This is a genomic window from Vreelandella neptunia, assembly GCF_034479615.1.
GTDB lineage: Bacteria > Pseudomonadota > Gammaproteobacteria > Pseudomonadales > Halomonadaceae > Vreelandella > Vreelandella neptunia.
On sequence record NZ_CP140255.1, the window covers coordinates 1,434,418 to 1,892,860 of the forward strand.

Annotated in this window: 447 protein-coding genes, 2 tRNA genes, 2 other RNA genes, 5 pseudogenes and 1 other annotated feature (2 of these 457 running past the window's edge); of the genes and pseudogenes, 279 read left to right on the top strand and 177 right to left on the bottom strand. The window is 54.8% G+C overall.

The annotated features are described in order from the left end of the window. Positions 1-1,095 carry the final stretch of a phosphoenolpyruvate--protein phosphotransferase gene (ptsP, locus tag SR894_RS06505; RefSeq protein ID WP_223288260.1) on the top strand. The gene continues 1,167 nt to the left of window position 1, outside the view, so the window shows 1,095 of its 2,262 coding nt (coding positions 1,168-2,262); its start codon lies off the left edge, out of view; its stop codon occupies positions 1,093-1,095. A 14-nt stretch (positions 1,096-1,109) separates the two neighbouring features. Here the strand turns inward: ptsP and SR894_RS06510 are convergent, their stop codons facing one another. Further along, a complete protein-coding gene (locus SR894_RS06510; RefSeq protein ID WP_223288204.1) occupies positions 1,110-1,910 on the bottom strand; it encodes an NRDE family protein in 801 nt (266 codons plus the stop codon). A gap of 202 nt (positions 1,911-2,112) precedes the next feature. Here SR894_RS06510 and SR894_RS06515 point away from each other — a divergent pair, with 202 nt between their 5' ends. The 9 genes from SR894_RS06515 (at position 2,113) to pgm (ending at position 11,654) form a co-directional block, all read left to right on the top strand. Next, positions 2,113-3,339: a response regulator gene (locus tag SR894_RS06515; RefSeq protein WP_223288203.1), complete on the top strand. Its 1,227-nt coding sequence runs from the start codon at positions 2,113-2,115 to the stop codon at positions 3,337-3,339. Continuing rightward, on the top strand, positions 3,336-4,133 hold the full coding sequence (locus tag SR894_RS06520) for a sulfite exporter TauE/SafE family protein (protein WP_223288202.1): 798 nt from the start codon (positions 3,336-3,338) through the stop codon (positions 4,131-4,133). Before SR894_RS06515 ends, SR894_RS06520 begins: the two co-directional genes overlap by 4 nt. Before the next feature lie 67 nt (positions 4,134-4,200). After that, positions 4,201-4,995, top strand: a complete 795-nt coding sequence (lgt, locus tag SR894_RS06525) for a prolipoprotein diacylglyceryl transferase (protein ID WP_223288201.1) — start codon at positions 4,201-4,203, stop codon at positions 4,993-4,995. A gap of 113 nt (positions 4,996-5,108) precedes the next feature. Further along, the gene (locus tag SR894_RS06530; protein WP_133730317.1) at positions 5,109-5,927 is read left to right on the top strand and encodes a thymidylate synthase; all 819 of its coding nucleotides are present in this window, start codon (positions 5,109-5,111) and stop codon (positions 5,925-5,927) included. Beyond that, the gene (locus SR894_RS06535) at positions 5,924-6,481 is read left to right on the top strand and encodes a dihydrofolate reductase (RefSeq protein ID WP_223288200.1); all 558 of its coding nucleotides are present in this window, start codon (positions 5,924-5,926) and stop codon (positions 6,479-6,481) included. The genes SR894_RS06530 and SR894_RS06535 overlap by 4 nt, the downstream gene beginning before the upstream one ends. Positions 6,482-6,501: 20 nt before the next feature. Beyond that, on the top strand, positions 6,502-7,305 hold the full coding sequence (locus SR894_RS06540; RefSeq protein WP_223288199.1) for a ProQ/FINO family protein: 804 nt from the start codon (positions 6,502-6,504) through the stop codon (positions 7,303-7,305). Between the two features lie 264 nt (positions 7,306-7,569). Next, positions 7,570-8,616: a porin gene (locus tag SR894_RS06545; protein WP_223288198.1), complete on the top strand. Its 1,047-nt coding sequence runs from the start codon at positions 7,570-7,572 to the stop codon at positions 8,614-8,616. Between the two features lie 225 nt (positions 8,617-8,841). After that, on the top strand, positions 8,842-9,867 hold the full coding sequence (locus SR894_RS06550) for a porin (RefSeq protein WP_223288197.1): 1,026 nt from the start codon (positions 8,842-8,844) through the stop codon (positions 9,865-9,867). Positions 9,868-10,061: 194 nt separating this feature from the next. Further along, positions 10,062-11,654 carry a phosphoglucomutase (alpha-D-glucose-1,6-bisphosphate-dependent) gene (pgm, locus tag SR894_RS06555; RefSeq protein ID WP_223288196.1) on the top strand — a complete coding sequence of 531 codons (1,593 nt, stop codon included), beginning with the start codon at positions 10,062-10,064 and terminating at the stop codon, positions 11,652-11,654. 141 nt (positions 11,655-11,795) lie between these two features. Here the strand turns inward: pgm and SR894_RS06560 are convergent, their stop codons facing one another. Continuing rightward, a complete protein-coding gene (locus tag SR894_RS06560; protein ID WP_223288195.1) occupies positions 11,796-12,305 on the bottom strand; it encodes an REP-associated tyrosine transposase in 510 nt (169 codons plus the stop codon). A gap of 592 nt (positions 12,306-12,897) precedes the next feature. On the opposite strand from SR894_RS06560, the gene SR894_RS06565 reads away from it, so the two are divergent. From SR894_RS06565 to SR894_RS06575, 3 genes are all read left to right on the top strand, one after another. Further along, positions 12,898-14,919: a sensor domain-containing diguanylate cyclase gene (locus SR894_RS06565; RefSeq protein WP_422822654.1), complete on the top strand. Its 2,022-nt coding sequence runs from the start codon at positions 12,898-12,900 to the stop codon at positions 14,917-14,919. Positions 14,920-15,061: 142 nt separating this feature from the next. Further along, the gene (locus SR894_RS06570; RefSeq protein WP_223288193.1) at positions 15,062-16,009 is read left to right on the top strand and encodes an AEC family transporter; all 948 of its coding nucleotides are present in this window, start codon (positions 15,062-15,064) and stop codon (positions 16,007-16,009) included. Between the two features lie 91 nt (positions 16,010-16,100). Further along, positions 16,101-16,177: transfer RNA gene (locus tag SR894_RS06575), tRNA-Arg, on the top strand. Between the two features lie 45 nt (positions 16,178-16,222). Here the strand turns inward: SR894_RS06575 and SR894_RS06580 are convergent. The 3 genes and pseudogenes from SR894_RS06580 to SR894_RS06590 form a co-directional block, all read right to left on the bottom strand. Further along, entirely contained in the window at positions 16,223-16,585 is a 363-nt protein-coding gene (locus tag SR894_RS06580; protein WP_479694298.1) for a helix-turn-helix domain-containing protein, read from the bottom strand. Further along, positions 16,582-16,878 (bottom strand): type II toxin-antitoxin system HigB family toxin, encoded by a 297-nt coding sequence (locus tag SR894_RS06585; protein ID WP_223288192.1) that lies wholly within the window; start codon positions 16,876-16,878, stop codon positions 16,582-16,584. The genes SR894_RS06580 and SR894_RS06585 overlap by 4 nt, the downstream gene beginning before the upstream one ends. Positions 16,879-16,939: 61 nt before the next feature. Beyond that, a pseudogene (locus SR894_RS06590) lies at positions 16,940-17,137 on the bottom strand (IS30 family transposase); the annotation flags it as partial. A 90-nt stretch (positions 17,138-17,227) separates the two neighbouring features. Between SR894_RS06590 and hutC the strand changes: the two are divergent. Next, positions 17,228-17,941 carry a histidine utilization repressor gene (gene hutC / locus SR894_RS06595; protein ID WP_223288191.1) on the top strand — a complete coding sequence of 238 codons (714 nt, stop codon included), beginning with the start codon at positions 17,228-17,230 and terminating at the stop codon, positions 17,939-17,941. A gap of 86 nt (positions 17,942-18,027) precedes the next feature. Here the strand turns inward: hutC and SR894_RS06600 are convergent, their stop codons facing one another. Next, a complete protein-coding gene (locus SR894_RS06600) occupies positions 18,028-19,350 on the bottom strand; it encodes a YjiH family protein (RefSeq protein WP_223288190.1) in 1,323 nt (440 codons plus the stop codon). A 313-nt stretch (positions 19,351-19,663) separates the two neighbouring features. Between SR894_RS06600 and hutI the strand changes: the two genes are divergently transcribed. The 12 genes from hutI (at position 19,664) to SR894_RS06660 (ending at position 32,934) form a co-directional block, all read left to right on the top strand. Beyond that, positions 19,664-20,878, top strand: a complete 1,215-nt coding sequence (gene hutI / locus SR894_RS06605; RefSeq protein WP_223288189.1) for an imidazolonepropionase — start codon at positions 19,664-19,666, stop codon at positions 20,876-20,878. Then, a complete protein-coding gene (gene hutG / locus SR894_RS06610; RefSeq protein WP_223288188.1) occupies positions 20,868-21,815 on the top strand; it encodes a formimidoylglutamase in 948 nt (315 codons plus the stop codon). The genes hutI and hutG overlap by 11 nt, the downstream gene beginning before the upstream one ends. Before the next feature lie 54 nt (positions 21,816-21,869). Next, positions 21,870-23,549 carry a urocanate hydratase gene (gene hutU, locus SR894_RS06615; protein WP_223288187.1) on the top strand — a complete coding sequence of 560 codons (1,680 nt, stop codon included), beginning with the start codon at positions 21,870-21,872 and terminating at the stop codon, positions 23,547-23,549. Between the two features lie 65 nt (positions 23,550-23,614). Beyond that, the gene (gene hutH / locus SR894_RS06620; protein ID WP_223288186.1) at positions 23,615-25,150 is read left to right on the top strand and encodes a histidine ammonia-lyase; all 1,536 of its coding nucleotides are present in this window, start codon (positions 23,615-23,617) and stop codon (positions 25,148-25,150) included. A 152-nt stretch (positions 25,151-25,302) separates the two neighbouring features. Beyond that, positions 25,303-26,649 (top strand): Na+/H+ antiporter family protein, encoded by a 1,347-nt coding sequence (locus tag SR894_RS06625; RefSeq protein ID WP_223288185.1) that lies wholly within the window; start codon positions 25,303-25,305, stop codon positions 26,647-26,649. A gap of 803 nt (positions 26,650-27,452) precedes the next feature. Next, positions 27,453-27,581 (top strand): hypothetical protein, encoded by a 129-nt coding sequence (locus SR894_RS06630; RefSeq protein ID WP_275951302.1) that lies wholly within the window; start codon positions 27,453-27,455, stop codon positions 27,579-27,581. A 738-nt stretch (positions 27,582-28,319) separates the two neighbouring features. Beyond that, positions 28,320-28,619, top strand: coding sequence for a hypothetical protein (locus SR894_RS06635; RefSeq protein WP_223288184.1), 300 nt, complete (start codon positions 28,320-28,322; stop codon positions 28,617-28,619). Between the two features lie 115 nt (positions 28,620-28,734). Beyond that, positions 28,735-29,172, top strand: coding sequence for a hypothetical protein (locus SR894_RS06640; protein ID WP_223288183.1), 438 nt, complete (start codon positions 28,735-28,737; stop codon positions 29,170-29,172). A 93-nt stretch (positions 29,173-29,265) separates the two neighbouring features. Beyond that, positions 29,266-30,387 carry a PIN domain-containing protein gene (locus SR894_RS06645; RefSeq protein WP_223288182.1) on the top strand — a complete coding sequence of 374 codons (1,122 nt, stop codon included), beginning with the start codon at positions 29,266-29,268 and terminating at the stop codon, positions 30,385-30,387. 90 nt (positions 30,388-30,477) lie between these two features. Continuing rightward, a complete protein-coding gene (locus tag SR894_RS06650; RefSeq protein WP_223288181.1) occupies positions 30,478-31,341 on the top strand; it encodes a hypothetical protein in 864 nt (287 codons plus the stop codon). 98 nt (positions 31,342-31,439) lie between these two features. Next, entirely contained in the window at positions 31,440-32,006 is a 567-nt protein-coding gene (locus SR894_RS06655) for an integron-associated HEPN domain-containing protein (RefSeq protein ID WP_223288180.1), read from the top strand. 439 nt (positions 32,007-32,445) lie between these two features. After that, entirely contained in the window at positions 32,446-32,934 is a 489-nt protein-coding gene (locus SR894_RS06660) for a CreA family protein (RefSeq protein ID WP_223288179.1), read from the top strand. Between the two features lie 15 nt (positions 32,935-32,949). On the opposite strand, the gene SR894_RS06665 is transcribed toward SR894_RS06660, so the two are convergent. Together SR894_RS06665 and SR894_RS06670 are read right to left on the bottom strand one after the other, a co-directional pair. Further along, complete coding sequence (locus SR894_RS06665; protein ID WP_290277109.1) at positions 32,950-33,513, bottom strand: CAP domain-containing protein; 564 nt, start codon at positions 33,511-33,513, stop codon at positions 32,950-32,952. Then, a complete protein-coding gene (locus tag SR894_RS06670) occupies positions 33,506-33,994 on the bottom strand; it encodes a pyridoxamine 5'-phosphate oxidase family protein (protein ID WP_223288177.1) in 489 nt (162 codons plus the stop codon). The genes SR894_RS06665 and SR894_RS06670 overlap by 8 nt, the downstream gene beginning before the upstream one ends. A gap of 217 nt (positions 33,995-34,211) precedes the next feature. Between SR894_RS06670 and SR894_RS06675 the strand changes: the two genes are divergently transcribed. Further along, complete coding sequence (locus SR894_RS06675) at positions 34,212-34,466, top strand: DUF333 domain-containing protein (RefSeq protein WP_223288176.1); 255 nt, start codon at positions 34,212-34,214, stop codon at positions 34,464-34,466. A 2-nt stretch (positions 34,467-34,468) separates the two neighbouring features. Here SR894_RS06675 and SR894_RS06680 read toward each other — a convergent pair whose 3' ends face one another. Genes SR894_RS06680 through SR894_RS06705 form a run of 6 tightly spaced genes read right to left on the bottom strand, consistent with a single transcriptional unit; the run spans position 34,469 to position 40,361 of the window. Beyond that, positions 34,469-34,750, bottom strand: a complete 282-nt coding sequence (locus SR894_RS06680; RefSeq protein WP_133730339.1) for an amphi-Trp domain-containing protein — start codon at positions 34,748-34,750, stop codon at positions 34,469-34,471. Then, on the bottom strand, positions 34,747-36,081 hold the full coding sequence (locus tag SR894_RS06685; protein WP_246638121.1) for a metallophosphoesterase: 1,335 nt from the start codon (positions 36,079-36,081) through the stop codon (positions 34,747-34,749). Before SR894_RS06685 ends, SR894_RS06680 begins: the two co-directional genes overlap by 4 nt. A 27-nt stretch (positions 36,082-36,108) precedes the next feature. Next, positions 36,109-36,816: a histidine phosphatase family protein gene (locus SR894_RS06690; RefSeq protein ID WP_223288174.1), complete on the bottom strand. Its 708-nt coding sequence runs from the start codon at positions 36,814-36,816 to the stop codon at positions 36,109-36,111. Beyond that, positions 36,816-37,925: an HprK-related kinase B gene (locus SR894_RS06695; protein ID WP_223288173.1), complete on the bottom strand. Its 1,110-nt coding sequence runs from the start codon at positions 37,923-37,925 to the stop codon at positions 36,816-36,818. Before SR894_RS06695 ends, SR894_RS06690 begins: the two co-directional genes overlap by 1 nt. Beyond that, on the bottom strand, positions 37,922-38,842 hold the full coding sequence (locus SR894_RS06700) for a GAK system ATP-grasp enzyme (protein ID WP_223288172.1): 921 nt from the start codon (positions 38,840-38,842) through the stop codon (positions 37,922-37,924). The genes SR894_RS06695 and SR894_RS06700 overlap by 4 nt, the downstream gene beginning before the upstream one ends. Further along, positions 38,835-40,361 (bottom strand): aminoglycoside phosphotransferase family protein, encoded by a 1,527-nt coding sequence (locus SR894_RS06705; protein ID WP_223288171.1) that lies wholly within the window; start codon positions 40,359-40,361, stop codon positions 38,835-38,837. Before SR894_RS06705 ends, SR894_RS06700 begins: the two co-directional genes overlap by 8 nt. A 192-nt stretch (positions 40,362-40,553) precedes the next feature. Here SR894_RS06705 and SR894_RS06710 point away from each other — a divergent pair, with 192 nt between their 5' ends. The 3 genes from SR894_RS06710 (at position 40,554) to SR894_RS06720 (ending at position 43,880) form a co-directional block, all read left to right on the top strand. Continuing rightward, on the top strand, positions 40,554-41,789 hold the full coding sequence (locus SR894_RS06710) for a GAK system CofD-like protein (RefSeq protein ID WP_246638120.1): 1,236 nt from the start codon (positions 40,554-40,556) through the stop codon (positions 41,787-41,789). Between the two features lie 34 nt (positions 41,790-41,823). Then, entirely contained in the window at positions 41,824-42,804 is a 981-nt protein-coding gene (locus tag SR894_RS06715) for a GlxA family transcriptional regulator (protein WP_133730345.1), read from the top strand. 107 nt (positions 42,805-42,911) lie between these two features. Beyond that, positions 42,912-43,880 (top strand): ABC transporter substrate-binding protein, encoded by a 969-nt coding sequence (locus tag SR894_RS06720; RefSeq protein WP_133730346.1) that lies wholly within the window; start codon positions 42,912-42,914, stop codon positions 43,878-43,880. A gap of 321 nt (positions 43,881-44,201) precedes the next feature. Here the strand turns inward: SR894_RS06720 and SR894_RS06725 are convergent, their stop codons facing one another. The 8 genes from SR894_RS06725 to SR894_RS06760 form a co-directional block, all read right to left on the bottom strand. Beyond that, positions 44,202-45,020, bottom strand: coding sequence for an alpha/beta hydrolase fold domain-containing protein (locus SR894_RS06725; protein ID WP_133730347.1), 819 nt, complete (start codon positions 45,018-45,020; stop codon positions 44,202-44,204). A gap of 14 nt (positions 45,021-45,034) precedes the next feature. After that, the gene (locus SR894_RS06730) at positions 45,035-45,490 is read right to left on the bottom strand and encodes a thioesterase family protein (protein ID WP_133730348.1); all 456 of its coding nucleotides are present in this window, start codon (positions 45,488-45,490) and stop codon (positions 45,035-45,037) included. Beyond that, on the bottom strand, positions 45,490-46,443 hold the full coding sequence (locus SR894_RS06735) for an L-carnitine dehydrogenase (protein WP_133730349.1): 954 nt from the start codon (positions 46,441-46,443) through the stop codon (positions 45,490-45,492). Before SR894_RS06735 ends, SR894_RS06730 begins: the two co-directional genes overlap by 1 nt. Beyond that, positions 46,440-47,360 (bottom strand): beta-keto acid cleavage family enzyme, encoded by a 921-nt coding sequence (locus SR894_RS06740; protein WP_133730350.1) that lies wholly within the window; start codon positions 47,358-47,360, stop codon positions 46,440-46,442. The genes SR894_RS06735 and SR894_RS06740 overlap by 4 nt, the downstream gene beginning before the upstream one ends. 115 nt (positions 47,361-47,475) lie before the next feature. After that, complete coding sequence (locus SR894_RS06745; RefSeq protein WP_133730351.1) at positions 47,476-48,663, bottom strand: lipocalin-like domain-containing protein; 1,188 nt, start codon at positions 48,661-48,663, stop codon at positions 47,476-47,478. After that, positions 48,660-51,161: an ABC transporter permease gene (locus SR894_RS06750; RefSeq protein WP_223288170.1), complete on the bottom strand. Its 2,502-nt coding sequence runs from the start codon at positions 51,159-51,161 to the stop codon at positions 48,660-48,662. The genes SR894_RS06745 and SR894_RS06750 overlap by 4 nt, the downstream gene beginning before the upstream one ends. After that, a complete protein-coding gene (locus tag SR894_RS06755; protein WP_133730353.1) occupies positions 51,158-51,823 on the bottom strand; it encodes an ABC transporter ATP-binding protein in 666 nt (221 codons plus the stop codon). The genes SR894_RS06750 and SR894_RS06755 overlap by 4 nt, the downstream gene beginning before the upstream one ends. A gap of 53 nt (positions 51,824-51,876) precedes the next feature. Beyond that, a complete protein-coding gene (locus SR894_RS06760) occupies positions 51,877-53,436 on the bottom strand; it encodes a sensor domain-containing diguanylate cyclase (RefSeq protein WP_133730354.1) in 1,560 nt (519 codons plus the stop codon). Positions 53,437-53,795: 359 nt separating this feature from the next. Between SR894_RS06760 and SR894_RS06765 the strand changes: the two genes are divergently transcribed. The 12 genes from SR894_RS06765 to SR894_RS06820 all read left to right on the top strand — a co-directional run bounded on the left by SR894_RS06765 (position 53,796) and on the right by SR894_RS06820 (position 65,685). Then, positions 53,796-54,527: a GntR family transcriptional regulator gene (locus SR894_RS06765; RefSeq protein WP_133730355.1), complete on the top strand. Its 732-nt coding sequence runs from the start codon at positions 53,796-53,798 to the stop codon at positions 54,525-54,527. 107 nt (positions 54,528-54,634) lie between these two features. Next, positions 54,635-55,594 carry a C4-dicarboxylate TRAP transporter substrate-binding protein gene (locus SR894_RS06770; RefSeq protein ID WP_133730356.1) on the top strand — a complete coding sequence of 320 codons (960 nt, stop codon included), beginning with the start codon at positions 54,635-54,637 and terminating at the stop codon, positions 55,592-55,594. A gap of 97 nt (positions 55,595-55,691) precedes the next feature. After that, complete coding sequence (locus SR894_RS06775) at positions 55,692-56,186, top strand: TRAP transporter small permease (RefSeq protein WP_088698461.1); 495 nt, start codon at positions 55,692-55,694, stop codon at positions 56,184-56,186. Then, complete coding sequence (locus tag SR894_RS06780) at positions 56,183-57,472, top strand: TRAP transporter large permease (protein WP_133730357.1); 1,290 nt, start codon at positions 56,183-56,185, stop codon at positions 57,470-57,472. Before SR894_RS06775 ends, SR894_RS06780 begins: the two co-directional genes overlap by 4 nt. 36 nt (positions 57,473-57,508) lie before the next feature. Further along, positions 57,509-57,682, top strand: coding sequence for a hypothetical protein (locus SR894_RS06785; protein WP_166650332.1), 174 nt, complete (start codon positions 57,509-57,511; stop codon positions 57,680-57,682). A 37-nt stretch (positions 57,683-57,719) separates the two neighbouring features. Continuing rightward, a complete protein-coding gene (gene manD / locus SR894_RS06790; RefSeq protein ID WP_133730358.1) occupies positions 57,720-58,931 on the top strand; it encodes a D-mannonate dehydratase ManD in 1,212 nt (403 codons plus the stop codon). Between the two features lie 13 nt (positions 58,932-58,944). Then, positions 58,945-59,973, top strand: coding sequence for a Zn-dependent oxidoreductase (locus SR894_RS06795; protein ID WP_133730359.1), 1,029 nt, complete (start codon positions 58,945-58,947; stop codon positions 59,971-59,973). A 70-nt stretch (positions 59,974-60,043) separates the two neighbouring features. Next, positions 60,044-61,012, top strand: a complete 969-nt coding sequence (locus SR894_RS06800; protein ID WP_133730360.1) for a TRAP transporter substrate-binding protein — start codon at positions 60,044-60,046, stop codon at positions 61,010-61,012. 94 nt (positions 61,013-61,106) lie between these two features. Further along, entirely contained in the window at positions 61,107-61,685 is a 579-nt protein-coding gene (locus SR894_RS06805; protein WP_133730361.1) for a TRAP transporter small permease, read from the top strand. A 2-nt stretch (positions 61,686-61,687) separates the two neighbouring features. Next, a complete protein-coding gene (locus SR894_RS06810) occupies positions 61,688-62,968 on the top strand; it encodes a TRAP transporter large permease (RefSeq protein ID WP_133730362.1) in 1,281 nt (426 codons plus the stop codon). Positions 62,969-62,974: 6 nt separating this feature from the next. Next, the gene (locus tag SR894_RS06815; protein ID WP_208862645.1) at positions 62,975-64,435 is read left to right on the top strand and encodes a mannitol dehydrogenase family protein; all 1,461 of its coding nucleotides are present in this window, start codon (positions 62,975-62,977) and stop codon (positions 64,433-64,435) included. A 41-nt stretch (positions 64,436-64,476) separates the two neighbouring features. Next, a complete protein-coding gene (locus SR894_RS06820; protein ID WP_133730364.1) occupies positions 64,477-65,685 on the top strand; it encodes an amino acid deaminase in 1,209 nt (402 codons plus the stop codon). A gap of 38 nt (positions 65,686-65,723) precedes the next feature. Here the strand turns inward: SR894_RS06820 and SR894_RS06825 are convergent, their stop codons facing one another. From SR894_RS06825 to SR894_RS06875, 11 genes are all read right to left on the bottom strand, one after another. Then, positions 65,724-66,518 (bottom strand): IclR family transcriptional regulator, encoded by a 795-nt coding sequence (locus SR894_RS06825; RefSeq protein WP_133730365.1) that lies wholly within the window; start codon positions 66,516-66,518, stop codon positions 65,724-65,726. 61 nt (positions 66,519-66,579) lie between these two features. Further along, on the bottom strand, positions 66,580-67,332 hold the full coding sequence (gene kduD / locus SR894_RS06830; RefSeq protein ID WP_133730366.1) for a 2-dehydro-3-deoxy-D-gluconate 5-dehydrogenase KduD: 753 nt from the start codon (positions 67,330-67,332) through the stop codon (positions 66,580-66,582). Between the two features lie 24 nt (positions 67,333-67,356). Then, positions 67,357-68,187 carry a 5-dehydro-4-deoxy-D-glucuronate isomerase gene (gene kduI / locus SR894_RS06835; RefSeq protein ID WP_133730367.1) on the bottom strand — a complete coding sequence of 277 codons (831 nt, stop codon included), beginning with the start codon at positions 68,185-68,187 and terminating at the stop codon, positions 67,357-67,359. A 33-nt stretch (positions 68,188-68,220) separates the two neighbouring features. Further along, complete coding sequence (locus SR894_RS06840) at positions 68,221-69,495, bottom strand: TRAP transporter large permease (RefSeq protein ID WP_133730368.1); 1,275 nt, start codon at positions 69,493-69,495, stop codon at positions 68,221-68,223. Beyond that, complete coding sequence (locus SR894_RS06845; RefSeq protein WP_088698478.1) at positions 69,492-70,034, bottom strand: TRAP transporter small permease; 543 nt, start codon at positions 70,032-70,034, stop codon at positions 69,492-69,494. Before SR894_RS06845 ends, SR894_RS06840 begins: the two co-directional genes overlap by 4 nt. Further along, positions 70,034-71,032, bottom strand: a complete 999-nt coding sequence (locus SR894_RS06850) for a TRAP transporter substrate-binding protein (RefSeq protein WP_009287712.1) — start codon at positions 71,030-71,032, stop codon at positions 70,034-70,036. Before SR894_RS06850 ends, SR894_RS06845 begins: the two co-directional genes overlap by 1 nt. A 299-nt stretch (positions 71,033-71,331) precedes the next feature. Then, on the bottom strand, positions 71,332-71,997 hold the full coding sequence (locus SR894_RS06855; RefSeq protein WP_133730369.1) for an HAD family hydrolase: 666 nt from the start codon (positions 71,995-71,997) through the stop codon (positions 71,332-71,334). Next, positions 71,994-72,968 carry a 2-hydroxyacid dehydrogenase gene (locus tag SR894_RS06860; RefSeq protein WP_133730370.1) on the bottom strand — a complete coding sequence of 325 codons (975 nt, stop codon included), beginning with the start codon at positions 72,966-72,968 and terminating at the stop codon, positions 71,994-71,996. Before SR894_RS06860 ends, SR894_RS06855 begins: the two co-directional genes overlap by 4 nt. A gap of 77 nt (positions 72,969-73,045) precedes the next feature. Continuing rightward, positions 73,046-74,029: a sugar kinase gene (locus tag SR894_RS06865; RefSeq protein ID WP_133730371.1), complete on the bottom strand. Its 984-nt coding sequence runs from the start codon at positions 74,027-74,029 to the stop codon at positions 73,046-73,048. A gap of 87 nt (positions 74,030-74,116) precedes the next feature. Then, complete coding sequence (locus tag SR894_RS06870) at positions 74,117-75,133, bottom strand: LacI family DNA-binding transcriptional regulator (RefSeq protein ID WP_133730372.1); 1,017 nt, start codon at positions 75,131-75,133, stop codon at positions 74,117-74,119. Positions 75,134-75,266: 133 nt separating this feature from the next. Further along, complete coding sequence (locus tag SR894_RS06875; protein ID WP_133730373.1) at positions 75,267-77,006, bottom strand: PilZ domain-containing protein; 1,740 nt, start codon at positions 77,004-77,006, stop codon at positions 75,267-75,269. Between the two features lie 279 nt (positions 77,007-77,285). On the opposite strand from SR894_RS06875, the gene SR894_RS06880 reads away from it, so the two are divergent. From SR894_RS06880 to SR894_RS06890, 3 genes are all read left to right on the top strand, one after another. Beyond that, positions 77,286-78,125 (top strand): methyltransferase domain-containing protein, encoded by an 840-nt coding sequence (locus SR894_RS06880; protein WP_133730374.1) that lies wholly within the window; start codon positions 77,286-77,288, stop codon positions 78,123-78,125. After that, positions 78,122-79,126: a methyltransferase gene (locus SR894_RS06885; RefSeq protein WP_133730375.1), complete on the top strand. Its 1,005-nt coding sequence runs from the start codon at positions 78,122-78,124 to the stop codon at positions 79,124-79,126. The genes SR894_RS06880 and SR894_RS06885 overlap by 4 nt, the downstream gene beginning before the upstream one ends. Before the next feature lie 120 nt (positions 79,127-79,246). Further along, a complete protein-coding gene (locus tag SR894_RS06890; protein WP_133730376.1) occupies positions 79,247-79,975 on the top strand; it encodes an SIMPL domain-containing protein in 729 nt (242 codons plus the stop codon). A 33-nt stretch (positions 79,976-80,008) separates the two neighbouring features. Here SR894_RS06890 and greB read toward each other — a convergent pair whose 3' ends face one another. Then, the gene (greB, locus tag SR894_RS06895; protein WP_133730377.1) at positions 80,009-80,539 is read right to left on the bottom strand and encodes a transcription elongation factor GreB; all 531 of its coding nucleotides are present in this window, start codon (positions 80,537-80,539) and stop codon (positions 80,009-80,011) included. 172 nt (positions 80,540-80,711) lie between these two features. On the opposite strand from greB, the gene SR894_RS06900 reads away from it, so the two are divergent. The 6 genes from SR894_RS06900 (at position 80,712) to cysN (ending at position 86,008) form a co-directional block, all read left to right on the top strand. Beyond that, positions 80,712-81,371 (top strand): hypothetical protein, encoded by a 660-nt coding sequence (locus SR894_RS06900; RefSeq protein WP_133730378.1) that lies wholly within the window; start codon positions 80,712-80,714, stop codon positions 81,369-81,371. 72 nt (positions 81,372-81,443) lie between these two features. Next, a complete protein-coding gene (locus SR894_RS06905) occupies positions 81,444-82,163 on the top strand; it encodes an NUDIX domain-containing protein (protein WP_133730379.1) in 720 nt (239 codons plus the stop codon). Between the two features lie 2 nt (positions 82,164-82,165). Next, positions 82,166-82,612 carry a DUF1249 domain-containing protein gene (locus tag SR894_RS06910; protein ID WP_133730380.1) on the top strand — a complete coding sequence of 149 codons (447 nt, stop codon included), beginning with the start codon at positions 82,166-82,168 and terminating at the stop codon, positions 82,610-82,612. After that, positions 82,612-83,376, top strand: a complete 765-nt coding sequence (locus SR894_RS06915; protein ID WP_133730381.1) for a phosphodiesterase — start codon at positions 82,612-82,614, stop codon at positions 83,374-83,376. Before SR894_RS06910 ends, SR894_RS06915 begins: the two co-directional genes overlap by 1 nt. Before the next feature lie 176 nt (positions 83,377-83,552). Then, entirely contained in the window at positions 83,553-84,566 is a 1,014-nt protein-coding gene (cysD, locus tag SR894_RS06920; protein ID WP_133730382.1) for a sulfate adenylyltransferase subunit CysD, read from the top strand. Beyond that, positions 84,566-86,008 carry a sulfate adenylyltransferase subunit CysN gene (gene cysN, locus SR894_RS06925; protein ID WP_133730383.1) on the top strand — a complete coding sequence of 481 codons (1,443 nt, stop codon included), beginning with the start codon at positions 84,566-84,568 and terminating at the stop codon, positions 86,006-86,008. The genes cysD and cysN overlap by 1 nt, the downstream gene beginning before the upstream one ends. Before the next feature lie 77 nt (positions 86,009-86,085). Here cysN and SR894_RS06930 read toward each other — a convergent pair whose 3' ends face one another. The 3 genes from SR894_RS06930 to SR894_RS06940 all read right to left on the bottom strand — a co-directional run bounded on the left by SR894_RS06930 (position 86,086) and on the right by SR894_RS06940 (position 88,393). Further along, the gene (locus SR894_RS06930) at positions 86,086-86,895 is read right to left on the bottom strand and encodes an ABC transporter substrate-binding protein (protein ID WP_133730384.1); all 810 of its coding nucleotides are present in this window, start codon (positions 86,893-86,895) and stop codon (positions 86,086-86,088) included. A 65-nt stretch (positions 86,896-86,960) separates the two neighbouring features. After that, a complete protein-coding gene (locus SR894_RS06935) occupies positions 86,961-87,692 on the bottom strand; it encodes an ATP-binding cassette domain-containing protein (RefSeq protein WP_133730385.1) in 732 nt (243 codons plus the stop codon). Next, positions 87,689-88,393, bottom strand: coding sequence for an ABC transporter permease (locus SR894_RS06940; RefSeq protein ID WP_133730386.1), 705 nt, complete (start codon positions 88,391-88,393; stop codon positions 87,689-87,691). Before SR894_RS06940 ends, SR894_RS06935 begins: the two co-directional genes overlap by 4 nt. A 171-nt stretch (positions 88,394-88,564) precedes the next feature. On the opposite strand from SR894_RS06940, the gene SR894_RS06945 reads away from it, so the two are divergent. The 4 genes from SR894_RS06945 (at position 88,565) to SR894_RS06960 (ending at position 92,010) form a co-directional block, all read left to right on the top strand. Then, a complete protein-coding gene (locus SR894_RS06945; RefSeq protein WP_133730387.1) occupies positions 88,565-89,452 on the top strand; it encodes a helix-turn-helix transcriptional regulator in 888 nt (295 codons plus the stop codon). Between the two features lie 116 nt (positions 89,453-89,568). Continuing rightward, positions 89,569-90,132 (top strand): type 1 glutamine amidotransferase domain-containing protein, encoded by a 564-nt coding sequence (locus SR894_RS06950; protein WP_133730388.1) that lies wholly within the window; start codon positions 89,569-89,571, stop codon positions 90,130-90,132. Then, entirely contained in the window at positions 90,132-91,250 is a 1,119-nt protein-coding gene (locus tag SR894_RS06955; RefSeq protein ID WP_133730389.1) for an App1 family protein, read from the top strand. Before SR894_RS06950 ends, SR894_RS06955 begins: the two co-directional genes overlap by 1 nt. Before the next feature lie 85 nt (positions 91,251-91,335). After that, positions 91,336-92,010 (top strand): zinc metallopeptidase, encoded by a 675-nt coding sequence (locus tag SR894_RS06960; protein WP_133730390.1) that lies wholly within the window; start codon positions 91,336-91,338, stop codon positions 92,008-92,010. Positions 92,011-92,029: 19 nt separating this feature from the next. Here SR894_RS06960 and cmoB read toward each other — a convergent pair whose 3' ends face one another. Both cmoB and cmoA read right to left on the bottom strand, forming a co-directional pair. Further along, complete coding sequence (gene cmoB, locus SR894_RS06965; RefSeq protein ID WP_133730391.1) at positions 92,030-93,040, bottom strand: tRNA 5-methoxyuridine(34)/uridine 5-oxyacetic acid(34) synthase CmoB; 1,011 nt, start codon at positions 93,038-93,040, stop codon at positions 92,030-92,032. A 2-nt stretch (positions 93,041-93,042) separates the two neighbouring features. After that, entirely contained in the window at positions 93,043-93,786 is a 744-nt protein-coding gene (gene cmoA / locus SR894_RS06970; protein ID WP_133730392.1) for a carboxy-S-adenosyl-L-methionine synthase CmoA, read from the bottom strand. Between the two features lie 159 nt (positions 93,787-93,945). Between cmoA and pgi the strand changes: the two genes are divergently transcribed. From pgi to serB, 5 genes are all read left to right on the top strand, one after another. Next, positions 93,946-95,628: a glucose-6-phosphate isomerase gene (pgi, locus tag SR894_RS06975; protein ID WP_133730393.1), complete on the top strand. Its 1,683-nt coding sequence runs from the start codon at positions 93,946-93,948 to the stop codon at positions 95,626-95,628. A 439-nt stretch (positions 95,629-96,067) separates the two neighbouring features. Continuing rightward, a complete protein-coding gene (gene parE / locus SR894_RS06980) occupies positions 96,068-97,963 on the top strand; it encodes a DNA topoisomerase IV subunit B (RefSeq protein ID WP_133730394.1) in 1,896 nt (631 codons plus the stop codon). Between the two features lie 133 nt (positions 97,964-98,096). Further along, positions 98,097-100,064 carry a methyl-accepting chemotaxis protein gene (locus tag SR894_RS06985; RefSeq protein ID WP_227404882.1) on the top strand — a complete coding sequence of 656 codons (1,968 nt, stop codon included), beginning with the start codon at positions 98,097-98,099 and terminating at the stop codon, positions 100,062-100,064. 74 nt (positions 100,065-100,138) lie between these two features. After that, positions 100,139-102,394: a DNA topoisomerase IV subunit A gene (gene parC / locus SR894_RS06990; RefSeq protein WP_244286484.1), complete on the top strand. Its 2,256-nt coding sequence runs from the start codon at positions 100,139-100,141 to the stop codon at positions 102,392-102,394. A gap of 3 nt (positions 102,395-102,397) precedes the next feature. Beyond that, positions 102,398-103,324: a phosphoserine phosphatase SerB gene (gene serB / locus SR894_RS06995; RefSeq protein WP_133730709.1), complete on the top strand. Its 927-nt coding sequence runs from the start codon at positions 102,398-102,400 to the stop codon at positions 103,322-103,324. Positions 103,325-103,517: 193 nt separating this feature from the next. Here the strand turns inward: serB and SR894_RS07000 are convergent, their stop codons facing one another. The 6 genes from SR894_RS07000 to SR894_RS07025 all read right to left on the bottom strand — a co-directional run bounded on the left by SR894_RS07000 (position 103,518) and on the right by SR894_RS07025 (position 109,409). Further along, complete coding sequence (locus SR894_RS07000) at positions 103,518-103,904, bottom strand: Na+/H+ antiporter subunit G (RefSeq protein WP_133730710.1); 387 nt, start codon at positions 103,902-103,904, stop codon at positions 103,518-103,520. 67 nt (positions 103,905-103,971) lie between these two features. Beyond that, positions 103,972-104,241 (bottom strand): K+/H+ antiporter subunit F, encoded by a 270-nt coding sequence (locus SR894_RS07005; protein WP_008958594.1) that lies wholly within the window; start codon positions 104,239-104,241, stop codon positions 103,972-103,974. Beyond that, entirely contained in the window at positions 104,235-104,732 is a 498-nt protein-coding gene (locus SR894_RS07010; RefSeq protein WP_008958595.1) for a Na+/H+ antiporter subunit E, read from the bottom strand. Before SR894_RS07010 ends, SR894_RS07005 begins: the two co-directional genes overlap by 7 nt. Then, complete coding sequence (locus SR894_RS07015) at positions 104,729-106,240, bottom strand: monovalent cation/H+ antiporter subunit D (protein ID WP_133730396.1); 1,512 nt, start codon at positions 106,238-106,240, stop codon at positions 104,729-104,731. The genes SR894_RS07010 and SR894_RS07015 overlap by 4 nt, the downstream gene beginning before the upstream one ends. Continuing rightward, a complete protein-coding gene (locus SR894_RS07020; RefSeq protein WP_022523997.1) occupies positions 106,237-106,569 on the bottom strand; it encodes a Na+/H+ antiporter subunit C in 333 nt (110 codons plus the stop codon). Before SR894_RS07020 ends, SR894_RS07015 begins: the two co-directional genes overlap by 4 nt. After that, positions 106,569-109,409: a monovalent cation/H+ antiporter subunit A gene (locus SR894_RS07025; RefSeq protein ID WP_133730397.1), complete on the bottom strand. Its 2,841-nt coding sequence runs from the start codon at positions 109,407-109,409 to the stop codon at positions 106,569-106,571. The genes SR894_RS07020 and SR894_RS07025 overlap by 1 nt, the downstream gene beginning before the upstream one ends. Before the next feature lie 175 nt (positions 109,410-109,584). Between SR894_RS07025 and SR894_RS07030 the strand changes: the two genes are divergently transcribed. From SR894_RS07030 to SR894_RS07040, 3 genes are read left to right on the top strand one after another with little or no spacing between them, the layout of a single operon-like run. Continuing rightward, positions 109,585-110,475 (top strand): ion transporter, encoded by an 891-nt coding sequence (locus tag SR894_RS07030; RefSeq protein ID WP_133730398.1) that lies wholly within the window; start codon positions 109,585-109,587, stop codon positions 110,473-110,475. A 16-nt stretch (positions 110,476-110,491) separates the two neighbouring features. After that, the gene (gene leuA, locus SR894_RS07035) at positions 110,492-112,198 is read left to right on the top strand and encodes a 2-isopropylmalate synthase (protein WP_133730399.1); all 1,707 of its coding nucleotides are present in this window, start codon (positions 110,492-110,494) and stop codon (positions 112,196-112,198) included. A 34-nt stretch (positions 112,199-112,232) separates the two neighbouring features. Beyond that, positions 112,233-113,354 (top strand): hypothetical protein, encoded by a 1,122-nt coding sequence (locus tag SR894_RS07040; protein WP_133730400.1) that lies wholly within the window; start codon positions 112,233-112,235, stop codon positions 113,352-113,354. A gap of 81 nt (positions 113,355-113,435) precedes the next feature. Here SR894_RS07040 and SR894_RS07045 read toward each other — a convergent pair whose 3' ends face one another. Both SR894_RS07045 and SR894_RS07050 read right to left on the bottom strand, forming a co-directional pair. Then, positions 113,436-115,454 (bottom strand): pyrroloquinoline quinone-dependent dehydrogenase, encoded by a 2,019-nt coding sequence (locus SR894_RS07045; protein WP_133730401.1) that lies wholly within the window; start codon positions 115,452-115,454, stop codon positions 113,436-113,438. Positions 115,455-115,464: 10 nt separating this feature from the next. Further along, entirely contained in the window at positions 115,465-115,830 is a 366-nt protein-coding gene (locus SR894_RS07050; RefSeq protein ID WP_133730402.1) for a hypothetical protein, read from the bottom strand. A 248-nt stretch (positions 115,831-116,078) separates the two neighbouring features. On the opposite strand from SR894_RS07050, the gene SR894_RS07055 reads away from it, so the two are divergent. Beyond that, entirely contained in the window at positions 116,079-116,318 is a 240-nt protein-coding gene (locus SR894_RS07055; RefSeq protein ID WP_022523990.1) for a type II toxin-antitoxin system Phd/YefM family antitoxin, read from the top strand. Between the two features lies 1 nt (position 116,319). Further along, entirely contained in the window at positions 116,320-116,706 is a 387-nt protein-coding gene (locus SR894_RS07060) for a type II toxin-antitoxin system VapC family toxin (RefSeq protein ID WP_133730403.1), read from the top strand. 71 nt (positions 116,707-116,777) lie between these two features. On the opposite strand, the gene epmB is transcribed toward SR894_RS07060, so the two are convergent. After that, the gene (epmB, locus tag SR894_RS07065; protein WP_133730404.1) at positions 116,778-117,812 is read right to left on the bottom strand and encodes an EF-P beta-lysylation protein EpmB; all 1,035 of its coding nucleotides are present in this window, start codon (positions 117,810-117,812) and stop codon (positions 116,778-116,780) included. A gap of 150 nt (positions 117,813-117,962) precedes the next feature. Here epmB and efp point away from each other — a divergent pair, with 150 nt between their 5' ends. Together efp and epmA are read left to right on the top strand one after the other, a co-directional pair. After that, complete coding sequence (efp, locus tag SR894_RS07070; RefSeq protein ID WP_133730405.1) at positions 117,963-118,529, top strand: elongation factor P; 567 nt, start codon at positions 117,963-117,965, stop codon at positions 118,527-118,529. Between the two features lie 86 nt (positions 118,530-118,615). Next, on the top strand, positions 118,616-119,596 hold the full coding sequence (epmA, locus tag SR894_RS07075) for an EF-P lysine aminoacylase EpmA (RefSeq protein ID WP_133730406.1): 981 nt from the start codon (positions 118,616-118,618) through the stop codon (positions 119,594-119,596). 28 nt (positions 119,597-119,624) lie between these two features. On the opposite strand, the gene SR894_RS07080 is transcribed toward epmA, so the two are convergent. Both SR894_RS07080 and SR894_RS07085 read right to left on the bottom strand, forming a co-directional pair. Next, entirely contained in the window at positions 119,625-121,175 is a 1,551-nt protein-coding gene (locus SR894_RS07080) for a DHA2 family efflux MFS transporter permease subunit (protein ID WP_133730407.1), read from the bottom strand. Continuing rightward, positions 121,172-122,347: an HlyD family secretion protein gene (locus SR894_RS07085; RefSeq protein WP_166650333.1), complete on the bottom strand. Its 1,176-nt coding sequence runs from the start codon at positions 122,345-122,347 to the stop codon at positions 121,172-121,174. The genes SR894_RS07080 and SR894_RS07085 overlap by 4 nt, the downstream gene beginning before the upstream one ends. Before the next feature lie 182 nt (positions 122,348-122,529). Here SR894_RS07085 and SR894_RS07090 point away from each other — a divergent pair, with 182 nt between their 5' ends. Then, positions 122,530-123,192 carry a TetR/AcrR family transcriptional regulator gene (locus tag SR894_RS07090; protein ID WP_227404892.1) on the top strand — a complete coding sequence of 221 codons (663 nt, stop codon included), beginning with the start codon at positions 122,530-122,532 and terminating at the stop codon, positions 123,190-123,192. 20 nt (positions 123,193-123,212) lie between these two features. Here the strand turns inward: SR894_RS07090 and asd are convergent, their stop codons facing one another. The 3 genes from asd to rsgA all read right to left on the bottom strand — a co-directional run bounded on the left by asd (position 123,213) and on the right by rsgA (position 126,177). Continuing rightward, positions 123,213-124,046: an archaetidylserine decarboxylase gene (asd, locus tag SR894_RS07095; RefSeq protein WP_133730409.1), complete on the bottom strand. Its 834-nt coding sequence runs from the start codon at positions 124,044-124,046 to the stop codon at positions 123,213-123,215. 250 nt (positions 124,047-124,296) lie between these two features. Next, a complete protein-coding gene (locus SR894_RS07100) occupies positions 124,297-125,139 on the bottom strand; it encodes a sulfurtransferase (RefSeq protein ID WP_133730410.1) in 843 nt (280 codons plus the stop codon). Between the two features lie 18 nt (positions 125,140-125,157). After that, positions 125,158-126,177: a small ribosomal subunit biogenesis GTPase RsgA gene (rsgA, locus tag SR894_RS07105; RefSeq protein ID WP_022523982.1), complete on the bottom strand. Its 1,020-nt coding sequence runs from the start codon at positions 126,175-126,177 to the stop codon at positions 125,158-125,160. Positions 126,178-126,346: 169 nt separating this feature from the next. Here rsgA and orn point away from each other — a divergent pair, with 169 nt between their 5' ends. Beyond that, positions 126,347-126,952, top strand: a complete 606-nt coding sequence (gene orn, locus SR894_RS07110; RefSeq protein ID WP_133730411.1) for an oligoribonuclease — start codon at positions 126,347-126,349, stop codon at positions 126,950-126,952. Here orn and queG read toward each other — a convergent pair whose 3' ends face one another. Continuing rightward, positions 126,953-128,086 (bottom strand): tRNA epoxyqueuosine(34) reductase QueG, encoded by a 1,134-nt coding sequence (gene queG / locus SR894_RS07115; protein WP_413614113.1) that lies wholly within the window; start codon positions 128,084-128,086, stop codon positions 126,953-126,955. A gap of 97 nt (positions 128,087-128,183) precedes the next feature. Between queG and SR894_RS07120 the strand changes: the two genes are divergently transcribed. The 11 genes from SR894_RS07120 (at position 128,184) to SR894_RS07170 (ending at position 141,296) form a co-directional block, all read left to right on the top strand. Further along, the gene (locus tag SR894_RS07120; RefSeq protein ID WP_133730713.1) at positions 128,184-129,656 is read left to right on the top strand and encodes an NAD(P)H-hydrate dehydratase; all 1,473 of its coding nucleotides are present in this window, start codon (positions 128,184-128,186) and stop codon (positions 129,654-129,656) included. Between the two features lie 11 nt (positions 129,657-129,667). Further along, positions 129,668-130,174, top strand: a complete 507-nt coding sequence (gene tsaE, locus SR894_RS07125; protein ID WP_133730412.1) for a tRNA (adenosine(37)-N6)-threonylcarbamoyltransferase complex ATPase subunit type 1 TsaE — start codon at positions 129,668-129,670, stop codon at positions 130,172-130,174. After that, the gene (locus SR894_RS07130; protein WP_133730413.1) at positions 130,165-131,628 is read left to right on the top strand and encodes an N-acetylmuramoyl-L-alanine amidase; all 1,464 of its coding nucleotides are present in this window, start codon (positions 130,165-130,167) and stop codon (positions 131,626-131,628) included. Before tsaE ends, SR894_RS07130 begins: the two co-directional genes overlap by 10 nt. Before the next feature lie 18 nt (positions 131,629-131,646). Continuing rightward, positions 131,647-133,554 carry a DNA mismatch repair endonuclease MutL gene (gene mutL / locus SR894_RS07135; protein WP_133730714.1) on the top strand — a complete coding sequence of 636 codons (1,908 nt, stop codon included), beginning with the start codon at positions 131,647-131,649 and terminating at the stop codon, positions 133,552-133,554. A gap of 61 nt (positions 133,555-133,615) precedes the next feature. Continuing rightward, positions 133,616-134,554: a tRNA (adenosine(37)-N6)-dimethylallyltransferase MiaA gene (miaA, locus tag SR894_RS07140; protein WP_133730414.1), complete on the top strand. Its 939-nt coding sequence runs from the start codon at positions 133,616-133,618 to the stop codon at positions 134,552-134,554. Between the two features lie 192 nt (positions 134,555-134,746). Beyond that, complete coding sequence (gene hfq / locus SR894_RS07145; RefSeq protein ID WP_007114649.1) at positions 134,747-134,995, top strand: RNA chaperone Hfq; 249 nt, start codon at positions 134,747-134,749, stop codon at positions 134,993-134,995. A 37-nt stretch (positions 134,996-135,032) separates the two neighbouring features. Further along, positions 135,033-136,343: a ribosome rescue GTPase HflX gene (gene hflX, locus SR894_RS07150; RefSeq protein WP_071692781.1), complete on the top strand. Its 1,311-nt coding sequence runs from the start codon at positions 135,033-135,035 to the stop codon at positions 136,341-136,343. 149 nt (positions 136,344-136,492) lie between these two features. Then, positions 136,493-137,764, top strand: coding sequence for an FtsH protease activity modulator HflK (gene hflK / locus SR894_RS07155; protein WP_133730415.1), 1,272 nt, complete (start codon positions 136,493-136,495; stop codon positions 137,762-137,764). Further along, positions 137,765-138,661: a protease modulator HflC gene (gene hflC, locus SR894_RS07160; RefSeq protein ID WP_133730416.1), complete on the top strand. Its 897-nt coding sequence runs from the start codon at positions 137,765-137,767 to the stop codon at positions 138,659-138,661. A 143-nt stretch (positions 138,662-138,804) separates the two neighbouring features. Continuing rightward, positions 138,805-140,001: an ATP phosphoribosyltransferase regulatory subunit gene (locus SR894_RS07165; RefSeq protein ID WP_133730417.1), complete on the top strand. Its 1,197-nt coding sequence runs from the start codon at positions 138,805-138,807 to the stop codon at positions 139,999-140,001. Next, positions 140,001-141,296, top strand: coding sequence for an adenylosuccinate synthase (locus tag SR894_RS07170; RefSeq protein WP_133730418.1), 1,296 nt, complete (start codon positions 140,001-140,003; stop codon positions 141,294-141,296). The genes SR894_RS07165 and SR894_RS07170 overlap by 1 nt, the downstream gene beginning before the upstream one ends. Positions 141,297-141,384: 88 nt before the next feature. Here the strand turns inward: SR894_RS07170 and cobO are convergent, their stop codons facing one another. Further along, positions 141,385-141,984 (bottom strand): cob(I)yrinic acid a,c-diamide adenosyltransferase, encoded by a 600-nt coding sequence (cobO, locus tag SR894_RS07175; protein ID WP_133730419.1) that lies wholly within the window; start codon positions 141,982-141,984, stop codon positions 141,385-141,387. 248 nt (positions 141,985-142,232) lie between these two features. Here cobO and SR894_RS07180 point away from each other — a divergent pair, with 248 nt between their 5' ends. The 4 genes from SR894_RS07180 to SR894_RS07195 all read left to right on the top strand — a co-directional run bounded on the left by SR894_RS07180 (position 142,233) and on the right by SR894_RS07195 (position 147,333). Next, on the top strand, positions 142,233-142,718 hold the full coding sequence (locus tag SR894_RS07180; RefSeq protein WP_007114656.1) for a YajQ family cyclic di-GMP-binding protein: 486 nt from the start codon (positions 142,233-142,235) through the stop codon (positions 142,716-142,718). Positions 142,719-142,785: 67 nt separating this feature from the next. Next, complete coding sequence (gene pepN / locus SR894_RS07185; protein WP_133730420.1) at positions 142,786-145,416, top strand: aminopeptidase N; 2,631 nt, start codon at positions 142,786-142,788, stop codon at positions 145,414-145,416. Between the two features lie 55 nt (positions 145,417-145,471). Further along, positions 145,472-146,431, top strand: coding sequence for a lipid kinase YegS (gene yegS, locus SR894_RS07190; protein WP_133730421.1), 960 nt, complete (start codon positions 145,472-145,474; stop codon positions 146,429-146,431). A 44-nt stretch (positions 146,432-146,475) separates the two neighbouring features. After that, positions 146,476-147,333 carry a putative sodium/potassium/calcium exchanger gene (locus SR894_RS07195; RefSeq protein ID WP_133730422.1) on the top strand — a complete coding sequence of 286 codons (858 nt, stop codon included), beginning with the start codon at positions 146,476-146,478 and terminating at the stop codon, positions 147,331-147,333. A gap of 69 nt (positions 147,334-147,402) precedes the next feature. Here SR894_RS07195 and SR894_RS07200 read toward each other — a convergent pair whose 3' ends face one another. Beyond that, the gene (locus SR894_RS07200; RefSeq protein ID WP_007114660.1) at positions 147,403-147,606 is read right to left on the bottom strand and encodes a cold-shock protein; all 204 of its coding nucleotides are present in this window, start codon (positions 147,604-147,606) and stop codon (positions 147,403-147,405) included. Positions 147,607-147,739: 133 nt separating this feature from the next. Here SR894_RS07200 and SR894_RS07205 point away from each other — a divergent pair, with 133 nt between their 5' ends. Beyond that, the gene (locus SR894_RS07205) at positions 147,740-148,396 is read left to right on the top strand and encodes a LysE family translocator (protein WP_133730423.1); all 657 of its coding nucleotides are present in this window, start codon (positions 147,740-147,742) and stop codon (positions 148,394-148,396) included. Between the two features lie 42 nt (positions 148,397-148,438). Here SR894_RS07205 and SR894_RS07210 read toward each other — a convergent pair whose 3' ends face one another. Next, positions 148,439-150,388 carry a transglycosylase SLT domain-containing protein gene (locus SR894_RS07210; RefSeq protein ID WP_133730424.1) on the bottom strand — a complete coding sequence of 650 codons (1,950 nt, stop codon included), beginning with the start codon at positions 150,386-150,388 and terminating at the stop codon, positions 148,439-148,441. 138 nt (positions 150,389-150,526) lie between these two features. Between SR894_RS07210 and SR894_RS07215 the strand changes: the two genes are divergently transcribed. The 4 genes from SR894_RS07215 (at position 150,527) to sixA (ending at position 154,633) form a co-directional block, all read left to right on the top strand. After that, the gene (locus SR894_RS07215; RefSeq protein ID WP_133730425.1) at positions 150,527-150,859 is read left to right on the top strand and encodes a YkvA family protein; all 333 of its coding nucleotides are present in this window, start codon (positions 150,527-150,529) and stop codon (positions 150,857-150,859) included. A gap of 151 nt (positions 150,860-151,010) precedes the next feature. Beyond that, positions 151,011-152,945: a molecular chaperone HtpG gene (gene htpG / locus SR894_RS07220; RefSeq protein WP_133730426.1), complete on the top strand. Its 1,935-nt coding sequence runs from the start codon at positions 151,011-151,013 to the stop codon at positions 152,943-152,945. Positions 152,946-153,048: 103 nt separating this feature from the next. After that, complete coding sequence (locus tag SR894_RS07225; RefSeq protein ID WP_133730427.1) at positions 153,049-154,161, top strand: NAD(P)H-dependent glycerol-3-phosphate dehydrogenase; 1,113 nt, start codon at positions 153,049-153,051, stop codon at positions 154,159-154,161. Continuing rightward, on the top strand, positions 154,154-154,633 hold the full coding sequence (sixA, locus tag SR894_RS07230) for a phosphohistidine phosphatase SixA (protein WP_133730428.1): 480 nt from the start codon (positions 154,154-154,156) through the stop codon (positions 154,631-154,633). Before SR894_RS07225 ends, sixA begins: the two co-directional genes overlap by 8 nt. 166 nt (positions 154,634-154,799) lie before the next feature. Here sixA and gatB read toward each other — a convergent pair whose 3' ends face one another. From gatB to gatC, 3 genes are all read right to left on the bottom strand, one after another. After that, positions 154,800-156,254, bottom strand: coding sequence for an Asp-tRNA(Asn)/Glu-tRNA(Gln) amidotransferase subunit GatB (gene gatB / locus SR894_RS07235; RefSeq protein WP_133730429.1), 1,455 nt, complete (start codon positions 156,252-156,254; stop codon positions 154,800-154,802). Further along, the gene (gatA, locus tag SR894_RS07240; protein ID WP_133730430.1) at positions 156,254-157,714 is read right to left on the bottom strand and encodes an Asp-tRNA(Asn)/Glu-tRNA(Gln) amidotransferase subunit GatA; all 1,461 of its coding nucleotides are present in this window, start codon (positions 157,712-157,714) and stop codon (positions 156,254-156,256) included. The genes gatB and gatA overlap by 1 nt, the downstream gene beginning before the upstream one ends. An 84-nt stretch (positions 157,715-157,798) precedes the next feature. After that, positions 157,799-158,086, bottom strand: coding sequence for an Asp-tRNA(Asn)/Glu-tRNA(Gln) amidotransferase subunit GatC (gene gatC, locus SR894_RS07245; protein WP_133730431.1), 288 nt, complete (start codon positions 158,084-158,086; stop codon positions 157,799-157,801). Between the two features lie 229 nt (positions 158,087-158,315). Between gatC and SR894_RS07250 the strand changes: the two genes are divergently transcribed. From SR894_RS07250 to tldD, 7 genes are all read left to right on the top strand, one after another. Continuing rightward, positions 158,316-159,353: a rod shape-determining protein gene (locus SR894_RS07250; RefSeq protein WP_007114671.1), complete on the top strand. Its 1,038-nt coding sequence runs from the start codon at positions 158,316-158,318 to the stop codon at positions 159,351-159,353. Positions 159,354-159,377: 24 nt separating this feature from the next. Next, positions 159,378-160,307 (top strand): rod shape-determining protein MreC, encoded by a 930-nt coding sequence (mreC, locus tag SR894_RS07255; RefSeq protein ID WP_133730432.1) that lies wholly within the window; start codon positions 159,378-159,380, stop codon positions 160,305-160,307. Next, complete coding sequence (gene mreD / locus SR894_RS07260; RefSeq protein ID WP_133730433.1) at positions 160,307-160,795, top strand: rod shape-determining protein MreD; 489 nt, start codon at positions 160,307-160,309, stop codon at positions 160,793-160,795. The genes mreC and mreD overlap by 1 nt, the downstream gene beginning before the upstream one ends. Next, positions 160,792-161,373, top strand: coding sequence for a Maf family protein (locus SR894_RS07265; protein WP_133730434.1), 582 nt, complete (start codon positions 160,792-160,794; stop codon positions 161,371-161,373). The genes mreD and SR894_RS07265 overlap by 4 nt, the downstream gene beginning before the upstream one ends. Positions 161,374-161,443: 70 nt before the next feature. Next, on the top strand, positions 161,444-162,907 hold the full coding sequence (gene rng, locus SR894_RS07270) for a ribonuclease G (RefSeq protein ID WP_133730435.1): 1,464 nt from the start codon (positions 161,444-161,446) through the stop codon (positions 162,905-162,907). 2 nt (positions 162,908-162,909) lie between these two features. Beyond that, positions 162,910-166,764: a YhdP family phospholipid transporter gene (locus SR894_RS07275; protein WP_133730436.1), complete on the top strand. Its 3,855-nt coding sequence runs from the start codon at positions 162,910-162,912 to the stop codon at positions 166,762-166,764. Then, the gene (gene tldD / locus SR894_RS07280) at positions 166,761-168,212 is read left to right on the top strand and encodes a metalloprotease TldD (RefSeq protein WP_133730437.1); all 1,452 of its coding nucleotides are present in this window, start codon (positions 166,761-166,763) and stop codon (positions 168,210-168,212) included. Before SR894_RS07275 ends, tldD begins: the two co-directional genes overlap by 4 nt. A gap of 37 nt (positions 168,213-168,249) precedes the next feature. Here tldD and yjgA read toward each other — a convergent pair whose 3' ends face one another. After that, positions 168,250-168,771: a ribosome biogenesis factor YjgA gene (gene yjgA / locus SR894_RS07285; protein ID WP_133730438.1), complete on the bottom strand. Its 522-nt coding sequence runs from the start codon at positions 168,769-168,771 to the stop codon at positions 168,250-168,252. 123 nt (positions 168,772-168,894) lie between these two features. Between yjgA and pmbA the strand changes: the two genes are divergently transcribed. Further along, positions 168,895-170,235 (top strand): metalloprotease PmbA, encoded by a 1,341-nt coding sequence (gene pmbA, locus SR894_RS07290; protein WP_133730439.1) that lies wholly within the window; start codon positions 168,895-168,897, stop codon positions 170,233-170,235. A 16-nt stretch (positions 170,236-170,251) separates the two neighbouring features. On the opposite strand, the gene SR894_RS07295 is transcribed toward pmbA, so the two are convergent. From SR894_RS07295 to SR894_RS07340, 10 genes are all read right to left on the bottom strand, one after another. Further along, on the bottom strand, positions 170,252-170,521 hold the full coding sequence (locus SR894_RS07295) for an HPr family phosphocarrier protein (protein WP_133730440.1): 270 nt from the start codon (positions 170,519-170,521) through the stop codon (positions 170,252-170,254). Between the two features lie 45 nt (positions 170,522-170,566). Then, on the bottom strand, positions 170,567-171,499 hold the full coding sequence (gene rapZ / locus SR894_RS07300; protein ID WP_133730441.1) for an RNase adapter RapZ: 933 nt from the start codon (positions 171,497-171,499) through the stop codon (positions 170,567-170,569). Between the two features lie 82 nt (positions 171,500-171,581). After that, positions 171,582-172,052 (bottom strand): PTS sugar transporter subunit IIA, encoded by a 471-nt coding sequence (locus SR894_RS07305; RefSeq protein WP_133730442.1) that lies wholly within the window; start codon positions 172,050-172,052, stop codon positions 171,582-171,584. Positions 172,053-172,056: 4 nt separating this feature from the next. Next, positions 172,057-172,365: a ribosome hibernation-promoting factor, HPF/YfiA family gene (gene hpf, locus SR894_RS07310; protein WP_007114683.1), complete on the bottom strand. Its 309-nt coding sequence runs from the start codon at positions 172,363-172,365 to the stop codon at positions 172,057-172,059. Positions 172,366-172,462: 97 nt separating this feature from the next. After that, the gene (locus tag SR894_RS07315; RefSeq protein WP_133730443.1) at positions 172,463-173,878 is read right to left on the bottom strand and encodes an RNA polymerase factor sigma-54; all 1,416 of its coding nucleotides are present in this window, start codon (positions 173,876-173,878) and stop codon (positions 172,463-172,465) included. A gap of 129 nt (positions 173,879-174,007) precedes the next feature. Next, on the bottom strand, positions 174,008-174,775 hold the full coding sequence (gene lptB / locus SR894_RS07320; RefSeq protein WP_227404910.1) for an LPS export ABC transporter ATP-binding protein: 768 nt from the start codon (positions 174,773-174,775) through the stop codon (positions 174,008-174,010). 11 nt (positions 174,776-174,786) lie between these two features. Beyond that, complete coding sequence (lptA, locus tag SR894_RS07325; protein ID WP_133730444.1) at positions 174,787-175,281, bottom strand: lipopolysaccharide transport periplasmic protein LptA; 495 nt, start codon at positions 175,279-175,281, stop codon at positions 174,787-174,789. 17 nt (positions 175,282-175,298) lie between these two features. Beyond that, entirely contained in the window at positions 175,299-175,868 is a 570-nt protein-coding gene (lptC, locus tag SR894_RS07330) for an LPS export ABC transporter periplasmic protein LptC (protein ID WP_133730445.1), read from the bottom strand. Beyond that, positions 175,869-176,411, bottom strand: a complete 543-nt coding sequence (locus SR894_RS07335; RefSeq protein ID WP_133730446.1) for a KdsC family phosphatase — start codon at positions 176,409-176,411, stop codon at positions 175,869-175,871. It lies immediately after the preceding gene. A gap of 56 nt (positions 176,412-176,467) precedes the next feature. Further along, complete coding sequence (locus tag SR894_RS07340; RefSeq protein ID WP_133730447.1) at positions 176,468-177,454, bottom strand: KpsF/GutQ family sugar-phosphate isomerase; 987 nt, start codon at positions 177,452-177,454, stop codon at positions 176,468-176,470. Between the two features lie 307 nt (positions 177,455-177,761). On the opposite strand from SR894_RS07340, the gene SR894_RS07345 reads away from it, so the two are divergent. From SR894_RS07345 to hisD, 9 genes are all read left to right on the top strand, one after another. Next, complete coding sequence (locus SR894_RS07345) at positions 177,762-178,574, top strand: ABC transporter ATP-binding protein (RefSeq protein WP_133730448.1); 813 nt, start codon at positions 177,762-177,764, stop codon at positions 178,572-178,574. Positions 178,575-178,641: 67 nt separating this feature from the next. Further along, positions 178,642-179,442, top strand: a complete 801-nt coding sequence (gene mlaE / locus SR894_RS07350; RefSeq protein WP_133730449.1) for a lipid asymmetry maintenance ABC transporter permease subunit MlaE — start codon at positions 178,642-178,644, stop codon at positions 179,440-179,442. A 16-nt stretch (positions 179,443-179,458) separates the two neighbouring features. Next, complete coding sequence (gene mlaD, locus SR894_RS07355; RefSeq protein ID WP_133730450.1) at positions 179,459-179,923, top strand: outer membrane lipid asymmetry maintenance protein MlaD; 465 nt, start codon at positions 179,459-179,461, stop codon at positions 179,921-179,923. An 89-nt stretch (positions 179,924-180,012) separates the two neighbouring features. Next, the gene (locus tag SR894_RS07360; protein WP_133730716.1) at positions 180,013-180,654 is read left to right on the top strand and encodes an MlaC/ttg2D family ABC transporter substrate-binding protein; all 642 of its coding nucleotides are present in this window, start codon (positions 180,013-180,015) and stop codon (positions 180,652-180,654) included. Further along, a complete protein-coding gene (locus SR894_RS07365; protein ID WP_133730451.1) occupies positions 180,651-180,989 on the top strand; it encodes an STAS domain-containing protein in 339 nt (112 codons plus the stop codon). Before SR894_RS07360 ends, SR894_RS07365 begins: the two co-directional genes overlap by 4 nt. A 93-nt stretch (positions 180,990-181,082) precedes the next feature. Beyond that, entirely contained in the window at positions 181,083-181,334 is a 252-nt protein-coding gene (locus tag SR894_RS07370) for a BolA family protein (RefSeq protein ID WP_007114696.1), read from the top strand. An 11-nt stretch (positions 181,335-181,345) separates the two neighbouring features. Further along, a complete protein-coding gene (murA, locus tag SR894_RS07375) occupies positions 181,346-182,608 on the top strand; it encodes a UDP-N-acetylglucosamine 1-carboxyvinyltransferase (RefSeq protein WP_133730452.1) in 1,263 nt (420 codons plus the stop codon). A 220-nt stretch (positions 182,609-182,828) separates the two neighbouring features. Next, positions 182,829-183,482, top strand: coding sequence for an ATP phosphoribosyltransferase (gene hisG / locus SR894_RS07380; protein WP_133730453.1), 654 nt, complete (start codon positions 182,829-182,831; stop codon positions 183,480-183,482). Between the two features lie 25 nt (positions 183,483-183,507). Further along, complete coding sequence (gene hisD, locus SR894_RS07385; RefSeq protein WP_227404913.1) at positions 183,508-184,824, top strand: histidinol dehydrogenase; 1,317 nt, start codon at positions 183,508-183,510, stop codon at positions 184,822-184,824. 56 nt (positions 184,825-184,880) lie between these two features. Here the strand turns inward: hisD and SR894_RS07390 are convergent, their stop codons facing one another. Further along, on the bottom strand, positions 184,881-186,146 hold the full coding sequence (locus SR894_RS07390) for a Do family serine endopeptidase (RefSeq protein ID WP_133730455.1): 1,266 nt from the start codon (positions 186,144-186,146) through the stop codon (positions 184,881-184,883). Positions 186,147-186,274: 128 nt separating this feature from the next. On the opposite strand from SR894_RS07390, the gene SR894_RS07395 reads away from it, so the two are divergent. Further along, complete coding sequence (locus tag SR894_RS07395) at positions 186,275-187,036, top strand: Nif3-like dinuclear metal center hexameric protein (RefSeq protein ID WP_133730456.1); 762 nt, start codon at positions 186,275-186,277, stop codon at positions 187,034-187,036. Between the two features lie 54 nt (positions 187,037-187,090). On the opposite strand, the gene SR894_RS07400 is transcribed toward SR894_RS07395, so the two are convergent. Beyond that, positions 187,091-187,549 (bottom strand): Z-ring associated ZapG family protein, encoded by a 459-nt coding sequence (locus tag SR894_RS07400; protein WP_166650334.1) that lies wholly within the window; start codon positions 187,547-187,549, stop codon positions 187,091-187,093. Positions 187,550-187,757: 208 nt separating this feature from the next. On the opposite strand from SR894_RS07400, the gene zapE reads away from it, so the two are divergent. The 8 genes from zapE (at position 187,758) to SR894_RS07440 (ending at position 194,143) form a co-directional block, all read left to right on the top strand. Beyond that, the gene (zapE, locus tag SR894_RS07405; protein ID WP_133730458.1) at positions 187,758-188,954 is read left to right on the top strand and encodes a cell division protein ZapE; all 1,197 of its coding nucleotides are present in this window, start codon (positions 187,758-187,760) and stop codon (positions 188,952-188,954) included. 175 nt (positions 188,955-189,129) lie between these two features. Beyond that, positions 189,130-189,558, top strand: a complete 429-nt coding sequence (gene rplM, locus SR894_RS07410) for a 50S ribosomal protein L13 (protein ID WP_071692830.1) — start codon at positions 189,130-189,132, stop codon at positions 189,556-189,558. A 13-nt stretch (positions 189,559-189,571) separates the two neighbouring features. Continuing rightward, complete coding sequence (rpsI, locus tag SR894_RS07415) at positions 189,572-189,961, top strand: 30S ribosomal protein S9 (protein ID WP_022523918.1); 390 nt, start codon at positions 189,572-189,574, stop codon at positions 189,959-189,961. A 208-nt stretch (positions 189,962-190,169) separates the two neighbouring features. Beyond that, a complete protein-coding gene (petA, locus tag SR894_RS07420) occupies positions 190,170-190,769 on the top strand; it encodes a ubiquinol-cytochrome c reductase iron-sulfur subunit (protein WP_133730459.1) in 600 nt (199 codons plus the stop codon). Beyond that, entirely contained in the window at positions 190,769-192,028 is a 1,260-nt protein-coding gene (locus tag SR894_RS07425; RefSeq protein ID WP_133730460.1) for a cytochrome b, read from the top strand. Before petA ends, SR894_RS07425 begins: the two co-directional genes overlap by 1 nt. Beyond that, the gene (locus SR894_RS07430; protein WP_133730461.1) at positions 192,028-192,795 is read left to right on the top strand and encodes a cytochrome c1; all 768 of its coding nucleotides are present in this window, start codon (positions 192,028-192,030) and stop codon (positions 192,793-192,795) included. Before SR894_RS07425 ends, SR894_RS07430 begins: the two co-directional genes overlap by 1 nt. A gap of 149 nt (positions 192,796-192,944) precedes the next feature. Next, entirely contained in the window at positions 192,945-193,571 is a 627-nt protein-coding gene (gene sspA, locus SR894_RS07435; protein WP_133730462.1) for a stringent starvation protein SspA, read from the top strand. Between the two features lie 65 nt (positions 193,572-193,636). Beyond that, entirely contained in the window at positions 193,637-194,143 is a 507-nt protein-coding gene (locus SR894_RS07440) for a ClpXP protease specificity-enhancing factor (RefSeq protein WP_133730463.1), read from the top strand. A gap of 80 nt (positions 194,144-194,223) precedes the next feature. On the opposite strand, the gene SR894_RS07445 is transcribed toward SR894_RS07440, so the two are convergent. The 4 genes from SR894_RS07445 to SR894_RS07460 form a co-directional block, all read right to left on the bottom strand. Then, the gene (locus SR894_RS07445; RefSeq protein ID WP_133730464.1) at positions 194,224-194,796 is read right to left on the bottom strand and encodes a BON domain-containing protein; all 573 of its coding nucleotides are present in this window, start codon (positions 194,794-194,796) and stop codon (positions 194,224-194,226) included. A gap of 63 nt (positions 194,797-194,859) precedes the next feature. After that, entirely contained in the window at positions 194,860-195,450 is a 591-nt protein-coding gene (locus SR894_RS07450) for a phosphoheptose isomerase (protein ID WP_133730465.1), read from the bottom strand. Positions 195,451-195,534: 84 nt separating this feature from the next. Next, positions 195,535-195,906: a YraN family protein gene (locus tag SR894_RS07455; protein WP_133730466.1), complete on the bottom strand. Its 372-nt coding sequence runs from the start codon at positions 195,904-195,906 to the stop codon at positions 195,535-195,537. Further along, complete coding sequence (locus SR894_RS07460) at positions 195,896-197,404, bottom strand: penicillin-binding protein activator (protein ID WP_133730467.1); 1,509 nt, start codon at positions 197,402-197,404, stop codon at positions 195,896-195,898. Before SR894_RS07460 ends, SR894_RS07455 begins: the two co-directional genes overlap by 11 nt. Positions 197,405-197,518: 114 nt before the next feature. Here SR894_RS07460 and rsmI point away from each other — a divergent pair, with 114 nt between their 5' ends. The 17 genes from rsmI (at position 197,519) to lpxC (ending at position 216,595) form a co-directional block, all read left to right on the top strand. Next, entirely contained in the window at positions 197,519-198,376 is an 858-nt protein-coding gene (rsmI, locus tag SR894_RS07465) for a 16S rRNA (cytidine(1402)-2'-O)-methyltransferase (protein ID WP_133730468.1), read from the top strand. Positions 198,377-198,408: 32 nt separating this feature from the next. Then, positions 198,409-198,779: RNase P RNA component class A (rnpB, locus tag SR894_RS07470), an RNA gene on the top strand. Positions 198,780-198,847: 68 nt separating this feature from the next. Beyond that, entirely contained in the window at positions 198,848-199,804 is a 957-nt protein-coding gene (gene rsmH, locus SR894_RS07475; protein WP_133730469.1) for a 16S rRNA (cytosine(1402)-N(4))-methyltransferase RsmH, read from the top strand. A gap of 8 nt (positions 199,805-199,812) precedes the next feature. Further along, the gene (gene ftsL / locus SR894_RS07480) at positions 199,813-200,148 is read left to right on the top strand and encodes a cell division protein FtsL (protein ID WP_133730470.1); all 336 of its coding nucleotides are present in this window, start codon (positions 199,813-199,815) and stop codon (positions 200,146-200,148) included. After that, positions 200,145-201,851 carry a peptidoglycan D,D-transpeptidase FtsI family protein gene (locus SR894_RS07485; protein WP_133730471.1) on the top strand — a complete coding sequence of 569 codons (1,707 nt, stop codon included), beginning with the start codon at positions 200,145-200,147 and terminating at the stop codon, positions 201,849-201,851. The genes ftsL and SR894_RS07485 overlap by 4 nt, the downstream gene beginning before the upstream one ends. Positions 201,852-201,869: 18 nt before the next feature. After that, a complete protein-coding gene (locus SR894_RS07490) occupies positions 201,870-203,363 on the top strand; it encodes a UDP-N-acetylmuramoyl-L-alanyl-D-glutamate--2,6-diaminopimelate ligase (RefSeq protein ID WP_133730472.1) in 1,494 nt (497 codons plus the stop codon). Then, complete coding sequence (locus tag SR894_RS07495; RefSeq protein WP_133730473.1) at positions 203,363-204,715, top strand: UDP-N-acetylmuramoyl-tripeptide--D-alanyl-D-alanine ligase; 1,353 nt, start codon at positions 203,363-203,365, stop codon at positions 204,713-204,715. Before SR894_RS07490 ends, SR894_RS07495 begins: the two co-directional genes overlap by 1 nt. A gap of 14 nt (positions 204,716-204,729) precedes the next feature. Further along, a complete protein-coding gene (gene mraY, locus SR894_RS07500; RefSeq protein WP_133730474.1) occupies positions 204,730-205,812 on the top strand; it encodes a phospho-N-acetylmuramoyl-pentapeptide-transferase in 1,083 nt (360 codons plus the stop codon). 72 nt (positions 205,813-205,884) lie between these two features. Then, on the top strand, positions 205,885-207,273 hold the full coding sequence (gene murD, locus SR894_RS07505) for a UDP-N-acetylmuramoyl-L-alanine--D-glutamate ligase (protein WP_133730475.1): 1,389 nt from the start codon (positions 205,885-205,887) through the stop codon (positions 207,271-207,273). Then, on the top strand, positions 207,270-208,451 hold the full coding sequence (gene ftsW, locus SR894_RS07510; protein WP_133730476.1) for a putative lipid II flippase FtsW: 1,182 nt from the start codon (positions 207,270-207,272) through the stop codon (positions 208,449-208,451). Before murD ends, ftsW begins: the two co-directional genes overlap by 4 nt. Before the next feature lie 33 nt (positions 208,452-208,484). Continuing rightward, entirely contained in the window at positions 208,485-209,582 is a 1,098-nt protein-coding gene (gene murG / locus SR894_RS07515) for an undecaprenyldiphospho-muramoylpentapeptide beta-N-acetylglucosaminyltransferase (RefSeq protein ID WP_133730477.1), read from the top strand. Between the two features lie 17 nt (positions 209,583-209,599). Continuing rightward, positions 209,600-211,045 carry a UDP-N-acetylmuramate--L-alanine ligase gene (gene murC / locus SR894_RS07520; RefSeq protein WP_133730717.1) on the top strand — a complete coding sequence of 482 codons (1,446 nt, stop codon included), beginning with the start codon at positions 209,600-209,602 and terminating at the stop codon, positions 211,043-211,045. Beyond that, positions 211,042-211,983 carry a D-alanine--D-alanine ligase gene (locus SR894_RS07525; protein ID WP_133730478.1) on the top strand — a complete coding sequence of 314 codons (942 nt, stop codon included), beginning with the start codon at positions 211,042-211,044 and terminating at the stop codon, positions 211,981-211,983. Before murC ends, SR894_RS07525 begins: the two co-directional genes overlap by 4 nt. 39 nt (positions 211,984-212,022) lie before the next feature. Further along, a complete protein-coding gene (locus SR894_RS07530; RefSeq protein WP_133730479.1) occupies positions 212,023-212,736 on the top strand; it encodes a cell division protein FtsQ/DivIB in 714 nt (237 codons plus the stop codon). Positions 212,737-213,049: 313 nt separating this feature from the next. Further along, complete coding sequence (ftsA, locus tag SR894_RS07535) at positions 213,050-214,339, top strand: cell division protein FtsA (RefSeq protein WP_022523899.1); 1,290 nt, start codon at positions 213,050-213,052, stop codon at positions 214,337-214,339. A gap of 34 nt (positions 214,340-214,373) precedes the next feature. Then, entirely contained in the window at positions 214,374-215,549 is a 1,176-nt protein-coding gene (gene ftsZ / locus SR894_RS07540; RefSeq protein ID WP_133730480.1) for a cell division protein FtsZ, read from the top strand. 134 nt (positions 215,550-215,683) lie between these two features. Further along, the gene (gene lpxC / locus SR894_RS07545) at positions 215,684-216,595 is read left to right on the top strand and encodes a UDP-3-O-acyl-N-acetylglucosamine deacetylase (protein WP_133730481.1); all 912 of its coding nucleotides are present in this window, start codon (positions 215,684-215,686) and stop codon (positions 216,593-216,595) included. Between the two features lie 117 nt (positions 216,596-216,712). On the opposite strand, the gene SR894_RS07550 is transcribed toward lpxC, so the two are convergent. Beyond that, positions 216,713-217,174, bottom strand: coding sequence for a DUF721 domain-containing protein (locus SR894_RS07550; RefSeq protein WP_133730482.1), 462 nt, complete (start codon positions 217,172-217,174; stop codon positions 216,713-216,715). 114 nt (positions 217,175-217,288) lie between these two features. Between SR894_RS07550 and SR894_RS07555 the strand changes: the two genes are divergently transcribed. The 4 genes from SR894_RS07555 (at position 217,289) to SR894_RS07570 (ending at position 222,836) form a co-directional block, all read left to right on the top strand. After that, positions 217,289-217,651, top strand: coding sequence for a hypothetical protein (locus SR894_RS07555; RefSeq protein WP_133730483.1), 363 nt, complete (start codon positions 217,289-217,291; stop codon positions 217,649-217,651). Between the two features lie 89 nt (positions 217,652-217,740). Beyond that, complete coding sequence (gene secA, locus SR894_RS07560; RefSeq protein ID WP_133730484.1) at positions 217,741-220,473, top strand: preprotein translocase subunit SecA; 2,733 nt, start codon at positions 217,741-217,743, stop codon at positions 220,471-220,473. A 55-nt stretch (positions 220,474-220,528) separates the two neighbouring features. Further along, positions 220,529-221,758 (top strand): bifunctional glutamate N-acetyltransferase/amino-acid acetyltransferase ArgJ, encoded by a 1,230-nt coding sequence (argJ, locus tag SR894_RS07565; RefSeq protein WP_133730485.1) that lies wholly within the window; start codon positions 220,529-220,531, stop codon positions 221,756-221,758. Between the two features lie 121 nt (positions 221,759-221,879). Then, positions 221,880-222,836 carry a Nudix family hydrolase gene (locus tag SR894_RS07570; protein ID WP_133730486.1) on the top strand — a complete coding sequence of 319 codons (957 nt, stop codon included), beginning with the start codon at positions 221,880-221,882 and terminating at the stop codon, positions 222,834-222,836. A 117-nt stretch (positions 222,837-222,953) separates the two neighbouring features. Here the strand turns inward: SR894_RS07570 and SR894_RS07575 are convergent, their stop codons facing one another. Continuing rightward, positions 222,954-223,856 (bottom strand): carbon-nitrogen hydrolase, encoded by a 903-nt coding sequence (locus SR894_RS07575; protein WP_133730487.1) that lies wholly within the window; start codon positions 223,854-223,856, stop codon positions 222,954-222,956. A 10-nt stretch (positions 223,857-223,866) separates the two neighbouring features. Then, on the bottom strand, positions 223,867-224,934 hold the full coding sequence (locus SR894_RS07580; protein ID WP_133730488.1) for an agmatine deiminase family protein: 1,068 nt from the start codon (positions 224,932-224,934) through the stop codon (positions 223,867-223,869). Positions 224,935-225,113: 179 nt separating this feature from the next. On the opposite strand from SR894_RS07580, the gene SR894_RS07585 reads away from it, so the two are divergent. Both SR894_RS07585 and SR894_RS07590 read left to right on the top strand, forming a co-directional pair. After that, positions 225,114-226,355 (top strand): lipoprotein-releasing ABC transporter permease subunit, encoded by a 1,242-nt coding sequence (locus SR894_RS07585; protein WP_133730489.1) that lies wholly within the window; start codon positions 225,114-225,116, stop codon positions 226,353-226,355. A gap of 103 nt (positions 226,356-226,458) precedes the next feature. Next, complete coding sequence (locus SR894_RS07590) at positions 226,459-227,139, top strand: ABC transporter ATP-binding protein (protein WP_133730718.1); 681 nt, start codon at positions 226,459-226,461, stop codon at positions 227,137-227,139. Between the two features lie 16 nt (positions 227,140-227,155). On the opposite strand, the gene SR894_RS07595 is transcribed toward SR894_RS07590, so the two are convergent. Beyond that, positions 227,156-227,713 carry a DUF2062 domain-containing protein gene (locus SR894_RS07595; protein ID WP_133730490.1) on the bottom strand — a complete coding sequence of 186 codons (558 nt, stop codon included), beginning with the start codon at positions 227,711-227,713 and terminating at the stop codon, positions 227,156-227,158. 97 nt (positions 227,714-227,810) lie between these two features. On the opposite strand from SR894_RS07595, the gene SR894_RS07600 reads away from it, so the two are divergent. The 7 genes from SR894_RS07600 (at position 227,811) to murB (ending at position 235,599) form a co-directional block, all read left to right on the top strand. Continuing rightward, positions 227,811-230,090 carry a DNA internalization-related competence protein ComEC/Rec2 gene (locus SR894_RS07600; protein ID WP_223288169.1) on the top strand — a complete coding sequence of 760 codons (2,280 nt, stop codon included), beginning with the start codon at positions 227,811-227,813 and terminating at the stop codon, positions 230,088-230,090. Positions 230,091-230,161: 71 nt separating this feature from the next. After that, on the top strand, positions 230,162-231,898 hold the full coding sequence (msbA, locus tag SR894_RS07605; RefSeq protein ID WP_133730492.1) for a lipid A export permease/ATP-binding protein MsbA: 1,737 nt from the start codon (positions 230,162-230,164) through the stop codon (positions 231,896-231,898). A 38-nt stretch (positions 231,899-231,936) separates the two neighbouring features. Continuing rightward, positions 231,937-232,965: a tetraacyldisaccharide 4'-kinase gene (gene lpxK / locus SR894_RS07610; RefSeq protein ID WP_133730493.1), complete on the top strand. Its 1,029-nt coding sequence runs from the start codon at positions 231,937-231,939 to the stop codon at positions 232,963-232,965. A 13-nt stretch (positions 232,966-232,978) separates the two neighbouring features. Continuing rightward, positions 232,979-233,224 (top strand): Trm112 family protein, encoded by a 246-nt coding sequence (locus tag SR894_RS07615; protein ID WP_133730494.1) that lies wholly within the window; start codon positions 232,979-232,981, stop codon positions 233,222-233,224. Beyond that, on the top strand, positions 233,224-234,024 hold the full coding sequence (kdsB, locus tag SR894_RS07620; RefSeq protein WP_133730495.1) for a 3-deoxy-manno-octulosonate cytidylyltransferase: 801 nt from the start codon (positions 233,224-233,226) through the stop codon (positions 234,022-234,024). The genes SR894_RS07615 and kdsB overlap by 1 nt, the downstream gene beginning before the upstream one ends. Before the next feature lie 74 nt (positions 234,025-234,098). Then, entirely contained in the window at positions 234,099-234,563 is a 465-nt protein-coding gene (locus SR894_RS07625) for a low molecular weight protein-tyrosine-phosphatase (RefSeq protein WP_133730496.1), read from the top strand. A gap of 25 nt (positions 234,564-234,588) precedes the next feature. Continuing rightward, the gene (gene murB / locus SR894_RS07630; protein ID WP_133730497.1) at positions 234,589-235,599 is read left to right on the top strand and encodes a UDP-N-acetylmuramate dehydrogenase; all 1,011 of its coding nucleotides are present in this window, start codon (positions 234,589-234,591) and stop codon (positions 235,597-235,599) included. A gap of 104 nt (positions 235,600-235,703) precedes the next feature. Here murB and rne read toward each other — a convergent pair whose 3' ends face one another. Beyond that, positions 235,704-239,198 carry a ribonuclease E gene (gene rne, locus SR894_RS07635; RefSeq protein WP_133730498.1) on the bottom strand — a complete coding sequence of 1,165 codons (3,495 nt, stop codon included), beginning with the start codon at positions 239,196-239,198 and terminating at the stop codon, positions 235,704-235,706. A gap of 706 nt (positions 239,199-239,904) precedes the next feature. Here rne and SR894_RS07640 point away from each other — a divergent pair. From SR894_RS07640 to sppA, 3 genes are read left to right on the top strand one after another with little or no spacing between them, the layout of a single operon-like run. Beyond that, a complete protein-coding gene (locus SR894_RS07640) occupies positions 239,905-240,846 on the top strand; it encodes an RluA family pseudouridine synthase (protein WP_071692872.1) in 942 nt (313 codons plus the stop codon). A gap of 38 nt (positions 240,847-240,884) precedes the next feature. Next, the gene (locus SR894_RS07645) at positions 240,885-241,529 is read left to right on the top strand and encodes an HAD family hydrolase (RefSeq protein WP_133730499.1); all 645 of its coding nucleotides are present in this window, start codon (positions 240,885-240,887) and stop codon (positions 241,527-241,529) included. 9 nt (positions 241,530-241,538) lie between these two features. Beyond that, positions 241,539-242,660 carry a signal peptide peptidase SppA gene (gene sppA, locus SR894_RS07650; RefSeq protein WP_133730500.1) on the top strand — a complete coding sequence of 374 codons (1,122 nt, stop codon included), beginning with the start codon at positions 241,539-241,541 and terminating at the stop codon, positions 242,658-242,660. Positions 242,661-242,688: 28 nt separating this feature from the next. On the opposite strand, the gene SR894_RS07655 is transcribed toward sppA, so the two are convergent. After that, the gene (locus tag SR894_RS07655) at positions 242,689-243,351 is read right to left on the bottom strand and encodes a Maf family protein (RefSeq protein ID WP_244286486.1); all 663 of its coding nucleotides are present in this window, start codon (positions 243,349-243,351) and stop codon (positions 242,689-242,691) included. Positions 243,352-243,537: 186 nt separating this feature from the next. On the opposite strand from SR894_RS07655, the gene SR894_RS07660 reads away from it, so the two are divergent. From SR894_RS07660 to SR894_RS07730, 15 genes are all read left to right on the top strand, one after another. After that, positions 243,538-244,068 carry a YceD family protein gene (locus tag SR894_RS07660; protein ID WP_133730720.1) on the top strand — a complete coding sequence of 177 codons (531 nt, stop codon included), beginning with the start codon at positions 243,538-243,540 and terminating at the stop codon, positions 244,066-244,068. A 36-nt stretch (positions 244,069-244,104) separates the two neighbouring features. After that, complete coding sequence (gene rpmF, locus SR894_RS07665; protein WP_007114757.1) at positions 244,105-244,275, top strand: 50S ribosomal protein L32; 171 nt, start codon at positions 244,105-244,107, stop codon at positions 244,273-244,275. Positions 244,276-244,318: 43 nt separating this feature from the next. Continuing rightward, on the top strand, positions 244,319-245,368 hold the full coding sequence (gene plsX, locus SR894_RS07670) for a phosphate acyltransferase PlsX (RefSeq protein ID WP_133730501.1): 1,050 nt from the start codon (positions 244,319-244,321) through the stop codon (positions 245,366-245,368). Positions 245,369-245,481: 113 nt separating this feature from the next. Continuing rightward, positions 245,482-246,441 (top strand): ACP S-malonyltransferase, encoded by a 960-nt coding sequence (fabD, locus tag SR894_RS07675; RefSeq protein ID WP_133730502.1) that lies wholly within the window; start codon positions 245,482-245,484, stop codon positions 246,439-246,441. 58 nt (positions 246,442-246,499) lie between these two features. Continuing rightward, positions 246,500-247,243 carry a 3-oxoacyl-ACP reductase FabG gene (gene fabG, locus SR894_RS07680; protein WP_009286414.1) on the top strand — a complete coding sequence of 248 codons (744 nt, stop codon included), beginning with the start codon at positions 246,500-246,502 and terminating at the stop codon, positions 247,241-247,243. Positions 247,244-247,367: 124 nt separating this feature from the next. Further along, a complete protein-coding gene (gene acpP / locus SR894_RS07685; protein WP_008956801.1) occupies positions 247,368-247,601 on the top strand; it encodes an acyl carrier protein in 234 nt (77 codons plus the stop codon). A gap of 192 nt (positions 247,602-247,793) precedes the next feature. Beyond that, positions 247,794-249,032, top strand: coding sequence for a beta-ketoacyl-ACP synthase II (fabF, locus tag SR894_RS07690; protein WP_133730503.1), 1,239 nt, complete (start codon positions 247,794-247,796; stop codon positions 249,030-249,032). Positions 249,033-249,038: 6 nt separating this feature from the next. Continuing rightward, complete coding sequence (pabC, locus tag SR894_RS07695; RefSeq protein WP_133730504.1) at positions 249,039-249,851, top strand: aminodeoxychorismate lyase; 813 nt, start codon at positions 249,039-249,041, stop codon at positions 249,849-249,851. A 43-nt stretch (positions 249,852-249,894) separates the two neighbouring features. Then, positions 249,895-250,902 (top strand): endolytic transglycosylase MltG, encoded by a 1,008-nt coding sequence (gene mltG, locus SR894_RS07700; protein ID WP_133730505.1) that lies wholly within the window; start codon positions 249,895-249,897, stop codon positions 250,900-250,902. Positions 250,903-250,950: 48 nt separating this feature from the next. Beyond that, the gene (gene tmk / locus SR894_RS07705; RefSeq protein ID WP_208862640.1) at positions 250,951-251,604 is read left to right on the top strand and encodes a dTMP kinase; all 654 of its coding nucleotides are present in this window, start codon (positions 250,951-250,953) and stop codon (positions 251,602-251,604) included. Then, positions 251,595-252,581: a DNA polymerase III subunit delta' gene (locus SR894_RS07710; RefSeq protein WP_133730507.1), complete on the top strand. Its 987-nt coding sequence runs from the start codon at positions 251,595-251,597 to the stop codon at positions 252,579-252,581. The genes tmk and SR894_RS07710 overlap by 10 nt, the downstream gene beginning before the upstream one ends. Positions 252,582-252,633: 52 nt before the next feature. After that, entirely contained in the window at positions 252,634-252,969 is a 336-nt protein-coding gene (locus SR894_RS07715; RefSeq protein WP_223288168.1) for a PilZ domain-containing protein, read from the top strand. A gap of 54 nt (positions 252,970-253,023) precedes the next feature. Then, on the top strand, positions 253,024-253,854 hold the full coding sequence (locus SR894_RS07720) for a TatD family hydrolase (protein WP_133730509.1): 831 nt from the start codon (positions 253,024-253,026) through the stop codon (positions 253,852-253,854). 42 nt (positions 253,855-253,896) lie between these two features. After that, a complete protein-coding gene (locus SR894_RS07725; RefSeq protein WP_133730510.1) occupies positions 253,897-254,469 on the top strand; it encodes a DUF1285 domain-containing protein in 573 nt (190 codons plus the stop codon). After that, a complete protein-coding gene (locus SR894_RS07730; protein ID WP_133730511.1) occupies positions 254,466-256,679 on the top strand; it encodes an ATP-dependent helicase in 2,214 nt (737 codons plus the stop codon). Before SR894_RS07725 ends, SR894_RS07730 begins: the two co-directional genes overlap by 4 nt. 72 nt (positions 256,680-256,751) lie before the next feature. On the opposite strand, the gene SR894_RS07735 is transcribed toward SR894_RS07730, so the two are convergent. Next, entirely contained in the window at positions 256,752-258,416 is a 1,665-nt protein-coding gene (locus SR894_RS07735) for an electron transfer flavoprotein-ubiquinone oxidoreductase (RefSeq protein WP_133730512.1), read from the bottom strand. A 508-nt stretch (positions 258,417-258,924) separates the two neighbouring features. Between SR894_RS07735 and SR894_RS07740 the strand changes: the two genes are divergently transcribed. The 14 genes from SR894_RS07740 (at position 258,925) to SR894_RS07805 (ending at position 271,287) form a co-directional block, all read left to right on the top strand. Continuing rightward, positions 258,925-259,674, top strand: coding sequence for an electron transfer flavoprotein subunit beta/FixA family protein (locus SR894_RS07740; RefSeq protein WP_133730513.1), 750 nt, complete (start codon positions 258,925-258,927; stop codon positions 259,672-259,674). Positions 259,675-259,744: 70 nt separating this feature from the next. Next, complete coding sequence (locus SR894_RS07745; protein WP_133730514.1) at positions 259,745-260,671, top strand: electron transfer flavoprotein subunit alpha/FixB family protein; 927 nt, start codon at positions 259,745-259,747, stop codon at positions 260,669-260,671. A gap of 202 nt (positions 260,672-260,873) precedes the next feature. Then, a complete protein-coding gene (locus SR894_RS07750; protein ID WP_133730515.1) occupies positions 260,874-261,485 on the top strand; it encodes a superoxide dismutase in 612 nt (203 codons plus the stop codon). Positions 261,486-261,749: 264 nt separating this feature from the next. Then, positions 261,750-261,971 carry a glutaredoxin-like protein NrdH gene (gene nrdH / locus SR894_RS07755; RefSeq protein WP_008956787.1) on the top strand — a complete coding sequence of 74 codons (222 nt, stop codon included), beginning with the start codon at positions 261,750-261,752 and terminating at the stop codon, positions 261,969-261,971. Positions 261,972-261,980: 9 nt separating this feature from the next. Continuing rightward, positions 261,981-262,415, top strand: a complete 435-nt coding sequence (gene nrdI, locus SR894_RS07760; RefSeq protein ID WP_133730516.1) for a class Ib ribonucleoside-diphosphate reductase assembly flavoprotein NrdI — start codon at positions 261,981-261,983, stop codon at positions 262,413-262,415. Further along, positions 262,397-264,619 (top strand): class 1b ribonucleoside-diphosphate reductase subunit alpha, encoded by a 2,223-nt coding sequence (nrdE, locus tag SR894_RS07765; RefSeq protein ID WP_244286487.1) that lies wholly within the window; start codon positions 262,397-262,399, stop codon positions 264,617-264,619. Before nrdI ends, nrdE begins: the two co-directional genes overlap by 19 nt. A 117-nt stretch (positions 264,620-264,736) precedes the next feature. Next, positions 264,737-265,708: a class 1b ribonucleoside-diphosphate reductase subunit beta gene (gene nrdF / locus SR894_RS07770; protein ID WP_007114779.1), complete on the top strand. Its 972-nt coding sequence runs from the start codon at positions 264,737-264,739 to the stop codon at positions 265,706-265,708. Between the two features lie 63 nt (positions 265,709-265,771). Continuing rightward, on the top strand, positions 265,772-266,173 hold the full coding sequence (locus SR894_RS07775; protein WP_133730517.1) for an NUDIX hydrolase: 402 nt from the start codon (positions 265,772-265,774) through the stop codon (positions 266,171-266,173). Positions 266,174-266,384: 211 nt separating this feature from the next. Continuing rightward, positions 266,385-267,167, top strand: coding sequence for a DUF3450 domain-containing protein (locus SR894_RS07780; protein WP_133730518.1), 783 nt, complete (start codon positions 266,385-266,387; stop codon positions 267,165-267,167). Beyond that, the gene (locus SR894_RS07785; protein ID WP_133730519.1) at positions 267,164-268,510 is read left to right on the top strand and encodes a MotA/TolQ/ExbB proton channel family protein; all 1,347 of its coding nucleotides are present in this window, start codon (positions 267,164-267,166) and stop codon (positions 268,508-268,510) included. The genes SR894_RS07780 and SR894_RS07785 overlap by 4 nt, the downstream gene beginning before the upstream one ends. Position 268,511: 1 nt before the next feature. Then, positions 268,512-269,054 carry a MotA/TolQ/ExbB proton channel family protein gene (locus SR894_RS07790; protein ID WP_088701735.1) on the top strand — a complete coding sequence of 181 codons (543 nt, stop codon included), beginning with the start codon at positions 268,512-268,514 and terminating at the stop codon, positions 269,052-269,054. Next, entirely contained in the window at positions 269,047-269,454 is a 408-nt protein-coding gene (locus SR894_RS07795; RefSeq protein ID WP_022523852.1) for an ExbD/TolR family protein, read from the top strand. The genes SR894_RS07790 and SR894_RS07795 overlap by 8 nt, the downstream gene beginning before the upstream one ends. Then, on the top strand, positions 269,451-270,218 hold the full coding sequence (locus SR894_RS07800) for an energy transducer TonB (RefSeq protein ID WP_133730520.1): 768 nt from the start codon (positions 269,451-269,453) through the stop codon (positions 270,216-270,218). The genes SR894_RS07795 and SR894_RS07800 overlap by 4 nt, the downstream gene beginning before the upstream one ends. Positions 270,219-270,222: 4 nt before the next feature. Then, positions 270,223-271,287, top strand: a complete 1,065-nt coding sequence (locus tag SR894_RS07805) for a tetratricopeptide repeat protein (RefSeq protein WP_133730521.1) — start codon at positions 270,223-270,225, stop codon at positions 271,285-271,287. A gap of 147 nt (positions 271,288-271,434) precedes the next feature. Here SR894_RS07805 and xthA read toward each other — a convergent pair whose 3' ends face one another. Further along, positions 271,435-272,262, bottom strand: a complete 828-nt coding sequence (gene xthA / locus SR894_RS07810) for an exodeoxyribonuclease III (protein ID WP_133730522.1) — start codon at positions 272,260-272,262, stop codon at positions 271,435-271,437. Continuing rightward, positions 272,262-272,519, bottom strand: coding sequence for a hypothetical protein (locus tag SR894_RS07815; RefSeq protein ID WP_133730523.1), 258 nt, complete (start codon positions 272,517-272,519; stop codon positions 272,262-272,264). The genes xthA and SR894_RS07815 overlap by 1 nt, the downstream gene beginning before the upstream one ends. 144 nt (positions 272,520-272,663) lie before the next feature. On the opposite strand from SR894_RS07815, the gene rhlB reads away from it, so the two are divergent. Together rhlB and dinG are read left to right on the top strand one after the other, a co-directional pair. Next, positions 272,664-273,938 (top strand): ATP-dependent RNA helicase RhlB, encoded by a 1,275-nt coding sequence (rhlB, locus tag SR894_RS07820; RefSeq protein ID WP_246638261.1) that lies wholly within the window; start codon positions 272,664-272,666, stop codon positions 273,936-273,938. A gap of 5 nt (positions 273,939-273,943) precedes the next feature. Further along, positions 273,944-276,073 (top strand): ATP-dependent DNA helicase DinG, encoded by a 2,130-nt coding sequence (gene dinG, locus SR894_RS07825; RefSeq protein ID WP_133730525.1) that lies wholly within the window; start codon positions 273,944-273,946, stop codon positions 276,071-276,073. Positions 276,074-276,111: 38 nt separating this feature from the next. On the opposite strand, the gene SR894_RS07830 is transcribed toward dinG, so the two are convergent. Further along, on the bottom strand, positions 276,112-277,188 hold the full coding sequence (locus SR894_RS07830; protein ID WP_040481732.1) for a 3-deoxy-7-phosphoheptulonate synthase: 1,077 nt from the start codon (positions 277,186-277,188) through the stop codon (positions 276,112-276,114). 393 nt (positions 277,189-277,581) lie between these two features. Between SR894_RS07830 and rpoE the strand changes: the two genes are divergently transcribed. The 12 genes from rpoE (at position 277,582) to acpS (ending at position 288,795) form a co-directional block, all read left to right on the top strand. Next, positions 277,582-278,181, top strand: a complete 600-nt coding sequence (gene rpoE / locus SR894_RS07835) for an RNA polymerase sigma factor RpoE (protein WP_035578604.1) — start codon at positions 277,582-277,584, stop codon at positions 278,179-278,181. A gap of 314 nt (positions 278,182-278,495) precedes the next feature. Next, positions 278,496-279,224, top strand: coding sequence for a sigma-E factor negative regulatory protein (locus tag SR894_RS07840; RefSeq protein WP_133730526.1), 729 nt, complete (start codon positions 278,496-278,498; stop codon positions 279,222-279,224). Positions 279,225-279,297: 73 nt separating this feature from the next. Next, entirely contained in the window at positions 279,298-280,308 is a 1,011-nt protein-coding gene (locus SR894_RS07845) for a MucB/RseB C-terminal domain-containing protein (protein WP_244286499.1), read from the top strand. Between the two features lie 34 nt (positions 280,309-280,342). Then, complete coding sequence (locus tag SR894_RS07850; RefSeq protein ID WP_223288866.1) at positions 280,343-280,807, top strand: SoxR reducing system RseC family protein; 465 nt, start codon at positions 280,343-280,345, stop codon at positions 280,805-280,807. 81 nt (positions 280,808-280,888) lie between these two features. Beyond that, the gene (locus tag SR894_RS07855; RefSeq protein ID WP_133730529.1) at positions 280,889-282,301 is read left to right on the top strand and encodes a DegQ family serine endoprotease; all 1,413 of its coding nucleotides are present in this window, start codon (positions 280,889-280,891) and stop codon (positions 282,299-282,301) included. A gap of 195 nt (positions 282,302-282,496) precedes the next feature. Then, positions 282,497-284,314, top strand: coding sequence for a translation elongation factor 4 (lepA, locus tag SR894_RS07860; protein WP_133730530.1), 1,818 nt, complete (start codon positions 282,497-282,499; stop codon positions 284,312-284,314). Positions 284,315-284,329: 15 nt separating this feature from the next. Beyond that, positions 284,330-285,133, top strand: a complete 804-nt coding sequence (gene lepB / locus SR894_RS07865; protein ID WP_133730531.1) for a signal peptidase I — start codon at positions 284,330-284,332, stop codon at positions 285,131-285,133. Between the two features lie 67 nt (positions 285,134-285,200). Next, the gene (rnc, locus tag SR894_RS07870; protein ID WP_133730532.1) at positions 285,201-285,893 is read left to right on the top strand and encodes a ribonuclease III; all 693 of its coding nucleotides are present in this window, start codon (positions 285,201-285,203) and stop codon (positions 285,891-285,893) included. Continuing rightward, positions 285,890-286,789: a GTPase Era gene (gene era / locus SR894_RS07875; protein ID WP_009286442.1), complete on the top strand. Its 900-nt coding sequence runs from the start codon at positions 285,890-285,892 to the stop codon at positions 286,787-286,789. The genes rnc and era overlap by 4 nt, the downstream gene beginning before the upstream one ends. 8 nt (positions 286,790-286,797) lie before the next feature. Continuing rightward, entirely contained in the window at positions 286,798-287,493 is a 696-nt protein-coding gene (gene recO, locus SR894_RS07880; RefSeq protein ID WP_133730533.1) for a DNA repair protein RecO, read from the top strand. 53 nt (positions 287,494-287,546) lie between these two features. Continuing rightward, positions 287,547-288,371, top strand: a complete 825-nt coding sequence (gene pdxJ / locus SR894_RS07885; protein ID WP_133730534.1) for a pyridoxine 5'-phosphate synthase — start codon at positions 287,547-287,549, stop codon at positions 288,369-288,371. 34 nt (positions 288,372-288,405) lie between these two features. Beyond that, positions 288,406-288,795 (top strand): holo-ACP synthase, encoded by a 390-nt coding sequence (gene acpS, locus SR894_RS07890; RefSeq protein ID WP_133730535.1) that lies wholly within the window; start codon positions 288,406-288,408, stop codon positions 288,793-288,795. A 22-nt stretch (positions 288,796-288,817) separates the two neighbouring features. On the opposite strand, the gene SR894_RS07895 is transcribed toward acpS, so the two are convergent. After that, positions 288,818-291,583 carry an ATP-binding protein gene (locus tag SR894_RS07895; protein ID WP_133730536.1) on the bottom strand — a complete coding sequence of 922 codons (2,766 nt, stop codon included), beginning with the start codon at positions 291,581-291,583 and terminating at the stop codon, positions 288,818-288,820. Positions 291,584-291,673: 90 nt separating this feature from the next. Here SR894_RS07895 and cysM point away from each other — a divergent pair, with 90 nt between their 5' ends. From cysM to SR894_RS07935, 8 genes are all read left to right on the top strand, one after another. Then, positions 291,674-292,594 carry a cysteine synthase CysM gene (gene cysM / locus SR894_RS07900; RefSeq protein WP_133730537.1) on the top strand — a complete coding sequence of 307 codons (921 nt, stop codon included), beginning with the start codon at positions 291,674-291,676 and terminating at the stop codon, positions 292,592-292,594. Between the two features lie 2 nt (positions 292,595-292,596). Beyond that, the gene (locus SR894_RS07905) at positions 292,597-293,994 is read left to right on the top strand and encodes a TRAM domain-containing protein (RefSeq protein WP_133730538.1); all 1,398 of its coding nucleotides are present in this window, start codon (positions 292,597-292,599) and stop codon (positions 293,992-293,994) included. Positions 293,995-294,066: 72 nt separating this feature from the next. Then, positions 294,067-296,343 (top strand): GTP diphosphokinase, encoded by a 2,277-nt coding sequence (gene relA, locus SR894_RS07910; RefSeq protein WP_133730539.1) that lies wholly within the window; start codon positions 294,067-294,069, stop codon positions 296,341-296,343. Beyond that, positions 296,343-297,197: a nucleoside triphosphate pyrophosphohydrolase gene (gene mazG, locus SR894_RS07915; RefSeq protein WP_133730540.1), complete on the top strand. Its 855-nt coding sequence runs from the start codon at positions 296,343-296,345 to the stop codon at positions 297,195-297,197. The genes relA and mazG overlap by 1 nt, the downstream gene beginning before the upstream one ends. Positions 297,198-297,235: 38 nt before the next feature. Further along, positions 297,236-299,884: a phosphoenolpyruvate carboxylase gene (ppc, locus tag SR894_RS07920; RefSeq protein ID WP_133730541.1), complete on the top strand. Its 2,649-nt coding sequence runs from the start codon at positions 297,236-297,238 to the stop codon at positions 299,882-299,884. Positions 299,885-299,964: 80 nt separating this feature from the next. Beyond that, complete coding sequence (locus SR894_RS07925) at positions 299,965-300,510, top strand: DUF924 family protein (RefSeq protein ID WP_133730542.1); 546 nt, start codon at positions 299,965-299,967, stop codon at positions 300,508-300,510. A gap of 36 nt (positions 300,511-300,546) precedes the next feature. Further along, positions 300,547-301,635, top strand: coding sequence for a 23S rRNA pseudouridine(2604) synthase RluF (rluF, locus tag SR894_RS07930; protein WP_223288867.1), 1,089 nt, complete (start codon positions 300,547-300,549; stop codon positions 301,633-301,635). A gap of 26 nt (positions 301,636-301,661) precedes the next feature. Then, positions 301,662-301,937 (top strand): DUF1294 domain-containing protein, encoded by a 276-nt coding sequence (locus SR894_RS07935; RefSeq protein WP_133730544.1) that lies wholly within the window; start codon positions 301,662-301,664, stop codon positions 301,935-301,937. 18 nt (positions 301,938-301,955) lie between these two features. Here SR894_RS07935 and SR894_RS07940 read toward each other — a convergent pair whose 3' ends face one another. From SR894_RS07940 to SR894_RS07950, 3 genes are read right to left on the bottom strand one after another with little or no spacing between them, the layout of a single operon-like run. Next, positions 301,956-302,636 carry an anthranilate synthase component II gene (locus SR894_RS07940; protein WP_133730545.1) on the bottom strand — a complete coding sequence of 227 codons (681 nt, stop codon included), beginning with the start codon at positions 302,634-302,636 and terminating at the stop codon, positions 301,956-301,958. After that, complete coding sequence (locus SR894_RS07945) at positions 302,633-304,054, bottom strand: anthranilate synthase component I family protein (protein ID WP_133730546.1); 1,422 nt, start codon at positions 304,052-304,054, stop codon at positions 302,633-302,635. Before SR894_RS07945 ends, SR894_RS07940 begins: the two co-directional genes overlap by 4 nt. Next, the gene (locus tag SR894_RS07950) at positions 304,051-304,329 is read right to left on the bottom strand and encodes a Trp family transcriptional regulator (RefSeq protein WP_027959142.1); all 279 of its coding nucleotides are present in this window, start codon (positions 304,327-304,329) and stop codon (positions 304,051-304,053) included. Before SR894_RS07950 ends, SR894_RS07945 begins: the two co-directional genes overlap by 4 nt. Before the next feature lie 97 nt (positions 304,330-304,426). Here SR894_RS07950 and SR894_RS07955 point away from each other — a divergent pair, with 97 nt between their 5' ends. Continuing rightward, positions 304,427-306,319 (top strand): monovalent cation:proton antiporter-2 (CPA2) family protein, encoded by a 1,893-nt coding sequence (locus SR894_RS07955; RefSeq protein WP_133730547.1) that lies wholly within the window; start codon positions 304,427-304,429, stop codon positions 306,317-306,319. Here SR894_RS07955 and SR894_RS07960 read toward each other — a convergent pair. From SR894_RS07960 to SR894_RS08000, 9 genes are all read right to left on the bottom strand, one after another. Further along, positions 306,316-306,879 carry a porin family protein gene (locus SR894_RS07960; protein ID WP_133730548.1) on the bottom strand — a complete coding sequence of 188 codons (564 nt, stop codon included), beginning with the start codon at positions 306,877-306,879 and terminating at the stop codon, positions 306,316-306,318. The two genes, SR894_RS07955 and SR894_RS07960, sit on opposite strands and share 4 nt — an antisense overlap. Positions 306,880-306,957: 78 nt before the next feature. Further along, positions 306,958-307,782, bottom strand: a complete 825-nt coding sequence (locus tag SR894_RS07965) for a class I SAM-dependent methyltransferase (protein WP_133730549.1) — start codon at positions 307,780-307,782, stop codon at positions 306,958-306,960. 6 nt (positions 307,783-307,788) lie between these two features. Next, a complete protein-coding gene (locus SR894_RS07970; protein ID WP_133730550.1) occupies positions 307,789-309,510 on the bottom strand; it encodes an AMP-binding protein in 1,722 nt (573 codons plus the stop codon). 85 nt (positions 309,511-309,595) lie between these two features. Further along, entirely contained in the window at positions 309,596-310,501 is a 906-nt protein-coding gene (locus SR894_RS07975) for a hydroxymethylglutaryl-CoA lyase (RefSeq protein WP_133730551.1), read from the bottom strand. Between the two features lie 9 nt (positions 310,502-310,510). Beyond that, positions 310,511-312,565 carry an acetyl/propionyl/methylcrotonyl-CoA carboxylase subunit alpha gene (locus SR894_RS07980; RefSeq protein WP_133730552.1) on the bottom strand — a complete coding sequence of 685 codons (2,055 nt, stop codon included), beginning with the start codon at positions 312,563-312,565 and terminating at the stop codon, positions 310,511-310,513. Further along, positions 312,562-313,386 (bottom strand): enoyl-CoA hydratase/isomerase family protein, encoded by an 825-nt coding sequence (locus SR894_RS07985; protein ID WP_133730553.1) that lies wholly within the window; start codon positions 313,384-313,386, stop codon positions 312,562-312,564. Before SR894_RS07985 ends, SR894_RS07980 begins: the two co-directional genes overlap by 4 nt. 12 nt (positions 313,387-313,398) lie before the next feature. Then, positions 313,399-315,006, bottom strand: coding sequence for a carboxyl transferase domain-containing protein (locus SR894_RS07990; protein ID WP_133730554.1), 1,608 nt, complete (start codon positions 315,004-315,006; stop codon positions 313,399-313,401). 23 nt (positions 315,007-315,029) lie between these two features. Then, complete coding sequence (locus SR894_RS07995; RefSeq protein ID WP_133730555.1) at positions 315,030-316,199, bottom strand: isovaleryl-CoA dehydrogenase; 1,170 nt, start codon at positions 316,197-316,199, stop codon at positions 315,030-315,032. 103 nt (positions 316,200-316,302) lie between these two features. Next, entirely contained in the window at positions 316,303-316,770 is a 468-nt protein-coding gene (locus SR894_RS08000; RefSeq protein WP_133730556.1) for a MerR family transcriptional regulator, read from the bottom strand. A 326-nt stretch (positions 316,771-317,096) separates the two neighbouring features. On the opposite strand from SR894_RS08000, the gene SR894_RS08005 reads away from it, so the two are divergent. From SR894_RS08005 to SR894_RS08045, 9 genes are all read left to right on the top strand, one after another. Beyond that, a complete protein-coding gene (locus SR894_RS08005; protein WP_022523811.1) occupies positions 317,097-317,903 on the top strand; it encodes an ABC transporter ATP-binding protein in 807 nt (268 codons plus the stop codon). Then, a complete protein-coding gene (locus SR894_RS08010) occupies positions 317,900-318,643 on the top strand; it encodes an ABC transporter ATP-binding protein (protein ID WP_133730557.1) in 744 nt (247 codons plus the stop codon). Before SR894_RS08005 ends, SR894_RS08010 begins: the two co-directional genes overlap by 4 nt. Positions 318,644-318,788: 145 nt before the next feature. Then, positions 318,789-320,012, top strand: coding sequence for an ABC transporter substrate-binding protein (locus SR894_RS08015; protein ID WP_133730558.1), 1,224 nt, complete (start codon positions 318,789-318,791; stop codon positions 320,010-320,012). Positions 320,013-320,113: 101 nt separating this feature from the next. Further along, positions 320,114-321,001: a branched-chain amino acid ABC transporter permease gene (locus SR894_RS08020; RefSeq protein ID WP_133730559.1), complete on the top strand. Its 888-nt coding sequence runs from the start codon at positions 320,114-320,116 to the stop codon at positions 320,999-321,001. Between the two features lie 2 nt (positions 321,002-321,003). Then, positions 321,004-321,996: a branched-chain amino acid ABC transporter permease gene (locus SR894_RS08025; RefSeq protein ID WP_133730560.1), complete on the top strand. Its 993-nt coding sequence runs from the start codon at positions 321,004-321,006 to the stop codon at positions 321,994-321,996. A 183-nt stretch (positions 321,997-322,179) separates the two neighbouring features. Then, a complete protein-coding gene (locus SR894_RS08030) occupies positions 322,180-323,334 on the top strand; it encodes an acyl-CoA dehydrogenase family protein (protein WP_133730561.1) in 1,155 nt (384 codons plus the stop codon). A 53-nt stretch (positions 323,335-323,387) separates the two neighbouring features. Next, positions 323,388-324,503: an enoyl-CoA hydratase/isomerase family protein gene (locus SR894_RS08035; RefSeq protein ID WP_133730562.1), complete on the top strand. Its 1,116-nt coding sequence runs from the start codon at positions 323,388-323,390 to the stop codon at positions 324,501-324,503. A gap of 37 nt (positions 324,504-324,540) precedes the next feature. Beyond that, positions 324,541-325,434, top strand: coding sequence for a 3-hydroxyisobutyrate dehydrogenase (gene mmsB, locus SR894_RS08040; RefSeq protein WP_133730563.1), 894 nt, complete (start codon positions 324,541-324,543; stop codon positions 325,432-325,434). Positions 325,435-325,684: 250 nt separating this feature from the next. After that, positions 325,685-326,311 carry a glutathione S-transferase family protein gene (locus SR894_RS08045; protein ID WP_133730564.1) on the top strand — a complete coding sequence of 209 codons (627 nt, stop codon included), beginning with the start codon at positions 325,685-325,687 and terminating at the stop codon, positions 326,309-326,311. Between the two features lie 70 nt (positions 326,312-326,381). Here the strand turns inward: SR894_RS08045 and SR894_RS08050 are convergent, their stop codons facing one another. Continuing rightward, entirely contained in the window at positions 326,382-327,302 is a 921-nt protein-coding gene (locus SR894_RS08050; protein WP_133730565.1) for a ketopantoate reductase family protein, read from the bottom strand. Positions 327,303-327,706: 404 nt separating this feature from the next. Here SR894_RS08050 and SR894_RS08055 point away from each other — a divergent pair, with 404 nt between their 5' ends. Both SR894_RS08055 and SR894_RS08060 read left to right on the top strand, forming a co-directional pair. Beyond that, positions 327,707-329,770 carry an ATP-dependent nuclease gene (locus SR894_RS08055; RefSeq protein ID WP_223288868.1) on the top strand — a complete coding sequence of 688 codons (2,064 nt, stop codon included), beginning with the start codon at positions 327,707-327,709 and terminating at the stop codon, positions 329,768-329,770. Next, complete coding sequence (locus SR894_RS08060) at positions 329,767-331,749, top strand: UvrD-helicase domain-containing protein (RefSeq protein ID WP_223288869.1); 1,983 nt, start codon at positions 329,767-329,769, stop codon at positions 331,747-331,749. The genes SR894_RS08055 and SR894_RS08060 overlap by 4 nt, the downstream gene beginning before the upstream one ends. Before the next feature lie 286 nt (positions 331,750-332,035). Here the strand turns inward: SR894_RS08060 and SR894_RS08065 are convergent, their stop codons facing one another. Further along, positions 332,036-332,779, bottom strand: a complete 744-nt coding sequence (locus SR894_RS08065; RefSeq protein ID WP_223288870.1) for an SDR family NAD(P)-dependent oxidoreductase — start codon at positions 332,777-332,779, stop codon at positions 332,036-332,038. Positions 332,780-332,867: 88 nt separating this feature from the next. On the opposite strand from SR894_RS08065, the gene SR894_RS08070 reads away from it, so the two are divergent. After that, positions 332,868-333,431 (top strand): TetR/AcrR family transcriptional regulator, encoded by a 564-nt coding sequence (locus SR894_RS08070; protein WP_223288871.1) that lies wholly within the window; start codon positions 332,868-332,870, stop codon positions 333,429-333,431. Positions 333,432-333,647: 216 nt separating this feature from the next. Here SR894_RS08070 and SR894_RS08075 read toward each other — a convergent pair whose 3' ends face one another. From SR894_RS08075 to SR894_RS08085, 3 genes are all read right to left on the bottom strand, one after another. Beyond that, positions 333,648-334,199, bottom strand: a complete 552-nt coding sequence (locus tag SR894_RS08075) for an invasion associated locus B family protein (protein WP_223288872.1) — start codon at positions 334,197-334,199, stop codon at positions 333,648-333,650. 1,194 nt (positions 334,200-335,393) lie between these two features. Further along, a complete protein-coding gene (locus SR894_RS08080) occupies positions 335,394-336,149 on the bottom strand; it encodes a phosphatase PAP2 family protein (RefSeq protein ID WP_223288873.1) in 756 nt (251 codons plus the stop codon). Between the two features lie 76 nt (positions 336,150-336,225). Further along, entirely contained in the window at positions 336,226-337,173 is a 948-nt protein-coding gene (locus SR894_RS08085; RefSeq protein ID WP_290280597.1) for a GlxA family transcriptional regulator, read from the bottom strand. 167 nt (positions 337,174-337,340) lie between these two features. Between SR894_RS08085 and SR894_RS08090 the strand changes: the two genes are divergently transcribed. The 17 genes from SR894_RS08090 to SR894_RS08170 all read left to right on the top strand — a co-directional run bounded on the left by SR894_RS08090 (position 337,341) and on the right by SR894_RS08170 (position 352,801). After that, positions 337,341-338,219 (top strand): MBL fold metallo-hydrolase, encoded by an 879-nt coding sequence (locus tag SR894_RS08090; protein ID WP_223288875.1) that lies wholly within the window; start codon positions 337,341-337,343, stop codon positions 338,217-338,219. A 312-nt stretch (positions 338,220-338,531) separates the two neighbouring features. Further along, entirely contained in the window at positions 338,532-339,284 is a 753-nt protein-coding gene (locus SR894_RS08095) for a Crp/Fnr family transcriptional regulator (RefSeq protein WP_290280577.1), read from the top strand. A 326-nt stretch (positions 339,285-339,610) separates the two neighbouring features. Further along, positions 339,611-340,237, top strand: a complete 627-nt coding sequence (locus tag SR894_RS08100) for a LysE family translocator (protein ID WP_027959191.1) — start codon at positions 339,611-339,613, stop codon at positions 340,235-340,237. Between the two features lie 43 nt (positions 340,238-340,280). After that, complete coding sequence (locus tag SR894_RS08105; RefSeq protein ID WP_223288876.1) at positions 340,281-340,868, top strand: O-methyltransferase; 588 nt, start codon at positions 340,281-340,283, stop codon at positions 340,866-340,868. 98 nt (positions 340,869-340,966) lie between these two features. After that, a complete protein-coding gene (locus tag SR894_RS08110; RefSeq protein ID WP_190373353.1) occupies positions 340,967-341,458 on the top strand; it encodes an arsinothricin resistance N-acetyltransferase ArsN1 family B in 492 nt (163 codons plus the stop codon). Between the two features lie 131 nt (positions 341,459-341,589). Continuing rightward, the gene (locus tag SR894_RS08115) at positions 341,590-342,810 is read left to right on the top strand and encodes a winged helix-turn-helix domain-containing protein (protein ID WP_246638263.1); all 1,221 of its coding nucleotides are present in this window, start codon (positions 341,590-341,592) and stop codon (positions 342,808-342,810) included. Between the two features lie 217 nt (positions 342,811-343,027). Further along, the gene (locus tag SR894_RS08120) at positions 343,028-343,828 is read left to right on the top strand and encodes a coiled-coil domain-containing protein (RefSeq protein ID WP_223288878.1); all 801 of its coding nucleotides are present in this window, start codon (positions 343,028-343,030) and stop codon (positions 343,826-343,828) included. A 275-nt stretch (positions 343,829-344,103) separates the two neighbouring features. Then, entirely contained in the window at positions 344,104-344,901 is a 798-nt protein-coding gene (locus SR894_RS08125; RefSeq protein ID WP_223288879.1) for a M48 family metallopeptidase, read from the top strand. 66 nt (positions 344,902-344,967) lie between these two features. Beyond that, on the top strand, positions 344,968-346,194 hold the full coding sequence (locus SR894_RS08130; RefSeq protein ID WP_223288880.1) for a GGDEF domain-containing protein: 1,227 nt from the start codon (positions 344,968-344,970) through the stop codon (positions 346,192-346,194). 9 nt (positions 346,195-346,203) lie between these two features. Continuing rightward, positions 346,204-346,605, top strand: a complete 402-nt coding sequence (locus SR894_RS08135; RefSeq protein WP_223288881.1) for a DUF2784 domain-containing protein — start codon at positions 346,204-346,206, stop codon at positions 346,603-346,605. A gap of 53 nt (positions 346,606-346,658) precedes the next feature. Next, positions 346,659-348,029, top strand: a complete 1,371-nt coding sequence (locus SR894_RS08140) for a CHAD domain-containing protein (protein WP_223288882.1) — start codon at positions 346,659-346,661, stop codon at positions 348,027-348,029. Positions 348,030-348,117: 88 nt separating this feature from the next. Further along, positions 348,118-348,324, top strand: a complete 207-nt coding sequence (locus tag SR894_RS08145) for a ParD-like family protein (RefSeq protein WP_088701665.1) — start codon at positions 348,118-348,120, stop codon at positions 348,322-348,324. After that, entirely contained in the window at positions 348,317-349,108 is a 792-nt protein-coding gene (gene map, locus SR894_RS08150; protein WP_223288883.1) for a type I methionyl aminopeptidase, read from the top strand. The genes SR894_RS08145 and map overlap by 8 nt, the downstream gene beginning before the upstream one ends. 198 nt (positions 349,109-349,306) lie before the next feature. Further along, the gene (locus SR894_RS08155; protein WP_223288884.1) at positions 349,307-350,608 is read left to right on the top strand and encodes a S8 family serine peptidase; all 1,302 of its coding nucleotides are present in this window, start codon (positions 349,307-349,309) and stop codon (positions 350,606-350,608) included. Positions 350,609-350,677: 69 nt separating this feature from the next. Further along, positions 350,678-350,917, top strand: coding sequence for a hypothetical protein (locus SR894_RS08160; RefSeq protein WP_223288885.1), 240 nt, complete (start codon positions 350,678-350,680; stop codon positions 350,915-350,917). Between the two features lie 56 nt (positions 350,918-350,973). Continuing rightward, positions 350,974-351,459 carry a VOC family protein gene (locus SR894_RS08165; RefSeq protein ID WP_133730592.1) on the top strand — a complete coding sequence of 162 codons (486 nt, stop codon included), beginning with the start codon at positions 350,974-350,976 and terminating at the stop codon, positions 351,457-351,459. 193 nt (positions 351,460-351,652) lie between these two features. Further along, on the top strand, positions 351,653-352,801 hold the full coding sequence (locus SR894_RS08170) for a GGDEF domain-containing protein (protein ID WP_133730593.1): 1,149 nt from the start codon (positions 351,653-351,655) through the stop codon (positions 352,799-352,801). On the opposite strand, the gene SR894_RS08175 is transcribed toward SR894_RS08170, so the two are convergent. The 4 genes from SR894_RS08175 to SR894_RS08190 all read right to left on the bottom strand — a co-directional run bounded on the left by SR894_RS08175 (position 352,796) and on the right by SR894_RS08190 (position 357,175). Next, complete coding sequence (locus SR894_RS08175) at positions 352,796-353,560, bottom strand: alpha/beta hydrolase (RefSeq protein ID WP_133730594.1); 765 nt, start codon at positions 353,558-353,560, stop codon at positions 352,796-352,798. The two genes, SR894_RS08170 and SR894_RS08175, sit on opposite strands and share 6 nt — an antisense overlap. A gap of 12 nt (positions 353,561-353,572) precedes the next feature. Further along, on the bottom strand, positions 353,573-354,802 hold the full coding sequence (gene kynU / locus SR894_RS08180; RefSeq protein ID WP_133730595.1) for a kynureninase: 1,230 nt from the start codon (positions 354,800-354,802) through the stop codon (positions 353,573-353,575). Positions 354,803-354,885: 83 nt separating this feature from the next. Continuing rightward, a complete protein-coding gene (kynA, locus tag SR894_RS08185; protein ID WP_027959205.1) occupies positions 354,886-355,722 on the bottom strand; it encodes a tryptophan 2,3-dioxygenase in 837 nt (278 codons plus the stop codon). A gap of 1 nt (position 355,723) precedes the next feature. Then, a complete protein-coding gene (locus SR894_RS08190) occupies positions 355,724-357,175 on the bottom strand; it encodes a M20 family metallopeptidase (RefSeq protein WP_133730596.1) in 1,452 nt (483 codons plus the stop codon). 232 nt (positions 357,176-357,407) lie between these two features. On the opposite strand from SR894_RS08190, the gene SR894_RS08195 reads away from it, so the two are divergent. Next, a complete protein-coding gene (locus SR894_RS08195) occupies positions 357,408-358,190 on the top strand; it encodes a LysR family transcriptional regulator (RefSeq protein WP_223288886.1) in 783 nt (260 codons plus the stop codon). Between the two features lies 1 nt (position 358,191). Here the strand turns inward: SR894_RS08195 and SR894_RS08200 are convergent. After that, positions 358,192-359,408, bottom strand: a protein-coding gene (locus SR894_RS08200; protein ID WP_159342931.1) for an IS3 family transposase whose coding sequence is annotated in 2 segments (ribosomal slippage) — positions 358,192-359,123 and positions 359,123-359,408 — 1,218 coding nt in all. Because the reading frame shifts where the segments join, the coding sequence is not laid out codon by codon here. Further along, positions 359,017-359,133, bottom strand: a sequence feature (AL1L pseudoknot). It overlaps the preceding gene by 117 nt. Positions 359,409-359,636: 228 nt before the next feature. On the opposite strand from SR894_RS08200, the gene SR894_RS08205 reads away from it, so the two are divergent. Further along, the gene (locus SR894_RS08205; RefSeq protein ID WP_223288857.1) at positions 359,637-360,785 is read left to right on the top strand and encodes a hypothetical protein; all 1,149 of its coding nucleotides are present in this window, start codon (positions 359,637-359,639) and stop codon (positions 360,783-360,785) included. Between the two features lie 95 nt (positions 360,786-360,880). Here SR894_RS08205 and SR894_RS08210 read toward each other — a convergent pair whose 3' ends face one another. The 6 genes and pseudogenes from SR894_RS08210 to SR894_RS08235 all read right to left on the bottom strand — a co-directional run. Further along, positions 360,881-362,791, bottom strand: coding sequence for a DNA topoisomerase III (locus SR894_RS08210; protein ID WP_223288856.1), 1,911 nt, complete (start codon positions 362,789-362,791; stop codon positions 360,881-360,883). Then, on the bottom strand, positions 362,788-363,264 hold the full coding sequence (locus SR894_RS08215) for a hypothetical protein (protein WP_223288855.1): 477 nt from the start codon (positions 363,262-363,264) through the stop codon (positions 362,788-362,790). Before SR894_RS08215 ends, SR894_RS08210 begins: the two co-directional genes overlap by 4 nt. Before the next feature lie 2 nt (positions 363,265-363,266). Next, positions 363,267-365,138, bottom strand: a complete 1,872-nt coding sequence (locus SR894_RS08220) for a site-specific integrase (RefSeq protein WP_223288854.1) — start codon at positions 365,136-365,138, stop codon at positions 363,267-363,269. After that, positions 365,138-366,922, bottom strand: coding sequence for a site-specific integrase (locus SR894_RS08225; RefSeq protein ID WP_223288853.1), 1,785 nt, complete (start codon positions 366,920-366,922; stop codon positions 365,138-365,140). Before SR894_RS08225 ends, SR894_RS08220 begins: the two co-directional genes overlap by 1 nt. Next, positions 366,922-368,265, bottom strand: a complete 1,344-nt coding sequence (locus tag SR894_RS08230; RefSeq protein ID WP_223288852.1) for a site-specific integrase — start codon at positions 368,263-368,265, stop codon at positions 366,922-366,924. The genes SR894_RS08225 and SR894_RS08230 overlap by 1 nt, the downstream gene beginning before the upstream one ends. Positions 368,266-368,334: 69 nt before the next feature. Then, positions 368,335-368,649: pseudogene (locus SR894_RS08235) on the bottom strand (toprim domain-containing protein); the annotation flags it as partial. A 189-nt stretch (positions 368,650-368,838) separates the two neighbouring features. Between SR894_RS08235 and SR894_RS08240 the strand changes: the two are divergent. Beyond that, positions 368,839-370,077 carry an ABC1 kinase family protein gene (locus tag SR894_RS08240; RefSeq protein ID WP_133730609.1) on the top strand — a complete coding sequence of 413 codons (1,239 nt, stop codon included), beginning with the start codon at positions 368,839-368,841 and terminating at the stop codon, positions 370,075-370,077. A 12-nt stretch (positions 370,078-370,089) separates the two neighbouring features. Here SR894_RS08240 and SR894_RS08245 read toward each other — a convergent pair whose 3' ends face one another. Continuing rightward, positions 370,090-370,683, bottom strand: coding sequence for a GNAT family N-acetyltransferase (locus tag SR894_RS08245; RefSeq protein WP_133730610.1), 594 nt, complete (start codon positions 370,681-370,683; stop codon positions 370,090-370,092). 144 nt (positions 370,684-370,827) lie between these two features. Between SR894_RS08245 and SR894_RS08250 the strand changes: the two genes are divergently transcribed. Beyond that, on the top strand, positions 370,828-372,645 hold the full coding sequence (locus tag SR894_RS08250; protein WP_133730723.1) for an SEC-C domain-containing protein: 1,818 nt from the start codon (positions 370,828-370,830) through the stop codon (positions 372,643-372,645). Positions 372,646-372,680: 35 nt separating this feature from the next. On the opposite strand, the gene SR894_RS08255 is transcribed toward SR894_RS08250, so the two are convergent. Next, positions 372,681-374,042, bottom strand: coding sequence for an AmpG family muropeptide MFS transporter (locus tag SR894_RS08255; protein ID WP_133730611.1), 1,362 nt, complete (start codon positions 374,040-374,042; stop codon positions 372,681-372,683). A 140-nt stretch (positions 374,043-374,182) separates the two neighbouring features. On the opposite strand from SR894_RS08255, the gene SR894_RS08260 reads away from it, so the two are divergent. From SR894_RS08260 to SR894_RS08275, 4 genes are all read left to right on the top strand, one after another. Further along, the gene (locus SR894_RS08260; protein WP_133730612.1) at positions 374,183-374,701 is read left to right on the top strand and encodes an FKBP-type peptidyl-prolyl cis-trans isomerase; all 519 of its coding nucleotides are present in this window, start codon (positions 374,183-374,185) and stop codon (positions 374,699-374,701) included. Positions 374,702-374,973: 272 nt separating this feature from the next. Next, positions 374,974-375,129 carry a cytochrome c oxidase subunit CcoM gene (ccoM, locus tag SR894_RS08265; RefSeq protein WP_322535538.1) on the top strand — a complete coding sequence of 52 codons (156 nt, stop codon included), beginning with the start codon at positions 374,974-374,976 and terminating at the stop codon, positions 375,127-375,129. 203 nt (positions 375,130-375,332) lie between these two features. Then, positions 375,333-375,833, top strand: a complete 501-nt coding sequence (locus SR894_RS08270; RefSeq protein ID WP_244286492.1) for a hypothetical protein — start codon at positions 375,333-375,335, stop codon at positions 375,831-375,833. Positions 375,834-375,865: 32 nt separating this feature from the next. After that, positions 375,866-376,978 carry a GGDEF domain-containing protein gene (locus SR894_RS08275; protein ID WP_133730613.1) on the top strand — a complete coding sequence of 371 codons (1,113 nt, stop codon included), beginning with the start codon at positions 375,866-375,868 and terminating at the stop codon, positions 376,976-376,978. Here the strand turns inward: SR894_RS08275 and SR894_RS08280 are convergent. From SR894_RS08280 to SR894_RS08305, 6 genes are all read right to left on the bottom strand, one after another. After that, complete coding sequence (locus tag SR894_RS08280) at positions 376,962-377,429, bottom strand: group I truncated hemoglobin (protein WP_133730614.1); 468 nt, start codon at positions 377,427-377,429, stop codon at positions 376,962-376,964. The genes SR894_RS08275 and SR894_RS08280 overlap by 17 nt on opposite strands. Before the next feature lie 10 nt (positions 377,430-377,439). Beyond that, the gene (locus SR894_RS08285; RefSeq protein WP_227405000.1) at positions 377,440-378,330 is read right to left on the bottom strand and encodes a DUF3034 family protein; all 891 of its coding nucleotides are present in this window, start codon (positions 378,328-378,330) and stop codon (positions 377,440-377,442) included. Then, complete coding sequence (locus tag SR894_RS08290) at positions 378,327-380,696, bottom strand: bifunctional diguanylate cyclase/phosphodiesterase (protein ID WP_223288851.1); 2,370 nt, start codon at positions 380,694-380,696, stop codon at positions 378,327-378,329. Before SR894_RS08290 ends, SR894_RS08285 begins: the two co-directional genes overlap by 4 nt. Positions 380,697-380,746: 50 nt before the next feature. After that, positions 380,747-381,436 (bottom strand): carboxypeptidase regulatory-like domain-containing protein, encoded by a 690-nt coding sequence (locus SR894_RS08295; RefSeq protein ID WP_133730616.1) that lies wholly within the window; start codon positions 381,434-381,436, stop codon positions 380,747-380,749. A 175-nt stretch (positions 381,437-381,611) separates the two neighbouring features. Then, positions 381,612-382,208: a transglycosylase SLT domain-containing protein gene (locus tag SR894_RS08300; protein WP_413614114.1), complete on the bottom strand. Its 597-nt coding sequence runs from the start codon at positions 382,206-382,208 to the stop codon at positions 381,612-381,614. Beyond that, entirely contained in the window at positions 382,189-383,910 is a 1,722-nt protein-coding gene (locus SR894_RS08305) for a proline--tRNA ligase (protein WP_133730617.1), read from the bottom strand. The genes SR894_RS08300 and SR894_RS08305 overlap by 20 nt, the downstream gene beginning before the upstream one ends. Positions 383,911-384,164: 254 nt before the next feature. On the opposite strand from SR894_RS08305, the gene SR894_RS08310 reads away from it, so the two are divergent. Continuing rightward, positions 384,165-384,599, top strand: coding sequence for a hypothetical protein (locus SR894_RS08310; protein ID WP_088701638.1), 435 nt, complete (start codon positions 384,165-384,167; stop codon positions 384,597-384,599). A 69-nt stretch (positions 384,600-384,668) separates the two neighbouring features. On the opposite strand, the gene SR894_RS08315 is transcribed toward SR894_RS08310, so the two are convergent. The 3 genes from SR894_RS08315 to SR894_RS08325 all read right to left on the bottom strand — a co-directional run bounded on the left by SR894_RS08315 (position 384,669) and on the right by SR894_RS08325 (position 387,837). Further along, positions 384,669-386,084, bottom strand: a complete 1,416-nt coding sequence (locus tag SR894_RS08315) for an amidase (RefSeq protein WP_133730618.1) — start codon at positions 386,082-386,084, stop codon at positions 384,669-384,671. A gap of 111 nt (positions 386,085-386,195) precedes the next feature. Continuing rightward, positions 386,196-387,038, bottom strand: a complete 843-nt coding sequence (nfo, locus tag SR894_RS08320; protein WP_133730619.1) for a deoxyribonuclease IV — start codon at positions 387,036-387,038, stop codon at positions 386,196-386,198. Between the two features lie 43 nt (positions 387,039-387,081). Then, on the bottom strand, positions 387,082-387,837 hold the full coding sequence (locus SR894_RS08325) for a glycerophosphodiester phosphodiesterase family protein (protein ID WP_133730620.1): 756 nt from the start codon (positions 387,835-387,837) through the stop codon (positions 387,082-387,084). Positions 387,838-388,063: 226 nt separating this feature from the next. Here SR894_RS08325 and SR894_RS08330 point away from each other — a divergent pair, with 226 nt between their 5' ends. Further along, positions 388,064-389,041 carry an NADPH:quinone reductase gene (locus SR894_RS08330; protein WP_133730621.1) on the top strand — a complete coding sequence of 326 codons (978 nt, stop codon included), beginning with the start codon at positions 388,064-388,066 and terminating at the stop codon, positions 389,039-389,041. A 270-nt stretch (positions 389,042-389,311) separates the two neighbouring features. Here SR894_RS08330 and SR894_RS08335 read toward each other — a convergent pair. The 3 genes and pseudogenes from SR894_RS08335 to SR894_RS08345 all read right to left on the bottom strand — a co-directional run. Further along, positions 389,312-389,692: pseudogene (locus SR894_RS08335) on the bottom strand (Tn3 family transposase); the annotation flags it as partial. Positions 389,693-389,825: 133 nt separating this feature from the next. Further along, positions 389,826-391,286 carry an alanine/glycine:cation symporter family protein gene (locus SR894_RS08340; protein WP_133730623.1) on the bottom strand — a complete coding sequence of 487 codons (1,461 nt, stop codon included), beginning with the start codon at positions 391,284-391,286 and terminating at the stop codon, positions 389,826-389,828. Between the two features lie 135 nt (positions 391,287-391,421). Further along, complete coding sequence (locus SR894_RS08345; protein WP_133730624.1) at positions 391,422-392,129, bottom strand: type 1 glutamine amidotransferase; 708 nt, start codon at positions 392,127-392,129, stop codon at positions 391,422-391,424. 338 nt (positions 392,130-392,467) lie between these two features. Between SR894_RS08345 and SR894_RS22945 the strand changes: the two genes are divergently transcribed. From SR894_RS22945 to glpK, 8 genes and pseudogenes are all read left to right on the top strand, one after another. Beyond that, positions 392,468-392,734, top strand: a complete 267-nt coding sequence (locus SR894_RS22945) for a transposase (RefSeq protein ID WP_422822665.1) — start codon at positions 392,468-392,470, stop codon at positions 392,732-392,734. Next, positions 392,728-392,952 carry a hypothetical protein gene (locus SR894_RS22950; RefSeq protein WP_413614115.1) on the top strand — a complete coding sequence of 75 codons (225 nt, stop codon included), beginning with the start codon at positions 392,728-392,730 and terminating at the stop codon, positions 392,950-392,952. The genes SR894_RS22945 and SR894_RS22950 overlap by 7 nt, the downstream gene beginning before the upstream one ends. Before the next feature lie 108 nt (positions 392,953-393,060). Beyond that, positions 393,061-393,213 (top strand): hypothetical protein, encoded by a 153-nt coding sequence (locus SR894_RS22955; RefSeq protein ID WP_422822664.1) that lies wholly within the window; start codon positions 393,061-393,063, stop codon positions 393,211-393,213. A gap of 139 nt (positions 393,214-393,352) precedes the next feature. Further along, positions 393,353-393,538 (top strand): annotated as a pseudogene (locus SR894_RS22960) (integrase core domain-containing protein); the annotation flags it as partial. Between the two features lie 54 nt (positions 393,539-393,592). Next, positions 393,593-394,258, top strand: coding sequence for a TetR/AcrR family transcriptional regulator (locus SR894_RS08355; protein ID WP_133730625.1), 666 nt, complete (start codon positions 393,593-393,595; stop codon positions 394,256-394,258). A 927-nt stretch (positions 394,259-395,185) separates the two neighbouring features. Further along, positions 395,186-397,144, top strand: coding sequence for an SLC13 family permease (locus SR894_RS08360; protein WP_133730626.1), 1,959 nt, complete (start codon positions 395,186-395,188; stop codon positions 397,142-397,144). 123 nt (positions 397,145-397,267) lie between these two features. Beyond that, positions 397,268-398,026: a DeoR/GlpR family transcriptional regulator gene (locus tag SR894_RS08365; RefSeq protein WP_133730627.1), complete on the top strand. Its 759-nt coding sequence runs from the start codon at positions 397,268-397,270 to the stop codon at positions 398,024-398,026. A 110-nt stretch (positions 398,027-398,136) separates the two neighbouring features. Continuing rightward, positions 398,137-399,621: a glycerol kinase GlpK gene (gene glpK / locus SR894_RS08370; protein WP_133730628.1), complete on the top strand. Its 1,485-nt coding sequence runs from the start codon at positions 398,137-398,139 to the stop codon at positions 399,619-399,621. 100 nt (positions 399,622-399,721) lie between these two features. Here glpK and SR894_RS08375 read toward each other — a convergent pair whose 3' ends face one another. From SR894_RS08375 to betI, 11 genes are all read right to left on the bottom strand, one after another. Beyond that, positions 399,722-401,365: a glycerol-3-phosphate dehydrogenase/oxidase gene (locus SR894_RS08375; RefSeq protein WP_133730629.1), complete on the bottom strand. Its 1,644-nt coding sequence runs from the start codon at positions 401,363-401,365 to the stop codon at positions 399,722-399,724. A gap of 123 nt (positions 401,366-401,488) precedes the next feature. Further along, the gene (locus tag SR894_RS08380; protein WP_133730630.1) at positions 401,489-403,255 is read right to left on the bottom strand and encodes an ABC transporter substrate-binding protein; all 1,767 of its coding nucleotides are present in this window, start codon (positions 403,253-403,255) and stop codon (positions 401,489-401,491) included. A 108-nt stretch (positions 403,256-403,363) separates the two neighbouring features. Then, positions 403,364-403,636, bottom strand: a complete 273-nt coding sequence (locus SR894_RS08385) for a DUF2160 domain-containing protein (RefSeq protein WP_133730631.1) — start codon at positions 403,634-403,636, stop codon at positions 403,364-403,366. A 12-nt stretch (positions 403,637-403,648) separates the two neighbouring features. Next, complete coding sequence (locus SR894_RS08390) at positions 403,649-404,545, bottom strand: carbohydrate ABC transporter permease (RefSeq protein WP_133730632.1); 897 nt, start codon at positions 404,543-404,545, stop codon at positions 403,649-403,651. A gap of 1 nt (position 404,546) precedes the next feature. Then, positions 404,547-405,434: a carbohydrate ABC transporter permease gene (locus tag SR894_RS08395; protein WP_133730633.1), complete on the bottom strand. Its 888-nt coding sequence runs from the start codon at positions 405,432-405,434 to the stop codon at positions 404,547-404,549. Next, positions 405,427-406,527, bottom strand: coding sequence for an ABC transporter ATP-binding protein (locus tag SR894_RS08400; protein ID WP_133730634.1), 1,101 nt, complete (start codon positions 406,525-406,527; stop codon positions 405,427-405,429). The genes SR894_RS08395 and SR894_RS08400 overlap by 8 nt, the downstream gene beginning before the upstream one ends. Beyond that, positions 406,520-407,617, bottom strand: coding sequence for an ABC transporter ATP-binding protein (locus SR894_RS08405; RefSeq protein ID WP_133730635.1), 1,098 nt, complete (start codon positions 407,615-407,617; stop codon positions 406,520-406,522). Before SR894_RS08405 ends, SR894_RS08400 begins: the two co-directional genes overlap by 8 nt. Before the next feature lie 235 nt (positions 407,618-407,852). After that, entirely contained in the window at positions 407,853-410,339 is a 2,487-nt protein-coding gene (locus SR894_RS08410) for an acyl-CoA dehydrogenase (RefSeq protein ID WP_133730636.1), read from the bottom strand. Positions 410,340-410,569: 230 nt separating this feature from the next. Next, positions 410,570-412,243 carry a choline dehydrogenase gene (gene betA, locus SR894_RS08415; RefSeq protein ID WP_133730637.1) on the bottom strand — a complete coding sequence of 558 codons (1,674 nt, stop codon included), beginning with the start codon at positions 412,241-412,243 and terminating at the stop codon, positions 410,570-410,572. A gap of 211 nt (positions 412,244-412,454) precedes the next feature. Further along, positions 412,455-413,924: a betaine-aldehyde dehydrogenase gene (betB, locus tag SR894_RS08420; protein ID WP_133730638.1), complete on the bottom strand. Its 1,470-nt coding sequence runs from the start codon at positions 413,922-413,924 to the stop codon at positions 412,455-412,457. 28 nt (positions 413,925-413,952) lie between these two features. Continuing rightward, positions 413,953-414,573, bottom strand: a complete 621-nt coding sequence (gene betI, locus SR894_RS08425) for a transcriptional regulator BetI (protein WP_208862642.1) — start codon at positions 414,571-414,573, stop codon at positions 413,953-413,955. 229 nt (positions 414,574-414,802) lie between these two features. Here betI and SR894_RS08430 point away from each other — a divergent pair, with 229 nt between their 5' ends. The 6 genes from SR894_RS08430 (at position 414,803) to SR894_RS08450 (ending at position 417,479) form a co-directional block, all read left to right on the top strand. Further along, positions 414,803-415,741 carry a choline ABC transporter substrate-binding protein gene (locus SR894_RS08430; protein WP_133730639.1) on the top strand — a complete coding sequence of 313 codons (939 nt, stop codon included), beginning with the start codon at positions 414,803-414,805 and terminating at the stop codon, positions 415,739-415,741. A gap of 87 nt (positions 415,742-415,828) precedes the next feature. After that, positions 415,829-415,905: transfer RNA gene (locus SR894_RS08435), tRNA-Met, on the top strand. A gap of 52 nt (positions 415,906-415,957) precedes the next feature. Next, positions 415,958-416,054: signal recognition particle sRNA small type (gene ffs, locus SR894_RS08440), an RNA gene on the top strand. 148 nt (positions 416,055-416,202) lie between these two features. Further along, on the top strand, positions 416,203-416,961 hold the full coding sequence (locus SR894_RS08445) for a DUF3750 domain-containing protein (protein WP_133730640.1): 759 nt from the start codon (positions 416,203-416,205) through the stop codon (positions 416,959-416,961). A gap of 178 nt (positions 416,962-417,139) precedes the next feature. Further along, positions 417,140-417,304 (top strand): hypothetical protein, encoded by a 165-nt coding sequence (locus SR894_RS22905; RefSeq protein WP_338072934.1) that lies wholly within the window; start codon positions 417,140-417,142, stop codon positions 417,302-417,304. Further along, complete coding sequence (locus tag SR894_RS08450) at positions 417,270-417,479, top strand: RES family NAD+ phosphorylase (RefSeq protein ID WP_227406334.1); 210 nt, start codon at positions 417,270-417,272, stop codon at positions 417,477-417,479. The genes SR894_RS22905 and SR894_RS08450 overlap by 35 nt, the downstream gene beginning before the upstream one ends. A 12-nt stretch (positions 417,480-417,491) precedes the next feature. Here the strand turns inward: SR894_RS08450 and mntR are convergent, their stop codons facing one another. From mntR to SR894_RS08480, 7 genes and pseudogenes are all read right to left on the bottom strand, one after another. Beyond that, positions 417,492-417,971 (bottom strand): manganese-binding transcriptional regulator MntR, encoded by a 480-nt coding sequence (gene mntR, locus SR894_RS08455; protein ID WP_133730641.1) that lies wholly within the window; start codon positions 417,969-417,971, stop codon positions 417,492-417,494. Between the two features lie 265 nt (positions 417,972-418,236). Next, a complete protein-coding gene (locus SR894_RS22965; RefSeq protein ID WP_413614133.1) occupies positions 418,237-418,629 on the bottom strand; it encodes an NAD-binding protein in 393 nt (130 codons plus the stop codon). A 141-nt stretch (positions 418,630-418,770) separates the two neighbouring features. Further along, a pseudogene (locus tag SR894_RS08460) lies at positions 418,771-419,778 on the bottom strand (cation:proton antiporter domain-containing protein); the annotation flags it as partial. 31 nt (positions 419,779-419,809) lie between these two features. Beyond that, on the bottom strand, positions 419,810-420,259 hold the full coding sequence (locus tag SR894_RS08465) for a potassium channel family protein (protein ID WP_133730643.1): 450 nt from the start codon (positions 420,257-420,259) through the stop codon (positions 419,810-419,812). 26 nt (positions 420,260-420,285) lie between these two features. Then, complete coding sequence (locus SR894_RS08470) at positions 420,286-420,411, bottom strand: hypothetical protein (RefSeq protein ID WP_264478618.1); 126 nt, start codon at positions 420,409-420,411, stop codon at positions 420,286-420,288. Next, positions 420,408-421,616 (bottom strand): MFS transporter, encoded by a 1,209-nt coding sequence (locus SR894_RS08475; protein WP_133730644.1) that lies wholly within the window; start codon positions 421,614-421,616, stop codon positions 420,408-420,410. The genes SR894_RS08470 and SR894_RS08475 overlap by 4 nt, the downstream gene beginning before the upstream one ends. A 59-nt stretch (positions 421,617-421,675) precedes the next feature. Then, positions 421,676-423,073: a GntP family permease gene (locus SR894_RS08480; RefSeq protein ID WP_133730645.1), complete on the bottom strand. Its 1,398-nt coding sequence runs from the start codon at positions 423,071-423,073 to the stop codon at positions 421,676-421,678. A gap of 206 nt (positions 423,074-423,279) precedes the next feature. Between SR894_RS08480 and SR894_RS08485 the strand changes: the two genes are divergently transcribed. Beyond that, positions 423,280-424,629, top strand: a complete 1,350-nt coding sequence (locus tag SR894_RS08485) for a Na+/H+ antiporter family protein (RefSeq protein WP_133730646.1) — start codon at positions 423,280-423,282, stop codon at positions 424,627-424,629. A 67-nt stretch (positions 424,630-424,696) separates the two neighbouring features. On the opposite strand, the gene SR894_RS08490 is transcribed toward SR894_RS08485, so the two are convergent. From SR894_RS08490 to SR894_RS08505, 4 genes are all read right to left on the bottom strand, one after another. Beyond that, positions 424,697-425,428 carry an RNA methyltransferase gene (locus tag SR894_RS08490; protein WP_133730647.1) on the bottom strand — a complete coding sequence of 244 codons (732 nt, stop codon included), beginning with the start codon at positions 425,426-425,428 and terminating at the stop codon, positions 424,697-424,699. 195 nt (positions 425,429-425,623) lie between these two features. After that, positions 425,624-427,267 (bottom strand): chaperonin GroEL, encoded by a 1,644-nt coding sequence (gene groL / locus SR894_RS08495; RefSeq protein WP_133730648.1) that lies wholly within the window; start codon positions 427,265-427,267, stop codon positions 425,624-425,626. An 82-nt stretch (positions 427,268-427,349) separates the two neighbouring features. Next, on the bottom strand, positions 427,350-427,643 hold the full coding sequence (locus SR894_RS08500; RefSeq protein WP_022523671.1) for a co-chaperone GroES: 294 nt from the start codon (positions 427,641-427,643) through the stop codon (positions 427,350-427,352). Positions 427,644-427,877: 234 nt separating this feature from the next. Next, positions 427,878-428,363, bottom strand: a complete 486-nt coding sequence (locus SR894_RS08505) for an FxsA family protein (protein ID WP_133730649.1) — start codon at positions 428,361-428,363, stop codon at positions 427,878-427,880. A 181-nt stretch (positions 428,364-428,544) separates the two neighbouring features. Between SR894_RS08505 and SR894_RS08510 the strand changes: the two genes are divergently transcribed. Continuing rightward, positions 428,545-429,306: an SDR family oxidoreductase gene (locus SR894_RS08510; RefSeq protein WP_133730650.1), complete on the top strand. Its 762-nt coding sequence runs from the start codon at positions 428,545-428,547 to the stop codon at positions 429,304-429,306. A gap of 110 nt (positions 429,307-429,416) precedes the next feature. On the opposite strand, the gene SR894_RS08515 is transcribed toward SR894_RS08510, so the two are convergent. From SR894_RS08515 to SR894_RS08630, 24 genes are all read right to left on the bottom strand, one after another. After that, positions 429,417-430,403 carry a hypothetical protein gene (locus tag SR894_RS08515; protein ID WP_133730651.1) on the bottom strand — a complete coding sequence of 329 codons (987 nt, stop codon included), beginning with the start codon at positions 430,401-430,403 and terminating at the stop codon, positions 429,417-429,419. Between the two features lie 51 nt (positions 430,404-430,454). Continuing rightward, positions 430,455-431,099: a hypothetical protein gene (locus SR894_RS08520; protein ID WP_133730652.1), complete on the bottom strand. Its 645-nt coding sequence runs from the start codon at positions 431,097-431,099 to the stop codon at positions 430,455-430,457. 430 nt (positions 431,100-431,529) lie between these two features. Further along, positions 431,530-431,781: a hypothetical protein gene (locus SR894_RS08525; protein WP_223288850.1), complete on the bottom strand. Its 252-nt coding sequence runs from the start codon at positions 431,779-431,781 to the stop codon at positions 431,530-431,532. Position 431,782: 1 nt separating this feature from the next. Further along, complete coding sequence (locus SR894_RS08530; RefSeq protein WP_223288849.1) at positions 431,783-432,295, bottom strand: hypothetical protein; 513 nt, start codon at positions 432,293-432,295, stop codon at positions 431,783-431,785. Beyond that, complete coding sequence (locus tag SR894_RS08535) at positions 432,292-432,870, bottom strand: hypothetical protein (RefSeq protein WP_223288848.1); 579 nt, start codon at positions 432,868-432,870, stop codon at positions 432,292-432,294. Before SR894_RS08535 ends, SR894_RS08530 begins: the two co-directional genes overlap by 4 nt. Then, positions 432,870-434,549: a DNA cytosine methyltransferase gene (locus tag SR894_RS08540; RefSeq protein ID WP_223288847.1), complete on the bottom strand. Its 1,680-nt coding sequence runs from the start codon at positions 434,547-434,549 to the stop codon at positions 432,870-432,872. The genes SR894_RS08535 and SR894_RS08540 overlap by 1 nt, the downstream gene beginning before the upstream one ends. Then, entirely contained in the window at positions 434,546-434,839 is a 294-nt protein-coding gene (locus SR894_RS08545) for a hypothetical protein (RefSeq protein WP_223288846.1), read from the bottom strand. Before SR894_RS08545 ends, SR894_RS08540 begins: the two co-directional genes overlap by 4 nt. Continuing rightward, positions 434,836-435,441, bottom strand: a complete 606-nt coding sequence (locus SR894_RS08550) for a hypothetical protein (protein ID WP_223288845.1) — start codon at positions 435,439-435,441, stop codon at positions 434,836-434,838. Before SR894_RS08550 ends, SR894_RS08545 begins: the two co-directional genes overlap by 4 nt. Next, on the bottom strand, positions 435,438-435,674 hold the full coding sequence (locus tag SR894_RS08555; protein WP_223288844.1) for a hypothetical protein: 237 nt from the start codon (positions 435,672-435,674) through the stop codon (positions 435,438-435,440). The genes SR894_RS08550 and SR894_RS08555 overlap by 4 nt, the downstream gene beginning before the upstream one ends. After that, positions 435,667-435,966: a hypothetical protein gene (locus tag SR894_RS08560; RefSeq protein WP_223288843.1), complete on the bottom strand. Its 300-nt coding sequence runs from the start codon at positions 435,964-435,966 to the stop codon at positions 435,667-435,669. Before SR894_RS08560 ends, SR894_RS08555 begins: the two co-directional genes overlap by 8 nt. Continuing rightward, positions 435,959-436,291 (bottom strand): DUF4406 domain-containing protein, encoded by a 333-nt coding sequence (locus tag SR894_RS08565; protein WP_223288842.1) that lies wholly within the window; start codon positions 436,289-436,291, stop codon positions 435,959-435,961. Before SR894_RS08565 ends, SR894_RS08560 begins: the two co-directional genes overlap by 8 nt. Further along, positions 436,288-437,214: a recombination-associated protein RdgC gene (locus SR894_RS08570; RefSeq protein ID WP_223288841.1), complete on the bottom strand. Its 927-nt coding sequence runs from the start codon at positions 437,212-437,214 to the stop codon at positions 436,288-436,290. The genes SR894_RS08565 and SR894_RS08570 overlap by 4 nt, the downstream gene beginning before the upstream one ends. Before the next feature lies 1 nt (position 437,215). Continuing rightward, positions 437,216-437,461, bottom strand: coding sequence for a hypothetical protein (locus SR894_RS08575; RefSeq protein WP_223288840.1), 246 nt, complete (start codon positions 437,459-437,461; stop codon positions 437,216-437,218). 91 nt (positions 437,462-437,552) lie between these two features. Then, complete coding sequence (locus tag SR894_RS08580) at positions 437,553-437,912, bottom strand: hypothetical protein (RefSeq protein ID WP_223288839.1); 360 nt, start codon at positions 437,910-437,912, stop codon at positions 437,553-437,555. Continuing rightward, positions 437,909-438,964 carry a hypothetical protein gene (locus SR894_RS08585; protein ID WP_223288838.1) on the bottom strand — a complete coding sequence of 352 codons (1,056 nt, stop codon included), beginning with the start codon at positions 438,962-438,964 and terminating at the stop codon, positions 437,909-437,911. Before SR894_RS08585 ends, SR894_RS08580 begins: the two co-directional genes overlap by 4 nt. A 10-nt stretch (positions 438,965-438,974) precedes the next feature. Continuing rightward, entirely contained in the window at positions 438,975-439,301 is a 327-nt protein-coding gene (locus tag SR894_RS08590; protein WP_223288837.1) for a hypothetical protein, read from the bottom strand. Then, positions 439,298-439,603, bottom strand: coding sequence for a hypothetical protein (locus tag SR894_RS08595; RefSeq protein WP_223288836.1), 306 nt, complete (start codon positions 439,601-439,603; stop codon positions 439,298-439,300). The genes SR894_RS08590 and SR894_RS08595 overlap by 4 nt, the downstream gene beginning before the upstream one ends. Further along, on the bottom strand, positions 439,600-439,935 hold the full coding sequence (locus SR894_RS08600; RefSeq protein ID WP_223288835.1) for a hypothetical protein: 336 nt from the start codon (positions 439,933-439,935) through the stop codon (positions 439,600-439,602). The genes SR894_RS08595 and SR894_RS08600 overlap by 4 nt, the downstream gene beginning before the upstream one ends. Further along, the gene (locus SR894_RS08605; protein WP_223288834.1) at positions 439,932-440,333 is read right to left on the bottom strand and encodes a helix-turn-helix transcriptional regulator; all 402 of its coding nucleotides are present in this window, start codon (positions 440,331-440,333) and stop codon (positions 439,932-439,934) included. The genes SR894_RS08600 and SR894_RS08605 overlap by 4 nt, the downstream gene beginning before the upstream one ends. Positions 440,334-440,553: 220 nt before the next feature. Beyond that, complete coding sequence (locus tag SR894_RS08610; protein WP_223288833.1) at positions 440,554-440,877, bottom strand: CCDC90 family protein; 324 nt, start codon at positions 440,875-440,877, stop codon at positions 440,554-440,556. Continuing rightward, entirely contained in the window at positions 440,867-441,166 is a 300-nt protein-coding gene (locus SR894_RS08615; protein WP_223288832.1) for a hypothetical protein, read from the bottom strand. The genes SR894_RS08610 and SR894_RS08615 overlap by 11 nt, the downstream gene beginning before the upstream one ends. A gap of 30 nt (positions 441,167-441,196) precedes the next feature. Further along, positions 441,197-442,075 (bottom strand): hypothetical protein, encoded by an 879-nt coding sequence (locus SR894_RS08620; protein ID WP_223288831.1) that lies wholly within the window; start codon positions 442,073-442,075, stop codon positions 441,197-441,199. Then, complete coding sequence (locus SR894_RS08625; RefSeq protein ID WP_223288830.1) at positions 442,072-442,950, bottom strand: hypothetical protein; 879 nt, start codon at positions 442,948-442,950, stop codon at positions 442,072-442,074. Before SR894_RS08625 ends, SR894_RS08620 begins: the two co-directional genes overlap by 4 nt. Continuing rightward, on the bottom strand, positions 442,883-443,578 hold the full coding sequence (locus tag SR894_RS08630; RefSeq protein ID WP_223288829.1) for a helix-turn-helix domain-containing protein: 696 nt from the start codon (positions 443,576-443,578) through the stop codon (positions 442,883-442,885). The genes SR894_RS08625 and SR894_RS08630 overlap by 68 nt, the downstream gene beginning before the upstream one ends. Positions 443,579-443,826: 248 nt before the next feature. On the opposite strand from SR894_RS08630, the gene SR894_RS08635 reads away from it, so the two are divergent. Next, the gene (locus SR894_RS08635; RefSeq protein ID WP_223288828.1) at positions 443,827-444,120 is read left to right on the top strand and encodes a hypothetical protein; all 294 of its coding nucleotides are present in this window, start codon (positions 443,827-443,829) and stop codon (positions 444,118-444,120) included. Here the strand turns inward: SR894_RS08635 and SR894_RS08640 are convergent. Next, positions 444,117-444,362 (bottom strand): hypothetical protein, encoded by a 246-nt coding sequence (locus tag SR894_RS08640; RefSeq protein ID WP_223288827.1) that lies wholly within the window; start codon positions 444,360-444,362, stop codon positions 444,117-444,119. The two genes, SR894_RS08635 and SR894_RS08640, sit on opposite strands and share 4 nt — an antisense overlap. A gap of 83 nt (positions 444,363-444,445) precedes the next feature. Between SR894_RS08640 and SR894_RS08645 the strand changes: the two genes are divergently transcribed. From SR894_RS08645 to SR894_RS08755, 23 genes are all read left to right on the top strand, one after another. After that, positions 444,446-445,453 carry a helix-turn-helix domain-containing protein gene (locus SR894_RS08645; RefSeq protein ID WP_223288826.1) on the top strand — a complete coding sequence of 336 codons (1,008 nt, stop codon included), beginning with the start codon at positions 444,446-444,448 and terminating at the stop codon, positions 445,451-445,453. Continuing rightward, positions 445,444-446,181: a hypothetical protein gene (locus SR894_RS08650; protein WP_223288825.1), complete on the top strand. Its 738-nt coding sequence runs from the start codon at positions 445,444-445,446 to the stop codon at positions 446,179-446,181. The genes SR894_RS08645 and SR894_RS08650 overlap by 10 nt, the downstream gene beginning before the upstream one ends. Positions 446,182-446,183: 2 nt before the next feature. Continuing rightward, positions 446,184-446,504: a MarR family winged helix-turn-helix transcriptional regulator gene (locus tag SR894_RS08655; RefSeq protein WP_223288824.1), complete on the top strand. Its 321-nt coding sequence runs from the start codon at positions 446,184-446,186 to the stop codon at positions 446,502-446,504. Then, on the top strand, positions 446,501-446,911 hold the full coding sequence (locus tag SR894_RS08660) for an HNH endonuclease (RefSeq protein ID WP_223288823.1): 411 nt from the start codon (positions 446,501-446,503) through the stop codon (positions 446,909-446,911). Before SR894_RS08655 ends, SR894_RS08660 begins: the two co-directional genes overlap by 4 nt. Beyond that, the gene (locus tag SR894_RS08665) at positions 446,911-447,192 is read left to right on the top strand and encodes a hypothetical protein (RefSeq protein ID WP_223288822.1); all 282 of its coding nucleotides are present in this window, start codon (positions 446,911-446,913) and stop codon (positions 447,190-447,192) included. Before SR894_RS08660 ends, SR894_RS08665 begins: the two co-directional genes overlap by 1 nt. Further along, the gene (locus SR894_RS08670; RefSeq protein ID WP_223288821.1) at positions 447,179-447,781 is read left to right on the top strand and encodes a hypothetical protein; all 603 of its coding nucleotides are present in this window, start codon (positions 447,179-447,181) and stop codon (positions 447,779-447,781) included. The genes SR894_RS08665 and SR894_RS08670 overlap by 14 nt, the downstream gene beginning before the upstream one ends. Then, positions 447,778-447,933: a hypothetical protein gene (locus SR894_RS08675; RefSeq protein ID WP_223288820.1), complete on the top strand. Its 156-nt coding sequence runs from the start codon at positions 447,778-447,780 to the stop codon at positions 447,931-447,933. Before SR894_RS08670 ends, SR894_RS08675 begins: the two co-directional genes overlap by 4 nt. Positions 447,934-448,098: 165 nt before the next feature. Continuing rightward, positions 448,099-448,482, top strand: a complete 384-nt coding sequence (locus tag SR894_RS08680) for a hypothetical protein (protein ID WP_246638253.1) — start codon at positions 448,099-448,101, stop codon at positions 448,480-448,482. Then, positions 448,475-448,927 (top strand): hypothetical protein, encoded by a 453-nt coding sequence (locus SR894_RS08685; RefSeq protein ID WP_223288819.1) that lies wholly within the window; start codon positions 448,475-448,477, stop codon positions 448,925-448,927. The genes SR894_RS08680 and SR894_RS08685 overlap by 8 nt, the downstream gene beginning before the upstream one ends. Further along, entirely contained in the window at positions 448,924-449,091 is a 168-nt protein-coding gene (locus tag SR894_RS08690; protein WP_223288818.1) for a hypothetical protein, read from the top strand. Before SR894_RS08685 ends, SR894_RS08690 begins: the two co-directional genes overlap by 4 nt. Further along, positions 449,088-449,447 (top strand): hypothetical protein, encoded by a 360-nt coding sequence (locus SR894_RS08695; protein WP_223288817.1) that lies wholly within the window; start codon positions 449,088-449,090, stop codon positions 449,445-449,447. The genes SR894_RS08690 and SR894_RS08695 overlap by 4 nt, the downstream gene beginning before the upstream one ends. Continuing rightward, positions 449,440-449,874, top strand: a complete 435-nt coding sequence (locus SR894_RS08700) for a hypothetical protein (RefSeq protein WP_223288816.1) — start codon at positions 449,440-449,442, stop codon at positions 449,872-449,874. Before SR894_RS08695 ends, SR894_RS08700 begins: the two co-directional genes overlap by 8 nt. Further along, positions 449,871-450,380: a VRR-NUC domain-containing protein gene (locus SR894_RS08705; protein ID WP_223288815.1), complete on the top strand. Its 510-nt coding sequence runs from the start codon at positions 449,871-449,873 to the stop codon at positions 450,378-450,380. Before SR894_RS08700 ends, SR894_RS08705 begins: the two co-directional genes overlap by 4 nt. Then, a complete protein-coding gene (locus SR894_RS08710) occupies positions 450,380-451,039 on the top strand; it encodes a hypothetical protein (RefSeq protein ID WP_223288814.1) in 660 nt (219 codons plus the stop codon). Before SR894_RS08705 ends, SR894_RS08710 begins: the two co-directional genes overlap by 1 nt. Before the next feature lie 129 nt (positions 451,040-451,168). After that, positions 451,169-451,768: a hypothetical protein gene (locus SR894_RS08715; protein WP_223288813.1), complete on the top strand. Its 600-nt coding sequence runs from the start codon at positions 451,169-451,171 to the stop codon at positions 451,766-451,768. 142 nt (positions 451,769-451,910) lie between these two features. Beyond that, the gene (locus tag SR894_RS08720; protein WP_223288812.1) at positions 451,911-452,441 is read left to right on the top strand and encodes a glycoside hydrolase family 24 protein; all 531 of its coding nucleotides are present in this window, start codon (positions 451,911-451,913) and stop codon (positions 452,439-452,441) included. Between the two features lie 28 nt (positions 452,442-452,469). Next, positions 452,470-452,832, top strand: a complete 363-nt coding sequence (locus SR894_RS08725; protein WP_150112569.1) for a phage holin family protein — start codon at positions 452,470-452,472, stop codon at positions 452,830-452,832. After that, positions 452,829-453,245, top strand: a complete 417-nt coding sequence (locus tag SR894_RS08730) for a hypothetical protein (protein WP_223288811.1) — start codon at positions 452,829-452,831, stop codon at positions 453,243-453,245. The genes SR894_RS08725 and SR894_RS08730 overlap by 4 nt, the downstream gene beginning before the upstream one ends. A 281-nt stretch (positions 453,246-453,526) precedes the next feature. Next, positions 453,527-454,075 carry a terminase small subunit gene (locus SR894_RS08735; RefSeq protein WP_223288810.1) on the top strand — a complete coding sequence of 183 codons (549 nt, stop codon included), beginning with the start codon at positions 453,527-453,529 and terminating at the stop codon, positions 454,073-454,075. Further along, entirely contained in the window at positions 454,041-455,966 is a 1,926-nt protein-coding gene (locus SR894_RS08740; RefSeq protein WP_223288809.1) for a phage terminase large subunit family protein, read from the top strand. The genes SR894_RS08735 and SR894_RS08740 overlap by 35 nt, the downstream gene beginning before the upstream one ends. Beyond that, complete coding sequence (locus SR894_RS08745; protein WP_223288808.1) at positions 455,963-456,184, top strand: hypothetical protein; 222 nt, start codon at positions 455,963-455,965, stop codon at positions 456,182-456,184. Before SR894_RS08740 ends, SR894_RS08745 begins: the two co-directional genes overlap by 4 nt. Before the next feature lie 3 nt (positions 456,185-456,187). After that, a complete protein-coding gene (locus SR894_RS08750) occupies positions 456,188-457,849 on the top strand; it encodes a phage portal protein (protein WP_223288807.1) in 1,662 nt (553 codons plus the stop codon). 38 nt (positions 457,850-457,887) lie between these two features. Further along, positions 457,888-458,443 carry the beginning of a S49 family peptidase gene (locus SR894_RS08755; protein WP_223288806.1) on the top strand. Its footprint extends 686 nt past the window's final position, so 556 of the gene's 1,242 nt are visible here — the first part of the coding sequence; its start codon is at positions 457,888-457,890; its stop codon lies beyond the right edge, outside the window.

Consider the following 458,443-nt stretch of genomic DNA (forward strand, 5'->3'; position numbering starts at 1 on the left):
GTGGTGCTGGACGGCCACCGCGGCCGCCTGTTTGTGCGCCCAGCGCCTGAACTTACTGCCCGTTATGAAAGTCTGATCGCCGAAGAAGAGGCGCTGAGCGAACTGCTAGAACACGAGCAGGATCTGCCCAGCGCCACGCCCGACGGCCACACCATGCCGCTTATGGTCAATACCGGCTTAGCGGTAGATGCCACCGCGCTGCTTAAAAGTCGTATCGGTGGAGTGGGCCTCTACCGAACCGAAGTGCCGTTTATGATTACCGAACGCTTCCCCGGTGAAAAAGAGCAGACCAAACTCTATCGTGACCAGCTCGAAGGCTTCGCGCCGCTGCCGGTAGTGATGCGTACCCTGGATATCGGTGGCGACAAAGATCTGCCCTATTTCCCCATTGAGGAGGCCAACCCGTTCCTTGGCTGGCGAGGTATGCGGGTGACGCTGGATCACCCTGAAGTACTAATGGTGCAGTTGCGCGCCATGCTCAAAGCCTCCATTGATCTGGATAATCTCTACGTTCTCTTCCCAATGATCACCAACGTCGAAGAGGTCGATGAAGCGTTGCGCCTGCTGGATCGCGCCATTCTAGAGCTGGGCGAAGAAGGGATTACGGTTGTCAGGCCCCAGGTGGGCGTGATGATTGAAGTGCCTGCCACTATTTATCAAATGGACGCACTGGCCAAGCGAGTCGACTTCTTCTCCGTGGGCAGCAACGATCTAACCCAGTACTTACTGGCAGTGGATCGCAATAACCCGCGCGTATCGAGCCTTTACGATGCGCTGCACCCGGCGCTGCTCGGTGCTCTGCTGGAGCTGGCTACTGATGCCAAGCGCCTCAATAAGCCAATTTCGCTATGCGGCGAGTTGGCCGGTGACCCCGCTGGGGCCTTGCTGCTCATGGCCATGGGCTTTTCCAGTCTTTCTATGAATGCGCCAAGTTTGCCTAAAGTGCGTGCGGCCATTCGACGGGTGCCGTTTAGCGATGCCGAGCAACTGCTCAAAGAAGTGATGGCGCTAGACACTCCTGCCCAGGTGCATACCCATCTAGAGGGGCGTATGGATGAGTGGCAGCTAACGCACCTTATGCCGCCCCGCGACTAATTTTTTAGCAAGCCCTAGGAGGTTGATTTTAGGGAACTATTGGGCAGCGACAGGGTGGTTTCACCCTCAAAGTGCCCCAGCGGCCCAAAGCGCTGCTCGGTAATCTCGATGTGCCCGTGGCTATCCAAGGTTAGCCACGAGGTGGCACGAGTGCCGTAGCGTTCGCCGACAATAAACGCCGCCGAGAGCTGGCGCTCCAGTTCAAGCCCTACGCCGGTATTTGGTAACTCCTGGTCAGCGGCTTCTTGCGGGTTTTTCATCGCGCGCTGAACGGCGCCTGGCCAAGTCTTTGATGCGCCTGCTGGCAATAAATCCTGCTCAAGCGCATTGCGAACATGCAAAAGCTTTGGCCAGGGTGAATTGAGGTCAGCGTTGGATAGACCATGAATGCCGGGAGCTACCTCGCTGAGAGTCAGGCGATCTCTGCCTCGGTGCAGGTGCCAAAGCCGCTGTGGCGTCGCGACTAATAAATTAAATCCCGCGTAGCGCAGTGCCTCGCCCTCGTTGAGTGCAGATAACCACCCTTCGATATCGTCACACTGCAAGGCATTAGCGACCAGTTCCCCCCGGCTTGGGGCGCTGGGGGGCACGTTTAATTGCAGATCGCGTACGTTGGTCAAGGCTGCCACGACGCCGCTGCGTTTAGCCGCCAACCACGAGCCGCCGGCTTCTAAGTCACGCCCACCGACCAGCATGGGGTTATCTTGCCACTCAGCCAGCGGCGCGGTGGGGCGCGCATAAAACTCATCACGGTTACCTATCAGCCGCAATGGGGTGGAAGTGCCGGGTTGCCAAGCAAACGATATCAAGCACATAACAAACTCATAGGTGAAAAGGGTGGAAAAGGTTTCACGCAGCCGCCGCATGACAGTAACGAAGCGTAGACGTACACTTACATCAGTATCATGTTTGTAGCATAAATAACTACACTGAATGGCGTGAGTATCGACAGGCAGCTTAAAGCTTAATCAGCGGTCACGTTATCAGCGGCCATATGGCCAATAGGAAGGCGAGATCATGCAATCCAATGAAAGGGAACACTTTTGGAACGCCATCGTTTGGCCATCTCTGTGGCCTCTGCTGCTTGTGCAAGCCGCATTAGTTGTGCTTTGCATAGTGGTTGGCGCCATGATGTGGTGGATGTCGCCAAGCAATGCTTCGTGGAGCACGATGCTATGGCTGATGGCAGCCCTGCTGATCGGCAGTAGTTTAAATGTCTGCGCCTTCCTTATGCTGGTTAAAACACGTGCTCGGCATAAAGATGCTCGTTTTATGCATGAACTCACCGAGCTTGAACGGCATAGTCAGGCACTCTGCACCACCGCAGCGCGTGCGCTACCTGAGCATAAATGTTCACCGCCAGATGCCGCTGACGAATCTCATTTACCCCTTCAGCGGTTGGCTAGCGTTAATGAAGTGCTAGCCAGTCTTGAACGCTGCATGAATTGCTCGCAAGTGGCCAGCACCGCCACCAAGCAAACCTGGCAGGAACATGAACAAACGCTGTTGGACGACCTCCAGCACCAGCAACGGCAACTTAAACATTTGATGGCTGGCCGGGAAAGAGCGCGGGAAGAGTCGCGTTTAAAATCAGGCTATTTGTCACTACTGCAACATGAAACAGACAACTTGTTAGATCATTTAAATTCCATGGCTAATAAAGTAATTACCGATAAATGTCGGCAAAACGTCATGGAAGTACACGAACACGTGGCGGATATACGAGCGCTATTGACCAATCTTATCCAGCAGGGTTCTGATCAAGGCTCTTATGGGCATAACCCTGGACAAGGAGCCGTAGGCAATGAGTCGGGAGTTGGCGGCGAACCTACCGCTCAGCAGCGCAGTTTGCGTGTATTAGTCGTCGACGATGGTCCAGTGAATTTGATGCTCGCCCGGCAAATGCTGGAAACCCAAGGCTTAAAGGTGGAAGGGGTTAGCAGCGGAGAGCAGGCGCTGGAGCGCCAAAAAAGTACCAATTTTGACCTGGTATTCATGGATATCTTTATGCCCACCCTGGACGGTCTTGAAACCACTCGGCGTTGGCGGGAGTTCGAACGTGAACGTGGCGGCAGTCAAAGTGTGCTGGTCGCACTAACGGCAAACGTCGACAATGCCGGGCGCGATGCCTGTCTAGCCGCGGGTATGGATGACCTGCTCGCCAAGCCGTATCAGCCCGAAACGCTGCTTAATATGATTGCTCGCTGGTTTCCAGGCTCTGTTAACGCAACGCCGCCTGAATGACCATCGCCATGACGTTAGCGATTTACCTAGGTCTAGGGGCAGTCGCAGGAACAATGGCCGGCGTGTTTGGCGTGGGCGGTGGCATTATCATTGTTCCCGTGCTGGTGTTTGCCTTTGAGCTGCAAAACATCGCCCCAGAAATTATCATGCATCTAGCCATTGGCACCTCCCTCGCTACTATCCTGGTCACCGGCTCATCTTCTACACTCGGGCATTTTCGTCGCGGCAGCATTCACCGTGCATGGCTTAAAGCCTTGCTACCAGGCTTAGTGTTGGGTTCCGTCGCTGGGGCGTTTGTTGCAGATAATCTCTCAGGCTCCTCGCTGGGAACTATGTTTGGCATCTTCGTTCTACTCATTTCCACCAAGATGGTGTTTGGGTTGACGCCCAAACCCGGCAGTGCCGCGCCAAGCAACTGGGTAATGGCGCTGGCAGGTGGGGCGATTGGCACAGTGTCAGCGCTGTTTGGGATTGGCGGTGGCGCGATGACCGTGCCGCTATTGTCACGTTGCGGTGCCAGCATGACCCAGGCGGTAGGTACGGCAGCGGCGGTCGGGCTGCCTATTGCGCTAGTGGGAGCGCTGGCATTTATCGTGGTGGGGTGGGGTAATCCGCTGCTGCCTGCTTGGGCGACTGGCTTTGTTATGTGGCCAGCGTTCTTCAGTATTGTTGTCACCAGCGTTCCATTTGCCCGCTTAGGCGTTAAACTTGCCCACGTTTTGCCTGCCCATGCGCTACGACTCTCCTTCGCGTTACTGTTGGCAGTGGTAGGGGTTCGCTTCCTGCTCTCCTAGCCGGTGAATGTTTGGCTTGTTGAGTGAGTGCTATAAATACTTCCTTTGGTCAGATTAGAGAGTGTAAATGATTAATTACCCGACGATTGACCCAGTGGCTATCTCTTTGGGGCCGCTGCAAGTCCATTGGTATGGCCTGATGTACGTAGTGGGTTTTGTCGCCGCCTGGTGGCTCGGCTGTCGGCGCGCATCACGTATCGGTCTCAATAATGACGATATCGGTGATTTGCTTTTCTACTGTGCGATCGGTGTCGTTGCTGGTGGGCGCTTAGGGTACGCGCTGTTCTACGGACTAGGGCAGTGGACAGCCGACCCGCTGTGGATTTTCCGCGTATGGGATGGTGGTATGAGTTTTCACGGCGGCCTCCTCGGCGTATTGCTCGCCGCCTGGATATTCGCCCGGCGTAAACAGCTGGCATTCTTAACGCTCACCGATTTTATCGCTCCTCTGGTGCCAATCGGTTTGGGCGCCGGGCGTATCGGTAACTTTATTAACCATGAGCTGCCGGGCCGCGTGACATCACTGCCCTGGGGCATGCCGTTCCCTGGCATGGGGCCTGAACCACGCCACCCATCAGCGCTCTATGAGGCTTTGCTAGAAGGTCTCGTGCTGTTCGCCATTCTGTGGTGGGTCTCTGCCAAACCGACTGCTCGAGGCTTTTTATCCGGGCTGTTTTTAGTCTGCTACGGCGTGTTCCGCTTTCTGGTCGAGTTTGTCCGCCTGCCCGACGCCCACATCGGCTTTATCGCCTTCGGCTGGGTTACTATGGGCATGCTGCTCTCGCTCCCCATGATCGCGCTTGGCCTCGTCATCATCGCCTGGTCGCGCTCTCAGCCAGTCAACATAAAGGACGCAAGCTAAAGTACCGTGGTGCCGGAAGTGGTCTAATAGCGCTAACAAGCCGGCACCGCTAGACCGGGCAGCTATGGGGGCCTAGAATAAACCGCTACATCGCCTGTTAATTTGGAAATTCAGTGACTGCTACAACGCCCGCGCTTGAACAACCCTATTTAGACTTGATGCAAACCGTTCTGGAGCATGGTGTTGACCGCCACGACCGTACAGGTGTCGGCACTCGCTCCGTGTTTGGTCACCAAATGCGCTTCGATTTATCGCGCGGCTTTCCGCTACTAACGACCAAAAAGCTCCACCTGCGCTCTATTATTCACGAACTTCTATGGTTCCTGAAAGGCGACACCAACATTGCCTACCTAAAAGAGAACGGGGTGCGGATCTGGGACGAGTGGGCGGATGAAAACGGCGATCTAGGTCCCGTTTACGGCTACCAATGGCGCAGCTGGCCCGACCCCAAAGGCGGCAGCGTTGACCAAATTGCCAAGGTGCTCGGTCAAATTCGCACTACACCACAGTCGCGCCGCCTAATTGTCTCTGCCTGGAACCCGGCTCAGGTCGATGAAATGCAGCTCCCGCCTTGCCACTGCCTGTTTCAGTTTTATGTCGCCAATGGAAAACTGTCGTGCCAGCTTTACCAACGCAGCGCCGATATTTTCCTCGGTGTGCCGTTCAATATTGCAAGCTACGCCTTACTGCTGGCCATGGTCGCCCAAGTGACCGGTCTGCAACCGGGTGAATTTATCCACACCCTGGGCGACGCGCACCTGTACAGTAACCACCTTGAACAAGCCAAAGAGCAGTTAACGCGCACGCCTAATGCAGCGCCTAAGTTGGTGCTTAACCCTGAAGTAGACGACCTGTTCGCATTCCGTTTTGAAGATATTCACATTGATGCTTACGAGGCGCACCCGCACATAAAAGCCGAGGTAGCGGTATGAGCCAACAAAACGATACGAGCAACCAAAACGGCGCTTTCGATTCCCTGGTGCCGGTGGCAATGATCGTTGCCATGGCTAAAAATCGAGTGATCGGCGTAGATGGCAAGTTACCCTGGTACCTGCCCGAAGATTTAAAGTTTTTCAAACGCATTACTCAGGCAAAACCGCTGGTGATGGGACGTAAAACCTACGCTTCCATTGGCAAGCCGCTGCCGAACCGGCTTAATGTGGTTGTCACCCGCAATGCTGAGTTTTCCCACGAAGGTGTACGCGTGTGTCATGACCTGCCCGCAGCGCTAGAGCTAGCCGACCAGCACGCCACTATAGAAGCGGCAGAAGAGATCATGGTTATGGGAGGCGGGGAAATTTACCGTCAGGCGTTGCCCTTTGCCCAGCGGCTGTACATAACGGAAGTGGATATAAACGTAGAAGGCGACGCAACGTTTCCTGACTTCGACCCCAATGAGTGGCAAGAAGTACAGCGCGTAGCGGGGCAGCCAGCAGAAGGGCAGCCAAACTATGATTTCGTCGTTTACGAGCGCATCGCCGACTGAAAAGGGCAGAGGAGAAGGCTATGGCCGCCAGCTTAATAAATATGTTAGACGATTTAGAAACGCGTCTTGAACGCACACAAGCTGAGCTACAAGCCCTGCGTGAAGAAAACCAGCGGCTAAAGCAGCAATTGGCGCAGAAAGATGCCCATGCGCAAAGCGTGCCAAGCCCGGAATCTACGACGGCAGTAGAAACTGAAACCCATAGCGAAGCAGTTCTCCATACAGCAATCCTCGACGAAGAGGTTCCTGAAGAGCAAGCACATAATGAAAATGCTCCCGTCGAAACTGTCCCTGTTGAAACAGCTTTAGAAGAAAAAGCCGAATCATCCACTACCGCTGAAACGGCCAAGACGCCTTCACCGCACGCTTTGCTTAATCAGTGGTACGAACGGTACCCCAACGCATTTTTTAAGGGCCACACCAAACCGCTAAAAGTGGGTATTCACCAAGAGCTTGCCGAGCGGGAAGAGTGGCCCAATAAGCTGATTCGTCGCGCCTTAGCCAACTACGTAAACCTTCCCCGCTACATAAAAGCAGTGCGAGAGGGCGTAGAGCGGGTCGATTTGGATGGCCAGCCCGCTGGCAAGGTCGATAAAGAAGCGGCGCTCCATGCGGCGGAAAAACGCGGTGATAAGAAACAAAAGCGCGCTGATAAGGAAGCGGCTGGGCAGCCAAAAAGAGCGCAACCTAAGCCCTCGCCTGCCGATAACAAACCTCGTATAGAAGCTTCTAAACCGCCTGAAGTGGAAAAAGATGAGCCGCGTAAGCAGCTTAGCATGGAAGATAAATTGTTAGGCTTACAGCAGAAGTTCAAAGGCCGCTGAGACCAGGTCTGCAGGCAGGGGTTCCATAAAAAAGCACAAATAGTAAGAAAACACTGTTTTTTTCTATTGCGTTCCCTGGAGTCCCGGTATAGAGTTTGTCCTGCGAGCATTGGACTATAACAAGGCTTAGTTGAGGACATGCCGCATACCACCGGGAAAAACCGGCGGATGGCAAAAGAGCATGGCCCGCAAAAGCCAACTGCCAGCTCATCAAGAGCTGAGCAGCAACGATCGAAACAGTATACGAGTTAAGGAACTTACATCATGAAAAAAACACTTTTAGCGACTGCTATCGTTAGTGCAATTGCTGCTTTAGGCGCTACTTCAAGCGTTCAAGCTGCAACTGTTTATGACCAAGACGGTACTAAGCTGGATGTCTATGGCCGTATTGCCATGGGTATCCGTGGTGGTGGCCCTGAGTTCAGCGGCACACAAGAAATCGATAACGGCGCAGAGTTCGTAGACGTTTACTCACGTCTTGGTCTGCGCATGAGCCATGCAATTTCTAGCGACCTGACTGCCTTTGGTCGTGTTGAGTGGCGTTTCGACGGTGACGAGCGTACCGGCCCTAGCGGCAACGGCAACACCGGCTTTAAAGAAGTTCGTCAGAGCTATATCGGTCTGCAAAGCGATCAGTTCGGTACTTTCCAGGCGGGTAACTTTGACGCTTTCTACAACCAGTTCGTTTCTCTGCCCTTCGATGTTTACATCGACCGCGGCTTCGAATTTGCTGGTCACCCAACTCAGTCACGTGGCGACTCTATCGGTTACTACACGCCTGACCTGAGTGGCTTCACTGTCTTCTTGCAGGGCAAACACTACAGCTCACGTGGCGAATTTGAGCCTAATGACGGCTCTGAAGTGGCTGCTCAAGGTGGTGTTCGTTACGCTCAAGGCCCGGTTACAGTCGGTCTAGGCTTTATTGACGATATCGAAGAAGGCAATGGTAACGACGAAGTACGTTACGGCCTGATCGGCTCTTACGACTTTACCGACCAGTTCTCTGCGCGACTGGGTTATGAAACCCGTGACGATAATGATGTTCTTGGCGGCGGTTTCGATACAGCTGGTCTAGGTGGTACATTCACCACTGGTCCTTGGGCTTTCGCTGTTGATTACTACAACATCGACCGCGACAATAACGATGACAGCAATGCCTGGGCAGCTGGTTCTTACTACAAAGTTTCCAGCAACTTCGATGTGTTCCTAGAACTTGCTGATGGCGATGCGCCGACCGTTAATCGTGACACCACTCTTGGTGACCTGACTGACGAAGTATATTGGCTGACAGGCGCTCGTTACCACTTCTAAGCTTGGTTTAAACACCACGCTTAAAGGGTAACTGCCTAGCAGAACCAAAAAGAACCGGCCTCTAAGAGGCCGGTTTTTTTGGGTCAGAGTTTGACTTTTTATGTGCTAATGCAAATAAGAACGTTTTTCCTTTAATAATTGCTTGATATTGTATAACATTATTCGGCTGCATAGTTGAGTAGCTAGAGCAGTCAATAAAATTAGCGTATCAAGGGATTATTTCTAATGCATAAGAAGCAGTTGGCGGTAGCGGTAGCTAGCTTGTTGAGTATCTCCTCGGTTCAAGCCGCAGCGCTTTATGACCAGGATGGTACGAAGCTGGATATTTACGGCCGTATTGCCATGGGTATTGCGGGCGGTGGCCCTGAGTTTGATAGCGCTGGCAATAAGGTCGATGATGGCCCGGAATTCGTAGATGTATACTCCCGCCTAGGGTTTCGAATGAGCCATGCAGTCACTTCAGATCTAACGGCGTTAGGTCATTTGGAGTGGCGGTTTACAGGCGATGAGCGCAACACGGCTCAGGGCTTCAACGAAATTCGACAAAGCTATATCGGCTTATCAAGTAAGCAGTACGGAACCTTACTGGCGGGTAATTTTAATAGCATGTATGCCCAGTTTGTCTCGCTGCCGTTTGACGTTTATCAAGACCGCGGATTGCTATTTAAATCATCGGGTTTACAGTCTTGGGGCGATTCGATTGCTTACTACACGCCAGAACTGAACGGTTTTACTTCTTTCCTACAAGTTAAGCACTACAGCGAGCGTGGATTAACGCCTGCTGAGCAAAGTGGTGATGGCTCTGATGTCGCGGCCCAAGGTGGTATTCGCTATCAGCAAGGCCCGTTCAAAATTGGGTTTGGTGCGGTGGAAAACGCAGTTCGTGGTGGCGGTAGCGGAAATGATGAAGTGCTGTATGGCCTTATTGGCACATACGCGCTATCTGACCAGCTATCCCTGAGATTGGGTATCGAAACCCAAGACAACAGCGACACTTACGGAAAGGGGTTCGAAACGGTCGGTTTAGGTGGTACTTATTCCACAGGGCCCTGGGCGTTTACTGCAGATTACTACAACGTAGACCGTGACGAAGGTGAAGAGAGCAACGCCTGGGCTGCGGGTGGTTATTACAAGTTTTCCAGTGCATTCGATGTGTTCATCGAATTGGCTGATAGTGATTCACCAAGTGTGCGGAGTAGTGGCGGTATGCAGGACATGTTTTGGATAACCGGGGCGCGGTACCACTTCTGATAATATTATTTATCAAAAGCTTACGCGTTTATGAAAAGCCAACCATTTTCCAATGGTTGGCTTTTTGTGTTATCAATGCTCTTCAACATCTAGTGAACGATGCCGGTAGGTTAATAAATTATAGATAACTATTCGCGTTGGCATTTTTCATAAAACCGATGAGGTTGTTTGTTTACGTAAAAGGAATTCAGAAAATGGAAGCCGTCTTAAAAGCATTTTACGAACAGCAGCCGAGTGCTAACGTCCCTCAGGAGCGGGTGTCGTTTGGTACCTCTGGCCATCGTGGCCGTTCCATTGAGCGTACGTTTAATGCTTCGCATATTTATGCCATCACCCAGGCAGTGGTCGACTACCGGTGTGAGGCGGGCTACCAGGGGCCCCTGTTTTTAGGTTTTGATACCCATGCGCTTTCGCGCCCTGCCTGGGAGTGCGCGCTGCAGGTGTTGGCTGCCAATAAGGTACCGGTATTTGTCGAGAAAGATCACGGCTACACCGCGACGCCGCTGATCAGCCAGGCGATTCTGCACCACAATCATCCCCACGATCAGGCGGCGCCAGATGTGGCGCTCGCGGATGGCTTAATCATCACGCCTTCGCACAACCCGCCAGAAGATGGCGGCATTAAGTACAACCCGCACCACGGTGGCCCTGCGGATACTGACGCCACCGGCTGGATTGAGCTGCGTGCAAATGCTTATCTGCTGCGTCAGTTGGAAGATGTGCTCACCGTGCCGGTTGAGGAGGCGATTGCTCACGCGCAGGAGTACGACTTCACGGCGCATTACGTCGCAAAGCTAGGTAGCGTGGTGGATATTGCCGCCATCCAAGGTGCAGACTTGGCGTTAGGCGCCGATCCTATGGGCGGCACCGCACTGCCGGTATGGCAGGCGATAGCGGCGCACTACAATCTGAATCTTGATGTCGTAAATACCACGGTTGATCCGGCGTTTGCGTTTATGCCACCGGATCACGACGGTAAGATCCGCATGGATTGCTCAAGCCCGGCGGCAATGGCTAACTTGCTCAAGATTAAAGACCGCTTCGATATCGCCTTTGGCAACGACCCGGATGCTGACCGTCACGGAATAGTGGATGCCAGTGGCCTGATGAATCCGAACCACTTTTTGGCTGTGTGTATCGATTATCTGATTACACATCGCCCTGAGTGGGCCGCGTCGCTAAAAATAGGCAAGACGCTAGTATCATCCTCAATGATCGATCGAGTGGTGGCTTCCCATCAGCGCGAGCTGTATGAAGTGCCGGTGGGCTTTAAGTGGTTTGTAGAAGGCCTGCACGTGGGCTGGCTCGCCTTTGGCGGCGAAGAGAGCGCTGGTGCAAGTTTGCTAACCCGTGACGGCAAGGCATGGTCCACGGATAAAGACGGTATAGTGCTTTGTTTGTTGGCAGCGGAAATTATGGCGGTCACCGGCAAAACGCCTAGCGAGTATTACCGTACGCTTACCGAGCGCTTTGGTGAGCCTTTTTACAAGCGCGTTGATACCGCCTGTTCACCCGAAGAGAAAGCAGCGTTTAAAAAGCTGAGCGCTGAGAGCGTGACTGAGAAAACCCTTGCAGGTGACGCTATCACCGCTGTATTGGTAGGCGCGCCGGGCAATGGCGCTGCTATTGGTGGTATCAAAGTCACTACCAAAAACGGCTGGTTTGCCGCTCGACCAAGTGGCACTGAATCGCTTTACAAGGTGTATGCCGAAAGCTTTAAAGGCGCACAGCACTTGGATGAATTGATTGAGAACGCCAAGGTATTGTTGGCTGGTGTACTGGCCTGAATTTTAGAGCGACGCTGGACGCCGCTGTTATTGCCAAGATTGGTGTATGGAGTTCAGGTGCAAAGCTAAATACAGATGAAGCCCGACATAAGGCCCAGTGCACCGCGGAAGCATCGCGCAGCGGTGCCAGGGTTTACTCCTTTACTCCCAATCCATTGCGGCAATGTAGGGGGCTTTTTGGGTGCCCCAGTCGGGGGCGTACCAGCCTTTTTGAACGCATTGTTGAAAGCTTGACCACTCCCAGTCCTGGGGTGCTCTAGTCCAGCCGTGTTTTACGGGGTTGTAATGGATGTAATCCATATGGCTTTGCCAGTCTTTTTCATCACGGATGGCGTGTTCCCAGAAGCCTCGTTGCCATGCATTATGGGTGCCGGGTGGGAAGAAGAATTCCTGTGAGGCGTATTTTTTAATATCCCGCCATCGTGAAGAGTAGTCCGCGTCGCCTTCAGGCAGTCTCCATAGGCAGTGGAGGTGATCGGGGAGCAGTACGAATGCATCCATTACGAAGGGGCGTTCTTCTTTAACTCTGCGGAAAGCACGCCCGAGGGATTCGATATTGAGACGATCTGCCAGAAGGGGTTGTCGTGCGTAGGTAACGACGGTAAAAAAGTAGCAGTCGCCAGGAACATGTGTGCGTCGATAGGATGTCACCCCTGCCTCCATGCAAAAAAATTGGGCTATGAAGGCTCATTGTAGCGTATCGTTATTAGTGTTGGGGGCCTACGACTTGCCTAGGGTGTCTAGATTGCCAAGGTGCCGGCGGTGCGAAATGATTTCCCCCTTTCACTGGATAATGCACCCGTTGGGCATTGCTGTGTCTTCCTGGTGATTTTAAATATCCATTCCACCATCTTTGTATCTAGAAAAGCTCCACAAGATTATGTCCCCAGTGCGTTGAGCGAGAATGACCACGCTGTAGAGCAAATTGGGATCGTCATGTCTAACCTTCATGTGGAGCGCAGAGACGCTTCGGCCCCTTCTCCTGAACATTATTTTGCCAGGACAGCTAGCCTGCGAATACCTGGATATGTTTTTTTAACCTGCTATTAGTTTTGCCATAAAGAAGGTTGCAGTGAGGTAAGATAATGAGTACTCACTATCATTTACATGATAAAAGACTTAAGTTAGATTCATTCAACGCGCATGATTGCTGCTTTTTTGGTAGGTTTGTACGTTCTCTGTGTCATTGATTCTACCCAGCAGATTCTGGAGCTAAGTAAAGTATGCATAAAAAGGATGGTCGGTGCGCTTTGCCTATCTGCTAAAAAATCTATTTTCTTTTAGTTCATTAAAGGGCCGGCTCTTGCTGGGGCTTTCCTTTACCTTGCTGTTGCTGATTGCTTTGGTGCTGGGTATGGCGTGGCAAGTTGGTAAAACCATGGTGCATGACACTAATATGTCACACCTGCGCTATGAAGCCACTCTGCTCGCCGATGAGGTTACCCAACAAATTGATATGCGCTTTCAGGCGTTAGAGCGTCTAAGAGAAATGATCGGCGCCACTGAAGATGCGAGTTGGATCAGCTATCAATTGCGGCAGAACGATAGCCTGCTGGCATGGTTTGAGGGAATTGTGGTCGCCAATCGCGATGGGAAGATTATTGCCGATTGGCCCGCTATTGTTGGCCGGGTAGGGCTTGAAACCAGCGAGCTTGAGTATTTTCGTATGTTGCGCGGTATCCGCCGGCCTTACGTAAGTGAGCCCTTCGTAGGGCGGGCGAGCGGTATGCCATTGGTGCTAGTGGGGGTGCCACGTTTCACCGAACAAGGTGATTTTGATGGCTTTGTTGGGGGGATTCTTAGCTTGGATTCAGGGGGGATATTTAGCCGTTTAGCCAAAGTACGCTTGGGCGAAAAAGGCTATGCGGGTGTTGCTACCTCTTCAGGCAAGGTCTTATACCATCCTAATACTTCATTGATTAATGATTCTGTACCCAGCCGGTCATTTAACCCTTTGTTGGACTTGGCGCTAGATGGTTGGGAAGGGGATGGCGTGGGGGAGCTGTTATCTGGGGAAATGGCGCTTCAGTCCTATTCCCAAGTATGGCCTGCCGGTTGGATTGTCGGTCTTTACTTGCCCATATCTCAAGCGCAACTTCCTTTAGCAGACTTTATTAGGCAGTTATGGTGGACATGGGTTGTGCTGGTTTTACTTATGTTCCCTCTACTGTGGTGGATGCTGGGCCGAGTACTTTCACCGTTGAGGTATTTGGAGAAGCAGATTGGTGAGGTGGGCTTAGGGCACCGTGAGAGCGTGAGCCTGGCGACCAATATGCAAGAGCTACAGCAGGTGGCGAGTACCTTTAACCGTGTGGAAGATGAGCGGCAGTTGCTGCTAGGCAATCTTCAAGAGCGCGAGGCGTTCCTTGACTCGGTGCTCAATGCGGCGCCTCAGGGTATGTTTGTCGCCAACATTAAGGGCGACATCACTTATATGAACCCCGCACTATTGGAGATGTTGGGTGTTTCCGCTGACTCCCCCATGGATTATTGGATTAAGCAGATCCACATGGATGATCTCGACGGGGCTCAAGATATGTGGGTACATAGCCTTCGTACCGGCAGCGATTTTGTCCGTCAGCTGCGTTTTTTGCGTAGCGACAAAGAGCTGCTGTGGCTGGATATTCATGCCCGCGTGGTTACGCTTTCTCAAGATGGCCAGACCTTGGGGTTAGTCGGGGTTGTCAAAGATATTACCGAGCGCCGCGAGCAGGAAGCTATTCAGCGTTGGGAGGCGGAGCACGACCCGTTAACCGGGTTGTTGAATCGCCGAGGCTTTGAGCGCCGCTTAGAAGAAGCCTTCGCTGATTTCCAAAAAACCAGCACGCCGTCAGCCCTTCTGCTGTTCGATTTGGATCACTTTAAACCCATCAATGATGAAGGTGGCCATGCGCTAGGCGACGAAATGCTGCGCCGTATTGCACAGGTGGTTGCCTGGGAAGTTCGCCGTAGTGACCATGTGGCGCGCCAAGGTGGCGATGAGTTTGGCGTGCTGCTCCCCAGCTGCACCCTGTCTCAGGCAAGAAGAATCGCAGAGTCATTGCGCCAATCGGTGAGTGAAATCTCCGTTACCCATGAAGGTAAAGAGTTCATGGTCACCTTAAGTATCGGCGTGACTACTTTTGATGATAGCGATAGCAGTGTGGATGATGTCCTGGCACGCGCCGATGCCGGTAGTTACAAAGCCAAAGAGCACGGGCGTGATGGGGTTGTGATTAATATGCCCCATGATGATGTAATGGAGCTCTTTGATCAGTCTAAATAACGTCAGTTAAATCCGTGTTGTGTTCCACACATCAAGGATGCGCTTGCCAGTCGACAAACGCTGTCCGGCAGTACAGTATAAGCAGGTGCTAAATTTGTTGTTGAAGCCAGTTTTTTAAATCAAGGCTGACCGAGATACTGTTGTGAACCTACTAGAACTGTTTGCCCGCACGCTTGATGTGACGCTGCCTGTCTTCGCAATGGTATTTGTTGGCCTGGGTCTTAAACGCTTGAAATGGATCGATAGCGCCTTTGTCTCGACCGCTTCAGCGTTGGTATTTAGAGCAACGCTCCCCACCTTGATTTTCCTCAGTTTGATAAAAGCCGACTTAAGCGTTGCGTTAGACGTTTCGCTGATGGTGTTTTTTGCCGCGGCCACGCTCGGCCAGTTCCTGCTCAGTTGGGCATGGGCGCATTTCCGTGTTGCCCATCAGGATCGCGGAATTTACGTCCAGGGCGCGTTTCGTGGTAACTGCGGGGTAGTGGGCTTGGCATTAGCGGCGGGCATGTACGGTAACTATGGCCTGTCAGCGGGTAGTCTTCTGCTGGGCGTGGTGATTGTGATGTATAACGCGTTCTCGGTTGTCGTACTGGCATTCTACCAGCCTGGACAGTCCACCGATTGGCGTAGCCTGCTCAAGCATGTAGCGAAGAACCCGCTAATTATTTCCGTATTTGCGGCGTTACCCTTTACCGCGCTTTCGATTCCACTGCCCAGTTGGGTGGTGACCTCGGGGGACTATTTTGCCTCGTTAACACTGCCGCTGGCGCTGATTTGTATTGGCGCGACGCTCTCCGTTTCGAGCATGCGTGACAGCAGCCAAGTGGCGCTAGGCGCCAGCTTGATGAAGATGGTCACGCTACCGATACTCTCCACTTTGGCGGCATGGATGGTGGGCTTTTCAGGCGAGCAGTTGGGCTTGCTGTTCCTATTCTTCGCCAGCCCCACCGCCGCCGCCAGCTTTGTGATGGTGAAAGCGATAGGCGGCAATGTGGCCCTAGCTGCCAATATCATCGCCATTACCACGTTGATGGCGAGTATTACCGTTACGCTGGGGGTTTTTGCTCTGCGTTTACTAGGTTGGATATAGAGCCGAATAGCTCTGCTAAATAGCCCAACTCGGTTGGCCCTGCCTATGTCGACGCGTTATACTACGCGCCCGCTAGTTTTAGACGACGTTAGTCCCTGTAGCTCAGTAGGATAGAGCAGCCGCCTCCTAAGCGGCAGGTCGCAGGTTCGACTCCTGCCAGGGACGCCATATCACCCCCCCCTAGCCGCTCCTAGGTACACCAAAAACCGACAACTAAGCGGTTTGACTCATCAAACTCTCATAAGGGATTCGAAGCCCCTCATGAAGGCTTTTGATCATGCGAAGGCTGAGTTTGCGCTTACGGTTCAGCACCTCTGAAACTCGGCCGCTAGAGCCGATGTATGCTTCAAGATCACGCGGCGTCAGCCCCTGCTGTTCCATGCGGAATTTGATCGCCTCAATAGGATCCGACTGCCCGATAGGAAAGTGTTTATCCTCGTATTTCTCTATGAGGATTGAGAGCACTTCGATCTCGTCCGCTTCAGGAGTGCCTGGTTCAGCAGCCCAAAGCTCTTCAAGGCGAGCAAACGCCCGGTCAAGATCGGCATCATTATGTATAGGCTGAATGTTCATCATATTGTCTCCGCATTGACTTTATCGTACTGGGCGTGGGTGCCAACGAAACGAACCCAAGCAATTTGCTGCTCATACCGAATGGAGAGTATGACTCGATACTTGTTGCCACCGATATTGAAAACAACACGCCCGCCTTTAAGGATGCTGGCGGTTCCAATGTCGGCCTTCAGCTGTTGCGGGGTTTCCCAGGATGCTCGGAGCACCATGTTGTACCACTCGGTTAAAGGGGTCTTGGCGTCGTCATAGCCCTGCTCCCAAAACTCTTTCAGTGTGCGCTTTGCTATGACTCTCATATTTTCTCCCTTTTTGGGAGATTGTAGGTGCTCCCGTTTTGGGAGTAAAGCATGAATTCAACTAAATAAGTGCAGCACCTGCGGTTTCTAGTGCTCCTGAGTGTTCACCTAAAAACACCTGGACCCGGTGTCCCAGCTGCTTTATTGGTCTATCGTTTAGCTTATTGATGACACTCCGTAGCTCGGCATCGGTCACTTTTCGGAAGTCAGTACCTTTAGGAAAACAGTGCCTAATCAGGCCATTGGTGTTGCTGTGTGACACAAGGTGCGGCATTTATTCTATGAATCTAGAATCCAAGGCTAGTAAGATGTCTGTATAGACAAACGGTCTTAATTACAAAGGAGTTTCATGACTAGTCCTCCTCTCTACCAGCAGATCCGTCAACATCTGTTGGATAAGATTCAGTGCGGTGATTGGCAGCTGAATCATCAGATACCTACGGAAGAGCGGCTGGCGAAAGACTTTGGCGTAAGCCGGATGACGGCCAATAAAGCCATTAGAGATTTAGTGCAGCAAGGGTACCTGGTACGTCAACCTGGGGTCGGCACCTTCGTTACCGACCGTAAGGTTGAGTCCTCTTTGGTGGAGGTATACAACATTGCCGAAGAAGTCCTTTCTCGAGGGCATCGGTACCGCAATAAAGTGATCAGCCAAGAGGCGATTGAAGCAGACGATGAAGTGGCGCTGCGGTTAGGCGTGAGGCTTGGGAGTCGGGTTTTTCATACTCTCTTGGTGCACTATGAGAATGACATTCCGATTCAGCTTGAGAACCGCTACGTTAACCCGCGCTGGGTGCCAGATTATCTTGATACCGACTTTTCGCGCCATACGCCTAACGAGGTGCTGGTCGCCGCCTGTCCCATGACGGATATGGAACATATCGTTGAGGCGGTGCTAGTGGATGAGCAAACCGCAAAATGGCTAAGTATCGATACCCAGACGCCTTGTTTGAGCATGGTGCGGCGTACCTGGTCTGAAGAGCATTTGATTAGCTATGCGCGCCTGATCCACCCTGGCGACCGCTATAAATTACGCTCCTCCCTGCAAAGAAAAAGCGCTTAAACAGAAGCAAAGCAAGCGCCAAGCGAGGCCGGTTTGTTCGACCTCGTGGCATTGTCGTTAATGCGGATATTTAACTGGACTGGGATTCAACTGATCAGTGACTGCACCAAGTAGCCCGCGGGTATCGCGAGTAGCAAGCTCAAGGCAACGCGAATGAACCAAACGATCAACATGCGGCCTACCGAAAGCGGAATGCTGGTAGAAAGAATGCAGGGGATGGAAGCCGAAAAGAACAGCACGGCGGAGACTGACACCACGCCAGCCGCAAAGCGGGCGACGAATTCGGCCTCGGCCATCAGTAGAGCCGGTAAGAACATTTCCGCCAGTCCAGAAGCAGATGCCTGCGCTAGCGCCGCAGCGTCATCTAGCCCCCAGATGGCGACAAAGGGGTAAAACAACCATCCCAACCATTCAAATAAGGGCGTGTATTTGGCGATGAGAAGCCCGAGCAGGCCTACCGACATGATCGACGGCAGGATGCTGATGGCCATTATCAAGCCTTCTTTAAAGTTGATCGCTACGCTGCGGTGAAGGCTGGGCGCTTTGGCAGCAATCTCCGTGCCTGCTTGCCAGGCCGTGCTCAAGCGTTTCCCCGGTATTGGCTCCGGTTCGCCGTCACTCTTATGGTCATCCATGCTTGCCAGAGGCGGCAGCCGCACCGTGATCGCCGTGACGATGAACGTAATCAACAGGGTGAGCCAGAAGTACCAATTCCAAATACCCATCAGATCTAGCGTACGGGCCACGATGATCATGAACGTTGCCGACACCGTGGAAAAACCAGTGGCAATGATGGCGGCTTCTCGGGCTGAATACTGTCCCGCTTGATAAACCCGATTGGTAATCAATAGCCCGATCGAGTAACTGCCTACAAAAGAAGCAACGGCATCAATTGCCGAGCGCCCAGGGGTTCGCCAAATGGGCCGCATGACCGGCTGAACCAGTACGCCAATCAATTCCAGCAACCCATAGCTGATCAACAGTGCCAGGAAAATCGCGCCGATTGGTACGATCAAACCCACCGGAATCACCAGTTTCTCGAACAAGAAGGGCAGCATGTCCGGTTCGTGCAGAAACGCAGGCCCCCAACCCGTTAACGCCATTACGGCAACAACGACGCCAATGATTTTCAGCACGCTGAAAATGCTTTCGGTCACTGTTCGCCGCCAATAGCCTTTGAGCAGTGGGTAGGCGGCGCCCGCCACGATCATCACTAACGCATAAATGCCGCTGTATTCCCCCATCAAAGAGCGCAGTCCGGTGACCATATGGTCAAGCAGGATAGTGCTGCGTCCTCCTAGCTCGATGGGAACAAAGAAGATCAGGATGCCCAGAGCGCTAGGCACAAACAGTTTAAAGATGGTGGCAGCGTTGGTTCGCTGCTTAGTGGGTGGGTCTATGGGGTGCATGGGGCGCCTCTAGTTGTTTGGTTGTCATCGCTATGATCTTGGTTTCTTGTTATGTATATACAATAAGCTACCTCTATGTGGCATTTACGTATAGCGCTTTAAAAATAGACATTAGTCTAATCTGGTAGTCGCCATGTACTTCTTGCTCGCTTCTTTTTATTCAATTAACCAATTGTTAAATAAATGTTTTATTTTATTTTTTGAGTTTTTGTTAGATTTTTATGGGTGCTTGTTTTGTTGTTTCACTGCTTGACGAAGGATTAGAGGGTGGGCTTAATTGTATATACATTATGTTTGCTCCAAGGAGACTTCCATGGCTAATAACAAACGTCGCTACCTTTGGCGCGATATCAGTGTCTTCGATGGTCTGAAAACGTTGCCGGAGCCCATGGCCGTCATTACTCAAGGTGAGCGTGTTATCACCATGACGCCCATGAATGGCTTCGAGGAATCACAGGCGGATGGCTGCCATGATATGGGGCGGGGCGGCGTCATGACGCCCGGCCTGGTGGATTGCCATACGCACTTGGTGTTTGGCGGCGCGCGTGCTGACGAATTCGAGGCGCGTTTGGAGGGCGCCAGTTATGAAGAGATTGCCCGCCGTGGCGGGGGCATTCTAAGTACCGTTTATGCGACCCGGGAAGCGAGTGAACAAACGCTCTTTAATGCCGCCTTGCCACGTCTTAAAGCGCTGGTTGAAGAAGGCGTCACGACGGTCGAGATCAAGTCGGGCTATGGCTTGGACGTGGCTAATGAACTGAAAATGCTGCGAGTTGCTCGGCGTCTAGGCGAAGAGATGCCTGTGCGCGTCTTGACGACACTATTAGGTGCCCATGCCTTGCCGCCGGAGTATGAGAACGATAGCGACGGCTATATCGATCTGGTCTGCAATGAAATGATTCCTGCCGCAGCGGCGGAGGGGCTGGCCGATGCCGTCGATGTCTTTTGTGAGAAAATCGCCTTTTCAGTAGCGCAATGTGAGCGGGTTTTCAAAGCCGCCCAAGCTCATGGTTTACCCATCAAAGCGCATGCCGAGCAGCTCTCAAACTTGGGGGGCACCGCGATGGCAGCCCGCCACGGCGCATTGTCCGCTGACCACATTGAGTATCTCGATGACGTCGGTATTGCTGCCATGCGCGAAGCAGGCAGCGTGGCCGTCATTCTCCCCGGTGCTTTCCACACCCTGCGTGAAACGCAGCAGCCGCCCATTGCGGGGCTGCGCGAAGCGGCCGTGCCGATGGCTGTGGCCACCGACGCCAATCCAGGCAGCTCGCCGATATTTATGCCCACGTTAATGCTCAACCTGGCTTGTACGCTGTTTCGCATGACGCCCCAGGAAGCGTTGGCGGGGATGACCGCCAATGGTGCTGCCGCACTAGGATTGAAAGGGCAGGGGCAGCTTCACGAAGGCGCGGTGGCTGATCTGTGTGTCTGGGATATTGAGACTCCCGCTGAGCTGGCATACGCGGTGCAGCCAGGCCGCCTACGTCAACGTATCTATCAGGGGGAGTTAACCCATGGCCGCTGATACGTCTATTGATATGGCGCTCTGGCAGGGGCGCACGGATCCTGAACCCGATAGTGACCGCTGGCACCAGCGTATCGAGCCGTTAACCAACAACGCCGCACCGGGGTGTGCACTGCTGGGTTTTGAAAGTGATGCAGGTGTTGCGCGTAACCAGGGCCGCACCGGCGCTGCTGAAGGCCCTAATGCGTTACGCCGTGCGCTGGCGCCGTTGGCTTGGCATCGCACAGCGCCTGCTTACGATGCCGGCAATGTGCGCTGTGTTGATGATGGGTTAGAGGCAGCGCAACAGACGCTTGCTGACCGTCTGACGTCATTATTAACCGCTGGCCACCTGCCCATTGTGCTGGGCGGCGGGCATGAAGTGGCCTATGCCAGCTGGCTGGGTCTGGCGCAGTCTTTTATGCCAAAAACGGCGCCACCGCGGATCGGCATCATAAACCTGGACGCGCACTTTGATTTGCGCGATCCAGCGCATATTCGCTCCTCGGGCACACCCTTCGCCCAGATTGCCGATAAGTGCCAAGGGTGGGATTGGTTGTTTCGCTACGCCTGCCTGGGGGTAAGCCGCGCTGCGAATACGCGCGCCTTATTTACCCGCGCTGCTGCGCTCGGAACACTGGTTCGGGAAGATCGTGAGATTGATGCGCTACGCCTGGATTCTATCGTCAGAGACGTACAGCGCTTCATCGCCAAGTGCGACCACATTTATCTGACCATTGACCTGGATGTACTCCCCGCTGCCGAAGCCCCCGGCGTGAGTGCGCCCGCCGCACGCGGTGTTTCGCTTGCCTTGATTGAACCGCTGGTTGAAGCCGTGCGTGACAGCGGCAAGCTCCGCCTTGCGGACTTGGCAGAACTTAACCCCAGCCTGGATATCGACAGCCGCACCGCCAGAGCAGCGGCTCGGCTCGTCCACTTGCTGACCCTGAATGAATGACAGGGCACGCCTTTAGACCAACGAATAACGAACAGAAACACAAGGAATGACGCCATGCCAACCAACGATAAACGTCACGATGCTTCACGTAAGATCCTTGCGCCGACCGGTACTCAGCTCAGCTGTAAAAGCTGGCTGACCGAAGCGCCGCTTCGCATGCTGATGAACAACCTTCATCCGGATGTGGCCGAAAGCCCCGAGGATTTAGTGGTGTACGGCGGCATCGGCCGCGCTGCCCGTGACTGGGCGTGCTACGACAAAATCGTCGAAACGTTACAGCGCTTGGAAGATACCCAGACGCTGCTAGTCCAGTCTGGCAAACCCGTCGGCGTTTTTGAGACCCATAAGGATGCCCCCCGGGTATTGATCGCCAACTCAAATTTGGTACCCGCCTGGGCTAACTGGGAGCACTTCAACGAACTGGATCGCAAAGGCTTGATGATGTACGGCCAGATGACGGCGGGTTCATGGATCTACATCGGCTCCCAGGGCATTGTGCAAGGCACCTACGAAACCTTTGTTGAGGCGGGTCGCCAGCACTACGACGGTGAGCTTAAGGGGCGCTGGATTCTGACCGCAGGGCTTGGCGGTATGGGCGGTGCTCAGCCGTTGGCGGCTACGTTGGCCGGCGCCTGTTCGCTGAATATTGAGTGTCGGCAAGCGAGCCTCGACTTCCGCTTGCGTACCCGCTACCTGGATGAACAGGCTGACAACCTTGATGACGCCCTGGCGCGTATTGAGCGCTATACCGCCGAAGGTAAGGCGATTTCTATCGGCCTGTGTGGTAACGCCGCCGATGTGCTGCCGGAACTTATTAAGCGCGGCATCAAACCGGATATGGTCACGGATCAGACCAGCGCCCACGACCCGTTGCATGGCTACCTGCCTTCCGGCTGGACATGGGAAGAGTACGTAGCGCGGGGCAAGTCTGAGCCTGAAGCCACCGTGAAGGCGGCCAAGCAATCGATGGCGGTGCATGTGCAAGCGATGCTCGACTTCCAGAAGATGGGCGTGCCCACCTTTGATTACGGCAATAACATTCGGCAGATGGCAATGGAAGAAGGGGTTGCTAACGCCTTTGATTTTCCGGGTTTTGTGCCTGCCTATATTCGTCCTCTCTTTTGCCAGGGCATAGGCCCCTTCCGCTGGGTGGCGCTCTCCGGGGATCCTGAGGACATTTATAAGACCGACCAGAAGGTCAAAGAACTCATTCCCGATGACCCGCACCTGCACAACTGGCTCGACATGGCGCGCGAGCGTATTAGCTTCCAGGGACTGCCAGCACGCATTTGCTGGGTGGGGCTTAAAGACCGTGCCCGCTTGGGGCAGGCCTTCAACGAAATGGTGAAGAACGGCGAACTAAAAGCACCGATCGTTATTGGTCGCGACCATCTCGATTCGGGTTCCGTTGCCAGCCCCAACCGCGAAACCGAGGCGATGATGGATGGCTCTGACGCCGTTTCCGACTGGCCGTTACTCAACGCGTTGTTAAACACCGCAGGCGGCGCCACATGGGTGTCACTACATCATGGCGGTGGGGTAGGCATGGGCTATTCCCAGCATTCTGGCGTGGTGATCGTGTGTGACGGCAGCGATGATGCCCACGCCCGCTTAGGCCGTGTGCTGCGCAACGACCCGGGCACCGGCGTGATGCGTCATGCCGATGCTGGTTATGACATTGCTAGAAAGTGCGCCAGCGAAAACGGTCTTGATTTGCCGATGCTCAATCAGTAAAGCCCGCACAAATACAACAGTTGAGAAGGTGGGATGACCACCTTCCTGTCTCTAAAGGCGAACACATGAAACATCTAGAAATTCAGCCCGGCAAAATGACCCTTGCCCAAGCCCGCCAGATCCACGAAGCGTATGTGCCTGTCACGTTACCGGAAAGCGCCAATGCGGATATCCAGCGAAGCGTCGATTGCGTGAACCGGGTCGTCAGTGAAAACCGTACGGTTTATGGCATTAATACGGGGTTCGGCTTATTGGCCCAGACCCGCATTGCCAACGAAGATCTTGAATCGTTACAGAGTTCCCTGGTGCTCTCTCATGCCACTGGCGTGGGAAGGGCGATAGACGACGCCCTGGTGCGTTTGATTATGGTGCTTAAGGTCAACAGCCTGGCGAGGGGCTTCTCCGGCATCCGCCGTGAGGTATTGGATGCCCTGTTGGCACTGATCAATGCCGAGGTGTATCCGCATATTCCGCTTAAAGGATCGGTGGGAGCTTCCGGTGATTTGGCGCCCCTGGCGCATATGAGTGTTGTGCTGCTAGGCGAGGGCAAAGCTCGCTACAAAGGGGAGTGGGTTTCCGCCGAAAAGGCACTGGAAATAGCTGGCCTAGCGCCCATCACGCTGGCGCCCAAAGAAGGCCTGGCGCTGCTGAATGGCACGCAGGTATCGACTGCCTATGCCCTGCGGGGGCTATTCGACGCCGAAGACCTGTTTGCAGCGGCGACGGTATGTGGTTCGCTAACCGTAGAAGCCACCTTGGGGTCGCGTTCGCCCTTCGATGCCCGGATTCATGAGGTGCGTGGTCAGCGCGGCCAGATTGACGCGGCCGCCGCTTACCGCCATCTCCTCGGTGAGAAGAGTGCCGTCGGCGACTCCCATGCCAACTGCGATAAAGTCCAGGATCCTTACTCGTTGCGCTGCCAGCCTCAGGTGATGGGCGCTGTGTTAACCCAGATCCGTCAGGCGGCCGAGGTGCTCGCAGCGGAAATCAACGCGGTCTCTGATAACCCGCTGGTATTTGCCGAGCAGGATGACATTATCTCCGGCGGTAATTTTCACGCTGAACCGGTGGCCATGGCCGCTGACAACCTGGCGTTAGCCATTGCCGAGATCGGCTCTCTTGCCGAGCGTCGTGTCTCTTTGATGATGGACAAGCACATGTCGCAGCTACCGCCATTTCTGGTCGAGAACGGCGGGGTCAATTCCGGGTTTATGATCGCCCAGGTTACCGCCGCGGCGCTGGCGAGTGAAAATAAAGCGTTGGCGCACCCGCATAGTGTCGACAGCCTGCCAACCTCGGCTAACCAGGAAGACCATGTCTCAATGGCGCCTGCCGCCGGTAAGCGGTTGTGGGAAATGGCGGAGAACGTGTGCGGCATTTTAGCCATCGAATGGCTGGGGGCGTGCCAAGGGTTGGACATGCGACAGGGCTTGACCACTACTCAGCCGTTAGAGCAAGCCAGGCAACTGCTACGTGCGCGGGTCAGCCACTACAAGCAGGATCGCTTCTTCGCGCCCGATATCGAAGCCGCTAGCGAACTAATACGTGAGCGCACCTTAAGCCCGCTGGCGCATCCGCATACGTTGCCAAGCCAGCACTAGCAGCCTGTCGGACTAACGCTGATCTACCGCGAATCCCGGCCTTCTCGCGACGATCGGTCAAGTCCGACAAGCTCCTGAGCGTTTCATGTTTCCCTGTGGCGCTAGGCCATAGGGAACGCGTTATTACCATCTAACAACAAAGCAGGTTTTTCATGAATGCTATCGTTCTGGCTATCCTAGTGATGGTCGGCTTGAGTCTTGCTCGCGTTTCGGTTGTGTTTGCTCTTATCGTCGCCACGCTGGTAGGTGGGTTATATGCGGGTATGCCTATTGGAGAGATCCTTGACGCTTTTAATGAGGGGCTGGGCAATGGTGCCACCATCGCGCTCTCTTATGCGGTGTTAGGGGCGTTTGCCGTCGCTTTATCCCGTTCTGGTATTACCGAGCTGCTGGCCAGCCGGGCGATTGGACGCTTCCAGTTAGACGAGTCAGGGGGGAGCCGCCGCACGGTTACCTATACGCTGCTGGCGGCGCTGTTAGCCGCGGCAGTCAGCTCACAGAACTTGATTCCTGTCCATATCGCTTTTATTCCAGTGCTCGTGCCGCCGCTGCTAAAGCTGATGAATCATCTGAAGCTTGACCGGCGACTGGTGGCTTGTGTGATTACCTTCGGTATCACGGCACCGTATATGTTATTGCCCGTAGGTTTTGGGGCAATATTCCTGAATGACATACTGCTCGCGAACCTCAACGAAAGTGGCGCGGCGCTGGGATTGGAAGTGACCCGTCAAATGGTGCCACTGGCGATGGCGATTCCCATTGGTGGAATGGCATTAGGGTTAGCGGTGGCGGTGTTTTGGAGTTATCGCAAGGGGCGTGACTACGAAGACCGTGAGCTGGCCCATGGTGACAAATCGCCTCAAGAAGCCGCACTTTCTCTTGCCGGGTGGCAAAAGGCCATGTTGGTTATTTCCCTGGTAGGTACGGTCACTGTGCAGCTGATGACGGGCTCGATGGTACTTGGCGGTATCTTTGGGTTTGCCTTGCTCTCCATGAGCGGCGTTTTCCGCTGGCATGAGCAGGACGGTATCTTTACCGAGGGGATGCGCATGATGGCCCTGGTCGGCTTTATCATGATTTCAGCGGCAGGCTTTGCCAGTGTGATGCAAGCCAGTGGCGAGGTGGAAGGGCTAGTGGCAAGTTCTGCCGACCTTATCGGTGACAACAAAGGGCTGGCCGCATTGATTATGCTGCTAGTCGGTCTCTTTATCACCATGGGCATTGGCTCTTCGTTTTCGACCATTCCCATTATTGCGTCGCTCTATGTGCCTTTGGCACTGAGCTTTGGCTTTTCACCCATGGCGACAGTGGCGTTAGTAGGCACGGCCGCCGCCCTGGGCGACGCAGGCTCACCCGCGTCAGACTCCACCCTGGGCCCCACCGCAGGCCTCAACGCCGATGGGCAGCATGACCATATCTGGGATAGCGTGGTGCCTACCTTCCTGCACTACAACATTCCGCTGATTGTGTTCGGCTGGGTTGCTGCCATGGTACTTTAGTTCAGTTGAAGGGGGCTGCTCGCAATACGATCTCGACGACAGTGCTACCTAATCATTTGCCCGTGTATGACCAACGCCCCGCTTTTGTGCGGGGCGTTGGCGTGTTAGGAAGGTTAGCGGGCTGCAAATGATGAAGCTGAGATATGAATTGTTATATTTTGTTTTTCTTAAATTAAGTTATTTAAAATCATTATGTTATGTGATTTTTTAGACTACTACGAGGTACGCCAACGGGCTATCAGCGAATTATTCCCCCTGACTTTTTCTCCTTAACATCTAGTGATGATGTGCGTTGGGCAAGTATTTGCCTGCTTTGATGCGTAATAGCTATTAGATCTTGCTCTTCGCCTCCATACTGCAGCGACGAATAATAATTAAAGGGAAAGCCCGTGCTTATCAAAGCAATGATGTTGATGCTAGCGCTATGTTTCGCCAGTGTGGCAAGCGCTGAACAAACGCCCGACATTTCTGGTGAATGGGTAACCCAAGCCGAACTGATCGTGAGCGGTGAAGAGACCGAGTGTGACCTTGTGTTTGATACGATACCCGAAGAGCTTTTATTTGCTCAGGGCGGATGCTGTCGCACGTGCTCCAAAGGAAAAGCATGCGGTAACTCATGCATTAGCCGTAACTATACCTGCCATCAACCGAGAGGCTGTGCTTGCGATGGTTAGGTCAAGGCATTAGGCGGCGGAACGACCCCCAAGGGCACTTCAGCCTAACCCCGGCACCGCTGCGCGCTGCTCCCGCGGATGGCGGCGGAACGGCGCCCAAGGGCACTTCAGCGAAACCAAGGCACCGCTTTGCGCTGCTATAAAGATGGCGGCTATTACACAGCCATTCGTTTCACGCGCGAGCTGAAAGAGCTGGAAGAGAAAATGGGCTTCGTACCGAGCCTTGATGAGCTGAATAGCGACGATACAGCCGCCTAGCGCTCAATCACGCCCCTCAAGCCAAAGCCTCGCCCTGTGCGGGGCTTTCTCGTTTCAAAGCATTAGCGGGGCTTACAGCGGCACACAGCGGCTATATGGGATGGTTGCCAAGGGGTAGGCCCCCCAGGCCGCCGCACCCTACGGCGCGTTGTCCCCCACCCGCCTGCGGTGTTCGCTTGTGGGGCAGTTCTTCATGCACCCTGCAAAACGGGCCAAAGCCCGCTAGTGCTGGGCTGTAGGCGGGTTTTGGGTGCATGGGAGTCATGCGAAATCATGCGGATTTGTGTGCTTTCAAAAGGTAAGTGGAAATAATGGGCCTAAAACTTGATCCTAGACCGGTCGATAACAGAAAAAGACATTCTTAATAAGGCTTATCGGTAGCGGTGCGTTCCTGATGAAGGCAGTACAGAGTGGTCTAAAGTCTCAGGTATTAGGGGTTGTGTAGGTGTGAAGGAATGGGTAATACTGCTAATAATAATTAAAGTTAAAAGTGTGGGCTTATGAGTGTCAATTCGCTTGCGGCCATGATTCGCAAATTACCAGCTACCGCTGGTTATGCTGATGGGCGAGCCCATTCCTTGATTCCAAAAGTTTGCATTTCTTCGTGTTCAGTAACCATTACATCTCAACTACACAGCAGTTATCGACCCAAAGTGGCCCTTCCAGAGAAAGCGGCATGCTGATTCAGCCGTGTTATGCAGCCGACACAATAACTGTTAAGCATAAAAAGGAGAAATAATGCAGGAGTATACCAATAAAAATGGCGTGAAGTTTTTTATAGAAACAGCTCCTGCACCCGTCCCTAAGGATGCTGATTACTATGGTTTCTCCTTTCATGTGATTGCTGGCGAAACAGACAACTTTCCAGCTAAAACGTACAAGGCGATGATTGAAAAGCGAATATGCCAAAGTGAAGATCAGGCATATATCTGGTTGAATACCAAAGCTTTAGATTTTCTCAAAGAGGTTCTTGACACTTATGAGAACGGTCAAACCTTGCTTCTATTACCAGCATCTGATGGCTGGTGGGTCATCTAATGCCCAACAAGGCGCATCAATACGCGGCCGGTGGCCGCCGGGCGCCCTTTTCATTGCGGCTACGCCTCCATCACAAGGGCGCCGTTGTGCGCTGAAGTTAGGCAAGAGAGTACACATGACGACTAGAACAAAAGCAGGAGAAAATGAGCATCGCTTCGAGCAGTTGTTCCAAAGGTACGCGCCAAACACTGCACTAAATGGAAAGAAGCGCTATAAACGTGACAACGTTGAAATTTCAGTAGATCAATCGTTTATTCATGAAGGAGTTGAATATTTAGTAGAGGTTGACTCTGCAAATATGGCTAAACTCCTGACTGGGCAATATGTTCTGTTGAATCAGCTATACACAGGTAACAAGGCACACGCTTTTTTCCTACTTGTACACACTTATCGAGCATATAACCCTAGACGGACAATAAATAATCTTGAACTCATCAACAAAGAGGTATATGGCGGTACAGGTATTGCTTTTGGTGCGGTACATATTGACCAATTATCAGAAGGGTGGGCTGATGACGTTTCTAGTTTTCTTGCGATGCTCCGTCATGCCTAACAACCGCAGGCACAGCGACAGCTTTTCAGTTGCTGCTTCGCCTACACTACAAAGCCGCACGTGCAGCGGGCGTTATGTGTCATGGAGTAGTCAATGACTGAAAAAATAGAAAATGAGTATAGTGCAATTTTAGTCGACACATCAATCTTTGTTGGAAATGGTCTACGTCTTGAAAAAGGATTACTTGGTAAGCTGACTCAGTTTAAGAAAAGTCCAATAGATTACCTTTTTCCTGATGTGATAAAAAATGAGGTTAAAGTTCACTTAGAAGGCAAGATTAAGGTTTCGCGTGCAGCTCTAGAAAAAGCTCTCAATGATGCAGGAGATCATTTATTTTTTGAGGGAAGTGAGTTAAATGATGCTAAACAAGTCCTTATAGACAGCACAGAAATTGAAGGGCTTGCTGAAAGTAGAGTTAATAAGTTTATAGAATCCACTGGGGCTTTGGTTTTAGAAAGCGGTGATTATGTTTCTGTATCAGAGCTTCTGACAGAATATTTCTCAAATAAGCCACCATTTGCCGAGACAGGTAAAAAGAAAAATGAATTTCCAGATGCTATTGTTCTAATGGCCATCGAAGCTTGGGCTGATGAAAATGATATTTATGTGTTAGCAGTCGCTAAAGATGGAGACTGGAAAAGTTATTGTGATTCATCAGAACGAATAGATTATCAAGAAGACCTGTCAGAAGCGCTCTCCAACTTCAATAGAACTAATGCTCCATACGCACTACTGGCTAATCTAGAAAAAGCTTTAAATGAAAATACGGCAGGTGCTTTTTTATCATCTATCGAAGCTGGATTGGAGTCCGCCTTTGATGGTTTTACTCCTGATCAAGAAGCTGATTCTCACTTATACTGGGAACCTGAAGGTTGCCATGGGTGGTTCAAAGCGTTTGAGCTATTTGGTACCGAGTTCAAAATAATTGATAAAGACGAAGATTGGGTTGTGTTGGAGGCATTGGCAAATATTACTGTAGAGGCAGAAGGGGAGTTCTCACTTTCAGTCTATGACTCAATAGATCGTGATCATGTCTATATGGGAGGAATTACGGCTACGGTTGTTGAGGAATTCGTATCAGAGATACTCATTACAATATCGGGCGATCTGGATGGTCCAATTGATGATCTTGAGGTAGAAGAAGTTGAAGTTGTGAGTCCTATCGGAACAATTGATTTCGGTACAATTGAACCTGATTATAGTGAGTATGACTAGAAGAAATTACAAGCACAGTCAAAAGGTCAAAATTTCCGCTGCGCTTAGATTTTGCCCATGCCGCGGGAGTTATACCTACAAGGAGTATCTATGCAACTCAGTTCAGATTTTTTTGGTGATTGGTTGAATATCCTTAAAGATATTCTACAAAACCACTGGGGATACGATATTTCAGGTGTCTCGGAAGAGGAATTGCCTTATGTGTATTTTAACGCCGAAAAGCGTCGGCCCGACCAAAGAATAAGAAGTGTTGAAATTTCTGATGCTTTTGCGTGCCCGGTAGATTTTCAGGCTGGGTGGGAACGTTTGAAGATCATAATTGAAACTGGTGGGGATATCACCCCGAATTTGAGTAAACTAGTCGATAGGCTTAACAATAAAGATTCCTTGTTAAATGACTGGGGCATCCACCATTTTCATTTAGGCGAGACGCTTAACGGAAGCTTCATTAAAAGAACGGGTTCTCTGCTATTTGCTCTTGTCACGAAAGATAAGTTTTATGCAATCAATATCTTTGATCACAGCGCTTGGGCTGATCAAGATATAGTTGAGATAGTGCATAGGAACTGGCCTGATGTGGTAAGTCAGTATCAAATTAAGAATGTTATGTCCACTACTGAATTCTCGGAGAGTGATAAACTAACTTTAAGAGCAAAGAATACTAATAGTTTTTTTACAGTATCGGATGGAACTGTATATGCACCTATCGGTGGTGGCGTTGTAAGTTCTGGATACAACGTCCAAGCGATTATGAGTACAGACCAACAGCGATCTTTGCTAAAAAGTCTAGAAGATAATCTTCAATCTAGATTAGTTAGCCTGAAAGATACGTTATATCAACACGGTTATTCGGGGGAAGAATATATAAAAGCAACTCTCGAAATTACCGACAGTAAATATTTTGCTTTTTTTCCAGATTACAACGTTGCAGTGATACTGCTTGATAATGCATAACAAATTTCTGCACTCGGTAAAATTACTCGCTTCGCTCCTAATTTACAGGTGAGAAAAGCATTGTAGAGAAGGTTGGCCGTAAGTATGGGGTGGAAAAAATGAGTACTGATACAAGCGATTTATCTCCGGAAAAAAAAGCTAGTCTCGTTGAGATGGCATGGCTTCTCAATGATTTAACCAGCGATTTAAAAACACCGGTTGATTTGGTTTTTCAGTTTAAGCCCGCTATGGTCGATAATAAACAAAACCATATGGCTATAAGCAGGCTTTGTATAACTTCGCTTATAGTTAATCTTTGCAAGCTAAAAGAAATTATTGATCATTATGGATCAGAGATTCGGTCTTTCCCTGAAGAACTGCGTAAATCCTTGTATGGTGTAAAGTCAGAAATTGAAAAGAAAAATATGTATGCCTTTCGAAGTAAATATGTGGCTCACGCTTTTTCGAAGGAGAAAGGTTTACAGAAGAAGCCGTTGACCTTTCATGAAAATGTTAGAGCCTTGATGGAAGTTATTGATTATGGACTAAATCCAGTAACAGAGAATATATTTAAATTTTGTCAATGGATCTATGTCGAAGGTGATTTTAATTCTGTTGTTTATATAATATATAGTTGTGTAAAGCATATAGAAACTACCGTTGGTGGACTTGGTAAACGGCGTTAATGCTCTAAAAAGCGCATGCGCAGTGACGGTTTTTTCATTGCGGCTGAGCCTTCATTACAAAGCCTCGCGTTCTGAGGGCGTTAAATCGCTATATCAATGGCTCCTAGAAGATCGCTATTGAATGTAAGCACTCCAGATGTGACACAAACAGCATTACCAGTGATTGATGTTATCCAATGATACACTGTTCGCGGGTTGAAAGTAGGGGGCTGGTATACGTTGCGGTATATTACATTTTTTCTTTTTATTTTTAATTTTTTAAAATCATATATTTATATATTCTTTTCGACTCCTGCCAGGACGCCAAGCCGCATCAACCGCTTTACTTTTATCCCCGTTCTACGCCTCCATTTTTCCAATAGCTCTCCAACAACTGCACGCATCAGGTATCCTCTGCGCATGCCTATCCCCCGGTTTAAAGTTACCAAGGACGTTCCCCATGCTTTTCCCAAAACGCGTTGCCCTCACGTCGCTCATTGCTGTGTTTGCGCTTTTGCCATCCACACTGTTCGCCCAGGATGCCCACATTGGCAGCGTGCGTACCGAGTTCAAGCTGCTGGGCCCGAACAACACCATTGAAGTGGAGCGCTTCGATGACCCGGATGTTCAGGGTATCTCCTGCTACCTCTCTTACTCACAGATTGGCGGAATCACCGGTGCGGTGGGGCTTGCTGAAGAGGCCAGTGAGGCGAGCGTGGCGTGTCGGCAGACAGGCGAGGTTGTCTTCGACCCTGCTGAAGTAGAGGAGCAAGAGGTGATTTTTAGTCAGCGCCGCTCGGCGCTTTTCAAGAATATGCGCGTTGTGCGCATGCATGACGCCGAAACCCAGACCTTTGTGTACCTGACCTATAGCACCAAGCTGGTCGATGGCTCGCCTAAAAACGCGATTACGGCTGTCCACTACAGTGAGTTAGAAGGCGGGCAATAATTGACTCGTGGGCGCTTAGCGCGGATTGCCTAGCGTTTGTGTCCAGTAGGTTGAGTAGCGGGACTCCGAATCCTCGGCTTTTGCCATGCCCATCTCGGTAAAGGCCTCATTCATGATGTTGCGGCAGTGGCCGGGGCTGTCTAGCCAGCCTTCCACCACGGCAGAAACAGAGATGTGGCCAGCGGCGATATTCTCACCCACGGCTTGCCACACGTAATCCTGATTACCCACACGCTGCTCAATACCTGAACCCTCCGGGCCGGTATGGCTAAAGTAGTCATTCTCGGCCATGTCTGCGGAGTGGCTCTTGGCCGCTGCTTCCAACTTGCAACTCCAAACTAACGACTCCACCGCCTCATACTGCTGATCACCGCATTGTCGCGCTTGGCTACGCGCTTCGTTGATTTGAGACAGCATTGCCTTTTGCTGATCATTGAGTTCGCATTCGCCCTGAGGGGTAGCATTGCCACTCTGAGACTGATCATTACCCCATGAGCTGGATGAACCCATAAGCAGCATGATAACGGTCAGGCCGTAAAGCGCCCCGGCAGCGGGGCGCTTGGGAAGGAAGTTACCCACCGAACTTCTCATTCTCACCAAGGTTCGGGGTAGCGTCCTTTTTGAGGTTGGCTTTGGCAATTTCATAGAGCTGGAACGTCTTGCTCTCTTTGGCTTTCCAGTGCTCACCCATCTGCACTTTAATTTCTAGCAGTGCGACGTCTGGATCGTCTTTACCTTCCGGGAACCAGGCAGCGATGAAGGGGTTCCAGTATTTTTCGATCAGTTCGCGGTTATCGGTCAGGTTGGCTTTACCCGATAGCGAAACGTAGACGCCATCTTCCTGGTCAGAGAAGCTCAGGCACACATCGTGGTCGCTTTCGGTTTCAAATACCTTTTCGGCACTGCGGCGGGTGAAGAACCACAGGGTGCCGTCATACTCATCTTGCACCAGGTGCATTGGCCGGGCGCGTGGAGTGTCGTGATCCAACGTCACGAGCATGCCGACTTTGATGTCTTTGATCATCTTCCAGATCTTCTGCTTATGTTCCGGGCTGGACATAGCGTCACTCTCCTTATGAATTAGATACTGAAATGGTCATAGACAATGCTTGTACATCGCAGATGACTAGCTACAGCCTAGCTACCATTTTCCATATCAGCAAACGCTCTATGGAATAATCATATCGCTTGCCCAGTAACATCCTGCTTGATGTGTCTGCGGTTACTCACCAGAATCAAAGTGACGCTGAACTGTATGCTCAGGGAGGGAGGTTCCAATGCGAACAGGATCTATATACCGCTACGGCCCAATTGTAGCGCTACTGCTGCTCGGCGGTTGTGCCACGGGCGGGGGAGACCCCAATTCTCAAAATCAGATGACCCAATACGCGGCTGAATACTGCAGAAGCCTCGGCGGGGAGAATGAAATTCGCGAAAGTAGCCTAGGCACTGGCCGCTACTGCCGCTTGCCTGATGGCCGGGTTGAAAATGCTTGGCAGCTATATCGCTCAGAGCGTCTTGATATTCACTAGTCTTAACGTTTACCCGCTTTGGTTTTAATTTTAGGAGGCGTATCGGCAAACTCTTTCTCTTTGGTGCGCCATTTGATCTTTACTTCCACCTCCTGTTTATCGCCTTCATCACTGGCGCGCAGGGAGACTTGCAGTAACTGCTGGGGGGAAAGTACCAGCTCACCTTCACTTTCCTGAAAGGTTAACTCGCCTTTATTGATCGCATTGGCCAGGGTAATCAGTAACTCTTGGGTTGACTGACGATCCAGTAGCGAATCGTGACTGAATTTCGTGTTTGACTTCATTTGGCGGCTCCCACCCATTTTCCTTGGCGGCCGGGCTTGAACACTTTTGCCTGTGGGTAATCGCAGCTAAGGCCGACCACTCCACGGTTTTTGTCGATTAACGTTACCCCTACACCGTGACCATCGAGCCCCTCATTTTTACGCGAGTGAGCGTCCAGGGTGATATCGGCTTCGATATGGATAAGCCCGTTTTTGAGCGTGACCCGCTGGCCAAAGTGTTGGTTGATGTGGCCGTGAACCAGCACCTGAATGCCCGCCCGCCGGGCAACGTAAGCGCCGCGCGGCGTAAGGGGAAGATCGGCTTTACGGTATTTGGTTCTAAAGGTATTGGCCAGAGAGCCATAATAAAAACTGAACAGGTTTTGGTGCATTAGGTTTTTTTTGAAAGCTCGGTTGGCATGTTTTACGCCGTACTTGGCCAGTAGTTCGGCCATATGATCATCGAGGCCGGCATGCAGAAACAGGAAGGAACCGCGCTTTTTAACCAGCTGCATGCGGCGGAAAAACCAGCCAAATTCCCCCGATTTGTTAAGAAATAGCGAACGACACTTCATCGCGGCGGCGTAGACTTGGGTGAGCGTCAGGCCGTTTTTTGCACAGTGCGCCTCGAAGCTCTGTGCCTTGGTGGTCATCTTGCTGATTTCACGTTCTATACCCTCGGGGGTGAGAAACCCAGCGGCATAGAAGGGGAAGTTCTCGAACCAGTCGTGACCTGGAAACAGCGCCTGTCGGCATGCCTCTTCGGACGGTACACCTTTGTCCCACTGGGTATCGGCCAAGTATTGATCGAATACCTCTTTAAACAGCGGTATCACCTTCTTACCCATGCGCACAAAAAGGTGCTGGCTACCGGCGTCAGTGTCGCGTTCCAACGATAGCAGCCCCATCAGCAAGCGGAGATCATGGTTACCGGCCAACAGAGTGATATCTGCTTTGAGGCGGTATAAGTGGGCCAGGCTGCGCAGCATCGTCAGATTACTGGGGCCTTTGTCCAGGCAGTCTCCGCCCACCACGATTTCGGCTTTTTTGCCAAATTTCGTTAGTGAATACTCACATAGATGGGAGCCTTCGCGTTCGATAACGCCTGCGGCAATTAGCGATGCCTCAAAAGCCTCGGCGTCCGCATGGGGGTCTGAGATGAATGCCACGGGCTTTTTAGGCCAGGCGAAGCCCTTTTTTCGCGAGCGCTTAACAAAGGTGCTTAGCGCCTCATCGTGATTGACCGAAGTGGCGTCATCGGGCCAGGGTGACCACTCCGTCGGGAGACGCGCCAAGATGGCGTTGTGATACGGCTGCTTGCTTACCTTTGGAATAACATTGAACGCGGTCATAGAAGCCATCTTATTCATCGCTACCGTTTAATCGAGTGGGTCTGCTGGCTGGCGCTGTTTCCAGTTTCCGTACAGTCGGCGCCAGCCTTGGTTATGCCGCTCGAAAACGACCGGATGACCATGAAACATACTTAACCGTTTAATATCGCTGAAGGGTATGACATTTAAATGATAGCCCGCGTGGCGAATAGAGGCGCCGTGGCCCACTACCAGCTGTAGTTGCTTACTTTGCTTAAGTTGCTGAGCCGTCTCATGCGGCTGCGGCTCTAAAAGTGCTTGTAAATGTGCAGCGACCCGTTCGCCTGCTTCTAATAGCGATTCCGCGCCGTCGAAGGGCAGTTTGAAATCGCTGGCTGATTTCCAGCCCTTAGGTAAGGGCTCTAGGCGAGGGTCGAGGGCAACGATGCGTTCTATTTCCTGAATGCTAAGATTGGCCAGCGCCCCAACGCTGCGTTCACATAGGGCCGAAAAGCAGAGTGAGCGGGGTGGCTCCGCAAACAGCGGCGTGAGCTCTTCGCGGTAGATTTCGGCCGTTTGCCACGCTCTTAACAGCGTCGAACAGTGTATCTCCGCATTGAGCTGATAGCCTGACGTGGCCAGCCATTCGCCAAAGTGCCGCGCCTGCTCTCGAACGTCGGCTATCCCTTTTTTCGTTAGAGGATAGGGCTGCAGGGCGCTGGGGGTATTCGCTAATTGTGAATACTCACCGTGCCGAATCAGCGCCAGTGCCACCATCAGAGAATGCCTTTGGCTTGGAGTAGCGCAATGGCACGCTCAAAGTCGATGGCACCGGTGAGGCGCAATACTTCAACGCCCTGGAGATGTTCGGCATACACCTCGGCAGATTGGGCTTGTTCGGCGGGAAAGCTGCCATCTGCGTGCTGAAAAAACGGCCCTGGGCTTTTGCGTAAACCTTCTAGCGCCTGAGGTGTTTTAGCGATATCCACACCGCTTAATTCGGTGGGCGCCGTCGAGTCTAATGCCCAGTCCAGCAGTATCAGCTGTTTTAGCGTACCGGAGAGGGCGGTTTTACCCTCGCCATAAGCGTTAGGAATCAATACATCGTACTTCTGCTCAATATCCCATAGCTGGCGTTTGGGCATGCTGGTAAATCGGGCGCGCTCGTCAGCGGGCAGTATGTCGAATAATCGCTCAGAATGGATCAGCGTGCCCGGGTTAACGCGGGGATGTTTGGCGACACCCAGAACGCTTACCTGGCCGTTTTCGGGCTTGAACAGAATCCGGTCATTGGAGAGAAAGCGTGCTTTGGCGGCCTCCAGTGCCTTCAGCATCAGTGTGGATTTACCGCCACCGGAGCTGGCGGCAATGGCGGTGACGTTGCCATCAATATCAAAGGCCGAGGCGTGGCCGAGCAGGTAACCATCGCGTTGATGATGATTGAGAAACTGGTTGTTAATAAAGTTGATGACTTGCGATGGGTGCTTGTTTAACTCGCCAACCGCGACCGGCGCCGTTAACGATTGGAACAGCACCATCCCCGTGCGTACTTTATGAATCCAGCGCCCTTGAGGCGTATCCACGTAGGCTTCTTTCAGGCCCAGAGCGCTGGTTTTGGCCCGTTTTACCGCTGTCCACTCGCCGCCGCTGGTATCCGCTTGCTGATCCAACAGCCATACCGGCAGCTCTGGCTGGTCAAGGGTATGGACTTCTTTCGGGAGCAAACCAGACGCCGTTAAACCAGCATAGTAAACCTCAAGATGGTCAAGAATGGCTGGATGGTCGGCCAGTACGCGCAGTGTTAAACCATTGAACGTTAGCGGTAACGCATAGGTACAGGCGGCCTTAGCCCCGTTGATTTGTTGATTATCAAAAAGGTTGATCATTCACCTGCCTCTGCTGTCTCTACTGTCTCGGCCTCAAGCTGGCTAAGCACATAATCACACAGCTTCTCAGCGGCATCGATACCACAGCCTTTTTGCGCGCCGCTAAACCCGCCAAAGGCGGAAACCTCAAAGACCACGGGCCCTTCATCGGTCAATGCAATGTCCACAGTGGTAAAGCTTAGATCGAAGCATGACTGGGCTTTTAGGCCAAGCTCAATCAGCTCAGGGCTTGCATCGAAGGTTCGATATTTGCCCCCGCTGTGTATCGTTGTATTCCACGACTTGTCATCGCCGACACGGGCATAGGTGCACAGGTACTTGCCGCCTAGAAATACCATGCCAAGATCCTGGCCGCCCAGGTTAACGAACTTCTGAAGGTAAAAAAGGCCATGCTTAGCCTTAAATTTATTCAGTATTTGGGTATTGGCTTTAACACCATCTGCCGCTTTTAACACCACCATGCCGCGGGCTTTGGTCGAGTAGAGCGGTTTTAGGATCGCCTTTCCGAACGCCTGGATCGCCTCCAGCGCCGCATCAGTGCTCTCGGTTACTCGCGTGGCGGGCAGTGGGACGCCGCCTGATGCCAAAGCGGCGGTGCCCTCAAGGCGATTAATCAGGCGCCCCACCTGGCTTGGCGAGCTGAAACAGCGCACCCCGTCCCCTTCAAGGGTTTTGAGCATGCGCAGTCGGTCGTCGGCGGCTGGGGAGTAGGTTTCGCTTATTTTTTTGATGATCACGCCGTCAAGCGCGTTGAGCAGGGTGTCCCGATAAAGTAACTCGCCGGTTTCAAGTTCCAGCACTACGTCAGCCATATCGATAACGCAGCGGTAGCCGGTGCGCTGTTCCAAATGATTCGCCAAGACCTCGGTTGACCATTTGCCAGGTATCCCAATGACCGCAATCCGCTTATTAATCACTAAAAATATCCTCTAGGGGAAGCCTGTACTTCTCTATTTTCTCAGGGGTTAGAAGCGTTATGGCCTCTAGCAGGTAGCTCGCTCTAAGGGCGAGTCGTTTGGCAAAAAGTTTGTCGTAAATAAAGCGCGTAGAGGTAGCAAAGGAGCGCCCTAGCGCGATGGCTAGCCGCGCATCAAAGCTTACATCGTTATTCTCTTTGGCGAACCGTCGTGCAAACTGATAGAGCTGTCTGATCAATGCCATTAACTCGGCTCTAGGGCCATCATCCATGATGGGCAGCCGATAAATCGACGCCATTAGAACGGATAAATCCTGAACATAATCAGAATAGGAGGCGCGGTGCAGGTCGATAAAGTAGATGCGATTTTTGAGCTCGTCATAGATGAGGTTGTCGACGTTAAAGTCGCCGTGGATCAGCACGGAAAATGGGGCCCTGAGCTGATGCTCTAGGGGCTCTACGCGATCGATCAACTCATCAAAACTGGGGCGGGGCAGTCCGCAAATAGTTTGGTGTGTAAGAAACAGTGTCGGATGCGTGTGGCGGGTTTCGGGCATGCGTTTACGCAACTGCTGCATATACTCGGGCTGAGCAGGTTCGTTGGTACTTGACGTCTTCCAGATTTTTCTCAACGTTCGCTGGAGTGTACGGGTAAGTTGCTTGGCTGATTTCCACTGGCCGTTTAACAGCAGTGATTCAAGCGTACGGCCGGGGAGGTGTTCGATCACCATCGAACCCAGCTCATCCCCCTGCTCGACATGATGCGAGAGCACCGTGGGGGCCACCTTGGGGTAGACCCGCTTCCATTGATCAACCCCATAAAGCTCTTCAATGACTTTCTGGCTTTCACCCTCCTTGTAGACTGCCATCATTTTGCCAGAGGCGGCGTGCTCGGCTTTCAGTGTGGCGATGGTGCTGCCGCTGCGGGTAAGCGCCAGCCGCTCAACGGTAAAGTCGTCACTCTGGGCGGTCATCGCGTGAGCGGCATTTTGCAACTGCTTGTAGTTTTGCAAGCGTACGGCAGGGCCGAAGTTGGCGGCGAGTAGGGCGTCGGCAAGCTCCGCAAGCAGATGGATCATGCGTTGAAGCTGAAAATCCACCACGGCGCTGTTACGTATGCCCGAAGCGCCTGGCTCAAAAGCAGTGGTTAAACGGACGGTTATTTTGGGTATTCGGCGTCCAATTTTCAGGCCTTGGCGAGTGTTTGCATCATCGATATTAATGATCACCAGCTTTAATGATTTACCCACCAATCGAATGAGTTTGACGTACTCTTTTCGCGATTTATCGGGAAGCTGCTTTAGGGCCTTGATAGCGGTGAATTCAAGGCAGGCGTGGCCTAACTGGTCAAGTAGTCGGGCTAAGCGCTCAAGGGATTTGGATTGTTGAAAACCCTGCCCATCGACTTTGCGTCGCTGCACATCCATGGCGACGGCGAGCTCGACTTTCTCTAACAGTGTGCTTCTATAGCCTTCGCGATTGATCAAACGTCGAGAAACAGCTTCACTTGGCTGGGTCACATAAACTTCAACTAACTCAAAGTGATTTTCAACTTCGAATCGTAGAAAATAGAAATGCTCCAAGATCGACGTATTGATACGCTGCCTCACCAAGATAACGTGCGCTTAGGTGGTTACTGCTTCTGAGAGTCAACAGTATAAATAACAGTGCCATCGTTTACGTTACATGTTTCTTACAGTTCAAAGACTTGTATGAAAAAAAGACGTTTTATCGGTACCCGAATGTGCCTGCCCCGTGAGATTGGCAAGGGGCGGGATCTGCGTCTGGCCAGATACCGAAAAGCCCCCGAGCTAGGGCCGAAAATACTCTTCTTTAGTGGCGGTACGGCACTGAGACATTTTTCTGAGGTGTTGACGGACTACACCCATAACTCCATTCATCTGGTTACCCCCTTTGATTCAGGAGGCAGCTCGGCAGAGTTACGCCGGGCCTTCGCGATGCCTGCGGTGGGCGACCTAAGAGCGCGCCTGCTTGCTCTGGCTGATGACTCAGTCACCGGGCACCCTGAGGTGGCTGCGCTTTTCTCACATCGGCTATCGGCAAGGGAGGGGGGAAGCGCGACGGCAAAGACAGCACTTGAGCAAAGCCTACAGGCCCTTGTCAGTGCTAAGCACCCGCTGCTCAAGGCAATTGCTGAGCCCATGCGGTCACTGATCCAGAGCTATATCGCTGCCTTCTACAAACATATGCCAAAGGATTTTAACCTCGCTGGCGCCAGCGTGGGGAACCTTATCTTGACCGGCGGTTATCTGATTCATGATCGCTCCCTGGATCCGATCGCCTTTCTCTTTGGCCAACTGATCAAGACCCGCGGCACCGTTCGGACAACGACGGATGCCAATCTCCAGCTGGAGGTATTGTTAGAGAGTGGTCGCACGATTATTGGCCAACACTGCTTTACCGGCAAAGAGACGGCTCAAATCGATTCGCCTATCAGAGCGATAAAATTATCAGGCGAGGCGGACGATATCGACACCTTGGATGCCTCCAAGGTGTGTAAAGAGACCCGTACGCTCATTGATTCGGCAGAGCTGCTGGTTTTCCCGCCGGGCAGTTTTTATAGCAGTGTCATTGCCAACCTGTTGCCCAAGGGGGTTGATAAGGCATTGGCTAAAAACCCGTCACCCAAGGTGTATGTGCCCAGCCTGGGTACTGATCTTGAAACGTTCGGCATGACGTTGGTGGATCAGGTGCAAGTGCTCAATGCGCATTTGTCTGGCACACTCGAACCCTTATCGTCTAAGCGGTCTTCAATCGATTTTTTACTGTTTGATTCGCAGCTTCTGAGTGTGTCGGCTGATCAGATTGAGACGCTACGCGATGAAATGGGTATTCAAATCATTGATCTAGATCTTGCGCCGGAGAATGCTGATACCCAACGTTATGATGACGTTAAGCTGGCTGAAGCGCTGCTTGGGTTGACCTGACACCGACATACTCTAAATGACCTTGGGTATTGCTATGCGTCTTAGTTACCAGGGCCCGCTGCCTGAAATGGTAGGGTTTTTGCTGCTGCCTCAGTATTCGATGATGGCCTTCTTTGCGGCGGTGGAGCCGCTGCGGATTGCCAACCGTATTGCCCATCGCCCATTGTTCGACTGGACGTTGATCAGCGCTGATGGAGGGCCGGTGACGGCGTCGAACGGCATGACCCTGATGGCCGATCAAGCAACGGCGGATGTTCACCATTTGCCCTCGCTGGCGGTATGCAGCGGTTTTACCCCCGAGGCGCATCTTACCCGGCCGTTAATGGCCTGGCTTCATCAGTTGGATCAGGCGGGCTGTTGTTTAGGCGGCATCGATACCGGGGCATTTTTGCTTGCCGCCACCGGGTTGTTAAAGCACGAGCGGGTGGCACTGCACTGGGAGAGCCTGCCCGCGTTTCGTGAGCGCTTTCCGGGCATAGATACTACCGATGAGCTTTACGAGCTGGGCGAGCGGCGCTTCTCCTGTGCGGGTGGGGCGGCGGCGATGGATATGGCGCTGGAAGTGATTGCCCGGCGGCATGGCGCAAAGTTGGCCATCGATGTCTCCGAGCAACTGATCCATGACCGGATTCGCACCCGCAGCGATCAGCAGCGCATGGCGTTGGTGAAGCGCTTAGGTACTCATAACCGGCGCGTTGTGGAGGCGGTTGCGCTCATGGAGCAGAACCTGGAAGAACCGCTCCCCCTTGACGAGATAGCCAGCCAGGTAGAGGTATCGGTGCGTCAGTTGCAGCGTCTGTTTGAGCAGGAGCTAAACGTGACCCCGCGTCAATGGTATTTGCAGCTGCGCGTTAAGCGTGCCCAGCGGCTGCTGGCCGAGACTGACTTGGCGGTATTAGAAGTAGGCGTGGCCTGTGGGTTTAGTTCGTCGTCGAGCTTTGCGCGTACGTTTCGGGCGCATTACGGCTACTCGCCTCGGCAGGTGCGTTCTGCCATCGCGGGCAAAGACCTTTAAAGCGCAATAGATGTCGCCTAATGTCTGATAAGCGTCGCTTAATGTCTAGTGATGGGAGGGTAGCCGCGCATACTAGCTAAACCCAACTAATAAAGAGGTTTAGCCAAATGTCGGTCACAACTAGCTTCGCCACCACTAGCTCTGCCACTACCAAGACGCTGTCGTTGACAGCGGGCTTTTTACTCGCTGCGTTTGCAGCCACGCCCGCCATGGCAGAGCTTGATGAACTGCGCTTTGGGGTGCCGCCGTGGCCTGGGGTGACGGTAAAGTCTGAAGTGGCGGCCCAGCTACTGGAGGCCATGGGGTACGAGACCCGTCAGCAAGATTTAGCCGTGAGCGTGATCCTCGAAGGCTTATCGCAGAACGACTTGGAAATCTATTTAGGCGGCTGGTATCCCGTTCAGACCGATATGGTTGAACCCTTGGTGGCCGACGGCAAAGTCGAAAAAGTGGTTTCCAATATCCGTGGCGCCAATTCCGGGCTAGTGGTTCCCCAGTATGTTTACGATGCAGGCGTCACTACGGTGGCTGAGCTGGCAGAACACCATGACCGTTTCGATGGTGAAATTCAGGGCATTGAAGCGGGCACCGGCATTAACGATGCGATTCTCAATGCCATCGATAACGACCTTGCGGGGCTGGGCGATTGGCAGCTCCGTGAAAGCTCCACTTCGGCGATGCTGGCCCAGGCTGAGCAAAAAATGGCCGATGAAGAGTGGGTTACCTTTGTTGGTTGGGAGCCTCACTGGATGAACGTGAGCTTCGATCTGGCCTATTTAGCCGATAGCGATGATGCGGGCGTGGCCTCCATTGAAAGCACGGTATGGACAATTACCCCTGCCAGCCTGGCAGAAGAAGCGCCTGAAGTTCACCGTTTCCTTTCGCAGTACGTGATCGATATCGAAGACCAGAACGATTGGGTACACGAGTACAGCTACGAAGAGCGCCCGGCGGATGAAGTGGCTAATGAGTGGATTGGCAACAACCTGGATACCGTTGCCGAGTGGTTGGACGGTGTTGAAACCCGCGATGGCGAACCCGCCATTGAGCAGGTGCGGGCCCAGTTCGACTCTTAATAGTTGGTTATTCGTCATCTAATGTGGATTTAATAGTAACCGGCACATTTTGTGCTTCACGGTTCAGACAGAAACCACCAAGCCAACTGTCTGTTGTGGGAGGCCGCTTCCAGCGGTGGTCCGACACTTCGGCGAAGGGTACCGAAGGTACCCCGGTGTTGTCAGACTGGCAGCCTAAACGGTCGCGAGCTAAAGCTCCCTCCCACAGGTCAACTGTCAGACTGACAGAAATAATTCCATACCGAATGACGAAGAGCCTAATAGTTATTCGTTAATAGCACGGCTCGTAAAGCCTAAGCTGTGATTAACCCCAAACAGCGCCTAATTAAGGCGCTGTTTTAGTTGTTGGCAAAAGTCCTGCCAAGCCACACTCATATCGGGTAGCAGCGTATGGGCGTGAAGGGCGGCGTGAACCATGTTCGGGGCGCAGCGATAGCCTACCGAGGCACCTTCCTCACGCCAATTGGCTATTGCGGCTTCGATGGGGAGTGTCAGTGGATCCTTCTCCACGGTCAGCATTTCAATGCTTGCGGCAGGCGGGTGGCGATCCCGCTGAGTAGCAATGATGTCAGGACACTGTTGACGAATGCTGAGCACGTCGTCGCGTGTAAGTAGCGGCGCATCTTCTCCCAAGCATTCAAGGGAAAGCGCGCCAACGGTTGGGTAGATCAAGCCTAGTGGCGGCGCTTCATTCTGCTGATGGGCAAGGTCAATGGCTAATCGCCCGCCCGCGCTGTCACCCACCAACGCGACAGGTTGAGTCGCTTCTAGCACTGCTTGGCAGTCTGCCAGCATAGCCGGGTAAGCTACTTCTGGCGCCAGCCGATAGTTTACGCTGACCACCTCACGCGTTAACGCTTGCGCCAAGCTGGCGGCGGGGCCATGGTGGCTCTCTGTTGAGCCGATGGTAAAACCGCCGCCATGGATAAACAGCACGCAGCCTGGTGTGCGCCGCTGGGGAATAAAACGGCGCACGCGAACACCACCCAAAGCGCTATTTTCAACCCGCATTCCCGCCGGGTCGGGTGGGGCGAACGTTTGGCAAAGTTCAACGTAGGCGCGCCGTGCTTGAGGTAATGGCAGCTCCTGCATCTTTGCCAGCCCGGCGCAAAAGCGCTGAATAAAGTCGTCTACGTTCATCGCTACGGTAACCCTTAGCGCCGAATCCCAATGGTGCGGCCGGCAAGCTCGGGCCAAGCGTCTTTATGGGCTTGGGGTAGTTCTGTCACGCGATTTGCGACCGCTTTTGGAAACGGGCTTGGACGCCCAGAGGCTTGTTTCATGCCCATCAACATCTGCTCGCTGGTGGCTATCAGATTGCCTTCATCATCGAACAGGGTGAAAAAGACGTGCAGGCGCTTTGTGTCGCTATCCAGTAGTGTCAGGCTGACGTTCAGGGCTTGGCCTTGGTGGGCCTCGCGGCGGTAGCAGAGGTGCGTTTCCAGGGTATAGATCGTGTAGCCATAGTGTTCTCGGCCCGCTTCATCCAACCCAATGGTGTCGATAAGCGCCTCGCAGGCTAGAGAGAAGACGCGGGCGTACTCCGCGTCGTTCATATGTCCGTTGTAGTCGACCCACTCGGGAGCGACGTGGGTTTTATAAATAATCATTAAATGCGCCCCTGTAAGCCTTCGGCTTCCGGCCAATATTTTTGCACTACCTCGAGCAGCTCGACTAAAAAGTCATCCCGGCGCCGGTCGAGCGTAGCCACTGAACGTCCTGCCGCTTGATGCTCACACCCCTCGACGACTTTATCAATCAGTTCGTCGGTGAGTTCCGGGGCCTCCAGCTTTGTCCAGGGCAGTTTTAGCGCTGGGCCAAACTGCTCTAGCATATGGCGCATGCCTGGCTCGCCGCCCGCTAGGTGGAAGGTTAAGAACGTGCCCATCAACGGCCAACGAAGTCCACAGCCGTAAACCACGGCCGCATCGATCTCTTCGGTGGTCGCCACGCCATCGTTAACCAGATGCAGAGCTTCCCGCCATAGCGCTTCCATTAAGCGGTCGGCGATGTGGCCCTCAATTTCACGGCGAACCACCAGTGGGCGCATGGCGAGGGCCTGATACAGCCTTTGGGCGCTGGCGATCTGCATGGATTGGGTGGTCTCTCCGCCAACCAGCTCTACCAAGGGCAGTAAATACACCGGGTTGAAGGGGTGAGCGACGATCACGCGCCCAGGCGCTTGTTGGCACTGCTGCTGCAGGTCGGTGGGCTTAAAGCCGGAGGTAGACGAGCCAATAATGATGTCCGGTGGGGCAGCAGCGTCAATCGCGGCTAAAATTTCTTGCTTTAGCGGTAGGCGCTCGGGCACGTTTTCCTGAATCAGGTCAGCGCCATCCACGGCTTTTTCAATCGTATCTGCAAAGGTTAACCGCTCAGGGTTAGCATCGGGTGCTAAACCGAGCTGGGTTAACGAGGGCCAGGCATTGTCGATAAACGCTTGAGTACGCGCTGGCGCTTTGGGATCTGGGTCAAAGGACACGACGTCCCACCCCTGGGCGAGGGCGCGGGCAATCCAGCCGTTTCCAATCACGCCGGTACCAATAACAGCTAAGCGGCTCATACATCACCTCCGGCTGCGTTACCCATGGTACGTCCGGTCATCGGGTCGCGTAGTTTGAGATGAGTGCGGGTTTCTGCAGGCGTCATTACTCGGGCGCCGAGGTTTTCAATAATGGTCGACGCTTTCTCGACCAGTTGGCCGTTGTTAGCCAGCACGCCTTTCTCTAAAAACAGGTTATCTTCCAACCCAACCCGAGCGTGGCCACCCAGCAGAACGGCTTGGGCGACCATGGGCATTTGATGGCGGCCAATGCCAAAAGCGGCCCAGTTAGCGTTGGTGGGTAGTTTGTTGCGCATGGCCAGCATCGTTTCGGTGTCCGCTTCGGCACCCCAGGGAATACCCAGACAGAGCTGATAGAGCGGGTCGCCGTCGATCAAGCCCTCTTGCTGAAGCTGGCGGGCAAACCAGACATGGCCCAAATCAAAGCACTCCAATTCTGGCTTAACACCTGCGGCCTGAACCAGACGGGCGTGCTCGCGCAGCCAGTCCGCAGGGTTTACGTACACCATATCGCCAAAATTGAGGCTGCCGCAGTCCAGCGTGCACAGCTCGGGGAGCAGCTCGCCGACCGGCGCATGACGTTCAGCGGGCGTTTGGATATCGGTGCCTGGGCCGCCGCGGGTGGGATCGGTGGCATCGGGTATCCAGTCGCCGCCGCCGCCAGCGGTGATGTTCATCACGATATCCACATCGGCTTCACGTACGCGCTCCATTACTTCGCGGAACTGCTCAGAAGAGTGGCTGATGCCGCCGGTTTGCGGGTCGCGAACGTGGATATGGGCGATGCTGGCCCCGGCACGCGCCGCTTCAATGCAGGAAGCTGCAATGGCCTTGGGCGTAACAGGCACATTGGGATTTTTTGCGGTGGTGTCTCCCGCGCCCGTCACGGCACAGGTGAGAATGACATTGCGGTTCATGGCGTGCTCTCTAGTCAGCAGTTTATTCGCTTACTAGTGTGTCGCGGTGTGCAGACAATAGTTGTCATAAAGCGACATTCGCTATACAGAATATGCGGTTTTTGATCTTGGCTAATTAATACCCTGTCATTTCCAAATAGCCTTCGCCAAGCGGTTCGCCGCTGGCGCGGTCATTGACCACCACTTCGCCTTCCCAGTAGGGCACGCTGGTAGTCATCCAGCGGTTGGCATGGGGCGCGTCAACAATGATATCGATCGCCACTGACGGTATTTCCAGTCGCCATTGGGTGGGCACATTGCGACCGGCGACAGCCGACGTTACCAGCGGTGTCAGTGTAATGTCATCGGTTGCTAAGGGGGTGGCGTGGCCTTGGGGGGTAATCCAGGTGCCTGAGCGGTAGTCTGCGTTATGTTCTACCCCTGCGCTGCCATCATCACCACCACCGCGTAGCTGAAATGCCATCAGCTTATGGCCGTCATCAAGGTGGATCGAGAACCAGTCCCAGCCTGATTGGCGGGCATCAAGCAATTGACTACTCCACTCACGATCCAACCAGCCGTGCCCGCTAACGGCTTTTGTCTCGCCATTAATGGTGACTTCGCCGTTTATTTGCCAGAAGGGCTGGCTGTAGTACATGGAGCCCTGGCCATTGGCGGCTTTCTGGCTAAAACCCTCTTCGCCGTGCAGCACTAGAGGGCCTTCGGCAGTCAGTTCCAGCGTATAGCCAAAACGCGATTCATCTTCACCGCTGTAAGCGGTTAGCGTGAGATGATCAAAATCGGTGCCGTTTGCTTCTTCATTCGTTTTAAGCTGCCAGTCGTCTAGCCAGGCGTGGAACGGACTTGCAATGACACCGGCCTGGGCATCGTTGAGCTGAGAAGGCTCGGCTTGGGTGTGGCTGCGCCCAAAACGTTCGGCCACCTGATGCTGCTCGCCTTGGGAGATCGCCATATGGGCCATCCAAAGCTGGTCTGCCGCCCAGGGCGTTGGTTCGGGGCGTTCGCTGGGTGGCATCAGCGCCTGGCGAAAGAGCGTCCACTGCAGGCCGAGTGGCTCACCGTCGGCGTCTTCTAAATTAGCGGTTAAATACCACCATTCGATACGGTAATCCGGATGGGCGGAATGATCCTGCGGAAAAATGAGCGTTTGGCTGGGCTGGGCATGCTCAAATCCGTCGGCGTCTTGCCCTAAACCGGCAAAGCCTGTGCTGTTGGTTTCGGTTTGATTCTCTTCGCCACAGCCGTAAAGCGTCAGTAACACGCCGATAAGTAGGCAGGGGCGTAAGTAACGACGTAAGCTCATTGATTCGCCTCTTCCGCCAGTAAGGCCCGCGGTGAGGCGCGCCAGAAACGCAGTGTGGGCAGGGCGGCTGCCAGGAGTGCCACACCAACGGCGGTGGCCAGGGTAACGGCCATTTCCCAGGGGAACAGGTAGAGCGGCAGCCGCCAGCCAAACGCCGCCACATTGATAATCGCTACTAATCCCCAGGTAATCGCAATACCCAGCGGAATGGCCAGCAGACCGGTAACCAAGGCGGTGCCGCCCAATTGGGCCAGATTCAATTGGGCCAGCTGTGTCCGGGGAACGCCCAGTGCCCATAGCGGCGCTAGCTGTCGGCGTCGGCTGCGTGCCTGTGCCAGCAGACTGGTGAATAGTGCAAGGGCTGCTACCGCCAGGGTCAAACCATTGAGGGCGCGGGTGATGGTAAAGGTACGCTCAAAAATCTCGGTGGCGATACGCTTGATCTCGCGTTGATCGCTCAGCGCATCACTGCCGAGGTCAAAGCGTTCGAGCAGGGCAGCACGCAGGGTATCTACATCAGCGTCATCACTCAGCACTAACCCCATGGAGCTAGGTGGCGCATCAAAACGAGCGGCTAGCTGGGGCGATGCCATCAGCACCTGACCGCTGGGGTTGCCGTAGTCGGGATAAATAGCGGCGATGGTCAGCGTTTCATTGGCGCCCGGCGCGCTTAGGGTTAGCCGGTCGCCGGGGGAGAGGTTCTCTGCGTTGGCAAGTTGTTCGTTAACAAAAACTGCACCATCTTCAAAGGCTGCCCAGGCAGAGGCGCGATCTTGTTGGGTTGCCAGCAGCGGCCAGTGCGGAGTGAGTGATTCGCCAGGGGTAATGCCGTAAAGCTCGATAGGCGTGCCTAAAGAGCGGCTGCCTTCCTGCGTAGTGGCAGTCTGTAGGGTTGCATCGCTGCGCCGAGTGAGGAGGCGCTCGAAGACCTCCGGGCGTTCATCCAGCCAAGCATCAATATCCGCATATTGCTCGCTGGGGGCATTTAAATAGAGGGGAGCTACCAAGCGCTGATCGAGCCAGTCTAAAAACGTCAGGCGAAAGCCACCGACCATGCTACCGACCCCCAGATTGGTCGCCAAGGCGATAAGGAGTGCCATCATGGCCAGTGACAGCCTGGGTAGCTGAAGCTGCATATCCGCCAGTGCCCAGTGAGTAAGCGGGCGTCGCCGGGCTAGGTGTGCCAGCATTTTTAGTAGCAGTGCTAAAAAGGGCGGCAACCACAGTGCGCTAGCCAACAGCAGCGTGGCTACCAGCGTAAAGCCTGTAACTAATCCATCGCCAGGGGGCTGAAAGCGAAGCCAGCCATACAGCGCTAGCGCACTACTCAAGGCGAGGGCGCCGCCGATGCTCATTAGCGATAATTGGCGGCGGTAACCGCTACGCCAGGCCTGCATCTGGCCTAACTCCAACATGTTTAAGCGGGCCGCGCGCCATAGCACGCCGCTGCCCGCCAGCAGCAGTCCGGCAAGGCTAACCGACAGCCCGCCGACCCAGTAATGCCAGGGCAGGTTGAGCTCTTGCCCCACGCCTGCGCCATAAAGTGAGCCTAGGGTTGCTGCGACATCGGGCAGTAACGAGCGTGCCAGCCATACACCGCTGGCAATGCCGGCAAGCGCTCCGATCAAACCGAGCAGAAGCAGCTCTAAGCTGAGCGCTAGCACTAAACTGCGCCCTGATACACCCAGTACCCGCAGGGTGCGCAGCATGCCCAGGCGTTGCTCCAATGCTAGCCCTAGCGCTGCTTGAACGATGAATAGCCCCACGACCCAGGCAAGTAGCCCCAGCGCGGTAAGGTTTAGGTGAAAGCTCTCGGTAAGTTGACCGGGGGAGGCGAGAGTGGTGGCGCGGGTGAGCGTTAATCCCGGTGGCGCTTCAGTGAGTGCCCCTGGGGCGGCCACGATGCTTGTCAACTGGTCGCCGCTGTCAAGCAACCGCGCTGCGGCGGCAATATCCATGATCAGCGTGTCAGGCGGTAGTGCGGGCGCTAAAACGAGCGGCGGTAGCGCTTTGCCATCTGCCAAGGTCGGGGTGGCACCCGATACATTTTCACGCGCTTTCCCAAGGGCTGCCAGGGCGTCAGGCGCTATACGTGTTTGCCACGGGGGCGTCAAAAAGTCGCTTAACGACGCTGAGGTGTTGGCTTGAGCCAGAGCGTTATCGCTGGAAAGGGTCAGTGGATCAATGCCGATCAGGGTTAGCCGGGTGCCATCTTGGGTAAAGACTTCACCCTCTAGCATGGGCGAAACGGGCAAGCCTGCTTGGCGTAGGGTGTGATACTCGGCGCGACTGAATGGCATGCCATCGCGCCGCTCAAGTTGATCCAGCTGGGTGTCAAACAGCGCATCGGCGCGAGCGTAGCTGTCGCGAGCGGTGGCGTTGATCGCCTGGATACCACTCCATAGGGCGCTAGCCACCCATAAGCCGAGCAGCAGCATTATCAGCTGCCCGGGGTGACGCCGGTAGTGGCTAAGTAGCGTGGATAGCACCCGAGTCATGGTGCTGCGTCTAGTAGACGGCCGTGGCTCAGGCATAGGCAACGGTCAAGCGGTGCCGCCACTTGGGGGCTGTGGGTGACGATCAGCAGGGCGCACTGAGTTTCGCGAACCAGGCTCAATAGCAGTTCAAGCACCTCAGCTGCGGTGGTTTCATCCAAATTGCCTGTGGGTTCATCGGCCAGCAGCAGAGGCGGGCGCGGCGCCAGGGCGCGGCCAATGGCTAAGCGCTGCTGCTGCCCGCCAGAGAGCTGTTCCGGGTAACGTTTTTCCATGCCACTCAGCCCAAGCCGCTCAATCAAGTGGTCTGCCCAGTCGGCATCGTCGCGATGGGCTAAGCGCGCCTGTAAGCGCAGATTGTCGATCACCGTTAAGCTGGGGACTAAATGAAACTGCTGGAAGACCAAGCCCAATTGCTCGCGGCGTAGCTTGGCGCGTGTGGGCTCGGGGAGTGACTCGACATTCTGGCCTCCGAGGGTAATGACACCTTGGTCGGGAAGATCTAATCCGGCGGCAAGATGCAGCAGAGTGGATTTGCCGCTGCCTGATTCCCCCATTAGTGCCAGACTTTGCCCCGCGGCCAAGCGTAGGGAGACATCTTCAAGCACCTTCAATGGGCCTTGTGGCGTCACGAAGGTTTTATGTACCTGACGAAGTTCCAGCATAGGGAGTACTCATATATTGCTATAGAGGGGTCTTGATGAGGGTAATGAAAGGGCTAGTCGTTCATAGGCGTAACTGAGGCGCCACGATCTCCGTATACCGCTATGCCGCCGCGCCCTGTGTGCTTGATGAAGTACATGCTTTTATCAGCCGCATCAACGAGCTCATCAGCACTGCCGAATCCGCCGTCAGCTAAACAGGCGATACCGATGGAGACAGATACATGAATTGGATCCTGATCATCGTGTGCCATGGGTGTTATTTCCAGGTGCTCGGCAATTCGCTTGGCGAATACCTTGGCTGCCTGTGCATCTTCTTCTGGTAAAACGATGAGAAACTCTTCGCCGCCCCAGCGCCCGGCAAGGTCGCCTTCACGAATAAGCAGCTGTAGCGTTTTGCCGAATTTTTGCAGCACATTGTCGCCCATTTGATGGCCGTATTGATCGTTAAGCTTCTTAAAATGGTCAAGGTCAATAAATACCACTGACATGGTGCGAGACTGTTCCTGGCATAGTACAAAGCGCTTATGCATCTGCTCTTCAAGCCAGGATCGGTTGGCAAGGCCGGTGAGCATGTCTGTTCGCGAGCGCTCTTCTAACTCGTCTTGACGCTGGCGGAGAGAGGTGAGTTCCGCTTGGTGCGTATCAAGGCGCGCTCTGAGCTGTAACGTTTGTTGGAACAACAGTTGTTGGGCCTCGGCCAGTAGCGATTCGTTATTCTGCAAAGGAGGGGCCGTCATTTGCAGCATGTCCGCCAGCGCTGGCAACCGTTCCTGAATACTCTCTAGCAAATGCCGTAAAGAGATCGCGTGGGCGCCCTGATAGGTTTCAAATTCTCGCACAACGGCCATTAGCGCCTGCGCTGGGTGGGGTGAGAGCCAGGCATCGGCGATGGGGCCTGATAGTTGAACGCACATCTTATCGGGGGTGGTAATGTCGTATTCGCCATGACTATCACCGATTCGCTGAGCAAGCGGTGTTGGAACTCCCCACTTAGCGGCAAGCCAAGCGCCTACTTGAGAATGATCGCAGCCAAAAAGCCGCTGCTCAGACTCTGATAGTTGCCGATGGGATAGGGCGGTTTCCAAATATAAATTATTGCTCTCTTTAGGGTATGTTGCCCGTAATGCCATGATGCCAATGTCTTGGAGCAAAGCCGCCGTAAACACAGGCCCTGTCATATCGGGGCAAAGGCGGGTGGCAAGGTAACGTGCTGCTAACGAGGCAATGATGGAGCGCATCCACACACGCTGGTAATGAACGTCTACTCCCCTACTTTGCAGCAGGCTGAAACTCATTACCGCTGCCAGGGTGGTGTCTAAACCCAGGCGGGCCGTCGCTTCCTGGCACGAGTGCACCTTTATATGGCTACGCGAGAAAAAGGCGCTATTGGCAAGGGTAATGATACGTATGGTCAAGGCGGGGTCACGCTCGATGGCATTGGCATACTCGTTTACGGAAGGGTGTTCGGTGCGGGCTATTTTCAAAATGTTGATAGCGACCGAAGGCAGCGTGGGCAGCGTCGGGCAGTTGACTAGGTCAGCTATCAAGAATGCAGGTAATTCAGTCGATAAGACTAAGTCTTTCGAATTATCCTTTGTCTGAATGGCCCGCATTCTTCTCTCCTGACTCTTATTGGCTTAAAGCTACCGTAACGGCCTTAAGTCCTTTTTCAGCACTTGTCGATGCGATTTGGGGATAGATAGCATTCAAGCGTTTGTATCAAGCCATCTTAAGCGATTAGCTTGTGAAAGACTCACATTTGAATGCCGGTATTTTTACAGAACAATAGCTAAAAAATACGCTAAACCGGTTTGTTATGTAAGAATTTTGTTGAAGTATGCAGGAAATTGGCTGGCGAGGGATAGGCATTCTATGCGACTAAAGATTGAAGGAATCGGCCTTTTCTTATCGCAACCACACTACCATACTAGTCATAGCAGTAGAGGCGGTCATAGACGTTAATAGGATTAATATGAAGACGAACTTGCAAGCAATGTGGCTGAGAACCAGTACCGACGTATCGGTGCGGCAGCGTCTGCATAAAGTGTTGCGGCAAGCGATCATTCGTATGGTGTTAGCGCCGGGCCAGGCGCTTTCTGAAAAAGAGATTGCGGATTTGTTTAACGTTAGTCGCCAGCCCGTGCGAGAAGCGTTTATTCGCCTTTCTGAGTCAGGCTTGGTGGAAGTTCGCCCCCAGAGAGGCACCTATGTTGTGCGCATTTCGCGCCAAGCCGTGCTGGAGGCACGATTTATTCGTGAGTCTCTGGAGGTAGCCATTGCTTTAGAGGCCGCTAAATGCACGCTTCCATCGAGCGTATTAATGGAGTTAAACGAGCTGATTGAGCGTCAGCGCAGCTGTATTGAGCGTCAAGATCATGACCGTTTTTTCTTTCTTGACGAGATGTTCCATCGCACCTTGGCAATCTCTACGGGGCAAACCATGGCATGGAACGTAATCGAAGATGTTAAAGCGCAGTTAGATAGAGTGCGGTATTTGAGTATTCCTGATTCCACACCCATCCCCAAACTGGCAGATCAGCATCAGGCCATAGTGGATGCGATATCTGCTGGAGATACCGAGGCGGCCGAGCAGGCAATGTGTATCCATCAACGTGAAATACTTCACTCGCTACCTGAACTAGAGCGCCGCTTTCCAGAGTTGTTTGAAAATGTGGGCACCAATGCTCATGCGCTATCTATATAAAACCCGCTAGAGAACAACAAAAAAGCAGCATAGGCCGCATTACGAAGGATCAGCCAGAACTGGTTGGTAAATTATCAATAATAAATGAATGCCTTTAGGAGCCTGAAATGAAACTCACAAAATTACTTCCTGCTGTAGCGCTGATTGTCGCAAGCCATTCGGCTCACGCCGCTTATCAGCTTAATGTCTCAATAGCGTTGAGTCCTCAAGACCCTATTGCCCAAGCTATGGAAAGTGCAAAACAAGCAATTGCGGAGCGTTCAGAGGGAGAGCTGACCATTCAGATTTTCCCTAACAGCCAGCTTGGTTCAGACGAAGACGTGATCGAACAAATTCGTAGTGGTGCCAACATCGCTATCTTAGTCGATGCGGGACGTTTATCGGAGTATCAACCTGAGCTGGGTATCTTGAGTGCCCCTTATTTAGTGGAAGACCATCGTGACTATAGCCAAATCACAACATCTCCGCTTTATCTGGATTGGGTCGAGGGTCTTGCAGAATCAAGTGGGTTACGACTGCTCAACTATAACTGGTTTCAAGGGTCACGGCAGATGCTGACCCAAAATGAAGTAAACACGCCAGAGGATTTAAATGGTGTACGGGTGCGCACTATTAATTCCCCTGTATGGGTGAAAACCATTGAAGCCATGGGCGCTACTCCGACGCCATTGCCTTGGTCAGAAGTTTACTCAGCCCTACAGCTAGGTTCGATTGATGGAGCCGAAGCACAGCTAACCGCAGCTGAAGGTCAAAATTTGCATGAAGTTATTACTCACGTGGCTCTAACCAATCACATTCATTTGATGACCGGTATTGCGACTTCCGAGCAGTGGTACCAGGCGTTACCTGAGGAGTTGCGCTCAATTCTCGATGAAGAACTGCTCAGTGCTGGCGATGCTGCTAGCCAAGCGACGTCAGACGCCCAAGCTTCGGTGCGCGAGCGAATGGAAGCGGCAGGCGTTACGTTTTCTGAGGTGGATATGGACGTATTCCGCGACCGAGTGGGCAGCGTTTATGAAGAGCTAGGTTACGACCAGTACCGTGATCAATTGCTTTCTTCAGAGTGAATATCAGCCCTCTGCCTGCTAGGGCAGGGGGCTTCACAATTTTTTCTTTTGCTATTACTTAACTGTCCAAATCCCCTTTTAGGGGGAGGAACGCTGTATGTGGCATTGGTACGATAAAGGTGAGGAGTGGTTGGCTATTATGCTGCTCGGTGGTACCTCTCTCACCATGTTTGTTAGCTCGACAGCTAGAGCAATAGGAAATCCTTTTGCAGGGGGCGCTGAGCTTGCGCAATTCCTGTTTATATGGACCGCTGTATTAGGTGCTGATATTACTCTGCGCCAGGGTGGGCAAGTGCGAATCGATGCTCTTGTCATTCGTTTGCCTATTAAATGGCAGCTTCTTATTACCAGTTTGTGCATTGGAATGATGATGCTCTTCCTGGCCCTTTTAATCTGGTATGGCTTTGTTTTAGCGGCTTCAAACTGGCAGCGCCCCATGGGAGTGGCAGGACTTAGCTATGGATATATCACACTTGCGCTTCCTGTCGGAGCATTATTAATGATGCTTTCGCTAGTGCGGCGATTGTTCACAAATGGCGTTATCGGGAGTTTGGTTGCTGACGATGACGAGATTGTGGAGGAGGCGCTATGACGGCAGCTTTGTTATTAGGATTCGGCCTGCTTCTTATGGCGATAGGTATGCCCGTTGCCTTTGCTATCGGGATTGCGGGTTTCTCCTATTTTTTATTGCCCGAAACATTCTTACCGACGAGCATTGCCGTCCAACGCATAGTGTCTTCGACGCAATCATTTCCACTATTAGCTGTGCCGTTGTTTATTTTTATCGGCCATCTAATGAACGCCAGCGGTATTACTCCCCGCTTGGTGCACCTTTCTACGCTTTTAGCGGGATGGATGAGCGGAGGTTTAGCCCAGGCAAGTATCGTGCTGAGCACCTTAATGGGCGGTGTTTCTGGTTCTGCCGTGGCCGATGCCGCAATGCAATCCAGGGTGCTGGGAAAAAGCATGATTAAGGGAGGCTACTCAGCGGGGTTTACTGGTGCGGTGCTCTCTATTGGGGGGCTAATCACTGCAACCATTCCGCCAAGTATCGGCTTGATTCTCTATGGCTATCTTGGCGAAGTTTCGATAGGACGGCTGTTTATCGCAGGCCTCGTGCCGGGCTTTTTGCTAATGGTAGCGCTGATGGTGACTACTTACATAATGGCCAAACGGCGGGGCTATCAGCCGGTAAGAGAGCGGCTACCCACGGGAAGGGAGGTGCTTAAGGCCCTACGTAGCAGTATCTGGGCAATTCTCTTCCCCGTATGGCTCTTGGTGGGAATTCGCTATGGACTCTTTACCCCCTCTGAAGCGGGTGCTTTTGCGGTTGCTTATGCCTTGTTGGTGGGCTGCGTAATACACCGAGTAATGGGTGTTAAAGAAATTCTTAATGCCATGCGTGCCAGCGTAAGAGATATTGGCATGATAATGCTGATTATTATGTTCTCAGGCATTATTGGTTATGTCGTGTCTTTTGAAAGAGTACCGCAAACAATAGCAGAGCTAACGCTTGGCGTATTCTCTAGCCACATAACACTGTTGCTGGCAGTGGCTGTAATACTTGTTTTTCTAGGCATGCTGCTAGAAGCTACTGTTGTTGTCATGCTGTTGACCCCCATCTTGGTGCCCGTTATTAAAGCTGCAGGTGTTGATCCGGTTCATTTTGGACTGTTAATGATGACGCTGGTTACGTTCGGCGGTATGACGCCTCCTGTGGGGATTTCAATGTATACCGTATGCGGAATATTGCGTTGCTCTTTTTACGAGTATAGCCGTGAGTTACTGCCTTTTGCCGTTGCTGTATTTGTGGTTGTGCTGGGTATTCTCTTCTTCCCCAATGTAGTGCTATTTTTGCCTAATTTACTGCTGGGCTAAATCGACCTATGACACTCTCATAATTAAGGAGCGATGATGAAGGTTGATAATAATGTTGAGTTAATGGGTAAAGACCGCCTGTTAGGAAATGAAGTAGCCCAGCGGCTTTATCATAAGTACACAGCTATTATGCCGGTTTTTGATGATGGCTCTAGTTGGCGGGATGATGCGGGCGGCGTGTTACCACAATGTGCAGCGCTACCTATTTGAGCGTTAACTTCTTTTTACTTCTTGTGATGGATTTATCATGATCATTAGCGATGCATATTTAATCGTAACGTCCCCGGGCCGAAACTTTGTCACGCTGAAAATCGTTACCGAATCAGGAGTGTATGGAATCGGCGACGCCACTTTAAACGGCCGTGAACTGTCGGTGGTCGCTTACCTGGAAGAGCATGTATTACCAACACTAATTGGGCGTGATGCTAGCCGTATTGAAGATATCTGGCACTACCTTTATCGCGGCGCTTACTGGCGGCGAGGCCCTGTAACGATGACGGCTATTGCGGCAGTCGATGTAGCACTATGGGATATCAAAGCGAAGGTTGCGGGTATGCCGCTGTACCAATTGCTAGGTGGTAAGAGCCGTGACCGAGTGATGGTGTATGGCCATGCCACCGGGAGAGATATTGAAGCATGCCTGGAAGAGGTCGCTCGTCATGTAGATGAGGGGTACAAAGCCGTGCGCGTTCAGGCGGGTGTGCCAGGCATTGCCAGTATTTATGGGGTCGCCAAAAAAGATGGCGAGCCGTATGAGCCAGCCGATGCCGAGCTGCCCGCGGAGCACGTGTGGAGTACCAGCAAATACTTAAACCATGTACCCAAGTTGTTTGCCGCCGTGCGTGAGCGTTTTGGCGATGATTTACACGTGCTACATGATGTTCATCACCGCCTGACGCCCATTGAAGCCGCCCGTTTAGGCAAAGAAGTGGAGCCCTATCATTTATTTTGGCTCGAAGACTGCGTACCGGCTGAGAATCAGGAGGCGTTTGGTCTTATTCGCCAGCACACCACCACGCCATTGGCGGTGGGCGAAGTCTTTAACAGCCTGTATGACGCCAAAGCGCTAATTGAAAATCAGTGGATCGACTATATCCGCGCCACCCTAACCCATGCCGGGGGGATCACCCATGTACGCCGCATCGCCGATTTAGCGGGTCTTTATCACGTGCGTACCGGCTTCCACGGGCCAACGGATCTTTCGCCGGTTTGTCTGGGTGCGGCGATTCACTTTGACACCTGGGTACCCAATTTCGGCATCCAGGAGTACATGCCGCATACCAGCGCTACTGACGAGGTGTTCCCCCACGATTATCGCTTTGAAGACGGGCATTTCATTGTCGGTGAAAAGCCGGGGCATGGTGTTGATATCGATGAACAGTTAGCCAAACAGTACCCATATAAGCGTGCCAGCCTGCCGGTAAATCGGCTGGAAGACGGCACTCTGTGGCATTGGTAAGGAGATTAGGTCGATGAAAGCATTCCAGGTGAAGGCGCCTCACGACTACCAGGTAGCGGATGTTGAGCCACCCAAGGTGGCCGCTGGTGAAGCACTGGTGCGTGTGGCATTTGCCGGTATTTGCGGCTCGGATATGCATATTATCCATGGCGACAACGCCTTTGTGCGTTTTCCGCGCATCACCGGTCATGAGTTTGCCGGGGTAGTGGAAGCGGTGGGGGAAGGCGTGCTTGGCCTCGCCGTCGGGGATCGCGTGTGCGTTGACCCCGTTATCAGCTGTGGTGAGTGCTATCCCTGCCGGATTGGCCGTCCTAACGTGTGCAGTTCGCTTGAAGTGATCGGCGTGCATCGCGATGGTGGTTTTGAAGAGTTTGTTGCTGTCCCCGCGGCTAACGTGCACCACCTACCCGAGCATATTGGGCTAGACGCGGCTGCCCTGGTTGAGCCGTACACCATTGCCGCCAACGTGCTTGATCGCATGCAGCCGCACCCGGGTGATCGACTAATGATTCTGGGCGCCGGCGTTATTGGTCTGACGATCCTGCAGATGGCCCTGGCTAAGGGTATCGAAGAGGTCATCGTCACTGATGTTATTAATGAGCGATTAGCGGCGGCAAAACAGCTTGGGGCAACGCAGGTATTGAATAGCCGCGAGCAGGATGTGGAAAAAGAGGTGCTTGCCTTAACCCAGGGTGAAGGCGTACCGCTGATTGCCGATGCGGCCTGCGTGCCTGCGCTGTTACCGCAAATGCTGCGTTTAGCGTCGCCAGCAGGACGCATCGGCCTGCTGGGCTTTAGCGTTCAGCCCAGTGACCTTGTACAGCTAGAAGTGATTAAGAAAGAGCTGACCCTGGTGGGGTCGCGGCTCAATAACCGTAAGTTTCCGGAGGTGCTTGAGCTAATGGCAAGTGGGCAGTTGGATCCGTTGGCGTTAGTTAGCCATAGGTTGCCGCTAAGCGATATGCCCAGCGCCATTGACATGCTTGATCACCGACCAGAAGAGGCCCGTAAGGTACTGATTCAAATCAGTGCTGAAGGGTAACCACGCCAACCCGCGCGCAGCTAACAGCCGCAATCAATAATTAACAACATACGAGTGTAGGAGAAAGACAATGATCAAACAACTTATTACCAGCGCTGTTATTGGGGCCGCCATGCTAGGCAGCCACTCATTAATGGCGGCAGATTTCACCCTGCGTTTTGGCCATTTAGCCAATGAGCAGAATATATGGCACCAGGCCGCCGAGAAGTTCAAAGAGGAAGTCGAAGCAAATTCTGACGGGCAGATTGAAGTACGCCTCTACCCCAGTGAGCAGTTAGGAAATGAAATGGATATCATTAATGGTATTCAGCTGGGTACCGCGGATATGACCATTACCGGTGAAAGCTTACAGAACTGGGCGCCTAAAGCCGCGATGATGGCCGTACCCTATGCCTTCCGAGATTCCGAACATTTGCATGAGGTAGTTAATGGGGAGATCGGTGCTGAAATTGAAGAGCAAATCATCGAACGCACAAAGCTTGTGCCGCTGGCATGGTTTGAACGGGGCCCTCGGGAACTGACGTCTAACCGGCCGATTCGCAGCCCGGAAGAGCTTGATGGGCTGCGTTTACGCGTACCAAACGTACCGTTATTCGTGGATACCTGGCAGGCAATGGGGGCTCGCCCCACGCCGATGGCTTTTAGCGAAGTGTTTACCGCGCTTCAACAGAATGTTCTTGACGGCCAGGAAAACCCGCTCAGCTTGATCGAAAGTGCCAGTTTCAATGAGGTGCAGGATTACGTCAATATGACTAGTCATGTGCGTAGCTGGATCTATGTCGTTATTGGGCGTAATCAGTTGGAAAGTATGCCTGAAGAGCTCCAAAAGGTAGTTCGCGATGCTGCTCAGACGATGCAGGCATATGAAGCGGAGCTGTTCACTGAAGACCAGGCACGCCTTGAGCAAGCGCTACAGGAACGTGGTATGGAGTTCGTGGAAGTAGACGTCGACGCCTTTGCAGAGAAAGCTCGTCCCGCTGTCCTTGACGCCTTAACCGAAGAGCAGCGTGAACTCTTTGACGCTATCCAAGACCTTTAAGGTCGGATTTGTGGTCAATTGATAATGACGATGGGCTGGCACACGCCAGTCCATTTTCTAACGATACAAGCAGCTTGCCCATGAGGATACGGTTATGAACTCGGATCAAAAAACGCTTGAAAAGGAAGCGTTGGAGAGTCTGGATTCAATGTCGGCGGTGCCTAAATTTAAAGGTTCCATTGGGCGCATGATTGGCTGGGTGGACACGTGCTTTCTGACCTTGGCCGTTACTGCGCTGATTGCGATTGCCGCCACGGTACTGCTGCAAATTTGTTCGCGGCTGTTTTTGCCGTTTTCGATAGCCTGGACCGAAGAACTCTCACGTTATCTATTTATTTATATGGTGGCACTATCTGTTGGTGTGGTGCTGCGACAGAACCGAAACATCAGCGTTGAGCTTTTCCATCACCTGCTGGGGCCACGCGTACAGGCGGCGGTTCAAGTGCTGCTCTGTGGACTGATTGGCTTGTTTGCCTTTTTGGTGCTGCCTTACGCTTGGCAGTATGCGCAAAACGGCGCTTGGCAAACCTCGCCAACGCTGCATGTTCCCATGCTGTATATCTTTTTCTCAACGGTAGTCACCTTTGCGCTTCTCCTGGTTTACAGCTTGCTGGGGTGTCTTGAGGGAATTATCGCAATGTGTCGCTCCTCTGCCTCCCTTCAGGAGTCGTAAGCATGGAAGTTATTATCCTCTTTAGCGTTTTCTTGGTTTTGCTCTTGGTGGGAATGCCCATTGCGTTTGCGTTGGGGCTAGCCTCGCTCTCCTATCTGCTGCTTGAAGGTATTTCATTAACCATCGTTCCGCAGCGCATGTATGCGGGTATCGACACCTTCGTGCTGCTGTGTATCCCCGGCTTTGTGTTGGCCGGCAATTTAATGAATGTGGGCAATATCACTGATCATATTGTGCGTTTCTCAAACGCTCTGTTAGGTCACATTCGCGGCGGTCTTGGCTTGGCCAATGTGGCAGGGTCGATGATTTTCGGTGGTATCTCCGGCACGGCGGTTGCGGATTCAGCCAGTATCGGTTCGGTGATGATTCCTGGTATGGCTCGCTCAGGCTATGACAAGCCGTTTGCCGCTGCAGTGACCGCCGCTTCGTCAACCGTTGGGCCGATTATACCGCCCAGTGTTCCCATGATCATCGCCGGATCTCTCAGCGGTATTTCAGTCGGGCGTATGTTCCTGGCAGGCGCAGTACCGGGGCTGCTAATGGGCCTAGCCATGATGGTTACGGTGTATATCCTGGCCGTTCGGCGTGGGTATCCCAAAGAGCAGCGGGTACCATTTTTGCAGCTGCTGCGCGAAGCCAAAACGGCCTTCTGGGCACTGCTGATGACCGTGATTATTCTCTACGGCATTATTGGCGGGTTCTTTACCCCCACCGAAGCGTCTATTGTGGCTTGTCTCTATGCCTTGGTTGTCGGCATGTATGTGTATAAAGGCCTGTCGTGGAAAAAGCTTCCGGCGATTTTGTCAGATACTGTATTAACCTCGTCGGCACTATTGTTGATGGTAGGCTTGGCGAACCTGTTTGGCTGGATACTCACCAGTGAGCAGATTCCCCAAATGATCGCTGCACTTATTCTTTCCATTAGCGATAACCCGCTAATCGTTCTGCTGATTCTTAACTTGATTCTGCTATTTGTCGGCGCTTTTATGGAAACCATCGCCGCGCTGATTATTCTATTCCCAGCCTTGGTGGGAGTCGCCACTGGCGTGGGTGTCGATCCGGTTCACTTTGCGGTAATCGCGGTGTTGAACCTGATGATTGGGCTGACAACCCCTCCGGTGGGGGTGTGCCTATTCGTGGTGGCGGGGATTGGCAAGCTACCTATGTTGGCGGTGGCAAAAGCCATCGTGCCTTTTTTGCTGTGCAACTTGGCGGTACTGTTGTTGGTGACCTATGTCCCCGCGATTTCGCTTTGGTTGCCTAACTTGCTAATGGGAGAGTAGTTGATGATGGCGCCAAAGCTGATTGAAGCATCGCCAAGAAGTGGCCAGATCGGGATTGTTCATCTGGGGTTGGGCGCTTTCCATCGCGCCCACCAAGCGGTCTATTTAGAGCGTTATCGCCAACGCAGCGGTGACGGTGAGTGGGGAGTATGCAGTGCGAATTTACGCTCTAGCGTTGGTTTAGTCGACGGCTTACGTGCGGCAGGGCATCGCTACCATGTGGCGGAGTACGCCGATAGCAAAAATATCACGCTGCGCGAAATTGGCGTGATTGAAGAGGCGCTCTTTTCAGGCCGTGATGCTGACGGTCATTGGAGTCGTGACCGTGAGGCGTTGCTGGCGCGAATGGCCTCTGTGGATACCCGTATCGTGACGTTAACGGTGACCGAGAAGGGCTACTTTTTAAACCCCGCCAGCGGTGAGCTAAGAGTCGATGACCCCATGATCATTGGCGATATTGCTTCCCCCCAGCAGCCGCGAACTGCCCCTGGACTATTGGTGGAAGCGTTAGCTCAGCGGCGTGATGCTGGTCTTGCCCCCTTTACCGTGCTCTCTTGCGACAATATGCCGGATAACGGCAAGCGAACACGCCAAGCGGTGGTGCAACTGGCCGAGCATCGAGACGCAGAATTGGCCAGTTGGATTGCCAGTGAAGTGGCGTTTCCCTGCAGCATGGTAGATCGCATCGTCCCTGCGATGACCGACGCCGATTTTGAGCGCTTAGCGTCACTGGGCGTTACCGATCCAAACGCCGTGGTATGCGAAGCGTTCACACAGTGGGTGGTTGAAGATAACTTCCCCCAGGGACGACCCAACTGGGAGGCTGAGGGGGTTGAGATGGTGGCAGATGTGGCGCCGTTTGAAACCATGAAACTGCGCATGCTCAACGGTAGCCACTCCTTGCTTGCCTATCTTGGTGCGCTTGCAGGTATTGAAACGGTTTATGAAGGCATCAATAACGCCGAGCTTCGTGCGCTGTTGCGTCGTTATATGATTGAAGAGGCGGCGCCTACGCTTGAGATGCCCGAGGGAATCGATTTAGACGCTTATGCTGACTCGCTGCTAGAACGCTTTGCCAATGACAGTTTGCGTCATCGTCTGCAGCAAATCGCTATGGATGGCAGCCAAAAACTCCCACAGCGCTGGCTCTCTGGCGCGCTGGAACGTAGTACCGCTGGTCAATCATCGCCCTGCGTGGCGTTGGGGATAGCGGCCTGGATTCGCTATACCGCGGGTCAAGACTTACAAGGCAATAGTTACCCCGTGGATGATCCGCTAACCAAGCGCTTTGCTGAGCTACATCAGAGGCATGGTAGCGATCCCAGCGCGCTGGTAGCGGCCTATTTAGCCATGGACGATGTGGTGCCGAGTGAACTGGCAGCGTATAAGGGATTCGTTCAGGCGGTGCTGGTGGCGTATCAAGCACTTACCCTGGGCGGGGTGAGTGAAGTGCTAAAAAATGCCTAATATATCTTTTTAATTCGTTTTAAGAACGAGGAAATGGGCGATTGCAAACGACGTCGTTAGCAGTGGGTAAGGGAAGTGTCGAACTGGCGTCCAATGTGCTGTCCGGAGTTAGCCTTCCCGCAGCGGTCGTGTTTGAAAGGCCACTGGCTCATAACGTAGCGTGGATGCAGCGCTTCGCCGCAGCTCACGGGGCCCACTTGGCGCCCCATGGCAAAACCACCATGACGCCCGCGCTTTTCCATCGACAGCTCCAGGCAGGGGCGTGGGGTATCACACTTGCCACTGCACCCCAGTGTCGTGCTGCCTTCGCCAATGGCGTTACCCGAATATTGATGGCGAACCAACTGGTGGGTCAGGCAAATATGGCCATTATCGCCAGTCTGATCGAACAGGGCGCTGCGTTTTATTGTGTGGTCGATAGCCATGAGAATGCGCGCCAGCTCGGGCGCTTTTTTGCTGAGCGGAGCTTGACGTTATCGGTGCTTATTGAGATAGGCGTGGAGGGTGGCCGCTGTGGCTGCCGCAATCAGCAGCAAATTCTTTCGCTGGCGGAGGTGATTGCTAGTGAACCAGCACTTTCTCTGGTGGGCCTGGAGGGCTATGAGGGTGTGGTTCACGGGGATAATCCCGAATCTGGTATTCGTACCTATGCTAAATACCTGGTGGATGTTGCCGTAGAGCTCGAAGCTGCTGGACGCTTTGCTGAAGAGAACCCGATTGTCACCGCGTCAGGTTCCGCCTGGTATGATGTGATTGCGGAGGCCTTTCAGGGCGCACCGCTTCAGGGAAGATTTACCCCCGTGCTACGCCCAGGTTGCTACATCGTCCACGACCATGGGCTTTATCGTGAAGCGCAATCAGCGGTATTAGGCCGCCGGCCGGATTTGCAGCAGGGGCTTGAGCCGGCCCTGGAAGTCTTTGCCCAGGTGCAGTCGCTTCCCGAACCTGGGCTTGCCATTGTAGCGCTAGGTAAGCGTGATATTGGTCATGACCAGCTACCTATTGCACTGCGTCGTTTCAGGGAAGGGGGAAGCCCCTCGCAGCCATTGCCGGTGACTGGTTGGGAAGTGACGAAAATTATGGATCAGCACACCTTTGTGGGCCTTCCGGAAGGGGCTCAAGATGTCGAGGTCGGTGATATTGTCGCCTTTGGCGCCTCTCATCCTTGTTTAACCTTCGATAAATGGCGCCAGATATTGTTAGTGGATGATCAACTAAACGTTAAAGAGCGTATGGCGACCTACTTTTAGCGCCCTGTTATTGAGAAAACCGTTATAGAGAACATCATTTAGCTCGTCGTACCTGCTGGTAGGCGCCCACCAATAGCCAGTGTCAGGGCGTCTGCCAGCTCCCCTAGCTGTTCCCGGCAGCGGTCGATGCTGGGAACTTCCCGATGCATCGCTTCTGGAATCAGCGTGAGATAAGGGATGGTGATAACGGCTTCGATAACGTCATGAACCCCAAAGACAGGGAAGCTGATATTGGTTAACCCTTGGACTTGAGGGCTTGGCCCCACGTGGTAGCCCTGCTGGCGAATCGGATCAAATAGCGCCCGCGTTCGGTCAACCTCTTGTTGCGTTGCATCGCTGGCGGCGAGAATGCGCTCCCGGCGTGGCTCATCCAGAAAGGCCAGCATGACGGCCCCAGAACCGGAGCCGCATATATCGATTTTGGCCCCCAGGCGCAGCCCAAAGCCCATCTTGTCGGGGTTTTCGTACTGGGCCACTACCAATAGATGGCCAGGACGAGCAACACTAAGATGACACGACTGGGAGATTTCATGGCACAGCTCTTCCATGCGCGGTAGTGCGGCCTGTACTAACCGCTTGGTGGGCGGGAAGCGGTGGGCCATCTCAAACATCTTTAGCGTTAGCTGATAGCGGCTACCGCTATCATCCATGCTGACGTAGCCACGATCTCGCAGCACCATCAGCATGCGGTACATCTCATTGGTTTTACGGCCGATCTGTTCGGCAATCGCTTGGGTGCTTAGCGGCTGGGGAGATTGGGCAAGCAGCTCCAAAATATCCAACCCTTTCTCTAAGGCAGGGGCGTGGTACTGCGTTTCAGCCTTCTCCTTCATTCAAGCTCCCTTACGTGATTGCCAATCGCTCGTTGATCGTGGCGTTAACCAAAACGCTTGGTTAGCGTGCCAGCCAGCCGCCGTCTACCGCCAGGGTATGTCCATGCACGTAGCGGGCGGCATCGGAGCATAAGAATATCACAGCGCCGGCTAAGTCTTCTGGCGTGCCCCAGCGTCCGGCGGGGATTCGGCCAAGAATTTCAGCATGGCGCTGGGGATCGTCGCGCAATGCTTGGGTGTTGTCGGTGGCCATATAGCCAGGGGCGATGCCATTAACGTTGATGTCATGGCCCGCCCACTCATTGGCGAGCAGGCGCGTTAAACCGAGAATACCGCTTTTGCTGGCGGTGTAGGAGGGCACTCGAATGCCGCCTTGAAACGACAGTAATGAAGCGATATTGACGATCTTGCCCGGCGCTTTGCGCTCGATAAGGTGTTTGGCAACCTGCTGCGCGAGAAAGAAAGCGGCTTTCAAATTAACGTCAATGACGTCATCCCAATCTTGCTCTGAAAATTCCACGGCTGCCGCCCGACGAATAATCCCGGCATTGTTGACCAGAATATCCACCTTGCCCGCTTTCGCGATCGCCTGTGAGACAATCTCGCCAGGCGCTTGGCTGCCCAGCTCCGCCGTAATGTCGTAAAACTGGCGCCCTAGGGCCTCGACCTGCTGGCGGGTGTCATCAGCAGCGCTTCGGTTGACCCCCACGATATCGGCACCCGCCTGTGCCAGTGCAATGGCAATTCCCTGGCCCAGCCCTTTGTTGCAACCCGTCACCATGGCAACTTGGCCGTTCAGCGAAAATAGCTTCATTGGTCACTCTCCCTGGGTAGTGGTTTAGCGCAGCTCTTTAGAAGCGATAAAGTCCATATCATCGTAGGTCAGGTTTTCACCGCACATACCCCAAATAAAGGTGTAGCGGCGAGTGCCAAAGCCACAGTGAATCGACCAGCTGGGGTGAATCACAGCTTGTTCGTTGGCAACCACGATATGCCGGGTCTCTTGGGGTTCGCCACACAGGTGGAACACCACATCGTCTTCACTCAGGTCAAAGTAGAAGTACACTTCCATGCGCCGTTCGTGGGTATGACAGGGCATGGTGTTCCACATACTACCGGGCTCTAACTGGGTAAGCCCCATGGAGAGCTGGCAGGTATCCAGTACATCGGTATGCAGGTACTTATTGATGGTACGCACATTGCCGGTTTCAGGGTCACCAAGGGTGGTGGGCGAGGCATCTTCCGGGCGGATATGGCGAAGCTGGTAACGTACATGGGCTGGCGTTGAGTTGATATAAAAGCGCGCAGGCTTGGTCGCATCGAGGCTCTCAAAGCTGACCTCACGGCTCTCTTTGGGAATATACAGGCCGTGATGGGTGCCTAGCTCGACCGTTTCACCGTCGACAGTAATGCGCCCGGGCGCGCCAATGTTAATAACGCCCATTTCCCGCCGCTCAAGAAAATAGTCAACGCCAAGCTCTTTGCCACCGCTCAGGGTAAGCGGCGAATCAGTGGGTACCGCGCCACCAACAATAATGCGGTCAACGTGGCTGTAGGTGAGCGATAGTTGGCCTGGCACCATAATTTTGGTGACCAGCATTTTGTCACGCAGGCCCTGGGTATCGAGGGTTTTAAAATGATCGCTATGAAGCGCTTGGCGAATATCCATATGAGTTTCCTTTAATGGTAAAAGTCAATGGGCTCACGAGAACAGCGTGAGCGGCCACAGGGTGATAGCTGGAAAGGCAATGACCAGCAGCATCACCAGGAGGTTAGCGAGCAGGAACGGCAGGGCGCCGCGGAAAATACGCCCAATCGACAGGCCGGTGATGGAGGAGCAGACGTTCAGGCACATGCCCACCGGCGGCGTGACTAAGCCAATCGCCAAGCCGCTGATCAACAGGACACCAAACTGCACGGGTGAAATATTGGCCAGGGCTAGCACCGGCAGCACCACTGGGGTAATCAGCAAGATCGCGGGGGTTACATCAATAAAGGTGCCGATCAGTAGCACGGCAGCTGCAATCACCAGCAGGAGCAATATCGGGGTAAGATCCAGCCCGCCTAAAAAGCCTGCCAACAGCTGGGGAATCTGCTCCATCGAGAGAATCCACACGTACAGCTGGCTCATGGCAATAATGATCATCACCGTGGCACTGGTCATTACGGCAGAGCGAAACAGTGCGGGCAGTTCACGCAGTTTGAGGCTTTTAAATACCACCAATGCTAGAAACAGCGCATAGCCCACGCCTAACGCGGCGGACTCAGTGGCTGTAGCGACACCGCCGACCACCGCACCCACTACAAACAGAGGAATTAATAGCGCGAGTACCGCACGCTGAATCACCTGGCGGCGCTGTTGCGGATTTAATCCTGCGTGGGCACGGGGGTAGCCTTGACGACCGGCCATTAGCGCAATGATGCCCATCATCAGCAGGCCAATGAGTAAACCGGGCACAAGGCTTGCCATAAACATGGTGCCGATAGACTGCTGCGCGGTAACGGCGTAGATCACCATGGGCACACTGGGAGGAATGATCATGCCCATGGTGGAAGAGGCCACGGTAATGCCACTGGCGGTTTCGACGCTGTATCCCTTGCGTGCCATCTCCGGAATCATGGCGGAACCCACCGAGGCTGTATCAGACACAGAAGAGCCCGATATGCCGCCAAAGATCATCGAGGTCGAGATATTGACGTGCCCCAACCCTCCTGGAAAACGGCCTACCAACATCAAACAGAAGTCGATCAAGCGCGCGGTAATGCCTGAGGCGTTCATCACCAGCCCCATCAAAATGAACAGCGGTAGGGCAATCATGGTGTACAGATCCATACCGGACAGTACTCGCTGGGGCAGTACGCCAATCAAGCCTGGCTGCATGATCAAAAAGTAGACCAACCCCGAAAGCCCTAGGGAATAGGCGATGGGCACCCCAATCAACAGCAGCACCATCAGGCTAACAAGCAGTAAAATCATGCCTGGCCCTCCTGCGCGTCTTCTCGTTGAGCGGAGGGGCGCTCTCCACCCACTAGCACCGCCAAGGAAAATAGAATGACCAGTAGCGCGCCAATGGGGACACTTATTTGCACTACCCAATTAGGCACATCCAGAACGGCGGAGCGGAAACGACCGACTTGCCCAATCCAGCTGATGCTGAGCCATGCCAAATAGCCATTGAATAGCATCACAAGACAATGACGTAAGCGGTTCAGCCAGACGGCTATTGCCGTAGGCAGTGCATCCACAAGCACGCTGATACGGATATGCTCGCCGCGCAAAATGGCGACCGATGCCCCCAATGCGGTGGAATACACAAATAGAAAGCGCATCACTTCTTCAGCACCGGCAAAGCCAATGCTGAATACGTAGCGTAATATCACCAGTGCCAAGCAGAGCAGGAAAACCGCCGCAATTAATGCGGCGATCAGATTTTCCAGCAGGCTAGCGAAGCGGCGCATTACCCGCATCAAGGCGGTATCTTCCGCCATCGGCTGCGCCAGTGGAGGTGGATTCATTACTCCAGTACCTCGGCTTGATCGGTCAGGGCGAGCACTTGCTCTAACTGCTCCTGGCTAAAGTCACCACGCTCAACAAAGTGCTCCCAGACAGGAACGACGGCATCTACGAAGCCTTGGCGGTGTTCGTCGGCGATGTCATTAATGCTCATGTGCTCGCCCAGTGTTTCGAGGTAGTTGGCTTCAGAGGCTAGCCAAATTTCGTTGGAGCGCGTCATCGTCTCCTGCGCGACGTCGTCGACGATCATCTGCAGCTCTTCAGGTAGCTGGTCGTACCACTGGGCGCTAATAAAGAAGGGGTCAGGATGGATTTGCCAGTTCAGTAATGACATGTACTCCTGAGCTTCATGGAATTTCATATCGGCGATATTGGAGGGCGGGTTTTCTTGCCCATCGACCACGCCTGTGCGTAGCGCCATATAGGTCTCGGTGTAAGGCACTTGCTGGGGGGAGGCTCCCAACGCTTCAAATGCCCGCAGCGTGGGGGCCAGTGGCGGGGTGCGAATCTTCAAGCCACGGAGGTCATCAACTTGATTTACGGCGCGAACGTTATTGGTTAACTGGCGCATGCCACCTGCAACGCCGGTTACCGGTATATGCAGCTGGCTTTCTCGTGCGCCTTCATTAATGGCCTGACCAAGCTCGCCCTCCATCACGTCAATAGCCTGCTCCGGCGTGGTGAACAGGAACGGCATGGTATAGATCAGGTAGGCGGGGTTAGCTTGGGCAAACAAGCCACCGCGATAGCCCTGAATAAGCCCCATTTGGACTTGCTGAAGTACGTCCTCCTCCTTCCCCAGGGTGCCATTGAAATAGAGTTCTACGGCGATACGCCCATCACTGCGCTCTTCAAGCGCTTCTTTGAAGTAGCGCATGGACTCAGAACGCGGCGCCTCATCGGTTTGCGAATGAGCGTACTTGAAGGTGAAATCGGCAGCTTGGAGCGACGTGGTGAAGCCAATAGCGAGGCTGGCCATCATTAAGTGGGTTAGGCGCATGGAAGGTTCTCCGTTTTATTGTGATGTTGTTGTTGCGATGCGATGTTTATGATGCGATGGTTTTTCTCAAATATAAAATCTGTTTTTATATTTGATGTAAGGCCAAGCTTAACGTCATTCCTGCATAGGTCAATGCTTGGGCTATGCGACATTGGTCGCGATGCGTATTTTCGGTACAGAGAGAGGGGGGTTATAAGCGCACAGGCGGTATCGTCGGCAGGCACGGAAAACATGCCTGTCGAGAGCGGGCGTTGGAGAGTTGATTAGCGGCGGTTAATTAGTTAACCAAGCAACCGCGATCAGAAGTGTAGGCGTGCAATGGCGGCGGGAAGCTCGCTGGCATGGTGGATACCAATCGCCCCTTCGGGGGTGAGCTCTTCATTAGGGAAGTGGTTGAGGTGAATCACGTGCATGCCCGCCGCTAGCCCCGCTTCTACACCCACCGCCGCGTCATCGATCACTACGCACTGCTGAGGAGCATGGCCCATAGCGGCGGCAGCTTTACGGTACAGCTCGGGGTCGGGTTTCCAGACATTGAGGGTATAGGCGCTAAAGAGCTTGTCAGCAAAGTGATGGCCTAGTTCGGTGCTTTCCAGCGCACAGCGAATTTTTCGCTCGGGGCCATTTGAGACCACGGCCTTGGGGTGGCTGCTTAACTGTTCCAACGCGGCGACCATACCAGGAATCGCCACCAGCTCGTCACGCATACGGGCTTCCATACGCGCTCGCATACCTGCCTCAAGCTGGGGAAAGGCATCTTCTGCTAATGTTTGAAAACGCTTTTCCAGGGTTTGCACGATCGTCTGGAAACGCACCCCGCGAAATTCATCCATATACTGACGTGCTGAAAAGGGTAAGCCGAACTCGGGAAGAATATCCCCCATTACCTCGGCAAGCAGTATTTCGCTATCCACCAAGGTGCCATCACAATCGAACAGTAAGCACAGGGGTGTGGCAGGCTTCATTGATAGGTTTCCTCGTTGACTAAGCTGATAGGTCGCTCGCCCTGGAGTGCTAGACGAATATTATCCACTGCTCGCTGGGCCATGGCGTCGCGGGTTTCATGGGTGGCAGACCCGATATGCGGCAGGGCGACCACATTGCTCATTTTCGGTAGTGGTGATGAAGCGGCTAGCGGCTCCTGGGCAAATACATCTAACCCCGCCGCTTGAATAACGCCCTTTTCCAGCGCCTGGATCAATGCGCTTTCATCGACCACCTTACCGCGGGCAATATTGATAAAAATGCTGGAAGGCTTCATCAGCGCGAACTCTTGGGCACCGATCAAATGCTCGGTCTCGGCGGTAAGCGGCACAGTGACACAGACGAAATCGGCCTCGGCCAACAGCTCGTTGAGTTCGCGGCGCTGCGCGCCAAGTTCACTCTCTAAATCGGGCTTGGGTGAAGCGTTAGAGTAGAGCACCTGCATGCCAAACCCTAGAGCACCACGCCTGGCAACGGCTTGGCCAATGCGTCCAAACCCCACCATGCCCAAAGTTTTGCCATGTACATCGCTGCCAAACAGTGCGGGGCCGATGCTGGCTTGCCATTTGTCCGCTTTGACCCACTCGGCTAATTCAACTACCCGACGCGCGGTGGCCATTATCAGTGCAAAACCGGTGTCGGCGGTGGTTTCGGTCAGCACATCAGGCGTATTGCACAGCATAATGCCGCGCTTGGTCAGTTCATCAACGGGGATGTTGTCATAGCCAACAGAGACGGTCGCGATGACTTCCAAGTTGGGTGCTGCGTCCAGCAACTGAGGAGTGATCGCCAAGCCAGAACCGATAATGCCGTGCACCTCCGCTAATAGAGCACGATTTTCAGGGGTATCCAGCGCGGTGGTTTTCGGCAGCACATCCACCGCAAACAAATCGCTAAGCTCAGCCAGTTGAGCGTCACTGAGTCGTCCTTGAACCACTAAACGTTTTTGCATTGTCATCCCCTTGCTGAAAATCCTGTTATGAAAAGCCTGTCATTAAACTCCTGCTAATAAAAGCAAGGCTAGGTGCATCAGGCTGGGTAGAGCTCGGCTTCAAGCGCTTGTAGGTGTTCGCGATTCGGTAGGCCTTCCATATCGCCCACTACCTGGATGGCTTGGGCGCCAATGAGGTTGCCGCGTTGGGCTGCTTGGCGCGCAGTTCTTCCGTCAAGCAGGGCGCTAATCACGCCGACGGCGAAGCCATCGCCTGCACCGACGGTGTCCACCACCTCAGCGACAGGGCAGCCGTCTACGGTAAAGCTCTCTTCTTGTCCATCCAGGTTGCCCCGGTAATAGCTGCCTTCCGGCCCCAGCTTGATGATCACCGCCGAGGCACCTTGATCCAGATAGTAGCCTGCTATGTCGTAAGGCGTCTTCTGTCCGGTGAGAAGCTGGCCCTCTGAAAGCCCAGGCAACACCCAATCGGCGCGGCCGGCGAGTTCATTGAGGGTCGACCGCATTACGTTTTCGCTGGGCCAAAGTGACGGCCGCAAATTGGGGTCAAAGGAAATAGTAGCGCCATGGGCGCGGGCCTGTTCCATCAAATGATGGCTAAGCTGGCGGGCGCTTTCAGATAACGCCGGGGTAATGCCCGTCGCGTGAAGGTGGTTCAGCGCCTGAAAGTCGACATTTCGAGCGTCGTCAATAGTGAGATGGCTGGCGGCACTGCCGCGTCTGAAATATTCGACTCGCGGGTCGGCGCCGTCCTGGGCGCGCTCTTTAAAGAGCAGCCCGGTGGGGTGCTGTGCATCGGCGTGAATATAGCGGTCATCGATACCTTCCGCTTTTAAAGCCGCCTGAATAAAACCTCCAAAACTATCGGTGCCCACTCGGCTTAACCAGCCGACGTGAAAACCCAGCCTGGAGAGGCCGATAGCGACGTTGTTATCAGCACCGGCCAAACGGCGGTGGAAACGTTCAATGCCGGATAATTCGCCCGGTGTATCAGCCACAAACATGGCCATGGCTTCGCCGAAGGTGAGAATGGCTGGCGGACTAGTGAAGGAGTGATGCATGGTCAATAATCTCTTTGAGTTGTTTATTATCATCCAATGGGAACGATACCATTTTTGCGCTAATTTTTTAGCACTGCCTTAAAAAAATTAGCGTTGGGTAGAGCCGCGTGCAATTAAGGTCGGCGCAAAACTTATCTCGGACGGCATTGACAATATGTGCGGCGCAATGCGGTGCATCAAGCATTGGACAGCCGTTCTGCCCATTGCATCGGTGGGTTGGGCAAGTGTAGTAATGCCGGGAGGGACTAAAGCGCACCAGTCGAGTTCATCAATCCCCATCAAGCCTACCTTGCCAAGCGATAAACCAAGCTGCTGAAACAGTCGGGTCACTACGAGGGTGGCATTGCCGTTGCCACATAAAACGGCACAGGCGTGTTGCTGATTAGCGGCTAAAAAGTCGCTTAGCGCCCCAAGCGTTACAGTGTCATCTGCAGTAGCAAGCAGTGAGGTTGCGTAATTCAGCCCATGCTGCTCGGCGGTGTGGTTAAAGCGGGTCAAGCGTTTTTGTCGCGTGCTTGACTGCTCTGGAGCTTCGCTGACATACAGCACGGCCTGGTAGCCTTGATCGGCTAAGTGTTCGAGCGCCATATCAATCGCCAGGTGATTATCGAGCCCGACCACTTCTGCTTCCACATGGTCGACTTCGCGGTCTAGCAGCACGATGGGAGTTCCCAGGTTGATAAAGGTGTGCAGTTGGCGTTCTGGGCTGCCGGAGGCATTCACCACAAGACCTTCTACTTGATAGGCGCCAAGTAGGTCTAAATGCTGGCGCTCCTGTTCCGGATCATTGTCGGTATTGCACACTACCAGCGAGTAGCCATATTGGCGGCACGCTTGCTCGACGCCGTGAGTGATGGCCACTGAAAACGGATTACGGATATCGGCGACCAGCATGCCTAGCAATTTAGAGCGCCCACCTTTTAGCCCACGTGCCATTTGATTTGGCTGGTAGCCAAGAGTGCCTGCCGCATGGGCGATGCGCGCCTGAAGTGAGGGCGAGAGCCGATCACGCTCTTCGCCAAAATAGCGGGATACGCTGGTTTTAGAGGCACCCGCGAGGCGGGCTACTTCAAGAATGGTGGAACGGCGCGGTGTAGGTGGCATAGTGTGCTTAAAGTAGAGTGCTTAAATAAATAGTGCTTTTCGTTATAGTGTCTTCCGCTACATTGTGAGTAACGGAATGAAGGCAGCTCAATTTTGGATGCTTGCTAGGCCAAAAGCAACGGCGTGCGAGCCGCTAAGGGTGATTGACCATGTGAATATTGTAGTCGGTCGGATTTACCGTGCCCTCAAGGCGTCCAATTTGAGTAAAGTCACTATTTTCAAGAACTGTGTCAATTGAGGTGTCTCTAAAGGAGAGGTTTTTAATGACATTAACTTTACACGGCATTCCCTTTGCGTCTACATCCATTATCCATGCTAAAAAACCGTTTGAGAATTTTGCCAAGCTGCCGATAGGGTATAAGCCAAAGTGTTGGATATACTCTACGAGCAAAGACTTTTCATAAATAGCCGGGCAGTTATTAACCCAGCGGTAGGCATCAAGAGGTTGCCGCGGGTGCTGTCCGTTTCGCTCATGGGTTAATTTATTAATTATTTTAATAACACTGATTAGACGAACGCTTTCGGATAACTTGGAAGCCTGCTTTCCTGCTGGGTAGCCGCTGCCATCGAGCCGTTCATTGGCATTGAGGATAATGTCATGGCAGGCTGGGCTGGCGACCCAGCCCAGTGCCGTTAGCCTGTTATTCAGTGCGACTACATGTTCTTTGAGTAGCTCGGCTTGCGATGGAGACATGCGAATTTTAAGTGAGGGGAGCTGTTCGCTAATCAGCAGTGGTTTACCCATGGTGTGTAGTAGGGCGCCCGCCACTGTTTCCCGTGTTTGTGACGCGTATGGGTCACGACTGATCAGGATCATCGCTAGCTGGCTGCTCACCTGTATAGCATGGCGAACCCACTCAGGTTCATCATGCAGAAAAGCTAGCGCATACTGAAGCCCTCTTCGGTCTTGAGTGACCATATAAAGAAGGCTGTCGACACACTCATAGAGGCTCTCTTCCGGAAATACATCCTTGTTTTTAGTAAACATTAACATAACTTGTAGCTGGTGAGCGACTTCAAGGACACCGCGTAGCAGTGGAGATCGTTGGGTATTTTTAGTTTGATCGCGCTCTTCTTTTTGCTGCATTTTTTTCTCTTTCGCATCTGCTATGAAAAGCCGTGACTTAGCTCGAGAGGAGCTATCCTGTATACCTGAGCGAAAAGCTGCTTCGAACTCAGCTTCCGATACATAATGGAAAAGAGTCTCGGTCATCGTGGCTGACATATTAATAAATTCAATACCGATAGCCGCATAGTCATGGCTTCCAAAAGGCCGCATATGACAAATGCGTCCTTGGGTGTTGAATGTTTCCCCGTTTGGAAACTCGAGTGTTACCTCCGGCAGCGCCTGATTAACGCTCAGAGCCATGCTATCTTCCAGCCTGACATACACCATGCAGCCACCTACTGAAAGGTTACGCACTTTGCCTTCCACGTTGAGCTCATGAGCAAATACTTCCAAGTGCACACGTGCGTGCATACCCAGAATAAAGGGCACACGTAAAGCTCTCCGATTATCGGAGGAGAAAATAGAGCCGGGAAGCTGGCACTCTAAATGGTAAGTGCAGGTATCTATTTTAATGACGTGCGCCGGCACTTGTTCAATATTATAAATTTCTTCTTCTATACCCGGCGTAGGGTGGGAAGCTTCTATGTCAAAGCAAATGGTGTCGTTTTGTAAATAAGGAGAAAGCGAGCTGCCTGTGTAGTGTATGGCTAACGTTATTTTACCGCTGTCCAGCTCTATCTTAATGGCCTTCGCCTCTATAGCGTAAGCCGCTTCTTTTGAAAAAATAGAAATAGTATGCTCTTTTTTGAGCAAAGATCGTATTATTTGCCCAGTGGTGTTTTGCTTCGCCGTATCGATAATCATATAAAACCCACCGTATTTATTTTGTTATAATTTATAGCGACTTGGTGGTGACTGCTATATGGTTTAATTGCTTGTCACTCCTACCATGATAGGAGATTTTTCCTGTGTCGATTAGCTATTATTTCACTCCTATTTGCAAACCTATTTATATTTATTTTAAGTGTCATTTGTAATGATTTGATAACTTTTGTTTATGTTTGATGCAGTCTGGGCGGTTATTCGGTCGGGTGGGAATAATCAGGTAAACTGCCCGATTCCTTATACAGTGGTGCCCGCGGCATGCCCTCAAACCCCACATCAATCCATGCTCAACCGAGCAGCTATCAATTGACCCAGGCTGGCGATCGCTATTTCGATGGTCTGGCAGATAAGTTCTCCCGTTCGCTCTACCAGGCGCCCCGTGGCGAGCTGCGTCTCGCTATGCTCAACTACCTGTTGCCGGAAATGCTGAATCTAGAGGGGCAGCATGTGCTGGACGTGGGTGGCGGCCTGGGCCAGCAGGCGGCATGGTTTGCTGAACGCAAGCACGATGTCACGATGACGGAGCCCTCTGCGGACATGTTGAACTACGCCAAAACCTGGCACCGGGACGCTAAGACGTTACCGGAAGAGGCCATTACGTATCTGCAGGCGCCCCTGCAACGGTTAACAGAACAGGCTCCTGGCCCATGGCCGCTGATTACCTGCCATGCAGTGTTGGAGTGGTTAGGTGACCCGCAAGCAGGGCTGTCCACATTGAGCGATTTATTGGCACCGGGTGGCCAGCTTAGCTTGATGGTGTTTAATCGCGATGCACTGCGCTTTTCCAACGCGGTCAAAGGCAATCTTGAGAAGGCGTTGAGCGACCGCTTAGCGGGGAAGGGCAAACGCCAACGATTGACGCCTATTTCGCCCGTTAGTCACGCCGAGATTGAGCAGTGGAGTGCGGATAACGGCTTAGTGATAGACGCAGTCGCGGGTATTCGCGTCTTTCAAGATTACTTGCGCCAACCTCCTGCCACACCCGCAGAAACGGAAACGCTGTTGGCACTGGAGAAACAGTACTGTCGCCATGACCCCCACTGGCGCCTGGGCCGCTACCTGCTTTATACATTAATTAAACCGGAGATCGTTGAATGAGTGCCCAGTCCCCAGCATGCCAGCTGTTAGAGCGCCAAAAAGATAACTATGCTGCGCTGTGGGCCATTGGCCCGCCAATCGATAGCTGGCTTATTGATCAATCGTCGGGTGTGGTCAGTGGCGATTTTGACGTACTGCGTGAGTGGCAGGCGAAAGGCAAGCAGGCCCGAACGCCTTTTAACTTGGCGGCGGGCGAGCCATTCGGTAAAGAAGTGGTGCTGTTTTGGCCGAAGGCGCACCAACTAGGTATTTGGTGGCTCAAGTGGTTATGTGAGCAGCTACCCGAAGGGACGCCCATTGACATTGTCGGTGAGCATCAAGGCGGCATTAAACGCGTTCCCAAGATGTTGGAAGAGCTGGGCATGTCTTGGGATAAGCGCGACAACGCCCGCCGCTGTTCGCTGTTCGCCACCTATACCGTTGCTCTAGAAGCAGCCAGCGATAGTGCTTGGCAGAAATTCGAGACATTAGGGCTGACCCTGATCAGCCACCCGGGCGTATTTGGCCATGGCAAAGTTGACGAAGGCACGCTGTTGCTGTTGGAGAGCATTGAGAATAGCTTGCCGAAAAAACCGCTCAAAGTGCTGGACATGGGGTGTGGCGACGGGATTATTAGCGCCTGGTTGGCTCAGCGTGGCCACCATGTGACCGCTGTGGATGTTAGCGCCTTTGCGGTGGAGGCGTGTCAGCGCACCTTGGCGGCGAATGGGCTAGAGGGGCGGGTGCTTTGCAGTGATGTGTTCAGCGCGCTTGAGGGTGAACAGTTTGACTGGATTGTTAGCAACCCACCTTTCCATAAAGAGCGTGATATCAGCTATGGCCCCAGCCAGCGTTTGATCAGCGCGGCGCCAGAGCATCTTAATGCGGGCGGGCGGTTAATCCTGGTGGCAAATGGCTTTTTGCCCTACCCAGACCACTTGCAGCGGGCGTTTCAGGATTTTCAGACCCTGGCGGATAATCGCCGCTTCAAGGTTTACGGTGCGATTAAGTCAGGGCGTTAGAGCTAACGCATAGATATTTCCTCAAACTTGCCACAATCAGCCGCCGACGACCCTACCTTTAAGGGCTATGATGCAAATAAGTAGTCGTTAATTTAACGGTAGTGGGTAGGAGTAGCGGAAATGGCGGGAAATATCCGAAATACGGCGGTATTGGGAAGTGCCGTTTTGCTGGGCGGGCTGCTGGCGCTGGGGTTGGTATGGAGCGGCAGCAATATCAAGGGCGCCGCGGAAGTATGGCAGCAGTCGTCACGAAGCGTGACAGTGCGCGGCTTAGCCGAGCGCGAAGTGCCGGCGGATTTGGTGCTATGGCCGTTCAATTACAGTGTCAGCGCCAATAGCTTGAGTGACCTTGAGCAGCAGTTGTCTAGCGACGAGCAGGCGATTCGCGATTTTCTGGAGGCACAAGGGTTTGCATCGGAGCATGTTAGCTCCACTCCGCCGCGGATTACCGACCAATTTAGCAATCAGTACGGTGGTCAGCGCCCTGATGAGCGCTACCGCGCCGAAGCAACGCTGCTGCTGCGCTCCCCTGATGTTGAGGGTGTGATCGAGGCGATCCCCAGTGCGACTTCATTGGTGCGTGAGGGCGTCCTGCTCTCGCCCAGCTACGAATACCGCACGGAGTTTCTGTTTACCGGTCTTGACGCGATCAAGCCTGACATGATCGCGGCGGCCACTGCTGATGCGCGCAACGCCGCACAGCAGTTTGCCGAAGATTCTGGTAGTCAGGTGGGCCACATTCGTCAGGCGACTCAGGGCTATTTTTCCATTGAGGACTTAGACAGCTACACGCCGCAAACCAAACGTGTTCGCGTCGTCACCACGGTGGACTATTCCTTACAAGATTAGCCTCTACAAGATTGGGCGATAAAGGAGCAGCGGCTAGGCGGTGTAATCGATGGCGGTGATGGTATAAAACGTATCACCGTTAGGGGTGAGCACCTTTGCTTCATCGCCCACCTGTTTACTGAGCAGTGCTTTGGCCATGGGCGCATCGATGCTAATCCAGCGCTTTTTGGTGTCGATTTCATCGTGGCCAACGATCCTGAGATGCACCTCTCCGCCGTTTTCATCCTCCAGGCTTACGTACGCGCCGAAAAACACTTTGCTGGTATCGGCTGGTAGGCGGTCTACGATTTGCAGTTCGTCCAGACGTTTCGTCAGGTAGGTGATTCGGGCGATGACCCGGTTCAGCTCTTTTTTATTATAGGTGTAATCGGCATTTTCACTGCGGTCACCCTGGGCGGCCGCTTCGCCGACCTTCGCTGAAATAGCGGGGCGTTTAACCCGCGAAAGGTGATCCAAAATAGCGCGCAAGCGGGCCGCCCCCTCTGGGGTAATCAGGTTGCTCTTAGGGGCTTGACGCGGATCTTTGGCTGGATCGCGCCAGCGGGTCATGTTGCGGCCTTTCATTACCTATTCCCCATCGTGTTTCGAGCTACCCACCTTACGTTAATTGCGCGAAGCAACCAAGCAGCATACTACTGGTAAATCATTCAAACGTTCGTTACATTTTTTGCTATATTGGGCTAGAGGCCCGTCATTGGTGGGTCTGAGCAGGACAACAATAATGTTAGGAGCATGTATGCGAACTCACTCTTTTCCACGTATGTTTTTACCGCGCTCATTAATCGCCGCCGCTATTGGCAGCGCGTTGATGCTGTCTCCGCTAACCGCTTCTGCCTTTGAAGGCGAGCTTTTCTCGCTTAAAAACAGATGGGAGCATACCGTGACTGAGATGCCCGCCAACGAGCGGGAGAGCACGTTAAAGGCGTTGGCAGGTGAAGCGGAACAGTTGGCCGAGCAGCACCGCGATGAAGCTGACGTACTTGTCTGGGAGGGCATCATTTTGGCTTCCTATGCCCGCGAGCGTGGCGGCTTAGGGGCATTGGGCACAGCGGAAGATGCGCGCGATGCGTTAGAGGAGGCTTTGGCCATAGACCCTCAAGGGCTGAATGGTTCCGCCTATGTAACCCTCGGTGCGTTATACGACCGGGTGCCCGGCGGACTGATTGGTTTTGGCGATAGCGATACCGCTGAACGCATGTTCCAGCGTGCCTTGGAAATCCGCCCAGACGGCATCGATGTTAACTACTATTACGCTGCCTTTTTGAAAGAAGAGGGCAATGAGCAGGCCGCTCGCGAGCACGCCCAACGAGCGGTTAACGGCACCGCTCGAGACAACCGACAGGTCTCCGATGAAGCGCTACGTCGCGATGCCGAGGAGCTGCTTAATCAGTTGTAATCCACCCACTGAATTGGCATTCCCGGTGGCAAGCATTGATAATAGATCGATTATCACCACCGGGAGTGCCTCATGGCGTCCAACTCCGAAAACGCATCTGTTCGCGATCTTCCTTTTCAGCGCTCTCCTTTTAAAAACACGGCGCTTAGCGTTCCAGACTTAAAGCGTGCTGATGTTGAGCTGCTTAAGCGGGAGACGCTACACCAAGGGTTTTTCCGCCTGGAAGCCTTAGAGCTTCGTCACCGGCTGTTTGAAGGCGGCTGGAGCGAACCCATGCGTCGCGAAGTGCATAATCGCTTTGATGCGGTGGGTGTGCTGCTCTACGACCCCGAGCGCGACTCACTGGTACTCATCGAGCAGTTTCGTGCCGGTGCCATTGATGACGCGGTTTCTCCCTGGAAGCTTGAACTCGTGGCCGGTTTAGCCGAAAAAGACGAATCGCTGGAAGATGTGGCGCGTCGTGAGGCGTGGGAAGAGGCAGGTTGTAAAGTGGCCCAACTGACCAAACTTCACACCTATTACCCCAGTCCTGGGGCCTGCAACGAGCAAGTGACACTATTTTGTGGTTTGGTAGATACCCATGGATTAGGTGGGATTCATGGCCTAGATGAAGAGCATGAGGATATTCGTGTTCACGTCATGCCTTTTGCCAACGCTTGGGAACTCTTGGAGCAAGGGCGACTCGACAACGCCATGTGTTTAATTGGTCTACATTGGCTTAATAGCCAGCGAGCCTCACTGCGTGCTGCCTCTCAGCGCGCGCTGACGCAAAGTGAAACCGACGAGGAGTGAACATGGCGAGAACGGCCTATGTCACCGATTTAAAATCGCTCCAAGGGGAGTGCAGCGCCAACTATTTACGTCTGGTGCGCCTGGTGGGCGATATGGAGGCCGGCCAGCGCCGTGATATTGCCCTACGCGGCGATAAACAGCATTTCGGTGATCTGCATCTCTATATTCAAGAGCAGGCGCCTTACACCACTATGGTGAATGTTTCTCAGACCGGCCCACTAGATACCGTTTTGGAAGGGCCGCGTATGCGCGTACATCTCTATCACGATGTGCGCATGGCGGAAGTGACCGACTTTCAGCGCGAGCGCCACTTTAGTGGCCGCTATCGCTACCCCAATGCCCGGATGCATCAGCCGGATGAGAAGCTTCAACTCAATCGCTTTTTGGGCGAGTGGTTAGCTCACGGCCTTGCCCACGGTCACGCCATTGACGTGCCGGAGATGCCCTAATGCGTTTAGTACAGATCACCGATGCCCACCTCTATGCAGATACCGCCGCGCGTTCCCGGGCAGGCATCCCCTGGCGGCAGTTTCAGCAGGTGCTGAGTTCGGTTGTCACTGAAAAGCCCGATATCGTGCTGTTTACCGGTGATATTAGCCAGGATGAGTCAGCCACTTCCTACGCTTTGGCGGTACAGGCGCTGGAGCAGTTGCCTTGCCCCTGGTACTGGCTGCCGGGTAATCACGATCAGCCCGAGTTCATGGCGGCCGAGCGGCCAATGGTCGATCAAGTGGACTTGGATTCGTGGCGCATCCTGCTGCTCAATACCCAGGTGGAGGGCAAACCCCACGGTGAACTGGGAAGCGAGCGGCTAGCTAAGCTTGCTGAACAGCTAGAGAACGACGACCGACCCACGCTGATAGCCATGCACCACCCGCCGGTGGACGTCGGCGCGGTGTGGATGGATGCTATTGGCCTACAAGATCGCGACGCATTTTGGCAACTTTTAAGTAAACACCCGCAGGTTAAGATCATCCTATTTGGTCACGCGCACCAGGCTTACGCCGAGCATCATATTTTAGGCGCAGGTAGAGGCATAGGTGAGGCGACCATTGATGTTTATGGCTGCCCGGCGATGGCCGATCAGTTTTTGCCCGGTGCCGAGCAGTTTGCCATTGATGAAGCTTCTCGCCCTGGCTATCGGGTTATCGATTTAGGGTATAGCGATGCCCAGGGAAGCGAGTGGCAGAGCTGGATTGAGCGCATTGAATAGAAGTGTATTGCTCTCTCATTTCTGGATAGTTTTTTTAGGAATAAAAAGATAGTTATTAATTCTTTTGGGTTATTACTGGCTCGGCGTTACCCTACTCACATTCGAACGTACAATTATTTATAACGTACGCTGATTTTAGCTTGTGTGACGAGCTTGTTCTTGTGAGGTAAGGGGCCATGACCCAATTGTCTACTATTTCTTCGAAGGAGCGGTCGTCAAAAGATCGGTCTTCAGAGACGCGTTCTTCATCTTCAGCGACGCAGGGGGAGGCTTTTAATGCCCCTGATGCCGCGCGCTTGACCCACCTCAAGCAATTAGAAGCCGAGTCTATCCATATTATCCGTGAAGTCGCCGCCGAGTTCGCCAACCCGGTGATGATGTACTCCATCGGTAAAGATTCGTCGGTCATGCTGCACTTGGCGCGCAAAGCTTTTTACCCCGGCACACCGCCATTCCCGCTGATGCACGTGGACACCACGTGGAAGTTTCGCGAAATGATCGAGTTCCGCAACCGCATGGCCGAAGAGGCGGGTATGGAGCTGATCGTGCACACCAACGAAGAGGGGCGCGCAGCCAATATCAACCCGTTTGATCACGGCAGCGCCAAATACACCGATATCATGAAAACCCAGGCGCTCAAGCAGGCGCTGGATAAGCATGGATTTGATGCCGCCTTTGGTGGCGCGCGTCGTGATGAAGAAGCCTCGCGGGCTAAAGAGCGCGTCTACTCGTTCCGTGATAAGTATCACCGTTGGGATCCTAAAAACCAGCGCCCTGAGCTTTGGAACGTATATAACGCCAAGGTCAATAAAGGTGAATCGATCCGCGTGTTCCCGCTCTCTAACTGGACCGAGCTGGATATCTGGCAATACATCTACTTAGAGTCGATTCCCATCGTGCCGCTCTACTACTCAGCCAAGCGGCCCATAGTCGAGCGCGACGGTATGCAAGTTATGGTCGATGACGACCGCATGCCGTTAGCGCCTGGCGAAGTGCCGGAAATGAAGTCGGTGCGGTTTAGAACGCTTGGCTGCTACCCGCTAACCGGCGCGGTGGAATCCGAAGCGGCAACGCTTCCGGAAATTATTCAAGAGATGCTGCTGACCCGAACCAGTGAACGCAGTGGCCGCGCCATCGATCGCGATCAGGTGGGTTCGATGGAGAAGAAAAAGCGCGAGGGGTACTTCTGATGTCTCACCAGTCTAATTTAATCGCCGATAATATCGAGCAGTACCTGCACGAGCACGAAAACAAAGACTTGCTGCGTTTTATTACCTGCGGCAGCGTCGACGACGGCAAATCGACGCTGATTGGCCGTCTGCTTCACGACTCGAAAATGATCTTTGAAGATCAACTGGCAGCGATCACCCAGGCTTCTAAAACCAGTGGTACTACCGGTGACACCGTTGATCTGGCGCTGCTGGTGGATGGACTGCAATCAGAGCGGGAGCAGGGCATTACCATTGATGTGGCGTACCGCTTTTTCTCTACCGATAAGCGCAAGTTTATTATCGCCGATACGCCTGGGCACGAGCAGTACACCCGCAATATGGCCACGGGGGCTTCAACTGCCAGCTTGGCGATTATCCTGATTGATGCCCGCTACGGTGTGCAGACCCAGACCCGCCGCCATAGCTTTATTGCCGACCTGCTGGGTATTCAGCACCTGGTGATTGCGGTCAATAAGATGGATCTGGTGGGCTTCTCTGAGCAGCGGTTTAACGAGATAGTCGATGAGTACCGCGCCTTTGCCACTAACCTCCAAGCACCGGACATTCGCTTTGTGCCGATGTCGGCGCTGAATGGCGACAACGTGGTCAATCGCAGCGAACAAACGCCCTGGTATTTTAGCGATGGTTACCAGGGGAAAACACTGATTGAACTGCTGGAAAGTGTCGAGATCACCCGCGATCAGAACTTGAGCGATCTGCGCTTGCCGGTTCAGTATGTGAACCGTCCGAACCTGGACTTCCGCGGTTACTGCGGCACCTTAGCCGCGGGTGTATTACGTCCTGGACAAGCCGTTAAGGCACTCCCGTCGGGTAAAACATCGCGCGTTGCACGAATTGTCACCTTTGATGGCGACCTTGCGGCGGCTTATCCCGGTCAGGCAATTACTGTGACCTTGGAAGATGAGATCGATATCTCCCGTGGCGACTGGCTGGTGGCAGCGGATAGCGAACTGCCGCTCTCCAACACCTTTAAAGCCGATATTGTCTGGATGCAGGAAGAGGCGTTAACGCCGGGTAAGCTCTACGATTTCAAACTGGCGACCCGCGATCTTTCCGGTCAGGTCAGTGCAATTGATTACCAGATAGACGTCAATACCCTAGAGAAACATGCCACTCACTCGCTGGGTCTTAATGCAATTGCCCGCTGTGACGTGGAGCTGACTGCTGCTATTCCAGTGGATGATTACCGCACCAGCCCTGGCACCGGTAGCTTTATCATCATTGATCGGTTGACCAACGTGACCGTAGGCGCTGGCATGATCCGCGGCACGGCAAGCGCCCCAGGCAATGCTTCAAACACCACCGATTGGGCCGCCTTTGAGCGTGACTTGAATGCCCTGGTGCGTAAGCATTTCCCTCACTGGGAAGCGAAAGATATCAGTGGTTTATTCAACCGCTAAAAAGCTTGCATGCACCGCAGCATAAAGCACAACGGCACGCCTTGAAGGCGTGCCGTTTTTTTGGATGAGTTGAAATATCACTCAGCGTTAGGGAAAAACAGCTGCTGATCATCTACCTCAAAATCCGCAATCGCTTGCTGGCCTTTATCGGAAACCAGCCACTCGTGCCACTGGGCGGCGAGGTCGTGCTTCAAGTGCGGGTGACGCTCTGCCGAAAGCAATAGGCTGCCATACTGATTGAATAGCGCTTCATCGCCTTCAAACAGCAAGGTAAGGTCTTGTGGGTTGTCAAAGGCAACCCAGGTGGCGCGGTCGGTAAACGTATAGGCATCCATGCCTGCAGCGGTATTCAAGGTAGGGCCCATGCCACTACCCAGCTCGCGGTACCACTCGCCCTGTGGCGTAACTCCTGCATCTTCCCACAAGCGCAATTCTGCGCGGTTAGTGCCGCTATCGTCCCCGCGTGAGGCGAAGGGAGACTCGCTCTCGGCAATACGTTGCATGGCATCGATCACGGTGTCGCTATCGCTGATGCCCGCAGGGTCGTCGCTTGGGCCAACGATCACAAAATCGTTGTACATTACATTCAAGCGTTCTGTGGCGTAGCCATCGGCCACAAACTTTTCTTCACCTGCGGTATCGTGAACCAGCAGGCTATCCGCATCGCCACGGCGGCCAATTTCGAACGCTTGACCGGTGCCTACAGCGACCACGCGCACATCAATCCCGGTCTCTTCGCTGAATGCGGGAAGGATGGCGTCAAACAGGCCTGAGTTTTCGGTAGAGGTCGTGGAGGCCAGGGTAATGTAGTTATCGGCCGCCATCAGCGTAGCGCTGAAGGTCAGCCCTAGCGTGCCTGCGGTGATGAGTGCGGTAGTTTTGTTCATTTTTGCTCCTTGGTCGCTTTTCATGAATCGTTTTACTTCAATCCTAGGGCTCACTTCTATTGGCGCTACCAGACCAACTCGCCGCGAATAAACGCCCCCGCCTCAGGTGAGGTGGGGGCGGTAAAAAAGTCGCGGGCAGGGGTGTGTTCAAGCAATTCGCCGTTATGCAGAAACACCACTTCGTTGGCTAAGCGGCGTGCTTGGTGCAAGTCGTGAGTGGTCATAACGATACGGGTGCCGCTGTGATGAAACTCCAATACGGCATCTTCAACGGCCTTGATGGCCGCGGGGTCGAGCGCCGAGGTGGGTTCGTCTAAAAACAGCACTTGGGGGTTGAGCAGCCAGGCCCGTGCTAACGCCAAACGCTGCTGCTCGCCACCGGAAAGCACCCGCGCAGGCCGTTTGGCTAGGTGTGCTAAGCCAAACTTCTCAAGGGCACTCATCGCCTGGGCTTTTCGAGGTAATGCTTTCAGCTCTGGTCGAGCCGCTTTGTTAATGGCTAGCACATAGGTCAGGTTATCCAGCGCAGAGCGTCGCAGCAGTACAGGGCGTTGGAAAACCATGGCTTGCGCAGGCTGAGCTCCTTGCCAGCGAACCGAACCGCTGGTGGGTGCTAGCAGGCCGTGGGCTAGGCGCATTAACAGGCTTTTGCCCGCACCGTTCGGCCCCATTATTAACGTTCGCTGGCAGTCTGCAAGGCGCATTGAAGTCGGTTTAAGCAGGGTATGGCCGCGATGGATAAAGCTCACGCTGTCGAGCTCAAGGGTGGCGACGGGGGGCGTATGATGGGCGTTCATCCCAGCCGCCTTTTCGCCGTTTCGCCGATCATGTGGGCAATCGCGTTAATCATGGTAACCAGGGCGAGCAGGATGATCCCTAAGCCAAGTGCCATAGGCAGATTGCCCTTGCTGGTTTCCAACACAATGCTGGTGGTCATCACCCGGGTGACGCCGTCGATGTTTCCACCCACAATCATTACCGCGCCTACTTCGGCGCTGGCGCGGCCGAAGCCTGCCAGGATCACTGTTAACAGCCCGAAGCGCGCGTCCCACAGCAGGGTGGGGATCATGCGCAGGCGCGTTAGCCCCAGTGAGTTCAACTGTTCGGCATACTCACCGTGAAGCGCTTCAACCTGCTGGCGGGTAAGAGCAGCGATAATGGGCATTACCAGAATCACTTGGGCTATCACCATCGCTGTTGGCGTAAACAGCAGCCCCCATTCTCCCAGTGGGCCTGCGCGTGAAAGCAGCAGGTAGACGCAAAGCCCTGCGACCACTGGCGGCAAGCCCATGAGCGCATTAAGGGCGACAATGACGACGTTACGTCCAGGAAAGCGCCATAGCGCAAGAGCAGCGCCTAAAGGCAGGGCTATCAGGCTGGCAATCAATACCGCCATCAGCGATACCTGCAGTGAGAGCATCACTATGGAGATGAGCGCGCTATCCATACTCAGTATCAGGGTGAGAGCCGTACTAAAAGCGTTGTCACTGGTGAACATTGAGCGTCGGTTTCACTTTTGTATGCAGAGCTGTTGTAGGAAACTGTTGTCCGATAGTTGGCATGATGTAACGAAAAATGACTTAATGCACGGCGTCCTGAAATTCATGCAGCCTTATGCAGTGTAAATACAAGAAGGGGTTTGCGTTTTACCCAGTGAGGCTACCTTGCGATGTCTGAATCACATGCTTACCTGACCACTGCAGAAGTCGCTGACTATTTGCGCTTAAAAGAGCGCAAGGTGTATGACTTGGTACGCCAAGGCCAGATCCCCTGTAGTCGGGTCACGGGAAAGTTGCTGTTTCCCCGACAACAGATCGATTTATGGGTGCTGAACCACTTGGAAGGCGATCAGGCGAAGCGTTTATCAGTGCCGCTAGTAGCGGCCGGTAGCCAGGATCCGCTGCTGGAGTGGGCTATTCGGGAAAGCGGCTCTGATTTGGCAATGCTCTGCCAAGGCAGTGGCGACGGCGTACGACGGTTGCTTGACGGCAAGGCGATGCTGGCGGGGATTCATCTGCTGGATGCTTCTACTCAGCGCTATAACGAGCCTAGCGCGCTTGGCTTAAGCGGCATGCGTGATCTGTTGATAGTGCACTGGGCAAAGCGACGCCAAGGTCTGCTTTTACCCGCTGGCAACCCGATGAGCATCACCGGGCTGAATGATTTAAAACGGCCTGGAGTCCGCGTGGCGCATCGCCAGCCTGACGCTGGAGCAGCACGCTTGCTGCACTGTTTGCTACAGCAAGCAGGCATTGATAGTTCTGCGGTCAACTGGGCACCACATGCCTCTTTAAGTGAAGATGATTTGGCGCTTAGCATTGGTCAGGGCGAGGCGGATGTTGGGCTGGGGGTTGAAGCTGCCGCTCATCGCCAGCACCTCGGCTTCGTGACACTTTGCGATGAACCGTTTGATTTAATTATGCAGCGGCGCAGCTATTTTGAACCTTCAATACAGCGCCTGTTGGCGTTTGCTCAGCAAGCGCGTTTTGCCGAGAGGGCAACACAGCTGGGGGGTTATGATATTGCTGAACTAGGAAGGATTGTGCATAACGCCTAGCGCGCTATTCGCTAATCTTTGACCTGCGCTGTCAGCAGGAGAGCTTGACCCTGATTCAATATACGCCACACTAGTGGGGCGTTACTAACGCCAATCATCACGAAAAGGAGAGCATGATGAAACAAGCACTGAACGGTAAACGTGTTGCGATTTTAGCCGCAGATGGTTTTGAAGAGTCTGAGCTGAGCGTACCGCACGCCGCCTTGCAGAAAGAGGGTGTCGAGGTTCACGTAGTGACACCCGACGGTAAAGGAATCCGCGCCTGGGCGGAAACCGACTGGGGCGACACCTATGAAGCCGATAAAGCCCTTGCTGATGCCAGTGAGTCTGACTATCACGCCTTGGTACTTCCGGGTGGTTTATTCAACCCCGATGAACTGCGCATCAACGACGATGCGTTGAGTTTCGTTAAAGGGTTTTTCCAGGCAGGTAAGCCTGTCGCCGCTATCTGCCATGCGCCGTGGATTTTAATTAATGCAGGCGTGGTTGAAGGCCGCCGCATGACCTCGGTACCCAGTGTCGCGCAAGATTTACGTAATGCTGGCGTCGAGTGGGTCGATGAGCCGGTGGTTGTGGACAGCGGACTAGTCACCAGCCGGACGCCGAAAGACTTGGATGCCTTTAATGCCAAGTTACTCGAAGAGCTGCAGGAAGGGCGTCACTCCGGTCAACACGCTTGATGAGCGTATTGCGCCAGTGGGCAAGCTTTGTCAAAAGGCTTGTCCACGTTATTGCCAAACCCATCAAAGGAGACAGTAGCCGCGGCGGGATGGTGGTTCATCCTTACCGCGGCTATGGTTCCCAGCGTGAAGTTTTTGTCATGGGTAGGGTGTTTCGCCAAGCCGCACTAGGCCGAGCCATCCCTCGCCATGGCATGCTACGCGATACTGCGGACGTGGCACGGCGCGTTTTACGCCGGGGGCTGGCCAATGCGCAGGTAGAAATTCACATCGGCGAAAACAAGCTCTGCGTCGGCACGGATCGAGATGGCTATTTCGACGTCCACTTACCGATTAGTCACACCCTGCCCATTGATGTCTCCTGGCACCGCGCCGATATTCTAGTGCACTGCTCGGGGCAGACGCCGGTGCGTACTCACGTAGAAGTTTACGTACCTCCGCCAGAGGCGGATTTGCTGATCATCAGTGATATCGATGACACCGTTATGTTTACCGGGGTGGCGGAAAAGCTCAAAATGCTTTACCGCTTATTTGTTAAAAAGCCTCATCGCCGCACCGCCTTTCCTGGTGTTGCGCCACTTTATCAAGCTTTACATCGCGGCGTTAGTGAACGCGCCGAGCGGCCCATTTTGTATGTATCCCGTGGCCCTTGGGCGATATATGAAATGCTCGAAACCTTTTTTCAGATCAACCGCATCCCCGTTGGGCCGATTATTTTTTTACGCGAATGGGGCATCTCTTTGCGCCGTCCGTGGCCGCGCCGCGCAGAAGAGCATAAGCGCGAACTGATCGACCGCATGTTGACGCTTTACAATGATATGCCGTGTATTCTCATTGGCGACAGCGGTCAGCACGATCCAGAAGTTTATATTGAGATCGTGAAAGCCTACCCGGATCGGATTAAAGCGATTTACATTCGTCGAGTGGATAAAAACCCCAAGCGCGAGCAGGCCATCCAGCGGTTACGGGATGAGTTAGTCGGCACCCAGTGTGATTTAGTGCTCGCCGCGGATAGCGTGCTAATTGCCGAACACGCCCATGCCCAGGGCGATATCTCTGCCCACGGCTTAGCGGCAGTACAGCGCGAAGTGGAAGAGCATCGCAACGATCCCGCATAACGCTGTTGCCAAGTCAGTCCCCATGGTAAAAGTACGCTACGAAAGAAGTGTGTTTAACGACGGTTGTTTGTAGATAGGGACTGCCATGGTTGTTGTGCTGATCATTTTTGCGCTGGCGGTATTTGTGCTCCCCAATGTATGGGCCAAGTGGGTGCTTAAACGCCATACCCGCGGCCGTGACGATTACCCGGGCACGGGTGCAGAACTTGCCGATCATTTGCTGCGCCGACATGGCATTGAGGGCGCCAGCGTTGAGCGCACTGAGTTCGGTGACCATTACGACCCTGAAACCCGCTGCGTACGTCTTTCTCCGGATAACTACGATGGGCGTTCGCTAACGGCCGTCACGGTGGCTGCCCATGAAGTAGGGCACGCCATTCAGCATCACCAGGGCTACGCACCGCTACTGGCCCGAAGCCGCTTAGTCGGCGTCGCCCAAAAAGCCGAAAAACTCGGCGCACTATTGATGATGGCCGCGCCTTTTCTATTTCTGCTAACGCGCTTGCCGGGTGGACTGGCGATAGTGATCGCCATGGCAGTGATTAGCTTTGGCACTGCGGCATTAGTGCATCTAGTGACTCTGCCGGTTGAGTTCGATGCCAGCTTTAACCGCGCGCTGCCGCTATTGAAAGAGTACGTCCCGCCTTACGATATGTCCGGTGCCCGACACGTACTCACCGCCTGCGCGTTTACCTACGTGGCCGCCTCGCTGGCCAGCGTCATGAATCTTGGGCGCTGGCTGGTGATTTTACGGCGGTGAATCGGACAGTAAACAGAGCCTACCCCGGTTTATTAGCCAGAATTACTGCCCTTCTTGGAGCCGGGTAGCCTTCAATGGTGCGGGTGCGGTCGTTGGGGTCGAGAAAATCAGCCAACGATTGGTAGGTCATCCACTCGGTTGAGCGTTGTTCGTCTAACGTGGTAATGGCTTCGTCAACCACACGCACGTTGGTAAAACCGCAGCGCTCCAGCCAGTGGCACAGCGCCGTGGAAGAGGGCAGGAAGTAGACGTTGGGCATGGCGGCGTAACGTTCACCGGGCACAAATACGGTCTGCTCGTCGCCTTCGACTACCAGGGTTTCCAACACCAGCTCGCCGCCCGGCGCCAAGGCGGCTCTCAACTGCTGAAGGTGCTCAAGGGGGGCAGGGCGATGGTACAGAACGCCCATGGAAAATACCGTATCGAAAAAGCCCAGGTTCTCTGGCACATCTTCGATACCCACGGGTAAAAACTGCGTTCTGCCGTCATCGGCATCGCCGACGAAGTGGCGCACCGCCTGAAACTGCCAGTAGAAGCGCGGCGAAGGGTCGATCACTAATACGAAAGCAGCCCCAGCCCCAGCCATCCGCCAAGCGTGGTAGCCGCTGCCACCTCCCACATCGAGCACCTTGCGGTATTTTAGTGGCGCCAGGTGGGGAGCCACTCGTTGCCATTTCCAGTCTGAGCGCCACTCGGTATCAATATGAATGCCGCCCAGTTGAAAAGGGCCTTTACGCCAGGGGGCGAGTTTTCTAAGCAGGTTAAAACACTGGCGCTGCTGGCTATCGCTAAGATCAAGATCAACGCTTATGGTGTCGCTGTTTAAATCCACGCGTCGCTCGGCGGGCAGCGCCGGAAGCTTGGCTACGGCTTTTTCCCAGGCGGATAAATCGCCGTGGCGGTTACGGTCAAGCCCGTGAGCTAACTGCTCGGGAAGCTTCGCTAGCCAGGGTGTTAGCGAGGCATCAAGCGTCGCTTGATCTAAAAACGCCTGATAAATTGCGCGATGATCGTCGGGTAGTGGCGCCACCTTTAACCCTCCTTAAACGCAATCAGCGAGGCAAAGTTAAGGTACTGGAACCAGGTCATCGAGCGCGGAAAGCCTGCTTGTTTCAAACGGTCATGAAGTGCATCGAGGGTATCCGGCACCAGCACGTTCTCAAGAGCGGTGCGCTTCTGACTGATTTCCAGATCACTGTAGCCATTGGCACGCTTGAAATCGTGGTAGCGTTCTACCCGCCAGGCGTTGTCGCGCTCGTCGGCGTCGACGGTTTTCTCGGAGAGAATCAACACGCCGCCGGGTTCCAGCGCTGCATAAAGCCGCGCCAGTAGCGCATCGCGGTCGGCGGCGGGTAAAAACTGTAAGGTAAAATTGAGAATGATCATGCCCGAAGGCGCATACTCAAGGGTACGAATGTCGGCTTCTTCGACCTGCATAGCGTACGCTGGGCACTCGTCAGCAAAGGTTTGCCGAGCCTGGGCGACCATGGCGGGCGATAGGTCAACGCCCGTGTAGCGAAAGGCGTCAGGCGCCAGCGCCCCTGCCAGCGCAAGGCCGGAAGCGCCCAGCGAGCAGCCCAAATCATAGACATGGGCGCCATGGCGCAGGTGGCGCTGGGCAATTAAGCTCAACATGCCAAGGATTTGTCCGTAGCCAGGTACCGATCGGCGAATCATGTCGGGAAAGCACGCGACCACCTTTTCATCGAAAGAGAACCGCGCAACTCGGTCAAGGGGTGTCGAAAAGATAGCGTCACGGTAAGATGCATCACTCATGGGCAAGCCGGGATCATGGAAAAGGCGTGCTAGTTTACGCGCCCTTAATTGACGAGAACAGGCCTGTCTAGCACAGACTCGTATAGAACAGCCCTGTTTAAGGTTATTAACCTGTTTAATGAACCTCGCTGCAAGGATCGACGCCACTGGAGAAGCTAAATGGCCTCAGCATCAAGCGCTACACCCGATACGTTACCGGCATGGCAAACGTTAAAGCATCACGCTGAAACGCTGCAGCACGTTCACTTGAAAACGCTGTTTGGCACCGAGCCTTCCCGGTGGGAAAGCTTTACTCGCCAGGTGGCGGGCTTGACGCTGGATCTTTCCAAGCAGCGCTGGGATGACGATACCCTCGAACATCTGTTTACGCTGGCCAGTGAAGCGGGCGTACCCTCTGCCATTGAAGCGCTGCTGAGCGGTAAGCGAGTGAACGTCAGCGAAAACCGCCCGGCGTTACATACGGCGCTGCGTTTACCCGCCGATGCGACGCTGGAGGTTGAGGGGGAAGATATCGTCGCTGCCGTGCATGAAAGCCTTGCCCAAATGGAGCGCTTGGTTAGCCGGCTGCACGCAGGGCAGTGGCGTGGTGCCACCGGCAAGCCGATTCGGCATGTGGTTAACCTGGGCGTGGGCGGTTCAGATCTGGGCCCGTTAATGGTCACCCATGCCTTGGCAGATTTCCGACCCAAGGATATTCATCCGGTTGAGGTGCATTTTGCCTCCACCATGGACGGCTCCCAGTTAGCGGACTATTTGAGCCGATTGAATCCTGAAACCACTATCTTTGTGCTGTCATCCAAGTCGTTCACCACCATCGATACGCTCTCCAACGCTAACACTGCTCGGGAGTGGTTACTTAGCCGCTTGACCCAGCATGGTGCGACGCCGATCAGCGCTGAGCTGGTGGTGCGTCAGCACTTTATTGGTGTGTCGGCGAGCCCCGAGAAAATGACCGAGTGGGGCATCGCTGACGATCACCAGTTGACCTTCTGGGAGTGGGTAGGCGGACGCTACTCGCTATGGGGCACCATTGGTTTACCCATTGCGCTGGTGGTTGGGATGGCGAATTTCCGCGAGTTTTTAGCCGGTGCGCACGCCATGGATCGCCATTTTGCTGAGGCAGAAATGGCGGAGAACCTGCCCGTGCTGCTGGCGTTAGCGGGCATCTGGAACGTCAATTTCCTGGATATCCGCGCGCACTCTATTCTGCCCTACGATGGGCGCTTGGAGTATTTCGCCGCCTATCTTGAACAGCTTGAGATGGAGTCCAACGGCAAGTCGGTTACCCGTCAAGGGCAGCCGATTAACTACTCCACCTGCCCTGTGCTCTGGGGTCAGTTGGGCCCCAACGCCCAGCACGCGTTTTATCAGCTATTACACCAGGGCACTCAACCGGTGGTGTGTGATTTTATCGCGCCACTCAAGCGGTACGATGAGGTGGAAGACCCGGACACCCGCCGCCACCTTAAAACCCAGCATCGCCTGGCACTGGCCAACTGCTTTGCGCAGTCCCGTGTTCTTATGCTTGGTGATGATGCTTTGGAAGATGACGGGCCACGGCCGGAACACAAGCGCTACCGTGGCAACCAACCCTCGACGACGGTGCTGCTCGACCAGCTTACCCCTGCGACCCTGGGATCACTTATCGCCCTTTACGAGCACAAAGTCTTTGTTCAGGCGGTGATTTGGGATATCAACCCGTTCGATCAATGGGGCGTTGAGCTGGGCAAACAGATTGCCACGGATACCCAAAAGATTATCGACCATGAGGGAGATCTATCGCGGATGGATGCTTCCAGTAAGGGATTGATTGAGGCGTTTTGGGCGGCGGAAAAGGAGTGAGTAAAGGCGCCCCTCTAAGTCTCATTGATGAGGTAGCCCTTTCCACTTTGCCATTGATAAGCATGGCTAGATATACAGCTTTTTGCTTTTCCGCTATCATGTGCTCGGTTATTCTTTACCTCATATAGATTAAGAAACATCTTTTGAATCTCACGGGTTAAGCTGAAATCGCTAAACGAGCTGTCTTATGGGGGAGGCCGCGTCAGTGGTGGTCCGACACTTCGGCGAAGGGTGCCGCAGGCACCCCCAAGACTATGAGGCTGGCAGCCGAAATGGTCGCGAGCTAAAGCTACCTCCCACCGATGCCATTATCAGGCTGCCGCCGCCGACCATTGTTAGTAAAGATTCTTTAACGATCAATTTAACACCCAACACGGCTGTCAGGATTGTTTGTTCAGCACGATTTGCCAAGTACGATTTTTCAGGGAACCGACGTTACATGACCCAGTTTGATGCCTCTCAGTACGGCGCGAGTTCCATCGAAGTCCTGTCGGGCCTCGAGCCGGTACGTAAGCGTCCCGGTATGTATACCGACACCACACGCCCCAACCACCTTGCTCAGGAAGTCATTGATAACAGCGTCGATGAAGCGCTAGCGGGCCACGCCACCATGATCAATGTCGTGCTACATAGCGACGGCGGGATTGAAGTGCAGGATAACGGCCGTGGTATGCCCATCGACCTACACCCGGAGCACGGTGTTTCAGGCGTTGAACTGATATTTACCAAATTGCACTCGGGTGGCAAATTCTCCTCGACTAGCTACCGTTTCTCGGGCGGCCTACACGGGGTAGGGGTCTCGGTGGTTAACGCGCTGTCGCGCCGGTTAGATGTAGAAGTTACCCGGGATGGCGCCCGCCATGCCATGGCCTTTGAGTTCGGTGAGAAAGTCGAAGAGCTGCATGAAATTGGCAAAGCCCCCAAGCGGGCGAGCGGCACTTTGGTGCGTTTCTGGCCGGACGAGAGCTACTTCGATAGTCCCAAGCTAGCGCTAACCCGGTTGAAACACCTGTTGCGTGCCAAAGCGGTGCTGTGTCCCGGTTTAAAAGTCACGCTGGTAGAACCTGACGGCACCTCCACCGAGTGGGAGTTCGCCGATGGTTTGCGCGACTATTTAGTTGAAGCCACCGATGGTTATGAAGTACTGCCCAAGGAGCCTTTTGTGGGCCACTTCAACGACGATGAGCACGGCGTGGACTGGGCGATTCAATGGCTACCGGAAGGCGGCGAAGCGCTGCTGGAGAGCTACGTTAACCTGATTCCCACCCCCCAGGGCGGCACCCACGTCAACGGCTTTCGTTCCGGGCTGTTGGACGCGCTGCGCGAGTTCTGCGAATACCGCAACCTGTTGCCCCGCGGCATCAAACTCACCGCCGATGATCTCTGGGAGCGCACCTCCTTTGTGCTCTCGGTCAAAATGCTTGACCCGCAGTTTGCTGGACAAACCAAAGAGCGGCTGTCATCACGCACGATTGCGGGGTTTGTTTCCGGCGTCGTTAAAGACGCTTTCTCGCTCTGGCTGAATCACCACGTGGATCAAGCCGAAGCGATTGCCGAGCTGGTCATCAGCGCGGCGCAGAACCGCCAGAAAAAAGCCAAAAAAGTGGCCCGTAAAAAGGTCACGTCCGGCCCGGCCTTGCCCGGTAAGCTAGCGGACTGCTCAGGCCAAGACCCTGCCCAGAGCGAGCTGTTTTTGGTCGAAGGGGACTCCGCCGGCGGCAGTGCCAAGCAGGCGCGTAACCGCGAGACCCAGGCGATTTTGCCGTTGCGCGGTAAAATCTTAAACACCTGGGAAGTTGAAACCCACGATATCTATGGCTCCCAGGAAGTTCACGATATCGCGGTTGCCATTGGTGCCGACCCCGGCAGCGCTGATCTGGAAAAACTGCGCTACCACAAGATCTGTATTCTCGCCGACGCCGATTCCGATGGCCTGCACATTGCCACGCTGCTCTGCGCGCTGTTTGTGCGCCACTTCCCGAGCTTGGTAGATGCAGGGCATGTGTATGTCGCCATGCCACCGCTTTACCGCATCGATCTGGGGAAAGAAGTGCATTACGCCCTGGATGAGAGCGAAAAAGCCGCCATTCTCAAGCAACTGGCCAACAAACGCGGCACGCCTAACGTACAGCGCTTTAAAGGCTTGGGTGAAATGAGTCCGCTGCAACTGCGTGAAACCACCATGTCGACGGAAACCCGGCGCCTGGTGCAGCTCACCTTAACGGAGGGCGACGGCACCATGGAAATGATGGATATGCTGCTGGCCAAAAAGCGCGCCAGTGATCGCAAAAAGTGGCTGGAAGATTACGGCAATCTTGCCGATATCGAAGTGTAGGTAAAAGCAGATAAGCGTTAACAAAGCGTTATTGACGTTATTACAGTAAAGCGTACTTTAGCCGATAGTTGAATGTAGAGCTTACAAACTAAAAGACCTAATAAACATACATTCATATATAAGGGGAAGGCTTTTGTTTAACACGATATCTCGACAGTTAACGCTGTCTGCACTTGTACTTATGCTTCTAATGGCGGCCAGTATTTATGGCGTTATGGCGTGGCGAGGTCAGCCGCTGGTTATCGATGCGAGCCAGTCATTGATAGAGCGTACGGGGGGCTCGATTGTCAATGCGCTCAATGGCCAATTAGCCCGGGTCGAAGGTAATACATCGAGCTTGGCGGCTTTGGCCGAATCGCTGCCCCGTGAAGAAGCCATTTACCTTGAGGCCTTGCCGAATGTCGTTGATGACAACGGTAATGCCACGGTGGCGGGAGGAGGTATTTGGCCGGAACCCGGCGCATTTTCCTCAGGTGTCGAGCGCTTTAGCTTTTTCTGGGCACGCAATGCCCAGGGCGAGCTGGAGTTTTTGGATGACTATAACGCAAGCGATATTGCCGCCTATCATGATGAGGCATGGTACAGCAGCGCTCGTGATGCCACCCCAGGGCAGTGTGTTTGGTCTGCTGCTTATCGCGATCCGGCGACCGGCGTCGCGATGGTGACTTGTAGCGTGCCTTATTACCTCGATAATGACTTTGCCGGTGTGGCCACCATTGATATGCAGTTAAACGGTGTTGCTGAGTTTCTCGCCGAAAATGGTGGTGGAACGGGCGGCTATGCCTTTGTACTGGATAAAGATCACAACGTGATTGACCTGCCGGGCGTTGAGCAGGCGTCGGATGAAATGCGCGGCCTGGGCGATTTAGTGGGGGACATGCCTTGGCTTCAGCCCGTTGTAGAGGCCGTTGAGGCTGGCCGCGAAGAGGCCAATGTAGAAAGTGCGGGCGTATTAGATGAGCCTGCGGCAGTGCGTTTGTTTGATATGCCAGACACTGGCTGGACACTCGGTTTGGTAACGCCTAGCGAACAGGTAACGGCCTTGGCGCGCACCTTAACGCGTGATTTATTGATGTTTATTTTACCGCTGTTGGCGCTGCTGCTGGCGCTAGGCTGGTGGGGCGGGCGTATCCTGTTACGTCAGATTCGCAGTACTACTGGGCAGATTGATCAACTGGGCCAGGGCGGTTCCAGCCGTGAACTGACCATTTATCGCGATGATGAAATCGGCGAGCTACGCGGTGCCGTTAATCGCTACGCGGAGAAGTTACAGCGTCTGTTTGGTGACGTGCGTGGTGTCGCGGATGCCATTGCCAGTGAGTCGACGGAAATTGCCGCGGGCAATACCGAGCTTTCTAGCCGCACTGAGCAGCAAGCGGCTTCTCTGCAAGAGACTTCTTCTACGATGGAAGAGATGGCCGCCACGGTGAAGCGCAATGCTGACAACGCTCAAGAGGCGGATCAGCGCGCGAAAGAGTCAGCAGAAAAAGTGAAACAGGGTGGAGAGCAGGTATCACGGCTGGCGCAATCCATGGAGGCCATCAACGCAAGCTCTACTGAGGTCTCTTCGATAGTCGATGTGATTGAAAATATTGCCTTCCAAACCAATATTTTAGCGTTAAATGCCTCTGTGGAAGCGGCGCGAGCCGGTGAACATGGGCGTGGCTTTGCGGTAGTGGCCAGCGAAGTACGTGAGCTGGCATCGCGCAGTGCTGCTTCTGCCAGAAACATTAATGGGCTGATTAAAACCACCTCGGAGCAGATTGCCACCGGTAGTGGCTATGCCCAAGCAGCTGAATCCGCCATGAAAGATATCGTGGTGGCGATTGAAGAGGTTACTGCACGTATTAGCGAAATCAGCCAAGCATCTGGCGAGCAGACCAACGGTATTGATGAGATCAACCGGGCGGTCACGCAAATGGATACGGTGACGCAGCAAAATGCCGGGTTGGTTAGCGAAGCAGCGAGTGCTGCCAATGAGCTGTCGTTACAGGCCCAGCGCTTAAAAGGGTTGTTAGATGAGTTCCACGGTAGTTCTCACGAATCGTCATCTACGGCAGCGCTATCTAATGCATCAAACGAAAGGTATCAATTAACATAGCGAGCCATGTTAAGTGGCCGCGTGTCCGCTTATCAGCCGCCCCAACAGGGGCGGTTTTGTTGTCAAGGTAGGATATGATCGACATGGATATTCAAGTAGCGGAAGGAGACGTCGAGCGTCTCTCCCTGCGCGACTACACTGAAAAAGCGTACCTCGACTACTCGATGTACGTCATTCTCGACCGCGCCTTGCCCAATATCGGCGACGGCATGAAACCCGTGCAGCGGCGAATCATTTACGCCATGCGCGAGCTGGCGCTGCACGCCAATGCCAAGTACAAAAAGTCGGCGCGTACCGTCGGTGACGTACTGGGTAAATTCCACCCCCATGGCGACAGCGCCTGCTACGAAGCCATGGTGCTCATGGCGCAGCCGTTTAGCTACCGCTACCCGCTGGTAGACGGCCAAGGCAACTGGGGTAGTCCCGACGACCCCAAATCCTTCGCCGCCATGCGCTACACCGAAGCCAAGCTTTCCAAGTTCGCCGAAGTGCTGCTGGGTGAACTAGGCCAAGGCACCGTCGATTGGGCGCCCAACTTTGATGGCACCATGCAGGAGCCGCTGGTACTGCCGGCCAAGTTACCCCATGTGCTGCTCAATGGCGGCACGGGGATTGCGGTTGGCATGGCCACCGATATTCCCCCTCATAACGTGTCGGAAGTGGTTGAAGCTACCTGTCATCTGCTGCGCAATCCCAAGGCGACGACTGCCGATTTAATGGAATTCGTGCCCGCGCCGGATTTTCCCACCGATGCGGAAATTATTACCCCGCCCGCGGATCTTCGGAAGCTCTACGAATCCGGTCGTGGCTCGGTCAAACTGCGTGCCCGCTACATCCGCGAAGAAGCCAATATTGTGATCACCGCCGTGCCCTATCAGGTCAGCGGTGCCAAAGTATTGGAGCAGATTGCCGCGCAAATGCAGGCCAAAAAGCTGCCCATGGTGGCTGACCTGCGCGATGAGTCGACCCACGAAGAGCCGACTCGCCTGGTCATTGAACCACGCTCCAACCGCATTGACGTAGAGTCATTGATGGCGCACCTGTTCGCCACCACCGATCTGGAAAAGAACGTGCGGGTGAATATGAACGTGATCGGCCTGGACGGCCGCCCACGGGTCATGCCGCTGCCGGAAATGCTGGGTGAGTGGCTGCAGTTCCGTCGCAGCACGGTGCGCCGTCGGTTAGAGCACCGCTTAGGCAAAGTCGAAGACCGACTGCATATCCTGGAAGGCTTGTTGATTGCCTACCTTGATCTGGACGAAGTGATCCGCATCATTCGTGAAGAGGACGATCCGAAAGCTTCGCTGATGGCGACCTTTAGTCTCTCCGAGCGCCAAGCGGAAGCCATTTTAGAGCTGCGCCTGCGTCACCTTGCCAAGCTCGAAGAGATGAAAATTCGCGGCGAGCAGGATGAGCTGGAAAAAGAGCGCAAATATTTAGAGGGGCTGCTGGGCAGCGAAGCCAAGCTCACTACGCTGATCGAAAAAGAGATCCGCGCGGCGGGTAAAGAGCATGGCGATGAGCGCCGCTCACCGCTGGTCGAGCGTGAAGAGTCGAAGGCGCTTTCAGAAGTGGAGCTGTTGGGTGCCGACCCGATTACCGTGGTGCTCTCCGATAAAGGCTGGATTCGAGCGGCCAAGGGACACGATATCGATCCCGAGGGGCTCTCTTATAAAGCCGGGGATAGCTTCCAACTGGCGGCGAAAGGTAAAACCAATCAGCCCCTGGTACTGCTGGATGACACCGGGCGTGCCTATACGCTGTCGGCGCATAACCTACCCAGTGCGCGGGGCCAGGGTGAGCCGGTCACCGGGCGTGCTAACGTTGCCGCCGGGGCGAAAATGGCGGGGCTGATGTTCGCACCGCCGGAGCGGCGCTTCGTGCTTGCCACTGACGGCGGTTATGGTTTTGTGGCGCGGCTCGATACGCTCATCGGTAAAAACAAAGCCGGTAAAGCGGTGCTTAGCCTGCCCAAAGGCTGCAATGTGATGGCGCCGGTTGAAGTGCCAGAGGGTGACGAGCTGTGGGTTGCCTCGGTTTCAAACGAGGGCCGATTACTGCTATTCCCCTTGGATCAACTACCGGAAATGTCCAAAGGCAAAGGCAATAAGATGCTCGATATCCCTGGCCCACGCGCCGCCCGCCGGGAGGAGTTTGTTACCGGCATTGTGGTGCTTGCTGCTAGTGACGCGCTGATGATTCATGCCGGTAAGCGCAAGCTAACCCTAAAAGCCGACGATCTGGCCTATTATCGCGGCGAGCGTGGCCGACGCGGCAGCAAGCTGCCCCGAGGGTTCCAAAAAGTTGACCGTTTAGAGGCAGGAGAGTAAATGATGGCAGGCGGTGACTTGATCCTAACCGTATTAGCGGCGCGTTTATCCGCAGATATTCAATCCCAGGTAGATGCACTGATCGTGCAGTTTGGCCTACAAGAAAAGAGCACCCAGCGCCTTGCCGACGCCTCGTTACAGCAGAATAAGTGCATCGACTGTATTGAGTACCGTCTGGTAGGTGAGGTGGATATTGAAGCTGTCCGCAATGCGGCATTGGTACTGAGCGAAACCCTGAGTGTCGATATTGTTGTCCAAGCGAATACCCGCGATCACGTTCAGCCCCGTTTGGTCTGTTTCGATATGGACTCTACGCTGATCAAAGCTGAAGTGATTGACGAACTGGCCCGCCGCCACGGCGTGGGGGATGAAGTCGCTGAAGTCACAGAGCGTGCCATGCGTGGCGAGCTGGATTTTAAGGCAAGCTTTCGGGAGCGGATGAGCAAACTGGATGGTTTGGATGAGTCCGTGCTGGCGGAGATCGCTGAGGAACTACCGCTTATGGAAGGCGTAGAGCGCTTAATGGCCAACCTGAAACGCCTAGGCTATCGCACTGTGATTCTCTCCGGCGGCTTTACCTACTTTGCTCGCCACTTGCAGAAGAAGCTGGGCTTTGATGAGATCCATGCCAATGAACTGGTTATCGAAAATGGCAGGGTAACCGGCGAGGTAAGCGAACCGATCGTCGATGCCGAGCGAAAAGCCGAGCTATTAGAGTCCATTGCGCTAAGAGAAGGTTTTACTCTGGATCAAACGGTTGCGGTGGGGGATGGCGCCAATGATCTCAAAATGCTTGCCAAAGCGGGGATGGGGATTGCGTTTCGGGCCAAGCCCTTGGTGCGGGCCCAGGCACGCCAGGCGATTTCAACCTCGGGCCTTGATGGTGTGCTCTATCTACTGGGCTATCACCAGCAGGATTTAACCCCGTAATGTAATGCGGCTGGAAGCTAATTGTGGGAGGCCGCTTCAGCGGGCGAAGGGAGCAGAATGCTCCCCAATATTATCAGCCTAAAGGGTCGCGAGCTAAAGCTACCTCCCACTGTGGGACTATGTATGCTGGAAGCCAGTTGGTTGTGAGCTAAAGTCCCGCTCACTTAGGCAGGCGTTTTTATTGTTATCGTTTTTAGCCATGACCTTTATCCGGGTGGGGAACCGGTTTATCGCCGACTTCTTCTGGACGCAGCTCTACCGGCTTACCCTGGGTTTTATCAGCGTGCTTTAAACGCAGGTGCAAGCCGGACTTGGCCAGCAAGTGGGCACTAACGGGGGCGGTAATGAACAAGAAGAGCGTAATCAACATTTCCTGAATATCGGGTTTGCCCTCCACGCTCCAGAAATACATCATCGAAGCGATCAGCATACAGCCGATACCCAGAGTGGTGGCCTTAGTTGGGCCATGCAGGCGCATATAAAAGTCACGCAAGTGGGCCATCCCTAGCGAACCAATAAACACAAAGATGCCGCCAGCAACCAGCAGCAGCGAAATAACCGCCTCTATTACTCCTGACATAACGCCCCCCGGCATAATCCTTTCTGGCATTGCGGCTGCCTCTTTTGGGAGGCGATGATCACGTTCATCATTCGATAATATCTCCGCGCAGAATATATTTGCACACCGCTACAGTACTGATGAAACCTAGCATCGCGATCAGCAGCGCTGACTCGAAATAGGTTTTGCTGTTCAGCCATAGCCCCAGCAGCACAATCAGTGCAATCGAGTTGACGTACATAGTGTCCAGGGCGAGTACCCGGTCGGGCAGGCTGGGGCCGATGGTAAGCCGGTAGAGATTCATCAACAGTGCCATCACCACGAGAGCTAAGGTGATATAAAGCGCAATGCTCAGCATTCGTAAATCTCCTTGAGCGGACGTTCGTAGCGCTCACGAATCTGGTTAATCAGCGCCTCCTCATCGTCCACGTTTAAGGCGTGAATCAGCAGCGACTTGCCATCCATGCGTAGATTGGCTGATACGGTGCCCGGTGTCAGGCTGATCGTGCTGGCCAGCAGCGTAATGGTGAAGCGCTCTTCGAGCATAAGTGGATATTCAATGAAGTGAGGCTTAAGTTTGCGCCACGGGTTGGCGATCAAGTAAGCCACTTCAAAGTTGGCAGTGATAATGTCGCCCAGCACCCGGAAAATAAACCGCAAAAGCGCGAAAGGTTTGGCGATAAGCGGTCGCGCATCCCAAAAGCGGTGGGTCAGCAGAGGGATCAAAATGGCTAACGAGCCACCGAGTACGAATTGACCAAAGGCGTAGCTGCGTACCAGCAGCAGCCAAACGACTAGCAGTAGTATCGATAAAACAGGCGTGGGTAGCCAGGAGCGCGGAGCAATCATTGGGCATCTCCAGCATCAGGTAGTAGCGTGCGAATCAGCACCTGTGGGTTGGCTAATTGCTCAGCCGTGGCTTGAGTGTAGCTGCTCACTGGCCCGGCCATGGCGACTAATAGAGGGGCTGCACTCAGCAGCCAAATAACCCCAAACCACTGGCAACGGGAAAGCGGCGTACCGCTGATCGTGCCCCGATGGCTACGCCAAAACAGCGTAGAGCCTGCCCGGGAAAGGGCGATCAGCGAGGCTAAACTGGTTAGCAGTAGCAACGGCCATAGCCATAGTCGTTGGGTACCTTCGGCAGCATTGAGCATCAATGCTTTGCCGAAAGCACCGGAGAACGGCGGGACGCCTGCGACGGCGATAGCGCCGACAAAAAACAGCATGGCGAGTGCTGCGCCCTGCACCATTGGGCGGCCCTTGACTATACGAGTGCCCGCTTTGCCGCGCTGGAGGCCAATCATTTCCGCTAGCAGGAATAGACCACCGGTGATCAACGTAGTGTGAATCAGATAGTAGAGTAGCGCAGAGACCGCCTGTGGCGAGCGCATGCCGATACCTGCCAGCAGCGTACCCACTGATACCAGCACCAAATAAGCAACCAGCAGTCGTAAGTCCCGTGCAGCCATTACCCCAACGCCAGCGGCCGCCAGAGTGGCAAGCGATAACCACCATACCCAGGGCTGTTCCAGCGCCTCCAAACCGCCAGCGCTATCGCCAAAAATGAGCGAGTAGACGCGCAGAATGGCGTAAATACCCACTTTGGTCATGATGGCAAACAGCGCCGCCACTGGCGCGGGGGCCGAGGCGTAAGCTTTGGGCAGCCAGAAGTAGAGCGGCAGAATGGCGGCTTTTAACCCAAACACCACCAGCAGCATCAGTGCCCCAGCGCTCACTAAGCCGTCACGCTCTTCGGGTAGTTCGGCTACCCGGATCGCCATATCGGCCATATTGAGCGTGCCCGTAGCGCCATACAGAATCCCCACCGCAATCAGAAACAGCGAGGACCCCGCCAGATTGAGCACCACATAGTGGACGCTGGCTTGAATGCGCGCTTTGCCGCCGCCGTGAAGCAGCAGGGCGTAGGACGCCAGCAGTAGCACTTCAAAAAAGACGAACAGGTTAAACAAATCACCGGTTAAAAAAGCACCGTTAATGCCTAGCAATTGCCACTGAAAAAGGCCGTGGAAGTTGCTGCCTTTTTCATCGTCACCGGCGCAGGCAAACACCACAGCGCCAACAGCCAATACGGCGGTCAGCAGCAGCATTAACGCCGAGAGGCGATCCAGCACTAACACTATGCCGAACGGGGCTTGCCAGTCACCCAGTGCGTAGTAGGTGACTTCACCACTGGCGGCTTGGCGTAATAGGCCTATCGCGACCAGCAGCAGTAGCACTGTGGCAGCAACACTCACCGTGCGCTTGTAACGCACTAATCCTTGGCGCTGATAGAGCAGTAATATGCCCGCGACTAGCGGCAGAACGACAGGGAAAACAATTAGATGCTGCATCATTCTCGGTCTTCCTTTTTACCGTCGACGTGGTCGTTCCCCACTTCACTCCGCGCCCGCATGGCCAGGATCACCACAAACGCCGTCATCGCAAAGCCGATCACTATGGCCGTGAGCACTAGTGCCTGGGGCAGCGGGTCGGCGAAACCTGCACCCTCGGAGACAATGGCAGCTCCATCAGTGGTTAGTCCCCCCATTGAAAACAGGAACAAATTCACTGCGTAAGAGAGCAGCGTAAGGCCCACCACGACCGGGAAGGTACGGCCGCGTAACGTTAGATAGAGGCCAGAAGCCGTCAATACACCGGTGGTCATCGCATAAAGCAGTTCCATTAACGAGGCTCCTTGGCAGAGGTGGCGGCGGCGTTGGCATCAGCATCCTGTTCGCTTGCTTCGGTCACCGGGCGGTGAGCGGTGGTGACCTTACCAAGGTTGGCAAGAATCATAAGCGTAGCGCCCACCACCGCTAAGTAGACACCCAGATCAAAGAGCAGCGCGGTGGCCAATTCAAAGGTACCGATGAGCGGTAGGCTGAAATAGCCAAATGCGGATGTTAAGAACGGGTGACCAAATAGCCAGCTGCCCAGCCCGGTTAGAGTGGCTATCGCCACCCCAATGACGGCTACCGGTTGGAAAGGGAAGTCCAAACGCTCTTGCGCCCACGCCACACCCCGGGCCATGTACAGCAGGATCAAGGCTACCGCAGTAATCAACCCCGCGATAAAGCCACCCCCCGGCTGGTTATGGCCGCGCAGGAAGATAAAGGCAGATACCAACAGCGCTAGTGGCAGCAGCGTCATTGAAATTGACGTGAGTACCGCTGGGTAGCGGTCAGGTGACCATACCCGGCCTTCGCCGTCACTGTGCGGCATAAACAGGCGTAAGCGGTTCAGCAGCTTAAAGATCGCCAGGCCTGCGATGGCGAGTACGGTGATTTCACCCAGGGTGTCGAATCCCCGGAAGTCGACCAGAATCACGTTGACCACATTGTAGCCACCACCACCGGGCTTGCTGTTCTCCACAAAGAAACTGGAAATCGACAGCGTCTCGCGGGTCATGACCGCATAGTTAAGGCTTGCAATCACCAAGCCAAGGGTGCCGGCTAGCAACATATCGCGAACGTTGCGCAATGGGCTGGATTCGCGTGGGGTCTTCTGGGGCAAGAAAAATAGCGCCAGCATCAGCAGAATCATGGTGACGACTTCCACCGAAAGCTGAGTAAGTGCCAAATCAGGCGCCGAAAAACGAGCAAAGGTGAGCGCCACAAAGAGCCCGACGACCGATAGCATCAGCAGAGAAATCAGCCGGTAGCGGTGAGTGGCAGCGGTGGCCACGCCGCCAAACATCAGCATTCCCGCCCCGAGTATAAGGATACCATCCAGCTCCTGATTGCCGGCAGCACCCGTTAAGTCGGTGACCTGAACCAGGCCGATCCCACCCATAACTAATGCGCCTAGCCAGAGCCAGCCCACGTAACGCTGTAGCGAATTGCCTTCCAGCGCGGCAATAAACTGTTCGGCGCGATAGCCCATGGAGACAAGCATGCGCTCAAATACCCGTCGGGCATCGACCCCGGCAAACTGCTGGGTAAATCGACGCACCTCGCCATGGCGCCAATAGAGTGCGATACCCACCACGAAGGCGAGCAAGCTCATGATGAGCGGTAGATTCACGCCGTGCCAAATAGCCAGGTGGAAATCTAACGGGCTACCAATCACCGCTTGGCTGGCGAGCTCTAACAATCCCGTTGCCATAAAGGCCGGGAAAAGACCCACTACCACGCACAGGACTACCAATATTTCTACCGGCAAACGCATAAGGTGCGGGGGCTCGTGAGGCGTCTTCGGAGGGGCCTCACGAGCCGGTTTGAAGAAAACTGCGTGTACCAAACGTAGCGAGTAAGCCACAGAGAGGATACCTCCCAGTGCTGCCAGCGCGGGCAATAGCCAACTCAGGCCGCCTAACACGGGCGTCGCTAGCGCCTCGGTAAAGAACATCTCTTTGGATAAGAAACCATTAAATAGCGGTACGCCCGCCATTGCGGCTGCCGCCAGCGTCGTCAAGAGCGCCGTCACTGGCATGGCTTTTTTCAGCCCGCCCAACTGTTTCAGCTCCCGGGTGCCGGTCTCGTGATCGATAATGCCGGCACTCATAAATAGTGCGGCCTTAAAGGTGGCGTGATTCAGAATGTGAAACAGGGCCGCTAAAATCGCCATGGGGCTGCCGATACCCAGCAGCACGGTAATCAAGCCTAAATGGCTAACGGTGGAGAACGCCAGAATACCCTTCAGGTCCGTCTTCATCAGTGCAAACCAAGCGCCATACAGCATCGTCACGATGCCCACTAGGGAGACCACCACACTCCACAGCTCGCTACCCGCGATGGCAGGGTGGAGCCGCGCCATGAGGAAGATCCCCGCTTTAACCATGGTGGCTGAGTGCAGGTATGCCGACACCGGCGTGGGCGCTGCCATGGCGTGGGGTAACCAAAAATGGAACGGGAATTGCGCCGATTTGGTAAAGGCCCCGAGCAGTACCAAACCCAGCATAAGCGGGTAGCGGGAATCGGCCAGAATCACGTCGCCGCTAGCCAGTACATCGCCCATATTGAAGCTGCCCGCCATATCGCCCAACAGCAGTAAGCCTGCCAATAGCGCAAGGCCGCCCGCGCCGGTGACTGTGAGCGCCATGCGTGCGCCTTTACGGGCATCCGATTGGTGCGACCAGTAGCCGATCAGCAAAAACGAAGAGAGGCTGGTTAACTCCCAGAACAGCCAGAGCAGAATCAGGTTGTCCGACATGGAAATACCTACCATTGACGCCATAAAAAGCATCAGGAAGGCGTAAAATCGGCCATAGGGTTCGTCTTTGGCTAAATAGTAGTGAGCATAAAGAATAATCAGCAGACCGATGCCGAGTATCAATAGATTGAACAGCAGCGATAGCCCATCCAGGCGGAACGCCAGGTTCAATGCCAGCTCCGGCATCCAGGTAGCCGAAAAACGTAGCTGCTCGCCATCTAAAAGAGCTGGCACGTTGAGTAGCGTCATTACTAGGGCGGTAGCGGGCAGCACCGCCGTTGCAAGGGAACAGAAACCGCGCCCGCGCCGTGCGGTGAGTGCCGGCACCAGTACGCCTAGCAGAGGCAATAAGGCTATCCAAAGCAGTGTCATGGGGATCATCCAGCGGCTAAAGTAAAAAAAGTCAAAAGAGTACCAACAGGGCGTCTAAAGAGGCGTTCTGGTGGCGTAGGATACATCAAGTGAAACAACAGGATATCACTTGTGTAGCAGGCGTGTAATTTTAGTATAAAGTGTGCGGATTAACCGTTGAGAGATTTTTTGTTACATGAGCGAGCCCTTTACTACCTGGCAGTCCCGATTTGAAAAGCTGCGGTCAAACAAGTTTTTTGAAGCGGTAGTGATCGCCATTATCGTCATTTCTGCCCTGGTGATCGGGGCAAAGACCTATGACGAAACCACTCAGGTTGAGCAGTGGCTGCTCTATCTCGATATTGCGGTAACGATATTTTTCCTGATTGAGATTTTAATCAGAATGGCTGCAGAGCGCACCCTGCTCGACTTCTTTAAAAAGGGCTGGAACGTTTTTGACTTTCTGATTGTGACTGCCAGCCTCATCCCCATGGATGACTCGGAAATGGTGCTACTGGCTAGGCTGCTGCGTATCTTCCGGGTACTGCGCCTGGTGTCGATGATTCCAGAGCTTCAGATGCTCCTTAGCGCCCTGGTGAAGTCGGTGCCACGGATGGGCTATGTGGTACTGCTGATGTTTATCATCTTCTATATATACGCCGCCATTGGGAGCTTTCTGTTTCACAATGTAGACGAGGGGCTGTGGGGTAATATTTCCCTGGCCATGCTAACGCTATTTCAGGTGGCGACCTTTGAGAGCTGGGCCACCGCTGTGCTGTATCCGGCCATGGAGGTCTACCCATACGCTTGGATCTATTTTCTCACCTTTATCTTTTTGAACGCCTTTATCTTTCTCAATATGATGATTGGTATTGTGCTGGACGTGATGCAGAAAGAGAGCGCGCAAATGGCGCTGGACAACGGCGAAGGTGAAGAAGCCGAGCTGCAGTCGCTGCGCAATGATGTTCGAGGGCTGAAAGCGCAGCTTGACCGCATGGAGTCAGCGCTCTCTCAAGCATACTCGACAGCCCCCACACACCAGAATGACGCGGGCGGTAAGCACAGCGACAAGCCCACAACTGACTGATTTTAGGAGAGCCGCCATGATGTTGACTGATCCTGCCAAAAAGTACCGCCCCTTTGTGGCCGTTGATCTGCCCGACCGCCAGTGGCCGAGCAAGCGTATTGAAACGGCGCCTATCTGGTGTAGCGTTGACCTGCGCGATGGCAACCAGTCGCTGATCGACCCCATGGATCAGGAGCGCAAACAGCGCTTATTCGACATGCTGTTAAGTGTCGGTTTCAAACAGATTGAGGTGGGATTTCCCTCCGCCTCGCAGACTGACTTCGATTTTGTACGTTCGCTGATTGAGCAGGATAAAATTCCTGACGATGTGACCATTCAAGTGCTGACCCAGGCGCGTCCGCACTTGATTGAGCGCACCTTCGAAGCGCTACAAGGCGCCAAAAACGCCATCGTCCACGTCTATAACGCCACCGATCCTATGTTTCGCCGGGTGGTGTTCAATGTCGATAAAGCCGAGTGTGTGCAAATCGCCGTCGAAGCAACCCAGCAGATTCGTGCCCAGATGGACGCCGCGCCGGAGACCAACTGGACGTTTCAGTACTCACCGGAGCTCTTCACTACCACCGAGATGGATTTTGCCGTTGAAATCGTCGAAGCGGTCATGGACGCTTACGGCACCCGCGCCGATAAGCCCATGATCGTGAACCTGCCTGCCACGGTAGAAGTCGCCACGCCCAACAACTACGCCGACCAAATTGAGTGGTTCTGCCGCCACGTCAAAAATCGTGATCATCTGATTGTCAGCGTTCACCCCCACAACGACCGCGGCACTGGCGTAGCAGCGGCAGAGCTGACGCTGATGGCCGGGGCTGATCGCGTTGAGGGCACGCTGTTTGGAAACGGCGAGCGTACCGGCAACGTCGATATCGTCACCCTGGCGATGAATATGTATACCCAGGGCGTCTATCCAGGGCTCGATTTCTCTAACATCACCCCGATCATGCGCGAGGTGGAGTACTGCAACCAACTGCCGGTGCATCCGCGCCACCCCTACGTGGGCGACCTGGTGTTTACCGCCTTCTCCGGCTCCCACCAGGATGCGATCAAAAAAGGCATGGCGGATCGCCGCGCTAATCCGGATGCCGTTTGGGATGTGCCTTATTTGCCTATCGATCCGCTGGACGTGGGCCGCAGCTACGAAGCGGTGATTCGGGTTAACAGCCAGTCGGGTAAAGGCGGTGTTTCCTATCTGCTTGAGCAGGAACACGGTATTGAGCTACCGCGTCGGCTTTCCATCGAGTTCAGCCAAGTGGTGCAGGAAGTGGCAGAGCGCACCGGTCGTGAGATCACCTCGCAGATGATCTATCAGGCGTTCTCGGATGAGTATTTGGAGCAGCGAGTGCCCTTTGCGTTGGTTAACCACCGTTTGTCGTCTGAACCTGACAGCCCCAAAGTTACGCTGGACGCCGTGATTGAGGAGAACGGCACACGGCAAACGTTAAAGGGCGAGGGCAACGGCCCGTTAGCGGCCTTTGTTAAAGCGCTGGCAGCCGCAGGGCACGATGTAGAGATTATTGACTACCACGAGCACTCCCGTGGCCAGGGCGCCGACGCTGAAGCCATTGCCTACGTGGAAGTGCGTATCGATGGCAAAGCGGTATTCGGTGTCGGTAACGATGAAAGCATTACCAGCGCGTCCATGAAGGGGGTATTGAGCGCGATCAATCGCCACCACTCGACCCAGCCTGCGGCGGCCAACGTAACGGCGGAGACGTTGGGGTAAGCCTGCGGTTACCAATTAAGTGAGGTGGAGTGCGATGCGGCCCTGGCAGATAGTGGTAGTAACCGCGATAGTGATCGCCGGGCTAGCAGCAACCTTAGCTTCCCATGAGCCGTTTGAGTCCAAACTGGTTCGGTTGGAAGCTCAGCGGGCGCTGCCTTCGCTGGAGGCGTCACTACAGCAGGAAACACCGGAGCTCAATGCGCTGTTTCTCAGCTATGCTGACGATCAGGCGCTGTGGATGAGCGCCTCTTTGGCGATGTTGCGCCATGGTGATATAGCCCGCGATGTACTGGTGGAGTACGGCTTACTGCCCGATTTTCAGCGAGTACTGGTGCGCTATGGGGCTGATGCCGTTCTGCCCATTAGCTACTTTCGCAGTCACGATGTGGCCACGCTGAGGGCGCAGCACTGGGTCGGCGAGCGTTATCAGCAGTTCAACCGCTGGTGGAGCGATGAGGAGGGAGAAGCGAATTCAGCATTCACCCCTTACCGCCGCGGCCAGATGGGCATTGTGCTGCTGGATGCCAATGGTCACGCGCTGCTCAACCAGTTTGTGGTCAGTGAACAAGGCGACGTGGAGTGGCTACAGGGTGAGCGTCTGGTTGCGGGCCTAGGCGATTTCTTCACCAGCGGGCTACGCGATTTGGAAAGCCAGTGGCGGCGGGGTGACGACATTGGCGCCGCCGATCTAGGCTGGGCCGGTGTCGATCTACTCGTGATGGCCAGCACCGTGAAGGTGCTGCGGGCAGGCAAGGCCGCTCGTGCTGCCCGGGTGGGCAGTGTGGAAGCCCAGGGGACTCGTGCTGGTTTGCGCCAAGGCGCGTTAATGAGTGGTGGCGGGCGTTTTGCGGCGTTGCCACGTATGGCCAAAGTAGCCGCGGTGGCGGGCACTGCCTATGTAGTGGTTCGCCATCCAAGCCTTGTGAGCGCACTTGGCGCCAACCTCTCTTCCTGGCTAGGCTGGCCAATTTGGTTTGGCCAATTTCTTATCTGGTTCATCGTGCTACTTCCAGTACTCTTCATTGCGCGCTTTATCTACCGCTGGCTACTCACGCCGATACTGTGGCTGCTGGTGCCGCTGATGCGGGTATGCTTTAGGGCGGCAAACAATCAGTTAGCCAGGCGTACCAAGCCTCAGACCCGTGATCTTGGCTGAAGCAGTGAGAGAAAGTAGTTGTTAACGTAAACGGGGCGGCCTCAGAGGCCACCCCGTTTATCATTTTATCTACGCTAAGGGTTATTCTGGCAGCGCGTAGACCGCGATCTGATCACCTACCTGATCTTTCAGGATGGTATTGCCACCGGAAACAAAGGCGACATATTGGCGACCGTTGTACTCGTAGACCGCGGGGTTCGAGACGGAGGGGGCTTCGGTCTGATCCGACCAGAGCTCCTCACCGGTTTCAAGGGAGTAGGCACGCACCTTGGCATCCATGGAAGCGCCAATAAAGATAATATCGCCTGCTGTGACGGCCGGGCCACCGATGGTGGGCGAGCCCCAGCTCTCAGGCATATAAAAGCCATACTGTTGCGATGCACCCACCGGACGACGCCACTTGATATCACCGCTGGTCATATCCAGAGCGACAAGCTCGCCAAAGGGTGGCTCCCAGCAGGGCATGCCTAGCCGATTAAGTGCTACCTCAAGACGCATCCCGTAGGGCGCGCCTTCCTGGGGGGCGAAGCCGCTTTCGTTGCCGGAGCCGCTATCTGCCTTTTCATACTCTTCTCGATTGTAGAGCTTAATGTACTGCACAATGTGCGAAGTGTTGACGATCGCCGTCTGGCTTTTAGGATCAAAGGCCACGCCGCCCCACTGTACGCCGCCCGCACTGATCGGGTAGCCGAGCGTGCCTTCGCCTTGGGTAGTGGGCGGGGTGTACATACCTTCATAGTGAAGGTCGTCCCACAGCGCAGAGCACTCCCCAAAGCTAACCGCGTCGGCCAGCGCCCAGACATTGGGCTTTTCAGATTGATCTAACAGCGGTGCCGGTTTAGTCGGGAAAGGCTGGGTCGGCGCGTAAACTTCGCCCTCAACGCTGCCGTCTCCGCTGGGTACCGGGCGCTCCTCAATCGGCCAAACGTCTTCGCCTGTTTCGCGATTAACCACGAACAGAAAGCCCATCTTGGTTGCTTGGATGAGTGCCGGTATTTCTTCACCATCCACTGTGATGTCCATCAGCGTTGGTGCGGCATTGATATCATAATCCCAGATATCGTGATGCACCCACTGCCGCGACCAAACCACTTCGCCGGTCTCGATATCCAGGGCGGTGGTGGATGTGCCCAGAGGCACTTCTTCGGTGCGATTGCCTCCCCAGTAGTTCGGTGAGGGTGAGGAAACCGGCAAGTAAACTAAGCCGCGCTCCTCGTCGGCAGACATGTGTGTCCAAACGTTGGCAGTGCCGCTTTGATCGCGCATCTCATCTGAAAGTGCCTGGAACGTCCATTCACGCTCTCCGGTGCGGGCATTAATTGAGTAAACGGTGCCGGGTGGCGCCTGTTCGTAGGCCCAGTCCATCCCCGCCCAGCCGAGCACCAAGTGGTCTCCCACCACGGTAGGGGGTTGTAATAGCGAAAGCGGCCAGCGGTCGTTGGTGTCGTTCCACTGGTTGACGTCGAGCACACCGTTATTGGCAAAATCGGCACACTGTTCGCCACTATCGGCGTCGACCGCGAACAGCTGTGCATCCATGGTGCCCATATAGATAATTTTCTGACAGGGCTCGCCTGCTACCGGATCGTCGGCTTCCCAATAGGCCACACCACGGTTTTTCAAAGCGGGTTGAGTTAGTGCTTCCAGGGATGATTGAGTATCGAAACTCCATTTCTCTTCGCCACTACCGGGGTCTAACGCGAGTATGCGGTAGAAGGGGGTGCCAATATAAAGAGTATCGTTAGCAAACACCGGGGTCGCTGACCAAACGGTGGCTGGCAACTCACCTGAGCCATCCGCGACATCGCCGGTATGCACTTCCCATACCTTCTCCAGCTCGCCGACGTTATCAGTATTGATTTGATCAAGCGGGCTATATTTTTGGGCATTAAGCTGGCCATGGAAGCTATCCCAGGTCGGCTCGCCAGGCACCAACGGGATGGGAGCGCGACTGGGCGCTTCTTCTTGCTCGGGATTCTCCTGCTCACTGGGTTTATCCTGAGCCAGTAACGGCAAGGGCGTAAAACACATCGCCAGGGCGGTGACTGCGCCTAAGCCTGGAGTTATCGATTTAAACGGGGTGGATAGTAGTGTTGGCATGGGCGGCTCCTCAGGTGTGGGTGAGACGGGCGTGATGGGTTGCGCGAACCATATCAACAATCAAGCCGATCAGACCGACTACCATGGCTGCACTGATCCACCACTGATGCAGCAGCATCCCGGCGAAAAATGTACCGGCAAGCCCCATCAGGATGAGTATCCGCAGGGCGATGGAAGCGCCACGTCCTTTAACTTTAAAGAGGAGTAACGCCATCATCGCAAGGGCAATGCAGGCCACAATGGCGACCAGTGCCCCGAGCGTTCCAGTGACTCCGGTTAGTGGTGTGAAATAGGCATATACAGCGATGGCAAGCCCGGTAAGCGAGGCTATTAAGAGGACGAGAGCGCCCGGTCTGGACGAGAGGGATGGTGACATAACGCTATGGCCTCCTGCTGAGTGGGATGCCCAACGTTGAGGCTAATTCAACGTCGGAAATCGTTAGCACTATAACTTTAGCAGAAAACGATATTTTTACGATCTGGGTGACATGTCTTGATTAACTGTAGCAACACCTAGTGCTGTTTATTCAATGAAGGGGAGGCATTGTAAAAGCGTGCGCCTCAGCTAAACTAAACCTATTAAACTAAGCTAACTAACCAAGTCGCATTTTTAGGAGATTTTATATGGAGGCTATCAATATTCACGAAGCTAAAACACGTTTGTCTCAGCTGGTGGCGAGGGCTGCCGAGGGAGAGGGGTTTATTATTGCCAAAGCAGGCAAACCGATGGCACGCGTGACGGCCATTGATAGCCCTGCTTCTGGCCAGCAAAAGCGTCTGGGATTTCTGGCAGGCCAGTTTAAGATACCTAATGACTTTGATCGTATGGGGCAGGAGGAAATAGCTGAGATGTTTGGAGGTTGATGTGAATCTACTTCTGGACACGCATGTTTTGCTCTGGGCGGCAGCAGCGCCGGAGAGGCTTTCTGCTGATGCGCGAGCTATGATTAATGACGAAGATAACAGGCTCTATTTTAGCGCTGCCAGCATATGGGAAGTGGTCATTAAGAACAGCCTGCAACGCCCTGATTTTCACGTTGACCCGCACTTGTTGCGTCGCGGGCTATTAGATAACGGCTATTTAGAACTCCCTATCAGTTCATTGCATACACTCAACGTTGCTCATTTACCAATCATCCACAAAGATCCTTTTGATCGAATTTTGGTGGCCCAGGCAGAAACTGAGGGATTTTTGCTGCTTACTGCGGATGAGCTGGTGGCTCAGTATGCTGGGCCTATCCGGAGGGTATAGCTAACTTTTGGCTTAAGGCTTCAGCACTGAGCTATTCAAGCGTCTCAGTGCCGCTGTTTCTTCAACATGCGTCACAACGGCGTTTTACTTCCCCTTCCAGGAATTTCCCGCACCAAGCGTGGCATTAAGAATCCAGGAAGATGATCACGTAGTTGAGCTACCAGCTCGTGCGCTTCTTCATCCGACACATCAAAGTGCGCAGCACCCTGAACTGGATCCAGTACGTGCAGGTAGTAGGGCAGAATACCCGCTTCGAATAGTCGTTCAGAAAGCGCGGCCAGCGTAGCAACGTTATCGTTAACGCCTTGCAGAAGTACGCTCTGGTTGAGTAGCGTTGTACCGGCTTGTTTAAGGCGCGCGCAGGCATCAATCACCGCCTGGTCGATTTCATTGGCGTGGTTAATATGCAGCACCACCACTTTTTGCAGGCGTGTAGCGGAGAGCCAACCGAGCAGGGCGTCTTCGACCCGATCGGGAATCACCACCGGCAGGCGGGTATGAATGCGGAGCCGTTTTAGGTGCGGGATGCTTTCTAGCTGCTCCACCAGCCATGCCAACTGACGATCGCTGGCGGCCAGTGGATCGCCGCCAGAAAGAATCGCTTCGTGAATAGTGGTGTCAGCGCGCAGGTAATCCAGCGCTTCCTGCCACTGCGCCCTGGAGGGTGAGTTATCGCTGTAGGGGAAATGGCGGCGAAAGCAGTAGCGGCAGTTGATGGCGCAGTTGGGGCTGGCTATAAGCAGCACCCGGCCAGCATACTTATGGATAAGCCCTTTGGCGGGCCGATGTTCGGCTTCTTCAAGCGGGTCGACGACATAGCCATTTGGCGTGAGCGCTTCCTCGCTCAGCGGCAGAACCTGGCGCAGCAACGGGTCGTTTTTGTCGGCATAGGCTATTCTGTTGAGATACGCCTCAGGCACACATACGTCAAACAGTGCATGTCCAGCCTTGGCGCCCGCTAACCAGTCGTGGCTTAGTCCTAGCCGTTCGCATAGTGTTTGCGGGTCACGAATGGCATGAGAAAGCTGCTGCTGCCAAGTGGAATGTGCCAGTGAGTCGCGATGGCTTTGCGTTTCAGACGCGGCAATAATGATGTTCTCCTGCAAAAAAGCCCTCCTTCGGGTTATCATGCGCGCACTTATTTAACGACGCCATTTGCAACGCTGCTGGTATATAAACCTGCTGACGGCGGCAAAGTGTGGCTTCGCGCATCACCTGTTGAAACAAATAACTGAAATGGATGATTGAGAGACATTATGGCGAACTATTCTACCAACGAATTCAAGGCCGGTCTGAAAGTAATGCTCGACGGCGATCCTTGTTCGATCGTTGAGAACGAGCTGGTCAAGCCCGGTAAGGGCCAGGCGTTTAACCGCGTTAAGCTACGGAATTTGATGACTGGACGCGTAGGTGAGAAGACTTTTAAATCCGGTGACTCGCTGGAAGGTGCCGATGTCATGGATTTAGAGATGGAGTATCTCTACACCGATGGTGATATGTGGCATTTCATGAAGACCGATGGCTCGTTTGAGCAGTATGCGGTAGAGAAAAAAGCGCTAGGCGATACCGTCAAGTGGCTGAAAGAGCAGGTGCCCTATATCATTACGCTTTGGGATGATAAGGCCATTTCCGTAACGCCGCCTAACTTTATCGAGTTGGAAGTCGTGGAAACAGATCCCGGTTTGAAAGGCGATACGGCACAGGGTGGTTCTAAGCCTGCGACCCTGTCTTCTGGTGCGGTGGTGCGTGTGCCGCTCTTCATTAACCAGGGTGAAGTGTTGAAAATCGATACACGCAGTGGGGATTACGTCTCCCGCGCTTGATCGCTTTTCAGGGCGCTTGCATGTCTTAATGGCCACGCTTTGTGCGTGGCCATTATTGTTTAAGGTGGTTTTTTCAAGGAGTCGTTATGGCCATTGATTGGCAACCCTCAGCGTCCTTTGAAACGCTGCGCGAACGGGCGCGGTTAATGGCCAAAGTGCGCGCTTTTTTTGCCCAGCGTGACGTGCTGGAAGTGGAAACGCCAGTGTTGGGGCAGGGAGGCAGCACGGATGTGCACTTGGTCTCGCTACACACCTTGGCGCGCACGGACAAAGGGCAGCGCCGTCTATGGCTGCAAACCTCTCCTGAATTCCATATGAAGCGCCTGCTAGCGGCTGGCAGTGGGCCGATTTTTCAGCTTGCGCGCAGTTTTCGCGATGGCGAGATCGGCGCCCGCCATAATATTGAGTTCACCATGCTGGAGTGGTATCGGCCGCAGTTTACGCTGGATCAGCTGATTGGTGAGGCCGCGACGCTCATTATGTCGCTGCTGCCCAGTTTTCCCGGCCCGCTTGTGCATTACCGTTACCGGGAGTTGTTTCATACCTACTTAGAGGTTGATCCGTTCACGATCTCGCTGGAGAGACTGCGGGCGATAGCTGCGGAGCGGGCACAAATGCCTGCCCAATCCTTAGCCGATGAAGGCCGCGATACCTGCCTAGACCTGTTAATGAGCGTGGTGATCGAGCCGAAATTAGGCCAGCAGGAGTTAAGCGTGGTGGTTGATTATCCGGCTAGCCAAGCAGCCCTGGCGCGACGCCATCAAGATATAGATGGTGAGTGGGTGGCTTCCCGCTTTGAGGTCTATCTAAACGGTATTGAGTTGGCTAACGGCTACGATGAGCTGACCGATGCAGAGGAACAGCGCACACGCTTTGCTGAAGACAACGCTGAACGTCGCCGCTTAGGCTTGCCGGAAGTGGATGTGGATGAGCGCTTACTGGCCGCACTTGAGCATGGAATGCCCGAAGGCGCCGGTGTGGCGCTGGGGATAGACCGCTTGATTCAGTTGGCACTGGGTAAAGCACGCCTGGAAGACGTGCTTACATTCTCAACGCCCAGCTGTTAGCGGCTAGTCGCTAACAGGCTGCAAGCCGTCAAGCCGAAATCCTTCGCAGTAGGAATACCAACGGTACGCTGGCAATGTAGATCAGCCCCATCCAGGTAAAGATGTCGTTAAAGGCCAGCACTTGTGCCTGCTGAGAGACTCGTTGCGCCAGCATGGCGACGGCGGCGTGATAGGTATCGGGCACCGAGCCGGCGAGCATCGCTTGGTATTTGGCGATCTCCGCTACTACGACCTCGCGGCTAGTATCGATAGCAGGGATGAGCTGATTCCAGTGATAGTCCTCGCGGATGTCGCGCACCGTATCGATCAGCGCCAGTCCCATGGCTCCTCCCAGGTTGCGCATCACGTTAAAAAGCCCGCTGGCATTGCCTACCTCGCTCGGTGGCAGGGTGCCCAGGGCAATACGTGAGGCTGGAATGATACACAAGATCAGCCCCATGCCGCGCACGATCTGCGGCACGCAGAACTGCCAAAAGCCCGACTCCACGGTAAGATTGGCGTTCATTATGGTGCCCACGCCGACCAGCAGCAGGCCCATAAACAGCATAATGCGCAGATCGAGGCGGTTGGACAGCTGACCGACAATAGGCGCGCAAAGAAACATCGTCAGCCCGGTGACGAACATCACCTGGCCAATTTGCAGGCTCGAATAGCCGCGCACATAGCCAAAAAACAGCGGCATGATGTAGACCAGCCCGTAGAGCGCGATGCCGATGATAAAGCCCATCCCGGCGCCGATGGCAAAGTTGCGGTTGGTAAAGGCGCGCAGATCGACGATTGGGTGGTCGCTGCGCAGGGTGCGGATGAAGAACCAGGCTCCCGCCACCAGACAGGTCAGGCTGAACAGCAAGATCCGCTGGCTGGCAAACCAGTCATCGCCGGGCCCTTCTTCAAGCACAAACTCTAGCGAGCCCAAAAACACCGCGATCAATACCAGGCCGATCAAGTCCAGGTGGCGCGCGACCGCGTGGTTGGGTTTGTCGATATCGAGAAATGTCCAGGCGGCCCAGCAGACCAGAACGCCGGGGATCACGTTGGCCAGGAACAGCCAGTGCCAGCTGAGCGTCTCGGTGATGTAGCCGCCCACGGTGGGACCCACCGAGGGTGCCATGGTGACAACCATGCCGATCACCGCCTGCACGCTGCCCATTACCCGGCGGGGAAAGATCGAAAAGCTAACTGCCTGGGTAATGGGTATCATCGCTCCGCCCATAAAGCCCTGAATAGCGCGCAGCACGATCAGTTGCTCGATCGAGGTGGCCAGCGCGCAGCCCAGGCTCGCCAGGGTGAAGCCGACGCACGACAGGGTGAAGGCTACTCGGGTGGAGAGAATGCGCATCAGCATGCCTGAAAGCGGGATCATCACAATCTCGGCGATCAGGTAAGCGGTCTGCACCCAGGAGATTTGATCCTCGCTGGCTGAGAGCCCCGCCTGGATTTCGTTGAGCGAGCTGGCGACGATCTGAATATCCAGAATTGCCATGAACATGCCAAACACCGCAGCAATGAAGCCAATGCGCTGTGGCCAGGGTGGCATGTCGTTAGCGCCCGTCACCGGGGCGGCGACCGTCTCGCTCATGACTTGGGCCGCTCCGCTGCCAACTGCTGGGCAGGGCGGGAGTCATTTTGTGGTTCAAGATGACGAGTATCGATCTCGGGCACGGCCGATAGCCCGGCACGCAGTTGGCTCAGCGCTTCGGTGGGGCCGGTGACGCGGATCTTGACCGGCACCCGCTGGACGATTTTGTTGAAGTTGCCGGTGGCATTGTCCTGGGGCAGCAGGCTGAACTCGGTGCCGGTGGCCGGTGAAAGGCTGTCGACGATGCCTTCGTAGGTGATATCGGGGTAGGCATCCAAATGCACCGCGACTGGCTGGCCGACGCGAATCCGCTCGAGCTGGGTCTCCTTAAAGTTGGCCGCCACGTAGGCTGACTCGATGGGTACCAACTGCAAAAGCGTCAGCGACGGCTGCGCTAAGGTGCCGACCTCAACGCGTAGATTGCCAATCACGCCATCCCGGGGTGCGACGATGCGGGTCTTATCCAACTGGTGGCGAGCATAGTCAAGATCGGCGCTGGCGGCGTCCAGATTGGCTTCAGCGCGGGTCACGTCGCTCTCGGCCACGGCTAGCTGCCGCCTGGCCGAAACAACGGCGGCTTGGCTTTCGGCAAGCTTTGCCTGGGCGACACTCAGCGCGGCCTGGTCGTCTTCGCGCTGCTGACGGGAGCCATAGTTGTTGGCGGCAAGCGACGAGGAGCGCTCCAGATGCTGGCGCGCCTGGTCGAGATTAGCCTGGGCCGCCTGCTGCTGAGCCGTGGCCTGATCGATAGCCGCCTGTTGCAAATCTACCTGGCGGTGTGATTGGACGATTGAGGCTGCGGCCACTGCCTGCTGGGCCTCGGCCTGGGTCACCTGGTCGCGGTAGCTCTCGGCGTCTAGACGTATCAGCAGATCGCCTTGCTTGACCGTTTGGTTATCATCTACCGCCACCTCGACGACCCGCGCTGATAGCTCGGCGCGTACCGCGACGCTGTCGGTGCGCACGTAGGCATTGTCGGTCTCTTCCATGAAGCGCCCGGTTTGCCACCAGCCCACACCCCACCAGAATAGCGCCGCTAGGCCGATTAGCCCCGCCACCACAGCGAGTAACTTGCGGCTAGTTTTGCCGCTGGAGTGGGCACCTTGACCCGCGACGGCATGGCTGCTTTGGCGCTCATCTGGGGGCTCGCCCGGCTTAGTATTCGATGTCATGACCACTCCTTAAGACAATAGCGCCCCTGCTAGGGGCTCCCTGTGAGGCAAACACACCTCCTTTGGGAAAAAGACAAATAGTGTAATGAATGCTACATTACATTTCCAGGGCGAAAAATATTACTTCTGTGCACCGCGTCTTTATAATTAATCCTTCTTTATATACCTCTATAGGAGTGTCAATGCCACGCTCAACCGCGCCAGATATGCTCGGTCGCAACATAACTGATGCCGTAACGTCGCGCGGCGTGGCGCGCCGTGAACGTCTGCTGGATGCTGCCCGGGATGTTTTTCTTGAACAGGGCTATGCCGGTGCCAGCGTTAACGAAGTGGTTGCCCGCGCCGGCGGATCGTTGGCGACGCTGTATAAGCAGTTCGGTAACAAGGAGGGATTATTCACAGCGGCGATGGAGCGGCATATCGCCACCGCTTGGGCAGTGCTGGAGGAGGGGCGACGGGATCACCAAGCCCTCGAGCAGGTGCTGTACGAGCTAGGCCGCCGAATGCTGACGTTGGTGTTCGAGCCTGGCGTGATCCGCTTAGTTCGCGGCTTAGCCTTTGAGGCCGAACGGGCTCCGGAGCTTGGTGAGCTGTTTCTCACTCGCGGTCCCGACCAGACCCGTCAGGCGCTAGCTGCTTACTTAAGCGAGCAGGTGGATAGCGGCCGTCTTGACCTCGACGATCCGCGTGAAGCGGCCGGTATGTTTGTGGGCATGTTGCTTGGTGAATGGCACATTGACGCTCTGCTTGGTCGTCATGTGCGTCTTGATGAGACGCGGTGCAACGCTCGAGCTCGACGCTGTGTCGAGCTCTTCCTCTCAGGTGCGGCTAGTGCTTCGACCTAGGTCGTTCAGGGGGAAGGTCATCAATTAGCTCCCAGCGTTTGCCCCATCCGCACCATGCTGCCCAGCGGATTGTTTGCAAAATTGGGCGGCTTGGCGAAGCACATGACGACCGTGGAGCCAAGCTTGAAACGGCCCATCTCAGCGCCTTTTTCCAGCACGATAGGCTGCCCAAACTGCATGCGCTGTGGGTAACCGGAAAGCGGCGTCACCTGCCCCGACCAGACGGTTTCGATAGCAGCGACAATCATTGCCCCGACTAACACCATGGCCATGGGGCCGTGTTCGGTATCAAAAATACACACTAAGCGCTCGTTGCGGGCGAAGAGGCCTGGCACGTAGTTGGCAGTGGCCTGGTTGACCGAGAAGAGTCGCCCCGGCACGTAGATCATTTCCCTAAGCGTACCCGTCGTAGGCATGTGCACCCGGTGGTAGTCCCGAGGGGAGAGGTAAACGGTGGCAAAGCTGCCGCCTAAGAACTCTTCTGTCAGTGCCGTATCGCCGCCGAGTAGGGTTTGCGCGGAGTAGGTGTGGCCTTTGGCCTGCACCAGTTGTCCGGCCTGTAGGCGTCCGAATTGTGAGAGCGTGCCATCGGCGGGGCTGAGGATGCCATCGCCTAGTGGTCGGGCATCGTCTTTGAGTGCACGGGTGAAAAAGTCATTAAACGTGGCGTAAGCGGTGGGGTCTGGCTCCAGCGCCTGGGTCATATCAACGTTAAAGCGCTTGATAAACGCTTTGATCAGGGTGTTTTTCACCCAGGGGTTGTCACACTGGGCGAATTGGCCAGTCAGGCGTGAGATCGCGTGGTGAGGCAGTGGATATTGAAGTAGCGAAAAGGCTTTTTGGGAAAGAGTCACAGTGGTTACTTTTTGGCAGTGGCTTGTAGTGGGATATTGCCATTAAGGGCTACCCCGGTGACAGGTCTACGAGGGGGCGCTGTGAACCCTTCCCTGGGCGCTACATTTGCCATCTGACCGCCATGGATGGCGGAAATGCCGGAATGGTATGGAACATTTTCCGGCCATGGCAAATGACCCCCTCTACGACCCGTCCCCGGCGCCCTTAGTCGAGCGCGCATTTACTTTAAACAATTACGCTGAGTGTTCTTTACTTTTCAATTGGCGTATCGTCGCGGTTGCCCCACTCACCCCAGGAACCCGCATAGCCGCGCATATTAAAGCCTAGCGCCTTGCCCACCAGCCAGGTGAAGCTGCTGCGGTGGTGGCTTTGGCAGTGGGTGGCAATTTCCATGTCGGGCGTGAGGCCCAGGGCGCCTAGCTCGGTGATCAGCTCGGCGTAATCGCGTATACGTAGCGCGCGGTTGCGATCCATGGCATGTAGCCAATCCATATTGACCGCCCCTGGAATATGGCCCAGGTGCTTGTTGTTACCGCGTACGCCATCGTACTCATCTTTGGAGCGCGCATCCCAAACCGCAAACTGCTTATCGTCGAGCTTCTCTTTGATTTCGTCGCAGGTAATCAGGGCTTGGGGGTTGAGAAGCTCAGCGTGGTATTCGCTGGGGGTTGGGGCGGTCGGTTCTGTGCTCTCTTCCAGGCCTGCATCGCGCCAGGCGTGAATGCCGCCGTTCAGATAGGAGTAGCGAGTGTGGCCGATAAGATCTAGCGTCCACAGTAACCGTGCCGCCCAGCCGCCGCCTTCGTCATCGTAAGCGACTACGTGAGTATCGCGAGTTAAGCCCAGGGCACTGAATAGCCTTGATAGCGCCTCGACGCTGGGAACATCGCTGGGCACAGGCCCTTCACCGCGCATCAAATAGCGAAAATCGAGGAAAATAGCCCCAGGCACATGGCCCTGGCGATAGCTATCGCCGTTGACCGGAACATCGATAATCAGCAGCTGTGGGTCATCCAAATGTTCCTGCAGCTGTTCGGGTTCAACGATTAGCGGCAGCAGGTTGGATTCCGAAGATTGGCTTTCGGTGCTCATGAGTAACTCCTTTAAATCCTAGCTATCCAAGCTATCAAGTATGCGCCGGTAGCTGGTAAAGCGTGCTGGATGAATCTTGCCTGCCTCAACCGCTGCGAGTAAAGCGCAGCCTGGCTCATTACGGTGGCGGCAGTCGCGGAAGCGGCAGTGACCAATATAGTCGTGAAACTCAATAAAGCCGTCGGTAACTTCCTGCTCGTTGAGGTGCACCAGGCCAAATTCGCGAATACCCGGTGAGTCGATGAGATCGCCGTCGGCTACTTCAGCGCGACTCATGGTATAAAGGCGGGCCGTGGTGGTGGTGTGAGTGCCTTTGCGAGAGTCTTCCGAGAGCGCACCAATGCGCAGGGTTTCGTCGGGTAGCAGCAAATCGATTAGCGATGACTTGCCCACGCCGCTCTGACCGACGAATACCGAGGTGCGGCCTTCAAGCTGGCTGCGCAGATCATCCAGCCCGGTTTCGGTAGCGGTGGTGGTGCGTACGACGGGGTAGCCCAAGTCGCGATAGCGTTCTAACAATTTGCCTAACTCGCCGCCATCTTCTGGCAGTAAGTCGGTTTTGTTGAGCACTAGCACTGGCGCTATGCCGGTGGCTTCGGCGGCAACCAGGTAACGGTCAATAAGATTGGCGTGGGGGGCGGGTTCCACTGCAAACACGATCAATAGCTGGTCAATATTGGCAGCCACCGGTTTGAGCAGGCCGCGAGCGTCAGGGCGTTTAAGCACGCTGTCGCGCTCTTCACGGGCCACCACTACGCCGGAGCCTTCTTGCCCAGCGCGCCATATCACTCTGTCGCCGGTAACGAGGCCGTCCAGGTTGGCGCGTAAGTGACAGCGCACCGGTTCATTATCGCTATTACGCACCTCTAGGGTGCGGCCAAAGTGAGCAACAACGCGGCCGGGCTGTTCGGCCCCGTATTCACCGGCGGCGAGTTTTTCAGCGTCTTGCACGTCGCGCTTTTCGGCGCGCTGGGCACGTTCCGCCTGGACTTTCTCGACTCGCCACTGCTGCTGGCGACTTAATTTACGTTTGCTCATGACCACCTGATGATCGCTACAATAGAGGTCATTGTACCTATCAAAGGTGTGATTGTACTTATCAAAGATGCCATCAAGTGGCCAAGCTCTCCTTTGTAGCTGCTTGGCAGGCCTATTTAAGGCACACTTGCATGATGTTAATGGTCATTCGGGCAAAGGAATACAGGTAATGAGCAACGAAACGACAGGTGCAGCGGCAGGAAAAACGGCGCCGCGGAATGATCTGCTGGTGTGGATTGATCTAGAGATGACCGGTCTCGATCCTAATAAGGAGCGCATCATTGAGGTGGCAACGCTGATCACCGATGCGGATTTAAACGTGGTGGCGGAAGGGCCGGTGATTGCAGTAAAGCAGCCCGATAGCCTGCTGGCGCAGATGGATGACTGGAACCAGAAAACACACGGCGAGTCAGGCTTAGTCGCGCGGGTAAAAGCCAGCCAAGTGGAAACTGCTGAAGCCGAGCAGCAAACCCTGGCGTTTTTGCAGCAGTACGCGGTTTCGGGGTCGTCGCCCATGTGCGGCAACAGCATCCATCAGGATCGGCGTTTTCTCGAGCGTGAGATGCCTGCGCTGCTTAACTTTTTCCACTACCGCAACCTTGATGTGTCGAGCATTAAAGAAGTGGCTAAACGCTGGAACCCCGGCGCGCTGGCGGGTTTTAGTAAGCAGAACGTGCACCTGGCCATGGATGACATTAAAGAGTCCATCGCTGAACTGGCTCACTACCGCAATACGTTTTTACGCGTTGATCAGAGCAGCGACGAAGAAGAGTAGTTAAGAGGAGCAGGTATCGGTAGCAATGCGCTCACCGTGCTTCCTGCGCTGCTCTTCAAGTGCCCAGGCGACGTGTTCACGCACCAGTGCGCTTGGGTAGGCTCTACGTGCCCATAGCGCGGCTTCAACAGCCTCGCTCCAGGGCGCATTGCCCAGGCCAATGGCAATATTGCGCAGCCAGCGCTGGTAGCCAATGCGCCGAATGGGGCTGCCGGCAGTTTTATCCAAAAACTCCGCTTCGCCCCAGCCAAACAGGCTGATAAGCGATGCGCGGTCTAAGTCATGGCGCGGCGCAAAGTCATCTTCCTGGGTGATATGGGTAAAGCGAGTAAAAGGGCAGACCAGTTGGCAGTCGTCGCAGCCGTAAATACGGTTGCCCATGGCGCGGCGAAACTCAACCGGAATCGCCCCGTGAAGCTCAATGGTGAGATACGAAATGCACTTGCGGGAGTCGACCACTTTATCGTCGACGATGGCGCCGGTGGGGCAAGCGGTGCGGCAAGCACTGCAGCTACCGCAGTGTTCGTGTTCAAACGGTGCGTCAATGGGGAGAGGTAGATCGGTATACAGTTCGCCAAGAAAAAATAGCGAACCCGCTTTGGGATTGAGCAGCATGGCGTTTTTGCCAAACCAACCAAGCCCTGCTTTCTGGGCCAGAGCACGCTCCATCACCGGCGCTGAATCGACAAAAGCGCGGTAACCGAAGTCGCCGACTTCCTGCTCAATTTTTTTTGCTAATAGGGCTAACCGTTTGCGTATTAGCTTGTGATAATCACGGCCAAGGGCGTAGCGCGATACATAGGCGCGGCTGGGCTGGCCGAGCACCTTGGTGCTCTCCACCTCGGCGGGCAGGTAATCCATACGCACGCTGATAATGCGCTGAGTGCCGGGTTCCAGCTCCTCAGGGCGAGTGCGCTTGGTGCCATGCTTGGCCATAAAGCCCATTTCGCCGTGGTAGCCTTTTTCCAGCCACGCGTCGAGGTGGTCTTCATGAGCCGACAGTTCAGTATCGGTGATGCCTACTTGCTGAAAACCCAGCTCTCGCCCCCAGATTTTAATCAGGTCGGCAAGGCGAGCAAGTTTCTGGTCGGTCATTGCACCATCTGAACGTGCAAAGGCAGTGGAATTCGACATAGTCAATCAACAGCAAGGCATTAAGCGCGCTATGCTAACGCATTGGCAGCCATCAAAACATGTGAAAGGAGCGATCGTGACAGTCCCGAACACTTCCATGCTACGCCCCCTCTATAAAGCTGCCCAGGTGCGGGAGCTCGATCGCCGCACTATTGCGGGTGGCATCGATGGATTTGCGTTGATGCAGCGCGCTGCATCAAGCGCCTGGCATAGCTTCCGCTCACGTTGGCCTCAAGCACGTAGCATTAGCGTGCTATGCGGGAGCGGGAACAACGGTGGCGATGGTCACGTGCTGGCAGCGCTAGCCATGCAGTCGGGCCTCAAAGTACAGCGAATAACCCTTAAACCCGTTGAAGAGCTCAGCGGCGACGCGGCCCGTGCCGCAGAATTAGCAACATCCGCGGGGGTGGGGTGTGAGGATTGGCACGCCGGTATAGAGCTCTCCGGTGAAGTGATAGTCGATGCACTGCTAGGTACCGGGTTAACCGGAGAAGTAGAAGGGCGCTTCAAGCGCGCTATTGAAACGATCAATGCTGCAGGTCAACCGGTACTGGCGATTGATACTCCCTCCGGTTTGGTTGTAGATACAGGTGCGGTACCGGGTATTGCTGTAAAGGCTACCTGCACGGTGACTTTTATTGGCGATAAGGTGGGGCTGCATACTGGCGATGCACCGGCTTATACCGGTGAGATCGACTTTCGCCCCCTGGGTGTCAAAGCCCAGGCCTATTTCGACATTCCCCCTACGGCCTGGCGGCTGGATGATTCGCTGTTGGCAGAGGCTTTTGCTCCGCGCCTGCGCACTAACCATAAAGGTGACATGGGGCATGTGCTGGTGATGGGGGGCGCTCCAGGTTTTGGTGGTGCAGCTCTACTGGCCTGCCAAGCCGCCGCGCGTTTGGGAGCGGGTAAAGTAAGCCTGGCGACCGCCCCAGAACATATTGCCGCCAGTTTGGTGCGTTGCCCGGAAGTGATGGCTCATAGCGTACGCGGAGGGGCTGAAGCCGCTGAGTTGCCCAGTAACGCTGACGTTCTGGTGGTAGGGCCAGGGCTTGGTCAGGCTGCCTGGGGGCAGGCGGTGCTACAGAGTGCACTGCAGTCAGACACCCCGCTGGTGGTAGATGCCGATGGGCTTAACCTGCTGGCGCGCCAGTGGCCGGAGGTTCGCCGTGATAACTGGATATTGACTCCACACCCCGGTGAAGCCGCGCGGCTATTAAACTGTTCCGTTGCCGATATCCAATCCGACCGGCCCGCTGCTGCTCAAGCACTGCAACGCGCTCGGGGTGGTGTGGTGATATTGAAAGGCGCGGGCAGTCTAATTGCTGGGCCTAGCGGTTTGGTGGTGTGCCCTTACGGTAACCCCGGTATGGCCAGCGGCGGCATGGGCGATGTGCTCAGCGGTATGCTTGGGGCGTTGATTGCTCAGCGGGGTGAGGTGGAGTTTAGTGCCTGGCTAGGTGCCATGGTGCATGCGTTAGCGGCCGATCGCGCGGCAGAAGAAGAAGGCGAGCGTGGCCTGCTGGCCAGCGATCTGGCATCCTATGCGCGAAAATTGATTAATCCGTGAAGGCAGCCCAAATGCAGGTGCAATTAGACAACGAAGAGGCCCAGGTCGCTTTTGGCGAAGCGCTCGGGCATGTATTGCAAGGACGTGGGCTCGTCTATCTAGAGGGGGAGCTAGGTGCCGGTAAAACCACGTTAACGCGTGGCATCCTGCGGGCTTATGGTCATCAAGGGGCGGTTAAGAGTCCCACTTACACCTTGGTAGAGCCTTATGAGCTGAACGACCAGCGGCTTTATCATCTGGATTTATACCGCTTAGCGGATCCAGAGGAGCTTGAGTTTATTGGTGGTCGAGACGTGCTGGCCGACGATGCAGTCACCATTATTGAGTGGCCCAGCCGCGGTGAAGGGTGGTTGCCAGCGCCTGACCTGCGGCTAACCTTGGAAGTAGTGGAGCAAGGGCGTTTGGTCTCATTAGCTGCGGGTAGTGATAACGGTCAGCGTATGCTTGAATTATTGCGAAGCAAGGTAGGTCAAGAAGCTTCCGGTCAGTTGGAGAACGGTGTGATTCAATGGAAATGAGGGGCATAGCGGCACGCGTATATCGCTTGTTAGCCGCCAGTTTTTTTGCCCTGGCGGCGCTTAATGTTCAAGCGTCCAGCGTAGAGAGCATGCGGCTTTGGGCGGCGCCAGATCATGCCCGGTTGGTGTTTGATCTCTCCGCTGCGACTAATGCCAACGTATTTTCGCTGGAGAACCCAGCGCGGTTGGTGATTGATCTAGATGATACTCAGATGGATACCGACCCCAGTACGCTGCCTTTACATGACAGTGCGATTAGCTCGGTGCGCACTGGCACACGAGAGGGGGGTGGCCTGAGGGTTGTGCTTGAGCTTAATCGAGAAATTGAGCCGCGCCACTTTACCCTGACACCTAACGATCAGTACGGCCACCGACTGGTCGTTGATCTTGAATATCCTGGTGAGAGCGCCGTCGAGAATCCGATTGACCCTATTGAGGCGATGATTCGGGATCAGGAAATTCAGGCCCAGCGGGCATCGGCTCAAGGCCAAATGCCAGACAACGTGGCGCCGCCTAGCGGGGCAGCGCCAGCAGAAGTGCAGGAAGCCAAGCCGCACCCAAGACGCGATATTATTATTGCCGTCGACGCCGGTCATGGTGGTGAAGACCCAGGGGCTATTGGCCCTTCAGGCACACGGGAAAAGGACGTAGTGCTGGAAATTGCCCGTCGCCTAGCTGCTGAAGTGAACGGTACCGAAGGCTTTAAGGCCGTGCTGGTGCGGGATGGCGACTACTATATAGGGTTGCGTCAGCGTACAGCCCTGGCACGTGAGCAGAAAGCCGACTTTTTTGTCTCGATACACGCCGATGCTTTCACCAGCCCAAGGCCCCAAGGGAGCTCTGTCTATGCGCTTTCTCAGCGCGGCGCCACCTCGGAAACTGCTCAGTGGCTGGCGGATAGTGAGAACCGCTCTGACCTTATCGGCGGCGTCGATGGCAATCTCTCCTTGCGTGATAAAGACCAGGTGCTGCGCGGCGTGTTGTTGGATTTGACCATGACTGCCACGCTGAATGACTCGCTCTCGATCGGTGGTCAGGTATTGGAGCAGTTAGGCCGCATTAACCGGCTGCATAAGTCGCGGGTCGAGCAGGCTGGGTTTATGGTACTGAAGTCTCCCGATATCCCCTCGCTGTTGATCGAGGTTGGCTTTATCTCTAACCCTGACGAAGAGCGTCGGCTACGCGACCCAGTCCATCAATCGGGGCTTTCTCAAGCTATTTTCAGCGGCTTGCGCGAGCATTTCGAGCGCTTCCCACCGCCAGCCAGCCTGCTTGCCTGGCAGCGTGATAATCAGCGTCGCCCTTCAGGTAACGAGTACCGTATACAGTCGGGAGACACCCTGTCAGCGATTGCTGTGCGTCATGGCGTACCGGTTAATCAGTTGAGGCAGGCCAATGACCTGAATGGTGACGTGATTCGCGTTGGCCAAGTGTTACAGATTCCCCGTTCATGAGGTGCCGTGTTGACTGATATGACCGCTACTGCACCACGTATACAGGTACTCGACCCACGGTTGGCCAACCAGATTGCCGCCGGTGAGGTGGTTGAGCGCCCCTCATCGGTCACCAAAGAGCTGATAGAGAACGCTATCGATGCGGGCAGTCAGCGTATCGAAGTAGAGATCGAGCAGGGGGGCGCGCGGCTGATCAAAGTGCGTGATGACGGGATTGGCATTGGCGAAGAGGATTTGCCGCTGGCCCTGGCTCGCCATGCCACCAGTAAGATTGGCAGCCTGGAAGACTTAGAGGGCGTTAGTTCGCTAGGATTTCGCGGCGAAGCGCTGGCATCGATCAGCTCCGTCTCACGGCTGGAGCTAATCTCCAATGCCGAAGATGACCCCCGCCATGGCTGGCGGGTGGTTGCGGAAGGGCGTGGTATGGAGGCACGGGTGACACCTGCGCCACACCCTCGTGGCACTAGTGTTGGCGTGCGCGATCTGTTTTTTAATACCCCCGCCCGGCGCAAGTTTCTGCGCACAGAAAAGACCGAATTTGCCCATGTAGAAGAGGCATTTCGCCGTCAAGCGCTATCCCGCTACGATATCGCCTGGGTATTGCGCCATAACCAAAAAGTCATTCACCAGTTGCCCGCCGGTCATTCTGCGGCGGCCCGGGAGCGGCGTATAGCCTCGCTGCTGGGCAAGAACTTTATCGAGCACGCCCGCTATATCGAGCGTGAAGCGGGCGGTATACGGCTAAGCGGCTGGGTGGGCCTGCCCACCCACTCGCGCTCCCAGGCTGACCAGCAGTACTTTTTTGTCAATGGGCGCGTGGTGCGTGATCGTTTGGTCGCCCACGCGGTGCGTCAGGCCTATCGCGACGTGCTGTTTAACGGCCGTCACCCGGTCTTTGTGCTCTATCTGGAGCTTGATCCAGACGTTGTCGACGTCAACGTCCACCCCACCAAGCATGAAGTGCGCTTTCGTGATGGTCGTATGGTTCACGATTTTCTCTATTCGAGCCTCCACCACTCTCTGGCGTCAGCTAAACCCGCCGAGAGTGCCGAGGAGCATGATGCCGAGGTGGCTGATACGTCAGGCGCATCGCCACAGGGCGAAGCTTCAGAAGTGGCTGCCGAACAGCCCCGCTGGCAGCAGCAGGGGATTGCGCTGACCCACTCGCCGGATCGCCACCCCGGTGCTGAGCGCGTGCGCCGCTTTATGCAGGGGTATCAGGCGCTGCACCCCAATCACGAAGAAACGCTGTTAACGCCTCAGCCGAGCCCTCCCAGTGAGCGATATAGTGAGGTGCGTGAAGCGCCCCTGGCGATGCCCGATAACGACCCCACTGCGCCACCACCACTAGGGTTTGCGCTAGGGCAGTTGCACGGCATTTATATTCTGGCCCAGAACGCCGAGGGATTGGTGCTGGTGGATATGCATGCCGCCCATGAGCGAATCGTCTATGAGCGCATGAAAACACAGCTGGCTGCCGCCAAAGGATTGGATGCGCAGCCGCTGCTAGTGCCCGTCTCCATTGCCGCTAGCCGGGCCGAAGTGGCCACGGCAGAAAGTGAGCAAGAGGCGATCGCCAGGCTGGGTATTGAGTTGGATATAGCTGGGCCAGAGACGCTGCTGGTACGTCAACTGCCGGCGTTACTTGCTCAGGCTGATCCTGAGGCACTGGTGCGTCAGATGCTGGAAGAGCTGGCGCGCTATGGGCGTACCCATCAAGTCGAGGCTAGGGTACATGAACTACTCTCTACAATGGCCTGTCATGGCAGCGTGCGTGCCAACCGTCGGCTTACTATCGACGAGATGAACGCGCTACTGCGCGACATGGAGCGCACCGAGCGCAGCGACCAATGCAATCACGGTCGTCCCACCTGGACGCAGATGGGGCTCAAGGCGCTTGATCGGCTCTTCTTGCGCGGCCAATAGATGCTTGAACAACAGCTGCGCGATCAGTAATCACCTTTTTTTGTAGCTAACGGAACCGCGCATGGCTGATACCCGCCCCTGGGCGATTTTTTTAATGGGCCCGACGGCCGCTGGGAAAACCGATGCGGCGATGGCGCTACACGAGCGCCTGGGGCATGAGCTGATTAGCGTTGACTCGGCCATGGTATATCGCGGTATGGATATTGGCAGTGCCAAACCCAGCGCGGCGGAGCTTGCCCGCGCGCCTCACCATTTGATCGACATTCGCGATCCCGCTGAGCCCTACTCAGCGGCCGATTTTCGTGTAGATGCGCTTTCGCTTATGCGACAAATCAGCGCGGCGGGCAAAGTCCCACTGCTGGTCGGCGGTACCATGCTTTACTACAAGCGGTTGGTTGAGGGGGTAGCAAACTTGCCCTCTGCCGACCCGGCTATTCGCCAACGGCTTGAAGCACAGTGGCAAAACGAAGGTCTATTGTCGCTACATCAACGCTTGGCAGAGGTGGATGCGGTATCCGCTCAGCGCATTCACCCCAATGACCCGCAGCGTGTCATGCGCGCGCTGGAAGTGTACTACGCCAGTGGTCGGCCAATGAGTGAGCTGTGGGCGGAGCAACAGCCGGAAACCTTTCCCTGGCGCGTGTTGTCGATAGCTTTAGCGCCCAGTGATCGCAGCTTGCTGCATCAACGCATTGCTCAGCGTTTCGAAGTAATGTTGGGTGAGGGCTTGATAAATGAAGTCGCCGCCCTCAAAAAGCGTAATGACTTACATTTAGGCCTGCCGGCGATGAAGAGTGTTGGTTATCGCCAAGTGTGGGAGTACCTGGAAGGTGAGTATGACTATGCCTCTCTCGTTGAGCGAGGCGTGATCGCAACTCGTCAGCTAGCCAAGCGACAATTAACTTGGTTGAGAAGCTGGCCAGAACTTAACTGGGTAGATTCACAGCGCTCTGATGCGCTGGATCAAGTGCTGAAACTCGTGCGTGACAGCGGTGCTTAGCGTAAGATAGATCGCTAAGATAGTAATTTAGGTAGTGTGTTTTCGATTGGCTGGGTGTTTGAGCCTTTCGATTGTCACTTGGCTCTTCGGGCATCATTCGGCCTTCCGGGCAGTAATAAAATAGTGCGGCGTAGCACCAGTAGGGCACGCCATTTGATAATTAACCCCAACGACAGTTTTAGGGAGAGCAACATGTCCAAAGGGCAGTCCCTTCAAGACCCGTACTTGAACATTCTGCGCAAGGAGCGCATTCCGGTCTCTATCTTTTTGGTCAATGGCATTAAGCTGCAGGGCCAGATCGAATCGTTTGACCAGTTTGTTATCCTGCTGCGTAATACCGTCAGTCAGATGGTTTATAAACACGCTATTTCCACGGTTGTTCCATCTCGCAACGTACGCTTGCCTGCGCAAGACCCGGCAGAGCAGGATGCGGAGATTTAACACCGCTGGAGAAGCAAGAGAGTCCACGAGGTATTGATTGTTTTTCGAACGCCCAGACGCCGGTGAAACGGCAGTTCTTGTTCACGTCGATTTTCATGATGAACAAAAACGTGAAGACCCGGGTGAGTTTTTAGAGCTCGTACGCTCTGCTGGTGCAGAGCCTGCGACTCTACTCACTGCTAGCCGCCACCGACCTGACTCGCGCACCTTTATTGGGTCAGGTAAGTTGGAAGAGCTGCGAGCACTGCTCGCGGCTCATGAGGCAGAGCTGGTGATCTTCAACCATAGCTTAAGCCCCTCTCAAGAGCGCAATGTAGAGCAAGAGCTCAAGTGCCGAGTACTCGACCGTACTGGTTTGATCCTCGATATCTTTGCGCAACGAGCAAGAACACATGAAGGTAAGCTCCAGGTAGAGCTTGCTCAGCTTGAATATATGTCGACTCGCCTCGTGCGTGGTTGGACACACCTAGAGCGGCAAAAAGGTGGGATTGGCCTGCGCGGCCCAGGCGAGACGCAGTTAGAAACTGACCGTCGTCTGCTGCGTGGTCGGATCAAATCGATTCATAAGCGGCTCGATAAAGTACGCAGTCAGCGTGACCAGAATCGCCGAGCGCGTGCGCGCGCGGAAATTCATAGCGTATCGCTGGTGGGGTACACCAACGCCGGTAAGTCAACGCTATTTAACGCCTTAACCAATTCTGAGGTGTATGCAGCCGACCAGCTGTTTGCGACACTTGACCCTACTTTGCGGCGGCTTGAGATTGAAGACGTTGGCCCCGTAGTGATGGCCGATACCGTGGGCTTTATTCGCCACTTGCCGCACAAGTTGGTTGAGGCGTTTCAAGCGACGCTCCAGGAAGCATCGGAAGCGTCGTTGCTGGTACACGTAATCGATGCCGCAGACCCTGACCGCGAGTTGAACGTGGAACAGGTGGAGCTAGTGCTCAAAGAGATCGGCGCCGATGATGTGCCGGTACTCAAAGTCATGAATAAAATTGATAAGCTCGATAGTGCTCCGCGTATAGAGCGTGATGGGCATGGTGTGCCCGAAGTGGTTTGGCTTTCGGCCCAGCAGGGCCAGGGGCTTGAACTGCTCCATGAAGCGCTGACTGAGCGCTTGGCAAATGATGTCATTGGCTTTTCGCTGACACTGACTCCCGAGCAGGGTAAGCTGCGCGCAGGGTTGCACGAGCTTAATGCCGTTCGCGAGGAAGCCTTTGATGAGCAGGGGCATTCGGTGCTTGATGTGCGTTTGCCGCGGCGTGACTTTAATCAGTTAATGGCCCAACTGGGCGAGCGAGCCAACACCTATTTACCTGAAGCGCTGCGTGAAACCGATGAGTGGTAAGCGACTTAATTACCCATCCTAGTACGCTGCATGTATGCAGTTTTGTATGAAAATGGTACAAGGTTTATAGAGCAATAATATCAAAACGCGGTGGTGACGCCTAAGTGTGATGCCACTAGCGTTAGCGAATACCTTAGTGGAGACGAAGTATGGCCTGGAATGAGCCTGGTGGTGGCAACCAGCACGACCCTTGGAGTAGTGGCGGCCGACGCGGTGGAAACGACGGCGATGGAAACCGTGGCAGTAATAATGGCGGCGGCAACAACGGCAATAAAGGGGGCAACAACCAAGGCCCACCTGACCTGGATGAAGCGCTGAAAAAGTTTCAGGACAAGCTCAACAGCATGTTGGGTGGCGGCAAAAAAGGCGGCGGCAAGAAACCCGGGGGTGGCGGTAGTGATAAGAACCGCAACCCTTTCGCGCTGCCAGGCCTGCTGATTATTGTTGCGCTGGCGATCTGGGCTGCAATGGGCTTCTACCTCGTGGATCAATCCGAGCGTGGCGTTGTGCTGCGGTTTGGTGAGTTTCAGGGCATCGTAGATCCAGGTCTGCAGTGGAATCCGCCGCTGATTGACGATGTGCGCATGGTCAATGTGACCCGTGTGCGCTCTCTATCGCAGACCCAGTCGATGCTGACCCGCGACGAAAACATTGTCGAAGTGGAAATTTCTGCCCAGTACCAGGTAGCTAATCCACGCGATTTTGTGCTTAACGTACGCGATCCTGCGATCTCGATTGAGAATGCGCTGGATTCGGCACTACGTCACGTCGTCGGCGGTACCGATATGATCGATATCCTGACCTCGGGTCGTGAGATTCTGGGTAGCTCGGTCGCTAGTCGTCTACAGTCTTATCTCGACAACTACGGTGCTGGTATTCGCCTGCAAACTATTAACATCGAGTCCACTTCGGCGCCCGCGCCAGTGATCGACGCCTTCGATGACGTTATTCGTGCGCGTGAGGATCGTCAGCGCACAATCAACCAGGGTATTGCTTACGCCAACGCGATCATTCCGGAAGCGCAAGGTCAGGCGCAGCGTATTGTTGAGCAGGGGCAGGGTTACCGTGAGTCAGTAGTTGCTGAAGCGCAGGGCCAAGCCAACCGCTTTAACTCGCTACTTTCCGAGTACACAAATGCCCCGGATATCATGCGTGAACGTATGTACCTGGACACAATGGAAGAAGTGTTTAGTAATTCGCCGAAGGTGCTGCTGGATGTAAGCGAAAACGCGCCGCTGATGTATCTCCCCCTTGATCAGCTTAGCGGTGGAAGCAGTAATCGAAATAACTCTTCCAGCGGAAGCGACAACAGCGATGAGCAGCTAGACCCGAGTGTGCTTGAGCGGTTACGCAACACCCAGGGCAGTTCCAGCTCTTCTTCGAATACCAATAGTAGCTCCATCCGCAGGGAGGGCCGGTAAATGATTAATAATCGATCCCTGCTGATTGTTGGTGGTCTGGCTGCCGTGGCGTGGCTGGCAAGCAACACTCTGTACGTGGTAGACGAAACCGAGCGAGCCGTTAAGCTGCGCTTTGGTGAAGTCATTGAAGAGAATATTCAGCCTGGCTTGCACGCTAAAGTGCCGATCGCGCAAACGATCCGTAAGTTTGATACGCGCTTGTTGACACTGGACACCGATACCAGCCGCTATCTGACCCTTGAGCAGAAAGCGGTTATCGTCGACTCCTACGTTAAGTGGCAGGTGGTGAATCCCACGCGCTACTACGAAGCGACGGCCGGTGATGAGTTGATGGCCATTCGCCTGATACAACCGCGGGTGGATGAGAGCCTGCGTAATGAATTTGGTCGCTTGAATCTTCAGGAAATTATCGCTGAGCGTCGTGATGACCTGATGACAGGCCCCACCGAAGAGCTTGACGAGCTGATGCGTGAAGAGCTCGGGGTGGCAATTCGCGATATTCGTATCAAGCGAATCGATTTGCCTGAAGACGTATCAGCCGCTGTTTTTGAGCGGATGCGCTCCGAGCGTGAGCGTGAAGCCCGTGAGTGGCGTGCTCAGGGTCAGGAAGAGGCTGAACGTATTCGCGCCAATGCGGATCGCCGTCGCCAGGTACTGCTTGCACAGGCCAATGAGCGCTCCGAAACCCTGCGCGGTGAAGGTGATGCCCAAGCCGCTGCGATTTTCTCTGAAGCGTATGGTCAGGATCAGGAGTTCTTCTCTTTCTGGCGTAGCCTTAATGCCTATAGCGAAAGCTTTGCCGACGATGGCAATCTGATGGTGCTGGAGCCAAGTAGCGATTTCTTCCGCTATTTGCGTAGCGCTGAACCAGAAAGCGGTGAAGACAGCGGCGAGTAAACCGCCGTTGGCCGGTGCTCCCCGTCTTGGTTTGTTGATAGCCAAGCGGGGTTCACCCGGCCAATAAACGTGATAGAATTTATTGACCGGGCGTCGCCCGGTTTTTTTGTGGCTCCTATTTCTTCAAGTTCAAGGCAATCGTCATGACCATCGCTGACCGCTGGCTACTGCCCGACGGCATGGATGAGGTGCTTCCGCCTCAGGCAAGCCGTATGGAAGAGCTGCGCCGCGCGCTGCTCGATCTTTACCACTGCTGGGGCTATGACCAGGTAATGCCGCCCCCAGTGGAGTTTCTGGACTCCCTGTTAACAGGCACCGGTACGGATCTGGATCTTCAGACCTTTAAGCTGACCGACCAGTTAACGGGTCGCATGATGGGCGCCTCGGCGGACGTTACGCCGCAAGTTGCGCGTATGGATGCCCACTCGCTAAAGCGTCAGGGGCCGGTGCGCCTTTGCTACTGCACTAATGTGCTGCGTGCTAAGGCAGACCAGCATCAGGGCGGCCGTAGCCCGGTGCAGGTGGGCGCTGAGCTGTTTGGTCATGCAGGGCTTGAAGCGGACAGTGAAATTATTCACTTGGCGCTGGCCAGTATGAAAGCCGCAGGTGCGGAAGAGATTCACCTGGCGCTTGGACATATCGGTATCTATCGAAGCCTTGCCGAAGCCGCAGCACTTAGCGCCGAGCAGGAGCGTGCGCTATTTGAGGCGTTAGCGCTAAAATCACCCAGTCAACTGGCGCAGCATGTAGATGCCAGTGTCAGCGACCCAGCCTTAGCGGACATGCTGTTAGCCCTGGGCGATCTGCACGGCGGTGCGGATATTTTACGCCAGGCGCGGGAGCGTTTTGCTGGCGCGCCGGCTTCGGTTACGGCGGCGCTGGATCAGTTGGATGCGCTTTATCAAGGGGTGCTGGCACGCTTTGATGTGTCGCTCTACTTTGACTTGGCGGAGCTGCGCGGCTATCAATACCACACGGGTATGATGTTTGCCGCTTATGTGCCGGGCTACGGGCATGCGCTGGCTAAAGGCGGCCGTTATGACGATACCGGGCGGGCCTTTGGTCGTGCGCGCCCAGCCACCGGTTTCTCGATGGATCTGAAACAGCTGGCGTCGCTGGCGCTGGCATCCCCGAGCCGCGGGGCTATTTGGTCGCCCGCTATGCAGGATGAGTCGCTCAACGCTGCTATTGTCGCGCTGCGTGAGCAGGGGGAACGCGTGATTCAAGCGCTGCCAGGGCAGCGTACTGGGCCGGCGGAGCATGAGTGTGACCGCCGTCTTGAGCTTATCGATGGTCGTTGGCAGCCAACGGCCCTGACACAAGAGACGAGTGCATCATAATGGGTAAGAATGTCGTAGTGCTGGGCACCCAATGGGGTGACGAAGGCAAGGGTAAAATCGTTGACCTGCTGACTGAATCCGCATCCGCCGTGGTGCGTTTTCAAGGTGGTCATAACGCGGGGCATACGCTGGTCATCGACGGTGAAAAGACCGTTCTCCACCTGATTCCATCCGGCGTTTTGCGCCCAGGCAAAACCTGTGTGATTGGTAATGGTGTGGTGCTTTCGCCGGAAGCGCTGATCAAAGAGATCCGTGAGCTGGAAGCCAAAGGTGTGCCGGTACGCGAACGCCTGCGTCTGTCGCCTGCTTGTCCGCTGATCCTGCCTTACCACGTGCGCCTGGATCAGGCCCGTGAAAAAGCCCGTGGCATTGCCAAAATTGGCACCACCGGCCGGGGCATTGGTCCTGCCTACGAAGACAAAGTCGCCCGTCGCGGCCTGCGCTTAGGCGATATGCTGCATCGCGAGCGTTTCGCTTCCAAGTTGGGCGAAGTGCTCGACTACCACAACTTCGTGTTGGTGAATTACCACGGCGAACCGGCGGTCGACTTCCAGGAAGTGCTGGACACGGCGATGCAGATGGCCGAAGAGCTGCGTCCCATGGTGTGCGATACCGTCAGTATGGTGCACGACCTGCGTAAAGCCGGTGAGAATATCCTGTTCGAAGGTGCTCAGGGCTCGCTGTTGGATATCGATCACGGTACTTACCCCTATGTAACCAGCTCCAACACCACTGCAGGCGGCACGGCCACCGGCTCTGGCGTCGGCCCGCTCTATTTGGACTATGTGCTGGGTATCACCAAGGCGTATACCACCCGTGTTGGTTCAGGTCCGTTCCCCACGGAGCTGTTCGATGTCGATGGCCGTCACCTTGCTGAGCGTGGCCACGAGTTCGGTGCTACCACTGGCCGTGCCCGCCGCTGTGGCTGGTTTGACGCCGTGGCACTGCGTCATGCGGTGCAGATCAACTCGGTCTCCGGTATCTGCCTGACCAAGCTGGACGTACTGGATGGGTTGGAAAATATCCGCGTCTGCGTTGGCTATCGCAGTAAAGATGGCGACGTGCTGGAGACTCCGGTGGATTCAGAAGGCTATGAAGCGGTCGAACCCCTCTACGAAGACCTGCCAGGCTGGAAAGAGTCGACCCTGGGCGCTAAGAAGGTAGAAGATTTACCTGCCAATGCCCGCGCTTATATCAGCTACCTTGAAGAGCAGGTAGGCACCAGCATCGATATTATTTCCACCGGTCCAGACCGCATGGAAACCATCGTACTGCGTAACCCGTTCGATAGCTAAGGACGGTTTTAGATAGCTAGCAGCGGTTTAAGCTGGCCATTGGTTGGCAGATGAGCAAAAGGGGCAACTTAGTTGCCCCTTTTGCTATTTAAAAGTCGATACCCCGGCGCGCCTGTAGGCCGTTATTGAAGGCATGGCGCACTTCCTGCATTTCGGTCACCGTATCGGCCATGGCGACGAGTTCGCGGTGAGCGTTGCGGCCGGTAATAATCACTGTTTGTTCTTGAGGGCGATTCTCCAGTGCTTGTTTAACGGATTCGATTTCAAGGTAGCCAAACTTGAGCATATAGGTGATTTCATCAAGCACCACCAGATAGGTCTCTGGATCCGCGAGCATACGCTCAGCCTCTTTCCACACTGCTTGGCAGGCGTCGGTGTCCGCTTGGCGATTTTGCGTATCCCAGGTGAAACCGGTGGCCATTATCGCCACCTCTAGATTGGCATCTTCTTCCAAGCGATTGCGTTCGCCGCACTCCCATAACCCCTTGATAAACTGAACCACGCCCACTTTATAGCCATAACCCAAGGCGCGGGTGACCGTACCCCAAGCGGCTGTCGTTTTGCCTTTTCCGTTGCCGGTGTTAACAATAATCAGGCCGCGCTGTTCATTGGCACTGGCGACTTTCTCCTCTACGCGCGCTTTAAGTTTTTCCATAGAGGCTTTGTGGCGGGTGTCGCGGTCACTCATGGTATCTCCTGATAAAACGGAAAGCTGAAAAATAGCCAATATTCTTAATCCGCTAGCCTAAGCTATCAGCACAGGGTTGAACATCTTTATGGAGGTGCTTGGGGACAATTTTTGTACAGGTATTTGCGGTATTCTGCGAATGTTTGTCTTAATAATTTACATTGAAAAGCAACAAAAAAGAACAGAATTGGCCCCTAGGGGGCTGGCTGCTCTAGAATAGGTGGTCATGTCTTTTCAGGAATTACATCATGCCCTCATTTGATATTGTCTCAGAGTTCGATAAACACGAAGGCGCTAACGCCGTCGACCAAGCTAACCGAGAAGTGCAGTCGCGCTTCGATTTTAAGGGGGTCGATGCCAGCTTCACCCTTGAAGGCGACAAAGTGCAGCTAGAGGCGGAAGTCGATTTCCAGCTCAAGCAGATGCTTGATGTGCTGCGAGCCCGCTTAATCGCCCGGGGTATCGATGCCCGCTGTATGGATGTTCAAGACCCAGTGCTCTCCGGCGTGAAAGCACGCCAGGAAGTCGCTCTCAAGGAGGGGCTCGACGCGGCGGAAGCCAAAGATGTGGTCAAACGCATCAAGGCAAGCAAGCTCAAAGTGCAGGCGCAAATTCAGGGTGAGAAGGTGCGTGTGACGGGTAAAAAGCGCGACGATTTACAAGCTGTTATGGCACTGCTGCGCGGCGAAGAGGGGCCAGATTTGCCGCTCCAGTTTGATAACTTCCGCGACTAGATAGCGGTGTTAAACTATCGAACATTTTGAAGTATGTAATATTCGTTTTATACAGGAGTCACGCACTATGTCTGATCCGCAGCCGGTTTATTTAAGCGATTACCAGCCACCCGCCTACCGGGTAACTCATACCGAGCTGACGTTTGATCTTGACCCCGCCGCGACCCGTGTGAAAGCGCGACTGTTGATGGAGCGACATCCAGAGGCTGACGCGAATGCACCGCTCGTTTTAAATGGCGAGCACCTAAAGCTGATCTCCCTGGCGATTGATGCAACGCCAGTGGATGCCTCTGCTTATGAATTAGACGATGAAGGTCTGCGAATTGCTCAGGTGCCCGAGCGGTTTGTGTTGGAGAGCGAGGTGGAGATCGCCCCGCAGGAGAACACGGCGTTAGAGGGGCTGTACCAATCCAACGGTATGTACTGCACCCAGTGCGAGGCTGAAGGCTTTCGGCGGATTACCTTTTACCCCGACCGTCCGGACGTCATGGCCACCTTTAAGGTCACGGTGATCGGCGATCAGCAGCAAGAGCCGATTTTACTGGCTAACGGTAACCCGATTGAGCGCGGCGAGCTGGAGGGCGGTCGTCACTTTGTTACTTGGGAAGACCCGCACCCCAAGCCCTGTTACCTGTTTGCTTTGGTGGCAGGCAACCTGCATAGCGTAGAAGACCACTTCACCACCATGAGTGGGCGGGATGTCACGCTGCAGATTTGGGTAGAAAAAGACAACCTGGATAAGACCGAACATGCCATGGCCTCGTTAAAGCGTGCCATGGAGTGGGACGAGCAGGCGTATGGTCGCGAGTACGACCTGGATCTGTTTATGATCGTGGCCGTCAATGATTTCAATATGGGAGCGATGGAGAACAAAGGCCTCAACATCTTTAACTCCGCCGCGGTCTTGACCCACCCCCAGACCGCCACCGATGCAGCGTTCCAAAACGTCGAAGGTATTGTTGCCCACGAATACTTTCACAACTGGTCGGGCAATCGCGTCACCTGCCGCGACTGGTTCCAGCTCTCGCTGAAAGAGGGCTTTACGGTCTTTCGTGACCAGTGTTTTTCGGCGGATACCAACTCCGCGCCGGTTAAGCGCATTCAGGATGTCTCCTTTTTCCGTACCGCCCAGTTTGCCGAAGATGCCGGCCCTACGGCGCATCCGATTCGTCCTGACCACTTTATTGAAATTACCAACTTCTACACCCTGACCATTTATGAAAAGGGCGCGGAAGTCGTCCGCATGCTGCGTAATTTAGTCGGGGAAGAGAGTTTCCGCCGCGGTTCAGACCTTTACTTCGAGCGGTTCGACGGTCAAGCGGTGACCATTGAAGACTTCGTTGGCTGTATGGCTGAAGCCTCCGGTGAAGACTTCAGCCAGTTTATGCGCTGGTACTCCCAGGCGGGAACGCCGGATATTGACGCCCACGGCGAGTATGATTATGTGCAGGGTGAGTACCACTTAACGCTGCGTCAGCGTACGCCTGCCACACCCGGCCAGCCAGATAAGCTGCCGCTGCATATCCCGGTGCGTATGGGACTGGTAGGTACCAAGTCGGGGCAGGATCTAACCCTGACACTCAATGGCGAAAAGCTCGGCAAAGATGCGGTTATTCATCTACGTGACGATGAGCAAACGTTTGTATTCACCGATGTTGCCGAAGCGCCGGTGCCCTCTTTACTACGCGAATTTTCCGCCCCGGTGAAGCTTCATTACCCCTACTCACGTGAAGATCTCGCCTTCTTATTGACCCACGACAGCGATGGTTTCAACCGTTGGGATGCGGGTCAGCGTCTGGCACTTTTGGCCTTGGATGACTTGATTGCTGCCCATCGGAATGGCGTCGAAAAGGTCATGGATAGCCGCGTAGTCGATGCCTTTAGAGCGCTGCTGAGCGGGCCAATGAGCGATAAAGCGGTATTGGCAGAGATGCTGACGCTACCCTCTGAAGCCTATATCGCCGAGCAGCAGCCCATTGTGGATGTAGATGCTATCCATGCCGCGCGGGAATTTGTCCGTCAGTCATTAGCCGTGGCTCTGCGGGATGAGTTTATGGCTATCTATGAAGCCAATGTGACGGAAGAAGCGTACGCACCGACACCGGAGCAAATAGCTCAGCGTAGCCTGAAAAACGTGGCGCTCTCTTATCTTATGTCGATTGAAGATGAGCAGGGCTTGGCGCTGTGTGAAAGCCAATTCGCTGCTGACCACAATATGACCGATGTGCGCCAGGCGCTCACTCTTCTGGTGCACAGTGACCGCGACGACCTGGCTTCGCCAGCACTCAAAGCCTTCGGTGAGAAGTGGGCGCATGACCCGTTGGTGATGGATCAGTGGTTCACCGTCCAGGTATCGCGCCCTCAGCCAGATGTGCTTGAGCGGGTGAAGTACCTGATGCAGCATCCCGCCTTTTCGCTCAAGAATCCCAATCGAGTCCGTGCGCTGGTCGGCGCCTTTGCTCAAAACCGGGTCAATTTTCACCGTTTGGATGGTCAAGGCTACCAACTGCTGGCTGACGTAGTCATCGAGCTCAACCGGCTTAATCCGGAAATTGCCGCGCGGCTAATCACCCCGTTAACCCGCTGGCAGCGCTTTGATGAAACCCGCCAAGCACTAATGCGGTCTGAGCTTGAGCGGATCAAGCAACAGCCGCTATCTTCAAATGTATACGAGGTGGTCGAGAAAGCACTGGCATAAGCGTTTAGCGCAGTAGCGAACAACCGCAGTTAAACCATGGAAAGGAATAACAATAGTGACAGACTCACAGCAACACTATTTACTGATTATCAATGGTAAATCCGCCGGTAACCCGGCATTGCGTGAAGCAGTCAATGAACAACGTCAAGCAGGGATGCTGATTACGGTTCGTGCTACCTGGGAGGGGGGCGACGCTGCGGATATTGCAGAGCAGTCTGACGCCATGGGAGTTACCCATGTGATTGCCTGTGGCGGCGATGGCACCGTCAGCGAAGTTATGAACGGGCTGATGCGGTTGCCCCATGATCGGCGTCCTGTATTAGGCATTGTGCCCCTAGGCAGTGCCAATGATTTTGCAACCTCTGTGGGCTTACCGCTGGAGCCAAGCGCCGCTTTGGCCGCTGCTCGGGAGTTAAGCGCCTATCCTATCGATGTTGTGCGCGTGACCGCAGGCGCTGGTGGCGAATCTTCCACCAGCTACTATATCAACATGACTACCGGTGGGTTTGGCGCTGAAGTTACTTCGTCGACACCGAAAACCCTTAAGCGGCTGCTCGGGGGCGGGGCTTATTCAGTGATGGGAGCGCTAAAAGCTTGGCGGCACCGCAGCTATCGCGGCACGCTACATTGGGACGAAAAAGAGGAGAGTGAGTCTTTGTTGCTACTGGCGTTAGGTAATGGCCGCCAGTCGGGTGGGGGGCAGGTGCTGGGGCCGCGTGCCAAGCTGGATGATGGCCGTCTGGACGTGCTGCTGGTCAAAGACTTTCGGTCGGTAACGGAACTGACCAAGCTCATTAGCGAGCTGCAGAGTTTCCCCTATGATGGGCGATTCGTCCGCTACTTCACCACGACCCAACTGACCGTGACCACCCAGGAAAATGGCTCGCCCTGGCCACTCACGTTAGACGGCGAGGCGCGCTATTATGATCAGTTCTGCGCGGAAGTAGTGCCCCTCGCGCTACGTGTGCTACTACCTGAGGAGTGCCCGTTGCTCTCCTCGACCAGCCGACCTTAGCTCTTTTGGCTCACATTATTAACGTTATAGAGGAGAGGAATTAAATGGCAAATCGCGTGTGGATACCCGCGCTCGCCGCGGTGGCACTTCTGCTGAGTGCTTGCGGTGACTCCCAGGAAGATCCCACCGTGACACCTGATGATAATACTGCGGTGACGGATGAACAAACGGCTCGCGATGAGGAGGCGGGCGAAGAAGCGTCTGCCACGGCTGAGAACGCGACTGAAATCTCCAGTCCCGAAGAAGTAGAGGATGATATTGAGGAGCGTCAAGCCGCTGAAGAGCTTGAGCGAGCGGAAGCGCTGCGCGAGGATGGTGAGACTCAGGCAAGTGATCCCCAAACCAGCGCTCAGTCCAGTGGCAGTGCGGCGGCTGGCGGTGAAGAAGTTGAGGCTGGTGAAGACACCCTGGCGGCGGATCCTGAAGAAGTGCTCGATGAAGAGGGCGCTATGCCGGGTGAGGCCACACGCTCCGATGTAGATGACATTATTGCCGAAACTGAACGCCGTTTTGAAGAGGCCGAGCAGCGTTTGGAGGAGCAGTTTCAGGAGGTAGAGCAGCAGGCGCCGACCTTGGAGCCGATGGAGAACGAGGATGTGCCGCCTAGTTGGGACACCGAAAGCAGTCTGCCAGAGCGCGAGCCCTTGCAAGATGATAGCGATGTTACCGATGTTGACGCCTTGATTGAAGACACCGAGCGTCGCTTTGAAGAAGCGCAGCAACGGCTTGAGGAGCAATTCCAAGAGTTGGAGAATCGTGAGGCTGAGAGTGGTGCTGTGGTTGAGCCGACAGGCGAGCTTAATAGCAATGGCGCTGATAACCGTGACGTTGATAGCGCTGAAGGTAGCCTGGAAACCGGTGCTAATGGGGAGTCGCGGAGTGAGGGAGGATCGCTTGAGTGATTCTCTTTAGCCAATAGTCAGGCAATAAAAAAGGCCCGCGTTTGCGGGCCTTTGTCCATCCGTTAGCAATTAAGCTGGGCGGATGTTGGAAGCCTGAAGGCCTTTTTTACCCTGAGTCACTTCAAAGCTGACTTTTTGACCGTCTTGCAGGGTCTTGAAGCCTTCAGCTTGAATTTCGGAGAAGTGGGCGAACAGATCGTCTCCGCCGTCATCAGGAGAGATGAAGCCGAAGCCTTTAGTATCGTTGAACCACTTAACAGTGCCAGTTGCCATTTTCTATTTCCTTAACGTGCTTAGTAATCACGGGCAACTCTATTGTCCACCCGCTACAATTACTCTAGATGTAAACACGGCTGTCGTCCAGCGACATTCCTAAGATTTTTTATTTGGTTGCGAGCAAGAACAAATGATGCAGTTAGGTTTTATTGATGCGCAGTTTATTTCCTTTTTGGTAGCGATCACGTTGCTGACGATAAGCCCCGGTGTCGATACGTTGCTGGTAATACGCAATACGGCCCGCGGAGGCATCCGCGATGGTATCACCACGAGTTTAGCTATCTGCTGCGGCCTGTTTGTGCATGCCACGATTTCTGCATTGGGCATTTCTTTGATCCTGCTCCAGTCGGCCTGGGCGTTTCATATGCTAAAGCTGGTGGGGGCGGGCTACCTAATTTGGCTGGGTATTACCAGCTTGATAGCAGCGCGGAAAGGCCAACCGCTGCCGGTTAATGGGGTGCTAGAAGGTGTTCCTGCCGTTTCGCGCTGGCAGCCGGTTAAAGAGGGCTTTTTGTCCAATGTGTTGAACCCCAAAACCGTGGTGTTCTACATGGCCTTTTTGCCTCAGTTCATCGCTCCTGGCGATCCGGCGCTACTGAAGTCGCTATGGCTGGCGGGAGTGCACTTTATCATCGCCAATATTTGGCAAATCAGCGTGGTCATGATGGTGGGAAGTGCCGGCAAATGGTTGGCTAACGCACGTTTTGCGCAAGTGCTTAATGCCGCTACGGGCAGTGTGCTGGTGGTGTTTGGTATTCGGCTGGCATTAACACAGCGCCCGGTATAAACCGGGCCTGGTAAGCCGGTAATGTGGTGTGTAGAGAAAGGCTTAGCGGCGGGCGAGCAGGGCTCGGTCGTAGCGTACCTGCTGCTCGTTATCGCTCAGCAGTGAAACGCCTTCACTATTGCCGCCGTTGGCAAGACTCTCAAAAATCACCCTGTAGCTAAGCACCGCCTGCACGTAGTCGCGGGTTTCGCGGAAAGGGATGCTCTCCACAAAGAGATCAAAGGCCTCTACACCATCGCCCAGCCACTGATCGACGCGGCCAGGGCCCGCATTATAAGCCGCTGCGGCGGCCAGTCGATTGCCCTGGTAGCGTTGTAGCTTGTCGCGCAGGTAGGTGCTGCCCAGGCGTATATTAAGCTCTGGGTCGAGAACGCCGTAGGGGCCAGGATCGCTAATGCCCAGTTCACGGCTGACTTGGCTGGCGGTGCCAGGCATTAGCTGCATTAACCCACGCGCCCCTGCGGGTGAAAGGGCGTTAGGGTTGTAAGCGCTTTCGCGACGGGTAATGGCCATCAATAGGTATGGATCCACACCGGTGAGACGGCCCCAGTGTTGAAAGCTATCGTGGTAAGCCTGGGGGAAGCGCCAATCCAAAGCGTCCCACATTTCAGCGGCAATGGTGGTCTGCACCAAGCGTGCATGCCACTGCTGCTGAGCGGCATAGTCGGCTAGCGCTCGTGCCTGTTGTGGCGAACCGCTCTGTACCGCGTGCAGCCACTCACTGTTGGCGAGCCCATCCTCGCCAATGCGTAGCAAGGCCTCAGTACGCTGAACGACGGGGAGTTGGGCAATGCGCTGTCGCGACGCTTCGTCAAAATGATTGCGTTCAAGGTTCAACTGATAGGGTTGGCCGAGCTTTTCTGCTGCTGCAAAGCCATAAAAACTGCGATCCTGGGCAGCCTGCTGGTAGCGTGCCTCGGCAGCCGCCTGGTTGCCAAGCTGCCCATTGGCGCGGCCCAGCCAATACTGCCAACGGCTATTCTCTTGCTGGCTAGCGGGCATTTCGGCAATCCAGTAGAGCACTCCGTTCCAATCTCGGCTAGCCAGCGCATGGCGAACACGCAGCTCTAAAACCCGCTCGCTCTCCAGACCCGGTAGCACGCTGTCAACCCAGCTTAGCGTGCCCGGTACATCGCGTACCAGGGCGTAAAAAGCCAGTTCTTCCTCAATGGCTTGACGGTCACTGGGCAGCAGGTTTAAACGCGACGAGAGCGTCTGCCAAGCGGCAAAGGCTGCAGGCGTATCTTCATGGGTGTAGCGCTGCATGGCGGCCCGGTAGAAGCTTGCCGTGGCGGCACACTCGGGGCCTAGGCAGGTGGGCGCCTGGGTAATGGCGCTACTGCGCGCTGTGACACTATCCACTGTCTCTAGAGCGGTTTGCCACTGGCCGCTTAATAGCCCGCCAAGATAGCTCGATAGCCGCGTTTCTCCCGCCTGCCAAGCGAGCATTTTACGTTCCCAAATAGCCGTGGCATCGATGGTACCGTTGGCCCGCAGGCGTTCAAATAGTGGGTCGCACGCATTGGGCTGCGAGCTGCCTACGCGCCATAAATCTAATCCTGCCTCGCTTGCCAACTGGGGTTGAGTCGCAAGCAGGGCTGTGTAGTAGTAGCACTGCCGGGCGGTGCCTGATGGCTCACCATCAGCCACCGCGAGCAGGTCGCTATAGCGCCCTGCGTGACCATACTTTGCTATCGCTTGACCACGTATCCATCCTGCTAGAGGAGAGTCTGCGTGCTGGTCGATAAATTGATGTACCCGTTCAGGAGCTACGTTTGGCAATTGCCCCCTTAAGCGGTGGTACTCTACGTAACCGCGCAACGGGTGGTCTTCAATTGAGCGCTCATCGACACGCGCCCATTGCTGCTCGCGGGCAGCGGCGAGGGCATCGCGTAATTCACTATCAGATGCGGCCCAAGAAAGCGCAGGTAAGCCCGCCAATAGTGCGGTACACAGCACACGGGCGGTATGGCGAAATGGCGAAACCAACATGGTGCTCTCTCTCTATAAATCGGTGTTACTTAATCTGGGCCCGGGAGCAGCCCACGCAGATTGCGGTGCAACCGCTATACTGAACGAATATCAGCCGCCATGATCTGACAGCCTAAATACTTAAAGGATCTAATTGCGATGGCTCCATTATCCACTTGGTGGTTGCTGCGTCGACTCAAATCCCGCGTTTGGGCGACAAAACGTATTGTGCGCGCTTTAAAGCTGTTTATCCCTATGACCCGCGATGTTGTTCGCGGCGATTTTCGGCCTATTCCCTGGTCGGCCTTCGGCATGATGGCATTAGCGCTGGGCTATTTGGTACTGCCGTTCGATCTGATACCCGACTTTCTGATGCTAATCGGCGTGGTGGATGACGTGCTAATTGTCGGCTGGCTGCTTAATCGTATCGATCAGCGCCTGGAGGGCTATCGGGCCTGGAAATACCCTGATCCCGATATGACGCCTTCTTGATCCCAGGGACTTGTTAATCCCAGTGGCTTCTTAATCAAGGCCGCTTGAAAAATCGCTGCCTATCCCCATATCTACTCCACGAAACCATTTTATCCTGCTGCATGTAAACGCAGAGGGATGCGACTCAACGTGATTGATAAGGGCTAAGCGCATGACTACAGCTACCCACGAACAAGCGACTGATAAATCGGCTAACCACGAAGAAACGCTCGGCTTTCAGACGGAAGTTAAGCAGCTGCTGAATTTGATGATTCACTCCCTGTACTCAAACCGGGAGATTTTCCTACGCGAGCTTATCTCAAACGCTGCCGACGCCTGCGACAAGCTACGTTACGCGGCTCTTGATAACGATGCACTCTACGAAGGCGACAGCGAACTACGCATTGAAATCGAACACGACCGCGATGCCAACACTATCACCCTACGTGATAACGGTGTCGGCATGAACCGGGAAGACGTGATCGCCAACTTGGGTACCATTGCGCGTTCCGGCACTGCTGAGTTCCTCAAGCAGCTCTCGGGCGAGCAGCAGAAAGACGCCAAGCTAATCGGTCAGTTCGGTGTTGGTTTCTACTCGGGCTTTATCGTTGCTGATGAAATTTCGGTGCGTACCCGCAAAGCGGGCACGGATGCTGCCGAAGGCGTTGAGTGGCGCTCCAAAGGGGAGGGTGAATTTACCGTTGCCGATATTGAGCGTGCTCAGCACGGCACAGAAATCACTCTGCACCTGAAAGAGGATGCCAAAGAGTTTGCTGACGACTATCGCCTGCAGGGCTTGGTTCGTAAGTACTCGGATCATATCGAAGTCCCCGTTCGCATGCCGAAAACAGAAACGGCGAAAGACGACGAGGGTAATCCTATCGAGGGTAGTGAAGTGACTACCTGGGAAACCGTTAACGAGGCGACGGCGCTATGGTCGCGTCCCAAGAGCGAAGTTTCCGACGATGAGTACAAGGCGTTCTACAAGCACGTTGCTCACGATTTTTCTGACCCGCTGACCTGGAGCCACAACAAGGTCGAAGGCAAGCTCGAATACACCAGCCTGCTCTATGTACCGGGTCGGGCACCTTTTGACCTCTTCGAACGCGACGGTGCTCGGGGCGTTAAGCTCTACGTTCAGCGTGTCTTTATTATGGACGACGCCGAACAGTTCCTGCCGCTCTACCTGCGCTTTATCAAAGGCGTACTCGATACCCGTGAGCTGTCGCTAAACGTATCCCGTGAGCTGCTCCAGCAGGATCCCAATGTAGATAAGATCAAATCGGCGCTGACCAAGCGCGGTTTGGATATGTTGAAAAAACTGGCCAAAGATAAAGAGCAGTACCAGACCTTCTGGAATACCTTTGGTAGCGTATTGAAGGAAGGGCCGGGCGAAGATCCCTCTAACCGGGAAAAAATTGCTGGCCTGCTGCGCTTTGCCTCAACCCATACCGATACGGCTGCCCAGGAGCACGGGCTAGCGGACTATGTCGAGCGCATGAAAGAGGGGCAGCAGAAGATTTATTACGTTGTGGCCGATAGCTTCAATGCGGCGAAAAACAGCCCCCACCTTGAGATCTTCCGCAAAAAAGGCATCGAAGTCCTGCTGCTGTCTGACCGTATTGATGAGTGGTTAATGAGCCATCTCACCGAGTTTGACGGCAAAACCTTTGCCGATGTGGCCAAGGGCGAGCTTGATCTTGGCGATGTGGAAGACGAAGCAGAGAAGAAAGCTCAAGAGGAAACCGCTAAAGCCAAAGAGGATCTGGTAAAGCGCGTAAAAGAAGCGCTGGGCGATGGTGTTCAAGAGGTAAAAGTGACTCACCGTCTCACCGATTCGCCTGCCTGTGTCGTGCTGCCCGAGCATGAAATGGGCTACCAGATGCGCCGCATTATGGAAGCCGCTGGTCAGCCGCTGCCTGAGGTGAAGCCGATTCTTGAGCTTAACCCTAGCCACGCGCTGGTAGCGCGCTTGGAAGGGGCTGAGGGTGATCTGTTTGGTCAGCTAGCCCACATACTGCTCGATCAGGCAATTATTGCTGAGGGTGGCCATCTGGATGATCCGGCTGCCTACGTGAAGCGTCTGAATAGTGTACTGACTGCTTAACAGAATACGCTATGTCAATGACGGCCCGCTTGGTTACCCCAGCGGGCCGTCTGTTTTGGTAGAGTAGGGATATACGTTCTGCAGGACTTACTAGGACATCATCATGGCTGAGCAGCAAACCAACGTAGCGGTACTGGGGGGCGGTAGTTTTGGTACGGCGCTAGCGAGTATTGCCGCCGATAATGGCGCTCGCGTTCGCCAGTGGATGCGTGACGAAACGCTGGTCAAGCAAATCAACCAAGAGCACCGTAACGGGCGCTACTTGCCGAATTACGCGATGAACCCCGCCGTGGAGGCGTCGGCGGATATTCAGACGGTGCTGGCTGACGCGGAGCTAGTACTCATCGCGATTCCCTCAAAGGCCTTTCGCAGCGTTGTGCAAGCGGCGAAAGCGTGGCTTAGGCCCGAGCAGATACTGGTCAGTACCACCAAGGGAATTGAGCAGGAGGGCTTCCTGCTGATGAGCCAGGTACTCGAGCAGGAAACGGGTTTTAGTCACATTGGCGTGATTGCGGGCCCGAATCTGGCCTCTGAAATTGCCGATAAGCAGTTAACCGCGACCGTGATTGCCAGCGCGGATTCGCTTACCCGCACCCGCGTACAGCAAGTATTGGGCTGCCGTTACTTTCGTGTCTACGCAAGTGATGACCGCCATGGTGTTGAGCTGGGCGGTGCACTGAAAAATATTTATGCGATTGCCGCCGGTATGGCGGCGGCGCTGGGCATGGGCGAAAACACCCGCAGTATGCTGATGACCCGCGCCTTGGCTGAGATGAGCCGCTTTGCGGTCGCCCAGGGGGCTAACCCGATGACTTTTTTAGGGCTGGCGGGGGTGGGCGACTTAATCGTTACCTGCTCGTCTAACCTGTCGCGCAATTACCGTGTCGGCTACGCCATGGGCGAAGGGCGCACGCTGGAAGAAGCGGTAGATGCCCTTGGTCAGGTGGCTGAAGGTGTGAATACCGTTAAGCTGGTATGCGCTAAAGCAAGCGAGATGGGGGTTTATATGCCGCTGGCGGAAGGCCTCAATCACGTGTTGTTTGACGGCGTGCCCGCCCAGGAGATGGCGCGTACTCTTATGATGGGTGAGCAGAGTAGCGATGTAGAGTTTATCCTGCCCCGTGAAGCCGTACAGCAGGCCCATCGAGACCAAGCCCCTCACAACCAAACTCCTCACAACCAAGCTTCAAAGGACAATGGAGGCAGGAATGCCTGATGTGCTAATTATGCGCCACGGTGAGGCCGCGCCGGGCTATCCCGACCAGGCGCGCCGATTAACGCCCCGCGGTGAGCTTGAGGCCGAAAAAATGGCGCGTTGGTTGGCCGAGCACGTGGCTGCAGGCGAGTTGGGTATGCCGAGGATTTATGCCAGCCCCTATGCGCGCGCGCAGCAAACCGCGCAAAGGCTCTGCGATGCGCTGGAAACGTCGTTTGAAACGTTGGATTTTATCACACCGGATGATTCACCCCGTGCGGTAAGCGACTGGTTGCTGGAACAGCCCGAAGGTGCGCCGATCATGCTGGTCAGTCATATGCCGCTGGTAGGCGATCTGGCGGGGTTGTTAGTAGAGGGCAGCCCTGCCAAGGGTATTGGCTTTCCTACCGCCGCTATCGCCGAGCTTGAGGCCGAGGTATTGGCAGCAGGCTGCTCGCAGTTGAGGCGATTTACCCAGCCCAGCCAACTTTAAGAACCTTAAATGCCAAAAAAGCGGCTGCCAATGCAGCCGCTAGTATTTGCAAGCTTTCAGATCCGAATCAGCTCGTAGCGGGGGTCTTTCGCCAGGGATGGCGAAAGTAGCGCCCAGGGAGGGGTTCACAGCGCCCCCGCGAAGAGTTGTTCGGATCGTCTCCCTGTTACAACAGCGCGTCGAGCTTCTCTTTTAACAAGCCGTTCACCTGCTGTGGGTTGGCAGTGCCGCGTGAGGCCTTCATCACCTGACCAACAAAGTAGCCGATCATTTTGCCACGTTTTTCCGGCTCCGAGTCGCGGTATTGGGCGACCTGGGCCGGGCTATCGGCAATCACTTGATCGATCATCGCCTCGATAGCGCCGGTGTCGGTTACCTGCTTGAGGCCTTTTGCGTCAATCACCTCGTCGGCGGACTCGCCCTGACCATTCCACAACGCCTGGAAAACCTCTTTAGCAGCTTTTCCGTTAATGGTGTCATCCAGCACGCGGCTGATCAGCTCGCCTAGCTGACGCGCTGAGATCGGGCTATTGGCAATGCTCAGGTTTTCGCGGTTAAGCGCCCCGGAAAGTTCACCCTGTACCCAGTTAGCTGCCTGCTTGGCATCGCCGCACTCGCTGTGTACCGCTTCAAAAAATTCGGCCATATCGCGACTGGCGGAGATGACGTTGGCGTCATAAGCAGACAGGCCTAGCTCGTTCTGGAAGCGCTCGCGCTTATCCGCAGGCAGTTCGGGCAACTGGCCACGCAGGTGATCCAGGTAAGCTTGATCTAGCACCACCGGCAGCAGGTCGGGGCAGGGGAAGTAACGGTAGTCGTTGGCCTCCTCCTTGGTACGCATGCTGCGGGTTTCATCACGGTCTGGGTCAAACAAGCGGGTTTCTTGAACCACGCTGCCGCCATCTTCGATCAGCTCAATTTGTCGCTCAACCTCAAAGGCAATGGCGCGCTCGACAAACCGGAAGGAGTTAACGTTTTTAATCTCTGCACGGGTGCCAAAGGCTTCCTGACCTTTGGGGCGTACCGAAACGTTAACGTCGCAACGCATGGAGCCCTCCGCCATATTGCCGTCGGAAATGCCCAGGTAAGTGACGATGGAGTGAATCGCCTTGAGATACGCCGCGGCCTCTTTGGCGCTTCGCATATCCGGCTCGGAGACGATCTCCAGTAGCGGTGTGCCAGCCCGGTTTAAGTCGATACCGGTCATGCCGTGAAAATCTTCATGCAGTGACTTGCCGGCATCCTCTTCCAGGTGAGCATGGTGGATGCGGATACGCTTGGTGCTGCCATCTTCCAGCGTAATCTCAACGTCGCCAGGGCCGACGATGGGGTGGTACATCTGGCTGGTTTGATAGCCCTTGGGCAGGTCGGGGTAGAAGTAGTTTTTACGGTCAAACACCGAGACCTCGGCGATATCCGCATGCACTGCCAGGCCAAACTGAACGGCCATGGCCACGGCCTGCTCATTGAGGACTGGCAACACGCCGGGTAGGCCTAAATCCACCGCGCAGGCCTGGGTGTTTGGCTCAGCGCCAAACGCCGTCGAGGCACCGGAGAAGATTTTTGAACGTGTTGCGAGCTGAACGTGGACTTCAAGCCCAATCACGGTTTCCCATTGCATTAGGCGTACTCCTCGGCAAAGGCAGGACGTTGTAGGTGCCAGTCGGTCGCTTGCTGAAACTGGTGAGCGACGTTAAGCAACTGCGCTTCGGCAAAGTGGGTGCCCAGAATCTGCAGACCGACAGGTCGGCCGCCGGCAAAACCCGCGGGTACGCTGATGCCGGGAATACCCGCCAGGTTCACTGCGATGGTGTAGATATCCTGCAGATACATCGACACCGGATCTTTTTTGGCACCCAGGTCAAACGCCGGGGTAGGCGAGGCGGGGCCCATCAGCACGTCGACGTCTTCAAACGCATCCAGGAAGTCCTGACGGATCAAACGGCGCACCTGCTGGGCTTTGGTGTAGTAGGCGTCAAAGAAGCCTTCAGAGAGCGTGTGAGTGCCGATCAGGATGCGCCGTTTAACTTCTTCGCCGAAGCCTTCAGCCCGTGAACGTGTGTAGAGATCGATCAAATCGCTGGGATTGTCGCAGCGGTGACCAAAACGCACGCCGTCATAGCGGGACAGGTTGGAAGAGGCTTCCGCTGGGGCGATCACGTAGTAGGCCGGAATCGCATAGTGGGTATGCGGTAGGCTGACCTCACGCACCGTGGCGCCTAGGGATTCGTAAACTTTTACCGCCTCACGAACGGCTTTTTCGACCTCAGGGTCTAAACCATCGCCGAAATACTCTTTGGGGAGCCCGATCTTGAGCCCCGAGAGAGGAGCATTAAGGCCTTCCACATAGTCGGGTACGCCGCGGGAAACGCTGGTGGAGTCGCGGCCGTCATGGCCCGCAATAACCCCCAGCAGGTGGGCGCAATCTTCGGCGCTACGCGCCATGGGGCCAGCCTGATCAAGGCTTGAGGCGTAGGCAATAATGCCGAAGCGCGACACGCGACCGTAGGTGGGCTTTAAGCCGGTGATGCCACAAAAAGCCGCGGGCTGACGAATCGAGCCGCCGGTGTCGGTGCCCATGGCTGCAGGCACCAGGCCCGCCGCGACCGCTGCTGCGCTGCCGCCGGAGCTGCCGCCGGGCACCGCGGTCAAATCCCAGGGATTTTTGACCGGGCCGTAGTAGCTGTTTTCGTTGGAGGAGCCCATGGCGAACTCATCCATATTGGTTTTGCCCAGGCTGATGGTGCCCGCCGCGTTAAGTTTTTCCACCACGGTGGCGTCGTAGGGAGCGATAAAATTATCCAGCATTTTTGAACCGCAGCTGGTTTTTACGCCCTGGGTGCAAAAAATATCTTTGAGCGCCAAGGGAATACCCGCCAGCGGCCCGGCGTTGCCCGCCGCTCGGGCGTGGTCGGCTACTTCAGCCTGTTTCAGCGCTTGCTCGGCGGTTACGCTGATAAAACTGTTGAGATTGCCGTCAGCCTGTTCGATACGCTGCAAATAGTGAGCGGTCAGCTCGCGGCTTGAGAACTCACCGCTTTTTAGCGCGGCGGCGAGTTGCGTTAAGGTTTTCTCGTACATGACCCAGAAGCTCCGTTCAGGGGAGAAAAAAAGAGGCAATAGTGGTGGCTTGATTAAATGTTCGTGCTTCGTGGCTCTGCGTACTTATTCAACGACGCGGGGCACGAGATACAGGCCATTTTCCACTGCCGGAGCACAGCGCTGAAACGCGTCGCGCTGGTTGGTTTCCGTCACTTCATCGGCGCGCAGTCGCTGGGTCGCATCCAGCGGATGAGCGAGCGGCGTAACACCCTCAGTATCGAGGCTTTGTAGCTGGTCGACCATGTCCAGAATCCGGCTTAGGTCGTCTACAAAGCCGCTGGCTTGGTCATCGCTGACGGCGAGTCGGGCCAAGTGAGCGGCCCGGCGCACATGAGATTCTTCAAGCGCCATGATCGATATTTCCTCGTAAACGTGATGGAACATAATCGGCTTTAAGCGGTATACATACCGATATTAAAAAAACGTCTTGTGTTGCAGACGTGGAAAATAGCCGCAAAAGGTACCACATCTTGGCCTTAACGGGCAGTGTTAGGCGCGACTCGTGCTTGCTGCCAGGGGGTTGCGGTGATACCGTTTGCATCCGCACAGGGTTCCCGGTCTGCACTAGGTAACAACATCCATGTTTAAACGTTTGAGGGGGCTGTTTTCCAGCGATCTGTCGATCGACTTGGGTACGGCCAACACACTGATTTATGTTCGCGGTCGCGGTATCGTGCTCGATGAGCCGTCCGTGGTTGCTATCCGCCAGTCTGGCAATATGCGCAGCGTCGCGGCAGTCGGTACTGATGCCAAGCGAATGCTGGGGCGTACGCCCGGCAATATTACCGCGATTCGGCCGATGAAAGACGGTGTTATTGCCGACTTCACCGTCACCGAACAGATGCTTCAGCACTTTATCCGCAAAGTTCACCAAAGCACCTTCTTAACCCCCAGCCCGCGTGTGCTGGTGTGCGTTCCTTGCATGTCAACGCAAGTAGAGCGCCGGGCGATTCGTGAGTCAGCTGAAGGTGCCGGTGCCCGCGAGGTGTTCTTGATCGAAGAACCCATGGCGGCGGCGATTGGCGCAGGGCTTCCGGTTGATGAAGCGCAGGGGTCGATGGTGGTGGATATCGGTGGTGGTACTACTGAAATCGCGATTATTTCACTTAACGGCGTAGTCTACTCCGAGTCTATTCGGGTGGGTGGCGACCGCTTTGATGAAGCCATTACCGCCTACGTACGTCGTCACTACGGCAGCCTGATAGGCGAAGCGACAGCCGAACGCATCAAAGAAGAGATAGGTTGCGCCTACCCTGGTGGCGAACTGCGTGAAATTGACGTGCGCGGTCGTAATCTGGCTGAAGGTATTCCACGCAGCTTCACGCTCAATTCCCACGAAACCCTGGAAGCACTGCAAGAAACCCTGGGTTCTATCGTGGCCGCGATTAAGAGCGCCCTTGAACAGTCACCTCCTGAGCTGGCATCCGACATCGCTGAGCGGGGTTTGGTGCTAACGGGCGGTGGAGCGCTGTTACGCGATCTGGACAAGCTGATCGCTGAAGAGACAGGGCTGCCGGTAATTGTTGCTGAAGACCCGCTGACCTGCGTTGCTCGCGGCGGTGGTAAAGCGCTGGAAATGATCGATCAGCACACCTTTGAGTTGCTGTCGAGCGACTAATCGCAGCGGTTAATTGCGGGGGGATTGCCTATTAAACCGCTGTTCTCGCACGGGCCTCTGCCGGGCTACCGGCTGTTTTTTTGCGTCCTGGCCGCCAGTGCATTGATGTTTGTCGACCAGCATTTCACACGTATGGAGCAAGTGCGTGCGCAAATGACGACGGTCGTTGCTCCTATTCAATGGGTCGTTAGTGTGCCTAGTGACCTATTGAATTGGGGGTCGCTTGCGCTCTCCGATCAGCAGGCGTTGGTGGATGAAAATCGCCGCCTGCGTGAGCAAATTCTTACCCTTTCTCATCGTGGTCAACGGTTGGCAAATTTGACTGCGGAAAACAGCGAGCTGCGCGAATTGTTGAGAGCGGCTAAGCGGCGCGATATTCCCTATATCACCGCTGAGCTGCTGTCGCTGGATAACGATCCCTTTAGCCATCAGATGGTGATTAATCGCGGCCATCGCAATGGCACCTATGTGGGGCAGCCGGTGATTGATGCCTCGGGTTTGGTGGGGCAAATTACCGCGGTCTCTGCCTACTCAAGTCGGGTACTGCTGTTAGCCGATGCCAGTCATGCGTTGCCGGTTCAGTTAAACCGCAATGGCTTACGTTTTATCGTCCAAGGGGCGGGGCGCTATAGCAGCGTTAATGTCATGCACGTGCCTGACACGGCGGATATTCGAGAAGGTGATTTGCTAACCACATCGGGCTTGGCAGGGCGCTTTCCACCGGGTTACCCCGTGGCACGCGTAACCGAGGTCTTTCACGACCCTGGTCAGCCTTTTGCGCGTGTGACGGCCGAACCTATGGCACAACTTCAGCGCTCACGTCACTTCTTACTGCTTTTTCCGCCCCCGCGAGCGGAGGTAGACGAACATGCGTGGGATGAGACGCTGAATATCTCGGCAGAGGCTTTACGCTCTTCGCTTCAGCTTGCTAGTCCCGATCAAGAGGTGCCCTGATGGCGCGTGCACCGGTTGTGCCTATTTTAGTTATTTGGCTAAGTCTGCTTTTGGCGCTGTGTTTACAAGTCATGCCGCTGGCCGATGGTTGGCAGGTATACCGGCCCGAGTGGCTAGGACTGATGCTGATCTACTGGTGTATGCGCACACCCGACAGAGTCGGCGTTTTTCATGGCTTCGTGCTGGGCATTTTAATGGATTTAATTGAAGGCACCGCGTTGGGGCAGCATGCGTTAATTTATGCGCTCTTGGCATTTCTCTGTGCTCTGGTCTACCCCCGTTTTCGCGCCTATTCGCTGATACAGCAGTCGGCGCTGGTGCTGGTGCTGTTGGGCTTGATGCAGCTCGTCGCCCAGTGGCTGCGTACTATTGTGGGTGATTTTTCGATTCATTTAGCCTTTTTGATTCCCGCGCTGATCAGTGCGTTGCTGTGGCCGTGGCTAGCGACGATGTTCCAGGCATTAGAACGTCGGTTGGCCTCTTCATGACTGCGCCTGTTTTGTGCTTAGCGTCGGCTTCTCCACGTCGTCGGGCCTTGCTGGCTTCCATTGGTGTGCCAGTCACGGTTTATCCCTGTGATATCGATGAGACACCGCTGGCCGGTGAGACGGCTCAAGCGTATGTACTACGCTTAGCGATTGCCAAAGCCGAGGCGGCTGCCCCGCTAACTGACTTGCCGACCCTCGGTTCAGATACCGCTGTGGTGGTCGATGGGCGTATTCTAGGTAAACCAGCGGATGCGGAGGAGGGCGCCGAGATGCTGCGGCTGCTTTCAGGACGGTGTCACGAGGTGCTTACCGCGGTGGCGGTGAGTGGGTCGGAAGGTATGCTCTCCTGCTGTGTGACCACCCAGGTGACCATGCGTGAGATAAGCGCTGATGAAATTGCAGCCTACTGGCGCACGGGTGAGCCTGCTGATAAGGCTGGGGGCTACGCAATACAGGGATTAGCCGCCATATTTGTAAAACAGATTCAAGGCAGTCACTCAGCAGTGGTGGGGCTACCGCTGTTTGAGACGACGCACTTGCTATGCCGACAGGGAGTTCCTATCTGGCAGCGCGTTTAACGCCCTTGAATAGAGGGCGTCGCCGCCTGTATCGCTGGCAAGGAATATGTCAACCAATAAGGAATTTTGCATGAGCGGTGAAGTTCTCATCAATTTAACGCCAATGGAAACCCGCGTCGCGCTGGTTGAAAATGGCGTTTTGCAAGAGGCACTGATCGAGCGTTCCCGTCGGCGTGGTATCGTGGGCAATATCTACAAAGGCAAAGTAGTCCGTGTACTGCCTGGCATGCAGGCTGCCTTTGTTGATATTGGCTTAGAGCGGGCGGCGTTTATTCATGCTCACGAAGTGATGCCTCCCGGTACACCGCTCGATGAGCAGCAAACCATTGGCCAGTTGCTGCATGAAGGCCAGGCGCTGGTAGTACAGGCCACCAAAGACCCCATTGGAAGTAAAGGTGCGCGCTTAACCACGCACCTGTCGATCCCTTCTCGCTATTTGGTGTATATGCCCGATTCGCCGCATCACGGCGTTTCCCAGCGAATCGAGGATGAGCGCGAACGCGAGCGGTTAAAAGCCCTGCTGGATAGCAGCGTGGCGGAGCAGACGCTGGAGGTGACGGGGGGCTTTATTGTTCGTACTGCCGCGGAAGGCGTCGGTGACGAAGAACTAAAAGGCGATATGCACTTTCTGCTGCGGCTGTGGCGCAAGGTGAGCGAGCGTAAAGTCACCGCGACACCACAAAGCGTCATTTATGATGATTTGCCGCTCTTTATGCGCACTTTGCGCGATGTAATGCGCGACGATATTGAAAAAGTGCGTATCGATTCGCGGGAAAACTTCGTCAAACTGGTCGAGTTTGCTGAAGAGTTTATGCCCGATGCGGTTGAGCGGATTGAGTATTACCCCGGCGAGCGGCCCATCTTTGACCTGTACAGCGTCGAAGATGAGATCCAGAAAGCGTTGGGGCGCAAGGTGCAGCTGAAATCCGGTGGCTATCTGGTGATTGACCCCACTGAGGCAATGACCACCATTGATGTCAATACCGGGGGGTATGTTGGTCACCGCAACCTTGAAGAAACCATTTTCAAAACCAACCTGGAGGCGGCTACGGCAATTGCTCGCCAACTTCGGTTGCGCAACCTGGGCGGTATCATCATTATCGACTTTATCGATATGAGCGATGTTGAGCATCAGCGGCAAGTGTTGCGAGTATTGGAAAAAGCCTTAGAGCGTGATCATGCCAAAACCAAGTGTACCGGCGTGACCGAGCTTGGCCTTGTTCAGCTTACCCGGAAACGCACGCGGGAGAGCCTAGAGCAAACGATGTGTGAAGCCTGTCCTACCTGCAGTGGACGGGGAACGCTGAAAACGCCAGAAACCGTCTGCTACGAAATCTTTCGTGAGATTCTGCGCGAAGAGCGTGCCTACAGCGCTGAAACCTATATGGTGCTTGCGTCGCAGCCAGTCGTTGACCGTTTACTGGATGAAGAGTCAGCGGCGGTGGCCGACCTGGAGACGTTTATCAATAAAACGATTCGCTTTCAGGTTGAGCAGCACTACTCCCAAGAGCAGTACGATATTGTGCTGATGTAACCATGCCGACTCGTTCGCTGGTGCGTTGGAGTTTGCTGATCGCGGCCTGGCTTCTGGGCTGCGTGGCCGTGCTGCTATTGCTGCTGCGCTTGGCGATCAGCCAATCCGATGCCCTTACCCCCCGTATTGAAGCGCTAATTGAGGCACGTATCGGCGTGCCGGTGACTATTGAGCGTCTATCGCTTTCGCTAGCCCGTAACGACCTACTGCTGCGCCTTGACGGGGTGAATGCGGAAACCCCCGATGGTCAGGCACTCTTTTCCCTGGAGCATGCAGGACTGCGCTTGGATACCTGGGCGTCGCTAATCAATAGGGCGCCGATTTTTAGCGACGCACGCATAAGCGGTACACAGTTTCATCTTTATCAAGGCACGGGGGCTGCGTGGCAGTGGCCCGAGCCCGCGGAGTTACCGCTATTGATGGCGGCAGACCCCGATGTGGATCTGGCCAAAATTGATAGCTGGGCGGGCTTGATTTTACGCCAACGGCTGTGGGTGGATAACACTCGCGTTGTGCTGCACGGCAAGCAGGACACCGTACTGCTGCATGCCCAAACGCTACTGCTGACCGGCGATGAACGGCGTACACGGCTGGAGGGCGCCATCAACATCGCGCCATCACTAGAGCAGGCTCGCGATATAGACCTCCCTGCGGCGGAAATGAAGGTCGAAATGCAGCCTGGCCGACGGGGTTTTAGCGATTTTTCGGCAGCACTGCAGTTGGATATTCAGCTTGATCAGTTAGTGGTTCTGGCGGATATGTTTCGGCCCGATCATGCGGCCTATTTGGAGCAGGCTGGGGGCAGTGCGCGGCTGTGGGGGCGTTGGAGCGGCGGGCGCCTTGAGGAAGCCCGTGTTGCCGTCGACGTGCCACAGTTGACGCTTCGCCATCGTGTTCAGTACGCGGTGTTAAGGGACATTGAGGCCAATGGTTTGTGGCAGCGCGACGGCGAAGGAGGTGAGGCGTGGCTAAGCGGTGATGCGGAGAGCGTGGAGTGGGCCCAGCCCCCCGGCGGCAACGTGGGACCCGCGTTGCCACGTCACTGGCACGCCACCCACCAGCCAGGGCAGTGGGAAGTGCGCACCAGCGCTTTTGAACTCGCCTCGCTGACCGCTTGGCGCGACTATGTATTGCTCCCCGAGTCCGTCACGCGAGTATTACAAACCCTTGCCCCCCGGGGGCAAGTTGAGGGGTTGCACGTTGGCCAGCAGGATGGTCACTGGGGGGTGGACGCGGCGCTAACCAGCGTGGAAGTCTCGCCATGGCAGCAGGCGCCAGGCGGCGGTCCGTTGGACGCCTGGGTTCAGGCGCGGGATTTTCGCGGTCGCGTACTGTTTAGCAGTAATGGCGCCAGCACCCTCTATTTTCCTGAGTATTTTGCCGCTCCCATGCAACTGAGGCGCGCTGAAGGGGAAGTGGAGTGGGTCTACGACGGACCCAATACCATGGTGAGTGGCAAGCGGCTAAGCGTTGACTGGGACGGCGCCCAGGTAGCGGGCGGCTTTGGTCTGGTGACAGGTAATCAGCGTGGCCATTTTGGTTTAGACCTCAACTTCAGTGACGTGGATGCTGTTGAGCGACCGCTGGCCCAGTGGTTGCCGCTCAGCGTCATGGATGACGAGCTTCGCGAGTGGTTGCTCAATGATATTGGTGGTTACGTAAGCGAGGGATCTCTGCAGTTAAGCCAGCCGTTAGGCGATGGCGTGACCGCTGAGGACTTTACTGCGACGCTTGCCCTGGCAGTTACCCAAGGACATTTGCCGATCGCGCCAGGCTGGCCACGCCTTGACGACGTCGAGGGTCGCCTCAAGTGGCAAAACAGGGTGTTAGAAGCTGAAATTGATAACGCGCAGAGCCATGGCGTCACTGCTTCAGAAGGTGAAGTGGTGATGGAGGATGAGGCGCTCAATCTTTCGGGGCAGTTACAGTCGGATGGGCCAGCGCTAATATCATTTTTACAGGCAATGCCCGAGGTTGATCTTTCCCGACTAAGTGATTTGCGCGTAACGGGTGGCGTTAACGGCGATATTGCGCTGTCGTTGCCGTTAGCAAACCCGGAGGCGCTGCAGCTGGAAATTAATGCTCAGCCGCGCTTTCCGGAGGTGGTTTATCAACCGCTCGATCTGCGTCTTCAATCGGTTGAGGGGGATCTTGCCTGGCTTCAAGATGGGGAGCGTTCAGGTCTCGTCGGAGAGGCTAGTGGGCAGTTGCTTGGTGGCTCTATCAACGCTGATATTAATACTCAACGCAACGGCATACAGCTGCAGGGGAGAGTCGCCACCGGGGCGCTTTTCGGGCTTGCAGGGGTAGATGACAGTCAAGGGCGTATGCCGCTAGAAGGGCCGCTAGAGTGGCAGGGCAGTGTCGCCCTAACGCCAACGCCCACCCTGCGCTTGGAGAGTCGTTTAGTCGGCGTCACCAGCCATCTGCCCGAGCCCTTTGCAAAAACGCCACAGCAGGCCTGGCCCTGGACATTAACCGCCGATATGGACACACAACGTATCGAAAGCCGGCTCACCGATATCGCTTCTGCACGACTGCAACAGCTTAACGGCTCGTTTGCCGGGTCGCTAAATTTAGGCAGCCAAGCGGAGCGGCTGCCCGGCTGGCCCACACAACCTGGGTTTAGCCTTAACGCTGCCGTGCCGAGGCTTGACCCGCTAGCGTGGCAGCAGGCGATTGCACCGCTAATGGCTGGTGGGGCACCCGGGGAGCCAAACGCAGGCACTCAATCGCCGCTGGCGGTCTCGTTAACCACGCCCTGCGTGGTTTACCAAGGCGAGTGTTTAGGCTCTCTTAACGCATCAGGAGGCATCAACGCTGGCCTGATCGATTTGGGCCTAAGCGGTAACCTGGTCACCGGGCGTGTAAACTACGATGCTCAATCACCGCAACCGTTAGATGTGGCCATAGAAGCGCTGGCGCTTGATCGCTTGCTGGCACTAGCCAATGTTGAGCATGACAGCGATGCACCGATGCCAGACTCCTGGATGGGATCGGTCGAAACGCAGCTTAAGGAGCCGGTGGCCATTCCTGACTGGCTAGCCGATGTGCCCAATGGGCGATTGCGTTTAGCCGAAATTGCCATGGGGCCGCGTCGTTTTGGCCCCTTGACGGCCTACTGGGAAACCGACGGTGAGCGTTTTTCGCTTACTCCCGTTGGCTTAACCTTGGGCCAGCTCTCCGCGCGCGGGGAACTGCACTGGGAAGGAGACGCTGTATCCAGTCATACCCGCGCGGACATTACCATTCAGGGCGGAGACATTGGCACCGCCCTTGAGCGCCTTGACCAGCCGGTGGCCATGCGCAGCCGTAGTACTGATGTGGTCGCCTCGCTTGACTGGCCGGGGGCACCCTGGCAATTGGAGTTAAGCCGTTCAGATGGTTATATCAGTACCGACATTCGTGATGGCAGCTTTGTCACTCTGGAATCGGCACCAGCGCGTTTAATCGGCTTGCTCAATTTCGATAATATTTTACGTCGTCTACGCTTGGATTTTTCCGACGTTACTGGTCGGGGCACGGCATTTGACCGTGTTAAGGGTACCGCTGATGTTACCGGTGGGCTGCTGACGCTGCGTGGGCCATTGCAAATTGATGCCCCGGCCACCACCCTAACGCTTACCGGCAGTGTCAATCTGGTGACGCGTGAACTTGACCAGCGGCTTGGCGTCACACTACCAGTGACGCAAAGCTTACCGATCGCGGCGATTGCCGTTGGCGCCCCTATCGTGGGCGGCGCGCTGTTCCTTGCTGACCAGCTGTTTGGCGACGCCTTAGATCGCGCCACGACACTCCATTATCGTGTGCGAGGCCCTTGGGCCTCGCCGCAGGTTACTTTAGAAGGCCCCCAATGACCGCATATAAAAGTGATGTAGATACGGCTGCAGCCATTCTGTTGACCCCTGGAGGACTCGACTTAGAGGCCTTGGAAACGGGGTTGGACTACGCTATGGGCGCGGGCATTGACTACGCTGATCTCTATTTTCAGCGTACCTGGCAAGAGGGCTGGGTACTGGAAGATGGAGAGGTAAAAGAGGCCAGCTACAATATTGACGGTGGCGTCGGCGTACGCTCGTTGGCAGGTGAAAAGACGGGCTTTGCCTACTCCAACCAAATTACTGCCGATGCGCTAATGGACACCGGCCGCACAGCGGCGGGCATCGTTCGCAGCGGCCAACGTCTGCCTGGGCAATTGGTTCGTCCGGTTTCCGCCATGTCGCGCTATGAGGGAATCGACCCTCTGGCCGGGCTAAGCGCCGAAGACAAGGTCGCCATGTTAAAACAGGCTGACAAAGTCGCTCGTGCTGCAGACCCGAGCATCAGTCAAGTGAGTGCTTCCCTATCAGGTACCTACGAGGTGGTGCTGGTGCGGGCCAGCGATGGCACCTTGGCGGCGGATATTCGCCCACTAGTGCGTTTTAACGTTAGCGTGATTGCGGTTAAAAATGGCCGACGTGAACGCGGCAGTGCGGGCGGCGGTGGCCGTTACTCCATGGCCAAACTACGCGATGACCAAGTTGCCGAGCAGTACGCCAAAGAGGCGGTGCGTCAGGCGCTGGTCAACCTGGAGGCTGTTGATGCACCCGCGGGGCAAATGCCTGTAGTACTGGCCTCGGGGTGGCCGGGGATTTTGCTTCATGAAGCCGTCGGCCACGGTCTGGAAGGGGATTTCAACCGTAAGGGCAGTTCCGCCTTTGCAGGCAAGATGGGCGAGCGCGTGGCCGCTAAAGGTGTAACGATTGTCGATGATGCAACGTTATCGGATTGCCGTGGCTCCATGAGCGTGGATGACGAGGGCACACCGGGGCAATACACGCCGCTTATCGAAGACGGCATTTTGACCGGCTATATGCAGGACAAACTCAATGCCCGCTTGATGGGTATGGCGCCGACGGGCAATGCGCGACGCGAATCCTTTGCCCACTTACCCATGCCGCGTATGACCAATACCGTTATGCTCGCGGGCCAAGATGAGCCCAGCGATATTATCAAAAGCGTTAAGCGCGGTATTTACGCGGTGAGCTTTGGCGGCGGGCAGGTGGATATCACGTCGGGTAAATTTGTATTCTCCGCCAGCGAAGCTTACCTGATTGAAGACGGTAAGGTGACGACACCGGTGAAAGGCGCCACCTTGATTGGTAACGGGCCGGAAGCGATGCAGCGCGTTTCCATGATCGGCCATGATATGGCGCTGGATACTGGTATTGGCGTATGTGGTAAAGAGGGACAGGGCGTGCCGGTGGGGGTGGGCCAACCCACCCTGAAATTGGATGAGCTGACCGTCGGTGGCACGCAGTCTTGACAGGCGGTTTTGAAAAACCGTTTTAAAGAGGCTGTTTTTAAAGTGAGAGGGTTTCGCGCAGGTGTTTGAAGAGCTTGCGCGAGCTGGTCGGCGGTTTGCCCTGTTCGCGTTCCCGCTGGGCGTTGCGAATCAATTGACGCAGTGTCTGGCGATCGGCATCGGGGTGTTCCGCCATAAACAGGTCAACCGCCGCGTCGCCTTCGTCAATTAAGCGTTCCCGCCATTTTTCCAGTCGGTGAAACGCGTGGTCGCGCTGCTCCTGCTCCTGATCGATGGAGTCGAACACGGCTTGAATGGCGGTGAGATCCTCTTTACGGATTAGCTTGCCGACATACTGCATATGGCGGCGGCGACCTTCATGGGAACGAATACGCGAGGTTTCCTCGATAGCGCGGAGCATATCGTCAGAGAGGGGGAAACGGGCGCGTTCCGCCGGTCGCATGGCGATCAAGGTTTCCCCAAGTGCCTGTAAGGCATGCATTTCGCGTTTGAGTTGCGACTTGCTAGGGCGTTCTTCCTGCTCTTCTACTTCAACGGGATCGGGACGTTGCTTACGCATAGTGTGACTCACAGACAAGATTCGTGGCGGCATTATACCAGCTGCGAGTACAACATTGATTCGCCGATGACACTCTCTTGAAAGACTTTGGTTGAGAGACATTCGGTTGAAATAGGAGGCCATATGGCACAGGCATTTGATGCATCCGCGCAGCAGTCACTATTGACCGCGCGCGCTGAAGAGGCGCTAGCGCTGTCCAAGCGCTTGGGCGCGGATGCTGCCGAGGTGGGCGCAAGCGTTGACCAGGGCATAGGCGTTAGCGTACGTCAGGGGGAAGTTGAAACGGTTGAGTTATCCCGTGACCAAGGCATTGCCGTCACGCTCTACGTGGGGCAGCGTAAAGGCAGCGCTTCATCCACAGACGCCAGCAGCGCATCTATTCAGGCGGCGGTGGAGAAGGCGCTGGCAATTGCCCGCTACACCGGCGAAGATCCGGCGGCTGGACTGGCCGATGCATCACTCATGGCTACTGAGTTGCCCGATTTAAAAGTGCACTACCCCTGGGCGCTCACAACGGATGAGGCGATTGAGCTGGCGCTGGCCTGCGAGCTGGCGGGCCGCGATGTGGAAGGTATTTCCCAGTCGGATGGTGCGTCGCTCTCCAGCGGCGAAGGGGTACGCGTGTACGCCAATAGCCACGGCTTTTTAGGCACCCAAAAGGGCAGTAACCACTCTCTTTCGTGCATGCTGATTGCCCAAGACGCGGCCGGTATGCAGCGTGATTATGACTATACGTCTGCCCGCGACCCCAAGGCGCTGCGTGATCCTGCTGAGGTAGGGCGCGAAGCCGCGGTGCGTACGTTGCGCAGGCTTGGCGCTAAACGTCCGCCAACGGGCACCTTTCCGGTGTTGTTTGACCCGTCGTTGGCCAGTGGCTTGATTGGCCACCTGCTCAGTGGGTTAGCCGGTGGTGCGCTGTACCGTCAAGCCTCGTTTTTGTGCGACCGGCTCGGTACACCGCTGTTTCCCGACTGGTTCAGTCTGGAAGAGCGGCCGATGGAGGTCGGCGCCACGGCAAGCTCGCCGTTTGATGGTGAGGGCGTGCAAACGCGCAATAATCGCTTTATCGATCAGGGGCGCATTGCCAGCTATATGCTCTCGTCTTACAGCGCCCGTCGTCTCGATATGCAAACCACGGGTAATGCCGGTGGGGCACGTAACGTGCGTTTAGCGACGCCGCTGCAATCACGCGAGAGCCTGCTGCAAGAGATGGGGCGGGGTATTTGGGTAACTGAGTTGATGGGCCAGGGTGTCAACGGTGTGACCGGTGACTACTCTCGCGGTGCAGCAGGTTTTTGGGTCGAGAATGGCAAGGTGCAGTACCCGGTAGAAGAGTTCACTATCGCCGGAAACCTGGAGCGCATGTTTGCTGGCTTAGTAGGTATTGGCGATGACACCGATACCCGTGGCAGTGTTCACACGGGTAGCTGGTTGATTGATGCCATGACCGTAGCGGGGGACTAGCAGGCACAAGCGACGGCTACTGATCTTCCTCAAAGCGGGCGTCGAACAGCGCTTGAATCGCTTCAAGCGCCTGTTCGGCGTCATCGCCTTCGGCGGTGATTCTAAGCTCGGTGCCACAAGGTGCGGCAAGCATCAGCAGTGACATGATATTGGCGGCGTCGGCAGCCTGTTGCTGTTTGTAGACGCATATTTTTGCCGTGAACTGTTGGCCGCATTTGACCAGTTTTGTCGCCGCGCGAGCGTGTAGCCCGCGTTGATTGGTAAGTGTAAGTATGCGTTCTGGCACCCTGGTTCCTTTTCGCCGAGTGGTGTCATTAATGGATAGACGCGCTTAAGAGGTCTCTGGCCGCTCGTTGGGTGTGGAAGCGCTGACGAGAGGAGCGGCCAACTGTTCGCTTAAGGTGTAATGCAGGCCAAGTTCGCGGTGGCGAAGCTGAACTTCGCCCATGCTAGGCGCCAATTTTTCCGCTAACTTCTCGACCATATAGACCGAGCGGTGCTGACCACCCGTACAGCCAATGGCGATAGTCATGTAGCTACGTTGGCTATTTTGGTAAGCGGGTAACCAACGCTCCAGCCAGGCCAAAATGTCGTCGCTCATGGCGTCAACGATCGGATAGCTGCTCAAAAAAGCCACGATTTCCGCGTCGCGGCCAGTGAACTGGCGCAGCGTTGGATCCCAGTAAGGGTTTGGCAGGCAGCGCACATCGAAGACCAGGTCGGCGTCTAACGGTACGCCGCGTTTATAGCCAAACGATTCCAGCGTTAACGTCAGCTTATCGCGCCGTTGATGCGCTACCTGGTCGGTAATACGGCGACGTAAATCGTGCACCGATAACCGTGATGTATCGATCAAAAGGTCGGCCAGGTCGCGAATATCCTCCAGCGTTTCCTCCTCTTTATTGATCGCCTCTTCCAGGGTCATCTCGCTATCGCGGGTCAGCGGATGGCGTCGCCGAGTAGCAGAGTAGCGCTCAAGCAGTATGCGTGCGTCGGTAGTTAGGTAAATCACTTGAAAGTCGATTTTACGCTGACGCAACTCCTCTAACAAAGAGGGTAGGCGCTCCAGCGCTCCCGGCAAATTGCGGGCATCAATACTGACCGCCAGATGGGTGCGATCGCCCTGGTCACGCAGTTCATCCACCAATGATCCCAGCAGCATAGCGGGGAGGTTGTCAATCGCGTAGTAGCCAAGATCTTCCAGCGCTTGCAAGGCGATAGATTTACCTGACCCGGAGCGGCCGCTAATGATCACCAGTTGCATAGAGTCTCTCTTTGCTTTGATCAAGCTGCGTTGAGGGTGGTGAGCGAATAATCTGCTGTGCCCTGAACAGGCTTTCAGACCCTTAGGTCGCTGATTGCTCGCGAATTTTAGCGGTAATCAGCTCGAGCAGTTCGCGCTGGCTGGCTGCTTTACGCAGCTGCTGGCGCGTGTCCGCATCATTCATGATGGTCGCTACCTGCCCCAGTAGTGAGAGATGCGTGTCATCTGCCTCTTCGGGTACCAACAGGACAAATACCAGATCTACCGGATCGCCGTCGATAGCATCGAAATCGATTGCTTCAGCCAGCTTTAAAAACCCGGCGATAGGGGCGGTGCAGTGGGGGCTCCGCGCATGGGGAATAGCCACGCCGTTACCAATACCCGTACTACCTAAGCGCTCGCGGCCGATTAAACGGCTAAACACTTCTTGGCTGTCCAGGCTGGGGATATTTTGGGCAATAAAGGTGCTGTAAAACTCCAGCACCCTTTTTTTGCTACCCCCGGGTACGTCATACAGAACACGTTCCGGGGGGAGTATGGTTTCCAACGTCATTGAATTAACGCACACCAGCGCCTTGGGCGCGAGCTTGTGCTTTTTCCTTGTGTTTAACGAGTTGACGGTCGATTTTATCCGCTAGCGCGTCGATAGCGGCGTACATATCACTGTCTAGGGCTTCCGCATGTAAGTCAGCACCTGCTGCGTGCAGCGTACAGGCGGCCTGCTGGCGCTCTTTCTCCACTGATAAGGTGACTTGCACCGTAGTTATATTGTCGTAATGGCGCTCTACACGCTCAAGCTTTTCGTTGACATAGTCACGCAAGGCGTCAGTCAGTTCTACGTGATGACCAGTGATATTTACTTGCATTGACGTGCTCCTTATCCATCGGACTGTACTTCGATTGTAACCCTTTTTGCCGCGTTGCAAAGCCCTTGTCGAGAGTTTCCCTGAAACGTTAGCGAAGTTAGCGCAAACGGCGCCGTTCACTAGATGAGGGAATGCCCATGGCTTCACGGTATTTCGCCACCGTACGACGCGCCACTTGAATCCCTCCCTCGCCTAACAGCGTCACTAAGCGACTATCTGAAAGCGGCTTGCCGGGCGGCTCCTCTTGAATCAGTTTCTTGAGACGTGCCCGGATGGCAGTGCTGGAATGGCTATCGCCATCTTGACCGCTCACCTGGCTTGAGAAAAAGTATTTGAGTTCAAACACGCCTCGAGGTGTATGGATATATTTTTGCGTCGTTACCCGTGAAATAGTCGACTCGTGCATCTCGACGGCTTCGGCAATATCGGCCAGTATCAATGGCTTCATGGCTTCTTCACCGTGCTCCAAAAAGCCAATCTGGCGGGTAATGATTTCGCGACCCACACGCAGCAGCGTATCGTTTCGGCTAGAGAGGCTTTTGATCAGCCAGCGCGCTTCCTGGAGGTGTTCTTTGAGAAACTGATTGTCCTGGCTCTTGTCCGCTCGCTTAATCAAGCTGGCGTAGTCCGGCTGAATGCGCAGCCTTGGCAGGGCTTCTGGGTTGAGTTCTAAGTGCCAGCCTTCGTTATCGTGGCGCACGACTAGGTCGGGGGTAACATAGCTATCGTCGGTGTCGCCGTAAGCGCTGCCTGGCCGTGGGTCTAGGCTGCGAATCAGTAGGATGACGTCGGTCAACTGTTCGTCGTCGAGCCCTAGGCGGCGCTTCAGCAGGCGCATATCGTCTTTACCAAGCGCTTCGAGAAACTGCCGCACTAAACGGCGAGCGGGAACCAGCAGTGGCGTATCATCGGGGAGGGCGGCGAGCTGCAGCATCAAGCATTCACGCAGATCCCGGGCAAAGATGCCGGTCGGCTCAAACTGCTGGAGCTTGAGCAGAATGGTTTCCACTTCGCGTTGACTAAGCCCGTCAATGCCCTGGGCGCGCAGGCCTTCACGGATGTCGTTGAGCGGTTGGGTTAGGTAGCCGTTAGCGTCGAGCGCGTCGATTAAACTCTCCGCGACAAGCTGCTCGCGGGCGCTAAAATCGGTCATGGCAAGCTGCCATAGCAGGTGGCCATGCAGGCTTTGCCCTGCTGCCTGACGCTCAAAATCAGGGCCTTCGCTGCTGCTACCCCCCTGACTGCCCATATCTTGATAGGTATCTGACCAGTCGCTATCTACCGAGAGCTCAGTAGGGATGCTCTCTGACCACTCTTCTTCCTTAGGCTCGCTGACAGCCTGCTCACTAAATTCATCTTCCTGCTCCAGCATGGGATTGGCATCAAGTGCCTGCTGAATTTCTTGACGAAGATCCAGCGTAGAGAGTTGCAGCAGCGCAATGGCCTGCTGCAACTGGGGCGTCATGGTCAGCTGTGTGCCGATACGCAGTTGGAGAGAAGCTTTCATGACCATCTGAGAACCACTCGTTAATCAGAATGCTCCACCCTAGTGCGAGTGAGTGCTTGGCGCAAGTGCAATAAGCATGCCATTGGTAGTAAAGTTGTTTTAAAGCGCTATTTAGGGGCGATGAAGGCGAAACTGTTACAGACGAAAATCGGCGCCCAAATACACGTCCCTTACTTTTTGATTGGTGAGAATCGAAGCCGGCGAGCCACTGGCGATGATTTGCCCATCGCCGACGATATAGGCGATATCGCAAATATCCAGGGTTTCACGCACGTTGTGATCAGTAATCAGCACGCCGATATGGCGCTGTTTAAGCGCACGAATAATGCTTTTAATATCACCTACCGAGATGGGGTCAACGCCCGCAAAAGGCTCATCAAGCAGAATAAAAGCGGGCTCTGTGGCTAGCGAACGGGCGATTTCTACACGCCGGCGCTCGCCCCCTGAAAGGCTCATGCCCAGGTTGTCGCGGATATGGGTAATATGGAAGTCTTCGAGTAGCGCTTCCAGGCGCTGTTCGCGGTCGCTGCGACTAAGCTCTTTGCGGGTCTCGAGTATCGCCATAATATTATCGGCAACCGAGAGTTTGCGGAAAATAGATGCCTCTTGAGGTAGATAGCCAATTCCCGCCGCTGCGCGCTCGTGCATGGGGGCGCGGGTTAAATCCACATCGTCGATACCCACCTTGCCAGCGTCGGACTTGACTAGCCCAACGATCATATAGAATGAGGTGGTTTTACCCGCGCCATTGGGGCCCAGGAGCCCAACGACGCTGCCTTGGCAGATTTCCAAATTGATGTCTTTAACCACACGGCGGCGTTTGTAGCTTTTAGCCAGGTGGTGGGCATAAAGGGTTTTGTTCGGTGTAAGGATGTTGTTCGGCGTAGTGTCAGCAGTTGCCACAGCTTGACTCCCTATTGTTCAGGCTGAAGGGTCATACGTATGCGCTGGGGCTCGCTGCCGTCAACGTCAGAGCGTGCTTGAATCACTTCACGATCAATAAAATATTCAAGTCGCCCGCCGCTAAATTTGTCCTCCTGTTGGGTCAGTTCGGCTTGGTCAATTAACTCAACGCGGCGCTCGGCGACGTGATAAATAATCCGCCGTGCCCAGCCCTCTGTAGGGCCATCTTGCCCTTCGCCTTGATGGCGCAAGTAGGCGCGCTCTCCGGTGGCGGTTGCCGTCGAGAGTTCGCCCGCGTCGTTGCGTTCGATCTCTACCCGGTCGCCGCGCAGCTGCATTTCCCCCTGGCGAATGTCCACATCCCCAGTGTAAACAGCAGTCCCGGCCCGCTGGTCGAGATCCAACCGGTCGGCTTCAACTTCCACGGGAGCTTGTTGTGAAGTTTGAGCCAACGACGATACCGGCATAGCGAGTGCAAAAAGGGCTGTGTAGATAAGTGCTTTCATGGCGACTCCTCTTAAGCTTAAGGTTGCGTGGCCGGGGGGTGTATGCCGCGCACGTTATCAGTTAGGCGAACCCGGCTATTGTTAAGCCACACGTCCAAGCGTGAAGCGCTCATTTGCTGGGGTGGTTGCTGAAGCACGACCGGTGTTTCACTCCACGCATGCTGATTTAGGCCATCATAATGGAGTAGCTCAGTATCTAGCTGCCAGCCTTCGTCCGGTGCTATCAACTGAGCTGAGCCTGACAGTAGCAGAGCTTGGGTAGCAGTGTTGAGCGTGCCTACATCGGCACTCGCTAGCCATTGACGATCCTCATTGTCATACAGTACCGCTTCGGGCTCTTCTGTCCAGGTTTCGCTTTGCTGAGGCGTATGGATAAGGCGCGGTGTTTTCAGCGACTGCAAAACGTTGCCGTTATCGCCGAATAGCGTAATTTCAGCATTTTCCAGTACGTGGCCTGGTTCCTGGGCCTGCGCTTCCGGATCGATGCTGGTGCCTTGAGGCCCACGAGGGTCAAGCCATACCAGCAGGGCCCCTAGCGCTATTACTAGCCCGGCTAGCCAGAGGCGTACTTTAAAGCGTTTAGCCATTTAAGTGCGGCCGTGCAGATAGGTGTCGAGCACCGCGCCCCAGTGCCCTTGCGATTCAAGCAGCGTATCGCAAATTTCGCGCACGGCACCGTGGCCACCCAGGCGTTCGGTGATCCAGTCGGCGTGGGTGTGCATGTAGTCTGGCGCGTTAGGTACGGTAATGCCTACGCCGCAACGCTTAATAGCCGCTAGATCGGGTAGATCGTCGCCACAATAAGCCACCTGTTCCAGCTCGATATCGAGGCGCTGACAAAGCCCGCGAAGGGTGGCTAGCTTGTCTTCACAGCCTTGGTGGACATGGTCGATACCCAAGGCTGCAGCGCGTTGGCTCACCATGGGAGAGTCGCGCCCGGTAATCAGTGCAACATGTACGCCCACGCGTTTGAGAAGTTTTAGCCCATGGCCATCCTGGGTATGGAATGCTTTGATTTCGATTCCATCGGCCTGAAAGTAGAGGCGGCCATCGGTGAGTATGCCGTCAACATCCAGCGCCAATAAGCGTACGCGGCGGAGTCGATCGAGTAGCGCAGCAGGTAGGGTCATAGAGCCTCCATATCAGTAAAATCGTAAAAACCGAACGAAATAAAAACGCCGCTGGGTTAAATAACGCCGCTGGCGAGCAGGTCGTGCATATGTAGAGCCCCAATAGGGCGCTGTTGTTCATCGACCACCGCTAGCGCGGTAATACGGCTCTCTTCCATTATGCGCACCGCTTCGGCCGCTAGGATGTCGGGGCCGATGCGTTTGCCCGGTCGAGTCATGACATCATCAACGAGCACATCATGCAGATTATGGAATTGATCCAGCGTGCGCCGAAGGTCGCCATCGGTATAGACTCCGGCGAGGCGTCCATCGCTATCCACCACACAGGTAAAGCCAAGCCCTTGCCGGGTAATCTCCAATAACGCATCGCGCAGCGGGCTGCCCAGCGCGACCTGGGGCAGGCGCGCGCCGTCGTGCATCAGGTCTCTAACGCGCAGTAGCAGGCGTTTGCCTAAACTGCCTCCAGGATGGGAAAGGGCAAAATCTTCAGCGGTAAAGCCGCGTGCTTCCAGTAACGCCACCGCCAGTGCGTCACCCAGGGCGAGCGCAGCGGTGGTGGAGCTGGTGGGAGCGAGGTCGAGCGGGCATGCCTCACGTTCAACCCCACTGTTTAAGTGCGCGTCAGCGTGCTTGGCGAGGGTTGAGTTTGGTCGTCCCGTCATGCTGACCAGCGGTGTGCCCAGGCGTTTAAGCAGTGGCAGTAGCGCAGTGACTTCGGCCGTTTCACCCGAGTTAGAGAGTGCCAGCACTACATCAGTACGGGTGATCATACCTAAGTCGCCGTGGCTGGCTTCTCCGGGGTGAACGAAAAAGGCCGGTGTGCCGGTACTGGCAAGCGTTGCTGCCAACTTACCTGCAATATGCCCCGACTTGCCCATGCCTGTCACTACCACGCGCCCTTGGCAGGCGAGGATCAATTCGCAGGCGCGGTCAAAGCTTTCGTCTAGTTTAGCCTGGAGGCCTCCAATCGCTGCCTGCTCAATTTGCAGCGTACGCATCGCGCTTTCGCGTAGTAGGCTGGATGAAGCGAGAGGCTGGCGCATGGCGTTTTCTCTTAACGATTGAAAATATAAAAAGTCGTAACCGCCAAGAATAACATCTCATCACTGCTTATAGGCAGTAATTGAGGTCGTTACCCCTGGAGGCTTGATTGATAACTTGGTCTGGCCTAGGGATTGGCTCACCACTGGTTTTTTTAATCAATAGGAAGGCTCCTCGCACAGTAATGTTGTGTAGCGTTATAGTACAATGTTCGATAATGTTTTAGAAACGCTGTTTTCTAACTGCAGTAGCAGCAAGTAGGGTATGATAATTAGCCCTAGCTGCGCCTCGTTAAGAGTCAACTGATCCATGACAGATGCACCCTTTATAGAAATTGAAAACCTTTATTTCTCTCGTGGCGACCACGAAATTTTCCGTGGTGTGAATATGACCATACCGCGGGGTAAAGTAACCGCGATCATGGGGCCAAGCGGCACCGGTAAAACGACGTTGCTGAAGCTGATCGGTGGACAGTTGACCCCAGAAAGCGGGCGAATACTCATTGATGGGCAGGATGTTCATAAGCTGTCCCGGAAGGCGCTATTCACCCTACGTAAGCGGATGGGAATGCTGTTTCAGAGTGGGGCGCTATTTTCCGATTTGGATGTGTTCGAGAACGTTGCCTTCCCGCTGAGGGTGCATACGGATTTGCCCGATACGATGGTGCGCGACCTTGCGTTGCTGAAGCTGCAGGCAGTCGGGCTGCGCGGAGCTCGACACTTAACACCTGCGGAGCTGTCAGGGGGAATGGCGCGGCGGGTCGCATTGGCGCGTGCGGTAGCGCTGGATCCCGAGCTGATTTTATATGACGAGCCGTTTGTTGGTCAGGATCCCATCTCAATGGGCGTGTTGGTGCAGCTAATTAAGCGTCTTAATCAAGCGCTGCAGCTTACCTCTGTGGTGGTCTCTCACGATATCAAGGAGACCTTGAGTATCGCGGACTACCTCTATTTGATTGCCGATGGTCAGGTGGTTGCTCATGGCACACCACAGACCTTGGATACTAATCAAGACCCGCGTGTTCGCCAGTTTATTCATGGCGAGCCTGACGGCCCAGTCCCCTTTCATTACCCCGCTAAGGCGTTTTATCGCGATATTCTGGGTGAAGCTCCAGTTAAATAGAACCGCTAGGGTGGGTGACACAAGGCGCTTAAATTCACAAAAGCAGGGTAAATAAAGGGCAGGGTTAATGCAGTCAAAATTCTCTAACGGCACCGCGCGTATCACCCGGCTGGGGCGCCGAGGGTGCGACCTAATGGAAGCATTAGGTCGGGCTGGCGTGTTTCTATTTCAGTCCGCAATTGGTGTGCCTTCCCGGGAAGGTTGGCGATTATGGTTGCACCAGATGCACTTTGTTGGCGTGCTTTCATTAGCCATTGTGCTGGTGTCGGGGCTGTTTATCGGCATGGTGCTGGCACTGCAGGGCTATACCATTTTGGTCGATTTCGGCGCTGAGCAGGCGCTGGGTCAAATGGTGGCGCTTTCACTATTGCGTGAGCTAGCGCCGGTTGTGGCGGCCCTGCTGTTTGCTGGGCGGGCAGGTTCTGCGCTGACTGCCGAGATTGGTTTGATGAAGGCAACAGAGCAGCTTACCAGCATGGAGATGATTGGCGTCGACCCGCTACGTCGCGTCGTGGCGCCACGCTTATGGGCAGGCTTTGTGTCGCTGCCTATCCTAACGGTGGGGTTTAGCGTGGTGGGTATCTGGGGGGGCTACCTGGTGGGCGTGGAGTGGCTAGGCGTCTTTGAGGGCTCCTATTGGAGCAACATGCAGGCCAATGTGACATTTATTAATGATATTGGTAACGGCATGATCAAAAGCGCCGTATTTGCTTTGGTGGTTACCTGGATTGCGGTATTCCAGGGTTATGATTTGGTGCCCACCTCTGAAGGTATCTCGCGTGCCACTACGCGCACGGTAGTGTATTCGTCGCTTGCAGTATTGGGGCTTGATTTTGTGTTGACCGCCATGATGTTTGGCGGCCTTTAATGGCTGGAGCAGTTTCATGAGACGTAGTAAAACCATGGAGTTCGGTGTGGGCCTGTTTATGGTGGCAGGCATCCTAGGGCTTGTGTTCCTCGGCTTACGTGTTAGTGGACTGACGCTCTCTGCGCCCACGCAGTCGTTCCAGCTAGAGGCCAACTTTGCCAATATTGGTAGTTTAAAACCCCGCGCCAGGGTCACTATGGCCGGTGTGACGGTGGGGCGGGTGGAGGCCATTGAACTGGATACAGAGTGGTTCGATGCGCGGGTCGTGTTAAGCCTGGATAGCGAGCTTGAGGGGCAGCTCTCCAAAGACTCGATTGCTTCTATCCTGACCGCAGGTCTGTTAGGGGAGCAATATATAGGCCTTAGTGTGGGCGGCGACCCTGAGATGCTTGAAGATGGCGACACGATTCGCGACACCCAGTCGGCGCTGGTGCTGGAAGAACTTATTCAGCAATTTGTGTCCAATATGGCTACTAACTAGTGTTTCATACGACAGGCACTAGCCCATTGTAATAACGGGTTCGGTGCAATAAAGGGTAGGGAGAAAGGGTTATGAATGGAGTGAACGCAATGTTGGGGCGTTGGTCACTGGCGATAATGATGATCGCAACGTTAGTGGTGCCGCTGCAGTCACAGGCGCAGTCCCAGACACCTGAAGAGATGATTCGCGATAACGTTGAATCGCTAATGACGGATCTTGATGGACGCAAGGAGTACTACGCTGACAACCTTGGCGAACTTGAAGAGCTGGTGGATAGCAATCTCGATCAAGTAGCGGATTTTCGCTATATCGGTGCCAGCGTGATGGGCAATTACTTCCGCAACGCCTCCCCTGAACAACGCCGTCGTTTTGTGGATGTGTTTCGGCAAACGCTGATTGATACCTATACCCGCGGACTGGTGACGTTTGATTATGATGAGCTGCGGGTGCTGGATGCCCAGCAGGCTCAGCGCTATGACGATCAGGCTAGCGTCGCCATGGAGGTAGTGGCCAGTAACGGTGAGGTGTACCCCGTGAGCTACAGTCTTAGGCTCTCCGACGGCGAATGGCGCGTGGTTAACGTGATTGTTAATGGTATTAACCTTGGCCTGACATTCCGCAATCAGTTTGATCAAGCCATGCGTGATAACAATCGTGATTATGACGCGGTTATTGACGGCTGGTCGCCTGAAGTGGGCGTTGAAGAGCTTGAGCAGGGGGGCGATGCGTGACAGCGCTATTTTCACGCCCCGGTGTAACGGTTAGTGTAGAAAACGCTACCTTGCTGGTAGAAGGTGATGTAGAAGTAACCCTGGCGGCCGATTTGGCCGCCAGTGGCGTCAAATGGCTCAAACATACCGAGCTAACCTCAGTCAGCTTTGATTTTAGTCGCGTGGGAAAAGCCAGCAGTGCTGCCATTAGCGTGCTGTTTGAATGGCTTCGAATTTGTCGTCAGCGTGGCATTCAGATTCAAACCATTCTTTTTTCAGCACCGCTACGTCGACTTGCCTCCTTGGCTGAGTTGGACACTTTGATCGATCAGCCAGCAGCTACGCTAGCCGTTTAACGCCCTGGCATCGCCAAGCGCACTGCTTTTCTTTATTATGTCGAGCCAATTACGTTCATTAATAACGATGACCCCAAAGGAGTTTTCTGCGCCATGCAACCCAATGAGGTAAAAGCACTGCTTGAATCCCGTATCGACGGATGTCAGTTCCATATCCAGGGTGAAGGCTGTAACTTTCAGGTGATTGCGGTTGGCGATGCCTTTGAAGGTCTCTCTCCGGTCAAGCGTCAGCAGCTAGTTTACGCTGCGCTGAGCGATGAGATCGCTTCGGGTGCGCTCCACGCTATTAGTATTAAAACGTTTACCCCGGCGCAGTGGCAAACTGCACCGGAAAACGTTCAATAACGGTCGCCCCCATGGATAAATTAATTATTACCGGCAATGGATCGGTAGATGGTGAAGTGTGGGTGAGCGGTGCTAAAAATGCGGCGCTCCCCATTCTGTGTGCCAGTCTGTTGGCCGATGGCCCCGTGGTGATTGGTAATTTGCCGCACTTGCAGGATATTACTACCACCCTTGAGTTGCTTGGCCGCATGGGCGTTGAGCCGGTGATGGGCGAAAAGCTGAGTATTCAGTTGGATGGCTCCCAGGTGACCCAATGCCACGCGCCATATGAGCTGGTTAAGAAAATGCGTGCCTCGATACTGGTGTTGGGCCCTCTGCTTGCCCACTTCGGTAAAGCCGATGTATCGCTACCCGGTGGTTGCGCCATTGGCTCGCGCCCAGTGGATTTGCATATTCGCGGTTTAGAAGCCATGGGGGCGGAGATTCGCGTTGAGGCGGGCTATATCCGTGCGCGGGTCGACGGTCGCCTTAAAGGGGCGACTATCTACTTTGATACCGTGACAGTGACCGGTACCGAAAACCTGCTAATGGCGGCGACCTTGGCCGAAGGCAAAACCGTTCTGGAAAACGCTGCCCGCGAGCCTGAAATCGTCGACTTGGCAGAGTGCTTGATCAAAATGGGCGCTAAAATCAGCGGCCAAGGCACTGATACCATTACTATCGAAGGTGTCGAAAAACTGCACGGTTGCGAGCACGATGTCATGCCCGATCGTATCGAGACCGGCACCTTTCTAGTTGCCGCCGCCATGACCGGCGGGCGGGTGAAGGTCAAACGCACCCGGGCCGATATCCTGGATGCGGTTATCGCCAAGCTGGAAGAGGCGGGGGCCGAAATTACCAGTGGCGATGACTGGATTGCCCTTGATATGCACGGCAAGCGCCCTAAGGCGGTGAATATTCGCACCGCGCCTTATCCTGCGTTCCCAACCGATATGCAGGCGCAGTTCGTGGCCATGAACGCTGTGGCCGTGGGGCACTCTCGGGTGGTCGAGACGATCTTCGAAAACCGCTTTATGCACGTTCAAGAGCTTAACCGCATGGGCGCCAATATCGTGCTGGAAGGCAACACCGCCTTGATTGAGGGGGTTGAGAAACTTTCAGGTGCGCCGGTAATGGCGACCGATCTTCGCGCGTCTGCTTCGCTGGTGATTGCGGCCATGATGGCCGAGGGCGAAACTTTAGTGGATCGCATCTATCACATTGACCGCGGCTACGAGTGTATTGAAGAGAAACTGCAGCTGCTGGGTGCACGTATTCGCCGTATCCCTGGCTAAGCCATGCTATTTAGGGCTGCTTTAGTTTGAAATAGATGCTTATACAATCCTCGATAATGTGGTGTCAGGGCAGGTTGAAGCGAGGGTCTTTCGCCCAGGGATGGCGAAAGTAGCGCCCAAGGATGGGTTCACAGCGCCCTCGCGGAGACCTGCACTCGGCGCCGATGCATAACTGGAATAGCCTTGTTAAGCTCGCCACTATTAACCACTGGCCTATACGATGAGTAAGCAACTGATTTTAGCCCTCTCGAAGGGCCGTATTCTGGAAGAGACGCTGCCACTGCTAGCCGATGCGGGTATTACGCCCGCAGAGAATTTAAGCAAAAGCCGTAAGCTGCTATTTGATACCAACTTGCCTGACGTAAAGCTGGTGATTATCCGTGCCACCGACGTGCCCACCTACGTTCAGCTGGGGGCGGCCGATGTTGGCATCGCAGGCAAAGATGTGCTGCTTGAGCACGGTGCTGAAGGGCTTTATGAGCCACTGGATTTGGAAATTGCCCGCTGTAAGTTGATGACCGCGGGGGTGACCGGTCAGTTGCCAGCCCGTGCCCGGCGTCGGGTCGCAACGAAATTTGTTAACGTGGCGCGCCGTTATTACGCAGAGCAGGGCATCCAGGCCGAGGTGATCAAGCTCTACGGCGCTATGGAACTAGCGCCGTTAATGAACCTCGCTGATGAGATTGTCGATATCGTCGATACCGGCAATACCCTGCGTGCAAACGGTATGGAACCGCGTGAGCTTATCGCCCAGATCAGCACCCGGCTAGTGGTGAATAAGGCCGCCATGACCATGAAGCATGAACGTATTAAGCCATTGCTAGAGCGCTTAGACAGGGCGGTCAAAAAGCGCCAGACCCAGCTTGCCGAATGATGTGAGGTGACCCATGAGTGAACCCATGAGCAAACAGACGACCGCGACGATTTCACGCCTATCGACAAGCGATGATGCCTTCAACCATCGACTTGATGCGCTGTTAGATTGGGAAGGGGTGTCTGACAAAGCGGTGCAGGCGCGGGTCGAAGAAATTCTTGCCAGCGTAAAGCAGCGGGGCGATGCGGCGGTAGTGGAAGCCACGAATCGCTTTGATCGGCTTTCTGCTACTTCAATGGACGAACTGCAGTTGACGCCCGAGCAGTTGAAGGGGGCGTTTGATAACTTGCCTGCCGAGCAGCGCGAGGCGCTCTCCAGCGCCGCCGAGCGGATCAAGCGCTACCATGAGCGTCAAAAGCCGAGCTCATGGCAATACGAAGAGGCAGATGGCACGGTGCTGGGTCAGAAAGTTACCCCGCTGGATCGTGCCGGTATTTATGTGCCCGGCGGAAAAGCTGCTTACCCTTCCTCGGTGCTAATGAACGCGATTCCTGCCCATGTGGCCGGTGTACGCGAAATCGTTATGGTCGTGCCTACGCCGGATGGCGTGCTCAATGAGCTGGTGCTGGCTGCTGCCCACCTGGCAGGCGTCGACTATGTGTTCACGATTGGTGGTGCTCAGGCCGTAGCTGCACTTGCCTATGGCACTGAAAGTGTTCCCCGAGTCGATAAAATAGTTGGGCCGGGCAATATTTATGTGGCCACGGCCAAGCGTGCGGTATTTGGTCAAGTAGGTATCGATATGATTGCCGGGCCGTCGGAGATTATGGTGGTCTCCGATGGAGTTACCGATCCCGATTGGCTGGCGATGGATCTATTTTCTCAAGCCGAGCACGATGAAGATGCCCAGGCGATCTTGTTGAGCTGGGATGTCGGCCACTTGGATGCCGTCGAAGCGTCGATTGAGCGGCTGCTACCGACCTTGGAACGCGAAGAGATCGTACGTGAGTCGCTGCGTAAGCGAGGAGCGTTGGTACTCTGCCAGGACGCCCAAGAAGCGATTACGTTGATTAACCGGATTGCTCCTGAACACCTTGAGCTTTCGGTGGCTACCCCTGAGGCGTGGTTAGACGATATTCGTCATGCCGGGGCAATTTTTATGGGGCGTTACACAGCTGAGGCGTTGGGTGATTACTGTGCTGGTCCAAATCACGTGCTACCGACCTCTGGCACGGCACGCTTCTCCTCGCCACTGGGCGTTTACGATTTCCAGAAGCGCTCTTCGATTATTCACTGCTCCGCAGGTGGCGCTTCTGAGCTAGGTAAAATTGCCTCGGTATTGGCGCGAGGTGAGTCGCTGACCGCTCACGCTCGGTCAGCGGAGTACCGGATTCGCGATTGACACACCCAGCCCTGCGCCAACGCGCTTATAGTAGTAACTAACTACTTGTAAGTATGCTATGAGTCGCGTTGGCCCGGGGTCTCTTCATTAATTGGGATGGTCGGTAGCGGGCGTTCTCCCACTTCGAGGGTCATCTCCATGCGTTCGCCGCTGCGTACGATGGTTAGCGGTAGCGAAGTGCCGGGGGGGATCGAGGCAATGTCGCTCATCGTGGTGCGCGCATCTAGAATAGGCTGACCGTCGACAGAGAGGAGTACATCACCTGGCTCCAGCCCTGCTTTGGCGGCGGGCCCTCCGCTGACGACTCCGGCGACGATCACCCCTTGGGGTGTTTGCAATCCAAAGGAGGCCGCCAGTTCCCTGGATAGCGCCTGGGCTTCAATGCCCAGCCAGCCTCGAATTACCCGCCCTTGAGTGACCAGTTCATCGAGAATGCTATGAGCAAGGTTGGCGGGAATTGCAAAGCCAATGCCCTGAGAGCCACCTGAACGTGAGAAAATCGCCGTATTAATCCCCACCATGGCGCCTTCAGGGTTGACCAGCGCGCCGCCTGAGTTGCCCGGATTGATGGCCGCATCTGTTTGAATAAAGTCTTCGTAGGCGTTTAGCCCTAAATGATTTCGTCCCGTGGCGCTAATGATGCCCATGGTGACTGTCTGGCCGACACCAAAAGGGTTGCCAATAGCGAGTGCTACGTCGCCTACCGCTACGTCGGCTGAGTCTGTCAGTTCAATGACCGGCAAGTCGTCTAGGTTAATTCTCAGCACGGCCAAATCACTTTCAGGATCCGTGCCGATCACCTCCGCAAGGGTTTCGCGTCCGTCACGCAGAGCGACCTGGATTTCATCGGCGCCGTTGATGACGTGGTGATTGGTCAGTACGTAGCCGTCCTCGCTGACGATAACGCCAGAGCCCAAACTTGAGAGCATGCGTTGATGGGTTGTAGCGTCATCTCCCTGGTTATCAAAAAATTGCTGAAAAAATGGGTCTGACATCAGCGGGTGCTGGTCGCGCTCAACGATGCGCGATGAGTAAATATTTACCACCGCCGGCGCGGCTTGCTCCACTGCCTGAGCATAGCTGACGGGGCCTTCGTTCCGGGAAAGCGGCGCTGCCTGATGAATTTCAGGCGCAGGACGGCTAGGGTTGGGCTCTACCACTGCTGGCGTCGTCGAGATGGCCGGCGCGGCGACTTGGGGGGCTTGAGGCGACGAGTCACGAAACGGGTTGGGCAGCTGCTCGGGGAGTGCGAAGAGAATCACCACCGCGAGCAGTACGCCAATGATAACAGGCCAGAGATAAGGCAGCACGTAGCGTCGCATGCAATCAATTCCTTAACGGGTCAGTCTCGCTGTTCGCGATATAAAGCAGCGAGTTTTACAATGGTTTTATGGTAACACTTTCTTAGCAGCTACCTCACGGGTGCGGGTAAATCAATAAAGGACGGAATATGATTCATCGTGATCAACTAGTAGCGGCCTGTGACCATCAGTTACGTGCGTCTGAATTTAAAGATTTTACGATTAACGGTTTGCAGATAGCGGGCCACGAGCAAGTTAAGCGCATCATGACGGGCGTCACTGCCTGCCAGGCGTTACTGGACGAAGCGGTTGCCTGGCAGGCGGATATGGTTCTGGTGCATCACGGCTACTTTTGGAAAAACGAGCCTGTGGCGATTACTGGCATGAAGCAGAGGCGGATTAAAACGCTGCTTGATCATGATATTAGCCTGCTGGCGTATCACCTGCCCCTGGATGCGCATGCAGAGATGGGGAATAACGCGGAATTGGCCCGACGCCTTGGCTGGAAGGTAGAGGGATGTATTGATGGTGAGCTGGGAGAGGGGCTTTTGTGGTCAGGGCGATTACCGCAGCCAAATTCGGTCAGTGAGCTGGCAGCGCAAATAGCGCAAACCTTACAGCGCAAGCCGTTGGTCATTGAAGCCCCGCAGGTGGGAGATGTTGAGCGCATTGCGTGGTGCACCGGTGGTGCTCAGGACATGATCACCGCCGCCTTCGAAGCGGGTGCGCAGGCATTTGTATCGGGTGAGATATCCGAGCGAACCACTCACCTGGCGAGGGAAATGGGTATCCATTATATCGCCGCCGGGCACCATGCCACCGAGCGCTATGGTATTCAGGCGCTGGGCGAGTGGCTAAGCGATGAATATGACGTTGAGCACCGCTTTGTGGATATAGATAATCCTGCTTAACGGACTCATGCCCCGGATCGCCAATAGCGGAAGCCGGGGCTGATCAATCACTAATTAGTAGCGCGGTGGCTGGGGTGTCGCCGCCTCATTGCCCTTCAAGCCAAAGTCTTCTGACAGCGTGCCGCCCTTTCCATCCGCGTAGTCGCGTGGTGTCGCAGGGGGGGTGAAATCAGTTGCTGTCTGCTGCTCTCGTGCTGGATCGATGCCCGAAAGATCAAGGCTGGGCTGAATGGCAGCGTCGCGAATATCCCACTCTGCAGCGTCCTCTTTCAGTTGAAGCTCAAGCTGGTTAGCTTCGTCGCGGATATTGCTTAGGCGTTGATAAATACCCGTTAAATGGCTACCCACGCTGCTCTTCATCTCGGCAATCTGGTGTTCGCGTTCGAGTAGCTTTTGGCGCATAGAGGCCGCCTCGCGCTGACTTTTGCTGAAGAGGCGATAAACGACCGCTCCAATGATGAGACCGACGATAAAGCCGATTACGGCAAACGTTAATGGTGAGCTCGCGTCCACAGTGTTCTCCCTGGCGCCTTGAATATAACAGTTAGGCTGCATTAGCTAGCAGCTTAAGAGTCGAACAGGCTGCCATTATAGGCGTCACTCAGCCGGTTGGGTCAATCCGCTCATGCGCTTAGATGTCTCTATGGGTATAATCACAGCCTTCTTGGGGTTGCCAGTGGTTATACTGGCTGCTGCCTTACAGGCTGTAGGAGGCGAGTGCATGTCATCAACATCTGCGGGTAGGGCAACGGCAAAAGCGCGCCCTGCATCGCCTATAGAGCGCTACCGGGCGGACTTAGAGCGCGATGATTTTCAATATGATGCGGCCCAGGAGTTGGCGGTAAAGCATCTGCAGCGGCTTTATGACGAGCTTGTCGCCGCGCCATCAACTTCCCCCAAAGCCTTGGTTGCGAATAAAGGGGTGCATAAAGGATTAAAAGCCAAGATGGCGGGTTTCATGGGCAAGAAAGCCTCATCGGCTGATGAGCCTGTTTTGCCCCCTATAAAAGGACTCTATTTTTGGGGTGGGGTAGGGCGGGGTAAAACCTACTTGGTCGATACCTTTTATGAAGCTTTGCCCTTTCCCGATAAAATGCGCACTCATTTTCACCGCTTTATGCAGCGCGTCCATAATGAGCTGACCCACTACAAGGGTGAAAAGAATCCGCTGACGCTAATCGCTGGCAAATTTGCTACTGAGGCGCGGGTTATTTGCTTTGATGAGTTTTTTGTCAAGGATATTACCGACGCGATGATTCTTGCCAACTTGCTAGAGGCGTTATTTGAACGCGGAGTAGTATTGGTGGCGACCTCTAACATCGTACCTGATGATTTATATAAAGATGGCCTGCAGAGGGCGCGCTTCTTGCCGGCCATTGAGCTTGTGAACCGTCACTGCGAGGTGGTTAATGTCGATTCTGGTGTGGATTATCGACTGCGTGCATTAGAGCGTGCTGCCATCTTTTACTCACCGCTTGATGAGACGGCTGAAGGTGAGTTGTCACGCAGCTTTCGGGAAATAGCCGGACACGAAGGCGAGTCAGAGGCCTCGCTAGAGGTCAATCACCGGGTGCTGAAAACGCGACGGCTGCATGATGATGTCGCTTGGTTTGAGTTTCTTGAGCTGTGTGACGGGCCGCGCAGTCAAAACGACTATATTGAACTGGCCAGGGAGTTTCATACCGTGCTGGTTTCCAATGTGACGTGTATGGATGCCAAGCAGGATGATCAGGCCCGCCGCTTCATCAATATGGTCGATGAGTTTTATGACCGGGGCGTCAAGCTACTGATGTCCGCGGAAGCGCCGATTGAAGAGCTGTATCGCGATGGCAAGCTAACGTTCGAGTTCCAGCGGACTTTGTCGCGTCTGCAAGAGATGCAGTCCAAGGAGTACTTGGCGCTGGCGCATAAGCCTTAAGGGCGGCTGCCCAGTAAAAAAGTCACGATACGGCTTAACTTGTCAGTAGCCTTACTGTAGAATGCCGCCTCGCTGCATGTTGCTGGGTTAAACCAGCAACCAAAAAGAATAGGGATGGTGCTTCGCCGTACAACGGTGTAAGTCACCCAATACATTTAATCTGGTGATTTCATCCATGAAGACGTTCAGTGCTAAGCCGCAGTCCGTCCAGCGCGACTGGTATGTAGTCGACGCTACGGACAAAACGCTCGGTCGTCTGGCAACCGAGATTGCTCGCCGCCTACGTGGCAAGCATAAGCCCGAATTTACTCCTCACGTTGATACTGGCGACTACATCGTCGTGATCAACGCAGAGAAAGTCCACGTAACCGGTAATAAGGCGAAGGCAAAAACCTATTACCGCCACACTGGTTACCCGGGCGGTCTGCGCTCTATGACATTCGACAAAATGCTTGATCATGCGCCCGAGCGTATCATTGAGTCTGCCGTTAAAGGCATGTTGCCGAAAGGTCCCTTGGGCCGTGCCATGTACACTAAATTGAAAGTGTATGCTGGCAACGAGCATCCGCATGCTGCCCAACAGCCGCTTGAACTGAACCTCTGAGGAAATCTTCGCCATGACACAGCAGTATTACGGTACCGGGCGCCGCAAGACTTCCACCGCTCGCGTGTTTATGAAGCCGGGCTCTGGCAAAATTACTGTCAATAACCAAGACCTAGACCTTTATTTTGGTCGTGTTACCGGTCGTATGGTTGTTCGTCAGCCGCTTGAATTGACTGAAACCCTGAACCAGTTTGACATCTTTGTGACTGTCGCTGGTGGCGGTGGTTCTTCTCAAGCTGGCGCCATTCGTCACGGCATCACACGTGCCCTGATGAACTACAACGAAGACCTGCGTCCTTCGCTACGTGCCGCTGGCTACGTAACACGTGACGCGCGTCAAGTTGAACGTAAGAAAGTCGGCCTGCGTAAAGCACGTCGTCGTCCGCAGTTCTCCAAGCGTTAATTTTTACGCTATGCGGCAAAACGCCCGGGTCATCGACCTGGGCGTTTTTTATTGGAATATCAAAAAATTATATTGCTCGTACCACTATGGTCACGAGCGGTTGTTCTTGTGCACAGCGCTTTGTTTTTTTACCATAGAGCGTAATTAATATTCGTCGTCGCAAGACGCCTTTGCGGCGGAACGGGTAAGCTGATGGGAGAAACCTGAAATGGCAGATAACGGCGTAAACAAAGGCCGACGCCGTTTCCTCGTAGGCGCCACCTCCGTTGTGGGTGCGGTAGGTGCTGTCGGGGTAGCGGTACCCTTTGTGGCTTCTTGGCAGCCTAGTGCCAGGGCAAGAGCGGCGGGTGCTCCCGTTCAAGCAGATATATCCAAGCTTGAGCCTGGGCAACGTATGACCGTTGAGTGGCGTGGTCGACCAATATGGATTATAAATCGCACGCCTGAAATGATCGAACGTACTGAATCGCTGACCGGTGAGCAGTTAGCCGATCCGGATTCGGAGGTGCCACAGCAGCCAGCCTATATCGATGGAGGGCTACGCTCTATCAAGCCTGAAATTGGGGTGTTGATCGGTATTTGCACCCATTTGGGCTGTTCGCCGCTATTCCGGCCTGAGCCCGACGCAGAGGGCGTAGGTGTGGATAACTGGCCGGGTGGTTTCTTCTGCCCCTGCCACGGCTCTCGCTTTGATTTGGCAGGTCGGGTATTTAACAACGTTCCCGCGCCGACCAATCTTGAGGTTCCACCCTACCGCTTTGAGAATGACGATATTATTGTCATTGGCGAAGATGAGGAGGCTGCCTAATGGGTAATCCGAATAAAGCCAAAGCGGAAAAGGGCCTAATGCGCTGGGTAGATGATCGCTTTCCTGCGACTCAGATGTGGCAAGAGCATCTCTCCAAATATTACGCTCCGAAAAACTTTAACTTCTGGTACTTCTTTGGCTCGTTAGCGCTGCTGGCGCTGGTTAACCAGATCCTGACCGGGGTTTGGCTGACCATGAGCTTTAACCCCTCTGCTGAAGGTGCGTTCGATTCTGTCGAATACATCATGCGTGATGTGGAGTGGGGGTGGTTGATTCGCTATATGCACACCACGGGCGCCTCTGCCTTCTTCCTCGTTGTCTATCTGCATATGTTCCGTGGCCTTTTGTACGGTTCTTATAAAGCCCCGCGCGAGCTAGTGTGGGTTTTTGGTATGACTATTTACCTGGTGCTCATGGCGGAAGCCTTTATGGGCTACCTGCTGCCGTGGGGGCAAATGTCCTACTGGGGCGCCCAGGTGATTATCTCGCTGTTCTCGGCGATTCCGGCGATCGGCCCTGACCTGGCGCAGTGGGTGCGGGGTGACTTCCTGATTTCAGGCATTACCCTTAACCGCTTCTTTGCGCTGCACGTGGTCGCATTGCCGATCGTTATTCTGGCGCTCGTCGTGCTGCACATCATTGCCCTGCATGAAGTGGGTTCTAACAACCCTGACGGCATTGATATCAAACAGAAGAAAGATGAGGCCGGTGTGCCGCTGGATGGGATTCCATTCCACCCCTATTACACGGTGAAGGACCTGGTTGGTGTGGCAGTGTTCCTGTTCGTTTTCTGCGTGGTGGTGTTCTACTTCCCAGAAGGCGGTGGCTACTTTATTGAGCGGCCTAATTTTGATCAGGCGAACCCGCTGCAGACGCCTGACCACATTGCTCCCGTTTGGTATATGACACCGTTCTACGCCATTCTCCGCGCTATCACCTTCTCGATATTTGGTTTAGACGCCAAGTTCCTGGGGGTAATATTTATGGGCGCGGCGATTGCAATCCTGTTTGTTCTGCCCTGGCTGGATCGTAGTCCTGTGCGCTCTATGCGTTACAAAGGCTGGATGTCGAAAACCATGTTGACGCTGTTTGCTATCAGCTTTGTCATCCTGGGTGTTTTAGGTGTGTTGCCATCGACAGAGGGCAGGACGCTACTAGCCCAGGCGTGCACCGTGATCTATTTCGCCTTCTTTGTCTTGATGCCGTTCTACACCAAGCTGGAGAAGACTAAACCCGTTCCGGAAAGGGTGACTGGCTAATGAAAAAGTATCTTTTGGGACTCCTTTTCGCCTTAGTGCCAGTAACCGCGATGGCTGCAGGGGGCGCAAGTGTGCCCCACTCTATGGATCCAGATCTGCACGATCAGGCCTCGCTGCAAAATGGCATGAAGCTCTATGTTAACTACTGCATGGGCTGCCACTCGCTTCAATATCAGCGTTTTTCGCGTGCGGCAGAAGATTTGGGAATGCCTCAGGACCTGGTTGAAGAGAATCTGATTTTCTCGTCAGATTTGGCTTACAACGACCAAATGCATAACGCCATGAACAGCGGCGATGCGGAGGGTTGGTTTGGTGCGCCGCCGCCCGACCTATCGCTCAAGACCCGTGTGCGGGGAACTGATTGGATTTATTCCTATTTGCTCGGGTTCTACAAAGACCCCAGCCGTCCCACGGGCGTTAACAACACGGTGTTTGACCTAGTGGCAATGCCGAACGTGTTGGAACCTCTGCAGGGCGTGCAGGAGCTGGTATGTGCCGAAACAGACCACCCGGTAGAAGGCCAAGAGCCGGATGCGTTATCGGGCAAGTACCAGTCTTGTGACGTGCTGCAAGTGACCGAACCAGGCGAGCTCGAACCTGCTGAGTTTGAGGAAGCGATGTATGACCTTACTAACTTCCTGGCTTATGTAGGTGAGCCCTCCAAGCTTCAGGCCCAGGCGCTGGCGCCTAAAGTACTGATCTTTATTTTTATTTTTGGTGTGATTGCTTACCTGCTCAAGCGTGAGTACTGGCGAGACATCCACTAATTAGCGGTAGCTGATGGTCAGTAGGGCGCACGGCGTAAGCCGTGCGCCTTTTGCTTGTCAGCATGGCAATAAAGCAAAGCAAGCTAGCTTCCCCTAAGGTAGCGCTGGCGTGTTATTATCCAAGATTGTTTTGATGTGAGGATGCTTTCATGGGTGTTGTGGCCAAGCGGTCGTCGATGATCTTTTACTCTGGTAGTGATGATCATTTCAGTCATCGTGTGCGCATTGTGTTGGCGGAAAAGGGGGTTGCCGTCGATATCGTCGATGTGATTGACGAAAAACCACCCGAAGAGCTAGCAGACCTCAACCCGTACAACAGCGTGCCGACGTTGTTAGATCGTGACTTGGTGCTGTATGAATCCAAAGTCATGATGGAATATTTGGATGAGCGTTTCCCGCATCCTCCGTTGTTGCCTGTTTATCCAGTAGCGCGCGCGCAAAGCCGCCTATGGATGCACCGCATAGAGCGTGAGTGGTGCCCAATGGTCGATCTGATTCGTAGTGGTGGAAAGAAAGAGGCGGATAAAGCGCGTAAAGAGCTGCGTGAAAGCCTGATTGGTATATCGCCGATTTTTGAAGATATGCCTTACTTCATGAGCGAAGAGTTTACGCTGGTGGATTGCTGTTTGGCGCCTGTATTGTGGCGTTTGCCGGAACTCAACATTGAGTTGCCTGAAAAGCAGGTAAAACCGCTGCTGTCCTACATGTCGCGAGTATTCGAGCGTGAAGCGTTTAAGGCATCTTTAAGTGAGCGTGAAAAAGAGATGCGCGCTTGAATTCATTTGGCTCCTTTGTGCTCAACAGGGCAGGGAGCCTTTCTTGTAAGGAGGAGGGAGTCTAGATGAAATCGAGTCGCCCCTATCTCGCCCGAGCGCTCTATGAGTGGTTGTTGGATAATGAGCTAACACCTTACCTGGTGGTTGACGCTACTTTGCCTGGCGTGGAAGTGCCCCGCCAGTTTGTTCAGAACGGCCAGATCGTTTTAAATGTGGCGCCGACCGCTGTGCGTGATCTCTTTATGGAGAATCAGGCGATAGGTTTTAATGCGCGCTTTGGCGGGCAGCCAATGCAGGTGATGATACCGACCGAGGCGTTAATCGCTATATATGCTCGAGAAAATGGCGCTGGAATGGTTTTTGGCCATGAGCCTGAGCTGGGTGAAGGTGCCGAATCCTTTGGCGATATTGAGGAAGAAAAACCCTCAACCAAGCCTGAACTGTCGGTCACTGATCCCATTGCGGAAAAGAGTGATAGCAGTGAGACTAGTGCTTCAGGCGAAGGCGCTGACAAACAGGTTCAAGCGAAGAGTAAGGCGAAGAAAAAGCCAACCTTGCGGGTTGTTAAATAAAGTACCCTGGGGTGTAGCCACAAAAAAGCCTCGCTTATTAAGCGAGGCTTTTTTGTGGCTATTAGAGCGCACTGAGATGATTAGTCGAGGTAATCAAATACCTTTACGATTCGCTGTACGCCGCCAACTGAGGAGGCGGCATTGACGATGCGATCAGCCTCTTCCCGGGTTACGCGGCCCATCAGATATACGCTGGCATTTTCAGTGGTGACTTTGATTTTTGACGAGTCGATGCGGTCATTGGTTGCTAAGTGACTGACAACATTGGTGGTTAGCCAAGTGTCAGCTAAGCGCTGGCTTGCCGGTAAGTTAGCTGCGATGGTTAGCTCGTTATGAACTCTATTAACGCCGCGCAATTGGCTAGTGACGTCTTCCGCCATATTGCGAAGCTCATCGCTAGGCACTTGACCCACCAGAAGCACAACGCCGTTATAGCTATGGGCACGTATGCGGGCGTCGGCCAAGCGTGCATCCGCGCGCTCTAGGGCACGACCTACTTCACGCTCAATGGTAGTGTCGATTGCTTCAACATCGTCGCTACGCTGAGCGTAGTTGGACTGATTGGAGGCTGAATTGTTAGCGCAGCCAGTAACGAAGAGTGCTGTGCAAAGCGCAGCGGTCATGAGGACGCGGGTGGAGAGGCGTTGGGTCATCGTATGACTCCTTGGTGCTAGCAGTTAAATACATCGTGGTTGTTAACGCAGTAGAAATGGGCACTAAGCGCTGCCAAACAACTGTTCATCAATAAGATCGCATAAGCAATGAATCACCAGTAGGTGAACTTCCTGGATGCGCGCCGTCGATGTGGCCGGGACGCGAATCTCGCAGTCATCCTGGCCTAATAGTGACGCCATATCGCCACCGTCGCGGCCGGTAAGAGCGACTACCGTCATGTCGCGATCATGCGCGGCCTGAATAGCTTGCACAATATTGCCTGAATTACCGCTGGTGGATATAGCTAGTAGCACATCTCCCGGCTGCCCTAAGGCGCGAATCTGTTTTGAAAACACCTCATTGTAACTATAGTCGTTAGCAATTGAGGTCAGTGTGGACGTATCAGTAGTGAGCGCTAGAGCGGGGAGGCTTGGGCGTTCACGCTCAAAGCGATTGAGCAATTCAGAGGAGAAGTGCTGGCTGTCGCCAGCGCTGCCGCCATTGCCACAGGTAAGAATTTTCCCTTCGCTAACAAGGCACTGCACCATCATTTGGCTGGCCACTTCAATAAACGGCGGAAGTACTTCGCTGGCGTACGTCTTGGTGTCAATGCTAGCGTTGAAGTGGCCGAGTATCCGAGATTGAAAGTCCATCAGGGCTTCCTGGTTGCATGGTGATAAAGAGCGTTTTTAAAGACCGTTTTCAAAAACGGTATATAAAAACAGCTTTAGAGACAGTCAAAAGGCATCAAACGCAGCTTTTACCCAGTTAAACTCAAGGTTGGGCGGCTTGCCCGTTATCGCTAGGATATCAAAGCGGCAGGGTGATGAAAGCCCGCCGCGGGCGATATAAAGCCTTGCTGCACGCACCAGGCGCTGCTGCTTCTGATAAGTGACGGTTTCCAGCGGATGCCCGTAGCGCGTCGTGGTGCGGTGTTTGACCTCAATAAAGACGAGAATATCGCCATCGCGCATTACCAAGTCAAGTTCACCCCCTTTGACGTAATGATTCTGCGTGACAAGGGTGAGCCCCTGTTGGCGCAGCCATTGAGCGGCGATTTGCTCAATGGCTGCGCCGCGGGCACGGGCGGTGTGGGCGTTAGTAGTCACTGTCGTCCAGGTTTGGGATTAAAATGGGCGAGGGCACGCCGTTCTGGAACTTGGCCCAGGGCAGCTCGCGGTAGATGCGTCCATCGTCGCTTAAGTAGAGTGCGCCGGTACTGCCATTCAGGCCGTTCAGCTCGCCAAGATTGGAAAAGCGGATAGCCAGCTCGTAAGCATCAACGCCCATTGCCATCAGGCGGAACATGGAGGCGTCTGATTCATCCCGCAGGCTTTGGTAGGTAGATGCAAAGGGCAGAGCCTCTTCGCCACCGACGGCTGCATCAGGGATCTGCCAGGGGATATCCACGAACATAACATCGTTTAGATCTTGGTCAAGGCGTGTCTGCAGGCGCCCTTCATGCAAATGTGAAGTGGCATAGATCGGCAGGTCGGGGGCGTAGTAGTAATCCATGGTCGGCGGCACCTGGCGCGCGTACTCGGGCAGTGCGAGCAGGAATAGAGCGTCAATATTGCTTAGGCGCGCGCGATCACCGCTGACATTGAGAGCGGTTTGTACGGCATTGGAGACCGAACTCTCAGGGTTGTAGCGCACGGCGTTGGTGATTTCGCCACCCTGGCTGTGCCACTCATTCCAGAAGGCTTCGCCTACGCGGCGGCCCCAGCCGTTATCGGGAACCATCATGGAGACTTGGCGGTGCCCATCCTGCCAAGCGCGGCGGGCAACTTGGCGTGCTTCATCTTCAGCTGAAAGGCCGTACTGAAACAGGCGCTGGGCTTGATTGTTTTCACCGCTGCCATAGTTGAGTGCCAGTGTAGGGAGCGGCACGCTATCACGTTGCTCTAGTTGGGTGACTTGATCCTTATCTAGTGGGCCAATGATTAACTGCGCATTCATCTGCTGTGCGCGATCATAAAGCTCATCCATCGAGTAGCGCGAGGCGTCCAGAAAGCTCAGCTCGACGCTGCTGCCCTTGACGTCATGGTGCTGCCGCATGGCTGTGGCGATGGTGTTGGCGACGCTGCTAAGCGGGCCTGATTCGGGTAGTGCAACCACGATGCGGCGTATTTCCTGACCCTCAAGCTCTGGCAGCGCAACGCTCACTGCACCGCTGGGCTGATCAAGCGCCTCGCGGGCCCAGCGCTGGCGCTCTTCAAGTCGCGCCTGCTGGTTGGCCTGCATCGGCAGTTCGTCGTCGAGTACCTGTGTGGCGCGCAGCACGGCACGAGGTTCATCCAACGCGCGGGCAAGCTCGGAAAATAGCAGCGCCCAGCGTACCCGGTCGGGTTCTGAGAGCAAGCTTTCATCGATCCCATCGGCGGTTTCGAAGGCTTTGTCGCGCTCACCTTGGCGGGCCAGAATATTAGCCGCTTCCAGACGTGTTTTCGCGGCTTGCTCTGGCGCTTGCTGTTCCGCTTGGCTGAGTAACTGGCCAGGGTCTTCATCGGGCACTCGATCTACCACACTAGGCGATTGCATCGCACAGCCAGCAACGAGAAATGCCATGAGGGCAGCGGTGAGTAAGCCACGTAATGACTGTTTCATGTATCCTTCCTTAGGTTTCCATTTGCGCTGTCGCTGCTTGTCAGCGATTGACCAAGCCACTGCACAAGCATAGCGCACCAGCAGGGCAAGCCATCAACGAATTGAGAGTCAACAATGACAGACGATAATCCGGGCACATTGTACGTGGTTGCCACGCCAATTGGGAATTTGGATGACTTAACCGCGCGTGCCGCTCGGGTGTTAGGACAAGTTTCGCGTATTGCGGCTGAAGATACCCGCCACAGTGGGCGCCTGTTGGCGCACTTGGGACTAAACAAGCCAATGCTCTCTTTGCACGAGCACAACGAAGCGCGCCGGGTGGATACTTTGGATAGCTATCTCGCTGCAGGTGAAGATATTGCCCTGATCAGTGACGCCGGAACACCGTTGATTAGCGATCCCGGCTTTGTGCTGGTACGTGAGTTGCGGGCACGCAATCGCCATATTGTGCCAATTCCCGGCCCCTGTGCCCTGATTACTGCGCTGTCAGGGGCGGGCCTGCCAACAGACCGCTTTGTATTTGCCGGTTTTCTGCCTGCTAAGCCGGGCGCAAGGCGCCAAGCATTGGAGAGTTGGAAAACCCGCGAAGAGACGCTGGTGTTTTATGAATCTCCTCACCGTATCGTGCACACTCTTGAGGCGCTGCAGGAGCAAATGGCGGATCGCGATGTGGTATTGGCGCGTGAGCTAACCAAAACCTTCGAAACGTTTCTGCACGGTACCCCTGCGTCGCTATTGGCGCAGTTGACCGCTGATCCTAATCAAGCACGCGGCGAATTTGTGGTCATTGTTGCCGGGGCTCCGCCGGTTGAGCAGAGTGAGCGCCAGGATATATCAGCGGACGCCTTGCTGGAGGCGCTGCTGGCAGAGGGGGTTGGCGTGAAGCAGGGCGCTGCGATTGCCGCGCGAATGCTAGGTGGCCGCAAGCAAGTCTGGTACGCACGTTTGCAAGCAATTAAAGGTGAGCATTGAGGCAAGTCGAGGGCGCTGGTATGCTTGCCGCCGGAGTTGGCCAGACAGTCGCCGCTAATACCCCTCAAAAGGTGTTGGGGGAGGAAAGTCCGGGCTCCATAGGGCAGAGTGCCAGGTAACGCCTGGGCGGCGCGAGCCGACGGAAAGTGCAGCAGAGAGTAGACCGCCTAAGCCCCTGAAATAAACCTCTGGGGCCGGTAAGGGTGAAAGGGTGCGGTAAGAGCGCACCGCGCGCCTGGTAACAGTGCGCGGCATGGTAAACCCCACTCGGAGCAAGACCAAATAGGGATCCAATGGCGTGGCCCGCGCTGGATCCGGGTAGGTTGCTTGAGCGCTGTGGTAACGCAGCGCCTAGAGGAATGGCTGTCCACGACAGAACCCGGCTTATCGGCCGACTCCCCCACTTAACGTACCAGAGCGTGTCCGCACGCTCTTTATTACGCTGTCACTATCATTTTGTGTGAGTAAAACATGCCTTCTCCTGACGCTGAACAGGTTGCTAACTGCTTTCGCCATACCAGCGTACTACTGGAAGGTGCTGTCGATGCCCTGGTGCACGATGCACGAGGCGTCTATTTAGATGGCACCTTCGGGAGAGGCGGCCACTCACGATTGATCCTTGATCGTCTGGATGACCAGGGCCAACTGCTTGCGATGGATCGCGATCCCCAAGCGATTGCCGCGGCCGCTGAAATTGACGATTCACGCTTCCAGATCGCCCAGCGAGAATTTGCACAGCTAGCCGAGTTTGCCCGTGAACAGGGCGTATTTGGCAAGCTTTCCGGTGTGTTACTCGATGTTGGCGTGTCATCTCCTCAACTAGATGACCCCGAGCGCGGCTTCAGCTTTATGCGCGACGGCCCGCTGGATATGCGTATGGATCCTACCCAAGGGCAAAGTGTGGCTGATTTTCTGGCCCGGGCCAGTGAAGCAGATATTGCCTACGTGTTTAAAACCTATGGCGAAGAGCGCTATGCCAAGCGTTTGGCCCGCGCCGTGGTCACTCGTCGGGTTGAGAAGCCGTTTACCCATACGGTGGATCTGGCCGAGGTGTTGAAAGTAGCCCACCCCGCCTGGGAAAAAGGGCGCCACCCTGCCACGAAAGCGTTTCAAGGGCTGCGTATTTTCGTCAACGGCGAGCTTGAGCAGTTAGACAGCGCATTAGACGCCGCGCTAGAGGCGCTGGCGCCCGGTGGCCACTTAGTGGTTATCAGCTTTCACTCGTTGGAAGATCGTCGCGTGAAACGCTTTATTCGCCACCATGTCCGCGGCGATACCGACTTGCCGCGAGGGGTGCCGATTCGCGACGATCAATTGAATCGGCGTCTTGAAGCGCTCGGCAAAGGTGTGCGGCCGAGCGAGGAGGAAGTGGATGCCAATCCCCGCGCACGTAGTGCCGTCATGCGGGCTGCACGCAAACGGATGTAAATGTCGTCATGAGCATGGATCGGATTGAGCAGTGGGCAACCACGCTACGCACCGAATGGCCTTTCAAGCTGCGTCTGCGCGCCTGGCCGGTAGCTATTACGCTACTCTTTTTACTCTGCATAGCCTCTGGGCTGGGTGTGGTCGTCACTACTCATATGACGCGGGTTCAATTTGCTCAGTTGCAGCAGTTGGAGCAAGAAGAGAACCAGCTGCAAACGGAGTGGGGGCAACTGCTACTCGAAGAGGGTGCATGGTCAACGCCTGCACGTATTGAACAAATTGCCACCGAGCGCTTGGGTATGCGGATCCCCGATGTCCATGATGTTGAGGTGATTCGACCATGAGAAGCGAACGTCGAGGTGGCACCTCGCGTCAGGCGCCGATTGCCCCTCCGCTCGGCGGCGGGCGGTTCATGTTTATTCTGCTGGCGATTGGCTTGGCATCGGTTATTTTGATTGGTCGGATTACCTTGCTGCAGGTTATTGACCGCCCTTTTCTACAAAGTCAGGGTGACGCACGTACTCTTCGCCACGAAACAATCCCTGCCCACCGCGGCATGATTACAGACCGCAATGGTGAACCATTGGCGATTTCCACGCCGGTGGTGACTCTTTGGGCCAATCCACAAGAACTTCCTGAAGATGCTATACAACGGGTAATGCTGGCCCAGGCGCTAGGCATGTCGCTGGGTGACTTCGAGGCTCGGGTAGCGCGCTTTAGCGAGCATGAGTTCATGTATTTGCGTCGCCAGATGACGCCCGCGGCGGCCCAGCAGATTCTTAATCTGCGTACGCCTGGCGTGTATCCGCAGCGCGAATATAAGCGTTATTACCCCGCTGGTGAGGTGGCCGCCCAACTGCTGGGGGTAACCAACGTTGACGATGTTGGTCAGGAAGGCTTGGAGCTATCTTATCAGCATTACCTAGCGGGGCGGCCAGGTCAGCGGCGGGTCATTAAGGATCGCCGCGGGCGCCTGGTTCGCGAGCTGGGGGTTATTGACGAAGCCCAGCCGGGTGGTGAACTGACCCTCTCTATTGATCAGCGCATTCAATATATGGCTTATCGGGAACTGCGCGCAGCGGTGGCTGAGAATGAGGCTGATGGCGGCGTGCTGGTGATGATGGATGCCCGCACGGGAGAGGTGTTGGCTATGGCTAATTTGCCCTCCTACAACCCTAACAATCGAGCAGGGCTTGATCCGCGTGGTTTACGTAACCAGGCGTTGGTTGATGTATTTGAACCCGGTTCGGTGATGAAACCGCTAGCTATGGCTGCGGTGTTAGAGAGTGGCGTGGTAGATCGCAACGCTGTGGTTGATACGTCCCCCGGTTGGATGCGGTTGGATCAGTTCACCATTCGCGATTTCCGTAATTATGGCGAGCTGGATTTAGCTGGCATTCTGGAACATTCTTCGAATGTGGGGATGTCTCGACTAGCGCTGCGGTTGAGCGATACGGCGATTTGGGAAAAGTATAATCAGTTAGGGCTGGGGCAGGCACCAGGAACCGGTTTTCCTGGCGAATCTACTGGTAGCTTACCAGCACCGGTGCGCTGGTCGCGCAGCGAGCGGGCGACGCTCTCCTACGGTTACGGCTTGTCTGTGTCAGCGGTGCAACTGGCGAGTGCCTACACGGCGCTAGCCAATGATGGCGTGCGTTTAACACCCTCACTGCTACGCCTTTCTGAACCACCCCAAGGCGTTCCTGCGATAGAGCCCTCGGTTGCCAATGACCTATTGCGGATACTGGAAACTTCCGTTGCGGCCTATACTGGCGGGCGGCGAGCTCGCGTCGAGGGCTATCGCGTCGGAGGGAAAACAGGCACGGTGCGTAAAATAGGCCAGCAGGGCTACACCACCGATGCATACCGCAGCGTCTTTGCCGGTATTGCACCTATTTCTGACCCACGTATTGTCACAGTGGTAATGATTGATCACCCCAAAGCAGGCGAATTTTACGGCGGCGCTGTTGCCGCTCCGGTTTTTTCCAGTGTGACGGGGAATGCTTTACGCTTGCTGGACGTTCCGCCGGATCATGAGGCGGAGTAGTTTTTTTAAGGAGATGGCATGACGCTGAGTCCAGGCGAAGTATTAACGTCGCTCGCGAAAGTATGGCCCAAGTCACCGCTGCCCACTGACCTGCCCAAGCTGCCGGATCAGGTGCGCATGGAAATGAACTCGCGCAAGCTCGCCAAGGGCGACATTTTTGTGGCCGTGCCTGGCAGCCAGCGTGACGGGCGTGATTTCATCGAGCAAGCCCTTGAGGCTGGGGCTTCGCTTGTTTTAGCGCAGGGGACTCACGGCGATGTGCAGCTTGAGGGGCGGGTGCTGAAGCTGCCTCATTTGTCATCCCGATTAGGCGAGCTAGGGCGGGCACTGTATAAAGTGCCCAGCGACCTGGAAGTCATTGCGGTGACCGGCACCAATGGCAAAAGTTCTGTCACTCACTATATTGCTGCCCTCAGCGAGGCGTTGGGAACCCCGGCGGGCCTTGTCGGCACCTTAGGCGTGGGGCGCCCAGGAGAATTGAGCGATAGTGGCTTAACCACGCCTGGCCCCTTGGCGCTGCAGGCGACGCTGGGTGAGTTGGCCCAACAGGGGGTGAAGCGCGTTGCCCTCGAAGCCTCTTCCCACGCTCTGGATCAATACAGATTGGACGCGGTCAACGTTAGCGTGAGTGTGTTTACCAATCTTACCCGCGACCATTTGGATTACCACGGCAGCATGGCCGCCTACGCGGCCTCGAAAGCCAAGCTGTTTCGCCGCTCTGAGCTAACTTTGGCGGTAGTGAATGGGGATGACCCCTTGGCGCGCTTAATGCTGGCTGGTATTAGTAGCCGCGTACGTGTGCTAGCTACCGGGCAAGATGAGGCCGTTACGTTTCGTGTGCTTGACTGGCAGGCGTTTGAGCAGGGGCAGCAGGCAATGATTGCGACCCCCGACGGCGAGAAAATGCTGCGCTTATCGTTAATGGGACGCTTTAATTTAGATAACGTCCTGCTGGCGATGGCCGTGCTGTACGGATTAGGCGAATCCCTCGATGCGCTGTTTGATGCAGCGACGTCGCTTACGCCTGTGCCCGGGCGTATGGAGCTGTATGGTGATATTGGCGCCCCAAGCGTTGTGGTGGATTACGCCCACACACCGGATGCCTTGAAAAGTGCCCTACAAGCGCTCCGTGCTCACTTGGGCGATGCGGGTGAACTATGGTGCGTCTTTGGTTGTGGCGGTGAGCGCGATACGGGTAAACGTGCTGAAATGGCCAGGGCCGCCGAGCAGTTGGCGGATCACGTCGTGGTCACCGACGATAACCCGCGAAATGAATCTGCCACGCAAATCCGTGAGCAGATCATGAGCGGATTCTCAGCGGCTGCGCAACCGATTGAAGTCGCTGATCGCCGCGAGGCCGTGGCAGCCGCTATTCAACAAGCTAGTGCTAAGGATGTGGTACTGATCGCAGGAAAAGGGCACGAGGCGTATCAGGAGATACAAGGGGTGCGCCATCCTTATACCGATAGCGAAGAGATTCAGCGCGCCTTTGTCCAGCGGAGATCGCAGTAATGCACTGGGCTCTTAGTCAAGTGGCTGCGGCGCTGTGTATCGAAGCGCCCTCAGACAGCGCTCAGTTAACCATTCATTCGGTTGTTACCGATAGCCGCAAAATTGAGCCTGGCTGCCTGTTTGTTGCCTTAAAAGGCGTCAGTTTTGACGGTCACGATTTTGTCGAGCGAGCCCACGCGCTTGGCGCAGCGGCGGCGTTGGTCGAGGCGCCTGTTGCCAGTGATTTACCCCAATTGGTGTGCCCCGATACTCGCTTAGCCCTGGGACTGTTAGCCGGTGCTCATCGGTGCGCATGGCACGGCCCCTTGGTAGCGGTAACCGGTAATAGCGGTAAAACCACGGTTAAAGAGATGTGTGCGGCACTGCTGACGCCCTTGGGCGAGGTGTTAGCGACCGAAGGCAATCTAAACAACGATTTCGGCGCGCCGCTGACCTTATTGCGATTGCGCCAACAGCATAAAGCTGCGGTGGTAGAGCTAGGTGCTAATCATCTAGGTGAAATTGCCTGGACGGCAGCGCTGGCACAGCCCGATATTGCGATTATCACCAATGTCACCGGCGCCCATGTGGGCGAATTTGGCGGCATGGGGCAGATCGCCCAGGCGAAAAGTGAACTGCTCGCCGGGCTAAGCGAACAGGGGTCGGCCATATTGAACCGCGATGATCACTATTACGCCTTTTGGGCGTCGCGTGCGGCCCCAAGGCGAGTGGTTAGCTTTGGCTTTCACCCTCAGGCAGATGTCAGCGCCTCAGAACTTTCCTGTGATCCTCAAGGGCGGTATGCTTTCACGCTACTGCAGCATGGTCAGGCGCTGGGCCAAGTGCGTTTGCCGCTACTCGGTAAGCACAATGTCAGCAATGCCTTAGCTGCCGCCGCTGCGGCATTAGCGCTAGGCGTGCCTCCAGAGCAGATCATTGAGCGCTTGGAGTCGCTGCAAGCGCTAGCGGGTAGGCTAACCGTGGTGTCCGGTTTGCGGGGTGCCAAGCTGCTGGATGACACATACAATGCCAACCCGGGGGCGGTCAAAGCGGCCCTGGATACCCTGGCCAGTTTCCCAACCCCACGCTGGTGTGCATTAGGGGCGATGGGCGAGCTAGGGGACGAGGCGGCAGCGCTGCACGCGGATATTGGACGCTACGCCGCTGAGCTTGGCATTGATGAGCTGTTGACACTGGGCGACGCCGCACGCGCTGCCAGTGAGGCCTTTGGTCGTGGGCTGCATTTTAACGATCACGAGGCGCTAACGCGCCATGTCACTAATACTTTGCCGCCGGACACCACTTTACTGGTGAAAGGATCGCGCAGTGCGGGCATGGAACATGTCATTAATGCACTGCGTTCGGATAAATAAGGTAAACGCCGTTCATGTTACTTCACTTGGCGAATTTTCTGTCGCAGTACCAATCTGATTTTCAGGTAGTCAATTATTTAACCCTGCGCGTGATTTTAGGCGCTCTCACTTCGTTAATGCTCTGCTTGTGGCTAGGGCCATGGATGATCCGCAAGCTGGTAGAAGGGCAAATTGGTCAATCCGTGCGTGACGATGGCCCACAGTCCCATCTTTCCAAGGCGGGCACCCCGACCATGGGTGGGGCAATGATTTTGTTGGCCATCGCCATGAGTACCTTGTTATGGGGTGACTTAACCAATCTCTATATTTGGGTGGTGTTAGGTGTCACGCTGGGCTTTGGTGCCATCGGCTGGGTCGATGATTACCGCAAAGTAGTGGAAAAAAACCCCCGTGGCCTACCCGCCCGCTGGAAGTATTTCTGGCAGTCGGTGGTGGGGCTTGGGGCGGCAGTGCTGCTCTATTTGACCGCCTCAACGCCGGTAGAAACCAGCTTGTTAGTGCCAATGTTTAAAGAGGTTGCGCTGCCGCTGGGCCTGTTCTACATCGTGCTTACCTACTTCGTGATTGTGGGCAGCTCCAATGCGGTTAATTTAACCGATGGTCTCGATGGCTTGGCGATTATGCCTACGGTACTGGTGGCCATGGGCTTATCAGTGTTTGCTTATGCCAGCGGTAATACTCTGTTTGCTGACTACCTGCATATTCCGTTTATTGCGGGCACCGGCGAGCTGGCGGTTTTTTGTGCCACCATTGCTGGTGCCGGGCTCGGCTTTTTATGGTTCAACACTTACCCCGCCCAGGTCTTTATGGGTGACGTAGGCGCTTTGGCATTAGGAGCTGCGTTAGGCGTGGTGGCAGTGATCGTGCGTCAGGAGATCGTGCTGTTTATTATGGGCGGTATTTTTGTCATGGAGACGGTGTCGGTCATTCTTCAGGTGGGATCCTATAAGCTCACCGGGCGACGCATCTTCCGCATGGCGCCATTGCATCACCACTATGAATTGAAAGGTTGGCCTGAGCCGCGGGTAATCGTGCGTTTTTGGATCATTACCGTGGTACTGGTGCTGCTCGGCCTCGCAACGCTCAAGGTTCGTTAATGAAATTTCGTTAATGCAAATGGCCAAGAGTGGAATGACGGGTTGAGAGCACTAGGCGAGAGGGGGCCGGTGATGGTTCGAGTTGCTAAAGGTTTAACGCTAGTTGTTGGGCTAGGCCTGTCGGGTCGAGCGATATGCCGCCATTTAAGCCGCTTAAAAGTGCCCTACATGGTAGCGGATACGCGTGCCGAACCTCCGGGATTGGATGACTTTAAAGCCGCTCACCCGGGGGTCGACATTCACTGCGGCCCGTTATCGTCGCTGGATCTGCGTGATGTTGAAGAGGTGGTGATTAGCCCTGGGCTTGATCCGAGAATGCCGGGCTTGAAAGAGCTTGCGGATCAGCAAAACCCGCGTACAGGCGACCCGATGGTAGTGGGCGAAATTGCTCTGTTTGTACGTGCTGCTAACGCCCCCATTGCTGCTATCACCGGATCCAACGCCAAGTCTACGGTCACTTCGTTGCTAGGAGAGATGGCCGCTGCTGCTGGTATTAATGCAGCGGTGGGAGGGAATCTTGGTACCCCCGCGTTGGATCTGTTGGCCAGCCATCCCGATGCCGCGCTGTATATCTTAGAGCTTTCAAGCTTTCAGCTTGAAATGACGCCCTACCTGGGCGCCAGCTGTGCTGCCTTTCTGAACTTGTCCGAAGACCACCTGGATCGTCATGGTGATATGCACGGTTATCGCGCTGCGAAACAGCGTATTTTTATGGGTGCCGAGCAGGCCGTGGCGAATGCCGATGATACTAACACGTGGCCTGAATATCCCGTTGACCAAGTGACTTACTTTACGCAAACAGCCCCAAAGGGGAACGAGTGGGGGCTGGCGTATCACCAGAGCAAATTGACGTTAATGCAGGGCTCCACCCCTTGGTTGGCTATTGATGAGTTAAAAATGGCCGGCCAGCACAATTACCTCAATGCTTTGGCGGCACTGGCCATGGGGCAGGCGCTGGGCTTTGCGGCTGAGCCCATGTGCAGCGCGCTACGGGAATTTAAAGGTTTAGAACACCGTAGTGAAGTCATTGCGCAGATTAATGGCGTTACCTGGGTCAATGACACCAAGGGTACCAATGTGGGTGCTACCTTGGCGGCCATTAATGGCATTGGCGCTACGCTGGAAGGTCGTTTGATTCTGTTGGCGGGTGGGGTAGGTAAGGGGGCTGATTTTTCCCCTTTAGCTGAGCCGCTGTCGAAGTGCGCGCGGCACGTACTGCTATTTGGTTTAGATGCCCCGCGGCTAGCTGACGCCTTGATTGAATACGTCAGCATTCAGCAGGTGGAGAATTTAACCCAGGCGATGGAGGCAGCCTTTGAGCTTGCCCAGCCGGGCGACTGCGTGTTGCTATCGCCCGCTTGCGCGAGTCTGGATCAGTTTGTTAACTATCAGCAGCGCGGCGATGTATTCCGCCGCTGGGTGCAGCAACGGGCACTGCCTTCCACGGGGGGGGCGCCATGAGTCGACTTCAGCGTCTACGCACGGTGCTTACCACTCGTGATCTCCCCTGCGATGTATGGCTCATCGTAGCAGCGGTTGCCTTGGCGGGGTTGGGCTGGGTCATGGTTAGCTCAGCGTCGATTGGCTTGCTGGAAGATACCTATCACTACTCACGTCAGCACGGCGTTTTCCTGGTGCTGGCCATCCTGGCCTGCGTATTTATGCTCTGCGTGCCGCTTGAAGTGTGGCGCCAAAACGCAGCGCTGATTCTGCTCGCCACTATTTTTCTATTGGTTTTGGTGCTGATTATTGGTCAGGAGATCAATGGTAGTAAGCGCTGGATAGCGTTGCCGGGGCCCTTGCCAAGTTTACAGGTCTCTGAATTTGCCAAAGTCGGGCTAATTTTCTATATGGCGGCGTTTATGTCGCGTTTTACCTACGATCTGCGTCGCCGAGCGTTCAGCATGTGGCGCCCTCTGGCTGTGCTGGCCGTACCGGTTGGGCTGCTATTTTTAGCACCTGATTTCGGCGGGATGGTGGTCTTTACCGTCTGCGTGATTGGCATGCTGATGATGTGCGGTGCCTCGCTGGTGCTGCTGGTTGGAAGCGGACTGCTGCTCGGCTCCGGGGCGGTTGTCATGGTGTTGATCGAACCCTATCGGCTGGCCCGGTGGACCAGTTTTTTAGACCCCTGGGCCGATCAGTTTGCGACCGGCTACCAGTTAACCCAAGCATTAATCGCCTTCGGTCGGGGCCATGTAACGGGCACCGGCCTGGGTAACAGTGTGCAAAAATTACACTATCTGCCCGAGGCGCATACCGACTTTATATTTGCGGTGATTGCTGAAGAGCTGGGCATGATCGGCGCGATTATCGTCGTGCTGTTGTTCACTCTATTGATTGCCCGCGCTATGTGGATAGGGCGCAAAGCTGAGCTGGCAGGGCATCTATTTGGCGCTTATGTAAGCTATGGTATCGGCTTTGTCGTAGCCGCCCAGGCGTTTATTAACATGGCGGTAAGTTCCGGGCTGTTGCCGACTAAAGGGTTAACGCTGCCGCTAATGAGCTATGGCGGCTCTAGCCTGCTAGTGACAGGCATAATGGTAGGGCTACTGCTGCGCACGGATGCTGAAACACGTCATCGGCCTCGGCGCGCTTCCACACCGTATAAATCCCGCCATGAACCGCGTTTATCGTAACGCTATGCCGCTTGGTGTTATCAGGAGTTTGATGTGACGACTAACGTTAGCCGACGAGTACTGATTATGGCGGGGGGCACCGGCGGCCACGTGTTCCCAGCCTTGTCACTCGCCAACGCTTTGCAGGAACACCAGGTCGACGTTGAGTGGTTGGGTAGCCCTAGAGGAATTGAAAACCGCTTGGTGCCTGAAGCGGGGATTAAATTACATACAATTGCGGTTAGCGGGCTGCGCGGCAATGGCTTGACGGGCTGGCTAAAAGCACCGCTAAACCTTAGCCGTGCGGTACTGCAGGCGCGTGCGGTTATTCGCGATTTCAAGCCTCATGTGGTGGTCGGCTTGGGTGGCTTTGCCAGTGGTCCTGGCGGGTTAGCCGCTTGGCTGACGCGCGTTCCTTTAGTAATCCATGAGCAGAACGCCGTGGCTGGCCTGACCAATCGCGTGCTGTCGCGGCTTGCCAAGCGTACCTATGCCGCTTTCCCCGAGGCTTTTGGGGCGCGTGCCGACGTCATTGGCAACCCAGTGCGTGACGATATCGCTGCTTTAGGGAACATGCCAAGAGATGCGGAGAGCCTCTCTGCAAGGCCTCTGCGTTTGCTGGTGGTTGGAGGCTCGCTCGGCGCTGTCGCCCTTAACGAGCGCTTGGCCCCTGCGTTGGCAGCTCTGCCCATTGATCGGCGACCCCAGGTGCGCCATCAGGCGGGTAAAGACCGTGAAAAAACCACTGCTGAAAATTATCAGCAGCACGGCGTGAGTGCCGAGGTTTGCCCTTTTATTGACGATATGGCCGCTGCCTACGAGTGGGCCGACTTAGTGGTGTGTCGCTCAGGTGCCCTGACTGTCGCGGAGTTGGCAGCTGCGGCCAAGCCTGCGCTGCTAGTGCCTTTCCCCTTTGCAGTTGATGACCATCAGCGGATCAACGCCCAGGTGCTAGTCAAAGCGGGAGCGGCAAAGTGTGTGGTTCAGTCTGAGCTCACCGTTGAGCGGTTAAGTGAATTTTTAAATCAATTGCTCGTCCCGAACACCCTGGCTGCGATGGCGGCGAATGCGCGCCAGGCCGCCCATTTAGACGCCACGAAGCGCTTGGCTGAAGGGTGTTTGGCGATGGTGCCGTTAGGAGACTCTGCGTGATCGATTCAGACAAAACCATGACACCCTCACGTTCTGCCGCTGGCCCCGGCATGCGCCGAATTCGGCGACTCCATTTTGTCGGCATTGGTGGCGCAGGGATGTGCGGTATTGCGGAGGTGCTGGCCAATCAGGGCTACACCGTTAGCGGCAGTGATGTGAAAACCTCCTCGGTGGTGGAGCGATTACGTCAATGTGGGGTCAATGTGGCGATCGGTCATGCGGAAGCCAATGTGGAAGGCGCTGATGTGGTGGTGGTGTCCAGTGCCATTGATGAAACCAATCCAGAGATACGCTGGGCCCATGAGCATCGTGTACCGGTGGTACGTCGGGCTGAAATGCTCGCTGAGCTAATGCGTTTTCGTCACGGCATCGCCGTAGCCGGCACCCATGGCAAAACCACCACGACCAGCTTAACGGCAACCCTGCTGGCCGAAGGAGGGCTTGATCCCACTTTTGTGATTGGCGGGAAATTAACCAGTGCCGGTGCTAATGCACGCTTAGGCGAGGGCGATTACTTGGTTGCCGAAGCCGATGAGTCGGACGCCTCCTTTTTGCACTTACAGCCGATGGTATCGATTGTCACCAATATCGATGCTGACCATATGGCAACCTATGGGGGCGACTTTGAGCGGTTAAAAAGCACCTTTATCGAATTTCTACACAACTTGCCGTTTTATGGCTTGGCTGTGCTATGTATCGATGACCCCCATGTGCGCGTGCTTTGTGAGCAGGTGAAGCGGCAGTTCGTGACCTATGGGTTTGATAGCGATGCCGATTACCGGATTGTTGATTTTGCCCAGCGTGGTGGTGAAGTGTCGTTCACTGCGCTACGCCCTGGTGGCGCTGCGCCGTTAGATGTCCGCTTGGCCATGCCGGGTCGCCACAATGCTTTAAACGCCATGGCGGCGATTGTAGTGGCTACCGATTCGGGCGTGAGTGATAGCGCTATTCTAAGCGGTCTGGCAGGTTTTGCTGGGGTTGGTCGACGTTTCCAGGTGCATGGTCATTTCCCGGCACCTCAAGGGGGGGATGACATCATGCTGGTGGATGATTATGGCCACCATCCCCGTGAAGTTGACATGGTCATTCAGGCGATTCGCGCCGGATGGCCGGATCGTCGCCTGGTTATGCTTTATCAGCCCCATCGTTACAGCCGTACCCGCGACTTATACGAAGATTTTGTCAGGGTGCTTTCTCAAGTCGATACGCTGGTGCTGCTCGATGTATACAGTGCCGGTGAAGCGGTTATTCCTGGTGCCGAAGGAAGAACCTTGGCGGGTTCTATTCGTCAACGTGGTGACGTCGACCCACTATTTGTCGAACATAAACACGAACTACCTGCGCTGTTAACCAACGTATTGCGCCCAGGTGATATTTTAATAACCCAGGGTGCTGGTGATGTGGGGGGGATTTCCCTTCGCTTGGCCCAGGCACAGTTAGCGATGAGCGAGGTGGATCTGTGAGTGTTGACATAGCAACCCCCCAGTCTCTTGAAAAAGTCGTTGTCGTTTACGGTGGCACCTCCGCTGAACGCGAGGTATCGCTGAAAAGCGGTGCGGCGGTGCTTGAGGCGCTACAACGCAAAGGTGTCAATGCCTGCGGCTATGATCCCCGTGACAAAGGCCTAGTAGGGTTGGAGCAACTTGCTCCCTCCCTGGTGTTTGTGGCTCTGCATGGCCGCGGTGGGGAGGACGGCACGCTACAGGGGGCGCTAGAGCTGCTCGACATTCGCTATACCGGCAGTGGGGTGCTTGCTTCGGCCCTGGGCATGGATAAGCAGCGCACCAAGCAGGTGTGGAGTGCGGTTGGGCTACCCACCCCTGAAAGTATTATGTTAGAGGCAACGTCGGAGTGGTCAACGGTGGTCGAGCAACTTGGCTTGCCGTTGATTGTGAAGCCTGTGCATGAGGGCTCGACGCTGGGTATTAGCATCGTTAAAAATCAGGCCGCGCTTGAGGCGGCCTATCATGAGGCCGCCCAGTTCGACGCCCGCGTGATGGCGGAGCGTTTTGTGGTGGGTGAAGAGTATACCGTTGCGCTGCTAGGTGATCGGGTGTTACCGGCGATTCGTGTTGAAGTGCCTGGCGGTTTCTACGACTACGAAGCCAAATATATCGCTAATACTACCCAGTACCATTTGCCCTGTGGCTTGTCGGCACAGCATGAGGCTGAGCTTGCATTGCTCTGCCAGCAGGCGTTTGCCGCTATTGGTGGCGCAGGGTGGGGTCGGGTTGATGTCATGCGTGATAGTGAAGGGCGTTTTTGGCTACTGGAGGTCAACACGGTGCCTGGTATGACCGATCATAGTTTGGTTCCTCAAGCGGCGGCTCATGCGGGCATTGGCTTTGATGATCTAGTGCTGCAAATACTCAACACCGCAGGCGAGCAGTTTACAGCATGAGTAACAACTTATTTAAAAGCGCCTTTTTAAAAGTGCCTTATGAAAAGGCGTAACGCTTGGTTGGGAATTCTACTGCTGGCGCTACTTATGGGCGCTGGCGGACGGGCGCTTTGGCTGTGGCTAGATCGTCCGATTGAGCGGGTATCTATTCGCGGTGAATGGGAGTACGTAAGCGCCGACTACCTGCGTACTCAGTTGGCGCCACTGGTCGTCGATGCTACTTGGCTGTCAGCAGATTTGGGTGAATTGCGCGACCGTGCTCTACAGGTGGGCTGGTTGAATGAAGTGCGCATTTCCCGTGAGTGGCCGAATGCGCTGGTGTTTGAGCTGGTTGAGCAGCAGCCTGTCGCACGCTGGAATGATGACTTCTTGCTGAACCCTGAAGGCGAGCCATTCGCTTTTGCGCCATTATCACCACCCGCCGGCTTGCCCGATCTCGCTGGCCCTGCTGGCAGCAGTGAAGAAGTGTTGGACTATTACCATCGGTTAAAACTTCACTTTGAACAGTTATCGTTGAGCCTTACTCAACTTCGTTTAGAGCCGCGTGGTGCCTGGCGGCTGCAATTAAACGATGGTGCTTGGGTGATGTTAGGCCGGCGTCAGCATGAAGTACGCTTGGCAAGGTTGTCGGCTTCATGGCAACGGGAGTTGTCGTCTCTTGGGGATCAGATTCGCTATATTGATCTGCGCTACCCTAATGGTGTTGCCGTTGCGTGGCATGGAGAAAGTGAATTTGCTGTGCAAGATGAGTAACACTCCTATTACTTTATGCAAATAAGGTGTAAAAGTGAGTGGTTGCCATCGTTGAAAAGGCCAATAATCGGCTTTAAATTGCTTCCCAAGCCTATTATTGTGGGTATGTACTAGTCGTATTGCGACTATTGTTTCTATACTATGGGCTGGGTGCGGGTTAAATAGTTTTTAATTTCGACTATTGGCAGTTAGCGATTGTCTGAAAAACAGCACTGAGTATTTTGGGTAGCACGCTTTCAATGTTAAGCGTTGGTTTAAGCGCAGCCCTATTTATATTTACTTTTAACAATGACGCAAGGAGATTTCCCGACTCATGGCAGGCTCACCCAACGCATCCAATATGGTGGTCGGGCTGGACATTGGAACGTCCAAGGTCGTCGCGATAGTCGGTCAACCTACCGATGATGGCGGAATTGAAATTGCAGGTATTGGTTCGCATCCTTCGCGTGGTATGAAGCGTGGCGTGGTAATCAATATTGAATCAACGGTACAGTCTATTCAGCGCGCCGTTGAAGAAGCAGAATTAATGGCCGGTTGTGATATTCACTCGGTATACGTTGGCGTGGCAGGCAGCCACATTAGTTCAATGAACTCGGACGGCGTTGTAGCCATAAAAGAGCGTGAGGTAACGCCCTCCGATATTGAAAGGGTGATTGACTCCGCAAGGGCGCGCGCTATTTCAGAAGGCCAGCGAGTGCTGCATGTGCTGCCTCAAGAATTCTCGATTGATGCCCAGGGTGGCATTCGTGAGCCGCTTGGCATGTCCGGTGTGCGCTTGGAAGCGCAGGTTCACTTAGTGACAGCTGCATTAAACGCGGTGCAAAATATTGAGAAGTGTGTGCGCCGCTGCGGTCTTGAAGTTGATGCTATTATCTTAGAGCAGCTCGCCTCAAGTATGGCCGTGCTGACTGAAGATGAGCGTGAACTGGGCGTCTGTATGGTCGATATTGGTGGCGGAACCACTGATATGGCTATTTTCAGCGAAGGCGCCATACGCCATACGGCGGTGATTCCTATTGCCGGGGATCAAGTCACTAACGATATCGCCATGGCGTTGCGAACACCCACGCAGCACGCTGAAGAGATCAAAGTTAAATACGCTTGCGCGCTAACCCATTTAGCCGCCAGCGATGAAATGATTAAAGTACCTAGCGTAGGTGATCGTCCAGCGCGTGATCTATCGCGTCAAGCGCTCGCTGAAGTGGTAGAGCCTCGCTACGAAGAGCTATTTACGCTAGTGAGAGACGAATTGCGCCGTAGTGGCTATGAAGACATGGTGGCTGCTGGGATAGTGCTCACCGGCGGTACCTCGCGTATGGAAGGGGTTAGCGAATTGGCAGAAGAGATTTTCCATATGCCCGTTCGTATCGCATGTCCGCAGAATGTGAGAGGTTTGGCGGACGTCGTTTGTAACCCCATTTATGCGACGGGCGTTGGTCTGCTGCATTATGCCTTGCAGGAAACGCGTCATGGGCAAGGTCTAAGAAGCCACGGGGGAGTGGTTGCAGCCCATAAGGGACGCAACGAGCTTGCCCGGCGTGATATCAAGGAAGACCATTCGGCGCTGGCAAGAATTAAAGGCTGGTTCAAAGGAAATTTCTGACAGGGCCGCAAGCGCGGTTCAGGAGACGGGGCTTATGTTCGAATTGGTAGATAACGCACCCTCGAGCAGTGCGGTCATCAAAGTGGTTGGCGTTGGCGGCGGTGGCGGCAACGCTGTTAACCACATGGTCGAAAGCAATATTGAAGGCGTTGAGTTTATCTGCGCCAACACGGACGCCCAGGCGCTGAAACGCTGTGCAGCGAAGACGGTATTGCAATTGGGTAGCGAAATCACTAAGGGATTAGGCGCAGGTGCCAATCCCGACGTGGGTCGTCAGGCGGCAATGGAAGACCGCGAACGCATTGCGGAATTGCTGGTCGGTGCTGATATGGTCTTCATCACTGCCGGTATGGGCGGTGGTACGGGGACCGGAGGCGCTCCAGTTGTTGCACAGGTCGCCAAAGAACTGGGGATCCTCACCGTTGCGGTAGTGACGCGCCCCTTCCCCTTTGAAGGGCCAAAGCGTATGCGCGCTGCTGAAGAGGGTATGAAAGAGCTCTCCGAGCACGTTGATTCGTTGATCACTATCCCCAATGAAAAACTGCTTTCCGTGCTGGGCAAGAATGCCACGTTACTGACGGCCTTCAGTGCAGCGAACGATGTGCTGCTGGGCGCTGTTCAGGGTATCGCAGAGCTGATCACCAGCCCGGGTATCATCAACGTCGACTTTGCTGATGTGCGCACCGTTATGTCTGAAATGGGCATGGCGATGATGGGTACCGGTGGTGCCACGGGCGAAAATCGTGCTCGCGAAGCCGCCGAGAAAGCGATCCGCAGCCCGCTGCTGGAAGATATCGATCTTCACGGCGCGCGCGGTATCTTGGTCAACATCACTGCGGGCCCCGATTTATCGATCGGCGAGTTCAACGATGTGGGCGCTACCGTTCAGGAGTTTGCGTCTCCGGATGCCACCATCGTCGTCGGCACCTCCATTGATATGGAAATGTCCGACGAGCTACGTGTCACCGTTGTCGCTGCTGGCTTGGATGGGCAAAAACCAAAGGCGGCCGCGCGTGAGCCTGCCCGCCGGTCAGCTGCGGAGTCATCCGATTACCGCAAATTGCAGCAGCCTACGGTGATGCGTCAGCAGGCAACTGCTCGCGCTGAAGCACCCGAAGCGACTGCAAAACCGCGTCCTGAAAAGCGCCGCGCTTCCGAAGCGGATGACTATCTGGACATACCCGCGTTTCTACGCCGCCAGGCGGATTGATTCTCGATACCAGGCTCATTGCAACAACGAGCGAGCGTTTTATTGGCTAAAACGCTCGTTTGCTGTTAAAGTGAACACTGTTTGATAACTTTTCCCCTGCGGTTATTACCGTCATTAGAGCTCGGCTACTATCCATGATCAGACAACGCACCCTACAAAACGTCATTCGCGCCACAGGAGTGGGCCTGCATTCTGGCAAAAAAGTCCACCTAGCTCTGCGTCCGGCGCCGGCCAATACTGGGATTGTGTTTGTCAGAACCGATTTGGATCCCGTTGTGCACGTTCCTGCCCGGGCAGAATTGGTTGAAGACACCAAACTATGCACGGCTCTTGTTTTAAACGGGGTTAAAGTAGCCACCGTTGAGCATCTGATGTCTGCCTTTGCTGGGCTGGGTATCGATAACGCCTATGTGGACGTCAGCGAACCTGAAGTGCCTATTATGGATGGTAGCGCGAGCCCATTTGTGTTTTTGATTCAGTCGGCGGGTATTTTGGAGCAGGATGCGGCAAAGAAATTTATTCGTATCAAGCACCGCGTAGCGGTGACCGATGGCGATAAAGAAGCGGTTTTCTTACCCCATCAAGGGTTCAAGGTCTCCTTTGCAATTGACTTTGATCATCCTGTTTTTGAGCAGCAGAAGCAGACCGCGTTGATCGATTTCTCGACTACGTCCTTCGTTAAAGAAGTTTCCCGTGCACGTACTTTCGGATTTATGCGCGACTTAGAGTTTTTGCGCTCTAATAATCTGGCGCTCGGCGGAAGTTTAGATAACGCCATTGTGGTGGATGATTACCGCATCGTTAATGAAGGCGGGCTGCGTTACGAAGATGAGTTTGTTAAGCACAAAGTATTGGATGCTATCGGTGACTTGTACCAGCTGGGTTATAGCTTGATCGGCGAGTTCCGTGGGGTAAAGTCGGGGCACGCTCTCAATAATCAGCTCTGCCGCGAATTGATGGCGCAGCCCGATGCCTATGAGATTGTCACCTTTGAAGAGGAAAAAGCGGTTGCGCCGATCTCTTATGCCGCACCTGCAATGGCGTGATTTAGCTAGCTTCGCTTTTTAATATTAGCGTTTTTTATTACTTTTTTGGTTTATAAAGCATCGCTTAGGCGGTGCTTTATGCATTTAAGAGCAGGGCGATTTGGCTGGTAAGCCATGTTACTTGGTCGGCCGAGCATGAGATGCAAGCCGTTCCAAGGCACGTTTTAGCGCTGGATCGGCGGTGTCCTCAGCGCACTCGGAAAGGGTTTTGCCTGCGTCGGCCGACAGACTGCGCGTGTTACGCTTGGGTGCCACAAGAGGACGCACAGGGCGTACCTTAAAGGTAAAGCCGCTGACCCCTTCAAAGCCGGGCAGTTGATGGAGCAGTTCTAATAGGCGTCGTTGTTCAAAGCGTAACCACGTCAGCCAGCTCGCCTGGCCGCTAATCAGGGTTAAACGACCTTCGCTAAAGCCCCCCACAAAAATATGCTCCCGCATCTCTTCGGGCAAATGGGCGCGCAGGTGTCGTTGGGCCTGATCGATGAGACGAGACAGCCGCATTAATTGATTAATATCGCTCGACTTCGATAGCAAGCGGGCGATGGGCTGGGCGTGCGAACGCTTAACCTTTATACTCATACGCTTAATTCCCAGGGTGCTGCTGTTTTAGGCACCACCACGACTAATGACGTCGGCCACCTTCGCCGATGGCTGATTAGTTAACTTTACCACGCTCAGGAGCCGGTCTACAGCATGTCACCTACGCTTGATGTTCAATCAGCTTTGCCGCGGCGCCAGCGCCGTTACGGTTTAGCGCGTTGGTGGCTGGCCGGCCTGTTAGTGAGCTGCCTTTTACCCGCCAGTTTAAGCCCTACAGATGCATTCCGTGGTGGCGAGCGTAGCGTTACTATCTGTTTCTGGGTGCCGGCGATTTTGCGTGCGCAGTCCCACTGGGTCGCCAAACGACGGCGTGCCCTGCAACGTTGGGCGAAAAGCCCTCAGCGCTTTGCCCCTGTACGGCGTCTATGTCACTGGCTAGCCCCGATGGCTGTGCTGGTTGCCGCGCGGGATGTCTTGACCCAGCGCGGCCCGCCTTCCAGCCAAGCCTGTCGTTAATACATCTACTTTGTGCATGCTGCACAGATAAGCAGCATGTACTGAAAGGGCAACGTCCGCTGGGACGCTCGTGAATATTTGGATATTTCATGCTTAATAATTTATTACGTAAAGTCGTGGGTTCTAAAAACGACCGCGATGTCAAACGCATGCACAAGAATGTGCCGCAGATTAACGCCTTGGAAACAGAGCTTGAGGCAATTAGCGATTCTGAGCTGCAAGGCAAAACCGCCGAGCTGCGCCAGCGCTTAGAAGCCGGCGAGTCGCTTGATTCGCTGTTAGCGCCCGCCTTTGCGATCGTGCGAGAAGCCAGTAAGCGTGTTATGGGTATGCGTCACTTCGATGTGCAGATGGTAGGGGGCATGACCCTGCACCGTGGCCGCATCGCTGAAATGAAGACCGGTGAGGGTAAAACCCTGGTGGCGACACTGGCGGTGTACCTGAATGCGTTGCCGGGTAAAGGGGTACACGTGGTCACGGTGAACGACTACTTGGCCCGCCGTGATGCCGAATGGATGCGTCCGCTGTATGAGTTCCTAGGCTTGTCTATTGGCGTCATTTTCTCCGGTCAGTCGGGCGAAGAGAAGCGTCACGCGTACCAGTGCGATATTACCTATGGCACCAACAACGAGTTCGGCTTCGATTATCTGCGCGATAACATGGCGTTCTCGTTAGAAGATAAAGTCCAGCGCGGCCTGCATTATGCGATTGTCGATGAAGTTGACTCGATTCTTATCGATGAAGCGCGTACGCCACTGATTATTTCCGGCGCGGTAGATGAGAATACCGACCTCTATAAAGTCGTTAATCAACTTGCCCAGCAGCTTGAAAAAGGCGAAGAAATTGAAGATGAGGAGGCCACGGTCGTCGGTGACTTCTTGGTCGATGAGAAGCAGAAGCAGGTAGAGTTAACTGAGCAGGGACATAATAAAGTTGAAGAGTTGATGCGCGCTGAAGGCTTATTAGGCGACGAAGAGTCGCTGTATGCCGCGCAAAACCTTAACTTGCTTCAGCATATGCACTCGGCGCTGCGCGCCCGCTATCTCTATCATCGTGATGTCGACTACATCGTCTCTGAAGGTCAGGTGGTGATCGTCGACGAGCACACCGGTCGCTCTATGCCAGGGCGCCGCTGGTCGGAAGGCTTACACCAGGCCGTTGAGGCCAAAGAGGGCGTCACGGTGCAGCGCGAAAGCCAGACGCTCGCCTCAACGACGTTCCAGAACTACTTCCGCCTGTATGAAAAACTCGCCGGAATGACCGGTACGGCGGATACTGAAGCCTTTGAGTTTCGGCAAATTTACGGTCTTGACGTGGTGGTTATTCCCACCAACCGTCCATTGGCCCGTAAAGACCTCAACGATCTGGTGTATTTGAGCGCTGAGGAGAAGTACGAAGCGATCATCAAGGATGTCAAAACCGAGACCGAAGCCGGGCGTCCGGTGCTGGTGGGTACAGCGTCTATTGAGACATCCGAGTACCTTGCCAAGCTGATGCGCGAGGCGGGCTTGACGTTCAGCGTACTGAATGCCAAACAGCACCAGAGTGAAGCCGAAATTATTGCTCAGGCAGGCCGCCCAGGGGCGATTACGATCGCTACCAATATGGCCGGTCGTGGCACCGATATCGTTCTAGGCGGTAACTGGGAAGCCGAAGTTGCCAAGCTGCAAAACCCCAGTCAAGAGCAGGTTGAAGCGTTAAAAGTCGAGTGGCAAGCGCGTCACGATGGCGTTCTCGCCGCTGGCGGCCTGCATGTGGTGGGTTCTGAGCGCCACGAGTCCCGGCGTATCGACAACCAGCTGCGTGGCCGTGCTGGGCGTCAGGGCGACCCTGGCTCGACACGGTTCTTCTTGTCGCTTGAAGATAGCCTGATGCGCCTGTTTGGCTCTGACCGCGTCAAACGCTTGATGCAGGCATTGGGTCTTGAGCATGGCGAAGCGATTGAGCATAAGATGGTCTCGAACGCCGTTGAGCGTGCCCAGAAGAAAGTCGAAGGGCGTAACTTCGATATTCGTAAACAGCTGCTTGAGTACGATGACGTTGCCAACGATCAGCGCCGGGTGATCTACGACCAGCGCAATGAGATTCTGGCCGCGGACGACGTGGCTGATGCTGTCATTGGTATCCGCGAAGAGGTGATGGAGACGGCTATCAGCGACTACGTGCCGCCCCAAAGCCTGCCCGAACAGTGGGATCTGCCCGGCTTGGAAGCCCACCTGAAGACGGAGTTCAACCTTGACGCGCCGGTGGTTAAATGGGCCGCCGAGGATGATCGCTTTAGTGAAGAGCAGCTGCGTGAACGGCTGCAGACGATGCACCGCGAAGCCTATGCAGCCAAGATCGAGGCGGCTGGCGAGAAGTTGATTCGTCGCTTTGAGAAGCAGGTCATGCTGCAAGTGCTAGACACACGTTGGAAAGAGCACCTGCAGTCGATGGATCATCTGCGTCGCGGTATCCACCTGCGTGGCTATGCTCAGAAAAACCCCAAGCAAGAGTACAAACGTGAATCCTTTGAACTCTTCCAGCATCTGTTAGAGCACATTAAAGCTGATGTGACGCGCATTCTGAGCCACGTGCAGGTTCGTCAGCCTGAGGAAGTTGATGCTCTTGAGCAACAGCGCCGCGAGGCGCTGGCCCGGGAAACCGCCACAGCGGCTAGCCGTCATGACGCTCCGGCCCAGGAGCAGTCCGAAACCGAGCAGGAGGCGCCTAGTGTCGATGGTCGCCCTGTGCGCCGGGAAGGCCCGAAAGTGGGCCGCAACGACCCCTGTTTTTGCGGCTCGGGTAAAAAGTATAAGCAGTGCTGTGGAAAACTAAGCTAACGGCGCCCGTTTTTGAGACGGTCTGTGAAACGGTCTTTGCCTTAAGGAGAAAATCATGGCGGTTGGAAACACTCCCTTTCCAGAGTTGCCACCCCTAGAAGGGGTGCGCCTGGGGGTTGCAATGGCGGGTATCAAGAAGCCAGATCGCCGTGATGTGGTGGTGATTGAACTGCCCGAGACCGCGACGGTGTCAGGAGTCTTTACCCGTAATGCGTTCTGCGCAGCCCCCGTTTTGGTGGCCAAGCAACACCTAGAACAGTGCCGCGCAGAAAACCGTTCACCTCGCTTTTGGCTAATCAACACTGGCAATGCTAACGCAGGTACGGGTGAAGCAGGTTTGCGTGACGCAAGGGCTAGCTGTGCAGAACTGGCTAAACAAGCCGGTGTATCTGAGCAGGACGTTCTGCCGTTTTCAACTGGCGTCATTGGCGAGCCGCTGCCGATGGAGCGTCTGCTTGCGGGATTGGCACCGGCGCTTGAAAGTCTGGCCAGCGACAGCGTTGCCTGGGAACATGCGGGTCAAGGCATTTTAACCACCGATACTCGCGCCAAAGGTGCCAGTGTCGCGGTTGAAATAGGCAATCAGCAGGTAACGATTAACGGCATCACTAAAGGGTCTGGCATGATCAAGCCCAATATGGCGACCATGCTGGGTTTTGTGGTGACCGATGCAACTATTGAAGCGCCGCTGCTGGATCGACTGCTACGTGAAACCGTCGATCGCTCGTTTAACTGCATTACGGTGGACAGCGATACCTCCACCAATGACGCCTGTATGTTAGCGGCAACCGGCACTGGTCCTAGCATCGTCGATGATGAGCAAATAGCCGTTTTCAGCAACGCCTTGCAGCGAGTAATGACCGAACTGGCGCAGGCGATTATTCGCGACGGCGAGGGCGCGACGAAATTCGTAACCCTTCAGGTCGATGAGGCGAAAAGCCGTCAAGAGGCGCTTGACGTGGCCTTTACTGTTGCGCATTCACCGCTAGTCAAAACAGCGCTTTACGCTTCAGATGCTAATTGGGGACGTATTTTGGCCGCGGTAGGACGAGCGCCTGTAAGCGACTTTGATGTCAACCGTGTGGTGATTGATTTAGGCGATGTACGTCTAGTTGAAAATGGCGGGCGTGCTGCAGGCTATACCGAAGCGGCAGGCAGCGCCGTCATGGCCCAGTCAGAAATTACCATTCGCATTAACTTGGGGCGCGGCGAGGAAAGTGCCACGGTATGGACTTCCGACCTCTCCCATGACTATGTGTCTATTAACGCGGATTACCGCAGCTAGTCAGTCTCCCCCTATACGGGGCGTTGGTTGGCAGGGGTAGTGGGCACACGCAGCGAGATAGCACCGATGCCCTTAGCATTGGTGCGCGCAGTGGATAAAGACGTAACGAGTATATGAGTCTATGAGCATAAAGGTAAAACGACGGGTTCACGTCGCAGCGGCAGCGATTATCAGCGCCGATCAACAGCAAGTACTGATCGCTCGTCGGCCATCGAACGTCGATCATGGCGGACTTTGGGAGTTTCCTGGCGGGAAACTGGCTCCCTATGAAACCGGTCTTGAAGGGTTAAAGCGTGAGCTGCACGAAGAGCTAGGCGTTGAGATTGTTTGTGCTCAGCCGTTGATTCGCGTCCACCATGAGTACCCCGACAAGCATATCCTGCTCGATGTATGGCAGGTGCATGAGTTTGCTGGCGAGCCCTTTGGTCGTGAAGGGCAGGCGGTGCGCTGGGTGCCCATGAGTGAGCTCTCCAACTACCCCTTCCCAGCGGCTAATTTGCCGATTCTGCGAGCGGTAAGGTTGCCTACCGAGTATTTAATTACCGGGGAAGAGTTGGATGAGGCGCGTTTCGATGCGTTTTTGGAACGCGCGCTGCGTGAAGACAAGATTCGTCTGGTACAGCTGCGCGCCAAGCAGTTGGATGAATCGGCTTATCTGGCCCGTGCCCAGCGTGCATTAACTCTGTGTCGAGAGCACGGTGCGCGACTGCTGCTCAATGGAGAGCCAACGCTGCTTGATCACATTGACGCCGATGGCATTCATCTGACCAGCGAGCGGTTGATGCAGCTTGAGCGTCGTCCGATTGCCGAAAGCAAGTGGTTGTCGGCATCGACCCACAATCAAACGCAGCTGACCCAGGCGGCGGTGTTAGGCTGTGATTTTGTTAGCCTTTCGCCGCTGCGCACCACGCCGTCACACCCGGAAGTATTCCCGCTCGGCTGGCATGATTTCCAGCAGTTGGTAGAGCGCGCAGGCATGCCAGTATTCGCACTGGGCGGTATGACGCGCTTTGATGCCAATCATGCCCGTGCCGTGGGTGCTCAAGGGATTGCCTCGATCCGCGATTTCTGGAAATAACACACTAAACCAGAACGCATAAAGAGCGTTATGCAATGAAAAACGCCTGCCTCGGCATTTAGCCAAGGCAGGCGTTTTTTTTGTTTTTATCTTTTAGCTAAAGCTAAGCCAAGCCTACTAGTCGCGGTAGCGGCGAGTCAGATCCCCATAAGCGTCCACACGACGATCGCGCAGGTAAGGCCAGATACGGCGGGTATTTTCACTGCGCGCCATATCAAGCTCAACGACTAACTGCTCGGTCGCTTCCCCCGCATGGGCCAATAGCTCACCTTGCGGCCCACAGACAAAACTACCCCCCCAGAACTGAATGCCATCGCCGACTCCAGAGTGATCCGCTTCAAAACCAACCCGATTGGCCACTAGCACAGGCAAACCGTTGGCCACGCCGTGGGCGCGCTGAATCACTGTCCAGGCATCTTTTTGGCGGTTCTTTTCTTCACCGTCGTCATTGGGATCCCAGCCGATTGCCGTGGGGTAGAGCAGTAAATCGGCACCGGCTAACGCCATAAGCCGGGCGGCTTCGGGATACCACTGATCCCAGCAGACCAAGACGCCGAGGCGACCCACGGATGTTTCGATCGGGGTAAAGCCCTCTCCGCGAGCGCTGTCATGATCACCTGGTGTGAAGTAAAACTTCTCATAAAATCCAGGATCATCAGGAATGTGCATCTTGCGATACTGGCCGACGCGACCTTTGGCGCGGTCATAGACCACGGCGGTATTGTGGTAGAGCCCCGGCGCGCGGCGCTCAAATAGCGAGCCGACCAGGACAATGTCCAGCTCTTTAGCGAGCGCCGCCAGACGTTGGCCGGTCGGGCCGTCGAGGGGCTCCGCCAGATCAAATAGGGCAGGGTCTTCAAATTGGCAGAAGTAGTGGGTGGCGTGCAGTTCTTGCAGCAGTACTAACTGCGCGCCTTGTGTAGCGGCGCTACGGATACCTTCTTCGCTTGCTGACAGGCTTTGGGCTTTGTCTGGCCACGCGGGTTGCTGCACAACAGCGACGGTTAGCGTTGTCGACATGGTGACTCCTCTAGCAAATAGCGGTCGTGGCAGGCGTGCCCCGGGCAAGCGTGCCTTTTGGCAGCTGCATGGTTAAACAGTGCAGGCTGCCATGTTGGCGAATAACGCTTACACACTCAATCGGAATTAGCGTGTGCTCGGGAAAAGCAACCGCTAGCGCGCTCAGTGCGGTGACATCCGCCGGATCGCCGTAGGTAGGCACCAGTACGGCCTGATTGATGATCAGGAAATTCGCGTAGGTGGCGGGCAGGCGGTGGCCATCTTCCGGGTCAAAGCAGGCTTGGGGCCAAGGCAGCGGAATAAGCCGGTAGGGTTCGCCATTGCGTTGCCGGAAAGCCTGCAGCTCTTGCTCCATCGCCGCCAGGGCCGGGTAGTGCGGGTCGTTGGGGTCGTCACAACGCACATAGGCGATGGTAGTTGGGTTGCAGAAGCGAGCCAGGGTATCAATATGGCTGTCGGTGTCGTCGCCCTCTAAATGGCCGTTAGCAAGCCATAAAACACGGTCAACGCCGAAGTCCTCGCCAAGTTGCGCTTCTACCTCTGCTCGAGAGAGAGTGGGGTTGCGATTGGGGTTAAGCAGGCATGCTTCAGTGGTGAGCAGGGTGCCTTCACCGTCGGTTTCTATACCACCACCTTCCAGTACCAGGTTACGAGAGGCCACCGGGCATGCCCAAGCGCCTGCATCAGCAAGCCACTGGGTGAGGCGATTATCGTGCTCAGCAGGAAATTTCCCACCCCAGCCGGTGAAAATGTAATCGAGCATCACTAATTGGCCATCTTCATCGACCACGCTGATCGGACCATGATCCCGCGCCCAGGTATCGTCGGTGGGTGCGACAATAAGCTGCAGGCGTTCAGCGGGCACAGCGTAGGCGTGAAAAGTATCGGCCAAGCGCTGTTTGGTTAGTTCGTCTGGCACGCAAATCAACACGCGCTGATAGCGCGCGGTGGCAATCACAATGCGTTCGAGAGTGGCTTCGATACGGGCAAGCAGAGGCGCCCAATCGCCTTCTGGGCGTGGCCAGGTCAGTTGTATCCCATCTTGGGGATACCATTCGGGTAGCAAACGATACGTCATTAAAGCGCAGCCCCACGGTCAGCAGTAAATCGGCGCAATGTAGGGCGTGGCGGAGCAAGTTGCAAGCGTAACGTTTTTATTCTGAACGCTCACGGCGAAGGCCGCTCTAATGGCCGTTTGAACATGCAGAGAGACTAAAAAAACCGTACCATGAGCGCTTATTGATAAGGAATGACGCCATGCTTGATCGTTTGCCTTTTCTGGTGGGGCTGCGCTACGTGCGCGCTAAACGCCGGAACCACTTTATTTCGTTTATTTCGCTCACCTCGATGTTGGGGCTAATGCTTGGGGTCGCCGTACTTATTTTGGTGCTGTCGGTGATGAACGGCTTCGACCATGAGCTGCGCACGCGTATTTTGGGCATGGTGCCTCACGCTAAAATTGAGTCCCGAGTAGGCATGGTGGAGTGGGAGACATTAGCCGAAGAGTTGATGCAGCGCGAGCGGGTCATTGGTGCGGCGCCTTACGTTGAGCAGCAGGGTATGTTCTCCGTGGGTGGACGTAATCAGGGGGCCATGGTCAACGGTATCAACCCGGAGTGGGAAGACCGAGTGTCGATCATTGGTGAGCATATGCGCCAAGGTGAATTGACCGATCTGGTGCCCGGTGAGTGGCATGTGGTGCTGGGCTCAATGCTGGCACGCAACCTGGGCGTTGGCGTGGGCGATCGAGTGACGCTGCTGGTGCCTGAAGCATCGATTACCCCTGCGGGGGTCTTTCCGCGCTTAAAACGCTTTACCGTTAGCGGTATTTTTAGCGTCGGTGCCGAACTAGACGCTAATTTGGCTTACGCCAATATTGAAGATATGCAGACCCTGGCGCGCCTGGGTGATGCGGTTGGCGGGCTGCGTCTACAGCTGGATGATCTGTTTGCCGCCAGTAGCGAGACCCAGGCGATTCTCAATGAGCTTGGCCCGGAGTATCGGGGTAGCGACTGGACGTTCTCTCAAGGCAATCTTTTCCAGGCGATACAGATGGAAAAGCGCATGATCGCGCTGCTGTTGACGGTGATTATCGCCGTGGCGGCGTTTAATATCGTCTCGACGCTGGTCATGGTCGTCACCGATAAACGCGCGGATATCGCCATTCTGCGGACGATCGGTGCTAAACCGAGCTCGATTATGGGGATTTTTATTGTTCAGGGCATGGCCATCGGCTTTATCGGTATCGCCATTGGGGTAGCCGTGGGTGTGGTGCTGGCGCTGACCATTGCCGATCTGATTGGCTGGGTGGAAGGAACGCTGGGGATCCAGTTCTTGGATGCTGGGGTCTACTTTATTAGCGACCTTCCTTCTCGCCTGCAGTGGAATGATGTCAGTCGTATCGTTTTGGCCGCCTTTGGTCTGACGTTCCTGTCGACACTTTATCCCGCTTGGCGGGCGGCAAAAGTTCAGCCGGCGGATGTGCTGCGCTATGAATAACGGCTTCAGGAACAAGGATGACACGATGTCTATGAATTCGACGGCTATAAATTCTAAGCCCATCAATACTGGGCCCATCAATACTGGGCAAGAGGCGGCGGTAATGCTCGATTGTCAGTCGTTGACACGAACCTACAGCGAAGGCCCCCAGGATCTGACGGTACTGGACAAGCTCAATTTGCAGGTGCGCGCCGGGGAGCGGGTGGCCATCGTGGGCAGCTCGGGTTCGGGGAAGACAACACTACTAAATCTGCTGGGCGGTCTTGATCGCCCTAGTGAAGGCCGTGTGATTATTGCCGGTGAGCCGCTATCAGGGTTGAATGAAGCGGCGCTTGGCAGCTTTCGTAATCGCTACATCGGATTTGTGTATCAATTCCACCATCTGTTGGCGGAATTCACTGCACTCGAAAATGCGGCGTTACCGCTAATTATTCGCGGTCAGTCGAAAAAGGCGGCCGAGCAGCGGGCTATGCAGATACTCGAGCGGGTAGGCATGCAGCCGCGGGCGGATCATAAGCCGGGTGAGCTTTCCGGCGGGGAGCGTCAGCGCGTGGCCATCGCCCGGGCGCTGGTCACCGATCCTAGCCTGGTGCTGATGGATGAGCCCACGGGCAATCTGGATCAAACCACGGCGGCGACTATTTTGGCACTAATGGATGAACTGGCCAAAGAGAGCGCCTGTGCGTTCGTGATTGTGACCCATGACGTTAGCCTGGCGGCCCATCAAGACCGCGTGCTTAAACTGGATGCGGGTAAGTTGGTCGAGCAGGCCCCGGCGCTTTAACCGTCGGGATCATTCATTAAACCTTATCGTCAAATTCAGCTTCTATCTGCACACGCCGCTGCCGACGTATCTGGCGGCGGCGTTTCCAGTTATGGGAGACGTGCCAGCGCCAGATCAAGCGAATGCCAATATTGACCACAATCGCTAATATGAGCGCTGTTACCAACGAGCCGACGATCAGCGGCGGCATAATGTCGTGCATCTGTTCGGCGATCCAGCGAGTTGAAATACGCGAGGGGGCCTCCCGTACAGGGGCGCCGAGCAGAAAGGTGCCAATCCAGTAGTTGCCGTAAAAAATCAGTGGCATCGTTAATGGATTAGTAATCCATACCAAGCCCACAGAGAGGGCTAAATTGCAGCGTGTTAGGCGCGCACCCAGCGCGGCAACGACCATCTGAAAGGGGATGGGCAGCATCGCGCAAAACACGCCCACGCTGAATGCATTGGCAACGCTTCGGCGAGTTAAAAGCCACAAACCCGGGTCTGCAATCAGCGGTGCCATAAAGCGTAGCGAGCGCTGTTTCCTGATAGTGTCGGGTTTGGGCATGTAGCGCTGCAGGAATCTGCGCGGCATGACGGATACTCTTGCCTATCGATGTGGCTCATTATCCATATCGAGCTGCCTTTCGGCTATGCTAGGCCATCAATGAAGCGTCAGCAGAGAGGGTTCTATGCGGTTAGGTGTTGCCATGCCAGCGGCGCTTGCGGCACTCGCAGGGGGGATGTTTGCCTGGTATTGCCACACCGCAGGGGTGACTCCAAACGCATTTGGCTGGGTGTTGGTAGCCGCGTTGCTGGGAATGGGGTGGCGCCCACGCATAGGTATATGGCTGCTAATCGGCGCTTGGGTCTTTATTAGCGTACAAGGTGAATGGGGGAGTCGCTTACCGGCGGGTCTAAGCGGAGAAGATATTGCCATTGAAGCAACCGTGTTGACCGCCCAGCCGGTGGGTAACGCCACGCGTCTGCTGTTAAACGTTGATAAATGCCAAAGCTCTGCAAATAGTCCGGTACAACGCCCCAGCTGTTCCTCGCTCGCTAAGGTGCGCATAACCGCTTATAGCGATGAGCGATTTAAGCCCGGAGAGCGGTGGCAAATGACGCTGGGCTTGCGTCCTCCAAGTGGCTTTGCCAACCCTGATACCTTCGATTATGAGCAGTGGCTGTGGCGTGAGGGAATCCATGCCACCGGCTACCTGCGCCAGGAGCCAGCGCCAGTTCGGCTCTCGTCTGCTGATCCCTCGTTGCGCCAGCTAGCGCTGGATTTTTTAGCCCGTCAGCCGCTCGACGAGCGAACCAAGCGCTGGCTGGCCGCATTGACGTTAGGCGATAGCGAACAGCTTACCCAAGACGACTGGTCGCTACTGAATGCCACCGGCACCACGCATCTGGTGGTAATTTCAGGCTTGCATGTCGGGCTGGTGGCCTCATTTGTACTGCTGCTAGCCAAGTCAGTCGCTCGGTTTGCAACGCCCACCAACTGGCGTATGCGCACCTGGCCGTGGTGGTTGGCAGCGCTAGCCTGTGTCAGTTACGCCACCCTTGCCGGGATGGCGCCGCCGGCTATGCGGGCGATGGTGATGACATTGATCGGGCTGTGGGTGCTGAGTGGCCGGCATGCGCCAGGGGCTTGGCAGGGCTGGTGGCTGGCACTCGGGGTGGTACTTATAGTCGATCCGCTAGCGCTATGGCGACCTGGCATGTGGCTGTCGTTTGTGGCGGTGGCATGGCTGATTATTATTTGGCAGGGGCGGCAGCGCCCTCAAGGGATAAAGGGTTGGTGCTGGGCGCTGGTGAGATCGCAACTGCTGCTGGCCCCGCTAATGGCTGCCGCCGTATTGGTGGCCTTTGGGCGAGTGGCCCCCGCCGCTCCATTGATCAATTTAGCCGCCGTACCCTGGGTGAGCTCGGTAATGGTGCCAACGGCGTTGCTGGGGTGGCTGCTGTCACCTATTCCCATGGTGGGAGAGATGGTGTGGCAGCTGTTTGAGCAGGCGCTGAGCGTTTTTCACCTGTTGCTGACGTTTGCTGTGCAGCGTTGGCCACTATGGGAACCTGATCGGTCGTTAGCATATCCGCTTGCCTGTGGATTGCTACTATTGTCGTTATGCTGGGGGCTGCCTGCCGTGCTACCAAGTTTACGCCTGGGAGCCACCACGCTGATCGTTGCGCTGCCCTGGTGGTCGCTTCCGCCATCGATTCCCCCCAATGCACTCAGAGTCAGCGTCCATGACGTGGGGCAGGGGCAGTTGATAGAGCTGCGTAGCGAACATTATCGCCTGCTCTACGACACCGGCCCGCGCTTTCGTAGTGGCTTTATGCCCTTGGAGACCTTGTGGTCGCCGGGCCAGCAGTTTGATCAAGTGATCGTCAGCCACGCTGATAATGACCATGCGGGTGGTATTGAGGCATTGTTAGCCGACCACGGGGTCAGCCAGTGGATGACTCCTGCGGGGGAGGCGCTGCCAGTTGCCGGTATTGCTTGTCAGCGTGGGCAAACATGGCAGCGTGACGGGGTGAGTTACCGTATTCTCTGGCCGCCCGCGGGTGATAACGATTTATCTGCCAACGACCGCTCCTGCGTGCTAGAGGTAAGCGTTGGTGAACAGCGACTGGTGATTACCGGAGATGTGGCCACTGAAGTAGAGCGTCGCTTTCTGCGTGAGGTGGAGCTGCCTGTCCGAGTTTTGGTGGCAGGGCACCATGGTAGCGGCACCAGCTCGGGTATCCAGTTCGTACGTTCCATCGCTCCTGAGCATGTAATATTTAGCGCCGGGCGGAGTAATGCGTTTCAACATCCGGTGGATGCCGTCGTGCGCCGTTTTCGCCAGCAGGGCAGCTGTCTATGGAGCACGGCCCATGACGGCGCACTGCGTTTTTGGCTAAACGCCGCCCAGCCCATCCAGATCGAAACGACGCGACCAGTGCCAGGAAGACGCAACCAGTGTTGAAGCGCGTCGCCATCAGGTAGAATTCCCCGCACTGCATACTATGGGCCCTAGGGTCTAGGCTAGGAGCGCGTGTGACTGATTCAGGTTGGGGTATTTATAAGCGGTTGTTGGGCTATGTGAAACCGCATTGGCGGGCTTTTGCGCTAGCGATAGTGGGCTTTGTGGTTTACGCCGCATCGAGTACGGCGCTTGCGGAAATGATGAAGCGCTTGATTGATGGCATTCAAAACCCAGATGCAGCGTTTCGGCTATTTCTACCGCTGTTTGTGATTATTATGTTCTCCGCTCGGGGGGTAGGTACTTTTTTAAGCACCTACTTCATGGCCTATGTGGGTCGCTACGTGATTCATACCCTACGTTGCGACGTATTTGCTCATCTACTCCATCTGCCAGGCTGGTTTTTTGACCATCACTCCAGCGGTCAACTGGTATCGCGGGTGACCTACCACGTTGAGCAAGTCGCTGGGGCGGCGACCAAAGCGGTGACGATTATTCTCCGTGAAGGGCTATTCGTCGTCGGCCTGGTGCTCTATCTGCTCTGGACTAACTGGATGCTAACGCTGCTATTTTTGGGCGTGACGCCGATCATTGCCGTGGTGGTGAGCTACGTCAGCAAGCGCTTTAGGCGCATTTCAAAACGCATTCAGCACTCCATGGGCGATGTCACCCACATTGCCTCGGAAGCGCTGTCGGGCTACCGGGTAGTGCGCACCCACGGCGCTGAGCCGTATGAAAAACAGCGCTTTGAGCGGGTAAGCGAAGAGAATCGCCGCCAAAGTATGAAAGAAGCCATGACCCGTGCGGTCAGTTCCCCTGTGATTCTAATGTTGGTGGCCATCTCCATGGCGCTACTGGTTTGGCTGGCCATGGCACCCTCGCTGATGGAGAACATGACGCCTGGTGAGTTTGTGGCCTTTATTACCGCGGCTGCTCTGATGATCAAGCCGGTACGTCAACTGACCGAGATTAACGGTGAAATTCAGAAAGGCCTGGCGGCCGCGTCAGAGCTTTTCGGGTTGCTGGATATGACCCCTGAAGAGGATAGTGGCAAACACATCGCCAGCCGTTTAAGCGGCGATGTCGTGATCGATCATGTTAGCTTCCGCTACGCCGACGACCAGCCTGAAGTTCTGCACGATATTAATCTACGCATAGCGCCGGGCGAGCTGGTGGCGATAGTCGGGCGTTCGGGGAGCGGCAAGTCCACTCTGGTCAGTTTGCTGCCGCGTTTTTACTGCCCCACCCAAGGCAGTATTACTATCGATGGCATTAATGTTGACGAATACGCGCTTGGCCCACTGCGCCAGCAGATTGCCCTGGTGTCGCAGCAGGTAACGCTATTTAACGCCTCGATTGCCGATAATATTGCTTACGGGGTGGCCAACCCTGATCCCCAGGCTGTTCAGGCTGCGGCTGAAGCCGCCTATGCCCATGAGTTTATCGATAAGCTCCCTAATGGTTATGCCACCACCGTGGGTGAAAATGGCGTGATGCTCTCGGGCGGCCAACGCCAGCGGCTGGCGATTGCCCGGGCGATCTTCAAGGATGCGCCGCTACTGGTGCTGGATGAGGCCACTTCCGCGTTGGATACTGAATCCGAGCGCTATATTCAAAAAGCCCTTGAGCGAGTCTGTGAGGGGCGCACCACGCTGGTCATCGCCCACCGCCTCTCCACCATCGAGCGGGCTGATCGAATTGTGGTGATGGATCAGGGACGTATTATCGAAGAGGGCTCGCATCAGGCATTGCTGGAAGCCGATGGCGCCTACGCAGCGCTACATCAGCTGCAGTTTCAAGAAGCGCCATGAGGCTATCAATATGAGCATTTTGATATGAGCCGATTGTGATGAGCTCTGCCAAGACAACGCTGTCAGAGCGCTGGCTACGGGGCGCTTACCAGGGCAGCCGCTGGCTATCGCCGCTGAGGCCGTTAGGGGCGCTGTACCAGTGGGCCATGGCGCGGCGGGAGCGGGAGTACTCTAGTGGCAAAAAAGTCACATGGAGGGCGCCGGTGCCGGTTATCGTGGTAGGCAATATCACCTTGGGAGGGACGGGTAAATCGCCGCTGGTGGCGTGGCTAGCTGGTTGGCTGGTGGCCCAAGGCTGGACGCCAGGTATCGTTAGCCGCGGCTATGGCGGAAAAGCGCCCAGTTACCCGCTACTGGTCACTGCTGACACTAACGTTGCCGAAAGCGGTGATGAGCCGCTGATGCTGGCTCAGCAGACGGGAGTGCCGGTGGTCGCAGATCCTAATCGTGTGCGCGGCGTTCAGGCACTGGTAGAAAAGGGCTGCGATATTATCTTGAGCGACGACGGTTTGCAGCACTTGGCGCTGGATCGAGATATTGAGTTGGTGGTTGTGGATGGTGCCCGTGGATTGGGCAACGGGCGCTGCCTGCCCGCAGGGCCGCTGCGCGAGTCGCCCAGCCGGTTGCAGCGTGTTGACGCGGTGATCGTCAACGGCGAATCACAGCCCTCTCTGCCGCTTACTCCGTCTATTCTGCAGTCAGCCACCACTATGCAGCTGGCGCCGCTATGCTGGCGCCGCCTTGATGACGGCGCACGTTTTCCGCTTGCGCCACTGCCGTTTACGCTGCCGGTGCACGCGGTGGCAGGTATCGGGCATCCCGAGCGTTTTTTTCGTACACTCTCCGCGTTGGGTGTTGAGGGCGAGTGCCACCCGTTGGCCGATCACCAGCACTTTAGTGCGGACGCGCTAAGCTTTGCAGATACCCGCCCAGTGATTATGACCGCTAAAGATGCCGTTAAGTGTTACGCCCTGGCCCCGCCTAACAGTTGGGTATTAGATGTGGAGGCAACCCTTCCACCCGAATTTGAGCACTGGCTGGCAGCGCGGCTGTCGGCACTTTCCTAAAGGAGATACGCGCATGGATAAGGAACTGCTGGCAATGCTGGTCTGCCCGTTGTGCAACGGTAAGCTGAAGTATGACCGCGACGCTCAAGAGCTGCGCTGCCACTACGATGGCCTTGCCTATCCGATCAAAGAGGGGATTCCGGTGATGTTGCCGGAAGAGGCTCGCGAGATGGATGCCGATGAAAAGCTGCACACTTCACAAGGGCGTTCACCAGGTCGTTCTCCAGGGCGTCCTCAAGAGCGTTCAGGAGACGCTTAATGGCCGTTTTTGATGACATGGCTGATGAAATGGTTAATTTCAAGGTGCCTGACTTTACCGTCGTCGTACCTGCCCGCTATGGCTCTACCCGGCTGCCCGGCAAGCCACTGCTTGAAATTGCCGGGGAACCGATGGTTGCTCACGTATGGCGCCGTGCTTGCCAAAGCCACGCCAGCCGAGTGGTCGTGGCAACAGACGATAGCCGTATTCGTGATGCTATGCTGCCCTACGGCGCCGAAGTGATCATGACCCGCGACGATCACCCATCGGGCACCGACCGCTTAGCCGAGGTGGCTGATATATTGGCATTGACGGATGATGCGCTCCTGGTGAATGTGCAGGGCGACGAGCCGCTGATTCCTCCCGCGCTGATCGACCAGGTGGCGCTGCGCCTAGCCGATGATCCTGAAGCGTCGATAGCCACGCTGGCGGAGCCTATCAATGACGTGGACACGCTGTTTAATCCCAACGTGGTCAAGGTCGTGCGCACACTGCAAGGCCGCGCGCTGTATTTCTCACGGGCGCCCATCCCCTGGGATCGTGAGCAGTTCAAAGCGCCACCGTCCATGCTGGCAACCGATGCCTGGCTGCGCCATATCGGGTTGTATGCGTATCGTGCTGGCTTTCTAGCCGCCTATCGGGACTGGCCTGCCTCAAGCCTCGAACAGCTTGAACAGCTCGAGCAGTTGCGTGCGCTGCAGAATGGTCACGCTATTCAAGTGGCATTGGCCTGCGAAGTAAACCCCGCCGGTGTTGATACGGCCGAGGATCTAGCGCGGATTCGGGCGCTGCTGGCCTAACGCGGGTTCGGGCGTTGCCGACTTAGCGCAGGGGCGGGCGCTTGCTTGGGCAGCTCAGTTTTTAAGGAGCTATCGTGAAAGTATTATTTGTATGTTTAGGCAATATTTGCCGTTCACCGACCGCCGAAGGTGTTTTTCGTCGTGCTCTTGAGCGAGCAGGGTTGGCCGATGAGGTCGAGATAGACTCCTGCGGCGTCGGCAGTTGGCATTTGGGCAAAGCCCCAGACGCCCGCGCCCAGCAGGCAGCACTACTGCGCGGTATCGATATAAGCGACCTGCGTGCCCGCCAGCTAAGCGAGCACGATTTTACCCAATTCGACTACGTGCTGGGCATGGATCAGGACAATCTACGCGCCATGCGCGAGCTGCAGCCTGCCAATAGCCAGGCGCATGTTGGGCTGTTTTTAGATTTTGCTGGTACCCCCGGTGCTGAAGTCCCAGACCCTTATTTTGGCGGTGATGAGGGATTTGAGAAGGTTCTAGATATGATTGAAGCTGCATCAGAAGGGCTGATTCGACACCTTAAGCGAGAGCTGTAATGGGGCTAATGGTGTGGCTGCACAGATGAATATTCTCAGCAATGTGGATTTGTCCGCCGCTAATACACTTAGGCTCCCCTGCCAAGCAGAGCGCTTCGCGTCACCAAAGACATTAACAGCACTACGCCAAACGGTAGCCGAGGCACGCCATAAAGGCTGGTCCGTCACGCTGCTCGGTGGCGGCAGCAATGTTCTGCTTCCCGAGGCACTACCAGGTTTGGTGGTGCGGCCTGATTTGCAACAGCACTGGCTCAGTCAGCGTCAAGGGCAGGTGCTTGCCCACGTAGGGGCGGGGGTTAATTGGCATACGCTGGTGATGGCGACTGCTGCACGCGGCCTGTGGGGCATTGAAAATCTAGCGCTCATCCCCGGCAGTTGTGGTGCTGCGCCGGTGCAGAACATTGGTGCCTACGGTGTTGAACTTGCCGATACGCTGCAAGCGGTGCAGGTAATGGAGCTTGCCACCGGGCGGGTAAATTGGCTAAGCGCGCAAGAGTGCGGCTTTGGTTACCGTGAGAGTATTTTTAAAGGCGAGTTGGCAGGTAGTATTGTGATCACTCAGCTAGTCTTGCGTTTGTCACCCACGCCTGCCCCCCGGCTAGGGTATGGCGATCTCGCTGCACGTTTAGCAAGCTCTCCCACGCCGCTGGCGGTAGCCGAAGCGGTATGTGGTATTCGACGCGAGAAGCTGCCCGACCCACAGGTGCTGGCCAATGCGGGGAGCTTCTTCAAAAATCCGCTGGTAGCTGATGTGCTGGCAGCGCAGTTGTTGCAGCAGTATCCTGCTATGCCCCATTTCCCACAGGAAGGAGGGCAAACAAAGCTGGCGGCGGGGTGGTTAATCGACCAGTGTGGCTTGAAAGGGATGCGTGATGGTGCCTTCGGAGTACACCAGCATCAAGCGCTGGTGCTGGTGCACTTTGGCGGCGGTGATCGTCAGGGGCTAATGAAAACAGCTAGCTATATCGCTGACCAAGTCGAGGCACGCTTTGGGGTGCGCTTAGAGCCCGAGCCGCGGTTAATTAATCCCTGTTAGTTAATTTCTATTAGTTAATTTCTATGCCCTGCCTCTAAGGTGCACATAACGCAAAAATCCCCGCCGAAGCGGGGATTTTTGTTACTACAACACGGTGAACCGATCTATTCGGAGCGTGTGTCTTGCTGCGCCTGTTTGCGCTTCTCACGTGGGTCGTTGTGGGCCCGGGTGCGGCGACGGCGCGGTTTAGGCGCTTCTTCCGTTACTGTGGCTTCAGCGGGTGCTTCACTGGCGACCGGCTGAGCGTCTGCTTCAGCTGCAGTGGCTTCAGTCGCAGGTGTTTCAGTCGCTGCTAGTTCGTCACTGCTCTTTTCAGAGCTATTGTCAGAACCGCCGTCAGAGCTATCATCAGAACTCTTAGGTTCAGCGCTACTCTCTTCAGCGCTTTTTTCTTCAACGCTTCTGTCTTCAGCGTTTGTGTCTTTAACACTCTTAGGCTCATCACCTTTTTCTGCGCTGTCTTGCTGCGGCTCGCTGTTGGCAGGCTCTTCAGTTGAAGGGGCTGCGGAGACACTCTCAGAAGCGCTCTCAGAAGTACTCTCAGCAACCTCTGGGTTTGACGCTTCCTGGCGGGTTTGGGTCTTAGCTGAAACTTCTTCGGGCTGACGCTCGTCGCTGCTTTGATCCGTATCCGCACTATTGAAAGGTGCCGGGGAGGCCGCCTCTTCAATAGTTGCCGTTGGGTCAACGGCGTTGTCTGCAGGCGGTTCGATGGCTTCAGGCGCTGCCTGTTCACTAGCACTGGGCTGCTGGCTATCGTCGGTTTTCTCACTTTCAGTCGGCTCTGCGTTGGCCTTGGCTGTTGCTGAGGTCTCCTCAGATGGCGCTGACGGCTCTTCGCTGGCTGTGGCCTCCGGTTCGCTTGTCTTTGCAACGGCCTCATTTTGCTCAACGGTGGCGGCAGTTGACGTTTGCTCCGTTGGTGAAGCCGCTTTAGGCTGACGGCGCTGGTGCGTCGACTTGCGCGCTTTAGCGTTTTCTGCCACGGGCCGATCGGCGGTCGTTGCGTCGTCCGCTTGCTCGGCGTTGGGCTCAGGCGCATCGGCTGCTGCCGCTTCTGGCTGAGCGGTGACGTCCGAGTCCGATCCTAGTGCAATCGTTGTGTCATTTGTCGCTGCTTTAGCCACCTGTGCCTGTTCTTCTGCCTCAGGGGCTTCGGCTGGCTCTGGTGTCACTGCGGGCGCTTCACTCTGAGCCTCGGCCTGCAGTTTTAACTGCTCAGCTTCTGCCTGGGGATTGATCGCCTGGGTGCGCGTGCGGTTACGCGGGTTATTACGCGTACGCTTCGGCTTGCCGTCATCCTGCTTGGTCTCGACGTTCTTGGGCTCTGAACTCTTGGCCGTTTCATCGCGCTGACTGTCGCGGTTTTTGTCACCACCATCACGACGTGACTCTTTCTGCGCTGCACTTCTGCCGCTGGTGCTCTCTTTAGAGCCCTCTTTGGTGGCGCTGTCTTTGGAAGAGCTATCTTTGGAAGAGCTAGAAGAGCTATCAGCATGGTTCTCTTTACGAGGCGCTTTGGCTGATTCTTGACCGTTAGCGTCGTCCTGCTGGGGGTGACGACGGCGGTTTCGGGTACGGCTGGGGCCGCTACGCTTATCACTACTGTCGTCACTGGCAGGACGCGGTGTGCTGCTGCGCTGCTCGGCTTTCTGTTCAGTTTTTTGTTCAGCTTTGGGCTCGGGGCGGGCGCTGTTATCGCTGCGCGACTCATTACGGCTGGCGTTGTCGCCTCGCTCGCCACGCGACGACTTTTGCCGCGACTCGCCGCTGCGTTGATTGGTTTTGCGCTCGCTTGGCTTGCGCGGCGCGGGTGTTTCAACCTTGGGCTCTGGCGTGGCTTCGGCGCTGCTTTCGTCGCTACCGAGCAACTTGGCGAAGCCGCGGATAAAGCGCCCAATAACGCTGGGTTGTTCGCTGGTCACAGGTGCTGCTTTGACCGCTGGAGCTGCAGCGGGCGCCTTCTCTTCCGTTTGCAGCGATGCCGGCGCGGGAGCGTTGTGGGTAACACTCTTGACGGCGGCTTCGGCGCGTTGAGCGGGCGGCACGAAGCTGGGTGTCGGCTCTTTGCCTACTTCGGTATCGGTGGAGAGCTCAAAGCTCGATAGGCTTTGGGTGTCATCCTCGTCCAGGTGATCATCACGCAGGCGCTGTACGTCGTAGTGAGGCGTATCCATGTCAGGATTGGGCAGCAGTACTACGCGAACATTCTGGCGAGACTCTAGATCTGCCAGCACGCTGCGTTTTTCATTGAGCAAGTAAGTCGCCACGGGTACCGGCAGAATGGCGCGAATTTGCGCGCTGTTCTCTTTCATCGCCTCTTCTTCAATCAGACGCATGATGGACAGCGACAGCGAGCGAACATCGCGAATGGTGCCTTGGCCATTACAGCGCGGGCAGACCACGCCGCTGGTTTCCCCCAGCGAGGGACGCAGGCGCTGGCGGGACATTTCCATCAGGCCAAAGCGTGAAATACGCCCAATTTGCACCCGTGCGCGATCCAGCTTGAGGGCATCACGCATGCGGTTTTCAACTTCACGCTGGTTGCGCGCAGGCCCCATGTCGATAAAGTCGATCACCACCAAACCGCCAATATCGCGCAGGCGCAGTTGGCGGGCGATCTCGTCGGCGGCTTCAGAGTTGGTCTGTAGTGCCGTCTCTTCGATATCGCTGCCCCGGGTGGCGCGGGCGGAGTTGATATCGATGGAGACCAGCGCCTCAGTGTGGTCGATCACAATCGAGCCACCAGAAGGCAGCTTCACTTCGCGCTGATAGGCGGTTTCGATTTGTGATTCGATCTGGAAGCGCGAGAATAGCGGGACTTCGTCCGCGTAGAGCTTGATCTTCTGCTGATAGGAGGGCATCACCTGGCGGATGAAGGCCAGCGCTTCAGCGTGAATCTCGGGGCTGTCGATCAGTACTTCGCCAATGTCCTGGCGTAGGTAGTCGCGCATGGCGCGAATGATGACGTTGGATTCCCGGTAGATCAGGAACGGGGCAGGGCGCTTGGCGGCTTCGGTGGTGATCGATTCCCACACCTGAACGAGGTAATCCAAATCCCACTGTAGCTCTTCCGGGTTACGACCGATGCCCGCGGTGCGCACAATCAGGCCCATTTTATCCGGCACGGTGAGCTGGCCCATGGCGTCTTTGAGCTGGCTGCGCTCGTCGCCTTCGATACGGCGAGAAATACCGCCCGCACGCGGATTATTGGGCATCAATACTAAAAAGCGCCCAGCCAGGCTGACAAAAGTAGTTAGCGCGGCGCCTTTATTGCCACGCTCCTCTTTATCGACCTGGACGATGACCTCTTGGCCCTCTTTAAGCACTTCTTTAATGCTCGGACGTCCGGAAACATCTTTGACAAAGTACTCGCGAGAGATCTCTTTGAGGGGCAAAAAGCCGTGTCGGTCGGCGCCGTAGTCAACGAAGGCGGCTTCCAAGGAGGGCTCTACACGGGTGATTTTGCCGCGATAGATATTGGCTTTTTTCTGTTCTCTTGCGCCGGATTCGATATCTAAATCGTATAGGCGTTGTCCATCAACTAAAGCGACACGCAGCTCTTCGGGCTGGGTCGCATTGATAAGCATCCGTTTCATAGTGTCTCGCATAGCGTTGCGTGCCGGCGAACTGCCTATTGGGTGACGTAGGCGAATCGCTGGGTGCTGCGTGCTTGTGCTCGGCGCATTGCAATGCTGACGCGTCAAGCCGGGAAGGCGTCATCGCCAACCCGGCCAATAGGGCGTTGAGTACGTGGCGGAGGCAGGACGTGTTCCGGTGGCTGTCACGTCCATCCGGCCCTGCTGACACCGCCAACACCTGGCATTCATCGATTCACCAACGCCGGCCACCGGCACAGCGTTGAACTTTTCGCCCGGAGTCAGTCATCGCCTTGTGACGAATAAGGCGGAGCTGCTCAGGGCGTGGCGTTGTTTAGTTGCTGCCTGCCGTTGAGGGCAAGGCTTACTTTCCTCTGCCGGCATAAACACGGGCGGCAGAGTTACTGCATTTTTAAGATCAGTTTTAATACTGTAAAACGGGCAATGCGTACACTGGTGCCGTTTTTGCGTTCAGGCCTGCGTGTTAGTCGGGCAGGCGCATTAACCAAGCTCAGCGGTGATGCTCTCTGCTAACAAATTTAATCAATTAGCTATCGAACAGCTAGTCACTAGCGCTAGACAAGACAGCTTTCTGCGCTTAGCTGGTGAACGATTTCGAATATAACAGTAAAGACTACGACCAGCAATTGACGCAATGCCCTTGGGTCTACGCTAGAATGCCGTTTTTAAGCAGGAGTAAGTAGTAATGTCCGAAGGGCGTGAAGTGCAGTGGGTGGATATCGCCCCGGAGCAAGCAGGGCAGCGAATTGATAATTTTCTCATGACGCGGCTTAAAGGGGCGCCTCGCGCGCTTATTTATCGCATCGTGCGTAAAGGCGAAGTGCGCGTTAATAAAAAGCGTGTGAAGGTGGATTACCGTTTGCAAGCGGGGGATTTAGTACGCGTTCCGCCGCTGCGTTTGGCGCCTCGCGAAGCGGTGAAGGAAGTCAGTGATAATTTGCGCGACCTGCTGGTAGGCAGCGTTATCATGGAAGGCCCCGATTGGATGGTGCTTAACAAACCCTCTGGTTTGGCGGTGCATGGCGGCAGCGGGGTTAAAATTGGTTTAATAGAAGCGCTGCGCCAGGTGCGCGATGATCTAAGCTTTCTGGAACTGGTTCACCGCTTGGATCGCGATACATCCGGCTGTTTGCTGCTGGCCAAGTCGCGAGATGCGCTGGTGACGCTGAACGAGTCGCTGAAAAAGCATGGCATGGATAAGCGTTACCTGGCCCTGGTCAGTGGGCGCTGGCCTGCGCGGAAAACCTATGAGAGTGCTCGGTTAGACCGCTTTGATGCCGGTAACGGCGAGCGGAGGGTAAGGGTAGATCCCAACGGGAAAGTGTCGCGCACCCACTTTTCAGTGGTCGAAACCTTCGAAAAAGTAACCCTTATAGAGGCTGAGCCGGTCACGGGCCGTACCCACCAGATTCGCGTACATGCCGCCCACGCAGGCCATGCGTTATTAGGTGACGATAAGTACGCTACCCGTGAAAGTGGTCTGCTCACCAAGCAGTTAGGGCTGGGGCGTCTGTTCCTTCATGCGCGAGCGCTGACCTTTCCTGAGCCTACTAACGGCCGCCCGGTTACCGTCAAGGCGCCGTTGCCAGAAGCTCTGGAAGAAACGCTCAAGCGCGCCCGTCAATAACTTCTTTTTCACCGCGTTGCCTTTTACAGGGAGCTGCCATGCAGTATGAGTTAATTATATTTGATTGGGACGGCACCTTGATGGACTCGGTGCCGCGGATTGTGTCGTGTATGCAGGCGGCTGCTTTAGAGGCTGAGTGGGGGGCGCTTACAGCGGCTGAGGTGGAAGATATTATTGGCCTGGGGCTACCCGAGGCAATTGCCCAGCTTTGTCCAGGTATTTTACCTGCACAGGCAGAGCGGCTTCGCGAACGTTATGCGCACCACTTTGTGCAGGCCGACGCCACGCCGATGGCGTTTTTTGGCGGTGTCGAAGCTCATATCGCCCGTTTGCGCGGGCATGAGCAGCAGCGTTTAGCGGTCGCAACAGGTAAAAGTCGTCGCGGACTTGAGCGTATTTTTGCTGAGACTGGCAGTGGCGCGTGGTTTCATGCCAGCCGCACCGCGGATGAAACTCGTTCCAAGCCGCACCCACAGATGCTTTCAGAGTTGTTGGTTGAGCTTGCGGTGCCGGTCGAGCGGGCGGTAATGGTCGGCGATACCGAGTATGACTTGGAAATGGCTAGGGCAGTGGGAATGGATCGGGTGGGTGTAAGCTATGGGGTGCATACGCCTGAGCGCTTGGCAATGAGCGAGCCAAAGTGGATTGCCCATAGCGTTGACGAGCTTTTTGATCGGTTATAAGGACATTTTATGAGTGACGATCCAACCCGCCAAGAGGGTGCACAAGAGGGTCATGATGGCCCGGTTAATAGCGACCAGACCAACGAGTTCAAGGAAGATCCTTGGACTGAAGGGCCCGAAGTTCCACCTGGTAAGGGAGCTAAGCAGTCTCCGGGGGCGCCAGGTGATGATGCCGAAACCCTGCGCGAACGCCAGCGATTAGCGCAGCTGGAAATGATGGATCACTGGATAGACGGCGTCTTGACCGAGCAGCGGCGGACTCGGCGCTGGAAGCTGTTTTTCCGGCTGATGTTTCTCGCTGTTGTCCTGGCGGCGCTGTCTGCCGCGCTTTATAGCCTGTTCTGGGATTCGCCAAGTGTCGCAACGCCCACCCAGCGCCACTTGGGCATTGTTAAGGTTGATGGGGTGATTGCTAGCGATTCGCCAGCCAATGCGGAGCGCATCATCCAAGGGTTAAACCGAGCCTGGGATGCCGAAAGCGCTGCTGCCGTGGTGCTGCACATTAATAGCCCCGGCGGAAGCCCCGTTCAGTCTCAGCGTATCTATGCGGAAATCATGCGCCTACGTGAGCAAGGTGATAAACCAATTATTGCGGTGATTGAGGATGTCGGTGCCAGCGGCGCTTATTACATTGCTGCAGCGGCAGATGAGATTGTTGCCTCGCCGGTGAGCTTAGTGGGCTCGATTGGTGTGATTTACGCTGGTTTTGGCTTTGAGGAGGCGATAGAGCGAATTGGCGTTGAGCGCCGCGTACTCACCGCAGGAGAGAATAAGGCCTTTTTAGACCCATTCCAGCCGCTGGATAATGAGGCAGAGGCGTTTTGGCAAGGCGTGCTGAGCCAAACTCATCGCCAGTTTATCGATGACGTCCGGGCGGGGCGCGGCGAACGGCTCAGTGATAGCTCGGACATTTTCTCAGGCCTGATCTGGAGTGGTGAGCAGAGCCTCGAACTAGGGTTGGTCGATCAGCTAGGTAGCCTTGAACAGCTGTCTCGCGATCAAGTAGGTAATATCGACTGGGTGGACTATACGCCGAGTCTTGATCCATTTGAGCGCTTTACTCGGCGTTTTACCGAGGTTACCGCCGAAGTGCTGGGCATTAGGGCGCCTAACACCCCGCTTAGTTTCTGATCGCCAATCCTCGTCCTGGGCGTATTGGTTAGGGCGCGCCAAGCGGATCAAGGCCCGCTTGGCGCAACATGTCGCAGAGCGCGATCAGCGGTAGCCCAATCAGAGCGTTGGGGTCACGGCCTTCCAGTCTTTCAAACAGCGCAATGCCAAGGCCTTCCATACGAAAGCTGCCAGCGCTATCTAGCGGCTGCTCTTTGGTCACATAGTTTTCGATCTCCTGCGTGCTAAGAGTGCGGAACACGACCTCGAAGGGCTCGACATGAACCTGATGGCGCTGGTGGCGTGTATCCAGTAGCGCTAAACCGGTCAGAAAGGTGACGCGCTGGCCAGAGAAGCGGGCAAGGTTAGCGCAGGCCTTTTCTACTGTATGGGGTTTGCCAAGAATGTCGCCTTCAAATACCGCCACCTGGTCGGAGCCTATAATGCAGTGGTGGGGGAAGTGAGCCGACACGGCGTTGGCTTTGCTAAGCGCTAGGCGATGTACCAGTGCGTGTGGTGTTTCGCCATTATGCGGCGTTTCATCAATATCCGGTGAATGGCACTGGTAGGGGAGTTGCAGTCGATCCAGCAACTCACGCCGCCAGCGTGAGCTTGAGGCAAGTACCAGCTCCGTCTTTAAGGACTGAGTATTTAAGGGCTGGGCACTTAAGGGCTGAGTGCTCGATGGCGCTGTCATGGAGGGTGAGGTCACAGAAAACTCCTGGTTAATGCGGTTGCGCTCGTGGGACGGCAAAGCAGTAGAGTGTAGCGAAAGCTGCGAATTGTGCCCATGTCGGCTGTTTATTGAGACCTATGTTGGTTATTTATTGAGGAAGTGATGAAGAAATATACCGACAGCTTTGACACCAGCAGGGGGAGTGCCTATCATTGCGCGCCTATGTTGACCTCACAACTCCCCAGTCGGGTGGAGCCTTATAAGCTCGCAGCCCGCCACGAACGAATCGAAGGCTTGGTAGCGCTGGATAAGCTGCCACGTCTTGCCGAAGAAGCGGGTGACCAAACCGGCGACTGTCATGTCGTGCTTGAGTTTGGTGTCGATGCTCAAGGTCGTCGTGAAATTCGTGGCCACTTGCAAGCGACGTTGGCGCTTGCCTGCCGACGCTGCCTAGTGCCGCTGCCTCAAGAGGTGAGCAGTGACTTTCTGCTTGGAATGATCACTGATGAAGCCTTGGCGGCCGAGTTGCCTGCTAGTCATGAACCGGTGCTGGTGGAAAAGGAACAGCTGGATCTCCTGACGGTGGTTGAGGATGAGTTGATTCTCAGTCTGCCCCAGGTGGTCTATCACGATGAAGCCGAATGTCATGTCTCGGCGGAGCAGCTGGTCAGCAAAACAGAAGGCGCGGCGTCAGATACAGCGCCAGCGACGAACCCTTTCGCGGTGCTGAATGTCTTGAAAGGCAAAAAATAAGCACCCTTTACCTTAAATACCTTGGAGTAAACCCCCATGGCAGTTCAACAGAACCGTAAAACTCGTTCCAAGCGCGGTATGCGTCGCAGCCACGATGCGCTGACCGCTCCGACGCTGTCTCAGGACAAAGAAACCGGTACGACTCACCTGCGTCACCACGTTTCTCCAGACGGTTTCTACCGTGGTCGTAAAGTGGTTGAGGTATAAGCCTCAATTGCATTACTAAGCGGCTAAACGGACTCAGTGCGGTATGCGCTTAGCGATTGATGTGATGGGGGGTGACCAAGGCCCTCATGCGATTATCGCAGGCTCCGCAAGGGCGGTGTTGGAACACCCCGGTCTTGAGCTGATTCTGTTTGGCCCGCGTCAGCAGATTACTGCTGAGCTTTCGCGCTTGCCGCAGCCTCTGGCTGCGGCAACGTCACGTTTGGTGGCGCGTGATTCGCCCGATAGCGTGATTCAGGGGGCAACGGCTGCCTGGGCGTTGCGCAGAGGCCGGGCAACGAGCATGGCGCACATGCTGCAGTGTGTCGCCCAGGGTGAGGCGGTGGCTGGCGTAAGCGCAGGTAACACGGCGGCGCTTGTTGCCTTGGCAAGGCGCGAACTGGGGATGGTCGAGGGGATTTCGCGACCGGCGATCAGTACTGCGATTCCAGCCCGCCAAGGGCGCCGTTGTTACTTGCTGGATCTAGGCGCCAATGTGGACACTCCTGCCCATCGACTGGTCGATTTCGCGCTGATGGGGGCGGCGATGGCGCAGTGCGTTGATGGCACCGCGGTGCCGCGCGTGGCGCTACTCAACGTTGGTGCTGAAGCCACCAAGGGAAGTGCTAGCGTACGTGAGGCTGATCGTCTTCTGCGTGAGTATGCCAGTGGTAGTGCTTTCGACTATCAGGGCTATGCTGAGGGTGGTGATCTGTTTAAAGGTCAGCTTGATGTAGTGGTGTGTGATGGCTTTGTGGGCAACGCTGTCCTCAAGGCGAGCGAAGGCTTGACGAGTATGTTGGTTGAGCGCGTGCAGATGGCGTTTGAGTCGCGCCTAAGTGGTCGTTTGGCAAGCCTACTGGCCAAGCCTGTGTTAAAGCGCTTAAAGCAAGAGCTTGATCCCGTGCGCTACAACGGGGCCAGTTTGTTGGGGTTGCGCGGTATCGTAGTGAAAAGTCACGGCAGTACTCATGCCGATGGGTTTTACTACGCTATCCGTCGCGCCCTGCAGGAAGTAGAACATAACTTACCTGCGCGGATCGCAGGCCGCTGGCAAGCGCCATCAAGTGAAAATGATGGCACTTGCCCGCCATGATCAGATAATAAAGATTTAACTTTTTTGCGGGTTTATAGGTGGCATCAGGATGTGCCAATAACCTCGCCTATCGCTCATATGAGCAAATGCCTACAAGAGCAAAGGTGAACGACATGTCTCAACCCCTTGCCCTCATTTTTCCCGGGCAAGGCTCTCAGCAGCTTGGAATGCTGCGAGAGCTTGCCGAGCGCTATAGTGTGGTGGGAACGACATTTGAGGAAGCGTCGGATGCTTTGGGCTACGATTTGTGGAAAGTCGTCCAAGAAGGCCCCGAAGAGTCGCTTAATGCAACCGCTTGCACCCAGCCTGCGCTGCTCTCTGCCAGCGTCGCCATTTGGCGAGTGTGGCAAGAGCTGGAAGGGCCGCGGCCGACGGTTATGGCGGGCCATAGCCTAGGCGAATACAGCGCTATGGTGTGCGCAGGCGTCATGAGCTTTGCCGAAGGCGTCAACCTGGTACGCCTGCGCGGCGAGGCCATGCAGGCGGCGGTGCCCGCTGGTGAAGGCGGCATGGCGGCAATCCTGGGCCTGGCGGACGATGCGGTTGAAGCCGCCTGTGAAAAGGCTGCTCAGGGCGACGTTGTTTCAGCGGTCAACTACAATTCCCCAGGGCAAGTGGTGATAGCGGGCTCTAAAGTAGCCGTTGAGCGAGCTATTGTTGCTTGCCAAGAGGCCGGTGCCAGGCGCGCCATGGCATTGCCGGTTTCCGTGCCGTCGCACTGCGCATTGATGCGCCCTGCGGCCGAGCGCCTGGCAGAGGCGATACAAACTATCGAGCTGCGGGCGCCGCGCTACAGTGTCATCCAAAACGTCGATGCCCAGGCCCATGCCGATACCGCGACATTGAGCACGCGGCTAGTCGAGCAACTTTATCAGCCGGTGCGCTGGAGCGCCTGTGTTGAAGCCATGGCGAATCAGGGCGTGGAGGTATTTATTGAGTGCGGGCCAGGAAAGGTGTTGACTGGCCTCAATAAGCGTATCGTGAAGGGTAGTAAAGGATTGGCGGTGAACGATCCTGATAGTCTGGAAGCTGCGCTTGAACTGGCGCGCGAAACCTTGGCTGATAAGGCGTGACCTGGGAATGTTTTATTCCACTATCCTTGCTTGATTACACGGTGAGAGGCAGAACGTTATGACACAAGAGAGTAGAGTTGCCCTGGTAACGGGGGCGAGTCGCGGTATTGGTCAGGCCATTGCTCGCGAGCTAGGTCGCCAGGGCCGTATTGTCATTGGTACAGCGACCAGTGAGTCTGGTGCTGAGAAAATTGATGCCGATTTGAAAGAGCACGGCATTGAAGGGGCAGGTCTATGCCTTAATGTGACCGACCAGGCCAGTATCGATAGCGTATTGAAAACGATTACTGAGCGCTTTGGTGCGCCGACTATTTTGGTTAACAACGCGGGTATCACGCGTGATAATTTGCTGATGCGTATGAAAGAAGATGAGTGGGACTCCGTCATGGATACCAACCTGAAATCTGTCTATCGTGTTAGCAAGGCGTGTTTACGGGGAATGACCAAGGCGCGGTTTGGGCGTATTGTGTCAATTAGTTCTGTAGTGGCAACCATGGGCAACCTGGGCCAAACTAACTATGCTGCAGCTAAGGCTGGTATGGAAGGTTTTAGCCGCGCGCTAGCGCGTGAGGTCTCCTCTCGTGCGATTACGGTCAACGCTGTGGCGCCGGGCTTTATTGCCACTGATATGACCGAAGCGCTACCTGAAGCACAGCACGAAATGCTGCTTAAGCAAATTCCGCTGGCCCGTTTAGGGGCGCCGGAAGAGATCGCCGCAGCAGTGGGCTTTTTGACCAGCGATGCAGCCGGTTATATCACTGGCGAGACGCTTCACGTGAATGGCGGCATGAATATGCGTTGATGGCCTTGGGCTTGGCGGTTGCGTCTACCCAAGGGCGTCTATAAACTACCCCGCAGCTTTTGGCTTGCGGTTTCCAAATAGCTGGTTATCAAAAACGGCTAATGTGAACGACTGGAGTACGTTAATGAGTACTATTGAAGAGCGCGTTAAGAAAGTTGTAGCAGAGCGCCTGAACGTTAAAGAAGAAGACATCCAAAACAGCTCTTCTTTTACAGAAGACTTGGGTGCTGATTCGCTCGACACCGTTGAGCTGGTCATGGCTTTGGAAGAGGAATTCGATACTGAAATTCCCGATGAAGAAGCTGAGAAGATCACCACGGTTCAAGAAGCCATCGATTACGTGAACGCCCACCAGTAAGGGCTGCGTCGATGCATCGAACCAGGGTGGGGTGCTAGCCACCCGCCTTAAAAGCCGTCCTTTTCCAGGACGGCTTTTTTGCTTTGCTGCCACAATGCTTATAACGTTCAATCTCCGTTATACTGTTGACCAAATTTAAGCAGCAAATGACCCAAGTGGGTCGCGTCACCATGGATGCCTGGAGGAAAGCTGATGGCACGGAAAAGGGTAGTGGTAACTGGGTTAGGCCTGGTGACCCCAGTGGGTAATAGCGTTGATGAGTCGTGGGCCAACATTGTGGCCGGTAAAAGCGGTATTACGCCTATTGAGCATTTCGACACCAGTGGGTTTAACACCCGCTTTGGTGGGGCGATCAAAAACTTTGATATTAGCCCGTACCTGAATCCTAAAGATGCCCGTAAGATGGATCTGTTTATTCAGTACGGCATGGCGGCGGGCGCCCAAGCGGTAGAAGATTCGGGTATTGAGTGCACCGAAGAGAATGCCGATCGTATCGGTGTGGCTATTGGCTCAGGCATTGGTGGCTTGCCCATGATTGAGCATAACCACAACGCACTTAACAAAGGTGGCGCTCGCAAAGTATCGCCATTCTTCGTGCCGGGCTCTATCATCAATATGATTTCGGGCAATATGGCGATTCAGCACGGCTTCAGAGGCCCGAATATTGCCATTACGACTGCCTGCACTACGGGTACTCATAATATTGGTTACAGCGCACGCACCATCGCTTATGGCGACGCGGACGTAATGATCTGCGGCGGGGCAGAAATGGCCACAACGCCGCTGGGGCTGGGCGGCTTCTCTGCGGCTCGCGCGCTCTCTACGCGTAATGACGATCCGGAAGCCGCAAGCCGCCCCTGGGATACCGACCGTGATGGCTTTGTGCTATCCGACGGTGCTGGTGTTTTGGTGCTTGAAGAGTATGAGCATGCCAAAGCGCGAGGTGCCAATATCTACGCCGAGCTGGTGGGTTTTGGTATGAGCGATGACGCTTATCATATGACTTCACCGCCGGAAGATGGACGCGGCGCAGCGCTCTCCATGCGCAATGCGATTAAAGATGCCCAGGTTGACGTTTCTTCGGTTCACTACATCAACGCCCACGGTACCTCCACTGCGGCCGGCGATCTGGCCGAAAGTCGTGCCATTGAGAACGTCTTGGGTGGCGCTGCCAACAGCGTGGCAGTGAGCTCCACGAAGTCGATGATTGGCCACCTGTTGGGGGCCGCCGGTGCGGTAGAGGCGGTGTTTAGTATCCTGGCTATTCGCGATCAGGTCGCGCCGCCCACCATTAATCTGGATAACCCGCAGGAAGGCTGCAATCTGGACTATGTGCCGCACACCGCGAGGGATATGCGCATTGATATGGCGCTTTCGAACTCCTTCGGTTTTGGTGGTACCAACGGCTCGCTGCTGTTTAAGAAGGTGTAGTTAGCGATGCTGCCGCCTACGTCATCCGCTGATCAATCTGTGCCGTTTGACGATCGTGGGCTGGCGTATGGCGATGGTCTGTTTGAAACAGTGCTGCTGCGGGCAGGAAAGCCGGTGCTGTGGCGTTATCATAAGGAGCGCCTGGCACAAGGCTGTCATCGCCTGGGGTTACCGCTACCCTGCCAGGAGGCCCTTGACGCCACTTGGCAAGGCGATCCCACTGCTGAGTTCGAAGTGCTTAAGGTGGTACTGACCCGAGGCAGCGGCGGGCGTGGCTATGCCCAGCCCGATCAGATCACGCCGCGGCTGCTCAGTCGTCGAATGCCGTTTCAACCGTCGGTTAAGCGCTGGCAGGAAGGGGTGACCGTGCGACTTTGCGATTTGCGGCTGGCTCGTCAGCCTCGGTTGGCAGGTATCAAGCATCTAAATCGACTGGAAAACGTATTGGCCCGTCAGGAGTGGAACGATACCGCTGTTGCCGAAGGTTTACTCGCCGACAGTGAAGGCCTTGTGGTAGAAGCCACCAGTATGAATGTTTTTTGGCAGCAGGCGGGGGAAGTGTTAACGCCTCAGCTTGACCAGTGCGGCGTGGCTGGCACGCTGCGTGCCGCATTGCTTGACCAAGGTGCCGCCGCTCACGCTTCGCTGACGCTTCATCAACTTGCTGATGTCGAGCGGCTATGGGTGGCCAACTCTGTCCAGGGGGTATGGCCTGTTACCACCTTGCTTGCCGCGGATGGTTCACTGCTGCAGCGCTGGCCCTTGAGTCAGCCTGACCCGTTCCAGCGCTTGGCGCATCAGCTATTGGGCGTTGTTTGAACGCCACTGTTTAGATATCGCTCAGCAATTTTCTAGAGGTGTCATGGTGAAACGGTTATTAACCGCTTTATTGGTGTTAGTAGTGGTTGGGGCTGCAGCTGCAGCAGGCGGTTATTTCTATTGGCAGAGCCGATTAGAGGCACCGCTAGCGCTTGATGAGCCAATGCTTTACCAGGTGCCCTCTGGCGCGGGCTTTAATCAGGTCGTGGCGCGATTGGAAGAGCAGGGCGTGCTGGAAGATGCCTGGGCGTTTCGCTTGCTAGCGCGGGTCGAGCCGGAACGCGTCCCGCAACTGCGTACCGGCGAGTATCAGCTGCTGCCGGATATGAGTGGCCTGGAAATGATGGCACTGCTGGGTAGCAATAAAGTCGTCACCTACTCGCTGACCATTCCTGAGGGATGGTCTTTTCGGCAGATGCGCGAATTACTCAATGCGGCGCCAAAGCTCGATCACCGCACAGCGGAGTTGAGCGATGCGGAGGTGATGACGCTACTCGATCGAGAAGGCACCTTTCCAGAGGGCTGGTTCTTTCCCGATACCTATCGCTATCATCTGGGTATGAGCGATGTCGATATCCTGCGTCAATCACTGGAGCGGATGGAGCGCATTCTGGAAGAGGTTTGGGAAGAGCGGGCGGACAACCTAACCATTGACTCACCCTACGAAGCGCTGATTATGGCCTCCTTGATCGAGCGGGAAACCGGTGCGCCCGAGGAGCGGCGCGAAATTGCCGGTGTGTTCAAACGCCGCATGGAGCAGGGCATGCGCCTGCAAACCGACCCGACGATTATTTACGGTATGGGTGAGCGCTATGAAGGGCGAATTACCCGCGCCGATATTCGCGAGGCCACGCCCTATAACACTTACGTCATTGACGGCATACCGCCCACGCCGATTGCTATGCCTGGGCGTGCCTCCTTGGAGGCAGCGGTGAATCCACTGCCTGGCGAAACGCTCTATTTCGTTTCCCGTGGCGATGGTACACACCATTTCTCGCGTACGCTGCGGGAGCATAACAATGCCGTTAATCGCTATATCCGCAACCGGTGATAGCCATGCCACATCACCAATGATTGATGACCACTGTAAGGGAGCATGATGAGTAAGCGTGGACGCTTCATTACGCTGGAAGGCGGCGAAGGTGTGGGCAAGTCCACCAATGTGGGCTTTGTCGCCGAGTGTCTGGAAGCCGAGGGGCTGGAAGTTGTGCGAACTCGAGAGCCGGGTGGTACCGCGCGTGGCGAAGCTATTCGCGCACTGCTGCTGGATCCTGCCCCCCAAGAGCCGCTACATGTCGACGCGGAGCTGCTGCTAATGTTCGCTGCGCGAGCGCAGCACCTGGCGGAAAAGATACTCCCCGCCTTGGCGAGAGGGGCATGGGTAGTGTGTGATCGCTTTACCGACGCCACCTTTGCCTATCAGGGCGGAGGGCGCGGCATTGCCAAGGAGCGTATCGCCGTGCTGGAAGACTTTGTTCAGCAGGGGCTCTCTCCCGATTTAACCCTACTGCTCGATATGCCCAAAGAGGCTGCAAGGCAGCGCCTAGAGTCGCGCCTTCGTGATCGCCATGAGCAGCTTGATCGTTTTGAACAGGAGCAGGCTGACTTTTTCCAGGCCGTGCGGGATGGCTACTTGGCACGAGCGGAAGAAGCGCCCGAGCGCTTTGCGGTGATCGATGCACAATACACCCTGGATAAGGTACAAAGCCAAATCCGCCAAGTCCTATTAACAAAGGTCGCGGCATGGCGTTAACCGGCGTAATGCCGTGGCACCAAGCCACCTGGCAGCATTTAACCCGCTTGGCTGATGGTGGGCGTATGCCCCACGCGCTGTTAATTCACGGCGCCCACGGTGTGGGTAAGGAGCATTTAGCGGAGGCGTTAATTGCCCGAACGCTATGCGCTTCGCCTGCTGATCAAGCCTGTGGCCATTGCCATAGCTGCTCAATGCTGGCATCGGGTTATCACCCGGATCTGCTGCGGGTTTCTCCGGAAGAGGGAAAGCGCCAAATCCGCATTGACCCTATCCGCGAAGTTAATCGCTTTGTTTCGCAAACGGCTCAGCAGGGCGGTTACCGGGTGATTGTGGTTTCCCCCGCCGAGGCAATGAACGTTGCCGCTGCCAATGCGCTGCTCAAAAGCCTTGAAGAGCCCGGTGATAAAACCTTGTTTATTCTGCTCTCAGACGTACCTTCGCGGATGCTGGCGACGATTCGCTCTCGCTGTCAGCAGTGGTCGCTACCCAGCGTGGCTTTTGAGGCGTGTCGTGGCTGGTTGATTGAGCAGTTGGGCAGCGCCGACGAAGCCTACTTCTGGTGGCAGGTGGCGGGTGGCCTGCCGTTGCTGGCCGTGGAGTTGGCGGCACCGGAAGAGCGCGCCCTGCGCCACCAGATTCACGATAGTTTTGAGCAGCTAGTGCGTGGTGCCGAGCCCGTTTCAGAGGCGGCCCGTCTGGATCGTCAGGCGATTGATGCCATCTTGTGGTACGGTATCGCCTGGCTGGAAGACCTGATTCGTCTAGGCTTGTCTGGGGAGGCAGCGGTGTTGCATAACCCCGATTTAGAGCCGCTCTACCGCCAGGCGGTTAAAAATGGTCGTGTTCAGGATTGGTTTCGCCTGCTCGATTATGCCCGCGAACAGCGCCGGTTGTTGGCGGTTGGGGCAAACCCCAATCCTCAGTTAGTGCTTGAAGCATGGCTGGTGCGCTGGGCGGCGCTGCTGCGTTCATAGTGGTGTTTGTTCAATCCCCCACGGCTGTTCAAAACAGTACAGCGAGGTCGTCATGGCTGCTCAGAAAGCGCTCTCTCTTACCATCCCGGATGTTCCAACACTGCTTTCCGCGTATATGCCTTTTCTGGATCGCGGGGGGGTTTTTGTACCTACTCCGACCCCTTATGAGCTTGGCCAGCAAGTGTTTTTACTGCTTACGCTGCCGGGTGAAAGCGAACGTCTTTCGGTTACTGGTCAGGTAGTGTGGGTATCTCCAGAGGGGGTGACTGGCCGCCGTATGCCAGGCATTGGCCTGCACTTCAGTCAGCAGGATTATCCCGTTCGTGACCGCATTGAGACGCTGCTTGCCGGTCAATTAGATAAAGCCGCGCCATCGTTCACACTCTGAATGTCCTATTTGTTGAGAACAGCCTGTTAGTACCCATTTGATGTCGAGAGCCGTATGTTTGTTGATTCACACTGTCACTTAGATCGTTTATCCGACCAGACCCATGGGGGCGATATTGATGCCACTTTGACCGCCGCCCGCGCTGCCCATGTCAGTCAATTTCTGGCGGTAGCAGTGACGCTGGAAGACGTGCCGCAATTGGCGGCCATTGCCCGCGCCCACCAAGATGTGGCAATTTCCGCTGGCTTACACCCCTTACATGAATGTGAGAATGAGCCTAGCGTCGCGGATATAAAAGATGCTGCTGAGCAGTATGGTGCGGTGGCGATCGGTGAAACTGGCCTGGATTACCACTACCGCGACAGTGTGCCAATAGAGGTTCAGCACGAGCGCTTCAAGCGCCACTTGATCGCCGCGCGGGAACTTGAACTGCCAGTGATTATTCACACACGCGAAGCCAAAGAGGAAACCCTGGCTTTGCTGCGTGAATATAGCGACCCGCGGGTGGGCGGTGTATTACACTGTTTTACAGAAGACTTGGCGATGGCCCGTGAGGCGGTGCGGCTGGGTTTTTATATCTCGCTGTCGGGCATTATTACTTTTCGAAACGCTGCTCCACTGCGCGAATTGGCCCGTCAGTTGCCTCTTGATCGCCTGCTGATTGAGACCGATAGCCCCTATCTAGCGCCCGTTCCTCATCGCGGTAAGCCCAATGAGCCCGCCTGGGTGGTACAAGTGGCGGAGTGCATTGCCCAGGAGCGGGGCATCAGTGTCGATGAAGTGGCCATGCAAACGACCGCCAACTTTTATCAGCTCTTCCGTGCCGCGGCGCCCGATGCCCCGGAACACGTTAAAGATGCGTTGGCCCACTCAGGGCTTCTATAGCAGCCTGGGGCGCCTTGAATACGCTCAAACGAGGTGGGCGAGATGAATATTGATCGATTGCTGCAGCAAGGTAGTGGAGATGAAGAGCGCGCTGGCGCTATTCCTCCGCTCGATGAGTGGCAGCCTGCGCTCTCGGGTGATATGAATATCGTCATTCACGCCGATGGTAGTTGGTGGCACGAAGGGCAGCCGTTTGCCCGCCCTAAGGTGGCACGCCTATTAGCAACGCTGCTGCGCCTGGATGACGAGGGTTACTGCCTGGTTACGCCGGTAGAGCGCTGGCGAATAAAGGTCGAAGACCTGCCGCTGGTGGCGGTAGAGGCTGACTTTCGTGACGGTGCCTGGTGGTTTACCACCCAGTTTGATGACGTGGTTCGCTTAGATGCTGAACACCCGCTCACCGTCACCTCAACTCCCCAAGGCGAGGCGGTGCCACAGCTGCCAGTGCGTTTTGGGCTAGCTGCCCGCTTGCACCGCAATGTCTTTTACCAGTTGGTTGAGGCGGCTGAAACCCGTAATGTGGGCGATGGCAAGAGTGAACTGGGACTAACCAGTGCCGGGCAGTGGTTTGCGTTGGGTCAGGTGGATGATGAATTACTTGGCGAGGCGCCGTGAAGTTAACCGCTGAACAGCAAGCTGTTGTTAATCACCAGGCGGGGCATGCACGGGTAGCGGCCGTGGCCGGGGCCGGTAAAACCACCACCATGGCTGCCCGGGTGCTGCATATATTGGCCAGTGGCGTACCGCCAAAGCGTATCCTGGTGCTGATGTTTAACCGCTCTGCCAAAGATGATTTTCAACGCCGCTTAGCTTCAATGGCTCCTGCAGGCCAGGCGCTGCCGGATGTGCGTACTTTTCACTCCCTGGGCCACCGCTTGACCATGAGCCTGTGCCGCTGGGGCGCGCTGGCGCCGCGCCAGCTACTGTCCGCCGATTGGCAACTGGAAAGGCTGCTTCGCCAAGCGAGCCTCAATGTGCTGCGTGACGCGGTTGAGCGCCGGGATGCTGCCCTGGAGGGAGATCGCCTGGAAGTATTGGCCCACTTCTGTGGCTTGGTTAAAGCAGAAATGGTCACCCCGGAAGCGCTCTACGAGCGGCTCAATTTTGACCCGGATACTGACTATTTTCCGGCAGCCTTTGCCGAAGCAGAGAGGCTGTTGGCAGCGGAAGGCGTCATGACCTATGCCGATCTGCTCTATCGTCCGCTGTTGGCTTTAGAGGCTGATATCGCCCTGCGTGGTCGGGTCGAAGGGTTTCTGGATCATGTCATTATCGACGAATACCAGGATATTAACGCTGCACAGCAGCGACTTTTATCGGTGTTGGTAGGTAGTCGTGCCGAGGTAATGGCAGTGGGTGATGCCAACCAGTGTATTTATGAGTGGCGCGGCGCCAAGCCCGACACCATGCTGGAAAATTTTACCGCCACTTTTGGCGAGGCGACCGATTATCCGCTATCGACCACCTTCAGGCATGGTCATGCGTTGGCGCTGGCAGCTAATCATGCCATTGCCGCTAATCAGCGTCGCCCCAACCAGTTGTGCCTGGCCGCAGCTAATAACCCTGAAACCCGTGTTTCAGTCGGGCAGGGGAGCCGGTTACTGCTTGATGCATTGATGGATTGGCAGGCCCAGGGGCGAGCGTTTAACGAAGCCAGCTTGCTGGTACGCAGCTGGGCGCTTTCGGTACCGTTCCAGCTGGCGCTGCTCCAGGCTGGGATACCGTTTCGGCTTCAGCGTGAGGATCGTTTTGTTTTTCGTCTGCCGCTGGTGCAGGCGCTGGCGGGGTATTTAAAGCTGTCACGTCGCCCTGATCTTCTGCGCGATCCGCAGCAGCTGTTACTGCTGCTTTCTCAACCAACACCCTTCGTTGCCCGTGAGCGGCTTCAGCGTTTGGCACACCAACTGGCGACTACTCAGCAGTGGCCCGAGCGGCATGACCCCATGCTTACGGCGTTAAAGCCGATCCAGCGGCGCACGCTGAAAAAGCGCTGGCTGCTACTTTGTGAGCTGCCACAGCTGAGCGCATGGCCACCCGCTAAGTTGCTACGCCACGTGGTGGAAAGTATTGATGCTGAAAAAACGCTGAAGCGTGCGGCAGCGCGGCGAGATAAAGGCGAAGAGGATGTGCGCTTACTCGACGTGCTAATCGAACAAGCGCAAAGCGTGCAAGACCCTGATGCCTTTATCGAGCTTCTTGAACGCCCGGTGGAAAATCAGGCGGGCGGTGTCCTGATTAGCACTGTACACGGCGCCAAAGGGCTCGAGTGGCCGCTGGTAGCGGTTGCCGGGGTTAACGAAGAAGACTTTCCCCACTATAGCCGCGATAATCCGCTCAGCGATGACCGGCTTGAGGAGGAGCGGCGGCTCTTCTACGTGGCGATCACTCGCGCCCAGGAGCAACTATTAGTGCTTCATGACGGGGGCGTGCACCGGCCGAGTCGCTTTATTGCCGAAAGCGCCTGGCAGGATAGCATGCGGGTTGCCTCCTGCTTAGCCAGTACCAACGCACCCGCGGCGACCCTGCAAGTGACATCAGTGGGGTTGGTTGAACGCTATCTGGCGCGACTGGGGCGAGACGATATTGTGCTTGCGCCGGCACAGGTTGAAGAGGTCAAAGTAGGTTATTCAGCAGAGGCGAATTTCTACCCTGGTCAACGGCTTCATCATGCGGTATTTGGCATAGGCGAAGTGGCGGCAGTGGAGGGAAGTGCCAGTGATCCGGTTATTGATGTGCGCTTTGATCAGGCAGGACGAAGAAGGCTCATTGCCCGCCGTGCGCCGATTGAAGTGTTGGAAAGCCAGCAAAGCGCGACACTTTCATAGCCTAGAAAGAAACGTCACGGCCCGTTATCGCTAGCCGTGACGCTCATACCGTCGCTACTGGTACTGATTCAATTACATATTAGGGTAGTTGGGTCCGCCACCACCTTCTGGTGCTACCCAGGTAATATTTTGCGCTGGGTCTTTGATGTCGCAAGTTTTGCAGTGCACGCAGTTTTGGAAATTGATCTGAAAGCGTGGCTGGCCCGCGCTATCCTCTACCACTTCGTAAACACCAGCTGGGCAGTAGCGCTGCGCCGGTTCTGCGTATTTGGGCAGGTTATCGCGGATTGGTAGCTCAGGATCGTCCAGGCGCAAATGACACGGCTGATCCTCTTCATGGTTGGTGTTCGACAGAAACACCGAGGTAGGCTTGTCGAAGGAGAGCTTGCCGTCCGGTTTGGGATAGTTAATCTTTTCAAACTCGGCTGCAGGCTTGAGTGCGCCATAGTCGGTGGTGGTATCGTGTACGTTAGGCAGCTTGTTGCCCAGCAACTGGTGAGCAAAATTATACGCTCCACCGCCCACGGTGCCATATTTATGGATCGCGGGGCCGAAGCTGGCGCTCTCTTTAAGCTCTTGGTAGGCCCAGCTGGCTTCCCATTTCTGGGTAAAGCTCGTTAGCTCCTGGGCGCCTTCGTCGCCACCTTTGATCGCCTCAAATACGCTCTCCGCAGCAACCAAACCAGACTTCATGGCGGTGTGCAGGCCTTTGATCTTGGAAAAGTTGAGGGTGCCCGCATCGCAGCCAATCAATAGCCCGCCGGGGAAGGTCATTTTGGGCAGGCTGTTAAAGCCCCCCTTGGTAATCGCCCGGGCGCCATAAGCCACGCGCTTGCCACCCTCCAGATACTGACTAAGTACCGGATGATGCTTCATACGTTGAAATTCGTCGAAGGGCGAGAGCCACGGGTTCTGGTAGCCCAGATCCATAATCAAACCCACAACGACCTGCTGGTTTTCCGCATGGTAAAGGAACCAGCCGCCGTGGGCGTTTTTATCCAATGGCCAGCCAGAGCCATGCAATACGAGCCCAGGCTCATGTTTGTCGGCAGGCACATCCCATAGCTCTTTAAGGCCGATACCGTAGTGTTGCGGGTCGCAACCTTCATCCAGTGAGAAGTCTTTGATTAAGCGTTTGCCTAAATGCCCCCGCGAGCCTTCGGCAAACAGCGTGTATTTGGCGCGCAGTTCCATGCCCGGCATATGGCCATCTTTAGGGGTGCCATCGGCGGCAACACCCATGTCGCCAATCAGAATGCCACGCACGGCGTCATCTTCAATAATGACCTCTTGGGCGGCAAAGCCTGGGAAGATTTCTACGCCGAGGCCCTCTGCCTGTTCCGCCAGCCAGCGGCACAGGTTGCCCGCACTGATCACATAGCGGGTAAGCTCGCCGCCGGTGTTATGCATGCTTTTAGGTACTAAAGCATTGGGCACTTTCTGCGCTTTTTCGGCGTCTTTAAGCAAGAAAACGTCGTCGCGAATTGCCGGGGTATTGAGTGGTGCGCCGCGCTCCTTCCAGTCGGGGAACAGCTCCGTCAATGCACGGGGTTCAAAGACCGCGCCTGATAGAATATGTGCGCCAACCTCTGAGCCTTTTTCAACGACGCAAACCGTGAGCTCTTGCTCAGCCTCGTTGGCTTGCTGCATGAGTCGGCATGCGGCGGAAAGCCCGGATGGGCCCGCACCGACAATGACGACATCAAAGTCCATTACATCGCGTTCTTCAGTTTCCACCCGGTTTCTCCTTATTCTCTTTAAGTGCCAGCGTTTACAAAACTAATCTCAGGGTTACTCCAGGGAACTAGCTTATAAAAAGTCGGCCTTAATTTAAAACGGTCGTTTGCTTCTGGTTATGCCCCATGATAGGCATAATACCTGTGTCAGGTCACGCCTACGATGGTGAAAGGAGCATTTATTGACGGTATGCTTTGCTTACCACCGTTCAGTGCTACGACTAAGGCCGTAGTGGACGATTAAGCATTAGGTATTGTCGCTTTATGGCAGGCTATGGCAAATTGGTAGGGTTTTTCAATTGCGCACCTATCAAACGCTCGATTGAATTTTGTATATTGAATTTAAAAGCGCCGCCGTTATCGTTGGCAGCGCCTGTATTGGGGCAGGCGAATCGCTGTTGAGCGGTTGCCAGTAAGTCTTCAATGCATCACACGTCTTAAAAAGGGGTATCCGCTGGGCGGGTGCCGTCTCAGGGTAACGGCTTTACGACAAGCCAAGCGAGGAACCTATGAAAGTACTCGTCGCGGTGAAACGCGTCATCGACTATAACGTCAAAATCCGCGTTAAGGCGGATCACTCGGATGTCGATCTTACCAACGTCAAAATGGCCATGAACCCCTTCTGCGAAATTGCCGTGGAAGAGGCGGTACGCCTGAAAGAGAAGGGCGTGGCGACAGAAGTCGTCGCCGTCACGGTAGGGCCCAAAGCCGCCCAAGAGCAGCTGCGTACGGCGCTGGCGCTGGGCGCCGACCGCGCTATTCATATTGAAACCGATGAGCGCGCCGAATCCCTGGCCGTGGCCAAGCTGTTGGCCAAAGTGGTTGAAGAAGAGCAGCCGGGGTTGGTGGTGTTGGGTAAACAGGCCATCGACACCGACAACAACCAGACCGGCCAAATGCTCGCCGCGCTCACCGGCCTACCTCAAGGTACGTTTGCCTCGGAAGTAGCGGTCGACGGCGACAAGGTGAACGTGACGCGTGAAATTGACGGCGGCCTGCAGACCATCGCCCTGACACTACCGGCGATTGTCACCACCGACCTGCGTTTGAATGAGCCGCGCTACGCCAAGCTCCCCGACATCATGAAGGCCAAGAAAAAGCCGCTGGATGTGAAAACCCCCGCCGACTACGGCGTTGAGGTTGCCTCCAAGGTCAGCCTGCTCAAAGTCGAGTCGCCCGCCGAGCGCAAGGGCGGCGTCAAAGTCGCCTCGGTAGACGAGCTGATCGACAAGCTGAAAAACGAAGCCAAAGTTCTTTGAGATAAGCTCTTTAAGATAAGTGCTTTGAAAACCGTACTTTAAGAAAAGAGCTTTGAAAGGAGTTGATGCCATGAGCATTCTGGTACTTGCGGATCTACACGAAGGCCAACTGGCCGGTGCCACCGCCCACGTCGTGGCGGCCGCCCAAGCCATCGGTGGCGATATCGATATCCTGGTGGCCGGTGAAGGCGTGCAAGCCGCTGCCGAAGCCGCCGCCAAACTCGACGGCGTGAGCAAAGTCCGCGTTGCGGATAACGCCGTTTACGCCCACCAGCTGGCCGAGCCCATGGGCGCGCTGCTGGTCGAACTGGCCGATGGCTACACCCACGTGCTGGCCAGCGCTTCGACTACCGGCAAAAACGTGCTGCCGCGTTTAGCGGCGCTAAAAGACGTCAGCCAGCTGTCGGACGTTATCGCCGTGGACAGCGCCGATACCTTTAAGCGACCGATCTACGCCGGTAACGCCATTGCTACCGTCAAAAGCGACGATGCCCTCAAGGTCATCACCGTGCGTTCCACCGGTTTTGATGCGGTCGGCACCAGCGGCAGCGCGACGGTGGAAGCCGTCGACGTAGTGGTCGACAACAGCCAGTCCAGCTTTGTGAAAGAGGAGCTGGCGCAGTCGGATCGTCCTGAATTGGGCGGCGCCAAGGTGGTGATCTCCGGCGGCCGCGGTATGGGCAACGGCGAAAACTTCAAGCTGCTCGACGGCATTGCCGACAAGCTGGGGGCTGCCATCGGTGCTTCCCGGGCCGCGGTAGACGCAGGCTTTGTGCCCAACGATATGCAGGTCGGCCAAACCGGCAAGATCGTCGCGCCGGATCTGTATATCGCCGTGGGCATTTCCGGTGCCATCCAGCACCTGGCGGGCATGAAGGACTCCAAGGTGATCGTTGCCATCAACAAAGACGACGAAGCACCGATTTTCCAGGTGGCGGATTACGGCCTGGTGGGGGATCTGTTTGAGATCCTGCCGGAGCTTGAGAGCAAGCTGTAAGCAATACCGTGATTCAATAGCGGTGGGCCGACTTCGCCAGAAGTCGGCTTTTTTTTTGGCCGGTGTATTAGGTAAACTGGCAATAGTTGACTAAAGTACTGGGTCAAAAGGTAAGAAAAACCACCCCGGTGGTTGAAAAAGCTGCGGGCTGACCGCACATAGGTAAGTGAAAGCAACGAAAGCCACTCAAGGAGATGATGATATGGCACATACACTACCCGAATTGCCGTACGCATATGACGCTCTCGAACCAAACATCGATGCGATGACGATGGAAATTCACCACTCTCGTCACCATCAAACCTACATCAACAACCTGAACGCCACGCTGGAAGGCACAGGTCTTGAAGATGTACCTGTCGAAGAGCTGATCGCTAATTTGGATCGCGTTCCGGAAGCCAAGCGTCAAGCCGTTATTAATAACGGTGGCGGTCATGCCAACCACTCCATGTTTTGGCAAATGATGTCGCCTAACGGTGGTGGCAATCCCCAGGGCGATGTCGCAAAAGCGATTGATGCTGAGCTGGGCGGTCTGGAAGCCTTTAAAGAAGAGTTCAAAAAAGCGGCCGTTGGCCGTTTCGGCAGTGGTTGGGCATGGCTCTCCATTACCCCTGAAAAGAAATTGGTGGTAGAAAATACCTTGAACCAAGACAGCCCGCTGATGCACGGCAATACGCCGCTGCTCGGTCTGGATGTTTGGGAGCATGCCTACTACCTGAAGTATCAGAACAAGCGCCCTGACTATATTGCTGCGTTCTTTAACGTAGTGAACTGGGAAGACGTTGAGCGTCGTTACCAGGCTGCGATTAGCTAATATTGCTATGAGCCGCTAACTGCGCCGGTTCATGGCGCTGTTAAAAACCGTCCACTTTTTAGTGGGCGGTTTTTTATTGTCTGGGACAGTGTTTTAGGGGGCAGGGTTGGGCATTAGCTGTCAATATCCTGTGGATGAAAAATACCACATATGCTTGAATTGATTTTTCATTGGTCTATATATAGTATGCGTCGTATCTTTTAGAGAGGGCAGGCACTAGATGTGCCCTACCCGAAAAATGCCGCTATGAAAAGGAAAATAGCCATGGAAATCCAAATTTATAGCAAGCCCGCTTGTGTTCAATGCACCGCGACTTACCGCGCGCTCGACAAGCAGGGGCTTGATTACACTGTTATCGATATTACCGCCGAATCCGGTGCTCAAGAAGAAGTCGAAGCTCTCGGCTATCGCCAGCTTCCTGTCGTAGTCGTCGGCGAGGATCACTGGTCGGGTTTCCGTCCAGACCGCATTCAAGCGCTGGCTTAAGTCATCCTAATGCTGGCAAGTTGCTCACCTTCACCTATCGCCGGCAGTTTGGTTTACTTCTCTACAAAATCAGGCAATACCCATCGATTTGTAGAAAAACTTGGTTTTGCCGCAAAGCGACTGCCGTTGAATCGAGATGAGCCTGTTCCACGAGTCACCCAGCCGTATATTTTAATTACCCCCACTTATGGTGGGGGGAGCGAGCAGGGTGCGGTGCCCAAGCAGGTGATCCATTTTCTTAACGACACACATAATCGGGGCCTCCTGCGGGGGGTGATTGCAGCGGGAAATACAAATTTTGGCGAAGCGTATGGCCTTGCTGGCCGCATTATTGCGAAAAAATGCCAAGTGCCGCTGCTGTATCGATTCGAATTATTTGGCACCGACGATGACGTGGCCAATGTCCGTCAAGGAGTAGAAGAGTTTTGGAAACGACAAACCTAGCCCTGAAAGACTCAGCGCCGAAAGACTCAGTCTCGAACGACGTATCCACTAAAAACGGTGAGGCCAAACGGCCAGCAGCGAAGATGGAAACGCGCACGCTGGACTATCACGCTCTTAACGCCATGCTCAACCTGTACGGTGCCAATGGCGAGCTGCAGCTGGATAAAGATCGCGAAGCGGCACGCCAGTACTTTTTGCAACACGTTAACCAGAACACGGTGTTTTTCCACTCGTTAGAAGAAAAGCTCGATTACCTGGTCGAAGAGCAGTATTACGAAGCCGAGATGCTGGCCCAGTACAGCTTCGCCTTTATCAAGGCGTTGTTCGAGCAGGCCTATGCGTATAAGTTTCGCTTTCCAAGCTTTTTGGGCGCCTTTAAGTACTACACCAGCTATACGCTGAAGACGTTCGACGGCAAACGCTATCTAGAGCGTTACGAAGACCGCGTCTGCATGGTCGCGCTAACCCTGGCGCGGGGCGACGAAACGCTGGCGAAGTCGCTGGTGGATGAAATCATTAGCGGCCGCTTTCAGCCGGCGACCCCCACCTTTTTGAACTGCGGCAAGCAGCAGCGCGGCGAGCTTGTGTCGTGCTTCCTGCTGCGTATTGAAGACAATATGGAGTCGATTGGTCGTTCGATTAACTCGGCCCTTCAGCTCTCCAAGCGTGGCGGCGGTGTGGCATTCCTGCTCAGCAACATCCGCGAATCCGGTGCACCCATCAAGCGCATTGAAAACCAGTCATCGGGCATCATCCCGATTATGAAGCTGCTGGAAGATGCCTTCTCCTACGCCAACCAGCTGGGCGCTCGCCAGGGGGCAGGGGCGGTGTATCTGAACGCTCACCACCCGGATATTCTGCGCTTTTTGGATACCAAGCGGGAAAACGCCGACGAGAAAATCCGTATCAAAACGCTCTCCCTGGGCGTGACGATTCCGGATATTACCTTTGAGCTTGCCAAGCGCAACGACGACATGTACCTGTTCTCGCCCTACGATGTAGAGCGTGTTTACGGCGTGCCCTTTGGCGACATCAGCGTTACCGAGAAGTACCAAGAGATGGTTGCGGATGCGCGCATTCGCAAGCATAAGATCAATGCACGGGCCTTCTTCCAGACTCTGGCCGAGCTGCAGTTTGAGTCGGGCTACCCGTACATCATGTTCGAAGACACGGTTAATCGCGCCAACCCGATTGCTGGCCGTATCAACATGAGTAACCTTTGCTCTGAAATTCTTCAGGTCAATACGCCTACCGAGTATGACGACGACCTTGGTTATCGCCAAATCGGTCAGGACATCTCCTGTAACCTGGGCTCCATGAACATTGCCAAGGTGATGGACGCAGGTGATATCGGTACCAGTGTGGAAATCGCTATTCGTGGTCTCACCGCTGTTTCTGAAATGAGTAACCTGCGCAGCGTGCCCTCTATTGCCGAAGGTAATGCCAAGTCGCGGGCGATTGGCTTGGGTCAGATGAACCTACACGGCTATCTGGCGCGGGAGCACATCTACTACGGCTCTGACGAAGGTTTGGATTTTACCAACCTCTACTTCTACTGCGTTGCCTTCCATGCGATCCGGGCGTCGAACCGTTTGGCGATTGAACACAAAGAGTCGTTTGCGGGCTTTGCCGACTCTACCTACGCTTCGGGGACCTTCTTCGATAAGTACACCGACCAGGCGTGGCTGCCGCGCACCGATAAAGTACGCGGGCTGTTTGAGCGCAGCGGTATCGCGTTGCCGACCCAAGATGATTGGCAGGAACTGAAAGCCTCGGTCATGGCCCACGGTTTGTATAACCGTAACCTGCAGGCGGTACCGCCGACGGGCTCGATCTCTTACATCAATAACTCCACCTCCAGTATTCACCCGGTGGCGGCGAGAATTGAGATACGTAAAGAGGGAAAGCTGGGGCGTGTTTACTACCCGGCGCCTTTCCTGGATGAAGCGAATTTTGACTACTTCCAGGATGCCTACGAAATCGGCCCGGAAAAGATTATCGACACCTACGCGGAAGCCTCGCAGCACGTTGACCAGGGCTTATCGCTAACGCTGTTCTTCCCGGACACCGCAAGCACGCGCGATATCAATAAGGCGCAGATTTACGCCTGGCGCAAAGGCATCAAAACGCTCTACTACATTCGCCTGCGCCAGAGCGCGCTAGAAGGCACCGAGGTAGAAGGCTGCGTTTCTTGCACGCTGTAATGGCACTGATTTCTGCCGATTCGCCTTGTGTCTGTTATTGAGCATTTGTTTCTAAACAAGCTTTGCTAGCCCGGCTGTCACAGCCGGGCTCTCATAGCCGGGCTTTGAGAGAGTGATATGAACACCATGCAACGTTTATCGCGGGTTGATGCGATTAACTGGAACCGGCTTCAGGATGATAAAGACCTGGAAGTCTGGAACCGCTTGACCAGTAATTTCTGGCTGCCGGAAAAAGTCCCGCTGTCTAACGATATTCAGTCGTGGAACACGCTGACCGAAAAAGAAAAGCAGCTGACGATTCGTGTATTTACCGGTCTCACGCTGCTCGACACCATCCAAAGCAGCGTGGGCGCACCGGTATTAATGGAAGATGCTCGCACTCCCCACGAAGAGGCGGTTTATACCAATATCGCCTTTATGGAATCAGTGCACGCGCGCTCCTATAGCTCGATCTTCTCGACGCTCTGTACCACCCGCGATGTGGATGACGCGTTCCGATGGAGTGAAGAGAATCCGACGCTGCAGGCAAAATCCCAGCTGATTTTAGAGCGCTACCGCTCGGATGACCCGCTGATGCGCAAAGTCGCCAGCGTATTCCTTGAGTCGTTTCTGTTCTACTCCGGCTTCTACCTGCCGATGTACTGGTCAAGCCATGCCAAGTTGACCAACACCGCCGACCTCATTCGTCTAATCATTCGCGACGAAGCGGTACACGGCTACTACATTGGCTATAAATTCCAGCAGGCGATGGCGGAAGCGACGCCCGCGCGCCAGCAGGAAGTGAAAGATTACGCCTACGAGCTGCTGCTGGAGCTCTACGACAACGAAGTGCGCTACACCGAGTCACTGTATGACGAGGTAGGCCTAAGTGAAGACGTCAAAAAATTCCTTCACTACAACGCCAATAAAGCGCTGATGAACCTTGGCTTCGAGCCGCTGTTCCCCAGCAGCGTCACCGATGTGGATCCCACCATCATGGCGGCGCTATCACCCAACGCCGACGAGAACCACGATTTCTTCTCCGGCTCTGGTTCTTCCTACGTGATCGGCAAAGCCGTCGCCACAGAAGATGACGACTGGGCGTTTTAATGGCCGTAGGAGTGGGTAGTAGATAAGCTGGTGGTATAGATAAAGGCGCATAAAGGAGGAGGTATGCCAGACAACCCCGCTAACGTATTGAAAATTGCCGCAGCAATGGTGAGCGATCCCGATGGTCGTTTGCTACTGGTGCGCAAGCACAATACGTCCTTCTTTATGCAGCCCGGCGGCAAGATCGATGCGGGTGAAACTGCGTTAGAGGCACTGTGCCGTGAGCTGAAAGAGGAGTTAGGCTTGCAGGTTAATGAAGATCAACTGATTCCCCTAGGCGTGCACAGCGCTCCCGCTGCCAATGAGCCGGACATGATGCTCGAAGCGCACCTGTTTAGCCTGGTTATCGACGAGCCTGTCGAGGCGGCGGCTGAAATTGCCGAAGCAAGATGGGTAACCCGTGAAGAGGCTTGGCAACTCCCGCTGGCGCCGCTGACAAAAGAGTACGTAGTGGTTAACTATTAAGCTTGAACATTGTGATAACGGGCGCCGATGGGCGCCTTTTTTATGCGTGTCAGGTAAGCGAAATCAACTGATGGTTAATGATAAATATTGTCATTTATTCTATTAGTGGTAGGCTATGTCCCGTAAAAGATAAACGCAAATCGTTCTAATACCCAATTAGTTTTTAGTGGCGCGGTGCCCGCCGCCCGCTACTCAGTGACGGAGAGTCGACGTGCTGAACAGGCCTTTCTTTGCCTTGCGTGGATGGTGGCTAGCGGGAGTGCTGGCCAGTGGCACGCTGATGGCAAGTGAACAAGCAGTGGCTCAAGCGGCCGAAAGTGTTGAAGCCCAGCAAGCCCAGGCAGCGCTTCAGGAGCAGATCGATGCTGCCGATGCGCAGACCCGTGAGCAGTTGGAAGAGTTGCGCCGTTTGGAGCGCGAAACCCGACAGCTGAAGGCTGATAACGCCTCTCTGTCCGGGCGCTTGGCGGAAGAGGCCGAGCGTCAGCAGCGGTTGGCGACGGCGCTGGATACGCTGGAAGATACCCGCGCGGCGCTGCCTGTGATCGAACAAAATATGTCTGCTCAGCTAAGCCAATGGATAGAGCGTGACCTGCCGTTTCTACGTGAAGAGCGGTTAGCGCGGGTTGAGCGTCAGCCCGACGAGCAAGGTCAAAACACCATTGAGCGTATTAATGGACTGTTAGAGGCCTGGCGCGTTGAGCTTGACTATGGTCAGGAGATGGACAGCTGGCGGGGGCGCCTAAGTCAGGATGGCCGCCAACGCGAAGTGGATTACTTGCGCATCGGGCGTATCGGCTTTTATTACCTAACCCCCGACGGCCGAGAGGGCGGTGTGTGGAGCGCTGAGAACGGCGCATGGCAACCGCTGGATGACGAGTACCTACGTGAAGTGCGCAGTGGGCTGCGTATGGCGGAAGATCAGCGCGCCCCGGATCTATTAACCTTGCCGCTCTCGATTAGTGCCAATGACCTGCAGGGAGAGCAACCATGAGTCGGCTAACACTTCGTCAACTTGGCTATGCCTGCGTTGTATTGGGTCTGGTAGCGGTGAGTGGCGTATCAATGGCGCAAACCGAAAGCGCTACTTCTCTGCGTGAAGCCCGTGAGGCTGCTGAAGTGCGAGACCAGCAGCGGCTAATGAACTTTCTGGATGACCAGCAAGCGCTAGAGTCCGCGCTGGAGCAAGCGCGCGCCGAGCACGAAGATGCCCGGCAGCAGCATGAAGCACTGCAGACGCAGCAGGCAGAGCAAACAGACCAAGCCAGCGAGCTGAACGAACGCCAGGCAGAACAGGGCGAAGCGCTTTCGGGTCTGCTGGCCAATCTTGCCCGACACAGCTCAGAGGTTCGCAACACGCTTGGCGAAGAAAGCTTGTTGACCTTGGAGGAGGGTTCGTTACCGCCTCGGTTGGATGAAGTTGAAGTGCTTGAGCGCCATCAACTGGAAAATGTGGTGGATCGCTTGGCGACGTTAACCGCGCGCACCGGGCGTGCCGAGCGGCTTTCAATGCCCGTCGCCGATGCAAATGGAGAGGTAGCCGCTCGCGAATTGGTACGGCTGGGCGATTTTGCGGCCTTTACCGAGAACGAGCTTTTAGAGCGCGGTGAAAATGACGGCAACCTAGTGGTTCTGCCGCGTACCCCTGATGCCATTGCCGGGGTGCTGGCGGCTTACTACCAGGGCGAAAGCAATGTATTTGCGGTGGATCCTACCCAGGGCAGTGTGCTGGAGGCCTTGGCCCAGCAACCCAGTCTATGGGAGCGTTTCCAGCAGGGCGGCTATGTCGGCTATGTTGTCGTGGCGCTGGGTATTCTGGGCATGATCATCGGGCTGGGGCAGTATCTCTATTTGGTACTGGTGAGTCTGCGTGTTAAACGCCAGCGGCAATCTCTCGATCAGTTGCGGGACAATAACCCGCTGGGCCGGGTTCTGCTGCGCTTTGAAGGCATGGATAAACATCAAACTCCGGAGGCGCTGGAAGCGCGGTTGGATGAAGCAGTGTTGGCCGAGTTGCCCAGGCTGGAACGCAGTCAGCCGATGGTGAAGCTGCTTGCCGCGATAGCACCATTGCTCGGTCTGCTGGGCACGGTAACCGGCATGATCGTGACTTTCCAAGCGATTACCGTGTTTGGCACCGGCGACCCGCAGCTAATGGCGGGCGGTATCAGCCAGGCGCTAGTGACTACCGTGCTGGGCCTGATTACCGCCGTGCCGCTGCTGTTTGTACAGACCGCTCTGGCAGGCCGCAGCCGTTACCTGACCCACGTGATTGAAGGGCAGGCGAGCGCGACACTGGCAGATCATCTGGAATCTCACACGCCCGTGGTGAATTAACATGTCCACTCTTCCTCTCTGGCTCGAACCCGTTGAGCGCTTAGTGGAGGCGGGGGGCGCAGTACTGGTGGTTTTGGCCGTCGTGGCCGTACTGGTGTTTGCCATGGCCATGGAGCGCTGGTGGTACTACCGAATCACCTGGCGTATAGCAAGGCGTCAACTGCTACGCCGCTGGGCGGCGCGAAATGACCACACCAGCTGGAGTGCACGCACGCTTCGCCATGTATGGGCAGAGGCGCTCGTCGCCAGGCTGCGCAAGCCCTTGCCATGGTTAAAGCTGTTGGTCGCGCTGTGCCCGTTACTGGGATTGTTAGGCACGGTAACGGGGATGATCAGTGTATTCGACAGTCTTTCGCTGAGTGAGACTCATCAGGCGCGTGCCATGGCCGACGGGGTTGCCCGTGCAACGCTGCCGACCCTGACCGGTATGGCCGTCGCTGTGGTAGGGCTGTTATTTATTAGTCGTTTAGAGCACGTCATTCGTCGTGAAGACCAGCGGCTGCATGATCGCTTGGCGCGGGCACTGGAGGAGAGTGATGCGTAGACGTCGTTCCATAGATGCAACTGCTGAAAGCAATGAGGTGAACCTTACACCCATGCTTGACGTGGTCTTTATCATGCTGATTTTCTTTATTGTGACTACCAGCTTTGTCAAAGAGAGCGGTGTCGAGATTGAACGACCGGAATCCAGCGCCGCCACCCCACGCCCGGATGCCCAGGTGCTCGTGGCGATTTCCCCCGAAGGTGCGGTATGGGTAGATGGCAGTCCCGTGGATGCCCACCGGGTCGGTCAGCAGGTAGCCGATATGCTAAGTGATGATGGCTCGGTAGTTATCCAGGCGGATCGCGAATCCACCACGGGCTTGCTGATCGAGGTGATGGATCGCCTACGTGAAGCGGGCGTTGACCAAGTGGCGGTGGCAGCGAGTCGGAGTGGGTCATGATGCGCCACCTGCTGTCGTTATTGGGGGGTGTCGTTCTGGCGGTGGGCTTGTTCTGGCTGCTTGCCCAGCTAGTGGCCCCCCCTGAGCGGGAGCCCGAAGAGCTGACCATGAGCATGGCAATGACCATGATTGAAGCGCCGGAGGTGGCCCCTGAGCAGGAGGCGCCCACGCCTCAGCCTGTTGAAGCGGCACCCCAGCAAGCACCGCCTCCCATGCCTGCGCCCGAGCCGCCTCCGGTAGCGGAAAGCACTATTAGTCTGCCGGAAGTGGAGCTGCCAGAGGAGCCCGTCGAGCCGGTTGAAATGGACAGCGAACTTCCCGAGCTAACGGAAGTTGAACCGGAACCCCGGCCTGAGCCAACGCCAGAACCCACACCGGAACCACCGCCTCGGGAAGCGCCTGCAGAGCCAGCACCCGCCGCTACCACTGCTGAGCCGAGTGAGCCTGCTGAGCGTGAGGCAGCTCCAGCAGCTGAGCCTGCTCCCTCTAACGAGCCGGTGAGCGTTGGTCAAGCTACGCCGACGAGCCGGGTTAATCCAAACTATCCACCACGTGCCCAGCGCCGAGGTATGGAAGGCTTTGTAGAGGTGGCCTTTACGATTCGCCGCGATGGCAGTGTGGATAGCTCTTCTATACGGGTTACCAATGCGCAGCCGCGTCGCGTATTTGACGATGCCGCGCGTGATGCGATTGCCAAGTGGCAATTTGAACCCAGTGATCAGTTGCGTAATGCCACCCAGCGGATCGAGTTTCAGTTGAGGTAGCCGTATGAAGCGTTTTTTAAGCATTCTATTACTCAGCGTTTGGCCTCTTTCTTCACAGGCCAGCCCTGCGCTACAAGGTGATGTGATTGCTGACCTCAATGCGCTGCAAAGCCAGTTAAAAGAGGGGGCGTTGGCACAAGTCGTTGAGCGGGCGACGTCCCAGGCGGAGCGGTTGGCGTCCGGCAACCAATCGGATCAGTGGGCCAGCGCGCTCTACCAACAGCTCGCAGCCGGCGCTTTGACGCGCCAGGATCAGCACGCTGCGGCAGCGGATCGTCTGGCGATTGCCCGTGGTTTAAGCGGAGTCGATAGTGCTCAAGCAGCCCGTTGGCTACGTGAGGAGGCCTCACTGCGCCGTGCTGCCGGTCAGCGTGATCAGGCCATTGAGTTACTCAGTGAGTGGTTAGACAGTCAGCAGGATATTGACACTACCTGGCAGCTAACCCGCCTGCTGGCGCAACAGGAACGCTGGGATGAAGCTGCCGATTGGCTTGAGCAGGCGCTTAATGAGACGCCAGAGCTAAGCGAAGCGCAGCAGGCTCTGGCGCTTGCTGTGTATCGCAATGCAGGGCAAGGCGATCAGGCATTGGGCTGGCTGCTGGATGGCTTGAACGCGAAAAGCGACGCCGCCGATTGGCGCCAAGCCGCCGGGCTTGCTCAGCAGGCTGGCCAGTCTGGGGTAGCCGCTGGCCTGTGGGAGACGGCCTGGCAATTAGGCAAGCTAACCGAGCAGGAAGATTTCTGGCTGTTGGTTCAACTCCACCTCGTCGGCGGCACCCCCGCAAGGGCGGCAGAACACCTAGAGCGGGCGATGAGTGAGGGCGATATTGTCCGCGATGAGTCCCATCTGCGTTTGCTGGCTAACGCCTGGCGGCAGGCCAAAGACGTTGAGAAGGCCCTAAATGCCTGGCACGCCTTGGCGCTGCATACGCAAGCTGCCGCAGACTGGCGTGCCTATGGCCAGCTCGCTTACGCCTGGGGTGAGGATGGGCAAGCGAAACAAGCCTTTGCCCGCGCCTCGTCATTAGGTGACGATGAAGCGGAGCAGTGGCTGGCCAGTTTCAACTAGTTAATCTCACGCAGAAAAGATGTCTGTCCAGTTCAGTAGGTCGGCGATAGGGTAAAGCGAGGGTCTTTTTCCAGGGATGGAAAAAGTAGCGCCCATGGATGGGTTCACAGCGCCCTCGCGGCGCCCTAGCGCCGTATGCAGAGAGGTCTAGATTTTAAGCGTAATATCAAAATCACTCCAGGTAGGCGCGTGATCCGATGGCCGCTCCATGCCGCGTAAATCGTAGTCTATGCCCGCGCCGGTGACCTGCTCAGCTAGCGCCTGGGTGACTAGAATATAGTCGATACGCAGGCCGCGCTTGGGCTCCTGGTTAAACCCTTTTGAGCGGTAATCGAACCAGCTAAAGCGGTCATCGCTTTGCGGATAGCAGAGGCGGTAGCTGTCGGTAAGTCCCCAGGCTTTAATACCTTCGAGCCACTCGCGCTCAATGGGTTGAAAGCTGGTTTTGCCTTCACGCAGCCAGCGCTTGCGGTTAGCGTCGCCGATACCAATGTCCTGGTCTTCCGGTGAGATATTAAAATCGCCCATGATCGCCAGTCGCTCGTCAGAGCGGTGCTGCTCGCTAAGCAGTCGCGCTAGCTGGCCGTAAAAGCGCTCTTTATGAGGGAATTTAGTCGGGTGAGTAACGTTTTCGCCCTGAGGAAAATAGCCGTTCCAGATCGTCACGGCTTCGCCATCATCGGCGATCAGACGAACGCCGATCATGCGGCGCTGGGCGTCTTCGTCATCATCGGGGAAGCCGTAAAAAACTTCAGCAGGCGCCTGGCGGCACATCAAGGCGACGCCGTAGTGGCCTTTTTGGCCGTGATAAAAAACGTGGTAGCCCATGGCTTCCACGTCGGCGAGGGGGAACTCACTATCCTGCACTTTGGTTTCCTGGAGCCCAATCACGTCCGGCTGCTGAGTGTCGATCAACGCCTGTAACTGGTGAAGCCGTGCTCGGATGCCATTAATGTTGAACGAAACCAAACGCATTATGAGTCGTCCCCCTGCGGTTTGTTGGCACCGCCATCAGTTTTGTCAGGGTGAATGGCAATCTCCTGTCCGTTCTGCTGGCGGGCGAGTTTTCTCACTGCCTGGAGCTTGCGCTGCTGCTGCTTTTTCGCCACAAAACGGCGCGAAGGGGCGACTTGGTCAGGATTGTCGTGGCGCCATTTTTTATAATCTTTACGCCGGCCGGTACGAATTGTCACCTTATCGGCCAGTGAACGAGTTTTTTTCTTACGCGTCATGTCGCGCTCCTTACGTCGATTTGACGGCTATTCTAACAGGCCTTGGGACTCCTTCGACAGCAGGACGCGCTCTTATCGCCAAGCCCTGGTACAATGCGCACGTCAAGAAGCCAACTTCCACAGCAATGGACAGATAGACAGCCTATGAGCGAGTCGGAACAGACCACAGCACCGGCCCAGAACCGCAAGCCAAAACGCCGCCGTCGTAAACCGCGTCGTCGCCAGTCGAGCTGGGATCTTCGTCAGTTTCAGGTGCCCGCCGTGGCCGGCAAGTGGCGCTTTCATGACTTTGATCTGCCGCTGCCCTTAATGCGCGCTATTCATGCCCAAGGGTTTGAGTACTGCACGCCTATTCAAGCCGAGGCCCTGCGCCAAACGCTATTAGGTGGCGACATTGTCGGCAAAGCGCAAACGGGAACCGGCAAAACCGCGGCCTTTTTGATCTCTGTGATGGCCTACTTCCTGGAAGAGCCAACACCCAATAGTCAAAAGCCGGGGGCTCCGCGTGCCTTGATTATTGCGCCCACCCGCGAGCTGGCACTGCAGATCGAAAAGGATGCTAAAGCGTTAGCACGCTTCACCCAGCTCAACGTGGCGAGTGTGGTCGGCGGTATGGACTACCAGAAACAGCGTGAAAGCCTGGGCAGCAAAATCGATATCCTGGTGGCGACACCTGGGCGTCTGTTGGATTTCCATCAGAAACGCGATATCGACCTTAATGAAGTTGAAGTATTGGTGTTAGATGAAGCCGACCGCATGTTGTCGATGGGCTTTATCCCCGACGTGAAGCGAATCATTCGCTACACGCCGAAAAAAGAAGAGCGCCAGACCTTCCTCTTCTCGGCCACCTTTACCGACGACATTCTGAATCTTGCCAGCCAATGGACGCTTGATCCCGCCCACGTTGAAATCGAAGTGACCGTTGAGAATCAGGCGGATATCGATCAGCGTGTGTATATGGTGTCCGATGACGACAAGCAGCGCTTGCTGGTGAATCTACTTCAGCAGGAGAGCTTTGAGCGCGTCATGGTCTTTGGTAACCGTCGTGACTTAGTGCGCAAACTCGACGACCTGCTCAAAAAAGCCGGTGTCAGTGCAGCGATGCTGTCGGGCGATGTGCCTCAGAATCAGCGTATCAAAACCCTGGAAAGCTTCCGCGAAGGCGAAATTCAGGTATTGGTCGCCACTGACGTTGCTGGCCGTGGGATCCACATTGAAGACGTGAGCCACGTCATCAATTACACCTTGCCCGAAGACCCGGAAGACTACGTACACCGTATCGGTCGTACCGGTCGAGCTGGTGCGAAGGGTGTATCGATTAGCTTTGTCGGTGAAGAGGATGCCTTCTCGTTGCCGGAAATCGAACGCTATATCAATGACAAGCTACCCTGCGTGCATCCGCCGGAAGGTATGCTCTAAGCCACATGCTGGATACTGCCCTCAAAAGCGAGATTCAAGACGCTTACCGCCGCGTGGTGGACACCCTCGAGCTGACCCCACGCTACGGACAGCGCATGATGATCGCTGAAATCGCCCGAACCTTGGGTAATATCGAGAGCGACGGCGAGGGTAAGCGCACCAGTGATACCCACGTCTGTGTGCTTGAAGCGGGTACCGGGACAGGGAAAACGCTGGCCTATCTGATCGCTGCCTTGCCGATCGCGAAAGCGCGCGGCAAGCGGCTGATTATTTCCACGGCCACGGTCGCTCTTCAAGAGCAGGTGCTTAATCAGGACTTGCCTTCACTCGCTAGCCACAGCGGTATCGCCTTTCGTTATGCATTAGCCAAAGGGCGTGGCCGCTATGTGTGCGTGGCGCGCCTGGATCAGGCGCTCGAAGGTACCGAGCCCAACCCGACGCTCTCGCTGTTTGAGCAGTCCCTGCAAACGCAAAGCAGTGACTTTACGGTTATTGCCAGCGATATGGCGCAAGCTTACGGCCAGGGCGAATGGGAAGGGGATCGCGATAACTGGCCTGAGGCGATTGAGGATGCTCACTGGCGACGGCTGACGGTGGATCATCGCCAGTGCACGGGGAGGCGCTGCGGGCACTTTGGTGCCTGCGCGTTTTTCCGTTCCCGCCGAGAGCTTGAAAACGCTGACGTTATCGTCGCCAATCACGATCTTGTGCTGGCGGATTTGGCCTTGGGCGGCGGCGCGATTCTGCCCGACCCGGCGGACTGCATCTTTGTCTTTGACGAAGGCCACCACCTGCCAGAGAAGGCGCTTTCCCACTTTGCCCACCGCTTTGCGGTGCACGGCTGCTTGCGCTGGCTGAAAACGCTGAGAAGCAGTTTAACTGACCTTCACCAGGCGTTGGCTATTCAGCCAACGGTGTCGCGGCTGCTGGTGAGCTTGCCGGAGCTGATTCATAACCTGGAACCCGCGCTGGGCGATGTGTTTAGCATGGGGCATCAGCTAGCCGGGCGGCCAAACGGCTTGGCGGACGAAGAGGCCACCCATCAATCGCGTTTTGAGAAAGGTCAGGTGCCCGATGCTCTACAGGAGCAGGCGCAGCAGCTGTTGGTGATGTTTGCCTCGCTGTCGCGCTGTCTCGAGAGTATCAGCGATATTCTGCGCGAAAGCCTTGATCCCGATAAGCAGACCGGCCTTGATCGTGAGCAGGCAGAAACCTGGTTGCCGTTGGTGGCGCTGTTGCATGGACGGGCGTTAGAGGCCCATGCCTTGTGGCAAGCGTTTAGCGAAAAGGATGTTGCTAATGAGGCGCCCAGCGCCCGTTGGATTACCCTAAGCCGCGTAGCCGGTGAGCCGGAGGTTGAGTTTTCGGCTAGCCCAGTATCAGCCGCGCATACCCTTGCAAAGCATTTATGGGGGCGCTGCCATGGGGCGGTGGTCACTTCGGCAACGTTGACCGCTCTGGGCCGCTTTGAGCGCCTGCAAGAGCGCGCAGGTTTGGCGAACCGCTACCGCTATCAGGCGCTGCCTAGCCCCTTTGATTACGCCAATGCGGTGCTGCGCGTGCCTAAAGAGGCCACCGACCCTGGCGACAGGGAGGCCCATGAGCGGGCGATTGTGACGTTTGTATTGCAGTTGGCCGACAAAGAGGCGGCGCTAGTGCTGTTCTCTTCCCGCGCCCAGCTGCGTGCAGTCGACAAAGCGTTGCCAGCGAATGTGAAGGAGCGCGTGCTCGCTCAGGATGCGCTGCCAAAGCGTGAGCTTATCGAACGCCATCGAGCGGCGGTGGATAGGGGGGAGGGCAGTATCATCTTTGGCCTGGCGAGCTTTGCCGAGGGGATCGATCTTCCCGGCGACTATTTGACGCATGTGGTGATAACGCGGCTACCTTTTGCGGTACCCGACGACCCGGTGGGTGCTACGTTAGCGGAGTGGATAGAAAGCCAGGGCGGTAATGCGTTTATGCGCATTAGCGTGCCTGATGCGTCTATTAAGCTGGTGCAGGCCTGCGGACGCCTGATTCGTAAAGAGAGTGATCGCGGCACAATCACCTTGTTGGATAAACGGGTGATTACCCGCCGCTACGGGCAAGCGCTGCTGGATGCGCTGCCGCCATTTCGTCGAGAAATTAGTCGCTGACCCGTCATAAAAAACCCCGCCGTAGCGGGGTATCTGACCTACTTGGCGATGCGCTTGGCCAGAGTGGCGGCCAGTTTATCGTTCATGCGATTAAACGTTTCCACTGTGGTGTCCCAATCGATGCATGCATCGGTAATGGAAACGCCATACTGCAGTTGGCTAAGATCTTGCGGCAGTTTTTGATTGCCCCAGCCAATGTTGGATTCCACCATCAGGCCGATAATGGAGGTGTTGCCTTCCAAAATCTGGTTGGTGACGTTCTCCAGCACCAGCGGCTGTAGCGCGGCGTCTTTGTTGGAGTTGGCGTGGGAGCAGTCGATCATGATGTTGGGCGAGAGCTTGGCTTTCTCGAGCTCTTTTTCTGCCAGGGCAACGCTTACGCTGTCGTAGTTGGGCTTGCCGTTGCCGCCGCGTAACACGACATGTCCATAGGCATTGCCGCGGGTGCGAATAATGGCTACCTGGCCCGCCTGGTTAATGCCCAGGAAATTGTGCGGGCTGGCCACAGACTGAAGCGCGTTAATTGCCACGTCCAGGCTGCCGTCGGTGCCGTTTTTAAAGCCGACCGGGCAGGAGAGGCCGGAAGCCATTTCCCGGTGGGTCTGGGACTCGGTGGTGCGGGCGCCAATCGCCGACCAGCTGATGCAGTCCTGCAGGTATTGGGGCGAGATGGGATCCAGTGCTTCTGTGGCTAGCGGTAAGCCCATTTCGGCCAGATCGACCAGCAGTTTGCGGGCGATATGCAGGCCCTCATCGATCTCAAAGGAGTCGTTGAGGTGCGGGTCGTTGATCAGACCTTTCCAGCCGACCGTTGTGCGCGGTTTTTCAAAATAGACGCGCATCACGATATATAGGCTATCGCTAACTTGATCCGCCAACGCACGAAGGCGGCGGGCGTAGTCAAGAGCGGCTTCCACGTCGTGGATTGAGCACGGTCCGACCACTACCAGTAGGCGTGGGTCGTTGCCATCAAGGATATTCTGAATGGTTTGACGACCTTCAATTACGGTGCGCTCTGCCGCATCCGTTAACGGCACGGCATTTTTGAGGGCTTCTGGGGTGGTGAGAACGTCTTGAGCTAGGACGTTAAGGTTATTAACCTGCTGTTCGGACATCTTGCTACCTGTGCTTGCGTTATGGTTGAAAAAGTGAAAAAGGCGATAAAAAAAGTGGCGACTACTATCGCTTGCCGAGCAGGTAAAAATCAATTGCTGTGGAACTTTAGCGAGATTAAAAGTGTCAGCCGCAGGGTTTGCGAAAGGGGGTAAGCGCTTGATGCGCTGCAAGGAACGCGCAACACTGGGTCTCTGTTGTTAAAATTTAGGTCGTTAAAATTCAGTACCGTTATAAAATGCAGCAACATATGAGGGCGAAGTAATCGCTCTTTTATTCACTCTATTATTAATCAATGCCCAAGGGACGCTATGCTGCTTGCTGTGAACGCCCACTTGTCAGGGCTAATAGGAATGGGGCTCGGCGCACGCCGTACGAGCTGGAGGAGCGTGTGAATGGGCACTCGGGAAACAGACCAACAGCTTGTTGAACGTGCCCAGAAAGGTGATACGCGCGCTTTCGATCTGCTGGTGAAAAAGTACCAGCATAAAATTATCGGCCTAATTGGCCGTTACGTTCATGATCACTCTGAAGTTCAGGATGTGGCTCAGGAGGCATTTATTAAGGCGTACCGCGCCTTAGGTAAGTTTCGCTCAGAAAGTGCGTTCTATACCTGGATGTACCGCATTGCGATTAACACAGCCAAAAACTATCTGGTTTCGCGGGGAAGGCGCCCGCCGGGGAGTGATTTGGATATCGTCGATGCTGAAATTATCGACCAAAGCGGGCGGTTGGCAGATTCAGAGTCACCGGAAGCGGCGATTGCCAGAGATCAGCTCGAAGCCGCGGTTTATCAGGCGATCGAAAACCTGCCTGATGATCTGCGCACGGCGATTACCCTGCGCGAGCTGGATGGCCTTGCTTATGAAGATATTGCTCAAGTAATGCAGTGCCCGGTGGGTACCGTGCGTTCGCGAATTTTCCGCGCTCGCGAGGCGGTTGATGAGCATATCCGCCCATTGGTATCGACGGCGCGGAACAGTCGCGATGAGTAGCGGTCAGTAGAGGCAAGGCACTATGATTGCCAAGCAATGCCAGGATAAGAAATGAAGGTTTTATTTTTTTTGTGAACTGTCTGGCATGTAAGGCGTCATAAAGCCTGACTATCTTGATGAGCACGTATGATGTGTCATCCGTTGATATATCAATGTGCAAAGCGTCATGAGCTTAGTGTTGCAGGCTAATGAGTATCGCCAGTTTAATTGGCTTGCAACTGAGTCTTGGCCTTGGAAGTCGTCGGTGTGGTGGTGCACACAAATTATGAGCCATCACCCCAGTACTTCTTTTTAACAGTGTGAGGGTGTGAAGTATGAGTCAAAACACACGGGAATCACTTTCGGTGTTAATGGATGGCGAGAGTGATGAGCTTGAGCTTCGCCGAGTGTTGAAGGCACTGCCTAACGATACCGATGCCGCAGATACATGGCGCCGCTATCACCTTGCCCGCAGCATGATGCAGCGGGAGCAGGGCGTCGATGTAAGCGTTGATCTCTCCGCTGGCATTATGGCCCGACTGCGTGACGAGCCAGCGCCAATGACGCAAGATGCCGAGCCTGTAGCTCAGCGTACGGGGGGGATTTCGTTCGCCCGCGGCGCTGGCGTTGCCGCTGCAGTGTCACTGATGGTGATCACTGGCGTTCAGTTCTTCGGCAACGACTCACCCGTTGGCCAGGGCGGTAACGATATGGCAACGACTGCATCTGGCGCTAATGGCGCTACTCAGGTACAGCCCGTTAACCTGGCCTCTCAGTCGGCAGTAGCCTCACGTGCTGATATGCCCATGTTTGAACCTACGCCGTTTCGGCTTAGCGGTCAGTCGGCCCAAGGCGGATTGATGAATATTAGTGAAACTGGGTTTTCAGCTCAGACGCCTCAGGGAGTGACGGCTTCCCAGGGTACTAATATTGACGTAGAGCAGATTGGCTTGCTGCAATCTTATTTAGAGCAGCATACTCAAAGCGCTGCTTACGGCAGCGGTGATAGTTGGATGCCGTTAATGCGTTCATCGGCAGTGACTGAACCATTGGGTCAGCGCTAAACTGAATGTCGTACTTGATTGATAATGCATTTTAGGTGAGTAGGGAGTGCGCGGGATGGGATTGCGCAACATGATGGTTTCCCAACGAGCTAGACGCGCATGGTTGCTGGCTATAGTAGTTGGTACTCTCCCATTTCATTCGCATGCAGAAAACGCTAATAGTTCTTCAGCCAACCATGGCGGCTATGAGTGTGCAGTAGATTCCGGCGAGACGCCTAGTAGTGCAACGCAGTGGCTTGAACGCGGTTTATGGGCTAGTCACTGCTATGCGTTTCAGGCTAGAGCGGTGGCCATTGATGCCGTTGATGTGCGTACGTTGGCACTATCACACCGTATCCAGGATGGCATTCGTCAGCAGGTGGTACAGTACTTGGATGGTCCCTCTGTCAGCATTGAGCGCCGCTCTCCGGTGGGCAGGCTGGCCTGGACCCAAGAACACAGCAACGGTGAATTACCTTCGCCTGCCAGTTGGGCGGCTCATCTTGAAAAATATTACGCTATTGACTTTGAGGATGATGCTCGTGTCGCCGGCCGCGATGCGGTCAAACTTATTTTCGATCCTCTCGATCAATGGCGCTTCTCTCATGAATGGTGGCTAGACCAGGATACTGGCCTGCTGCTTAAGCATGTACTCAGTGATCAGCAGGGTAGGATCATTGAAACCTTCCAAATTACTCAGCTTCAATCGCCTCAAAAGTATACCGGCAGCGTTCGAGAGAGTACGCCCCGCGTTATCCTTAATACTCCTTGGCGCAGCACATGGCTACCCGATGGCTTTGTAGCGCAACCCGTTACCTTCGCTGGCGATGATGTAGCGCAGCGTGTCTACAGCGATGGATTGGCCACAGTGAGTATTTTTGTAGAGCCAATTGCGTCGGCAGAGACGACCGCCTTGCAAGAAGGTGTTAAGCAGTTGGGCGTGTCGGCAGTTGCCATTGAGCACATCTCCAATGCTGAAGGCCGCTGGCAACTTGTGGCCATTGGTGAGCTGCCAGCATCCACGTTGCAGCGTATTGTCCGCTCAATTACTTTCGACTTAGTTGGAGATTCAGCTCGTGAAAGTGGCGATGAGACTGTCCAGTAGCGTTCGTCATTTGCCCATGGTGGGAGAATAAATAATGAACTCTGCTCCCTGTAAGCCTGTGTTTCATACCCCCTTGCTTCGCACGGGCACGATTGTCGACCATACCAAGCAGGGGGTCATCGTAGAAGTTGTCGCCCAAGAGGGCTGTGAGCAGTGTGCCCAGGGGCGAGGGTGCGGAGTCGGCTTGTTGGTGCGGCAGCGCAGTCAGCGCATTGCTATAGTGTTTCCCTCCGAAACAGATAACGCCGAGCGCAACTATCCATTAGGAAGCCAAGTCACTATCAGTCTGCCACGTGCCTCTGTAACGTTGCTGGCTTTTGGAGTGTATGGATTGCCCCTACTGCTGGCACTATTGCTTTCCGGTATGGTGTCACTTGCCAGTAACACGATTTGGCTGGCGCCCCTGAGCTTTTTTATTGCTTTGATGGCCGCTGCGCTAAGTATTAAATATCTAATGCGTGAGCGAGGGGAACGCTTTCGCCCACGCTTGGTCAATTAGTTCGTTAATGAATTCTCCAGCATCCTGCTGTGAGTCGTTGATATGCTTTCGTTTACTATCATCTTAAGTAGGAGCTCTTGCATGAAGCGCTTGATTCTCCCTTCCACACTTTGGGTCTGTGTGGTGGCATTGCTAACGTTTGGCCAAGCCGCCAGCGCACAGGGTTTGCCTGATTTCACCGAACTGGTTGAAGACGCCGCCCCTGGGGTGGTGAATATTTCGACCAGCAGAACGATCCAGCGCAGCAGCGCGCCCGATTTTGGCGGATTCGGTGGCCAGGAAATCCCCGAAATTTTCCGCCATTTCTTTGGGGATAGCTTTCCTGCACCTCCCGGTAATGGACAGGGGCGAACGGAAGAGCGGCAGTCTCTGGGCTCGGGGTTCGTCATCAGTGAAGATGGTTATGTGATGACCAACGCGCACGTAGTGCAAGATGCAGATGAGATCCTTGTGCGGCTCAATGATCGTCGTGAATTGAGTGCAGAAGTGGTTGGTAGCGATCCGCAAACCGACGTGGCATTACTCAAAATTGATGCAAATGATCTGCCTACGCTCAATCTAGGTGACTCTGACGAGCTAAAAGTCGGTGAGTGGGTTGCTGCCATTGGCTCTCCTTTTGGTTTTGATCATTCAGTCACCGCCGGTATCGTTAGTGCGATTAACCGCACCCTGCCGCGAGATGCGTATGTGCCCTTTATTCAAACCGATGTGGCGATTAACCCCGGTAACTCCGGTGGCCCGCTGTTCAACTTAGACGGGGAAGTAGTAGGCATCAACTCGCAAATCTTTACCCGCAGTGGCGGCTTTATGGGCGTCTCATTTGCTATCCCCATCAACGTTGCCATGGATGTGGCCGAGCAACTGCGTGAAGGTGGCCGAGTGGATCGTGGTTGGTTAGGCGTCATGATTCAGCCCGTGTCCGATGATCTGGCCGAGTCTTTCGGTATGGAAAATGCCATAGGGGCTTTGATTGCTGATCTGGATCCTGAAGGCCCGGCGGCCCAGGGAGGACTTCAAGCTGGCGATGTCATTCTTGAGGTCAATGGCGAAGAGGTTGAACGCTCAAGCTCGCTGCCGCGTCTGATCGGCAAAGGTTCGCCAGGCACCGAGGTGGAGCTCACCTTGATGCGTGACGGTGAAGAACTGACTGAGTCCGTCGAGTTAGGCAGTTGGCCCGACGCTGAGCAGCAGTCGGCACAGGCCAGCAGCAATAACCAGGCGCGCCTTGGCGTGATGGTCGCTGAAATCGATGACGCCATGCGCGAGCAGCTAAATATCCCCGGCGGTGTAATCGTTCGTCAGGTTGAGTCTGGTAGCGTGGCCGCAGAGGCCGGTATTCGTTCAGGCGATGTGTTGGTAAGCATCGACCATCGCAGCGTTTCTTCCTCTAATGAGTTGGTAGAGATTGTCGAGGCGCTGCCGACTGACCGCGCTATCCCTGTACGTCTGTTCCGCGACGGGCGTTCGCTTTTCGTAGCGCTGCGTCTGGAATAACCCGCCTATTTTCACTCCTGGTCCGGCGGTTCTCGCCGGACCGCTGTTCCTAGCCTGCGCATATCGCTACAATAGCGGATATCTTTTTGTCGGAAATGGCCCTTATTTTTAAACGGCAGCTGTTTTCGAGCTTTGAACTCTCGAAGCGGCCTGCCTATGCGGCCGCTTGCGTACCACTAAGGCAGAACAGACTCGATGTCCCAAGACGTTCCCAACGGAAAGCTCAAGCACATTCGCAATTTCTCCATTATCGCCCACATTGACCATGGTAAATCGACGCTCTCTGATCGCCTGATCCAGACCTGCGAAGGATTAACCGAGCGTGAGCTTAAAGAGCAAGTGCTCGATTCTATGGACATCGAGCGTGAACGTGGTATTACCATCAAAGCGCAGTCGGTCACCCTGGATTACACCGCTGCCGATGGTCAGGTTTACCAACTGAACTTTATCGATACGCCAGGGCATGTCGACTTCTCCTATGAAGTGTCGCGCTCGCTCTACGCCTGTGAAGGGGCATTGCTGGTTGTCGATGCGGCACAAGGTGTTGAAGCGCAGTCGGTGGCCAACTGCTATACCGCTATCGAGCAAGGTCTGGAAGTGCTGCCGGTACTTAACAAAATTGATTTGCCCCAGGCTGATTGTGACAAGGTTGCCCAGGAAATCGAAGAAATTATTGGGCTTGATGCGACTGATGCCTGCCAGGTTTCGGCTAAAAGCGGCATTGGTATTGATGCTTTGCTTGAGCGCTTGGTGCGGGATATCCCGCCGCCCAAAGGCGACCCGGAAGCGCCGCTGCAAGCGCTCATTATCGATTCCTGGTTTGATAACTACCTTGGCGTTGTCTCGCTGGTTCGTCTGTTTGATGGCACGCTGCGCAAAGGCGATAAGATTCGTATTAAATCAACGGGCCGCGATTGGGGCGCCACGGAAGTAGGAATTTTCACTCCCCAGCGCAAGCAGACCGGGATTCTGCGTGCCGGGGAAGTCGGCTTTATTGTCGCCGGTATCAAAGAGATCCACGGCGCGCCGGTGGGCGATACCATTACCCACACCAAGACGCCAGATGTAGCGCGACTGCCCGGTTTCCAAAAAGTAAAACCGCAGGTTTATGCCGGTATGTTCCCGGTCAGTGCGGATGATTATGAAGACTTCCGTGATGCGCTTGAGAAGCTGGCGCTTAACGATGCCTCGCTTGCCTATGAACCAGAAAACTCTGATGCCCTTGGCTTTGGTTTCCGGGTGGGCTTTCTTGGCACGCTGCACATGGAGATCGTTCAGGAGCGTCTGGAGCGTGAGTATGATATCGACCTGCTCACTACCGCCCCTACGGTTGTCTATGAGCTGGCGATGAAAAATGGCGATATTACCTATGTCTCCAACCCCTCAAAGCTACCCGACATGGCCGACGTGGATGAAATGCGTGAGCCGGTGGTTCGCGCCAGTATTCTGGTGCCTCAGGAGTATGTGGGTAACGTCATTACCGAATGCGAGCAGCGCCGTGGTACACAGTTAGATATGCAGTTTCTGGGTAACCAAATCCAGTTGTCTTACGAATTGCCCATGTCCGAAGTGGTCATGGACTTTTTTGACCGCCTGAAATCGATCTCCAAGGGTTACGCTTCGCTAGAGTACAACTTCGAACGTTTTGAAGAGGCGAAGCTTGTACGTCTCGATGTATTGATAAATGGTGACAAGGTTGACGCGCTAGCGGTGATTATCCACCGTGATCATGCCCACCAACGCGGTCGTTTGTTAGTGGAAAAAATGAAAGAGCTAATCCCGCGTCAAATGTTTGATGTAGCGATTCAGGCGGCTATTGGTGGCCAAGTGGTGGCACGCTCCACCGTTAAGGCGCTGCGCAAAAACGTGACGGCCAAGTGTTACGGCGGCGATGTCAGCCGTAAGAAAAAACTGCTCGAGAAACAGAAAGCGGGTAAGAAACGCATGAAACAAGTGGGGCGCGTGGAAATTCCCCAGGATGCCTTCCTTGCTGTGCTCAAGGTTAACGACTAGGAAAGAACGCCACTCATGGATTTTTCATTACTGCTGGTACTTGCCGTTGCGCTCTCGGGCGTTATTTACTTGTTGGATGTGTGGCTATTAAAGCCCAAGCGCCGCCAACGCTTCGCCGCAGCAGAGGCTAATGCCCAGGAAGGACTGGATCCGGTAACCAGCGAAAAACTGCTTAAAGAGCCTTGGCCGGTCGACTACGCGCGCTCGTTTTTTCCAGTGCTGCTGGTGGTGTTGGTGGTGCGTAGTTTTATCATTGAACCCTTTCAGATTCCTTCGGGGTCAATGCGGCCTACGCTTGAAGTGGGCGACTTTATTCTGGTCAACAAGTTTGCCTACGGCCTACGCTTGCCGGTGGTGAATACCCGCTTTATCGAAGTCGATGATCCTGAGCGTGGCGATGTAATGGTGTTCCGCTTTCCTGAGGAACCCTCGGTGAATTTCATCAAGCGAGTGGTCGGCATGCCCGGGGATCGTATCCGTTATGAAGGTAAGCAGCTCTACGTCAACGGTGAACCGGTCGCTAAAGAGTTGATCGAAGAGGGCCCCGACGGCTCGCCTCAGCAGCTACTGTTAGAAGAGCGCCTTGGCGATGCCGAGCACTTTATTTATAACAATCCACGAGACCCTGGCCCGCAAATGCGTGAAGTGGAAGTGCCTGAAGGACACTATTTCATGATGGGTGACAACCGTGACCACTCTAACGACAGCCGCTATTGGGGCTTCGTGCCGGAAGAGAATATCGTTGGCCGAGCGTTTGCGGTATGGATGCATTGGGACGGCGGGTTACCAAGCTTTACCAGCGTGCGGCGCATTGAATGAAGACGCTGCCTGTGCTGAATTTAGTCAGTTATGTCACTTTAGTTAACGTCAATGACGTAGGAGAGCTGTGAGTAATTCCTTGAACGCTTTTTGCCGACGAATCGGCTATACCTTTGGCGACGATACGCTATTGGAATTGGCCTTGACCCACCGCAGCTTCGGTGGTCGTAACAATGAGCGCCTGGAGTTTCTGGGTGACTCCATCGTCAACTTTGTGATCGCCGAGGCACTGTTTCAGCGCTTCCCCCAGGCTCGAGAAGGACAGCTTTCACGTCTGCGCGCCCGGTTGGTAAAGGGGCAGACGCTGGCAGAACTAGCCAGGGAAATGGAGTTTGGCGAATGTTTACGGCTAGGGTCTGGCGAGATGAAAAGCGGCGGGCATCGCCGTGAGTCGATTCTGGCGGATGCGGTCGAAGCCATCATTGGTGCTATCTACCTAGACGCCGGCATGGATGTGGTGCGTGACCGTGTGTTGAATTGGTACGCGGAAAGGCTGGGTAATATCTCTTTACAAGATACCCAAAAAGATCCCAAAACGCGGCTGCAAGAGTTTCTGCAGTCGCGTCAAGCCGCGCTGCCGCGGTATGAAGTTGTCTGCGTGAAGGGTGAAGCGCATGCCCAGACCTTTACCGTGGAGTGCTACATTGACCTGTTGGCTGAGCATACCACTGGTAAAGGCCCTAGCCGCCGCCATGCTGAACAGCAAGCGGCAGAAGAAGCGCTGTCGTACCTCGAAAAAAGCCCTGGAGATAAATCATGAGCCAAACCTGCGGATTCGTTGCCATTGTTGGCCGACCCAACGTGGGCAAATCAACCCTCATGAACCGTATTCTGGGGCAGAAAATATCGATCACCTCACGGCGTCCACAAACCACGCGCCATCAGGTCATGGGTATTAAAACGGTCGATGAGACTCAGTTCATATATGTTGATACGCCGGGCATGCACATCATGTCCAAGGATCGTAATAAAGCGATCAACCGCTTTATGAACCAGGCGGCTACCCAGGCCCTGCGCGATGTGGACTGCGTAGTATTTATTATCGACCGCACCCGCTGGACGGAAGAAGACCAGGCGGTGTTGAAGCGCCTGGAGCACGTAAAAGCGCCGGTGATTCTGGCGGTTAATAAAGTCGACCGCCTTGGTGAAAAGGGCGATTTGCTGCCGTGGCTGGCGGATGTCGGCGCCCGCCGCGATTTTGCGGCCATCGTGCCGATTTCAGCCAAGCACGGTACTCAGGTCGATACCCTGGAAGAGGAAGTGGCCAAACACCTGCCTGAAAGCGTTCACTTCTTCCCTGAAGACCAAATTACCGACAAAAGCCTGCGCTTTATGGCCGCCGAGCTGGTGCGTGAAAAGGTCATGCGCCAGTTGGGCGATGAGTTGCCCTACCAGATGACCGTCGAAATTGAAGAGTTTCGCGAGACAGAGCGGGTGACGCATATCAGCGCTTTGATTTTGGTGGAACGTCAGGGGCAAAAAGTCATCTTGATTGGTGAAAACGGCGACCGCCTCAAGAGCATTGGTCGCGAGGCGCGCCTGGATATGGAGCGCGCCCTGGGCACCAAAGTGATGCTCAATTTATGGGTGAAAGTAAAACGCGGTTGGTCGGATGACGAGCGCGCCTTGAAAAGCTTGGGTTACGACCTCGATTGAAGGTAGCGATGTCACCAGAGCCGGCTTTTTTGCTCCACCGTCGGCCTTATCGTGAAACGAGTGCGCTGGTGGATCTATTAACGCTTGATCACGGCAGAGTGCGTGCCGTGGCCCACGGTGGGCAAAGGCCCGGCTCAAAATCACGCCAACGCCTGCAGCCGTTTACGCCGCTCTTCGTGACCTGGCAGGGCAGCCGTGATTTAAAGCGGCTCACCCTGATGGAATCCCGCGGCCAGACCGCGCTGTTGGCCGGTGAAGGGCTGTTATGTGGGCTTTACGCCAATGAGATCGCCACCCGGCTGCTGCCGTTAGAGCTGCCAGCGCCTGACGTATTTGCTTTCTATACCGCGCTACTCGAAGCTCTGCCAGCGCCTGCGGAACGCGCGTTATCGCTGCGCCGCTATGAGTGGGCGCTGCTAGAGGCGCTTGAGGCCACACCGCAGTTTACGACGCCAGAGGGTAGCGGTTTGGATCCCCAACTGCGCTACCGTTTTGACACTGCCAGCCGGGCATTTGTACCTGCTGAGCGGGGGCTCGACGGCAGAACGCTACGCTACATTGAGCAAGGTGATTGGCAGCATGAAGGTCTTGCCAATGCGTTGAAGGCGGTAATGCGAGCGGCGCTGGCGCCCCATCTTGGCACCACCGTTTTGCGTTCGCGAGAGCTGATGCTCGATTTAGCGCGGCGTCGTCAACGCCCCTAATTCCTATAATCCCTATTCAAAAACTCTTATCTTATTGCTGCGCTGGAGGCACTATGCACCCCCCTCGGATACTGTTAGGCGTCAATATCGACCACATTGCGACACTTCGCCAAGCCCGAGGTACTCGCTACCCTGACCCCGTGCAGGCGGCACTAGTCGCGGAAGAGGGGGGAGCCGATGGCATTACGGTGCATTTGCGTGAAGACCGGCGGCATATCCAGCCCCGCGATGTGCGCATTCTGGCCGAAGTGCTTAATACGCGTATGAACCTGGAAATGGCTGTCACTGAAGAGATGCTGTCGCTCGCCGAAGAGGTGCGCCCTGCCCATGTCTGTTTAGTGCCGGAAAAACGCGAAGAGCTGACCACCGAAGGCGGTCTGGACATTGTCGGTGGTTTTGAAGCTATTGCCGACGCTTGCCAACGGCTAACGGCGGCGGGTTGCGATGTTTCCCTGTTTATCGACCCCGACGTGGAGCAGATTGAAGCTGCTCAGCGCGCCGGGGCACCGACGATTGAGCTGCATACGGGCGCTTACGCAGAGGCGCGGCCAGGTAGCGACGCCGCGAATGCGGAGTATCATCGTTTGACCACAGCAGCGACTCATGCCATCTCGCTGGGGTTAGTGGTCAATGCCGGTCATGGCTTGCACTACCATAACGTTGAAGCAATTGCGGCGCTGCCGGGGGTTAACGAGCTCAATATCGGCCATGCCATTATTGCCCGTTCGCTGTTTGTTGGTCTGAAAGAGGCCGTGCAGGAGATGAAGCGCTTAATCATCGCAGGCCAAGAAGCCGGTTTAATGGCGGCACTAGATGCCCACGATCATGATCATGAAGACCACTCTGAGCATGTTCATAATGGCTGCTGCGGGCACTGATCAGAAGTTGTCTATTCAGAGGTTTTTTTAGACGATGATTGTGGGAATTGGCTCGGATATTGCCCGTGTTGAGCGTTTTGTTCGAGCCATGCAGCGGCACGGCCCGCGCTTTGCCCAGCGTATCTTAGGCCCCGACGAACACGCGCTTTGGCTGCAAAAATCCCAGCCTACAGCGTTTCTGGCTAAGCGTTTTGCTGCCAAAGAGGCGTTTGTCAAAGCGTTGGGGCTGGGGCTGCGCGAAGGTATGCAGTGGCGCGATATTCAGGTGCTAAACGATGCCTTGGGCAAGCCCTATTTCCTGCTTAACGGCGAAGCCGAACGGCTCTTGCGAGCTGCAGGCGTCACCAACAGCCACGTGACTCTGAGCGATGAAGCCGAGTACGCGGTGGCGTTTGTTGTATTAGAGCGTGAACCCCCAGGCTAACGTTTCGTTTTGCTTGATATGTTTAATGCCTAAGCAGTAGCGGGCGGTGTGCACGTAGCCGTGCCATTGCCCGGTAGAGGTCGTCCAGTAGCCCTTCAACATGGTCTAAGCCGCTGGTGCGTAGGCGCGTTTCCAGGGTTTCTACCAGCAAGGCCAACTCAGGCGCACCGCAGTAGCGGCTGGCGCCATTGAGACCATGTACCCAATCAAGCAGCGTGGGTAAATTTTGCTGGGCAAAAGCCGCACGCATATGCTGCTCACTCTCATCCAAACTATCGATCAGGCGTTTTAACTGCTCCCGCGCCAGGTACTCTTTACCCCCCGCTAGACGTGCGCCAATCTCAAGATCAACGACGGGAAGTGTGGCGGGGGCGGCGTGGCTGAAGGGTTGCTTATTGGTGTTGCTATCGCGCTGTAAATAGGACGTTGTGGCGCTGTTGGCGGTCAGCCGATGGGTAACCCCCAAAAAACGATTCAGCAGCTGATCTAGCTGAGCCTCATCAATCGGTTTTATCAGCACGTCATCTAAGCCCTCCGCAAGCCACTGCTGGCGCTCGCTGGTGAGCACGTGGGCGGTAACAGCAATAATGGGGCAGCGGGCCCAGGTGCTACTGACTCGGCGCAGCGCCTGGGTGGTCTGCACGCCATCCATCCCCGGCATACGAATGTCCATTAGCACCATGTCAACGTTACTAGTGCGTGCGAATTCGAGCGCCTGGTGGCCGCTTTCTAGCGTAATGACATGCAGTGTTGGATCTTCAAGCATGCTTTTGAGAAGTTCTCGGTTCGGCGCATTATCGTCGACGATCAATAGTTTTAACGGCTGGGGAGCCGCTGTTAGCGCTAGTGGTTCCTGGTCGCTTTTATTCGGCATCAGTGCAGGTAGTAGCAGTTGCTTAAGCGACGCCACCAGCTGAGCGCGGGAAAAAGGTTTGTAGAGGATCTCACCGCCATGGGTTAAGTGCAGCGCCGGCAGGTCAAAACTGTTGCCATTGGCTAAAATCAATGTAGGGCAGGTTGCTTGATCAATCACCTCTTGCCAGTGTGAATGCCACTCGGAGCTAAAGTCGCTGTGTTCCAAGCCTAAGATCATCAGTCCAGCTGGCTCAGGGGCATCAAAAGCGATGGGTTGTGCTTCCCAGCGCTGCAGTAAATGCTCGAGCACATGACGGGTGGGCGCGTGAGTCTCATATAAGCGAATAGTCGGATTGGCCAGACTAATTTCTGGCGGTCGTTCGATAGCCTTATGAGCAAGCATGGGCAGCGTAAAAGAGAAGGTGGTGCCTTTACCCAGCTCGCTTTCCACGTCAATCTCCCCACCCATGCGCTCAATCAGTTGTCGGCAAATGGTAAGCCCAAGGCCGCTGCCACCAAATTGCCGCGAATGGCTGGGTTCTGCTTGAGAAAAAGCGCTGAATAGCGCTTCCTTGTGGGCGTCGCTTAGGCCAATACCCGTGTCGCTGACGCTGAGATTGAGCACCACGTGCTGGCCTTCAAGGTTATCCAGCATGACGCGCACGATCACTTCGCCTTCATGGGTGAATTTGAGCGCATTGCCAATTAAGTTATTCAAGACCTGATGAATACGCAGCGGGTCGCCGGTCAGCGGTGTCGGTACGTCGTCATACACCATGGCCACCAAATGCAGATGCTTGCGTTGTGCTTCTGGGGCATGCAGCCCTACCACTTCGTCAACCAGTGCGACAATGTCGATATCCGCTTCTTCTAGGGTGAGGCGATTAGCTTCAAGCTTGGAAAAGTCGAGTACGTCATTAACCAGCATAAGCAGATTGTCGCAAGCGCGATGCACATGCTGCAGCCACTCCTGCTGGCGTGTATCCAGTGACGAGCGACTCAGTAATCGACAGAAGCCGATAATCCCGTTGAGCGGTGTGCGTATCTCATGGCTCATGTTGGCCAGAAATTCAGACTTTACGGCGTTAGCTCTCAGCGCGCTGCGGTGTGCCAAATCGAGCTTGATATTCTGCTCTTCAATGGTTTCCATGGACTCTTGGAGCTCGCTGGTGGCCTGCTCGATTTGTGTTTGCATATCCCGCTGAGCCTGCTGGAAGTGCTCGGCCAGGGCGTTAATATGGCGACTCAGGTGGTGAAGTTCTGTCGCATTAGAGGTCGCCAAACGCAGTCGGTAGTCACCGCGGGATAGGCGATAAAGCGCTTGGTTGGCTTCTTCAATAGGGCGAGTGGTATAGCGGCTGATGGCGAAAGCGATTAAAAACAGCAGCAGGCCAAGTAACATGCCGCCTAAGCTGAGGCTGGCAATCAACTTATAGCGTCCTAGGGTTAGCGCCTGGGTGCCCATCTCGATGTCTAACCAGCCAACACTACTATTGCTTGGTCGAACCTGGTCTGGAATGGCTTGGCTTGTGCTGGTCTGGTTTGCATTGAGCTGAGAAGCATTGAGTGGCAAACGCAGCCGCCAAGTATCTTCCTCCATGATGAGTTGCTGATCAGCGGGGGCATCGAGCAGAGGAGCGTTGGATTGACCCAGTTGTAAGAGACGAGTGCCTTGTTGATTAAATAGCACAACCGAGCGCAGTCCACGCATATTGAGGAGTTGGCGCGCCAAGACCTCCATTCGGCCAGCATCATCCGTTGCAACCGCCTCAGCAAGGCTTGGGGCCAACAACTCGGCGGCACTTTCCAAGTGCGCTTGCTGTGCCGTACGCGCTTGCGTGTCACTCTGTATGACCAGTAGTACGGCCATCATGGCGTATACCAGTAGAGGAAAACCGAGTAAGGCAAATAGAAGACGGGTGTTCAAAGACATGAAAAGAGCTCGTTGATTCAATGAGGTTGCCTGTCCAGCCTGAGGCAGCACCGATATAATGCAGCATAACGGTGACGATGAGGAACATTCATGAACGATCTTAAGGGCAATCTCAAGGGCTACCCCACGCTAGAAGATGTGGTTGGCAACACGCCCCTGGTACGCCTGAAGCGTATTAGCGCTGGGCGAAACAACACTCTATTGGCTAAGCTCGAAGGCAATAACCCCGCTGGCTCGGTCAAAGACCGCCCGGCGCTCTCCATGATCCATGAAGCTGAAGCCAGGGGTGATATTACCCCCGGCGATACGCTGATTGAGGCAACCTCAGGCAATACCGGTATCGCGCTCGCCATGGCAGCGGCGATTAAAGGCTACCAGATGGTGCTGGTAATGCCTGAAAACGCTTCGGATGAGCGTAAGCAGGCGATGGCCGCCTATGGCGCTAAATTAATTTCTGCCAGCAAAGCGGGTGGCATGGAGGAGGCCCGGGATATCGCGGATGGCATGATCGCTCGGGGCGAAGGCAAGCCACTTAACCAGTTTGCCAACCCTGACAATCCGTTAGCGCACTATCGCACTACCGGCCCTGAGGTGTGGCAACAAACCGGCGGCGAGGTGACACACTTCGTCAGTTCCATGGGGACGACGGGAACCATCATGGGCGTGTCGCGCTATTTGAAAGAGCAAAACCCAGCCATTCAAATTGTCGGTTTACAGCCCGCTGATGGCGCCAGTATTCCCGGCATACGGCGTTGGCCACAAGCGTACTTACCCGCTATTTTTGAAGCGCCGCGGGTGGATGTCACTCTGGATATAGGCCAGCAGGAAGCCGAAGAGCACATGCGCCGTCTGGCTCGTGAAGAGGGCATTTTGGCCGGGGTTTCATCGGGTGGCAGCCTTGCTGGCGCGCTACGCATTGCGGAGCAAACCGAAAATGCGGTGATTGTGTTTATCGTCTGTGACCGTGGTGATCGCTATCTCTCTACTGGCCTATTTGCCCCAGGAGTATAACCATGGCCATGTTGGGAAAACGGCGGCCGCCCAGGCCCGCATCAGGTCATTCTGGGCTGGCGCGCTCGCCGGGCGGCAAGGCTCCGCATACCGCTGTAGAGGACGCATCGCCGCTGGTCATTGAACGTTTGGCTCATGATGGGCGTGGCGTGGCCCATTCGGCCAACGGTAAAACGGTCTTTGTCGATCAGGCGCTGCCTGGTGAACAGGTCGAAGTGGCCATTCATCTCACCCGTAAACGCTTTGACGAAGCGCATATCAAGTCACTGCTAACCACATCTGAGCAGCGCGTAACGCCGCCTTGCCCGCATTTTGGTCACTGCGGTGGGTGTGATCTGCAGCATTTAAACGTCGATGCTCAGCGCGATCATAAGCGCGAGGTAGTGCGCGACCTGTTTGCGCGCCAGGGCATCACGTTAAGCGAGATCGGCTCAATTCAGGGTGACGACCAAGGCTACCGTCGTCGTGCGCGGCTGGGGGTCAAAGTCGATAGCCAAGGCAATACCCGCCTGGGTTTTCGTGCCGCCCATAGTCATCGCCTGGTGGATATTGAACGCTGCCTGGTATTGGTTGATGCCTTACAGCGTCTGGTAACTCCTTTGCGTGAGCTGCTGAATACGTTAGAGGCGCCGCGCCAGGTAGGGCACATCGAATTATTGGCAACAGCAACCGCGCAGGTCGTGCTGGTTCGTCAGTTAAAAGAGCACGCTGGGGACGCCGATCGCTGGCAAGCCTTTTCACAGCAGCAGGGAGTGGCGCTAGGCACCTGGTTGGGGCGCGAAACACCCACACTGCACTGGCATGGCGCAGTGCCAGCGTTTGAAGAGTCGCTAGCGGTGGATGGTCAGCCACCGCTTAGCTTAAGTTTTGCACCGGGAGATTTTTTACAGGTCAACGCCCAGGTTAATCAGCAAATGGTCGCCCAGGTCATTCAGTGGCTAGCGCCTAAGCCAGGGCAAAAACTACTTGATCTGTTTGCCGGTATCGGTAATTTCAGCCTACCCATAGCGGCAGCGGGTGCTGAGGTTCATGCGGTGGAAGGCAACCCCGCCATGGTGGCACGCATTGCGATTAACGCTAAGCGCAATCAGTTGATGGTCAGCGGTCAGCAGGCCGATTTAAGCCACGCTGCCGGCGTTAATGAGCTATTAACTGTACATGGTGATAGCGATGCGCTGGTGCTCGATCCGCCGCGTAGCGGTGCCGAAGTCATTTGTCAGGCGTTGGCACACCACCCAGTGCCCAGGGTGGTCTATATTTCCTGTGATCCGGCGACGCTTGCCCGGGATGCGGCACACCTTGTGCATGCGGGGTACCAGGTCAAGCAAGTAGCAGTGGCGGATATGTTCCTTCACACTGCACATATGGAAACGCTGATGCTGTTTGAGTACAGGGACTAGATATTTCCCATCGCATCAAGCCACGGTGACGGCCGTGTAGAGACCGTCTCCCTGAAAGGATGAGTAATTGTCATGGTGAAAGTGCGTGAAGACCAGCCGCTAACCGCGAGCGGAACGGTGGACATACAACAATGGTTAACGCGCCTGCAGGAGGATGTGCGCCTACGTGAGCCAGAGCGTTTAGTTGACGCCTGTGAACTCGCCGAGAAGCTGGAGCTTGAGGCCCCGCGCACCCATCGCGTATGGCTATCGCCAGGCTCGAGTTTCCGCATGGGTCTGGAAATGGCCGATATACTTGGCGAGTTAAAGCTAGATCAAGCCACGCTTGAGGCCGCAGTTCTCTACCGCGCGGTGCGGGAAGGGTTGCTGAGCCTTGAGTCCGTGACAAAGCGCTTTGGCGAAGAAGTGGCCAGCCTGATTGATGGGGTGCTGCAAATGGCCGCGATCAGCTACCCGCTGGCGCCTGACCATGGCATGGGCCAACACAATCAGCAGGAAAACCTGCGCAAAATGCTGGTCAATATGGTCAGTGATGTACGCGTGGCGTTGATCAAAATTGCCGAACGTACCTGTGCGCTGCGCCAAGTAAAAGATGCGCCATTGGAGAAATGCTTACAGGTTGCCCGGGAAGTCGCCGATATTTACGCGCCGTTGGCCCATCGCCTCGGCGTTGGGCAACTTAAATGGGAGCTGGAAGACCTCTCTTTTCGTTACCTGCATGAAGATGACTACAAGGCGATTGCCAAGCTGCTGGCGGAGAAGCGTCTTGACCGTGACCGCTATATCCACGATGTGGTCGAAACCATCAAAGGCTTGATGGAAGCCCAGCATATTCACCGCTACGACGTGGATGGGCGGGCCAAGCACATTTACTCGATCTGGCGCAAAATGAAGCGTAAGCGGATCGATTTTTCGCAAGTTCATGACGTGCGTGCGGTGCGTATCCTGGTGCCGGAAGTGGCGGACTGTTACACCGTGCTGGGGATTATTCACTCGCGTTGGCACCACGTGCCGAATGAGTTTGACGACTATATCGCCAACCCCAAAAAGAACGGCTATCAGTCGCTGCATACCGCCGTGATGGGGCCGGAAAACAAGGTGCTCGAAATCCAGATTCGCACCTTCGCTATGCACGACGAAGCGGAGCTGGGAGTGTGTGCCCACTGGCGTTATAAAGGCCACGATACCAACGCCAAAAGCCGTAGCTACGAAGAGAAAATTGCCTGGCTGCGTCAGGTACTGGAGTGGCAGGACGAAGTGGGTGGCTTTGGCGATCTGCGCGAAGGGCTCTCCAGCGATGTAGCGCCTGATCGTATCTACGTATTTACCCCCGACGGTCACGTGATTGATCTGCCGCGGATCGCCACACCAATCGATTTCGCCTACCGGGTGCATACCGAAATTGGTCACCGCTGCCGAGGCGCCAAGATTAATGGGCGCATTGTGCCGCTCACCTACAAGTTAAAGACCGGCCAGCAGATAGAAATTCTTACCGCCACCAAGGGTGGGCCAAGCCGCGATTGGTTAAACCCCAGCCTGGGCTATGTGCGTACTTCCCGGGCGCGGGCTAAAATCCAAGCGTGGTTCAAACATCAGGCCCGGGATCAAAACCTGGACGAGGGGCGCGTGCTGTTTGACCGTGAAATGCGCCGCCTGGATGTCGAGGGGCTCGACCTGCCCAAGCTGGCCAAAGCCGTCAACTACCAAAACGCCGAGGATATGTACGCGGCCATTGGCGCTGGTGACCTGCGTATCGGTCAGGTGCTGCACCAGGCCCAGCAGCTGTTTGGTGAAACCGACGACCAAGAGCAGCTCGATCGCCTGCTCGCTAAGCCTAAACGCCAATCCAGCAAAGCCACCAAGAGCGATATCACGGTGCTCGGCGTCGGCAACCTGAAAACCAGTATGGCCAACTGCTGTCGACCGGTGCCCGGCGAGCCGATTATCGGCTTTATTACTCAAGGGCGTGGCGTCACCGTTCACCGCCAGGACTGCAGTAATATTCTGCAATTGCGCCTGGACGAACCCCAGCGCATTATCGAAGTGGAGTGGGGCGAGCGCGCCCAAACCCGCTATCCGGTGACCATTGAGATTCAGGCCTGGGATCGCTCCGGGCTGTTGCGCGATGTTACGGGCCTGCTGGGTAATGAAAAAGTCAACGTGCTTGCAGTGAACACGCTCACCGACACCGATGAAGGCATTGCCCGGCTGCGTATTACTCTGGAAGTCGACGGGCTTGAATCCCTGGGACGGTTGTTCTCGCGTATCCAGCAGTTGCCCAACGTTACCGAAGTGCGCCGTTTGCGCAACGCCGACCCGGATCAACAAGTTCGCAAGGGAGGAGCATAATGCGCCATGGTATCGATGATCTGCTGACTCTGATGCAGGTGCTGCGCGACCGGGAGCAGGGCTGCCCCTGGGATCTCCAGCAGGATTGGGACAGCATTGTGCCCCATACCCTGGAAGAAGCCTACGAGGTCGCCGATGCCATTGAGCGGCGCGCTTTTGACGAACTGCCCGGCGAGCTGGGCGATCTGCTCTTTCAAGTGGTCTACTACGCCCAGTTCGGCGTGGAAGAGCAGCGCTTCGACTTTGCCGATATCGTCGATACGCTGACCGCTAAAATGCTGCGCCGCCATCCCCACGTATTTCCGGAGGGCACCCTGGCTTCCCGCCGCCCGCCAGGCGTGAGTGCTGAAGAGGTGCAAACTCAGCAGGTCAACAGCCGCTGGGAGTCATTGAAGGCCGAAGAACGTGAGAAAAGGAAGCGTGCCGAGAGAGCCGTAGAGCAGCCCTCTGTGCTAGACGATGTGCCGCGCACGTTGCCGGCCCTTAGCCGCGCTGCCAAGCTGTCCAAGCGCGCAGCTCGGGTAGGCTTCGATTGGCCCGATGCCCGCGGCGTGGTGGCTAAAATTCGTGAAGAGCTGGCGGAAGTAGAAGAGGCGCTCGCCGCCGGTGATCAACAGCACGCCCAGGAAGAAGTCGGCGATCTGCTATTTGCAGTCACCAACCTTGCCCGTACGCTGAATGCCGACCCTGAACAGTGCCTGCGCGCTACCAATGCCAAGTTCGAGCGCCGTTTTCGTTTTGTCGAGCGCGAGCTGAGCGCTGCCCAGCGGCCATTAATAGAGGCTTCCCTAGACGAGATGGAAGCCCACTGGCAGGCAGCCAAAGCAGAAGAAAAACAATCTACCCATTCCTGATCTAATAATGATGCGACCCCTGCAAGGAGGCCATGCCAATGAGTCACGACCTACACGAATCTTTGCGCGATAACGTACGTATTCTGGGCGACAGCCTGGGGCGAACCATTGCCGACGATTTGGGCCAAGCATTTGTCGATAAAATTGAAACCATTCGCGCCCATGCCAAGCGCGGGCGGCAAGGCGATTCACTGCAGCAGCGCGAATTGATCGAGTACCTGCGTGAGCTGCCCGAGCAGGATCTGCTGCCGGTCACTCGGGCGTTTAACCAGTTCTTAAACCTCGCAAACATTGCCGAACAGCACTATCGGGCGCGCTTTCGCCGGGTCGAGGACTACAAGCCCGGCTCCCAGCCGGTACTGGGGGAGCTGCTGCAGCGTGCCGAGCAGGCGGGCAACTCACCGCGCAAACTGGTCGAGACCCTCGCCAACATGCGCGTTGAGCTGGTACTCACCGCGCATCCCACCGAAGTTATTCGCCGCACCTTGATTCAAAAATATGACGCTATCGATGAGTGCTTAACCGCCATTGAGAGCTCCGAAGATTACCCGGAGCGTGGCACCCGTGCCCAGGGCCGCCTGGAGGAGCTGATTAGCCAGGCGTGGCACACCGACGAGATTCGCCACGAGCGGCCCACCCCGGTGGATGAAGCCAAGTGGGGCTTTGCGGTAATTGAAAACTCCCTGTGGCAGGCAGTGCCAGATTTCCATAGAGATTTGGATAACCTGCTGCTGGATACCGCCGGTGAACGCCTGCCCCTGGACGCCGCGCCGATACGTTACGCCTCTTGGATGGGCGGCGACCGGGACGGTAACCCCAACGTGACCGCCCGAGTGACCCGTGAAGTGTTGCTGCTTGGCCGCTGGATGGCCGCCGACCTCTATTTGCGCGATCTTGAACAGCTCAAAACCGAACTCTCCATGTGGAAGGCCAATAGCGCGCTCAAAGCCGAGGCGGGTGATGTAGCCGAGCCGTACCGCGAAGTGTTGAAACGCCTGCTGGCGAAGATGGAATCAACGCGAGATTGGGCCAAGGCCGAGCTGGAGGGCAATAACTATGATGGCGGGCCGATTATTGAAACCCGCGATCAGCTCTACTCACCGCTGCTCGCCTGCTACCGCTCGCTGTGTGATGTGGGCCTCGATACCATCGCCAACGGCGCGCTGCTGGATACGCTCCGCCGCGTAGCGGTGTTTGGCGTGACGCTGACCAAGCTCGACCTACGTCAGGAAGCCAGTCGCCATGCCCAGGTCATAGAAGAGCTGACAAGCGCCCTGGGCCTGGGCCACTACCAGGAGTGGGACGAAACCAAACGGCAGGAATTTCTGCTTGAGGAGCTGGCCTCCCGACGCCCGCTGATTCCGCGCCGCTGGGAGTGCTCTGCCGAGTCCCGCGAAGTGCTGGATACGTTTAAAGTTATCGCCCAAGAGCATTCCGAAGCGCTGGGGACGTACATTATTTCCATGGCCGCTGAGCCTTCTGACGTGCTCACCGTGGCACTGCTGATGAAAGAGGTCGGGGGGCAGGTAACGCTACCTATCGCACCGCTGTTTGAAACCCTTAACGACCTGGATCACGCAGGCGATGTGGTGGATCAGCTGCTGGCGATACCGGGCTACCGCTCGCTGATCGATGACCGTCAGGAGGTCATGATTGGCTACTCTGATTCGGCAAAAGATGCTGGCCAGTTGGCCGCTGCCTGGGCACAGTACCGTGCTCAAGAGTCGCTGGTGAATGTGTGTAACCGGCACGGCGTCGATTTAACCCTGTTCCACGGTCGCGGCGGCACCGTTGGCCGTGGTGGCGGCCCAGCCCACGCGGCGATACTTTCTCAGCCTCCAGGCTCGGTAAACGGCAGCCTGCGGGTGACCGAGCAGGGCGAGATGATTCGCTTCAAGTTTGGCCAACCCGATATTGCCCTGCGCTCCATGGAGATCTATGCCTGTGCAGTGCTGGAAGCCACGCTGTTGCCACCGCGTGCGCCGGAACCGCATTGGCGTGAAGAGATGGATCAGCTTGCCAAGGTAGCGCATGGTGCCTATGTGGGCGTGGTGCGTGAAGATCCGGACTTCGTGCCTTATTTCCGCGCGGTCACACCAGAAGGCGCATTGGGCAGGCTGCCGTTGGGCTCACGCCCCACCAAGCGGCGCCAGGATGGCGGGGTGGAAACCCTGCGCGCCATTCCATGGATTTTCGCCTGGACACAGATTCGCCTGATGCTACCCGCATGGCTAGGTAGCGGCGAAGCCTTCTCGCGGCGTTTAGAGCAGCCCGGCGGTCGCGATGTGCTGCAAGAGATGCGCAATGAGTGGCCGTTCTTCGGCACCTACCTGGACATGCTGGAGATGCTGCTGGCCAAAGCTGATGTCGCCATTGCTGCCTACTACGAGCACCGCTTGGTGGACGAGCCATCGCTGAAGGCACTAGGTAAAAAATTGCGTGAACGCTTTGGGCGCTTGGAAGAGTCCGTGCTGGATATCTTGCAGCAGGAGAAGCTTCTGGAGAACACGCCGCTGATTCGCCAGGCGATCGATGTTCGCAATCCCTACATCGATCCGCTGCACGGTTTGCAGGCGGAGCTGCTGCAGCGTAATCGCGATGCCGATGGGGCGATCAGCGCCGATCTTTCCCGGGCGTTGATGGTCACTATGGCGGGCATAGCAGCAGGTCTGCGCAACACCGGCTAGGCTGTTTTAACACGATTTTTTACCGTGATTTTTAACCGTAACGTTCTACTACAACGTTCTACTGCAACAGGGAGGTGTCAATGTCCTCAGATGCTCAAGCGGTAATCGACTTTTGGTTTGAGGCGTTGACGCCTGCTCAGTGGTTTAAAAAAGACGCTGAGTTGGATCGTACAATCTCGCAGCGGTTTGGCGCACTGCATGCCCAAGCCGCGCGGTGTGAATGTTACGCTTGGCGTCAAACGGCTCAAGGGCGGCTTGCGGAGATCATTGTGCTGGATCAGTTCTCGCGCAATATCCACCGCGATGACGCTCGTGCTTTTGCCACTGATCCCTTAGCGCTGGCGCTAGCGCAAGAGGCAGTAGGCGCAGGGTCAGACGCAGAGCTGACCAGTGTACAACGGGCGTTTCTGTATATGCCCTATATGCATAGCGAATCCGTGGCCATTCATGAGCTGGCGATGCAGCTGTTTGACCAGCCGGGGTTAGAGAATAACTACGACTTTGAAGTGCGCCACAAAGCGATTATTGATCGCTTTGGTCGTTACCCGCACCGCAACGTCTTGTTGGGGCGGGCCTCTACCGACGAGGAGTTGGCCTTCTTAAAGGAGCCCGGCTCCTCTTTTTAACTGTTTGCTTATCCTCTTTTAGCCACGTGGCGTTTTATGTCGTTTCGAAAATCTACCCGTATCAATAAATATATTAGCGAGAGTGGGATGTGCTCTCGCCGTGAAGCCGACCGCTTTGTGGAGCAGGGCAACGTGTGGATAAACGGTCGCCGCGCGACCACCGGTGATCAAGTGGTGGCAGGGGACTTGGTTAAAGTAAACGGTCAGGAGATCGAGCCTCAGGAAGAGGAGGATCTGGTGCTGATCGCGCTGAACAAACCGGTGGGCATTGTTAGCACCACCGAATCCAGCGAAAAGGACAATATCGTTGAGTTTGTGAAGCATGGCGTGCGTATTTTCCCCATTGGGCGGCTCGATAAAGACTCCCAGGGGCTGATTTTCTTAACCAATAACGGCGATCTGGTTAATAAGATTCTGCGCGCCAATAACAACCACGAAAAAGAGTACCAGGTGACGGTGAACAAGCCGATCACCGACGAGTTTATCGAGGGCATGCAGAGTGGCGTGCCGATTCTTGGCAAGGTGACCAAGCGCTGCAAGGTACAAAAAGAGTCCACCTTTGTATTCACCATTACCCTGGTGCAGGGGCTCAATCGGCAAATTCGCCGTATGTGCGAATACTTCGGCTACGAGGTTACCCAGCTTATTCGCACGCGTATTATGAATGTATCCCTCAAAGGCTTGGCCCTGGGCGACTGGCGCGATCTCACGCCTAAAGAGATCGATACTATTATCGCCCTGACCGAACGCTCAGAGGCGTCACCCGAGAAGAAAAGTAAAGCTAAGCCGGAAAGACCCAACTACAGCTCAGGCGCAGGAAAGCCTTCCGCGAAAGGGCGCCCGGCCAAAGCGGGCGCGAAGTCGGCTGGTGCCAAGGCCGCCGGGGCTAAACCGCTTCCCAAAGGTAAAAAAGCCGCCAGCGGAAAAGTCAGTGGAAAAACAGGTACCGGCCCGAATGGCAGCGCGCCAGGTAAGCCGCATCCCAAGGGCGGTAAAGCCCCCGGTAAGCCTGGTGTTAAAAGTAAGCCCGGTGTTAAAAGCAAGCCTGGTGCTAAAGGTAAGCCTGTTGGTAAAGGCCGCGGTAAGCCGGCGGTGGGCGGCAAACCTTCTCAGCGACGCAAGTAGCTCCTAAACCTTCAAGAGTCTTCACTGTGATTCCATTCGTCGCCTTTTACGCTGTAGTAAGCGTTATCGCTTATATCACTTACGCTATCGATAAAAAGGCGGCGATTAAAAACCGCCGTCGGGTGAGTGAGAAGTCGCTACATCTGCTTGGGGTAGTGGGTGGCTGGCCGGGTGCGCTACTGGCCCAACAGCAGCTGAGACATAAAACCCAGAAAACCACCTTTCAAGTTACGTTCTGGCTGACGGTTGTCGTAAATCTGGCCTGCGCAGGGTGGCTAATGGTTTCATTGAGTCTCATTTAGCCACCCTATGCTGGGTGCCTACGCTGTGGCGTGATCGTCGGGCGCAAAAAGAAAATTAGCGATTAGCTCTTTACCACCTTCGGTGGCAAACGATTCCGGGTGGAACTGGATCCCGTGAATCGGGTACTCCCTATGCTTAACCCCCATTAGTTCGAATTCACCCAATGCCTGCCAGCGGCTGCGCTGCTCAAAGCTATCGGCTGCAAGTGCGCCTACGGTGGCGGTCACTTCCAGGCACTCGGGCAGGGTGGTCGCATCGGCAATTAGCGAGTGGTAGCGCATTACTTCAAGCTGGTCGGGCACGCCGTTAAACACCGAGGCGTTATTGTGGTTGATCGGGCTGATCTTGCCATGCATCGGCAGCGGCGCTTTCACCACCTTGCCGCCAAATACATGCACAATGCCCTGCATACCCAGGCACACTCCCAGCAGCGGGGTAGTCTTGCCCAGTTTCTCGATCACTTCAGCGCACACACCAAAGTAGCGCGGGTCATCCGGCGAGCCGGGGCCGGGGGAGATGATAATACGATCCGGTGCCATGGCTTCGATGGCGTTGAAATCGATCTGATTATTGCGCTTAACGATAATTTCAAAATTGGCCAGCCCGCCGCGATTCTTCTCTGTGGTTAGAATCTCACCAATAAACTGATAGAGGTTATAGGTGAAGGAGTCGTAATTATCGATAATAAGTACCTTCATGCTGGGCTCTCCATGTCCGTCTCCATAAAGGGGGCTAGGGCTTTGCGCGTACCGGCAAACTTGCGGCGAATCTCTTCATACTCATCGGCGGCGTTACTATCAAACACATTGCCGCCACAGGTTTGCACATAGGCGCGCTCGCCATTCACGAATACCGTACGAATGGGAATCGCAAAGGTGCAGTCGCCGTTAAACGAGAACTGGCCCACTGCGCCGCCGTAGGGGCCGCGGCCGTCGGTTTCAAGATCGTCGATAATCTTCATCGCCTCGATTTTGGGTGCGCCGGTGAGTGTGCCCGCTGGGAAGTTGCTGGCCAGCGCGGTAAACATATCTTCGCCTTCGGCGATAATGCCGACGATCTCGCTAGAGATATGCTGAACATGGCTAAAGCGTTTGATATCCATCAAGCTGCGCACTTTCACCGTACCAAACTGCGCTACCCGGCCAATATCGTTGCGGTGCAGATCCACAATCATGTTGTGCTCGGCGATCTCTTTAGGGTCGTTGAGCAGCGCGCGGGCGAGCTGGGTATCCTCCTGGGGCGTTTGGCCACGCAGCGTGGTGCCCGCCAGAGGGAAGGTTTCCATTTCCCCTTGGCGCAGCCGGAACAGAAGCTCGGGGCTGGCGCCAATCAGCTTCTGTTCACCAAATTTGACGTAGTACATCTGCGGCGAGGGGTTAATGGTGCGTAGCTGGTCATACAGCGCCAAGGTATCGCCTTTGATACTAAAACGCTTTTTAAAGCCGACTTCACACTGGAACACCTTACCGTCGATAATATCCTGCTTCACCTTGGCCACCGCCTCGGCGTGCTCTGCCTGGCTCATGGTGTCGCCCAGCGCGGTGATTTGCAGCGGGCCTGCTGGCTCGTCGTCTGCATTGATCAGCGTCTGCAGAAAGTCATAGCGGCTGTTGTCGTAGTAGAAGTAGGTGACTTCCCCGGTCATCTTGTCGAGAATCAGGCCATCTTTGTAGAGCCCAAAGCGGAAGGTATCGAAATCATCGCTGGCTTTTAAGGTAAGCGATGGCTCGAAGTACTGCATGGCGTCATAGCCAAGATAGCCGCTTAGCCCGCCAGCGTACTTGCGGGAAATAATATTCTGCGGGATCAGGCTGCGCAGCAGTTCGTAGGGGTTGTCGCTAGTGTAGTGGTTGGCATGGCCGTCACGTTCTTCAATGGTCAGCGTGTTGCCGTTGGCATAGAGCGTGTACTCGGGATCGAAGCCGATAATCGAGTGGCGCGCCATGTGGCTATCTTCACCCAGAGACTCAAGCATGTAACAGGTATCAAACCAACGCTCGATTTTCTGAAACAGGGCAAAGAAGTCGCAGTCCGCCGCCAAGGTTACATAGTGAGGTTTGCGCGGCAGCGTAAAAGGCTGCGGGCCTGATGAGGCATGTGTATTGGCAGTGGTCATGATGCATCATTCCGTGAAGAAGGGCTTGAAGAGGGTAAGGTGGTCAGCGCGCGGGAACCCCGTGAAACCGTAGCGATGCCCACACCCAGGGTTTCGGCAATTTTGCGGTGGGGCACGCCTTCACGCAGCAGCTTAAAAATTTGTAGGCGTTTACTGATTTCTTGGTACTCTGCTGGCGTTAGCAGGCTCGCCAGCGCTCGATCCATTGCTTCAGGTGAATCAATGGAGAGTAGGTGGTCGATTAGCTCAGCCTGATAGTGGCCGTTTGAAGGCATAGTTCGCTACCGAGTAATTATTGATGTACTAACGTACTAGTACGCTACCTGATTGCTCTGGGATGTCAAGCAGCGCCTGTCATTTTAAGGAAACCCGATGACCAGTTATTTCATTCAAGCCTTTATCTATCTTGTTGCCGCGGTGATCGCGGTACCTCTTGCCAAGCGTTTTGGCCTGGGGTCGGTACTGGGATACTTGGTCGCCGGGGTAGTGATTGGCCCGATCCTGGGGCTGGTAGGGCAGGAGACCACCACCATTCAGCACTTTGCCGAGTTTGGCGTGGTGATGATGCTGTTTTTGGTCGGCATGGAGCTTGATCCCAAGGGGCTGTGGGCCATGCGGGTTCGGCTGATTGGTCTGGGTGGGCTTCAGGTTGTGCTAACCGCCGCTGCTGGCACCGCTATTGCCTGGTGGCTGGGGCTTGTGTGGCAAACCGCCCTGGCGGTGGGGCTGATTTTTGCGCTCTCCTCCACGGCGATTGTGCTGCAAACACTCAATGAAAAGGGGCTCGCCAAAACGGAGGGTGGTCGCAGCGCTTTCTCTGTGTTGCTGTTTCAGGATATTGCGGTGATCCCCATGCTGGCGCTGATCCCGCTGCTGGCGCTGCCTGAGTTGATGGGGGCGGGCGGTGATGATGGCCACGCCAGCTTAAGCCTGGTAGCGCACTTGCCCGGCTGGGCGCACGCCTTAGTGGTCGTCGCAGCGATCGCAAGCGTTATTGCCGCTGGCTACTATTTGATGCCGCTGTTGTTTCGCTATGTGATTGGCTCTGGCCTGCGTGAAGTATTTACCGCCACCGCGTTGATGCTGGTGATTGGCATTGCCGCTCTGATGAGTGTGGTTAATTTATCTCCCGCCCTGGGCGCTTTTCTGGCGGGGGTGGTGCTCGCCAACAGTGAATTTAAGCACGAGCTGGAAGCCAATATTGAGCCCTTCAAAGGGCTACTCCTGGGGCTGTTCTTTATTACCGTAGGGGCGGGCATCAACTTCTCGGTGTTAGCCGCAGAATGGGGCACGGTGCTATCGCTAGGCGTGGCGGTTATCGTTGTCAAAGGAGTGATTCTGCTGGGCTTGGCGCTGCTATTTCGAGTGCATGGTAGCAACGGCTGGCTGTTTACTTTAAGCCTTGCCCAAGCCGGTGAATTCGGCTTTGTGCTGCTAACCTACAGTGTCCAAAACAACGTAATTCCTACTGACACCTCCCAGATTCTCTCACTGGTGGTGGCGCTATCGATGTTCTTAACGCCGTTGCTATTTATTGCCTATGACCGGCTGGTGCTACCGCGCTACCTTATCGCTAAAAACGATGATCGCGAAGCCGATGCTATTGAGGAGCAGGCACCGGTGATCGTTGCGGGGGTAGGGCGGTTTGGACAAATTATCTGCCGCTTGCTGCGCGCCAATAATATCCCCATCGTGGCGCTGGATCTGGAGATTGAGCAGATCGAGAACCTGCGCAAAATTAACATCAAAAGCTACTTTGGCGATGCCAGTCGCTCCGACTTGCTAGAGACCGCAGGGATCGAGCACGCCCGATTACTGGTTATCGCGTTAGACGACCGTGAGCGTGCCGTGCAGATGGTTAAGCATGTAAAGCATGCCTACCCCCAAGTGTGGGTGCTGGCCCGTGCATTCGACCGTGGGCATGGCTATCAGCTACGTGACGCGGGTGCCGACGACGTTATCAGTGAAACCTATCATTCAGCGCTGGAACTGGGCGGACACGCACTGACTGCCATGGGCGTGCACCCCATGCGAGCTAAGCAGATGACCTGGGCCTTTGTACAGAACGAAGATGCCCATGAGGATGAACTGTTTGAGGCCTGGAAAGAGATCGAAGAGGGCATTAGCTTCAGCCCACGCTACGGTGAGCTGTTTATGAAGCTGGAAGAGTCGTTGAACAGCGCAATGCAGCAGGATTGGCCAGAGCCCCAACAGGAAGATGTGCCTATTTGGACACCGCCAGACCAACATCGCGATGCAGTTTAAAAAGGAAGATGCAGCGAGGCGCTTAGCATATTGAGGTGGCTGAGGGTTGGGGCGTCGATGCGTTCGTACTCTAGGCGGCTGACGAGTCGGTTAATCGTTACCGTGGCGCCGAAACCTTGCAGCAATGCGGTACCGCTTTCATCGGCGCCTTCCAGGTCGCTTTCACCGCGCCATTCTGTGATGCCGGACTTCGCATAGATGCTGAAAGCACCCATGCGAACTCCGGCAACGATGGCGCCACCTAAACTGAGTGTATCCATGATGAGCGGATTAACATCGGAAGAAGTGGAGATTTCGTCGCTTTCCCGGTAGGCAATTTCAGCGCCAATATCGATTTGGGGGAGGCGCCAGGGGCTGTAGCCTGCGGTTACACGAAAACCGCTGGTATAGTTATCAAGGCTTTGGAGATCGCTGCCTTCTAAGATAACGCCGTTATCCAGCTGCATGAGCTCGCTATTGGGGGCGGTATAGGCCATCACCGGCGGAGTGTCGTCGGCATAGCTGCTAAACCAGGGAACAGAGCAGCAGATCAGGGTGCTTGCCAAGCGTTTGATTGGCATTTCTCGTACACCTATCGGTTCATACCCAAATATTGTTGTATAGCCATGGGTAGAGAGGAAAAAGCAATTCTATTCAGGTTAGCAACTGGCTTGGATTTCCACCACTTTAATTGCGCCCTGGGCTAGGTTATCGACTAAATTTTTACCCATAGTGATAAAGCGCTCGCCAAATACCCACTGGGGGGACAGCACCGCTTGGTGTGGCGCTTGCTCTTTTTGACGTTGCCGCTGGCGCCACGCCAAGGCCATTTCGCTCCAGTCGTCCACGTGTTCAAGTTGAAAGCCGCCCATTTTCAGCAATCCAGTCAGCTCAACCAAGGTAAGTAGATGGGAGTGCTTGGCGGAGGCTGCCCAAGGCACTGGGTAGCGAAGTTGTGTCACGCTGGGGCCGCTGACGACTTCGTGCATCACTATCTGCCCGCCTGGGCGTAGAACACGGTGGCTTTCAGCGATTACCACGGGAACATCGGGCATATTCATTAGACTGTGCTGAAACAGCACAGCATCAAAGCTATTATCCGCAAAGGGCAGAGCGCTAGCATCGCCCGTTACCCAGGCAAGCGGTGGGGAGTCTGGCTGACTGACCCGTAAGCTCAGCGATTTATTGAGCGCACTAAAACCGTGGGTGATATCCAGCCCCGTCATTTGAAAACCAAGTGAAGCACCCTGGCGCATTAGCCCGCCCAGCCCAGCGCCAATATCCAGCACCTTACCGTGGGTGTCAGGATTGAGCCGTTTCAGCAGCCTTGTGGAAGCCGCTACACCGCCAATATGCAGCTGATCCAAGGGAGCCAGTTGATGCAGCGTGGGGCCTGCGGGGTAGTGGCTATCAATCTGCGCCAATACCTCATCAGCGCGCAGGGCGCGCTGATAATGGTCTGCCAAATGGCTGGAGTCGGTCATCGCCCGTTATGACTCTTGATCCGAGCCTGCTTCTGGATCTAAACCTAGCTCCTGAATCGAAATTTCGCGCATTTTGAATTTCTGAATCTTGCCGGTGACGGTCATCGGAAATTCGTCGACGAACTTGAAGTAGCGTGGGATTTTGAAGTGGGTGATTTTACCTTTGCAGTACTCGCGCAGCTCTTCACCGGTGACATCACCCGCGGTGCTGTTGAGCTTCACCCAGGCAATCAGCTCTTCACCATACTTCTTATCGGGGACGCCGGTGACCTGCACTTCTGAAATCGCCGGATGGGCGTAGAGAAACTCCTCGATCTCTTTGGGATAGACGTTTTCGCCGCCGCGAATGACCATATCTTTGATACGGCCAACGATCTGGATGTAGCCCTCTTCATCCATGGTGGCCAGGTCGCCGGTGTGCATCCAGCCCGCTTCGTCAATCGCCTCGGCGGTAGCTTTGTCGTTATTCCAGTACTTGAGCATCACGCTGTAGCCGCGGGTACACAGCTCGCCTATTTCACCACGTGGCAAGATACCGCCGTTACCGGGGTCGACGATTTTGCTTTCCAGGTGCGGCTGGGTACGGCCCACGGTGGAAACGCGTTTCTCAATGCTGTCGTTGGCACCCGTTTGGGTGGATACCGGGCTGGTTTCAGTCATGCCGTAGGCGATCTGTACGCCTTTCATGTTCATCTTGTTGATCACCTGCTTCATGATTTCCGCAGGGCAGATCGAGCCCGCCATAATCCCGGTGCGCAGTGTGGAGAAGTCAGTGCTAGCAAAGCCCTCGTGTTCAAGCTCGGCGATAAACATGGTGGGCACGCCGTAGAGCGCGGTGGCTTTTTGCTCGTGAACCGCTTTAAGTACTTTGCCGGGATCGAAGCCCTCATCCGGGTAAATCATAGTGGCGCCATGGGTCATGCAGCCCAGGTTGCCCATCACCATGCCAAAGCAGTGATAGAGCGGTACAGGTATCACCAGGCGGTCTTCACTGGTAAAGCCCATACTCTCCGCCACGAAGAAGCCGTTATTGAGAATGTTGTGGTGGGAAAGCGTCGCGCCTTTAGGAAAGCCAGTGGTGCCCGAGGTGTACTGAATATTGATCGCATCATCAAACTGCAGCGTTGCCTGCAGGTCGTCAACATCGGTTTGGCTAACCTTATTGGCTTCTTTCATCAGGTCAGACCAGCGCCACATGCCGCTGAGCTTTTCGCTGCTTAAATTAATAATGCACTCAAGGTCGGGCAGCTTTTGCGACTTCAGCTCGCCATCGTTACTGGCTTTTAACTCGGGTGCCAGCTCATACAGCATGGCGCTGTAGTCAGAGCTCTTGAAGCTGTTAGCGGTGACCAAGAAGCGCGCGCCGGATTGGTTTAGCGCGTAATCCAATTCGTGGGTGCGGTAAGAGGGGTTAATGTTGACCAGGATGGCGCCGATTTTGGCAGTGGCGAACTGAGTCAATGTCCATTCGCTGCAGTTGGGTGCCCAAATGGCCACACGGTCGCCTTTATTGACGCCGATGGAGAGCAGCGCACGGGCACAGCGATTGACCTCTTCCTGAAGCTGGCGATAGCTCCAGTGAATGTTCTGATGCAGTACGATCAGCGCGTCATTATCAGCATATTGCGTCGCGATTTGGTCAAATTTATCGCCGATCGTCATGCCAAGAAGCGGCTTGTCAGCCATGCTGCTGGAGTAACTGGGTTGTGTAAGAGCAGGTGATGCCATGATGTATCTCTCCGATATTTTTCTTGTCCGAACGGGAAGGCAGGGGATAACTCGCTGCTTTTAATTTTTATTATTAACGTATCATTTAACGGCTAGCGCCTTTTGCCAGGGCCACCTTGGAGCTGGGCTTGCGGCCTAACTCGTGGGTGATCCAGTAGCCGGTTTCGATCACGGCCTGCAGGTCGATGCCCGTTTCAATCCCCAGCCCTTCCAGCAGATAGAGTACGTCTTCAGTGGCTACGTTGCCGGAAGCGCCCTTGGCATAGGGGCAGCCGCCAAGCCCCGCGGTAGCGGCATCAATAACGCTAACGCCTTCTTCTAGGACGGCATAAAGATTGGCCAGCGCCATGCCGTAGGTGTCGTGGAAGTGAGCGGCCAGAAACTCAATGGGCACCTGTTGGCGCGTCGTCTCAATCATGCGTTTAGCAGTCAGCGGCGTGCCGACGCCAATGGTATCGCCCAGGGACACCTCGTAGCAGCCCATCTCATAAAGCGCCTTGGCCACTTCAGCCACTTTGGCGGGGGCTATCTCGCCTTCGTAGGGGCAGCCCAATACGCAAGAGACGTAGCCGCGAACGCGCACGCCAGCTTCTCGGGCGCGCTCTAACACCGGCTCAAAGCGGGTCAGTGATTCAGCAATGGAGCAGTTAATGTTCTTTTGTGAAAAAGCCTCAGACGCCGCACCAAATACCGCGACCTCCTCAACGCCCACAGTTAGCGCGTTTTCGAGCCCTTTTAGGTTGGGCGTCAGCGCGGAGTACACCACGCCTGGCTGGCGTGTGATGCCCGCCATGACCTCAACGGCGTCGCCCATTTGTGGCACCCATTTGGGTGATACAAAGCTGGCGGCTTCGATATGCGTGATACCTGCTTTAGCAAGCCGCTCAATCAGAGCAATCTTAGTCCCGGTGGGCACAATGGCCCCCGGCTCATTTTGCAGGCCGTCACGGGGGGACATTTCAAACAGCTTTACAGAGGTAGGCAATGGCATCAGTGACTCCTATTCGTTGGCCGCAAAGTCGAGCAGTATGGCGCCTTGGCTGACGGTGTCGCCGGCCTGGAAGTGGAACGTCTCCACGCTGCCATCGGCGGGGGCGGTCATGGTGTGCTCCATTTTCATGGCTTCCATGACCATTAGCGGCATGCCTTTTTCGACGACAGCGCCAGGCTCTACCAGCAGCGCAACCACCGTGCCATTCATGGGCGCCGTCAGCGTAGACTCTGCTTCGTGGTGGCCATGATCAATGGCATCAATGCGCCGCCAGAACAGGCGGGTTTCACCGCTTGGGTCGGCCATGATCACTACATGACCATCGCGCCGCGCCTGCAAGCGACGGCGGTGGCCATTCAAGGTAACCGCTACCGCATCGCCGGTGAGCGGCTGCAAACTCGCGGTAAGGGTTTCATCACCAATGGTGAGATTCCAAAGCGATTCGCTCGCGCTGCGTTTACCTTCAACAATCACCACCGCTTCATCGCTATCCGGCGCTTGCGCACTTGCCGTGTCACACAGGGCAATGCGAATGGTGTGCGGTGCGTTGAGGCGGAAGCCATCGTGGCGATCCCAGGGAGAATCGCTTTCGCACTCCTGGGCCAGTTGATTCAGGCCAATCAGCGCCGCGCTGGCGTAGGCTTCCATGCTGTAAGTGCGGGGAGCAAACAGCGTCGCTTCATTGCGTTCTATAAAGCGGGTATCCAGCTCCACGTTCTTAAAGCCGGGATGCGTTGCCAGGCGCATTAGGAAGGCGCGGTTAGTCACGACTCCTTGGACATCTAAAGCTGCCAGCGCACGATTAAGGGTAGCCAGCGCGGCATCACGATCGGCGCCGTGAACGATTAGCTTGGCGAGCATAGGGTCGTAGTGCATTGACACCGCGTCACCGCTCTCTACGCCACTGTCCAGGCGTACTTGGTCAGCGCTTAAGCCCGCGCCTTCCAAATCCAGTGCAAAGCGAGTGAGCAGGCCGGTAGCAGGTAAAAAATCCTGATCCGGGTCTTCGGCGTAGATACGCGCTTCAAAGCTATGGCCGGTAATCGTCAGCTCATCTTGAGAGCAGGGCAGTGGTTCACCCATGGCGACGCGCAACTGCCACTCGACCAAATCCTGGCCGGTGATCATCTCAGTGACGGGATGTTCCACCTGGAGGCGAGTGTTCATCTCCATAAAGTAGAACGAACCATCAATGTCTAAAAGAAACTCGACGGTTCCTGCGCCCACATAGCCGATCTCCTGTGCGGCGCGTACGGCAGCATCGCCCATGGCGCTGCGCAGCTCTGCCGTCATGCCGGGGGCCGGGGCTTCTTCGATCACTTTTTGATGGCGGCGCTGAACGCTGCAGTCCCGCTCGAACAGGTAAACGCCGTTGCCGTGGCGGTCGCAGAATACTTGCACTTCCACATGGCGGGGCTGTACCAGATACTTCTCGATCAGCATCCGGTCATCACTAAAAGCGGCTTTGGATTCACGGCGGCAGCCATCTAACGCGGCTTGAAAACTATCGCCTGATTCCACCACGCGCATGCCTTTACCACCGCCACCGGCGCTGGCTTTGAGCATCACCGGGTAGCCAATTTTGTCGGCTTCACTGCGCAGCAGGGCGTCGTCCTGATCGTCACCATGGTAGCCCGGCACAAGCGGCACGCCCGCATTGGCCATGCGCGCTTTAGCAGCGGATTTATCGCCCATGGCGGCAATGGCCGAGGCAGGTGGGCCGACAAAAGTAATGCCTGCTTCTTCAAGGGCTTTGACGAAGCTGCCGTTTTCGGAAAGAAAGCCGTACCCGGGGTGAATAGCGCCGGTGCCGGTGCGCTTGGCGGCGTCGATCACCGCATCGATATTGAGATAGCTTTCCCGGGCGGCGGCAGGGCCTAGGCGCACGGCCTCGTCGGCTTCACGCACGTGGCGTGCGCTGGCATCGGCGTCAGAGTAAACCGCCACGGTTTTCAGGCCCATGCGGCGGGCAGTGCGCATGACGCGGCAGGCGATTTCACCGCGGTTGGCGACTAAAAGCGTGTCAAAAGGCGTCGTGCGAGCGGCTTTTTCGTGTTTTTTCATGAGCGACGCTCCGAAGCGTGGGGTGTGTTATTAGAATCGGCCCAGACGGGGCGGCGCTTTTCAAAGAAACTGGATAAACCCTCTTGCCCTTCTTGGCTTACTCGCAGCTTGGCGATCACCTGGCAGGTATGTTCGCGGGTGGCGTCACTGTCAGGCGCTTGAGCAACCGTGGCCATTAGTGCCTTGGTGGCGCGCTGGGCTTGGGGTGAGCCGGCTAACAGGGTTGCCAGCATGGCGTCCACTTCGTCGTCTAGCTTATCGTGCTCCACCACCAGGTGGACTAGACCCAGCGCGAGCGCTATTTCGGCGTCCATGACTTCGGCGGTTAACGCATAGCGCCGCATCTGGCGCTCGCCCAGGGCCCGCTGCACGTAGGGGCTGATGACCGCGGGCGATAAGCCAATTTTGACTTCCGAAAGGCAGAATTTGGCTTTGCCCGAGGCGATCACCACATCGCAGCAAGCGGCCAAACCCACCGCGCCGCCAAAGGCGGCGCCTTGCACACGGCAGACGGTAGGGCAGGGCAGTGTATCCAGGCCGTGCATGAGCGCGGCGAGCTTGCGGGAATCGGCGAGGTTATCTTCCAGGTCGTAATCGACCATGCGTTTCATCCAGTTCAGATCGGCACCCGCGGAGAAGCTTTTGCCTTCTGAACCCAGCACTACCGCGCGCACATCGCTTGATTCGGCCAACGTATGCAACTGGTCAAGGTGCGCGTTTAGTTCAGCGATCAGGCTGTCGTCAAAAGCGTTATGCACCTCGGGGCGGTTTAAGGTCAGGCGCGCCACACCCTCTTCTATAGTCAGTGTTGAGTAAGCCATGGTAAGACCCCCTTACATCCGGAACACGCCGAAGCGTGTCTCTTCGATTTCTGCGTTCATCGCGGCAGCTAAAGAAAGCCCTAACACATCGCGGGTTTGCAGCGGATCAATCACGCCGTCGTCCCATAATCGGGCGCTGGCGTAGTAGGGGTGGCCCTGATGCTCGTACTGGTCGCGAGTGGGCTGCTTAAAGGCTTCTTCGTCCGCTTTGCTCCACTCGCGGCCTTCGCGTTCATGCTGCTCGCGCTTAACCTGGGCCAGCACGCCCGCCGCCTGCTCGCCGCCCATCACTGAAATGCGCGCGTTGGGCCACATAAACAGCAGGTTAGGGTCGTAAGCGCGGCCACACATACCGTAGTTACCGGCGCCGAAGCTGCCGCCAATCAGCACGGTGTATTTGGGAACCTTGGCGCAGGCTACGGCGGTGACCAACTTGGCGCCGTGCTTGGCAATGCCTTCGTGTTCGTACTTGGAGCCGACCATAAAGCCGGTGATGTTCTGCAGAAATATCAGCGGAATCTTGCGTTGGGCGCAGAGCTCGATAAAGTGCGCGCCTTTCACGGCGCTTTCGGAAAACAGTACGCCGTTGTTGGCCACGATCCCCACCGGGTAGCCATGGATATGCGCAAAGCCGGTGACCAAGGTTTCACCGTAGTAGCGCTTGAACTCGTCAAAGTCGGAGTCATCGACGATGCGGCCAATGACTTCACGAACGTCGTAGGGCTTTTTCAGGTCGGTGCCGACAATCCCATACAGTTCAGCAGGGTCGAGCTTTGGTGGCTTGGGCGCCTGCATGGCGAGTTTGCCACGCTTTTGCCAGTTCAGCCGCGACACACAGGCGCGGGCTAGCTGCAGCGCATGGGCATCGTTTTCAGCGTAGTGGTCGGCGACACCGCTGACCTTGGCGTGAACATCTGCCCCGCCCAGGTCTTCAGCGCTAATGCTTTCACCGGTGGCGGCTTTCACCAAGGGCGGGCCACCCAGGAAAATCGTGCCCTGCTCTTTAACGATAATCGACTCATCCGCCATGGCAGGTACGTAAGCGCCGCCCGCGGTGCAGGAGCCCATTACCACGGCAATTTGCGGAATGCCTTCGGCCGACATGGTCGCCTGGTTATAGAAGATGCGCCCGAAGTGGTCGCGGTCGGGGAAGACTTCGTCCTGGCGGGGTAGGAAAGCACCGCCGGAATCGACCAAATAGATACACGGCAGACGATGCTTGCGGGCAATCTCCTGGGCGCGAATATGCTTTTTAACCGTGAGGGGAAAGTAGGTGCCGCCTTTCACCGTGGCGTCGTTAGCGACGATCACGCACTCCACGCCGGAAACACGGCCAATACCGGTGATCACCCCAGCGGCAGGGATCTCGCTATCGTATATGTTGTGCGCCGCAAGGGCGGAAAACTCTAAAAACGGCGAGCCTTCATCGATCAAGTGATCGATGCGGTCGCGGACAAACAGCTTGCCCCGGCTTTCGTGACGCTCGCGGGCTTTGGCACCGCCACCCTGGGCGACGGCAGCGGTCAGTTCCCGCAGTTTGTTCACTTCACCGAGCATTGAGGCTTCGTTGGTTTGAAACACATCGCTGCGCGGATTGATTTGGCTACTCACAGTGCTCATGGTGCGGACCCTTCTGACGTTTGTTACTTGCTTTCGGTGAAGAGTTCGCGGCCAATCAGCATCCGGCGAATTTCGCTGGTGCCCGCGCCGATCTCATACAGCTTGGCGTCTCGCAGCAGGCGCCCGGTGGGGTATTCGTTGATATAGCCGTTGCCGCCCAGTAGCTGAATGGAGTCCAGCGCCACCTGAGTGGCTTTTTCAGCGCAGTAGAGAATCACCCCGGCGGCGTCCTTACGAGACGTTTGACCACGATCGCAGGCACCCGCGACGGCATAGAGATAGGCGCGGCAGGCGTTGAGAGTGGTGTACATATCTGCCACTTTGCCCTGCACTAATTGGAACTCGCCAATCGACTGGTTGAACTGCTTGCGCTCGTGGATATAGGGCATCACCACGTCCATGGCGGCCTGCATAATGCCAATCGGGCCAGCAGCCAGTACGGTACGCTCATAGTCCAACCCGCTCATTAGTACGCGTACGCCTTTGCCTTCTTCACCGAGAATGTTTCCAGCGGGAACGGCGCAATCCTGGAACACCAATTCACAGGTGTTGGAGCCGCGCATGCCCAGCTTGTCGAGCTTCTGGGCGGTGGAGAAACCGGGCATGCCCTTTTCGATAATAAACGCGGTGATGCCTTTGGAACCGGCCTCTGGATCTGTTTTGGCGTACACCACCAGCACATCCGCATCGGGGCCGTTGGTGATCCACATTTTATTGCCGTTAAGGATGTAGTGATCGCCATTCTGCTTGGCACGTAGCTGCATCGACACCACATCCGAGCCTGCGCCGGGTTCCGACATGGCCAAAGCGCCCACGTGGTCGCCGCTGATCAGTTTGGGGAGGTACTTGGCTTTCTGCTCGGGGGAGGCGTTGATCTTGATCTGGTTAACGCACAGGTTGGAGTGAGCGCCGTAAGAGAGCGCTACCGATGCGCTGGCCCGGGAGATCTCTTCCATGGCAATGCAGTGGGCGAGATAGCCCATGCCGCTGCCGCCATCCTCTTCCGAGACGGTAATCCCCAATAGCCCCATATCGCCAAACTTCTTCCACAGGTCGTTAGGAAACTCGTTGTTGCGGTCGATTTCGGCGGCGCGGGGGGCAATCTCGCTAGCGGCAAAGGCGTTGACCTGCTCGCGCAACATATTCAGTTCGTCTTCGAGGCCAAAATTGAGTTCTGAGTAGTGTGAAAACATGGTCAATCACCTGTGCTGATTATTTGTGTTTGCTATCTGTATTAGCCATCTGGGCTGGGTAGCTGTGTCGGCTAATCGAGCTGGCGTTATGTCGCGCGATGAGTCAGTGCATAGTGGCGGAAGAGGGGGCTGAGGCTTTATCGGCCGAACTCGCCTGCTCTTCTTCGTTCTGTGTTTCTTGCGGCTCTTTTTCGAGTAGTTCTTCGAGCGCTTGGCGGCAGCGGATCTCAGCGCTTTCAAGCTCTAGCTGAACCATGGTGATGTCTTTCATTTGTTGATCCAGCGCCGCACGGCGCTCGCCTATTTTGCTAAGCATTAGGTGCAGCTGCTTTTTACTGCCGCTGCGGGTTTCGTCCCAAAGCTCGAACAGTTCGCGTATCTCTGCCAATGAAAACCCTAGCCGCTTACCGCGAATGGTGAGCTTCAGCCGTACACGGTCTTTGCTGCTGTAAACCCTGGTTTGCCCGCGGCGCGTAGGGTGGAGCAGCTCCTGATCTTCATAGAAGCGAATGCTACGGGTGGTTAAATCAAACTCGTTGGCTAGTTCACTGATCGAGTAAGTTCTGCTCATGGTGACGTTCTCTCACAAAGTCGTTGTTCCCAATATATGACGCCTATGGAACACTGCCACTGAGGCTAAAACAAGTTTACGTTAACGTAAAGCTATTGTTGCTAGCAGTTGAAAAGCGTTGAAATCCTGTAAGTTGTTGATATTTATGTTTTGAAGGCAGTTGTTAATTCAGGAGAATGTCGTCAATAGACCAAAGTTGTAATTGTATTGCTATAGCGACAGTTGCTAGTTTGCACATACACCTTACGTTCAGGTAAGGCAGTAGCAGCCGCTTTTGCCATGCCTGTAAAGATTTAGCACAACAACAATAAGAGGCTTGCCACTCTATGAGTGCAAACGATGTCCTTCAGGGACCTGTCCTCGAAACCCGAGGGCTGACCAAAGAGTTTCGCGGCTTCACCGCCGTGGACGATGTCAATCTCCAGGTACAGGAAGGGCATATTCACGCACTGATTGGCCCCAATGGTGCTGGTAAAACCACCGTATTTAACTTATTGACTAAATTTCTGCCGCCTACCCGCGGCGATATTTTGTATCGCGGCAACTCAATCACCAGTAAAAAATCCAACGAAATAGCTCAGTTAGGGTTGGTGCGTTCGTTTCAGATTTCTGCGGTATTCGCCCACATGACCGCGTTGGAGAATGTTCGAGTGGCCCTGCAGCGCAAACTGGGTACCTCGTTTCATTTCTGGAAATCTGAGAAGTCCCTGGATCACCTTAATGAACGTGCCCTTGAACTGCTGGAAGAAGTGGGGCTGCGGGAATATGCCGATACGCTAACGGTAGAAATGCCCTACGGTCGTAAACGAGCACTTGAGCTGGCTACTACGCTTGCGCTCGACCCCACCATGATGCTGCTTGATGAACCTACCCAAGGCATGGGCGCAGAAGACGTCGACCGCATCGTGGCGCTGATTAAGCGTGTCTCCCAGGGGCGCACTGTATTGATGGTGGAGCACAACCTGAGCGTTGTTAGCCGCCTGTGTGATCGCATCACCGTGTTGGCGCGAGGCGCTGTTTTGGCTGAGGGCGATTACGACGCTGTCTCCCGGAATCCATTGGTACGCGAAGCCTATATGGGCAGCGACGCTGCGGAAGAGGATGGTTCTGAAAAAGAGGGAGCTGCCGTATGAATATCGCTGAGGCCGACGCGCCGGTTGAAAACACGCAAAGCCTGGAAATGCTGCGGGTGCAGGATCTACACGCCTTTTATGGCGAGTCGCACATCCTGCACGGCGTCAATTTTGATGTGAAGCGTGGCGAGCTGGTAACGCTGCTGGGGCGCAACGGCGCCGGGCGTAGCACTACATTGAAATCGATAATGAACATGGTGGGGCGCAGAACGGGCTCTATTGTGATTAACGGTAATGAAACGCTGCATATGAAGCCGCACCATATCCCGCGTCTCGGGGTGGGTTACTGCCCGGAAGAACGCGGTATTTTTGCAAGCTTGGATGTGCACGAGAACCTATTGCTTCCACCCACTGTGCGTTCCGGCGGTATGAGCCTGGACGAAATCTACGCCATGTTTCCGAACCTTTATGAACGGCGTAGAAGCCAGGGGACGCGGCTTTCCGGCGGGGAACAGCAGATGTTAGCCATGGCGCGCATCTTGCGCACCGGCGCGCGCATGCTGCTGCTCGATGAAATTACCGAGGGGTTGGCCCCGGTGATAGTGCAGAAGCTTGCCGAAGTGCTGGTTCAGTTGAAAGAGCGCGGTATGACCATTGTGCTTGTGGAGCAGAACTTTCGCTTTGCAGCGCCGCTTGCGGATCGCCACTTCGTGATGGATCACGGTCAGATTGTCGAAGAAATCAGCGCCGCGCAGTTGCCATCGCGTCGGGAACATCTCAACTCAATGCTAGGGGTATAACACACGGCTAGACACTTAAATGTTCATTCCGCCAACAGTTTCGCTGCTCACAAAACAACAATATTAATCAGTAATTTGCAGTACGCACTTTCACGACAGCTCAAAAACAACACAACAACAATGGCCTCCGGGCCAGGAGACGAATATGACCTTTATGAAAAAAACGCTGGCCGCCAGCATCGCCGTTGCGGCCGCTTCAAGCCTCGCCGTGTCTACCGCCCAGGCTGATATGAGTGATGGTGAAGTCCGCATTGGGTACCTGGCCGATATGTCCGGCACTTATCGCGACCTCGCAGGCCCTGGCGGCTTAACCGCCATGGAGATGGCGGTGGCCGATTTTGGCGGCAGTGTAGATGGCGCGCCCATCGTCATTTCCAGTGCAGATGATCGCAACAGCGCTGACGTCGGCGCGAATACCGTGCGTGGTTGGATCGACCAGGATAACGTCGATATGGTGGGCGGCTTAGTAGCGTCTTCTGTGTCCATTGCAGTGACCAAAGTGCTGGAAGAGAACAATGGCCTGGGTATCGTGTCCGGCTCGGCGGCTTCTAGCATTACCAATGAACACTGTACTCCTAACCATATTCACTGGGTCTACGACACCTATCCGCTGGCTAACGGTACCGCCAAGGCCGTTGTAGAGCAGGGCGGGGATACGTGGTTTATGTTGACTGCTGACTACGCCTTTGGTCATGCATTGGAGGGCGACGTAACCAAAGTAGTGGAAGAGAGCGGCGGTGAGATTGTGGGCGGCGTGCGTCATCCCTTCCCGACTAACGACTTCTCTTCGTACATTCTTCAGGCCCAGGGCTCCGGCGCGAAAATTATTGGCTTGGCTAACGCCGGTGCCGACACCGTTAACGCGATCACGACGGCCAGCCAGTTTGGCTTGACTCAATCTGGCCAGCAGCTAGCAGGCCTGTTGATTTTCTTGAATGACGTTCACGCCCTTGGCCTGGAAGCCACTCAGAACCTGCTGCTAACTACCGGCTGGTACTGGGATATGGATGAGCAGTCCCGCGAATGGGCACAGCGCTATTTCGATGAAGTAGGCCGCATGCCGACCATGGTGCAAGCAGGTATCTACTCCAGCACCATGCACTACCTGAAAGCCGTTGAAGCCGCTGGCACCGACGACCCTGAAACCGTACGTGCGCAAATGGCCGAGATGCCTATTGAGGACTTCTTTGCCCGTAACGGCAGCATTCGTGAAGATGGCCGCATGATCCACGACATGTACCTGGCCCAGGTGAAAACACCGGATGAGTCCACCGGTGAGTGGGATCTTTACGAAATCCTCAGCACCATTCCCGCCGAAGAAGCCTACCGCCCGCTATCTGAAAGCCAGTGCAAATTGGTGCAAAACTAATTTCGAGGCTGCGCTTGAGCCAGATAGCAACCGCAAGTGATGTGTAGAACCGGTTGGCGGCAAGTTGCCGCCAACTGTTTGAGGGCGAGGAGAGTCGCGTTATGACGATGATATTCGGCGTGCCAATGGCCGTCTTCATGGGCCAGCTAACGCTGGGTCTTGTGAATGGCGCCTTTTACGCACTGCTTAGCCTGGGCCTGGCGGTCATCTTCGGCCTGTTGAAGATCGTCAACTTTGCCCATGGGGCGCAATACATGCTGGGGGCCTTCGCCGCGCTATTAGGCTTTCGCTATTTAGGGATTAATTACTGGCTGGCGCTGCTGTTAGTGCCGCTATTGGTTGGTGGTTTTGGGGTGCTGCTGGAGCGTTTTTTGCTGCGCCGTATTGCCCATTTGGACCACCTTTATGGGCTGTTGCTCACCTTCGGCTTAGCGCTCATTTTTGAGGGCACGCTGGTCAACTTCTTCGGTGTTTCCGGGGCGCGCTACGCGACACCGGAAATCTTCCAGGGCGGTTTGAACCTGGGCTTTATGTTCCTACCGACATATCGCGCCTGGGTGCTGGTAGCAGCGCTGGCGATGTGCCTGTTTACCTGGTTTATGATTGAGCGTACCCGTTTGGGTGCTTACCTTCGCGCGGGTACTGAGAACTCGCAACTGATGCAAGCCTTTGGCGTTAATGTGCCGCTGCTGATTACGCTCACCTATGGATTTGGGGTGGGGCTGGCTGCCTTTGCCGGCGTGTTGGCAGCGCCGCTCTATCCGGTATCGCCGACCATGGGGTCGAGTTTGCTGATCGTGGTGTTTGCAGTGGTGGTCATCGGCGGTATGGGCTCGATTCTAGGCGCCATTATTACCGGTCTCGGTATGGGCATTATCGAAGGGTTGACCAAGGTCTACTATCCCGAAGCCGCTAACACGGTGATCTTTCTTGTCATGATCCTCGTGCTCATGTTGCGCCCCGTTGGGCTGTTCGGTAAGGAGGCATGAACATGGCAGAATCTCAATCAATGGCGGCGCCATCCGCGGTACTGGAACGTCAGAAGCGGGCCAAGTTTCGCCGCAATATGTTCTATCTGGCGCTAATCGTGGTGGGGTTGATAGCGCCGTTTTTGGCCTACCCCGTGTTCTTGATGAAAGTGCTCTGTTTTGCGCTGTTTGCCTGTGCGTTCAACCTGCTGCTGGGCTATGCGGGGCTGCTGTCTTTCGGCCATGCGGCTTTCTTGGCCACCGGTGGCTACGTAACCGGCTACCTGTTGGCGAGCTACCCTGGATTAACCCCGGAGCTGGGTATTATCGCCGGGACTGTTCTGGCTACGCTGCTTGGGGTGGTGTTTGGGGTGCTCTCCATCAGGCGTCAGGGCATCTATTTTGCCATGGTGACTTTGGCGATCGCCCAGCTGGTGTACTTCATGTTTGTGCAGGCGCCGTTTACCGGCGGTGAGGATGGCTTGCACGGCGTGCCCCGTGGCGAACTGTTTGGGTTTATCAGCCTGAGCAGCAACCTGGCAATGTACTACTTTGTGTTCGCGATTTTCATCTTCGGCTTCGCGCTGATTCAGCGCACGGTGCACTCGCCGTTTGGCCAGGTGCTAAAAGCGATTCGTGAAAACGAGCCTCGCGCCGTATCGCTGGGCTACAACGCCGATGCCTATAAGCTAGTGGCGTTCGTCATCTCTGCAGGTTTAGCGGGCTTGGCGGGTTCCACCAAAACCGTGGTTTTCCAGCTGGCTTCGCTGACCGATGCGCACTGGCATATGTCCGGTGAGGTAATACTGATGACCTTGTTGGGCGGTGTGGGCACCTTGCTGGGCCCGTTAATGGGCGCAGGTATTGTGGTCAGCTTGCAGCATATCCTGGCGCAGTCGCCGCTGGGCAACTGGGTTAGCGTTATTCTTGGCATCATCTTTGTGGTCTGCGTACTCAGTTTCCGTAGCGGAATAATCGGTGAACTGGACAAGATGTATCGCAAAAACTTTAAGTAGTACCCTCCCTCTCTGTCCGATGTTGGGCGCCATTTGGCGCCCTTTTTTTATTCATTTATTTAGGCCTACACCTAAGGTCGCAAGCGCTGTTATGTTGCTTGTAGTCGGCTAAATAGATAAGTTAACGTAAACGTGAATTACAACGACAACAGCCTGTGTGTACGCACATTTGCGGAGATAGCCATGAATTTTGAGCTCAATGAAGACCAGGTCGCCTTTGCCGATATGGCGCGGGCGTTTGCCCAGAACGAACTAGAGCCTCACGCCGCCGAATGGGATCAAACCTCCTTCTTCCCCGTCGATGTGATTCGCAAAGCGGGCGAGCTGGGCTTCTGCTCTCTTTATGCACCGGAAAGCGTGGGTGGGTTAGGGCTTTCGCGGTTGGATGCCAGCATCATTTTCGAACAGCTCTCCATGGGCTGCACCTCTACCACGGCCTACCTAACCATTCACAATATGGTCACCTGGATGCTGGCGGATTTCGGTACGCCGGAAGCGGTAGAGCAGTGGGGCACAAGGCTGGCCACAGGCGAGCTGCTGGGTTCTTACTGTTTAACCGAACCTAACTCAGGCTCTGACGCCGCTTCGCTGAAAACCACTGCCAAGCGCGATGGCGACCATTACGTATTGACCGGCAGCAAGATGTTTATTTCCGGCGCCGGTAGCACCGATTTTCTCGTGGTGATGGCGCGCACCGGCGGTGAGGGCGCCAGCGGCGTCTCGGCGTTTGCGGTCGATGCCAAGAGTGACGGCATTAGCTATGGGCGCAAGGAAGAGAAAATGGGCTGGAACAGCCAGCCAACCCGCATGATCACCTTTGAAGACGTGCGAGTACCCGCCAACCATCTGCTCGGCAATGAAGGCGACGGTTTTAAAATCGCCATGAAGGGCCTCGACGGCGGGCGTATCAATATTGCTACCTGCTCTATCGGCACCGCCCAGCAGGCAATCAACAAAGCGCGGGAATATATGCTGGAGCGCAAACAGTTCGGTAAGCGTTTAGCCGAGTTCCAGGCGCTGCAGTTCCGCTTGGCCGACATGGTCACTGAGCTGGTCGCTGCACGGCAGCTGGTGCGCATGGCCGCTACCAAGCTGGACGCAGGCCACGCCGATGCACCGACCTACTGTGCCATGGCTAAACGCTTTGCTACCGATGTGGGCTTCAAGGTGTGCGACGAAGCGCTTCAACTTTACGGCGGCAATGGCTATATCAAGGAGTACCCCATGGAGCGCTACGTGCGCGATACCCGGGTACACCGGATTCTTGAAGGCACCAACGAAATCATGCGGCTGATCATCTCCCGCCGGGTGCTGGCAGACGGCGCCACCGAGCTGTAAATGACGATGAATAAGATAACGGTGGAAACGATAGCGACGGATAAGGAATGCCAATGAGCAGCGTACTGTTTACCGAACACGCCACCCAAGACGGCCACGTGATTGCTGAGGTTAAGCTCAATGCCGAGCGCTCGCTGAACGCTTTAACGCTTGATATGTGTGAAGAGATGTTGCCGCGCCTTCGCGACTGGGCCACCGACGATCGGGTGGTCGCGGTGCTGCTGGATAGCGCAGGCGAAAAAGCGTTTTGTGCCGGTGGCGACGTGGTGAATCTGTATAAAACGATTACCGGCGAGGGCGACCCCAGCTTCCCCGAGCGCTTTTTCGAGACCGAGTATCGGCTCGATTTTCTGCTCCATACCTACCCCAAACCGGTGATCTGTTGGGGCAATGGTATTGTGATGGGCGGCGGCATGGGGCTGTTAAGCGCCAGTAGCCACCGTGTCGTGACCGAGAAATCGCGTTTGGCAATGCCGGAAGTCACCATTGGGCTTTACCCGGATGTTGGTGCCAGCTGGTTTTTAAACCGGCTTCCCAACGGCGCAGGGCGCTTTCTAGCCATGACCGGCTGCCAGATCAATGCGCCAGATGCCGTGCATCTAGGGTTGGCTGACCGCTGTATCGCCAGCCACCACCGTGATGCCATGCTGCAGCAACTGACCGACGCACAGTGGGGAGCCGGTGAGAATGCCGATGCCAACGGGGTGGTTAACCGCATCATGCGTGAGCTTGAGCAAACATCCCAGCCTGTATTTGCTGAGATGGAAGCGCCCGTATACCAGCACTCACCGCTGATTCGCGAGTTGATGGATCACGACAGCGTGGAGCAAATTGTCGCCGCTATTATGGCGGTAAAAAGCGACAATAAGTGGTTTGGCAAGGCACAGAAAACGCTGGCCCACGGTAGCCCGGTGTCAGTGAAATTGATTGATGAGCAGCTAAAGCGGGCCAAGCATATGTCGCTGGCAGAGGTGTTCCAGTCCGAAATGTCGCTCTCAGTACAGTGCTGCCGACACCGTGAGTTCCCCGAGGGCGTGCGCGCACTGCTGGTCGATAAAGACGGGCAACCGAACTGGACGTATCCCGATGTGACCTCGGTAGAGGAGAGCTTTATCAACGAGCTACTATCTTCCCCATGGTCGCAAAATCCGCTGGCGGATCTACGCTAATATAATCTTCCCATTACCGGCTAATAAGGATAATAAAATGAACACCATCGCATTTATCGGCCTGGGCAATATGGGTGGCCCGATGGCCGCCAATCTAGCCAAAGCAGGCTTCAGCGTTCGCGCTTTTGACCTTTCAGAAGACGCGCTGGAGATCGCCAAATCCAACGGCTGCGAAGTGGCTTTTTCGGCCCAGGAAGCCGCCACTGATGCCGACTTTATCATTTCAATGCTGCCAGCCGGTAAGCATGTACGCGGGCTATATATTGAAGACGACGCGCCGCTATTTGAAGTGATCAAGCAGGGGGCGCTGGTCATCGACTGCTCTACCATTGACGGGGCCACTGCCCGAGGCGTTGCTGAAGAGGGCGAGAAGCTGGGGATTGGCTTTGTCGATGCACCAGTTTCCGGTGGCGTGGGCGGCGCTCAAGCGGGTACCTTGACCTTTATCGTGGGCGGCAGCGAGGCCGAGTTCAGACAGGCCAAGCCGGTGCTGGAAGCCATGGGCAAAAACATCTTCCACGCCGGAGACCATGGCGCAGGGCAGGTGGCCAAAGTGTGCAACAATATGCTGCTCTCTATCCTGATGGCAGGCACCTGCGAAGCGATCAACATGGGCGTCAAAAACGGCCTGGATCCCGCGGTGCTTTCGGAAATCATGAAGCAGAGCTCCGGCGGTAACTGGGCGCTCAATGTTTACAATCCCTACCCAGGCGTCATGGAAAACGCACCGGCCTCCAAAAACTACCAGGGCGGCTTCCAGGTCGACCTGATGATCAAAGACTTAGGCCTCGCCATGGATGTCAGTCAGCAAAGCGCCTCCGCAGTCCCCATGGGTTCCGCCGCCCGCTCACTGTTCACCCTGCATAAAGCCAAAGGCAACGGTAAACTCGACTTCTCAAGCCTGATGCAGTTTTATCAGGATAAAGGGTGAGGGTGAGGGTGAGGGTGAGGCGTGAGGTGTGAATGGTGAGGAGTGAATTGTGAGGTGTGAATCGTAAGTGGTGAGGAGCGGGGTTTTGTAGCGCGTGGTAACGAGTTTTGCGAGGAACGAGCAACACGAGGCACCCGCGGGAGGGCGGCGAAGCCGCCCCTGAGTCGCCACCAAGCCAGCTCCAACTTGCCACTCCAACCCGTGCGAGGCAAACTCAACTTCCTCTCTTTGCTCATACACAAGGACTGCCATGATCACGCTTTGGGGCCGCAACAACTCCACCAACGTCAAAAAAGTGCGCTGGGTGCTAGAAGAGCTGGAACTACCGTTCGAACAGATCCTGGCGGGGCTTGAGCACGGGGTTAACAATACGCCGAAATACCTGGCCATGAACCCCACTGGGCTAGTGCCGCTACTCAAAGATGACGCCACCAATAGCGTGCTGTGGGAGTCAAATACGATTATTCGCTACCTTGCCGCGCAGTACGGGCAAAGCAAGCTATGGATCGAAGCCCCCGCCGAACGGGCGCAGGCTGAAAAGTGGATGGATTGGTCGAACAGCACCCTGTCACCCAGGCACCGCACGATCCTAATGGGCTATGTCAGAACCCCACCCGAAAAACGCGATCACGCCGCTCTTGAAGCGGGTATGCAGGCGTGTGAAGAGCTGTTTGAGTTGATGGATAAGGTGCTGACCAAGCAAGCGTTCTTCTCAGGCAATGAATTTGGCCTGGGCGATATTGCCGTTGCACCCTTTATCTACAACTTATGGCATATCGGCCTAACTTGGCAGCCACACCCCCATTTAGAGCGCTGGTACCAACAAATCGCTGAACGCCCCGCCTACCAAAAAGTGGTCGTGATTCCTGTAACGTGAAAGATGCACTGATCTCACTCATGCATTTTGTGGGAGGGCGCTTCAGCGCGCGAATAGGTAGCGACGCTGCCTAAAAACTAGCCTCTAGCTCCGCCATCTCATCATCCAACCCCTTCAACACCTCGCACGCTAACCCATGGCGATGGGCACTCCCAATCAACGGCCCCAATATCGCCCCGCGCTCGGTGGGGCGTTTGGCCTCTACATCCTGCAACATCGAAGCCTTATTGTTCGCGGTGTTCTCCACTACCTGCCACACCAGCGCCAACCACGCATCTTCACCGTTGCCATCATTGGGTGGCGCAATGCCCTCGGCCAGCATAATCGCCGCGACTTCCTTTACCACCGCCACAACATGGCCCGCATAAGCTTCACCGCGCAACTCGCCGTTACGTACATCATTTAACGCCACTAAAGGATTAATCGCCGCGTTCACCGCCAGCTTCTGCCACAAGCGCTGGCGTATATCACACACCTTTGTAGCGGCGAGCCCTGCCTGAGTTAATGTTTGCGCCAGTTCTTCTGCCAGTGCACCGTACTGGTCATGCAAATCGCCCACAAAGGTATGCCCACGCCCCGCATGCATCACGCCATCATCACCGGTTAGATAAGCACCTTCAGTTGTTGTCGCGCAAAGCACCGGCCCTGGCCATGCCTGTGTGATACGCGGCTGGGCCAAAAAACCGTTTTGCCACAGCACCAGTGGGGTAGTAGGGGAAATGCAGTCAGTAATGCCAGCCAACGCTGACTCAGCCGCCATGGCCTTGGTAGTGATATGAACAAAAGCGGGCGGTTTTGGCGTGTTTGATGGCAGTTGAGCTATCGTCAACGAATTTAATGGTTGCCAGTACTGTTCGCCCTCCGGCGTGGTCAGCATCTGGCGCGGAGGCAGCGCACGGCGACCAAGCAGCGTGGTAGTCGCTATTGGTGAAAGCGAATGGGCCAGCAGGCGGCCAATGGCACCTGGGCCGAGTATCCAGTGGGTTGTCATATCAAGCACGTACTCAGCAGCGTCGTCGCCGCCAAGCTTACCGCGTTTGTTTTAGAGGAGCGAAGGTGAAAAAAGCCGAGCAAAGGGGACTAATGGCTAGTGACGGTGGTAAACAATGTCTGATAGTTTGAAGCTAAGTGAAATTGATGGATGAGGCGGTCAATGCGTAATGGCGTGTTTATGTATGATGTTGTCATGAGACATTATTGGATGGCTGCTTTCGACCCAAAGCGGACGTTGGTGGAGGGCGGCTAACGGCCAGGAGCAGACAGTCATCCCAAGAGATTGGTTTCGCCCGATAGATCATGTCATAAATCTACCAGTCATCAGGGATCAGCACTGGGTTGGCAGAAATGGCCAAGATAGGCGTCCCTGCCTCGTCATGAGTAACAGGGAGCGTCGCTGTGTACCTATCTGTTTTGAAACTAGAAAATTTCCGCCAGTTTGGCCAGGCCAACCATGGCCTGGAGGTCACCTTCAACCCAGGTGTCACCGCGCTGGTTGGGGAAAATGATGCAGGTAAAACGGCAGTCATCGATGCGATCCGGTATGTACTGCAAACCCGTGATGCCGAATACCTGAAGCTGCAACTAGAAGACTTCCATATCGATGACAGCGGAGCTCAGGCCAGCACCATTACGCTGAGGTGCACATTAGATGGTTTGAGTAAGGCCGAACTGGGTGCGTTCGCTGAGTATGTTACCTACAAGAACAGCATAGGTCGACTGCACATCCATTGGTCAGCCACGCGCGTCCAAGGCTCAACGCTCACCCGCAGATGGGTGGAGATTTCAGTGCGTTCCGGAGAGAACGGGGAAGGACCGTCTCTGGATGCAGGGGCCCGTCTTCTGCTCGCCACTGCCTACTTGAAACCATTACGTGATGCAGAGCGCGAGATGTCGCCAGGCCGCAACTCTCGGCTCTCTCAGGTCTTGAGCAGCTTCCCAAGCATCGATGTCGGAAACGCTTTTGATACCGCGACCCCACCTGCTAGCCCCGTTGATGCAGAAGCGTTGAGCATTGCTGGTATGGGCGACTACATGCGGTATCTGGCGAACAAGCACAGCGCTATCGTCAGCGCTGAACATGCCATCAACCAAAACTACCTGGCCCCGCTTTCTCTTGCGGGACAGCCCCTGACAAGCCGTATCAGTTTCGGCGAGGGGGGTACCGAGGATGCGAGGCTGAAACAGATCCTTGAGCGCCTAGAGCTTGGACTGCTTAACCACGCTTCGGGGGAGTCTCGGGGCGCGTATGGCCTGGGCTCGAACAACGTACTGTTTATGGCCTGCGAGCTCCTCCTGCTTGGAAAAGAGCCGGACGGCCTGCCGCTGCTATTGGTCGAAGAGCCTGAGGCTCACCTGCACCCGCAGCGGCAACTGCAGCTTATGGAGTTTCTTGAGAAGGCCGCGAAACCTGCGGATGGTTTGAGACCGGTACAGGTGGTTCTGACCACACACAGCCCGAATTTGAGCTCAAAGATTCCGATCCAGAATCTTGTGCTCATGCATCGAGGGCACGCGTTCTCCCTGGCTGAAGATCAGACCTGCTTGGGCGCCGATGACTATCGGTTCCTGAGTCGATTCCTAGATGTCACGAAAGCAGGATTGTTCTTCGCCAAAGGGCTGTTGGTGGTGGAGGGCGATGCTGAGGCGATCCTTCTGCCAGCCCTTGCGCGTAGGCTTGGAAAAGACCTGACCAAGCATGGTGTGTCGGTGATCAATGTGGGCGGCGTGGGGTTGCGTCGCTACTCCAAGATCATGCAGCGCCGAGATACGAGCAAGGGTGAAATTTCCATTCCTACGGCCTGCATTACCGACATGGATGTTATGCCTGACTGCGCGCCTGAGATTCACGAATTAGTAACGGGGCCAACAGATCCCAAGTGGGACAGTACCACCCGTCGCTGGAAGGCTGTGCGAGATTTCGGCACGACTGCTGCAGAGCAAATAGCCGGCATGGCTGAGCACCGCCAGAAACGGATGGCAAGCGACGGGCAGTGCGTTCGAACATTTGTTGCCGACCACTGGACACTCGAATATGACTTGGCCTATTCCGGTCTTGCACGGGAAGTGCACGCAGCGGCTTACCTCGCGATCAACGAGGAAAAGGTTGATCAGGGAAAAGTGACTAGAGCAGCTCTTTTGGTTGAAGCTGAAACCGCATTCAAGGCCATCGAGACTACCCACTCCACCAAGGAGGCTAGGTGTTCCGCTGTCTACAAGCTGGTCAAGAAAGCCTCCAAAACCATCACTGCCCAGCACCTGATCGACCTGATAGAAGAGCGTTTCGAGTCTAAGAAGCTAGATGCGGCAACTCTGCGCGGCTCGCTACCTAAGTCTCTGATTCACGCGATCGAATACGCCACCAGTGGCTCAGCTGTACCGCCGACGGGGTCTACGCTCACACCGGCTGCCATGGGCACGGTAGCCGGGACCTCAGCGGCTGTTGAGGAGAGCGAGGAATGAACTTGGCCCAGCTCATCGATCCGATAACCGATGGCGATGTGGAGTGGGTCACCAAGCTCATGAAGCTGGAGGCGTTGGACGAGCCTCGACGCAGCTTCCTGAAATCCATGAGCACACTGGACGTCTCTGCTTGCCCTGGTAGCGGCAAGACCACCTTGGTGGTAGCCAAGCTGGCTATCCTCGCTCGTCATTGGAAGAGTCGAACTCAGGGTATCTGCGTCCTTTCACATACCAACGCAGCTCGGGAGGAAATTGAGCATCGCTTGGGAGGCTCGGAGATTGGGCAGCGTCTACTTCGCTACCCACATTACATCGATACCATCCATGGCTTCACTGGGCGATTCCTTGCTTCACCGTGGCTGCGCTCGCAGGGCATTCCACTCACTGCCATCGACGATGAGCTTACGTATGCCGCCCGCCGGAAAGCACTGAAACCCTGGGAATACGCGGGCATGAAGAAAGCGTTCGAATCAGCGTTTATCAAAGTGGAAAGTTTGCGCTTAAGAACTGTCGATTTCGACAACCCGCTAACCGGTTTGAGTCTGAAATTCGGGGCTCATACGGACACCTACAAAAATGCCTGCAAAGCGATGGCTCATGCAGCCAAGACAGGGCATTTTTGCTTTGATGAAGTGTTCGTCTTGGCTGATGCGCTGCTGGTTAAGGAACCTGAGGTAGCGAGCGCTTTGCGATCGCGCTTTCCCTGCGTTTTGGTCGATGAGATGCAAGATACGCGGTACGAGCAGGTCAACATCTTGAGCAAGGTTTTCCCGCGTCAGGATCCAGATGTTTGTGTCATCAGGGTTGGGGATCCCAACCAGGAAATCTTCGATGTGAAGGTGGAGCTACCAGAGCCGTTCCCTGATCAATCGAGCACCATGGAAATCGCTAGTAGCTTCCGCTTCAATCAGTCGATCGCGTCCATCGCCAATCCCTTTGCCTACCTGCCAATCACTGGCGGCCTGGTAGGATTACGGCAGAGTGGTGCAAACCAGCCTGCTCCCAACACCATCATCGTCTTCCCTGATGACGACGTGAGTAATGTCCTAGATGCCTATGGGCAGCTGTTGATCCAGCACCTACCTGCAGATGTCCGGACATCAGGTGTCTATGCGATTGGAGCGGTACATCGACTGGAGAATGACAAGCCAGAGCACTACCCCAAAGCGGTTGAGCATTACTGGGCTCCGTATCAGTCAGAGGTTAATAAGCCTTCGTTCAAGCCGCGTACGTTTTCAGAGGGTGTGCACATCGCTCGTCGCTATGTTGCTAGGGATGCAACTGCGGCTCTAGGCGTGGAACTGATAGCGTCCTGCCTGTTAACCCTGGTGCGCCTGGCGTTTCCCAGGGACGCGATTGTGGCCAGGTCTCGCAGTCATCAATGCGTCGAACAGCATCTTGCCGGTCGTGCTGGAGTGGTCGCCGCTTATCGCGGATGGCTCGAACGGCTGTTGTTCAGCCCCGCTGGTATTACCCAGGCGGAATGGGATGCAGCGGTTGCCTCAGGCTTGATGGATCTTGCTGCGGATTTGGTCTTTTCTGATCAACTGCTGGCAGCAGCGGATGCTAAAGCCTATCTCGCTTGGTCAACTGCCCCTCTGGTAGAAGACCCAGGTGACAACGGTGGTGCGCTGCTCAACACGTACAGGTTTGAGACCGGTTCTGAGAACGTGAACATCCGGTTGTCTTCGATTCACGCCGAGAAGGGTAAAACGCATGCTGCCACCCTGATTCTGGAAACGTATAACCGCACTCACTTCGTCAACAAGCTCTTGCCGTGGCTTGAAGGCAAAACCTCAGCTGCGAAGCGTCCGAACGAGGCGGCAAAGAAGAGCATGATGCTCATGTACGTGGGGATGACCAGGCCGACTCATATGCTCTGTCTGGCCATGCGCAAAAGCTCGATGGGTGAGGGTAAAGCCGAGATCAAGAGGAGGACAGTACTGCAGCAGGCAGGCTGGGCAATTATCGACATTTGATACGGCCACGTGGTTCGCCGTTTAGATCAGTGAATCGCCCCTAGTTTTCTAAACACCCAACGACCGCTTTTGGCCGGATGCCGAACTTCCGGTTAAGCTGATGGAGCTGGTGCGGCAGCTGACGACCCAAAGACGTCCTTCACAGCGTTACGAGAGTCAGTGCCGCTCGCTGGGTAGCCTTACTTAGGATCCTCCGATCAAGTCGTATAGCTGGGGTATACCCCCCTGTATATACACGTGCTCCAGCAGGATTTTCGAGCGAAAAATAGACTTGTTCGGAGGATCTCTAAACCGCAGCCACACCGCCATCGACAAACAGTTCATGTCCAGCGACAAAGCTACTCTCGCTTGATGCCAGGAAGAGGACTGCTCTTGCTACCTCGTTAGGTTCCCCCAACCGCCCAAGCGGAACGCTTTTATTTAGCGCCTCTTCGACTTCCGGTTGCGAGTCGAGGTAGCTCCGTATCAGGCGTGTTTCTGTTCCACCGGGCGAGACCACGTTCACGCGGATGCCTCGCTCCTTAAGGTCATTCGTCCAGCTTCGGGCGAAAGAGCGCACTGCTGCCTTGCTGGCGTTATAAAGAGACTGGCCTGGCAGGCCTTTACTGCCAGCGATAGAGCCGTTGAGCACGACAGTACTTCCCCCTGTCATCAGCGGTAGTGCTTTTTGCACAGTGAACACCATGCCTTTCACATTGACGTTGAAGGTCGAGTCGAAATGCGTATCCTCGATCGCATCGAGTGGAATGACCTCGTAAATGCCCGCATTGGCAAACACGACATCGACCTTTTGGTGATCGCGTTGGATCCGTTCGTAAAGCCGAGTGACGTCGGCAGAGTTGGTGACGTCACCCGGCACGCCAACCGCCCCGTGGCCGATCTCTTTCACAGCTTCGTCGAGTAGTTCTTGCCGGCGCCCTGTGATGTACACGTGCGCACCTTCGATGGCGAAAAGTTTCGCCGTTGCGAGTCCGATGCCGTCGCTGCCTCCCGTTATCACCACAACTTTGTTTTCGAAGCGTTTCGTCATTTTCTAGTACCTTTTTTAAATAAGTGGAGTGTTGCTCCATTTAATATATGGAGGTAGACTCCACTTAACAAGCGAAAGAGGAAAAAAATTGAGTGATGAACCTGCCCTCCGGGCTGATGCGCAGAAAAATCGCGAACTTATCCTTACTGCCGCTGAGGAGCTTTTTCTGGAAAAAGGAGCGGGGGTTCCGCTGGAGGAAGTTGCCAAGCGCGCAGGCGTCGGTATCGGTACGCTTTATCGTCGCTTTCCCACGCGCGAGGCACTTTTAGCCGCTACTAGCAATGAGCGTTTCTTGTCACTGGCGGAGACCAGCCGTGCACGCGACCCAGATCTCACTCCAGGCGACGCGGTACGAGCTTATCTAGAAGAACTTGCTAGGAACACGAGCATTTATCAGAACCTTGCTACTTCGATTGGCACTGTTATCCAATGCGGGACGCCCGGATGTAATGCCATCACCGCGGAAGGGCATCGGCTGCTTCAGCGTGGACAAGAAGCAGGCACCATTCGCCGCGATGTCACTTACGAGGATTTTATTTACGTGGTAACTGCCATTTCCATCGCTATCGAAAATGACCTCTCGTCGAAATCGCGTATTGGGCATCTGGTAGATTTGTTTCTGAATGGCATAAGCGTAAAAGGTTCGGATTAGACACCGATATACTTCGCGATTCCACGCTCGACCATTCACACAATGGATTGGCATGACCGGAGTGCAGATGCAGCATCTGATCATCGTTCGCTCTTGGCCGAAATTTCGCAATAGCGACCGGGAACAATCATATACAGTCTGTGCATGGCCACCACTGCAGCAGGCGTAAACATACGCCTGCTGGCAAGGGCTGAGTAGACTTATCGGCCCCTAAGATCAGGGCGCAATGCGGGTACTGGCGTCGGTAAAGCCGATCAGCGAAATATCTACGTCCATGCGTTCACCGCGTGGACTAATCATGCTGAGGGTTGCTGTATTGCCACTGCGGAGTTGCTGCAACATCGACGACTCAATGGGCACGTCAGCACGGCACCCTTGCTCCTGGCATATCTGATAGGGGAACTGGATTGGCTCACCGTTATCCACACTGAATTGCAAGCCCGGGGCCAGGCGTACCCCCAGCGGCACGAAGAAGCTCATCACCGGGTCATCGATCTGGGGCGGGTAGTCGAGAATTACCTGCATCAAGGGCTGGTCGCTGTCAGGTCGAGTGATCAATTGCGACATCGCACAAGGGCTCGGGCCCTCGGCGCTACGCTGGCAACGGACTTCCCAGTCCTGGAACGACTCGGTAGTGACATCATTACCGGCGGCTGCGCCCGGTTGTTGTTGGCTGAAGGCATTGGGAGACAGCGCCAAGAGCGATAATAGCCCCATCCTGCCTAGGTTTTGAGACAGGTTTTGAGTAAGAGAGTGCGGCATTGGCATAACCTCCTGTTGGTTCGCTGATGGTGGATAATAATACTCACCATGCCTGCTTGTTCGCTTGAGGTCGAGCCCTTGATTTACGAGAGCGTGGTTGGGCGTTTTATCTTCCTTTCCACCCAGTTTTCCTGAGCGCTTAAGTGTTTAAGGTAAATGTAGATTTTTGGTTATTCGTCATCTACTGTGGATTTAGTATTAACCGGCATATTTCTCACGGTTCAGACACAAACCGCCAAGCCAACTGTCTGTTGTGGGAGGCCGCTTCCAGCGGTGGTCCGACGCTTCGGCGAAGGGTACCGAAGGTACCCCGGTATTGTTAGGGTGGCAGCCTAAACGGTCGCGAGCTAAAGCTACCTCCCACAGGTTAACTGTCAGACTGTCAGAAATAATTCCATACCGAATGACGAAGAGCCAGATTTTTATGTGTGAAATCATTCGCTATCTAGGTGAGCTCTGGAGTGGCGATTAAGGCTTACACAGGGCGCTAGGCAGGCGAGTGGTGGTGCAACTGCTGCTGAGTCTCCCTAAGCTAAAAAGCACCGTCAGATATCCTGCCGATATAAATCTGGCACTATACCCTGAGCAATATTCTGATATACCCAGGCTATATTTATATGCTCGCTTACCTTTGCAGTTTTTATTGGCTTGGTTTGTGTAGTGGTCAATTAAAAGTGAAAGGCAAGAGTGTGAAGGGGCTGTTTAAAATTATGTAAGGTAAGGAGGTTTCGTTCTCTCGTAAGCTATGCCTAACACTACTGCATTTTGCTATTAGTCTTAGCAGGAGGCGGTAGTGCTTAGTTAGGTTGGCTTAGTTACCTAGTACGTTGGTTTCGCTTTTCTTTGATGATTTAGCAGCTTTCTTTTCTTTGGCTGTTAGAAGGGGTTTCTTTTTAGTGTCTTTTTTACTGTCTTTTCCTTTGCTCATGCTATTTGCCTCTATTAATCCATTAGTGACCCGTTAAGCTGTATGAAACCAGCTTCCGTGAGCTGATGTTAGCGCATAAAGTGTCGACGCGCATTGTATATAGTTAATACCCTACTAAAACGTAAAAGCTGGCCTCACCCTGGCCTTATGGAATCTTCAAGAAGTAGCAAGGTGACTGGCAGACCGCACCTTGTTTCGCTTCAAGCTAAATATTCGTTCTTCCAGGTGGCTGGGCAACATCCACTGTGTTGGCCAGCGCTGCTTGAGCCACGTTATTCGGTGCCGGAGCTGCTTTCTTCCGGCTCTAACTGCCCATGCCGCTGCATCCAGCGCATCACAATCCAACACAGTGCTGCCCAGCTCGCCCCGGCCGTCCAGCCGGCAAGTACATCGGTCGGCCAATGAACCCCAAGGTAAACGCGGCTTATGCCCACCAGCAGGGTCAACAATATCGCCAGTATCAGAAGGTAAGCCTTTAGCTTCAGCGCGGGCTGTACGCGAATGAGTAGCGCTGCCAGGGTGAGGTAGGTCACGGCAGACATCATTGAGTGGCCGCTGGGAAAGCTTGCGGTGTAGACCATGGCTTCATGAGGCACGAGATCGGGGCGAGGGCGGTCAAAGCCCAGCTTCATCACGGTGCTGAGAAGGATGCCACCGGGCACCGCGATTGAGGCAAATAGAGCCGCGCGATAGTGTCTGGCAAGTAACAGGTAGCCCAGGGCGCCCAATGTGATGAGTACCAGCACGCCGACACCGCCCAGAGCGGTGAAGTCCCGGCCCATTTCCTCAACCCAGCCCGGCCCGATTGGGTCGCTAAGATCTGCGGGGTTGCGAAGGGCGAGCAGCAGGCTCTCATCGATGCTATGGGTGTCCCCCTCGATAACTTCTTCGGCCAGCGCGACGAACCCCCAAATCCCACCGGAAAGTACCGCGACGCATAGCAGCATCGCCAGTTCGTAGCGGCCGAGCCTAGCCAGTAGGGAAAAGCTTTTGCGCCCAACTTGTCCAAGTTTTTCATGGTGCTTCATTTGCAACTCCTTTGCTTTGAGAAGGGGTACTCAGCGCCAATTCTGACGTTTTGACACGAGAAGTTTGGCAGGATAGTCAGGCATTGTCGCCGAAGGTCTTGCGCCAGTCCCGGGGGCTGACCTGATGGCGCTGCCTGAAATGTTGCCGAAACGAAGTCGCCGTGTGAAAGCCGCTCTTTTCCGCAATGGCTTCTACCGACAAGGAGGTGGTTTCCAACAGCTCGCGTCCGCGTCGCAAGCGCTCGTTTACCAGCCACTCCACGACCGTCATGCCGGTGGCCTTATGAAAATGGCGCGTGAAGGTTCGCCGACTCATGGCCGTTCGGGCGGCGAGTTCGTCGATAGTGTGCGATGACGCCAGATGTTCGCGCAGGTAGTCGAGCAGGCGATTGATATGGGCATCCTGGGTGGAGACGGCAACCGGTTGTTCAATGAACTGCGCCTGCCCACCTTCCCGATGCGGCGGAACCACCATGACGCGGGCAATCTTGTTGGCGATCTGCGCGCCGTAATACTTGCGCACCAGGAACAAGCAGCAATCCAGGCCAGCGGCCGTGCCCGCCGAGGTCACCAGCCGATCCTCCTCAACGTAGAGCGCATTGGTGTCCAGCTTGACCTGGGGGAAACGGGCAATGAAGTCCTGCTCAGCAATCCAGTGCGTTGATGCCCGCCTGCCATCAAGCAGCCCGGCATAGGCTAGGGCATAGGTGCCGTAACAGAGCCCCACCACATGGGCGCCCCGTTCATGACAGCGGACGAGCGCTTCAACCAACTCGGGCGGCGGGGCTTCGTTCAGGTCATGCCAGCCAGGCACCACCGCAATATCGACGCTTTCCAGCAGTTCCAGACCGCCGTCGGGTCTTACCGTCACTACTTGCTCGCTTTCCGGCGGTTCCCCCGGCATTGCTACGATGGAAAGATCGAACAAAGGGTGCTCGGGTAAGGCCATACCGAACACCGTATAAGGCACCGAGAAATGGAATGGAGTGATGCGGGGGTAGAGGATTACTCCGACACGGGGCACGGACAAGGCTTGGCTCCTAACGTTTTCTTCGCTCAATACTACTATGCTGCCCCAAAAAATGTTGGCCCAAAAGTATCGATCTATGGCTTTCAGGCCAATTTTTTAGTTATTTGAAGCCCTCTAAACTGCTTGCTATCAACCCAACACTGTATTGAAGGAGTAGGTAGATGCTATTTAAAACCTTAGCCAGTTCCCTTGGTCTTACCACTGCACTTGTTACCGGTAGCGCCTCTGCGGCTTCGAACGCTCAAGAAGCAACGCATCAGGTGCAGCAAATTCGTAATGCCACGATGAAGATCACCTACGGCGACACCACCTTTCTGATCGATCCTATGCTGGCCGAACAGGGAGCTTATCCCGGCTTTGAGGGTACCTACCGTAGCGAGCTACGTAATCCGCTGGTTGGATTGCCCATGTCGGCAGAGGAGGTGATCGACGGTACTGACGCCGTCATCGTCACTCACACCCACCTTGATCACTGGGACGATGCCGCTCAAGCGCTGCTGCCGAAGGACATCCCCCTGTTTGTTCAGAATGCCGCCGATGCCGAGCTGATTCGCTCACAGGGTTTCAGCGATGTTCGCATCCTTGATGGTAGCGCTGAGTTCGGCGGAGTGAAGCTTCACAGGACAGGCGGCCAGCATGGCTCCGATACCCTCTATGCGGTTCCTGAATTGGTGCAATTGCTAGGTGACGTCATGGGCGTGGTCTTTGAAGTGCCAGGAGAAAATACTACCTATGTGGTCGGCGATAGCGTATGGCGTGACGAGGTCGAGCGGGCGCTGGAGCAATATAATCCGGAGGTGATCGTGTTGAATACAGGCGCCGCCGAGGTCACCGGCTTTGAAGGTGACCCCATTATTATGGGTAAGGAGGACACGCTGCGAACTCATCGGGCGGCCCCAGATGCCACCATCATCGCGGTGCATATGGATGCCGTGAATCATATAACGTTAAGTCGTGATGAGCTCGCCGATTACGTGCGAGAAGAGGGAATTCAAGATCACGTATTGATTCCTTCCGATGGCGAAGTCATCTCCTTTTAATTCCTAGGGCCGCTTCTTTTGTGACGGCCCGCTGCCGCTAGTAGGTATCGAAAAGGCAGTAACGGATGCAGCCAAAGTCATTGGGTATGCTCGATCGGCAAACGAGATCGTCGTTTATATGCAGCATGAGTCTGCAGATCCAGAGATCCCTTTTGCCGAATGCGATCCAACACGGTTCTTTTTTGACAGAAATCAGTAAAGATTGACGCAACTGATTGATAATGCGGATTATTCATAACATATGTTAAGTTAGAAATGTAAGCATATGTTTTAGAATGCTGTTAATAAATCATTTGCCTGCGAGGTAGCGTAGTGGCTCTCATCGACACAGTGGTGATGCGGGGCCTAAGTACCCAAGGTGCTCTGTCGTCTGAAGACAAAGCGCTATTGCTGGGCCTTGAGATTAGCCCTCGGTCCATGCCTGCAGGCGAGGTGCTATGGCTTGAGAGCGCGGATGCTGATCTGTTCTGCGTGGTTAAGGAGGGATGGGCATACTCTTATCGCAACTTGAAAAATGGCTCAAAGCAGATCCTCAAGTTCTACCTTCCTGGCGATATCATCGGCATTCGCGATTTTGGCTTCACTCGACGTCTGGCAAGTGCGGCGATGATTAATGAAGGTGTGATCTATCCGTTCTCCTATCAGCAGCTTTTTGAACTTTTTGGGCGTTCAAACCTAGCCGTCGGTATCATGGCGACTGCGATGCGTCAGCAGGCGCAACTCTCCGAGCGGCTTATCTACCTCGGCAAGTACTCAGCCCACGAGCAGCTGGCGCACTTTCTCTACGAAATCTATCTGCGACTGAAACGGATCAATGCCGTTGAGGACAATAGCTTCCTCATGCCGCTCACGCAGGAGCTGATTAGCGACGCGCTGGGGATGAGCCCGGTACACGTGAGCCGGACTTTCTCGATGCTGCGTGATGAGGGGCTGGTGATCCGCAACCGCCAACACGTGAAGCTGCCCGACCCCGAGGCGTTGGCGCAGTTTGTCGAATTCAATGATAGCTATATCGATGAGTTCCTACCTCCCTCGTTTTCTGAACTTTTAAAAGCAAGCCCGTAAAGCGCTGGCAGCCTCTATTGGCTGATCACAGTCCCCCACCAAAGCCCCCAGCTTCCACGAGAAGCTGGTTTCACCAAAAGTTAAACTTCTTCCATCACTTCATCGACCCATTCCACCCAGGTTTCGGTAAGGCGTTGTCCAAGCCGCAATGTGTGCCAGGGCGCACGCTGGGCCACCACTCTGGCACCGGGTCGCTGTTCAGCTGGGAATGTGGTAATGGTTAAAAGCAAGCGGGATAGATAGATTCACTGAGCTTCTAGCAGAGCACTCCAATCATTGTTGAGCTTATGCTAACTTAGCATTAACAACCTGTGAGGTAGCTTTCCATGTCTATTGAAATCTGGTTCGCCTTTGCTCTTGCGTCCGTGGCGTTGCTCGCTATCCCTGGGCCAACGATTTTGACCGTGGTTAGCTACTCCATTGCTCAAGGTAGGCGCGCCAATATTCCGCTTGTCGCTGCGGTGGCATTGGGTGACTCAACGGCGCTGCTCTTTTCACTGCTTGGCCTGGGAGCGGTGTTAGCCACTTCGGCATTTTGGTTCACCGTAATCAAGTGGATCGGCGGTTTATACCTGCTCTATATGGGCATCAAATTATTGCGTGCCGGTATATCCTCTGTGCAGCCAGTAACACCGGCGGTATCAGGTTCGCGCTGGAAGCTTTTCACCAATACCTATCTCGTTACTGCGCTCAACCCGAAGGGCATTATCTTCTTCGTCGCCTTTTTGCCGCAATTCGTCAGCCCGAACGCCGATGCTGGGCAACAATTGTGGATACTTGCGATCACGTTTGTGGCGTTGGCAACGCTGAATGCCACTCTTTACGCCGTATTCGCAACGTCGGTGCGCAAGATGCTGGCATCGCGTCGTGCCCAGCGTCGCTTCAACTTGGTTGGCGGAACGTTACTCTCTTCAGCGGGTGTCTGGGCGCTGCTTGCTAAGCGGCCTGTATAAGCAAAAGACGGTAAATTGGATGTGTTCGTATCGGGAGACAACTGTGAGTGAAACCCTTCAAGAACTGCTAGCGGAACTTGAGCAATTTGGCCAACAAAACGATGCTGCTATTTCTGAGCGCCCAAGACGAATGCTCAATATCACCCGTGATACGGGGGAGTTCCTATCGGTACTAGTTCAAGCAACCAATGCCCAACGAGTGCTGGAAATTGGCACCTCGAATGGGTACTCCACCTTATGGCTGGCTCAGGCAGTGCAGAGGATTGGTGGGCACGTTACCACCGTTGAGCTCTCCGAATTCAAGCTGGAGATGGCCGCGAGAAATTTTGACCGCTCAGGCCTCACTAAGGTCATCACTCAGCATCGGGGGGAGGCGGGCAGTATGCTTGAAAGCCTGGACGATGCCTGTTTCGATCTGCTCTTTTTAGACTCAAAGCGCTCTGATTATGTGCATTGGTGGCCGAATATCCAGCGAGTTTTACGCCAGGGCGGACTGCTTGTGGTGGATAACGCCACTTCCCATGCAGATGAAATGGCTGATTTTATGGCGCTGGTATCGGCAGATCCTGGTTTCACCACGTGCACTGTACCTGTTGGCAATGGCGAGTTTCTGGCAACGCGGTTCATGTAACGCCTGCTTAGCGTAAAGACGCCCTAGCTGACCCAGCAAGCGGAAAGCGATTTTTTCATTAGTGAACCTAAACCGTCAGAATATAAATGGAATAAACCATGATCAGAGATGCCATAAAGGGTGATTCGGAAGCCATAGCGCACATTTATAACCACTACATCGAAAATACCGCTATTTCATTTGAAGAAAAGCCAGTATTGGGTTCAGACATCCAAGGCCGGATTGAAAACGTTCAGGGGGCAGGTTTGCCTTGGTTGGTGGCAGTGGAAGAGGGTGCTGTGGTGGGCTATGCCTACGCTACCAAATGGAAAGAGAGAAGCGCCTATCGCTTTTCAGTCGAAGTCAGCGTCTACCTTTCCAACCAGTCGCACGGTAGGGGCTTGGGTGCAAAACTGTACGAAACACTCTTTTCCACGCTCAAAGAGGGCGGGATTCATGCGGTGATGGGCGGCATAACGCTTCCCAACCCTGCCAGCATTGCACTGCATGAAAAAATGGGCATGAAAAAAGTGGCCCATTTTGAAAAGGTAGGGTTTAAGTTCGCTCAGTGGCACGACGTGGGCTACTGGCAGTTAAGCTTGAATACCTGATTGCGACTCGATACACGAAAATTAAGGCTGATGTGAGTGGGTAAAGCATGGACAGTACTTGCCGCTTCTAGGCGTGTAGCCTTTGGGTAAAGCGCAAACTCGCACTGTTTATGACGAGCTTCGAGGCAGGTATGACAATTACTGAAATTAAACGCCCACAACAGCTGTCGCGTTTGCGTCGCCTTGCTCTGGCTGCGCAAGGTTTGCTGCAGAATCAGGCTTATGGACGTGGCTTAGCCGGAGCCCGTGAAGCGATTAATCACCTGGGTTATGTTCAGATAGACACCATATCTGTGGTTGAGCGAGCCCATCATCATGTTATTCACTCCCGAGTACCTGGGTTTGAGCCACACATGTTGAACCAGCTGTTGATCAATAAAGACATTTTTGAGTATTGGTCGCACGCGGCTGCATTTTTACCTATTACCGATTTTCGCTTTTCCTTGCCCTACAAAAACGCTATCAAAAGCGGGCAAACGCATTGGTTTAGATCACCTGATAAAAAGCTAATGGGAGAGTTGTTGGCTCGCATACGGTCAGATGGCCCGCTGCGGTCTCGAGATGTAGGGGCTAGCACCATAAAACGTGCAGGTTGGTGGGACTGGAAGCCAGCCAAAAAGGCACTTGAACAGCTGTATATGCAAGGCGATCTGATGGTCAGCGACCGCGACGGCTTTCAAAAGACATATGATCTAACCGAGCGGGTATTGCCATCCCACGTAAATTTACAGATGCCCTCCATGGAGGAGTTTGCAGCGCACCTTGTAGACCAACAATTACGCTGTCATGGGTTTGCTTCACTCAAAGGGCTGACTTATCTGCGCCGAAATGCAGAGTTACGCCAAGCTGTGAATGCCCTGGTAAATGAAAGGTTAGCGCAGGGCGATTTAGAGAGAGTGAAAGTGAGCAGTGGCGATGTATTTATATTGGAAAGGGGCGCGCTCGAACGCCCTCTTCCTCGTTTGAAAGAGCGAATGTTGATTCTTTCCCCCTTCGACAACAGTGTCATTCAGCGGGAGCGGCTCAGGGCGCTATTTCAATACGACTATCAGCTGGAATGTTATGTGCCCGAAGCCAAGCGTCAGTATGGTTACTTTTGCCTGCCGCTACTTTATCGCGATGCATTTGTTGGCCGGATGGATTGTAAAGTCCATCGCAAAACCAGTCACTTAGAGATCAAGAACTTATATTTCGAGCCACACCCTTTTGATGAACATAGAGTCGTTACTGCTTTTGTGGAAGCCATCGTTCAGTTTTGTCATTTTCAAAAATCTGACTCCGTCTCTTTGAATGCAGTCCAACCCGAACACCTGACTCAGCGGTTGCGCAGCGCGTTAAAACCCCTGGGGTGAAAGGATCTAGGCAGGGGTGGGGTATCTAAGCTAGGCGTTGCTATTGGAAAAATTTTCCTCGGAGCCATGGCTTCAGGTACATGAATGTGTTGAATGACCGTTTCTAGCCGAATCAAAAACTTTCCTCCATATTAACAACGGGGCAGATGACGGCCTGCTGACGTACAAACGTTAGCTATCATATTATCGATAGCGCTTAAGCGAGAGGATTGCACCAATGACAGGGACTAATAAACCATCAACGATAGCATTGCTGAGTGATAACCGGGTAAAGGTGCTCTTGGTCATCGCGATTATCGCGGTGGTCTGGGCCATTGTGGCGCACACCATTGCAGGGTCGCGGGAAGATAGTATGGAAGCGCTCGAAGCGCAGCTGGCTGCAACTGAGCGAGAGCATCAGCAGATTCAGGCGGAGATGTCTGAAGTTGAAGCCGCGGAGCTGGACTTGGCAACACTGCAGCAGAGAATGAGCGGCCTTAAGGTTGAGCAAGCCGAAGCTGAAGCCGCCCTTGCTGCAACGCGCGCAGATATCGCCAATGCTGAAGAAGATTTGACCGCTTTACGGGGCGAGCGTGAAACCCGCGAAGAAGAAGTGGAGACTCTCAATGAGCAGCTCGAAGACCGGAAGAGCAGCCTTGAAGAGCTGAATGAGATCTACGCCGAGGTAGAAAAAGAGAAAGAAGAAGCTGAAGCCGCTCGCGATGCCGCTCAACAGTCTCGTCAAGACGCCGAAGACGCTCGCAGCGAGGCTGAAGCAGATCTTGAAGCGCTCAACGCCGAGATTGAAGAAGCCGAAGCCGCCAGCGATACCGCGCAACAGGCTCGTCAAGAGGCAGAAGATGCCCGCAGTCAGGTTGAAGCTGACCTTGAAGCGCTAAATACTCAGATAGAAGAGGCCAATAACCAACTTTCAGCGGTCGGTGATCAGGTAAGTGAGTTAGAAACAACGCGTGATGCACTCACCGTTGAAATCACTTCCCTCGAAGTGATGCGCGACGAAGCGCAAACGCCTGAGTGATTTACAGCCTTAACGAATAATACCTCGCAGCGAAGAACTCTAGACGTGTCTCCCCGTTACTTTAACGGGGAGGTTCTAGACGATATCTACTGCTCCGCCAAGGAGTGGTAGGTTCGCTAGAGCTTCATACCGAGTTGGATTATGTCCGCCTATTTGTGGCCTACGATTACGACCGGTACCTTGGGCTGGGTAGCGTTGATGAACGCGACGAGCGCCACGCCTGCGAAGCACTTTACACTCTACTGCACGTTTCTTAATCCAGGCGACACCATCCGATGCATCGGCGATTTCTATTACCTGTTTTTCTCTTGGGGCTGATGGCCTCTTTGGCTGGCTGCGGGGAAACGCCCACTGGGCGCTCCCAATTGGCGTTAGTACCGAACGCGTTAATGGCTGACATGGGGGAAGACGCTTTTAATCAGCTACGCAATAGCCAGCCGATCAATCGCGATACGCAGGCTAATCAATTGGTGCAGTGCGTGGCTGAAAAAGTGGTGGCTGGCGCTGAGGCGAGCTACCCAGGGCTCGCTTTCCCTGAACGCTGGGAAGTGGTGGTATTTGAGGATGCTTCCCCCAATGCGTTTGCTCTGCCGGGGGGACGCATCGGGGTGCACAGCGGGCTACTGCGAGTGGCTGAGACGCCAGCACAGCTAGCGGCGGTGATTGGGCACGAGGTGGGGCATGTGTTGGCGGATCATGGCAATGAGCGGCTTACCCAGCAGCTTGGCATTAAAGCCGTGTTATTGGTGGTGGGGTTATTAGGGGAAGAGGAATTTGGCAACCAGCAATTGATGCAGGCCTTGGGTATTGGTGCCCAGTTGGGTATTAACCTGCCTTTCAGCCGCACCCATGAGGAGGAGGCCGATTTGATGGGCTTGGAAATTATGGCCCGTGCGGGGTTTGACCCGCAGCAGAGCGTGGCCCTGTGGCGCAACATGGCTGCTAGCGGTGGTGGTCAGCCCCCTGAATTTCTTTCTACGCATCCTGCCCATGAATCGCGCATTCGGGCATTACAACAAGGGCTGGAAAAAGCCACGGCCAGCTATCGTGCGGTTACGCCTGCTGAATGTTGAGGTGAGTGGTATCGCGTTATTGATAAAATAAGAAAAATTGCCACGTGGCGTCGGGAGTGTGGGGCTGTGCCATTACAGAAACAACAGTATCAGGTGCATAGGTTAACCGGGCAGTTTTGCGATACCAGCCGTGAGTTGATGTATCGCCGCTCTATCCAGGAAAGCGTGCGGCTTGAATTTAGCTTTGCTGTGAGCGTTGCGGCATGTGTCTTTGGCATGTTCGCGATTGCGGATTACTACCTGCTGGGCCTTACCAGGGAGTTCTATCTGCTGCTTACCATGCGAATAGTGGTGGTGAGCATTTGCCTGTTGGTGGCACTCGTTGTGCGGCGCTGGGGTGGCAATGATTATCGTGCTTGGTTGCACGCCTTACCGCTGTGGGTATTTGCCACGGGCATTATATTGATTGTCCCCCTACGACCCGAAAGCCTCCCCACTCAAATTACCGCGGTGGTGGTGGCTACCATGGCGTTTTATCTTCTGATTCCCAATCCGTTAACAGTCGTGACAGCGGCCAGCCTCTATTTGAATATTGGTTTTTTAGTGGCTGCGGTGCTGTTCGCAAGTCTTGCCCCGATAGCGACGCTACTGGTCGCACTGTTGCTGATTATGGGTAGCGTTGTAGGTTTTTTCGCCCTGCTGCGCTTGGAATGCCTGCAGCGTAAGCAATATGCACTGCTTCAAGAAGAGCGAGAGAATAACGACCAATTACACAAAGAGATCGCTCACCGAAAATCACTGGAAGAACAGCTGAGGGTAGTCGCTGAGCAGGACGAGCTAACCAGCCTGAATAATCGCGGCCATTTTATAAAACTGGCTAAGGATCTGTTGCAGCACTCGCAGTCCCACAAGGCGCCATTTAGCCTGTTTATGATCGATGTGGATCACTTCAAACACATTAACGACACCTGGGGGCATAGCCACGGGGATTGGGTGCTAACCAAAATTGCCGAAGTCTGTGCAGAGTCGCTGCGTCCAACGGATGTGATAGGACGTTTTGGTGGTGAAGAGTTTGTCGTCGCCCTCCCGGACACCGGCTCGGGAGATGCGCAACTGGTCGCAGAGCGTTTGAAAAAGAAGGTGGCTGAGCTTTCATTAACAGAAGAGATGGGCAAACTGCGCCCAAGCGTCACCGTTGGCGTGGCGGCTACCGATTCAGAGAAAGCCGATCTGGAGTCTTTAATTAAACGAGCGGATGAGATGCTTTATGTTGGCAAGCGTGGGGGGAGGAACCAAGTCGTCGTCTGCAGCGATGTCGTCGAAGCACCAGATTCACCCGTTGGCAACAAGTAGCGCTTTCCTATGCCCCCATCACTGCTGCTAATGCTCGCCGACACCCTTCTAATTCTCCACGTGCTGTTTGTGGCCTTCGTGGTGTTAGGCCTGGTCACAATTTACGCAGGCTATTTCTTCAACTGGCGGTGGGTTCGCAATAGAACCTTCCGCATCGTACATCTTTGCGCCATTGGCTATGTGGTGGTTCAGGCTTGGTTCGGGGTGGTTTGTCCATTAACTACCTGGGAAATGGCGCTGAGGGCAGAGGCGGACGCCGCTACCTATTCGGGCTCATTTATTCAGTACTGGCTGCATAGCCTGCTCTATTTTACTTTGCCTGAGTGGGTGTTTGTGGTGGTTTACACACTATTCGGTGGCTTGGTGTTGGCCAGTTGGTTTGTGGTGAAGCCTTGTCAGCACTCTCGCTAGAAGATGGGCGTGTACTAAACTTTGTGTATCACACTGTGCTTGGGAGCGAACCCATGCGGCACCTATACCTAATGCGGCATGCCAAGGCTAAACAGCCCAGTGGCGATATGACCGACCATCAACGGCCGTTGCGAAAGCGTGGTAAACGTCAGGCAGCGGCGATGGCGCATGTGCTTCAGCACTGGCAAGCGTTAGAAGGGGGGATTTACGTCAGTACAGCGGCTCGCACGCGGGAAACCTTCGATGAGATCGCAGGCCAACTACCTGATCATACCCTGGTCAACCAGGTTCACTTTGATGAAAACCTTTATACGTTCGATGGTGGCGGGCTGCAGGCCTGGGTCGAATCGTTGCCAAACGAAGCCGAAAGAGTCCTGGTGATTGGGCATAACCCGGCGCTGCATGATCTGGCTCGTTGGCTCGACCAGACAGCGCCGCATTCGCTGCCCACCGGGAGCGTTCTGCATTTCACGCTGTCCGGTTCTTCTTGGAAAAGCGCGGGGCATAACGGAGCCAAACTGGCAGGGTGCCTGACCCCGGGAATGGCCAGCTATCCGCTTTTTCAGCGCCTTGCCCCCCAGCCACCCAAAAGCAATAACGACACCGCCAGCCGCATTCGTGACATGCTGGAGTACCTGTATCAGATGATCCGTGCCTTGGAAGCTGGTGTTATCGCAGGTGTTGACCCTGAGTTCCTGCACCAGTACCGGGTCAATCTGCGTCGTAGCCGGGCAGTGGGTGAGTCCGTGCGCACCATTACCCGAGTGCCTGGCCTGAAAAAGATGCTTAAGCGGCTCAAGCAACGTGCCCAGGCTACCAGTGACCTGCGTGATATTGATGTGTTTCTGGAGGATATGGTCAAGACGCCTCCACCGCTAACTTCTGGTAGTCGCCAGGGATTGATGCAGTGGCTGCTGGCTTGCCAGCGGGAGCGCCACCAGGCACTGTGTCAGCAGTTACATGCACCGGCATATGCTGAGGAGATGGAGGCATGGCAGCACTTTATCGCTTCCGATGACGTTGGTAAGGGGCTTTCGAAACTTACGCCAAAGCGTATACGTAGGGTACTGAATGAGCGTATCGCACGCCACGATGAAGACCTGGCGGCACTCTCGCTGGATACCCATGACACCGGGTTCCATGAACTGCGGAAGGGCGTGAAGCGGATTCGTTACCTGGCTGATCTGAATCCAGAGACCCCTGAGCCGTTTCTGTCCCAATTGAAGCACCGCCAGCGCCTGCTCGGGGAGTATCAAGACCTGTGTTCTCGTCAGGCCTGGCTGGATGCCTTTGGCGCAAGCCCCGATAGCGACCCGCAGCAACAGCAGGAATGTGTTCAGTGGCGCGATTCGTTAGAGAAGCCGAAGCTGGTGCTGCGCAAAGAAGTATTGGCGTTGGAAGCTCTGGCCAACGTGTCCCCGTAACAACGTAATCAGATAGCCTTGCCGCCAATCGTTACGCGATATATGATTCGTATATGCTTCATATTCGTTTCATATATTGGGTGGTGTGATGGGTATCGTAAAAATCAATGATCAGCTGCATGAAGACATTCGCAAAGCCAGCTCGGTGATGGTGCGTTCTATCAATGCCCAGGCTGAGTATTGGATAAAGGTGGGCATGCTTGCCGAGGCCAATCCAGGCATGACCTTCTCTGACATCATGCGAGAGCAAATGAAGCAAGCCGACGTTGAAGTAAGGAAGGTGGTCGGTGAGTGAGCTGACGCTAAAAAGCGAGGAGGAGTTGCGTTTGATGCGGGAAGCCGGACGGCTACTCGGATTGGTGTTCAGTCATCTTGACCAACGGATAGCGCCCGGCGTATCCACCATGGCTATTAACGATTGGGCCGAGCGTTATATCGTCGATCAATTGCAGGCTCGCCCGGCCAGTAAGGGGCAATACGATTACCAGTACGTATTGAATGCCTCAGTCAACCACGTGGTGTGCCATGGCATTCCATCCGACAAGCAAATACTCAAAACAGGCGATATCGTCAATGTCGACATTACCCTGGAGAAAGACGGCTTTATTGCTGACTCCAGCAAGATGTATCTGATCGGCGAAGTGACTCCCTATGCCAAACGGTTGGTGGATAAAACCTACGAGGCTCTATGGCAAGGGATAGAAGCGGTTAAGCCCGGTGCCACGTTGGGTGATGTAGGCTATGCAATTCAGCAATATGCCGAAAAGTACGGCTACTCTGTTGTACGTGAGTATTGCGGCCATGGAATAGGCCGAGAAATGCATGAAGAGCCGCAGGTATTACATTACGGAAAGAAAGGCAGGGGCTTGGTTTTAAAAGAAGGGATGGTTTTTACCATCGAGCCCATGATTAATCAGGGCAGGGCCAAAATAAAAACCAAGCGGGACGGCTGGACAGTAGTGACCAGTGACAAGAAACTGTCTGCTCAGTGGGAGCATACGATTGCCGTCACATCCTCCGGTTTCGAAGTGCTAACACTGCGTGATGAAGAGCGTACCCCAACTGATAGTAACGAATAACAATCGTACTCCCTCCTTCTTAGTTTAAGCGCTTTATTTGTTTAAGAACCGTAGTCTGAAATTCATCTGGCGAAGCATCTCAGGTGCGTTAAGCTGAAATGATGGGCGCTGTATAGACAGTCATGTTTTCAATCACATGGAGTCTATGTAAGTCACCTCATCATATCGCTTAACAGCTAAACGAAAAGGATGTCTACGATGGCGAAAAAACCGACAGGTAACGGCAACACGCCAGCGGGTGAGCCACTCTCCACTGTTTCATGCGGAATCGAACAACTGTTATTGGCAGCCTTAGAGCGGGGCGGTAGCTGCCTTGAAACTGGGCGCTTCCTGATCAGTTATCGTGAAGGAAGAGTTGAAGAGGGGATCAGAGCGCTGAAGGCCCAAAAATTTCGGGTCGCTGATGCGCGGGATTTCACCGATCAAGCCGTTAGCCTGGAAGATGCCGGAGATGCTGAGGCAATGGTATTTCCGGAGCTTGGAGTGGCACTGGTAGGCGGCGATGCCCTACAGCAGCATGGCATGAGTGCGCTGGGTAAGGTCACTGCGGATAGTCCCATCGAAATTATTGAGCCAGAGTATTTCGCCTTTTCTGAAAATTCTGAATATCTACGGGGTTTTTTGCGGGCAGCCAGCACTATCGCCCGTGACCTGGGCGTTGAGCTGGATGAGGGCGAAGAGAACCTTGAAGAGGACGCCCTTCGGCCAACTTGGGGGCTAAACCGCTGTAAGGTGCCGCAAAGTAGCTGGAGCGGTGCGGGTATAAAAGTTGCCGTGCTGGATACCGGGATGGATCTAGGTCACCCGGATTTTGAGGGAAGGGAGCTCGTAACCCGCTCATTCGTCGGGGAGCCGGTTCAGGATATCAACGGGCACGGTACTCACTGTATCGGCACGGCTTGTGGCCCCCAGGCGCCCGGCGGCAACACGCCCCGTTACGGGGTCGCGTATGAGGCGCAGGTCTTCGTCGGAAAGGTGCTGACCAACTCGGGCAGCAGTACCGGGGCGGGCGTGCTCGCTGGTCTGAACTGGGCCATCGCCAACCGGTGTGAGGTGATCTCGATGTCGCTTGGCAGCCAGAGCCCTGTGCAGGCTGCTTACACCCATGCTGGTGAAGCGGCACTGCGTAATGGGTGCCTCGTTATCGCTGCGGCGGGTAATTCCGCAACTAATACAGGGGCGCCTGCTAACTCGCCTACCGTAATATCGGTGGCATCTATCGATACGAACCTGCAGCCCTCCAGCTTTTCCAATCATGGCAAGATCGAGATTGCCGCGCCTGGGCGCGATATCTTCTCCTCGTGGCCCCGGCCCACTCGCCATAAAACGATCAGTGGCACCAGCATGGCGGCGCCACATGTGGCAGGCTGCGCGGCACTGTGGGCGCAATCAGATGCCTCGCTGCGGGGCAGGAAACTTTGGGAGCAGCTGGTGGCTTCGGTGCAAGAGCTGCCGTTGCCTGAATACGGCGTGGGAGCAGGGTTGGTGCAAGCGCCCTAGTGTTAGACGACGCGCTGGGCAGGCGCTCCTTTCTGGTCGCCCAGTGCTCTTACTATGGAGATATGCCAGATGCCAACGGTAGCGCTATGGTTGATCACTATTTCCAGCGATCAACCGATAAATGAAATGGCCACGCGCCTCAGCGCTGAAGGATTAACCATCCAGGAGGTGCTGGAGGAGATCGGCTGTATTACCGGCTCGGCTGACGATGCCACGGCGGAACGGCTGAAAAAGGTCAAAGGTGTCGTGGATATAGCGCCTGATATGCAGATCGACATGGGGCCACCGGGCTCCGAAGAAACTTGGTAAGTTGAGTCAATATTTCACTGGGCTTGATAACGCGATGGTTTTAGTGGAGATGTGATATGGCAACCCCCGCAAAGAACACTGTTTGCCTTTGGTACGATGGTGGTGCAAAAGAAGCAGCGCGCTTTTACGCTGATACCTTTCCTGATTCGTTTGTCAGTGCGGTTCATCACGCACCGGGAGACTTTCCATCGGGTAAGCAGGGGGATGTATTGACCGTCGAGTTTACCGTGATGGGCATTCCGTGCCTTGGGCTCAACGGCGGGCCTGGGGTTACGCACAATGAGTCGTTCTCTTTTCAGGTTTCAACGCATGACCAAGCCGAAACGGATCGCTATTGGAATGCCATTGTTAGCAATGGTGGCGAGGAAAGCGCCTGTGGCTGGTGCAAGGATAAATGGGGAATATCGTGGCAGATAACGCCTGCTGTGCTGATTAACGCCGTTACCAACCCTGACCCTGCCGTCGCAAAGCGAGCATTCGACGCAATGATGCAGATGAGAAAAATCAACATCGCGGACATTGAGGCGGCGCTTCACGGTTGAGATAAGATTGGTTGACTCTTCGTTTAAAGTAAGAATATTTCGAAAACCGGCTTAACCTGGGCATGATGAGCATTGAAACTCAATATGTTACAATATGTAATTGCCCATTAGCCACGTCAGAAGATCCTGATCTAACCGGTGTTTCCCGGTAGGTGGCGGGTGGTGTAAAGCTATCCAGTTCCGGAAACAGGTAATGATGAGAAAGCATGCGCCAATACCCACCGAATGGTGGGCCGATTTTCTACTTAATCAATACTCGCGGTCGCGCCGACTTGGCTACTTGTTGTCTGGCGTGGTGTTGGTGTTGTTACCCGTTTTCACTATTTTGGATGCGACGCTGGTCGGCTACTCTAACGGGGAGTCGGTATGGAAACATATTCTCCTTCGCCTGCCCGCCGCTATGCTGGCGATTACTTTTTTGCTGCTCCATCGTAAGAAAGACCCAGGCTTATGGGCTTATCCGCTATTGCTGACGTTGAATCTTTCAATAGTGGGAATGATGGCTGCCATGTTCGTATTGCACTATTCGGAGCAGGGTGGACATCTTCTCTACATCACTCAAGGGCTCACCTTGGCCATCATTGCTGTGGCTACAGCGACCGTCTACGGTGTTAGAGATCTGGTTTTGATATACGGCTTGCCGTTTATGGCAGTAATCGCTTTTATTGTGTTTTCAGGTAGCCCCTTTCCAGATAACCCCATTCATTTGATCTTCATTCCCGCTGCGATGGGCATAGGTGTCGTCATTGCTACGATGCTTTACCAGGAACACCAGCGCACCTTTATTGCCAGCCAGCAACTTGAGCATAGTGCGTTGACCGATGCGCTGACCGGCTTGCCCAACCGGCGCTCGATGCATACACACTTGCAGTCAGAGTGGAGCCGCGCTAAACGCGGCGAACAGTGCTTTGCTGTGTTGATGGCCGACTTGGATCGCTTCAAGGCAGTTAATGACCAGTATGGCCACGAAGTGGGTGATGAAGTGCTCACCATTCTTGCTACTCGGTTCACCACTACGCTTCGCGGTGGTGATCGGGTTGCCCGCTGGGGTGGAGAGGAGTTTTTGCTACTGATTCCAAGCGCCACCGTTGAGAGCGCTATGGCCGTCGCCGAAAAGGTGCGTCGAGCAGTTGCTGAGCCGACTTTTGCCACCTCGGCAGGCAACTTGGCGGTTACATTGAGCCTGGGTGTTGCGCTTCACCGCCAGACCGAGAGCATTGACGAAGTGATCAGCCGCGCCGACAAGGCGCTTTACCGTGCTAAGCAAGAAGGCCGCAACCGTGCGGTACTGGCAGGCGAGAGATCGGGCACGGTGTTTTCTGCAATTGCTTCAAACTCATAACGCATCTAACACATCAAAGTGATCGCAGTTAGCTATATCCACGAGCTCGACTTGGATATGGCTAGTCTTTAAAGCTGCAACGAAATCGTGTGTTTGTTGGCGAAAAGCGGGCGGATCATTTTCGGCGATCACTACTTGGCATGAGGGTAGTTTGCTCGAATCGGCAAATATAGGGCTTAACGCAAGCGCTTGGGTTGGGGTGAGCTCCAGCGCTTCGTTAACGTAGGTATCCACCAATGGGGTTAGGTCATAAACGCCGCTCACCAGTATCAATTTATCAATGGGTATATCACCACTGGCGGCTACCCAGTAAGCCAGCTGGGCACCGGCGCTATGGCCGCCTAATACAATCGACCAGACGCCACCGTTATCCGCGAGGGCGTTGCATGCCGCCGCAACCCCCTCAATGCACTGCTTCACCATGGTGTTAATGGACGTTTCCGGTGCTAAGCCGTAACCCAGTGAGGCGAATGCCATGCCTCGGGCCAGGTAGCGTTCAGCCAGAAAGTCCGTCGCGGTGTTATCAAGCGCCTGCCAGTAACCGCCGTGAATAAATAGCATCAATGGCCAGGGGCCCGCGGTATTTTCCGGAACAAACAGGTTGAGGCGGGCCGCCGGATCTTCACCGTAGCGCAGGGTAATCGGCTGGTGGCGTGCCACCAGGTCGATACCTAAAGCTGCCTGGCGCCTTAAAGTGGCTTCATAATCCCGAGCGAAATAGCTCGGCGAGTAGGCGAGATTCAGGGGTGTTTCAGTCATCACGTACCTCTATTAGGTAACGGCACCACGCACATGAAACTGCGGATCCTGGTACTCACCGCTTTCCATTACCTCACGGAAGTGCTGGGCGGCCTGCCAAACATCTTCAAAACTGAGGTATAGCGGGGTAAAACCAAAACGCATTAAGCCGGGCTCCCGGTAGTCGCCGATTACACCTCGGGCAATCAAGGCTTGAACGATAGCGTAGCCGTTTTGACTATCCACCAGTGATACCTGGCTGCCGCGCTCACTGGCTGATGGGGTTATATCGTCAATATTATGAGTGGTAAAAATATCGCTTAAACACTCTCGAAACAGGTCGCTCATTGCCAGACTTTTTGCTCTCAGCGCCTGCATGTCCACCTCGCTCCATAGGGCGAGTGAGGCTTCCAGAGCGGCGTAGGCCAGTGCCGAATGGGTGCCAGTGCGAAAGCGGGAAATATCTCCCGCTGGGGTGTAGTCCGCTTCAAAAGCGAAGGGCGATGCATGGCCGTGCCAGCCGGAAAGCGGCTGCCAACCTTTGTCTTGGTGATTGCTATGCACGTATAAAAAAGCTGGTGCGCCAGGGCCGCCGTTAAGGTACTTGTACGTACAGCCTACGGCGTAGCGAGCGCCGCAGCCGTTTAGATCAATGGGCAGTGCGCCTGCGGAATGGGCCAAATCCCAGATGACTTCCGCGCCGTGGTCGTGCACCAGTTTCGTGGTGGTGGCCATATCGCGTAATTTGCCAGTACGGTAGTTAACCTGACTCAGTACCACCACGGCTACACCGTCGAGGTGTTCGGCCAAGTTGCCTCCTTCGGGGAGGAAGCGGTGTTCGGCGCCACTCACCCGGCAATAGCCTTGGGCGATGTAGCCATCGGTCGGAAAGTTGCCGCCTTCGCTAAGAACCGCCTGGCGACCCTCCTTGCCTTGGCCGAGAATATATCCCAGCAGCTTGAAGATATTTAGCGTGATATTGTCAGTGACGCTTACCTCACCGCGTTGCGCACCAATCACCGGGGCTAGTAGATTGCCCAATCGTTCCGGAGCATCGAACCAGCCCTGATTCCAGCCTTTGATCAACTGATCGCGCCATTGATCCAGAGTCTCATCGACCGCCTGTTTGGCGGCCTTCGGTTGAGCGCCCAGTGAGTTCCCATCAAGATAGAGCACGCCTTCGGGCAGGGCGAAATGGCTTTTAAAGTCTGCCAATGGGTCTTGGCGGTCACGCTCACGAACACTATCCAGGCTTACAGGCATATGGCTGCTCCGAAAAATTGTATGTCGCTGTTTTGAATATCATGACGGTAGTTAAACTGGGTGCGCAGTAGTGCGCCAAGTGCTTATATCGTCGTCCGAACACTCCACAGTTCCGGGAAGAACTGAAGATCCAGCGCTTTGACCAGATAATTCACCCCAGCCGTACCCCCTGTGCCGCGTCTATAACCAATGATACGTTCGACTGTTTTCATATGGCTGAATCGCCAGCGCTGAAAGTTGAATTCGACATCCACCAGTTTTTCAGCAAGCTCGTATAGATCCCAGTGCTGTTCGCTGTTGCGGTAGATTTCCGTCCAGACCGCTTCCACCTCGCTACTGGCGGTGTAGGGGATACTCCAATCGCGTTGGGTTTTGCTTTCCGGAATGCTGAAACCGCGTTTGGCAAGCAGCTGCAGCACGATATCGTAAAGACTGGGCGAGTGGAGGGATTCCTGAAGTTTTTGGTAGTGTTTGGGTTTTGATCGGTGGGCTTCGATTAGCTTGGCGTTCTTGTTACCCAACAGGAATTCCATTTCCCGATATTGATAGGACTGAAACCCAGAGCTTTGGCCAAGGCTGTCTCGGAAGCTGGCATAGTCGGCGGGGGTCATGGTGACCAGCACTTCCCAGGCCTTGATAAGCTGTTCCTGAATTCTGGAAACCCGCGATAGCATCTTGAAAGCCGGGCGCAGGTTATCTTCTTGAATATGCGCTGCGGCGCCATGAGCTTCGTGAAGGCACAGTTTGATCCATAGCTCCGATACTTGATGGATAACGATAAAGAGTAATTCATCGTGTTCATCAGAAGCCGGATTTTGGCAAGCAAGCAAGGGTTCCAGATCCAGGTACTGGCCGTAGCTAATATCCTGATCCCAATGAATGGCTTCATTATCGACGCTGTTTTCTTCAGGAGTCGTCATTTTATTCTGCCTTGGTGGCTGTGCGATGTGTGGTTGTTGTCGTTTGTTTGAAAGCCTGTTCTTTAGGCTCACCTAAGTCCCAGAGTATACCGGCGGCGATCTTCAGGCCCTGCTCGATAATCGTTTCGAGCAGGTGTTCATCTGGGGCGTGCTGATTGCACGATGCATAGGAGTGAGGCAACCATACCGTAGGAAGGTTGAGTACATCTGAAAAACAGTGGTTGGGGATTGTCCCGCCCAGGTTGGGCAGGATATGCACGGCCTGACCCAAGCTGTTCTCTGCCGACTGGGCCACAAAGGAAACCCAAGGGTGGCTGGGTTCAAGCCGGGTGGCGGCGTAGCCACCCATAAACTGAATTTGAATACCCTCAAAGCCATGGGCGTTAAGATGCTGGCGCAGGTTCTTTTCCACCGCTTGCCAATCGGTGCCTTTGACGAAGCGAAGCTGCAAAATGGCTTCTGCACTTGCAGGAATGGCGCCAACTGGCTTGTCGGTTCTCCCTGCGCTCAAGCCCAGAATTTCCAATGTATTGGCGCCATATAGGCGCTCGCCGTCGGTTAGCTGGTTTTCGCCCCAGGCAGGATTGATGGCTGGGTCATTGTCGCCACCGCCCACTGGAAGATTGCGCACCAATTGAGCTACTTCGTCAGGCATTGCGGGCGCTTTAAGAAAGTCGACCAGAATTTTCCCCTCGCTGGAGAGAAGCGTACTAAGCGCGTTACACAGCACTACCGCGGGGTTGGTGATGATGCCACCCCAGTTGCCGGAATGTCGGCCGCCATTGCCAGTGTTCAAAGCAAGTTTGAGCTGAACAACGCCCCGAGAGCCGAGAAACAGGGTGGGCATGTCATGGCGGATTCGAGGACCGTCAGATGCCAAGAAAAGATCGGACTTAAGCGCTTCTTTATAGGTTTTGCAGGTTTCTTCTAACCCAGGAGAGCCTATTTCCTCGCTCATCTCAAAGAGGATCTTGACGTTATAGCCAAGTTGACCCTCGCGGACTTTAATAACGGCCTCCAGCGCTGCCAGGTTGATGCTGTGTTGGCCTTTGTTATCAGCTGTGCCGCGCCCATAAACGCGGCCATCAACAAACGTCAGTTCCCAGGGGGCGATGCCGTCAGACCATTGATCTTCTTGCCCATCGGTGACATCTCCATGGCCGTAAAGCAGCAGTGTAGAAAGCGTGGGATCTTCAATACGTTGGCTGATCAATAAAGGTGGGTGATCGGATTTAGGGTTTTCGATCACTTGGCTGTCGAAGCCTAATTTAGAGAGGTGCGGGACTATTTCTTCCGTTAAGTAGTCACGTAGCGTATCGCTGTGTTCAGGGTCTTGGCTAACCGTTCTAAGGCCGACGCGCCTTGCCAGCGTCTGGTAAAAGTTGCCACTGGAGAGTTCGTTGCTCGCCAGTTGAAGAGCGAGTTCACGCCCTGAAAGCTGCGTTGTATCCATTGCCTGCCTTTTTTATTGACCGTTATGGTATTTGGACATAGTTATGGTGTTTGGAGATAGCTATGGTGCTTGGAGATAGAAGGAAGAAAGTCGTTAGAAAAAGAGTAGTCCTTGCCTATGTTTGCAACCATCATTAATATTTCAAATAATCTTTCTAATTATAAGAAACCAGGCGCAATCAAGTGGCGCAGGTAACTCGCTCAAACTTGTTGTTGGGCAAAAAGAGGCCGCTATGCAGGAACTCAATTTACGTTACTTTCAAAGCGTCGCTAAAACGGGCTCTCTGTCGGCCGCGGCGGAAGAACTGCACGTTGCGGTTTCAGCGGTGAGTCGCCAAATTACCAATTTGGAACAACGGCTGGCTATCAAGCTGTTTAACCGACAGCCGCGCGGGATGCAGTTAACGGAGGCGGGCAGGGTGCTGCAGGCCTATGCATTGCGTAATCAGCTGGAAGTCAGCAGTGTGATTGCGGAAATGCAGGACGTAATGACGCGGCAAATGCGCAAAATTACCGTGGCATGCCCGGATGGTATGGCCTGGCACTTCCTTCCCAGCGTTATATCCAGCTTTATTGTTCAATGTCCTGATACCCGATTTGATCTACACGTGGTCGAGTCAACCCGGGCCTCTGAGCTGGTGAAAGAGGGCGAGGCCGATATTGCCTTAACCTTTAGCCTCTCACCGGATATCGGCGTGAAGGTGATCTCAAGCCATAATGCTGCGATCAGTGCGCTGATGGCTAAGAGTCATCCTCTGGCAAGTAAAGATGTCCTACAGGTAAAAGATTTAAGCCACTACCCATTAACCATGTCGCTAAATGGCTCGACCATGCGCTACTTATTTGATGTGGCGTGTAGTTTGTCGGGTATAAAAGTGCTTCCTAGCTTCTCGTGTGATTCCCTGGGGGCAACCTACACCATGGTATGCGAGCACCCTAATATGATTGGGCTGTGTAGCGCCGTGGCCGTCAGCGGTATGAACCGCCCCGGTTATTCCGGAGACCGGTTTGTTTGAGTCAGGCAGCTTCACCCGACTCTTCCAGTTGACGATAATACGTCCTTTCTCGTTCTGCTGGTGGAACGTTTCCGATGGGTTCCAGCAGTCGGCGGTTGTTGAACCAGTCAACCCACTCCAGCGTGGCATACTCAACGGCATCCAGTCCCCTCCATGGGCCACGATGATGGATCACCTCCGTTTTGAACAAGCCGATGATGGTTTCAGCCAGCGCATTGTCGTAGGAGTCGCCGGTGGTGCCGACTGAGGCATTGATACCCTCGTCAGCCATACGCTCGGTGTAGCGGATCGAGAGATATTGGCTTCCCCTATCACTATGATGGATCAACCCTTGTCTGTGTTTTCGTGCCCACAGAGCTTGCTCCAGAGCGTCCAGCACCAGTGCCGTTCTCATCGACGTCGCTACACGCCAACCCACGATACAGCGTGCATAAACATCGATAACGAACGCAACGTAAACGAAGCCAGACCAGGTAGCGACATAGGTAAAATCGGCCACCCAAAGCTGATTAGGACGCATAGCCGTAAAGTCACGTTTCACTAAATCAGGTGCCCGTTTCTGGCCGGGATCACTGAGGGTCGTGAAGGGGCGTTGGCCTCGCACCACGCCGCGAATTCCTAGGCGGCGCATGAGCCGTTCTACAGTGCAACGAGCAACATTAACGCCTTCACGGCGGAGTTGCCGCCAGACCTTACGGGCACCGTAGACGCAGAAGTTTTCTTCCCACACGCGCTGAATCTCAGCGGTAAGAAACGCATCCTGCCGATACCGGTCTGCCCGCCGTTCAGGATCAGCTTCAAGTGCCTTGTGGTGGTAATACGTCGATGGGGCGATTGGCAGTTGACTACAAATCGACTCGACCCCGAACTGAGCACGATGCTCGTCGATAAATGACACCATCAATTGGGTTTGCGGTCGAGCTCCGCCTGGGCGAAAAAAGCAGCCGCCTTACGGAGAATTTCATTGGCACGCTTCAATTCGGTGTTTTCACGCTCTAGCTGCTTGAGCCGTTCATGTTCAGACAGGTTAACCGAGCTGTTTTCCTGCGTGAGTTCTGTGCGTTTGCACCAGGCTCTCAAAGTCTCTGGTGTACAGCCGAACTTGCTGGCAATGGAGCAGATCGCCGCCCACTTGGACGGGTATTCGCCTTGCTGTTCAAGGACTAATCGAACAGCTCGCTCCCGGACTTCTGGGGAATATCGTTTTGGTGAGTTCATAACTCCATCCTCTCAAGATATGGAGTCTCCGGTAAAGCCGGGGCGGTTCAGCCAGGGCAGCCATACCTTCCTGGGATAGCCCTCTACTTTTACGAATCTCTCTGACCCTCTGGCCGAACGCCAAAAGCTTTTCGTTCCGCATCTGTCCTGCTCCACCCAAAGGATGGAACTATCACGGGGCACTGGATACAATTCCACGGACTATAATTCCCATTTGGAGCGGCCTGGATGAAGTTAGAGATAATTACTGATGATGAGCAGGGCGCACGTATCTGCGGGGAATACTGGAGGCAGTCTGAAGACGGCGAGTTTGTCTTCAAAATTAGCGAGATTGCGATCGCTTATTCAATGAAAACACACGAGGTCAGTAAGTTCGTCGAACAGCATGCTTTCGTATGGCTGGAAGATATCTGCTGTGGTCGTTGCAGACAGCCGTACCGCTTTGGTACTCGCAGCCAGTATCAAGACCGCCGATGGCTTCGGGAGCGGGTCTGTAGTGCATGCTTGGAAGCCGAACGACAAGCCATTGCTGACGAAAAGAAAGAGTTGCTTCTGAAAATGCGGCAGTCGGCGAAAAGCAACGTACCAGACCTGGCAGCGCTAGACCTGACGAGCAAGGTCTATCTGCTAGCGACGATTCAGGCGTTAGGCGATGAGCAACTTGCTACCATAGAACCACTTAGCGATTATCCCGCTTGCACGCTGTCGCCGGATCCTGTCTATGATCATAAGGTGCTTCAGCATTTGATTGATCACAACCTATTGTTGATTTCCTTGGCTACACGTCTAGAGGTGGTCGCGCTTCATGAGGATGGGCAGTTTAGTGTTGATCTTGGAGCGTGCTCATTTAGCATTTCATTTGAAGCTGACCAGGTTATTGCACTAATCAATGAGTTTTTTGATGAGGAAATCGCACATAGCGTCAGGCAATCGCCGGAATTTAATGCGCTATGCAAGGAAGCCCAACTGAACGAGTGCATTGGTTTCTTGAAGGTTATGCTTGAAGAGCATCAGCTGTACTGGTCGCCGGGGGAGAAAAGCCGCCAGATGCTCAGCAGGTGCCTAGAGCATTTTAGTGTAGCCCAGGTCTATAACTTTATTTGGCGGGCCGCCAAGGACGCCGCTGCCTATTATATGCGTAGCTCTATCAGCAAACGGCAGGCAGCTAACTCGGTTGTTGGGAACATTTCACGGAGTATGGAGCGTGCCTTGGCCAATGAATGGGAAGTGAAGCCATTTGCTAGGAACTATAACCTTCCGCAGTCCTCACTGAGTCGTGTCATCTTCAATATGATTCTGGGCACTGACGACAGCGGATTTGATTACCGATTAGCCGACGTTTTTGAAAAGAGTGGCCTTCACGAACCGAGTGTTTGAGCGATATTCAATATTGCTCTTGGCGTCCTTGAAATGTACAAAGGACGCCAATCATATAAAGATTGAATCAACCGTAGAATGCGGTTTGTGCTGTGCTACTTTTTTCTAGCTGTTTTTCTTTTTCGCATCGGCTTCTTACCCATCCCACGTAGAGCCGAGAAATCACCGCCTTCTACTTCAGCAATTAGCGCTTTCAGGCCATCAGTGAGGGGCTGCATAAACTGCCCGTATCGCATCCGCTTCTCGCTGATGGCTTCAAGCTGAGACTCCCAATGTGCGGTCATATCAGGAACAACCATTCGTTTAGGCAGACTGTTCACAAGATGCTTTCCTGCCTCTGTCGAGTGGATCTCCTTACCTTTCTTTGTCAGAAATTGCCGTTTGAACAATAACTCGATGATCCCTGCACGGGTGGCTTCCGTGCCGAGCCCATCTGTATCCCTTAGCACTTTTTTTATTTCAGGATCTGATACGTACCTCGCTATTCCCGTCATGGCAGAGAGTAATGTTGCGTCTGTGAAGCGTTTCGGGGGGCTGGTTTGTTTCTCGTCCATTTTGCCGTCGATGCAGGTAACAGGATCTCCAGACTTCACGTTGGGAAGAGCCACTGACGAAAACTCTGCGTCTTGCTTTGGGGTCTTTTGAGGTGGCAGCAGCGCCTTCCAGCCGTTAGAAATAACTGACTTCTGTTTGGCGATGAACAATCCGCCTTCCACCTCGCTGTCGATTTGGTGCTCTGCATACTCAAATGCTGGATAGAATTGCATCAAGTACTGGCGGGCAACTAGCTCGTAGATATTCTTCTCATCCTGAGACAGGCGATCAGCTGGAACTGCCCTGGATGTTGGTATAATTGCGTGGTGAGCGCCTACCTTGGCGTCATTCCATGCCTTACTCTTCAGGTCGAGGTCAGCCTTTCGTACGCTATCAGAAAGCGTCGCCGACGTTTTGGCAATAGACTGAGTCACCGTGTAGCGTTCGTCATAGTGGCCTTTAGGCAGATACCGACAGTCTGACCGGGGGTAGGTGATCAGCTTATGGCGTTCATATAACTGTTGGCATATGTCCAGAGTCTTCTGGGCGTTTAGATTGAAGCGCTTTGATGCATCAATCTGCAGTGATGAAAGACTGTAGGGTAGGGGAGCAGGCTGTTTTTTCTTGTCGCGTTTGACTGCGATGACGTTGCCTGAATGTCCGACTACCTTTTGAAGAACGACTTCGGCAAGCTTTCGTGACAGCACACGGCCTTCCTCGTCCATATATGGCTCGCAAGCAGTACTAGGCTTCCATTTTGCTGTAAAAGACTCACCAGCCATTGTCTGAAGCGTTATGAAGACCTCATAAAATGGCTTGGTTATAAAGTTTTCGATTTCTTGGTCGCGGTGAACGACCAACCCCAAGACAGGCGTCTGCACACGGCCAATCGACAAAACGCCGTTGTACCCAGCGCTTTGGCCAAGAAGGGTGCAGAGGCGAGTCATATTGATACCATAGAGCCAATCGGCCCTTGCCCTTGCCAGGGCTGATGTTGCTAACGGTATGAAGTCAGTATTTTTGCGAAGATCATTCAACGCCTTCTTGATAGCAACAGGGTTCATATCGTTGACGAGACAGCGCAATGTGGCTTCGCGTTTTGCCTTATTCACACCTGAATAGTTGATCACTTCATCGACCAGAATTTGACCGACGCGATCAGGGTCACCCATGTTGACCAGCTGGTCAGCTTCTTTGATCAATTTCTTGACGGCATTAAACTGCGAGCGGGTTTGGCTTTTAACTAGATGTTTCCACTCGACCGGAATAATTGGCAGGTGCTCTTTTTTCCATTTTTTGTACTCAGGATCGTAAGCATCTGGCTCAGCCTGCTCCAGTAGATGACCAATACACCAAGTTACAACATCGCCATTAGCCACCCTGATAAACCCATCACCTTTCTGGTGGGGTTTGGGAAGCACATCTGCAACTGCGCGTCCGACACTCGGCTTTTCGGCAATGTATAGAATCAATTCTGTTTACCTCGCTCAAATCCAACGACTTTCACTTTGTTCAGCTCAGCCTGAAGGGCTTCTATTTCCTCAAGTGCCTCGTAAAGGGAGAACTCTAATTTGGCATTTTGTGCAATAACTAGATCACAGAATTTTTTGATTTCATCTCGTTGTGATCTGTAACGTTCTTTAAGCTCACGTTCTTTATCTCTTTGGGCTCTAAGCCTATCTACAGAAACCTTAATTTTAGAAGATGAAGAAGTCGAAATTATTGATTTGTGTTTACCAATTTCACGCCGTGCTCTTTCAACAAAGTCATCGTAATAGTATATTCCACCGGAGCTAAGGCCAGCTTCCTTGTTTATTCGACTTAGATTCAATTTTCCGTCATTTGGTGTTCTTTCAGGATGACCTTCGATTAAGCGCTGAAGAGCATCTTCAAGCTTCTGCTTAGTTATTTCACCTCTCTCAGAAGGTGGGTTCTGAATACTCACGTTTAAAATTCCTCTTTGCTAAATGCTACAAAGCCGAGGTTGTGTTCTGAAAGCACTTTTTCAATAGACCGAATTTCATAGTATATTTTTGACATTATGTTAGGTATGTCTATACCGCTAGAATAGATTTCTTCATATTTTATAATTAATTTATCTCTTACAGTAACTAATGACTTGGCTTTTTCAACTGTCACAACCTTGTATTGACATACAGCCATATCACATATCCTATCACAATCTGGATTCGTGCAATATCCACCGGGATGCTCAATGATAGATAGTCGTCCTTCCTCAACTTGGTTACGTATTTCTTCTTTACTTAGATATATTGTTGAATCTCCTTCTGTCCGAAGATTTTTAATTCTCCTACCTTCTGGGCCTGCTAACGTTTCAGCTTCATTGTAGAGATGGTACAAAATATCAGTCATGTAATTTTTATTTTCACCTGCTATTTCGTTTTGAAGGTCGTTATCAATAATCATATCAAGGTAAGAGGCAATGTTGGCTTGGTTTGCATACCAAGCGGTCATCGCTATGTTTATGTGCTTAAACTGATATTTTATATCCAATAGAGAAGCTAATTTGTTGCGTACCAAGTAAACAGCAAAAGTACGCCGAAAACAGTGAGGGTGGACTTCTAATATGTCGCCTGTTTTCAATTCACCTGTTCGCGTAGGGTTTAAGAGATTGAATTCTTTTACTTCTTCCTTATTTGCACGATAGTCTAGTGAACGCACGAACTTTCTAAGAGAATGAGCGAGTGACTGCTTTCCTGCTTTAGGTGTATTAGCCGTTGTGTATGGAAGTGTTAAGAACAAACTATTCACATCGTTTAAAACTCTATCTCTTTCATCTTTATGCTGTATATTTGCTGCTCGATTCAACCATTTTTCACGAGCAAAGCCGAAAGCATCCCACAAAAGCTCAATAGCTTTTTTTACACTCGGAATAGTAACCCATGAGGTTTGCCTCTCAACGCCGCCTACGTTAGGCTTAGTATGCTTTCCGTTAAGAATAGATACTGTAAAGCCTGCATATTTTTTTTCTTGGTATGATTCGATATTAAAAGCTTTGATTTCACTGTCCCTGCACCCTGTGAAAGCAGCAATAACGATATAGCACGCCCCTCTTAATTTTGATAGCCAAGCGCCGCTATAGTCAAAAGTAATATCTAAACCATTAGGTGCGCTTTTTACATTTTTAAGGGCATACTTAATGCGCGTCCTAACTGCTGAGTATTTTCCAATCGATATTTCGTATTCGCTAGTATACTCATCATAAGACGCAGATATTTGATGCCTGTATGGGTGTAGTTTTTCAACGAAACTGAGAGCTTCGCTGTAGTAAGCTGAAGCTATTTTTTCAGGCAAACAAACAGACTGTGAAAAAGTATCACCATGTGGTGCTAAATAAATAGATAGTTTTTCAAAATTATCGATCTTTCGAGTTATGATGCCTTCATTTTGAGCATGGGTGACAAAAATAAGGTGATTTTTCCATGTTTTATACTTAAGATTTCTTTTTTTAGCTTCTTCTAGAAAAACTCTATAGTTATGGTCATTATTTATAAAGCCAAAATCGCTTCCGCCACAAGCTGTGATGCAACGCTCAAATATTGCGGCACCTGATAATAGATTTTCAATAGAGCTTTTCTGAGAGCTAAGTGTTGTTTTGTTAAGAAGATTGTAAACAATTTCTTTGGCGCTAGACTTAAAGTTTCCGGTAAGCATGCTGAAAGAAATGTTGAAGTTGAGTGACCATATAATCCATTTGTCAGATATGTAATAACTATAAGGTTGTCCATCGGAGTCGTAAGACACTATAACATCGCTGGAGTTGTTGTATAGCTCTTTGGTTTTAAGTTTTTGGTTCATTAGTAAATGTCCAGCATGAGTTCAATGTCGTTAGTGTCTTGCCAAAGAGGGTGTGGTGCATCTAAGTATTTTTGATAAGCCTCAAAGTAAACAGCTTCGTGTTTATCTCTCATTCGTTCAATAATAACCTGAACAGTATTGCTAACTTTATGCAGTAAGCTTGTTGGTTTTGAGTTGATAGATGGGGTCGTAATAGACTCTAATATAACATCGCTGAATGATAGTAGTAACCATATATCTTCTACTTCTGCTACCACTGCATGATGCATGCAACCAAAACACTCTAAAAACTTATGGCAAGCAACAAGCTCCGATTCGTTGGCAATTCCTTCTTTAATTAACGCATTTTTTATCTTAATGGATTTTTCTTCAAAGGCTCCGCCGCATCTTAAACCGTTTGATAGTTTCTTGTATTTAGTGTCTGCATTGCTTTCTTTGATGGGGTCTTTGAAGATGAAAGCACTGTCTTTTATTGCTTTATCTAACGGTGTTCCTAACGCAGTTTGCTCACGTACGTATAGCGCAGAAGCCAATGAAAATTCAGTAGTTACTGGATCTCCATTAGCGTAATGCTTAGATGCGGTTGCTACAGAGTTATTTAGCCCTTGAGCAACCATGAATATGCTTTCTGTCGCTCTCATTATAAGAGAGGCCTTCGTCTTTCTAAATCTTTGGCTTCTAAATGAAGGAATGTCAAAGCTGTTGATGTATTTGTTAAGAGAGCTAGCGTTACTGCTAGTCATTTTTGATGGCTCATTCTTAGACAGGTTTGGAAATATATAGCCATCCTTGTATGAGTTTAGCTTTTTGCTGATTCTGAGCCATCTATCAAAAAAGATTTTACCTTTTTTGGTAAAGCCAGCTCCTATTTTGTTTGTTTTACCTGATTGTCTTCCTTTTACTGTTTTTAGTGTGTAGGTTCCGCGAGAAATATCTTGGAAAGGCTCTTCAGTGATATCTGATATTTTTAATTCAAGAAGAGGGTTAGAGTTTATACCAGTATGTAAGCAGGTAATGAAATATGCAGCTCTAACTAAGTCAGTTTTCCATATACTAGAACTGTTTCTGTATGTTGTGTGTCTTATTGCACTGCCGTTGCTGATGAACTTAAAAGAGCCATCTTCATTTTTTTCATTATAAAGTGGAAATGTTGTTGGTGTGGTACCGTATTCTATATGTTTTGCGTAATTATTGAAGATGGTGTAAAGAGCCGAGGCTATTTTTTTAAGCTCAGCATCTGTGTATGGCTTTGTAGGTTCATTGTCTGCTGGGAAAACTGTAAATATATTTTCACATTGCTCATAAAGAACGATATCTAGTTCTTTTATTAATGATTTAATGGCGTTCTGGCGAGAGGATATGCTTTTTCCTTTTACACCTTTTTTATATAATTTTACAAGCTCGTTGATATACTGAGATACAGCATCAAAGCTAAAAAAATTTTCAATACCTTCTGAGTCCATCATTCTAATAAATGACACGGTCTCTCGAAATATATTGATTTTAGTTCTATCAGTTTTGTCCATGCTGTGGATTGCGTTGCAAATTTTAATAGCCGTCAACTTTCTATTCGCATCAACAATGGAGGGCTGGTCTTTATTGTGGTATATACGCCGTCCCTCCATTGGAAGAACAGGGCAGCCTATGTAAAGCAACCGTTCAAAATTAGCGGTACTATGTCCATCTGTAATGAATTTGTCGTTTAGGTTTATACTGACTATATCTTCACCAACGATTGATGTTACTGCTGATATTTTTCTTCTGCTTTCTTTTAGAAAAGCCATTAATATTCACCGCTTTCAAGAATTATGTCTGTGGCTATTTCATGAATTTCATTAGCCGTAACTACCTCCTCTGAAAGCTTGAGATAGCCCAGTAGTGTGGCTCTGCTTTTGTGCCCCATCACAGACTGGAGATAGTCGAGGGCTTTTCCTTCTTTTATTCCTGAATTTAATAATTCTTTTAATCTTTCGATAGCATAGGTAGAGCGTAAATTATGGAATTTATGGCTAAAATTTGGAAGTTCGTTTTTAATAGCATTTCTTAGCTCACCCCATCGTGCATCAATACTTTTAGGTGAATATGGTTTGCCTAGTTGGTTTAAGAGCAGTGGGGGGCCATATTTATCTTCAGGATTGCTTTCCTCATATAGTTTCCTGCGCTGTATATATCGGGCTGAGTTGGTATAGTGATAAAGCCGTTGCATTAATTCGGAAGGAATTTCAGCTATCCTTACCGTACCATTTTTAGTTGCCACACCCGCCCTTGGGTCAAGAGTTAAACCATCAGCGTTGATCAGGTAGTTCTTCCTCAGTTGTTCTGAGTTAGGCTTGTAAATTGCATTTATGGGAAGGGTTATAATTTCTGATCTTCTCAATCCACAGTATCGGCTTAGCTCGATTGCAATTTTGAACTCCTGAGATAACGCAACGCTCTTTGTATTATTGCCTCTGTTAGAAACTCCAGTTTGAAGCTCCTTATAGAATTTTTCAGCCACGCGCCATTCCTGATGGTTCAATGGGAGCAGTTTGCGTGATAGGCCATAATAGCTCGTATCATTTGGTAGCTTTAATCTTAGATCAGTGGTGTCCACATGAACCAATGTTTTTCTCATGTACTCATGTGACCCACTCGTATTGACTTTGACTATCTCGTACTTAAACGGTGGGTATTCAAATGGGTGATTTCTAGCTAGATAAAATTTATAAAACTTGATCACTACGCCCATATAGCTATTGGCAGTAGATTTAGCTATATCTCCATTTTTATATGCTTCACGCAGGTGCTTCTTAAACCCATAGGTAGGTCTTTTTCTAAGGGCGGCAGGCATAGTGTCCCAAGCCATGCCTGTATCATTTAGGAACGTAAAATAGTGAAGTAATGCCTGGGCTTGCGTGTTAACCATTTTCTTGCGCAAATTGGCTTTTAAATGAATGAGCCAAATGTTCGCAACACTAATACTGACACCGTCATCTTTATACAAAAGAGGAAGTTTTCCTAGAGAGTTGCCGGTTCCTTCAAAGCATATCGATAGCTCTCCGGTGCCGCTATCAATCTCTCTGTTAATTTGCTGATCTACAATTAAGTCAGGAATTTCCCATAGCACTATGCCCACATGACCACCCATGCTGTTATTTCACTATTTCATAGATTGTAAACGTAACAATCGCTTTCAATAGAAAAATCGTAACAGTGCTCGGTCGGGGTCGCCGGCGTGAACCACATCGGTGGCTTGTTTGATCAGCTTGCGAATTACTGCCAGTTGGCCCCGCGCTTTGGGGCGCGGCATCAGTTTCCACTGCTGCGGCACAATGGGTAGACGGTCAAGTCGCCACTGTTTATCTGCGGGGTCGTAGGCTTCCGGCGGCGCTTGCTCTAATAAGTGCCCAAGGCACCAAGTGACCGTGGTATCGCCACACACCATCGCGCCATCCTGGCGTTTGCTATAGCCCGGTAACGCCTCGGCAATGGCTTGGGCGAGGCTGGGTTTTTCGGCAATTATCAGGCGCATAGCAGCGAAGCCTTCATCGTATCCTTTGATGTGCCTATGGTAGCAGACACATTGATCTATATAGAGCAAGGAGTCGTAGGGGGATGTATAGTGATGCTAAATATTTCCAAAGATATTTAGATGTATATATCTTGTATAAATAGTTAGGCTTAGTTAAGTGGCGAGTTGAGTAACCAGGAGATACAGCAAATGCGTGATCGAGGCAGAACACGGCGTTTAATGGGATTGGGCGCACGCACCGGTGGGGCGTTGCTGAAAACTCGTTTAGGCGGTCAAGCGGATTGGCGTGCCCTGGGCGAAGCGCTGTTTGAGGGGCTTTCAGAGCTAAAAGGCCCGGCCATGAAGCTGGCTCAAATTATGTCCCAGTGGGATGACCTGTTGCCTCCTGATCTCGCCGAGGAGCTTGCCCGCTTGCAGCGGCAGGCGGAACCCATGCCCTGGCCACGTATTCATGAAGCGCTGATTCAGCAATATGGCGACATTGACCACTATTTTAGCGAAGTCGAGGAGCGCCCCTTTGCCAGCGCCTCCATGGGGCAGGTTCACCGCGCGACCACCCACGAGGGCGAAACGGTGGTGCTCAAGGTTCAGTATCCTGGCCTTGCTGAAGTGTTGGAGAGCGATTTAATCCAGGTGCGGCGCATTATGCGTTTAGGACGCTGGTTTAAAGTACCCCAGGCGCGCTTGGACGCCCTGTTTGAAGAGCTCGCCGAGAGCCTGCGTGGGGAACTGGATTACTACGCCGAAGCCGATGCCCTGGCCCGCTATCGTGAGCGCTATAAGGATGATCCGCGGCTTGTGATTCCCGAGCCTTTGCCAGCGCTCTCTGGCCCCCATGTGCTGGCGATGCGCTATGTGGAAGGGACGCCATTGCGCGAATTAACCGATGCAGATGACGCGACGCGCCAGGGTATTGCCCAAACGCTGGCCGATTGGATTACCCAAGAACTGTTTACTTACGGCGAACTACACGCAGACCCCCATGCGGGCAATTTCGCTGCTGATGGTCAGGGACGGCTGGTGATTTACGATTTAGGTGCGGTGATTGCCGTGCCAGATGCGCGCTTGAAAGCAATGATGCAACTGCTTGATGCCACGTTGAAACATGATGCGATGGGCATGGACGAAGCCTTGATGCAGATGGGCGGACGCCAGGGGCAGGGGGCGCCGCTAGCACTGTATCGAGAGTCCGCCGAATGTATCGCGCCACTGTTTGAGCCGGGGGAGCAGGATTTCAGCGATGTTAGGGTGCACCGCCGCTTACGCGAGCTAACCCCTAAGGTGTGGGCGGCGATGGATCGCCTGCAGCCCCCTGCAGATACGCTGCTGCTCTCCCGGGCGCTGAACGGCCACTACTGGAATTTAGTGCGCTTAGGGGCGCGGTTGGATATGCATGAGCGAACCCGACCATTGCTTGAGTGGGCATAAACGAGTAATTGCCTAACTAAGAGGCTTTAGCCAAAACACCATTGGCTTATGGCTTTCCGTCTGCTCGCCAATATCTCGCCAAGCGAAGGTGGTGGCTAGCTCGCCGTGGCGCTGGTAGCCATGGGCGTTCCAGAAACCGTGAAGCGGTTGGTAGTCGGCAGGCTTATAGGGATGATCAATTGGCCGCTCTACCGCACAAAAAGCCGCTAAATCAAAGCCCTGTTGTTTTGCGTGGGCTTCTCGTTCGGCCAAAAAGCGCTTACCCGTTCCGCTGCCCCGGTAGCTGTGAAGCAACACGGATTCTCCATAATAGAAGACGCGCTCGGGCTTGATACCGTTAGTCTCAAACGGCTGGCGGAATTCGTCGACTTCATCCTGCAGAGGCTGTCCGGTGGCGGCCCCCACCAGTTCTTCTCCGTCGAAGGCCAGTACGAATAAGCTATTCGGGTTCTCTGCATAGCGACCTAAATACTCCGCTTCGTAGCTGAGTTCGCCATCGTAGAGGTAGGGGAAATCGCGAAATACCCGAATGCGAAGACGGGCAAGCGCTGGCAAATGGGGGGATATCGCCTGACCTTGGCAGAGAATAACTGTCACTTCGCTCATTGCATCGCTCCAGCCGATTCAAACGCTGCATGGTTCGCTCAAATCGCTGCACTTTAGCAGCCCTTACGGTCGTCGCCAATCCTCTCTGCGGGAACCCTAAGGGTCATGCTAAACTATGCCGCTTTTAACACAGTGGAGACGGCAATGCTGGCGGTATGGGTCGATCAGCTGCTGGGATTTGCCTCCGGGGCACTCTCGGCAATCAGGCAACAAGAACACTATCCGGATTTTATGACCTGGGTGCGCGCCAAAGGCGCGGATTCTTTTGAAGGCGATGTGGCTATGGCCCAGGCGCTGGCGCCGGTGCTATGGTCGCAAACCCCGCTGGAGAGGCTCGACTTTGCCTGTGAGCCCCTCGCCACGCCAGGGCGTAATGAACCTTGCTGGTGCGACTCCGGGCGCAAATTCAAACAGTGTTGCTACCAGATCGAGTTTCCTACCGAGATTCCCGATCAGATGATGTGGATGCTCTCGCTACGCGAATGGAAGGGCGCCACCCTGAAGGCCGCGCTGGAAAGCCAACAGGCACCGGCTCAAGCGCTCCTGGAAGCCGGGCTGATTGCCGCTGAAAGTGGCCAGACGGGCCGCGCTATGCAAATCCTTGAATCGCTGTTCGATGGCAGCGATTGGTCACGGCTGCCCGAACAGGCCGAACCCGCCTTTGAAATCCTGCTGGATATTTACCAAGAGCGCGGCTTTAGCCGTAAACGCGCCGACCTGCTTGATGACGTGATGGAGCGGGGGCCGCTGTTCTTACGCGGCGTGGCTCTTGAGCGTTTATGTTTGATGCACCTGGATAACGATGACCTGGATAGTGCCCGCGGTGCCTTTGTAAAGGCCCAGCAGGCGCTGCCCGATTCGCCAACGCTGGCCTACATTGAAGCCATGCTGTTACTGCATGAAGGCCACGAACAGGAAGCCAAAGAGCGCGCCAACTTCTGGTATCGCCGACTGGTTCGCCAGGGTGATCTGGATGAAGATCAGCTGGATTTCTTAGCCGCGTTGGCGGAAAACCCCGGCGCGACGCTTGCCGATCAACTGCTGAGTGCGGAAGAGGATCTGGCCACACCGCTGGTGGCGCTTCAGGCATTGTTAGCCGCGCTGCCCACTGCCCCCAAAATTGATGTGAGCGCCGACCCTGAAAGTGGCCGATTGCTTTACAACACCAGTGCACGTGAAGCGACGCTGTTTGCCGCCTGGCACGAGCAGTTTCAGGTGCTGGTGGATGAAGACGTAGCGCTGGGCTTCCGCGATGACCCTTGGGGCAACGCCATTGAGTGGATGTCGGCACTCTGTGCACATCCCGAGTGGCTGGACGCCCCCCAGGTAGTGCAAGACTTAACGTTGGCGCTCACCAGCCGCTTTGGCAGTCTGCCGTGGATGGCCCCAAGCCTGCTGGAACCACTGGCGCTGCGCCTATCGAGGTGGTTGGAACAAGCCCGCGCCGAAGGCGACGGCAACCTTTGCTGGGACGATGCCAACAACGCCATGTTGCTACGCACGGGGCTAGCGTTGGTGGTCGGTATGGAGCGCGGGGCGCGACAGCACTCCAGGGAGCTCGCCGAGGAGCTACTGCTGATTGACCAGGAGGATAGCCTGGGCCTGCGCGAGTTGGTGCTTGATCAACTGCTGCGTGATGATCGCAACGAGGAGGCGTTGGCGCTTGCGGAAGAGAGCGACGACGACGGCTCGCTGGTGCTCGGGCTGCTGATGGGCAAAACCCTGGCGCTCTATCGATTAGAGCAGCATGAAGCGGCAGAAGCGGCGCTAGGCGATGTGCTTGGCCATAACCGCTACGCGTTAGAGCTGATTTGTGCCGAAAATCCTCGGCCGTCCATGCCTCACCCGGATGGCCAGGTTGACCCCGGCACCCGGGCGGAAGCATGGCAGTACCGCACCTTGATGCGCGATCAGTGGCGCACTACACCAGGGGCGTTGGACTGGTTGGAAGCCCACCGCTAGTCTAAACCTTCACTCGGCTAATCCTTCAAGCCTGATCAAGCAGGCTTGGGGGTGGGCACTAATTGTTTGTCTCGGCTGATCCAGATCGCCAATACAATCGCCGGTATGCCTAGCAGTGTGGCGATTACAAAAAAGCTAGGGTAGCCCTGAGCAGTGACTACCAGCCCGCCAAAACCGCTTAAAAATTTCCCTGGCAGTGTCATTAATGACGAGAACAGCGCGTACTGCGTGGCGGTGTAGGCGCGGGATGTGAGACTGGAGAGAAAGGCGATAAACACCGCGCTCGCTAAGCCGTTGGCAAGGTTATCGCCGATAATCGTGACCACCAGCATGGGCAGCTGGTTACCCACCACGGCAAGCACCGCAAACAGCAAGTTCGTTACCATTACCAACCCCGCGCCGAAGATCAGCAGCGGGCCGATGCCGTAGCGGGCCACGAAAAGCCCGCCTAACATCCCGCCAGTAATGCTCATCGCAATGCCAAATATATTGGTCACGTTGGCAATCTCTGCCAGCGAAAAGCCCAGGTCGATATACAGCGGATTGGCCATGGAGGCCATGGCTAAATCGCTGATTCTAAATACGGCAATAAATACCAAAATCCACAGCGCTTTCACCCCATAGCGGCTAAAGAAATCGGTAAAGGGGCAGACCAGCGCGCCAATGCTCCAGGCACCCAGGCGGCGTAACAGTTTGGGTTTGCCCCGGCTGGCGCGAATAAACGCCCGCACCTTAGGTTCGTGGATAAGTTGAATAGAGAGGGAGGCGCGCTTTGGCTCAGGGCGTAGCAGCACGGTAAGTACGCCAATGCTCATCAGCGCCGCCATGCTCATATACGCCACATCCCAAGAGGCCGACGCTGCGATATACAGCGCGCCGGCACCGGCGGCAAGTAAGCCACCGCGATAGCCAATAATATAGGTCGAGGCCATGGCGGCCTGAACATTGTCGTCGGCGGACTCAATACGATAGGCGTCGATAGCGATATCTTGCGTCGCTGAGCCAAACGCTACTAGCAGTGCAAAGAGAGCCACCCAGCCGAGATTACCCACCGGGCTCAAACCGGCTAGCCCCACTAACCCTGCAACGATCAACCCCTGGGCTAACAGCATCCAGCCGCGACGCTGGCCGAATGCGCGGGTCAATATCGGGAGCGCTAAACGATCCACCACGGGCGCCCAGAAAAACTTGATCGAGTAGAGCATGCCAATCCAGGCAAAAAAGCCAATTGCAGCTACCTCCACGCCGTCGCTGCGCAGCCAGGCGGAGAGTGTTGAAAACACCAGCAAAAAGGGCAGGCCTGCGGAAAACCCCAAAAACAGCATGGTGATAACGGGCGCACGAAAATAAACAGCCAGCGCAGCAAGCCAACTGCGTTGGGGGGTGGGGCTTAACATTAAACGCTACTCCTGGTGGAAAGACGCTGGCAACGGCCAAGTGATAAACTGAAGCAGTGTTTCTATTACAAAGTTCTATCACAAAGTTCTATCACAAAGTTCTATCACAAAACCGACAGCTTACCGGAGAGGAGTTTTTCATGTCGATTACGGCGCATCAGGTAGTTACCTTGCACTATGTTCTTAGCGACGTGCTCAACGATGGCAGCAAGCAGGTATTGGACGACTCCCAGGCGCGCAATAAGCCGTTAGAGTACTTGCATGGTCACGACAATATCGTGCCTGGGTTGGAAAGGGCACTAGCAGGCCAAACAGCTGGCGCCGAGCTAAGCGTTCAGCTAATGCCCGCGGATGCCTACGGTGTGCGCAACGAGGCCCTGGTGCAAGAAGTCAGCCGCGGCTCTTTTGGTAACGCTGAGTTGGAGCCAGGCAGCCGCTTTCAAACCGAAGGCGAAGCCGGGCCGCAAATTGTCACGGTACTCGAAGTCGATGGCGACCGCGTCACTGTCGATACCAACCACCCCCTGGCCGGGCGCACGCTGAACTATAAAGTGACCATTTTAGACGTACGCGAAGCTACCCGTGCAGAGTTAGCCAAAGGCCACCCGTTACCGCCAGGTACCGAGCACAGCAAAGTCGAAGACCGCAAGGTGCTCTAGCAGCCTGTCGGACTTAACACTGATCTACTGCGAATCCCGGTATTTTGGCCAACTTTATTCGATCGATTTCGTTAAATAGCGCGCTATTCGCCTCAATCGATCGATAAATTTGGCTCAAAATCCGTGCTTCTCGCTACGATCGGCCAAGCCCGACAGGCTGCTAGGCTCATCACGCCCAAATATTGATCGGTATCAATTTCCTGTTTAACTGCCTTCTCCCGCCTGCCGTAACTTGACCCAGGTCAGCATTCTTCCGCCATTGAGTGACTAGTATGAACACATACATCACGGCGGGAGGATTCACCATGTATTGGGATGACACAATTATCTTCGGCTTAGCCTCCGTCGCGTTAGTAATCGCATTTATGGTGGGTTGGGTGGGCTTCGTGATTCGCGATCATCTTCGTAAAGGTGGACGCAAGAAGTAGCTTTCCCGGTTCATGTAAACCTTGTCAGGGGAGGGGGTTTGCTAACGTAGCAAGCCTCCTGTTGCCAGCCCATTATGGGCTGGCTTTTTTTTTGAAATCTCAAAATCGACTGGGTTGAAAGCACGTAGCGTGCGTTTAAGAGCAATGTAAAGCTTGCTCTGGTAAAGTTCTTTAAAAGAATTAACACACCAGGAAGCTTTGCCATGAACGTAGTTGCCTTACACCGCAGCCCATGGGGGCGTGTACGTGATCGATTGGCGTGCGCATTAATTGTCGTGGGCATAACACTTCCCGCGACTGCCTTTGCCCAGGCATTGAATATGATCAACAGAGATGTCACTCAAAAGGTCGCTTTAAGTGACTTGCACGCCATGTCCGATACGACGTTTACGCTTTATGACCCCTATCAGGGGCGTGAAGTAGAGATGCAGGGCGTAGAGTTTCGCGCCTTTCTGATTGAACAGTTTGGCGAAGTACCCCCGGCGCTTCACTTTACCGCCTGGGATGACTACGAGGTTACCCTAGAAGGGTGGGATGACCCTAACTGGTACCTGGTTAGCTCTGAGGATGGCGATCCGCTCACCATCCGTACGCGAGGCCCTGTGCGGCTAGTAGAGCGTGACTATGGTGATCGCGACGTAGAAAACCTGCGTGAGTTTAACGACTGGATCTGGATGATTCGTAGCATAGAGGCGAAGTGGTGACATCCAAACCCAAGCTAGCTGCGCAGCCAACGATGCAACCACGGCCTTTAGCTCGCCAGCATCGCTACATTACGTGGTTGTCGCTGAGCTTGATGAGCTTTTTGGCGCTTATGGTGCTGATAGTTTATGAATCGCGCTGGGTCTATCCCGAAATACAGGCGTACTTTAGCCAAACGGGGAGCCTTACAGGCCAGCAGCTCTCTACTCGGGCACGCGTCTACCTACAAGATGCCCAGTCCGAGCTGTTGAGCGATCAGCCAGAGCAAGAGGCGCTGGAGGCTGCCACCATGGATATTGACTTGGCTTACGGTTTAGCCGATATGCATATATATCGGCGTGAATATGCCTGTGCCGAGCCTAGTTTGACGGAGTTAGATCGGCTGGCGGCTTTGTTAGCGGCGCGCGACATTGACCGTATCGCGGCGGCGATGGCGTTGTTCGCACCGATTCAATGTTTAACCCACATTGAGATGGATCAGCTTGATCGCCGGGGGGCGGCGATTAATGATTTTTCAGAAAGTACCCGTCAGCATAGCCTAGTGCTGACTTACTCCAGTTTATTGATCTTTGTCATGGGGTTGTTGTTTTGGTGGCTTCACGAGCGCCAGTTACGGCGCACTGATCGCGCCACCCAGGAGACCTTCGAGTGGATGCAGCGTGCCATGCGCGACCCGCTCACCGGGATAGGCAATCGCAGCGCTTTGCACCAGGATGTGTTGGCGAAGCAGCATCAATCGTTGGGACTGATTCTGGTCGATATCGACTTCTTTAAACAGTACAACGATGCCTACGGGCACCCGCAAGGCGATACTCTCTTGCGTCAGTTGGCTGCATTGATTGGTAAAACGCTGAATGATAAAGCGCAGCTCTACCGCTTGGGAGGCGATGAGTTCGCGGCACTACTCCATTGCCCAGACATTGATACGCTAAAGAGCTACTGCCATCAGTTAATTGAAGGGCTGCGTGAAGCTGACTTTATGCATCCCGCCCATCCGGATAAAAAAGGCGTGACGTTAAGCGTAGGCGGCAGCTGTTTTGTGGCCGATGAAGCAACGTTTCCCTACGCTTACGAAGCCGCTGACAAAGCACTATACCGGGTAAAAACGATGGGTCGTGACGGCTGGCAGGTTACTGAAGACGCATAACGCCTGCGTACATGGGGGCGAGTCTGCCCAGCAGTTCATTACGCGCGCCAAGGGCAATACCTTCCTCCTGCATAGCCGCATCGAGATGTTCCACCAAGCGATTAAAGTGCACGTCTGTTAGCCCCATATGTTGATGAGCACGATCCATCGGCGGGCCTTCATAGCGGCAGGGGCCATCGCTTACATCGCATAGCTGGCTGGCCAGGGATTTAGCAAATAAATCGATATTGGTGTTAGCAAAAAACACCACTACTTCTGGGTCATCGGCAATTCGGTATAAGAGGTTCTCCACTACCGTATCGATAGTGTCCTGCCCGCCAAGCCGTTCGTAAAGCGTTGTCGATTGAGTGGCTGACTGATGAGTACAGCCTGCGAGTGAAAACGCCACCGCCATAAAGGTAAGCGCTATTAAACAACGGCGTGTACGGTAGTGTTTGCGTGGAAAGCTCATAGCGCCCCGCTTAAAAAGCTGCTTGAAGTGAAAGATAGCCGCCGCGTTGAGAGGGTAGGCCGGCAATATCGCCTAAGTCTAACCAGGCGCCTGTGAGTGATACGTGCTTATTGAAGAAATAGGCGCTGTAGAGACTTTGCCAATCATCCTCTTCAGCCACGCTTAGGTTATCGGGTTTCTGGCGATACTCCGCGCCGACAACCCATTGTGGGGTAATAAAAACGCCCACGCTCCCCTCAGCCATCCACGAGCGGCCACCCTGATCACCGCCGAAGCCGATTAGGCCGCCCTGGTTGGCATCGGTATTGCGCAGGGTGGCGTTGAGCAGCACATTGCGCCCGGCAACAGCGCTAAACAGCAGCTTGCTGGCGCTGAGATAAACATCGGTACCGCTTGCCTCATCGGCGCCGAGGGCGGTGGGAATGGTGCCATCAACCAGTCGTTTATGCTGCATCCCAACACTCCAAATGCCCCAAGGGTGATAGAGCACATCGCCGAGCAAGCGCACCTTGGCACCGTAAATATCCTGGCCTAGCTCGCCACCCAGGGTATCTAGGTCAAGCGTTTGACGCGCTACTGAGAGTTCAACACGGTCATAAACATTCAGGCTAGCGCCGGTCACCGTTAGCCGATAATCGTCCACCCAGGCGCGGGTAGCGGCGGCAGTGACGCCAATTTCCTGTTCGCTGGCGGTGCTGGTCAGCACTGCCCAAGGCGATAAACCGCCCCCTGCAGCTCCTTCAATGGCACTTACCCCACCGGTACCTACAATACGGCTACCGGCAGAGGAGGGTGCAGCGGCAAGCGCTAAACAGACCGCGATGCAGGGTGCAAGGTAGCCGGAAAGGGAGTGCCGAAAGGAGGCGGTTGGCGGCGAAAACATAGATTGAAATAACATCATGGCTTTCTCTGGAACGACTTGAGTATGGAAGACATCGGGTGGGGCAATGACAGCGGCGTAAAATTATCCAGCCAAGCAGGAAGTTCATCCGCTGGCATTGGTTTAGCAATCCAGTACCCCTGTAAATAGTCACAGCCAAGCTTGCTTAACAGCTCGGCGCTGGCGCGGTTCTCAACGCCTTCGGCGACTAAGCGCAGTCCTAAACTATGGCCCATTTCGATGGTCGAGCTGACAATGGTTAAGTCATCTTTTTGGGAGTCAATCGCCAGCACGAAAGACTTATCGATCTTGAGTTCATCCACGGGTAGACGTTTGATTTGCGCGAGGGAAGAGTAGCCAGTGCCGTAATCATCTATCGCAATACGCAGCCCTAGTTGGTTGAGCTCCATCAACGTGGCCATAGCGGCATCAACATCCTGCATAACGGCACTTTCAGTGACCTCGATACTCAGGCGGGCAGGGGCAAGGCGATAGCGTTCAAGTAGGCTGGCCAAATAAGTAGCTAGTTGGCGATCCATGACATCACTGGCGGAGAGATTAACCGCTACGGATAAATGATAACCACGTTGCTGCCAGGTATGCAGCTGAGCGCAGACATTGGCCAACATCCAGTGGCTAAGCATGCTGATACTTCCCGAGCGCTCGGCCAGGCTAATAAACTCATCGGGGGGTACAAAACCTAATGAGGGGTGGCGCCAGCGCATCAACGCTTCGCACTGATCGACACGGCCGTTACGGCTGTCTACTTTGGGTTGGTAGGCCATCCACAGTTCACCGTTGCCCACCGCATCCTGTAAATCCCGAATCAGGGTGAGCTGGCGCAAATGATGCTCATCCTGACCTTCCAGGTAGCGCTGGTGGTGGTGTCGGTGACGGCGTGCCATATCCAGTGCTATATCGGATCGCCGCAGCAGCAGTTGTGGGCTGTCGCCATGGTCGGGGTAGTTGGTTTCCCCTGCTGAAAGTGAGGGTGTGATGGGTGATTTATCAAGATCGATAGGGTGGTGCAGCGTAGTGAACAGTCGGGTACGCCAGGCAAAGTCGCTTCTTGACTGCTTGGCGAGCAGTAGTAGCTCATCACCATCAATCCGGTAGGCAGTACTCTCCGAGCCATCAAAGTGCTGCAAGCGTTTGGCCAGGGTGACCAGCACGTGATCCCCCAGCGCATAGCCGAAGGTGTCATTAATGTCGCGAAAGTTGTTAATCGCCAGGCGCAGAAGGGTAAACGGCTCGCCGCGTTTGATCAAAAGGCTGATATCTTCCTGGGCGCTGATGCGATTGGGCAGGTCGGTAAGTAAGTCGTGACGGGACTGATGATGAAGAGTGGACTCACGCTGAGCGATACCCTCCTGCATGGCCAGTAGTGTCGACGCTAAAAGCCCGGTTTCGCTTCGCTCTGTACCGATCGGTAACTCAGTGAAACGCTCTCCGCGCCCAATGCGCTGAGCCGCCTTCGCCAGTTCCATTAGCGGTTTGCTCATGCTCCGCGCGCTCCACATGGCTATGAGCACGGTAAACAGCAGAATCAGGGCAATGATCCCCAGCAGTTGCCACTGCAGCGAGCGGTAAGCGCCAAGCAACTCGTTGCGGGAGAGTTGTAACAATGCGTAGGTCTGGTTGAGGTCATCGGAATAGAGCTGAGTCGCGTAGGTCAGGTACTCGGCATCCGGCGTCATCTGGCTGTGTAAGGCATATTCGCCTTCGATTAGCTCATCGTCACGCCCGCTCATTAACTTCTGGGCCAGTTGCTCGGGATGAGAGCTGGCAAGATAGCTGATCTCGCCGTTATCGCGATAGTTGACTACGCTAATGTCCAACCCCGTTAGTGCATTAATCTCTTCCGTGACCGCTTCATTGATTAAAAAGCCCATACCCACCCAGCCAATCAGGTTGGGGGCACGCACTGGCAGCAGGGCAAACTCGTACGGCTGCCCTTCGGCGATGACGACGCTAACAGCTTCCCCTTCTTGGCTAGCCCGATCAAACAGCTGTGGGAAAGGCATTGGGCTATTTTGCGCGTGATGGCTGCTTGCCAAAATACGTCCGTCCAGGCCGCTAAGTAACACTATATCCGCCTTGGCTCGATCACCGTGGTTGGCCAATACGGAGTAGAGCGTTTCGGTGTCCTGGGTGGAAACGGCGCTTTTAAAACCGAAGTCATCGGCGAGGATGGCGACGTTATTAACTAACTGCTCACCACGTGTGTCCAGCAGTTGATCCAATACATTGGCACCCACTTCTAAACGTTGGGAGCCTTTTGCAACGACGTCGTTTTGGGTCGCACGAAGAAACGCCAAACCGGTGGCGAGCTGCGAGACAATCACCACTGTCAGTAGTACGAGCATCAGGCGCGTTCTAAAGCGCATAGCAACCTCACTAAGTGGCTGATCGCCATCTCCTGAACACTGATAGGGGCTTAAGTGGCATCTTTGAATCGCTGCTGAAGGGGAGAGAGGGTTGGCGCTGGGGGTGGCAGCGCATTGAGTTTCAAGCTGACGTTTAGTTGGTCGTTATCGGTAATGACGCCTTCCCACCAGACTTGCTGGCTGTCATCAAGCAGCGGGTGCCAAACGCGCACACGATGCTCACCTGATGGCAGCTCAGGCAGGGTAAGTACGCCTTCGGCGCCCGTTTTCGCCGAGTAGGGGGCGTCGCTAACAACAATAAAAGCCTGCATGTGATCGTGAATATTGCATCCTAAAACGACAATGCCGGATTGGTCGAAGTGAACCGGTGGCGGCGTTTCTTGCAGGTAGAGATTTAAATCAAAGGTTTTGGCCGGTGAAAAAGAGTAGACGTGATGACGGGTTGTGTCTTGGTTGGGAAATGCCACATGGCTGCCGGTAGGAACGGTTAGTACTTTGGGGTGGAAGGCTGCATCACGCTGAAAGATGCTCTCTTCTTGGGGAGGGTTGCTCGCCTCCGAAGTATAGTAAATCTCAACCACTGCGTTCTCAAGCGGTTGGCCATCAGCACTGCTTATGGTTATTTGCGCAGCGTTAACGTTGGGGGCAAGCAGGGTGATTACTGCCAGTGCCAATAGCGGGGCTGCGTATGCATTGATAAACCCGCTAAAAGGGCGACGTCGTAGTGTTGGCTTTGGCATTGAGGTTGGCATCCCGCATTAAGCTGGCAAAGTGTTTACCATAATAGTGAATGGATTGTGCAGGAAAGTCATGCGTTTGGCTTAACGATAAGCCAACACTATTGCTTTTACTTTTACTAAATGCGGGCGTTGGCGATCAGGTTAGCTGGTACCGATGAGATAGGATGCGAGGCGTTTAGGGCAATGTTGGCTGGCGCCAGGTATCCCGCCAGGCGCGCATGACCCGCTCCGGGTACCAGGTTTCGCCCAGGCTGCCATTGTAGCGGGCTAGCGCGCGGGTAAAGTCGCCGTTCTCGATAGCGAGGTAATGCGCCAAAATGGTACATCCATAGCGCAGGTTGCGCGGCGGATAGGTTAAGTCATCAATCGGCAGCCCAAGTTCGCTGACCCAAAACGGCATGATTTGCATCAAGCCAACGGCGCCTGCTGAGGAGATAGCCTCGGCTTTAAAGGCGCTCTCCACCTGAATCAAAGCTAACACTAACTCTGGCGGTAAGCCTGCCAGCCTGGCCTCTTGGTAGATACGCGTGAGCAGTGTCTGGCGCTGTACGGCATCATCAATAAAACGCGCTAGCGGCGTGTCCATACGCTCACGCCACTGACGCGCTGCCCACTGCTGTTGAGCCGTTTGATGCTGCTGATTGGCAGACTCAAGGGTAGGGCGTAGGGTTTGAGGCAGCGGCTGAGCCGCTACTGGGCTTGTTGCTACAAGCCCGGCGCCGCTCAGCAAGACTCCGCAAAGCGTTGCTACCTTAACTGCTCGCTTTCTCACGCAAAAAGTCGATGATTTGATCAGCAGGCACCATGGTGGCTTCGCTATCTCGGCGACCTTTATACTCCAGCTCACCGTTGTCCAGGCCGCGGTCGCCGATCACCAGGCGATGAGGAACGCCCATCAGTTCCAAATCGGCAAACTTAACGCCGGGCCGGGTGTCGCGGTCATCCAGCAAGACGTCTAAGCCAGCGGCGGTGAGCGCTTGGTAAAGACGTTCAGACTCTTCGCGAACACGCTGGGATTTGTGTGCATTCATCGGCACCAGTGCCACCTGGAAGGGCGCAATAGCGTTGGGCCAGATAATGCCGGATTCGTCGTGGTTCTGCTCAATGGCGGCGGCGACCACGCGGGTCACGCCGATGCCGTAGCAACCCATCCAAGGATGGCTGGTTTTACCGTTGTCGCCCAGCACATTGGCGTTCATGGCCTGGGAGTACTTTTGGCCAAGCTGGAAGACGTGACCCACCTCGATGCCACGCTTGATAGAGAGCGTGCCGTGGCCATCAGGAGAGGGGTCGCCTTCCACCACATTGCGCAGGTCGGCTACCTCGGGCAGGGCCACATCACGCTCCCAGTTAATGCCGAAATAGTGTTTGCCTTCAATATTGGCACCCGCGCCAAAGTCGCTCATCAGGGCAACGCTGCGGTCGGCAATAATGGGCATATCAAGGTTCACCGGGCCAAGCGAGCCAAAGCCTGCGCCGGCTGCTGCGAGAATTTCCTCTTCGCTGCCCATGGTCAGCGGGGCCGCCACTTGGGGAAGGTTCTCAGCTTTTACCTCGTTCAGCTCATGATCGCCGCGCACCAATAGGGCAATCAGGCCGCCTTCGGCGGCACGTACGATGAGGGTCTTGACCGTTTTCTCGATCGGCAGATCAAACTGCTCAACCAGGGCGGCAATGGTCTTGGCGTTAGGCGTATCTACCAGGTGCATCTCTTGGGTAGGCGCTTCGCGCTGTATGTTGCTGCCCAGGGGAGCAGGCAAGGCTTCGGCCTTTTCCATGTTTGCGGCGTAGTCGGAAGAGTTGGAAAAGACGATGTCGTCTTCGCCAGACTCGGCCAGCACGTGGAATTCGTGAGAGCCGGTACCGCCAATAGAACCGTTGTCGGCGATCACCGGGCGGAAGTCGAGGCCCAGGCGCGTGAAAATGCGTGTGTAAGCGTCGTACATATCCTGGTAGGTCTGCTTCAGCGAGTCTTCATCCAGGTGGAAGGAGTAAGCGTCCTTCATGATGAACTCGCGGGAGCGCATTACCCCAAAGCGTGGGCGAATCTCGTCACGGAACTTGGTCTGAATCTGGTAGAAATTGACCGGCAGCTGTTTGTAGCTGGCGATCTCTTTACGCACCAGATCGGTAATCACTTCTTCGTGGGTCGGGCCAACGCAGTAGTCGCGGTCGTGGCGATCTTTTAGGCGTAATAGCTCAGGGCCGTACTGTTCCCAACGGCCAGACTCCTGCCAAAGCTCAGCAGGCTGCACGGCGGGCATCAGTACCTCTTGAGCACCGGCGCGGTTCATCTCTTCGCGCACAATGGCTTCCACTTTGCGCAGGGTACGCAGGCCAAGGGGCAGCCAGGTGTAAAGGCCAGAGGTTAAGCGGCGAATCATCCCGGCACGGAGCATTAGCTGGTGGCTAATGACTTCGGCGTCAGCCGGGGTTTCTTTGAGAGTGGCAATCAGTAATTGGCTGGCGCGCATGGGCGTGAGCATTCCTTAAGTTTTGAAAACAGGTTTTTGAAAACTGGATTCTTGAAAAAAGTGCTGGGAAGCGTTGAATGGGAACATTGTACGGCCTAGCGGTTAAAGCGGCAAAATAGTGCTCATGTTCAAATGATCTATGCTTTTGGATGGCTGTGCTAAGCTAATCGAGTTTTATGGCGCGATAGTCGGCAAAAATGAAAGCGCAATACACTATATCGACTATCGTTACTTTTTTGTTTGAGGGAACCTTCATGCATCAAGCAGTTCGTCGCTGGTTGACTGGCGCCGTGGTTGGCGTTTCCATCGTGTCGTTGAGTGGTTGTGGTACGCTTTTTCACCCTGAGCGTAAAGGGCAATTGAGCGGTGATATTGACCCGGTAATTGCTGTCGCCAACGGGGTCGGTTTGCTGTTTTTTATTGTACCCGGAGTGATTGCCTACGCCGTGGATTTCTCTAATGGCACCATCTATTTGCCGGGCCGCAACAGCGCCTCAGTAGATGTTCACCACTTAGACGACGCTATGGATGTAGCTTCTCTGGAAAAATTGCTTTCTGAAACAGCCGGTCAGCCGGTGAGCTTAGAGAGCGAGTTAGTCATGATTGAAGAGATGAGCAACTTGGATGAAGCGCTGGCTATGGTGCGCATGTCGGGCGTGTTAGACCAAGAGAAACTCTCGGCGATGTAACGTTCGCTATTGACCGTTAAAACCCAGCCAGGCATTACACCTGGCTGGGTTTTTTCATGCGGTACAAGTTTAAGCATACTGGGCAGGGTTGGGTACGCTGGGAAAGCGCGGCGGATGCGCTTCTATGTAGGCATGGCAGGCGCGCAGAACGCGGGCATCATCATATTTGCCTCCTGCTAGCTGAAAACCTACCGGCAATCCTTTATCGGTAAATCCGCAGGGCACCGAGGCGGCGGGCTGCTGGCTAAGGTTGAAAGGATAGCTAAATGGAGCCCACTCCTCCCAGTCCCGCATGTCGCTGCCGGGGGGGACTTCCTGGTTTATTTCAAACGGCGGTATCGCCACCGAGGGTGTCATTAGCAGGTGGTACTCTTGGTTAAAGTGCTCCAGGCGCTGGGTTAACTCTGCACGGTCTGCCAAGGCACGGAACAGCTCAACGGCTTTCCAGGGTTCGGCCTCACGGGCATTGGCCACCATGCCGGGATCCAGCAGCGTACGCTGGTGATCATCCATTTGTGACCACTGCTCTAAAGAGGCGGTAAACCAAAGCTTGCGGAAGGTATCCAGCGGTGACGAAAAGCCGGGATGTACTTCGACGATCTCAGCGCCCAACGCCTCCAGTCTGCCGGCTGCTTCTCTCACGCGTTCGGCAACCTGTGGATCTACTTTGGCGTAGCCAAGATCAGCCGAGTAGCCAATCCGTAGTCCGGTTAAACATTTATCCAAATCCATCCCCCAGCACTCGGGCTGCCCGCGGGTGGCGTAAGGGTCACGGTAGTCGTAGCGGCCTATCACATTGAGCATGCTGACCGCATCCCGCACGGTGCGCGTTAACGGCCCCAGGTGCGATAGGCTGGGCTCTTTAGCCGGTGGCCATTGGGGCGTCCAGCCAAATGTGGGTTTGAAGCCAAAGACACCGGTGAACGCCGCGGGGATACGTATGGAACCGCCTGAGTCGCCGCCCTGGTGCAGCACACCCATATTGAGCGCGGCGGCCGCAGCGGCCCCGCCGGAAGAGCCGCCGGGGGTTAACCGCGTATCCCAGGGGTTGGCCGTGGCGCCAAAGACGCGGTTATCGGTCACGGCTTTCCAGCCAAATTCGGGCGTGTTGGTTTTGCCTAGCAGGATAGCGCCCGCTTCACGCAGCATGCGCGCGGGTGGAGCATCGGTGTCACATAGCGCTTTAGAAGAGGTTAGCGAGCCTTCCCGGCAGGGCATGCCTGCCACTTGGGTCAGGTCTTTAAGCGATACCGGCACCCCGTCAATGGGGCTTAGCGGCTTGCCTTGCCCCCAGCGCCGTGCCGAGGCTTTGGCCGCCGATTCTGCGCCTTCAGCATCTACATATACATAGGCGTTAACGTCTGGGTTGAAGCGCTCGATTCGCTCAAGAGCGGCACGAGTCGCTTCTAGCGGGGAGGCCTCTCGGCTTTCAAACAAGTGAGCTAGGGTCTGGGCATCTAAACTGCCGAGATCGGTATCGCTCATTGCACACTCCTTACGTAGGCTGGGGCTTGGGTAAAGGAGTTTAAGCGTAGGCAAGCATTACCGGGCGTGCAAAAACCGCTGCATCGTAGGCTGACTCTTTGTATCCACTGTTCAGGAGGCTTGAGCGCGTAGCCAAGCTATTTCATCGGCCCATATCTCGGGTTCGATAGTCTCCAGGATCATGGGAATAGCGTTTATCCGTGGTTCCTGCATGATAGCGGTAAAGGCGGGCAGGCCGATGTTGCCTTTGCCCAGGCTATGGTGGCGATCCACGCGGCTGGCAAGGTTGCTTTTGGCATCGTTTAAATGCATGCCACGCAGATACTCAAAGCCCACAACGCTGCCTAGCTCATCGAGCGTTGATTGGGTGGCCTCGGTCGTGCGTAAATCATAGCCCGCCGCAAAGGCGTGGCAGGTGTCAATGCACACTCCCACGCGAGTTTTGTCGTCCACGTGGGCAATGATTTCGGCCAAATGTTCAAAGCGCCAGCCCAGGTTAGTGCCTTGGCCAGCGGTATTTTCAATCACCGCCGTAACGCCCTGGGTATGCGTTAGCGCTTCGTTAACGGATTCAGCAATACGCTTTAAGCAGTCGCTTTCACTGATTTTGTTCAAATGGCTGCCAGGGTGGAAATTAAGTAGCGTCAGTCCCAGCTGCTCGCAGCGCTGCATCTCGTCCAGAAAGGCATCTCGGGATTTGCGTAGGCCTTCCTGATCGGGGTGGCCGAGGTTAATCAGATAGCTGTCGTGGGGCAAAATCTGTTCAGGGGCAAAATTATGCTCGGAGCAGGCGTCGCGAAAGGCTTGAATGGCCTCATCGGTGAGCGGTTTACCTTTCCATTGACGCTGATTTTTGGTGAATAGCGCAAACGCATCCGCACCAATTTCCACCGCTCGCTGCACGGCTTGGTCTGCGCCGCCAGCGGCGCTCACGTGGGCTCCTAAGTACTTCACGGTGGACTCCTTGTCAGTGTTTGAACGTATCACGCGTTACTGGTCAATGGCTGTCTAAAAAACGTTTGAACGCGGCGGGTTCATCGGTGATGACACTGCCGATACCCCACTCCCAGCGGCTATGGAAAGCGCTGGGGTCATTGGCGGTATAGCACAATATTTGATAGCCATCGCGCTGTATAGCGTCGGCTTGGGCGCGCTTCAAACGCGGCCAGTGGGGGTGCACGCTAAAAGCCTCAATGGCTTCGCACTGCTCACGCCAGCTTTTGGGCACGCTTCCGAACAGTACGCCCAGAGCAAGCCGCTCTTTGCCGGCAAATTGACGGCAGTGGACAAGAGCAGCGGCATTGAAGGAGGAGATTATCAAGCGCTCGGGGGGGAGAGTGTCGAGCATCTCCGGTAGCGCGCGTTCCACCAGCGCGATGGGGTCGTGGCCTTTATTGACCTTGATTTCCATATTGACGCCCATTTCCAGCTCGTTAAGCAGTGCCAACATTTCGCTGAGGCTAGGCATCTTCTCACCTGCAAAACGATCGTCAAACCACCCCCCGGCATCCAGGGTTTGCGCCTTGGCCCAGCTCATGGAGGCGAGTCCGCCCCGTCCGTTTGAGCAGCGCGCTACATCGCCGTCGTGCCAGATCACTGGGGTGCCATCACCCAGTAGCTGCACATCCAGCTCTACCCATGTGGCTCCCGCTTCATGAGCGGCGTGCACCGCAGCTAGGGTGTTTTCAGGGGCAGCGGCGGAGTAGCCGCGGTGAGCAATCAGCGCAGGGAGTTGAATAGCGGGATGCGTCATGACAAATCTCTAAGCCTTAGACGATAAAGAAGCGCTAATACTAGCATGGGCGCATGACAGCAGGATTGCATTGCCTTGCGTTCTAATGGGTAAAAATACGCTAGCGTGCTAGCTTGATTTAAACGCCGCGACGCGCTTGTATAGCAGCACCTGTTGCCATGCTTAGCATTATTCAGAGATGGCGTCTCAACCGAATAATTAGCAAATTACACAAGAAGGAGTCCTAATGTCTCAGCGTATTCAGTTTGCCCGCACCGGCGGTTCTGAGGTACTTGAACTGGTCGACGTTACCCCTGCTGAACCTGGTCAGGGTGAAGTGCGTGTTGCCAATAAAGCCGTTGGCCTTAATTTTATCGACATCTATTTTCGTACCGGGCTCTATCCAGCCCCTTCCATGCCTTCTGGCCTAGGCACCGAAGGTGCAGGTGTGGTCGATGCGGTTGGCGAAGGGGTCACACATCTTAACGTTGGCGATCGCGTGGCCTATGCCCAAGGCCCGTTGGGCGCCTATGCAGAGCTGCATGTGCTGCCAGCGGCTAAAGTGGTCAAACTCCCCGACTTCGTTGATTTCGAAACCGCAGCGGCGAGTATGCTCAAAGGCCTTACCGTGCAGTATCTGCTGCGCCAAACCTATGAACTACAAGGTGGCGAAACCATTCTGTTTCACGCCGCAGCGGGCGGGGTAGGTTCGATTGCCTGCCAGTGGGCGAAGTCGTTAGGCGTTAAGCTGATCGGCACAGTCAGTTCTCAGGAAAAAGCGGATCTAGCCATGGCCAACGGCGCCTGGGCGACGATTAATTACAGCGAAGAGAACGTGGTGGATCGCGTACGCGAGCTTACCAACGGCGACATGTGCGATGTGGTGTACGACTCGGTGGGTAAAGACACCTGGGAAATGTCACTGGATTGCCTAAAGCCCCGTGGGCTGATGGTCAGCTTTGGCAACGCCTCTGGCCCGGTGGAGGGCGTCAATATCGGTATCCTTAACCAGAAGGGCGCGCTTTACGTTACCCGTCCCAGCCTCAATGGCTACGCCGACACCCGCGAGCGTTTTGAGAAGATGTGCGAAGAGTTTTTCGCCATGATTGAAAGCGGTAAGGTCAAGATCGATATCGCCAACCGCTACCCACTTGCCGAAGCGGGCAAAGCACAAGACGCGCTACAAAGCCGCAAAACCACCGGGTCTACTATTCTTTTACCGTAGCGAGTTCACTTTAGCCGACGATAGAGCTTTGAGAGGAGGAGCAGAGTTCAACCTAAAGCGGTGGCTTTCATCAGGCTAGGGGGAGATTCCGGTAGGGGCAGGATCGTATCATAAGGCCCTCCGGGCTTGGTTTTTCCACCTGTATTCGCCTGTGAGCAAGATATGAGCCCATCCGAGTGGCGAGATATGCGCCAGGAGTTCAGGTGTGTAGTCCATTCCCGCCGCCGGGAAGAACTGGTCATCGCTAGAGGCCGTAATGCCGCCTCCTCAGAGCTGGGCCATGGGCAGGTCTGATTGGGCTTTGACCATCATGGCTAGGGCGCGTTTGATCGCGTCGCTTTCCACGTGCCAACCGGACAAGCGCGAGAGTTGGAAGAAGTTATGTGTGTTGGTTGCCTCGGCCATCTTGCTCAGGCCGAGGTTCAACCCCTCGGCCAGCAATACATTCAGCAATCCTACGCTATCCTTGCAGAGCGAGCCGGTGCGCAGTTGTGTGAAGGCGTCCGTGAAGCCGGTTTCGTCATCGACTTCCTGTAAAAGGTAGGTAATGCGAGCGGCAGGCAGACGGCCATAGAGGTCGAGCACCAATTCGACAGCTTCCTTTGGCACCGCTGAACTTAGCCGGTCAATCTTGAGCACGCTATTTTCAATGACTTTCGAGTTGGACCGTTCGCACGGTCTAATGATGACCACCATGCTCGCAGGCTTCACTCAGTTCGAACGCGATGCTCATCGTGCAAGAATGGGGTTCGCTCTCCGCCGACGGGGGAGAGCGGTTGTTTTGTTATTTGGCGTGCTTTGCGGCAGGTTTGGCAGCCTCAGACGTTGATGCCGCCTCCTTGCTCCAGATGCCCGGTTCAACACGATCCTGAAGTTCCGGGAAGCTGGCAATATCAAATTCCGGCTCACCGGTTCGCCGTTGTGCGATGTAATCGGTGGTGAGTTTCCTGACGGTGCCCGAAAGCAACAGGATGACAACCAGGTTGATTGTTGCAAGTATTCCCATGATCGCGTCCGCCATGTTGAACACCAGGGTAACCGTCTGGAGGGATCCCCAGAACGTTGCCGCCAGCAACACTGCTTTCAGCATTGTCTGCACCACTGCGTTGCTGCCGAAAACGATCGAGATTGCGTTTTCAGTAAAAGAGTATATCCCCATAATAGTAGTGAACGCGAAGAACAGTACGGCAATGGCAAGGAAATAGCTTCCGGCACCGCCAATATGCGCGCTGAGAGCGGCTTGGGTTAACTCGATCCCTTTGAGAGTGGAATCGGAGCCCATCACACCGGACGTCAGGATCAAGATCGCGGTCGCTGTGCAGATCACGATGGTGTCGATGAAGACGCTTAGCGCTTGAACGAACCCCTGCGCAACTGGGTGGTGCGGGTTCGGCGTGGCCGATGCAGCGATATGCGGCACGGTGCCCATACCCGCTTCGTTGGAAAACAAACCGCGTTGTACGCCATTCAGCATTGCCGCGAAAACACCGCCCGCGGCACCGCCTGCGGCTTCCTGCCAGCCAAAAGCGCTGGCGAAGATCGTACCGATGACGTCCGGTACCTCGGTGATGTTGATCGCCATGACAACCAGTGCAATAAAAACATATGCGGCGGCCATGAACGGCACGATGACTTCGGCGACAGAGGCAATTCTGGAAATACCGCCATGGATCACCACACCGATCAAAAGGCTCACCACAGCCCCGGTCATCCAGGTGGGGAAATTAAAGGCTCCATTCATGGCTCCGGCGATAGAGTTAGACTGAACGGAAGCAAAAACCAGCCCGGCGATGGCAAAAAGAACCGCGAACACAGTGCCGAGCCAGGGGAGTTTCAAACCTCTGGCGATATAGAACTCGGGGCCTCCGCGAATGCTGCCGTCTTCAGTACGGGCCTTGTACAACTGCGCCAGCGTGCTTTCCGAAAAGGCCGTGGCCATGCCCAGAAGTGCGACGAGCCACATCCAGAATATGGCACCCGGCCCTCCATAAAAAAGCGCAATGGCCACCCCTACGATGTTCCCGGTTCCAACACGCGAAGCTAGGCTGATTGTCAGTGCCTGAAATGGCGAGATACTGCCGATTTCACGCTCTCCCGAGGCGGAGATAGTCCTGATCATCTCCCTGACATGTCGAAACTGGATGAACCCGAGTTTGAAAGTAAGGTACAGGCCTGCAGCCAGAAGGCCATACGTCAGAACGTATAACCATAGATACTCGTTGATAGTGTTGACGATCGTTTCCATTTTCTCGCTGACCTTATTATTATTTCGGATGGGTTATTCGACGGAACAACCCAATCTTCAGGTGGGTTTTAGGTTTCATTCCTGCGACAGAAATTATCCCTGTTGGCCATCTGCAGTGACCTGTTGGGCTTGAGATCACGGAGATAAGTTAAGCCAGCGTTCGGCCATTTGTGTGCATAGTTGAGACTGACGCTTAAAATCTTCGATGGTGAAGTTGAGCATCCTTTTGCTGATCATTTCACCGTTTTCGTCGACCCTATCGGCGACCACCTTTGCCAAATTCTTCACTTCTTCCACGGTCAGTTCCGGGTGAAACTGCACGCCATAGCAGTGTTTGCCGACGCGATAAGCCTGATTTGTAAGATTGTCCCCGGTCAGCAGTAAGTCGGCGCCTTGCGGCAGTTGAAAGCGATCCTCGTGCAGTTCGTAGAACCGTGATCTCTCGGGAACCACCGAGAAGACAGGGTCGTCCTTGGCGGCCTGCGTCGACTGCAAATCGGTGAACGCGATCTCCCAACCGTCATTGGACTCGTTCTCGGTGCCCATTGATCGCGCCAGGAGCTGCGCGCCCAGGCAAATGCCGAAGATCGGTTTCTGCGACGTGCGAAATTCCTCTATGATCTCGAGCACGTGGGGCAAGAACGGGTTGGTCTCATCGTCGAACCCGTTAGCCCTGCCGCCAAGTACAACCAATCCGTAGTATCCCTTGGCGTCGATTGGCGAGAACGTTTGCCCTTCATAGACTAGCAGCGTCTCAAGCTCTGCCCCGGCCTTTTCCAGAGAAGCCCCGAAGTGACCACTCGGCGCGTATAGATCGTTCTGAACGACCAGTATCTTTTTCACAGTTCATCCTCATTTTGGCAGCCAAAAGCGACTTTTGTTGTTAAAAAGATGATAATTGTCATATAAAGATTCTGTCAAGGGATACTTTGCGGGTACTGCGCGAGCGAGATGGGAAGCAATTTCACTTTATTCGGTCGCTTTTCCGGGGCGCGGTCGCGGGCGCGACGCCGAGACTGCGGCGCAGAAGAAACCACAGCACTGTTTACAGGAAACATGTTGTGTACTTTGTCCGCAGGGGGCAGGGTTCGACAGTCACGGGACGCACACGGTAATCCACCCGAAAAACCAGGGTGCTCAAAAGTAGAATTTTCCGTAAGCTAAACGCAGGTAGGTTCTGCATGAAAAAATCACGCTTTTCCCATAGCCAAATCATGGCCATCCTGAAGCAAGCCAAGAGCGGAGTGCCGGTGCCTGAGCTCTGCCATGAACACGGCATGAGCAGTGCTAGTCTTTATAAGTGGCGAGCCAAATTCGGCGGCATAGATACCTCTATGATCAAGCGTATGAAAGAGCTTGAGGATGAAAATCGGCGTTTGAAAAAAATGTACGCCGAAGAGCGTCTCAAGTCCGAACTGCGTAAGGAAGCCCTTGAGGGAAAGTGGTAAAGCCATCTCTCCGCCGTGAGATGGCGCAAAAAGCGGTAGCGCATGTCCGTTGTAGCATTCGCCTGGCTTGCGTCACCTTCAGCGTCAGCGAGTCCTGCTATCGCTACCTAGGCAAGCTCAACTCTGAAAACGCCGAGATTGCCGACCTGCTGGTGCGATTGACCCATCACCAGCGCAACTGGGGCTTTGGCCTATGTTTCTGTATCTGCGCAACGTGAGGGGCTATCCCTGGAACTACAAACGCGTTTACCGAATTTATCGGGAGCTGGAGCTGAACATGCAAGCCCCGCAAGCGGCTGGTACGTGAAAAGCCCGAGCCGCTGGTAGTGCCCAAGGTCATCAACGCCAGTTTGACCATGGATTTCAAGCCTGAACAGCTAGAAGCTGGACGTAGTTACCGGCTATTCAATGTGATCGATGATTACAACCGGGAAGGCCTGGGCATTGAGTGGATCTGTCTTTACCCTCTGAGCGGGTAATGCGAGCACTGGATCAGATCATCGAGTAGCGTGGAAAACCTGCCCAGATTCGCTGTGACAACGGTTCAGAATACATCAGTGCTGCCCGGGCTGAGCAACAGGGTATTACCTTGGTCTTTATCCAGCCCGGCAACCCGCAGCAGGTGAGTATATCGAGCGCTACAATCGAACTGTGCGCTACGACTGGCTGGTTCACTACCTGTTCCACTCCCTTGAGGACGTTCAGGAATATGCAACGCAGAGGCTATGGACTTACAATAACGAACGACCCAACATGGCCCTCGGAGGCATTACTCCTCAACAGAAACTGGCCATGGCGGCCTGAACTCTATTCTTGAAGCCCTCTTAAAATGGGGGGATTACCTTACAAGCAACAGCAATGGCCAAGAGAAAAGAACAGATTTTGTCAACTCAAAAAACGCGAAAACCCGTGCAGGAACGAGGCATCAAGCGCCGCAGTGAGATCCTTTCTGCGGCGGTTCAGATCATTTCAGAGACCGGCACTACCGGCGCAACCGCTCACAAGATTGCAGAGCGGGCTAACCTACCGGCATCTTCGGTCTATCAGTATTTTCCGAAACCAGAGATGATTTTTGAGGTGTTGGCAGAACAGCGTGCATCGGACATGATAGAACACCTGAAGAAAGAATTTGCCGGCAGGGATTTCGACAACTGGTGGCAGATGTACGAGATTGTTGCAAAAGCTACTTGTGAATTTTACAGGGACGATCCGGTTAACGCCCGTCTCTTTTTGGGGATGGATGCTGCGATTATCGTGCGGCTTGGCGCAGCCTCCCGTCTGACCCGGTTCGCCGAATGGTTCTGTGAGGAACTGGAAAGCAGATTCATCGTCACCGACCTCCGTGGAATGCGTGAGCCTCTGGCGATTTCGGTGAATGTCTTTGACGCCGCCCTGTCGCGGAGTATTTCTCTATACGGCGAAATCCGGCCGCAATATTTTGATGAGGCCAAAGAGGCCGTATTCGGGTATCTCAATGCTCGAATAGAACCCAACGTGAAGAAAAGAGTTGTGAAGGCTACATAGGGCTCTCGATTGTTTTGCGCCCGTGCTGACAACTGGAACGGGGCTCTCTTGGCCGGAATTCATACGACTCATGACCAGGGCAGCCAGGTTTGAAAACCAGACAACACCGAACGTCTGCATAGCGTCAGCGCATACTGTCTTTACCTCGGCGACTACTGACTTGGCGAGAAAGGCCTCTTTCATGATGGGTTCGTGCTCTGATTTTTCGGTCAGTTGAAGCGAGCGTAAGCTGCTTTCCAAGTTCCCTGGTTTTTCTTCATAACGCTCAAATATGCACGCTCGATCCAGCTGGGCCGAGCTTCGAGTTGGGCAGCCCGCACGGCCGTATGATGGCCACCATGCTCGCATCGCCCAGTTTGAACGCGGCCTGCTCAACGTGCGCGTAAAATCCGGCCTTGCCGCTGTGCGGGCGCGAGGAAAGAAACTCGGGCGGTAACCGGATCAACGCCCGAAATCAGATAAACTCGTACCTAAGGTGATCTAGGCCGTTGCCGAAGGCAAGTCATACCGATGGATTGCCTGCGATCTCAGCATTTCCAAAATACCGTATCAGAAATCGTGAAACGGAACCGACAGACCGCCTTATGATACGATGCTCCCCCTACTGAATCTACACTAGGCCAGGAAGTGCCCTGTACCTCGAAGTCTGCACGGATCGCTATAAGATAGTTGATGCTCGCAGTATTGTTGATTACAAAAGTAAGCGCTTTTATTAGCCCGTTTTACCCTTCATTACACTATCGCTATGAAGCTCGGCTTTGCCGAGCTTTTTTACCTTTTGGCTAAGTGTTTATAGGCTTGGTATATGCAGGGTCTATACCTCTGTATAGTAAACGTCTAATGTGCAGAAGAAATAGCCATGTTAGAGCGTGGCGTGCATCGATCGCGTGGTGAACTTTCAAATGCCTGCAAGGGAGTGGGAAAAGGATGTCGGCTGAGGACATAAGTGTTGAGGGCTCAAGCGCTGAGGGCTCCGGTATTGAAAACGTTAATATTGAAGCATTGGATCTTGGCGGGTTAACGCTTACACCTAGCACACTGGTGTTTATCGTACTTGGGCTAACGCTCGCTGCGTTTATCTGGGGCCGCTTTCGCTATGACTTAGTGGCGCTGGCGGCGTTGCTGGGTTCGGTCATGCTGGGGCTTGTGCCGGCCGAAAGCGCTTTTGCCGGTTTTGGCCACCCGGCGGTGATTACCGTAGCCGCTGTATTGGTGCTTAGCCGAGGGTTTGAGCGCTCGGGCGTGGTGGATATTATTGCCAATCAAGTGCTCAAGGTGGGGGAGAACCTGTTGCTCCAACTCCTGGTGCTGGTGGGTACAATTGTTTTGTTGTCGGGCATTATGAATAACGTGGGCGCCCTGGCACTGCTACTACCGGTAGCTATGCGGCTTGCCCGCGAACACAACACCTCGCCTTCCTTACTGCTTATGCCGCTGGCGTTCGGCTCTTTACTCGGCGGCCTGACAACGTTAATTGGCACCCCACCCAATATCATTATTTCCAGTTATCGCCGAGAGGTGACGGACGAAGCATTTAGTATGTTTAGCTTCTCGCCTGTCGGCATCTTGGTTGCGCTGGCGGGTCTGGCCTTTATTGTTCTGGTGGGCTGGCGCTTGACGCCCAAGCGTAGCGGCCAGGCCTCTACGGATGAAATGTTCGATACCGCCAACTATTTAGTCGAATTGAAAGTAGGCGAAGAGTCGAAAGCTAAAGGCCTAACGCTACAGCAGCTGCGCGACGAGCTGGACGAAACCATTCCCGTGTTAGCAGTGGTGCGCGATGACAACCGCCGGGCGGGGTATAACTTCCACGGCGCCTTGGAAGAGGGGGATATTCTGCTATTAGAAGCAGGGCCTGATGAACTCCAAATGCTGGAAGACAAAGTGGGGCTTAGCGCGATTGCTGAGCTGGATGAAGAGGCCGAAGCAGATTCAGAAGTGGAAGACGCTGAGCATCCAGCCAGTAACAAAGAGGCAGATAAGGCTAAAAACAAAGACGCTGCCCAGGATCAACAACGCGTGGATACCGAAGGCCTGCAGTTGATCGAGGCCGTGGTGCGCAATGACTCTATGATGATTAACCGCAGCGTGCGAGAGCTACGTTTAAACCACCAATTTGGGCTGCACTTGGTGGCCGTCGCCCGGGATGGCGGGCGCTTGAAGCAGCGGCTACGGGATATCCGCTTTAAGAACGGCGACGTTTTGCTGTTGCAGGGCAGTGAAAATGAAATCTCTGACAGCTTGGCCTCGCTGGGCTGCCTACCCCTGGCTAGCCGCGAGTTGCACCTGGGGCAGCCGCGCAAGCTTGCCGTGTCGATTGCCATTTTTGCTTTGGCGATTATGGCCATGCTGTTTGACCTACTTCCGGCCGCAGTGGCCATGAGCACTGCAGCACTGATTTCGCTGCTGATTGGCGTGTTACCGTTACGCGAAGGGTATCAAGCGATTGATGGCCCGGTGATCGTGCTGCTAGCGGCGATGATACCCGTGGGTGAAGCATTAGAAACCAGCGGTGGTGCGGATTTGATTGCTAACGCGCTGCTCAGCTTTGGCAGCGATTGGCCGGTGGTCGTCACTATGGTGGGTCTGTTTTTACTCTCTATGCTGCTATCCAACGTGGTCAACAATGCGGCGGCTGCACTGCTGATGGCACCGATTGCGGTGAGCTTAGCCAATGGCTTTGATGTGTCTCTCGACCCGTTCTTGATGGTGGTGGCTGTCAGCGCTTCCTGTGCGTTTTTAACCCCTATTGGTCACCAATCCAATACGCTGGTGTTAGGGCCTGGCGGCTACCGCTTTGGCGACTATTGGAAACTGGGCCTGCCGCTTTCACTGGTGGTACTGATTGTGGCCATGCCCATGATTCTTTTGGTGTGGCCGCTATGATGTGAAATAAACGCTCGGTCTGTCGGTTTGGCACCTGCCGAATTGTTTGAAGAGTGCTATTAGATTTCGAAAATTTTGCTAAATTATGTTCAGATATCAATAAAAATCGAACAGGCCGGGCTTATGAATCAACAATTTCGTCAGGATGCCATTGTCGAGCTGGTTCGTCAGCACGGCTATATGAGTATCGAGCAGCTCACCGATCATTTTGCCGTGACGCCACAAACCATCCGTCGTGATTTGAACACCCTGGCGGATGAAGGTCGGGTTCGGCGGGTGCATGGCGGGGTGGGAATAGAGTCGAGTACGGTGAATACCGCCTACAGCACGCGCAAGACGCTCCATCTGGAAGAGAAGGAGCGCATTGCGCGCTGTCTAGCCCAACACATCCCTAACCACTCCTCACTGTTTATTAATATCGGCACCAGCAACGAAGTGATTGCTCAAGCGTTATTAGAGCACCAGGGCCTTGAGATCATTACCAATAATCTTAACGTGGCCGCCATACTGCAGCATAAAGAGGATTTTACCGTCATTATCGCGGGTGGTCAGGTGCGCTCCAGGGACGGCGGCATCATCGGTGAAGCCACTATCGACTTCATCAATCAGTTCAAAGTGGACTACGGCATTATCGGCATCAGTGGTATCGATGAAGATGGCTCACTGCTGGAATTTGACTATCAGGAAGTGCGCGTTGCTCAGGCGATTATCGCCAATTCGCGGCGCATCTATTTGGCGGCGGACTACTCTAAGTTTCATCGTAATCCGGTCGTACGGCAAGGTAATCTGGAACAGCTGGATGCGCTATTTACGGATCGCAAACCCCCAGAAGCGATTCAGCGTTTGCTGACGCAACACGATGTGGCGCTCTACATTGCATAATGAGGTAGTTTCAGCCTTGAGCATTTTGGGCGGCTAGAGTAGCCTTGGATGATAATAAAACGAAAGTAAATATACAAAATCGAAAGACAATACAACAAAGCGAACTCGATATGTCCTCTTTTATACTCGCCATTGATCAAGGTACCACCAGCTCCCGCGCCATTCTGTTTGACCGCCAAGGGCAGGTGGCCGCTGTTGCCCAGCAAGAATTCGCTCAGCACTTTCCCCACGACGGCTGGATTGAGCACAACCCTGAAGACATTTGGGAAACAGTCGTGGCCACCTGCCGGGACGTAATGCGCAACGCTGATATCTCCGCTGACCAAATCGATGGTATCGGTATTACCAATCAGCGGGAAACCACTATTCTGTGGGATCGGAAAACGGGCAAACCACTCTATAACGCCATCGTTTGGCAGGATCGCCGCACCTCGGATCTGTGTCAGTCGCTGCGCGATAAAGGGCACACCGATGTCGTCCAAGCTAAAACAGGCCTGTTGATTGACCCCTACTTTTCAGCCACCAAGCTTGGTTGGATACTGGATAACGTTGAGGGCGCTCGGGAGCGCGCTGAGCAGGGTGAGCTGGCGTTTGGAACGGTAGATAGTTTCTTAATCTGGCGGCTTACCGGTGGCCAGCAGCATGTGACCGATGCCACCAATGCTTCACGCACGGCGCTGTTTAATATCCATACCCAGGAGTGGGATGAAGAGCTGCTGACGCTGTTTAATATTCCCGCCAATTTATTGCCCGAAGTAAAAGACTCTAGCGATGATTTTGGCACCACCGAAGCGCACTGGCTGGGCGCCTCACTGCCGATTGCTGGGGTAGCAGGGGATCAACAGGCGGCGCTGGTGGGGCAGGCGTGCTTTCAACCGGGAATGGGTAAAAGCACCTACGGCACCGGCTGTTTTATGATTGTGAATACCGGAGAAACGCCGTCGCTGTCGCGCAATCGTCTATTGACCACCATTGGCTACCGGCTTAACGGCAAGCCAACCTACGCCATGGAGGGCAGTATTTTCGTGGCGGGGGCAACGGTGCAGTGGTTGCGTGACGGCTTGAACCTGTTTGCCGACGCATCAGAGACTGAAGCCTTGGCCCAGGAGACCCGCAGCGGCCACAGCGTTTATCTGGTACCCGCCTTTACCGGCTTGGGCGCTCCACACTGGGATCCCAAAGCGCGTGGCGCTATTTTTGGGTTAACCCGCGATACGGGCATCGCCGAAATAGTCGCCGCTGGCTTGCAGGCGGTGTGCTATCAAACCCGCGATTTGCAGCACTGTATGAACGACGACATGGAGGCCCCTCCGGGCACTCTTCGCGTCGACGGCGGCATGGTAAAGAACAGCTGGGTGATGCAGTTTCTTGCCGATATGCTGGGTGTCCAGGTAGATCGTCCCACCATTCTGGAAACTACCGCCCTGGGAGCGGCTTACTTGGCTGGGCTGCGTCTAGGCTGGTATCAAACTCTGGAAGAGATCGAGCAGCTGTGGCGCTGCGAGAAGAGCTTTCTGCCTGAGATGGAGGAGTCCACCCGCGAGGAGCTCTATCAGGGATGGTTGGATGCCGTTTCGCGTGTGCGCTCTAGCTAGATAAGGATTAGTAGCCGACGTTTAATTACTATTTTGATTTAACCACGCTAAAGCCCCCTCATTTAGATGAGGGGGCTTTTTTGTTTAATCTCTGAATATGTTAAACCACAGATGAAGAAGTAGGCGGCAGCGCAGTATCGCGGTTCTGCTCAAAATAGTGGTTAAAACGCTCGTCAGCGTCGTCGCCAAATAGCACGCGGCACGCCTCTTTTAAGCCTGTGGATTGGCGCAGTTGCTCGTGAGGTACCACTAGAGAGACTTTGGCACGACGGCGCAGGAAATCCTCAAGCTGGGTGATCATCTCATGGTCGCGGGCATGCTCGATCTCACAGCGAATGTACTCAGTGCCTTCAATTAAAATTTCGCCCTGAGCGGGATCCTGACGAATTTTCTCAAGCATCTGGATAGCCTGGTCGGCATAGCGCCGCCACAACCGAGTAGAGAGCAACTCCGATGACGTAGAGGCGGTCATGGCATCCAGGTTCATACGCTTTGCTTGATCCATAAACTGCTGTTTCACGGGTTTCGGCGGTTCCCCATACCACTGAAAGTCTGGGTCTGACAGGGAAACGCCCAGGCGGCTCATCTCTTCGGCAATTTCATCGCCCACGTTCAAACAATCGGTAAGCTTGCCGCCAAAGATGCTGATATGGGAACTCTCAGCATTGGTATCGACTACGTGTTTGCGAGAGAGCTGTAAAAAATCGCGATCATTGCCCTGATTGTCTTTGATGGCTAACGGTCGTACGCCGCAGCGCGTTGAGATAATGTCGTCCTGGGTGAGCGGTTTATCTAAAGTGAGTCGCTTATTGATATTTTCCAGCACGAAGGCGATATCGTCAGCGGTAACGTCTACCTCAGGGTGCTCCATATGGGTATCGGTAGTGCCGATACAGGTGCGATTACCCATGGGTATGACAAAAAACAGCCTGCCATCGTCGGCAAAAAATGCCAGCACCCGCTGAGAGTCGGTTAGCTGCGGAACGATGAGGTGAATGCCCTTGGAGTAGAGGTGATGATGGGTGGTTTTCTGACCGGTCAGCTCGTTATGCTGATCTACCCAGGGGCCTGCGGCGTTGATCAGCACTTTGGCACGGATGTCGAAGGTGTTGCCATCCATCACGTTGCGTGCTTTGGTCACCCATAGGTCGCCGTCACGCTCAGCGCCGAGGGACTCTACGTAGTTGGCGGCAATTGCCCCGTAGTTAAGCGCATGGCGCACAAAGTTGAAAACAAACCGTGCGTCGTTGTCGTGGAGGTAGGCGTCGGAGTATTCGAAGCCTCCTACAGCGCCCTCAACATCAATAATGGGCTCTTGCTGCTTAATCTTGTTCGGCGAGAGCAGGCGCGGCAGTTTGGTAAAGCCGTTGCCCATCAGCCAGTAAAGCCAGGTGCCCGCCCACAGGTAGCGTGGTGAGTGGCGGAAACCTTTCGAAATAGTGGTCAGGAAACGAATCTCCTGCACGGTGGAGGGGTAACTCTTTATTAAGTGATTGCGGCTTTTGCACAGTTTGCGAACCAGCGCAAAATCCTTGCTTTCCATGTACTTAATGCCTCCCCATACTAAGTTGGAGGAGTGCATGCTGGTGCTGCCAGCGAAGTCGCCGCGATCAATCAACGCGACTTTGGCTCCTTTACCCGCCAGCGCCGCCGCAGTGGCCGCGCCATTAATGCCGCCCCCGATAATCAGGGCATCAAAGGTCTCGGTAGGTAATTTTTCGATATTTCGATTTCGCAGTTTCATAGCGGATCCAATTAACAAATAAATAGCCCTATTGCAGTGGGTGTTTTCTCTTGTGCTATGGCCTGCCGCCAATGAAACCCTTGCAGGGCGGGCGGCTGCCCACCCTGCAAGCGTTACGCGTGGTTACTCTTGGCGCGTACCGGCTGCCATCCAGGCTTCCATCATTTCGTCATAAGGAACGGTGGTGCCTTGGGGCATTTCATTATCTAGCTTGGGTTTGGGTGAGCCTTCTTGATCCAACCAGTATTGCGGATCCTGCTCTTCGTTGAGCACGGGCGCATAGCTGTCGAAGACGTTGGCCCGAGCCAGGCGGTTCATCGTGCTGTCCATATCCGCCGCCAGTTTATCGAGACCTTCCTGAGGCGTGACTTCACCACTCATGACGGGTGCCAGGTTTTGCCACCACAGCGGAGCCATACGCGGGTAATCAGGCACGTTGGTACCGGTAGGCGTCCAGTTCGACTCGTTGGGGCTGCGGTAGAACTCCACCAGGCCACCCAGCTTGGGCGCCATCTCGGTCATCTGCTCAGAGAAGATGTCGGATTCACGAATCGGCGTTAGACCGTGCATGAGTTTTTCCAGCGACACCGTTTTAGACACGGTGAACTGGCCGAACAGCCACGCCGCGGTGCGACGATCTTCTGGCGTTGAATCGAAGAACGTCCATGCGCCCACATCCTGATAACCCACCTTCATGCCTTCTTCCCAGTACGGGCCAGTAGGCGAAGGTGCCATGCGCCAAAGCGGGTTGCCCTCATCATCAGTCACCGCGACCGCAGGATCGGTCATGTCGGCAGTAAAGGCGGTATACCAGAAAATCTGCTGGGCGATGTGCCCCTGCGCAGGTACTGGGCCCGCTTCACCAAAGGTCATCCCCTGCGCTTCGGGTGGGGCGAAGTCACGTAGCCAATCGACGGCTTTTTGCATGGCAAACACCGAGGCCGGTGAGTTAGTTGCACCACCGCGACTAACACTTGCACCAACTGGCTGGCTATCTTCATTAACGCGAATACCCCAGTCATCTACTGGGTTGCCGGAAGGAACGCCAGGGCTGCCCATGCCTGCCATGGAGAGCCAGGAGTCGTGGAAACGCCAGCCCAGTGACGGATCACGGCGGCCGTAATCCATATGGCCATATACCTTGGTTCCGTCTATTTCACCCACGTGCTCGGTGAAGAACTCGGCAATGTCTTGATAAGCTGTCCAGTTGGTGGGCACGCCTAAGTCATAGCCGTAAATATCGCGGAATTGTTCCTGAAGGTCTTCACGCTGGAACCAGTCATAGCGGAACCAGTAAAGGTTCGCGAATTGCTGGGTAGGTAGTTGATAGAGGCTGCCATCAGGCCCGGTGCCGTACTGCAGCCCAATGAAGTCGTCTAAATCCAGTGTGGGCAACGTATAGTCCGCCCACTCGTTCTCCATGGCTTCCGACAGGTTGATGGTGGTGCCATAACGAATATGCGTGCCGATAGCGTCGGTGTCATTGACGAAACCGTCGTAGATGCTGTTGCCCGACTGCATCTGGTTCTGCATGGTGTCCACCACATCACCTTCACCGATGATGTTGTGGGTCAGGTTAATGCCGGTCAGCTCGCTGAAGGCTTCCGCGAGCACTTCACTTTCATAGACGTGAGTGGTTAAACCTTCGGCGACGGTCTGGATGTCCATACCGCGAAAAGGTTCTGCTGCCTTGGCAAACCATAACAGCTCTTCGATCTGCTCTTCACGACTTAGTGTCGAGTTCTGAAAGTGCTCGTCGACCAAGCGTTCAGCAATGGCGCGGGCGTCCTGTTCCTGTGCTGACAGTGTACCCGATGCCAGTAACAAGCCGGCGGCGAGGGTTGTCAGCTTGAACTTAGTCAGTCTGGACTTGTTGTAGTGCTTTTGCATATTGACCTCGTTTTGTTGTGTTCTTCCTTGATGGCTTGGCCGTCCTTGATACCGATTAAACGCTGATGGCATTTCCCAAGGGCTAGTCTCAAGAGCTAGTCTCAAGGGCTATCCCCAGCGCATTAAAACCAGCAGCCATAGGGCTGATACCGCTAGTGCTATCCAAATGGAGAGTGACGTAAAGCCGATCACGCCCAAATGGATAAAGGCGGCGGAGAGCAGACCGATAAACAGCCGATCCCCGCGAGTGGTGGCAATGGGTAGAAACCCTTTGCGCTCAATAGTGGGCGACATAATCTCCCATATCGTCATGCCTGCCAGCATGGCCGCAATTGATGAAAAGAATATGGCGGTGGGCACAGTCCATACCATCCAAGACATAGCGAGATCTCCTCAGGTACGGCCCAGGGCAAAGCCCTTGGCGATATGGTTACGAACGAAGTAGACCACCAGAATGCCGGGGATAATGGTGAGCACCCCTGCAGCGGCCAGGGTGCCCCAGTCAATCCCCGAAGCAGTCGATGTGCGTGTCATGATCATGCCAATGGGCTGGGCATCAGTGGCTGTCAACGTGCGGGCCAGCAACAGCTCTACCCAGGAGAACATGAACAGGAAGAACAGTGTGACGCCAATGCCTGAGCGGATCATGGGGATAAAAATCTTGACGAAGAAGCGCGGAAAGCTATAGCCGTCGATGTAGGCGGTTTCGTCGATCTCCTTAGGCACGCTGCTCATAAAGCCTTCCAAAATCCAGATAGCGAGGGGGATATTGAACAGGCAGTGAGCCAGCGCGACGGCGATGTGGGTATCGAACAGGCCAACCGAGTAGTAGAGCTGGAAGTAAGGCAGCAGAAATACTGCAGGCGGGGCCATTAGGTTGGTCAGTAGCCAGAAAAACAGATGCTTGTCGCCAATAAAGGTGTAGCGGCTGAAGGCGTAAGCGGCCGGTAGCGCCACGCAGATGGTAATCAGCATGTTCATCGCCACATAGATTATCGAATTGACGTAACCCATGTACCAGCTTGAGTTGGTGAAAATGCCGATATAGTTGTCAAAGGTGAGGTTCTGGGGCCACATCGTCATGGATCCCAGAATTTCGCTATTGGTCTGGAGCGACATATTGATCAGCCAGTAAATGGGCAGAATCATTAGCGCGAGATAAAGACCAAGCAGGAGACGTGAACGCCAGTGCGCACGGGCAGTACGGTTACGCCGCTTGGCCGGTGAAACCTTGCTAAAAATGGTGTTGTACTTTTCACCGCGCTGAGTGTTTTCGAGTTGATAGCTCATGTTAGGCACCTCCGTGCGGCGGTTTGTCTTTCTGCATATTCATAATGGTGGTGTAGAACACCCAGCTCACCAGCAGAATGACCAGGAAGTAGATCAGCGAGAAAGCTGCAGAAGGGCCTAAATCCTGTTGGCCGACAGCCATAGTGGTTAGCGATTGACTTAAGAAAGTGGTGGCGCTGCCCGGCCCGCCGCCCGTCAGTACAAAGGGTTCGGCATAGATCATAAAAGAGTGCATAAAGCGCAGCAGCACGGCGATGACCAGCACGTTGGTTAGCTTGGGGAGCTGAATGTAGCGGAACACCGCCCACTTAGAGGCACGGTCAATACGTGCAGCCTGGTAGTAGGCTTCAGGAATCGAGCGGAGACCGCTATAGCACAGCATGGCCACCAGCGGCGTCCAGTGCCACACGTCCATTAAAATGATGGTTACCCAGGCGTCGCCGGCATTGCGGGTAATGTTGTATTCGATGCCCAGTTCGCGAAGCCCCCAGCCCATTAGGCCGATATCGCCACGGGTAAAGATTTGCCAGATACTGCCCACTACGTTCCAGGGAATCAGCAACGGAAGAGTAATCAGGATTAGCACCGCCGAGGCTTGCCAACCGCGTTTGGGCATAATGAGTGCGATGCCAATCCCAAGTGGAATCTGAATGGCGAGAATAATCAGCGAGAACGAAATTTGGCGCAGAAACGCTGCCTGTAGCGCGTCGTCGTTGAGTATGCTTTTAAACCACTCGGTGCCAGTAAAAAAGCTCGCATTGGGGCCAAGCACGTCCTGTACCGAGTAGTTGACCACGGTCATGAGTGGAATGATGGCCGAGAACGCCACCAATACCAGCATGGGGAGCACCAGTAGCCAGGCTCTGTTATTGGGTACTTTGTTATTCATGGCCAGCCTCCACCAGGTATTCATCGATATACAGCGCAACGTGCGCCTCGTCGAAGTGCGCAAACGCCGCTTCACTGACCGGCGGATGGCCTTCAGGTAGGCGTGCCTTAAACGTTTGTTCGTTGAGTTTGAAGGTCAGCAGGGAGTAGGTGCCCAGATCTTGCACGCTGGTCACCTGAATCGGCACGCTATTGGTCACTTCGCTTGAGGAAATGGCGATAAACTCGGGGCGTATGCCCAGCTTAATGTTGTTAGAGTTAGCGTTGGCGACTGCGTGTTTCATCTGCTCGCTAACCGGCAGTGGCTGTGTGCCGAACATTACCTGATCGTCGCGATATTCCACGGCCATAAAATTCATGCCCGGGCTGCCAATAAAGTAACCCACAAAGGTATGCGCAGGGCGCTCGAACAGCTCACGTGGGGTGCCGAATTGCACCACCTGGCCCTCATACATCACGGCAATTTTATCCGCGAAAGTAGAGGCCTCGAGCTGATCGTGGGTCACGTAGATCATGGTGATATTGAAGCGCTCGTGAATCTCCTTGAGTTTGCGGCGCAGTTTCCACTTTAGCTGCGGGTCGATAACGGTGAGCGGCTCATCAAACAGAATCGCCGTTACGTCATCGCGCACCAGCCCACGGCCCATGGAAACCTTCTGCTTCTCGTCGGCGGTCAGGTTTTTGGCTTTACGATCCAGCAAAGGGGTCAGCTCAAGAATATCGGCGACTTCGAGCACCTTGGGTTTCACCCGGTACTCGGGGGTATTCATGTTGCGCAGGGGAAAGGCAAGATTATCGAACACCGTCATGGTGTCGTAGATCACCGGAAACTGGAACACCTGGGCAATATTGCGCTCTTCAGGGGGCAGTTCATTGACCCGCTGGCCGTCGAAAAGTACGTCGCCCTCTGAAGGTTCAAGCAGGCCCGAAATAATGTTCAGTAGGGTCGATTTACCGCACCCTGATGGGCCCAATAGGGCATAGGCGCCGCCCTGGTGCCATACGTGATCCATCTGTCGGATGGCGTAATCCGCCGCACCTTGGGGCGTTTTTTCGTAGGAGTGCGCCAAGCCTTTTAGTGTGATCTCAGCCATGGGCAGCTCCTCCCTGACGCGCAGGAATATGTACCGTGTGACCCTGTTTGTCGAAGGCGTAAAGTTGATGAATGGGGAAGTACACTTTCAGGGGTTCATTAACACTAAACTGTTGAATGCCCGCTAAGTGCAGCACTAAGGGGAAGCGTTCGTGGCGTACATGTAGGAAGGTTTCAGAGCCGCTAATTTCCGCTACGTCCACATGGACATCCAGGGCCAGGTCATCGGCCTGCTGGGGTTGTAGAGTAAGATGCGAAGCTCGCACGCCAAAGTCGTAATCACCCGGTTCAAGACGCTTTAGCTCGTCATCACAGGGAAAGTGAAGCGTTTGGTCGAAGGTGATCTCGCTGTCGGTCAATTGGCCGGGAACGATATTGATTGGGGGTTCGGAGAACATTTCTGCGCTAAAGCGGCCATTGGGCTCGCGATAGACCTGCTCGGTAGGGCCGTATTGGAGAAGCCTGCCTTCGTGAAGTACCGCCGTGTTACCGCCCAGCGCCAACGCTTCATTGGGCTCGGTGGTGGCGTATACCGCAATACAGTTGCGCGCTTTAAACAGGTCACGCAACTCATCGCGTAGCTCTTCGCGGAGCTTGTAATCCAGATTGACCAGCGGCTCATCAAACAGAATTAAGTCGGCATCTTTGATCAGTGCGCGACCCATGGCGGTACGCTGCTGCTGGCCGCCGGAGAGTTCCTGAGGGTAGCGTTTTAGCAGATGTTCGATATGCAGCATCTCAGCAATTTCGCCAACCCGCTTATCAATTTCGCTTTTTGGCTGCTTGGCCAGTTTAAGCGGGGACGCAATGTTGTCGTAAACGGTGAGGCTGGGGTAGTTGATAAACTGCTGGTACACCATGGAGACGTTGCGTTTACGCACAGAGACGTTCGTGACGTCTTTGCCATCCATAATAATTTTGCCCCGAGTAGGCGGTTCAAGCCCTGCCATTAGGCGCATCAAGGTGGTTTTTCCAGCAAGCGTTCGCCCAAGCAGCACGTTGAAGGAGCCTGGCTCAAGGGCTAGATCAACTCCACTGATATGCGGCACACCGTTAACGATGTGATCGATATTTTGTAAATGTAAGGACATGCCGATCTCGCTAGCGTCATTGTTATTGGAAATAGCGGTTGGAGAGCGCTATTTAAATGCGACTTTATAGGACTAGTCGCTTTCGTTTACGAAAGGCTAGTTGATCGTTTGCGAACTTGCAACGCGTTTTTGATTCATCGGACTACGCATTTAGGCGTAGAAAGTGAACACAAAAAAACCGACCCCTGGCACGCAGGAGTCGGCTATTTACAGGTAATACATTGAAAATAGGGTGTTACTTAATGTTTTCCTCGGCCTGCTTCGGCGCTGGCGAAGGTTTTCCGTTGTGATCGATCAAGGTGGACTTATTCTTGGCAAAGGCATCGTAGGCGAAATCGTCTACGGTGAGCATTTCCAATACTTCGGTCTCGAAGGTGCGCATAAACTCCGCTTCCTCAGCACTGATCAGGCCTTTTTCCAGGCCAGCCTCAACGCGTGCTTCCGGATGTAGAGCTGTCTGCGGTAGCTCGCCTTTGGCATAGGCCTTGTTAACCGTCCGGTAAATCGCCTCGGCGCGGTCATAATCGACCAGCAAGGCGTTGTAGCGTGCCAGCGGGTTGCGCTGTTCGCCGTCGTCTGCGTCCCAGGTGTTTTCCAGCAGTTTGGTGCGTAGAGCACTGTGAGTAGACACACGCTTAGCGATATCGCGAGCCAGATCGTCGTGGGGTTTGTTCCAGCGGCGGCCGGTGGGCATCACTACGGCGTTGAGCGTTTTGCCCAGCGCACGGTTGGGTAAATTATCAAAAATCTCCACAAACGCCTGCTCGGCACGCTGTAGCAAGAAACGGCAGCTGTAGTGCAGCAGCGCCTCTTCGCCTTCGACCTTGCTGCCTGCTTGCCACTGCTTGAGAACCATGGAGGCGAGATAGAGGTTAGACAGCACGTCCCCCAGCCGCGCGGAGATCATTTCGCGTTTCTTAAGTGCTGAACCCAGACTCGCCATGGCGGCGTCGGCACACAGGCCAAAGCCAGCGGAGAGACGGGCAATATCCTGGGCATAGGCGGCGGCGGGGCCATCGAAGGGTACGCTGGCTTTGCCGATGCCAAAGCCTAAAGTAAAGGCCCGCGCCGCGTTACCAAAGATTAAGCCCGCGTGGCCGAAGAAGGCTTTATCAAACGCCTTGATATCGTTGGCGTCTTTCGCCGCCAGCTCGTCCAGCACGTAGGGATGGCAGCGGATAGCACCCTGACCAAAGATCATCAGGTTGCGGGTCATGATGTTGGCGCCTTCCACGGTGATTGCCACCGGGTTGGCGCTGTAGCCGATACCCAGGTAGTTGCGTGGGCCGAGGGTAACCGCCTTGCCGCCGTGAACGTCCATGGCGTCGCTAAGCAGTACGCGCTGGAACTCGGTCAGCTGGCTTTTCAGGATCGCCGAGGGTACGGCGGGCTTTTCGCCGTGATCGATCATATTGGCGGTTTGATACACGGTGGCCTGGGAGATATACGCCAGCGCCGCCATGCGGGCGAGGGGCTCTTGTACACCTTCCATCTCGGCTACCGGTACATTGAACTGGCGACGAACGCGGGTGAAACCGCCGCTCCAGCCTAGGGCGTAGCGTGCGGTGCCGGTCGCGCCTGACGGCAGCGTGATACAACGGCCGATAGACAGACACTCGACCAGCATCCGCCAGCCTTGGCCGATCATGTCAGGGCCACCAATGATGGTATCCAGCGGTACAAAGACATCTTTACCAATGATCGGGCCGTTCATAAACGGGCTGCCGATGGGGTGGTGGCGGCGGCCAATTTCCATGCCGTCGGTATCGCGTGGGATCAACGCCAGGGTAATGCCGCGATCTTCTTCGTCACCGAGCAATTTTTCCGGGTCAAACAGACGGAATGCAAGGCCGACCACAGTGGCGATAGGCGCTAGGGTGATCCAGCGTTTTTCGAAGTTAAGGCGCAGGCCAAGCACTTCTTCGCCGTTAATGGTTTGCTTGCACACTACGCCGGTATCGGGCAGCGAAGTGGCGTCAGAACCTGCGCGGGGGCCGGTGAGGCCAAAGCAGGGGATCTCACGGCCATCGGATAGGCGCGGCAGGTAGTGGTCTTTCTGTTCTTGGGTGCCGTATTTAAGCAGCAACTCGCCAGGGCCTAGAGAGTTAGGCACGCCCACGGTCACCATCAGGGTTTCATTGGCGGAGAGCTTCTGCAATACCATGGACTGCGCTTTAGCTGAGAAGCCAAGGCCGCCGTACTCCTTCGGAATAATCATGCCGAAGAAGCCTTCTGCTTTCAGGAAGTCCCACAGCTGCTGGGGCAAGTCGGCGCGCTCTTGGGCGATATCCCAGGCGTTACACATGCCAGCGGCTTTGGCGCATTGATTGGCCAAGAAGGCTTTTTCATCGTCGCGCAGGCCGTCGTCTTTAAAGGCGAGCAGCTTTTCCCACTGGGGTTTGCCTGAAAATAGCTCGCCGTCCCAAGAGACGCTACCTGCTTCCAGGGCCGTGCGCTCGGTGGCGGAAACTTTGGGGGCGACTTTTTTAAAGGTGGCGAATAGGCGCGGCGTGAGCCACTTGCGACGCAGCGCTGGCAGGCCGGCTACTGCCACGGCCGCTGCGCCAATCAGCAGCAGTACGCCAATGACTTCCGCGTCAAACAGCAGGCCAACAAGGCCCAATACGCCAAGCACCGCTAGTGCAGCTGGGGCACCTGCTTCGCGACGCATTACGACGAGCAAGCCAGCAATGGCGAGCACGATAAGGAGTAGGGTGAGCATAAAGTCTCTCTCTGTTGTTGGCCTTTATTGCTGGCCAGCTGTTATTAGATAAATCTGAGTCAAGAGCGGCAATAAAACCGTCAATCGAACACTTGTTTGAATATTGGCAGATGAAAGCCGCCTCGTGCAAGTATTTAGCCATGTTTAACGCTGCAAATGCGTTGTGCCCATCAAAAAAAAACGCCATGGCGATAGGCCATGGCGTTTGGAGTAAAAAACCGACTAAATGTTCAGGCGCGTTTGGCCGGTGCGCCGTTGGCGACGTAATAGTCAACGCTGGCGCGGGGGAGCGGCTGGTGACCTTTGATACGGTCGGCGATTTTTTCGGCCAGCATAATGGTGGGTGCGTTCAGGTTGCCGGTGGGAATCACCGGGAATAGTGAAGCATCTACGACGCGAAGGCCTTCAATCCCATGGACGCGACCCTGGCCGTCGGTGACGGCCATTTCACCCTCGCCCATGCGGCAGCTACCGCAAGGGTGGTAGGCGGTTTCGGCGTGCTGTTTTACAAAGGCGTCGAGTTCGTCATCCGACTGCACGTCGGGGCCTGGCGCTATCTCGCGACCGCGGTATTTATCAAACGCTGGCTGGGCGATGATATCGCGGGTGAGGCGAATGGCGTCGCGGAATTCCTGCCAATCTTTCTCTTTGGCCATGTAGTTGAACAGGATGCTAGGCGCCGCGTGTGGATCCTTTGACGTCAGTCGGATGCGCCCGCGGCTTTCTGAGCGCATAGAGCCAACGTGGGCCTGGAAGCCATGGGCCTGTACCGCGCTTTTGCCGTTGTAGCTAATGGCAATGGGCAGGAAGTGGTATTGCAGATTGGGCCACTCCTCTTCATCGCGGCTGCGGATAAAACCACAGGATTCAAACTGGTTGCTGGCGCCTACGCCGGTGCCCTTAAACAGCCATTCGGCGCCAATTTTGGGCTGGTTGTACCACTTAAGCGCGGGGTAGAGCGAAATAGGTTCTTTACACTCGTACTGGATGTACATCTCCAGGTGGTCCTGGAGGTTTTCACCTACGCCGGGCAGAGCGTGTACCGTCTCGATACCCAGCTCCTTCAGCAGTTCAGGGTTGCCGATGCCTGAGCGCTGAAGAATTTGCGGAGAAGCGATGGCCCCACCGCACAGGAGTACTTCGCGGCGGGCGTAGGCCTGCTGTTTTTCGCCTTTCTGCTCATAGCGCGCACCCACTGCACGTTTACCTTCAAACTCAATAACGTCGGTAACGGCGTGGGTTTCGATGGTGAGGTTGTGGCGCTGTTTGGCGGTATCCAGGTAGCCTCGGGCCGTTGATGCACGGCGGCCTTTGGGCGTAACGAAGCGATCCATAGGGCCGAAGCCCTCTTGCTGGTAGCCGTTAACGTCTTCGGTTTCCGGGTAGCCAGCCTGCTTACCGGCTTCAATAAAGGTGCGGTATAGCGGGTTATTATCCGCCTTGGGCGTGGTCACGCTGACCGGGCCGTCGCCGCCGTGGTAGCTGTTGGGCCCAATGTCGCGGGCTTCGCACTTTTTGAAGTAAGGCAGGCAGCTTAGGTAGTCCCAATCTTCAAGGCCGGGCTGCTTGGCCCAGTTGTCATAATCGAGTGCGTTACCGCGGATATAGCACATGCCGTTAATCAGCGAGGAGCCGCCCAGCCCTTTGCCACGACCACACTCCATGCGGCGACCATCCATATGCGGCTCGGGGTCGGTTTCAAACGCCCAGTTGTAGCGCTTGCCCTGTAGTGGGTAAGCCAAGGCGGCGGGCATTTGGGTGCGGAAATCGAAACGATAGTCCGGCCCGCCCGCTTCTAACAGCAGTACGCTGACGCTGCTGTCTTCGGTGAGGCGGGTAGCGAGCACATTACCCGCCGAGCCTGCGCCGATAATGATGTAATCAAATTCGCGTGGTTGAGACATCAGTGCTTCCCTCATCAAGATGGTAATGAGTTGGCATAGGTAGGCATGACACGAAAACGCTGTGAACCCATCCATGGGCGCTCGGCTTTTTCATCTGACCGCAATGGATGGCGGGAATGCCGGAATTGCATGGAGCTCTTTCCGGCCCTGAAAAAGACGTTTCGCTTTCATGCCTACCTGTGCCGCAGTGTTTAGAGTGTTAATTCAGGGATTAAAACACTGACTCAAACGGCCCCATCTCGATTTGTACCGACTTGGTCTGGGTGTAGTGATTGAGCGTCTCAACACCATTTTCGCGACCAATACCTGACTCTTTATAGCCGCCTACTGGCATCTCCGAGGGTGACTCGCCCCAGGTGTTTATCCAGCAAATACCCGCTTCTAACTGGTGAATCACTCGGTGGGCGCGGTTCAGGCTTTCGCTGAAGACACCGGCGGCAAGGCCGTAGGTAGTGTCATTGGCGCGGCGAATGACTTCTGCTTCGTCATCAAAGGCGAGTACCGACATCACTGGGCCAAAGATCTCTTCGCGCACGATACGCATCTCATCAGTGCAGTCGGTGAACACGGTGGGGGCGGCCCAGGCGCCATCGGCAAAGCTACCAGTGTTCCAGTCGTCGCCACCCACGAGCAGACGGGCGCCTTGCTCTTTGCCCAGGGCAATATAGGAGAGCACTTTCTCCTGATGCTCAAAGCTGACCAGGGGGCCAAAGTTGACGCTGGGATCCATTGGGTCGCCTGCTTTGATGCGCTTAACGCGCTCTACCAGCTTGGCTTCAAAGGCCTCTTTAACGCTGCGTTCAACAAATACCCGTGTGCCGTTGGTGCAGATTTGGCCGCTGGAGTAAAAGTTGGCCATCATGGCGGCATCAGCAGCGCGATCAAGATCGGCATCTGCAAAGACCAACAGCGGAGATTTGCCGCCCAGTTCCATGGTGACGTCTTTGAGCGTCGAGCTTGCGGCGGCGGCCATGACTTTTTTGCCGGTGCCGGCTTCGCCAGTGAACGAGACTTTGGCGATGCCCGGATGTTCGGTAAGCATGGCGCCCACGCGGCCGTCGCCCTGCACCACGTTAAAGACGCCGTTGGGCAGGCCTGCCTCGGTGAAGATTTCCGCCAGTTTCATCACGGTGAGCGGGGTTACTTCGCTGGGCTTGAATACCACGGCGTTGCCTGCCGCCAGCGCCGGTGCGGCTTTCCAGCAAGCAATTTGGATCGGGTAGTTCCAGGCGCCAATGGCGCCAATGACACCCAGCGGTTCGCGGCGGGTGTAGACAAAGGAGCTATCGCGCAGGGGAATCTGGCTACCTTCGATAGCCGGTGCCAAGCCTGCGTAATACTCCAGCGCATCTGCACCGGTAACGATATCGACACTGGCTGTTTCGCTGATCGGCTTGCCGGTATTGCGGGTTTCAAGCTTGGCAAGCTCGTCGTTGCGCTCTCTTAACAGCGCGACGGCGCGCAGCATGATACGTGAACGCTCCATGCCGCTCATCGCGGCCCACTGGCGTTGGCCGCGCTGGGCTGCAGCAACCGCGCTGTCAACATCCGCTTGGCTGGCTTGGCCGATAGTGGCCAGCAGGCTGCCATCGAAGGGGTTGGTAACGGTAAAAGTATCGCCTGAAGTGGCGTTTACCTGGCGACCATCAATATAAAGTGGCTGTACGTCTTGAGCGGCCATGTAGGTCTCCTCCAGTAAGGTAATAAAATTAGCTGTAAGTGTTGGATGCGGCCTTTGGGCATCCATAGTGAGCAAAAAGTTGATCGAGATAGGTGTGAGCAAGAAAGCGTGCTTCTGCAGCATCGAGGCCTTCGGGCGTTAGCGCGCCGCGCAGCCATAGGCCATCAATCATGGCGGCTAAGCCGCGTGCTGCGTTGCGGGCTTCTGCACGGGGCATAACACGTCGGAACTGGTGACATAAATTGCTGTAAAGCCGGCGATCATTGACGTTTTGCAGCCGCTGCAGCATAGGCTTATGCATGCTGCTGGCCCAGAACGCTAACCATGTCTTGGCGGCGGGGCCGGTGACCTGAGTGCGGTCAAAGTTACCCTCAATAATGGCACCGATATAGGCGCGGGGAGAGTCGTCTTCCAACGCATTGCGACGCACCGCAACGGCTCCAGACAGGTCGGTCAGGATTTGCCGCATCGTCGCTTCCAGCAAGCCATCTTTACCGCCAAAGTAGTGGCTGATGATGCCTGCTGAAACGCCCGCATGGCGGGCAATGCGCATCACGGTAGTTTCGGCTAAGCCGACCTCATCAATGGCTGCCATGGTCGCGTTGATTAACTGCTGGCGGCGTATCGGTTCCATTCCCACCTTTGGCACGACGTTCTCCTAATTCGTTGAATGCCTATCAGGGTCGTTGCTTGAAACCCGAGCGTAGACATGATTACCTAACAATGATGGCATTTTTTTATTGAACGTTCAATCAATAAAAAGACGCCGATGATTTCTACGCACTGCGACCACGGCAGTAACTGAGTGTTCGTATCCATGTTTTGGCAATACGTTTTGGCAACACGTATTGGCAATCAGCTTATAAAAGGGGACAACGATGATGAGCAGAACTTCTTCACGCTATGCAGGTGTTTTATTGCTGGCAGCGGGTCTGCCCGCGGCAGCCTATGCAAACGAGTGCAGCAGCGTGCGCTTTGCCGAAGTGGGCTGGACGGATATTACCGCTACTACTGCGCTCGCTAGCGAAGTCCTCGAAGGGCTTGGCTATGAGCCAAGCGTCGATACCGTTTCCGTTCCGATTGCCTATGCCGGTATGCGTAACAATGATTTCGATGTTTTCCTGGGTAACTGGATGCCTTCGATGGCCTCGATTAGTGATCCCTATATCGAGCGCGGTGAAGTTGAGCGCTTGGCAACCAACCTGGAAGGGGCAAAGTACACCCTGGCGGTTCCCCAATATGTTTACGATGCGGGTGTAACCTCGGTTAACGATTTAGCGGAACATGCGGAGCAGTTCGAGCGTAGCGTGCACGGCATCGAAGCGGGTAACGACGGCAACGAGTTAATTGAGCAGATGATCGATGACGATGCGTATGGGTTAGGCGATTGGCAGGTGATCGATTCCAGCGAAGCGGGAATGCTTGCGGAACTGCGCGCCCGGGTGCCCAATGAACAGTGGATGGTGTTTTTGGGCTGGGAGCCACACCCCATGAACTCTAACTTCGATATGGCTTATCTTTCTGATGCCGACGACTATTTTGGCCCAGATTTAGGCGGCGCCACCGTGCACACCAATACCCGTGCGGGATTTGTGGATGAGTGCCCGAACGTGGGTGCCTTGCTGCGCAATATGACCTTTACGCTGGAGATGGAAAATCAGCTAATGAGCGCGATCATGGATGATGGCGAAGACCCCCGTGATGCGGCGCGTGACTACTTGAAGGCTAATGATAGCGTACTGGACGAATGGCTAGAGGGTGTTACAACACGTGACGGCGAGCCAGGCGTAGAGGCTGTACGTACCGCTATTCAGTAAGCGAATTTCGGTGATGGTGGCAAGCCGGAATCCGGCTTGCCTTTCGTCATTAAGGTAGGCATAATCTGCACCCGTTGATGAGGGAAAGGCTACGTAGCTCAGCTGGTTAGAGCACATCACTCATAATGATGGGGTCCCCTGTTCAAATCAGGGCGTAGCCACCACATCAGCCTCAGCACACTTACGAGATAACATTGTGTGCCGTTATGGTGGCCCCTTAGGTCCTCCCGCAACGCTAAACTGCGAACCCCGCCAGGCCCGGAAGGGAGCAACGGTAGTGGTGGCTGCGTGTGCCGGGATGTGGCTTTTGGGGTCGCCTCCATTTTCAGTCCTCGTTAATCTTATTACCCTTTCAATCCCCTTTCTTGAATGCTGCCACTTCCTTAATCGTTTAGTTACATACTTGCGCCCAACGTGCTATCGCGGTACTAAGCAGATTATTTTCAGTTACGGATAAAGCAATGAAAATGCTACTGCGTTGGTTGTTCCGTCTTATGGTGCTTTTAGCGCTGCTGTTGGCGGGGCCTGTGTGGATACTGGCGAGTAACCAGGTGGAGATTGATGCCCATTGGTCGTCGTTGGATCGATCCTCAGCTGGTATAGCGCCTGACCCAGCGGAAACCGTTGAAGCCGTGGTTCAGGTTTATTCTGCTCGTGCTTACAACTGGCGCGGGGCGTTTGGCGAACATATCTGGATTGCGACCAAGGCGGAGAACGCCGATAGCTATCGACTCCATCAAGTATTGAGCTGGCGCCGTCCTACTGTAGTGTCTTCAATCGATACGCCTGATCGAGCCTGGTTTGGCAATCCTCCGACGCTGTTAGCTGACTATCGCGGCGATGCGGCTACGCTAATGATACCGCAGATAGAGGCCGCCGCCGCTGACTATCCCCAGGCGGAGCTTTATCGAGTGTGGCCTGGTCCGAACAGCAATAGCTTTATTGCTTGGGTTATCCGCGAAGTGCCAGGCTTTGAGGTGACGCTGCCCGTCACGGCCATTGGCAAAGATTATATTTTCAATGGCGTTTTGGCTCCTGCGCCCAGCGGCAGCGGTTACCAGCTGTCATTGGGTGGGGTGTTCGGCATTATGCTGGCACTGGAAGAGGGGCTTGAACTCAACTTACTTGGCTTGAGTTTTGGTATTGATGTCATGCGACCTGCTTTGAAGTTGCCAGGCATAGGGCGGCTGGGGATGCCTGCCAAAGTGTCAAAAAGCTAATTGATAAGTAGATGAAAGTTTGAATGAGTATTTGCGGATACTTTTTTGTTAAACTAGTGTCTGTAGACAGCATGTGACGGCAAGGTAATACTATGCAGACGGCACACGATATTTTCCAAAACAGAGCAGCGGCGATACGCTTGAAACGGCGATTGCCGAAGTAAAGCACCACCAGCAGGTGTATTGGCAAAATGTGTCAGGATTGCACTACGAACGGTTTGTTTTTCGTGGTTTAAAAGCCACTTTTGATCAGGGTGGGTGTTACGATGCGCTCGTTTTACCTATTGAGCATGCTATTTATACGCCCGATGATATATTCAATATCGCAACCCTTTGGCGCTGAAATACGACGGTGTGGGGGTGGGCTTCGCTACCACTCCGTTCGCAAACTTAATGCAAAATGCTGGGCGCTGATGACACCAAGCTGTGTGGCTGACATTATCCAAACCACTGACCTGGAAATGATTTGGAACGGCGCGATTACCCAGGTGAATCATCTGCGATTTTCACACCGATGACGAGCAGCGGGTTTAACTGTTGTGCTGCTGCTCGGTAAAGCGCTGCATGATGGCGAGGGTTTCGTCGCTAACGTGGTGCTCCATGCCTTCAGCGTCAATACGCGCAGTCGCATCTCTTACCCCAAGAGCACGTAAGAAGTGCAGCACGATATCGTGGCGGGCGCGTGACGTTTCTGCCATTTTTTGACCCGCTTCGGTTAGAAACAGCGAGCGATATGGCTTACTAGTGACCAGCTCCAGCTCATTTAAACGCCGAATCATTTTTGAAACCGTCGCTTGGCTGACCGCCATACGGTTGGCAATGTCCGCCGCACGCGCCTCGCCGCGGTGAGCCAGCAGGTCGCCAATTAGCTCGACATAGTCTTCGATCAGTTCGGTTTCGTGCGCATTTCGCACCGTTGCATACTGCTGGGCATGCTGCTCCACGGGGGGCAGCGCATCTCCAGGAATGCTTGGGGTAGTCAATGAGGCGTTTGGATTAGAATCAGTCATTGGTAAATTATATCGGAAGCAGTGGAAACAATCATTGGATAGTCGGGGAGGATATTAACGTATTTTTGTGCAATATTGTTAGCCAAGGCTAAACTGTTTGCACAAAGCTTTCTTGCTGAGCTAAAGTCCACGTATCGGTCATGAACAAAAAGTGAGAGGCAACGAGTAAGCACAATTTAGGTATGGCCCTGTTGGTCCTTATGGCGCTGCTGTTCCGTTTTTTGGCGGCAATCGTCACATTGGTTAACACCACTTTCTCAAGCGTCTACAACGGCGGCGACTGCAGGCATTCCCAAGTTTTCTCGGCAATACCGATGCCCGCACCGGTCATCAGCAAATACGTTTGATCTACTCCAGCGGCATGCAGCGGGTCGGCTTCATCCTGGAAGTGGATGCCCGCAATAATGTGGCCAGTGAAGCCCGCTTCGCGTAGTTCGCGGGTGGCAATAAGCTTGCTCTCAAGTTCCGGAGTGGCTAGCGTAACAGCAGTTATTTGCGCAATATCAAGGTGGTGCCAAAAGCCCACATCCTCGATATCACCATAAAAAACATGTCGTTGAGTACTTATTTTATTGGGATCTGAATCAATGCCCACTGCCGACAAGCCCTTGTCGGTAAAAAAATCGTAGGCGGCGTTACCTGTTCTACCCATGCCCAATACCAGAATGGTGGCGCTACCTAAATCTACCGGCTGCTCGTCAGGGTGTCGGGCGTGCCGCTCAAAACGGAGCAGCCTATTCTCCCAACGATCAAAAAGTTGATGGGCAATGCGGTTAAGCGGTGCAGCGATAACAAAGGATAGGGCAACGGTAATAGCCAGCGGAACCAGCCACTCTGGCAAAATGCTCGCAGCGACAATCAGACCAAACTCACTATAGGCCGTTAGGCTCAAGCCACCCAGAAAGGCGTTGCGCGCTCTGATACGGAAGGCAATGAGCAGGGCAAAAAACAACACCCCTTTAAATGGAAGCAGAACAGCCAGGATTACCGCAAAGACAAGTGCTTCTTTATCGGGTAATCCTGCCATGCCAATCTGCAGAAAGAAGCTGACTAATAGCACTTCTTTCACTCCCCACAGCGCCTTAGATAACTCCTGTGCACGGGGGTGCTTGGCAAGCAGAAGCCCCATCACCAAAGCGCCTACTTCAGAGCTTAAACCAACGGCTTCAAAGCCCATGCCGCCAACGGCAATGGCTAACACGGCGCCTAGCAGCACCAGCAGCTCATCGTGCTGTGCGGCATTCATAAGCCAATAAAGTACCGGCCTTAACAGTGGCAGTAGGAAAACCAGCACAGCCCAGGGGCTGGGGGAGTCACCGCCATAAACGCTAAGAACCACTAAGGCAACTAGGTCCTGAATGATTAATATGCCAATCGCGATTCGGCCGTGCAGGGCGCGTAATTCGCGTTTGCTTTCGAGTACTTTGGCCGCTAACACCGTGCTTGAAAAAGACAGCGCAATGGCAAGTAGTATTGCTTTATCAAGAGGCAGCGATAGGAAAATGACAAAACCTGCTGTAAACAACACGCAGGTAATCGTCAAGTGTATAAAGGCGCTTCCCAGTACAACGGGTTCAGCCAAACTGCGTATATTGAGTTTAAGACCAATGGTAAACAGCAGTAGCAGCACCCCCAGATGGGCAAGGTGCTCAAGTAGTGGGCCCGCATCCGCTGGTAGGCCAATATTGGGGCCAAAAGCATTGAGTGCAAACCCTGCTGCTAAGAACCCTACAAGGGGAGGTAAACTTAGCTGCCGCGCTGCGATGCCAAAAACAAATGCTACCGATAGAATAACTACTTCAAACATGCCGGATCCCTAGAGCGCGAAACGGTGCTGACTATCTGCCAACCCGCCAGTGCTTTTGCATTTCTATAAAAGTGAACGATGCTGACCAAGTGATCAAAACGAAGCCTGTCAAGGCCAACGTACCGTACAGAAAGCGTATCGGCCCAATGGCATAAATATCGCCATAGCCCACGGTGGTATAGGTCACCGCAGAGAAGAAGATATAATCAAGGACGTTGAAGCTGTCGTACCCTCGTAAAGCCCCGATGCTTAACTGGTCGGTTAACCACCAGCCCGTAATCCCGAACAGCCAAATTTCAGCAATGTGTGTCATTAATACGCCAAACGCCATCGCCAGGATGCGTTGCCGGTGGGGCCGTCGAGACTTTTCTATTTGGCGCGAGATAAGCCACAGGGCTTCATAGTGAAGCAGTACTGCAATGACAACGGTAACAAAAGTGGTTACCACCACGGCGACATGTTCAGGGTAGGGAATAGTCATCTTAACAAGTAGTCAACCTTTGCTCGTTAGCATAACCGGGTTCCCATCAGTAACAAGGCAGCATCCATATGCTGCCAGCCCCACCATGCGAGCATTAAGCAGGTTAGCAGCAGAATTGCTACCATGGCCTTGAGTGAGTTATTGATTGTCATGGAGTCACCGTTGTTGATTGCGAGCGCTCAAGCGGCTTTTCATTGATAAACCAATGCAGTGCAGCAGCGACGACCGAGAGCACAATAGCAATTTGCCAGACCGTATTATAGTTGCCAGTAAGGTCATAAAAATAGCCACCTAGCCATACCCCCATAAAAGAGCCTAACTGGTGAAAGAGAAATACGATGCCGCCCAGCATGGAGAGGTGGCGAACACCAAACACGGAAGCCACAATGCCGTTGGTTAACGGCACGGTAGAGAGCCATAGAAGTCCCATGACGATACCAAATAGGTAAGCGCTGACGGGGCTTAACGGCAAATAAACAAACGCCGTAATCACCACGCCGCGAATCAAGTAGAGCCAGGTTAGCAGCTTAGGTTTTGACCAGATGCCGCCCATCCAACCCGCGGTATAAGTGCCAACAATATTGAACAGTCCCACTAAGGCCAGTACCGTCGTGCCCACCTGTACCGCCAGGCCGTTATCGAATAAGTAGCCGGGAAGGTGCACGGCAATGAACACCACCTGAAAGCCGCAGACAAAAAAACCTAAACAGAGTAGCCAGAAGCCTTTTTGGCTAGCTGCTTCGTTGAGCGCATCTTTCAGGCTTAAATCGGTTGCCGTTTTGGCCGAGGGCTTATCGCGCAGCATTGCCCCCAGGGGAATGATGATGGTTGCGATAGCCGCCATCGCCATCAGCGCTGCAGCCCAGCCGAGCCATTCGAGCAAACCAAGAGTGCCGGGCAGCATGGCAAATTGCCCGAACGAGCCCGCTGCGCTAACGATCCCCATGGCCATACTGCGTTTTTCAGGCGCTACTGCGCGGCCCACGGCACCTAAAATGACTGAGAATGTGGTGCCTGAGAGGCCAAGTCCAATCAACAGTCCGGCGCTGACTGTCATGCCTAGTTCAGACGTAGAGAGGCTCATAAACAGCAGCCCCAAGGCATATAGCAAGCCGCCTACAACGATAATTCTGGCCGCGCCGAAGCGATCCGCGAGTGCCCCGGTAAAGGGTTGCGATAAGCCCCAAACCAGGTTTTGTAAGGCTAATGCAAAGGCAAACACGCCACGCCCCCAGCCTAGTTCGCTGCTGAGTGGCTCCATAAAGAGGCCAAAACCATGGCGTAAGCCCATGGCTGTAGAAAGAACCAGGCTTCCCAATATAATCAGCAGCATCGAGTGGCGAAGAACGAAGGCCATCATGTTCTCTTTATTGGCGGGCTAACAGTTAGGCTCACTATCGCATGCGTTGTGCGCTTTTAGAAGCTGCCAAAAAGTGTACCCAAGGTAATTACGCTGATTAGTGCAAAGATCGGCAGAGCGATGGTTACCATGGCAACGTTGCCATACGATTGGCGATGGGTAAGGCCGCAGATAGCCAGCAGGGTGATAACCGCCCCTGAGTGGGGAAGCGTATCCATGCCACCTGCAGCCAGCGTTGCTACGCGGTGCATGAGTTCAGGGCTAATACCTGCTTGTTGGGCCATGGCCAAGTATTCGCTGCCCAGAGTTTCTAGCGCAATTGAGAGCCCGCCGGAAGAGGAGCCAGTGATCCCCGCTAACACGCTCATTGCCATGGCTTCTGAAATCAGTGGGTTGCCAGGTGAAGCAGTAAGCACGGCATCGCGGATAATGGCAAAGCCTGCCAAGCTGGCAATGACGGCACCGTAGCCTACCTCTGAAGCCGTGTTGAAAATTGGTAGCAGTGAGCCCAAGCAGCCTTTATTGACACTCTCTTTAAGATCCAGCCAGTGCTTCCAGCGGGTAATAATCAGCCATGCAGATGCACTGAGCAGGGCGATCAGAATGGCCCAAAGCCCGCTCTGACCTGATGGCGATACATTTTCAAACTCGTCGCTGATAAACCTTAAATCAAGGGCGGGAAACACACCGTAGGTAAACAGTGCGTTCAAACCAATCACCATAATGATGGGTATCAGTGCCAGCCACAGCGGAAGGCTAGTGGGTGCTTGTTCTTGCTCCTCATTGGCAACTGCTTCGCGCTCAGTATGGTGGCCGTATCCTTCACCCTTTGATGCGGCTTTTTTTACCCGTGATTGAAGATAGAAAGTCCCCAGCCCAAGCATAATCAGCCCGGCGATAATACCGAGACCGGGTGCCGCAAAGCTGTTGGTTTCATAATAAGGAATGGGAATCGCGTTCTGTATCGAAGGTGTCCCTGGCAGGGCTGTCATGGTGAAGGTGAAAGAGCCTAGCGCAATAGAAGCTGGAATTAGCCGTTTGGGCACATTGGCGCTGCGAAACAGTTCGCGGCTGATCGGGTAAATGGCAAAAGCAACCACAAACAGCGATACGCCGCCATAGGTGAGCACCGCGCAGGCCATGACCACGGTAAGCACGACATGGTGGGTACCAAGCTTTTTGACAATCCCGTTGGCAATCGATTGGGCGGCACCGGAATCGGCCATCAACTGCCCAAACAGAGCGCCCAACAGAAACAGCGGGAAGAACTGGATGACGTAGTTGCCCAGCGCGCTCATAAAGGTATCGGTGTAGATCGGCAATAAAAAGGCGGCATCTCCAGAGAGCAACACCGCTAAACATGCCATAAGAGGAGCCAGCAGCAGCACCGAGATGCCTCGATAAGCGAGGAACATTAATAAAAGTAGCGAAATGACAATCGCAAGTATGCTCATGCGAGCTCCTAAGAAAATAGTAAAGTAGCCGACGCTGAAATTAATCGAAAGAGAGATGGTAGGTAGTATGGTGCATCGCAGCAATGGCGTTGAGACTAAAGTGGCAATGCGTTCAGCATGCATCGTGGCCTTAGGTTTAGATATTTAATCTGCTAAAATCCGCCCCCTTCGCCGTTAATGACCTTTCAATTGCTCTAGGAATTTTCATGAATGCAGTAATTCTTGCGGTGCTGGTGATGGTGGCGCTATCGCTGGCGCGTGTCTCGGTGGTATTTGCTTTAGTGGTGGGCGCTTTAGTCGGCGGTTTAGTGGGCGGGTTGTCACTAGAACAAACGCTGGATGCCTTTAATACAGGCGTGGGCGGTGGTGCTCAGGTGGCGCTGGCCTACGCCACCTTGGGGGCCTTTGCGGTGGCGATCTCCCGCTCTGGCCTACCGGATATGTTGGCTAATCGTTTGATTACGTTATTGGGTAAAGAAGAGGCCACCGTTGCGCAACAGACGCGGGTCAAAATGCTGTTGCTAACGGCAGTGCTGTTGGTGGCTATCTCTTCTCAGAACGCGATCCCGGTACATATTGCCTTTATACCGGTGTTGATTCCGCCACTGTTAACCGTGATGAACCGCTTAAAGCTGGATCGACGCGCAGTAGCATGTGCGCTTACGTTTGGTTTAACGGCGCCTTATATGCTGCTTCCGGTAGGGTTTGGGGCGATTTTTCTAAACGATATTCTTTTGGCCAACTTAAATAGCGCTGGGGAACCGCTAGGTTTAGAGATTACCCGTGGCATGGTGCCTATGGCTATGGCAGTGCCGGTAGGGGGCATGGCGTTGGGGCTAATCGTTGCGCTATTTTGGAGTTACCGCCGCGCGCGTGAGTATCAAGCCGAAGATATCGCTAACGCCAACGTTAGTGAAGGCCATACGCCCGCCGCACCGCATATGCTAGGGCTTGTGATGTCTGGAATAGCTATTGTCGCAGCACTCGGTCTCCAGCTTTATAGCGGCTCGATGATTTTGGGGGGCTTGGTAGGGATTGGCCTGCTTTCAATGGGCGGCATCTTTAAGTGGCGAGAAGCAGACGATCTATTTACCAGTGGTATGCGCATGATGGCGTTGATCGGTTTTATCATGATCTCCGCGGCGGGCTTTGCTGAAGTCATGAAAACCACCGGTGAAATTGATGCGCTGGTGTCGGGGGCTTTTTCACTATTTGGCGATAACCGAGGCTTAGCGGCACTGGTGATGCTGCTGGTAGGGCTATTCATTACCCTGGGTATCGGCTCGTCGTTCTCCACGATACCGATCATTGCCGCGATTTTTGTGCCCTTGGCGGTACAGTTTGGCTTTTCCCCTATGGCCACGGTGGTGCTGGTGGGTACGGCTGCGGCATTGGGTGATGCTGGCTCGCCTGCCTCTGACTCGACCCTGGGGCCCACTTCAGGCCTTAACGTTGATCGTCAGCACGATCATATGTGGGACAGCGTGGTGCCGACGTTTCTGCACTACAACATTCCGTTAGTGGGCTTTGGCTGGCTAGCGGCAATGATGCTTTAAAAGCCCCTATCTCCAAAATAAAAAGGGACAACTTGGTTGTCCCTTTTTAGTTGCTTAATCTCTATCACTATTTAGGCAGATAGCTTTCAAAAGCGCTTAACAGCCCACGCAGAAGCGAAAGCTCTTTGCGGCTGGGTTGGGCGCGAGCGAAGAGGGCTTGAAGCTGCTCTTCAGTGCGGGCATGTGGCTGGGTTAAAAAGCCGCTCTCCTGCATTAAACGTCCCAGATGGGCCTGAAAGTGTAAGAACTGCTCACGGCTGGGCGGCGTTGCTTCCAACGGGCGCTGATAAGCAAAGCCGCTCTCCTCACCTTTACGCCAGGCTCGATGCACTTCATAAGCGAGTATCTGTACCGCTTGAGATAAGTTCAGGATGCCGTAATCAGGATTAGCCGGAATGCTGACCTGATGCGTGCAGCAGCGAATCTCATCGTTAGTCAGCCCCGAACGTTCACGCCCAAAAACCAGCGCCACTGGCGCCGTTTGCGCACTCTGAATGACATCTGCCGCCATCTCATCGGGTTCGTCGAAGTGAGGCAAGGGTAGGCTGCGTAAGCGCGCACTGGCACCAACGACCTGAACGCAGTCGTTAACCGCCTCATCAAGCGTTGTCACTATCCGTGCACTGCCCAGGACATCGGTCGCCCCTGCGGAGAGGCGAGTGGCTTCTTCATCGGGAAATAGGCGGGGATTAACCAGTACCAGCTCGGTTAGGCCCATGGTTTTCATGGCCCGTGCCGCCGCGCCGATATTGCCGGGGTGGAAAGTCTGAACGAGTACGATACGGATATGCTGCAACATGCTTGCCCTATAGCCTTATAAAAATCCGCGCTGATAGTACCACGTTCGCTCTACGCGATGGGGCAAGGAGATATTGGGTTGCAATGAATCTAGTGATCTTTTAAAACGCAACAACCCCGCACGAAGCGGGGTCGTTGGTGACTGCTTTGCAGCTAGTAATAGCTGGCAGTCTTGAGCAGAGGGCTCAGGGTTGCATTACATCATGCCGCCCATACCACCCATTCCGCCCATGCCACCCATATCAGGTGCAGAGTCTTTCTCTTCCGGGTCTTCTGCGATCATGCACTCAGTGGTGATCATCAGGCCAGCAACAGAACCAGCGGACTGCAGTGCAGTACGGGTTACTTTAGCTGGATCCAGGACGCCCATTTCGAACAGGTCGCCGTACTCACCGGTTTGTGCGTTATAGCCGAAGTTTCCTTCGCCATCTTTCACGCGGTTGATAACCACAGCGGGCTCTTCACCAGCGTTGGAAACGATTTGACGCAGCGGTGACTGCATAGCGCGTAGCGCCATGTTGATACCGTGATTCTGGTCTTCGTTATCGCCAGTCAGGCCTTGTACTTTGGCCATTACGCGAACCAGTGCAGTACCGCCACCAGGCACCACGCCTTCTTCAACGGCTGCACGGGTAGAGTGCAGGGCGTCTTCAACGCGGGCTTTCTTCTCTTTCATTTCCACTTCGGTGGCAGCACCGACGCGGATAACGGCAACACCGCCTGCCAGTTTGGCAACGCGCTCTTGCAGCTTCTCTTTGTCGTAGTCAGAAGAGGTGTCTTCGATTTGCGCGCGGATCTGATTAACGCGTGCTTCGATATCGCCTTCTGCACCAGCGCCATCGATGATGGTGGTGTTCTCTTTCGACATGGTCATGCGCTTAGCTGTACCCAGGTGATCCAGGTTCGCTTGCTCAAGCGTCAGGCCGACTTCTTCAGAGATGACCGTGCCGTTAGTCAGGATAGCGATATCCTGTAGCATGGACTTACGACGGTCGCCGAAGCCAGGCGCTTTGGCAGCGGCTACTTTAACGATACCGCGCATGTTGTTAACAACCAGCGTTGCCAGGGCTTCGCCTTCGATATCTTCAGCGATGATGGCCAGCGGCTTGCCTTGCTTGGCAACGGCTTCTAGCACCGGCAGCAGCTCACGGATGTTGGAGATCTTTTTATCCACTAGCAGGATGTAGGGATCTTCCAGTTCAACCGTCATGGTGTCCTGGTTGGTAACGAAGTAGGGCGAGAGGTAGCCGCGGTCAAACTGCATACCTTCAACGACTTCCAGCTCGTCTTCAAAGCCACGGCCTTCATCAACGGTGATGACGCCTTCTTTGCCAACTTTTTCCATCGCTTCGGCGATGATTTCACCAATGCGCTTGTCGCCGTTTGCAGAGATAGTACCTACCTGAGCAATCGACTTGGTGTCGGTGCAAGGTACGGACATTGCCTTGATTTCTTTAACCGCTGCGTTGACCGCTTGGTCGATGCCGCGCTTCAGATCCATCGGGTTCATGCCCGCTGTCACGCCTTTCAAACCTTCAGCGATAATGGCCTGGGCCAGAACGGTAGCGGTAGTGGTGCCGTCACCAGCAGCGTCAGAGGTCTGTGAAGCGACTTCTTTAACCATCTGGGCGCCCATGTTCTCGAACTTGTCTTTCAGTTCGATCTCTTTGGCGACAGAAACACCGTCTTTAGTAACGGTGGGGGAGCCGAAAGATTTTTCCAGTACTACGTTACGGCCTTTCGGGCCGAGGGTAACTTTTACTGCGTTGGCCAGAACGTCAACACCGCGGGCCATACGTTTACGGGCATCATCTGAGAACTTAACTTGTTTCGCTGACATATCTGCTACTTCCTAAATTGAATGCAAAAACGTGAAGTAATGATTCGAGGCGCCCACTAAAAATTGTGAGCAACAACGATTGTTAGCCTTCAACAACGGCAAGAATATCGGCTTCGCTCATGATCAAGACTTCTTCGCCGTCGATTTTTTGCTTCTCAACGCCGTAGCCATCTTTAAAGATCACGTTATCGCCAACCTTGACGTCTAACGGGCGGACATCACCATTTTCCAGAATGCGACCATTACCGACGGCGAGGATTTCACCACGTGTCGGCTTTTCTTGTGCATTGCCCGGAAGCACGATGCCGCCAGCAGTTTTTTGCTCTTCTTCAACGCGACGGACGATGACACGATCGTGCAAAGGACGGATATTCATTCACGTTCTCCTGAGTATGGTTGAAGCCCTGGTGAGGGCGGTTAGCTTAAAAGTGTTCTCGAGGGAGTAACCCGCGAGAAGTGAAGACCTCACGGTCTTCCTTGTTAATGGCAGCTACCGTCTAGATCGCTGCCGAATTTGTGTGCTGGATGAAAAATGGGGGCTGCGGGTAGCCTTTCAAGGGGGGGAGGAATAAAAAATTGCTTTTCCGCTAAAATTCTTCCGAAGGAAACCTCAACGACGGCGCGGGGGCTCATCTCGACTAATAAAATCACCCTCAATAGGGCCATCCTGTTGTGAAGACTGCCTGTTTTGATATTCATTCGGCCGAGCTGATGAGGCGCTGGGGCCTTGCTGTTGTCCGGCAACCTTTTTAAGCCCCAGCCAGGTCAGTGCCTTGAACATCAGCTGCCGAGCGCTGGGGATCAAGCATGCCAAGCCTAGTGCATCAGACAAAAAGCCTGGGGCCATTAATAAGGCACCGCCGAAGATAAGTGCAGCGCCAGTTAATAGCTCGCTGGAGGGGATTTCACCGGCCTGCATGCGCTGGCGCGCCCGCGCAAAAGTGGATACACCCTCTTTGCGAATCAAGTGTAGCCCGGCAAAACCTGTGCCGAGCACTAAAAGTAGGGTAGTGAGTAGGCCGATCTGGCTACCAATCGAGAACAGAACCACAAAATCCAGTAGAGTGAAGAGCGATATAAAAATAAGAATAGGCATAATTAACTCCAGAAAAAGCGACTCGATGACAATCGTAATTGCGTAATATGGTGACATAAATATAAATAGCAAGCAGCTAACATGGCGTATTCCAGCGGTGATGTAGCTCGATTTATGTCAATAAATCTTCTATGCTGCAATGCACAATGAAGCTGGGTTAATCTGTTGTGAGGAGTCACGAATGGTACTGACCGATAAAGTAATTGCAGTCACGGGTGGGGCGCGAGGGTTGGGTTATGCCATGGCGCTGCGTTTAGGCCAGCAAGGCGCACGCATGGCGCTCTTGGATATGAGCGCTGAAGCGCTTGATCAGGCCGTATCACGGCTTTCCGCTGAAGGTGTCGATGCCCAGGCGTTTGTGGTGAATGTCGCCGAAGAAGCCTCCGTGACTCAGGCGTTTGCCGATATCGCGCAACACATGGGCCCGATTAGTGCTTGTGTTAATAATGCGGGTATTACCCAGGATGCGCTGCTGGTAAAGGCCAAAGAGGGGCAGGTGGAAAAGCGCATGTCTTTAGAGGCTTGGCAAAACGTTATCAATGTCAATTTAACCGGTGTTTTCTTATGTGGTCGCGAAGCCGCCACCCAGATGATCGAAGCCGGCCATGAAGGCGTAATCGTCAATATCTCCAGCATTTCCCGGGCGGGCAATATGGGACAAAGCAACTACGCTGCCGCAAAAGCGGGCGTGCATGCGCTGACAGTCACTTGGAGTCAGGAGTTGGCGCGCTATGGCATTCGTACCGGCACCGTAGCGCCTGGTTTTGTGGCTACCGAAATGACCGCTGCAATGCGCCCTGATATGTTGGAGCGTATCTCGTCAAGCGTGCCGTTAAAGCGTTTGGGAGAGCCCGATAATATTGCCCAAAGCGTCGCCTTTATTATGGAGAACGACTACTTCACGGGGCGCATCATTGAGTGTGACGGCGGTTTGCGGCTGTAGTTATTTGCCGTGGTACTACAAAGGTGTATTGCACAAAGGTGTATTGCATAGGCGGGCGGCTCAAAAGGCCGCCCGCGGTGCGTTTCTAGTTGGGCTCGTGTACTTAAAGCTTAAAAATAGTCGCGGTTAATTTTGCGCTGAAAATACATCTCAAGGCGCAGAGTCATCGCCCAGCGTGGGTCGTAGCTAACATCGCGCTGGAAATGTAGCTCCGGAATCACATCGGCGAATAAAATACCTTTATGAAGATCGCGGCGGTAGCGCGTCTGAAGATAGTAATTGGTCATGCGAGGATTGGACGCGCTTTCGCCGATGGCGATAGCCGAGTAGCGCAGTGCACTGCGGCGGTTGATGCGGTGATTGATTTCGGCAATTTCACTGTACTCGAGTTTATCTTCTTCCTCGCGCCACTGCACGGTAGTGATAAAGCGTAAGTGGCGGCTTTCGCTCAACGGTCGGCCGATATCCCAACGTGTGCGCGCTGAGTAGCCTTCATTGTTGAACCATGAAACGCGGTTATTCGACTCCAACTGCCATGGCCCTTCACCCAGTTGCCACAGCCGCTCGCTGGTAAAGCGCACGTAGGGGTCAAGAGGGAGACGCAGGCGAACACCTGCACCGATTCGATTACTCCAGTTTTCGCGTTTATCGCGGCTTTCTAGCCAATCCAGGCCGAGCGTAGAGCTGCGACGGTCACGCTGGTCGTTGGCAAGGCGTCCAGAGCCTTGCTCTTCTAGGGTGCCTTGCGACTCTTCCGGGTCACTCTCGATGACCAGTCGCAGGCGATCTTCTGAGGTAGGTAGGTCAATACGGTAGCGAAGGGTCGTATCGCCGCTAGTGCCGTCGCCCTCCATCCAATCAATCTCTTGACCGAAACGTAGATAGGATTCGTTGTTGACCTGCATATGGTCGTCAGTGCCAAAGAACCCATCAATGCGGCGCGACGTGTTATCTACCCAGTTGCCTACGCTTTCACGAAACGGCTCAATGCGCTCTTCCGCCCACTCGGGTAAATCACTATCTTCCTCTTCGGCATAGACGTCGGTCGACACTATAGTAATTATGCCAAGCCAGCAGAGAGTCAAAAGTTTATGCATCGTCGTTAGTCTCGGTAATGGGGCGCGTCGCGGCTTTGCAATAGCGTTGATTCAGCGTGCTTTATGGGTCTCGATCTCTTTTGCCCACTCCAGCACACGCTTACGTTGGCCACGGCTGTTGAGTCGATCTGTATCGACGCTTGCCGGGATAAGCTGGTGATTGGGTGAAGCGTTTAGATCGAGGTTAAAGGTTCGCGAGGCGCCTGTCGGCATATCCTCGGATCCATATATGGCAATGACGCGAATTTCAAGCTGGATATTCTTCTCATGCAGTAGATTATCATCGATTTCCCAATAATCTTTAACCTGATTCACAATGTCGCCAAACGATTGAATGTTCAGGTAATCCCCGGAAGCTAGCGGGCCTTGGTGGGTGCGATAGCTGGTTGCTTGTTGCTCACCCGTCTGTTGCTCACCCCTGTGTTGCTGGTATTCCACCACGTCCAGAGAGTAACTGCCTTTTTGGGTATACAGTACCGCTACAAGGTGCTGAACATAAATAGCTTCGCTGCTCATATTGCTGATTAAACAGATGGAGTCCACGCCGATACCCTTGCCGCGATTAATAATGACGCGGGGGCGACGCTGCCGGACATAGCCGTTATAGAGCAGCTGGGCATAAAATACCCACACGAAGAGTGTGCAAATGCTCGCTACAGCCGAGATTGCTTGGGCGTTATCGTTGAGCCATTCCATTTTGTGAGATCCTTCTCATCTTTATTAGCAATCATCCCCGAATATGGCATTGAGTGATAGCTATCGAGGGAAATTTTTTTAGTGCTCTTGAACATAGAGACTAGCGGAAAAGCAGAGGCGAGTCAGCCAAATCGGCTGTTGCTAGGAGTAAATCCCAGATATGCAAAAAATGGCATTTAGCCATTCATTATTTTCAAACGATGAAGAAGGGATTTACATATGACGATGTTCAAAAAGCCATCCATACGTCGCTTATATAAAATAATATGGAAACTGTTTGATTTTGATACAGGAGAGGAAATGCTAACTGCTTGAAGACTAACAAGTAATTGGTGCGGATGGGGCGCATAGAACTAACTATATAAATCAATACCATACGACCCAAAACCGCACTAGGCATACACACAGGCATACATGCCTAGGCTTGCTGTCACGCTTCCTCGTTCCCGCTTTCGTTCCTCTCCATCAGAGTCTGGCTGTAACGGTAAATATCTGCAAGTCGGAACAGCACGCGCGCGCTTCGTTCACTGCCTTGCTTGAATCCACTTGGGCAATCGGCATCGTCTTTTCGCATCCGGTCAAACTCTTTTGGGCTGCGTCCGAGGATGCGCGCCGCTTCTTGACGGCTAATTTGGATGTACTCAGGATCCAGCCATTGATCAATTTTCTGTGCGTTACCCATGTTAATCTCCTGTGTGTCTCTGGCCACCAGGGCCGTGGCCTTTACCCCTGCGCCATTCCTGTTCCTGGCGCGCCGTGCTTTCATCTATTGCATGCTGGCGCTGCTGCTCGATGAGCGCTTGCACCGCGGGGTTTTGAGCGATGCGCCGTAGGTTGCGCAGTTCATGCTCTTGGCGCGTGATGATCGTGGTGGCCACGGTAGCGAGCTCCCACATTTCGGTAGCCGCTTCGCCAGTATCCAGCACTTTGCCCAGGCCGTAGCAGTGGCCGCAGGGCTTATCTTTATTGCGCTTGATGTGGTCGTGACCGGTGCCCATGCATACCGTGCAATCGTCTGGCTTGATCTCGCGGTAGTTGGTTAGCCAGTCCTGCTGAGTTGTGGCGCTTTGAATGCCCTTATTCAGGTCTTCGTAGATCACCAGCCACTGACCAACGAGGGGGCCAGCGCCTTCATGCTGCTGCAGCTCGGCATATTTCCCACCGCCTTCACGGTGGGTGTGGGTCGGTTGGGTCATTGGTGGCCCTCGGGTTTGTTGCGCTCAATCCAATGCTTAGCCATGGTCAACGGCATTACCTTTTGGGTGCGATAGGATTTCGTCAAAGCCTCCCAAACCTCCCGGGCAAAATCTTTCACTGCCACTTCCTGCTTTATGCTGTCGCGGCGAGCTAGGTTAGTAGCTGGCGCTGATTGGAGGGCGCCGCTTAACGTATCCCAGGCCTCGCCCATTTCCTCTGAATCCTGCTCGCATTCGTCAAGATCAAGAACAAGTGAAGTGATTCGCTGAACATGTTCTGCCAGCGCGTCGCGCTCTTCGATTAACTCTTTAACCAGAACCGGCTCAATCCCTACTATGTCATTGCCCAACGCCTGCTGAATCTCGCCTAACGTTTCACAGGCAGCGACAAACATTCGCTTATGCCCGGCCAAATCTTCGACCAGGGCGTTAACGCCTTCATGCGCTGCGCCAATGTCCTCGCCGTTACCTGTCATTTCAGCGATGGCCGCCAGGTGGTTGCGGTATTCGTCTCGCTCCGCTTTTACCGCTTCCAGCTCTTTTAGCGCGTCGGTGTACTGTTGATCCATAGACATTACGCGACCTCGCTTAGCGGCATGTACCGCTGTTCGTGTGTGAAGTTGGCTTCTACGATTGCCCGGGCAAGGGGTGGGCATACGCTGTTACCGATCAGACGGACTTGCTTGTGCTTCGCCAGCGGCTTGCCGTCGATGTGTGCGAACTGGTAGCTGGCAGGGAAGCCCTGCGCCATGGCCAGCTCGTGTGGCTGCAGCATGCGCATACCAATATCCACGATGGCGTATTGCTCGCCGTCGATCATGACTGTCACGAGCTGGAATCGGTCTTTCGTGGTGACTGTGGGCGCAGGCTCGCGCAGGTCGCGCCCAGTCTCGCCGGATCCACTGCCGTAGTAGGGCGCCAGGAATGCCGCGGTCAGATAAGCGTGTGTGGTGCTTGCGCAAATGGTGTTGAGCGGTGCCCGCGCATCAATAGCACTACGCTGGCTGCCTTTCATATTGATCATGAAGGCGCTGACCAGAGCGTTATGGTCGGTAGTGGTGACCGTTGGCATGGGTGCGCGCAGATCCGCACCAACCACGCCGGTGTAGTGCTTGGCGAGGAACGCGGCGACCAGGGCGTGCTTCTGGCCACCGGCAACCACTGTGCCAAGCGGGCGTTGCAGGTCAAGCGCTCGCGGCTCCTGGCCGGGAATCAGAACTGGATCCTCTACAGCGCCGCACTTCAGACATCCGCATGTCGGCAGGTCGCCGCGGTCATAAGTGAAGCCGCAGGGTACGCATCGCCAGCGAGCGGGACGCTCACCATAGCCGGTCTGGATCAGCGTGGGCGTCACCAGCGCATAGCCAGGTGAGGTGGTGATCGTTTGCAGCGGCTGCAGTAACGACTGGCCACGGAAGGGCGTGTAGTAGCTGGCCGTGTGGGCAAGATCCACGATGAACGGCTGCTGGTGGTCGATCACGTAGCGCTTCACACCCTTGGCGATCCGGTTTAGCGTGGCAGTGGCCAGCGGCTTTTTACGGTCGAAAATCGAGGGGCAGGGCAGCGACCAATCAATACATTCAGCGGCGCTGCGCCATGGCTTGAGCTTGCCGCGCTGAACGGCGGGCGTTTTCGGGTCGGCGTGCGTGGGCTTCGGCCAAGTGATCGGCAGGCCATCACGGCGCGCAATCAAGAACAGCCGCTTTCGGATGGTTGGCGCGCCATAGTCGCAAGCGCGCAAAAGTCGCCAGTCTACCTGGTAGCCGTGGCGCTTGAGACAGCTCACGAATCCACGAAAGGTCTGCCCTTTGCGTGCCGGGTCGGGGCGAATCTTGCCGTCTGCGCCTTTAATTAGCGGGCCCCAGTCTTGGAACTCCTCGACGTTCTCCAGCACGATTACCCTGGGCTTAACCTTCGCCGCCCAACGGGCAGCTACCCATGCCAGCCCGCGCACGCTTTTCGATACCGGGCGCCCGCCCTTGGCTTTGCTGTGGTGGCGGCAGTCAGGGCTAAACCATGCCAGCCCTACAGGCATGCCGTTGGTGGCTTGCTCGGGGTCTACGTCCCATACGTCCGCTACTGAATGCTCGCTGCCTGGGTGGTTGGCGGTGTGCACGGCGATGGCGGTGGCATCGTGGTTGATGGCCAGGTCAACCGAGCGGCCTAGTGCTTGCTCGATACCTTCGCTTGCACCGCCCCCGCCGGCGAAGTTATCAACGACGAGCTCATGGCCGAATAGGTTTAGGTTGCTCATAACGCCATGCCCTCCTGAATCGCTACCCGCGGCTCTGGCCGATTGATAACGTCAAAGCACTCGATGTGCGGATCTGGCGCGTGGGCGTTGCAAATCTGGGTAGCAAACACCTGCACACCATGGCGATCGCAACGACCGTAGGGGGTGCGGCTTGGCTTTTGCTGTAATGAAGAGCGCTGAAACGGGCAGTGCTTGTCGTCATCAAAGCCAAGGTGCTGGTATTGCTGGCAGCTCACGCAGGCTTTGGGCGAATACATGAAGGGCTCTGTGGCTGGGTGTGGATTGCTCATTGGCCTGCCTCCTTAATCGATGCCGCATAGGCAATCCATGCCTCTTTGTCACACTCGGCAGTGGAGACAGTGTCGGCGCCTATTACCCAGCGTGCTGACCGTTGGGTGCCCGGCGCCTTGACAAGCACGGCATCCCGCCGCTCGCTGTCTTGGTAATAACCAAACACTTCAGCGCCGGGGAATTTAGCTTTAGCCGTATCCAATGCGGCTATCTCGGCATCCTGCTTTTGCTGGCGCTCTGTAACTTCACTGTCGTGACAAGCCTGGTTGCAATAGATCCAATCCGCTATCACCACTGGCAATACATCGCTTTCCGGATCTTCGATTAAATCCTGACTAATCTCCTGACAGCAGTGTCCACACGATAAGCGCCATCCCTGCTCAACCATGGCCATGGGAGGGATCAGGCCAGTGCTTGCGTATTGGTCAGCCCAGTGAGCGCGGCGACAAAACTCGATGGATTCCCACTCAACACCTAGTTCACCAGCACCGCGGCGGCGGGCCGATGCTCCATTAGTGTCGAAGACGATTACGCAAGTGGCCTCATAGTCCTCTTGTACGTGATATGCCTTTACTTGGGTCGGTTGGCTTAGGTTGCTCACTGGCAGCCCTCCTTGAACTTATCCAGCGCGCCTTTGGAGTGCGCCCACTTTTGATGGGCGTGCAGGTGGCGCTGGCTGTTGATCAACTCCAGCTTGGCAACCAGGGCATTGCTTAGGCGTAGCTGCTCAACGATCTGCAGCATGCTCGGCCAGCTGAGGGTGACGCCGCCATCGTTATGGCGTTTGCGGCATAGCTCCAGGAGCTTTTCGGGGTCGATGGATGGGTTAGACATGCTGGTCACCTCCGATCATTTTCCCGGCGTCGGCAATATGGTTCAGCGGGCGCGCTAGCGGTGAGCGTTTGGCCTGCTCGATGTAGCTGGCGCGGGCCTCTTGCTCTTGGCGTTCGCGAACGGCGTCGCTGACGCTTCCGCGCTTTTGGTGGGCAATGAGATCCATGCCTCGCTTGCCCGCTAGGTGGCGGCTGTAAACGGTGCCCTTGGGCAGCTGGTAGCGTTGAGCAAGCCTGTTTAGCTCGATCTGCTCGCCCGTGTGTGGGTCGGTTGTCATGATGGGGTCATGCATGAATCACCTCCTGTAACTCGGTGCGGTGCAGGTCAGCAACGTCCACCACCGTCATGCCGACGCGATGCGCTACGTGCAGCTCAAGGTGCGCGCCTTTCGAGGCTTGCCAGCCGGGTAGAAGGGCGATGGTGTCGCAGGTCAGCATCTGCTGCAGATCCTGCTTTAAATACTCTTCCCAGCTGAGGTCTTCGCTCTCGCTTTGCTTTTCAGCAGGGTTCACCACCTCATAGCCCAACGCCCTAAGCTGGTGCGCGGTTAAGTGGAAGGCGCCAAAGTTGAGACCTGGTAGCCCCGTCATGGGGCCGCTGATGTAGATGCGTTTCATGCAGTCGGCTCCCGTTGGGTTTCACCGCCTAGCCATTCCACTAGCCGCTCAACGTTCGTGCGAAGGCTGCCCGCCATTAAGATGAAGTCGGTTTCAAGGCGGGCTAGGGCGTCGTCGCCATCGTCGGCGTGGTCGGCTTCCTCAATGAGGGCGTCACCAAAGCGGATCGACTTGAGCGCTAGATCGTCATGCAGGATGAACGACAGCTGGCCCTCGATACTTAGCGCTAGCTTCCTTGCTTGGCGCCCGCTTTCGAGCAGCTGCTGCATTTCGTCGCTGTCGAGATCCACCTGGCGTGCGCGTACCACGCCGTCATCGCCTTTAGCTTTAAGCTCTACGTTATCGCCTAGCTGCAGGTCAGTAGGGCGGCTGGCGGTATCGTCTAGCCAGGTGGTCATGGCGCGGATGGGCAGCGTCTGAGTTGATAGTGACGTGACCTTGAGACTGCCCAGCGTTTCGCGTAGCAGGTCGAGTACGTCCTCGGCGCGTGACCGGCTGCTGGTGTTGACGCCGATCAGCTGGCGCTCGGTGTCCCACCACAGGTCTATCTTTTGGCTGCGCACGAAGGCGCGGGGAAGCAAATTCTCGGTGACCTGTTCTTTGAGTGCCGTTTTCTCTTTGCGTGTGACCTTGCGGCCCTCGCTGGCTTCGATCTCGGCGACTTGCTCGTCCACTTCCTCTTTCACTACGGAAGCGGGGAGCAAGCGCTCTTGGCGTAGGGCGCTGATCAAGCGGTGCCCTTGGATCTCGTGAAGTAGGTGACCGCCACCCAGACGACCCGCTGGCGCTGCCCAGCCAATGCGGCGTGCGTCAGAATTACCTAAGGGCTTGGCGCGATGTTCATCAAGCACCACTGCCATTTGCTCAGGGCTTAGCAGCTGCTGCTCGTGGATGCGGTAGAGGTGTAGGTGTTTGAACCACATGTTAGGCGTCCTCGTTTTCTACTGGGTGGCCAGCACATGAGCCGTCTGGCTTACGTTTGTTACAGTTGCTGTCGCAAACCAGAAACTCCCGGCCTTCGGCACGCATTTGGCGAAGCTCAGCGCGGGCACCGTCAACGCCCTTGGGGTGGGTGACTATCTCGCCTAGGCGCTTATCCCCGTATCGCAGCAGCGTCTTGATCGGCATATGGATGTGCCAGCTGGTGGGCGTCTTGGAAGGGCTGCTCATTTAGCTATCCTTTTGCTTGTTCTGGTCAGTGCCCTTAGCTGGCGCTGGCTTAAAGATTCGGTCGAATGCGTCTTGGTCGATCATGTGCGGCTCAGTGAACGGTGTTGATGTATGGCGCTTCGTGGCAATCGTTAGCGTTTAGCCAGTCAAAGCGAGTGTCGGGTCTGCCATTGGCCTTGATGAAGTCGCCCGCCTCGATCAGGAAGTCATGGCGGCTGGAGTAGGCGCACAGCTTTTTGAGGCTTTTCATAACGGTCACAAAGTACATGGCGTGGACTTCTCGATCTGATAGGGTCTTCAGCTTGCTTCCAGTGCCGTCGCACTCCAGGCAATCACGTTCGCAACAGGGGCATTCGCCTGTGCCGTCGCATTCGGCGCATTCAAGCTCCTGCTCTTTGATGTCTTCACCAAGCGCGGCTGAGTATTCAGGTAGAGAGATCGTAGTGATCATGCTGCCTCCTCAAGCGGTACCGCCTTGGTGAGTTCGTCTTCAATCAGATAGCTACCCAGCTCGGCGCGGGTGTATTTGCCTGCGTCGTTGGCGCTGTTGCGATAGCCACAGAAATTGGGCGCATACCACGCGGAGTGGCCTTTGTGCCAAATCAGGTAAAGGGGTTCGTTTTCGGGGAACAGGACTTCTTTCAGCACTTGGGCGCGCTTGAAGTCCATTGCCTTGATAGCCTTGGCTAGTTCGCTTTCTAGGCGTTGGCGGCGCTGGCGTTCATTGCGCTTGACGCGAAGGCAGCCTGGGTTGTGCAGGTAGATCTTGGAGGCTTGGTTGCAAGTAACGCCGTACTTGCCAGTGACTACATACCAGCTCTGATTGAGGCTGTAGAACGCGGTGCCGGTAATGATGCGGCCATTGCTATCGAGCGTGTAAACGCGGCAGCCATGAGTGATGGTTTCGCCCTCTGCTGAACGGGCATTGCATTCCGTGCCGATGCGAGCGTGACCTAGCTCTTCGACATAGTGGCCACTGGAACGCATTTCGCGGTCTACCCACTCAAGAGCAGTGAGCCCACCAGGGCCAGGGCGCCGGGTATTGGGGCTGTTGTCTTTAAATCCGTACCCAGCAAACACATTGCACAGGTAATTGCGGATGCGGATGCGGGTGCGCTGCATTTCCAGATGAATCAGGAAGGGCATGCGCTGTTCTTTATCGAATTCGTAACGCCCTTTACCGTCTTCGCGGGTAATGTTGGCTACGTCCTGCCACATTTCGAATTCGATATGGCGACCAGATAGCCCTAAATGCCCTTTCAAATCGCCTTTATGGCAACTGCGGCGGTCATGAGCGATAGGCCGGTAATGCTCTGCCTCATCCCACTCAGCGACTGTCCAGCCCAAGCGGTTAAGCTGCTGGATAACGCGCTTAAACACCTGCTTACGGAAAACCTTTTCCCACTCATCCCACTGGGCATTGCTGGTGCGCTTCGGCTCTTCCCAAATGTGTAGGTCTGCATCGCCAAAGGTCACGGTTCCTGAACGGTTAATCTGTGCCATCGTCATCACCTCAAAACTGAACAAACTGGTTGAAAGGCACGGTCTCGGGCATGGCCAGCCGTGCGGGGGAAACGTCAGTGGGTAGCGCTGGCCCTGCTGGGCGCATACCTGGGCATTGCTCGGGTACGTTGATGCTGTCGTCCCAGTCGCGGTGGCCCACGCGCTGCTCAAGCGGTACGCCGCGCGCCTTCTCTGCCTCGAATACCGCTACGCCTTCGCAGTAGGCAAGCACATCACGCTCTTGGTCTTCGGCTTCGCCCTCGGCTAGCATTCCCATGGCGGCGACGACCGCGAGCAGGGCTATTGCCAATTTGGTGTTGGTGCGTTGAGTGCTCATGCGGCTAGCTCCTGTGTTGGGCCATCGGTTTCCAGCGGGTGGCGCTGTAGGTTGATGCGCTGTTCTACGTGAGCGCCCCACAGCACATCGCGCAGTGCGTTACGGGCGGCTAGTTCAGTGGGTAGCGGGGCGCTCATACGCACGATGATTTTTGTGCCTTCCTTGCCGATGAAAGCGGGCAGATAGCCGCCGCCGAGTACGGGCTCGGCATAAATCACGGTGCCGTGCAGGGTGTAGCCGTCTTGCATGGCGAACAGCCGCCAGTGATTGATGACGAACTTGAGGCTAATGACGTGGTTCATTGGGCACCGCCTTGCTTTTTGGCATCGTTAACGACTTCCATCACGGCCTTAATGTCGCCTGCGCTGATCGTTCCCCCTGTTTTCTCAGCACCAGCGACGCATCGGGCTAGGCTTTTCATTACGGTCTTTAGCCAAACGGTGTCGTCGTTGGTGAGGCTTTGGGCGTGCTCGAATTCCAGTGTGTCGCGGGACTTGTCGAGCATGGCGGCGTAGTGATCGAGCGCTACCGGCTCGATTAGGGTGCCTTTGGTGCGGGCCGCTTCGGCTTCTTCTCGCAAAGTGCGAGCCATGCCTTTGATGCGCAGCAGCGCTTGTTGGGTGTCAAAGCTCATGCGAACAGGCTCCCATCCAAACGCTGATTGATCCGCGCGGTGACGCTGCTATGGGTGCGAGTACGTGTTGGCTGACGATGGCGCATGGCGTCCATGTCGGGGTTGATGCCGCTGATAAGCAGGGCGACGAGTAGCGGGGCGATCCAGCCGCGTTTCATCCCTTCAGCAACGGCAGCGGCAGCGCGATAAGCGCCTAAATGGCTGTATAGGGCTTCGGCAACGGTGCGCACAGAGGCGGGTGATACACCGCGTAGCTTGGCGATTTCTTTTTGAGTGAGGCCTGCCGCTAGGCCTGCTGCTACTTGTGCCTGAACAAGCGTCGGTAAGCCGCTTTTACGTGCGCCGTACTGGCAGCGCCAGCCTGCGAACGTAACGTGTTGTGTGGTTGGTGATTGCATTGATTGATCCCCGGCCTGATTCGTTATGAATTAAATATGAACCAATGGTTGTTTTAAGTCAACAACCATTAGTTGGTATTTGTTGTGTGCGTAAACAAATCCGTTTCTATGGGCGGTTAGATCAGGTTCAGGCTCAGGGGGGGTAAAGGTGCGCGTGGCTGAGGCTTAGGCACAAAAAAACCGCCTCGATGGGCGGTTTGTGCAGAGCAGCGTTAGTGTTTTATAAAGCAGCGGGTAGGAAACGCATGATAGCGAAGACAAGCGCTCCAGCGGCGATAACGGTACCTACTCCCCACTGAATCATACTGACTTTGGTCTCGGCCAGGTCAGCTTTGGTGGCAAGGGTATCTAGTTTCGTGTTGATAGCGTCGAACTTTGCATCAATGGTATCAAAGCGACCTTCCAATCGGGCGAGCGTAACCTTAATCTCGCCTACGTCGCGTTCTAGATGCTCAACACGTGGTGTTAGGTGATCGTTCATAGGGGGTTCGCCTCCAGAGCCGTTGCCGCCCTTGCCTGGAAGGTAGCTCACTTTATTCGACACTGTGAGACTCCTCTTCGATCCAGGCTAAAATCCACTTTTTAGAAAAAGTACGCAGATTTCCACAGTTTTGGCAAACAAAAGCAGCAACTTGAACAACGGAGTCAGGTGAAGCTGTAGAGTGAGATAACTTCATGTCCATTATGTGAAGAGGTTCATCTGGGCCATGAGACAAAATCATAATGTCATTTTCACCACAAGATGGGCAAATTCTAGTAATATTTTTTGCTTCTATGTAGTTATCTAAATCCTGACCCTTGAGCTCTCGTGCTCTTGGCGCTGTTTCTTCCATAAATACCTTCTCTAATGTAAGCCTGATTTGCTAAGCCGCACCGCGCTCACGCCACCATTTAATGGTCTGCTCAGCCAGGCCTGCTGTTGAGTCATCACGAAGCACCACCACTCCGGATCGCTCAAAGCGTTCAAGTTTACGGTAGGCCGTTCTTTCAACATGCTCTCGCTCTTTCGCTGAGAGGCCACTCTTGTCGTTGGGGATTAACACCGACATCGCGGCCTGTCGCTGACTGTTGCTGGCCACAAGCGAAAGATCGGCGCCTGCTTGGAGTATATTGTTTTCAACCACCATGGGGCTTTTGTACCACGCTGATACCACCGATCCTACGGCATTGGTAGACAGCAGTGGCACCTCTACGTCAATGGTGCGGCCATTGTTGAGGGGTAATCGCAAGGGCTGATCCTGAATTACGCGACTGGCGTTAAACCCCAACTGCTCTTTCATTAATTCAAGCACGCTGCTACACACTTTGCTTGAAGAGCGATAACGAAATTGAGAGGGCGCTTGGTTCTTGCGTGGCCTTGCGAGCGTGACCACATCTTCGAAAAAGGCATCCACGATGCTTTCAGCGTCTTCACCCTGGGCGAAAAGGGAGGGGCCAAGCCGAATAGTGTCGCTGAGTCTATCGGGTAAATCGCCCTTAGTTGCGATTAGACTGTCTTCAATGTCCATCAGCAGGTGCTGTAAATGGGCCTGATTGATCCGTGTGTCGTACAAGCACTTAAGGCGCTCAAACGTGTCGAGCATGCGCACTTCTACGCTGGCGCCATCAGCAAACACCACGCCTACATTCAAGAACTCACAGGCCGTGTCATCCAGGCACAAGCTTATGGGCCGCCAGTTGCCGGAGACGGGAAGCGGTGACTCAGCGGTGAGTGTTTTTTTAAGTCGAGCTGCCAACGTCATGCTATTAGGCCTATTGCCTTGCGATAATGTGCCGGGTCTAGGCGCTGCTCAAGGAAGTCGAGTACGCAGTCTATTTCGTCGCCCGGTAGGGAGAGGTCAGACAGTGCCTTGCTGACATCGCCTTGTCCAGTATCGCTGAATGAAATGTTGAACCCATTATAGGCTAAAGCGCGCTCACTCATATTTGGCAATTTTTGATTCCAGCCAGGCTCGCCTAATTCCGCCCAACTGGCCATCTGATTGCCTGCCTGTCGATGAACGAGAAAACGTAACGCTTGGGATTGCCATCCGCGTGAGGTGAACAGTCTGCCGTGGTCGATAAGTGCCACTGAAACGCTGCTGGCGCTGAGTACATTGCCGGGATTACGGTCGGTGTTAAGTGTCCATTCATCAAAAGAGACCAGCTTCGGGAGGTCTTTGCGTTTCAGCAGGTCTTTGGCAATACGGGACTTGATACGCTCTTCGAGATCTTCACTGGCGATGCCTGTCGTGTGCTGAACCACCAGGTCTGGGAAGCACATATCTTCACTAAACCAGGCAATAAATTCTGATTGCGGTGGCCCTGCGGTTTCTTCATCCGCTTGTTTAAGCACTTCAAGGGGAATTTGCTTACGGGTAAGCAGTATTACTCCCGCCGTATTAGCAACTTTGAATCCACAGGCCCGCGCCAGCGCGTAACCAATTGCCTCGCTGTACGCCTCTTGGTTGGTGACTACCGCATTATTTTCTTTTACATGGTCGGGCAGCAGCTTGATAAAGCAGCGGCGGCTTTCACCTTCTACGTGAATGCGAGCTTTGAATATCGGGTTAATCCCTGGGCGTGTCGGGCTTGGTAGCTGGCCCTGGAGCGCCGTTCCCTTGAGTAGATGAATCATTGTTCCCCAGCTTTGCCTTGAGCCGCTCGTGTCCGTGGTTTTGGCGTTCGTTTGTGTAATTAGCGGGGCGAGCGGCAATACGTGTGGCGATCTGCTCCAGCAGTATCAGATCGTCTTCTGTTAATCGGCCATCTTGTGCGGCCTCTGCGATATTGTTCAGCATGCGGAGTGAACGCGGAGAGGCGAGTTGCGCTAAATCCTGTGCACGCTCTTCGACTCGATAAGCTTCCTTTGAAGCCATTCCTGGGCGCATTGGTTCACGCCCATATTCAAGCCATTCCTCTCTGACATTAAGCCAGTGGCAAATCTTTTGAAGATTTTCAGGAGTTGGCATGCTCTCGCCTTTCAGCCACTTCCCAGCTGCATTTGCAGATTTTCCAGTTAATTCATGCAGGCGCACGGCTGCACCCCGAACCGGCTGACCCGATTCAGTCATTGCTTTTCTTAACCTATCTGCAAAAGCAGACCGCAACTTTTCATTAGTAACCATTGGTTCATTATGCGCTTTCCTTGCGCCAACTTTCAGTTGTGTTCTAATATTAACCATTGGTTCGTTTTCGGAGAGTGCAATGAGTAATGTTGGATTAGCTGTAAAGCAGCTAGGCGGCCCTTCTGCTGTAGCAATCATTTGTAATGTCACACCTCAGGCTGTCCGTAAGTGGGTCAACCGTGGCCGCCTCCCTCGCACCGAATACACAGGTGAGACCAAGCATGCTCAACGAATTGCTGGCGCTAGCGGCGGGGCATTCACCGCTGAATGGCTGCTGGAGCACGCGGCGCCATCTGCAGCTGATGTTCAGGATAACGCTAACGAACCTTCGGTTGCGTCCACGTGAACGCGGTGAATGGATATACAGGTGTTTGTGAGGTGAGGGTATGAGCAAGCTACTACGTCGCTTGTTGTTTGTGATTCGTGCTAGCCGTACAGGACGTGGTGATGAGCTGGATCGCGTTATGGTCGCGATGGAAGAGGGGGCGCGGTTTAAGGGAGCCAAGGGCTACATGCTGCTGGCGCTAGCAAAGGATAAGCGCTGGGTAGAAATGAACATGCGCATGGATGGTAACGCCGCTCTATCAGACGCTGCGCTAGGAAAGGCATGGGCGCTGCGAATGAAAGACGCTATCAAGGCTGCGCGAAAGCAGAAGATAGCGCCTGAGGAGTTGCGCTAATGGTCTTTAATGTCTTTAAAGTTGCTGATTTTGCGGAGAATAGGCTGCAAATCCTGCCAAATTTCTTCGCTGAAATCGCTATCAACAATATATTCAAGTGCTGTAATTGCTTCTGCGCGAGATTCGTTCATCCAGCTTTGATCCACTCCAAGGTGGCGTTCGATCATATCCAGGCGCCCCAGTATCTCCATTTGCGAGAACAATACGCTTTTCAACATTTTCTGTGTGTCGTTTTCAGCCACGTCGTTTTCCTTCTATGGGTGGGTGGTGTCGCAACTACCACTTTAGCGGGTGACGGTGTGGCTTTCTATTTCGGGGGTGCGTCATGACAGACGAACGCGCTTTCCGTGGTGTCTGGATCCCCGCCGAGATATGGCTTAATCGCGAGCTGTCACTGCAAGAGAAAGTGATGCTGATTGAGATTGATAGCCTGCAGCACCCGCAGAAGGGCTGTTTCAAATCTAACAAGAAGTTGGCCGAGTTCTTCGGCCTGTCGCCTAACCGTGTTTCTGAGGTAATCAGCTCGCTCAAGAAAAAGGGCTGGGTGCGCGTCGATCAGATCCGTGAAGGCAAGCAAATTGTTGAGCGCCGCATCTTCATGAAGCGCCCGTTGGATACCGCGCCTAAGGGTACTCGGAAAACCGAAGAGGGGTATTCGGAAAACAAGGAGAACCCTATTCGAGATCCCGAAGAGGGGTATTCGGAAAACAGGGAGAACCCTACTCGAAATGTCGAAGAGGGGTATTCGGAAAACCGTGAAGAGAGGGGTTCAGGTTTAGGGGTTCATTCTGAGGGTACCAGGGTTAGTACTGTTGCACCGGGGGCAAGCCCCGATGCATCGGAGGGTGATTACCTGGGCGCTGACGAACCACAACCGGAAACCGCAAGCGCTCAAGAATCGGGTGCTGATCTGCTGGCGCGTATCCCTGCCGATATGCCGGGTACCCGTGACCCGAAAGCCAAGACGTTCAAACCCTGGGCGAACTACGCCTGTGCTTACCGTGCCCGTTACGGCACCTGGCCGGTCTGGAATCAAAAGGCTGGCGCGAACATGAGCCAGCTGGTCGACCGTGTGGGGGCTGAGCGTGCCCCCGCCGTGGCCGCGTACTACCTAAAACTCAACAGCCAGTTCTACACCTCACGCCTGCACCCCGTGGGCCTGCTCCTGCAGGACTGCGAATCCATCGCCACCCAACTCGCCACTGGCCAGCAGGTCACCCAGGCCAAAGCCCGCCAAGTGGACAGCACCCAAACCAACGCGAGCAACGCGGAGGAGGCTAAGCGCTGGCTAGCCGAACGCCGCCAACAGCAGGAGGCCGCATCATGCCGTTAACCCCTGAACAAATGGATCAGGTCGTTGATCTGGTTTACGCCACCGCGGAAGTGCTGGGGCAGGAGATCCGCCACAAGGCAGCCGGGCTGATTGCCGAAGACCTGAGCGCTTACCCCTTTGCCGAGATTGCCCGAGCGCTGGCCCGCTGCCGTGCCGAGCTACACGGCAAGCTGACCTTGGCGGCGATTATCGAGCGCTTACCCAGTGCGAACGCTCATTTGAGCGGTAACGAGGCGTGGGCGCTGGCGCTGAAAAGCACCGACGAGCAGGAGACGGTTGTCTGGACGCCGGAGATTGCCCGCGCCTTTGCCGCTGCCCAGCCGGTGTTGAGTGGCGACCGTCCGGACAAGATCGGTGCCCGCATGGCGTTCCTGGCTGCGTATGAGCGTGAACTCTCCGAAGCGAAAGCCGAAGCCCGCCAGCCTGAGTGGCAGGTGTCGCTAGGCCATGACCCGCAGCGCCGCGAGATCGTGCTGAACGATGCCGTGAGTGCCGGCAAGCTTCCCGCGCCTAAGGTGGCCCACCTGTTGCCACCGCCCGATAAGCCGGTGACCGAAGAAGGCAAGCGCCAGCGTAAGCAGGTGGTGAGCAAGCTGCGCGAGATCATTAACCAGCCCGGTGACCAGAAAGCCCAAGAGCGCCGCGAAGCCCGCGAGCGTGAAGAGGCCCGCCGCCGTGAATTACTCGAACAAGCTGGCGTGCCGCTGGCTGCGATGGGAGGACGTTAATCATGAATACCGCATTCCAGCCAAGTGGCAATGAAGTAAAACGGGCTGCATTCAGCGATCACCGGCGTTCAGGCAAGCTCAGCGCCTCGCGTGGGCTGGTAACTGCCTCGCTGGTGAGCAAGGGCCCCATGACCCGCAACCAACTGGCCGATGCGACCGGCCTACCGCTGGCCAGCATTTGCGGCCGCTGCCGTGAGCTGCTGGATATGGATTACATCGAGGTGTCGGGCATGAGCGCCGATTCTCCAGCGCGCCAGGTGTTGGGGCTGACTGAAAGCGGCAAGGCGTTGGCGATGGAAGCCGCTAAGGGGGTGGCGTCGTGAAGCGATTAACAGAAGCTGAGCGCGCTGTGCTCTTCGGCATGTTCGACGGCTGCTGCGCTTACTGCGGCGAAGAGTTAGGCCAGCGCTGGCATGCCGATCATGTCAAGGCTGTGCTTCGGCGTCATGAGTTATACCGGGATGGATCACCTGGATATAAGACGCGCCTGGTGGGTGCAGATAAGCCCGAAAATCACGCTATTGATAATTTTATGCCCGCTTGCGCGCCCTGCAATCTCTCCAAAGCGACATACACCCTAGAGCAATGGCGCGAGGTGCTGGCTGGTTACGTTGGTGCACTACATCGAAATGCACCCACGTACCGCATGGCTAAGAAGCATGGATTGATCGTGGAGACCGATATTCGCGTGGAATTCCATTTTGAAAAACTTGCTAGGGAGGCTGCGTGATGTCGCTTAACCCTATTGATCATCAAAACATCGTGCTGCGTTTGCTGGGTATGTCGTCATCCAATCCCCAGCACCTAACCACGCTGGCGCATGCCTACAAGCTCCCGGTATCGCTACATGAGATCCGCGTTGCTTGTGATGCCTTGGTTGAGCAGGAGTTTGTCGAGCGTGCCCAAGGCTTTGCCTATCGGCTGACGGCGTTTGGCACGGTTGAGCTTCCCGCAGTGCCGCTGCTGGAGAGTTATTACACCGCTGGAGGTTCTAACCATGCCGCTGATTAAAGTAGAGCGCCAGGTGCTTGAGGTTATCTGCGAAGAGCACCGGCAGACGCATCGCGGCGCCAAGGTGATGATTGTTTATGTAGGCATGAATGCCAAGACCGTTGAACAAAAGGCCCGCATTGCTGAAGTGCTGCATGCGCTTGAAAAAAGCGGGCTGCTGGTGGCCCGTGAAGGCGCATGGCTGCCCACACTGAGTGGCAGCGCGTTGCTGTCTCCGGCAGCGGCGGAGCCCACGCAGGATAAAGCCCCAGCTGGCTGTGATAAGTGCGGCGTAGCGCTTTGCGCTTGGGATGCCAAGCAATACGGGGAGATCTGCAACAGCTGCTTTAAAGACCTTGAGGAGTCGCCAATAGCTGTTGAGACAACCGCCAAGCCTGCGCCGCCATCACTTCTTCCTGTTGATGCCGCGCACATGTTGTCCAGCGAGCTTGCACCAGACGATCTCATCAACCGCTGTGCGGCCATGAACGCCACCCTAATGGCGCAGGCAAAGCAAGCTCACTATGCAGGCGATCCAGAGGCGTGGCGGGATCTTAGATGGCTCATGGAAACCGCGCAGCAGTTGGTGAAGTTAGGGGGTGGTTCATGACCCGCCAAGCCTACACCCAGCCCAAATGCCCGCAGTGCCACTACCGCAAGGCCGCCAGCGAGTTTCGCGACCCCGCGACTGGCGAAGCATTACCAGCCTGTAAGCACTGCATGCGTATTGCACAGCGGGGAGGTCAGCGATGGACGGCGTAACGTGGTTTTTATTCGGCGTGCTGGTCGGCGTGTTTATCACCATCGCTTGTGCTGCTGGCGCTTTTTGTAAGAGCAAGCCAGGTGGCCATGCTCCGCCTTTCCGGACTCCGCCGCCACCTTTTGTAGAGAGGGCCACTGGTATCAGCGAGCAGGGAGAACATGATTATGACCAATAGCTTGCCAAAAGGCGGTTCGGCTTTACCAAAAAGCACTAAAAGCTTACCAGAATGCCCGCAAGGCTTACCAAAAGGGGGCCAGCAAGCTCGACGCGCCGCGATGCTTTGCCAGAATCCACGCTTTTGGCTCTATCTCGATCACCGCTGGCGCACACGCAATGCGCTGGAGCGCAGGGAGTTTCCGGACGGCACGTTTAAAGCCGCTGGCGCTACCCGCTGGCTGCGCAAGGCGTGCGGCATTCAAAGCCGCGCCGAGCTAGACCATAACGACGCTGCCCGGGCGATGCTGGATCGCATCATGGCCGATTACAGCAAGTGGGAGCGTCAGCAAAGAATGATGGATCGCGTGTGCCTGGGGGTGGGGAGTGAGTGATAAGCCGGTAGTTCCTCAAGATTATTTAAGCGGCATGAAAGTGGTGGATATTGGCGATCTGCGCATAGCGCGTGGCAAGACCCGCCGCCCTGCGTCCGCTTGCAAACACCGAAAGGTCGTATTTGACGATCAGGAGCGGCGCATATGGTGCCAGGACTGCGAGCAGGAGGTGGAGCCCTACGATGCATTTAAGGTGATTGCAGAGTTTCACTATGCCGCCACTGCAAGACTTCGCCGCCGCGAAGAGGAGCTTAAAGAAGCTTCGGTGTTCCAGGCTCGTAGCCGTGCTGTAAAGGCGTTAGATGAGGTGTGGCGCAGCCGAAACAGCACGCCCTTGTGCCCCTGCTGTGACAAAGCCTTGCTGCCAGAGGATTTTGCTGACGGCGTTAAGTCTCGAATGGATCGAAATCTAGCGCGAAAGATGCGCCAGCGGGGTGGAGAGTGAGAAATTCAACGGCTCTTATTTTGGCTGGCGCTGGACATGTCGCTGCATCAATCGTGATGCAGTTTCTTGGCATAGAAGGTGCTGACCTGAAAAGCACAACAGGCGTGCTGCTGGTAGGTATGGGCTTAATTTGCATGGAAATTCAAGAGGCGGGCAGAAAATGACTAAACCATTCCTTTATTCAGTTCTGTTAGTGATAGGCGTCGTTGTTCCTACCTGGCTGGCCCCCATCGCTCAAGGTGGGTTGGCTAACCTGGCGCTATTTACCGCATGGGCTATCGGCTTGATGATCCTGGCGCTGGCGCTGATCGGTATCTTTCTGGATTCGCCGCACGAGACACCCCCCAAACTACCCAAGATATTGCGGTGGGTCTTCTTCATAAGCTGGTGGAGTGCTGTCGCTTGGGCGGCTTACCACGGCATGTATGGCTTGGCAGCGTTGCACACCCTGAACTCCTTGCTTATGAGCCTCAATAAGTCGCGCAAGGTTCGGCAGCATAAAGGGGGCTCTAATGTTTGAATTATCACGCCGTAGGTTTCTGCAGCTGCTTGGCGCCGCTTTCGCGTCAGGCGTCAGTGTTCCAGCGCTATCAATGGGGCGGGAACCATACGTTCAGGTGGGGGATTGCGTTGATTACATCGGCCCGAGTGGTAAAGGTTCGCGTTCATTCATCGGCGGCAAGGCTGTACGTGCTGTTCACCCCTGGGATGGCACTGGCTTCCCGGTAGATCTACAAAACGGCTTTTTCGGCAGACATGGCGCGTTAGAGCGCTTCTACGATTTTGAGCTATGCAATTTCAGCAAGGAGGTGCCGCCCAGGTTTTGGCATAGCGAAGAAAACAGCCGCCTATATAACAACGTTCACACTTATGTCAGAACCAAGCGCTTTGGCGAATTAATTGAAGAGGCCGTGAAAGCCTTGAATTTATATGGTGTCCGATCATGAGCCTACGACTCCAATCAGCCCGCCGACCACGCAAGCTGAAAGCTGACGGTACACCCCGCGCACGCCCGGTCGATTGGGAAGGCCAAGAGCAGGCAGTGCTAATCCGCTGGCTGTTGGGCGAGAAAATGCGCGGGGAGCCGGTAGGGCAGTTGTACGACGCTATCTACCACGTTCCCAATGGTGGCCAGCGCAGCAAAAGCACCGGTGCAGCGATGAAGCGCCAGGGTGTTAAATCGGGCGTGAGTGACTTGGTGGTGATGGATGCCCGGGGCGGCTGGTTTGGGCTGTACATGGAATTCAAGGCGTCACCGCCTCACACCGCGCCCCTAGCTGATAGTCAGCATGATTGGCTGGCGCTGGCATATGAACGTGGCTATTGCGCTGTCTTGGCTGTGGGGCTTGAGGAGGCTAAGCGTGTGCTTCGGCGATATGTGGAGTTGATGCCTACGTATCGACACCATGATGAGCGACCCGCTGTAGGCGGCACAGAGTGGAGAAAGGGCTAATGGGCATGGCATTGTTGAAAGAGGCTGAATCTATGGCGCGTGACTACCAGCGTATGAGTATTCGAGATCTGCGAGAGCTGGCGCGTAGCAGTCACCCAGAGCATGATCCGGAAGCGGCACGCGTGTTTGTAGACCGGATTCTAGACATTGAGGCGGGGCGTCTTACTTGGCACTGGCACGAGAACCCTGGCTTTCAGCCGTTCAGCTCAGTAGCTACGCTTGGTCAGCAGCCTGGGGGCGGTACCGCTTCTGCCGATCCGCTGGCGATTGCTTATGAACGCGGCATTCCTATTCGTGAAACTCAAGAATACTCTAAGCAGTGGCTTGAGGCGGCTCGCTTGCGCCCACGCGCTCGGCTGGCGGTGTTGATTCGTGCCGCTAAGCTCTACCCAATGGCAGCGCAGCAACAGGCGCTATGGGCCAAGAGTTATGATTTCATTGCCCAGCACTTGCCGATCTACTCGCGCATGCTGCAAATGGGGTCGCTTTCGACCATGACTGAGATCAAGCAGGTTGAGGTGGTGCGGGTCACTGAGAAAGATACGTACCGTCGTTCGCGCAATGAGCATAAGAGCGTACCGATATTTAAGAACGGGCAGGCCGTGAAGGATGCAGCTAAGCATGCAAGGGTGGAGCTTCTATTGTTGGCACAGCTTTAAAACACCACATGTTGTATTAACTCCACGACTGTTCTACTATGTTTCTAGGCTGGCGCTCAATGACGCTAGCCGCCACACACCATAAAGCCCTGCCGGTCACCCGGCGGGGCTTTTCTTGAGGTGCTTTGTTTGCCTTTTTTGCCCGAGCTGTTAGATGAGCCTATTCAGATTATTATTCAATCAACGCCCACGGACTGGTGGAGTATTGGCGGCACGGTATTAGGTGCTGCTATCGGTGCCGGTCTAGGTGCTTATTTCAGCTACTTTGCAGCAAAGAGGGCAGCCAAGGCGGATAAGATTCATGATAATGCCAAGAGTGCTGTAAAGCTTATCGAGCTGTGTCGATCAGACATACATGAAGCAGAACGGCTATATATAGAGTGTCTACGAAGTAACTCCAATGAGATTTATCAAGAAAGGCAGAATGCTTTCAAGATAGCATCTGATAGGGCTAATGAACTGCATTTGTTGCTGGCTATTTACTTTCCTTATAGCGAACCAAATCGACATCAATTTTTTTCGGCATTTGTTAAATGGTATGGTTCTTTTGAAGGCTATGTAGGCAAAGCAACTACACGTGGCTCGCCACCAGGCGTTCCTTACGAAGAGGTTGAAGACAGGCATCACAGCGAGCTAGAAGCTTATGAAAAGCACCACCAGGCAGAAAATGAATACCTGTTAATTTTAAGCGAAATGTCAGAAGCCTTTATTAATGTAGCCAGAAAGTAAGCTTGTAAGTTCGAACATTTATTTTTTTTAAAAGCCCTATTGGCTCTGTCCAGTGGGGCTTTTTGCTTTCCGCCGCTCTCTTGCTCGCCACCTGGCGTGCCTTGCCCCTCCGTGTTGGGGCCTTTCTATTACTGAGGTCGTCATGTCTGCTCACTCGCCTGCCCATTGGTATGACGAGGCGGCACTGCTGCGCCTTGAGCCAGCGCCGCCCAAGGATACGCGAGCGGGCAACGTGGCCGCTTACCTCGACATGTTGGCTTATGCAGAGGGCACGCCGCGATACGGCAATCAAGACGGCTACAACGTAATTGTCGGCGGCGGCACCTTTGAGAGCTACCACGATCATCCCCGGCAGTTGGTCTGGTTGCCTGCTTACAAGATCAACTCAAGTGCTGCTGGCCGCTATCAGTTTCTGACCCGCACTTGGGATGATCTGGCTGAACGCTTCAACCTGCCCGACTTCACTCCAGCAAGCCAAGACCTGGGTGCGATTCACCTTATCCGCCAATGCCAAGCGCTTTCCCTGATTCATAACGGCCGCATTCGTGAAGCCATTCATGCATGTCGGCGTATCTGGGCGAGCCTGCCAGGTGCTGGCTATGGTCAGCGTGAATTAGCTACTGATGAGCTGCTGGGCGTGTACGAAACCGTCGGCGGCATTTCCATCGATTAACTGACGAGGCCCGCCCGAGAGGTGCGCCATGAACAAACGATCTAAAGAGAAACGCACCATGCCAAACCGCGACCCGAATAACTGGCAGTGGCTGGTGAATATGATCCCATACCTACTGCTGAGTGCCGCCACCTTTACGGTTGGCTTCATTACTGTGCTGCACAACGGCGGGCCATGGACTAAGGCGCTGATGAGCGCGACGGTGGGTACCATCCTGTCGTTGTCTCTATATCCAGTTTTTTTGTGGGTGGCTGCTTATTACCAGCTCCCGGAAGAGGTGGCATTCGCGCCTTGTGTATTCCTGGCGATCATGGGCGTGGAGTGGGTGCGCAACAAGGCCGATGGTCTCTATGAGGTGCTGGTCGCCTTTATCACGAAGTGGCTCAAATGATTGCCTCACTTAAGGCGAAAGCCCTTGGCCTGGTGCTGGGTGGCTTGGCGCTGCTGAGTGCCTTCCTTTACTGGCAGCACATCACCACCCAGCGAGACGCCTACCAAGCCGAAGCCGAGCGCCAGCGCAGCCGTGCCGAGATACTGCAAGAGCACCAGCAGTGGCAGCGCCAGCAGATCGATAGATTGAGCAGCGCAATGGCAACGCGTGACGAAACGCTGACCGCTATCCGCGACGACATCAGCGCCAGTACCAGGGCGCTAGAACAACTGGGAGAAAGCGATGCTGAAGCGCGTGAGTGGATGGATAGCGATCGGCCTACTGGCATTAGTGACTGGGTGCGCGAGCTCCAGCGATCTAGCAGCGTGGAGCCAATGCGATTGCCCGACGGTACCCAGCCACCTAACGACTGAGCTACCAGCGCCCGCACTGATCTTGGATAGCAATAAAGGCTTGCTGCTGTTGCTTGCTGAGTACGAGGCGATGCGCCGCCGCTTCAATGCAGATCGAGCGGCGGTGGTGGAGATATTAACCAATGATGCGGGTGATGAGTGATGCACCAAGCGGGTGCAAAAAAATCAATGGTTCCTCCTGGGCACCCTGGTGGGGTCTACGGGGGAACATAGCCGCAGAATTCGGCTATTTATGAGATTTTTACAGGGCGGCCGGTTCCGGTTCCGGTAAGGGGTTAGGAATGGCTACTCAGGTTGATGTGGCCGCGCATCTAGATTTGTCTGATCGATGGGTTCGTGAACTAGTGCAAAGTGGCGTGCTGCCTGCCTCTAAGGGACGCGGTGGGTATGACCTAGAGCAGTGTCGATTAGCCTACATTCGTCATATACGTGGACAGTTATCCGGACAAGTGCGTGTTCCGGAAGCGAGAGGGATAGAAGCGCCTGAAGATGTGATTGATCCCTACATTGAGCAGAAGCGCGAGCAAGAAGAATATTTGCTGACAAGAGAGCGCCGCATCGGTCAGCAACAGAAGAACGAAGTGGCAGCAAGAAAAGTGGTTCCTTCTGAGTTCGCCATTTTTACCTTGTCTAAGGTAGCCGCCGAGATCGCTGCCATCCTCGACACATTGCCGTTAACAATGAAGCGCAAGCACCCCGATCTAGAGACACGCCATCTTGATACCTTGATGCGTGAATTGGCGCGCGCCCGCAACAAGGCCAGCGGCCTAGACGATATTTTACCGGAGCTGATGGATGAGTTTTTTGACGGTATCGACAGCTCAGCTTAGGGAGTGGAAACGATCAGTTCGCCAGGGCCTGCTCGCTCTATTCCGCCCTGCACCCATGACCGCCGTAGAGTGGGCAGACGAGAACTTCTACTTATCCAGTGAGTCGAGCTACCACGAAGGACGCTGGACAACGCTCGCCTTCCAGATCGCAATACTCAACGCGATGGGAAATGACGAGATACGCACAGTCAACGTAGTTAAGTCGGCGCGCCTCGGTTACACCAAAATGCTGTTGGCCGCGGCTGGCTACCTGCTTGAACACAAAAAACGCAACATCCTGACGTTCTCGCCGACCGACACGGACGCCGAGAGCTTTATGAAGACGCACCTTAAGACCATGGTGCGTGACGTGCCGGTGGTTCTCGACCTGGCGCCGTGGTTTGGCAAGAAGCACTCCGACAACACACTGGCTGCTCTTCGCTTCGCCAACGGTAAGCAATTTTTTGTTCACGGTGGTAAAGCCGCACGTAACTACCGAGAGAAGTCTGTCGATGTCGTCATCTACGACGAGCTTGCGGCCTTCGACGAGGACATTGAGAAAGAGGGCAGCCCGACAACGCTCGGTGATAAGCGCCTCGAAGGCTCAACGTTCCCTAAGTCCATTCGTGGATCCACGCCTAAAGTTCGCGGCCAGTGTCAGATAGAAGCCGCTGCTGAAGAGTCACCACACAAGCTAGGCTTTAACGTGCCTTGCCCGAATTGTGGCGAGGAGCAAGTGCTTAAGTTTGGTGGCCCGGATACTGACTTCGGTATCAAGTGGGATAAGGACAAGCCTGAAACTGCGTTCTATCAGTGCGAGCACAATGGCTGCGTTATCAAGCAGCATGAACTTCAGGACGAAAGCCGTGAGTACAGCATTAAGGATGGCCGCTGGATCTGCACCGAAACCGGCATATGGACGCGTAATGGCATCGATTGGTTTGGCGCTGATGACGAGCCCATTCCAACGCCGGAGAGCATAACTTTTTACCTGTGGACAGTTTTATCGCCCTTCACCACTTGGGAGCGTATTGCCCGCGACTTCCTTAAGTCAAAGAATTCACCGTCGAAGCTAAAGACCTTTGTGAACACCACGCTGGGCGAAACCTGGGAAGACGAGCTTGGTGAAAAGCTGGAATGGGAAACGCTCTACGGGCGACGAGAAATATTCCCGCGGGTACCGGATGGCGCGGTTGCTTTAATGGGGGGCATCGATACACAGGATGACCGTTATGAAGGTCGCGTGTGGGCGTTTGGCCCTGATGAGGAAAGCTGGCTGGTAGATCGTTGGATTCTTTACGGTGACCCCGCTGGCCCTGAGTTAAAACGCAAGGTGGCCATGAAGTTGCACCAGGGCTATCAGCGCACCGACGGCAACTGGATGACGGTGATGCGCTGGGGATGGGATGCCATGGGTCACTACACGGATGAAGTCTATGCCATGAGCAAGCAGCAGGGCGTCTATTGGGTGATCCCGCTGCAAGGTGCAAACAAGGCTGGTAAGCCGATCGCCAACTTCCCCCGCAAGAAAACCGTTAAAGGCGTGTTTCTAACGACGGTGGGTACCGACAATGCAAAAGAGCTGATTTATAACCGGCTGAAGATTCAGCCACAGCCAGGTGTTGCCCTTGCTGGTTGCGTGCACCTGCCGAGCAATAACGAAATCTGTGACGAAGACGAGATCAAGCAGCTTACCGCTGAAATCAAAACCGCCAAGATTGAAAAGGGTAGGCGTGTCTATCGCTGGGAGTCTGGTGGTCGACGCAATGAGGCGCTGGACTGTTTCGTTTACGCCCTGGCTGCCCTGCGTATATCACAGCAACGCTTCGGCCTAGACCTTAATGACACCGCCACTCTGGCACCCCGGCCTAAGCGCCGTCGTAGCCGCGTCACACGGAAGAACAGTTTATGACCACAACCTATACCGATCGACTTGCCAAGGTGCGCATCGCCATCGATAAGCTGATCGAAGGGTCGCAGTCCTGGCGAATGGGTGACCGGCAATACACGCGGGCTGATCTCAGCACGCTTTACAGCATGGAAAAGCACTACGCCAAGCTGGCCGCTAAGGAGCAAGCAGCCGCCAGTGGTAGAGGTGGACGTAACCGTATTCGCTACATTTGGATGTAATCCATGAGTTTATTAAAGCGCTTAACATCAGGTGGCCTGGCGGATACTCAGGAAAAGCTGGCGCGCGCAGAGCTTGAGCGTTTAGCCCAAACCAAAGGCCGAAATACGGCCAACGTTGGAAGCGAGACCCGGCACCGCGGCGCAAGCCGTATGATTCGATCCATGATGAGCTGGTTACCCGGTATGGGCAGCCCGCGGCAGGATACGCCCACCTCTGAGCGCGAAGCACTGATTAGCCGTTCACGTGATGCGTACCGCAATCACATGCTGGGCCGTGCCGCGATTAATCGCGCGGCAACCAATATTGTCGGCATGGGGCTAACTGTTCGTCCCAACGTTGACCGCGACGCCCTAGGTATTAGCGATGAGCAAGCCTCAGCGCTCAATGATCAGTTGGCCCGCAACTTCCGGCTATGGGCAGAAGACCCCAATGAGTGTGACGCCGAGGCAAGCCAAGACTTTTATATGCTGCAGCGGCTGGCGTTAATCAGCGCATTGCTGAGTGGTGACGTGCTGGTTATGACGCCGAGCGACCAGCGTTTAGGCGGGATCTTCTCAACGAAGCTGCAGCTAGTAGAGTCCGAGCGGGTCGGCAACTCGCTAGCAGGGGTGTTAAACCCCCAAGAGATAGATGGCGTACGCGTAGACAGCTTGGGTCGCCCGACGCACTTTAACGTCAGTCGAGGTTATCCCAGCGATTACACCACCCCGAAAGGGTATGACTGGATACCCGTCTTCGGCGAACGGACAGGTCGCCGCCGCGTGCTGCATTTAATGAACGAAAAGGCACGCCCTGGCCAAGTGCGAGGCGTGCCGTTCCTGGCACCGATCCTAGAAGCGCTCCAGAAACTGGAGCGCTTTAGCCAAGCAGAGCTAACAGCTGCGGTCATTAGCGCCATGTTTACGGTGGCCATCAAGCACACACGTGACGAGAACGAAATTCCCGTTCAAGGCGCCTCGACGTGGGATGAATACAGCGATGACCCCAACAAGCCTGACCGGCCAGTGGTACGAAGCGACAACGATACCCGGGAAGATGGTGAAGCCCTGACGTTAGGCGAGGGGGCTGTATGGGATCTGGAAGAAGGAGCAGAACCTGTACCGATAAGCCCCAACCGTCCTAACGCCCAGTTCGACCCATTCTTTGTGGCTGTCGTTAAAGAGATTGGTGCAGCACTCGAAATGCCCGCTGAAGTGCTGCTTATGCACTTTAGTACCAGTTACACCGCAGCCCGTGCCGCCTTCAACCAGCTCTGGAAGTTTATTAAGCAGCGCCGCCACCATATGACGGTGCAGTTTTGCCAACCCACCTATGAATTGGTGATTGATGAGATGGTGGCGAGAGGGATGGTGGATCTGCCTGGTTACAGTGACCCTGCAAAACGCCGTGCCTATACACGCTCTCTCTGGATCGGCGAACCGCTTGGCTCGCTGAATGAGCAGGTGGATGCCCGGGCCGCTACAGAGCGCATCGCTAACGGCACCAGTAACGAGCATATCGAAACCATGGCGCTGCACGGCGAGGACTGGGAGGACGTTCACCAGGATCGGGCAAGAGAGATCCTGCGCAAGCGCGCCGACGGCGTCCCGCTGTATGTCGGCGGGAAAGTTCACGAAGCGCAAGATAGCGCCGATAAACGCGCCACCAGCACTGAAACCGACTGACCCGCCACCCGGCGGGTCTTTCATTAGGAGAACACCCCATGCCCCGCACTGCGTTCGAGCTGGCGGCTAGCCGCCCTTGGCTAATGACCGCCGAGGCGCTAGATACATTGATGGCCGTTGCTGACCGCCAGGGTGATTTACAGGCATTAGAAGCGCGGCTTGGCCGCCCGCTAGACAACACTCGTACGGTGACCGTGCGTGACGGTGTGGCGGTCATTCCCGTCTCTGGCCCTATATTCCGGTATGCCAATTTATTCAGTGACATTAGCGGCGCTACCAGCACGGCGGTGCTAGCCACCGACATTCAGTCCGCACTCGATGATCCTGGCGTCTCAAGCATTGTGCTCGATATAGATAGCCCCGGTGGCGAGGCCACCGGCATTAACGAGCTCTCAGAGCTTATCTACAGCGCCCGAGGGCGTAAGCCGCTCAAAGCCTATGTAGGTGGGGATGGGGCCAGCGCCGCGTACTGGATAGCCAGCGCCGCAGATGAGGTGATTGCTGATGATACCGCCCAACTAGGCAGCGTCGGCGTCGTGCTTAGCTTACGAAAGCAGGAAGACCGCCCTGGCACTAAGACCTATGAAATCGTCT

Bases quoted from the DNA above. Each gene is read 5' to 3' on its own strand.
- SR894_RS06510 (WP_223288204.1), bottom strand. From the start codon at position 1,910: ATGTGCTTGATATCGTTTGCTTGGCAACCCGGCACTTCCACCCCATTG.
- SR894_RS06515 (WP_223288203.1), top strand. From the start codon at position 2,113: ATGCAATCCAATGAAAGGGAACACTTTTGGAACGCCATCGTTTGGCCA.
- SR894_RS06520 (WP_223288202.1), top strand. From the start codon at position 3,336: ATGACCATCGCCATGACGTTAGCGATTTACCTAGGTCTAGGGGCAGTC.
- lgt (WP_223288201.1), top strand. From the start codon at position 4,201: ATGATTAATTACCCGACGATTGACCCAGTGGCTATCTCTTTGGGGCCG.
- SR894_RS06535 (WP_223288200.1), top strand. From the start codon at position 5,924: ATGAGCCAACAAAACGATACGAGCAACCAAAACGGCGCTTTCGATTCC.
- SR894_RS06540 (WP_223288199.1), top strand. From the start codon at position 6,502: ATGGCCGCCAGCTTAATAAATATGTTAGACGATTTAGAAACGCGTCTT.
- SR894_RS06545 (WP_223288198.1), top strand. From the start codon at position 7,570: ATGAAAAAAACACTTTTAGCGACTGCTATCGTTAGTGCAATTGCTGCT.
- SR894_RS06550 (WP_223288197.1), top strand. From the start codon at position 8,842: ATGCATAAGAAGCAGTTGGCGGTAGCGGTAGCTAGCTTGTTGAGTATC.
- pgm (WP_223288196.1), top strand. From the start codon at position 10,062: ATGGAAGCCGTCTTAAAAGCATTTTACGAACAGCAGCCGAGTGCTAAC.
- SR894_RS06580 (WP_479694298.1), bottom strand. From the start codon at position 16,585: ATGATGAACATTCAGCCTATACATAATGATGCCGATCTTGACCGGGCG.
- SR894_RS06585 (WP_223288192.1), bottom strand. From the start codon at position 16,878: ATGAGAGTCATAGCAAAGCGCACACTGAAAGAGTTTTGGGAGCAGGGC.
- hutC (WP_223288191.1), top strand. From the start codon at position 17,228: ATGACTAGTCCTCCTCTCTACCAGCAGATCCGTCAACATCTGTTGGAT.
- SR894_RS06600 (WP_223288190.1), bottom strand. From the start codon at position 19,350: ATGCACCCCATAGACCCACCCACTAAGCAGCGAACCAACGCTGCCACC.
- hutI (WP_223288189.1), top strand. From the start codon at position 19,664: ATGGCTAATAACAAACGTCGCTACCTTTGGCGCGATATCAGTGTCTTC.
- hutG (WP_223288188.1), top strand. From the start codon at position 20,868: ATGGCCGCTGATACGTCTATTGATATGGCGCTCTGGCAGGGGCGCACG.
- hutU (WP_223288187.1), top strand. From the start codon at position 21,870: ATGCCAACCAACGATAAACGTCACGATGCTTCACGTAAGATCCTTGCG.
- hutH (WP_223288186.1), top strand. From the start codon at position 23,615: ATGAAACATCTAGAAATTCAGCCCGGCAAAATGACCCTTGCCCAAGCC.
- SR894_RS06625 (WP_223288185.1), top strand. From the start codon at position 25,303: ATGAATGCTATCGTTCTGGCTATCCTAGTGATGGTCGGCTTGAGTCTT.
- SR894_RS06635 (WP_223288184.1), top strand. From the start codon at position 28,320: ATGCAGGAGTATACCAATAAAAATGGCGTGAAGTTTTTTATAGAAACA.
- SR894_RS06640 (WP_223288183.1), top strand. From the start codon at position 28,735: ATGACGACTAGAACAAAAGCAGGAGAAAATGAGCATCGCTTCGAGCAG.
- SR894_RS06645 (WP_223288182.1), top strand. From the start codon at position 29,266: ATGACTGAAAAAATAGAAAATGAGTATAGTGCAATTTTAGTCGACACA.
- SR894_RS06650 (WP_223288181.1), top strand. From the start codon at position 30,478: ATGCAACTCAGTTCAGATTTTTTTGGTGATTGGTTGAATATCCTTAAA.
- SR894_RS06655 (WP_223288180.1), top strand. From the start codon at position 31,440: ATGAGTACTGATACAAGCGATTTATCTCCGGAAAAAAAAGCTAGTCTC.
- SR894_RS06660 (WP_223288179.1), top strand. From the start codon at position 32,446: ATGCTTTTCCCAAAACGCGTTGCCCTCACGTCGCTCATTGCTGTGTTT.
- SR894_RS06670 (WP_223288177.1), bottom strand. From the start codon at position 33,994: ATGTCCAGCCCGGAACATAAGCAGAAGATCTGGAAGATGATCAAAGAC.
- SR894_RS06675 (WP_223288176.1), top strand. From the start codon at position 34,212: ATGCGAACAGGATCTATATACCGCTACGGCCCAATTGTAGCGCTACTG.
- SR894_RS06680 (WP_133730339.1), bottom strand. From the start codon at position 34,750: ATGAAGTCAAACACGAAATTCAGTCACGATTCGCTACTGGATCGTCAG.
- SR894_RS06685 (WP_246638121.1), bottom strand. From the start codon at position 36,081: ATGACCGCGTTCAATGTTATTCCAAAGGTAAGCAAGCAGCCGTATCAC.
- SR894_RS06690 (WP_223288174.1), bottom strand. From the start codon at position 36,816: ATGGTGGCACTGGCGCTGATTCGGCACGGTGAGTATTCACAATTAGCG.
- SR894_RS06695 (WP_223288173.1), bottom strand. From the start codon at position 37,925: ATGATCAACCTTTTTGATAATCAACAAATCAACGGGGCTAAGGCCGCC.
- SR894_RS06710 (WP_246638120.1), top strand. From the start codon at position 40,554: ATGAAAAAAAGACGTTTTATCGGTACCCGAATGTGCCTGCCCCGTGAG.
- SR894_RS06715 (WP_133730345.1), top strand. From the start codon at position 41,824: ATGCGTCTTAGTTACCAGGGCCCGCTGCCTGAAATGGTAGGGTTTTTG.
- SR894_RS06720 (WP_133730346.1), top strand. From the start codon at position 42,912: ATGTCGGTCACAACTAGCTTCGCCACCACTAGCTCTGCCACTACCAAG.
- SR894_RS06725 (WP_133730347.1), bottom strand. From the start codon at position 45,020: ATGAACGTAGACGACTTTATTCAGCGCTTTTGCGCCGGGCTGGCAAAG.
- SR894_RS06730 (WP_133730348.1), bottom strand. From the start codon at position 45,490: ATGATTATTTATAAAACCCACGTCGCTCCCGAGTGGGTCGACTACAAC.
- SR894_RS06735 (WP_133730349.1), bottom strand. From the start codon at position 46,443: ATGAGCCGCTTAGCTGTTATTGGTACCGGCGTGATTGGAAACGGCTGG.
- SR894_RS06740 (WP_133730350.1), bottom strand. From the start codon at position 47,360: ATGAACCGCAATGTCATTCTCACCTGTGCCGTGACGGGCGCGGGAGAC.
- SR894_RS06745 (WP_133730351.1), bottom strand. From the start codon at position 48,663: ATGAGCTTACGTCGTTACTTACGCCCCTGCCTACTTATCGGCGTGTTA.
- SR894_RS06750 (WP_223288170.1), bottom strand. From the start codon at position 51,161: ATGACTCGGGTGCTATCCACGCTACTTAGCCACTACCGGCGTCACCCC.
- SR894_RS06755 (WP_133730353.1), bottom strand. From the start codon at position 51,823: ATGCTGGAACTTCGTCAGGTACATAAAACCTTCGTGACGCCACAAGGC.
- SR894_RS06760 (WP_133730354.1), bottom strand. From the start codon at position 53,436: ATGCGGGCCATTCAGACAAAGGATAATTCGAAAGACTTAGTCTTATCG.
- SR894_RS06765 (WP_133730355.1), top strand. From the start codon at position 53,796: ATGAAGACGAACTTGCAAGCAATGTGGCTGAGAACCAGTACCGACGTA.
- SR894_RS06770 (WP_133730356.1), top strand. From the start codon at position 54,635: ATGAAACTCACAAAATTACTTCCTGCTGTAGCGCTGATTGTCGCAAGC.
- SR894_RS06775 (WP_088698461.1), top strand. From the start codon at position 55,692: ATGTGGCATTGGTACGATAAAGGTGAGGAGTGGTTGGCTATTATGCTG.
- SR894_RS06780 (WP_133730357.1), top strand. From the start codon at position 56,183: ATGACGGCAGCTTTGTTATTAGGATTCGGCCTGCTTCTTATGGCGATA.
- SR894_RS06785 (WP_166650332.1), top strand. From the start codon at position 57,509: ATGAAGGTTGATAATAATGTTGAGTTAATGGGTAAAGACCGCCTGTTA.
- manD (WP_133730358.1), top strand. From the start codon at position 57,720: ATGATCATTAGCGATGCATATTTAATCGTAACGTCCCCGGGCCGAAAC.
- SR894_RS06795 (WP_133730359.1), top strand. From the start codon at position 58,945: ATGAAAGCATTCCAGGTGAAGGCGCCTCACGACTACCAGGTAGCGGAT.
- SR894_RS06800 (WP_133730360.1), top strand. From the start codon at position 60,044: ATGATCAAACAACTTATTACCAGCGCTGTTATTGGGGCCGCCATGCTA.
- SR894_RS06805 (WP_133730361.1), top strand. From the start codon at position 61,107: ATGAACTCGGATCAAAAAACGCTTGAAAAGGAAGCGTTGGAGAGTCTG.
- SR894_RS06810 (WP_133730362.1), top strand. From the start codon at position 61,688: ATGGAAGTTATTATCCTCTTTAGCGTTTTCTTGGTTTTGCTCTTGGTG.
- SR894_RS06815 (WP_208862645.1), top strand. From the start codon at position 62,975: ATGGCGCCAAAGCTGATTGAAGCATCGCCAAGAAGTGGCCAGATCGGG.
- SR894_RS06825 (WP_133730365.1), bottom strand. From the start codon at position 66,518: ATGAAGGAGAAGGCTGAAACGCAGTACCACGCCCCTGCCTTAGAGAAA.
- kduD (WP_133730366.1), bottom strand. From the start codon at position 67,332: ATGAAGCTATTTTCGCTGAACGGCCAAGTTGCCATGGTGACGGGTTGC.
- kduI (WP_133730367.1), bottom strand. From the start codon at position 68,187: ATGGATATTCGCCAAGCGCTTCATAGCGATCATTTTAAAACCCTCGAT.
- SR894_RS06840 (WP_133730368.1), bottom strand. From the start codon at position 69,495: ATGATTTTACTGCTTGTTAGCCTGATGGTGCTGCTGTTGATTGGGGTG.
- SR894_RS06845 (WP_088698478.1), bottom strand. From the start codon at position 70,034: ATGAATCCACCTCCACTGGCGCAGCCGATGGCGGAAGATACCGCCTTG.
- SR894_RS06850 (WP_009287712.1), bottom strand. From the start codon at position 71,032: ATGCGCCTAACCCACTTAATGATGGCCAGCCTCGCTATTGGCTTCACC.
- SR894_RS06855 (WP_133730369.1), bottom strand. From the start codon at position 71,997: ATGAAGCCTGCCACACCCCTGTGCTTACTGTTCGATTGTGATGGCACC.
- SR894_RS06860 (WP_133730370.1), bottom strand. From the start codon at position 72,968: ATGCAAAAACGTTTAGTGGTTCAAGGACGACTCAGTGACGCTCAACTG.
- SR894_RS06865 (WP_133730371.1), bottom strand. From the start codon at position 74,029: ATGCATCACTCCTTCACTAGTCCGCCAGCCATTCTCACCTTCGGCGAA.
- SR894_RS06870 (WP_133730372.1), bottom strand. From the start codon at position 75,133: ATGCCACCTACACCGCGCCGTTCCACCATTCTTGAAGTAGCCCGCCTC.
- SR894_RS06875 (WP_133730373.1), bottom strand. From the start codon at position 77,006: ATGATTATCGATACGGCGAAGCAAAACACCACTGGGCAAATAATACGA.
- SR894_RS06880 (WP_133730374.1), top strand. From the start codon at position 77,286: ATGCCCTCAAACCCCACATCAATCCATGCTCAACCGAGCAGCTATCAA.
- SR894_RS06885 (WP_133730375.1), top strand. From the start codon at position 78,122: ATGAGTGCCCAGTCCCCAGCATGCCAGCTGTTAGAGCGCCAAAAAGAT.
- SR894_RS06890 (WP_133730376.1), top strand. From the start codon at position 79,247: ATGGCGGGAAATATCCGAAATACGGCGGTATTGGGAAGTGCCGTTTTG.
- greB (WP_133730377.1), bottom strand. From the start codon at position 80,539: ATGAAAGGCCGCAACATGACCCGCTGGCGCGATCCAGCCAAAGATCCG.
- SR894_RS06900 (WP_133730378.1), top strand. From the start codon at position 80,712: ATGCGAACTCACTCTTTTCCACGTATGTTTTTACCGCGCTCATTAATC.
- SR894_RS06905 (WP_133730379.1), top strand. From the start codon at position 81,444: ATGGCGTCCAACTCCGAAAACGCATCTGTTCGCGATCTTCCTTTTCAG.
- SR894_RS06910 (WP_133730380.1), top strand. From the start codon at position 82,166: ATGGCGAGAACGGCCTATGTCACCGATTTAAAATCGCTCCAAGGGGAG.
- SR894_RS06915 (WP_133730381.1), top strand. From the start codon at position 82,612: ATGCGTTTAGTACAGATCACCGATGCCCACCTCTATGCAGATACCGCC.
- cysD (WP_133730382.1), top strand. From the start codon at position 83,553: ATGACCCAATTGTCTACTATTTCTTCGAAGGAGCGGTCGTCAAAAGAT.
- cysN (WP_133730383.1), top strand. From the start codon at position 84,566: ATGTCTCACCAGTCTAATTTAATCGCCGATAATATCGAGCAGTACCTG.
- SR894_RS06930 (WP_133730384.1), bottom strand. From the start codon at position 86,895: ATGAACAAAACTACCGCACTCATCACCGCAGGCACGCTAGGGCTGACC.
- SR894_RS06935 (WP_133730385.1), bottom strand. From the start codon at position 87,692: ATGAACGCCCATCATACGCCCCCCGTCGCCACCCTTGAGCTCGACAGC.
- SR894_RS06940 (WP_133730386.1), bottom strand. From the start codon at position 88,393: ATGTTCACCAGTGACAACGCTTTTAGTACGGCTCTCACCCTGATACTG.
- SR894_RS06945 (WP_133730387.1), top strand. From the start codon at position 88,565: ATGTCTGAATCACATGCTTACCTGACCACTGCAGAAGTCGCTGACTAT.
- SR894_RS06950 (WP_133730388.1), top strand. From the start codon at position 89,569: ATGAAACAAGCACTGAACGGTAAACGTGTTGCGATTTTAGCCGCAGAT.
- SR894_RS06955 (WP_133730389.1), top strand. From the start codon at position 90,132: ATGAGCGTATTGCGCCAGTGGGCAAGCTTTGTCAAAAGGCTTGTCCAC.
- SR894_RS06960 (WP_133730390.1), top strand. From the start codon at position 91,336: ATGGTTGTTGTGCTGATCATTTTTGCGCTGGCGGTATTTGTGCTCCCC.
- cmoA (WP_133730392.1), bottom strand. From the start codon at position 93,786: ATGAGTGATGCATCTTACCGTGACGCTATCTTTTCGACACCCCTTGAC.
- pgi (WP_133730393.1), top strand. From the start codon at position 93,946: ATGGCCTCAGCATCAAGCGCTACACCCGATACGTTACCGGCATGGCAA.
- parE (WP_133730394.1), top strand. From the start codon at position 96,068: ATGACCCAGTTTGATGCCTCTCAGTACGGCGCGAGTTCCATCGAAGTC.
- parC (WP_244286484.1), top strand. From the start codon at position 100,139: ATGATCGACATGGATATTCAAGTAGCGGAAGGAGACGTCGAGCGTCTC.
- serB (WP_133730709.1), top strand. From the start codon at position 102,398: ATGGCAGGCGGTGACTTGATCCTAACCGTATTAGCGGCGCGTTTATCC.
- SR894_RS07000 (WP_133730710.1), bottom strand. From the start codon at position 103,904: ATGTCAGGAGTAATAGAGGCGGTTATTTCGCTGCTGCTGGTTGCTGGC.
- SR894_RS07005 (WP_008958594.1), bottom strand. From the start codon at position 104,241: ATGCTGAGCATTGCGCTTTATATCACCTTAGCTCTCGTGGTGATGGCA.
- SR894_RS07010 (WP_008958595.1), bottom strand. From the start codon at position 104,732: ATGATTGCTCCGCGCTCCTGGCTACCCACGCCTGTTTTATCGATACTA.
- SR894_RS07015 (WP_133730396.1), bottom strand. From the start codon at position 106,240: ATGATGCAGCATCTAATTGTTTTCCCTGTCGTTCTGCCGCTAGTCGCG.
- SR894_RS07020 (WP_022523997.1), bottom strand. From the start codon at position 106,569: ATGGAACTGCTTTATGCGATGACCACCGGTGTATTGACGGCTTCTGGC.
- SR894_RS07025 (WP_133730397.1), bottom strand. From the start codon at position 109,409: ATGACACTGCTTTGGATAGCCTTATTGCCTCTGCTAGGCGTACTGGTG.
- SR894_RS07030 (WP_133730398.1), top strand. From the start codon at position 109,585: ATGAGCGAGCCCTTTACTACCTGGCAGTCCCGATTTGAAAAGCTGCGG.
- leuA (WP_133730399.1), top strand. From the start codon at position 110,492: ATGATGTTGACTGATCCTGCCAAAAAGTACCGCCCCTTTGTGGCCGTT.
- SR894_RS07040 (WP_133730400.1), top strand. From the start codon at position 112,233: ATGCGGCCCTGGCAGATAGTGGTAGTAACCGCGATAGTGATCGCCGGG.
- SR894_RS07045 (WP_133730401.1), bottom strand. From the start codon at position 115,454: ATGCCAACACTACTATCCACCCCGTTTAAATCGATAACTCCAGGCTTA.
- SR894_RS07050 (WP_133730402.1), bottom strand. From the start codon at position 115,830: ATGTCACCATCCCTCTCGTCCAGACCGGGCGCTCTCGTCCTCTTAATA.
- SR894_RS07055 (WP_022523990.1), top strand. From the start codon at position 116,079: ATGGAGGCTATCAATATTCACGAAGCTAAAACACGTTTGTCTCAGCTG.
- efp (WP_133730405.1), top strand. From the start codon at position 117,963: ATGGCGAACTATTCTACCAACGAATTCAAGGCCGGTCTGAAAGTAATG.
- epmA (WP_133730406.1), top strand. From the start codon at position 118,616: ATGGCCATTGATTGGCAACCCTCAGCGTCCTTTGAAACGCTGCGCGAA.
- SR894_RS07080 (WP_133730407.1), bottom strand. From the start codon at position 121,175: ATGAGCGAGACGGTCGCCGCCCCGGTGACGGGCGCTAACGACATGCCA.
- SR894_RS07085 (WP_166650333.1), bottom strand. From the start codon at position 122,347: ATGACATCGAATACTAAGCCGGGCGAGCCCCCAGATGAGCGCCAAAGC.
- SR894_RS07090 (WP_227404892.1), top strand. From the start codon at position 122,530: ATGCCACGCTCAACCGCGCCAGATATGCTCGGTCGCAACATAACTGAT.
- SR894_RS07100 (WP_133730410.1), bottom strand. From the start codon at position 125,139: ATGAGCACCGAAAGCCAATCTTCGGAATCCAACCTGCTGCCGCTAATC.
- rsgA (WP_022523982.1), bottom strand. From the start codon at position 126,177: ATGAGCAAACGTAAATTAAGTCGCCAGCAGCAGTGGCGAGTCGAGAAA.
- orn (WP_133730411.1), top strand. From the start codon at position 126,347: ATGAGCAACGAAACGACAGGTGCAGCGGCAGGAAAAACGGCGCCGCGG.
- queG (WP_413614113.1), bottom strand. From the start codon at position 128,086: ATGTCGAATTCCACTGCCTTTGCACGTTCAGATGGTGCAATGACCGAC.
- SR894_RS07120 (WP_133730713.1), top strand. From the start codon at position 128,184: ATGCTACGCCCCCTCTATAAAGCTGCCCAGGTGCGGGAGCTCGATCGC.
- tsaE (WP_133730412.1), top strand. From the start codon at position 129,668: ATGCAGGTGCAATTAGACAACGAAGAGGCCCAGGTCGCTTTTGGCGAA.
- SR894_RS07130 (WP_133730413.1), top strand. From the start codon at position 130,165: ATGGAAATGAGGGGCATAGCGGCACGCGTATATCGCTTGTTAGCCGCC.
- mutL (WP_133730714.1), top strand. From the start codon at position 131,647: ATGACCGCTACTGCACCACGTATACAGGTACTCGACCCACGGTTGGCC.
- miaA (WP_133730414.1), top strand. From the start codon at position 133,616: ATGGCTGATACCCGCCCCTGGGCGATTTTTTTAATGGGCCCGACGGCC.
- hfq (WP_007114649.1), top strand. From the start codon at position 134,747: ATGTCCAAAGGGCAGTCCCTTCAAGACCCGTACTTGAACATTCTGCGC.
- hflK (WP_133730415.1), top strand. From the start codon at position 136,493: ATGGCCTGGAATGAGCCTGGTGGTGGCAACCAGCACGACCCTTGGAGT.
- hflC (WP_133730416.1), top strand. From the start codon at position 137,765: ATGATTAATAATCGATCCCTGCTGATTGTTGGTGGTCTGGCTGCCGTG.
- SR894_RS07165 (WP_133730417.1), top strand. From the start codon at position 138,805: ATGACCATCGCTGACCGCTGGCTACTGCCCGACGGCATGGATGAGGTG.
- SR894_RS07170 (WP_133730418.1), top strand. From the start codon at position 140,001: ATGGGTAAGAATGTCGTAGTGCTGGGCACCCAATGGGGTGACGAAGGC.
- cobO (WP_133730419.1), bottom strand. From the start codon at position 141,984: ATGAGTGACCGCGACACCCGCCACAAAGCCTCTATGGAAAAACTTAAA.
- SR894_RS07180 (WP_007114656.1), top strand. From the start codon at position 142,233: ATGCCCTCATTTGATATTGTCTCAGAGTTCGATAAACACGAAGGCGCT.
- pepN (WP_133730420.1), top strand. From the start codon at position 142,786: ATGTCTGATCCGCAGCCGGTTTATTTAAGCGATTACCAGCCACCCGCC.
- SR894_RS07195 (WP_133730422.1), top strand. From the start codon at position 146,476: ATGGCAAATCGCGTGTGGATACCCGCGCTCGCCGCGGTGGCACTTCTG.
- SR894_RS07200 (WP_007114660.1), bottom strand. From the start codon at position 147,606: ATGGCAACTGGCACTGTTAAGTGGTTCAACGATACTAAAGGCTTCGGC.
- SR894_RS07205 (WP_133730423.1), top strand. From the start codon at position 147,740: ATGATGCAGTTAGGTTTTATTGATGCGCAGTTTATTTCCTTTTTGGTA.
- SR894_RS07210 (WP_133730424.1), bottom strand. From the start codon at position 150,388: ATGTTGGTTTCGCCATTTCGCCATACCGCCCGTGTGCTGTGTACCGCA.
- SR894_RS07215 (WP_133730425.1), top strand. From the start codon at position 150,527: ATGGCTCCATTATCCACTTGGTGGTTGCTGCGTCGACTCAAATCCCGC.
- htpG (WP_133730426.1), top strand. From the start codon at position 151,011: ATGACTACAGCTACCCACGAACAAGCGACTGATAAATCGGCTAACCAC.
- SR894_RS07225 (WP_133730427.1), top strand. From the start codon at position 153,049: ATGGCTGAGCAGCAAACCAACGTAGCGGTACTGGGGGGCGGTAGTTTT.
- sixA (WP_133730428.1), top strand. From the start codon at position 154,154: ATGCCTGATGTGCTAATTATGCGCCACGGTGAGGCCGCGCCGGGCTAT.
- gatB (WP_133730429.1), bottom strand. From the start codon at position 156,254: ATGCAATGGGAAACCGTGATTGGGCTTGAAGTCCACGTTCAGCTCGCA.
- gatA (WP_133730430.1), bottom strand. From the start codon at position 157,714: ATGTACGAGAAAACCTTAACGCAACTCGCCGCCGCGCTAAAAAGCGGT.
- gatC (WP_133730431.1), bottom strand. From the start codon at position 158,086: ATGGCGCTTGAAGAATCTCATGTGCGCCGGGCCGCTCACTTGGCCCGA.
- SR894_RS07250 (WP_007114671.1), top strand. From the start codon at position 158,316: ATGTTTAAACGTTTGAGGGGGCTGTTTTCCAGCGATCTGTCGATCGAC.
- mreD (WP_133730433.1), top strand. From the start codon at position 160,307: ATGGCGCGTGCACCGGTTGTGCCTATTTTAGTTATTTGGCTAAGTCTG.
- SR894_RS07265 (WP_133730434.1), top strand. From the start codon at position 160,792: ATGACTGCGCCTGTTTTGTGCTTAGCGTCGGCTTCTCCACGTCGTCGG.
- rng (WP_133730435.1), top strand. From the start codon at position 161,444: ATGAGCGGTGAAGTTCTCATCAATTTAACGCCAATGGAAACCCGCGTC.
- SR894_RS07275 (WP_133730436.1), top strand. From the start codon at position 162,910: ATGCCGACTCGTTCGCTGGTGCGTTGGAGTTTGCTGATCGCGGCCTGG.
- tldD (WP_133730437.1), top strand. From the start codon at position 166,761: ATGACCGCATATAAAAGTGATGTAGATACGGCTGCAGCCATTCTGTTG.
- yjgA (WP_133730438.1), bottom strand. From the start codon at position 168,771: ATGCGTAAGCAACGTCCCGATCCCGTTGAAGTAGAAGAGCAGGAAGAA.
- pmbA (WP_133730439.1), top strand. From the start codon at position 168,895: ATGGCACAGGCATTTGATGCATCCGCGCAGCAGTCACTATTGACCGCG.
- rapZ (WP_133730441.1), bottom strand. From the start codon at position 171,499: ATGCAACTGGTGATCATTAGCGGCCGCTCCGGGTCAGGTAAATCTATC.
- SR894_RS07305 (WP_133730442.1), bottom strand. From the start codon at position 172,052: ATGACGTTGGAAACCATACTCCCCCCGGAACGTGTTCTGTATGACGTA.
- hpf (WP_007114683.1), bottom strand. From the start codon at position 172,365: ATGCAAGTAAATATCACTGGTCATCACGTAGAACTGACTGACGCCTTG.
- SR894_RS07315 (WP_133730443.1), bottom strand. From the start codon at position 173,878: ATGGTCATGAAAGCTTCTCTCCAACTGCGTATCGGCACACAGCTGACC.
- lptA (WP_133730444.1), bottom strand. From the start codon at position 175,281: ATGAAAGCACTTATCTACACAGCCCTTTTTGCACTCGCTATGCCGGTA.
- lptC (WP_133730445.1), bottom strand. From the start codon at position 175,868: ATGGCTAAACGCTTTAAAGTACGCCTCTGGCTAGCCGGGCTAGTAATA.
- SR894_RS07335 (WP_133730446.1), bottom strand. From the start codon at position 176,411: ATGACCCTACCTGCTGCGCTACTCGATCGACTCCGCCGCGTACGCTTA.
- SR894_RS07340 (WP_133730447.1), bottom strand. From the start codon at position 177,454: ATGCGCCAGCCTCTCGCTTCATCCAGCCTACTACGCGAAAGCGCGATG.
- SR894_RS07345 (WP_133730448.1), top strand. From the start codon at position 177,762: ATGACAGATGCACCCTTTATAGAAATTGAAAACCTTTATTTCTCTCGT.
- mlaE (WP_133730449.1), top strand. From the start codon at position 178,642: ATGCAGTCAAAATTCTCTAACGGCACCGCGCGTATCACCCGGCTGGGG.
- mlaD (WP_133730450.1), top strand. From the start codon at position 179,459: ATGAGACGTAGTAAAACCATGGAGTTCGGTGTGGGCCTGTTTATGGTG.
- SR894_RS07360 (WP_133730716.1), top strand. From the start codon at position 180,013: ATGTTGGGGCGTTGGTCACTGGCGATAATGATGATCGCAACGTTAGTG.
- SR894_RS07370 (WP_007114696.1), top strand. From the start codon at position 181,083: ATGCAACCCAATGAGGTAAAAGCACTGCTTGAATCCCGTATCGACGGA.
- murA (WP_133730452.1), top strand. From the start codon at position 181,346: ATGGATAAATTAATTATTACCGGCAATGGATCGGTAGATGGTGAAGTG.
- hisG (WP_133730453.1), top strand. From the start codon at position 182,829: ATGAGTAAGCAACTGATTTTAGCCCTCTCGAAGGGCCGTATTCTGGAA.
- hisD (WP_227404913.1), top strand. From the start codon at position 183,508: ATGAGCAAACAGACGACCGCGACGATTTCACGCCTATCGACAAGCGAT.
- SR894_RS07390 (WP_133730455.1), bottom strand. From the start codon at position 186,146: ATGCGACGCTACGTGCTGCCTTATCTCTGGCCTGTTATCATTGGCGTA.
- SR894_RS07395 (WP_133730456.1), top strand. From the start codon at position 186,275: ATGATTCATCGTGATCAACTAGTAGCGGCCTGTGACCATCAGTTACGT.
- zapE (WP_133730458.1), top strand. From the start codon at position 187,758: ATGTCATCAACATCTGCGGGTAGGGCAACGGCAAAAGCGCGCCCTGCA.
- rplM (WP_071692830.1), top strand. From the start codon at position 189,130: ATGAAGACGTTCAGTGCTAAGCCGCAGTCCGTCCAGCGCGACTGGTAT.
- rpsI (WP_022523918.1), top strand. From the start codon at position 189,572: ATGACACAGCAGTATTACGGTACCGGGCGCCGCAAGACTTCCACCGCT.
- petA (WP_133730459.1), top strand. From the start codon at position 190,170: ATGGCAGATAACGGCGTAAACAAAGGCCGACGCCGTTTCCTCGTAGGC.
- SR894_RS07425 (WP_133730460.1), top strand. From the start codon at position 190,769: ATGGGTAATCCGAATAAAGCCAAAGCGGAAAAGGGCCTAATGCGCTGG.
- SR894_RS07430 (WP_133730461.1), top strand. From the start codon at position 192,028: ATGAAAAAGTATCTTTTGGGACTCCTTTTCGCCTTAGTGCCAGTAACC.
- sspA (WP_133730462.1), top strand. From the start codon at position 192,945: ATGGGTGTTGTGGCCAAGCGGTCGTCGATGATCTTTTACTCTGGTAGT.
- SR894_RS07440 (WP_133730463.1), top strand. From the start codon at position 193,637: ATGAAATCGAGTCGCCCCTATCTCGCCCGAGCGCTCTATGAGTGGTTG.
- SR894_RS07445 (WP_133730464.1), bottom strand. From the start codon at position 194,796: ATGACCCAACGCCTCTCCACCCGCGTCCTCATGACCGCTGCGCTTTGC.
- SR894_RS07450 (WP_133730465.1), bottom strand. From the start codon at position 195,450: ATGGACTTTCAATCTCGGATACTCGGCCACTTCAACGCTAGCATTGAC.
- SR894_RS07460 (WP_133730467.1), bottom strand. From the start codon at position 197,404: ATGAAACAGTCATTACGTGGCTTACTCACCGCTGCCCTCATGGCATTT.
- rsmI (WP_133730468.1), top strand. From the start codon at position 197,519: ATGACAGACGATAATCCGGGCACATTGTACGTGGTTGCCACGCCAATT.
- rsmH (WP_133730469.1), top strand. From the start codon at position 198,848: ATGCCTTCTCCTGACGCTGAACAGGTTGCTAACTGCTTTCGCCATACC.
- ftsL (WP_133730470.1), top strand. From the start codon at position 199,813: ATGAGCATGGATCGGATTGAGCAGTGGGCAACCACGCTACGCACCGAA.
- SR894_RS07485 (WP_133730471.1), top strand. From the start codon at position 200,145: ATGAGAAGCGAACGTCGAGGTGGCACCTCGCGTCAGGCGCCGATTGCC.
- SR894_RS07490 (WP_133730472.1), top strand. From the start codon at position 201,870: ATGACGCTGAGTCCAGGCGAAGTATTAACGTCGCTCGCGAAAGTATGG.
- SR894_RS07495 (WP_133730473.1), top strand. From the start codon at position 203,363: ATGCACTGGGCTCTTAGTCAAGTGGCTGCGGCGCTGTGTATCGAAGCG.
- mraY (WP_133730474.1), top strand. From the start codon at position 204,730: ATGTTACTTCACTTGGCGAATTTTCTGTCGCAGTACCAATCTGATTTT.
- murD (WP_133730475.1), top strand. From the start codon at position 205,885: ATGGTTCGAGTTGCTAAAGGTTTAACGCTAGTTGTTGGGCTAGGCCTG.
- ftsW (WP_133730476.1), top strand. From the start codon at position 207,270: ATGAGTCGACTTCAGCGTCTACGCACGGTGCTTACCACTCGTGATCTC.
- murC (WP_133730717.1), top strand. From the start codon at position 209,600: ATGACACCCTCACGTTCTGCCGCTGGCCCCGGCATGCGCCGAATTCGG.
- SR894_RS07530 (WP_133730479.1), top strand. From the start codon at position 212,023: ATGAAAAGGCGTAACGCTTGGTTGGGAATTCTACTGCTGGCGCTACTT.
- ftsA (WP_022523899.1), top strand. From the start codon at position 213,050: ATGGCAGGCTCACCCAACGCATCCAATATGGTGGTCGGGCTGGACATT.
- ftsZ (WP_133730480.1), top strand. From the start codon at position 214,374: ATGTTCGAATTGGTAGATAACGCACCCTCGAGCAGTGCGGTCATCAAA.
- lpxC (WP_133730481.1), top strand. From the start codon at position 215,684: ATGATCAGACAACGCACCCTACAAAACGTCATTCGCGCCACAGGAGTG.
- SR894_RS07550 (WP_133730482.1), bottom strand. From the start codon at position 217,174: ATGAGTATAAAGGTTAAGCGTTCGCACGCCCAGCCCATCGCCCGCTTG.
- SR894_RS07555 (WP_133730483.1), top strand. From the start codon at position 217,289: ATGTCACCTACGCTTGATGTTCAATCAGCTTTGCCGCGGCGCCAGCGC.
- secA (WP_133730484.1), top strand. From the start codon at position 217,741: ATGCTTAATAATTTATTACGTAAAGTCGTGGGTTCTAAAAACGACCGC.
- argJ (WP_133730485.1), top strand. From the start codon at position 220,529: ATGGCGGTTGGAAACACTCCCTTTCCAGAGTTGCCACCCCTAGAAGGG.
- SR894_RS07570 (WP_133730486.1), top strand. From the start codon at position 221,880: ATGAGCATAAAGGTAAAACGACGGGTTCACGTCGCAGCGGCAGCGATT.
- SR894_RS07575 (WP_133730487.1), bottom strand. From the start codon at position 223,856: ATGTCGACAACGCTAACCGTCGCTGTTGTGCAGCAACCCGCGTGGCCA.
- SR894_RS07580 (WP_133730488.1), bottom strand. From the start codon at position 224,934: ATGACGTATCGTTTGCTACCCGAATGGTATCCCCAAGATGGGATACAA.
- SR894_RS07585 (WP_133730489.1), top strand. From the start codon at position 225,114: ATGCTTGATCGTTTGCCTTTTCTGGTGGGGCTGCGCTACGTGCGCGCT.
- SR894_RS07590 (WP_133730718.1), top strand. From the start codon at position 226,459: ATGCTCGATTGTCAGTCGTTGACACGAACCTACAGCGAAGGCCCCCAG.
- SR894_RS07595 (WP_133730490.1), bottom strand. From the start codon at position 227,713: ATGCCGCGCAGATTCCTGCAGCGCTACATGCCCAAACCCGACACTATC.
- SR894_RS07600 (WP_223288169.1), top strand. From the start codon at position 227,811: ATGCGGTTAGGTGTTGCCATGCCAGCGGCGCTTGCGGCACTCGCAGGG.
- lpxK (WP_133730493.1), top strand. From the start codon at position 231,937: ATGAGCTCTGCCAAGACAACGCTGTCAGAGCGCTGGCTACGGGGCGCT.
- SR894_RS07615 (WP_133730494.1), top strand. From the start codon at position 232,979: ATGGATAAGGAACTGCTGGCAATGCTGGTCTGCCCGTTGTGCAACGGT.
- kdsB (WP_133730495.1), top strand. From the start codon at position 233,224: ATGGCCGTTTTTGATGACATGGCTGATGAAATGGTTAATTTCAAGGTG.
- murB (WP_133730497.1), top strand. From the start codon at position 234,589: ATGAATATTCTCAGCAATGTGGATTTGTCCGCCGCTAATACACTTAGG.
- rne (WP_133730498.1), bottom strand. From the start codon at position 239,198: ATGAAACGGATGCTTATCAATGCGACCCAGCCCGAAGAGCTGCGTGTC.
- SR894_RS07640 (WP_071692872.1), top strand. From the start codon at position 239,905: ATGTCCGAAGGGCGTGAAGTGCAGTGGGTGGATATCGCCCCGGAGCAA.
- SR894_RS07645 (WP_133730499.1), top strand. From the start codon at position 240,885: ATGCAGTATGAGTTAATTATATTTGATTGGGACGGCACCTTGATGGAC.
- sppA (WP_133730500.1), top strand. From the start codon at position 241,539: ATGAGTGACGATCCAACCCGCCAAGAGGGTGCACAAGAGGGTCATGAT.
- SR894_RS07660 (WP_133730720.1), top strand. From the start codon at position 243,538: ATGTTGACCTCACAACTCCCCAGTCGGGTGGAGCCTTATAAGCTCGCA.
- rpmF (WP_007114757.1), top strand. From the start codon at position 244,105: ATGGCAGTTCAACAGAACCGTAAAACTCGTTCCAAGCGCGGTATGCGT.
- plsX (WP_133730501.1), top strand. From the start codon at position 244,319: ATGCGCTTAGCGATTGATGTGATGGGGGGTGACCAAGGCCCTCATGCG.
- fabD (WP_133730502.1), top strand. From the start codon at position 245,482: ATGTCTCAACCCCTTGCCCTCATTTTTCCCGGGCAAGGCTCTCAGCAG.
- fabG (WP_009286414.1), top strand. From the start codon at position 246,500: ATGACACAAGAGAGTAGAGTTGCCCTGGTAACGGGGGCGAGTCGCGGT.
- acpP (WP_008956801.1), top strand. From the start codon at position 247,368: ATGAGTACTATTGAAGAGCGCGTTAAGAAAGTTGTAGCAGAGCGCCTG.
- fabF (WP_133730503.1), top strand. From the start codon at position 247,794: ATGGCACGGAAAAGGGTAGTGGTAACTGGGTTAGGCCTGGTGACCCCA.
- pabC (WP_133730504.1), top strand. From the start codon at position 249,039: ATGCTGCCGCCTACGTCATCCGCTGATCAATCTGTGCCGTTTGACGAT.
- mltG (WP_133730505.1), top strand. From the start codon at position 249,895: ATGGTGAAACGGTTATTAACCGCTTTATTGGTGTTAGTAGTGGTTGGG.
- tmk (WP_208862640.1), top strand. From the start codon at position 250,951: ATGAGTAAGCGTGGACGCTTCATTACGCTGGAAGGCGGCGAAGGTGTG.
- SR894_RS07710 (WP_133730507.1), top strand. From the start codon at position 251,595: ATGGCGTTAACCGGCGTAATGCCGTGGCACCAAGCCACCTGGCAGCAT.
- SR894_RS07715 (WP_223288168.1), top strand. From the start codon at position 252,634: ATGGCTGCTCAGAAAGCGCTCTCTCTTACCATCCCGGATGTTCCAACA.
- SR894_RS07720 (WP_133730509.1), top strand. From the start codon at position 253,024: ATGTTTGTTGATTCACACTGTCACTTAGATCGTTTATCCGACCAGACC.
- SR894_RS07725 (WP_133730510.1), top strand. From the start codon at position 253,897: ATGAATATTGATCGATTGCTGCAGCAAGGTAGTGGAGATGAAGAGCGC.
- SR894_RS07740 (WP_133730513.1), top strand. From the start codon at position 258,925: ATGAAAGTACTCGTCGCGGTGAAACGCGTCATCGACTATAACGTCAAA.
- SR894_RS07745 (WP_133730514.1), top strand. From the start codon at position 259,745: ATGAGCATTCTGGTACTTGCGGATCTACACGAAGGCCAACTGGCCGGT.
- SR894_RS07750 (WP_133730515.1), top strand. From the start codon at position 260,874: ATGGCACATACACTACCCGAATTGCCGTACGCATATGACGCTCTCGAA.
- nrdH (WP_008956787.1), top strand. From the start codon at position 261,750: ATGGAAATCCAAATTTATAGCAAGCCCGCTTGTGTTCAATGCACCGCG.
- nrdI (WP_133730516.1), top strand. From the start codon at position 261,981: ATGCTGGCAAGTTGCTCACCTTCACCTATCGCCGGCAGTTTGGTTTAC.
- nrdF (WP_007114779.1), top strand. From the start codon at position 264,737: ATGAACACCATGCAACGTTTATCGCGGGTTGATGCGATTAACTGGAAC.
- SR894_RS07775 (WP_133730517.1), top strand. From the start codon at position 265,772: ATGCCAGACAACCCCGCTAACGTATTGAAAATTGCCGCAGCAATGGTG.
- SR894_RS07785 (WP_133730519.1), top strand. From the start codon at position 267,164: ATGAGTCGGCTAACACTTCGTCAACTTGGCTATGCCTGCGTTGTATTG.
- SR894_RS07790 (WP_088701735.1), top strand. From the start codon at position 268,512: ATGTCCACTCTTCCTCTCTGGCTCGAACCCGTTGAGCGCTTAGTGGAG.
- SR894_RS07795 (WP_022523852.1), top strand. From the start codon at position 269,047: ATGCGTAGACGTCGTTCCATAGATGCAACTGCTGAAAGCAATGAGGTG.
- SR894_RS07800 (WP_133730520.1), top strand. From the start codon at position 269,451: ATGATGCGCCACCTGCTGTCGTTATTGGGGGGTGTCGTTCTGGCGGTG.
- SR894_RS07805 (WP_133730521.1), top strand. From the start codon at position 270,223: ATGAAGCGTTTTTTAAGCATTCTATTACTCAGCGTTTGGCCTCTTTCT.
- xthA (WP_133730522.1), bottom strand. From the start codon at position 272,262: ATGCGTTTGGTTTCGTTCAACATTAATGGCATCCGAGCACGGCTTCAC.
- SR894_RS07815 (WP_133730523.1), bottom strand. From the start codon at position 272,519: ATGACGCGTAAGAAAAAAACTCGTTCACTGGCCGATAAGGTGACAATT.
- rhlB (WP_246638261.1), top strand. From the start codon at position 272,664: ATGAGCGAGTCGGAACAGACCACAGCACCGGCCCAGAACCGCAAGCCA.
- dinG (WP_133730525.1), top strand. From the start codon at position 273,944: ATGCTGGATACTGCCCTCAAAAGCGAGATTCAAGACGCTTACCGCCGC.
- SR894_RS07830 (WP_040481732.1), bottom strand. From the start codon at position 277,188: ATGTCCGAACAGCAGGTTAATAACCTTAACGTCCTAGCTCAAGACGTT.
- rpoE (WP_035578604.1), top strand. From the start codon at position 277,582: ATGGGCACTCGGGAAACAGACCAACAGCTTGTTGAACGTGCCCAGAAA.
- SR894_RS07840 (WP_133730526.1), top strand. From the start codon at position 278,496: ATGAGTCAAAACACACGGGAATCACTTTCGGTGTTAATGGATGGCGAG.
- SR894_RS07845 (WP_244286499.1), top strand. From the start codon at position 279,298: ATGGTTTCCCAACGAGCTAGACGCGCATGGTTGCTGGCTATAGTAGTT.
- SR894_RS07850 (WP_223288866.1), top strand. From the start codon at position 280,343: ATGAACTCTGCTCCCTGTAAGCCTGTGTTTCATACCCCCTTGCTTCGC.
- SR894_RS07855 (WP_133730529.1), top strand. From the start codon at position 280,889: ATGAAGCGCTTGATTCTCCCTTCCACACTTTGGGTCTGTGTGGTGGCA.
- lepA (WP_133730530.1), top strand. From the start codon at position 282,497: ATGTCCCAAGACGTTCCCAACGGAAAGCTCAAGCACATTCGCAATTTC.
- lepB (WP_133730531.1), top strand. From the start codon at position 284,330: ATGGATTTTTCATTACTGCTGGTACTTGCCGTTGCGCTCTCGGGCGTT.
- era (WP_009286442.1), top strand. From the start codon at position 285,890: ATGAGCCAAACCTGCGGATTCGTTGCCATTGTTGGCCGACCCAACGTG.
- recO (WP_133730533.1), top strand. From the start codon at position 286,798: ATGTCACCAGAGCCGGCTTTTTTGCTCCACCGTCGGCCTTATCGTGAA.
- pdxJ (WP_133730534.1), top strand. From the start codon at position 287,547: ATGCACCCCCCTCGGATACTGTTAGGCGTCAATATCGACCACATTGCG.
- acpS (WP_133730535.1), top strand. From the start codon at position 288,406: ATGATTGTGGGAATTGGCTCGGATATTGCCCGTGTTGAGCGTTTTGTT.
- SR894_RS07895 (WP_133730536.1), bottom strand. From the start codon at position 291,583: ATGTCTTTGAACACCCGTCTTCTATTTGCCTTACTCGGTTTTCCTCTA.
- cysM (WP_133730537.1), top strand. From the start codon at position 291,674: ATGAACGATCTTAAGGGCAATCTCAAGGGCTACCCCACGCTAGAAGAT.
- SR894_RS07905 (WP_133730538.1), top strand. From the start codon at position 292,597: ATGGCCATGTTGGGAAAACGGCGGCCGCCCAGGCCCGCATCAGGTCAT.
- relA (WP_133730539.1), top strand. From the start codon at position 294,067: ATGGTGAAAGTGCGTGAAGACCAGCCGCTAACCGCGAGCGGAACGGTG.
- mazG (WP_133730540.1), top strand. From the start codon at position 296,343: ATGCGCCATGGTATCGATGATCTGCTGACTCTGATGCAGGTGCTGCGC.
- ppc (WP_133730541.1), top strand. From the start codon at position 297,236: ATGAGTCACGACCTACACGAATCTTTGCGCGATAACGTACGTATTCTG.
- SR894_RS07925 (WP_133730542.1), top strand. From the start codon at position 299,965: ATGTCCTCAGATGCTCAAGCGGTAATCGACTTTTGGTTTGAGGCGTTG.
- rluF (WP_223288867.1), top strand. From the start codon at position 300,547: ATGTCGTTTCGAAAATCTACCCGTATCAATAAATATATTAGCGAGAGT.
- SR894_RS07940 (WP_133730545.1), bottom strand. From the start codon at position 302,636: ATGAAGGTACTTATTATCGATAATTACGACTCCTTCACCTATAACCTC.
- SR894_RS07945 (WP_133730546.1), bottom strand. From the start codon at position 304,054: ATGACCACTGCCAATACACATGCCTCATCAGGCCCGCAGCCTTTTACG.
- SR894_RS07950 (WP_027959142.1), bottom strand. From the start codon at position 304,329: ATGCCTTCAAACGGCCACTATCAGGCTGAGCTAATCGACCACCTACTC.
- SR894_RS07955 (WP_133730547.1), top strand. From the start codon at position 304,427: ATGACCAGTTATTTCATTCAAGCCTTTATCTATCTTGTTGCCGCGGTG.
- SR894_RS07960 (WP_133730548.1), bottom strand. From the start codon at position 306,879: ATGCCAATCAAACGCTTGGCAAGCACCCTGATCTGCTGCTCTGTTCCC.
- SR894_RS07965 (WP_133730549.1), bottom strand. From the start codon at position 307,782: ATGACCGACTCCAGCCATTTGGCAGACCATTATCAGCGCGCCCTGCGC.
- SR894_RS07970 (WP_133730550.1), bottom strand. From the start codon at position 309,510: ATGGCATCACCTGCTCTTACACAACCCAGTTACTCCAGCAGCATGGCT.
- SR894_RS07975 (WP_133730551.1), bottom strand. From the start codon at position 310,501: ATGCCATTGCCTACCTCTGTAAAGCTGTTTGAAATGTCCCCCCGTGAC.
- SR894_RS07980 (WP_133730552.1), bottom strand. From the start codon at position 312,565: ATGAAAAAACACGAAAAAGCCGCTCGCACGACGCCTTTTGACACGCTT.
- SR894_RS07985 (WP_133730553.1), bottom strand. From the start codon at position 313,386: ATGGCTTACTCAACACTGACTATAGAAGAGGGTGTGGCGCGCCTGACC.
- SR894_RS07990 (WP_133730554.1), bottom strand. From the start codon at position 315,006: ATGAGCACTGTGAGTAGCCAAATCAATCCGCGCAGCGATGTGTTTCAA.
- SR894_RS07995 (WP_133730555.1), bottom strand. From the start codon at position 316,199: ATGTTTTCACACTACTCAGAACTCAATTTTGGCCTCGAAGACGAACTG.
- SR894_RS08000 (WP_133730556.1), bottom strand. From the start codon at position 316,770: ATGAGCAGAACTTACTCGATCAGTGAACTAGCCAACGAGTTTGATTTA.
- SR894_RS08005 (WP_022523811.1), top strand. From the start codon at position 317,097: ATGAGTGCAAACGATGTCCTTCAGGGACCTGTCCTCGAAACCCGAGGG.
- SR894_RS08010 (WP_133730557.1), top strand. From the start codon at position 317,900: ATGAATATCGCTGAGGCCGACGCGCCGGTTGAAAACACGCAAAGCCTG.
- SR894_RS08015 (WP_133730558.1), top strand. From the start codon at position 318,789: ATGACCTTTATGAAAAAAACGCTGGCCGCCAGCATCGCCGTTGCGGCC.
- SR894_RS08020 (WP_133730559.1), top strand. From the start codon at position 320,114: ATGACGATGATATTCGGCGTGCCAATGGCCGTCTTCATGGGCCAGCTA.
- SR894_RS08025 (WP_133730560.1), top strand. From the start codon at position 321,004: ATGGCAGAATCTCAATCAATGGCGGCGCCATCCGCGGTACTGGAACGT.
- SR894_RS08030 (WP_133730561.1), top strand. From the start codon at position 322,180: ATGAATTTTGAGCTCAATGAAGACCAGGTCGCCTTTGCCGATATGGCG.
- SR894_RS08035 (WP_133730562.1), top strand. From the start codon at position 323,388: ATGAGCAGCGTACTGTTTACCGAACACGCCACCCAAGACGGCCACGTG.
- mmsB (WP_133730563.1), top strand. From the start codon at position 324,541: ATGAACACCATCGCATTTATCGGCCTGGGCAATATGGGTGGCCCGATG.
- SR894_RS08045 (WP_133730564.1), top strand. From the start codon at position 325,685: ATGATCACGCTTTGGGGCCGCAACAACTCCACCAACGTCAAAAAAGTG.
- SR894_RS08050 (WP_133730565.1), bottom strand. From the start codon at position 327,302: ATGACAACCCACTGGATACTCGGCCCAGGTGCCATTGGCCGCCTGCTG.
- SR894_RS08060 (WP_223288869.1), top strand. From the start codon at position 329,767: ATGAACTTGGCCCAGCTCATCGATCCGATAACCGATGGCGATGTGGAG.
- SR894_RS08065 (WP_223288870.1), bottom strand. From the start codon at position 332,779: ATGACGAAACGCTTCGAAAACAAAGTTGTGGTGATAACGGGAGGCAGC.
- SR894_RS08075 (WP_223288872.1), bottom strand. From the start codon at position 334,199: ATGCCAATGCCGCACTCTCTTACTCAAAACCTGTCTCAAAACCTAGGC.
- SR894_RS08080 (WP_223288873.1), bottom strand. From the start codon at position 336,149: ATGAAGCACCATGAAAAACTTGGACAAGTTGGGCGCAAAAGCTTTTCC.
- SR894_RS08090 (WP_223288875.1), top strand. From the start codon at position 337,341: ATGCTATTTAAAACCTTAGCCAGTTCCCTTGGTCTTACCACTGCACTT.
- SR894_RS08100 (WP_027959191.1), top strand. From the start codon at position 339,611: ATGTCTATTGAAATCTGGTTCGCCTTTGCTCTTGCGTCCGTGGCGTTG.
- SR894_RS08110 (WP_190373353.1), top strand. From the start codon at position 340,967: ATGATCAGAGATGCCATAAAGGGTGATTCGGAAGCCATAGCGCACATT.
- SR894_RS08115 (WP_246638263.1), top strand. From the start codon at position 341,590: ATGACAATTACTGAAATTAAACGCCCACAACAGCTGTCGCGTTTGCGT.
- SR894_RS08120 (WP_223288878.1), top strand. From the start codon at position 343,028: ATGACAGGGACTAATAAACCATCAACGATAGCATTGCTGAGTGATAAC.
- SR894_RS08125 (WP_223288879.1), top strand. From the start codon at position 344,104: ATGCATCGGCGATTTCTATTACCTGTTTTTCTCTTGGGGCTGATGGCC.
- SR894_RS08135 (WP_223288881.1), top strand. From the start codon at position 346,204: ATGCCCCCATCACTGCTGCTAATGCTCGCCGACACCCTTCTAATTCTC.
- SR894_RS08140 (WP_223288882.1), top strand. From the start codon at position 346,659: ATGCGGCACCTATACCTAATGCGGCATGCCAAGGCTAAACAGCCCAGT.
- SR894_RS08145 (WP_088701665.1), top strand. From the start codon at position 348,118: ATGGGTATCGTAAAAATCAATGATCAGCTGCATGAAGACATTCGCAAA.
- SR894_RS08155 (WP_223288884.1), top strand. From the start codon at position 349,307: ATGGCGAAAAAACCGACAGGTAACGGCAACACGCCAGCGGGTGAGCCA.
- SR894_RS08160 (WP_223288885.1), top strand. From the start codon at position 350,678: ATGCCAACGGTAGCGCTATGGTTGATCACTATTTCCAGCGATCAACCG.
- SR894_RS08165 (WP_133730592.1), top strand. From the start codon at position 350,974: ATGGCAACCCCCGCAAAGAACACTGTTTGCCTTTGGTACGATGGTGGT.
- SR894_RS08170 (WP_133730593.1), top strand. From the start codon at position 351,653: ATGATGAGAAAGCATGCGCCAATACCCACCGAATGGTGGGCCGATTTT.
- SR894_RS08175 (WP_133730594.1), bottom strand. From the start codon at position 353,560: ATGACTGAAACACCCCTGAATCTCGCCTACTCGCCGAGCTATTTCGCT.
- kynU (WP_133730595.1), bottom strand. From the start codon at position 354,802: ATGCCTGTAAGCCTGGATAGTGTTCGTGAGCGTGACCGCCAAGACCCA.
- kynA (WP_027959205.1), bottom strand. From the start codon at position 355,722: ATGACGACTCCTGAAGAAAACAGCGTCGATAATGAAGCCATTCATTGG.
- SR894_RS08190 (WP_133730596.1), bottom strand. From the start codon at position 357,175: ATGGATACAACGCAGCTTTCAGGGCGTGAACTCGCTCTTCAACTGGCG.
- SR894_RS08195 (WP_223288886.1), top strand. From the start codon at position 357,408: ATGCAGGAACTCAATTTACGTTACTTTCAAAGCGTCGCTAAAACGGGC.
- SR894_RS08205 (WP_223288857.1), top strand. From the start codon at position 359,637: ATGAAGTTAGAGATAATTACTGATGATGAGCAGGGCGCACGTATCTGC.
- SR894_RS08220 (WP_223288854.1), bottom strand. From the start codon at position 365,138: ATGAACCAAAAACTTAAAACCAAAGAGCTATACAACAACTCCAGCGAT.
- SR894_RS08225 (WP_223288853.1), bottom strand. From the start codon at position 366,922: ATGGCTTTTCTAAAAGAAAGCAGAAGAAAAATATCAGCAGTAACATCA.
- SR894_RS08230 (WP_223288852.1), bottom strand. From the start codon at position 368,265: ATGGGTGGTCATGTGGGCATAGTGCTATGGGAAATTCCTGACTTAATT.
- SR894_RS08240 (WP_133730609.1), top strand. From the start codon at position 368,839: ATGCGTGATCGAGGCAGAACACGGCGTTTAATGGGATTGGGCGCACGC.
- SR894_RS08245 (WP_133730610.1), bottom strand. From the start codon at position 370,683: ATGAGCGAAGTGACAGTTATTCTCTGCCAAGGTCAGGCGATATCCCCC.
- SR894_RS08250 (WP_133730723.1), top strand. From the start codon at position 370,828: ATGCTGGCGGTATGGGTCGATCAGCTGCTGGGATTTGCCTCCGGGGCA.
- SR894_RS08255 (WP_133730611.1), bottom strand. From the start codon at position 374,042: ATGTTAAGCCCCACCCCCCAACGCAGTTGGCTTGCTGCGCTGGCTGTT.
- SR894_RS08260 (WP_133730612.1), top strand. From the start codon at position 374,183: ATGTCGATTACGGCGCATCAGGTAGTTACCTTGCACTATGTTCTTAGC.
- ccoM (WP_322535538.1), top strand. From the start codon at position 374,974: ATGAACACATACATCACGGCGGGAGGATTCACCATGTATTGGGATGAC.
- SR894_RS08270 (WP_244286492.1), top strand. From the start codon at position 375,333: ATGAACGTAGTTGCCTTACACCGCAGCCCATGGGGGCGTGTACGTGAT.
- SR894_RS08275 (WP_133730613.1), top strand. From the start codon at position 375,866: ATGCAACCACGGCCTTTAGCTCGCCAGCATCGCTACATTACGTGGTTG.
- SR894_RS08280 (WP_133730614.1), bottom strand. From the start codon at position 377,429: ATGAGCTTTCCACGCAAACACTACCGTACACGCCGTTGTTTAATAGCG.
- SR894_RS08285 (WP_227405000.1), bottom strand. From the start codon at position 378,330: ATGATGTTATTTCAATCTATGTTTTCGCCGCCAACCGCCTCCTTTCGG.
- SR894_RS08290 (WP_223288851.1), bottom strand. From the start codon at position 380,696: ATGCGCTTTAGAACGCGCCTGATGCTCGTACTACTGACAGTGGTGATT.
- SR894_RS08295 (WP_133730616.1), bottom strand. From the start codon at position 381,436: ATGCCAAAGCCAACACTACGACGTCGCCCTTTTAGCGGGTTTATCAAT.
- SR894_RS08305 (WP_133730617.1), bottom strand. From the start codon at position 383,910: ATGCGCGCCAGCCAATTACTGATTGCCACTCTCAAAGAAACCCCGGCT.
- SR894_RS08310 (WP_088701638.1), top strand. From the start codon at position 384,165: ATGCATCAAGCAGTTCGTCGCTGGTTGACTGGCGCCGTGGTTGGCGTT.
- SR894_RS08315 (WP_133730618.1), bottom strand. From the start codon at position 386,084: ATGAGCGATACCGATCTCGGCAGTTTAGATGCCCAGACCCTAGCTCAC.
- SR894_RS08325 (WP_133730620.1), bottom strand. From the start codon at position 387,837: ATGACGCATCCCGCTATTCAACTCCCTGCGCTGATTGCTCACCGCGGC.
- SR894_RS08330 (WP_133730621.1), top strand. From the start codon at position 388,064: ATGTCTCAGCGTATTCAGTTTGCCCGCACCGGCGGTTCTGAGGTACTT.
- SR894_RS08340 (WP_133730623.1), bottom strand. From the start codon at position 391,286: ATGGAAACGATCGTCAACACTATCAACGAGTATCTATGGTTATACGTT.
- SR894_RS22945 (WP_422822665.1), top strand. From the start codon at position 392,468: ATGAAAAAATCACGCTTTTCCCATAGCCAAATCATGGCCATCCTGAAG.
- SR894_RS08355 (WP_133730625.1), top strand. From the start codon at position 393,593: ATGGCCAAGAGAAAAGAACAGATTTTGTCAACTCAAAAAACGCGAAAA.
- SR894_RS08360 (WP_133730626.1), top strand. From the start codon at position 395,186: ATGTCGGCTGAGGACATAAGTGTTGAGGGCTCAAGCGCTGAGGGCTCC.
- SR894_RS08365 (WP_133730627.1), top strand. From the start codon at position 397,268: ATGAATCAACAATTTCGTCAGGATGCCATTGTCGAGCTGGTTCGTCAG.
- glpK (WP_133730628.1), top strand. From the start codon at position 398,137: ATGTCCTCTTTTATACTCGCCATTGATCAAGGTACCACCAGCTCCCGC.
- SR894_RS08375 (WP_133730629.1), bottom strand. From the start codon at position 401,365: ATGAAACTGCGAAATCGAAATATCGAAAAATTACCTACCGAGACCTTT.
- SR894_RS08380 (WP_133730630.1), bottom strand. From the start codon at position 403,255: ATGCAAAAGCACTACAACAAGTCCAGACTGACTAAGTTCAAGCTGACA.
- SR894_RS08385 (WP_133730631.1), bottom strand. From the start codon at position 403,636: ATGTCTTGGATGGTATGGACTGTGCCCACCGCCATATTCTTTTCATCA.
- SR894_RS08390 (WP_133730632.1), bottom strand. From the start codon at position 404,545: ATGAGCTATCAACTCGAAAACACTCAGCGCGGTGAAAAGTACAACACC.
- SR894_RS08395 (WP_133730633.1), bottom strand. From the start codon at position 405,434: ATGAATAACAAAGTACCCAATAACAGAGCCTGGCTACTGGTGCTCCCC.
- SR894_RS08400 (WP_133730634.1), bottom strand. From the start codon at position 406,527: ATGGCTGAGATCACACTAAAAGGCTTGGCGCACTCCTACGAAAAAACG.
- SR894_RS08405 (WP_133730635.1), bottom strand. From the start codon at position 407,617: ATGTCCTTACATTTACAAAATATCGATCACATCGTTAACGGTGTGCCG.
- SR894_RS08410 (WP_133730636.1), bottom strand. From the start codon at position 410,339: ATGCTCACCCTACTCCTTATCGTGCTCGCCATTGCTGGCTTGCTCGTC.
- betA (WP_133730637.1), bottom strand. From the start codon at position 412,243: ATGTCTCAACCACGCGAATTTGATTACATCATTATCGGCGCAGGCTCG.
- betB (WP_133730638.1), bottom strand. From the start codon at position 413,924: ATGGCCGCTCAAGACGTACAGCCACTTTATATTGATGGTCGCCAGGTA.
- SR894_RS08430 (WP_133730639.1), top strand. From the start codon at position 414,803: ATGATGAGCAGAACTTCTTCACGCTATGCAGGTGTTTTATTGCTGGCA.
- SR894_RS08445 (WP_133730640.1), top strand. From the start codon at position 416,203: ATGAAAATGCTACTGCGTTGGTTGTTCCGTCTTATGGTGCTTTTAGCG.
- SR894_RS08450 (WP_227406334.1), top strand. From the start codon at position 417,270: ATGATATATTCAATATCGCAACCCTTTGGCGCTGAAATACGACGGTGT.
- mntR (WP_133730641.1), bottom strand. From the start codon at position 417,971: ATGACTGATTCTAATCCAAACGCCTCATTGACTACCCCAAGCATTCCT.
- SR894_RS08465 (WP_133730643.1), bottom strand. From the start codon at position 420,259: ATGACTATTCCCTACCCTGAACATGTCGCCGTGGTGGTAACCACTTTT.
- SR894_RS08470 (WP_264478618.1), bottom strand. From the start codon at position 420,411: ATGACAATCAATAACTCACTCAAGGCCATGGTAGCAATTCTGCTGCTA.
- SR894_RS08475 (WP_133730644.1), bottom strand. From the start codon at position 421,616: ATGGCCTTCGTTCTTCGCCACTCGATGCTGCTGATTATATTGGGAAGC.
- SR894_RS08480 (WP_133730645.1), bottom strand. From the start codon at position 423,073: ATGAGCATACTTGCGATTGTCATTTCGCTACTTTTATTAATGTTCCTC.
- SR894_RS08485 (WP_133730646.1), top strand. From the start codon at position 423,280: ATGAATGCAGTAATTCTTGCGGTGCTGGTGATGGTGGCGCTATCGCTG.
- SR894_RS08490 (WP_133730647.1), bottom strand. From the start codon at position 425,428: ATGTTGCAGCATATCCGTATCGTACTCGTTCAGACTTTCCACCCCGGC.
- groL (WP_133730648.1), bottom strand. From the start codon at position 427,267: ATGTCAGCGAAACAAGTTAAGTTCTCAGATGATGCCCGTAAACGTATG.
- SR894_RS08500 (WP_022523671.1), bottom strand. From the start codon at position 427,643: ATGAATATCCGTCCTTTGCACGATCGTGTCATCGTCCGTCGCGTTGAA.
- SR894_RS08505 (WP_133730649.1), bottom strand. From the start codon at position 428,363: ATGCCTATTCTTATTTTTATATCGCTCTTCACTCTACTGGATTTTGTG.
- SR894_RS08510 (WP_133730650.1), top strand. From the start codon at position 428,545: ATGGTACTGACCGATAAAGTAATTGCAGTCACGGGTGGGGCGCGAGGG.
- SR894_RS08515 (WP_133730651.1), bottom strand. From the start codon at position 430,403: ATGCATAAACTTTTGACTCTCTGCTGGCTTGGCATAATTACTATAGTG.
- SR894_RS08520 (WP_133730652.1), bottom strand. From the start codon at position 431,099: ATGGAATGGCTCAACGATAACGCCCAAGCAATCTCGGCTGTAGCGAGC.
- SR894_RS08525 (WP_223288850.1), bottom strand. From the start codon at position 431,781: ATGGGTAACGCACAGAAAATTGATCAATGGCTGGATCCTGAGTACATC.
- SR894_RS08530 (WP_223288849.1), bottom strand. From the start codon at position 432,295: ATGACCCAACCGACCCACACCCACCGTGAAGGCGGTGGGAAATATGCC.
- SR894_RS08535 (WP_223288848.1), bottom strand. From the start codon at position 432,870: ATGTCTATGGATCAACAGTACACCGACGCGCTAAAAGAGCTGGAAGCG.
- SR894_RS08540 (WP_223288847.1), bottom strand. From the start codon at position 434,549: ATGAGCAACCTAAACCTATTCGGCCATGAGCTCGTCGTTGATAACTTC.
- SR894_RS08545 (WP_223288846.1), bottom strand. From the start codon at position 434,839: ATGAGCAATCCACACCCAGCCACAGAGCCCTTCATGTATTCGCCCAAA.
- SR894_RS08555 (WP_223288844.1), bottom strand. From the start codon at position 435,674: ATGTCTAACCCATCCATCGACCCCGAAAAGCTCCTGGAGCTATGCCGC.
- SR894_RS08560 (WP_223288843.1), bottom strand. From the start codon at position 435,966: ATGCATGACCCCATCATGACAACCGACCCACACACGGGCGAGCAGATC.
- SR894_RS08565 (WP_223288842.1), bottom strand. From the start codon at position 436,291: ATGAAACGCATCTACATCAGCGGCCCCATGACGGGGCTACCAGGTCTC.
- SR894_RS08570 (WP_223288841.1), bottom strand. From the start codon at position 437,214: ATGTGGTTCAAACACCTACACCTCTACCGCATCCACGAGCAGCAGCTG.
- SR894_RS08575 (WP_223288840.1), bottom strand. From the start codon at position 437,461: ATGAGCAGCCCTTCCAAGACGCCCACCAGCTGGCACATCCATATGCCG.
- SR894_RS08580 (WP_223288839.1), bottom strand. From the start codon at position 437,912: ATGATCACTACGATCTCTCTACCTGAATACTCAGCCGCGCTTGGTGAA.
- SR894_RS08585 (WP_223288838.1), bottom strand. From the start codon at position 438,964: ATGGCACAGATTAACCGTTCAGGAACCGTGACCTTTGGCGATGCAGAC.
- SR894_RS08590 (WP_223288837.1), bottom strand. From the start codon at position 439,301: ATGAGCACTCAACGCACCAACACCAAATTGGCAATAGCCCTGCTCGCG.
- SR894_RS08595 (WP_223288836.1), bottom strand. From the start codon at position 439,603: ATGAACCACGTCATTAGCCTCAAGTTCGTCATCAATCACTGGCGGCTG.
- SR894_RS08600 (WP_223288835.1), bottom strand. From the start codon at position 439,935: ATGAGCTTTGACACCCAACAAGCGCTGCTGCGCATCAAAGGCATGGCT.
- SR894_RS08605 (WP_223288834.1), bottom strand. From the start codon at position 440,333: ATGCAATCACCAACCACACAACACGTTACGTTCGCAGGCTGGCGCTGC.
- SR894_RS08615 (WP_223288832.1), bottom strand. From the start codon at position 441,166: ATGGAAGAAACAGCGCCAAGAGCACGAGAGCTCAAGGGTCAGGATTTA.
- SR894_RS08620 (WP_223288831.1), bottom strand. From the start codon at position 442,075: ATGACGTTGGCAGCTCGACTTAAAAAAACACTCACCGCTGAGTCACCG.
- SR894_RS08625 (WP_223288830.1), bottom strand. From the start codon at position 442,950: ATGATTCATCTACTCAAGGGAACGGCGCTCCAGGGCCAGCTACCAAGC.
- SR894_RS08630 (WP_223288829.1), bottom strand. From the start codon at position 443,578: ATGATTGCTACAGCAGAAGGGCCGCCTAGCTGCTTTACAGCTAATCCA.
- SR894_RS08635 (WP_223288828.1), top strand. From the start codon at position 443,827: ATGAGCAAGCTACTACGTCGCTTGTTGTTTGTGATTCGTGCTAGCCGT.
- SR894_RS08645 (WP_223288826.1), top strand. From the start codon at position 444,446: ATGACAGACGAACGCGCTTTCCGTGGTGTCTGGATCCCCGCCGAGATA.
- SR894_RS08650 (WP_223288825.1), top strand. From the start codon at position 445,444: ATGCCGTTAACCCCTGAACAAATGGATCAGGTCGTTGATCTGGTTTAC.
- SR894_RS08655 (WP_223288824.1), top strand. From the start codon at position 446,184: ATGAATACCGCATTCCAGCCAAGTGGCAATGAAGTAAAACGGGCTGCA.
- SR894_RS08665 (WP_223288822.1), top strand. From the start codon at position 446,911: ATGTCGCTTAACCCTATTGATCATCAAAACATCGTGCTGCGTTTGCTG.
- SR894_RS08670 (WP_223288821.1), top strand. From the start codon at position 447,179: ATGCCGCTGATTAAAGTAGAGCGCCAGGTGCTTGAGGTTATCTGCGAA.
- SR894_RS08675 (WP_223288820.1), top strand. From the start codon at position 447,778: ATGACCCGCCAAGCCTACACCCAGCCCAAATGCCCGCAGTGCCACTAC.
- SR894_RS08680 (WP_246638253.1), top strand. From the start codon at position 448,099: ATGACCAATAGCTTGCCAAAAGGCGGTTCGGCTTTACCAAAAAGCACT.
- SR894_RS08695 (WP_223288817.1), top strand. From the start codon at position 449,088: ATGACTAAACCATTCCTTTATTCAGTTCTGTTAGTGATAGGCGTCGTT.
- SR894_RS08700 (WP_223288816.1), top strand. From the start codon at position 449,440: ATGTTTGAATTATCACGCCGTAGGTTTCTGCAGCTGCTTGGCGCCGCT.
- SR894_RS08705 (WP_223288815.1), top strand. From the start codon at position 449,871: ATGAGCCTACGACTCCAATCAGCCCGCCGACCACGCAAGCTGAAAGCT.
- SR894_RS08710 (WP_223288814.1), top strand. From the start codon at position 450,380: ATGGGCATGGCATTGTTGAAAGAGGCTGAATCTATGGCGCGTGACTAC.
- SR894_RS08720 (WP_223288812.1), top strand. From the start codon at position 451,911: ATGTCTGCTCACTCGCCTGCCCATTGGTATGACGAGGCGGCACTGCTG.
- SR894_RS08725 (WP_150112569.1), top strand. From the start codon at position 452,470: ATGAACAAACGATCTAAAGAGAAACGCACCATGCCAAACCGCGACCCG.
- SR894_RS08730 (WP_223288811.1), top strand. From the start codon at position 452,829: ATGATTGCCTCACTTAAGGCGAAAGCCCTTGGCCTGGTGCTGGGTGGC.
- SR894_RS08735 (WP_223288810.1), top strand. From the start codon at position 453,527: ATGGCTACTCAGGTTGATGTGGCCGCGCATCTAGATTTGTCTGATCGA.
- SR894_RS08740 (WP_223288809.1), top strand. From the start codon at position 454,041: ATGAGTTTTTTGACGGTATCGACAGCTCAGCTTAGGGAGTGGAAACGA.
- SR894_RS08745 (WP_223288808.1), top strand. From the start codon at position 455,963: ATGACCACAACCTATACCGATCGACTTGCCAAGGTGCGCATCGCCATC.
- SR894_RS08750 (WP_223288807.1), top strand. From the start codon at position 456,188: ATGAGTTTATTAAAGCGCTTAACATCAGGTGGCCTGGCGGATACTCAG.